Raw genomic sequence first — 461,373 nt, 5'->3', positions numbered from 1 at the left:
TCTGGTTCTGGTAAATCTGTATTTACTAAAACCTTTACAAACATGATTGAAAGCAACGGATGAATTGAAAGTGGTTCAATCATTTTTAATCCGCCAGTTGAAGGTGAGGCTTCAAAAATTCAAAGAACAACAGATTTAGTTGACTTTCATAATAACATGTTGGATAGCAACATGAGATCTTGAATAATTAAAAAGTCAAAATTGGAAATCAAAAAATTAGCAGCTAGAATTGTAAATCTAAATAAAATAAAACAAAAAGATTTGAAAGATAAAATTTATAAAACTCAGAAGTTAATTAACTTATTAGAAGAGAGACAATCATTTGATTCATCAAACAAAGATGCTTTAAATCTTTTAGAATTAAAAAAAGATTTAAAAAGATATGAATTTTGAAATAGAGTTGCATCTGAAGAAGCATTTAAACAAAAGCATATTGTACTTGCTGAAGAAAAAATTCATAAACTAAAAAATCAGCTTGTTAGATTTGGATATATTTCACGAAGTGACAAACAAATGATTGGTAACTTTATAGATGAGTTAAAAAACTTTTATAAAGCAAAAAGACCATTTACAAAAGAAGACAAAATTATATTTAAAGAATATTTTGACTACAAAGACTTAAAACCAATAGAAATAAAATTAAAGAAAATATTTGAAGATTCAATCATTGGTTCTAAACCAATAGATAAAGAATTATATGAAACTTCAATTTACAACTGAAAGTTTATGAAGCATTCAAGTTATAAAAGAAGAAAAGACACAAGAAAATCAATTACAAATTTACGTGGTGCTACAATTGCAACTATTTTCCAAGATCCTATGACTTCATTAAACCCACTATTAACTGTAGGTTATCAGATATCAGAGGTGTTAATTAAACATAGAGGATTATCACGTTTTGAAGCTAAAAAAGAAGCAATTGAATTACTAACTAAAGTTGGTATTAAAGACGCTGATAAACGTTATAATGACGTTCCTGGAAAGTACTCAGGTGGTATGAGACAAAGAGTTGTTATAGCAATTGCACTTGCTTGTCGTCCAAACATATTATTATGTGATGAACCAACAACTGCACTTGATGTAACAATTCAAGCTCAAATTTTAAAACTTATTAAAGAATTACAAAAAGAATACAAATTTACTATTATCTTTATTACTCATGACTTAGGGGTTGTAGCAAATATTGCAGATAGAGTAGCTGTTATGTATGCTGGACAAATTGTTGAGTATGGAACATTGAATGAAGTTTATTCAACTCCCCAACATCCATATACATGAGCATTACTTTCATCATTACCTCAATTAGGTGAAAAAGGTGAAGAACTATATTCAATCTCTGGAACACCACCAAGTTTATTTAAAAAAATAAAAGGTGATCCATTTGCTCCTCGTAATCCATATGCGTTATTGATTGATTACAAACAAGAACCACCAATGTTCAAAGTTAGTGAAACTCATTATGCAAAAACATGATTACTAGATAAGAGAGCTCCAAAGGTTGATAAACCAAAACAAGTAGAAGAACTTAAAAAATTATTTACAAAATAATATAGAAAAAGGAGGTGCGATTTATGGCAAAAACAATAGTATCAGTTAGAGACATGGTTGTTGAGTTCAGAAATAAAACCAAAAAATTTAGAGCACTAAAAGGCATAAACGTTGATATCAAAGAGGGTACAACATTTGCAGTTGTTGGAGAATCTGGTTCAGGTAAAACAACATTTGGTCGTGCTGTTATGGGAATTAACAAGATTCACTCTGGATCTGTATTTTTCGACGACAAATTAGTTTTTGGAAAACCCCTAAACTTGCATAAATCAAATCTACAAATTTTAGATTATATTAAAGCAATGGAAATTGAAGCAACTCAAACAGCAACAATTTTAAATGAATACATAGATGCTGTTAAAGTGGCTTACTTCTTATATATTAAGAACCAAAAATTTAACCCTAAAACAAAAAAACTTAAAGATTTAAAAAGTGAAAAAATAATTATTGAAGATAGAGAAGTATTAGTAAACGAAAAATCTGAAAAAGTTTTTAAAAAGGTTGAAAATTGACAAAAAGAAATTGTTAAAGCATTATTGGAAATAATCAGAATACAACAATCTACTATTAGATTCTTGGATCATATTGATAAATATGCAAAAGAATTAACACCAGAAATGTTTGAAGCAATTAGAACTAAGGCTAGAAATACACACGTATTGGTTAGGGATGTTAAAACCGAAGCTAATAAAATTTATTTGAATGTTGCTCGTGTTAACCAAATTAGACATGATTATTTAAATGAAAAATTATCATTAGAGAAATTCTTTGAATTAATATTGGTTGAGTTACAAAAGTCAGCTATTTCACAAAACAAACTTCAAGATGCAATTGAAGATATAATTTGATCTCAAGAACAAAACATTGCTTTAACTTCAAAGAAAAAAGAACGTGAAGAATTTAAAGAAAAATTCAAAGCACTTGTTAACATTAAAAGATCTCAATTTGTTGAAGAAACTACAAAATATATTTTAGATGTTGAAAATAAAAAACCAGGTGTTAGTGATGTTTATTTGGATGAAGCTAAAAAACTATTATCAACTGTTTGATCTTATAAAACTGTAAATATTGAAGCAATTAAAGAATACATTAATTCATATGAATCAAACACTATAGAAAAAAATAATGAATTATTAAATTCATTTAAAAATTCAGATATTGAATTAGAAATTAAAAATTTTCATGAAGAATATGTTTTAAAAAATATTAAAAATGAAGAAGTTATAAAATCATTAAAATCAAAAATTGACTATGTTGAAAACTTACTAAACGAAGATACCATAGAAGATGCAGACACAATTAAATTTGTATATGCAATTAAAGGTTGGACATACAGTATGTCTGAAAAAATGATTAAAGAATACAGGGATTTAATTAAATTGTTGGATTTGGAATCGTTGGATTCAATTATTAATAACTTGGACATTTTGAAACCTTTAAATAAAAAAGGTGTTCATGAAAATAAAAAAATAATGCAAATGATCTTCCAAGATCCTGCTGCATCGTTAAATGACAGATTACCAATTATAGAAATTATTTCAGAAGGGTTATATAACTATCCTGAATTGTATAAAAATGATGAATCAAGAAAATTATTCTTTGAATGATATAACAAGAATCATTCTGATAAGCCAATCAAATCAATGCACCGAATTAATGATGAAGATGTTAGAAGATTTATTATTGAACAATCAATAAAATCTGTTGGACTATTACCAGAACACTTATCTAGGTACCCACATGAGTTTTCAGGTGGTCAAAGACAAAGAATTGGTATTGCTCGCGCACTTGTTATGAAACCAAAACTAATCATTGCTGATGAACCAATTTCAGCATTAGACGTTTCAATTCGTGCACAAGTTTTGAACTTGTTTAAAAAATTTCAAGATGATTTAAAAATAACTTATATATTTGTAGCACATGATTTATCTATTGTTAGACATGTCGCAGACACAATTGCAGTTATTTACCGTGGACAAATTGTAGAGATGGCTCCAGCAGAAGAATTATTTAATAATCCACTGCATCCATATACAAGAGCATTGCTATCAGCGATTCCACATCCAGATCCAAACCAAAAAGAATTTAATTTTATTGTTTATGATGAACAAAAGGAACATCCAGATTATTTAACTGATTTTCCTAATTTCAAACAAATAAAACCAGGTCATTATGTTTGATCAAATAGAAGAGAACTTGTTGAGATGATGAAAAAAATAATGGACTCAAACAAATAGGAGATATATGAAAAAACTTATCTTTACACTTACATCGGTAATGGGAATCACATTAACTGCATCAGCAGTTGTATCATGTGGTATTTCTTTCAATTCACTTTTACAGCGTAAAGTTGACACTGACCATTTTAAAGGATATTTCCAATTTAATCCAAACTCACTTGTGTCTGCAAAAACAATGCAAGCTCAAGATTTTGAATTAATTTCAGATTTAAACGTACCTTTAGTTACTGTAGATCCATTTGGGAGAACAATTGGTGAACTTGCTGTTAAATTCGATCCTGCTATAGATAAAGAAGGTGGATCACAATTTGTTGGTAATCGAATTGAAGGAACTGATGGTAAAGCTGAAACTTGAACTTATTTAATTAATAAAAATGCAAAATGAACTAATTCTCAAAATCAAGTTTTTGACAATATTAAAGGAACCGATTTTTTAAATATTTTTCTTTATATAGCTCACCCAAATACAGCTAGTGAAACTAAATCATTTTGGGGCTCATATATTTATGGAGCAGCAGAAATTATTGATTACATTGATAATGGTAATGGTACAGAAGCTGATAAAGGTGAGGGTAAATCTATTGAAAGATATACTAAAGTTCATAAAGCAATTACAAATAAAGTGGGTAATGAAGATGGCAGTTTTGATGGGACTTCAGGTTTTTCAATTGTTACTTCAACAGAACAATTAAAAACTTTTTATTTAGGTTTAACAGCTGGAAGGGTTAAAGAATTAGTGGGAACAGATAATGACCCAGATAACGCTCATCCTGGTAAAGGTTCATTATATGATAATGATTCGTTTTATGTTAAATGAACAGGCTTAGATAATGTTCCAATGCCGTTCTTTGATTCGCTAATGACTTATGCTTCATTTGCACCATTGCCATATCAAGCAGTTAACATTTCAGATGATGCTAAAGCTGGTTCATTTGCAAACTATATGACAACAGAAAACTTTGTATCAACAGCTTTATATTCTGGTCCTTTTGTTTTGAAAAAATTACAACTTTCTCAATCGGTTGAATATGAAAAAAATAAATATTATGTAAATCAAAAAGATATTCATTTTAATAAAATGACAAAAACTTTTAAATCAAAAGCGACTGATGGTGAATTAAGAACATCATTTGAATCTGGTGATTTAACTGAATTAAAACTTAGACCGACAGATCCTCAAGGATGAAATACATATGTTGGAACTGATCCAGAAAATCCAAAATTTAAAGGTGTTACTGTAGAAGGTTCTAAAGCACAAGCAACATATGGAATATATATGAACGCTATAAACACAAATTTATGGAATCCTAATCCTTCTCCAGAAGGTGAATTAAATTCAAGAATTTTGACTTCGTCAATTATGCGTCAATATTTAATGACAACAATTCAAAAATCTTGAATGTCAAAATATTACTCATCTGCATTTGATAAAAAAGGAGAAAGACATATTTCTGCAACTACAGTAAATACATTTACACCAACAAATTTTGCATTTGCTGGTGAAACTGATTATGTAGAATATTTGGCTGCAGCGATAGGAAGTAATGAAGATAGACAAATAAATATTAATACTCCAGAAGCCAAAGAACTATTTGAATTATTAAAACCAGGTGGTGATTTTTACTCATACCATAAAAATGTAGTTGAAAACGAAGCAGGTGGTGAAGTTCCTGAAGGTTATAAAATTATACGTGGTATTACTGATGAAAATGAGTTTGAAGTAGAAAATGAAAAATACTTAGATTCAGTAAGAAAAGAATTTAATGAACTAGCTGGTTCAAAGTCTGTCAGACTAAATCATTTAACTAACGGAGCTCGTTCTAATACAGAAAATATTTATACACAAAACATGATTGATATTTTTAATAGAACTGCAAAAGAAGACGGAATTGATATTACTATTGTTCAAGACCAAACTAATGATGAATCTGAATTCAAATCAAAACGAAGTAATGCGGCTTTTGACTTATTAGTATTGGGTTGATCACCAGATTTCTCTGATCCAGTTTCATATTTAAATACTCATAAATTAAATGGAGATCTTGCAAACTACTATGGTTTACACAGAATAATAGATGCAAGGCAAACTTCAAACATCTTAAATAAATGAAAAGAAAAACGTGAAGAACTTAAGTATTCTGATTTACAAGGTATGTTAAATACTTCATATGTAGCTAAAGACGATAAAACAAAAGATCAATTTACAAGTTTTATTAAAGATATTGCACAGTATACTGAATTAGTAGAAAATGCTAGTGAAGAATCAAATTTAGATGATAGGTTTAAAGGTTTTGCAACTGCAGAGAAATTAATGTTAATTGATAAATCATTTATGATTCCAATATATGATCCATTTGTATTACCTTCAGTTAAAATGTCATTTGTATTACCGTTTAGTTATTCAACTGTTGGATATGGTTCTTCACAATACTTACATAGAGGTTGGAAAATACTTCCTAGTATGCCAACACTGTATGATAATGGAGCAATTACAAGATCTAAAAAAGCATATTTGAGTTATGATAGATCTAAATATTCAGGATTAAAATTAGCAACTTTGGATAAAGATTTCAAATATGTTGAATAATTTAAATAAAAACTAAAACGACTAGGTCGTTTTTTTTTTTTTTTCAAAAGCATTAGGTAACTAAAAATATTTATAAGAAATTCCATTAAATAATAAATAATATAAAAAAATTTACTATAAAATATATTTATTAATAATCACAGGAGATAGAAAAAATGAAGCACTGTAATTTGTGTCAAACACCAATTAAAGAATATCAATTACAAAAAAGAATATCTCATAATCAAAATGCTAACGTTGTTGGTGGTAGAAGTATGACGGGTATGTTTATGGGTATGGCTTTTGGATTAGGTAGAAATAGTATTAAAGATAGCCATTTGGGATGTTATAAATGATTTTGAAAGTTCCAAGTTTGATTTGTTATTTCAAGTTCTTTGATTGGGGCAATAGGGTTTATACTTTTTGCTTTTGGCCCATTAATAGTTATGTACTCTTCAAGGGATATTAATAATTTTGGCCCATATAGCATAATAACTTATCTTGTATCAGGTTTAGCACTTATGGTTTTTGCATGAATACTATTATTTGCTGGTAGTTTATTTTCCAAATCAAAAACCAAAGATGGAAAGCACATGGATGATTTCATTGATGAAGAAATGTTCAGGATTTACAAAAGTAGAGTTAAACAAGCAGACGAAAATCTTGCTAATGGATCACCAATTGCAGATATAAGTAAATCAGTATATTTACAAGAACTTAAATTTGATGATGAAAAAAAATCTTATACCGTTTCAAAAATGGATGAATCAAATATGATGAGTGGTACACAAAAAGTACAAAGTGAATTAGAAGTAGCTCAAGCTAAAATTAAAGAACAAGAAGAATTGTTAAAAAAACTACAAAATGAAAACAAATAATATGAATTAAATATAAAAACAAAGAGCAAATGCTCTTTGTTTTTATACCAAAATATTGATATAATTAATTATGTAAACATTTATATAGGAGAAATAAAGATGTCAAAAATTATTAGTATTATCGCATCAGAAGTTCTAGATTCACGTGGTTTCCCAACTGTTCAAGTTGATGTAACTACAGAGTTTGGTGGTTTTGGTTCAGCTAAAGTTCCTTCAGGAGCTTCAACAGGAATCAGAGAGGCACTTGAACTTAGAGATGGTGATGCAAAACGTTTCAATGGAAAAGGTGTACTTAAAGCCGTTGAAAACGTAAACACAAAAATTGCTAAATTGGTTGTTGGTATGGAAGTAACAAACCAAATCGCAATTGATAAAGCAATGATCAAATTAGATGGTACAGAATTCAAAAAAAACTTGGGAGCAAACGCAATCCTAGGAGTTTCATTAGCGGTAGCTAAAGCAGCAGCTAGTGAATTAGAAATGCCTCTATACAGATACATTGGTGGAACAAACGCAAGACGTTTACCTGTTCCAATGTTAAATGTTATTAACGGTGGAGAACACGCTGACTCAGCTATTGACTTTCAAGAATTCATGATTATGCCAGTTGGAGCACCGTCATTCAAAGAATCATTAAGATGAGCTTCAGAAGTATTTCAAGCTTTAAAAAAATTATTACATGATAAAAAAGATATTACAGCTGTTGGTGACGAAGGTGGATTTGCTCCAAACTTCGAATGAGCTTATAAAGAACAAACACTTGAAGCTTTCAAAGCAAATACACCAGTTGAAGTAGCTTTAGATTTATTAGTTGAAGCTATTAAAAAAGCAGGTTACAAAACAGGACGTGATGGAATTATGATCGCTATGGACTGTGCTAACTCAGAACTATACATCAATGGTAAATACCACTTCAAAAAAATTGAAAAAATTACTGGACAAGAATGAGCATATACAACTGATGAAATGGTTGAATTCTTAGATAAATTAACAAAAAATTACCCAATTATTTCAATTGAAGATGGATTAGCAGAAGGTGATTGAGAAGGATTCCAAAAACAAGTTGCTAAAACTGGAAAAACAGTACAAATTGTTGGAGATGACTTATTTGTTACAAACCCAAAAATTACTGCAGAAGGAATTGAAAAAAATGCTGCAAACTCAGTTTTAATTAAATTAAACCAAATCGGTACTTTAACTGAAACTATTGAAACAATTCAAATGGCTCAAAAAGCTAACTGAACTGCAGTTACTTCACACCGTTCAGGTGAAACTGAAGATTCAACAATTGCTGACTTAGCAGTTGCTCTAAACACAGGACAAATTAAAACAGGTTCAATGTCAAGATCTGATAGAATCGCAAAATACAACCGTTTACTAGAAATCGAAAGAGAACTAGGTGATGCAGCTATTTACGATGGAATTAAATCTTTCTATAATATTGACTAATAATAAAATTTAAAAAATACCGTAAGGTATTTTTTATTTTTTATGAAGAATATAGACAAGTAACTAATAGTAATTAGATAGATATGTTAAGTAACAAAGATGTTTTTTTTGTTTTTGTTTTATGTTAATTGTTTTGTGAGATAAGAATATATTATAATATGAGTGTATAAAGATATATAAATAATTGAGGATTGAATAATGAAAAAGCTTAAATTATTAGCAATATCAACAATTATAGTTTCACCAGTAATATCAACAATCTCAGTATCAAATGTATAATACTCATACTATTCATCACAGTTTAACATCAATGAACTTAATAGGAATATTAAATTCAAAAGTTATCCAATTAGTTTTAGCAGCTCTTTGGAAGTCGAAAAGGGTTGATCTGGTGGAGGAGAATCAAAGCAAACTAGTTGAAAACACGTTGCCAATCTAGGAACGAAGTTTGAAGGCCAAATTACAAAATATCAGTTACAGAAAGAGGAGTCACTCGTTAAAGTAATTGGTTCCCAAACAATGGAACATAAGAATGGTAAAAAAACTTCATCAAGCGGACCAATTTCAATTCTAAGAATGGTTAATCAATCAGAGTCTCCACTTGAATTGGAATATGAACTGAAGGGATCAATGAAATCAAGTGAAGGTTGAGCTAGTCAAGATACCTCTTATCATATTTCATTTAAAGTTGATGATAATATGGACTTATGAAGTTGAATATGGGTTTATGCTGGTTCATGAGGATCTGTAACATATGCAAAGACAACTGTAAAAATAGATTCAGTAGAATTTGTGATTTAGGAGAAATTATGATCAGAAAAAAAATATTAGTTCCAATAGTAGCAACTTCGTTAATTATTGCAACAGCTGGAACAGCCACAATTATAGCAACAACAAAAGTTAACGATGTTAAGGATGAATCTGTTAGCAAAATTATCACACTAGAGAATCCTATTTCAAAAGTTTATATAGGTGAACCTAGAGTTTATAAAATTCACTCAGGTATTACACCCAATATGAATATAAGTTACTTCGATAATGATGGAGAATTTAAATCTGAAGAATTATTTGAAATTGTCGTTATTGATAATGAATTATTTAAAATAGATGGTATTAAGGAAGGCACGGGAGCAATTTTGATTAAAAATAACTCAGGACAAAGCTTAGTATTTGAAATTAATGTAGAAATAAAAAAAAGATAAATTTTAAGAAGGAAAGTTAAAAAAATGACATGTATTCACGATATGAAATCAACAGGAACTAAACAAGTTCCTATGGTAGGACCAAGAGACTCTTTTCAATGCGTTAAATGTAAAGAAGAGTTTTACAAATTAAAAGATGGAACTTGAAAACCACTAAATAAATAATTTATAAAAGAGGTACAATGTATCTCTTTTTACTTATAATATAAATGCCGTTTAAATTCGGAGTTTAGCAATGCAATAAATTGATTGTATGTTTAATACAAATAAGATTCTTATATTAGCGCCTAAACTAAAAATTGATTAAGTTATAACAATGCATTTAAGTGAATGTATTTTTTTGCTTAATAATAAAAAGGAGAAAAAATGAATAAAAACATACTTAAATGCCCCAAGTGTGGTAAAGATATATTAATATCAGATCTATTTGAGCACAATACTGAAGCTTACAACAAAATTTTTCAAGTAAAGAATGAAGAGTACATTAAAAACGAAATTAAAAAGAGTAGTAGTGATTTTGAAAATAAATTTAATACTGAATTAAAATTAAAAAAATTGGAACTTGAAAATGAGTATTCAAAAAAACAAAAATCATTAGAAGATGAATTAAAATCAAAAAATGAAAAGTTAATCAATGAATTGAGAAGTGAAAAACAATCACTTGAAATTAAAATTAAATCATTGAGTGATGAAAAAGAAAGAGAATTTGAATTGAAACAAATTAAACTTGAAAATGAGTGAAGTACTAAATTTGCCAAACTTGTATCTGATAGTGAAAAGAAAATTTTTGAAATAAAAGCAGATTTAATTGAAAAACATTCAAAAGAAGTTGAAGAATTAAAAATAGCTAATGCTACAAATAAATTAATCCATGTTAAAACAAAAGGTGAAAATTTTGAAACTGAAGTTGAACTTGAATTAATCAAGGTGTTTGGAAGAGAAGACGAAATTAAAAAAATCACAATAGGTGATACTAAAGCTGACTTCTTACAAATTGTAAAAAAAGATAAAGTTGAAATTGGAAAGATTGTTTATGAAGTTAAGAATGCAGAGTGAAAAGATTCTTGATTATCAAAATTAAGTGAAGATATTGCAAAGCAAAAAGCCAAATATGGTATTTTGATTGCTGTTTCTGCAAAAGCACCATTCTACAAGCATCCTGATTTTGATAACATCTGAATATCTGATGCAACTAGTTTTTCTTTTGTTGGACAAATTATTAGACAAATTATCGATGTTGAAAGAAAGTACTATGTGCTAGAAAAAAACTTAATGAATAAGAATGGTTCAGAAAAACTTATGAGTGATCTTCAAAAGATTAGAGGTGAGTTGGTTGAGTTTATGGAAACTAAACTTCCTATGATTGTAAAAGATGTAAAAAAACAGCTAGATAACTTTGACAAAGTTAAATATTCTTTACTAAAGAACGCTAATGCAATTGAAACCGGTAATGACAAAATTAGAAGAAAAATATTTGGATCTTTAGTTAAAGAACTTGAAAAAATAAGCAAAATAGACTTAGTATTCGATGAATCAATTGAAGATTAAATTTTCATTTTATAAAAAAATATTGAACTCGAATTATAAGTTTAATCATTTGTATTGTCACACTTAATTCCATCGAGCTTAAAAGAAGTCTATGAAAAACTAAGATTTTTTTGAACTTTGTTTGCTGTGAAAAGTTGAGTGAGAGAAGGGTTGATTATATTTTGTTATATATTGCAATTACTCTTTAATAAGATAAAATATTATTGTAAATTCTAAATAATCATTAATAAATTATTATTAATATTATTTTTTTCTAATTTCAACACAACTAATGGAACTACAATGTTAAGTACCTAATCAAATTACAAAATAGAAATAAAAAAATAATGAACATTACAAGTAGCAAATCATTTGAAATATTTTGAAAATGAGATTAATTTAATATCAATGAAAACAGAATATGCGTTAATTTGTGTAGGTAATTCAAATAATCATTCTCTAGAGTTTATGTAGACTTAAATAAATGATTACTTGCTTATACATGGGTTTTCAACTAGGAGTAACAAGTGATGAATTCTTTTAATAAAGACAATGTAATAATTGAATTTAAAAATGTTTCAAAAATTTTTAAAAGCAGGAGAGGTATTTCAGATATCTCCTTTTCTGTTTATAAAGGCGATATTGTTGGATTAATTGGTAATAATGGAGCTGGTAAAACAACGTTATTAAAAACGCTATTTAATGAATACAAAATTGATCGTGGTGAGATTTTTATAAATAATATTAAAATGAAACTCGATAACTTGAAGGGTATGGCGTTTTTTCCGGATCAAAATAATTTTCCCAAACATTTTAATATAATTGAGTTTGCTAAATTTTCTGCCGAATTAAAAAATATTTCCCCTAAAGAATACAATGATACTTTAGAAAAATTAATTATCTTTTTGAACCTTCAGGATTTGCGAAAATCTAGATTTGATCAACTATCTTCAGGACAACAAAAAAGAGCACTACTATTAAGTGTGTTAATAACAAATCCCAAAATTATAACTTTTGATGAACCAACAGCAAATTTGGATGTAGACTCAAGAATTGAATTTCACAACATCATATTTACTCTTGCAAAAGAACTTGATATTTGCATAGTTATCACTAGCCACATAATTGACGAAATGGAAAATTTAATTAATAAGGCAATTTTAATTAAAAATGGAAAAATTGTATACGATGACAAATATTCAATTGAGAGAGACGGAAAACTTGAAGATCTATATAAAAAGCACATTACAATAAACCATGAAAAATCCGACTCAAAAAGTTATGATTCTTCTAAATTGAAAAACATTTTTTCAAAAAGTGAGGACAAATAATGAAATTAACTATATTTAAATATTTTTTTAAATCTACATTAAAGTCAAAAGTTTTATGAATTACATCTGTTGTAATGATAATTTTATTTGTAACTATATTATCAATATTTACTCTTGCTTTGCAAGGCGACTCAGATATGAATAATGGAACCCATTCACTAATGAGAATTATTTTATATATTATAGGGATTGTTCAAATTACAATTGTAAATTTATTAGTTTTTTCAAAATATTTTTCAAGGTCAATTACTGATGGAACGATGAGTTTAGAAAAAAGAAGCGGAATATCTAGTACTGTAGGTTTTTGACAAAGAATATTACTGTCAAAAGTATGGTCAATTGGATCATGATTTTTATTTACTCTATTTATTATTATTTTTGGAATAATATCTCCATCTCCAGTATATTCACTAATATTATTCAATTTATCAATTGGATTTATTGTGTTGGTATTATTTGACCTTATTTTGTCAGGAGTATTAGCAATATTATCTACTTTTAGTTTGAATATCCTTTTAGGAGTTTTTGGTTGTTTAATGGCTATATTTGGTATGATAACCCCTGTGATGTCAATGTTGTGAGAGATGGGTCGTTCAGGTATTGGAGATTATTCATCATCTAGACAAATTTTTCGTGATTATGAAAAATATATGATTGCTAAGGAAGTACGAGATATTGAACAAGAATATCCGGATGGATTTGTACATGAAATGCTTATTAGTTTTAAAGATTTACGTGATTCAATTAGCTTAACAACAGCAAATAGTAAAACACCTCAAAGTGATAAAAATATTTATACAATAGGTATTGCTGGATTGTTAACTGAGTTTTCTGGTGATGGTATAGAAATAAATGATGGTATCTACAAATACACAAATGATGATTATTTAAATAGTCCTTTGTTTAAATATTTGTTAGAGGTCAAGAAATTACAACCAATGGGAGACTCTCCATATAATAAATCTAATGATTTTGGCAAAAACATTTGAACAAATTCAATTTACTATACAAAAAATTCCGTAAGTGCAAATGAAAAACTTCATCTTGGTTTAGACATAAAAGGTGGATTTAATGAATTAATTAATAAATTAAATTCTGATAGCAGATCTACAAAAGAACTAATTAGATTTAATAATTTGATTGAAAGAATTATAAAGTCATCATTTATAACCTTTGATAGAGAGCCTGAAGAAACAAGTCAATGAAATAAGTGAAACTTTTTTGAAAATGCTTGAGTTAAAGATTCAACTTCTGGATTAAATTCTGAAGATAATGACTGGTTGAGTTCAATAAATATTTCTCTTGGAGGTAGAACTTATCAAACAGGTTTTATCAAAGCATTAGATGCAGCTATAAATGTTCCTTTTCCAGCAAAAAGTAATACAAAAATTGATTTAGATACTTATTATAGGTATGCAAAAGTTCAATTGTATTCTAATCCTTGAGTTATGTTTAATCAAATTATGTCAAACAACTATTTTGGGGATGACTTGGTCGGAAATAGAATAAATGAAAATGATTTTAGTAGACCATTTTCAAATCAAATAATAAAATCTGATGTTAAAGATGATGGAAACGGAAAAGATGAAATTTTTATAACATATGATGAATCAAACTTTATTTCTATAACAATAGAGGGAAAAATGTTTTATACAAGTGTAGCTATTTTATGTTGATTCATATTTTCAATTGTTATTCTGGGTATTGGATATTTGATTTTTATAAGAAAAATGAAAATATAGTTTTAGTTTATTTTAGTGAGTTAATAAAGTAAACTTTAGTTCAAAAAAATTGCAATGAAATTCGCAGTTGTTATTGAAATAAATGATATTTTTATATTAAAAAAACGAGTAATAAAATACTCGTTTTTTTAATATAAATCTAATTGATTTGCCTACAAAATTTAGTTGCTATATTTAAATATTTATACTTAATGTAAGTAAACTATTTTTAATCCATTAATCCGGCTTTGTAAAGTTTTTGGAAGTGTCCTGGTTTATTTTTTAGTTCATTAAATGTACCAGTTTGTACAACTCCACCACCATTAGCACCAAGTACTACAATTTGATCAACATTTTTGATTGTAGATAGTCTATGCGCAATAGTAACTGAAGTTCTTCCAACCATTAGTTCGCTTAATTTTTCTTGAATTTCTTTTTCAACAATATTATCTAAAGCTGATGTTGCTTCATCAAGAATTAATAATTGTGGATCTTTTAAGAACATTCTAGCAATAACTAGACGTTGCTTTTGACCACCAGATAGCATGAATCCACGTTCACCAAGAACAGTATCATAACCGTGCGATCAAGTTGATACTAAGTTATGTAGATCTGCTTTTTTACAAGCTTCAATAACTTCTTCATTAGTTGCATTAAATCTACCGTATTTAACATTGTCATAAACATTACCATATAGAATTTGTGGTTCTTGTTCAACATAACCAACATGATCTAAGTAAGTAGATAATTTAACATCTTTTAAATCCAAGTCTTTATTAATTAAAATTTGACCTTCAGTAGGGTCATAGAAACGTAACAACATTCTTGCTATTGTTGATTTACCAGAACCTGTTTCTCCAACAAAAGCATATGATTTTCCTTGTTCAAATTTAAAACTAAACTTAGGCAAAATAATGTTATCTGGTTTTTCTGGGTAAGCAAACATAACATCTTTAAAGTTAATATCTCCAAATATGTTATCAACTTCAACTCCGTCAAAGTAATGCATATCCATGATTGATGATGATTCAATTGTGTTATTAACACGTACTGAAGCAACTGATGCTTGAGCAATTCCCATTGTTAACATTACAACTTGGAATAGGGCACCAACCATTGTTCCTTGAGCCATTTGAAATGAGGCAAAGTCTGTTGTAAAGAAAGCCAGAGCTTCCTTTCCTGCATCATGATAAATGATCATTGCCATTGCAACTGTCATAAGTTGTAATAATGAAATTCCACCAAATAATATAACAACCATCATTGCTTGAACTTTAGCCATTTTTTTAGTTCATTTATAATAGTCTTTGTGTACTTCTTTGAAGCGTTCTGTTTCATATAGTTCAGTTCCAGATGATTTAACTAATCTTACGTTGTTAATTCTGTCAACTACGTTACCATTAATTTCTGTAATAACAGTACGAACTTTGGTAATAACTTTTTTAGAAACACCAAATGCAACTGTCATAAATAGAAGTATTACTAGAAATACTCCAAGAATTGATGCAGCCATTACTGATTGGAATACAAACATTAATGCCATTGATGCAGTAATTGTTAATACTGAGCTCAATATTGTAGAAGGGATTGTTGCTGCTTGATCCCCAACAATTTGAGTATCAGAAACAACCTTTGTTATTAGTTCTCCAATTTTTTTATCAGAGTAATATGAAATATCTTGTCTAATTAAAGCTTCAAGCGCTCTATTCCTTAAATCAATTTCAATACGTTTACCCATTGTTACACCAATATATTGTGTACCAAATTGAATAAACATATTACCAACAACAATTCCAACTGCAATTAGTAATGATTCTCATCATAATAATCCTCAGTATCCACTTTGTTCCATTCCACCAGCAGTTACATCAATCATAATTGCTTTAATCATTTGTTGAGTAAGTAATGGAAGCATTATTGAAACAGTAGCTGTTATTGCTGTTAAGAATAAAAATAGTAAACCTAATTTTCATTCCTTTTTATAATATTGAGCAATAATTGAGAAAAAAGTTCCTTTTTCTGCAATTCAGTTTTCTTCTTTTATTTTTAGTTTATTTATTTCTTCATCATATTTTTCTTGATTAATCGTTTGATCATTTAATTTTGAATCAAGAAGAATCTTTTCAATTTGGATGTTGGAATTTTTAAACTTAAGCTTATTTTCTCTAGCCATAAAATCTCCTTTTAGCACTTGCTATACTTATGAATTATATACTTTTAATTTTTCTTAGATAATAAACAATTTAAAATATATATGAGCTTAAACTAGTTTAATAATCACATTGGAGTTTAGTTTTTTACGATATGTAGAAATTAAATAACTTAAATAAAAAAACAAGTCAACTTATTTTTGGCACTTGAAAACAATAAAAATTAAAAGTGACTAAACAGGAATAAAATATTAATATAATTTATTGGCAGAGGTAAAAGATGCATGTAAAAGAAAAACTAAAAAATATTATCATTTTAAATCAGAATAGTATTGAGTTTTTGATTGCTGAATATTTATTAATTAATGAACCAAATAAAATTTTACCTTCAAGTAGTGAACTGTCTAAAAAGTTAAATATCCATAAATCAACACTAACTCAATTTGCTAAGAAAATTGGATATGCAGGCTATAAGGAAATGATAATTAGACTTATGGTAGAGCAAGAGTTTTATGAAACAAAAATAATTGGAGACAAAAAAGTAGTTGAAAAGAAGAAGCAACTAATAGATGAAGAAGATGACATAGAAAGCATGTCTCCATATTTAACTCGCTTTGCTCAAATGATTAAATTGGCAAACAAAGTATTTATTATTCCTAGTTATGAGGTTGATCCTAAGTCAATGAATTTATTTGCTCATGGACTGATTTCAATGAAACCAACATTTTATGCTAATAACAGAAAAATTGAACAGGGATATATTGATCAGGCAACTGATGATGATTTGTTGATATTTTTTGTTACAGGTCTTGATACAAACGAAACAAATTTATATATCAAAAGAGCTTTTAGTAAAAAATTAAATTACATTGTATTTTCTACAAAATCTCAATTGAGTAAGGTTAGAATTTTAAATCCAAATAATTATTTTGTAATGAATGATGTAATTGGGTATTCTCCTGAGGTAAGACAATTAATAAGACATCAACAAATAATAAAAATCTTAACAAATTTATTAAACCTAAGCATAAACTAGTTTATTTATTTTGAACAAAAATATAAACTAGTTTTTTTGTTTCATTTTTACCTTACTTTTGAAAAAATATAATTATCCAATTGTCAAAAACAATTAGAGAGGAGGTATATGAATAAAATAAAAATATTAGCCCCTGTTAGTGGAAAAGTTTTAGATATTACAAAATGTAGCGATAAAACGTTTGCTGAAAAAATGCTTGGAGATGGAATTATTATAATTCCGGATTCTGAAGAATACTTTTCACCATTAAATGATGCAAAAATCGAAATGATTGCTGATACCAAACATGCGTATTACTTTTCAAGTAATAATATAAATTTATTAATGCATATTGGCCTAGAAACTGTTTCATTAAATGGTAAACCTTTCGATGTGAAAGTTAAAGTAGGTCAAACAGTAAACACACACACACACATCGCTAATTTAAATCTTAAATTATTAGATGCAAAAAAAATTTCAGCAGAAACACCTATTGTTATTGATACTACTGAATTAAAAAGTTTTAAATTTTTGAATAAAAATATAAGTGATCATGTAAATCAAGGTGATTTATTATTTGAATTTGAATATGAATTTGTATCTTCAAATGAGAAAGCAAAAGCAACTGACAATTCCAATGAGAAGAGAATAAAAATTCAAAAAGAAATGGGTAAGTATGAAAAAATTGCTAATGATATTTTAAAGTTGGTTGGTAGAACAAATCAAAAATCCGTTTATAACTGCATGACTCGTTTGAGAATGAAAATAGTTGATAAAGATAAAGTTGATAGTGAAGGTTTAAAAAAATTAAATATTGTAAAAGGAATAAATTGAAACGGTGATGAAATACAAATTATCATTGGTGGAGAAGTAAATAAAATAAAGTTGGAATGCGACAAAATTTTATCAGGTAAAGAAGATTCATTTAATAAAGACCAAAGTTTACTAAGAACCAAAAAAATTCCTTTCAAAAATAAAATTTTGCCAGCAATAGCAGGTATTATTATTCCTGCATTACCAATTATTTTGGGTACAGGTTTGTTGGCTGGTTTACAAGCAACACTTGTTCAGACTGGTCTGCTTAAAAATCCTGGACAAGTTGGATATGGAACATGGGATGTATTATTTTATACTCTTGCTAAAGTTGGACTAGAATTAGTTGGATTTGTATTCTTGTATAACACAATAAAATATTTAGGTGGAGATCCTATAATGGGACTATTCCTTGCTTTATTATTAACAAGCAGACACTTACAAGTATTAGACTGAACACTATTTAAATTGTTTGATAATCCTGTGAAAGTTAAATCTTATGAGGGTACAGTAATACCTATGATTTCGGCAGGTTTCTTACTATTTTATCTAGATAGATGAGTAAAATCATGAATGCCTACATCTGTAGACATAGTAGTTAGACCAGCATCAGTTATGCTTATATCATTTATGATTATGATATTTACAATTGGTCCTGCTTTAGGGATAGTTGAACAATTACTATCTGAATTTATTCAGTTATTAGAAAAAATACCATTTGGTATTGGGGCAGGATTGTTTGCCTTCTTGTGGCAACCATTAGTATTATCTGGTACTCATGTGGCAATAGTAACTGCTCTAGGCCAAGAAATGATTAATGGGCATCCATCAACAATGTATGCTGTAACTCAATTGGCAGTAATGGCTCAAATTGGTACAGTTATTGCGGTAGGTATTAGAACCAAAAATTTACAAATAAAATCAACAGCCTTTGGTGCAATTCCCGGATCTATATTTGGAGTAACTGAACCAATTATTTATGGAATAAACCTACCAAAAGTATGACCATTTCTTCAAGCTTGTACAGCTGCTGGAATCGTCGGAATTATCGCTGGAATAATAGGTGTTGAACAAACAACAAGAACTGGTACCGGTGTACTTTCGTACATGGGTTTTGCAACAACTACTCAAACATTGTTGGCAGTGGGTTTAGGATTTGCTACTCTAGCTCTAGCCTTTGCTATTACATTTGTACTTTACAAAGACAGAAAGACTGAAAAAACTTCAATCAAAAAAGCTAATGACTTATTAATAAAAGCATTTGTTATGCAAACACAAAAAGATAGAAATTCATCAGAAGTTACTGAACTAAAAAGTAGATTAAATGATATCTATGAAAATATTAAGTCAAATGAAAACTATAAAAAATATGAAAATGCTGTCATTAAATTGCAAAGAGTAGAAATGCAAAAACAACAAATTATTGCAAAAAACGATTTGAAAAAAGAGACTTTATTTAAAAAGGCTATGAATCATTATGATAATGTTGATAAATATAATATATATGCAAATAAATATTTAAAATTAAACATTGATGAAAAAGTCGAAATATTAGACAAAGAAATTAAACTGTTAAGCTTAGAACTGGAAGCAATTAAAGAAATTTATTTGGAACAAAATATGAAAGACATGAAATTAATAGAAAACATATTGGAAAAAGTATCAAGTGAAACAAATTTGAGTAATCTAAAAGATATCAAACCATTATATCAAAATGGATTATATGCTGTTGACTTGAGCTATGAATTAATTGATAAAAAAGAATTTGAATATAAAAATAAAGACTTTGTATTAAACAAAAAACTTGGAGGTTAAAAATGAAATATAAACAATTCCCAACAGATTTCCTATGAGGCGGTTCAACTAGCGCTTACCAGTTTGAAGGTGGGTGAGATGCCGAAGGTAAAGGTCCATCTGTTCAAGATGTAAGAAAAAATATACCAAAAGGAACAACGGATTTTAAAGTTGCATCAGATCACTTTAATCATTGAAAAGAAGATGTTGCTCTTATGGCTGAAATGGGATTTAAATCATACAGATTTTCAATTTCATGATCTCGTGTTATACCAAAAGGTATTGGGGATGTAAATAAAGATGGAATTAAGTTTTACAATAATTTAATTGACGAACTATTGAAGTTTAAAATAACACCTATTATCACAATGTTTCACTTTGATCTTCCTGCTGCTCTTGATAAAGATGGCGGTTGATTAAATCCAAAAATAGTTGATGCATTTGAAAATTATGCAAAGGTGCTATTTGAAAACTTTGGAGATAGAGTGAAACACTGATTAACAATTAATGAACAAAATATAATGATGTTATTTGGTGAAATAGTGGGAATTGATTTTGGTAAAAGCGACAATAAGTTAAAGGCTAAATACCAAGTAAATCACCATATGATGCTATCTCAAGCTAAGGCAAATATCTTATGTCATAAAATGGTAAAAGAAGGTAAAATTGGGCCAGCTCCAAATATAAATCCAGCTTATCCTGCTTCTACAAAACCAATTGATAATACCGCTACATTTAATTTAAGAATAATGAGAAATTTCTTTTTTCTAGATGTTGCAGTATTTGGAAGATATCATTATTTAGTACTAAATTATCTTGAAAAACAAAACTCAATGTTTGAAATCAAAGAAGGAGAAATGGATGTTCTAAATGATAAATTAGCGAAGCCAGACTTTATAGCATTCAACTATTATGCTTCAAGTACTGTTGCTATGCCTGAGAAATCATTTAAAGAGCAAAAGCTAACAGACCAACAAGTTATTAGAAGTTTGGAAGGAATGTATCAACAAGTCCCAAATGATAATCTAACAAAAACACAATTTGGTTGAGAAATTGATCCAATTGGATTTAGAAATGTTTTAAGAGAGTTGTATGATAGATATAATTTACCTTTAATAATTACTGAAAATGGAATTGGAGGTCATGATAAGCTTATTGACGGAAAAGTTGATGATCAATATAGAATTGAATATTACAAATATCATTTAAAAGAAATGAAAGTTGCATTAAACGATGGAGTTGAGATTATGGGATACAATCCATGGAGTGCAATAGATTTAATTTCTACTCATGAAGGTTCAACAAAAAGATACGGATTTGTTTTTGTAAATAGAGATGAATTTGACTTAAAAGATATGTCAAGACATAGAAAAGAAAGTTTCTTTTGATATAAAGATGTAATTAAGACAAACGGAAAAAACTTATAATCAAAAAATAGCTATGCTATTTTTTGCTTTTTAAACATATTATTTTATTTTGGCAACATAATTTGTAGTTACTTAATAGAGCCAGTAATAAAATAAAAAATATAAATCTATTGATAAAAATATAAAACTTAACTTTGTAAAAAAATTATTAGTATAAATAAAATTATATCTTGGTGGATATGATTTTTTATTTTCATATTTATATATAATAGTATTAATTCAAACAAAGGTGGACCTATGAAAACAAAACCAACACTGCAAAATGACTTTTATGGTCATGTAAATCATGAATGATTAACTACAACTGAAATACCCACAGGATACTCATCATGAGGGTCTTTTCATATACTAGCAAAAGAAGCTAAAGACAATGTAGGACTGATTATTGATGAAATGATTACTAACAAAAATAAATATAAAGAAAATAGCAATGAAGTTAAAGTTGCAAACTTGTACAATAACTTTTTAAACTTTGATGCAAGAAATAAATTAGGGCTAGATCCTATAAAACATATTTTAGAAATTCCAAAAATGTATAAATCAGTTAAAGACTTAACTGATTTAACAATTTCATTAAGAGAAAATTTTGAGGGAACATTTTTTGGATTTGGTGTTGATCAAGATTTAAAAAATTCAAAAATGAATATCTTATACATTTCAACAATGGGATTAGGATTAGGTACTCGTGATTACTATAATGATGAATCAGAAGATGGATTAAAAATTAAAAAAGAATACTTTATTTATTTAGGTAATTTATTAAAAATGATTAATCCAACACTTGATAAAAAAATTATTGAAGCCAAAGTTCAAAAAATATATGACTTTGAACACACAATGGCTCAATCAATTAAAACTCCAGTTGAAAGTAGAGATGTAGAAAAACAATATAACCCAGTTACAATTGAAGACTTAAATAAACTTTGCCCGCTATTTGAATGAAATAAATTTTTTAAATCTTCTGGATTAGATGTAGCAAGAAAAATAATTCTTTCTGAGCCTAAGTTTTTAGAAGAGTTGAATAAAGTATTACCTACAATTGATTCAGAAGTAATAGTTGATTTAATGCAAGTCGATATTCTTTCTGGATTTTCAAATTCATTGCACGAAGAATTATGACAAATTGGATTCGATTTTGGAAAAGTATTTAGTGGAGTTAAAGAACCTAAGCCTTTACGTGAAAGAGCTATTGCAAAAGTTGAAGGTAGTTTAGGTGAAATTTTAGGGATGAAATATGTTGAAAAGCATTTTTCAGATTCAGCTAAAAAAGATGTAATTGATATGATTCATAAGATGATTGAAGTGTATAAAGTACGTATTTCTAAACTTGAATGAATGGGTGAAGAGACAAAGAAAAAAGCTTTACATAAATTGGATAATTACACATTAAAAATTGGGTATCCGGACAAATGAGAAGATTACAGTGATGTAGTTATAAAATCATACGAGGAAGGTTCAAACTTAGTTGAAAATTCATTATCACTTGCACGTCATTTTAGAAAAATTTCAATGAATGAATTGAAAACAGGTAAGGTAGATTTAAATAAATGATACATGAATCCTCAGGAAGTTAATGCTTATTACAATCCACCGGAAAATTGTATAGCATTCCCGGCAGCTATTTTGCAAGCTCCATTTTACGATTATAATGCTTCACTAGCTACAAACCTAGGTGGAATAGGCGCAGTCATTGGACATGAAATAATTCATGGATTTGATGATGAAGGTTCTAAATTTGACTCAAATGGAAATTTGAATGATTGATGAACTGTTGAAGATAGAAAACAATTTGAATTGATTACCAAAAAATTATCAGATCAATATTCAACATACAAAGTTGAAGGTCTTAATGTAAAAGGTGATTTAACACTTGGAGAAAACATTGCTGATTTAGGAGGAGTTGTTGCTACTTTACAAATACTAAAAGCTGAAAAACCAGAAGATATGGACTTATACTTTAGATCATTTGCAAATGTTGAAAAATCAATTAAAACACCCGAAGTTTCTAAATACTTAATAAACGTTGATCCTCATTCACCAAGTGAATTCCGTGTAAACGGTGTACTTGTTAATGTTGACGAATTCCAAGAATTTTATAATTTAAAAGAAGGCGATGAGATGTATAAATCACCTGAAGATAGAATTAGGATTTGATAGCATGGCAAAGTACATGGCATTAGATTTGGGTTCTAAAACAATTGGTATTGCAACTAGCCAAGGACTAATTGTTACTCCTAATAAAACAATTTATTTCACACGAGAGAATTATATTGAAGGTGTTAAAAAACTTAAAGTAGAAATTGACGAGAATAAACCTGAAATTCTAATAGTTGGATATCCATATAATATGGACGGATCAATAGGACCTAGAATTGAGATGGTAGAACACATTGTTAATTTAATTTTAGAGCACACAAAAATTACCGAAGATCAAATCAGACGTGTTGATGAAAGAATGACTACACGTATGGCAAAAGAAATCATGTCTGATTTAGGTATTAGTAAAAACAAAAGAAAAGAAAAAAAGGACACTATGGCAGCTGTACTTATTTTAGAAACATATTTACAAGAGGGGAAAAATTAATATGGAAAAACATCCACTAATAAAAGATATTTTATTTACAAGAGAAGAATTGCAAATAAAAATTAAACAAGTTGCAGATGAATTAAATAAATACTATTCAAAACAAAAAATGAAAGAACAAACATTAGTAATAATAGGAATATTAAAAAGTGTTGTTCCTTTTATGGCTGAGTTGGTACAACATTTAAAATTTGAATGTATTACTGAATACATGCTTGTTTCTTCGTACTTGGGAAAAACAAAAGCATCAGCTACACCAAAAATGTTATTAGACATCAATGTGTCAATTGAAGATAGACACGTATTGATTGTTGAAGATATTTTAGAATCTGGTGCAACTTTAAAATATGTAAAAAATTATTTAGGATTAAGAAATCCTAAGGAAATTAGAACAGTTACTTTAGTTGATCGTGTAAATAATAAAAAAAGAAATAAATCAATCAAAACCGATTTTACAGCTATTAAAATGGAAACAGATGACTTTTTAGTTGGCTTTGGTTTTGATTTAGATGAAAGATTAAGAAACCTTCCTTATCTTGGTGGTTTAGATGTTGAAAAATATCAAGATTGAAATTGAGAGAAATAAAGATTATAATTAATAATATTTGGAGAAAATACACATGAAAAATATAGCAATATTAACTAGTGGTGGAGATGCCCCAGGAATGAATGCTGCAGTTGCTGCAGTTATTAAAACGGCATTTGCTAATAATATTCAACCTTGAATAGTTCAAGATGGGTATAAAGGTTTAATAACAAATCAAATCAGTAAAGCAGATATAAAATTTGCAGATTCAATTGTTAGTAGAGGTGGAACTGTAATTGGTTCTGCTAGACTTCCAGAATTTAAAGAAGAAAAAGTTAGAGAAGTAGCTGTTAAAAATCTTAAAAAATTAAAAATTGAAGCATTAGTTGTAATTGGTGGTGACGGAAGTTATCAAGGTGCAGAAAAATTATCTAAAATGGGAATTAACTGTATCGGACTACCTGGGACAATTGACAATGATATTGTTTCATCAGATTTAACAATTGGTTTTGATACTGCCTTAAATACAGTTGTTAATTCAATTGATGCAATTAGAGATACAGCAGACTCACATAATCGTTGTATGGTTGTTGAAATAATGGGTAATGCATGTGGAGACTTAACTCTATTTGGAGCAACAGCAACTGGTGCTGAAGTTATTGCTACAAAAGAATCTCCTTTGACAAAAGAAGAAATTATTTCACAAGTAAACGAATTGAAAAAAAGAAACCACAGAAGTGTTATTGTTGCAGTTTCGGAAAAACAATTTAATGCAGAAGAATTAGCAAAAGAAATTATGCAAAAAACTGGATATGATTCAAGACATACAGTTCTAGGACATATCCAAAGAGGTGGAAAACCCACAGCAATGGAAAGATACTGAGCAACAAGATTTGGTATTTATGCTGTTGAACAATTGATTGCAGGTAAGTCAGCACTTTACATAGGTTTAGATGGAAATACATTAGTTGGTAGAGATATTGAATCAACATTAAACGCTGCTCCAAAAGACAGAACACAAGAATATGACGCTATTAGAAAGATCAATAAAGGGGTTTAAAAATGAAAAATAAAAAATTAGATTTCGAATTCTATGAACCAGAGTTCTTAGAAAAAAGAAATAAAAGAACAAAAGTAATTACGACTATTGGCCCTGTTACAAACAGTGTAGAAAAAATAAAGGCTTTATATGAAAATGGAATGAACGTATGTAGATTAAATTTTTCTCATGGTGTTCAAGAACAACATTTAAAAACTATTGAGTTTATTAGGACAGTTCAAAAAGACATTAAAAGACCCGTTTCAATTATGCTAGATACAAAAGGCCCTGAAATTCGTTTGGCTACAAATGCTGAAGGGACTTTAAAAGTAGTAGCAGGACAAGAAATTACAATTCTTTCAGACGTTACTTCATTTAACAATAAAAAATGTGGAGCAAAAGAATTTGCCGTTTCATATGATATGTCTCAGGATTTAAAACCTGGAAACCAAGTATTGGTTGATGATGGAAAATTAAGATTAGATGTTATTAAAGTAGAAAAAGAAAAAATATTTGTTAAAGCATTTAACTCACATGATATTAAAAATAATAAAAGAATTAATTTACCAGGTGTAGAGTTTTCATTACCATTCTTGGGTACTAAAGATAAAGAAGATATAATTTTTGGTGCTAAATATAAAGTTGATTACATTGCTGCTTCATTTGTAAACAGTGCAGCAAACGTTAATGAAATTAGAGATATTTTAAAATCTAATAATGGTGAGCAAATTCAAATTATTTCTAAAATTGAATCTAAGATTGGTCTAATCAATATTGATGAAATTATTGAAGCAGGTGATGGAATTATGATAGCTCGTGGAGACTTAGGTCTTGAAGTTCCTTACTATGAAGTTCCATACTGAGAAAAAAGAATTATTAGAAAATGTAGAAAAGCAAATAAAATCTGTATCGTGGCAACACAAATGCTTGAATCAATGACAGATAACCCAGCTCCAACAAGAGCTGAAGTTACTGACGTTTATTTAGCAGCTGAATTAGGAGCTGATGCAACTATGTTATCTGGGGAATCTGCTGCAGGTAAATATCCTGAAATCACAACAAACGTTATGTCAATGATTGATAAACGTGCTGAATTAGCATTTTATGGAAAAACATATTACGATCTAGCGTTAGAAATGGCGATAAGAACATCAAGTGGACCAGAAGCAGAAATTGCTGAGAACCTAACTAAAAAATCTAGAGATGGTGAATATGAATTTGCAATTGTAGCTTCACGTACAGGTGCTCTATTAAAAACTATTTCAAAATTTAGACCTAACATAACTATTTTAGGTGTTTGTGAATCAAAAGAAAACTATACAAAATTTGGTGTATGACATTCAATCTTTATGAACAGAGTTGAAAACATCGATGAAGTTTTCCGTGATGAAAAGAAATTAATTGAAATAGCTAAACATTGAGGTGCTGAAATTGGTGAAAAAGTTTTAGTTGCTAGAAAAAATAAAACATGAGAAATCTTAGTTAAATAAGATTTCTTTTTTTATTAATTATTTATCATTAACCCATATATAATTTTTTTGGTTTTGCTATAATCATTTTATATTTAGGAGAAAAATTATGAAGATTTATGACTTTACAGGTAAAGTAAAAAGAACAAAACTTATTACTACAATAGGACCATCAACTCACTCAGAAGCAAAGATTAAAGAGTTATTTGATAATGGTATGACAACTGTACGTTTGAACTTTTCACACGCTGACTTTTCAGAACATGGTGAAAGATTCGAATGAGTTAAAAACATTAGAAAAAAAATAAACAAACCAATTTCAATATTATTGGATACAAAAGGACCAGAAATTCGTGTTGGTAAATTCAAAGGCGGAAAACAAGAAATTAAAAGAGGGGCAACTGTAACTATTTACACAAACCCAGCCGACTTTACAACAAAAGAATGCGGAGAAAACGAAATTCAAATGTCATATGACATGGCTAAAGACGTTAAACCTGGAGATGTAGTTTTAATTGATGACGGTAAATTAACAATGCACGTTAAAACAGTTAAAGGACAAACAGTAGTTTGTGAAGCATTTAATACACACATGGTTAAAAATAACAAACGTGTTAACTTACCTGGTGTTCAATTTTCATTAGATTTCTTAGCTGAAAAAGATAGAAATGATATTATTTTTGGAATTGAAAATGGAATTGACTATATAGCAGCTTCATTTGTTAATACAGCAGCAAATGTAAGAGAAATCAAAGATATATTAAAAGCACACAATGGAGAACACATCCAAATTATTTCAAAAATTGAATCAGAAGTTGGAATTGACAACATCGATGAAATTATTGAAGAATCAGCAGGAATCATGATTGCACGTGGAGATCTAGGATTAGAAATTCCATTCCAAGAAGTACCTTACTGAGAGAAAAAAATCATTAGAAAATGTAGAGAAGCAGGTAAATTAGTTATCGTTGCTACTCAAATGTTAGAGTCAATGACAGATAACCCACAAGCTACAAGAGCTGAAGTTACTGACGTTTACTGAGCTACAGAATTAGGAGCTGATGCAACTATGTTATCTGGAGAATCAGCAAACGGTGATTTCCCATTCATTACTACAAAAACAATGTCAACTATTAACCAAAGAGCAGAAATTGAATTTTACAAAAAGTTATACTATGCAAAACAATTAGAAATTGCAAGAAAAACATCAAGTGGACCAAGAGCAGCTATTGCAAATAAATTAGCTGAAATGGCAACTGATGGTAAATACGAATATGCAGTTGTTGCATCTCGTACAGGTGAATTACTAAAAACAATTTCAAAATTTAGACCAAATGTAACTATTTTAGGAGTTACAGCTGAAGAAAAATTATGAACAGCATTTGGTGTATGACACTCAATCTTCATGAACGTAGTTAAAGACTTTGAAAAATTCAAAAAATCAGAATCAGAAATTATTGAGATTGCAAAAGCTTGAGGGGCAAAAAAAGGTGAAACAATCTTATTTGTACACAACGATAATATTTCAGAAATTAAAGTTAAATAATAAAATTTAAACCTTAACAGGTTTATTTTATTTTATTTTTTGGCAATCAAATATTGTTTTAACAAAATAAAAGATTAAAATTAACGAATAAATTTGTGAAGTTCATAGAGGGGCTAAAATGTTGAAAATTAATAATAATGAAATAAAATTAGTGGTTTGTGATGTTGATGGTACTTTGATTTCAAAACAAAAACCATGATTATCAAAGGAAATGAAGTTAGCAATTGAAGAACTAAAAAAAAGAAATGTTTATTTTGTTATTGACACAGGTAATGCATCATGTTTAATGGACTATCTAACAAATGATTATGGAGCTGCAAATAATGAATATACAAGATATTACATCGGTACAAATGGGGCAGATGTTCGTGACTTTATTGAAAACAAAAGTCATGTGGTTGATTCGTTTACAGTAGAAGAAACAAAAAAGATAATTGACTTTTTAACTGACAGAAAAATGAAATTCATAATTTCTTCACCTGATTCTAGACAATCATATTTTATAGATATAGATGAATTAAAAGAATCAAAGGCTGAAAGATTTATTACTAGAGATGACTTATTTTTAATTTATAAACCTGAGTATATGAAAAATAAATCAACATCTCAATTTACACTAAATAACGTTGAAAGTCATAAAGAAGACATTAAAGATCTTCAAAAATTGATTGGTGACAAAATGCACATAACATGATGAGATGAATTCAGTATTGATTTAATAGTTAAGGGAAATGATAAATTTGCAGGACTAAGTCATTTGATAAAAGTGCTAAATAAAACAAATAAAACAAATATTACAACTGATAATGTTATTTACTTTGGGGATCAACACAATGACCTACCAGTATTTAAAAACATAAAATATTCTATTGCTATGGGAAATGCTATTGACGAGATTAAAGAACTAGCTTATGAAATAACAGACAACGTTAATGAAAATGGGGTACCTAATTATTTAAACAGGTTAATGAAAATAGATAAAATATAATAAAAATTTTTATTATTCTTAGTTGAAATAAAAAAAATATTATTGTATTATTATGTTGTGGGAAACCACACAAATAGTCAAGTAAATAATAAATTTAGCAAACTCCTAATATTTCATGTGTTTATTAAATGTGTATAGGGATAACTGTAAAAAAACGGTTATCTTTTTTTTATTTCAAAAACATATTAATATAAAATTATTATTGTATATGGAGGGTATTAATATGAAAATATCTCTTTTAGATGGAAAACAACTTGAATTAAACAGTGGTATGTCAGTACTAGATATAGCTGAATCAATTGCTACTAGTTTAAAAAAAGTTTGTGTTGGTGCAAAAATTAATGGAAAAATGGTTTCACCATTTTTTAAAGTAACAAAAGATGCACAATTAGAAATAATTACAGATAAATCAGTTGAGTTTGAATATGCAAAAAAATATAGTTCAAAATTGGCAACAATGATTGCAGTAAAAAAAATGTCTAGTGATAATGAAATATCATCAATGTATAAAAAAGAAATAAATGATTTTGAATTTGGAGTTTCTTTTAAATTCAAAGAATCTATTAAACTTGAAAATTTAAAAGATATTCAAAAAGAAATTTCTAAAGTGTTAAAGGAAAGCAAATCAATTGAATTTGTTTCAGATGACGCTTCTAAGTTTGAAAAAGAATTATTGTCATTTTATGGTAATAAAGAATTTACAAAATTCATAATTAAAGAATCAAAAGAAAATGGATTTTCAGTTGCTAAATATGACAAATTCTATTTTGTTGTAACTGCACCATTAATTACAAATTTTGCAAAATTAAAACAAATTGAATTAATTAATTTAACAGGTGAATATTGATTAGGAAATGCAGATAATGCAATGCTACAAAAAATTCATGGAATCACAGGTAATTCTGATGAGATCAAGGCTATTAAAGATATGCTTAAAGACCGTGAAGAGCGGGATCACAGAACAATTGGTAAGAAACTTGATATCTTTACAATAAACCCAATTTTAGGTCATGGAATGGCTGTTTGACTTCCAAATGGAACAACAATAAAAAATGAAATTAAAAACTATTTAAAAGCTAAAGAGTTTGAATATGATTTCGTACCAATTGAAACTCCTAACTTGGGATCACGTGAGTTATACGAAACTTCAGGTCACTGAGCCCATTATCGTGATGATATGTTTAACTCAATTAAACTTCCAAATGAAAAAGAACTAAAAGAAGAATTGGTTTTAAGACCAATGGCTTGTCCACATCACATTCAAGTTTTTAAACATAAACCAAGATCTTATAAAGAACTTCCTTTGAGATACTGTGAACATGCAACACTATATCGTTATGAAGCTTCAGGTGCTCTTGTAGGATTAGAACGTGTACGTTCTATGGAATTAACAGATTCACATATATTTGCTCGTCCAGATCAAATTAAAGAAGAATTCAAAAACTGTTATGAACTTATTAAAGAGGTTTTAGAAACATTCAAAATTAAAATTGATTATCTTTCACTATCATTACGTGATCCTGAAGATAAAGAAAAATATTATGATGATGATGAAATGTGAAATAATGCAGAAAAACAATTAGAAGAAGTGTTAGATGACTTAGGAGTTGATTATAAAAAAATGGAAGGTGAAGCAGCTTTCTATGGTCCCAAATTAGACATTCAAGCTAAAACTGTTTTAGGTCATGAGATTACAGTTTCAACAATTCAATTAGATTTCCTATTACCTATGAAGTTTGATGTTAACTACTTAGATAAAAATTTGAAACCTCAACGAGCAGTTATGATTCACAGAGGACTAATTGGTACATATGAAAGATTTATTTCAATTTTATTAGAACAAACAAAAGGAGCATTACCTTTATGATGTTCACCAACACAAATTGAAATAATTCCAGTACTTGAAAGATTTAATGATGCAGCACTAAAGCTATCAAAAGAATTAAAAACCAAGCAAATAAGAACTCATGTTGATATGAGAGATGAACGCTTAAGTTATAAAGTTCGTGAAGCTCAAATGAAAAAAATACCTTACCAAGTTATCCTTGGAGAAGAAGAAATTAACGATAATGTTGTTTCTTTTAGAAAGTACGGTTCAAAATCTACTGAAAAAGTAAATAAAGATGAATTTATTAAAAAAATAGTAAAAGAAATTGAAACAAAGTATTACAATATTTAATATATTTACAAAAATTTTTAGAAGGAAAAGGTTAAGCAAATGATTAAAAAAGGAAAGTCACCAACTGAAAACAAAAAGGTGGCTAAAGCTAAAGAAATAAAAGAAAAATCATCAATTGAAAAAATTAAAGTTCCAAATGATGAGGCTCCTAAAAAAGAACGTGGAAAGACAGGAATGTACCACGACATTAAAGACCTTGCACAAAAAAAATTATCAAAACTAGAGTATGAAAATCAGTTAAAGAATATGGATTATGAAAAAGTAATGACAGGTCATGGTTACATGACAGATGGAATTATTGGAGGTTTTGCAGCTTCAATTCATAAAATGGAGTATACATTCTTTAAACAAGTATTACTTGGAGTTTTATCAGGTTTTATTATCGGGTTTGGTTATACAGCTTGTACTTATGCTGTTATGTCATTAGGCGGAGATAACGCTGCAATGATGGAAAGAATGATTATGGCAATCATATTCCCATTTTGTATTGTTCTTATTACATTCTTGGGTGGAGGTCTTTATACTTCACATGTTCTAGCAACAATTCCAACAATGAAAGGTGCAGTTAAAATTGATCACTACATAAGAGGAATTTTTGGAGTACTTTTAGGAAATATTTTAGGAACAGGTATTTTTGTTTCAATTGCAGCAATGGCTGGAATTTTAGAAGATAGTGTATTCTTAGGAAAAGCACATGACATTGGAATTCACAAACTTTATAACATTGGACATGTTATTGACGAACATAAATATACTGAAGAAATTTTATCAGATCTATTTCCAAATTTATCACAAGAAGCAAAAGATAGAATTTTACAACTTAAATCTGCACAAGACTTTGATACACCTGGTTTTGATATAACAATTAAAGATGTAGTCTTAACAATGTTATTTTGTTTAGGAAGTGGAATTTTATGTAATATAATGGTTTCATCAACATTACCACTAACAGCATCAACAAAAAATTCATCAACAACAGTTATTATTATTTGTTTACCAATCTTCTTGTTTGTTATGATGGGGTTACAACATGGACCTGCTAATACATTCTTCTTATGAATATTTGTTTGAGAATTGTTCTTAAATGCTGGTCAAGATGGATTCCACGTTAATACACAAATGGTTATAATTGGTTCATTTATATTTGCTAACGTTATTCCAACATTAATTGGTAACTGAATCGGTGGGGGAATTGTTCTTCCAGGATTACTACACTTAATTAATATAAAATATACATCAGTATATTTTGCAAAAACAAAATATGATATGGATCACCATACTGACGAATATTAATAAAAAAATCTCTAATTAAATTAGAGATTTTTTTTATTCGATTTATATCAAAGTGAAAATACTGAAATAATTAATAATGGTATTCCTATTAAATAAAATGACAATGCCAATCCTCCAACACATAAAGATATGTAGAATGTTCATGAAGGATTTTTATAAATATTTAATATATATAATAATGCAATCATTATTCCACACATAGAACCTAATAAAATAGAAACTGCTACAATTAGGTATGCAGTTTTATACATGAATCCGATATTTTCATTAATATAATGATTTGTTTGAGTTAATTGAAATATTCCAGCAGATAAAGTTATTATGTAAAAACAAATCTTTATTATTTCAAATGATCGTCCCTCATATTTTTCAACAATGAAATTGTATTCATTACTTATTGGCGTATCTGGGTTATTTTTTTTGATCCATAAGTTACCAAAGCCAATTACTACATATTGCATAATTATTGTCACAATAACAGATCCAAATGCAACTCCCATCATCAAAGACATCCCATTGCTTGCAATATCATCTTCTAAAGCAAAGTTAAAGAAAAAGTATGGTCCAGATAGATATCCAATAACAGACATGTCACCTCAAAATCCGGGATTATTAGTTCTTATCCTTTCATAGAATTCTTGAAACTCAGTATTGTAATCTCCAGAAATTTTGAATGTCATAATATTTTCAACACCAACACCATACATTATAAACATCTTAATAATGTTAATTAAAAATCATGCGCTTAGATAAGCAATGCAAAATGGAGATGCAGCTTTGTAATATGACTTAACATCTATTTTATATTTTTCTACAAAAAATATAAATACAAAAATTGATGCAAGTGGAGCAAACATGTGTGCTCATAATGTAATTATTAATTTATGTGGTTTTGAAAAAATAACATTTGCATAAGCAGATATATCTCCAACGGGTGTTTCTTCTTTAATTGAACTTACATTAAAATCAGTAAATCCAGCTCAAAATATAATCATACACATTAAGTTAAAAGCCATGAATGAAATTCAACTTTGATATCGTGGCTTTCAAATTCCTCATTTACCGTTTAGAACCACCAAAATAGGGAATATAATATTCATGGCACAAACTTGAGTTGTCCAAAATGTCAATGTTGTTAAAAACCTCCAACCGTGACTTATTGCCTGAAATCGTGGAGCAGGATCAATATTGCCCGAAATGAAAAATCAAATGAAGAATATTATATTAATAGATATTCCTATTCAAATTAAACTCAATTTGAGGTTTTTATTTTTAATTTCTATATAGTTTCTCATAAGTATTATTTTCACTAAAAATAAAAAAATAGCAATAGGTATCGAGAATACCACTAATAATAATTTATAATAATAATCAATAAGGAGGCACTATGGAAAAATTTACAATGGAATTTGATAAAAAATTAGATGAAAAACAAGTATCTAAGTCAGTTATTGAAGAAAAAATTACTAAACCTAAATTGTTTAGTAAATTTGAAAGCGACTATGCATTCACATGAAAAAAATTTATGGGTGCCTTTAAACAAATTTTACCTGTATTCAAAAAGCATTGATTTCTATCATTAGTATTTTTTGGAAGTATTTTTTTACAAGGATTTGCATTTGGTATTGTACCAATTATATCTAAAGTTTTAATTGAATCTGTTACAGCTGAATCGGGTCATGCAATGTTTCTAGGAGTTTATACTTCATGAACATCAATGGTTTGAATTGCTGTCGGGTTATTAATATTTATGGGTTTATCTGAATGAATTTTAGAATATGCTGGTCACAGATTACAAAATAGGGTTGAAGTTTATCTAAGACTTAAAACCGTTGAATCAATGATTCGTGTAGATATGAGTTGATATTCAAAAAATGTATTGGGTGAAACAATGTCAAAGGTTATGACAGATTCAACGGTTGCCGGTGATATGTTAACTAACTTTTGTATTAACTTCTTTTATACAATAATTTTTTTATTTACAGTTATTACAACAATGTTTATGCAAGATGTTTTCTTAGCAGCAATCATTACATCAGTTTTACTAGTAGTATTTATTATCTTGTTTTTAATATTTATTCTTTACAGAAGAAGTTTAATTACAGCTTTTAATCACCGTTTAAAAATTGATGGTGAAATGACTGACAGAATTATGAATATTAGACTATTAAAATCTTCTGGAACTGAAAATGAAGAAATTAAAATTTTTGAAGATAAGCATGAAAATTGAGGTAAAAGTGTTGATATAACAATTGGATACTCTGCATGGATTGCAGTTATAGCTTCTACAACCGCATTAGTAATACCTGTACTTTCAATATTCTTAGCAATTTTATATCACCATGTTGGTCATGGAATGGGTATTACTGAACTTGTTCCAATAATTACTTCGTTTACAATTTCAGCATATATGATGAGTAACTTAACTCAATTACTTCCGATGATTTTCAGGTTTGCAACAAGATTATCAAACTCAATGATGAGGCTTGAAAGAATTATTTCTATCAAATCATTAGTTCAAAATAAACCAGGTGCAATTACAGTTAAAGATACTTCTATTAATGATGAAATTGAAACTATAGAATTTAGGGATGTTGATTTTTCATATCCTGAAGATGATAAACATTTACAAATCATTGAAGGATTAAACATTAAACTAGAAAAGGGTAAATCTTATGCTTTCGTTGGTGAATCTGGAGTAGGTAAATCAACAATAACAAAAATGTTAATGAGATTTTACGATACTACAAAAGGTCAAGTTTTAATAAATGGAGTTGATATTAAAGATTATCAATTAACAAATTATTTAGACCATGTTGGTTATGTTGATCAAGAACCTCAAATTTTCTTTGGAACTATTATGGAAAACATAAGATATACAAATGTAAATGCAACTGATGAAGAAGTTTTTGCAGCGTCTAAATCAGCTAAGTTTCATGACTTTGTACTTTCAATGCCTGATGGTTATGAAACTGTTGCAGGACAACAAGGTTTTATGTTATCTGGAGGACAAAAACAACGTTTAGTTATTGCCAGAATGTTCTTAAAAAATCCATCATTAATTGTTCTTGATGAAGCTACATCAGCATTAGATAATGTTGTAGAAAAAGAAATTTTGGCTTCATTTGAAGCGCTATCAAAAGGAAGAACTACTGTGGCAATTGCTCATAGATTATCAACAATTATTAACTATGATATAATTTATGTTATTGGTAGAAATAAAAATGTAATAGAAAGTGGTTCATTTAATGAACTAATGAAACTAGAAGGACAATTTGCAAAGCTATATAGAATGGGGCAAATTTAGGGGTAATAAATATGGATTGAGAAGCAATTTCTTTTGGAATAATAACATCTACTGCGAGTGCAAAATCTAATGCTTTTAAAGCTATTGAAGCTGCAAAAAGTAAAGACTTTAATTTATCTAACTCTTTAATTGAAACAGCAAAATCAGAATTATCATCAGCTAGAAAATTCCACATGGATGTAGTTGCAAAAGAAGCAAATAAAGAAAAAGTTGAATATAGTGTTTTATATATTCACGCAGAAGATAGTTTAACAAGTGCTGAAGTAATTATTCAATTATCAGTACAAATTATTGATATTTGAAAAGATAAAAAATAATCCTAGGATTATTTTTTATTTATTTTAATGTAGGTTTACATTAGTTTAAAGGTTGTAAAAGGTGGGTTTATATAGTAAAATTAGTGTATTAAACAACTGAAAAAGAGGTATTTATGAGCAAATATGCTTTATCAATAGATATGGGAGCAACAACTGCTAAATGTGTTATTTTCAAAGGAAATGATATTATTGGTGATTTTGTTGTCGAAACAAAAACTATGAATAGTTTAGTAGTAAATATTAAAACAAGATTTGTAGCAAAATGTATTGAATTGGATATTAAACCAAAAAAATTATCATTTGTTGCATTAGCAGTGTGTGGAATAATAGATCCTGTTACTGAAAAAGTTATTTTCTCAGCTAACTTGAATATCAAAGATTACGACATTAAATCAGAATTTCAAAAGGAATTTGAAGTTAAAAATGTCTCAGTTATGAATGATGCTAAAGCAGCAGTTTATGGAGAGTGAGCATCAGCTTATAAAAGAAAACCAAATTCAATGATGATGTACACAATTGGAACTGGTATAGGTGGTGGAATTATTTTGAATAAAGCACTTATATTAGGTGACAGTTCAGGTCTACCAAGTGAACCAGGTCATGGTGGAGGTTTTCAAACTAAATACAAATGTAATTGTGGATTGGATGGTTGTTTAGAAGCTGCAGCTTCAGCTACAGCAATTGAATTACAAATAAATGAGGTTGCAAGAAAATCAACTAGTGAATTGGGTAATTTATATAAAGAGTTGGGGAGAGACCTAACAATTAAAGATATTAATCCTTTATTTAATAATAATAACAAAGAAGTAAAAGATATTTTCATTGAAGCATTGGAACCATTGGCAAAACAAATTGCAATTATTCAACATGTTTTAGATGCTGAAATATTTGTTATAGGTGGTGGTCCATCATTATTAGGTGAAGAATTAGTAAACATAATAAAAAATCATATTGATAAATATATTCTTAATGATTTTGGAAAACATCTAGATGTTCAAATCTCTAAAACGGGATTTTCAAGTGGTACACTTGGAGCATTTGAATTTGCAAAAGAGCGTTTTAAATATTAGTTAAATCTTGTCATGAAAAAGTTATTAGTATCATTGGCATTTTTAGGAACAGGAACAATAGTGGGAGCAGCAACTCTGCCAGCTATTGTTTCTTGTGTTCCAATAACTCACAATCAAATACTTCAACAACAAATTAATAAGGATTATGTATCAATTTTTAGGGAAATAGAAAATAAGTATAAAGATATGAGCGACGAAAAAATTAAATCTACATTCATGAATTTTGTATTTCCAAAAAACAAAAAAATGAATATGACTCATGGATATGATGTAATGCAATGAAATACAATTATTACATATACTGAAGATGAAAATAATGGTTTTAAAAGAGACTTGATTGAAATGAATTCATTAAAATCTAAACTTGGAAATTTGGAAGAATATGAAGCTTTAGAATATAAAAAAATTAAATCAATGAAAAACTTTATGATCTATGATGAAATATTGAGAATTATGGCAACTGACTTTAATAAGTACAATAATATATTCAGATCCTTTTCTGAAACAAGACTTGTAAATGAAGCCACAGGAAAAAATACTGAATGAAGTAGTAATACATCAACTACCTTAGATTTAAAAGAATATTATACTTACATAATTGATAGACTAGCCAATAACAATGCTTTAATACCAGAAGAAAAAACAATACAGTTTTCACGTTCTCTTCCTTTAAATCCTAATTTTGAAAAGGCATTAGCTCTAATAGTTTCATTTAAAAATGCCACTGTAGTTATTGATAAAAATAACAATAGTGATAAACCAATACCTTATAGAACTGATGGAATGATTACCTGATTAAATGGATATTGAAAAGCTTCTTTTGAACTTGGATTTTTACCTGAATCTTACAAAAGCAAATCTGGTAGTTTTAATGATGAAATTATAAGAACAAATCAAATGGAAATTTTTAGAACTGAGTTATTTAACCAAAGTGTATTACCTGTAAAATCAAAATATTACCATATAGAACATAATGTTGATATTGCTGATTACTTAGATAATTCATCAAACATTGATAATCATCCTGCACGTTGAATGAATCCTAAGGATTTAATTGATTATTACAGTGCAATAATAAACCCAATAACTATTTATGGACTTTCAAATTCACTTTTAAGAACCGTGAAACTAAAAAAAGAAATTATTAATGAACCAGGTATAAGTATGAATTTAAAATTTTCAAATTATTTAATTGAAAATATTCATTACGATCATTGGAATATGGTTTTAGATATAACTGATCCAAATAGGGGTAGCCAATTTGGTGGTGAAACTAAGTACTTAAATATAAATAATAAAGATGGTGGTAAGAGTAAAAATAGATTTTTAAATTCAAATCAAGTAGACCTTAGTGTCGATTATAAAAATGTAATAAAAGTGTAATAAAAAAAACAAGAGTAAGGAAAATAATGGCTGGTTTAGTTTTTAAGCAAAAGAAAAGAAATAAATTTCAGAAAAAAGCATCTTTGAAAAATAGGATGAAATTTTCTCGCGATGAAATTTCAAGATTAAAATCTGAAATTAGAGACATAAAAATTTCAGAAAAGTCTCGTGAGAATTTTTTTAAATCATCAATTAAAAACTTAATTTGAGAATATAGAATTGAAGAGAAAAAAATAATGCGAACTCGAGAGTTAGGTCCATTTGACAAGGAAAATGCTGTAAAACATTTAAACGAGGAAAAAGAAACATTGTTTAATGCTATGTCTGACAGTTTTGCTTCTCATATGAAAAATTATAAAAATCAGCAAGAAAAATTATCTGAAGAATTAAATAGAGAACTTATGACAATGGAGATCTACAAAGATCGTGTTAAAGAGTTATCTTATTCATGGGCAAAAACAAAGCGCTCATCATTGACAAGAAAACTGTTAAAAGATGCAAAAAATAATTATAAATTTGCCAAACAAACAACTCATTCTCGTGAAGAGTTCCTTAGAATTAAGAGATATTTTAAAAATAAAATTTATAAAATTATTACTGAATTCAAAGTAAGCAACCCTGATATTTCAAACGTAAATAGAAAAATCAGAAGAATGTCTACACATAAATTAAATAGACTAGAAACTCCAGATGATGAAAAATTATATAATTTACTTCTTGTTGTAAATGAAAATAAGTATGCTGGTGCAAAACAAATTACCGAATTAAAAACAGAACTTAGTGATTTAAAAGATCAATATACGTATATTAAGGGAAGTGTAAGTAATAGGGAAAAAATGAAGTATGCAACATTGTCTATTTCAAGTACAGCAGGAAAAGTTACAAATATTAGTTTTATATATGCTATTAGAAATGGTTATTTTGCATTAATGCCTTTAGTTCTACTTGGAGCTCTTGCAATATTTATGACTCAAATATTTTTTGATTATAATACTGGATTTATGTCTTTATTTATTGACGCAAATAATACCAATGCACACGATATAATCAATCAATTAAAAATTCCTTTTGATTTAATGTATAAGTCAACTTACGGAATGCTTGGTATATTACTATCTATATCGATAACTTATTCACTTGCGACATTTTATAAAATTAATAGAGTGTCTGCAATTGTTTCAACAATATTAGTATTCTTAATGATGTCTCCAAACTTTACACAAGATTTCTCAGTTTTAGGTACTCAAGGTATGTTTGTGGGAATAATAGTATCTGTGGTAACAACTAAACTATTTCAAATATTTTCGAGATCTAGATTATTCAATCCAATTGCCTTACGAGCTTACGAGAAAAGTTTAGCAACAGCATTTGTTAATGCAATATCAATATTTATTATCTGTATGATTTTTGCTGGTATTTCAGTTTCTATCTTATTCTTGGGAGAATATATCGGTCCTGTTAAGATTTTTGAAGAAGTAATAAGTATTACCTCTTTATATGACTTAATGCTATTGGCAGTTCAAAAACCTTTGGTTGGAATTGTTACTGGACCAATAGGTATGCCTATAGTTATTATGATGTGACAATTCTTATGATTCTTCGGAATTCATGCTTCAGGGCTACTTGCTACATTAGTTGAACCTTTACAATTACAAGCAATTAAAGAAAATATAGATGGAACGGGTGAAAATGTATTTACAAAACCATTTGTAGATATGTTTGGTCAAAATGGAGGTTCTGGAGCAACACTGGCACTTATAGTTGTAGTTCTTTTAATATCAAGAAGATTTGAATGAAAAACTATGGCGAGAATAGCAATAATTCCAGCCTTATTTGGTATTAATGAACCAATCTTATTTGGATTACCAATTATATTAAACCCAATATTCTTCATATCATTTATTCTTGCGCCAATTGCTGGAATAATGATTGGATATGTTGCAACTATAACTGGATTTATTCCATACACCACAGTAACTGTTCCATGAATTATGCCAAATATATTTGGTACGTTCTTGTCAACAGGTGGAAGTATAAACGCTATATTAGTTTGAATAGTTGGACTAACTAGTCAAATGTTTATTTATTTACCAGTTGTTCTAATTGCTAATAAAGCAATTGAAAAAGATGTTGTTCGAGAAATGATTAGAATCGAGCGTCGAGGACTAAATAGGTTTAGAAACGCATATGAAGAAGAACAAGAAACTATCAAAGATGAAAAAAATAAAGAATTGGAAAGACAATTCGATGAAAAACAAAAACTAAATGCTTAAATAGAAAGAAAAAGATGCAATGAAAAAATACAAATTCCTACTTACTTGCATGGCAGGTATGAGCACATCTATCGTAGTTAAAAAAATGTTAAACTACGCATTTGAAGAAGATTTAGATGTAAATATTAAAGTGTTTACTTTAGCTGAAGCTATAAGTGAATCTGAGGGTTACGACCTATGTTTGGTAGCACCACAAGTTGCTTATGAACTGAATAAATTACAAGATAACATGAAATGCAAAGTAATGTTAATTGATAAACAAGATTATGGTTTTATCGATGGTAAGTCAATCTTAGATAAGGCAATAGCCTTTTATGAAAAAGAATAAAAATAAATAATTTATAAAAATACATTGAAAAGGAGGTAAGTATGTTTCGAAGAGTTTCAAAATATAGCAATATAGAAAAAGCTTTAGTTGAAATAGATAATCTTTTAGAACAAAAAAAAGATTTAACAAAGAAAATTAAATCGATTAAATCTGAATTAAAAGATGCAAATGTTTCTAAATATTCATTGAAGCCAAGATTTAAAGAATTAAAAAATGAAAAAATGATAAATTTAGATAAAAACTTTAACATCAAACTTTTACGAGCAAAAGTCGAGAAAAAAGATATTAATAAAATTTACGATGACTATGAAAAAGAAAAAAAAGAAACAATAAATAGCTATAATGAAAAATACTTGAAACGTCTTGCCACTGTTGAAACAGATATTGATGAATTAAAGAAAACCATTAGCAATAATATTCATTTGAGAAAGTTTGTAATAGGAAAATATAATTTAAGTAAAAAATATTTTAATATACAACGTAGAGTTGTTTCAGACATTAAATATGAAGCTAAAATTAAATATTTTGAAGACAAATTTAATCATGAAGTAGAAGTTCTTGAACTAAAAAAGAATAAAAATATTCATTTAATTTCTGATGAAGAATATCTTGAAAGCTTTGCAAAATTAAAAAGTGAATATGAAATAAAAGAAAAATTAAATCTAGAAGAAGTTAAAGAAATTTCTAATACTTTTAAATCAAATAATAAGATGTCTATTAAATCAGATAATTTAAATAGATTAAATATAAAAATTTCAGAATCAATAAAAAAATATAAAAATTTAAAATCAAAAATAATTAGTAATTACAAAATTGAAATGAAAGAACAAAAATCAAAATTTGATTTATTAGTAGCTCAAGAAAATATTTCAAAAGAAAAGTTATTAGAATATAAATTAGATAAAAAAATGGCTGTTAAGCAAATTAAGTTTTCTAAATATTCAAGCTGCAAAATCTATAAAGATGATATTAAAGAGTTAAAGAATGAAAAAATGCAATATAAAGATTCTCTGAGATCAAATAAAGAAAAAATGATTATGAGATTTTATGTTGATGTAGAAACATTTCAAACAAGATTTAAAAGTCTTAATGCAATTAAACTTACGTTTTTAACCGTTTTTCCAATTATTTTATTAGGGGCTTTTACAACATTATTTTCAACTGTTATTTTTGGAACTGGTGATGGGTCTATAGTTGATATTTTTAGTATCACATTAAGTCATGAAGCTATTTTATGGTTATCAAGAATAAACCAATTTTTTACAGTTGTTGGGGCTGGAACAAATGGTATTATTGGTTTTTATATTGTTATAGTTATGTCATATAACGTGTCAAAAAACTATAATCAAAATGTTATTTGAGTTTCTACAATAACTTCAACAATTGCATACTTATTGTTATCGAATGATTTTTTAAGTTCACTTGTTGCTTGAGAAGCAGCGATGGGAACATCAGGAATGTTAACTGCAATTGTGCTGCCTATAGTTATTGTTAAGTTATTTTCTATGCTAGATAATGCTGAATCATTAAAATTTAAGTTACCACCATCAATTCCTGATGCAGTTGCTAAATCACTTAATGCTTTAGTTCCAATGTTTATATTATTAACATCTGTTTCTTTCTTTTCAATTGTACTTAGATTTACAACTCCTTTCTTAGATCCACTATTGGTGTATCTGCCAGGTAATTTTATTGCTCCGGGAACTAAGACTCTTGCACAATTATTAAGTTTAATGATAGCAATTCCAATGAACCTTTTATTTGAAGTTAATTTATTTTTAGGTGTGGCAATATTTATTACACTTACATCTGTAATTTGATGATGTGGGATAAACTCATCTGCAATTCTTGGTGCATTTATGTGAACTAAGTTTGGGGCAGGAGCACCAGATTCATCATTTAAAGATAGTTTCTTTGGTTCTCAACTAATGGATACCATAATCAATATTGGGGGAGCAGGTGGAACCTTTGCTCTGTTATTAATGGTTGCTTTCCTAACTAGAAGAAGTAACTGAAAAATGGTTACCAGAATTGCGTTAATCCCAGCATTGTTTGGAATTAATGAACCAATTCTATTTGGGTTACCAATTGTATTTAATCCAGTACTGTTTGCTCCATTCATATTGGCACCATTAGCAGCAGTTTGTCTTTATGTATTGGTTCAAGGATTTGGAATAATGGATATTAGTATTGATAAAAATGTAGTTGTTCCGTGAACAGCTCCACCAATCTTTGGTGCCTATTGAGCTACAGGTAGCTGAATGGGTGCTGTATTTGCAGCAATGGTAGTCGTAATGCAATCTATAATATACGCTCCATTTGTTCTATTGGATAATAATATTCATAGAATGCAACTTGATTTACAACCAGATGATAAAACATTCTCATTCAAAAAAGATGCGATGAAGATCATTGATGAACTCACGAAAACAGGTGAGTCGGCTAAGTTGGATGAATATGTTAATCCACAAGAAGAATATGTAGGATAAAAAAATAGTTCGTAAGAACTATTTTATTTTTTTAATTTCACATATTTTATTAAAGTCCATTAGTGAATCAGCTAATTCTCTTTTTGTAAATCCATATTGTGTACGGTGTCTAGTATTATAAATTGTAAAAGATTCTATTGAAGGCACATCTTCAAAGTTGTCAATAATTAACTTTTCATATAGCCTAAGTTGTAAACTCTCTTTTTCTTTATAAAACCTTGTTGTTGTTTTAAAATCAACTAAATGTCATAAATCATCGTTATCTTTATAAAGCAAATCAAAAGTACCAGTATAGTAATCATTTGCCATTGATACTTCAGAATAGTATTCAGTAATTTTGTTAATTTTAATAAATTGCTCTAATTGAGATTTTAATCAGCTATATTCTGTTTGGTGTGTCTTGTCTACAATATTGTAATAAACGTGCTTACATTTAGATTCTGTATCATATTTTATATATTCACTAATACGATCATGAACACACACTCCTTTGTCTATTGCTTGTCTTAGGATGTCTTTATCAATTTTAGTCTCAGGGAAAGGGTATAATAGGGAAACTAGAGTTGTTACACTAGGAATTTCATACGGTATTTGACTTTCTACATTTATATATTGATGTTTGTGTTTGCGAAGCTCAATTGTAGGGCTTCAGTAATATTCATTTAATTTCATATTTATATATTAATGATTTGTTACCGTTTTTTAAAAAATATATAAATATAAAAAGATATTGAGATATAATTAAATTGTTTAAAGCAAGAAGCAATCGCTCACCACTACATATAGGACGTGGTATTGAACAAGATTTAATTAATACAAAAAAGTAAGTTAATTAATTATTGTTTTTCTAAGTGTGCTGATTGCTTTAATCGCACACTTTTATTTTGGAGGAATCAACTTGAACCCTAACAACAACAATAACCGTAATCAAAAAGATGTAGAGCCATTAAATAAGGCAATTAGAGCTAGAGAAGTTTTAATAATACATGAAGATGGTTCTAAACAAGGACCAATTAACAAATTTGAAGCATTGAAATTAGCTGAAGAAAGCTCATTAGATATGTTGCAAGTTGGTCTACAACCTAATGGAGTAGCCATTGTTAAGTTCTTAGATTATGGAAAATATAAGTACGAACAAAAACGTAAACAAAAAGATCTTAAAAAGAATCAAGTACGTACTGAAAACAGAGAGATAAGATTAACTGTTGGAATCGGAGATCACGATTTAGAAGTTAAGGCTAAAAAAGCACGTGAATTTTTAAATGATGGAGATAGAGTTAAAGTATCACTTAAATTTAAAGGGCGTGAAATTGCTTATCAAGAATTTGGATTAAATACAATTAACAAATTTTTTGACAAAGTCAAAGACGTAGCTAAAGTTGAAAAAGAACCAAAATTAACAAATAGATTCCTAGATATGTATATCGTACCTAGCAAAATAAAATCAGGAGGTAAAAACAATGCCAAAAATGAAAACGAAAAAAGCACTAGCTAAGCGTGTTACAAAGAAACCTAATGGAACTTTAAAAAGAGGGCATGCATACCGCTCTCACTTAGCACAAAACAGAACAACAAAAGCAAAAAGACACCTAGAAAAATCAACTACTGTTCACCCAACAGATATGAAAAGATTGAAAGGTCTAATCTAATATAAGGAGACATAGAAGATGGCAAGAGTAAAATTTGGAAAAGTAACCAGAGCAAGAAGAAAACGTTGAATCAAACGTGCTAAAGGTTACTATGGATTAAAGAAAAATAGTTATAAAAAAGCTCATGAACAAGTACAACGTTCAATGGCCTACGCATTTGTTGGTAGAAAATTAAGAAAAAGAGATTTTAGAAAATTATGAATCGTACGTATTAATGCCGCAGTTAGACCATACGATTTAAGTTATTCAAAATTCATTAATGGTATTAAATTAGCAAATATTGACATTAACCGTAAAATGTTATCTGAATTAGCAATTCATGAACCTCAAAAATTTGAAGCAATTGTTATGATTGTTAAAAAAGCATTAGAAAACAAACCAGCTGTTAAAGTTAAACCAGTTGAAGCACCTAAAAAAGTAGTTAAAACCGTTGTTAAACCAGTTGAAGTTAAAAAAGTTGAGGCTCCAAAACCAGCTGCTAAACCAGTTGAAGTTAAAAAAGCTGTTACACCAAAACCTGTTGCTAAACCAGTTGAAGTTAAAAAAGCTGAACCTTCAAAGCCAGTTGAAACAGTTACTAAAGCTGAACAATCAGAAGCAAGTAAATTTTTAAAAGAAATGGAGAAAAAGTATGCAGAAGAATTAGCTGCAAAAACTCAATCTCCATCTGCTGCTGATATGGAAGCTAAGAAAGCAGCTGAAGCAAAAGCAAAAGAAGCTGCTAAAAAAGAAATTGAATCTAAAAAAGAGGCTGAAAAAAAATTAGCTGAAGCTAAGAAAATTCAGGAAAAAGCTAAATCAGAAACAGATGTAAAAGCAAAAGAAGCTGCTAAAAAAGCTGCTGAAAAGCTAAAAGTTGAAGCTGAAAAGGCAAAAGCTGCTGCTAAAAAAGAAGCGGAAGCTAAGAAAAATGCAGAAAAAGCTGCTGCTGAAGCTACTAAAAAAGTTGAAGCTGCTAAAAAAATCAATGTTAAAGAACTTTCAGCTGATGAAAGATCTAAATTAGATGGATCAGCATCAATTAAAGAAAAAAGAAGTGACTTACAAAAACACTCAAACACTACTAGAAAAATGGCTATAGAAAACAAACTATCAGCAAAATTACAAAAGGCAAACTTAAGAGACATGACTAAAAAAGAATTGATCATTTACATGCGTTCAATTTCTGACGAAATGTCAAAAAAATAGTTAAAATAAAAATCGGTTTATAGACCGATTTTTTCTTGTATAAATTTAAGCTTTTTATTGGCAATTTCATTTGCACGATTTTTACCTTTGTCTAATAATTCACGTAATTCTTTAGTCCCAACTAATTTAATAAACTTGGATTGAATATCAGCTAGTAATTCACCGACAACTTGACCAACCTCAAATTTTAAAACACCATAATTTTGGTTCTCAAAATGCTTGACTACTTCTTCAATTTCCATGTTTTTTAAAGAACTATAAATTGTTATTAAATTTGAAACACCAGGTTTATTTTCAGGATCGTATTTAATAAGGTTTTCAGAATCTGTAACAGCTGAATTTATTTTCTTTTTGGCTAGCTCGGGAGAATCAAGTAAGGAAATGAATGATTTTAAGTTATCAGATGATTTTGACATCTTTTTTGTAGGATCTTGTAGATCCATAATTTTAGCAGAAACAGTTGTTGTATATTCTTCTGGTATTGTAAATAAATCTTTACCATACTTGTTATTCATTCTTGTTGCAATATTTCTTGTTAGTTCAATATGTTGTTTTTGGTCTTTACCTACAGGAACGATATTTATATCGTATAAAAGAATGTCAGCAGCCATAAGTGTAGGGTAAGTTAATAATCCTGTAGGGATTGTTTCGGTACCATTACTAGATTTTTTAGCCTGCGATTTATCTTTAAACTGTGTCATTCGTGATAACTCACCAATTGTAGTATTACATCCTAATATTCATGCTAGTTGTGGATGTGCAGGTACTTCTGATTGAATAAAAATTGTAGTTTTATTTGAATCGAAACCACAAGCAAAATACAATGCTGATGCGTTACTTATTCTTTCTCTTAAGTCCTTTGCATTTCCTGGTGTTACTAATGCATGAAGGTCAGCTACAAACATATACATTTCACTTTCATCTTGTAATTCCAACATTGGTTTAATTGCTCCAATATAATTACCTAAAGTTATAGTTCCAGTTGTTGTTATTCCTGTAATTACTTTTTTCATATAAGGGTACCTCTTTTAAAAATATTATAGTCAAAAATATATATAATATATACATATTTAAAACTAATAGGATTTAGCGAGCATGTTTGACAATAAAAAAAATCAAAATGAACAACAACCAAGTAATGCTAAAAAGAGTGAATACTATGATGCGTTTGATATTAAAGAACAAAATGAATCTCATTTATATAGAAAACCGTATCAGCCTGACCCTACTGTAGCAATTCAAGACTATGAGTTTGGTAAAAGGGATAACTTAGAAATTCTTTCAGAAGTTCTTAAAAAAAATAATACCAAAAAACCAATTGACATCGATATGATCAAAACCATTGACATTAAAGACATTAAAGAAGAAAATAAATTAGTTGCATTAAAAAATAAAAGAAAAAATAGAGACAAAGTTGAATTTGTTGATGAATCAACAATTTCGGGAAGAAATATTGTAAGAATGAGATTAGAAACAAATCCATATTTTATTGTCTCTGGAGTTACAAAAGAATTTGGTAATGGCAGTGGTGTTAAAAATATTTCATTTTCAATTAAGAAAGGTGAAATGGTTGGTTTTATTGGAGACAATGGGACAGGTAAAACTACAACAATTAAACTAATATTTAATGAACTTAAAAAAGACTCAGGTTTTGTTTCTCTTGAAGGTAAACAACTAAATGAAAAAAATGCTTTAAGTAGAATTGCGTTTTTTCCTGATCAAAATAACTACCCAAAAAACTTTAATATTGTTCAATTTGCATATTACTCAGCGATGTTAAAAGGAGTTCATAAAAAAGAATTAGATAAGTATATTAATTTATATTTGGAAGCTTTAACTCTTAAGCCATATGCAAAAAACAAATTCTCAGACTTATCTGCTGGTATGCAAAAAAAAGCGTTATTACTTTCAGTGCTTGTAACCAATCCCGAAATCATAATTTTAGATGAACCAACAGCAAACCTTGATGTTTATTCTAGATTAGAATTTATGGGGGTTCTAAAGCACTTGAGTAAAGAACATAACAAAACAATTATTATTACATCTCATAATATTGATGAATTAAATAATTCTGTTAATAGGGCTATTTTATTGAAAAAACAAGATGGATATGGCCAATTAGTTTATGATGAATATTTTGACGTGAAAAATGAAGATTTGAGAAAAATTTACATTAAAGTAGTTGGCCGTGAAATTAAAGGTATTGATTATGACAAGATAAAAGAAGTTGAAGATGAAAAATATAATGCTAAATATGAAGAAGTATTTGGACGAGTTTTAGATGAAAACAAAATTAAAGGAGAAAAATAGTTATGTTTAATAATTATCCAATTTTCAAGAGAGTAGTTTTAAATCAAATTTATTCTAAAATTAATATTGTATTATTCTGCATATTTATCTTAGCCTTTGTAGGATCAACAGTTTATGGGATTATATCAGCAAACTTATCCATATTTGGATGAGTATCATTTGCTCTTCTTTTAATTTATGTGACATTTTTTAATCTTTTTTTTGTAGGTTCATCTTATAATAAGGACCTCGATTTGGGTGTCACAAATTTAGAAATAAGAAGTGGATATAAAAATGATAGTATATTTTTTCAGAGACTATTTGCTCAAAAAACGTATATTTTACCTATTGAAATACTTTTCTTCTTTATTTGGTTTTTTTTGGGTTTATTCTCAGGTGTGTCATATATCCAAATGTCAACTGTTCAATTAGTCTTTGGTATGTTAACAATATTTATCTATGAAGTACTGATTTCGAGTTTTTTATTGTTATTTGCATCGTTTAGAAATGCTATTGCAACAACATTTTTTGGTGTTATCATAGGTATCTTATTTGCTGTAATGCCTTTATTCGCAATACTTGATTCTTATGTCAATAGTAATGTTGTAATGAATGAACAAGAGTTTAGTAAAAAAACAATGCAAAAATTTGCAATATTAGATGAATTTGATCAAATAAGAAATGACCATAAAAATGAAAATGGAATTATTGATAGTCAAGTTTCAATAGTGTTTCCAAAAGATACAAAAAATTCAAAAGATAAGACTTCAAGTTTTTTTGAAATGTTTACTTTATATGATGATTATTTCTTACATGATGTAAGAGGGACAGGTACTGCGGTAATTGTTAAAAATGTAAAACAAAATTATGATATCAATAATGAAAGAGATAAGTATCCACCAGAATCTACAGCGACATTTATGTCTAGAAGTTATGTAAATGATTTAATTTATAATGGTTTGGCTGCAGAACTTATTGAAAATAAACTTCCACTTATTACATCAACAAGTGATGAACACTTTTTCAATGATTTTATTAATAATGAAAAAAATAAAACATACAAAGATAAGTATTTAAAATTAATAAAAAATAATAGTGTTTTAAATTTTATTAATGTTATTAATAATCTAGATAAAAAATTTATTTCTGACAAAGAATCAAGTTATGAAAATTCATTTTTTACTTTAGATTCAAATAAAAATAAAAGATTTACTGGTGCAACAGGATTTGATAATTTTATTTATTTTCTAAAAAACCAATCTTGAGCAACAAGTGAAATGAATGAAATAATTGATATTGTAAATCAAACAGCAAAATTTTCATATGTTAATTCTTATGAAACTTTTAATCCAAGATCTTCAATATTTGATATTGGTGGGAGTAACTCTGATAACTTAAATATAAGTGCAGCAGATACAAACTTGTGATTAACTACAAATGCTAATGACACTGAAAAAAAATGATTAGGTGTTTCTTCAGATGGAGCACGAGTATTCTTTAAAGTTTATTTTGATATTTTGAGAGAATATATAAAAAATGATGCGCCTCAATATAATATTGGAAATATTAATAGTGATGATCAACTTATAGATCCAGAAACATACTTGAAAAAAATGAGAACTAAAATGCTAATTAATCCAGGTATGATGTTTACTTCATTATTTTATAATTCTGGTTACAATAAAGTATTTCAAAATAGTCAAAATGATTTTTTTAATCCATTTGTAACATATGTATATGGTTTTGATGAAAGCATTAAAAATACAAATAATATTAATAACTATTTAAATTTAGTTCCAAACCCAAATGGTAGTGGACTTGCTGATGTTCTTATGTGAGATTTAGATAAAGATCCAATTGTAAATAAAGGTGATTTTATAAATAAAATGAAAAAATTAATTACATATAATAGTGGTTCATTAAAAGATGATCAAATTGATTTTAAATTTATAAGATTGTTAAATTCACCCAATAAATTAATTTTAAATGGATTAGTGGCATATTCAACTGATGATAAATGATTTGGAGAAAGAAACTTTAGTGTTCAATTTAAAAATGGTAGCGATGATAGTTTATCTGCAACTCATAAAAAATTAATTGACGATGATATAGAAGATTCTATAAAAAAAGATCCTACAAAAAAATTAAATGATGAAAAACCTACTAAGGCTGACATATATAAATTTGGTAAAAATGATGGTCAATTAGAATATATTGGTTCGACATTTAATGTCTGAATACCATTATCTATTTTAGTTATAAGTGCAGGTGTTTTACTTGAGTTATCTTGAGTTATCTTTAATAGAAGAATTATCAAATAAGTAATTTATGTATAAAATTAATAAAACAGAAGGTTATTAATAGAACCATATGGTTCTATTTTTTAATATTTATAATATTAAAAACTAATAAAAACTTTTTTTCATTATCGCTTTGGGAAGCAATAAAAGAAAATGGTTTGATATAATTTATAGACACTGAGGTAATTATGAACTTGAAATGCGATAAAAATAAAATTAAAAAATTATTCATTTTAATATTAATGATTTTACTTATGTCTTTTAATTTTTTATTGTTAATACCTTTATTTATTGTGTATAAAATTGTTATATTTAAACCTACAAAAAAACCATTAAAAATTTTAGCTAAATATAGTTTTTTAATCGTGTTTTCACCAGTAATTTTTATTTTGTGATGATTAATACTAATGTGTATTTCACTTTTTATTATTTCTATAAATTTAATTTTAATTATAAATTTAATATTAATTGCTTATTTATACTTTGCTTTTTTTGACAAGGTGATTATATTTATAGTTAAAAATTTTTTAACGATAGAACGATATTTCAATAGAACGATATTTAGTTTAAAAAAATGACTTGATAACAGTTATTTAATTATAGTCTCCAAAATTAATCAGAATAATAAGTTAACCATTAATAAGGTAATTGCTCCTCCAAAATTAAGTATTTAAATATCAAAAAAAACTTAAGGAGACAACATATGACGAACAAGTCAATAATCATTTCATTGGAAAATGTAACTAAAAATAATATATTAAAAAATATAAACCTATCAATATCAAAAGGCAAAACGGTTGCTATTATGGGTTACAGTGGATCAGGTAAAACGACTTTATTGAATTTGATGTCTGGATTGGATGTTCCAGATACAGGATCGATATGAGTTAATGGTACTGTCATAAATTCAATCAAAGAACCAAAACTTACAGAATTTAGATCAAAAAATATATCATATATTTTTCAGGACTATAAATTAGTGGATTATTTATCAATAACTGAAAACATATCTCTAATTCAAGATATAAATAAAATAAAAATTGATGCAAATAAATTAGCAAATATTTGTGAAAAATTAAATATAAAAAATTTATTAAATAAAAAAATAAGTCAACTTAGTGGTGGACAAAAACAAAGAGTAGCAATTGCAAGAACTCTAATTGGTAATAATGATTTAATTTTTGCTGATGAACCAACTGGCGCATTAGACATGATGACTAGAGACATCATAATAAAGGAATTGATTAGCAATTCTAGAGAGTTTAATAAAACTCTTGTAGTTGTAACACACGATCCAATGGTTGCTAAATGGATGGATGTGGTAATTTTTATTGATGAAAAAAAAGTTGAATCAATAAATGAAAAAATGGATGTTAAAGATATTGAAGCAAAAATGGAAACATTATTCAAAAATGTTTAGAACTGCGTTTCAACAAGTAAAAAGAAATTGAAAAATTTCTTTATCAACATTTTTTATAATTTTTTTAGCTTCAACATTTATATCAACATTTCTAAATATATTTATATCAACATTAGCTATGAAAGAAGAGGAATCTAGTGCTTCAGGATTTACAGTAATATATTTTGCTATGGTTTTTTTGATATCAATAATAATGGTCAAAATAACAGCAAGTACGAATTTTGAATTAAAGAGAGATCAGTACTATGATTTTAGAATATTGGGATTTAAGAATAGTCAAATTCGTAAAATAATATTCTATGAAAATATTATATTTATATTACCGTTTATAGTTCTTTCTTATATTATTTCATTTCCGTTATCAAAAATTTTTATAAATCTATTAATAAATGATCAAATTTTAAAAGAGTCATTTAAATTAGTTATTAACCCAATTCAAGTTATAATTTATATTTTAGTTGCAACTTTATTTGTATTATTTTTATTGTTTGTTTCAACTTCAAAGATTAATGTAGTAAATACAAAAAAAATTACTTCAAGAAAAAATAAAATTATTTTCATAATAGTTTCTATAGTTATTTCACTATTGTTAATGGCATCTTCTATAGGAATTTATTTATCAAATCCAGAAATAAATGGAGCAACATATTTATTTGGAGGATTGTTTTTAATATTATCAATTGCCTTTATAATTAAGCCTTTATCAAAATTAATTTTTTTCTTATTAACTATAATATTTTGTAATAGTAAAAGTACAGTGTTTAGTTTAAAGGAATTTGATTATTCAAAAGACAAACTATTAAACATTTCAATTATGTACATAATAACTGCCTTTTTTGCTTCATATTCATTTTCTTTTTTAGATTTTGGAAACCAATTTTCAAGTACATATATCGAAACTGACCCAAATCAAATTTATGCAAATGGACTTGCATTCTTGGGAAAAATAATTGTTATTGTGGTTGGTGTTTATTCGTTAGCAATGTCTATATCAAGTACATCAATTTATATAATTGAAAACATCAATACCTATAAGACACTTATGATAATGGGTTATAAGAAAAATGGTATTATTTGACATATATTTAAACAAGCAATTTTCCTATGTGTAATTACAACATTTTTTGCGTATATCCCAACTTTATTTGTAATCATTTCTGTTGATAAAAAAGTAATACTTGATTTGGTTTGACTGTGAATCACAATTCCAATATTTGTAGTAGGGACATTTTTAATTACTGCAATATTAATTTTGATTCCAAGTATTAAAAAATAAATAATATTTAAATTAATATGAATTTGAGACAATAGAAAAATATTTATACTAAGATTATTAGCTTATAAGCTCTAAGAGACATAATTTATCAATTAATTGCAATACTTTATTTTCATTTTCATTTTTGTATAGTAGAATATTTATAACATTAATTCGATTACTTAAAAATTAAATAAAAGGAGTTACACAATGAAAGAAATTAATTTTTTTGCTCTTGGTGGGCAAGATGAAAAAGGTAAAAATATATTCTGTATCGAAATAGAAAATGAAATTTATATATTTGACTGTGGTTTGAAGTACCCAGAAAAAACACAACTTGGGATTGACCAAGTAGTTCCTAACTTTACATACTTAAAAGAAAATGAGGATAAAATAAAAGGGGTGTTTTTATCAAATCCATCAATTTATAATGCTGGTGGAATAGGTAATCTTTTAAAAGAACTTCCAAATGTTACTGTTTACTGCAGTGAAATTGCAGTTGATTTATTAAGAGACAGAATCACAAAACAAAAAATTAAGCATAATGCTAGTTCATATAAAACAATTAAAAATAAGGATGCAATTAAATTTGCAAATGCTGAGATTCATGTGTTTAAAGCAACAGCCTCATTTCCAAATACATTTGGTTTTGCAGTTGTTACTGATCAAGGAACTATTGTATATATGGGTGACTATATGATTCAAGCAAATTCGGAATATTCATTTGAAGCTGATACTCTTTGAGTAAATGATTTATCAAAACAAGGTATATTAGCGTTTATTAGTGACTCTGAATATGCTGAAAGAATTGACTTTACAATGCCAAATCATAGAATCCAAAAATACATTAAAGGTCCTATGAAGGATTTATCTTCTAGATTAATTATTGGTATTTTTGAAGAAGATATTTATAAAGTTTATGAAATTATAAAAGAAGCAAAAGATGCTGGAAGAAAAGTTGGAGTCTATGGTAAGACAATGTTTAACATTGTTAATTCAAAATTAGTACAAAAAGATTTAGACTTACAGCCTGGAGATATTATTCCAACAAGCGAAATTGAAAAATATCCAAACTGTGTTGTTATTATTAACGGAACAGGGGATGCTCTTTATTCTAGACTTGAGAAAATGGCCCATGAAAGTGAAGATTTCATTTCATTTAATGAAAAAGACTTTATCATTCTTGCAACACCACCAATTGCAGGTGTTGAAAAAAGGCATGCTCAAACACTTGATGAACTAGCTAGAACTAATGCTAGAGTAATGTCTTTATCTGACAGAACTCTTTGAACAATGAGAGCTTCATTTGAAGATATTAAGCTAATGACTCATATTTTTAGACCAAAATATTTCATACCAATTAAGGGTTTATTTAAAAATTTCTTGTTAGCTGAAAAAGCAGCAATTGAAGCAGGAGTTAATGAAAAAAATACACTGCTGATAAGTAACGGACAAATTTTAAAAGCTACCAATGGAAAAATAGTATTTGGTAATAAGAAAATTAAAGCTGGAGATTCATTTGTAAATGCTATTGGGGCTGGAGGAGTTTCTTCGGTAGTTGTCAATGAAAGACACCAGTTGGCATCAAATGGTGTATTGGTAATGGGAGTTAACATTGACTTAAAGACTAAACAAATTGTTTCATTGATTGACATTCAAATGAGAGGATTAATTTATGTGTTTGAAGATTCACCAATTTTTAAACTTACACAAAAATTGGTTGCTGATGAGTTATTTGTAGCAGCTGCTGAATTTAAAAAAGATCCTAAAACTTTTAGTTTGGATGAAATTAAAAAAACATTACAATTTAAAATCGGAACAATTGTTAAACAAGAAACTGGTAAAAAACCCATAGTATTGATAGCTATTAATGAGATTGATGAATCAAAGCATTACAATCCAAAGCCGATGACAAATAATAATAAAAAATAAACCCTATAATGGTTTATTTTTTTTATCATTTATAATATATAAATATGATACTAAAAAATTTGTAGGAGAAAATGATGAATAATAACACAAGTAACATGAACAACAATGATCCAAATGACTATACAATGGCTTTTAGTGTTAATAGAACACAAAAAAAACCTGATTCAATTAAGTGAATTGTTTCATCTTTATTAATACTATTTGTCACAATAATGGCAACATTTAGATTGACTATGATAGGAAGATTTATTGATGAAATATTTTTTGCTTTTCCATTTGGATGATTTAAGTACGCAATTTATTTAATACTTTTTATTACAAGTATTTTAATATTTTGTGGATTAAAGATTAAATTTAAAAAGAGATTTTTATTTATAGTTGCAGTCGTATTTGTTTCAATTTGCTTCTTAATATCTTCAACAATTTTTTTCATAAATTCATTCATAGATTATGGTAATGAATTTAACCCAATGTATAATAAGTTTTGAGACAAAAACATATTTCAAAACTCATTTGATTTATATACAAAACATTGATTAGACAAATCATTATTTTCAAAAACAAACCCTCCAAAGAGTTTCTTTATTTCAGAAAGTGGAACATTTTGAAATGCTTGAGCTGGTGGAGGAGTTATTGGTACTTTCTTAACTGGTGTATTTTCATACCTAACAACACCAATTGCTTGAATTATTTCAATATTAACTTTTGTTCTAACAATAATTTGGATATTTTTTGGACACCCTTTATACTGATGACCTGGTAAAAAATGAGGACCAAAATTTAAAGAAAGAAAATATAAGCGTCTTAAAATTTTGTCAGTTAAATCAAAAATAAATGGTTCTTCAAAAAGAGGTGGAATAGTTAATGTACTTAATTTACGTGGAGATATTGACAACGAAGAAGTTGCATCAACATCAAATGCAAGTGATATAACAATTGAATTCCCTAGTTATACAAAAAATAAAAATAATAACTTTGACAATGATATGGATTTTGATGACTTAGGTTTTATTGCAAGTGCTTCAGCTCCTAGTTCTATTGTCTTTAATAGTGCTAAACAAATAGATAGTGGATTTTTAACTGAAAGAAGTGATTACTTTGATAATAATGACTCTGAATTTTATTCATTAAAAGATAATACTCAGAGTCTTAAAAAAACAAAAGAAATTAATGTTTATGAAAATTTAGAAAAAAAAGTAATTTCAACATCAATTTCAACACCATCAAAAAAAGTTATTACTAGTGATGAGGGATATTCAATAGATACATCTATATCTCCAATGCAAAAAAAATCAGTTGCTAAGTCTGCAAATCATCCAGGTCAAACGTCATTAGATAGTTTCTTGATGGAAGTAGAAGAAGAAAATGTTGAAATAAAAGAAATTGAAGATCAATACAAAAATAGAAATTATAGTTCTCCAATTATTAAATCAAATCCAATAAACCACATTCAACAAGAACCAAAACAAGTTGCTTCAAAGGTTGAAGTTAAACCAAAAGAACAAGAACCAATGTTTGTAAATAAATCATATATCTTACCTCCAATGAGCATTCTTGCAGAAGATAAAAATAGTGCAAATGCAATGGCTTCACAGGTTGCTGAAAATGAAATTAAAGCAGCAAATATAAATTTATTGTTACAACAATTTAAAGTTGATGCAAGAATAACTCATATCAATACTGGTCCAACAATCACTAAATTTGAAATTACCCCAGCACCTGGAACACGTGTTAACTCAATTACTAAATTAGAAAATGATTTAAAATTAACATTAGCCTCTCAAAATGTCCGTATAGAAGCTCCAATTCAAGGTAAAGCGGCTGTAGGTATAGAAGTTCCAAATACTTCACCTTTAGCTGTTCCTATGAAAGGTGTAATAGCCAATCCACCTTTAAACAAAGCAAATTCAAAGTTATTATTTGCAATTGGTAAATCAGTTACTGGAGAAGTGTTATTTGGTGAATTGGATAAAATGCCTCATTTACTTGTTGCTGGATCAACTGGATCTGGTAAATCAGTTATGATTAACGGATTAATTGCTTCAATATTGATGAGAGCAAAACCTCATGAAGTTAAATTTATTATGATTGACCCTAAAAAAGTTGAACTTGCAGCGTATGCAAATATTCCACATTTATTAACTCCAGTTATTAATGATATGTTGTTAGCAAGCAATGTTTTAAAAAAAGTTATTAATGAGATGGATAGACGTTATATGTTATTTACTCAAAATGCAGTAAAAAATATTGAAGGTTTTAATAACAAACAAAAAGATATCACAATGAAATTACCATTTATTGTTGTTATTATTGATGAGCTTGCTGACTTAATGATGACAGGAGACAGAAAAGGTGTTGAAGAGGCAATTATGCGCATAACACAAATGGCCCGAGCAGCGGGGATTCATTTGATTGTAGCAACACAAAGACCATCAGTTGATGTTCTTACTGGTGTTATCAAATCAAATATTCCTACACGTATTTCATTTGCAGTAACTTCACAGATTGACTCACGTACAATTCTTGATCAAGTAGGTGCTGAAAAACTAGTTGGTAGAGGAGACATGTTGTACATGCCACCTGGATCGTCATCATTATTACGTGCTCAAGGAGCATACATATCAGATGATGAAATTGAAAAAATAGTTGAGCATTGTGCTAAACAACAAAGACAAATGTTTGACGCTGAATATGAACAAGAAGAAATTTCAATGTCACAAGATGGAAGTTCGTCTTCACAAGGAGGAAGCTCAAATTCTGATCCAATGCTTAAAGAAATTATTAGGTTTATTGTTGATCAACAAAAAGCTTCCACTTCGTTATTACAAAGAAAATTTTCAATCGGTTATAACCGTGCAGGAAAAATAATTGATCAGCTTGAAGAAGAAGGAATTATTGGACCTCAAAATGGAGCAAAACCTAGAGAAGTTTTCTTAAAAAAAGAAGATCTTTAAAAGATATTTAATCTTAGATTAAATATCTTTTTTTATTTAAAATAGTATTGGAGATAAAATGATTGATTTAAAAAATATTTCTGAAAAGCCTGGTTGCTATTTATATTTCAATGAGGACAATAAAATAATATATATTGGTAAAGCAAAGAACTTGAAAAAGCGTGTTAGCCAGTATTTTTTAAAATCTCAAAATTACAAAACATCTAAATTAGTATCAGAAATAAGTGATATAAAAACAATGATTTGTAATAGTGAAAAAGAAGCCTTACTACTTGAAGAAACTTTAATTAAAACACATAAACCAAGATATAACATTGTTTTAAATGATGACAAATCTTATCCCTATATTTCAATTACAAAATCAGAAGACCCTCAATATGAATATCACAGAAATTATAAATCTAAAAAATATCAAAATACATTTGGTCCATTCCCAGAGGGTACAAGTGCTAGGAGAATATTGAATATTTTACAAAGTATTTATCCGCTAAAAAGATGCAAAGGCAAAACTGGTATTCCGTGTATCTATTATCATATTGATCAGTGTCTTGGTGGTTGTTTTAAAGTTGTCTCAAAAGAAATTTATGATAAACAAATAAAAAATATTAAAGAATTCTTTAAAGGCAAAACTAATAATGTAGAAAATATTTTAGTAACTAGAATGAATAAAGCGGCAAGTAATTTACAGTTTGAACAAGCTCAAAAAATAAAGGAAATGATAAATCATATTGGTTTTTTTGTTCAAAAACAAAATGTATTATTAAAAGAAAACAAAGATAGACATGTTATCAACTTCTTTGCAAATGATACACACATTGTATTTACAATATTATTTTATTTAGGTGGTAAATTTCAACATACATTTCAAGAATCGTATGAGTTAAATGGACAAGAAATCGATGAAGCATTTGAAAGCTTTATCACTCAGTTTTATTCAAAAAATATGAAACCTGATATTGTGACTATACCAACTGAACTTGTAAGTGAAACATTGGTAGAGTTATTTAGTATTAATGATAAAGTCACAATGGTAGAAAAAGAACTTTTGAAGTTAGCAAAAACAAATTCTGAAGAATTTTATAATTCAAATAAAGACTCAATAAATTACAATACACTTACAGAATTGAAACAAATTATTGGTATGAAAAAATATCCTCATACAATTGAAATTTTTGATATTGCAAACTTATCAAATGATGTAGTAATTGGAGCTATGGTTGTTTATAAAAATAATGTTCCATCAAAAAAAGACTTTAGGAAATGAAATATCGATATTGAAGAAAAAGGTGACTATAATCGCATGAAAGATATCTTATATAGAAGATATCAAAAGAAATTAATAAATAAATCTGAATTACCAGATCTTATTATTGTTGACGGTGGAATAATTCAATTAAATGCTGCAAAAGAAATTCTACGAGATTTAGAATTAGATATTTTTGTTATTGGACTCCAAAAAAACTCTAATCACAAAACAGATACAATAGTTATTTCAGAAAATATAATGATAAAATTAAACTATAAAACTAATTTGTATAAGGTATTATATTCTTTTCAAGAACGCGTTCATAATTTTGCAATTACAAATTATAGAAATAAGCATGAGAAAAAAATATTCAAATAAAAACAGTTTTATTTAGGAGAGAACATGAAAAAATTATTAAAATTATTATTCATTTCTACAATGGCTACAATTCCGTTATCAAGTTCAATAATTTTAACGGCTTGTAATTTTTCTTTGGGCGATACAGAAATTGCTATTTCGGGTGTAAATAATAATGCAATTTATATTGATGCGCAGGAAGATCCTACAAAACAAGGAGAAACAAGTTCCCCTCGTTCAAATAATAAAATAGTAGATATTAAAATTAAAAATCCTCTAAAAGGGTATGTTATTAGATGAAAAATAACAGGTAACGATATAGTTAGAGAGGCAATAGAAGGTGGAGAAGAAAAAGCTCAATTAATTGGAATTTCAGAAATAAGTAATGAGCCAGGTAGTTCTAATGTGAGTTTAAGAATTTTTTCTGATACATGAATTTCTAAGGATATTGAAAATGCAACTATTGATTTTGAATATTGAAATGAAAGCACAAAAACTTCAATAGTTCCAGACATTAAAAATAAGTCATTTAACGTTCAAGTTCATCAAGTAGAAGTGAAAAAGGCTTTAAATCCAGTTGATATTTCAAATATGAAAATTCCAAAAAATAATGTATATAACTTTGATCCAACAAATGATTTAGCTTTAGTAAACAAAGAAACATTTTTGAGTAATTATGTTGTTAATTTGATTAATAGAAAAATTACATATGATGGTACAACTCGATATGATTTTGAATTGGGAACGCACTATGATATATTTTTAAATGGTGTGAAATGAGAACAAGATCAAAAAAATGTTCAAAAAATTGTTGATAATTTTTATAATCTCGATTCTGATAGCAAAATTACAGTTTTAGTCAAATCAACTGGAAAATCAACTCCAGATAATTGAACTGTAAAAGGTGAATATAGTTACTTTATAAAACATGATGAAAATTCAAAATTGGCTCCAGCTGAACCAGGTGGTCGTAGTCCAGAAGATGAAGATAGAAACTATAAACTCGACGAACTATCAATAACAAATTATAAATATAATTTTAAGGATATGGATGACGATTATAAAGTTGATTTTCCAATTAATTATGTAAAAAATTATATAGAAGATATTGTTTCTGAATTTTCACAAAGCGAATTAAAAGCTGGTATTCACTATACTGTTATGCTAGATAATGGCGAAACTTATTATGAAAATTTTTGAGATGATAAAGAACAACAAGAAGCTATTTCGTCATTTTTTAAAAAAATAGAAGAATATGAGGTAAAAGAAGAAGTTGTTAACTTTAAAATAGAACCTATTGCCAATAAAAAGTCTTCAATTATTGTAACTGGAGAAAAAGGTTTTTCTTTTATACATAATGAAACATATGTTTCCGCGCCAAAATACCCAGGTAAATCAGCACAAGAGGATTGAATTAGTATTCCTTTTAACTTTATGTTTGAGGGGGCAAAAATAGATCTTTCTAAAATGGGTGGGCAAAATAAAGATACAACACTTTTAAAACAAGGTCTTGGTGGATTGATATTGGATCAACCAATTGTATTATCAAGTAATGCAGATATTAAATCATCAATTACTAAGGGTTTTGATGTTTTTCATGGAGAAATAACAAAACCAGAAACAATTGAAGAATTTGTTATAAATAAACCAATTGGTAATAGTAATTTTGATAATAATATTGAATTAAGAAAAAAATTTGCAGAGATAATTAAAGACAAAAATAATTGAACAATGAATTGGTGGAAACATATGGGAGAGGCTGGAACAGTAAAACCGGGAAAGATACCAGATAATTTTAAATCAAATCAAATATCTACTATTTCTTATGCTTTAACTGTTTCTGCAAAAAAGGAACTTGAATCGCTTAAAATACTGCCTCGAACTGATTCTTTCCAATTTCCTATGTGAGTTAGCATAGAAAAAAACCCAACTGAAAAGTGAGATGACTATTTTGGTCATCAACATTTTTTAGATCATTATACAAATAATTATATGGGTTTAATTGTAGGGAATACGAACGAATTTATATCTAGAGATAATGAAGTACTACCAGAAGAAGAATTAGAATATAATAGTTATGAAAATATTTTAACCCAACAAGCTTTGGGGACATTTAATAAAGGAGGTATTCCAATTACAGATCCAAACCATTATTTGACTAGTGGTGCAGACTTTTTAATGGGTCCTCATGATAAAAATAAATATTTTGATTTTACGTTACAAAAATCAGATAGATTTAATGAATTACCAGATACTAAATCATTTAAAAATATTAGAGCAATTTACGGTAATGATATTTTAAAAAAAGTTACAGAGATATGAGCTAGAATGATGTTGAGTAACTATCAGGGATCAAATATTCCTGCCAATCTTAATGCCAAGATGGAACAAAAACAAGTTAGAGTTAACTATGATAAAGATTGAACGGGAAATCCAGGTATTACTAATAATACAAAGGTTATTGAAGTAGGTGATAAACTAATTGCTGAGACTTTACCAGAAAAAGATAAGATTCAAGTAATTGATAATGCGTACTTTTTGGACTTAACTTCTGAAATAGGGTTTTCATCTCATTCAGGATCAGGGCCAATGCATGAAATTGATTTTGCAAATAACGAAGTACAAAAAAATATGTTTAATAAAATTTTATTAGATGGAAATAGTGTTCCTAAAGATATTGAATCATGAGGATTTCTTGATAAAAATAATGTTGTTGGTGCAACTAAAGAACAAGAACAAAAGTGATTAAATTACAATGTATATAATATTACAAATAACTTATTTCATAGAAACTCACTAACTATACCAAGTTTTAAAGCAGAGCAAGTTGAAATTTTTGAGCAGGGTAATACAAATGATAATGCTATGTATTTACATGTCAAAACTTGAGATGTTTATGGAAATTCATCTGAAATGTATGACAAATCGATTAGACACGTAATAATTAAAATTAATAAAAAATAACAAATTGATAGAACTTAGTTCTTTCTTTTTGTTTCAAATAAATATTTAGGTATAATAAACCAAGTTAAAAGGAAATGAAAAAATGGACAATGCAGTAATCTTAACCAAAGAAGGTCTTAAACAATTAGAAATTGAATTAGATAATTTAATTACAGTTGTAAGACCAAAAGTAATCGAAGAACTAGTTGAAGCTAGAGCACAAGGGGATTTAAGTGAAAATGCTGATTATGATGCAGCTAGAAATAGACAAGCAGAAGTAGAAGCAAGAATTAAAGAACTTGAAGCGCAAATTAGAAAAGCTTCAATTATTGATGAAAAAAAATCTACATCAAAAGAAAAACTTGTTGCAGTTGGAACAGAAGTTGAGTTGTTAAACAAAAAAAATAAAAAAACTTATACATTTTATATTGTAGGGCCAATTGAAGCAGATCCATTTCTTAATAAAATTTCAAACGAGTCACCTATTGCAGAAGCAATTTTAGGTAAAAAAGTTGGAGATGTTGTAAAAATAAAGAACATCCAACAACCATATGAAATTCAAATTAAATCTATAAAATAAACCTATGGTTTTTTTTTTTTTTATTGGAGGAATTATGTTAAATATTCAAAAATCATACAAAAATAATTGACCAACTATTTATGTTGTTTCTACACCAATTGGAAACTTAGGTGATATGTCTAAAAGATCAATCGAAATATTGAATAGTGTCGAAACTATTTATTGTGAAGATACTAGAACTAGTAAAGTACTTTTAAATAATTTTTCAATTAAAAAGCACTTAGTTTCACTGCACAAGTTTAATGAACTAAGTCTCTCTGACACTATTACTAATAGTCTAAATGCAAATAACAATATTGCAATTATATCGGATGCTGGACTCCCTGGTATGTCAGATCCTGGAATGAGGCTAATTGAGCACCTTATTTGAGATAAACAAATGAATGTAAACATTGTATGTATTGGTGGTTCTACAGCAATTAACCATACTCTGATTGCATCATCACAGTATTTCTATGAATATATATTTGTAGGCTTTTTGGATAAAAAAGAAACTAAACTAGTTGATCAATTAAAAAACGCTGTGGGAAACTCAAATGAAAGATTGATTTGCTTTTATGAATCAATACATAGAATCAAAGACACAATTAAAATAATTAATAATCACTTTCCTGAGTCTAAAGTTACAGTAGCTCGCGAGCTTACAAAAATAAATGAAGAAATTATTCGTGGATCTATAAATGAAGTCAGTGAATATATTAATTCAAGTGAATTTGTAGACAAAGGAGAGGTATGTGTTGTTTTTAAAACAAATAAACATCAGCAAGCTAAAAAATTGAGTGATAAAGAATTATTAGTAAAAGTTAATTTTCTTGTAAATCAAGGAATTAAATCAACTCAAGCTATTAAAGAAATAGTTGCAATTTATGATGTTGATAGAAATTATTTATATGACTTATGAAAAAATGAAAAATAATAAAATATTTTTCATTTTTTTGACGTTATAGATAAGGGAGGAAATTTAAATGAAAAAATTGAACATAAAGGAAAAACAAAAAGTTTATGGTGGATCAATGACTGGAAGTTTTTTAAACGGTATTGCAAGTATTATAACTTCATCATTTACAGCAATTAATAGTTTAATTGGATCTATTAGTGGAGTTGTTTTTATGTCTAATCATAAGAATGAAGATAAGGTTTCTGTTACAATCGGTGGAACTAAAATGGAATATGATAATACTCAATCAAATAAAGCATTAATTAAGCAAGAAGTATCTCACGATTTGCCGCCGCTCTTTTAAAAAAAATATAATTTAAAGCATTAATAATATAGAATATTTAAAGGTTGATTTGTTTCAACCGCACTTTAAGCATGTACACAAGAGGATTAAACCCACATGCAAGGCGAGTATAAACGGAGGACATAAAATGTTTGCTATTATTAAAACTGGCGGAAAACAACTGATGGTATCTGAAAAGGATGTTATTTACGTTGAAAAATTAGACGCTAAAGATGGGCAAAAAGTTTATTTTACAGAAGTAATTATGATTGATGATAAAATTGGTGATCCAATGATTAAATCGGCTGTCGTAGTTGGTAAAGTACTTAAACAAGGTAAAGGTAAAAAAATTAGAGTTATCAGATACCACCCTAAGAAAAATATAAATAAAGTATATGGTCATAGACAACCTTATACAAAAGTTGAAATTGAAAGTATTTCAATTAATGGTTCAGGAATTACTGTTCCAACTATTAAAGAACACATCCATGAAACACATGCAAAAACACCTGTTAAAAAAACAGCTGCTGTGAAAGCGGCCTCTGCTGTAAAAAAACCAGCAAGTGTAAAAGCAGAGCCAAAAAAAGTTGAAGCTAAAATTGCTGCAAAATCAGTAAGTGTAAAACCTGCTGCAAAACCTGCACCTGCTGTAAAAAAACCAGCAGCTAAACCGGTTGAAGTTAAAAAAGCTGCTCCAAAAAAACCAGCAGCTAAACCTGCAGTAAAAAAAGCACCAGCTAAAAAATAAAATGATTAAAACTTTAATAAAGAAATGTAACAATAATGTGATTGAATCAATTACAGTTACAGGTCATGCAAATGCAGGAAAATTTGGAAATGATTTGATTTGTGCAGGAGTAACCGCAATAATGATTGGGGCCTTGAATGCTCTTGAATTATTAGCAGACAAAAGTGTAAATTTAAAAGTTTTAGATAATGAAATGATTATTAAAGTATTAAAAAAAGAAGACCTTGAACTTCAGAGAATGTTATTATTTATTAAAATTCAATTACAAACAATCGAAGTTCAATATCCAAAGAATTTAAAAATAATGGAGGAATAAGTTATGAGATTTTTATTAGGGCTACAGTATTTTGCTTCTAAAAAAGGAGTTGGGTCTACAAGAAATGGACGTGACTCAGAATCAAAAAGATTGGGTGCAAAAAAAGCAGATGGAGAATTTGCAAATGCAGGTTCAATTATCTTTAGACAACGTGGTACAAAAATTCACCCTGGTGATAACGTAGGACGTGGTGGGGATGATACACTATTTGCACTAGTTTCAGGAATTGTTAAATATCAAAAATTTGGTAAAGGAAGAACAAAAGCTATTGTTGTTCCTCAAGAAACAAAATAATCTCAATTGAGATTATTTTTTTATATATAATTAATATTGTATCGATTATTAATTTAACGAAACACACTTAGGAATTTGAGTGCCTAGTGCTTACTTGTATAAACAAGGGGTGGTGCTCTTTAGAACTAAATGGAAGAACAACGAAAAGGAAAAGAAAAGATGTCAACAAAAGTATCTAGAGATGATCTGCAAAATGCAGGATGTCAATATGGGCACCAAACAAAAGTTTGGAATCCAAAAATGAAACCATATATTTATGGTGCTAAAAATAAAACTCACATAATTGATTTAACTAAAACAGTTGAAAAATTAGAAGAAGCAAAAAAATTTGTGTCTGAATTAGGTAAAGCAAAACAAAAAATTATTTTTGTTGGAACTAAGCCAGTTGCACAATTAGGAGTAAAAGAGGGAGCTAATAGAATCCAAAATTTTTACATTGATTCACGTTGATTAGGTGGAACACTTACAAACATGAAAACAATTTCATTGCGTATTAAAGCATTATGAGATATTGAAAATGAAATCAAAACAGGAAAAATTTCATTAAGACCTAAAAAAGAACAAATCTTAATTAGAAAAGAAAAAGATAAATTAGAAAGAGCTTTAGGTGGAATTAAGTTTATGTCTAAATTGCCAGCAGCAGTATTTGTTGTTGATCCAAAACATGACGAAATAGCTGTTAAAGAAGCTAGAAAGTTAAATATACCAGTTATTGCTATTTGTGATACAAATGTAAACCCAGATTTAGTTGATTACATTATTCCAGCAAATGATGATATTTCAGAATCAATCAATATGATAATTAACATTATTGTTGAAGCTTATGCTGAAGGTGCGGGGTTAAAAATTGCACCATCAGTGCTAAAAACAGTTGCTCCTAAAAAAGAAGAAAGAGTTAACAATTACTTGAGAGAAAGCAAACCTGATAACTCAACTACTGAAATTAAAGCAATTGAAGGAGAAAAAAAATAATGGCAGTATCACCTCAATTAATTAAACAACTTAGAGAAATTACTTCAGCTGGTATGATGGATTGTAAAAAAGCTCTTGATGCTACAAACGGTGATATAGAAAAAGCAATCGTTTGATTAAGAGAAAATGGTTTAGCTAAAGCCGCTAAAAAAGCAGATAGAGTTGCCGCTGAAGGTGTTGCTTACGCAAAATCAAACAATAAAAAAGTTGTGGTATTCGAAGTTAACTCAGAAACAGATTTTGTTTCACAAAATAAAAAATTCTTAGATATCATTGAGTCAATTGCTGATGCATTGTTAAATAATGATTTCAACACTCCAGAAGAAGCTTTAAACGTTAAAGTTAATAATGGATCAACAATTAAAGAAACTTGTCTTTCAGCAACAGCTACGATTGGTGAAAAAATTGAATTCAGAAGAGCAGCTTATGCAATGATTAAAGAAGGTCATACAGTTTCAATTTATAATCACTCTAATAAAAGAATATCTGTATTATTAGATTTTGAAGGTGTTATTTCACAAGAAGATGCTTATAACTTGGCAATGCACGTTGCTGCAATGTCTCCTAAATATTTAAGTACTGAAGATGTACCTCAAGAATTTAAGGATACAGAAATGCACATTATTAAAGAGACAACAGATTTAAATGGTAAACCAGAAAAAGTTCAAGCAGGTATTCTTGCAGGTAAATTAAGTAAAAGACTTTCAGATGTTGTTTTACTAGAACAAGGTTTTGTAATGGACGAAAAAGTCAAAGTTAAAACTTGATTATCTTCTAAAAAGGTAACTTTAAAATCTATGGTTAGATTTGAAGTTGGTGAAGGTATTGAAAAAGTTACAACTGACTTTGCAGCAGAAGTTGCAGCTCAATTAAAATAATAAGACTTATATTTTTTAAAACGACATAATATGTCGTTTTTTTATTTAGGATAGCATAAACTTCTAGTGACTTTTAAATTAATGATAAAATCTATAATAGTAAAGAGGTATATATGAATTTTCAAAGCGAAGCAATGGTAGCATTTTCTTGAGTACTAATTGTTATAGGTGTAATAGTTCTTTTGTCAACAATATTTTATGTTGTAAAAATAGTTAAATTAAATTCAAAAGTAAAAGAAGTCAATTATCCCATAATTGGATTTCTAATAACACTTATGGGAGTCATGTTTTTATTGGTAATAAGTTCACTAGCAGTTAAAGACCAAAAGTCTTCAACAATACTTTTAATAATAGGCTTTGCACTTACTTTTATATCTTTTGCAATCATGTTGATTTTGTTTAATAAAATATCTCTTGTTATAACAAATGATGAAATTTATATATTTAGTGACAAAATTAGAATTGACCAAATAGAAGCAATTATTTTAGATAATGATAGAAAAAGATTGTTTATTGCGTTTAAAAATCAAAGAAAACAATTGAAGTCAACATCGTTTATAATTGGTTCAAAATTTGAAAAAATTATACTTGAAAACGTAGAATCTATGGGAAAAGAAGTAAAAGAAATAAGCTTCGAAACATGAAAAAAAACAGCTCAAAGAGTTGATAAAATCTAGTATTTATTATAAAATATAGTAGTTAGGTAATACTTAAATTACCACAGAAAGGTTGATTAAATGCCTAATTCAACAAATAATTTAAATGATCAAATAATTGTAGATCAATTCAAACAAATCAACTCTCAAAGTATTTATTGAGGATTTCCTGTTTGTTTAATTTCAACTCACAATCCAGATAACTATGAACAAAACGTTTCAGTTTATTCATCTTTCTTCGTGTATAAAAACATTGTTTCTGTGGCAACTACATTAGAGTCGTTGACATACAAAAACTTAACAATGTCAGATAGAGCTATTTTAAATGTTCCATCGCATGCTATGGTTCCTTTAATTAAAGAGCTAAGCAAGAAAACTCATACACCAAAAGAGAAGAAAAAAATAATTGATAATTCAAGATTTAAATATGTTGAATCAGATAAGTTTAAAAACTTAATTGTGTTTAAAGATTCAGAGTTGGTTCTTGAACTTTCGGTTCTAAAAATTATAAATTATGAGAATAATAATTTTGTAACAATAAATTTTATGATTAATAAAGTTAGTGCCAATGAGAACATCATTGATAAGAACGGAATTATTAACTCTAAGAAAATCTCTCCGATTAATATTAAATTCAGAGAATATTATAAACTAGATAAAAAACCATTATAATATTATTAAATATTAGGTGGGTTTTTTTATGAAAAAATTGAAAAGAGTTCTGTTAAAACTTTCAGGTGAATCATTAAAAGGTGAGCATGAAATGTATGAAAAAGAATCAATTTATAACTATGCTGATCAAGTTATACAACTTGCTAAACAAGGTATAGAAATAGGTGTTGTTATAGGTGCTGGTAATATATGAAGAGGTAAATTAGCTGGCACACTTGAGCTAAATAAAATTGATGCTGATTTTATGGGTATGTTTGGAACAATAATGAACACAATTGCTTTTGCAGGTGTTTTGAGAAAAAGAGGATACGATAAGGTAAAAGTTTATTCTGCATTAGAAATAAAAACCCTAACATCTCCTTATAACTATATACAAGCTCGTGAAGAACTTAAAAATGGATATATAGTGTTGTTTGCTGGTGGAACAGGTTACTCACACTTTACAACAGATACAGCAGCAGCAATTCGTGCTATAGAGATTGGAGCTGATGCAATACTTATGGGAAAAAATGGAGTTAAAGGTGTTTATGATGCAGATCCTAAAACAAACCCAAACGCTAAATTCTTCAGTCATCTAACTCATACTGAATTAGTTGACAAAAACTTACAAGTTATGGATTCAACAGCGGCATCTACATGTAGAGATGCAAAAATGACAATAGTTGTATTTGATATAAATGCTAAAAATAATATTGTTAACGTAATAAACAATAAAACAGAAATGACAATAATTGAATAAGGAAATAAACATATGAATATGCAAGAAATAATTGAAATTAAAAAAATAGAAATGGCTGACGTAATTGAAATGTTCGAAGACCATTTAACAAAATTTAGAACAGGTAGAGCAAGTGGTATTATCTTAAATTCTGTTGTTGTTGATTACTATGGTACACCAACACCAATTAAACATTTAGCATCAATAACTTCACCTGAGGCACAACAATTAGTTGTAACTCCATATGATAGATCATTAGTAGCTCCAGTTGCTGCTGCAATCAATAAATCAAATTTGGGTGTTACTGTTTCTAATGAAGGTGGATTAGTTAGAGTTAAAGTTCCAGCTCTTACAACTGAAACACGTCAACAAATTGTCAAAGAGATTAAAAAAGATACTGAAAATTACAGAGTAAAAATTAGAAACTTGAGAAGAGATGCTAATTCAGAAATTAAAGCTGCAGGGCAAAACGAAGACTGAGAAAGAGATGTAATGGAAATTGTTGATAAATTAACTAAAGAATTTATTGAATCAATTGATAAAATATCTGCTGAAAAAGAAAAAGAAGTTATGTCAATCTAAAAATAAAAAAATAGCTTATTGCTATTTTTTATTTTTTGAAAGGAAAGCTTTGCGAAAAATGTATATCTAATTTATTAAATGAATAATGGTAATTTGTCATTGTTTTTTTATATATAATCTATTACATGTAGGAGAATTTATTATGAACAGAAAAGGACAAAAAGTAGTTTTAGTTGGTTGTGGTGCCGTTGGTACATCATTTATGTATGCATCAATTAACCAAGGAATAGCTTCAGAATATGTATTAATTGACGTATTCAAAGATGCAGCCGATGGTAACCAATTAGACTTAGCAGATACACTTGCAGTATTACCAAACTCATTTTCAAGTATCAAATCAGGGAATTACAGTGATTGTAAAGATGCTGATGTTGTAGTTATTACAGCAGGGAGACCACAAAAACCAGGTGAAACAAGATTGGATATGGTTGCTGATAATGCAAAAATTATGAAAACGATTGGACTTGAAATTAAAAAATCTGGATTTAAAGGGGTAACAATTATTGCTTCTAATCCAGTTGATGTATTAACAAAAGTTTACGAGGATGTAACAAAATTTGATGCAAAATCAATTATTGGTTCAGGTACAACACTTGACTCAGCTAGATTAAGAAGATTATTGGCAGAAAAATTAAATGTGCACCCAACTTCAGTAAATGCATACTTAATGGGAGAACATGGTGATTCATCAGTTGCATGTTGATCACAAGCAACAGTTATGGGTAAACCATTAGCTGAATATATTGCTGAAGGTAAAATTAAGCAACAAGAACTTGACCAAATTAGAGAAGATGCTGTACACATGGCATACAAAATTATAGAAAAAAAACGTGCTACATTCTACGGAATTGGAGTTTGTTTAGCTCGTATTTTACAAGCGGTTTTAAAAAATGAAAGATCATCATTAATGATTGGAGCTTTAGTTAACGGTGAATATGGAAATAAAGGTCTTTACACAGGAGTTCCAGCAATTGTTGGAGCAAATGGATGAGAATCAATTATTGAATGAAAATTATCAGACGAAGAACAAAAACAATTTAATGAGTCATTCTCTAAATTACGTGAATCATACAAAGCAGCAGAAGCAGCAATTAAATAATTAAATAAAAAATCAGCTTTGGCTGATTTTTTATTTTTGATTCATATCTATGTTGGCAAAGAATGTGGCATGAAAATAATGATTAAGATATAATATCTATATTATTTAAAAGGGATTTATATGGACAATTTTGCTTTATTGGTTATTTTTCCACTGTTATTGCTTGTTGGTGTAGGAGTTTTTATAACTCTGATCATTAAAGAAAAAATGGTTAAAAAAACAGTTAATTACTGTTTACAAACATTAATGTTTTGAATAATTGGAGGGTTTTTAGTTTCCAATTTACAAGATACAATTTCTAACTTATACAATATAAATATAAGTACACCCGTGATTATCATGATGTATGTATTTGGTATATTATTCTTTAATGCAATATTTAGACCAATATTCAACTTAATCATTAGGTACTGATTACACTCAGCTAAAAAGCTGTTTATTATTACTGGTTTTCTACAGATTCTTAACTTTATATTAGTTTTGATAATGTACTTTTCAGAAACAACAATTATACTATTGGTAATCAACGTTATTTTGATTGGTTGATTATTGGCTCTTTACACAATTCAACAAGTTTTCTTTGCTGAGCAACATTATTATAAAATATCAACAATATCAGTTTCATTCTTTATTAGTACAGTTTACTTGTTGGGTAACTCAATAGGTTTCTTTATTCAATCGTTGGCAAATGAATTTGGAGATGCAATTATTTATACAGCAGCTCCAATAATGGTTATTATGCTAATAGTTTCATTGATTATGACATTTAAAATAGATGAAGATGTTTCTCAATCTGGTCAGTTTGGGGAGGACGTTCTTATTGAACTAAAGCCTTATAAAAAAAAGATAGGTTATAAATTATTATGATTGTCAATAATTTTAGGATTTGTATTTGCAGTTAACAATTCAAATATATCAATGAACTTAATGATTGCTTTATTGGATAAGGATGGTTTTAATATTGAAAATATTAAATCAACATTGTCTTTATTTAAAGCATCAACATTTGTACTACCAATGATTTTAAGTTATCCAATATATAGATTATTTTTTAAAAAAATTGGTATATATTTTTCTATGATGACTTTGGCAACAATATTATTTGCAACATTTATGTTCCTAATTTTTTTCCACAGTGGAATTGTATTTTTGATTATGTTAATGCTTGGTAATGCAATGTACTTTGCAATATTTCAATCATTATTTGGTTTATCGATTAGTTGACACTTTAGGAGAAAAGCAATTATTGCATTACCGGGTTTAATTGCAACTGGATCTATTTTGGCCAAATGATTATTAGATATAATCACTTCTACTGTGCATGGAGCAACAAACTCAATTTTATTGAATACATCTAAATTGGTTGAGCACATTGAAATTAACGGAAGCTTGTCATTTAAAGAATATGAGAGTATTAATGATTTAGGTAGTTTTCTGTTATTAATAGGGGCATGTATGTTGTTAATTTGATTTGGTTTCTTTCAATTTTGGTGAAAAGATGTTATTGGTGATGAAAATGATATTTCAGAATCACAGTTTAGAATGAAAAAAATAGTTCAAAAAACTTTTATTTCAAGAGCAAGAGAGCAAGTTGCAATTGAAGAAATAAATGATGAAGTAAGTATTCATCACAGCAACTCTGATTTTGAAGATACGGATTTAAATATATATGACTAATGTAATTAATATTAATAATGGTGATCTAGTCCTTTCATTAAAAACAGATCCAGTGGAAATGATTAGTTTGAAAAAAGGAAATACTGAATTTCTCTATCAAAAAGAAGGAAGCTGAGATAAAGTTTCACCTATATTATTTCCAATTTGCGGTAAATTAAAAGATGACAGTTTCATATATGAATCAAAAATTTATAAAATGCCTAAACATGGATTTGTTCAAGGACATACTGCTGACAAATGGACTATAGAAAAATTAGAAGACAATAAAGTTTCATTTTTGCTTTCTTCAGACAAAGAATTATTCAAAATGTACCCATTTGAATTTGAATTGAGAGTTGAATTTGAATTAAAAAGTTCAAATGAATTAAGTATAAGAAATACAGTAATTAATAGATCTGAGACAAAAGATTTGTTTTACTCTTTTGGACACCATCCTGCATTTAAAACAAATAAAGATGGAGTAGTTAAATATAACAAAGTTGAAAAATTTACAAATGTATTTCCGAATGGATTTGTTGATTTAAATAGCAAAACGTATACTACAAATGAAATAAAGCTTAATGATGTTAAGTGGAGTCCTGACATTAATCCTGCTGTTATAAAAATGAATTCTACTAAGGTTGAATATAGAGATAGCAGTAGAGAAATTGATTTTATGGTTTCTGATTTTGAAACAATGTTATTATGATCAAAAGATGGAGGTACAAAGTGATTATGCTTTGAACCATGAAATGGACTTCCTGATTTTGCAAACGATGACATAATTGAGTTGTCAGATAAAAAGGGTATGGTTAAAGTTTTAAAAAATGAATCTCACAGCTCAAACTTACTTATTAGTTTAAAAACTCATAAGTAAGTTTTTTTATATTAAAATACATATATGGACTTAAATAAGCTAAGAAAATTAAATCAAGATAAAAAATCTTTTTTAAAATCAAATACAGACTTTAGTAGAAATTATAATGATTTAATTTCTTATATTGATTCTGTTATTTTTGATTACAATGTTGTAATTAAAAATCTAAATGATTATATTAAAGATCAAGGCATCGAATTGAATCAGTATATTAGAGATGAAAACTATATTAAGCTTACTACTACTAATTTATATAACTACTTTGAAGCAATTAAAAATGCCATGACGAGACTAATGTTTGTAAATAGTGATTTTATGCAACAACATATTTTTCAAGAAGTAAAAGAAATAATTAGATATACAGCTTCAAAAGTTAAATCTAACGAGTCACTACGAGATTATGAAAAGAAAAGTAAGATAACATCAAATGAGTATCACTTGCAAGTTGAGACTTTTAAATATCAATTTACAGTATTTGATAAATTGGCATATATTGCTATTCATATGAATGATAAATATAAAAGAAATGTACAAACTGATGAAAAGTATATGGCTAAATTTTATGTAGATTTCCTGCCAAACATTAAGTTTCTTTCAAAATCAAAAATATCATTTAACGAGCTGAGTGGTATAATTGAAGTACTCACAAAATCAAGTGGTTGACACTTAATCAGAAGATTAAGAAATATGCTGGAACATGATTTCATTGATCCTTCCTTAAGATATAATATCAATCCAATATCTGACTTGTTATATATTTACATTTGTAGATTGTTTATTGCAATTAACGAAACAATCGTGACAAATGAAGATATGTCAAAAGTGATTAAAAAATTAAAAGATAAAAGAGGTTAAAAATGTCTAAATGAAATGAAGTTAAATTGGATAATTTTAATGGTCCATTAGACTTGTTATTAGAAATGATTCGTGAAAAAAACATGTCAATTATGGATGTTAATTTATTAGATCTTTCAAATCAATATCTTGAATTTATAAATAAAACAAATAATTTAAATATAGAGATTGCGAGTGAATATTTAATTATGGCGGCGTATTTAATTGAAATTAAATCTAAATTGCTTATACCCAAAGAGATTGTGGAAGTTGATTCAAATTATGAAGAAGATCAAAGACAAGAATTATTACAAAGACTTATGGAATACCATAAAATTAAAGAGGTCACAAAACACTTTAAAGAATTTCAAGAAGAGGGTATGAAGTTGATTTCAAAAGAAAAATCAATTATTCAAATACAAAAAATAGATGATATGGATTTACCATTGGCTCCAGCTCATGTTGATATGGATAAGTTTTCAAAAATATTTTTAAAAATTATTGAAAAAAATAGACTTAGAACTCCTGAAGTAAATACAATTCAATCAACTGAAATTTCACCAGAAGAAATGGCAGAAAATATTAAGGCGTTTTTATCAAAGCATGATTCAAAAGTTTTTTTATTGGAAGATGTAATTTTTGAAGCAATTACAATACAATCTTTAATTGCTACCTTCCTTGCAATTTTAGATTTGGTAAGACATGATTGAGCGACAATTACACAAGATAAGGATGATCTTTACATACAATGAAAAAGTGTAAAAGAAGAGATAGGAGATTAATACGAAATGGATAAAAATAAAAAAGTTGCCTTAACCGAGGGATTATTATTTGTTAGTGGGGATGATGGTGTCACTTATGATGATTTCAAAGCTTTGGTTAAAGTTAAAAAAGATTCAGAAGTTGATGAACTAATTAAGGTTTTAAAAGATAAATATACAAAAGATAAAACTTCGGGACTAGATATACAAAAATTTGCTGGAACAAAATTTAGAATGATTACAAAAAAAGATGATTCTCAATATTACTTAGAATTAGAAAATATTAAAACAGAGGCTAAATTATCTTTTGCTTCACTTGAAACATTATCAATAATTGCTTATAGAGGTCCCATTTCACGACCAGAAATCGAAAATATTCGTGGAGTAAATACTGAAGGAATTATTCATAAGTTGCGCATTAGAAACTTAATCCAAGAATCTGGACGAAGTGAGGGGCCAGGTAGACCTGTATTATTTACAGTAACTGATGACTTTATGAAATACTTCAATATTAATTCATTAGATGAATTACCACCACTACCTAAAGATGATGATTCAAATGAAGATAAAAATATTTTTGCAAGGAAAGATTCATAATGGCAATTGAGAGATTGCAAAAAATTATTGCTGATCGCGGATTTTCTTCTAGAAGAAAAGCAGAGGAATATATAACTGCTGGACTTGTTAAAGTTGATGGAGTTACTGTTACTGAATTGGGTTCAAAGTTTGAAGATAATGTAAGAATAACAATTGAAAATAGAGTTTTAGAAATTGATAAGTCTGCTAAAAAATATATTGTTTTTTTTAAACCAAGGGGAGTAATTACAACAATGAAAGATCCTTTGGGAAGAAAATGTGTTGGGGATTATTTTAAAAAAATGGACGAACGTGTTTTCCCTGTTGGAAGATTAGATTACGATGTATCGGGTGTTTTAATTATGACAAATGATGGTGACTTTGCAAATCATGTTGCTCATCCAAGATACAATTTTCACAAAACATATCAAGCTTTAATTAAAGGTGAAGTAAAATCTTTTCAAATTAAACAATTAAAAACAGGTGTAATTATTGAAGATGATTATCTTGCTAAAGCAATTGATGCAAAAATTGCAAACTATAGTAAAGAACTTAATGAAACAATAATTACAATGGTATTAAATGAAGGTCACAAACATCATGTTAAAAATATGATAGCAGCGGCAGGAATGGAGCTTGTAAAATTGCAAAGAACAATGGTTGAAGATATTACAATTGAAGGTTTAAAACCAGGAATGTATAGAGAATTCAAAGCCCATGAGGTTAAAAAATTTTATGGTAAGATTAAATCACACAAGGAAATTAAATAATGAGATTAGCACTTTTCGGAACAGTTGGAGCAGGTAAATCATCTTTATCTGAAGCCATTTCAAAATCAACAGGTTATGAAATATTTCCTGAACCTGTAGACAACAACCCATATTTCGATGATTATTATAATGACATGAAAGCTTTTGTTTTTAAAATGCAAGTGTGAATGTTAACTGCACGTTCAAAACAGTTAACATCAGCTGAAAGTTTAAGAAATGTTATTTTTGATAGATCAATTATTGAAGATCCAATATTTGTTAAGGTATCTAGAAGATTAGGCCTAATGAATGGAACTGATTACAATACTTACAATGATTTTTTTGAAGAAGTTGTTCTTAAATCTTTAGGACAAAGAGCTAACTTTGATTTGGTTGTTTATTTACGTGTAAATACAAATAAGGCAATTGAAAGAATTCATGAAAGAGGGCGTGTTCAAGAACTTGGTACAGATAATACTTATTGAGAATTATTAAATGAAGAATACGAAGCATTTTATGAAAAACATAAGAAACAATTTAACTTTTTAGTTATTGATGCAAATTCAGATGATTTAGAATTAAAATTAAAATTAATTTTAGATAAAATGAATTCTATGAAAAAGGGGTAAAAATTATGGGAAGAGCGTTTGAAGTTAGAAAACAATCTATGATGAAAACTGGTGCAATGAAATCGGCCATTTATGGAAGAGCAGCAAAAGAAATTTATATGGCTGCAAAATCTGGACCAGATCCTGTTGCAAACTTAGCACTAAGAAGTGCGATTGATAAAGCTAAATCAAAACAAGTACCAGCTGATGTTATTTCTCGTGCAATTAAAAAAGCATCTGGAAGTGAACATGAACAATATATAGCAAACAGATATGAAGGTTATGGACCAAATGGTTCAATGATAATTGTTGATTCACTTACAACAAACGTAAATAGGGCTATTGCTGAAATTAGAGAGGCTTTTAAAAAGAACCACGGTAACATTGGAACTTCTGGAGCTGTATCATATGCATTTCAAGAATTAGCGGTATTTGGTTTTGAATCAATGGATGTTGAAGCAACACTTGAATATTTAATGGAAGTTGATGTGGATGTACAAGATGTTATTGAAGAAGAAGGTATAACTATGGTTTATGGCGACTTTAAAAGTTTTAATGCAATTAAAACAGCATTAGATAAAAAAGTAAAGGAATATAAGGTCGCTGAAATTTCAATGATTCCTAATGAAACAATCACACTAGAAGGTGAAGCAAAAATTAACTTTGATAAATTAACTGATTGACTTAATGAACTAGAAGACGTACAAGATGTTTTCCATAATGTTGAATAATCCCTCATAGGGATTATTTTATTTATAATAATAAAAAGAGGGGTAAAAAAATGACAATAATTGCTAATGTTATATTTTGAATATTTATTGCATGTATTGCATTATATATTCTTATTAGATTAATCAACGTCTCAATTTATGGTAAAACTCAACCATTTAGAATTGTTGATGAACATACCACAATTTCTGATGTTGAAATAAATGATCTAGGTAATAAATATTTAGAGCATTTGAAAACGGACTTAAAACTTGAGTATGCAACTCATGAAGAATATGTAAGTGTCTATGATCAATTAGATGAAAAAAATGAAACAATAGTAATTCCTAAATGGTATATGTCATCAGCAGGATATGAATTGGATTATGTATTTGCTTCAATTTGATTTAACACTTCACTTTATAATAAAAATAAATTTGCAAAAGTTTGAAGATCACGAGCAATTCTTATTCCATTTTATTCAGCACTAACATTTTGAATTGCATTAGCATTTTCTATTGTATTAAAAATAACAACAATGGTATTAAGTAATACTGCATTTTTAGTGGGAGAGCAGTTACTATTTGACATTTTAATGATTACATTTTCTTTAATTGGTACAATAGGTACAATGATTTATATAATGTGCATTATATATGTAAATACTTATAAAAATCTGATTGAAGCTCAATATGAAAGCTCACTTTCTTCTTTTATAACTAAAGAATGCAAAATTTATAAGGATGAAATAATAGCTGCCAGACATTATGCAATTAGCATTAGCAAAGTAGATATGAGAACATTTAAAATTAATAAAACTAAAGCAGGGGAGCTAAAATTCATGGGTCCATTTGTAATTATTTAAAATAAAAAATGAGTTTAAAACTCATTTTTTATTTTATCCTTGACCAACTCCGGCTTTTTTTCATTCTGCCATAATTGTTTTTTGTTCTCCATTTGCTAAGCGATCTTTGTATTTTTCAAAGCGCGCTTTACATTCTTCTAATTCTTCCATAGCTTCTTTTTCATTACCTCAACCATTAATTTTAACTGTCTTCTTTTGTAACTCTTTGTATTGTAAGAAGAAATTTTCTACTTCATCTTTTAAATGTTGAGGAACATCTTTTAAAGAAGTATATGAATTGAATCTTGGATCATTTGCTGGAACACCAAATAACTTAGTATCAATTTCACCAGCATCAATCATTTTGATAGAACCAAGAATTCTTACATTAACAGCAACTCCTGGGATAGTAGGATAAGTAATTAGAGAAATAACATCTAATGGATCTCCATCTCAATCCAGTGTTTGTGGCACAAAACCATATTCACCTGGATAAAAGTTTGCTCCGTATAAAACTCTGTCTAAGCTAATTTGACCTGTCATTGCGTCATATTCATATTTGTTTGAACTTCCTTTTGGAATTTCAACAATCATTTGTATTGTATTGTTTGCCATATATCTCCTTATAGGTATAACTATTATATCAAATGAGTTGTTTAAAATGATTAGAGAAAATTTAACAAAAATAGTTTGGTGTTTCAAAAATAATTATTTTTTACAATTTATGCAAATTAATTGTAAAATATTACTATAAATGGGTCTATGGGTGGGATTATGATAAGGAATATAAATATGAAACATTTTATTAAATATTGCTCGTAGTTTAATTTTTTGCATTCAAAATAATTTTGAAAGTACTTATTAAAGTCAATCAAAATAATGTAATTTGCTATTTACTTGTAGTTTTAATATTAATTAAACATATTAAGGAGAAATATGAAAAAGTTATTAGCAATGTTAGGAGCTGCTGCATTAGTAGTTTCTACAAGTACCGTGTTGGTATCATGTGGTCCAAATGAATCAAATGGAGATCAAAAAATAGTTGATGATTTAGCATTAAAAATTTCTACAAAAAATGATTGAAAAGAAATTGAATACACAACAGACAAGGGAATTGAATTTGTTATTAATGAAGTGCAAAAGCAAGTAAACGATTTACTAATTGATAATGTGATTGCAACTGTATCATGTGACAACATTATAAATGGTGATTTTAATGTTGAATTGAAAAAGTCAGATGCTAAGGCTAGAGCAAATATTAAAGGAATCAAAGTAATTCATATATTGACTGACAAAGAACAAGTAAGCTTGGTAAAAGAGAAGGTTAATGAGCATGCCTACACAAATATAGTTGTTGATAGTGAAGATGCAGCTTTAAATGAAGCTAGAAAACAAGTTGAAGATGTTATTAAAAATGTAGAAAATACATCTAACATTGAATTTGAAATTAGTAAAAAAAGTTTTTTAAAAAATTTAACAACTTTTGAAGTTTTTATTAAAAAGAGTGAATTTGAAGAGCAAACTGAAATAGAAATTGATGTTACCATTACAAAAGATCCTATTTTAATTGAACAAGAAAAAGTTAATTTAGAGTTGTCAAAGATTGAAAGTTCATACGATTTAGGACAAATCGATGAAAACAATGAACCTTCTCAAAATGATATTAATTTAAAATTAAGAACTAAAATTGAAGGAGATGTTAACTTAGAAATTGTTAAAGTAAGTGTTGAAAATGTATCAACTTGAATTATTCAAAATGGCTCATATCAATTTAATATTTCTTTAACTTCAACAGTTGAAGAAACCGCTAAGGGCGTAAAAAATGATATTATTGTCAAATTTTCATATGATGATGGCTCATTAACAGAACAACAAAAAGTTGATAATGAATTATCTAAAGTTAAAGAGAAATATCAAGTAGGTAAAATTGATATTTCAACAAGTCCAACTGAGAAGGATCTTAGTCCGTTGTTAGCTTCAAAAATTGAAGAAGATGTTGATACAAGTGTTGTTGATATAAAAGTTGAATATATTACAAGTAGAATCATTCAAAATGGTTCAATGAATTTTAAAGTCATTTTGACTTCAGTTAAAGAATCTGCAGCATTAAGTACAAAAGAAAATGTTGAATCAACTTTTTCATATGATGATGGCTCATTAACAGAACAACAAAAAGTTGATAATGAATTATCTAAAGTTAAAGAGAAATATCAAGTAGGTAAAATTGATATTTCAACAAGTCCAACTGAGAAGGATCTTAGTCCGTTGTTAGCTTCAAAAATTGAAGAAGATGTTGATACAAGTGTTGTTGATATAAAAGTTGAATATATTACAAGTAGAATCATTCAAAATGGTTCAATGAATTTTAAAGTCATTTTGACTTCAGTTAAAGAATCTGCAGCATTAAGTACAAAAGAAAATGTTGAATCAACTTTTTCATATGATGATGGTACTTTCCCAGAAAAACAAGAATCAATTTATGAAGGAAATGTACTGACTCAAATAGGTTATAGCAAAGATGAAAATGGAATTTATACAATGGAACCAATTAGAATAGATACAGTTGAAGTTCCCAAAGAACTGCCAAGTCAAATTCAAAGCTTGAAATTGGCATTTAAAGGTAATCAAAATCAAAAAATAATAAATATAGAGCAATGAAATACATCAAATATAATTGACATGTCGTCAATGTTTGAAAGTGCAATGGAGTTCAATCAAGATATTTCTAAATGAAATACTGAAAATGTGAAGAACATGTCTTCAATGTTCAAATGATCTATTAATTTTAATAATAACATTTCCTTATGAGACACATCAAAAGTTCAAAATATGTCGTCAATGTTTGAAGGTGCAATGGAATTTAATCAAAATATTTCAATGTGAGATGTAACAAAAGTAACTAATTGAGATTCCTTTTCAGAAGGTACAGATAACTGATTTAATGAATATAAACCTGTTTTTAATAAATAATGTAAATTTTTATTGATTGTATAAAAATGAATGAGCATTCAGTAGAATTTAGACAGTCAAGTTAAGTAACATCTCTGTTACTTTTTTTTGTTTTTCTAAAGGTATAGTTCCCTAAGAATTAAGTGACAGATATTTGAATTGTATTGTATATAAACTAGATAAGTCAGCACAAATGAATTGCTTATTAATAAAGTTAATCACTTGAAAATAGTTCTATTTCTTGAAACTAGTTTCAAAAAATGAGATAAAATATTATGAGATATGGGTAGTGGTCGGGTTTTCAAAAGGAGATATTTAAATGTTAAAATTATTAAGTTTAATTGGTTCTACGGCAGTTATTAGTGGATCAATTTTGCAAACACCATTTTTAAGTGATACTGAAAATTCTACAACATCTGTAGTTCATGATGATACTAATTTAGTTTCTGAAAATGATTCTTATGCTAAAACAAATATTACTGTTTTTAAACCAGTGGATATTACTGCTAATTTAAATATGGTGGCTCCAGATTCAAAATCAATTGGAGAAGAAATTCTGCTAACATTAATGATTGAAAATCCAGAAATACCAGAATTAATTGATGTATATTTATCTTACTCATCAAATCCTGATATATGAGAATTTAAAAATATTGAATTAACTAAACCAAAACCAGGTCTAATTGCAGAATTTGAAAATGCAACAATTATTGCAAAATCAAATAATCCAGATTTTATTGGAGCAATGAGAATGGGTGTAAAATTAACAAATAAGGAAAACCAAAATTTAATTCCTATTACAAATCACGTAACTAAAAGAAATTTAGGAATGTTAAAAGATAATAAACAATCTACAATAATAACTGCTTTAAAAGAAAAAAATCCAAATGTTATTTTAGAAGAAATAAATGTAACTCAAATTACATCGACTGATGCAATTATTATTCCTAAAGATGAAAGCTCAATTTATGATCCAACAATTAGTGTTGTAGTTAACTTCACTGTTCCAAATTCACCTTCAATATCTGTTGATATGAACAAACAATTGAAAATTGTTACAACAAATTATGCAGATGATTATTTTGTAATTGAAAAAAATATTGGAGTTACAACATCATCTGTTAAAAGTGTCGCTTGAACTAATGGAGATGCTGATTCAAAGGTAGACTTTGGAATTTATAATGCTTCAAATACTATTTATGATAAAAATCGTGAATATTCAGTAAGCCAACAAAAAGTTACAGGTATATCAGCTGCAAAAAAAGTTGCCACAGACATGAGAATAAATAAAAAAGGTGGTGGTGGTGGAATTGTACCCACATACTTACTTGTAAATACATATTCAGGTATTTCTCAATACAAAAATGAAAGAGGTGAAACTATTCTTCAATTTGTAAATGTTATGATTGGGCAGTCATCTAATATAAAAGATGCTACTTTCACACAGAGATGATCTGGTGATGCTACTTTCAGTATTAAATATTAAAAGATTCTAACAACTACTTTGTAGTTGTTTTTTTGTATTCACACATGGTTGTATAAAGAAGATTCGGGGGTGAGGGGATTAGATAAATAAGTCAAGTAACGGAGGTGTTACTTTTTTGTTATAATTTAATTATCAAAATTAAATTAAAATTGATAAAAGAAGACTTAGTCTTTATTACTTCAAACAGGTTTTCGTAATGAACAAAGAAATATTAAGACAAACATTTTTCATTTCAAACAGGCAGATAGCGACATTGGGTGTATGTGTTGCTTTGGCGCTTGTACTTTCATTGTTTACTTTATTATTTACTGCTGTTGCTGCCCCAATGGCAATTGAGTTAACATTTTTTACTTACCTAATAGCTTGAAAAAAGACTAATGTCTTTTATGCAATTGTAGTGTTAACAATGTCTACATGAATGAGATTACTTTATATTCCTGATGGGTTTGGAATTGCAGGAGTTTTAACGTTATATATTGCTGATTTGAGTCAATTTACTTTCTTTATAATTGGTTGATATGTATTAGGAATAATTAAATCATTAAATACTGAAAAGTCACTTGTAAAATTTATTTTGGCTTATTTATTTGCAATAATATTTACTATTATAATTATGGCAATATTTACAATTTATTTTTTGGTTCCAGTACTGCTACCTCAATTAATAGTAGAAGGTACAAATTGACAAATGTACTACTTCATAAGTGGGATAATTGGAAACACAGTTAAATATTCTGTAAATCTTGCAATCTTTATACCTATATATCTGAAAATTTCTAAATTATAAAAATTATAATTTAGAAATTTTTTTAATGTATAATTATTTTAGAAAAAGAGGTTAAAATGGAAAATCAAAACAAAAAAAATGGTATTGAAGAAAAGCAAATAGTTGCCAATGCTGAAGAACATAAAATAGAACATGAACCCGGTATGGAATCTGTTGATCATTATCATGATTACCATCATTTTACATCAGATGGACAGCATGATGATATTTCATCAGATGAATTTAAGATTAGAAATTCATTCACAATTAGAACCAAAGCTGAAATGATTTATAAAATATCAATTAGTGGAGTTATTTTATCGTTAGCATTAATTGCAACAGTGATTGATGGATATGGTTTAGAAGTTCCACTTACGGGATTATTTAATGGTGTACTGGTTCCAATTAGAATATTTGATATATCAGTTATCTTGATAGGTCTTGCGGTTACTGGTCCTTTATTTGGGGCTGTAATTGGATTTATACTTCCATGAATTCATTTCCTGCTACATGCTCATTCAATATATACACCAGTAATAGAATCTTTTGCATATTCAATAATGGTTATATACTTCTGACTAATTTTTTATGGATTATTTAAAAATTCACCATTTCATAAAGACCCAAACCACAAAAAGGATTTATGAAAAAGATGAATGCCAATGCCTTTTATAGTTATTGGTGGGATTATATTATTTACAGGAGTTACAATACTAATTCTTTATGTAAATGACTTATCAATCCCAAGTCACGATCATGATCACTTTTCTATGTTGTATCATGGCGATCACGGTCATGATCATGGTAGTGAATCATTTAAAGATTTCTTTGAAAAATCTAAATGAAATATTCTTTTATTAATCATTTTACAATTTGTTAGATTTGGAATTTGTTATTCTGCGTTTGCAGTAGTAGAAACAAGAGCCAAAAAAATAAATCATAGATATGGAAAATATAATTACTAGAGAAATCTAGTTTTTTTATTTTTAGGTTTACCACTATATATAGGTTTAATTTATAATATATATAATGTGAGGTTAAATATGTCTATTGAAACAAGAATGGTTAAATATAAACCACTACACAATGAAATAAATAAAGAAATCGAATATTGGAAAAATATTGAAAGTCAGAAAACTAAAACTAATATTATTTCAGAAAAATTGCGAGTGATAGATAAATCATTTTTTGAGCCAAAGATAAAAGCATTTGTAAAAGTCAATGAGATATTTAAACCATATTTAGATAAAGATAGAACTAGTTTACTAATTTCTGAAGAAATTAAATTTGATTTGAGAAGATACTTAAATGATTTAACAACATTTGAATCAACACATAGCAGAAATCAAAAACTTGATAAACGTTTTGAAATTATCAACAATGAAAAAAGAGTAGTAATCAAGGACGAAGAGTTACAAAGAATGTATCTTTCGATATCTGATGAAGTTATTAAATTTAATGCGGGAATTAAAAAAGCTTCTGAATTAAATAAAAAGTCTTTAGCTACTTCAAACTTGCCACCCGCAATTATTGAAGAAATGCGTGAAGAGGGTAAAGCAACATTTTCTGCTAGTGCAAAAGAAATAAGTGTTAAGTTAGAAGTTTCAATTTTATCTTTAGATAAAAAACGAAAAGAATGATTTACAAAAAGTATGAACAAAAAAACATTAATCATTGGTATAACATTGGTTTCACTTACATTTTTAATGTTGATTCTGTTTGCAGCTTTTTAAGGGGAAATATGTATGAGTAAATTAATTATTGCAGTCGATGGTACTGCTGGTAGCGGTAAAAGTTCAACAATGGAAGATGTAGCAGAAGCTTTAGACTATCTACTAATAGATTCTGGTCAAATGTATCGTGCATTTACAAAATTTTGCATTTTGAAAAATATTAATTTTGAAAGCAAAAAAGAAATAATTGAGTGTATTTCTGAATTTAATCCAACTTATAAAAATGGATTAATTCATGTAAATGGATTAGATTTTTCAAAAATGATTTTTGAAATTGACATAACTAAAAAAATTAATTTTTTAACACCTGTTAGTGAAGTTAGAGAGTTTATTACTAATAAATTAAGAGAAGTAGGAACTCAAGGTACAATAATGATTGGTAGAGATATTCAAACTGTTGTATTACCTAATGCAGATTTAAAATTATTCTTTGATACTGATTATAAAATTAGGGCGCAAAGAAGATATGCTCAAAATACAAAATTTAATGTGGCAGATAATAATTTAGAAGATATTGAAGAACAAATATTAGCTAGAGATAAAGCAGATACAAAAAGAAAGGTTGGCCCTTTACTTGCTGCAAAAGATGCTATTAGAATAGATACTTCATTACTTTCAAAAGTTGATACAACAAATAAAATTATTGAGTTAATAAAACAAAGAGAAATAGAAAAAGGAATCTAGGATGTCAAAAAAATTTGTTGTAGCTATTGTGGGAAGACCGAATGTTGGTAAGTCAACATTTTTTAATCGTGTAATTCGAGAAAGAAAATCAATTGTTGAAGACACCCCAGGAGTAACAAGAGATAGATTATATTCAAGAGCAGAATGATTAACACGTGAGTTTATGTTGATAGATACCGGTGGTATCACTTTGGCTAAGGAACTATTTGCTGAAGAAATAAAAGTACAAGCTGAAATTGCCATTAAAGAAGCTGATTTAATAGTTTTTTTATTAGACCACAAACATGGAATAGATCCAGAAGATAAGGTTATTGCAAAGTTATTGCATAAAACAAACAAACCAATTGTATTGGGTGTAAATAAATACGATAGAAAAGATACAAATAATGAAGAGTTTAACTACATGCAATTAGGGTTTGGAATGCCATCTTTAATTTCTGCAGAACATGGTATTGGTATAGGAAACTTGCTTGACCGTGTAATTGAACTATCTGAAAAAATTGAATTAAGCTACAATGATTCAGATTTTTCAATTGCAATTGTTGGTAAACCTAATGTAGGTAAATCAAGCTTAGTAAATTCAATTTTAAATGAAAATAGAATGATTGTTTCGCCAATAGCTGGAACTACTACAGATTCAGTTGATAGTAAATTCAATTATAAAGAAAATGAATATACCATTATTGACACAGCTGGTATGAGAAAGAAAGGTAAGATTTATGAAAATCTTGAAAAATACTCATACATTAGATCAATGAATTCAATTAATAAATCAGACTGTACATTGTTGGTTTTAGATATTTCTAAACCAATTTCAGATCATGATACAAATATTGGTGGATTTGCTTTTGAAGAAAAAAAACCAATCATTATTGTTGCAAATAAGTGAGACTTGATTGATGACAAAGAAAAGAATATATTAAAAAAAGAAGAAGAAATTAGAGCATATTTTAAATACTTAAAATATGCAGAAATAATTTTTGTGAGTGCAACTGAAGGGAAAAGAGTCAAAAAAATTTTTGACTTGATTGAAGTTGTTAGGGAAGCGCTTAAAAAACGAGTAAGAACTAGTGTATTGAATGAAGTTATGAACAAAGCTCAATTAATTAATCCATCACCAAAACATAATGGTGGTAGATTAAGAATTTACTATGCATCACAAGTTGAAGCAACTATTCCTACATTTGTATTATTCGTAAATGATCCAGAGTATATGCACTTCTCATACAAAAGATTTATTGAAAATCAATTGAGATTGCAATTTGATTTCAGAGGTGTACCAATAAATATAATACTAAGGGAGAAAAAATAATATGAAAAAAAACTTTACAATAATGGGAACAGGAGCTTATGGAACGGTACTAGCAAATGTTTTGGCGGATAATGGTCATAAAGTTATAATGTATGGAATTGATGAGAAACAAGTCAATGATATAGACATAAATAATGCAAATTCAACATTTTTTGGTGAACTACAAATTAATAGCAATATTAAAGCAACTTCAAATCTTGAAGCAGCTTTAGAAGAATGTGAATACATTGTTTTGGGTGTTCCAACAATGGCATTAAGATCAACAATAGAAAGTATTTCTAAAATTTTAACAAGAAAAGTGGATTTTATTAATGTGGCAAAAGGATTTGATGAGACAACAGGTAATTTATTAAGTATTACTGTTTCAAAATTGCTAGAAGAACATAATATTTTAAAATCTTACACAGGACTATTTGGTCCTTCGATTGCTCAAGAGGTTATTGAAAGAAAACCTACATGTGTAATGATTTGTAATACAAATATGAAAATTGCTGAAGAAATATCAGATATTTTTAATAATGAATATTTTTCAGCATTTCCGACAACTGCCTTAATAGCTGCAGAAGTTTCAGCTGCTGCTAAAAATACACTTGCTATTGCAGCTGCATTGTATAAAACAATTACTGATTCAGATAATGCTACAGCCTCAATTATTTCAAAGGGTAACTCTGATATTTTTGAATTAGCAGTACACTTTGGAGCTGATCCAAAAGACTTTATGAACTATGCAACAATTGGTGATTTAATTCTTACAACAATGTCGCCTAAGTCAAGAAACTATCAATTAGGTAAAAAAATAGCTGAAAGTGATAACCCTAAAGCTACATTAGAAGCTCAAACTTTGACAGTAGAAGGTGTATTAACATGCAAAGTAATGCATGACATTTATTCAAAAAGTACCATAAAATCTAAACTTTTTGATATTATGTACGAAATATTGTATAATTATAAACGACCAAGCATTGTGATGAACGACATCTTAGCAAGGTAAGGTTTTATAAATAAGATAGGGGTATATATATGACAAAAAAAGAATTAGCTGAAAGATTGGCAATGGACTGTGGAACTACAAAATCACAAGCCGAAGAAATTATTAATTTAGTATTTGATGAAATCACAGCTTCATTATCACGTGGAGAAGAAGTAGCTATTGCTGGATTTGGTAAACTTACAACACTAGAAAGAAGTGCAAGAGAAGGAATCAATCCATCAACAGGTGAAAAAATTAATATTGAAGGTAAAACAGTTGCAAAATTCAAACCATCAAAACAATTAAAAGAAGCAATTTCTAAATAATAAAAAATGGTCTCTAAGGAGATCTTTTTATTTATAATAAATCTACAAGGAATATAAATATATGTTTGAACTTTTACAAAGAGGACTGGTTAGTCACTCATCACTTTTAATTAATTATTATTCAGCAATAGGAATGAATGAAAATCAATTAGTAATTGCACTTATTGTTTTAAAACATTCAAATGGTAACAATAGAGTATTTACTCCAAAAGATTTTGGGCAATATATGTCAATTTCAGAATCAAATATTGATCAAGAGATATCAGATCTTGCTGAAAAAAATCTAATCAAAGTTAATTTTAAGACAAATGTAATATTAATTTCTCCAATGATGAAAAAAATTATTTCTCACATTGAAGCAGAAAGAACAGTATATAAAGATGACATTCAATATAAGTTTGTTCAGGAATATCTAAATATTAAATTAACAGAGCGTGAAATCGGTATATTGAATTCTTATGTTGAAAGTGGTGTATCAAGACCAAAAATGAATGACCTAATGAAGACAAGTGAATGTGATGACTTTGCATCACTAATTACAGTTTTAAAGAACGCAAAATCAGAATTGAAGAAAGTGTTCACTAAATATGATTGAAATGCTTAAAACAAGTCTAAAATTAATTCTAAATATACATTAAGACCATCAAACTCTATTTTCGTTCCATTGTTGGAAAACCAATCGTAGGGTATTTTATTTACATTAAAGTTTTGCAATTCATTTATTGTTAAACAAAAATAATCATTTGTTAAATGGAAGTAAACAATGAAAAAACCAATACCACCAAGTTCACTAATCATTTTGATTTTGGCAAGTTGGTGTTTTTTTATGTTCGACAAACTGAAGTAGGAAAGCTCTGTTTCTTTTGCTTCAAATTCAATATATCTTCCTCTGTATATACCAATGTAATCACAAAAATAATTCTTATTTAACTTAACTAAAAATTTATCTGATTCTTTTGAAATTATTTTAGAATTTATAGGCATTTTAAATATTTGACAAGAACCTTCAATGTTTAATCTTTCAATATTGTGATTTAGTATAGTTTCTAAAAACATACCTTTATTTTTTAATACCAAAATAATTCCTCCTATACTATTAACGTCACAAAATTAATTTTTTAATTCATAAGTTTTAAAAAGTGTAAAATTAATATATCAAAGAGGTAGTAAATGAATATTAAATTATCACACAAAAATATAATTGATAAAGAATTTGAAGTTGAATACAAAGGTTACAAAGTTGAAGAAGTTGACGGTTTTTTAGATGCCATCGCTGAAGATTATGCAACAATTGAGATTAATAACAAAGAAAACTTAAAAATGATTTCTACATTAGAAGAAGAGTTGGAGCGTGTTAAAGATGAATTATCTTTAGCTAGAACTAAGAATTCAGAATTAGAAAAAACTATCTCAGAACAAATCAAAGATAAACAAATGAATTCAGATATTTTTAGAAGAGTATCGATGTTGGAAAAGAAAACAAGTGAAAAAGATAAATAGGTCTATGACCTATTTTTTATTAGTATAATTAAATTATAAATGAGGAAAATAATATGAATTTTGTACAAGTTTTAAATAAGAAAAAACAAGGACTAGAGTTAACTACTGAAGAAATTAATTACTTTGCAACAGAATATGCAAAGGGGACTATTCCAGATTATCAAGCATCAGCATTATTGATGGCAATATGTATTAAGGGATTAAATGAGAGAGAAATTTTAGACCTAACACAAGCATATGTAAGCACTGGTGATAAATATATGTTAGAAAATGTAAAAGGATATAAAGTAGATAAGCATTCAACAGGTGGAGTTGGAGATAAAACTTCATTGGTTTATGGTCCTATTTGCGCAAGTTATGGGTTAAAGGTATGCAAGATGTCTGGTCGTGGACTTGCTCAAACAGGTGGAACAATAGATAAATTAGAAACGTTCCCAGGAATGACAACTGAGTTATCAGACAAAGCATTCCAAGATGTGATAAACAAAACAAATATGTCAATTATTCAACAAACATCTAATATAGTGTTAGCAGATAAAAAAATATATGCTTTGCGTGATGTTACTGGAACAGTAGATTCAATTGGTTTAATTACTGCCTCAATAATGTCTAAAAAATTAGTATTAAATAATGACGGACTTGTTATTGACTGTAAGGTTGGTAAAGGCGCGTTTATGAAAGATTTGAAAGAAGCAAAAGAACTTTCAAATTACATGATAAAAATCGGTAAAATGGCTGGAAGAGATATTGCCATAATGTTAACAAATATGAATACACCATTAGGGAAAGCAATTGGTAATGCAATCGAGGTTAAAGAAGCATACGATACATTATTAGGTAATGGACCAGATGATCTAAATGAATTGTGTGCAACTGCTGCTGCAATTAGTTTAGTTCAAGGCGGTATATTTAAAGATTTCAAAACAGCTGAAAAAGATGTTTTAACTAAACTAAAAAATGGTGACTTTGTAAAACCATTTAAAGAATTTGTTGAAGCTCAAGGTGGAGATTTTTCTGTGATTGAAAATTATGATAAAAACTTTACAACAAAAAACAAGATTGAAATCAAAGCTGATAAGGATGGATTTATAGAATATATAGATGCAAATGAAATGGGACTATTGGCAATGGAATTAGGAGCTGGACGTAAAACAAAAGAAGATACATTAGACTTGGCAGCTGGTATTTATTTAGAAAAACAAACCGGTGATGCAGTTAAAAAAGGTGATGTTTTATTCACTTTATATTCAAATAAAGTTATTGATTACAAAAGTGAAATTAGTGATAAATTATTCACAATAAATAAGACAAAACCTAACTCAAAAATAATTTTAGATATTTTACAATAGGTTTTAATTATTCAAATATAGTATAATTATATTAATGATAAATAGGAGATATAAAATGGCAGTATCAAATACAACAAGCTTAAGTGATAAAAAAGCAAAAGATGAAGGTTTAGATTTATTATTTAATGGTAAGTTATCTGTTAGTCAAATCAGTGTTTTAAAAGATGCACTGGAAAAGGGTATTAAAATAGATTACTTTAAGTTAATAGCAAATCCAAATTTTAAATTTTCAAGTATGTGTGTTCTTTTAGAAATAGCATTTGAAATAGAAGATTTTGGAATTTTTCAACATTTGGCAAATCCTAAATTAGAAGTTTACAAAATTTCTTACTTAGCGGATTTAATTAAAAGCAATGAATTAACAGAAGAATATGTGAAATTATTATCTAATCCAAAATTTACTGTTGTTCAATTGGGTGTATTAGAAGATGCAATTAAAAAGAATGTATCATTTGATTACGTCAAGAGAGCTGCCGATCCATCAATTAATGCAGCTAAGATGGCAGTGTTATTAGGTACTAAATAATAAAAAAACATCGTAAGATGTTTTTTTTATTTTACCAACTATTAATTAAGACCTCAATTATTGTATGATTAAAACAACAAGGAAATAAAAAAATAATGAATAATAAAATTCAACAATTTCTATTAGATGATAAACTTTCACAAGAACAACTACGTGTCTTAAAAGCAGCAATAGATAAAGATATTAATCCGTCATATTTTTCATTATTTGCAAATCCAGATTTTCAACCACAAAGTATGTTTATATTAACAAAATTATCATTTTTATTAGATATTGAAATATTTGGCCTTCTTGCAAATAAATATTTGACAACAAGGAAATTGCAATATATAAGTGATTTCATTTTAGAAAATAAACCTCAAATTGAGTATGTTAAATACATTACAAATTCTAGATTATCAATGAGTCAAATTTCTTTAATTCTTAGGGAATTGAAAAATGGCATTGATATTAAATTATTTGAAAAAGTTTGTGATCCAGCACTAACTATTTCTCAAATTGCAAAATCATTAAGTAAAAGATAATAATGATTAATTCAAAGTGTTTTTTATTTGTGTAGTATATTGCTAAGCACTTATTAATATATAATATTATTAAATTATTGGTGAAAAGATGATACAAAGAATAAAAGATTTTAAATTAAAATTTGATAAATCAATTAAAGAGGTTAAAAATAAAGAAGATCTAGATAAAGTTAGATCTAATTTTGTTACATCAAAAGATTCATTTTTAATTACAGCATTTTCAGAAATTAAAAAATCTACTCCTGAAGTTAAAAAAGAAATAGGTGAATTAATTAATAAAACTAAAAAGTACTTTATTGATGAGATTAATAAGTTAAGTGAAAAATTCCAAAAGGTTGAATACAATGAATTACTTAAAAAAGAAAAATGAGATGTTTCAATTGAAGGTTTACAATTTAAACCAGGAACTTCTCATCCACTTAATTTAGTAATTGATGAAATTAGACAAATATTTACTGAATTAGGATATGAAATGATTAATGGTACTGAATTTGAAACTGATGATTTTTGTTTTCAAAAGTTAAATTTACCAATTGGGCATCCGGCTCGCGACATGCAAGATACTTTTTACGTTGATGAAAGCACTGTCTTAAGAACTCATTGTACAAATATGACAGCCAGAGCATTATCACAATTAGCTAAAGCAAAAGAAACAATACCTGCAAATGTGGGAATGATAAGTTATGGAAATGTTTATAGACGTGATGATGATGATGCAACTCACTCACACCAATTTATGCAAGTTGATGGATTATTAATGGGTGAGAACATATCATTTGCTAACTTAAAATGAACGCTTGAATATGTATGTAAAAGATTGTTTGGACAAGAAACAGTAATTAGAATGAGACCTAGTTTTTTTCCTTTCACTGAACCTTCAGCAGAAGTAGATATTAACTGTGTATCATGTAATGGTATTGGTTGCAGAATTTGTAAATACTCAGGATGAATTGAGATCTTAGGATCAGGAATGATTGCAAAAGAGGTTTTTGAATTAAATGGAATAGATTCAAATAAATATCAAGCTATAGCTTATGGATGGGGTATCGAAAGGATAGCAATGCTAAAATTTGGTGTTACAAATATTAGGGACTTTTATGAAAACAATGATAAGTTCTTAAAACAATTTAAATTTTTTGGGAAATAAAAAGATGATTATTACAAGAAGATGAATTCAAGGATATATAGATATATCAAAAATCAGCAATGAAGAAATTTCTAAAGCTTTCAATAGTTTGGGTTTTGAAGTTGATGAGTTTTTAGATTACTCAAAAAAGAATTCAGGTCCAATTGTTTTAGGAAAAATTAATAAAGCAACTAAAATTGAAGGAACAAGTTTGAATCTTTGCGAAGTTCAAATTGAAAAAAATAAAGTATTAAACATAGTTTGTGGTGCCACAAATGCTAGAGAAGGAATATATGTAATTGCTGCTCTAAATGGAGCAAAAATTGCAAACGGTTTGACAATTGCAGATAGAGAGATTCGTGGAAACAAGTCTTTTGGAATGTTGTGCTCTGTTACTGAAGTTGGAATGAATACATCAATTTTAAGTGAAAAAGAAAATGATGAAATTTTTGAAATCGTCTTAAACGAAGATATGGATAAATTAATTGGTTCAAAAGATGTCTTAGATTTAATTGGATTAAATGATCAAATTTGAAATTTGGATTTAACTGTAAACAGAAGTGATGGGTATTCATCGTTCCAAATATTAAAGGAAGTAGCTAACTACTTTAACATTGGTTTGGATAATAAATTTGAGATTAAGACTGAAAATAAAGATTCGCTTATTATTCCAAAAAATGCGAAATGAATAAATGTTATATCAACACAAGATATAAAATTGAAAAAAACAAATAAAAAATATTCTTCAAACAGAAATATTTGATTAAAGCATAATGAAGTTAAAACTTCAGAATTTGAATTTGCAAATATTGCAAATGAAGTTGCAATCAGCTCTGGTCAACCAATATTGATTATTGATAAAAATAAAATTGAATCAAAATTGGAACTTAAAGTTGTGAAGACTGATAGAGGAGATTCAATTCAATTATTAGATGGTAAATCTATTGTATCAATAATTGGAAAGGGTGTTGAAAGCCACTATTTACCTAATTTTGATTCATCAGAATTAATTGCAATAACATTAAATATTTCACCAGTTTTTGCGCGTGTTCACCAAAAGGCAGTAAATCAATATGGTGTAGAAATCCAAAGATATATTAGACCTATGTCTAATTTTATATTTGAAAAAACTCACACTTATTTAAAAAAAATTTTAATTGATCTAGACTTATTTGAGTCTGCATCAAAGGTGTATTTAGTAAATTCTCCGTTACTAGTTAATAGTAAAGTTGAGGTTAGTTTAAAACAAATAAATAGATTATTAGGAAATGAATTGACTCAAGAAATGATTAAACCTTTATTTAAACATTTGGGAACTTCAATAACTGGTTCAGGAGATCAATTAATCATTGAACCAGATAAATACCGTGTGAACTTAGGTAACTTTACAAATGTAGTTCAAGAAATCGTAAGACTTTATGGATATGGAAATATTGTTTCAAAACCACCTTTAATTGAATCTCAATTTCAATCTAAAAATTTGGAACAGCAACAAATTGATGCAACATTTAATTATTTAAAATTTAATGGATTCCAGAACATTAAAACTTACTCACTGAATGAAAAACAAAAAGTTGATGAATGAAATTTATTTGATATTAAAAATCCAATTGACTTAATGATGCCATTATCTTCACAACGTGAAAGATATAAACTTTCATTATTTTCAACGATGATTGAAGCATTGGAATTTAATTATAAAAATGGAAATACAAACATGAGAGCATTTGAATTTGCTCAAGTTTACAACAAGGTGGGGTTAATCAATACACATTTATCTATTGGTATTTCGGGTAATGTTTTTGATAATAAATCATATAATTTATCTCTTAAGTCATCATTTGGATACATGAAAGGTGTTGTTGAAACAATTATGTCTCAATATAATCTAAATCCAATGTTTACATTCTTTGAACCAATGGATAATCCAGGGGATAAAATTCATCCTTATTTAAATGCAAAAATTATTCAAAGTGGAAAATTAATTGGATTCATTTTAAAGTTGGATCCTAAATATAATCAAAAGTTAAAAACAGATCCGATATTCTTAATAGAATTAAATATTTCTGCATTAGAAGAAATACAAAGTGGATCAATTAAATTGAAACCCATTTCAAAATTTCAGGCAACTACAAGAAATATTACTTACATAGCTTCTGATATCAGTTATTTGGAAGTTTTAAAAACAATGTTTAATAATGTTCCAAATTTAAAATCTACAAGTTTAGCTGACATATATGAAGGTAATAATGAAGTTGCGATTACATTAAAAATTGAATTCAATTCTGATCTGAAACAATTATCAGATGATGAAATTAATAGCTCAATGAAATTAATATTGGATAGATTTAAGAAAGAAAAGGTTGAAATAAAATAATGAAGTTTGATATTAAATCATTAGAAAAAAAAGTTGATATAAAAATTAATGATGATTTTGATTTAAAAGAAATGCCAGTTGGTAATTCATTGGTGAGCAAATTAAAAAACTTACACTTAGATGTTAATGTACATTACGAAGATACTATGAGAATGGTTATTGTTACTGGTTCAGGAACAGTTAGTGCAAAATTTAATGATGCACGTGATGGTAAAGAATTTGAAGATGAAATTGAATTTGAATGAAATGATGATTATGTATTTTATGAACCAAATTCTAACGCTGAAAGTAACATAATTATGGATGATGAATTTGATATTATTAAGAATGCTTTAGACCAATTCTTTTTAAATATTCCATTAAACTTTTCTAAGAATTATGATAATATTAATCTAATTGGTGAAAACTTTGCTTTAATAAGCGAAGATGAATACCAATCACTTCTAGAAAACAGGGTTGATCCTCGTTGAGAACAATTAGAAGAAATAAAAAAGAAACTAAAATAATAGGAGATTAAATCATGGCAGTACCATTCAGAAAGACTAGTAAGGCAGCTAAAAATAAAAGAAGAAGCCACTTAGCATTAACAACAACAGCAATAATTTCATGTACTAACTGTGGTGCCATGATCAAACCTCATAGAGTTTGCAAAGAATGCGGTTACTACAAAAATAAAGAAGTTAAAAAAATAGAAGGATAAAATCCCCATACAGGGATTTTTTTATATAAAAATTAATCACGTCAAAACAAAATTTATATTTTTAATAAATAAAAGAGCAAAACGCTCTTTTTTTTATTTTTTTAAAAAAGTTATTATTTTTATGATATTTTATGTTTTAATATATTTAAGTGGGAGAAAGTGGGAGAAAGTGGTATGTTATTAGGAACATTTGAACATTCAATCGATGATAAAGGTAGATTAAATATCCCAGCTAAGTTTAGAGCTAAGTTGGGAGAAATGATTTATGTTTCAAAAGGATTTGATGGTTGTTTAGAAATTAGAAGACCAGAAGATTTTGAAAAATGAAGTAATGAATTACTTTCTCATTCAAACACTAAAAAATCAACTCGTTTATTAAGTAGGGAAATACTTGGTAATACATCTGATGTGAATTTTGATAAAGTAGGGCGTATCAGTTTTCCATCAAATCTATTAACAATAGCGAATATTAAAAAGGAAGTATTAATTATTGGGCAAGGTAACAAACTTGAGATTTGAGATGTTAAATCTTATAGAGATTACTTAAAAGAAAATAGTGATAGCTTAGAAGCTGTTGCTGAAGAATTCGGTGGAAATCTATAATGGAACATATTTCTGTTCTATTGAAGGATTCAATTGAACTATTAAATATAAGTGAAGATAAAACATATGTTGATGCAACTATGGGTCGAGCAGGGCACTCGTCAGAGATTTTAAAAAGATTAAAATCTGGCCACTTATATTGTTTTGATCAAGATTATGAAGCTATTAACTACAGTCAAGAAAGACTGTCAAAAATTGGAAACAATTTCACAATTATTAAAGATAACTTTGTCAATTTAAAACCACAATTGGCTTTAAATGGTGTAACAAAAATAGATGGAATTCTATATGACTTAGGGGTTTCTTCACCACAGTTTGATAAAGCAGAGAGAGGGTTCTCATACAAACTGGATGCAAAACTTGATATGAGAATGGATCGAGATCAAGAATTGGATGCACACAAAGTAATAAATAAATATGCAGAAGATGAACTTGTGGATATTTTTTATAAGTATGGTGAAGAAAAATTTGCAAGGTCAATTGCAAAAAATATTGTTTCCTTAAGAAAATCAAAACCAATAAATACTACTCTTGAGTTAGTAGAAATTATTAAAAATTCAGTACCCAAAAAAGTTCTTTATGATAAGAAGCATCCTGCAAGAAAGGTGTTTCAAGCTTTAAGAATTTATGTGAATAACGAGTTGAAAGTATTTGAAAATTCACTTAATTCAGCATTAACACTGCTAAATACGGGTGGAAGAATTGTTGTAATAACCTTCCACTCTTTAGAAGAAAAAATAGTTAAATCTGTATTTAAAGATAAAACAATTGACATTAGAGATGAGTTTTTAAGAAAATTACCAGTAGTTGTTGAAAATACAAAAGAATACAAGTTGGTAATAAAAAAACCAATTATAGCAAATGAACAAGAATTGAAATTAAACAAAAGATCTAGAAGTGCCAGGTTATGGGCAATAGAAAAAAATTAGGAGTTAAAATGAACCACGAAATATATGCATCATTACAAATTGCAAAAAAAGAAATAAGATTCATAACACTTAAATACAGAAATGGTTTGGGTGCAAAATTGATGTTCAAGGATGTTGTAAAGGGAGAATGACTTGGTGAAAATGATGAAGTTTTAAACTTTAAAGAAGTTGTTAAAATCGTTAGAAAATCTATTCAATCATTTGAAAATCAATTCAGGGGAATAAAATTAGAAAAAATTAACCTAATTCTTCCAACTAAGACATTGAGAATTGAAGCAATTAGTTCTGATTTATTTTTAAATGAATTTGAAATCAGATTAATTTCTAATTCTGATGTTAATTCTTTATTTGCAAAAGTTAAATATGATGCTTCACAAAAAATGGTAAAAAGGGAAATTGTAAATATTAAGCCCTTATCATTTGTTGTTAATGGAAACAAAAAAGTTTTGACTCCACCAATTAATATGAAAGTACAGGGATTTGGAATTGAGGCACAAGTATTTAGTGTATCTAAAGATGTTTTAGATTCTCATAAAAAAGTGATATTTGAAGCAGGTAAAGATTTATTAAAAATTGAATTTGAAAATGTTGGTATTGCTAAAAAAATTGTTAAAGTTGACACACCAAACCCAACAGCAATTGTTAACTGAAGTGATTCAAAAAGAGAAGTTAGTTATGCATTCAATGATACTATAATCAACTTTGGAAGAAACAATTTTGGTATTGATACAATCATTCAAAATTTTTCAAATGAAACAGGAATTAAATTAAGCAAGGCTGCTGAATATGTATATGCAATGCTAAATTTAAGTAATAATGAAAATGCAAATGAGACTATTTACAGAAAATATATCATTGCAACAAAAACTACAGTTGAATACACTCGTGGTGAATTGAAAAAAATACTAATATCTCTATTCAAAATTGAATTAGAAAAAATTGAATTAGAAATCAAACAGGAATTTAAGGGAAAAGTAAAGAATTTTGAAGTTATATTTATAGGTGATATTCTAAAAGTCCCTGGTATAGATAGCATTTTATCTAACTCAAAATTTGATAAAATATCAGTATTCAATACAAGATCAGTTGGTCAAATCGAATATTGAACTAGTGCACATGTTGGTGTTGCAACAATGTTGCACATAAAAAACAAAAATGCTGGTTATAGTAAAACATCAACACAAACTATTATTGATGTTGCCAACAAAAAGATGAATGAGAAAAAAAATATTTTTGGAAATTTATCGTCTGTTTTTAATCAAAATAAAAATACTGTAATTAATCGTTAGGAGATAACATACTATGTACAAAATTAAAGCAAGCCGAGTTAATATCAAAGTAATTGGTGTTGGTGGAGGTGGTTGTAACTCAGTAAATAAAATGCTAGAAGAACAAATTGAAGGCGTTGATTTTATTGTGTCAAACACTGATGAGCAAGTTTTGAGTATGTCTAAATGTCAAAATAAAATAACTCTTGGACAAAAAGTAACAAGTGGTATGGGAGCTGGTGCTGAACCAGAAATTGGAAGACTTGCTGCAATTGAATCTGAAAATGAAATTAGAAATGCACTTGCAGGGGCACACTTAGTTTTTATAACAGCTGGAATGGGTGGAGGAACTGGTACTGGTGCAGCTCCAGAAATTGCAAGAATTGCAATGGAACAAGGAGCACTAGTTATAGCTATTGTAACTAAACCCTTTAACTTTGAAAATAGAATGAGAATGGCACATGCTATTAAAGGTATTGAGCAATTAAAACAATATGTTGACTCAATTATCACAATTTCTAACGAAGCATTACTAAGTGTCATTGGAAATAAACCAATTACTCATGCATTTGAACAAGTAAACAGAGTGGTTGTTCAAGGTGTTAAAACTATTACGGATTTAATTTCAGTGCCAGCATTAATTAACTTAGATTTTGCAGATATTAAAACTGTCATGAAAGAAAAAGGTGATGCATTGTTTGGTATTGGAATTGGAGCAGGAGAACAAAAAGCAATTGAAGCAGCAAATAAAGCTGTTAAATCATTACTGCTTGAAACTGAAATACGTGGATCTAAATATGCAATTGTAAATATTACTGGGGGATTAACAACATCATTAAATGATGCAAATGATGCTGTAGATATTGTTCAACAAGCTGCAGGTGAAGATATTAATATAATCTTTGGGCTTTCAATTAATGAAGAACTTAATGATGAAATTATTGTTACAGTTATAGCAACAAGAGATGATGAAGATTATATTAATAAAAGAAATAGATTACGTATCCAAAATGAATCAAAAACAATTAACAGTATTGTAAGAACAAGGGATGTCCCCTTACAAAATACACACAATCAAAATCAACAGCATTTTAATGAAAGCACAACTGATGTTTATGAAGATGAACCAACAATTAACTTTGAAAATATTTCTCAAGAAATGAACAATATTCCAGCAAATTCATTTGTTCAAACAAATGTAAATACAACTACATCAATATTCACAAATTCACCACATAATCAACAATCAAAATCTACTGGCTTCCTACAAGAAGATACAGATGATTATGATGACGATGATGATGTTCCAACTTTCTTAAGAGCTAGATAAAATGGAAAATTTAGAAACATTTGATATTGATCGAATAAATCATTTCATTCCAAAAGAATATAATGATGTAAAAAATATGGCTGTAACATTGAAAAAATTTAAAACTATTAGTATTAACTTTAGTGATTTATCGTCAAAGGATAAAATTAGAGTGTTAGATTTTATGATGGGTGTAATGTATGCATTAAATGGTACATACAACAAGATAACAAAAAATATATATGTAATTGAATTATAGGAGAAACGCTTATGGAAAATTTATTAGTTAATTTAACCATAAGTGTTTTTAATTCAAACGCAATATGTAGAAGAATATCAACTGTTAAAGAAAGGATATCAGCATTTAATTTTTTGAAAAATAAAAATGAAGATGATTTTGCTTTTAAAGTATACGCAATAGAAGAATTCATTAAATTTAATACAGTCACATCAGACGATTTAAATATAGCTGGAATGTATTATATCAACAAGGAAGTGAAATCAGATAATTGAGTTGTCTTAATTCATGGATATACACAATCTAAAGAAGAAATAGCATTAACTGGATCTTTTTATGCAAATTTAGGTTTTAATGTTGTTTCCTTTGATTTAAGAAATCATGGTGAAAGTGATGATAAATATGTATCATTTGGTGTTCAAGAACAAAAGGAATTGATTTCAGTTCTTGAATATTTGAAAAATGAACTAGGAGCAAAAAATATTGGTCTTGCAGGTTGAAGTTTAGGTGCTTTTACTACAAATCTATTTGCTTTAACTTCATATGATTTGATTTTAAAGTACAACATTATATTTGGAGTTAGTGATTCATCATTTTTTGATATGGCCCCAACATTCAAAAATGTAGCTAAATTCAATTTTCCACAAATCAACATTACAGACAGCGTTTATGAGGGTGTCATAAATACTTATAAGAATGATTTAAAAATAAATACTGATTTATTGAATTTAAATAATATCCAAAAGAAAGAACCAACATTTCCAATATTATTTTTTCATGGGAAAAAAGATATTATTTGCAATCCAGATGACAGCCAAAAAATATTTGATTTTAGAAAAGAAATAGTTAAAAGTAAAGAAGACAAATTGGTATATTTTGAAAATTCAGGACATATTCAATCACTTAAAAAAAATAAATATGATTATATAATGGAAGTTTCAAAGTTTATTAGTGATATAAAGTTTAAATAGTAATATATAATTAATGTATAAGACAAGGTTCTAATACAAAGACTTTCAGAGAGTTGACGGGTGGTGTGAGTCAATAGTCGTGTATTTGCAATTATCACTTATTACGTAAAATTTTAATACCTAATCAAGGCAAAGTAATTTGTGAATAAAGGATGGTACCGCGATAAATCGCTCCTTAATTAAGGGCGATTTTTTTATTAAAAGGAGATATATGAGTAAAAATTTTAAAGATACATTATTAATTGGTAAAACAGATTTTGATATGAAAGCTGATTTAAAGACAAAAGAGCCAAATGTTCAAAGTTTTTGAAAACAAAAAGAAATATATAAGAGAAGGTTGCAAGCTAATTCAAAAAATGATTCTTTCATTCTTCATGATGGTCCACCATATGCAAATGGTGATATTCATGCAGGTCACGCTTTAAATAAAATTCTTAAAGATATTATTGTTCGTTGAAAAATGAATATGGGATATAGTTCAGAATTCATTATGGGATGAGACACTCATGGTTTGCCAATTGAAACTGCAATTCAAAAAACTGGGGTAAATAGAAAAGAAATTGATCCTGTTGAATTTAGAAAATTGTGTGAGAAATATGCATTAGAACAAGTTTCAAAACAAAAAAGTCAATTTGAAAGATTGGGTATTTTTACTGATTACGATAAGGTTTATATAACTTTAAAACAAGAATTTGAAAATTACGAGTTAAAATTATTTGCTGAAAGCGTTAAGAAGGGGTTGGTCTATCGTGGTTATAGACCAGTATATTGATCTCCAACAAGTGAATCAGCATTGGCCGAAGCAGAGATTGAATACCATGACATTAGAAGTGCATCAATATTTGTTGCAATGAATTTAATTTCTGGGGATTATAAGGATTCAAATATTGTAATTTGAACAACAACACCTTGAACTATTCCTTCAAATCAATTGGTTGCAATTGCAAAAGAAGTTGAATATGTTTCTATCCTAAATAAGGATACAAATCAAAAATATATTGTTGCTAAAAGTTTATCAAATGCTTTAATTCAAAAATGAGATTTCAAAGATGTCGAGATATCAGATGTTGACTCTTCAAAATTAGTCAATTCAGATTATAAACATGCTTGATTTGAAAGTAAGGTTGGTAAGGTAGTTTGAGGGCACCATGTTACAGATAACTCAGGTACTGGATTGGTACATGTTGCTGGTGGATTTGGTGAAGATGACTTTATCATTGTTAAAGAGCACGGAATCGACCCCTTTGTACCAATTGATAATTCAGGAAAGTTCACAAAAGAAATTAATGATGATAGGTTAATTGGTATGTTTTATGAAGATGCTAATAAATTAGTTGGAATGGAATTAAAAGAAAAAGGAAACCTATTAAAATTAGAATTCATTAAACATTCATATCCACATGACTGAAGAACAAAAAAACCTGTGATGTATAGAGCCACTCATCAATGATTCATTAATATTGAAAAAGCCAAGAAACAGATTGATAGTGCTATTGTAAAAAATGTAATTACAAAACCAGAATGATCAAAGGAAAGATTAAGAAATATTATTAAAGAGCGTGCTGATTGAACTATTTCAAGACAACGTATTTGAGGAGTGCCAATTATTGCTTTTTTTGATAAAGATGAAAAACCAGTTTTAGATTACAAAACAATTACTCATGCAATTTCAATAATTGAAAAATTGGGAACTAATTCTTGGTTTTCAGAACCTGCTGATACTTTCTTACCTAAGGATTTACAAGGAAAAGGATATACAAAAGAAAAAGATATTCTTGATGTTTGATTTGATTCAGGATCTTCAAACATTGTTATGAGGGAGGTGTTTGGTCTAAAAGCTCCCTTTGATGTATATCTTGAAGGAAATGATCAATATAGAGGTTGATTTAATTCATCAATGATTAATTCTGTAATTTATGACGGTAAACCTGCTTATAAACAATTAATAACTCATGGTATGACAAATGATGAGAAGGGTAAAAAAATGTCTAAATCATTGGGCAATGGAGTTGATCCAATCAAGATATGCGATACAATGGGAGCCGATATTTTGAGACTTTGAGTTTCATCAACTAACTATACTGATGATCAAAAACTTGGTGATAACATATTAAAACAAGTTTCCGAATCTTATAGAAAAATTAGAAATACAATTAGATTTTTATTATCAAACTTAAGTGATTTTAATGAAAAAACAGATTACCAAACATCTTTAGAAGAAGTAGATAAATATGCTTTATCAAACTTATCAAAAACAAAAAAATTAATAATTGAAGCATATGATAACTATTCATTTAATAACGTGTATAAACAAATTAATAATTATGTAATTAATGATCTATCATCATTTTATTTAGATTTTATTAAAGATATTCTTTATATTGATGGACAAAATTCAACTAGAAGAAGACAAGTACAAACTGTTTTATTTGAGCAATTATGAATGTTAATCGATATATTAAAACCATTAATTCCACACACAATTGAAGAGGTTTATACAAATATTAATATTGAAAATAAAGTAGATTCAATTCATTTAGTTGATATGAGAAAACAAAATTTTGAGCAAAAAGACGAATTCATGAAAAAATGAAATGTATTTATTGAATTCAGAGATAGCGTGAATTTAGCATTAGAAAATGCAAGACAAATTGGGTTAATAAAAAAAGGATTTGAAGCTATTGTTAATGTTGAGCTTTCTGATAAATTTAATTTTGTAAAAGAAATTAAGAATATACATCAAATATTAATAGTTAACAGTATTAAATTTGATAGTAAAAAGGTTGATGAATTAAAAATATTTATTTCTAAAAAAGAGGGTAAAAAATGTGAACGTTGTTGAGCGTTGTATGACGAATTAACTTCTGATTCAATTTGCAGTAGATGTGATGTTGTTGTAAAAGGAATGTAACTTATGAGTGAGCTGAAAATATATTTTAAAAATAAATACTATCGTTCAAAATTTAAATTAATTCTGATATTGCCAATAATAATTTTTTTAATTTTATTTGATTTAATAACAAAGACGATTGTTCAAAATACAATGTCAATAGATGAAACAAAGGTCGCCATTGAATGACTATTTAATTTTCACTATATTTTAAATAAAGGTGGAGCTGGTGGATTTATGGATGATAAACCAGGGTTAATAATTGCGGGCGCAACAATTACAACTATATTTTTAATAGTTGCATTTATTATAGTTAACGAAACAAAATTTCTTATTCCAATTTCCATAGTTATAGCTGGATCCGCTGGAAATTTAATTGGTAGAATTTGAGGGCCAGAAGGAGCTGTAGTTGACTTTTTGGAACCTGGAACATTTTTAAAAAAAATAGTTTTTTGAGCTCCAAATGGAATATTCAATATAGCTGATTTGTTGGTTAATATTGGAATAATAATAATGTTTATCGTTTTATTTATTTATATTGCAATTTCTATTTATGAATTACAAATAAAAAGAAATCAAGATTTATTTGAACATTATATTGAAAGAGAAGTTAAACTATTTAAAGCAAGAAGAGATTTTGAAAATTCAAAAGGATATATATTTAAACCTGAAATATCATGATCAGTATATAAAGAAAATATTAAAAAAATTAAAAGGGACTTTGTTAATTTCAAAAAACAAAATAAGCATGCAAGTAGTTAAACACATTTATGAAGGAAAGCCAGTAAGGTTGGATAAATTTTTAGTAGAATTTTTAAAAGAAGAATTCGATTTTTCAAGGTCTTTAATTCAAAAAATGATAGATAACGACCAAGTAAAAGTTAATGGAGAGCTTAAGACTGCTAATTTTAAAATTTCGGAAGGATCAATTGTTGAAATTTCTATCGAACCTCCAAGAGATAGTGAATTGCTTCCAAAGGATATAAAGTTTGAAATAGTTTATCAAGATAAAGATATAATTGTTATCAACAAACCAAATAATTTAGTTGTTCATCCTGCACCAGGAAATTATGAGGATACTTTAGTAAATGGAATGTTATTTCATATTAAAGATCTTTCATCAATTGGTGGAGAAAAAAGACCAGGTATCATTCACCGTTTAGACAAACAAACTACTGGTTTAATGGTTGTAGCTAAAACAGATGCAGCTCACATAAAACTAAGTAAGGATTTTAAAGAAAGGAAAGTATTTAAAGAATATATTGCTTTAGTTCATAAAGAAATCGAAATACCACAGGGACGTATAGAAGCTCCAATTGGTAGATCACTTGGAGATAGAAAAAAAATGACTGTAACTGCCAAAAATTCTAAACCGGCAATTACTTTATTTGAGGTGTTGAAACCACTACATAAAATGACTTTAATTAAATGCCAAATATTGACAGGTAGAACGCATCAAATTAGAGTACATATGGAATATATTGGTCATCCAGTGGTAGGCGATCCAGTTTATGGTTATGCAAAAGATAAGGACGCTGAATTTGGACAATACTTACACTCATACAAATTGAAATTTGATCATCCAATTACAAATAAAGAAATAGAATTTGAATGTGAATTACCGAAAGAATTTATTAAAAAGATAGAAGAGAACAGTTAGTTATTGTAAAATTAATATGATAGCTCAAAGGGGATAAAAATGTTAGATAATTTAAATGAATTATTAGATAAAATATCTAATTACTTATTATCAAAAAAATATAAGAAAACCTCTTCAGGCGGTGATTTGTACTTTGTAAATAAAAAAGAGACCCCATCAATTGTAAGAATTGCTATTGATGAATTTGATGTAAATAGAGAACAATTAGATTTAGAAATTAAAAGTCTTACAAAAGATGAAATTTCTCCATCAATTATTGAAATACTATTAACATACAAAAAAGGACTCGAGCTTTCAAACGTTATTATTGTGGATTCGTTTGCAGCAGCTAATAAAGTTCTTTCAAAACAGTTTAAAAATTTTAAAGTAGAAAAAAATGTTGTTGAAAAAGAAGAAGAAGCAAAACATATTAGTGCAGAAGAATTAATTGCTAACTTACAAAATCCTTCAAAATCAAGTGATGAAAAATTAAAAAAAGTAATCAATAGTTTTGAAAATCCAACAATTTATACAAAGCTGTTTGCAGGAGTATTTGTGCTTGTGCCAGTTATGGTTTTTATAGTGGCATTATTTATTTTTTCGTCAAATAGTTTTTTTAGTAAGTATGGTAATACCGAAATAAATAATTTATTTTTTGGAGCACTTGATTATAAATTGACTGTTGTGGCTAATCAATGATGAAGAATTCTTACTTATGGTTTAGCTCCAGATTATCAAGTAAATTCGATGACAACAATTATTCAATTAGTGTTATTTGGATGAATTACTTATATTATGGTTAAGTATGCCTCTTCAATGTTGGGTATTTTAAAAGCGGCTGGAACATTTGCATTAGCTTATGTTATTACAGGTTTTGCTTTAGCTTTCGTTGCTCAGACTAGTTCAATTTCAGGTCAAATAATTCCATTAGCAATCATTACAGGTCTTGTAAGTGCAGTGGTTGTAAATCCAACGAAAAAAACATCTGGAATGTTTTTGACTTTGTTTACAAAAAGAAGACTAGTATTACCGTATATAGCGTTAGTGTTATATTTACTTTTTTTCTCAAAAAATGTACCAAATGATTTTCTTTATATTGGTATGGGATTTGGTATGGGATTTTTAGCTTCAATAATTGTTAACTTCGATTACAATGACAAAAAAAATAATAAGGACAAAGCATGAGTTGCTCCATTGGTTATTGTTGTATCTGTTGTAGTTGTTATGATGATTCTTGTATTTATCAATAAGTATAATCCTGCTATAAATAGCAATACAATATATACACTAGCTCTGCAGGTTAAAATGGGATTAATCTCTCTTGATAAGGCAAATGATATACTTTTAAATAATTTAAAATGAGAAATAAAAATAGAAATTATTGATGATTTAATTAGAATAGTAAATATTAGATAGGTGATTTAATGCAACAAAAAATAAATTGAGATACATATTTTCTAGCAATGGTTGAATTGATTTCAATGCGTTCAAGTGATCCCAATACCAAAGTTGGATCTGTAATAGTAAATGAAAACAAACAAGTTATATCAACTGGTTATAACTCATTGGCACGTGGTCTAAACGATAATAACTATCCTTGAACAAATGACCTATCAAAAGGTATAGAAAATACCAAGTATGCTTATATTGTTCATTCTGAATCAAATGCAATTGTTTCTTCTAAACAAGATTTAAGTGGATACACACTTTATACTTCACTTTTTCCTTGCAATGAATGTGCAAAATTAATTATTCAAGCTGGAATCTCTAAGGTTATTTATTCATCAGATAAATATAAAGATACAGAGTTGGCAAAAGCAAGCAAAAAAATGCTGAGAGAAGGTAAGGTTGAACTAATTCAAAAAACAGCTGTTACTGTCGAAATCAAATAAAAAAACTTCATTAGTTGTCATTGAAATGCAACTTTATGAAGTTTTTTGTTTCTTCTTTAAATTCGTTTTTATATTTTCTAACCAATGCTTTCACTTCATTAGAAGCTCCAAGCGGTAAATCTATCTGGTATTTTCTTGCTAATAAACTAACTTCAGTTAAGAAAGTATATCTTGCAATAATTGAAGCCGCAGCAACAGAAGGGAATTCTGATTCAGCTTTAGTTTGGAACTTTAAATCCGCTTTAACAACTTCTTTCTCATCTTTTAAATATTCAAAATATTTTTCTTTATTTACAAATTGATCTAAAACAATTTGCTTATTTTTAGGAAAATCATTGCTAGCTAATGCATACAAGAAACCATTGTTATGCGCTAATGCTTTTAATACATGGGTATTTTTATATTTATTGTATAAATCGTTATATTCACCATTGTGCATAATGTAAACAACATATTTAATTCTATCTTTTATTTGAAAGTACAAACTAACAATTTTTTCATCAGTCATTTTTTTTGAGTCATCTAATTGTGCATAAACATCGGGATATTGTTCTACAAATTGTGGACTAATATAAGCACAACAAGTTACTAGTGGACCAAAAAAATCACCAACACCAACTTCATCGGCACCAATTACGTCTTTATCAAAAAGTTTTGTTTCAACTCGAACTTCTTTTTTAATATCTTCACTTAATTCTATCTTTCCAAAGAATTGACCGGCAATCTTGTGACATTCAGGACCTTGAAATAATATTGTTTCATTTTTAAAAATACTTATTGTAATGCCTTTATCCAATTTTAAGAAAAAGTGAATATTGTCATTAGGCGAATCAGTTAAAAATGCTTGATATTGTCTCAATATTGCATTTCTGATGCCACTCTCAACTTTTTTAAATGTATAACTATTTTTCATTGTTTTATTTAATACCTTTTACAATTATTATATATTAATGACTTACAATATTAGTGGGAGAGATGTTGATTATGATTAAAAGTGGAATTGATATTATTCAAGTGAATAGAGTTAGCTTAGAAGATAGCTTTGTTAGAAAAGTTTTACATGAAGAAGAAATAAACATGCTGAATTTAAAAATTAGTGTTGATGAAAAAAAACAATTTTTAGCAGGTCGTTGAGCGGCAAAAGAAGCAATATTCAAAGCTCAAAATCATACAATTGGATATAACAAATTTAATATAAAATTAATTGATGGTCAATTAAAAGTTGAAAGCGAATTGAAAGTCAACATATCGTTATCAATATCACATGAAAAGGAATATGCTGTTGCTTTGGCATTGGTTGAATAATATGAAAGAATATTTGAAAGTATTAAAAGAAGTTTTAGAACAAGGAAGCATGCAAGTGGACAGAACCGGAATTGGAACAATTTCAAAATTTGGAATGCAATCTAGATATGATTTACGAGAAGGATTCCCAATGGTTACAACTAAGAAGCTATTTTTTAAAGCGGTTGTTCATGAAATAATTTGATTCATAAGTGGAAGTACGAATATAAAATACTTAGTTGATAATGGAGTTAGGATTTGAAATGAATGACCATATGCTAATTTTAAAAAGTCCAAAGAATTCAAGAATGAAACTATTGAACAATTTGTAGAAAAGATTAAATCTGATGATGCATTTGCAGCCATTTGAGGTGAATTAGGACCTGTTTATGGTAAGCAATGAAGAAATTTTGGTGGAGTTGATCAATTAAAAAATGTAGTTAATCAAATAAAGACAAATCCATCATCAAGAAGATTAATTGTCTCATCATGAAATCCAACTGAAATTGAAGATATGTTATTACCACCTTGTCATTCTCTTTATCAATTTAAAGTTGATGGTAATTTTTTGGATTTACAACTTTATCAAAGAAGTGCAGATTTATTTTTGGGTGTTCCATTTAATATTGCTAGTTATGCTCTGTTACTTACAATGGTTGCAAATGAGTGTAAGTTAACTCCTAGATTTTTTATTCATACTTTAGGGGATGCTCATATCTATAATAATTTAGTGGATCAAGTTAAATTACAACTCACAAGAAAACCAATGAAACTTTGTGAAATTTCAATTAATATGACGGGAAAATCAATATTTGATGTTAAATATGAAGATGTTAAATTAATCGATTATATTTCACATCCCGCAATAAAAGGTGAGGTGGCAGTTTAATGATTAGTCTAATTTGGGCGCAAACTAATGATGGTGTAATCGGTAAGGATAATAAGTTACCTTGAAATATTAAAGAAGACCTAAAGCATTTCAAAAATTATACAAAAGGAAAAGATGTTCTAATGGGTAAAAATACGTGAGAATCATTACCTTTAAAACCTTTGCCTAATAGAAAAAATATTATTGTATCTACAAAATTAAATCTTGATAAATCAATTCAAGCAATCGTTGAAACAGATTTAACCAAAGTTTTATACCAATATAAAAATTCTGACAAAGAATTAGTAGTAATTGGTGGAGGTAAAATATATCAACAAGCATTAGATTTGGCAGATAAGCTAATTATTAGTATAATCAAAGAGAAATACATTGGAGACACATATGCTCCAACTGTTGATTTTGCAAAGTTCAATGAAATCAGTAAAACTGAATTTGATGAGTTCACGGTTTATGAATATGTAAAAAAGGAAATTTAAAAAATGGAAAATCAAAAAGTAGAGATGCTTGAAAACATCGAAGTTAAGACAAAAGAAAAAAAAGATATTTTTGACGAAGGCAGAAAAGACCAAAATTATAGAGCTGATATAACAAAAGGTGAAATATCAGCACATTGGTTTTTCTTTTGAAGAATGTTTGGTAAAGCCAAAAAAATGAATAAGAGAATTAAAATTGATATTAACCACTATACAGAAGAATATAGATATAGATGAATGCAAAAGATATCTAAAAAGGTTCTTAAAGTGGCAAAAATAAGATTGCATGTTTTTGGGCAAGAAAATTGATTAGATAAAGGAGTAGTATTGGCTCCAAATCATCAATCTAATCTTGATCCATTAGTGCTATTTGTTTTAAATGATTGATCAAAGACTCAACCAGTAGCGTTTATGGCAAAAAAAGAAATGTGGGATAGTGATAAAACAGCACGATTTGTTAATTTAATTGATTGTGTTTCATTAGATAGAAATTCTCCAAGAAGTGCACTTGATGCTATGAACCAAGCTAAAACATTGATTACAAAATACAGAAGATCATTTGTTATATTTCCTGAGGGAACAAGAAGTGGAACTGAAAAAATGGCAGAATTTCAAGCCGCATCCATGAAAATTGGACAAATGGCTTATTGTCCAATTATTCCTGTAACGATTATTGATTCATACAAATTGAACAGAAAAGATAGACCGAAAGTTATTAATGTTAAAGTTGTGTTTGGAAAACCTATATTGCCAGAAAAGTTTATGTCTATTAAAACGGATATGCTAACTAGAAACGTTCAAAAAGAAGTTCAATTTAATTATGATAAATATAAAGATTTTGACTTAAAAACAAATAAACCAGTTGCCTATAACAAAAAGACAAAAGTAAAATACTACTCTTAAGGTAGTATTTTTTTTGATTTTTTAAAACAATAAGTACAATTATTTTGAAAGCAAAATTAAGTTAAATTAAGTTAATATTATTGATTTAATAAGTAAGTTAAAACACTAATAAGTGAATTTTTTTATTTTTTAAAAACTTTTTTTTGTAAAAAACCCTTAAATACTAAACTTTTTAAATGTTTAATTTTTAGTTTATTTTTTGTTTAAAAAATAAAAATAGGTGATATATAATAAATATGTCTAGTTGAAATACCTGTTTAATGTTTAGCCCTATCAAAAAACATTACTTAACAATTTTCAATTAATACTTAATAGCTAGACAAACTTGATCAACGCTCTGCCCGAGCGTTTTTTTATTTCCTAATTGCTATATGAAATGTAAACTTACAAAAAAATCATAAATATATATTTATCTAAAATTAAAATGTGTATATAATATTTAAGACTAATCAATTTAGTTGTAAATTATAAATCACAATTCGGATGGGTAGTGAAGTGGCTAAACACGGGTGGCTGTAACCCATCTCCTAACGGTTCGGGGGTTCGAATCCCTCTCCATCCACCATATTGGGCTATCGCCAAGCGGTAAGGCATCACACTTTGACTGTGACATGCGTCGGTTCGAATCCAGCTAGCCCAGCCAATTTTTTATTATTAATGTCTCGTTAGCTCAGTTGGTAGAGCAACTGGCTTTTAACCAGTGGGTCACAAGTTCAAATCTTGTACGGGACACCATTTTTTTATTCCCCGGGTGGCGGAATAGGTAGACGCAGCGGACTTAAAATCCGCCGGTTGTAATATACCGTGCCGGTTCAATTCCGGCCTCGGGGACCATTTGAAATTAAAACACAAACAGAAATGTTTGTGTTTTTTTATTTACCAAATTATTCTATTTCTGGATCTGGTTCGGTTACTGAAGCCTCACTAATTTTTTTATAAAGAGTAGAAGAAAGGTATGAATCTCCTCAAAGTTCCGCTGTACTAGTTGCAGTTTCAGCGCCAAACATTAAATCTCTAACATAAGTTTCAATACTTGAAACAAATTCATCTTCGTCATTACTTAAACTCTTGAAGTCTCAATTTGTAGTACCAATAAATCTTCCATGTCTAAAATGTAAGAAAGTAGGTGTACCAGTCATTATTCCATCTAAGTAATTAGCATTTATTTTTTTGTCAATTTCTTTTTTTGGTAAAGGCTTACTACTATCGTCTTTTTCTACAAATAATTCTCTTAGTTGATCTCTAATTAGATCCTTTAAAGAAACTAACCATTTTTCATCAAATAAATTTTCATATTTCTCTGATTTATATTCCTTAAAAGTAACCTTTTCAACAATTTCACCAAATCCAGTCAATCTTTTTTCATCTTCATTATCAGATGGTGATACATGCAAACGGTCGTTATATGTATTGGTTGTAATTTGGTTAATCATTTCTTCAAATGAATCATAATTTTTTGCAGAAGAATTATTATACTTTTCATATTCATATGTAAAATTTTTACAATGAGTACAATCTTCGGCACTTATCAAAATAATCATTGATTCATTATTGTCTAAGGCTCTTTTTATTTCTTTGTAGTTATCTAAATTTGCACATGAAACAACCATAATAGTAGTTGTCGCAGTTATTGTTAAAGCTCCAAAGACGCTTATTAATTTTTTCATGAAAACCTCATTAGTTATTGAATATATTATAATATAAATACTACAAGAGCTACTAATGAAATTAATAATGGGATAACAAATCAAAAAACTAATATTTGCATATTTTTCAAAAATGAGAACTTTTTTTAATTTTAAAGTAGTGTTTCTCTACAAAAGAGGCTTTAAAAGTGGTAAAATTATATTATATTATTAAGGAGATATTATGGAAGAATTATTATTGAAAGGCGATGCTGAATATTTATGATCAACTAGACATGGTGTTAAACCATCAGTTAAATGTGAAGCAACAAATTGTAAATTTCCTCAAGATACAATCAAAAAAGCAAATTATGGAAATAAAACAGATAAACATTGAATTATTGAAAGAATAAAAGGTGCTAAAAATAACAATAGAGAAAATATTAGAGCAATACATTATGGATGTAAATCTATTTAAAATAGGCTGAGGCTTATTTTTTTATTAAAAGTATTTAAAGAACATAAACAAATTATAAAACTTTGATATGATATATTTACATAAATAAATAAGTTTAGGGGGCAATATGCGCGAAGGTGTTATTTTAAGATGTGTTGATTGTAAAAACGAAAATTACATCACTAAAAACGATAAGAGAAAAGAAAAAATAGAAGTTAAAAAATTCTGTTCAAAATGCAACGGTCACATCACTCACAAACAAAAAAAATAATTTTAAAAACACCCATTGTAATAGGGGTGTTTTTCTTTATTTCATATATAATTTAAATATATTTTTAGGAGCAAAAATGAAATCAAAAAACAATAAAACTAGCTCTCCAATAGAAGATAGTAAAAAAACTGTTATTAAATCTGAAGAATTAAGGGTAGATTCAAAAGTTTCTTTTGGTGGTATAAAAGTTAGATTGTTTTCAGCAATGATACTAGTAATTGTTTTGTTGATTTATTTATTTTCAGCTTTAGCTTATTCATTTTTTGCAGATAATATTACAAGTCCGTCATGATTAGACATCTTTGCTAGTGTTCATTTGTTAGTTTCATTTTTAATAGTAGGGGCAGCTGCTTTTGAACTATCTCGTGCATTTGGATTTAGAAAGTTGTTTCAACATTCAACATATATTTTTCTTGCTTGTATAATTTTTTATTTGCCAATAACAGTTGAAAATTCAAACTTTCCAGGTTGAATTTACTTATCATGACCAAATACACTAGCTGTGTATATTCCATTTATTTGAATTATGTCTGTTTTAATTTTTGTTTTGATCTCAATTATATTATTCTTAAAAAATGAAAATTTATTTTTTAAAGACGTTTTCTTATTTACAGGATATATGATTATAGTTATTTTGGGAGTAAAGGGAATCACAACAATTGCATTAACTCCAGTTAATACAATTGACTTCTTTATTGCAGGCGGTCAATCTGTTGCAACTATTATTTGAATTTGAATAATGGTTATAGCAACAGATACATTTGCTTATTTTGTAGGTATCAAATGAGGAAAAAATAAATTAGCTCCAATTATTTCACCTAAGAAGTCAATTGAAGGAGCTATTGGTGGTTGGTTAGGAGCATTTATATTGGGTGTGACATATGCTTCAATACTAATTTTTGCAATTCCAAATAATTTATTGTTTATTCCTTTTAAAGGTTATGTTGATACAGCAGACCTTTGGGTTAAAATTCTAATTATAATTATTTTTTCAATCATCATTCCAATATTAAGTATTGTGGGTGATTTATTATTTTCTTTTTTAAAGAGACAAAAGAATATTAAAGATTATTCAAATTTGATTCCAGGGCATGGTGGTTTATTAGATAGACTTGATTCAATCTTATTTACAACATTTGTTATGGAAATAATTATTTTAATATTAAAATAAAAATAAAAATTGGTGAGGTTTAATCGTGAATAGTAAAGTAACTCATTTGTTTGAAAAACTAAATATAGAATTTAATTCAGAGCAATCTAAATTATTGGAAGGCGCTGACTTTTTTAAAACACGTCAAATTGAAGAAGAAAAAAATAGAATTCGTATTTTTCTTTCTGTAAAAGAAACATTACCAGTTTCTCTTATTGAATTTTTAGAAAAAGAATTAGAAAATAACAAAAGACAAATACCAATTAAAATTAATATTAAGCCTAATATAATTAAGTATGAAACTGATATTTTGTGGGACTATATTGATTATTTAATTAAACACAAATCAAAGCTCAAAGCAGGAGTTATCCGTTTAATTTCAAAAGAAAAGTTTGAATTTAATAAAGAAACTAAACAAATTACATTTTTAGTTTCAAATAAAACTCAAGTTGAAGAACTGACAAAAGAGACATCATATTTTGAAAAGCGACTTTTAAAGTATGGTTTTTCAAATGTAGACGTTGAATTTAAAATAGAAGAAAGTGATATTGACGCCCGACAAAGATTGGAAAAGCAACAAAAAGAATTTGTTTCTAAAATTTCAAAAAGCAAATATAACCCAGAAACATTTAAAAATAAAATTGGTAAACCGAGTTATAAGTCAATTTCTGAAATAGAAGAAGGCGCAAAAAATATTATTTTAAATGGTGAGGTTTTAAAAAAAGAATCACGTGTATCTAAAACAGGAAATAATTTTTATATATTTTCAATAGGAGATGACACATCAGCTATTAAATGCATAAACTTCACAAGATCAAATACCCCAACGGCGTTTGATGATAATGCTGACGGTGTGATTGAAAAAGAAGACTTAATTAAAGTAGGCGATTGAATTTCTATTCGTGGTAATTATGAATATTCTCAATTTGATAAATCATTTCAAATGATTGTATCTGATTATCAAAAAATCCCTAAAGTCGAAATTAAATCTTTTGATGAAGCAACTATTAAACGTGTTGAGTTGCATACTCATACTAAAATGTCAGTAATGGATGGTGTTTCTTCTATTGAAGAGTATTTAGATCAAGCTAAAGATTGAGGTTGAAATGCAATAGCCATAACAGATCACCAAAATATTCAAGCCTATCCCGCAGCATTCAATCATTTAAATAAAATTAATAAGGGATCAAAAAATCCCTTAAAACTAATTTATGGTTGTGAATTGTCTGTTGTTGATGATAAATACTGATATGTAAAAAATCCTAAAAACCAATCAGTTCGTAATTCAAGAATTGTTATTTTTGACTTAGAAACAACTGGTCTATCTCCTGAAAGGGATGAAATTATTGAATTTGGAGCAGTTGTGTATGATCCGTCAGATGAAAAGCCTTCAAAAGATATTTCAATATTAATTAAACCAAGAAAAAAAATATCTCAGTTCACTTCTGATTTGACAAATATTACAAATGACATGTTAGAAGATAAACAGAGTATTGAAGTAGAATTCAAAAAAATACATGAAATCATTGGTGATTCAATTTTAATTGCCCACAATGCTAAATTTGATATTGGTTTTTTAAATTCATGAGCGATTAAGTTAGGCTATAAACCATTTGAAAATACTGTAATTGATACGCTTGCAATTGCAAGGGCTATTAAACCTAAAATAAAGAATCATAGACTTGGTACGGTCTGTAAAACATTCGGTATTTTATACGATGATCACATTGCCCACCGTGCAGATTATGATGCACGTGTTTTAAGCGATCTATATGACCATTTAATTCATGAAGCCAAGAAAAAGATTAAATTAGAAGTAATAAATGATTGGGAAAACTTACGAGAGCTTCCTGGATCAATTTTGAACATTTCAAAGCCAAGACCAGCACACGTTAATGTTATTGCTAAAAACCAATCTGGTTTAAAAGTTTTATTTAAAATGATATCACATACTCATGTAGAAGGATTTTTAGGATCACCAAAAATAACTGAGACAAAATTATTTGAATTTAAAAAAATGGGAAACATTTTAATAGGTGCAGGTTGTTTAAATTCTCCAGTATTTGAAGCAGCTCGTACTAAGTCAAATTTTGAATTAGAAGAAGAAATAAAAAAATATGATTATATTGAAGTTCAACCGTTATCTGTATATTCAAAGCTAATTCAATTAGGTGATTTAAAAGTAGAAGATTTACAAGAAATTCAAAGATTGATTATAAACATAGCAATTAAAAATAATATTCATGTTGTTGCAACGTCAGATGCTCATTATGTAAAAGAATCACAAAAACAAATTAGAGATATTTATATTGAAACTAAAGGATTGGCTGGAGTAGCTCATCCATTATTTGATTATAAAAATAGAATCAAAACAAATCCAGATCAACACTTAAGAAGTACAACTCAAATGTTAGAAGAATTTTCTTGGTTAAATGATGAAGAATTAATCAATAATATTGTTGTTAAAAACACTAATACGATTGCAGACATGATTGATTTTGATGTTAAACCATTAAAGAAAGGTTTATTTACACCAAAAATTGATAACGTAGATAAACTCTTGACAGATGAATGTTACATGACTGCAAGGGCTATGTATGGTGAAAATTTACCTAAAATTGTAAGTGATAGAATTGAAAAAGAATTACAATCAATTATTAAACATGGATTTGCAATTGTCTATTGAGTGTCACACTTGCTTGTAAAACAATCTTTGACTGATTCATATCTAGTAGGTTCTCGTGGATCTGTTGGTTCATCATTTGCTGCGACTATGTCAAACATTACAGAGGTTAATCCATTACGTGCTCACTATAGATGTCCAAACTGTAAATATTCTGATTTTGAAACTGATCCATCGATTAAGTGTGGTTATGACTTACCATTGGCAAAATGTCCAAATTGTGGAGAACAATTAGTAGGTGATGGGCACGATATCCCATTTGAAACTTTCTTGGGATTTAATGGTGATAAAGTTCCTGATATTGATTTAAACTTTTCAGGTGATTATCAATCAACCGCTCATAATTTTACAAAAAAAATATTTGGTGAAAATAATGTATTCAGAGCCGGAACTATTTCTACAGTTGCAGACAAAACTGCTTATGGTTATGTAAAAGGATATTTAGAAAAAAAAGAAATATCAATGAGTTCAGCTCAAATCGATAGATTGGCAGTTGAAGCAGCTGGTGTAAAAAGAACAACAGGGCAACATCCAGGTGGAATTATTGTTTTACCAAAAGAATATGACATAGAAGATTTTAGTCCAGTAAATTATCCAGCAGATGATTCATCTTCATCTTGATTAACAACTCATTTTGACTTTCACGCTATTCATGATAATTTATTAAAACTTGATATACTAGGTCACGATGATCCTACGGCATTAAAAATGTTGTATGACATTACTGGAGTTGATCCACAAGCAATACCAACAAATAGTGCTGATGTATATACATTATTTTGAAGTCAAGAAGCCTTACCAGGAGTATCACCAGAAAAATTAAATGGTGAAGTTAATGGTGCACTTGGTCTTCCAGAATTTGGTACTGGATTTGTTAGAAAAATGTTAAATGAGACTAAACCAAAGTCTTTTTCAGATTTAGTTCAAATTTCAGGATTGTCTCATGGAACTGATGTATATGTTGGAAATGCACAAGATTTGATTAATTCTGGAAAGGCTACAATTTCTTCTGTAATTGGTTGTAGAGATGATATTATGGTTTATCTAATGTCAATGGGTTTAGATCCTTCACTTTCCTTTACAATTATGGAATCTGTAAGAAAGGGTAAAGGTCTAACAAATGAATGAATTGCTGAAATGAAAAGTCATGGTGTTCCTACTTGATATATTGAATCTTGTATAAAAATTAAATATATGTTTCCTAAAGCTCATGCAACAGCTTATGTATTAATGGCATATCGTGTTGCTTGATATAAAATAAATTATCCAATTGAATATTATGCAACTTGATTTACGACTCGAGCAAAATCTTTTGATTTAGAAACTGCGTTTAAGGGTGAAGAATTTGCTAGAAAAAAATATGCAGAGATAATTGAAAAACAAGCTAATAAAACTTCAACACAACGTGAAGATTGATTAATTAATACCCTTGAAGTAATGTTTGAGATGTATGCTCGTGGTATAGAAATTAAAAATATTGATTTTAATATCTCTACAGCGGATAAATTTGTTATTAAGGAAGCTGAAGATGGCAAGCGTTATATTTATCCACCGTTTACAGCAATTGACTCACTTGGTGAAGCAGTTGCACGTAAAATAGTCGAAGCACGTGATGAACAATCTTTCACTTCACTTAAAGATTTAGAAAATCGTACAAATATCAATAAAACCCATTTACAATTATTAAAAGATTACAAGATTATTGACTCATTGAAAGATGAAGAACAAATAACTTTTGGATTTTAGGAGACCGATGAAATTACACAGCATTTTAAATGAACTAAAGATTGATATAACTGATCAGTTTAAAAATGAAAAAGTAAATGTTTATGAAATAAACATTTACAACGAATTTGAATCTGATATTATTCAAGTATTATTGGAAAATAAGGATGGAAGTCCAATTCACTTTGATGATTTGATTAAATATAATGAATTGGTTTCAAATTTGTTAGATTCGAAATATGATTCAATCGAAGAAGAATATATGCTAGAAGTATCTTCAGCAGGAGCTGAAAGAGAAATTAAATCAGAAGATGTTTTAAAAGAACTTGTTGGTAAATATTTCTTTGTTCAAACAAAAATTCCATTTGAAAATGATCTTAATGAATTCAGCGCTGAGTTAAAAGAAATAAATAATGATAAATACTTATTTACTTTTTTTATAAAAGGTAGACCTAAAAAAGTTGAACTTAAATATTCTGATATTGAGTTTATTAGATTTTCAGTTAAATTATAAAATTCCTCTGGGAATTTTTTATTTTATGTAGTAAATACAAATGTTTTAAATGCATAAAAAATTAATTTAAATTTAATTATTTATCAAAATCTACTCAATAAAATATAAAAAAATTTCCAAATAAAATTCTATAATGATAAAATAAATTTGTATAAATAAGCAAAAATACCAATATTTATTAGTTTAAGAAAGTAAAGAACAAATAAGGAAAGGAGTTAGAACTTAAATGAAAACACTATTAGCGATAATGTATTTATCTGGAAACACAGGCGCACCAGTAAATGCAATGAATAATATTGAAATAAATAAATTTGTTTATAATGAAATAATTAATTTAAACAACATTCAATTAACAAAATCTGAAATTAATTTATATTATCTAAATGACTTAGAAGAAGTAACACAAGATATTATAAAAGAAGAAATTTTGGCTGAAGTATTTTTTAATAACCCAGATGAAGGAGTATTATCTGATGTTTTTGATTCAGCGATTATAGATAATCCTGATGGATGAAAATGAATGGGCTATTCATGGATCATGCCTAAATTAAATGAACCACCAAAAACATATAATATTAAATTAAGTCCATCATCTTCAGAATCAAGAGAAAAATTTAAAGGTATGTTAAAATTCCAAGTTGTATTAGAAAATACTGGTGAAGAAGGCACAAAACCACCAGTTGATGAAGAAATAGACATTGAACTTTCAACACATAATATAATTATTAAAAAAGATGAAACAGTTGAAGTATTAATTGAAAATTATGATGATTTAAAAAATATTGAATTAACTACAAATAAAAGTGAATTAGTAAGCTATTCAGTTAATAGCAAAGGATTGATTACAATTAAAGGTAAAGAACTTGGAAAGGGTATTTTAAGCATTTCAGCAGATAATGCTAAAAAAGAGGAAAAAATATATTTTGATGTTGTTGATAAAGAAGCAGAACAAGCACAAAAAGTGAGTGACATAATTTCAAAAACACAAGATTTAGGAACAATATCAGAAACAACATTGAAAAATGACAGTGAATTACTTCAAAAAATAATTGATAAAAATTCTTTAACTTTTAGTGACGCTGATTTAATCCGACAAAATACAATAATTAAAAATAAAAAATACAATAGTCTAGTTTTAGTAGCTAAAGAAAATCAAAAGGAATTGGAAGGAAGTATTGAAGTAATATTTAAAACAAAACTTGATAACTTAAATGTAAATCAAATTTCTAAAAAAGTTAGGGTTGAAGCATATGCCACTACATATTGAGACTCTACTGAGATGGTTTTTCAATATAAACCAGTTTTAGGTGTTAATGAGTTTAAAGAGTCTTATGAATATATAAATTTAAACACCAAAGGTTATGCCTGGGATAACAAAAATGGTAATATTCATGGTAATGAAACAAATGGTAAATCATTTAGTAATAAAATATCAACTAGTTCTATTGGTAAGGAATGAAGTGGTGAACAAGACATTTGAAGCACTTCATATTCAAATGTCAATTGAATGAAAACTTTAGGAGTATACCAACATAGAGTCGTGAATAATATTATAGAAATTAAATTAAAAGTTTCAGCTGGTGCTTTTGCTTCTGGTTGAAATGCATACTGAGCAAAATCTGAAGCTAAAATCTGAGCAGATAGTTTAGAATTTATAGCAAAAAATAAATAATGAATTGAGGAATAATAAAATATGAAAATAATGCTTACATTTTTTATTTCATTTTCTTCATTTTTTGTTTCATTTTTACCAATTGCTAATACTTTAAGCAAAAATGAAACAAAAAATATAATCATTAAAGCAAAACCAATTAATAATAATGGTTTTATAAATTACCAAAATTATTTAGGTTTATTTTTATATTTAATGCTGGATGAAAAATCAAAAAATAATATAGATTTAGTCGGAGACTCATTAGAAAAAAAATATATTCAGTTTTATCAAGAAGCTTGTAAAGATAATTGCTTTGACGAAGAGGCAGCTATGGAATGATTTGATATAGATTTTTTTAAATCAAGCCTAATGATGATATTTTTTTTAAATAGTTATTCATATGGTTTAAAAAACTTAGAAGAAGCATCTGCCCAAATTTTTAGTAGATGAATTTTTGAAGGTATGAAAAAAACAAAGACAAAACATTGAGAAATTTTAAATATTTGATTTTTAGATTTTGTTCCTTATATTTTTAAAAACAAAAAAAAGATAGTTGATGGAAATAATTTAAATAGTCCAGAAAAAATAAAAGAAAAAAGAATTGAAATTAAAAAAATAATTATAAATAACTTTGAAGCAAATAAGAATAAATATCCAAAAATAAATTTAGAACAAAAAACTGAAAAAATCTTTATTAGATCAAATTCAAATGTAATAGAAAACTCTGAATTTATTGAAAATTCTAGCACTTTTAATAATTTAATTGGAATGGCGTTACATAGTTCAAATACATGACAGTGGTCTAAAAAGAATTATAAAGAGGAGTTTTTAAATTTTAATTATAAACACTATGAATATTTAAATATTGATTCGTTGAATAACATTAGATTTAATATAAACAATTATTTTTTTGAAGAACTTGAATATAATAATGAGCAAATAATAATTTTTGATAATTATAACAATCAAATAAAAAATAAATATAATTTCTATGAGTTAATGAATATCTGAAACAGTTCCAATCCTAAATCAAAATTTGATCAGACTAATATTTCAAAAGCGTTAAAAGATATTTTAAATAATAATAATAATAATTTATTAGAAGAATGAAATAAATTTAAAAAATATTCTTCTTTACTCCAAATGGGGCAAGATACAACTTATGACAATATAATTTTTGCTTTTTATTATATTTCTGAAATGGTTTCGCTAATGGAAATTATGGCTCAAGAAAATAATTTATTTTGACCTATTAATTTTATAAAAAGAATTTCTATATATAAAAGTGATGATTCTTCAAGTTCACTTGGTACTTGATTATCATCAAACTGAACAATGGAAATACATGGAAAAGGTACTAAAACAATACTTACAGAAACAAAAATTAATAATAATAATCCTTTTTTAGGTGATGACAAATGATATTCATTTGATCTTACACAATTAATTATTCATGAATCAGGCCACTTTTTCAATGATTTATTTACTTGACACAATCCAAATTTGGATAAGTGATATAACTATGATAATGAAGATAATATTTATTTAGAAAATGATAAAAAACTAAAACAGTTTGGTTATTGAGGAAGTGAAAAAGAAGTAATTGAAGATTTTAATGTTGAAGATGTTATTGTTAAAAAAGAAGAAAAAATTGACTTAAGTGATTTAAATATTAAAACTTATTTTGATAATTCTAATCATAATAATAAGTTTAACTTTTTTCAAAAGATTTATAATGAAATTGATAGAAAAATAAAACATGACAATTTAAATAAAGAATTTGATAATGTTTATGAATTGATAGATGTTTATTGAAAAGATGGTAGTGGAAAAGAAAAGCTTATTAATGAAGAGTTCTTTCAAAATTTTAAATGAACAGATAACGAGTTTAAATTACTTGCTAAAACAAAATCTGATTTTGTATTTAATCAACAATCATTTGAAATAAATATACAAAATTATAAAAAATATGAAGAAAGATTAAACTTATCTGAAGTTGATTTGTTTGATTTAGGAAATAATCCATTGGTAATTAACCAAAATACTTCTTTTGAAGAAATTAATGAAAATGTAAAAAATAAATTTATTGAAACACTTTATAAAGAGGAAAATATTGCAGTTAATAAAGAAGATTTTGATATTAGTATTTATACTGACAATGAATATAAAAATGAATTGCAAAGTAATTTATCAAATATAAACAAATTTGAATCGTACATGTATTTAAAAGTAATAGGCAAATCTGATAAATTATATGGTTCGTTAAACACTAAATTTAAATTTAATTATGAAGAAAGTACAGCTGATTCTAAAATTAATTTAGATTTTATAATACTTATTTTCATTATTGGATCAACTGTTTTAATTATTACAATTAGTATAATTGTAATAATTAAAAAGAAAAAAAATAAATAATTTTATAAGTTATTTACAAAGTATTCAATACAGTCTTAAATCAATATTTTTAAAAATTATAAAATTCCTCTGGGAATTTTTTATTTTGTGACGTTAATGTAAATGAGGTGACTATGAAATATTCGTTTATAAATCAAAATGGAACTGAAGATTGTGCTCATGCAGTAATTACAATGGTAGTTAATACACTACATAACAAAAATTACTTACTTGATGAAATTAAACTAAATAATAAGCTTCCAGTTAGTACACTTAGTTTTTTGGATATTGAAAATACACTATTTAAATATAATATTTCATTTGAAACATACTCATCTACATTTAAAGAATTGGTTGAATTCAATCCAAGCGAACCTGTTGTATTGAATGTAATGACAAAAGAGGGAGATAATCATTTTATAGTTGTTTATAAATTTTCAAAAAGCAAGTGCCTAGTTGGGGATCCAAATTCAAAAGAATTAACTTGAGAATCTAACTCTTTAATTGAAGAAAAGTATTTAGGTTTTTTTGGAATATGTAAAAAAGACTCAAATATTGAGATAAATAACAGCGATTTAACAAAGTGAATGTTGTATTTAAAAAAGCACTGAAAAATGTGTTTAATTATTTTTTTTGCATCGATAATAGTTAACTTATTAGTACTAATCAGTAGTGTGTTTACAAAGATATATTTAGAGAATGCTACTAACATTCAATGATCATTTTTGACGATATTTTTTTTAATGTTTGGAATAATATACTCTCTAAATATTTTTGGAAATTTTGTAATTAATAAGATGATAAGAAAAATAACAGCAATAATGTGTCGAGATATGTTTGTGGATTTCAAGAAATCATTATTATCTTTAGATGTAGAAACATTTAGTTCAATAACAAAAGATGAATGAATTAAAAAAATTTCTGATATTTCTGAAGTTGCAAACAGACTATTGTTTATAACAATGGATTTACCAATTAGGTTGATAATGATGATTGTTGCTTTGGCTATTTTTAATGGTTTTTCTAATATTTTTTTGGTAATAATTTTCTTAGAAAGTTTTGCTTACATTTTTATATCTACAGTATCAAGTAAAATGATAAAAAAGATGAATTTAAAAATAGAAAAACAACAAATTGAGTTTTCTTACCATTTTAGAGATATGCTTGATGGTTTTGAACAAGTCAAAACAAAGTATCTTACAAATTATATTTCTAATAAAATTGACGGGAATTTTTCACGATTAGAAAAAACAAATTTTCAGTTATATATCGCAAACGAAAAGTTAGGAATATTTTATTCCTTAATTAATAAGATTTTCTATATATTCACATTTTTTATTGGAGCAATATTTATTGATAAAGAAAAAATAAGTGCATTTGACTTACTATTTTTAACGTCAATATCTTCGTATATATTTGTTTTTATAAACTTAATCACAAATCAAATATCAAATTACTCAAAATTTAAAATAGCTACAAAAAATTTAGATTTTATATTCGATTATAGAGAATTAAATGTTAAACCAGAGGCAGATACTATAAAAAATATTAAGATTGAAAACCTATCAAAATATATTGGATCTAATGAATTATTTTCTGATTTAAATTTTGAATTTAAATGTAATACATTTATATCTGGGAAAAGTGGTTCTGGAAAAACCTCATTACTTAAGGTTATTGCTGGAGTATTTAAAAATTATAGTGGGAAAATATTATTAAATGGAATTAACCTGAGAGATTTAAGTGATAATTATTTTAAAGATATAAAGTATTTAAGCCAATATGATTATTTATTTCATGGAACTGTTTGAGAAAATATACAACAATTTAGAAATAAAATTGATTTGGAATTGTTTGATAAATTGGGATTAAGTAAAATTTTAAATGATCATAATATTTCTCTAAATAAGGAAGTAATTGATAATGGTAGTAATTTTTCAAAAGGTCAAAGGCAAATAATTAATTTCATTAGCTTATTTTTTACTGATTGTGAATTATACATACTTGATGAACCACTAAGCAACGTTGACAAGAAAACTGCAAAGTATTTAATCAAAAACTTAATGAGATTTAAGAAAGATAGAATGTTTATTATGTGCGATCACGATGAGTCTTATAAGGAATATTTTGAGGAGGTTATTTCAATTGAAAAATAAATTTAAATTAATAGTTATCTTTTTTTTAACAACTTTTTCATTCTCAATTTTTGGATTGGTTGTAAAAATCCCTATATACAAAACAGTTCAATTTAGCTCAATCAAACTAGAAAATACATACCGAAATTTCATTACATTTAATGGAATCGATAATAAAAATGTAAACAAATTAATACTAAATCAAAGTGGCAATGAGTTCATTATTTTAAAAAATCAAATGAAATTCAATGACAAAAATATTGCAGAAATTAAAAATATAGATAATAAATTTAACCCAAACATTCAAACATCTGCTGTTGTTATGTTAAATAGCGAACGAATTATGTATTATTTAATTAACAAAACATTTAGTAGGAAATAAAATGATAAATTTTTTTAATAAACATCAAAATGAAGAACTCATTGGAGAATATGGTAATTTATTTAATAAATTATTTATACACACAAAAAACATTTTAAATATTGATTACGATTTAGAATTGTCTGTAACATTTATATCTAATGAAGAATCAGTAACAATAAATAAAAAATATAGAAATAAAAACAATGTAGGAGATGTTATATCATTTCCAATTGAAATGGATGATTTTATATATGAACAAACTGGTTATAGAGAAATTGGTGATTTATTTATTGCATATGATGAAGCAATAAATAAAGCCAAATTATATAATCATGATTTAGATGTTGAAATGTCATGACTATTTGTTCATGGATTTTTACACTTGCTTGGATATGACCATGAGTTAGGAGATGAAGAAGAACAAGAGATGTTCCAATTAACTGATTTAATTTTATCTAAAATTAATATCAAGTATAATATTATTAATGTAATTGGAGAAAAGTAATGGCTAAAAGAAGTTCAAGAAACCAAAAAGCAGTAGCAATTAGATTCAAGAATAAATTTACAAATGCATTTCGTGGACTAGTTATTGCTTTTAAAGAAGAAACAACATTATTGCTTTACTTGGTAATAACAATTTTAGCAATTGCTGTTGGAATTTTTTTAACAACTGGGGGCTATTTTACATCAATTCATTGAGCAATTTTGTCTCTGACTATTGGTGTTGTAGTAGGATTTGAACTTATTAACACAGCAATTGAAAACTTTGTTGATTTGCTTTCATTTGAGTACAACATTAAGGCAAAGAAAATTAAAGATATTTGTGCTGCAGCAAGTATTTTGAATTCTATTGCAGCTTTTTTAGTAGGATGTTTCTTATTTATTGAACCAATAATAAATCAAGTTACAGCATGAATTTAATATGATAAAAGCGGGTTTCGTTGGAGTAATTGGTAGAACTAATGTTGGAAAATCATCTTTAGTTAATTCAATTATTGGAAGAAAAGTTTCTATAGTAACAAGTAAAGTTCAAACCACAAGAGATAGAATTTGTGGTATTTATAACGACAATTTATCACAAATTGTTTTTATAGATACTCCAGGTATTCATACACATAAGTCAGGAAATAAACTTGGAACATTCATGAATACAACTGCTATGAAAGCAACTAAGGATGTTGAGGTAATCTTATTATTAGCCCCAGCTAATGAAAGAATTGGAGATAATGATAAGTTCCTAGTTCAAAAATTAAAGGATTCTCAAATTCCTGTTATCTTAGTGATTACTAAATCAGATACTATTGGTAAAGAGGAAATGTTTGCAAAAATTATGGATTGAAATAGTCAAGGAATTAATTTTTTAGACATCGTACCAACATCATCAAAAAGAGGTATGAATATTAAAAAGTTAGTTGAAATTATTCAAGGATTATTGCCAGAAACTGGTTACAGATACTTTGATGAAGATGCAGTTTCAGATAAAGGTAACTCATTTTTGATTAAAGAGATGATTCGAGAAAAAATCCTTTTGAGAACTGGAGAGGAAATTCCTCATTCTACAGCAATTATGATTGAAAAATATAAGGACAAAAAAAATATCGTTGAAATATCAGCAATTGTATTAGTTGAAAGAGAAAGTCAAAAACCAATAATTATTGGTAAAGGTGGCTCTAAATTAAAACAAATTGCAACTGACGCACGTATTGAGTTGGAAGTTGAATTTGGAAAGAAGGTTTTTATTGAAATTTTTGTGAAGGTTGCAAATGATTGAAGAAAGTCAATTGACTATATAAGACGATTAGGATATAGCGATCACGAATAACATGAACATAATTAATGGATTTGTCTTAAATAATTTTACGATTGAAGACAATAAGAGTTTAATATCTGTTTTTTCAAAAGAAAATGGACTTATAAACCTATACGCTATGGGATTACAAAGCGAAAGATCAAAGAATAAGTATTCTGCTTTAAAATTTTCAAAATCAGAATTTGAGATTTTTCAAACAAAAGATCCTGAAAAAATGAGTAAGCTAAAAACTGGAAAATTAAATATATCAATTGACATTTCAACAATATCTTATGAAGATTATTTATACATAACTACAATATTTCAAGTAGTGGAAAAAACATCTAACTTTGGGGAAGTTAATCAAAAAAAATATAAATTTATAGATGATGTTTTTTTGGCATTTGTTGAAGATCCAAAAAACAGGTTTGTTATATTTTTATACTTTATGTTGAATTACTTAGAATATGTAGGTAGAAAGTGAAATTTAGTAACCTGTATTAAATGTAGAAAAAGAGTAAATAAATTTATTGACTTTGATTATGTTAATAAACAATTTATTTGTTTGGGATGCCAAAATCAGTCATCATTTGAAACAGATATGGAATTGTTCATTAAAACACTAGAATATTTTAGCCATGTAAAAGTAGGAAAAATAATAAAAGAAGAGTATGATTCAAAAACTCTTGTAAAAATCAATAGAGTATTAATGGATGAATACAAAAATGAAGTAGGTTTAATTACGACCAGCATAATTGAATTATCAAAGGGACGCTTTGTTTAATGATAAAATTTAAAAGAGGGAAATAAAATGAATACTGGTGAATTAGAGTTCGTCGAACTTATAGGAATTATATTATCAGTTGTTGGAGCCTTTGCAGGTCTTGTGTCATTAATTTTTGGTTACACTATTTTTGTAAGCACCCAAAAAAATTATTATGAAAAATTCTTAAAATTTTTGAGAATTAAAGAAATTAAAATAAAAAGAATAGCAAACAAGTCAGGTATTTCTAATCCAGAGTTTGTAAGTTACCTAATGAAGGATTTACAATTTTTTGGAGAAGATTTTTTTGTTGACTTTTCAAGTGATGGCTATTTAAAATATCATCAATTTAGAACTATAAAATTGATTTACAGACATTTAAAGAAAAGGTTAATAATTTCTCAAAAAGTATTTTTGAAGGGAGTCAAGAATGGTGAAGAAAATATAATTATTAGAACTCAGATATTTGGTAAATTTAACAACTTAAATAAAAAATATTTTAACTCAAAATTAATTAATGAAAAATTATCAGAAGAGAATTTAAATGTATATGTAACTGTTAACTTTAAATATGATTTATTGAAAAAGAAATTAATTAATTTAAGTGAAGATAAACCTTCTAGTTTATTTGAAATGGGTGATGACTCAGACTTTAAAAAAAGCATTTACTTTATTTTTTCAAGTAGAAATCAAATTGAGGAAGATTTGGATAAACAAGATGAATGAGAGAAGCAATATTTTTTTATTGGAGCGTCGTATAGAAATAAAAACCAAAATTCAGAAAAATCACTTGAAAATCGAGAAAATATTTTAGAAAAAGAACATAAAGAATAATTTTAATTTATAGCTGTTTATACCTATGATGGTATTATGAACTTATTAATTATAGAAAATAATGATAACAGTAAGTATTAAATAAAAAATGAAAAAGAACCTTATATTAGGTTTTTTTCATACTATTTATGAATCAATAATGCCTTCATAATATTTAAATTATGAATAGGGATTTCTACCACTTCACTAATATGTCTAACAATATCTTCTCTCATTTTCTCATCATTTGCCGACATATTATTACCTAATGGTTTCGAAGCTAAATTGTTATTGTATTTACGTTTATAAGATTTAGTAATTTCTCATTGTCTATAAAATTTAGTTGATTTACTTTCAATGCTGAATTTAATGTCATCCATTATTTTTGAATTGTTTAATAATGATTCTATTCTTACTGGTGTAAAGAATTTGAATCCATCACTTTTATCACCAACAACTTCATAAGTTTTATTGAATGCGATGGATTCAGAAATGAAATTATTTATATCTTTACCTTTAGTTTTTCCTAGTTTTAATTTAATTTCCTTTTCAATAGGTAGTTCTTTATAATTAAGAGTAACTGAAAGCGTATTAACAAAATAGTAAATTGGAGTTTCTCCTTTGCTACTAGTTTTAATATATCTAACTATCTCTTCAATATCTGCATCACAATAATAAGTTAAATTTTCGTTTAGTTCAAATCAAAATACACCACCACCAAATTTTTTTAATTCATATTGTTGTAGTTTTATATCAGGGTAGTGGAGTTCAATATATTTTTCTATAAATTTTCCGACATTTTGTAAAACAATTTGTGTGTTGTGTTTTGTGGTTCTTTTGAATTTTTTAAATGATCCTATAGAGACAAAAAATAAGATTACTGAAAATATAACACTAAAAACAAATCTCGGCATATACATTTCAAAATCAAATGATGCATTAATTGCAAGAATTACAGTAATTACACAACCAATTGAAGTAAAAATAAAAAATAAATAATGCCTTTTATTTTTCTTAGATTCATCTTCTAAGTTTGTCTTAATGAAATCGTCTATATATTGATTGAATTGTTCGTTTGCCATAAAGACCTCTTAACTTATATATTATTAAATTCCTAAACCAAGGTCAATTTTAATGTCTTGTTTTTGTGCTTTGGTTGCCACAAATAGAACTTTAGTTTGTAGTTGCATCTTTTCAGCTACAACATTATTTGGTCACACAATTATTTGTTGATTGTAAGCTGTTACGTTTGAATTATAAATTCTTCTTGATGCTGCAATATTATCTTCAACATCTCTGATAGCTTCTTGTAACTTAAGAATATTTGAGTTTGATTTTAAATCTGGATAGTTTTCCATCGCAACATTTACTTTTCTTTGAATAGAATCAAATTCAGAATTTATTTCTGACTTTTCTGTAACTGAAGCACCAGATGATGCTTTAGATCTTAATTCTGTAATTTTACCTAATAAGTCACTTTCAAATTTAATTGCTGATTTAACTGAATCAATAAGTTTTGTAAGTGTATCAGCTCTACGAGCTAATTGAATATCGATTCCTGATTCTGATTCATCGACTTTCATTCCCATTTTTCTAATTTTATTCTTTCTACCAACGTGCAAAAAGATTAGTCAAATACCCAATGTAAATATGGGGCAAATAACTCAGTATGCAAATTTTCCACCACCTGTAGCTCCAACAGGTTGAGGTTGTGTATATGATTTGTCCATTTTGATATCTCCTTATATAATAAATTATACATAACAATTTATTAAAAAAATGATATGCATAATTTAAGTAAATAAGACTTAGATAATAAAAATGAAATTAAAAGATTTAAGAGTAACTTTAAATTGATTTTCAGAAATTCAATTTTGGTACACCTATATTGGCGTTATACTATTCCCAATATTAGCACACTTATAGTATGTTGACTTTTATATAATATATTAATAATATAACAATGATCGAAATTCAGGAGATCTTTTTTTATGGCCAAAATCGACATGGACAAATTAATAAATCATTTAAAGTCTGCTGGGTTTATTTTTCAAGGTTCAGAAATATATGGTGGCTTAGCAAACTCTTGAGACTATGGTCCCTTAGGTGTTGAATTGAAAAATAATTTAAAAGCAATGTGATGAAATCATTTTGTACGTTCAAAAAAAATGAATGTAGGGTTAGATTCATCAATAATTTTAAATAGCAATGTTTGAAAAGCTTCTGGTCACTTAGGTAACTTTTCTGATCCACTAATCGATTGTAAAGAATGTAAATCTAGATTTAGGGCTGATAAAATTGTTGAGGAACAGTTAAAAATTTCAGTTGATGGTTTAAAATCAACAGAACTTGAAAAATTAATTATTGAAAAAGATATTAAGTGTCCAAAATGTGGGAAAGTAAATTTTACAAGTATTAGACAATTTATGCTGATGTTTGAAACTAATGTTGGAGTTGTGAAAAATGAAAATTCAACTGTCTATTTAAGACCAGAAACAGCACAAGGAGTTTTTATTAATTATAAAAATGTACAAAGATCAATGAGAAAAAAGTTACCATTTGGAATTGGACAAATAGGTAAAAGTTTCAGAAATGAAATAACACCAGGTAACTTTATTTTTAGAACGCGTGAATTTGAACAAATGGAAATGGAATTTTTCTTTGATCCAAAAGATAAATTTGATTGATTTGAATACTGATTAAATGAAGTTAAAATTTTTTTGTCAACTAAATTGGGTATCAGTGAAGGTGAATTCATTTTAAGAGAACATGAAAAGGATGAATTGTCTCACTACTCAAACAGAACTGTTGATATTGAATATATGTTTCCTTTTGGAAAGGGTGAATTATGAGGTATTGCTCATAGATCTGACTTTGATTTAAATGCTCACCAAGCAGTAAGTAAACAAGACTTAAGTTATTTTAGACCAGAAGATAATACAAAGGTAGTACCTTATGTTATTGAACCTAGTGTAGGGGTTGAAAGATTAATATTGGCTTTACTGTGTAGTTCATTTAAAGAAAGAGTGAGTGAAACTGATGATAGAACATTAATGCAATTGCCTTTTGAACTTTCCCCTTATAAGATTGCTATTTTGCCTTTACAAAAACAACAAGCTGAATTAGCAGAAAAAATTCAAGATCAACTATCGGGTTTTGTTTCAACAACATATGATGTTGCTGGTCAAATTGGTAAAAGGTATAGAAGACAAGACAGTACTGGAACACCATTTTGTGTGACTGTTGACTTTGATAGTGAGAATGACAATTCAGTAACAATAAGAAATAGGGATACAATGAAACAAGAAAGAATCAAAATTGATGAAATCTTAAGTTACATTCAAAAGAATAAATAGGAGAGTAAATGTCAATGAATAAATCTAGTAGTGAAATAAATGAACAAATTAAAGATGCCATTGACATTTCTGATGTAATCGGAAGCTACATTACAGTACACAAAGCTGGAAAAGACTATAAAGCTGTATGCCCATTTCATGATGATTCAAATCCATCTCTTTCAATTTCTACTTCAAAAAAGATTTTTAATTGCTTTCCTTGTGGAACTAAAGGAGACTCAATAACTTTTGTTATGTTGTATGAAAAATTAAGTTATCCACAAGCTGTTCAAAGAATGATTGAAAAATTCAATATTTCTGTTGAAGGCTTTAAAATAACTGAAGAAAGTAAAAGTTCTAAAAAGGCAAAAGTTCTATACAAAATTAACAAAATAGCCGCTGATAATTATTTTGTTAATTTATTTAGTGATAACGGAAAAGCAGCTCAAAAATATTTAAAAACTAGGGGAATTGAAACTGACCTTATTAATAAATTTGAAATAGGATATGTTTCTGAAAATGACAATAACTTGATTGAAGTATTACGTAAAAACTTTTCGCTAGATGAAATTAGAGAGTCAAACTTATTTATAGAATCGGGATCAAAATTTATTCCGTTCTTTAGAGAAAGAATAGTTTTTCCAATAAAAGATGTTGAAGGCAATGTTCTAGGTTTTTCCGGAAGAATATTTGATAAAGGAAAAGATAAAGAAAAAATTAAATATCTAAATTCAAAAGATAATCAAATCTTTAAAAAATCAGAAATTACCTATAACCTTAATAATTCTAAGAATGTCATTAGCAAAAAAGATGAAGCAATAATTGTTGAAGGTTATATGGATGTTATTGCATTAGATAGGGTTGGTATTCAAAATACAGTAGCAATTATGGGTGTAGCTTTTACCAGTGGACATGTTGAATTAATTTCTAAGTTTACTAAAAATATTACTTTTATGCTTGATTCTGATAATGCAGGAATGAATGCAATGCTATCAATAATATCTGATTTAGAAAGTAAAAGTAAAAATTATGGTGGATTAAAATTAAGGTTTGTTCACATAAATGATTCAAAAGATCCTGATGATTTTGTAACTAAATTTGGAAAGGATGAAACAATAAAATTAATTGAAAATAAGAAAACTTCATCAATGTTTACGATGGATTACTTTGAATCAATTAATGATTTAAATACAGCCGATGGTAAAGTTGCTTTTAAAAATGCAATGTTTGTATCTGTCTCTAAAGTAAATAATTTAACTGACAGAAAACTATTGTTGCAAGAAATTGCATTTAAGATTTCAATTGATATTGAAACACTGGTTCAGGATTTTGAGAACCAATATAGTAGAACTGCACCAAAACATTTGGAAAAGTCAGAATTTTCTGAAGCGTTTAATCCTCCAGAACTATTTGAACCACAAAAATATTCTGGTTTTGAAATACAAGAGGTCTTTCAAAACCCAATGGACTATGTTTCAAAAACAAGTGTAACAATTCAAGACTTATTAAAAAATCTGGATTGAACAGCAGCATATTTAAAATCACAAGAATTGCTAATAGCGGCAATGATTAGAAATCCTGCATTAGGATATGAAAAAATTAAAAAAGCACAAGTATTGTTTTTTACAAAGCATCATACAGATATTATTAAAACAATATTAAAAATTTATAAAAATTCAAATTACAATGATGATGATTTGGATTTAATAATCTCAAAAGTAAAAGAATATAAAAAAGAATACTTGATTCCAATAATTGAAGGTATTTATAGTGGAATTGATATTTTTTTCAAAAAAGAAAAGATAGTTAAAAAATTAAAAATTAGTTCAAAAGTCATAGATGATTCTATAAGTACTTTAGAATTGCGACGAATTAATAAAGATATATTCACGTATCAAGATACGTTGGTAAATGCCAAATCAAAGCAAGAGGCTACAACATTATTAGAGAACGTTAATTTGTTACTTAAAAAACGTGAGAAACACATTAAAAAAATGAAAGGTTAGGACAAAAATATGGCAGTAAAAGCACCCATAAAAAAAGTAGTTTATGAAAACTGAGAAGATTTCAAAAAGAAAACTTTAAAAAAAGCAGTTAAACAAAATAACTCAATAGAGCAGCAAGAATTACAGGAGGTTATCGCAAAACAATTTGCATCAGTTGATGATGCAGACGTAGATAATTTCTTTGGAGAATTAAATGAAAAAGGTATTGAGTTTAGTGATTTAGAAATAGATGAAGATGATTTTGGTATTGACCAATTGCAAGATCAAATAAAAAAGAACAGAGATGATATTGATGAGGCTAGAATTAAAAAGAAAAATGCTAGTTCAACAACTTTTAGAGTTGGTGAAATTTCAAACGAAACAAAAATTCAAGATGTTATAAAGTCTTACTTCAACCAAATTGGTAATGCAAAAATATTAACTAAAGATCAAGAAGTTGAATATGCAATTATGCTTGAATCTGATGATCCTGATGAAGTTAAAGAGGGAAGGGACAATTTAATTGGTTACAATCTTAAATTGGTTATTTCTATTGCTAGAAAACACTTAAACAGAGGATTAGAATTTACGGATTTAATTGAAGAAGGTAATATTGGACTAATTAAAGCTGTAGATAAATTTGATTATAAAAAAGGTTTTAAATTTTCAACATATGCTACATGATGAATTAGACAAGCTATTACAAGAGCAATTGCTGATCAAGCTAGAACTATTAGAATACCAGTTCATATGGTAGAAACAATTAATAAAATAACAAGAATTGAAAGACAACTAACTCAAGATTTGGGTAGAGAACCTACAGCTGAAGAGATTGCTGAAAAATATGGTAAAGATATAACACCTCAAAAAATTATAGAAATCAAAAAACTTGGTATAGAACCAGTTTCTTTAGAAAAACCATTCGGGGATGAAGATGATACACACTTTGGTGACTTTGTTGAAGATAAAGACATTATTTCTCCAGGGGAATATACTGAAAAAGAAGCTTTAAGAGAAGTGATTGATGAAGTGTTTGCTGAAATATTACAACCTCGTGAGGAGAAAGTTATTAGAATGCGTTTTGGAATCTTGCCAACTAAATTAAGTACAATTGTTTATCTTGCAAAAGAATGTGAAGATGAAACTTATGATAAGTTAATGCAAGCAATTTCTGATTTAGATATTCATTTGAATACTCCAATTGAAAAGGTTCAATTATACAAACATAAAGTAATTCAATTCCACTTATCTAAATACGATAACCCAAAAACATTAGAAGATGTTGGTAGAGAATTAAAAGTAACTCGTGAACGTATTAGACAAATAGAGGCTAAAACAATTAGAAAATTTAAACCAAACTCATCATTTCCAAAAACTAAAGTCCTAAAAGACTTCTTTAAAGGATAAAATGTTAATAACTCCAAGATTACTTGCAATTTGCAAAATGATAAAGGATGAAGAGTCTGTGGCAGATATCGGTACAGATCATGCATATGTTCCGATTTATTTAAAAAAAGATATAAATAATAATATTAAAAATTTGTATGCATCAGATATTTCAAAAGGGCCTTTAGATGCTGCAAAAACAAATGTTAAAGCATTCGGTTTTGAAAAAGAAATACAATTAATTTTAGGTGATGGTATTAAGTGAATTAATGATTATAAAGCAAAAATTAATACATGTATCATAGCTGGACTTGGATCAAATACAATTTTGAACATATTAGAAGATGATTCAGATAATATTGATTGTTACATTATTTCATGTAATACAGCTGTTGCTCCAATTAGAAAATGAGCAAAATCTAAAAGATATAAAATTGAAGAAGAAGTGTTAATCAGTGATAATGACATAATTTATGAAATTATTAAAATAAATAAAAATGGTGGAGTGAAAATTAAAAATAAAGCAGATATTATTTTTGGTCCTATTTTAAGAAAACAAAAACCAAGTAAAATATATTTTGAAAAATGACTTTTGGAAGAGCAACGTCAAAATGATTTACTAGTTAAAATACCTAATACTGAAAAAAAGTATAAAGAAATATTGAGGTATAGAAATATTTTAAAAAAAGAAGTAAATAAGGTTTTGTTCAATGAATTCAAAAAAAATAAATAATCATGAATTAATTAAGAAATTGGAAAGTATATTTCCAATTTCTTTAGCATCTGATTGAGATAAACCTGGTAAACAAATTCAAGAATTAGATAATGAAATTATTCTAACTGACTCAGTGGTTGTGTGTTTAGATGTAACAGCCAAAGTGGTACAATTTGCAATAAATCACAATTCAAATTTAATAGTGAGCAGACATCCATTTATGTTTAATGAATGAGAAATTGAGATGTCAAATGTAACTAAGAAGTCATTATATGAGAAAATGATAGAGCACAAAATTCAAGTATATTCAATTCACACTAATTATGATGCATCTGAAAATAGATTCTTTATTAGGGAAGGTTTAGCACAAATATTTGAAAATTTTAAGGTAAAAACTTCAAAATTTAATAGCGAAACATTAGAAATAAAGTTGGACTCAGAACTCAAAAAAGGTGAAATAATTAGATTACTTAAGAGCTTATTTAAAACCTCAAACCCTCAATTTAGTTCTAACACTGACTTAAATGAAAAAATAAATTCTTTTTACTTTTGTTCTGGTTCAGGAGCTGATGTGCTAATTGAATCTAATCTAAAAGATATCATGTTTGTGACAGGCGAAATTAAATGAAATCAATGAATTTATATAAATGAAAATAATATCAGTGCAGTTGCCCTGGGGCATTATATGGAAAATACATTTGTAAAATATATTGCCAATTTAATCAAGGAAAATTTTGTAAACATAAATGCATACAAGTTTAATATTAATAATATGTATGAACAATTAAAAGGATAATAATGAATAAAAAAGTTGCAATATTTGGTGGTAGTTTTGATCCGTTTCATAGTGATCATTTGGGAATAATTAACGAATGTATTAATTCGTTAAACTTTGATTCTGTTTGAGTTGTGCCTACACATCTTTCTCCTTTCAAAACAAAAGTACATTGTACTGATGAGCAAAGAATTGCAATGATTAAAATAGGTATTAATAATTTATCAAATGTTGAAATTAATACTTATGAAATTGATGGAGGTGAAATAGGTACTTTTAAAACTGTATCTTATTTTAAAAATGAATATCCAGATATTGATTTCAAATTTATTATGGGTTCAGATCAGATACAAAACTTTAATAAGTGGTCTAATTCTGACAAATTAAGGGAAATAATTGATTTCATTGTTTTTGAGCGTGAAAATACAACTGATAAGAAAACTATTGATATTAATAATTGAGAATTACATCAGTTTAAAAATAGTAACTTGAGTTCAACAAAAATAAGATCGCTAGTTCAAATTGAAGATCAAATCCCTGAATTAAATAAATATGCAATAGAAAATTTATTATTTTTAGAAGATAGATTGATTTTGTCTAAAAAAAGATTTGATCATTCAATAAATGTTGGTTTAATGGCTAAAAAGCTTGCTGAAAAATTTGATGTTGAAAATATTAATAAGGCTTGAATTTCTGGTACGTTACATGATGTTGCAAAAGAAATGGATTATTTTGAAATGGAAATGTTAATTAATCAGACAAATAAAAAACTATTAGAAGAACCCAAGCCTGTTTGGCATGGTTTTGCTGGAGCCAAGTTATTAGAAACAAAATGAATGATTAAAGACAAAGATATACTTAATGCTGTATTTAATCATACAGTTGGTTCAGAACATATGACCAAATTGGATAAAATTGTTTTTTGCGCAGATAAAATTTCTATTGAAAGAAATTATGATGGTGTAGAAGAAATTAGAAAACTTATTTTTTCAAATCTAGATGAAGGTTTTAAAGAAATATTAAAAAGGCAATATGAATTTGCAATTAAAAAAAATGGTATTAATAATGTGGGAGTTATGTTAAAAAAAACATACAAAAAATATATTGATTAAATGTATTTGTAATTACCAATTGTTAAATAATCATTTGTCCCTAAATTTAAAAACTTAATCATCTTTTTGGCAAACACATAAATGTATCATCCATTTTTATAATATGAAGTTGCTTTTTGTACGGGCATAGATGAATATGTTGCAATCACTTTGTTATTTTTATCACAAACAACAACATCAACAGCGTCAGTAAATAGAAATGTATTAAACGCTTTTGCATTAGTTATTCTAAAACCAATTTGCTCTTCAAACTTTTCATTTCTTGTAATGTTACTAAACTTTTGATCAAAAAATTTTAAACAAATGATATGAACGTCAACAATGTTTTCATTATGTATTAAATAACCAGTCTCTAAAACATCGTCTCTAGATATATTTAACGAATCTAATAATTTATTTTGTTTATTGTTCATGATAGTACCTTCAAGTTATAATTATTATAGTAAAAAGGAAGTATAAAAAATGAAAAGATTAGCAATATTTTTATATGACAGTTTCGAAGATACTGAAGCTGTTGGAACAATTGATGTTATTAGAAGAGGAGCAAAAATGTTTCCAAATCATATTTTGGGAATTGATGTTATTTCAATTCAAAACAAAGATGTAGTTACTGGTTCATGAAATAATAAGTTGGTAGTTGATAAACACTTATCTGATATCAACTTTGAGGACTATGATGGACTTATATTGCCAGGTGGTCCGGCAGTAGTTGAATTATTAAAATCAAACCCTTTGGAACATGAATTCAAAAAAGCATACGATAATAATAAACTTATTGCAGCAATCTGTGCTGCTCCTCAACTCTTAGGAAAGTGAGGAATGTTAGATAATATAAAAGTTGTTAACTATCCTGGTACAGATAAATTTTTAAATGAATCAATCTTACAAAATAAAAGTGGATCAATAAGGGACGGTAATATTATTACAGGTAGTTCAATTGGTGGTACTATTGATTTTGCATTGAATATTGTTGAGTATTTTGTTGGCGAATCTAAAATTAATGAATTAAAAAAAATATTATTTATATAATTATATGTATATAATACAAATGTATATGGAGATATAAAAATGAGTCAAGATCAATTCTTAGATAAGTGAGGTAGTGATTTCAACGTTGAAAACACAGAAAAATCATTTAAATTAGTTAGAAAAGAAACTGGAAAAGCTGTTATATGAGTAACAAGTAAAAACCATAACGTTGGTATGGCAGGATTGCCAAACATTGAAATCGTAGCCGATTTCATTGATCTATGTAGAGAAGTTATCAAGCCTTGATAATAACTGCAAAGATTATAAATTATAAACCAAAGAAGGCGTAAGCCTTCTTTCATTTTTGGAGGAATAAAAAAATGATAGATGGAAAAGAATTATTAGATGCGCTAGATGTTCTACGCATGGAAAAGAAAATAGACAAAGAAATAATATTTGAGGGAATTAAAGAAGGTTTTCAAAGAGCTTATGAAAAACATTTTGACCCTGAAGCAATAGTTAGAGTTGATATTGATCAAAATATGGGTCAAATAAAAGTATTTAAAGAAATGAATGTAGTTAAAAAAATAGAAGATGAATGATTGGACATTTTATTAGATGAAGCTAAAGCTAAATATGGAAGCAATGTTACAATTGGTGACACTGTTTATGAACCTGTTGAGTTTAATGAAAAATTTTCAAAAACTGCATCATTACAAGTTGCACAAATTATTAAACAAAAAATTAGAGAAGCAGAAAAGGATGTTGTTTTTAAAGAATTTGAACCATTAAACCAAACAATAGTTGGAGGAGTGGTTAAAGATATTACAGATACAATGTTCTTTATTGAAGTTAACGGTGTTGTATTACCTTTATGAATTAAGAAAATAATACCTGGAGAAGTTATTAATGAAGGGGATAGAATTTCATTATTTATTGAAGAAGTAAGTAAAGAAAATAAACACTCACAAGTTCAAGGCTCAAGAGTTCATCCAAAATTCCTTGAAAAATTAATGGAATTTGAGGTTCCAGAAATTCAAGAGGGAATTGTTGAAATTAAAGCATGTTCACGTGAACCAGGTATTAGAGCTAAAGTTGCTGTATTTTCACACGACTCAAATGTCGATCCTGTAGGGGCCTGTGTTGGTAATATGGGTTCAAGAATTAAAGTTGTAACTGAAGAATTAAAGGATGAAAAAATAGATGTTATCTTATGAAAAGAAAACAAGGAAGAATTCATTATTAATGCGTTATCTCCAGTGAAAACTATAAGTATTGAAGTTAATGAAGAAGCAAATGAAGCTACTGTTATTGTACCAACTGAACAAATTTCATTGGCAATTGGTAAAAGGGGTATGGCAGCAAGATTAGTTGCTAACTTAGTAGGAATGAAAATCAACATACTATCATTTGATCAAGCAAATGAACAAAGTCTAAAAATTCACTGAAATGGTAATTTATCTGAAGATGAGTTAGTTTCTAAATCGTTTTTAAATAATAGAAGAAATGGAAGATAAAAGAATAATATTAAGGAAAGAAGTTTCAACTAATCAAATGCTACCAAAGGTAGAATTGATAAGAATTGTGAAAAATAAGGCTGGAGAAATATTTATTGATCCAACTGGTAAAGCAAATGGACGTGGGGTTTATTTAAAAGCATCATTTGATTCTTTATCTAAAGTGAAAAAAACTAGACAATTAGAAAGATCACTTAAAACAAAATTATCTGAAGAAATTTATATTTTAATTGAAAATGAAATTAAGGAAAATTGAGGTTAATGAATAGTTTAATTAACGCATTTGGTTTGGCATATTCTTCAGGTAAGTATGCAATAGGTGACAAATTACTTGAACAAATAAAATCTAAAAAAATATATTTGGTTATTGTCTTTACAGGAATTGGATCTTCAACTTTAAAAAGACTTGAAGATAAATGCAAATTTTATGAAATAAAACTTATTCAAAGTATGTTGACTATTGAACAAATCCAAAGTCAATTTGCTGGCAAAAAAGTTGCAGCAATAGGCTTTAATGATTTAAACATAACAAAATTAATTGAAAAAAATATAAACCAAAATTAGCAAAAATGGGAGAGAATGGTATGGCAAAAAATAATAATTCAAAAGCAAAAGTAAATCATAGTAAGGTTGCGTCTAAACAAAAATCAAAACAACAATCTAACACTTTGAAATCACAACTTAAAGAGAAAGTTACAACTGGTATAGTTGATGGGGTTTTTAAATTTACAGAAAATCTATCAATTGCTGATTTTTCACAAAAAATAAATAAAACACCAGCTGAAGTTGTTAAATACTTTTTTATGCAGGGTAAAATAATGAATCAAAATGCACTTTTAACTGAGGAGCAGATGGGTGAGTTATGTCTTGAATATGGTTATGACTTTAAAAAAGAAACTCAAGTTACAACTGCAAATCTTTTAGATACTTTTGAAGAAGAAATTGATCCTGCCAAGTTAAAGCCAAGACCACCAATAGTAACAATCATGGGACACGTAGATCACGGTAAAACTACTTTGCTAGATTCAATTAGAAAGGGACATGCAAATGTTGTTGAAGGTGAATTTGGAGGTATAACACAACATATTGGTGCTTATCAAGTTGAGCACAATGGACAAATAATTTCATTTATTGACACCCCAGGTCATGAGGCATTTTCAGAAATGCGTTCACGTGGAAGTAGTGTTACTGACATAGTTATTTTGGTTGTAGCAGCTGATGACGGAATTATGCCTCAAACACAAGAAGCTATTGACCATGCAAAAGCTGCAAAAGTACCAATTATTGTTTTTGTAAATAAAATGGATAAATCTGGAGCAAACCCAGAAAAAATCAAATCTGAGTTAATGGCTTATGAATTAATTGCTGAAGAATTTGGAGGAGATACTCCATTTGTGGAGGGAAGCGCCAGAACATCTATGGGGTTAGATACATTATTAGAAACAATTTTATTAATTTCTGAATTAAATGAATATAAAGCAGATCCTACTTCTTATGCCCGTGGAGTTGTTCTTGAAGCAAAATTGGATAAATCGAGAGGTCCTATAGCAACTGTTTTAGTTCAATCAGGAACTTTGCACTCTAGAGATACTATAGTTGCTGGTGGTTCTTTTGGAACAGTTAGATACTTAGAAGATGAAAATAAAAAACAAATAAAAGAAGCTCTACCTTCAAAATCTGTAGTTGTTTTTGGTTTAAATAAAGTTCCAAGAGCTGGTGATAAATTTATGGTTTTAGCAAATGATAAACTAGCAAGAGAAGTATCTGAAGCTCAAGAACTTAGAATCAACGAAGAAGCTAGAATGAAATCTCAACAGTTCAGTTTAGATTCAATTAAAAATCAAATTGAATCTGGTGAATTAAAGACATTAAATATAATTATTAAATCTGACACACAAGGAACAGTTGAAGCAATTAAAGGTTCGCTGCAAAAACTAGATTTTGAAAAAGTTAAGGTAAATATTGTTAGAGCAACAGTGGGTGCCATTTCAAATACAGATGTAACTTTGGCAGCAGCATCTGAAGCTATTATTTATGGATTTAACGTTAGACCAACTGCTCAAGTTCGTACAAAAGCTGAAGAAGATGGTGTTTCAATTAGATTGCATAACATTATTTATAAATTAATTGAGGAAATTGAAGAACTTGCAGATGGGTTATTGGAACCAGAATATGAAGAAATTACTTTAGGTGAAGCTGAAGTGAGGGCAACATTTAAACATACCGACATTGGTACAATTGCTGGATGTAGAATTACAAGTGGATCAATTCCGCGCTCTGGAAAAATTCATCTATTGCGTGATGGAATTGTAATTTTTACGGGTGAACTTTCGTCTTTAAAAAACAAAAAAGATGATATTAAAGATGCACGTGAAGGAACTGAATGTGGACTTACAATTAAAAACTTTAATGATATTAAAGAAGGTGACACAATTGAGTCATTTAAATTAGAAGTGGTAAAAAAATAATGTCAGTACAAACAGAACGCTTACAAGCTGAAATTATGAAATATCTTGGTTTAATGTTAAATAGAGAATTTCCTAATTCAAAATATATGGATAAGATTTCAATACATGAAGTTAGACTTACTACTGATAAAAGAATTGCTAAAGTTTATTATTCTATTTGACTTCAAGATGTAAACATAAAAAATGTTGAAGAAGAAATTAAAAAACATTCTAGATACTTACGCGGTTTATTAGCAAAGAAAATTAATACTAGAGTTATGCCTGAATTGTCATTTGAATATGATACAGCATTAGAGACAGCAAATAGAATAGAAGATATTATTAAAGCAAATAAGCAAGGAAAATAATTTTATGTATAGATATTTCATTAATAAAACAGATGGTGATAAATTTATAATTAATGACAATGATATTCATCATATTAAAAATGTTGTTAAATTAAATGTTGGTGAAAAAATAGAATGTGTTTTTCAAAATAATGCATTTTTATGCGAAATACTAGAGATTCACAATAATTATATAAGTGCTAAAAATGTTCATCTTATAAGTTCGGGAGAAAATTTAGTTAAGAAAACTTTGTTGATGGGAATGATTCGAGAACAAAAGTGAGACTATCTGATTCAAAAAGCAGTTGAATTAGGTGTTGATGAAATAGTTCCTGTTGTTTTTAAAAGAAATATTGTGAAGATTGAACCTAAAAAGGAATCTTCAAAATTAATTAGATGACAGTCAATTATTGATTCGGCAGCCAAACAATCAAAACGATTAACTATTCCTCAAATAAAACCTATTCTTAGAAATATAAAAGATTTTAGATTATATAGATCTGATATTAATGTTGTAGCATGAGAAGAAGAAAGGTCATTATCATTAAAACATATGATTGGTGAAAATATGTTTACATCAATTTCTTTTGTTGTTGGTCCAGAAGGTGGAATAGAGGATATTGAAATTAAAGAACTTAAAGGTTTAGGTTTTGAAGTTATACATTTGGGTAGAAATATATTACGAGCTGAAACGGCTCCATTGTATATTCTTAGTTCATTAATTTTTGAGGAGAGATAATTTCATCTTTCCTATTTTCTTTATATATAATATAAATAATAAATAATAAATATATGGAGTAAATGATGAAAAAAAACATATTTACCAAAGCATTTTTTATTTTAGTAATTCTGATTTCTCTATTGATTGGAATTATTTTTTCTTGTATTGAAATTGCAAATAATACTAAGTTAGATTCAACGTTTAATGGAAAATACGTTGCATCAGTTAAGGTTGATAAGAATAAAGAAGATGATACTCCAAAAGAGCTTTATGCAAAAGAAGCAGCAGATATTTTGGAAAAAAGATTAAATCCAATGGGTATTAATGATATTTCAATTGAAATATCTGGTTATGATTATTTAAAGGTTCACGGTTCAAAATCAAACTTTACTGATAAGAATGCTTTTAAATCAGAAATCCAGAAGACAGGAAGTATTTTTTTATTAACTGATGATACTATGGGTGGTTTAAAAGATATGTCAATATCTGGTACTCGTACTTCATCTTTTGAAAAGAAAACTTTGAATGATTACATCATAAGTGCAAAAGCAGGTACGTATTCAACAGGTGGTACAAAAAATCCAATTATAGATTTTGAAGTTAATAGTGAAAATTTTGAATTTCCAACTTCAGAAGATCCAGCAGCTGATACATCATTAAAAATTCAAATGCTATCTGATCCAGATGCATTTTTTGAGTCAATAAGATCAATGTATAAAACAATTGATGATAAAAAAAGTTCAAAAATTTACTATGACAGAGTGATATTGCCAATAAGAGACATGGTGAGAACATCTGGTCAAAATAGTGTGTTTGCAAAATCTATTGAAGACTTATTTACAGGAACTTATATAAATAAACAAAATCAAAAACTTACTAGATCACTAATAAAAAGAGACGGTACATCTTTTTTTACTTATCAAGTTTTTGATGAAGAAGTTCGTCAAACATGAGAATTTATTAATTCTACATCTAAATATGTTTATAACTCAAATGCTGCATCAGAAGAATTTACAGATTCTGATGGGACATACAAATTAGAATTAGTAGGTTGAGATAAAAATAGTATTGGTTATATTGAAGAAGTATTTAATGAATTAGTTAATAAACTTTATGTTGACTGATATACTAAATCAAAAGATTTACTTGAAGATGATTTTATTAATAAGGTCGATAACCAAATAGTATTTTCTGGAAACATATATAATGGACCTCAGTCATCAGGAGCTATGCCATCAGGTACAGGATTTATTGATGGCTCAAATATGAAATTGTTTGTTGATTCATTTGCAAAATCAAGAGTTGGAGCAACAATATTTCAGGCATCAGGTACAGGTTATATTTTCAACGTTGATAACATTGAAGATGTAAATGCTTTAATTAATAATGCATTGTTTATAGTATTGGCAGTTGCATTAATTATTCTTACTCTTTTATTCATGACATATATTTTGTTTGCTTACAGAATTTTAGGTGCCTTTATACTAATGACAGTATTGGCAGTGATGTCTGCAACTCTTGCAATAGCTACTTCATGGTTAGGCTTAACTTTTGGTATTGAAACTTTAATTGCATTATTTATAATTTTTGCAATTAATTGTCAGTTGTCAATTACACTGATTGATTCAATGAAAAAATCTGTTTACAAAATGAAACGTGATTTTAAATCTTCTCTTGTTTTAAGTATTAAGGAAAATGTAGGTGTAATAGTTGATATATTAGTTGCATTATTAATACCTAGTTTTTGCTTATTTTGATTATCTACTGCTGCATTGAAAACTTTTTCAATTTTAATTACATTTGGTGTTGTATTTTCGTTAATTGGTCAATTAGTGGTTATATTCATATTATTTAGACTAATTATTGGCACACAAATTTTCAATAATATTCCGTTCTTATTTGCTGCAAACCTTTCAGGTAACTCAAACTTAGAAATGATTTATTTATACAAAATTGATATGATAAATAAAAAAATTTATAAAGCAGAGAAAAACAATGATTCTCAAAAATTAGAATTGCTAAAAATAAAATTAAGCGCTCAACAAGAAAAATTAAACAAACTTTATATTAATCAACAAGAAAAAATATCAGAACAAGAGTCAAAATACATTGTTCACTTGAAAAAGCAAAAAGGAATTTTAGAAAATAAACTTTCAAAATTGAAAAATGATAAAAGAAAGTTAAAACTGGAATTAAAAATTATTGATATAGATAAAACCTTGGATCAAATGGGAATAGAGATTGAGGTAAATTCAAACGTTGTAGTTGAAACTTTTGACAGATATGAACTTTCAAGATTCAAATCTAGAAGTGGATTTATTGCAAAAATACTATTTGTAGGTTTGATTTCAATTTCAGCATTATCTGTTGGTTTAGGATTTGGAGTTGGAATTAATTATGATTCAACAATGGGTGGACGTGTTGAATATACAATTTATGGTCAAAATGTTCGTGACGGTATTAAAGTTGTTGAAGAAATTTCAAAAGATGCAGAAGCAAGTGAGTCATTAAAATCATTTGCAAAAGACATATCTTCTAGAGTAATTGAAAATGATGATTTAAATAATGCAGAATTATATGCTGAATTTATTTCTATTGGATTTTCTCAATATGAGAAAGACATAATTAATTTTGTGTCTTCAGAAGGGCAAAATTCAGCGTTAAAGGGATTTTCATTATCGGGTGTTACAGTTGAGACAGCTTTTGGTGATGATTTTCAATATTCAACAGGAGAATCTGAGTTAAAACCGTGAGTTTTAATTAAGGCTAAAAATATTAATTCAAGGCAATCTAATAAATTTAAAAGTGTTTTATATCAGTTAGGTGTTTATGAAAATTCAGAAAACTCATTAGAGTATGGAATGATTTCAAAACGTATATTTTCAAAAACCACAACAAATACAATTGTAAGAACAGCTATAGCATTCGGCGCTTCATTATTAATTTTGGGAATTTATATATTAATTAGATATGGTTGAACTTATTTTGTTGCATTAGCAATGGGTTCTGTATTATTAGTTGGATTAATTATAGTTTTTGTAATTGGTAGTCATCTGTTGGTAGGAACTACATTAGTAATCTCTCTATGAGCTTTATTCTTATTGTTTATTACATTCTCATTAATTTACTTTGGAAAAATAAAGGAAAAACTTTCATCAAAAGATAGCAAGTCAATGAATGAATACTTTAATACTGAAATTGATGTTTTAATGAGTTTAAGAAATTTCAGAAAAAACACAAGAAAAGACATTCAAGAACTGAAATCAAAAAGTAGAATTGAATTAAAAGAAAGAAAATTAAAATTCAAAACATCAAAATCAAAAGAAAGAAAATTAAACTTAAATAAAGATGAAGCAAAATCAAATATTGTCCTTTGAACATCTGAAGTTAAATTGGCAAATAAAGAAACAAAATTGAAATTTAAAATTGAAATTAATGAATTAAAATCTACAAGAAAGTCTGAGTTTAAGGTATTAAAAAAAGAGGGTAATGAAAAAGTTATAGTTGCTTCTAAAGAAAATAATTACATTCTTTCTGTTGTGCTTAGTGTATTTAAAGAAAATTTAAACAAATTTATTTTCATTTTGGGTATTTACGCAATAACATTTATAATATTTATGATATTTATTCCAACTATTTTCTCAATGGGTATGACTTTATTGATTGGATCAATATTGGGTTGAATAATAATTTCATTTATATGTTTACCAGTTTGGTTGACAATAGAACAAGTTAGATTAAGAAAAAATTTAACAAGAAAAAAATTTATATCTGAATTAAAAGTATCAAATGAAGAACAAATCATTGAAGGAATCAATGACTAGGAGAATTATGGATTTAAGAAAATATGTTATTGATGTTGAAGACTTTCCCAAAAAAGGGATTACATTCAAAGATATAACTCCAATTTTAAATAATGCAGAGGCATTTAAGTTTACAATTGATGAAATTGTAAAGTATGCAAAAGAAAAAGAAGCTAATGTAATTGTTGGTTCAGAGGCTAGAGGATTTATTTTTGCAGCTCCTGCTGCTTACGCGGCTGGAATGAGATTTATTCCAGCAAGAAAACCTGGTAAATTACCGAGACCTTCATTTAACCAATCTTATGAGTTAGAATATAACGAATCAAATCTATCAATCCATAGGGATGATATTAAACCATCAGACAGAGTGCTAATAGTTGATGATTTATTAGCAACAGGCGGAACTGTTAAAGCTCAAGTTGAGCTAATTAAGATGACTGGAGCAACAACTGTTGGAGCGGTATTTTTAATAGATTTAGTAGATCTACACAGTAAAGATGTTTTTAATGGTATTGATTACAAAAGTATATTAAAATATTAATAAATACTAATTTCTTATAAAGAAATATAAATAGGGGATAATAATGGCATTTTACAAAGATTTACCTGACGATAAATTAATTACTTCAAATAAAAGTGGACAAAGTAATGTTAAAAAATTACTTTCTGGAACAGACTTTCAATACAAACAAATTGAAACTCTAGCTGAATTAATGTTTGTTTGTAAACAATATATTAATGATAAAAAACAACTTCGACAAATTGAAGTTGCTTATTACTTTGCAGAAAAAAAACACTCACACCAAAAAAGAAAGAGTGGAGAACCCTTTATTTATCATCCACTTTCAACTGCTTACTTTTTAGCTCAATGAAAAATGGGGGCATCGACAATTATTTGTGGACTACTTCACGATACTATTGAAGACACTGAGACAACATTTGAAGAAATAGATGATATTTTTGGTAATGATATTGCATCAATTACTGAAGCAGTTACAAAGGTTTCATATTTTACAAAAGAAAATAGAGATGAAATTAAAGGTGAATATTTAAAGAAACTTTTCGTTTCAATGGTTCAAGATATTAGGGTTATTATCGTTAAAATCGCTGACCGTATGCATAATATATTAACTTTACAATTCCAGTCACCAGAAAAACAGAAAAAAATTGCTAATGAAACATTGGACATTTATGTTCCTCTTGCTGCTAGAATGGGAATTAAAATAGCAAAAACTATTTTAGAGGATAATTGTTTTAGAGTTGTTAATCCATTAGGTTATGAAAAAATAACTGAAAGAATGAGAGTTTATAATACAAATTTCGAAAAGTCTATTCAAGAAATTGTTAATAATATTCAAGAAAAAATTTTCTCAGATAAAACACTTAGAAATACAGTTATTTTCGGACGTACAAAAACAATTTCATCAATTTATAAAAAAGTTTATAACTTAAATAAAGAGTTCGATGAAATTAATGATATTTTAGCTGTTCGTGTTATTACAGAAAATAAATATGATTGTTATAAAATTCTTGCAATGGTACATGAGATGTATATTCCAATTATGAATCGTTTTAAGGACTATATTGCTAATCCAAAGAATAATATGTATCAGTCAATTCATACAAACGTTGTTAATAAAGACGGTAATGTTTTTGAAGTTCAAATGAGAACTTTTGAAATGAATGACTATGCTGAGTTTGGAGCTGCTGCTCACTGACGTTATAAGGCGGGTGATTCAATTAAAGAAAATGTTTCTGAAAAACAAAAAAAATCTGATGAAAAAATCGATATGTTTTCAAGACTTTTAATGTTAGAACAAACTGCTACTCAAGAAATTGGTAAGTTTGATGTTTTCTTTTCAGAAGAAGAACAAGCTGCTAATGTAATTAAGAGTAAAAAAAATAAAGGTAAAAATGAACTTGAAGACATTGTTAAATCAGACTTCTTATCAAGTTCAATATTTGTTATTACACCAAGTCAAAAAGTTTATACTTTACCATATGGATCATCTGCAATTGATTTAGCTTATAAAATAGGTCCAGAAATAGGTAACCGTTTATCAAAGGCTAAAGCAAATGGAGTTTATGTCCCAATATTTTCTCCATTACAATCAGGTGATGTTGTTGACGTTATTACTAATGAAACAGCAAGACCGTCTAAAAGATGAATTAAATTCATTAAGACAATTAATGCAAGACAAGAAATTGAAGCAGCTGTATCAGTTGACGAAGACAAGGAACGTGAAAAACAACACTTGGAAAACTTGAAAACAATTAGACAAGCAAAAAGTCAAATTGATGCCTACATTGCTAACAATAAACTTCAAGATAAAATTTGTGGTATGGAAGAACTTTTAACTAGATGTCAACAAATTGGTTATGAGTCAATTTATGACTTTATTCTTGATGTTGGTATTGGAAGTTATACAGTTGAAACAGCCATAAAAATGGTTTATCTAAAAGATTCAGATATTAGTTCGTTTTCTAACTTGAAAATTAAAAAGAATATATCTGAGCTTTCAAGAAAACAAGAAATGCTTATTGAATACAATGATATTGAAGTAGCAGGTATTAGAAGTTTAAAATATGAGTTGGCTGAATGTTGTTTACCAATTCCTCCAGAAGATATTATTGCTGTTAGAACACCTGAGAAAAAAATCTTTATTCATAAAGATGACTGTAGAAAAGTTGCTCAGCAATTTTCTAAAGAGTCTACAACACTTAAAAAATCAGATGCAAAATGAATTCTTGATGCTACATATGATAAGTTCTATTACTCTAAATTATTTATTCTTGCAGATGATAGAAAGGGTATTTTCTTGGATATTACTCAATTACTGCAAAGGGTAGATGTTCGTTCAATTAATTTAAAAGTTAGAATTGAAACTGAAACATTTGGTGGTGAAATAGTGGTTGCTGTAAATTCAGTTCATGAATTAGATGAACTAATTAACAAACTAGCGCAAATACCAAGTGTTAATTCATGTGAACGTATAATTGGAGCAGTGTCTACATAATTAATAGAACCATTGAAACATTCAAGGTTCTTTTTTTTATTGTAATGGTATACTAGCCAGCTTTTTTGTTAGTATAATACAAGTATAAGAGAGAGGTGGTAAATATGAGTATTCCTTCCGATAGTTTGCTTAGTCAGATGTTAGTAATAAATAAGATAACTGATTTATCACTTTGTTTTTTAATTGTCTAATAAATAAATAAAATGATAAATTGGTTTTCATAAATATAAGGAGAATAATATGTATGAAAATCAAGAAAAAAGAAAATGTCAAAAAAAATAATTTTGACTTATCAAATTATGTAAACATAGAAAATCAAGAATTATTACAAAAATTCAACATAGAAACATATGGACTTAATGATGATCAAGTAAAAGTTCATAAAGAAACATATGGTGAAAATAAGTTAAAACAAAGTAAATTTAATTTTCCATTAGCATTCATCAAATCTTTTTTAAGCCCATTCAATCTAATTCTAATAGTTATTGATACATTTAGTTTTTATGAATTTTTTAATGGTGGAGATGGATTTGATTTATTTGGAGCTTTATTAGTTTTAGCCATGATTTTAATTAGTGGAACAATTTATTTTGTTCAAGAAATGAGATCTTATTTTGTAATTAAAAAAATGTTAGCAGATAATAAAAAAACTTCAAAAGTAATTAGAAATATCAGCGATAAATACAGTGCAATTGATAATGCAAATTCAATTAAATTAATTAAAAAAGCTGAAGAAATTGACAATGATGAATTAGTTTCAGGAGATTTAGTTTATCTTTCAAATGGAGACTTAATCCCAGCAGATTTAAGAATTCTTTGATCAAATACCTTATATATTAATCAATCTTCTTTAACAGGAGAATCATTTCCTGTTCAAAAAAAAGATACTAATGAAAATGAATCATATTTAGAATATGAAAATATTTGTTATATGGGAACAGAGGTTCTCTCTGGTAGTGCTATTGGACTTGTTATTTCAACTGGACAAAACACATACTTTTCATTAATTGATAATAAAGTAAAAGAAAAAAGACCTAAAAGCTCTTTTGACAAAGGTATTAAAAGGATTACATTTTTTTTAATAGCATTCATGTTGGCTGTAATTCCAATTGTATTTTTAATCTTTGGTTTAAGACCAGGGGGCGATTGAGGAGCAGGTATATTTTTTACTGTTGCAATTGCAGTAGGATTGACTCCAGAAATGCTACCAATTATTGTGACATCAAATCTTACAAGAGGTTATGGAAAAATAAAAGATCAAGATGTTTTAGTTAAAAATTTAAATGCTGTCCAAAATATTGGAGCAATTGATATTTTGTGTACAGATAAAACTGGAACTATAACAAGTGGAGAAATTAGTTTAGATAAAGTAATGGACGTAAAAGGCGCAAAATCTGAGACTTTAGAACATTTTCTTTACTTAAATAGTTACTTTCAATCAGGATTTCATAATCCAATTGATGAAGCAGTTTTGGCTGCTAGTCATATTAAAAAACCAAATGTTGAAGATTTTTCAAAAGAATGAGAAGTCCCATTTGATTTCAAAAGAAAAATTTTATCAATAATTTTAACAACCAAAGGTGATAAAGAAATTTTTTCAAAAGGTGCTGTTGAAGAAATTTTAAAAATTTGTAACAGAATTAAAATTGATGGAAAAATTGAAAAATTAACAGAAGAACATAAAGAAAGAATAATTTCAAAAACTCATAAATTAAATCTAGATGGTTATAGAGTTATTGGGATAGCTCACAACTTATTAGATGACGAAGACATTGAAGAAAACTTAGTATTTCACGGTTTTGCAACATTCTTTGACGAACCAAAAAAGACTTCAAAAAAAATTATTAAGGCGTTACTGCAAAAAGGAATTAGTACAAAAGTTTTAACAGGCGATAATGAAGTTATCACAAGAGCAATTTGTAAAACAGTTGATTTCAAAATTACAGAATTATATACTGGAAAACAAATTGAACAAATGAATGAAATGCAACTAGCTAAAGCTGTTAAAGAAGCTAATGTGTTTGTTAAACTTAGCCCAATCCATAAATCCACAATTATTAAAGCTCTAAAAAATCAAGGACATGTTGTTGGGTTCATGGGAGATGGAATAAATGACGCACCAGTTTTAAGACAATCTGATATAGCAATTTCATTTAAAGACGCTTCAAATATTGCTAAAGATGCAGCTGATATGATTTTGCTAAGTGATTCATTAATGGCAATTGATACTGCTGTAACTGAAGGAAGAATATGTCTTGCAAATATGTTGAAATACATTAAAGTGACAGTCGCTTCAAATTTTGGTAATGTATTAAGTGTTATTGTTGCTTTATTCTTAACAGCTGCAGAGCCAATGATGCCTTTACATTTATTGCTTCAAAATTTATTGTATGACATAGTGATGTTTGCTTTTATCTTTGATAAAGTCGATAAAAAGTTTTTAGAAAAACCAAGGCCTTTTACAACAAAAAATATTATATGATTTGCATTAATCAATGGTCCAGTAAGTTCTATATTTGATATTTCAACATTCTTAGTACTAATTTATGGATATCATATTGTACCTTCTGGTTTAGCACCTATTCCAGAAAATCATCCAGGTGTCCCACAATTTAATGCATCATGATTTGTAATTGGATTGATGACACAAACAGCAGTTATGCAAATGTACAGAACTGAAAAAATACCATTTATACAATCACAAGGATCTTGGCAAGTAAATGCATCAACTGTATTTGTATGTTCAATGGCACTAGTGATTCCATATTCACCAATGAATAAAGTAGTACAAATGGACACACCACCATTAACATTTATACCAATAGCTTTAGGATTTGTATTATCTTATTTATTATTAGCGCAAGTTGTAAAAATGGGATATATTAAAATATTTAAAGAATGATTATAGGAGATATTAATTATGACTAAATGTTTTGTATTTGCCATGGAAGAAGAAGCTAAAGCAACTATTGAAGATTTTGATTTTGTAGAAGTTATAAAAAAACCGTTTAATTTTTATAAAAATGAGAATGATTATTTATTAATCACTACAATAGGTATTATGAACGCGGCAGCTGCAGTAATGTGAGCAAATGAAAATTATAATATTGATGAATATTATAATTTAGGTTTAGTTGGATCAATAGGAAAAAAAATCAAAGTATTGGATATTGTTGTTATTGATAAAGTTTACACAGCAAATGCTGATGCAACAGGTTTTGGTTATAAACTAGGTCAAATTCCAGGAATGCCTGAATATCATGAATCTAATAAATTAAAATTTAAACATGATTATGAAATTGTTGACCTATGTAGTTCTAATATGTTTATTAATTCAGTAGGATTATTTCAAAAAAATATGGAAATCATATCTAAAAATATTAAGGTATTTGATATGGAACTATCAGGAGTTTATTCAACGTTATATAAATTAAATAAGGTCAAGTATTCTATAAAAATCGTAAGTGATGTTTTATCCTTAGGTAATAATGAATTGCAATTTGATGAAATATTAAAAGAAGGATCTAAAAAGATTTCTGAAGTAGTTAAAAAAATAGTTAGTGTTAGTCACTAACTATTTTTATTATTAATATTTCAAGTAAAATGAGTGCATATATTTAGTAAAAATCATATTGGTTGTAATTGGTTGTAATTGGTTGTAATTGGTTTGATGTGGTATTATATAAGTGAGGAGATCTATGATTAAAGAACAGAGATATGATGTTATAAAGGAATTCTTAAAAGGCAAAGGTATAGTATTAGTTGAAAAAATTTCGATTGAATTAACTATTCCTTTAACAACTTTAAGACGTGATTTAAACGGAATGGATAAGCTGGGAATAATTAATAAACATCACGGGGGAGTAGAACTTGTTGAGTCATTTATAATCCCAGAAGAATTCTTTGATCATAAGGTTGCAATCAATATAAAAGAAAAATTAGAAATAGCAAAAAAAGCAATAAGTAAAATCAAAAGGAACGAATCAATTTTTATTGATGCGGGGTCTAACGGTTATTATATTGCCAAGTTATTAAAACCGAATCTTGAACTAACTATAGTTACAAACTCAATTTATAACATTCAAGAGTTATCAAAAAATGGCCACAAAAATATATATTTACTTGGTGGAAAATTTAAAGTCGTTACAGGTGCAATTGTAGGTTATGAAGCAATTGAAGCTTTGAAAAACTATAATTTTGATAAAGCATTTATAGGTGTCAACGCAGTTGACAAAAATAATGATATTTATACAACAAGTTCGGAACATGCACAAATTAAGATAGAAATTATCAAGCACTCACAAAAGGCTTATGGACTAGCTGATTCAAGTAAATTAAACTCAAAATCATTTTATAAATTTGCAAACACACGTGAACTTGAATTAATTTCATAGGAAGAAAAATGATATACACAATTACATTAAATCCAGCACTAGATCACATCATAGAAACAAATGGTTTTAATATTGGTGAAACAAATTATTACCAAAAAGACTATGAAGTAGTTGGTGGAAAAGGGATAAACGTATCTATAATTTTAAATAATTTAAATGCAGACGTAATGTCAATCGGGTTATTAGGAAAAGACAACATGCATCCTTTTATGGACGTGTTCAACTCAATGAAAGTGCAAAATAATTTTTTACATTTTGAAGGTAAAACAAGAACTAACTTTAAAATAAAAAATTTGACAGCAAAACAGGAAACTGAAATCAATGGACTAGGTTGTCCAATTGATGAAAAACTTTTGAATGATCTTAAACAATATTTAAAATCAAACTTAAAAGAAGGTGATATTGTAATTGCTGCAGGAAGCATTCCAAATGGAGTTTCAACATCAGTTTACAAAGAAATTGGTGAAATATGTAATGATTCAAAAGTGATTTATATTTTAGATACTTCAAAACAACAAATGGTTGAAGCATTAGAATCAAAACCATTTTTGATTAAACCAAATATTGAAGAAATTTGTGAAATTTTAAAAAAACCATATAAAAAATATAGTTTTGATGAAGTTTTTGAAATGATTAAAGAACTTAGAAAATTAGGTGCTAGAAACATTTTATTAAGTAAAGGAAAAGATGGAAGCATATATTTCCAAGAGAATGGAAGCATATATCAAGCAGGAATCGCAACAGGGAAATTAGTAAATTCAGTTGGATCAGGTGATAGTATGGTTGCTGGGTTTGCGTATGGTCTTTATAAAGGATTAGATATTGTAAATACTTTACAATATGGTGCTGCCGCAGGTGGAGCAACAGCCTTTACAAGATGATTGGCAAGTAAAAACGAAATAGAAAACTTAGTAACAACAATTAAGGTTACTAAAAAATAGGAGATAACTTATATGAATTTAAAAGAATTTTTCAATTCAAAAGTTTCATTTTTTAATTCGGATTTAAAAACAAAAAATGAAGTAATAGATTTCTTATCACAGCAATTAGCTGATAATAAATTTGTTAAAGATATAGATGAATTTAAAAAAACAATTCTTAAGCGTGAGTCTCAAGACTCAACAGGTATAGGGGATGCAATTGCAATTCCTCATGCCATTACAGATGCTGTTGATAAATCATGTATTGCATTTATGAGTTTAAAAAATCCAATTGATTGAAACTCAATTGATGGAAAACCAGTAGACTTAGTATTTATGATTGCTACAAATGATGTAGCAGGAGATGAACACTTAACAGCTATTTCAAATTTATCAATTATACTGATGAATAGTGAAAAACAAAAAGGTATTAAAAAAGCAAAAAACTTTAAAGAATTTATTAAAAACTTTGAAGAAGAAACAACTAAAAAAGAAGTTGTGGCAAGTAATGATGGGCACTTTGATGTTGTAGGAATTACAGCTTGTCCAACAGGTATTGCTCACACTTATCTGGCCGCTGAAAAATTAAACGAATATGCAAAATCATTAGGTATGACAGTTAAAATTGAAACTCAGGGACGTAGAGGGACTGAAGACAGATTAACTCAAGATGATATTGATAATGCCAAAGTTATAATTTTAGCTCATGATAAAACCATTACTGGAATGGGGCGTTTCAATGGTAAACAAGCGATTGATACTTCTACTAAAGACGCTATCTTTAATGGAACAACTCTGATTCAAGAGTTCAGTGCAAAAGCAAAAGCAATTAAAGCTTCATCAAATGAAACTGGTGAAGATGATGGTGATTTCTCACTTAAAAAATTCAAAGATATTAAAGGGAATTTACTTGGTGGAGTTTCTAGAATGTTACCGTTTGTTGTAGCGGGGGGGATAATATTAGGACTAGGATTCTTAATTGATTCACTTGCTGGAGCCACAGGAGGTAGTTTAGGAGTTACAAATGAATTTGCTGGAATGCTATCAGCAATTGGTAAAACTGCAATGTTTATGATGGTTCCAATTCTTGGAGGATATATTGCTTATTCAATTGTTGGTCCGCAAGGGTTAATGCCAGGTATTATTGCTGGAATGATATCTGATGGATCAGGTGGATTTTTATGAGGTAAATATGATGGCGAAGCTAATGCATGAGGAGCATTGTGGTCAAGGATTCTTCCGGGTAACATACCAACAACTTCAGGCTTTATTGGAGCTATGGTTGGTGGATATATTGCTGCATTTATTGTTTATGGATTAACAATAGGTATGCGAAATATGTCAAAATCCTTTCAAGGAGTTAGAGATATTGTATTTATTCCTTTCTTATCATTGGTTGGAATTGCTATTGCAATGTTTGCATTAAGTATTCCACTTGGATATACAATGCAAGGACTACAAGATGGACTTAAATGATTAGTTGAAAATAAATTAATTATTATTGCTGCAGGTATTGTGGGATTAATGATGTGTGTAGATATGGGTGGACCAATCAACAAAATTGCATATGTAACAGGTACATTAACTGTTGCTGGCGATATTTCAGTAATAGTAGATGGTAATAATCAAGCAACTGTAATTATGGCAGCAGCAATGGCTGCTGGAATGATTCCTCCGCTTGGTGTTGCATTATGTTCAGTTCTATTCAAAAGTGTTTGAACTCAAAAAGAAAGAGATGCCGCAAAAGCAAACTGATTAATGGGAGCATTCTTTATTACTGAAGGTGCTATTCCATTTATGGTAACTGATCCAAAAAGAATTTCAATATCAGCTATGGCCGGTGGACTGATTTCAGGATTAATAGTTGGAGGATTAAATATTGGACTAAATGCACCTCATGGTGGTGTGGTTGTATTCCCTCTGCTAAAATCATTTCTATTTGATGGAAACTTAGGTATTGCTATGGGAATTTTATTCTACATATTTGCGATTGTTATTGGAGTTCTTGTAATGACATTTATCTTAGGATTTTGAAAATTAGCAGATATTAAAAATGGTAAATTGACTGTTGATTCAGGAATTACAAAAAAAGTTAAGCTTGCTAAATAATAGACGTATAAAATAAAATGATTAGATAATACTAATCATTTTATTTTTAGAACTTACGTTGTACAAGAAAAATGTTAAGTAATTAATAGCATTTAAACGTAATTTATTATTTTAAGTTCAAATGTTAATTTAATAAATCTTTTTGTCTATAAGACTAGGTATAGTTTGTTAAGCGGTAAAATAAGGAGTTACTTTTTATAAATCTTGTTACTTAAAATTTATATTTGCAAAAAGATTTACATGTTATTTTTTTTAAAATCAAAGTGAAATTCACTTTAAATTATTAAAAAAATTTATATATATTGTGTTGAAATAAACACATAAAGTTATGTTATAGTATTGAAATAATTAAATGAATTAAGTTTTTATAAATTCATAGGGAAATTTATGTATTGATTGTTTTTTAAAAACTCAATAAGAAAATCCAAAGAAAAGATCATTCAAATTTTTTCTTTGGGTTTTTTAGTTTGCCTATTTTTTATTTGTTTGTTTACGGTTTTAACTACTAATTTAAAAGTTAGTAATGCATATGAAGATTTTAAAGTTACAAGTAATTTACGAGATGTAGTTATGAAAAGAGAAAGTTCTTCTCGTCTAATAAATCCAACTAAAGATAACAAAACTAAATTGCCTGAAAGTCAGGATTTATATGAACAATATTTATTAAATAAAATGGCTTATCAAAATGAATTTGAATGAACTAAAACGGAAGAATGAACAATTAATAATATTACAAATCAGCAAAAAAGGTTGAAGTTGAAAGTTATTTCGAAATTTGATTCAGTAGGGGATAATAGCGTAGACAGATTGGTAATTAGTGAAGGAGAAAGCTTTTCAGCTGATTTTGAAAAGGTTAAAAGACAAGTAGTTGTTAATCCTACTTTTGCAAAAAATAACAAATTAGAAATTGGAAGCATCATAAGATTACAGCCTGATGAATATGGTACTAGTCTTTTAGTAGAAGAAAATCAAAGCGTCAAGCAAGACATAGAACAAGTTTCTTCATTTGATGAATTATTACAAAACAGCAAGTATTATGATTTAAATTGATATGAAGTAATTGGTTTTGGTAGTTCAATTGATTTTGCATATCCTACATTTGATAGCTTGTCTTTGTATCCAAAATCAAAACAAGAAGCATTAGTCTACGTTCATCCAATTAATTTAGGTTTTCAGGATTACAAATTTGACATAGATTTTGATGGTAATTCTAATCCAAGAACAATGAAGTTATTTAATTCAACAGCTGCTGCAATTTCTTTGACATCTGACTTTGATCGAAATTCATATTATTCTATTAAATTTGATGATCCCTTAATTAGAACAACAGACAAAGATCTTGATTTGAATTTTAAAAAATTAGCAAACCTTACAAACAATATAAAATATTTTTATAACAATGATGACAAGACATATCAAAATTATGATCGAGTTAATAATGTTAAAGTAGTAATTGTGTCTTTTAATTTTATGATGTCAATGTTAATGTTGGTTATTTTGTCACTAGCATTATTCATTTTTTATCTAGTCTCAAAAAGAGAAATTGAAAATGAATTGACAGAAATTGGTCATTTAAAGTCAATGGGTTATAAAAATAACAAAATCGTTTTTAATTATTTAGCAATGATAAGTTTTTCTACAACAGGTGGGTTTGTTGTTTCAATGTTGATTTTTCTTTTTTTGGAAAATGTTTTTTTAAACTCATTAACAAATATTTTTAACTTTAGTTTTGGTTTTACAAATACATTTATGATTTTAAAAATTATCTCATTTGTTTTGGTAATAATTTTCTTTTTCTATTTAACTTATATAATTTGCATTATTAATTTTAATAAACCTTTGACTAACTTAAATTTTGGAATCAAAAAAACAAGAATCTCATTCATAGCAATTCAATATAAAAAAATATTTGCAAAACGTAGTTTTGATAAGAAACTGAGATCAGCTTTATTTGTGACATCAATTTCAAAAATAATTGGCATTGCGTTTGCAATGTTATTGTGTTCAACATTAATGTCTGCTGTTTTATTTATCCCACAACAAATAAAAAATAATTATAATAATATTTTTTCTAACATTCATTATAAAAATAAAGTTGTTTACAGTCCTCCGGTTGCCAATAATCCATTAAGTTTCTTAAAAACATATAATCCAGATTTTAAGGATGCAAAATGAGGATTTAATTTTGAGAACAAAATAACTCAACAATATATAGGTTCAAAAACCAAACAAGATGTGAGTACTGCTTATCCTTTGGATTCAAATAATGAAATTGATTGATATAAAGTCACAAATGATTTGATAGAAGATAATATTCATACTGACTTTTACTCATTTGATATTGCTCCAAAACACAACACCGCTTGGGCTGAGTTTAGTTGATTAAATTGAAAGAATTTATCTACTGATTTTTTATTAAATTTGGATAATGCAGAAATTGATGATTCAGGAATTATAGGTGCAGCAGGGTCAGGGCAAACTATGCAAAATATTTATTTTCAGTGAAACGATTATGCTACTCTATCTGACAATTTAAAACAATTCAAAAAACAAAATCCTAATAAACAAATGTTAATTAAATACAATAACATAATGTTAAATTTTTATAAAAAATATGTTGATTCTATTCCATTAACTTACAATAAAAAAGTTTTGAATGAAAATAAATTTGATAATGTTCAATTGAATAAAGTCATAAAAAAAGGGTTGGCAATTAGAAATAAAGACTATGAAAAATTTTGAAAATTAGATAATAACTATAATAAATTTTATGAAATAAAAAATAGTGAGCAGCCAGATTTTAACTTTTGAAAAGAAGATGAGTTAGTTAATGTTAAAAATATAAAATCAAGTTCATTAAGTAATTGATCAGAAGATGAAATAAAGCATTTGAATAATAATTTAACCATTTGATTTTTATCAGTCTTTGAATGAAGACTCGGTGTTGCAATAATTTTATTGAGTTATACAAACTCACCATATTATGTTCAACAAAAAATAATTGATTCTCTCAATGAAGGAACCAATTTCACAATCAGCAATAGTATTGTTCCATACAATAAAAATTTTGATGAGTTGGGGACTAGTTTTAAAGTTAGCAAAAATGGACTAAATTTTGAAATAAATGGTGTTGAACCAAATTCAACTTTAAATATTTTAATGAATAAAGATTACGAGTTATTAAATAGAAAATTATTTGTAGACAATCATAAAACATACGATATAGTAATTAACGAATCTTTGGCAAACAAAATGAACTTGGATATTGATTCATTAGCTGATTTTGAAGTCTTTAATTCAAAATTAAAACAATTGGTGAATAATGAATTTAAAGAAATTGATTTAGTAAATGATATTAAAATGGGATGAAGAAACAATCCTTATAAAGACTTTAGAACCCAATCAAGTCGAAGCTACTATTCAAATCCTAAAAATAAAAATGAAGCAAGAAACTTTTCAGATACAAATGTATTAGGAATACCTGAAGAATTTTCTTCTGCAAGTTTTGGTGGAAAAGACCTAGCAATCACAAATGGAAGTGCTCTAGGGGCTTCAAAACAGCCCCCGGTTCACAAAAAAGTTACTGAAAATGAACTTATTATTTCAAACGAAAAAGGATTTTTAGATAAAAAATTTAGAGTTGTTGGTATTGAACAAAGCTATGGAAAACCACAAGCTTGAATTTCGAATGAAAATGCAAATGAGATTATAGAGTATGACAAAGTTCAAAAATTTAACTTTGAAAATTTTTTTATTCCTGAATGAGCATTTGTTGATGAATTATATGAATTTGATAATTTTGCTGATGAAGAGTTACAAAGTTTTTTACAGTCCAATCCGTCTTATGAGGAATTTATTGTAAATGTTAATAATAATGAAAAGTGGAGTAATATTAATAAACTATTCAATAATTTATATCCAGTATTTAATTATAAATTATCGTCTAATTCAAGAATAGATGATCTGGAACTTGGCCTTTCTTCAACACAGAAATTTGGAGATTATAGTGAATTTGGTACTCGAGGATCATATGAATTGATAACTCCACCAAATTGTGAGGACCAGAATTCTGAAGAGTGTCAACCAATTGTAAACAAAGATAGTTATTATGAAGGATTCTCATCTCCAACTTTAAATACTGTGTCTCCTGTGTATTTAGCTTCTAATATTATTGACTCACTAATTATTAAATTAAACTTCATTATTTTTATATTTATAATTATTTTATTTGCAATTACTTTTATAATTCTTCTTCTTTCAACCACTTTAATAGTTCAAGAAAATACTGAATTTATGAAAATGATGAAAACAATGGGATATTCAAACTTTTATTTAATTAAACAAATTTTTAGTTTGTATAACTCTTGAATTTTATTTATGTTTGGAATAGGTTTAGGTTTAGGAATATTTACAATTTCTTCAATAAACAATCAGATTTCTAGTTCAACTGATTATGTTTTTTATACAAATATTCATTGAATGTATCCCATTTTAATTTTTATTGGATTATTAGTTTTATACTTAATAACGTTTATTATTAGTTGAGCAAATGTTAAAAAAATAATTAAATAAAAAAAGTATTTATATTTACTTGGAATAAATTGATTAACAATTATTTCATCAATATTAATACTTTTTTATTTTCTTTTTTATAATGGATAGAAAATAATTTGGCCAACAAAACAATTTACATAATTTCAATTTTAGTAGTTAAAATAATAGGTGTTAATTTAATGTAAAATAATATCAATGGAGAAATTTATGGACTTAAAAAAACCACGTGGTACTGAAGATTTATTTGGTGCTAAAGCAAAAGAATATATTGCTATTTCAACAATAATAAGAGATGTTATGTCTAAGTATAACTTTGATGAAATAATAACACCTGTTTTTGAATCTGCAGATTTATTCAAAAGGGGAGTTGGTGATTTAACTGATATTGTGCAAAAAGAAATGTATGAATTTTTGGATAGAAAAGGTAGATCTCTTGCTTTAAGACCAGAAGGGACAGCGCCAGTGATTAGATCTGTTATCGAAAATAAACTTGTTCAACCCGAGAACTTACCATTGAAATTATTTTATATTGGTAAATATTACAGATATGAAAGACCACAAATTGGGAGAAATCGTGAATTTAATCAATGTGGTGTTGAAGTATTTGGTAAAAAATCACCTGAAGCTGATGCTGAAATTATTACACTAGCAATTACAATATTAAGAAGTTTTGGATTTAAAACAAATGATTTATCAATTGATTTAAATTATTTAATTTCTGGAAAAGAAAAACTAGAATATATTTCAGAACTTAAGAAGTCATTATTGCTAATTAGTAATTTATGTGATGACTGCAAAAATAGAATCGATACAAATATTTTGCGTGTTTTAGATTGTAAAGTTGATCAAGATAAACTAAAGAGTGTACCAACAATGAATGATTTTATGAGTCAAGAGGATAAAGACTGATTAAAAGTATTAGTTAAATTGTTAAATTTAATTGATATCAAAACTGTATTAAATCCAAAATTAGTTAGAGGTCTTGATTATTATACAGGAATGGTATTTGAAATTAAGTCAACACACAAAACTTTAGCATCGCAATCAACACTTTGTGGTGGTGGAAGATACGATAAATTATTAAAACAATTAGGTGGACCAGATGTTAGTGGTTTAGGATTTGGAATGGGAATTGAAAGAGTCTTATTAGATTTAGATTCCATGAACATTAAATTATCACCGCCAAAAGAACTAGACGCTTATATTATTGGGTTAACTCCAAAAGCAAAACAGTTTTCTACTATGTTATTGATGATGTTAAGAAGTGATGGTTTAATTGCTGATTTTGATTTTCAAGATCGCAATATAAAATCAGCATTTAAGCAATCAGAAAAGTTAAATGCAAGAAATATAATCATCATTGGTGATAATGAACTAAAAGAAAATGTTGTTGTAATTAAAAATCAACAGACTAAAAGAGAAACTAAAGTAGTCTACAACGAAATAGTTAAAACAATACGAGGTAAATAAAATGAGAAGAACTCATACATGTGGTGAACTTAATTCTAAATCAATAAACAAAAATGTTGTTTTACAAGGTTGAGTTGCTAAGGTTAGAAAAATGGGTGGTATGAACTTTGTTGACTTACGTGACCAATATGGAATTACTCAATTAATAATCAAAGATTCAGTTGAAATTAAAAATGAATATGTAATTGAAGTTGAAGGTAAAGTGATCAAAAGAAAATCTATCAATGAAAAAATCTCAACTGGTGAAATCGAAATTGAAGTGACTAAATTAACAGTTATAAATAAGTCATTGTTAACACCATTTGAAATTAAAGATGATGTTCAAACAAGTGATGACACAAGAATGAAGTATAGATACTTAGATATTCGTAGACCAATAATAGCTAAAAATTTAATAGCTAGATCAAAAATGAATAATGTAATTAGAAATTATTTTACTAAAAATAATTTTATAGAAATTGAAACACCAATTTTTGGTAAATCAACTCCTGAAGGCGCAAGAGATTTTTTAGTTCCATCGCGTATTAATAAACATCATTTCTATGCATTGCCACAATCACCGCAACTATATAAACAATTATTTATGGTTGGTGGTATTGATAGATACTTTCAAATTGCAAAGTGTTTTAGAGATGAAGATTTAAGAATTGATAGACAACCCGAATTTACACAACTTGATATGGAAATGGCATTTGCTAAAAAAGAAGATGTAATGGCGATCATTGAGTCTTTAATGGTAGAAATTTTAAAAGAGATAAAAGATGTTTCTATTACAAAACCATTTAAGCAAATAACTTGAGATGAAGCAATTGACAAATATGGAATTGATAAACCCGATCTACGATTTGGCCTAGAAATAAAAACACTAAATAAAATATTTAGCGAGACAGAAATTCCATTGTTTACAAATTTGGATAAGAAATCAATTAGAGCAATTTGTGTAGAAAAACTTATTGGTAAAAAAGAATTAGAAAGATTATCAGAAACTTCAAAACAAAATGGAATTAATATTTTAGGTTTTGCAAAATTTGAATCTAACAATTGAAGTGGTTCAATTGGTGGAAAATTAAGTAATCAAGAAAAATTAAGTTTGATCAACGAATTTAATATTAAAAAACCTTCTACATTATTATTTGTAGTAGATGAATATTACAAAGCTTCTAAAGTAATGGGTGCTTTAAGAAATGAGGCAGCAAGAATTTATGAATTAGCTGATTCAAATAAATTTGAATTGCTATGAGTAATCGACTTTCCATTATATGAATTTTCAGAAGAAGAAAATAGATTTGTAGCTGCACATCATCCATTTACAATGCCACAAGAAGAATTTTTAGATTCCTTTGATAGTGACATGCTAAATGCTAAAGCAGCAGCTTATGACATAGTTATGAATGGATTTGAAATTGGAGGAGGTAGTCAAAGAATTACCGATAACCAGTTGCAAGCAAGAATGTTTAAATCAGTTGGGTTAACTGATTTGCAAGTTCAAAACAATTTTGGGTGATTTGTGAATGCCTACAATTACGGAGCCCCATATCATGCAGGACTAGCTTTAGGGTTAGATAGAATAATTATGATATTAACTGGAGCTGAAAACATTAGGGATGTTATAGCATTCCCAAAAAATAGTAGTGGAATAGATATGATGAACGATGCACCATCAAAAGTTGATGAAAAACAATTATTGGAATTACAAATTAAGTTAAAATAAATAAAAAAGGACAAAAATGAATACAACAAACAATAACACAAAAAAAACTTTATATACAGTTGCGTATGTATTTGCAATTTTAGGAACTATTTTTATGGGATTTTTTATAATTCCACTAATATGATGTATACCAATGACAATTAGTATTAAGAAAGCAATGGACCAAATTGATACACCTTCAGAAAAACCACATATAGCATTAGGTATATTTACATTGATATTTCTTTCACTAGTTACTGGAATATGTTTATTAGTTGCAGATTCAATACAAACTAATGTTAAAGTTGATGAAGTTGAAGTAGTAGAATAGATTTTTTATTATATTAAAAACTATTTATATATAATAAGTGGAGTAATTACAAATTACTGCAGGGGGAAAAATGAGAAATAGTGTTAAATTAGTTATTGCGTTATTAGTTATCGCAGTAATTTACTTTGGTTACTCATCATGAATTGATACTGTAGCCATTTATAACATTAATGGTAACGAATTGGGTTCAACGGGATTCAATAATATTTTGAGAGAAATTTGAGAACTAAATTTTGAAAATAAGTCTGCTTATGATTATTTAGCAAAAGATCCTGAGCTTCTAGCTTTAATGGGCTCATTAAATATTATCGAGAATGGTGGTTTAAGTGAAGCTTCAAAAGCAAACTTAGATTTCATTATTGCTTTAGTTGATTTTGGTAATAAAGCAACAGCCACAGAAGGTAATGATAAACTTACTTATTTATTTGAAGGATTTATGGCGCCAAATTCATTGGCAAAAAAATTATTAGATCCATTTAAATTAATATTAGTTGGGGGTGTATTTGCATTATTTGTACCATTAACAATTAAAGTATTTCTTGGAACTGTTTCAGGTATTAAAGTTTACTTACGTGGTAGACAAGCAAATCTACTTTTTAACTATGAAAAATCAATTGCATATGCAACTGATTTACAAGCAAAAATTGCCGCAAACGATTTAGCTGCTGTTAAGGCTTCATATGGAGCATATGCAGGTTTATCTTTTAAACCAAAATTTTTAGATAACATGATGGATGAGTTAATTGTTCTAATTGTTAAAGAAAAAAATGTATCACATTTAGCAGACCCAGCACAAACTGTTGTCGATGGACTAAAAACAATGTATTCAAAAGAAAGACAAAGAGCAATTACTGGTCGTGGAGATGAAATGTTTTTTGACTTCAAACGTGGGTATGAATATTCATCACTTGGTTCAAGTAAAGTTGCTGAGTATTATAAAGCAATGCCAGATTCAGAAAGAACTTCTAATCTTGGTTGAAAAATGATAAGTTTAGAAATGATTAGATTTGGATTATTTTTAGCTATAACATTCTTACCAGCTTTTGCAATTTTTGGAGTAATTACTGCAGCACTAAATGGTGTTGCTAGTGATTTATCAGATTCTTTAAGTGTATTGATTGTTTCAACAATTGCTTTAGGAACATGAATAATTTCTGCAGTTGTTTGTCATTATATTTATATAATGAGAAAACCAATTTATAGAGATATGAAAAAAGAAATAGCAAAACCACTAAGAATTTATTACATATTATACTTTTTAATGTTTATGACATTGGCAGTTTCAATGGTTGGAATTGCTTCTGTTGGTGCAATTACTGAACCAGGATCAGGTACAAAAATTTGATCATGGTTTGCAGCTATTGCTTCATTAGTATTATCATCATCATTAATCTTATATGTAATTGCAACATTAATTGATGCAAATAAAGTTTCTGATGGTATGTCAAAGAAAGCTTTACTTAATGGTATTGTAATTCCATTGATTGCTTGAGTAGTTGGGGTTATGACAACACTTGCAATAATATTATTGAATGGTTTTGTGTCAGAGGAAAATTTAGCAGATTACGAAAATATAATTGCAATTGTTTCAATTATAAATTTTGTGACATTAGTAGTATTTTGGATTTATATTGCATTATCAGGTTTTATTTTAAATAATGTTGTTTACAATAAAAAAAGACATGTGATGACTAAAAAAGCTTTAGCTGACAAAGCTTTAGAAGTTGAAATTGAAGATTAATAGGAAAACGAACTAAAGTTCGTTTTTTCTTTTAAAGTTAAATTTAAAATACATAATCACATATGAGGTAGTAGGAGTTTTAATTTAACTAAATATATCCATATGAATCATAAGAAGTGGTTAACAGTCTATCTAAACAATAAACTATATTTAGATACTGTTAAAATTAGTGACTTACAGTTATGAAAATATAATAAAAAAATAATCAACATATGATTATTTTTTTATTTTAGAATTATATTTATCCACACACTTTTCAATTCCAAATATAAAGTTTCCAAATTCTAATAACTCTGTAGCTGAGTTTGTATATTTTATTTCAGTAATCTTTTTCTTTTTAGCTAAAGACTTAATGTAATATAAATAACTTTTTATTGGTACTCTGAAGTTAAGGAAAGTTTCTTTTTCATTTGTAAAGTTTTTGTCAACGGTATCTAGATAATGATCTTTACCAATGTGTTTTCTGACTTCTTTACCAAGCTTTTCTCAATATTTTAAACACTCATCATTGAATTTAGATGTTAACTCATTATTTTTAATGCCTTCATTATCTTTTATAAATTTACATAAATTATTAAAGTAAATTGTAATTCCTAGGCAAGTGTTATAGGCACCAATTCAGTTTCTTAACTTATTTAATGCTGGAAGTATGTCTTTCATTTGCTTATATTTTTGATTAAAGAAATTTTTGTAATTCATAATTTGTCTTTCAAATTCAATCAAATCTTCATGTTTATTAGGAACAAGGATAATAAATTCAGAAATAGAACCCTTAAATCTACTTGTAAATTTATTTAATCTTTTGACTTCTTTTTGAACAAAACTTAACCAAAACGTATCAAATCTTTTCAAAATTTTTATATCTTCTTCTGTGATTTTTGTAGTCTTGAAATAGTTAATCATTTTACTCCTTAGGTTTATATATAATTATAATTATTATATGGAGATAAAATGACAACAACAGACATATTATTAATTTGTTTTTTTTCTATTTGATTTAGTATCCTAATTATTTTTGGGACTCTTGCATTTTTCAAGCAAATAATAATTGAAAAAATCCGAAAGGAAAAAGAAACTTATTCGAATAATATAGTAATTTTAAAACCTATAGAATTAGATTTTAAATTACCAGAAGGTGAAATTTGTTATATAAATTTAAAAAATCATCCTGGAAAGATACTTAAAACCAAATCACATATTGTTACATCTGGTGATAAGTGATATATGAAGAATGTATTAAAATATGTTAAGTCAAAAAATATTGAAGCTGACATCTATTTTACAAATAAGAATATAGTAATTATTAGTAAAAAGGATAATTACAAATTAAAAATCGAAGAGGGTACAATTGTTAAACCTGGTGTAAAATATGTAAATCATGGTTTAATTCACGAATTAGTTATTAAACTTGATGAAACATTATATTTTCTTATTCAAGTTAAAGACAATAGTGTTTTTAAAACATACGAGGCAATATTAAATAAATAAGAGGCTGATATGACATCACAGATTATAAACATTATATTGATATTCATCATTTTTAGTTTTTTGATGTTTAATCTATTTAAATTTATCAAAAACAAATTAAGAATAAATAAATTTCAAACTGAAAAAAAGTTTTTTAATAAAAATTTATATATAACTTTATTAATTTTATTTTTTGCAGCTCTATTACTGGAAATGATTCAGTTGATCATGTTCATTGCATTTATCTTTATTAATGCAAAATGAATTGAATGAACTTCAATGGCGTTTCAACTTGTCTCTCTTTCGTACTTTATTGTATTATTGTTAATCTCAAATAAGATGATTAGAGGCATTTTTGTGTTAGTGTTTGAAAATAATCTAATATTTATTGAAAATGTTGTACCAATTGATTCAATTCATGTTATTACAAATAATTTGAAAAGAACTACAATGACAATTTCTTTTGTTGAAGGAGAAATTATTGAAGTTATACAATTTAAATATCATTGAAAATTAAAAGATTTATTTAAGGAAGTTTGTGGGGAAAAGTATCATGATTAAAAAAGCAATATTTGTAAAATCTGCTGCTGCAGCAAATGGATGAATTCAGGATAATATTCCTGAAGTTTGTTTTATGGGAAGAAGTAATGTTGGTAAATCTAGTTTTATTAATTCAATTACAAGACAAAATAAATTAGCAAAAACATCTCAAACACCAGGTAAAACACAGTTGTTAAATTTTTTTGATATAAACGATAATGAATTTAGAATTGTTGATTGTCCGGGTTATGGATATTCAAGATTATCGCATTCAAAACAATATGATATGCAAGAAATGATTGAAGAATATATTGAAGGACGTGAAAATCTAAAATTTGTTTGTCAACTAATTGATCTAAGACATGAACCAACAAAAGATGATATTGCTATGAACAAATATTTGCGAGGAAAACAAATTCCTGTTTTAATAGTTGCAACTAAATTAGACAAACTTAAGAAAAATGATGTTCAAAAATTTCAAAAAAGAATATGCGAAATTTTAAAAACAGACCCAAATCAACTTATTGCTGTATCTTCAGATTCAAAACAAAACATCGATAAAATATATGACCTATTTATTGAATGATTTGGCAAATAATATATAATTTATATTAATTATTAGGAGAAAATAATGGAACCATACCCTTCGAGTCTTACACCAGAAGATGTAGTTAAAAAATATAAATCAAATCCTGATAAAGGTTTATCACAAGATGAGCTTGCAGTTAATATTGAGCGTTTTGGTAAAAATCAAATTAAGCAAAAAAAACCAAAATCACCTTGAGTAATTTTCTTTCATACTTTAATAGAACCAATTCAACTTATATTAGTTTTTGCGGCATTTGTATCTTTAGTAGCACCAATTATGAGTGCTGCAAATGGTCATGTTGACTATACAGAATTTATTGATTTCATTGTTATTATTGCAATTGTTTTCATTGATGGGACAATGCAAACAATACAAGGTATTAAGGCTGAAAAATCTGTTGAAGCTCTTAATTCACTAACTAAACCAAAATGTTTAGTTATTCGTGACGGTAATCAATTAGAGATAGAATCTTCAGAACTTACAATTGGAGATATTGTGATATTAGAAGCTGGAAGATATATTCCAGCTGACTTAAGAATTTTAGATTCATCAAATTTGATGATTGATGAATCTAATTTAACAGGGGAGTCAGTACCTGTTGAAAAAAATCATTTTGCTTTAGCTTCCAATTCTAAGATACTTGGGGAACTTTCAAATATTGCTTTTATGTCTACATTTATCACAAATGGTAGAGCAACTGGTATTGTTGTGAAAATTGGTGATGAGACAGAAATTGGTAAAATTTCAAAAATGATTTCTGAAACTAAAAAAGAAAAAACAATGCTTGAACAAAAAATAAATAAATTTTCTATAGTTGTCGCAGGAGCTTCAATTATAGTGGGTATTTTATTCTTTGTTACATTAATGATTGTTTCACCAGACTCAGGTAACAATGAGGGGTTAGAGTGGTTAAGTCACTTAATGGTTGCATTAACTTTAGCTATTGGATTAATTCCTGAATGTCTTGGTGCTGCTGTTTCTATTGCATTAAGCATTAGTACAAAAAGAATGGTTAAAAATAACATGATTGTTAAAAAACTTAGCGTAGTTGAAGCGTTAGGTGGTGTTAACGTAATTTGTACAGATAAAACCGGAACCCTTACTCAAAACAAGATGACTTGTGAAAAAATAATTTACAAGGGTCAAATAATAAATTCAGATGATTGATTGACTAGAATCAATGAGTCAGAACAAGCTATTAGAATGACACAAGGTATTATTTTGTGTAATGATTCGGTTATTCAAAATGGTGAAAAAATTGGTGATCCAACAGAATTAGCATTTGTTGAATATGCACATTTGATGGGTCATAACGAAGTTGAAGTTAGAAATAAGTACAAAAGGTTATCAGAGATTCCATTTGATTCATCACGTAAAAGAATGACTACAGTAAATAAAATTGGCAATGAAAAATTTGCATTCACTAAAGGTGGGGTTGAACAAGTTTTAGAAATTTGTACTCACATTTATGAAGACAACAAAATCAAACCAATTACCAAAAATGATATTGAAACAATAATGACTATGACACGTGAGCTAAGTAAAAAAACATTACGTGTTATGGCTTTTGCCTCAAAAGTAGTCTCAACAATTGATACAAATGGATTAGAACAAGGTTTTGTTTTTCAAGGTGCTATTGGAATGAAAGATCCAGTTAGAAAAGCTGCAGTTGAAACTGTTGCCCTTGCTTACAAAAAAGGTGTGAAAGTTGTAATGATTACAGGAGATCACCCAGAAACAGCTCTAGCAATTGCTCAAGAACTAGGATTAGCTAATTCAGAAAAACAAGTTATGACCTCTGTTGAATTGGAATCAATGAGTGACTTTGAGTTATTAGAAGTTATTGATCACATTCGTGTATTTGCACGTGTTAATCCAGAACACAAAGTTAAAATCGTTTCTTTATTACAAAGAAAGGGATATATAACTTCTATGACTGGAGACGGTGTAAATGATGCTCCGTCACTTGCAGCAGCAAATGTTGGAGTTGCAATGGGAATAACTGGAACAGATGTAGCAAAACAAGCTGCTGATGCTATTTTAACTGACGATAACTTATTTACTATTATTAATGGTATTAAAGAAGGACGTGGAGTTTACAAACGTATTCAAAAAGCTATTGCTTTTGTTATGGGTGTGAATATTTCAAATATTATTGCGATGGGATTAATTATATTAATTTCAAGTATGTCTCCATTAGAAGCTATTAATATTTTATGAATTAACTTAGTTATTGAAACAATGCTTGCAACAACTATCGGTATGGGGTTGACTGAAGAAACAGACCAAAAAATACAATTGAAAAATAAGAGTTCATTATTTGAGGGTATTTGAGGAATGTTTATAAGAATTATAATAATTAATACAATTACGGTAGTTTCAGCATTTTATATAGCTGGAGTTGTTGCTAAAGATGTTCAAGATCCTGAATTATTTAATAAATTTAGAACAACTGCAATGTTCTTTGTGGCAATGACTTCACCAGCATTGTTTGTAAATACAATGAGAATCACTACATGAAATGGTGCTAATAAATTTGGTTATACTTCAAATACTCCATTAATGATATCTTCAGCTTTAGCGTTGTTATTGAACTTAATGATTATTTTGACGCCTGGAGTTAGTTCAACAATGTTTGGATTAATTGGAATTTCAGATTATCAATCACATCCAATGATTATTTTAGTAATGATTGGTTTGGCATTTTTACCAATGTTAATAATGCTAGTTTCAGATTGTGTTTTATATATAATTCAAAAACACTTCCCAAATAGGTGAGATAGAAACCAAAGATTATCTAAATTAATAATTGAAGATGAAAAAGAATCCACAGAAATACAAATTTAAAAAGTCGTTGAGACTTTTTTTATTTTAGAAATTAGGTATTGTTTTTTTTTTTTTTTTGTAATCATAATAAAAATAGGAGAATTATTTTTATGCCAAAATTAAGAACAAGCGAATTAATAAGTATATGAGAAAACAGATTTGATTCTGTTGATTCTAAAGGATTATGTCCAAATTGTAAAAATAAAAATTGATTAATTGAATTTGATGAATATTCTTTAAATATTAGTGATCCTAATCATTTTTGAGTTGTTAAAGATATTGATGGTGTTGAAAATAATAGTGAGGTCAACATGTCAAATATGTGACCTGCACATAAAAAATGTATTGCAATTATTAAATAGATTAGTTATTAGATAAATAATTGAAGTTGCAAGTTTTTTTTGACTAATAAATTAAAAAATAGTTATTTATATAATTATTATATAATTATTATATAAATGTTTAATAGGAGTAAGGTAATTTATCTTTTCAGAGAATCAACGGTCGGTGTGAGTTGATATGATAACTACTTGAAGGTTGATTAAATAAAAATTTAATAAGTATTGAGTGGATCTATAAAAAGGTCAATTAGGATGGTACCGCGGAGAAATTCGTTCCTTTAATTAGGAACGTTTTTTTTATTTTCAAAAGGGAGAATTATATGAATAACAAATACAATCACAAAGATGTTGAAGCAAATAAATATCAAAAATGAATTGACTTAGGTTTATTCAAAGCTGATATGGATAAATCAAAAGAACCATTTTCTTTAATAATGCCACCACCAAATGTTACAGGTAAATTACATTTAGGACATTCTCTAGATAATTCAATTCAAGATTTATTAATTAGGTTTAAAAAACTAAATGGATTTGCAACAGTTTGAGTTCCAGGGATGGACCATGCTGGAATTGCTACACAAGTTGTTGTTGATAAACATTTAAAAGAGCAAGGAATTGATAAAAATAAGTTAAGTAAAGAAGAATTCTTAGATCATATTTGAGAATGAAAAAAAGTTTATGAAAAAAACATTAGAAACCAATGATCAAAATTTGGTTTAGCTTTGGATTATAATTTAGAACAATTTACATTCTCAGAACACCTACAAGATTACATGAAAGATGTATTTGTAAAAATGTACAATAGTGGATTAATTTATGAAGATGAAACTTTAGTTAATTGAGATCCTATTTTAGGAACTGCGATTTCTAATATTGAAGTTATCCACAGTGATGTAAAAGGTAAAATGTATTACTTTAAATACTTCTTTGAAGATTCAAAAGAATTTTTAGAAGTGGCTACAACAAGACCTGAAACAATGTTTGGAGATATATGTTTAGTGGTTAATCCAAAAGACAAAAGATATTCTAAATTCATTGGTAAAAATGTAATTAACCCAGCAAATAACCAAATAATTCCAATCATAGCTGACAAATATGTTGACATTGAATTTGGAACAGGTGTTATGAAATGTACACCAGCTCATGATAGAAATGACTTTGATCTAGGTAAAAAACATAACTTACCAATCATCAATGTTATGAACTATGACGCTACTATGAATGACAAGTGTGGACAGTGAAATGGATTTGATCGTTTTGATGCTAGAAAAGGGCTTGTAGAGTCTTTAAAAGCTAATGACACATTAATTAGAATTGAAGAAATTGAGCACCAAGTTGGTTTAAGTGAAAGATCAAAAACTATTGTTGAACCAATGTTATCTAAGCAGTGATTCGTTAAAATGGAAAGTCTTGCAAATAATGTTATTAAAATGCAAGAATCACAAGATCCAATTAGGTTTTACCCAAATAGATTTGATGCAACTTTAAAAGGTTGAATGGAAAACATTCATGATTGAACAATATCAAGACAATTAGTTTGAGGGCACCAATTACCAGTTTGATATAACAAAAAAAATAAAGATCAAGTTCATGTTAGTGTAGATGGACCAACTGATCCAGAAAATTGAAAACGTTCAGATGATGTTCTAGATACTTGAGCATCATCATCACTATGACCAATGGTTTGCTTAGGATATGATCCAAACAAATCAGAAGAAGATCAAAGTGATTTATACAAACAATTTTGACCTGTTTCAACAATGATTACAGGATATGATATCTTGTTCTTTTGGGTTGCTAGAATGATGTTTACAACACAATATATAAATAATGATAAGAAGGCATTTAATGACGTCCTAATGCATGGATTAGTACGTGATGAACAAGGTCGTAAAATGTCAAAATCATTGGGAAATGGTATTGATCCATTAATTGTTATTGAAGAATACGGGGCTGATACATTACGTCATTCACTTGTAGTTAATTCTTCTCCAGGTATGGATATTAAGTTTTCAGTTGAAAAAATTAGAAGCTCGTGAAACTTGGCAAACAAAATTTGAAATGCTTCAAGATATGTAGTTATGAAAACTGAAAATATGAACGCATCAATTGAAGAATCAAATTTAATTAAAAACATTAACAAGATTAATGAACAATGAAATGTTGCAAATAAATGAATTTTATATCGTACAAATGCAACCTTAATTGAACTTAAAAAACAAATTGATAAATATGAATTTGCTATTGCAGGTAAGGTTTTAGATAATTTTATTTGAAATGAATATTGTTCATGGTATATTGAACTATCAAAAGCAAATATTGAAAGTGATAATTTGCTTGTAAGAACAATTACTCAACAAACTTTATTATTGGTATTGAAAAAACTATTAATAATGATTCATCCTTTTATGCCATTTATTTCAGAAGAAATATATAAAGTGATTGGTGATAAAGAATCAATATTGAGAGAAGAGTGGATGTTTAAATTTGAAGTTAAAATTTCAGATGATGAAATTGAAGATATTGAAAATGTTTTTGAATTAATTGAAAAAATTAGATCATTTAGATTAAATAATGAAATTAAAAATGTTATTCAATTAAAATTTACTACAGATATAAAAAATAATTATGATTCAATCAACTCATATTTATTAAAAATGGTTAACTCGTCTATTACATATGCTAAAGATGCAAGCGCAATGAAAAACATTAGCACAATAGCTTTAACAAACTTATTTATTTACATTAAGAATTCAGACTTTATTAATACAGAAGAAGTTATGAAAAAATTGAATGAAGATATTATAAAAGTAGAAAGTGAACTAGTTCGCTTAGAAAAAATGTTATCAAATGAAAGTTTTATTTTAAAAGCTTCTAAAGACAAAATTGATGCTGAAAAATTAAAACAAATAAAATACAAAGAGCAATATGATAATTTGCTTCTAAAATTGAATCAGATAAAAAAATAATCAGTAAAATGATTATTTTTTTAATTTTTTGTGACGTTGTAATAAGTGAGGTAAAAAAACTTGAAATGAATTAAATTTTTAACTTGCTTATTATTGCCAATCGGAATTGCAGTTTCAATCTATGAAATTGATTTTTCTGATATATTTGGAGACAGACAAAAAAATATTCAAAGAGATATTGATATCTCGCCAGAGAATCATGAAGAGGAAAAAGAAAAAACAATAAAATTTTTAGTAGCATATGGTATTGATGTAGTGAACACAAGTATCATTCCACCAAAAGAAGTAATTTTTCAAGAGAGTTTTGTAACAGCAAAAGATGTTGTTGATTTTTATGATGAATATAACATTACGAAAAATTTTTATTTTGATAAAAGACAAAATATAGATATTGAATCTGAAGAAGAAATTACCATAAAGCTTATTCCATTAAAACAAGAAAATGTTAAATTACTAAATAGATTTGATCATAATAAGGTAAATATTGATTATTTTTTAAATGCAGGTTTATCTTTAGAAGAATCAATTAAACTTGAATCACTTTGTTGGGATGTGGAAGTGAAAGATATTTATGAGATTAAATACAAAGTTTTTAGTTTCATAAATACAAGCTACCGAAAAGAATTTTTAGATTATGCAATTGAAAAAATGATTTATTAAAAATAAATTTGCAATTGCAATTTTATTTTTAATAATACAATCAATATTATTTTGGAAAGCAATGTGAGTTTTGTTTATAATCGTTTTTTTAACTTATATTTTTATAAATATAAGTTTTTGAAGATATACAAAATGATTAGTGTTAATTTGAATATTATATTGTTCATATTTGTTTATTAATGAATTCTTATTTTTTTTCGTTAGTTTTCCGTCATTATTTCAAGTTACAAAAAAAGGAAATGGATTTTATATTTTAAAATTTTTGAATCAAAAATTTTTATTAGATAATGCAGCGGGGGAGTATGACCTATCGGTAGGGGAGTTTGTTAAAGCGGTAGGGGAGTTTAAAAAGATCAATGTTTATGGGCATTTTTGAGATTTTAACTTTAATGAGTATTTATTAAAAGACTCAGTGAAGTTTGAAATTTCAAACATTACAAATTTGCAAAGTGAGTATAAAGGTCTGCAATTTTTTATTAAAAATAAGTTTGAAAGTTCAAATAATTTATTAAATTTTACATATGGACAAAAAACAGATTTTTTGGATATAAAGCAAAATTTAATTGATATGGAAATAACTTACATTGCAAAAATTAAGTGATTAAATATTTTTGTTTTATTTTGAGTTGTTAGACTAATTTTTGATAAATTAAATTTTTCAAAAAAATATTTATCCTCATTTGAATGAATTTTTATTTTTGTTTTAAATTACTTAAATTTTTTTGAGGGGTTAATTTTAAAAATTCTTATTTATCAGTCAATCAAAATTTGGAGTAAAAAATGAGATGTAAGATTTAGAAAAATTACTAAATTTTACATATTCATTTTAATAACAACATTGTTCAGTCCTATGTTTATAGTTACTGATACTTTCTATTTCATATTGATTGGAAACTTTTTAATAGTTAGTTCAAATTATAAGAATGGTTATAAAAAATATATTTATATGTATTTTTATTCAATAATTACTTTTGCCCCAATACAAATATATTTTTATTACAAGATTCAATGACTTGGACCAGTATTTTCATTCATATTAATTCCATATTTTTGTCTATTGTATTTTGTTTCGATAATATCAATTTTTATTCCGCTTGGCAGTAATTCGTTTGATATATTTCTAATTGTTTTAAATATTATAGTAACTCTTTTAAAATATTTAACTCTAGTTACATGGATAGGACACTACAATGTTTTAATTGCAATTATTTACTACTCAATACTTTTAATAATTTTGAAAAAAGAAGAACTATTTAAAGTTAATGTAAATTTTATTTATTTAATAGTATTTGTTCTTTCAATTATGATGATGCAACTTTCAAATTTTATTTTTGGATTGGAAACAAATACTTACTTAATAAGATCAGGATATGTAAATAATATTGTACAAATAGAAAAACGAAAAGCAAGAGTACTTAACGCAGGTACAGAGTTTGGAGTTTCAAATAAAAATGAAATTAATTCCTTTTTGGACTACAAAGGAATTAAAAAAATTGAATGAGTTTATATTCAAAATGAATTAGCACATAATTCAAAACAATTACAGACACTGACTCAAAATAAGAAAATAAACAATTTATTAACTAAAACAAATTTTGAAAGTTTTACAGGAAATAAAATAATTAATTTCCCCAATGCTAAAACAAAAGGAGATAAGGGCGGAGTCGTAATTATAAATAACAATATAGCTGTTTTTAGTGATATTAGTTTAAGTTTTCAACAATATATCCTAAACAACAAAATGTACCAATTTAAAGATATAAAGACCATTGTTATAAATAAGTCTGGCGATAAATGAACAACTAAGGGTTTTATTGACAGGTTTAAATCAAAAACAATTATAGTGAACGGTACCAAGGAAGAAAAATGAGATAATAAAGTAATTTGAAATTCAAAAGACTATATAAAAATTTAATAAAAAAAATAGTTCTTAAACTATTTTGACATTAATCTAGATTTTTCTCTAGCAGCTTTGTTTGCTTTTCAAATACCTTTTGAAACAGCCTTGTCCACCAAACTAACTGCAGCATTTACTAAGTCAGTAGCTGTAGTTGCTTTTTCTGATTTAGCTACTAAAGCTTTTTTAATTGCTGTTTTAACTTGTGATCTAAAGTGCTTATTTTCAACGCGCGATTTCTCGTTAGTAATAATTCTTTTTTCGTTTGATTTAATATTTGCCATGTGTTCTCCCTGGAATATGTTTCAAAAATAATTATATCTTATAGATTAATATAAAACTATAACAATTCAAAAAAAATGTAAAATATTTACAAAGGACCTTATATGTTTTTAATTAGAAGTTATAATGAATCAATTAGCAAAAAACAAATCCAACAGTTAGTAAAGAAGATGGAAAGCTCAGATAGTGAGGTCTATTATTTTGACTATGAGGATTCAACTATAGATGATATTGAAGAATCAGCAAACACATTTTCATTATTTTCTGATAAAAAAATAATAGTTATAAAGAACGTCACAATTTTGACTTCAACTAAAAAAACAGATATAGACTTTAATAGATGGATAGATTTATTTAAAAATCAATCTGTAGAATTTATTATTTCAACTGAAGGAGATAAATTTAGTTCAAATAAATTAACTAAATATTTGTTGGATAATTCTAGAAAGCTTGAAATTGATAAGCCAAAGAGAAATGAACTTATTAACCAAATAAATTTAAAACTGACAAAAAATAGCATGAAATTTACTAATGATGATCTAAATTACTTTGTTGAATATATTGGTGAGAATGCTATTATGTTGAACAATGAATTAAACAAATTCATTGTTGGTAAAATAGATTTTAATAAAAAAAATATTGATGAATTATGTATAAAAGACCGTGAAAATAATATGTTTGAAATATCTAATGCACTGGTTTCGAATGATAAAGAAAAATGAATATCAATATTCAATAATTTTATAGGGAATGAAGGAAGTTTGATGTCAATTGTAGCATTATTATCGTCAAGTCTAGTTGCAACACGTAATGTGATGTACTTGAAGAGCCTTAAAATCGACAATGCAGAAATTGCAAAGTCTTTGGAAATGAACCCTTATAGAGTAAGTTCTATAGTCAGTTTGAAAAACAAAAATTTCGAGTTGTTAAATGATAAAATAAAGTTGTTGTTTAAAATACAAAACAATATTTTATCTGGTAACTATGATGGAGAAATAATTCCAGCCATCTCGTTATTGAAGATGATAAATTTCGGGGGATAAAATGAACGAAAAATTATATAAACAATTAGTCAACTTAAACTATGCTGTTTTTTCCAATGACGATATGCTTACAAAAATTTTAAATGATGTAAAATTCAAAGACAGTGTATTGCAGACAATTAATGGACTAATGTTTTTAGAAAAGAAGAATTCAGTAAATTTAAAGGGTATACAATTTGGTAATTCTGTTGGACGTGCTTTGGTTAAACTAATTAATGAAAAAGTTGCGTTTAGTATTTCAAATTTAAATGTTGATAAAATTGAGGAAGAAATAATTTTCTTTTCTAATTTTATTTCAAATACATATGGTATTTCAAAAGACATAATTTTGGATAGTGGCATTGACATTAAAGAAGGGGATTTTGTTAGTTTTGTAAAAAACTACAAAGAAAATGAAGCTACTGCAAGTAATAATACAACAATTCAAGATGAAGCAACTATCCAAATTAATGCAGGATCTGCAGAAAACATAAAGGTAAATAATGTTGGTGCAAATCAGCAAGGCACACAAAATATTTTTGGTGGTCAATCAAATATGGGGCAGCTATTTCAAAACCCAATGAATAGTGAAAGATTTTATCCATTTAAAACTAAACCAAAAGAAATGAGATGAATTAAATTTGCTTTTGCAGCTTCAATTTTAATTATTGGAATCTTGTTTATAGTTATTTACGCAATACTTGGAGCTGAACAAATTAAAATTTCTTCAGATGATAGTTACAGAGGAATTTTTGATAATCTGGAGCCTAAACACATAATTCTTGGTGCTGATGATACAATGAAACAAAAATATGTTGACTTCTTAAAAGGGAATTGAATTTTATCTCCGTATACATTGATTTCTAAGGACCCTAGTCTAAGTACTGGAGTTAATACTTTTTCAATAATGATGAATATTTTTATGATTTTAATTCTTTTTTCTTCGGTATATCCTATGCTGAAACAACCAAAACTTTATAAAGATCAATATCATGTAAATGGGGGAACATTGTTTCTTTTTGGGTTTGTAATCTTTATATTTATAATGCCTGTTTTCTTTAATCAAAGCGGTGGAATAACTTCAATGATTTATCAACTTGGATTTAAAGAATCTAATACAGATGTAATTGTAAAGGACTTCTTAAAATGAATCATTAAATCGAGTTATTTAGATGAAAATAAAACTCAATTTGAGACATTTGTTTCTGCAATAGGTGAGCAAATGGATTTATTGACATTGAAAGTTCTTTCTATAATTACAATTGTATTTGCTTTCATTTTCCTTGCAATGTATGTTGCAATTATCCTTATAAATCCAAAACTTGATAGGGAAAAATATAGATTATTCATTATTGAAGTTCAAAAAAAAGCGATGGCTCAAATGCAAGGTCAATCATATGACATTGATCCATCATTGTTTGAAAGTGATGAAGAAATGGCTGTTTGAGAAAAGAAAAAAAACAGAGATAACAAATAATGTCCTTTTATCAAAAAAACGAATATAACCTATCGACACATAGTTATTACAGAATTAAACAACGTTTAAATTTAAATGTAAGTGATCTGGAATTGCGTGGAAAAGTAAATGAAATAATTTCAAGATCAACTTATAGTTGAGAAACAAAAAAAGATTTGTATATTCAGTCAAATATTAATGAAATATATTTTGTAATAGATAAGGCTTCAAAATTAATAGTAACTGCTACAAAAATTTCTTACTCAAAGCAATTAGAAATATTAGAAAATGAAAAATAATCCTTGCGGATTATTTTTTATTTGTAGGTTTTTTTGCTGTTGTACTTTTCTTAGTTTGTGGTGCTTTGGTTGTTGTACTTTTTTTAACACTAGTAGTTTTTTTTGCTGTTGTACTTTTCTTAGTTTGTGGTGCTTTGGTTGTCGCCTTTATATATTTAGATAAGGCTAATTCAACTGCATCTGTGATCATTTGAGAAACTTCAGCTGTTGAATAAACTGCTTCATGGATATCTTCTTGGTTTTCGTCTTCTTCCACTTTATCTTTTAAAACAGGTTTAGGTTTAGGTTTAGAAAATTCTTCTTCAGTTATAGTAGTAGGAGTAGGTTTTGAATTTTTTCTTACAGCCATTGTGACAGGAGTATCTTTAATATCGTCAGCAACTGCATTTTTTGGTTCTGGAGTAGATTCACCTAAAGCTTTACTTCTCAAGCGAGCCATTCTGTCTGAAATATTTTCTTCAGAAACCAAAGGTCCATGTTCCATATCATCATCGTTAATTCCAGTCTCTTCACGCTGTTTAGCATTTGTTGCTTTTGCTTTTGCGAGTAGGGCAGATATAGTCCCTTCTTTCATTCCACGTTTTTGTTTTTCTTGTTCTATAACTTTATCATCCTCAGTTTGGTTACCATGCAAACGACGTATCTTATAACTAATAGCATCTTCTTGGGCCTTTAATTTAGTTGTAACACCAGTATCAGGACATACATGGATCTTTAAATGAATTGTACAAAATCTAGGTGAAAAACCAGCCATAAAACTCCTTAATAAGTGATATATATTAATAATATTTTATAGTAAATATAAATAATAAGATAATAAAAGATAATCACAAAATAAAAAAAGTGTATAGTTAACTATACATTTTTTAAACTAAACACAGTATTACATTCGTTACAATTAATATTCAATTTTGATTTTGATCTAATAATTTTTCCACACTCACATACGTATTTATAATTTTTTTGTTTAACCTTTTCAATCGTAATAGAATCTTCATGAATAATTTTTAAGGCTGCCTTATTAAAATCTAATTTATTTTTTATTATAAAAATTAATTCATCGCTTGGAGAAGTAGAACATCCCCCACCGTTTTTACTTATATTATTTTCAACATTAAGTAATCCCAAATTTTTCGCTGTAATTTTAAAATTTTTATTATGTCTACCATTTGAAGGTTCAGTATCTTTAATATTATTTTCAAAATTATATTGATGAGACATTTCATGAACAAGTGTAGAAATTATATTTATATAATTTCCATCTAATCTTTTAGTAAGTATAGTTATTTGTGATCCACCATCCAATCATCCACCATATGGTTCAAAATAAGCATAGGCATTAATTCTTCGATGTTTTGATGTTTCAACCCCTATTTTTAATTGTTTCAATGAAGATTTAAACAAAATTTTATTTAATTGATAATGTACAGAAGTTAATTCTGTAATTATTTCATCAATATTTATATTCATTAACTTCTCCTTTTGTTGTCGTTAAACTCTCCCTTCTGGAATTTTGAAACTTTTTCTTCCTCTTCAAGCTTAATTTTTAGATTTGCTCCAGTTAATAACTTATCTTGATGTAATTTTTCATTAATTCCATCAACAATTTTTTCAACTGAACTAAACTTTAAATCTAATTTATTTAAATCTAACTGATGTTTTACATTATATTCTTTTGCAGTATTTGAAGCACGAACACCTACTAATCTAACCAAAGACCCATCTCATAGCTTATAAAAATTATTTTTTGATACTGCAAATATATCTTCTAGTGTGTGAATTGGTTTATCAAGTGTTTGCTGCATTGAGACTCGTTTTTTAGTTAATTTAGCTTCTTGATATCTCAAAACAACAGTTATTGTTTTAGCTCCTAAGTTTCTTTGCAATAGACGTTCTCTGACTGCAAAAGACATATCATAAATGAATTGTTCAATTTCTCCCAAATTTTGTGTAGGTTGATTAAATGTAACTTCAGATCCAAGGCTTTTCAAACCTGAAAAATTAATATCCAAAACATCAGTGTCCATACCGTTTGCTCTATTTCATAAAATCAAACCGGGTTTATTTAAAATATCTATTAAAAAGTTTTTGTCAACTTTTGCTAAATCCCCTATTGTATTTATGTTATTTTTTTCTAGAAGCAAAGCAGTCTTAGTCCCTACACCAAACATTTTGCCCACATGTAAAGGTCACAATTTATTTTCAATTTCAAAAGGTAATATTCTAAAATATCCATTTGGCTTATTTCTATCGCAAGCAACTTTGGCAAGTATTTTATTAGTGCTAATTCCAATTGAACAAGTTATATTAAAATTCTCTTGAACACTATTTAATATATGCTGAGCCATCTTACTGACTGATCCATATTTTTTATATTCATTTGTAACGTCCATATAGCACTCATCAATAGAGGCTAATTCAATTCTTTTTGAATAGTTTTCATAAAAAAATTTAAATACAGCTTTTGAAGCTTTTGAATATAAACTATAATTTGGCTTTACTAATAATAATTCAGGACATATTTCAATTGCTTTAAAAGCTGATAAACCTGCCTTCACACCAAATTTTCGTGCAGAGTAACTAGCAGCAGTAATAATCGAGTACTTTTCACTATATGCTACTGCAAGCGGTTTATTTTTGTATGATGGATTTTCAATAATGTGGCAACTTGCAAAAAAAGCATCAAAATCAATCAAAAAAATTATCTTTTCACTATTAGACTTCTTTGTAAAATTCAACTTTTTCACCGTTGACAACTTTCTTTACTTCGCCTTCAATTGTTTGGAGTTCTAATGAAACTTCACTAATTAGTTTTTCAACTTCCTTATAGTGATTTATTGAATCGTTTAATTCTATTTTTGGATTTTCGATTAGCTTAATTAAATCCTTAATTTTTTCGATTTTTAAATTTAATTTATCCATATTATTTTACCTCCTCAATTTTTATTGAAACTTCGCCGTCGCTCATTTTTATTTTGATTTCTTTTAATTTTTTAAGTTGATCCACAGTTTTTATTGTTTTATTACTATAAGCATCCATTATAAGTGCAAACCCTTTATTTAAAGGCCCATATGGGCTCAATAACTCTACCTCACGACTAATTGCTCAAAATTGCTGCTTAATGTTATTTAATTTAGTAATTAAGGCACTAGATGTAGTTTCTTTGATGTTATTTAATTTAATTTTATATTCATTAAGTTTATGTATAAGACCATTAGATGACCTTTCTATTAATGAATTAAGAAAATCAAACATTGCATTCATATCTATAGAAGCAGAAACTGCTGCCATTGTAGGAGTTGAAACTCGTAAATCAGCAACATAATCTGCCAATGTTATATCTGATTCATGACCAACACAAGATATTATTGGAATTTTAGAATTATGAATTGCTTCAATAACTTCAACTTCATTAAATGATCATAAGTCTTCATAACTTCCCCCACCACGGCCAACTAACAATACGTCAACTTTAATTTTGGAATTATTTGCTTCAACTATTTTTTTTGCAATATCTTGTTTAGCATCATCTCCTTGAACTAGAACTGGAAATAAATATATATTTGCAATTGGAAAACGTTTTTTTATTGTAGATAGTATGTCTTGTATTGCTGCCCCAGTTTCAGATGTTATAACTCCAATAGATGTTGGAACTTGTGGAATGGGTTTTTTATATTTAGAATCAAAGTAACCTTTTGCTTGATATTCTTGGTATCTTTCTTCATATAACTTATCTAATGTTCCAGAGCCTTCATAAATAACATTATTCACTGTAAACGTTAATTTATTAAATGGAGGATAATATGATAAAGAGCCGTTTGCTATTATTTCTGAACCTTCTTTCAAAGTTTGTAAAACATGTTTTGAAACATTTGATTTTCAAATGGCACAGTCAATCTTTCCGCCGGGGTCTTTAAGCGAAAAATAAATGTGTGAATTTGCTTTAATTACTAAGTTTGAAATTTCACCTTTTATTTTTAAACTTTTAAAAATAAAAGAGTCATCAATAAAACTTTTCAAACTATTTCCAAATTCAGTAACTGTTATTACATTTTGTTCTATCATTCTAATTTCCTCCCACTATTTTTAACGTCACAAAAATTTAAAATGAATCTAATATTGGGTTTAAAAATTTTGGATCAATTGATGGAGCATAAACTCTAGATAAGTCTAAAGAAGCATCTATTACAACAGCTTTAATATTTTTAATTTCTATTATTTCATGAACACCACAAATAAGTATTGACTTATGAATTGGCGAAATTCTTTCTCATGACCATTTTAAATCTAACTTTGGTTTAATTTTTTCTATATAAGAATAAATATTTTCAATTAAAGAAATTAAAATTTTACTTTCATTTTCATCAAGACTGACTTGAAATCCGTCTAATACTTCTTGGATTGATTCAATCTGTGTTTTTGACAATAAAAAAAATCGATAGATTATTTGTATAAATTTATCACGAGTTTCTCTTCTGTTTTTCATAATCTTCGATATCCTTATTAATTTTTTTTAGATCTTATTCTTTTGTAACTTTAAATTTGTACCATCCATTTTCTTCATCAAGTTTAAAATCAAAAAAATTAGTATATATAATAACTCCATTTTTGCCTTGATCTTGTTCCAATTTTTCCAATAAATTTCCAATAAATTCAACAACTTTTATTTTATTTCCAGGTATTTCTTCTGTAACAAGAGTAATAAAATCGGCAATACTCGAAGGGTTACCTTTTGTAAAAAATCTCATTTTTTCTTTATCAGTTGATTCATTGAAAATTACATTTGATGAGTTTAATTGGTTGAACAATTTTCAACCTGATTCTGACTGATTTTTAACTTTTGAAATTGTTTGGAGTATCAAAGAAGAATAAATTTGCATTGCTGCGCTTTCTTTTAAAACTTTACCTGATTCGGAGTTATCGCCCTTGTATTTATTAAAAGCATTTGATAAATATGTTAGAACTTTAATTGAATCTTTATTATTTTCTGATGAAAAATCAGTATTTGTGCTCCCTAAAAAAAATGTTTCTTTTTTGTCTGAATTTTTTAACCAATTAAAAGAGTAACCTTGTTGTACATCGAATTTAACAAACGTTTCTTTTTTTTCTTCGGAGTCATCAACAAATTTAACAGAAAAAACTTCTCCAGGAGTAATTTTCTCTGTTGATAAATCAGGCAAATGATTAGTTAATCATTTTCTAGAAGCCTGAATATCTTCAACTTTAGTAAATGAATTTGAAATTTCATAAACTATTGGAGATGTATTTTCGTCTACAAATGTTTGAAATTCACCGTTGTCATAATAACCAAAATCACCAGCTGATAATTTTAATGTTCTATTTTCAACTGCATTATTAATTGAACCAATTGGGTCCTTTTCGTCAAAATAAAAAAACTTAGGTTTTGTATCATTAAAACAAGAAACTAAAGTAACAGATGGTCCAATTGTAATTGTTGATATTGCAAGTATTGTTAGTAATTTTTTCATGTTCTCTCCAAATATCATTTATATTATACTAAATACTTTAGTAAACTCACCACTATATAGCATTTCAATTTCTTCTTTATACGGTGCTTTCTTTTTTTCATTAACTCAAGGGGTTTCCAATATTATTGGAATGTCTAAAAATCGTTTGTCGTGAGTTATTTTATGTAAGGTATCAAATCCAATAAAACCATAACCAATATTTTGGTGTCTATCTTTTTTTGATCCCAATGGATTTTTAGAATCGTTTAAATGAATACATCATAGTTTATCTAAACCAACTAATAAATCAAATTCTTTTATAACTTCTTCATATTTTCCAACCAAATCATATCCAGCATCATTCATGTGACATGTATCAAAACAAACCCCAACACGGCTGTTATCCTTTAAGTTTTCAAATATAAATTTAAAGTCTTCAAATCTTGTGCAAATTTCTGTTCCCTTACCACTCATTGTTTCAAGTGAAATTCTAACTTTTGATCCCTTTGTTCGGTCTAAAACAATATCTAGTCCCTTAACAAATTGACTAATTGCAAAATTTTTATCAGCTCCAACACTAGCTCCAGGATGCAAAACAACATTTGTTATTCCGATCGCTTCAGCTGCTTTAATCTCTTTAACCATTAAATCAATTGAGTAATTAAAAGTTACTTCTTTAACTGTGTTTGCCATGTTTATTAAATACCCTGCATGAATAACTAATTTCTCTAACTCAAAATTATTTACTTTACAAAGTTCCCTAAATTGTGGAATATCCAAGTCTTCAGGGTTTGCTTTAAATGCGTTTTGAGGCGGACCGGTAAATATCATAAAAGTATTTGCTTTGTAATTAATAGATTCCTTTAAGCTACCCATTAAATAATTATTTGCCTTGTTCATTGATACATGTGAACCTAAATAAATTTTTGACATTATTCACCTTTTATGAAATTTTTAATAAATTTCACATCTTCTTTTATTAATCTTTTCATTTCATCATCAGTTGTATATGGAATACTATTTCTTACAAAAATTGTTGGTTTTACAATAATTTTTCATTCATAAATTTCTCTGTTGAAATTTTCTAAGTGAGTTTCAAAAACAAATGATTCTCCATCATTTATTGAATTGTAAAATGCATAACCGTTAAAAGTTTCGTCTGTATGTGAAACATAAACTTCTGCTCCATATACTCCATATTTTAAAGGTAACTTATTAGAATACTTTAAGTTTGCAGTTGGATAGCCAAGAGTTCGCGCTCTTTGTGAACCTTTGGCAACCCTTCCTGAAATCAAAAACTCAACTTTAGTTAGCTTTTTAAATCTTTTAAAATCTGATTTAGATAAAGAGTCATTTACTTTCTTAATGTAATTTTCGCCACTAGGTGTATTTACAAATGTAAATTTATTTGGTTGAAATTCTGATAATCATTGTTCATTAAAAACATGCTCTAACTGAAAATTTTTAGTCATAATAATATTATTAATTTTCAAAAAACTATTTAAATTATCAGCAATAGATTTTGAATCTAATCTTATTACTTGATGCAAAAAATAAAAAAATATTTCATCAACTTTATACTTACTTGCCTTTTGAATTAAGTTTTGATCAACTAAAAAACCTGTCATGTCTTCACTAATGATGGGAACAAAAATAACTGACTTTTTTTTCTTTGATTTTGCAGTTTTAATTAATTGTTTAACTAATGAATCTTCCTGATCTGATCAGTTAAATCAATCACCAACTGCAATCACTGATTCTTCTCTTCAAAGCATTATTTTTGTTAGTGGACTGAATTGAGTTACATTAATTTTTTTCATTGTCTAGTTCTCCTAGTTTTTTTCTCAACATCATTTTTTTAAATTCATGAGCCATTATGTCGGATTTAATTTTTGTTAGTGGTTCACTATATTTTGGGTCAGTTCCTCTTTTAGAAACTAATTGCATATAAATAATAAAACCAAAAAGTGGCAACAAGAATCATCATCTTAGTCCCTTTCTTTTTTTCTTTTCTAATCTTAGTTCTTCTTTGAGTAAAATTTTCAAATTACTATCAATGACTTCTATTGCATTTTTTGCTTCATCATCTGTCATTTTCATTATTTCATCATGCATAATTTAATCCTCAAATGTATATATTTTTTATTATACTATTTCATTATATAATACTAATATATAAATGAGGTAAATATGATATTAGGAACGATAATAGCGTCAATAATTGGTTATTTATTAGGTAGTATTCTATTTGGTAAATTGTTAGTTAGAATAATCGCTAAACAAGATTTAAGTAAAGTTGGTTCAGGAAATTTGGGGGCAACTAATGCATCTAGAGTTATTGGTAAGGCATGAGGATTTGCAGTGTTCTTATTAGATTATTTAAAAATAATAGTTACTGCTTTTATTGCACTAGCATTATGTGCAATTCCAAATGACTTTTTCAGAGATACTTTTATCTTTATACCTGCAACATTTTGTTTTATAGGTCATATATATCCTGTTTTTAATAAATTTAAAGGTGGTAAAGGGGTTAGTTCAATTAGCGCCTTACTATTTGTTTATAACTGAATGTTTTCGTTATTGTTTATGGCAATATGATGGTTGACGTTATTTATTGTTAATAAAATTAGTGTTTCTGGCTTTGTTGCGATTATTGCTTTGGGTATACTTACATGAATACCTGCTTTAAGTATGTTAGACGCCCAAAAGGCTTATAGTTTTAATGCAGATGAGTTACATCAGCTAAACAATACAAATGTTGCTTTGTTTAATGTATTTAATTCATTAAAGGTAAGTTTAGGTTCAGAAAACTTTGACATATTTATAATAAATAATACAATATTTTGTATTACTGGTTTAATAGTAATTATAAAACACAAAGATAATATAAAACGACTATTTTTAGGAACTGAGCCATCATTTTTGAATTGAAGACAGAAGATTAAAGAAAAAAAAGATATTGATCCAGAAGGTAAATAAAAAAACACGAATTCGTGTTTTTTTATTTACCTGCATTTCTTTTGAAAGCACTCATTGTTCTTTTTATATCAGTTTCAGAAGGTTTTCTACCCATACTTTGGTACATTGCCCTAATTTGTTGTTCGTTAATTGGCGGATTATCTCTTAATTGCTTTTTAAAAATACTTCTTGTAATGAAGAATCCAACAATACCACCGAATATAACCATTAATATTGCTATTAATAATACCCCTCACCATGCCATCATATTTTAATTCTCCTAATAATAATTATACTTTAAATAAATTCTCATTGATTTGATTATTTTTTGTCATTAGTCTTAACTACTTTAATACTTTTCAGTTGTTGTTCAAATCCTGCTTTAAAATTTTCAATAAATTCTTGCCTCAATTCTTTTTGCTCTTTAGATTCTTCAACAGTTAAACCCTTTTCTTTTTTTATCTTTGCAAGTTCATTTATTCTTGCTATTTTAGCTGAATCCATTTCCATTAGACTTTACCACCCATTGATGTGTCAACTAATTTTAATGCATATAAACCAGCTCCTATTAAAACATTATCTGCTGGAATTGTTGAAAATACCATTTTTAATGAGTCAGTAAAATTTTGTAACACATGTTTCGCTATTGTTCTTTCAAGAATCTTAATGATTATTTGTCCAAGTTCTGCAACTGGACCTCCAATAATAATAACTTCTGGATCCAATGCCATTATCATAGTCGACATATGTCTGGCTATGGCATTTAATGATTTTGAAAGTAAATCATAAATCTCGATTGGTGCATTAGAATCAAAGTAGGCTTTTTTTATCTCTGAAATTTCAGTAATTGGACCTTCAAAATATTTTTTAATTACTGAGTTTTCAGATTCCATAGACTCATTAAATAATTTAATTATTCCTTTTTTAGAAGAAAGTGCTTCTACACAATTTGGAAGACCACATTCGCATCTATATTTATCTTGTCAATTAGTACCACCATGACCAAACTCACCTGCATATCCGTTTTTACCTGCATAAAGTTTTCCATCCAAAACCAATGCGCCTCCGATACCAACTCCAACGTAGTAAAATAAAATATTTGAATATTGTTTACCCTCACCTATTCAAAATTCTGATAATGCCATTGCATTAGCGTCATTTATTACAACAACTGGTTTTTTAAATAAATCTTCACCTTCTGATTTAAGATCATAATTAATCCAGTTCATATTTGCTGAATTTCTAACAATACCTCTTTCATGATCAACGAATCCAGATACAACTATTGAAACTTTTTGGATATCATCTTCAATTGTTAAACCCATTCATTCAAACTTATCAGTAACAGCATCATAGATATTTTGTCAAAACTTTCTCTTTTCAATTTTAACCTCAAAAATAGAGGATAATTTTCCACTTGAATCAACCATTCCAATTCTAGCTTTTTCATTACTAATTTTTATAGCAAGAACCATATGCTTACCTCTCGTTAATCTTTAATATGATTATATCAAATAAAGTCATTATCTTGGTAGTGACTTGTGATATTGATATAGTTTAAATATATTGAAGATAAAGATAAATTGAATTGTTCATTTGATTTTGCAACAATTCAACCTATGTCGGCAATGTATATTACAAAATCATTATTTGCTTTAATTTTATATTTTTTATAACTCATTTCACTTCTTTCAAATTTACTTAAATAATCATAATTAACTATATTTTTTAAAATATAGTTCTCAAGATTAACTGTCTTTGTTCTATGAAGATTAGTTTTTTTAGAAACATATATATGAATATTTACCTTAACAGTAGATTCAACTGAAATTCCAAATAATGTATCTAGTACAATTGAATGACCATCATTAAGTTGAAATGTAAATTGTTTAATTCTTTTTTCAGGATTAAATTCACGTAAAAAAGATGGATCAATATTTTTTAAAATTGAAAAATCTCTTGAAAAACCAGGAGTGTCAAATACTTCCTTGTTTTCAATTGATAATGGAATTATCTTTTCTGTTGTATTTGGAATATAAGATTCAACAATCTGATTATTATTGTATAACTCTTTTAACATTGAATTTATCATAGTTGATTTACCGCTATTAGAAACTCCTATAAAATATTGGTTCTTATTACATTCTTGAATTACCAATATTAGTTCTGCAATAAGCTTTTTAGAACTATTATTCATAATTAAAAACATTGGCTCTTTAAAACCCAAATTTTTGATGTATTCTACAAAAAAATCTGTTATTTTTTCTAGATTTGATATGTCTCTAAATAAATCTACCTTATTTATTATAAAAACTGTTTCAACATTGTTTTTATTTAATTTTTCCAATATTTCAAAATTTATACTTGTATGTAGATTGAATAAATCAATTAGATAATAGATTCTTGAATTACTAGCATTTTCAATAACTGAATCAATAATTTTATTAATCTCATTTGTATCGATTATTTTTTGCGTGTACTGACCATAGTTTTTTAGTTTGAAGCAAGAAAGACAATACTTATTGTTTTCATTTAGTATATAACCATTTTTATTTTCATTAGTAGTTTGTAGTGACACTCCACATCCCAAGCAAGAGTTATAGTATTTCATATTTTTCACCTAGCTCACCTTCTGTATAAAAACCTTCGTGTAAAATGTTCTTTTGCTCAAGATTTTTTAAAATAATATTCTCAACTCAGTTAGTAATTTTATTACCCTCTGCAGAACGTTTTAATGGAGTTACTAATATTGATTTAATATAACTTCTATTGGCAAATAATATATCTGTAATTACCTGATCACCAATCATAATTATTTCATCCTTATTTAGATTAAATTTTTTATGAATGTATGTCATTTTAGAAATTAATGGTTTTTTACAATCTCAAAAATAATGCTCAACTTCAGCTTTTTTTGCAAAGTTTTCCACCCTACTTCTAATATTGTTTGAAAATAATACAAATTCAATCTCAGATAACTTTACTGATTTAATAAATTCCAATGCTTCTTTAGAAGGCATTCTTTCAGATAAAGAAATTAATGTATTATCTAAATCACAAATTATAAGTTTTATTCCACTACTTTTTAATGAGGCAATATTTATTTTAGAAACATTTTCAACATATAATGATGGTTTAAAGTAGTTTAAGAATATAGAATTTTTTTTATTTTTTGCCATTTTGCCCTTGGTTCTCTATAAGTAGTTGTTTGAAAAACTTCAATATTTCAGCTACCATGAATACATCGTTATAGCAATGATCCCTTGCCTCTTTTAAATATTTACCCAATTCAACAAACTCGTCTACATTAATATTACCATGGTCTATTGAATAGTATTTATACGCATTTATACATATTTCATAAATACTAGACGTTTCAGGTTTTAGTTTATCTGTCTTACCATAATAGTTCATTATTTTTTTTGATGACTGTAGGTCAATCATTTTATCTTTTGTCGTTGCATCAAAAATTGAACCATCTTTTTTCAAATTATTAAATTTGGCTAATTTTAATAATTTGTAAATATCAAACATATTAATTGATTTATCTTTATTAAAAAAAGCAAGACCTTGTGAAATCTTTGGACTAACATCTTTCAATAACCATGAAGTAATTAGTTTTTTCTCAGCACTAGTATCAGCACAAATAATTGTCCTAATATTCTTACGCTTGCAAACATTTAAAAAACTATTTACTAAAGACTTATGTGCTTTTTCAAAATCGTATTTTTTTTCTTTATAGTTTCTTAAAATGTCCATATGCTTTATTGCAGTTTGGTTGTTTCTGTAAATTAGATCCTTAAAATTTCTTATAATTGAAAATTGTAGTAAAAATACCTTGTCCTCATTTCTTTTGATATCTAATGTATCTTCAAATTCATTGTTTTTTGGTTTGTGAGATACATTTAAAAACTCACAATCCAATATTAAGGCTGGAAATTTAATATTTGTAAGTTCTTGATTAATTGATGTGATGTCAACATCCATAAACTGATGTTGATTTATAGCTTTTCGTAACATATAGAAATAATATTATAATTTTGACAATAAATTAACCCCTTTTTCAGTAATTGTTCTGCCTTTTGTTGTTTTTGTAATTAAACCGAGCTTTATTAAGATAGGTTCTACGTTGACAATTAATGTTCTTACTGGTATTCCAGTTATTTGAAATATTGATTCGACGCCTTGCGGTTTGCCGTTTTTTAAACTGTGTAAATAGTCAATGTCAATTTGATTTAGGCCAAATTCTACAATACCAATTTTTTTAAGTATCTCTGTAATGTTTTTCACAGTTAGATTTTTGTTTTCCAAAATGTAATAGTCGTTTACTCGTTTTATTAAATTGATGGCTATTCTAGGATTATTTTTACAGTGAGTAGATAATAATTTTGCACATTCATCATTTAAATCAATTTTAATTTTTTTAGAAGCTAGTTTAATTATTTGTTCCATTTCTTCTGTTGTATATTCTTTTAAATAAAATTGTATTGGAAATCTATTTAACAAAGGTGGCGGGATTTTATGAATTTCTGTTGTAGAAGCTATTAAAGTAAATTTGGGTATTTTTATTGTTATCACTTTAGAATTGTACTCTTTACCAACCATAACATTAATTACATTGTCTTCTAACGCTGGATAAAGTACTTCCAATATTGAAACATCAACAGCATGTATTTCGTCAATAAATAAAATATCATTTTCTTTCATTGTTGTTAAAGGAGAAATTAAATCAGATGGCTTATTTAAAGTTGTGCCATTTATGAAAGTTATTTTTTTCTCCATTTCATTTGCAATTAAAAATGAAAGACTGGTTTTGCCACAACCTGTTGTACCAAAAAATAAAACATGATCTAATGCTGTGGATTGCTTTTTAGCAGATTCAATGAATACTTGTAAATTATTAATTATTTGCTTTTGACCAATAAAGTCTACAAACTTTTTGGGTCTAAATATATTATTAAGTTTCATTTAATGAGATATTTATAATTATATTTTTAATATATTCATCTATTGAATTTATTTTGTCTACTTTTTGAATGGCTGTATAAATTTGATTTGTCTGATATCCTAATTTTTTTAAAGTTTCTATTACTTTTTTGTCCTTTGTTGTTTTCTTAATATTGAAAAAATATTTATTTAATTCATCAATTAATAGTTCAACTGTCATAAGCTTTAATGGTGTTTTATCTAAAAAAGAATTTATGTTGTATTTTTTGACATCCTCTTTTAGATCTTCGTAACTATAACTAGAGAGTAATTGTTTAACAATCGTCTCTCCTATTCCGGATAATTTATGGAGATATCTAATTAAATCTATTATTTGTTTGTCATTTGAAAAATAATTTATATCTGTATAATCACTTTTTAACTGATATAAAAAGAATTTTTTATTTTTTGTCTCTTTATCAAAGCAAATACCTTTATACCCAATTTGGTTTAGTTCTAAGAAAATTTCATTGTCAATGATTTCAATTTTGTCTGCTTTTATGTAATACATGTTTATCCTCCATGTTATTAACGTCATTAAAAGTTAAAATTGTTTTATTTTTTTAAAATTTTCTTCAACTGAGTCTTCACCATTTAAGTAAATTATTTTTGCTTGTGTTTGAGATTTTATAACTTCCAATTCGGCCATATGACAAAGATGTGTTCCACCTTTTGTTACATCTGTTTCATTAAAGTAGTTTTTAGCTCAGATTAAAAAGTCTAAACCGTTTTCTCCATAATTTGGATTTCTCTCTATACGTTTTACTAATCGCTCAATTCTTTTATCCTCATTTAAAGATAAATATATAATTATGTCTTTATCCATTAAGTGCGTTTTGTTTCAAGAAAAAATACTTCCAGACACTACTCAGTTATCTCTGTCAATATATAAATCTTTTAAAAAAATTTGTTCTCGTTCTTTGATACTGTTTGGAACATTATTTTTTGCATCCTTTCAATAATATTTATCAGTATCAATAAAGTTAATCCCTAATTGGTTTGAAATATATTTTCCAAGTGTAGTTTTCCCAGAGCCAGATGCTCCGATTATTTGAATTTTCATATAAATATAATAACAAATAAAAAAATACCCAAATAGGTATTTTAAATGTTATTTTTTAGCTTTTTTCTTTTCTATAGCTTCTTGCTTTTCAATTGAATCTTTCAATTGTTTTGCTGCTTTAAATTTAACAAGTGTAATATTTGGTATTTCAATTTCCTCACCAGTTTTTGGATTAATTCCTTTGTGTGCTTTAATTTTATTTAAAGTGAAACTACCAAATCCTGCAATTTGAACCTCATTGCCTGATATTAAACTTAACTTAATTTCGGCAAAGATTAAGTTTAAAACTTTGTTAACAACTTTTTCATCAACGTCTGTTATTTTTTCCATAACTCTGTAAACAATTTCTTTTTTATCAATAACAATACCTAAAGTATTTTGTTCTATTTTTGAAAGTTTAAGTTCTGAAGTGATACCAAATTTTTTCAATCTGAATTGTTTTAAAATAGCTGCGTCACGTCTTGTAACTGGATCTGTGTCGATTGAATATCTTTCACGTAAATCCATTGGATTATTTGTACCACCTTGGTTAATTTCATTCATTATTCTTTCTTTGTTTTCTACAGAAAGTTTAACTCCATCAGGTAACATATCTTTAGAACCGTCACCTTTTTTAACTGCACCCATTTGTCTTGATTGCATAATTAAATCTTGTTTACTTGTATTTGCTTCTAACACTTTTGGTCTATCTGGTGTTCTACCAACGTTAGCTTTTGGGGCAACTCCATCACCGTTTAACCCTTCCATTGGTTTTCTTTTATCTTTTTTATCTCTTGAATTGTACATAATTGCTCCTGTATGTATAAATTAATTATATCAAATGTAATATAAAAAAAATATTTTTTTCATTTAAACCCCATTTTGTGTACTTTTTTTAGAGAAAAAAGATAAAAAAAACAACTTATTGACTAAGTTGCTAATTTTTATTTAAATTTTCTATTAATTTTTTGTTCATAGATTCTCATTTCTTTTTTATTTAAGAAATATTCTCTTTTTCTAGCTTCAGCTTTGTTACCAGCTGCTGCTTTTTGAAAACGTTTTAACGCTCTTTCAATAGTTTCGCCTTCGCGTACTACTATACCTGCCATTTAAATTTCACCGACCTTTTAATTTACGTTAAATATATAATACCATAAACAATTTAAACCCTATCTATATTTTTTCATTTGTGTTTTGAAAAAGTAAAAAGATTATTTTAATGACATTAAAAAAACAACTCATAAAAGTTGTTTGTAAATTATTTTATATTTAATATTTCTTTCAATTTTGTTGATGCTTTTAGCTTCACAACAGTTGTTTCAGGAATTTCAATTCTTTCACCAGTTAAAGGATTCATACCAATTTTTGCTGCTCGTTTTTCTAATAAGAAGTTTGCAAAATCATCTAATCAAACACCTTCACCTTGAATTAAAGCTAATCTAATTTCTTCAAACATATAAGTTACAAATGTTTTTGAGCGAGTTTTTGGTAATGCAAAAGTTGAAGCAACTTTTTCAGTTAACTCAATTTTTCCAATTCTCGGACGACCTTCTTTTGTAACTTTTTTTTGTTTTAGATCTCAAACAACATTATCACCATCAACTACATTTTCAATTGGAGTTTGTTCAATTTGTTTTGCAACTTCAGCTCTTTTGATTGTTGGCGCTTCATTGTTTGCCAATTGTAATACAGTTGAGTAAATTTTCATAAAATTAACTCTTCTTCTTTGAATGTTTCTTTCTTGATCTGTAATTTCATATATTCTTGAACCAATAAAATTTTGTTCAACTATACATTGTTCTAAACTTACATTTTCTTTTTTAATATTTATTTCTAGGATTCTCAAAACATTACCTGGATTTTGAGAAATTTCATCTAGCAAAATGTCAGTAAACATATTTGATTCTATTGTGTCATCAATTTTGAAATTATCAGCTATAACGTCAAATTCAATAACAATTTTTTCATTATTTGTCATCTTTGTTTCTCTCTTTACAAAATTAATTATATATTTGTTTTTTAAATTTAATACCCTGATTTTGAATCTTTACCTTCCATGATCATTACGCCACGGCTAGTACCAATTCTATTTGCACCCAATTCAATCATTTTTATTGCATCATCTTTATTTGATACTCCACCTGCAGCTTTAACTAAAGCACGAGTTCCTACAGTGTCTTTCATCAGTTTGACAACCTCAAAAGTTGCTCCTCCTGTTGAAAATCCAGTTGAGGTTTTGACAAATTCAGCCTTAGCTTCAACACATAGCTCGCATGTTTTGATTATTTCTTCTTTTGTTAATAAAACTGTTTCAAAGATCACCTTTAAAATAGTTTTACCAATTGCAGTTTTAACTGCTTTAATGTCATTTAAAACAACATCCCAGTTTCCTGATTTAATTTCTCCAATATTTGCAACCATATCAATTTCAGTAGCGCCTTTTGAAATCGCATCTTTAGCTTCAAAAGCTTTTGATTCACTTGTTGTTGCTCCTAATGGAAATCCAACTACTGTTGTTATTCCTACGTTTGAATCTTTCAAAACTTGTTTTGCCAAAGCAATTCTACCTGGATTAACACAAACTGTTGCAAAATCATATTTTTTTGCCTCTTCACATAAAGCAATAATCTCTTTATCTGTTGCCTTTGCAGCCAACAAAGTGTGATCAATATATTTATTTAAATTCATAGTTTACTCCTTTTATTGGTCATCTTCGACCATATTTAGTACTCTAATTATCTCACAACTTAGAGATAAGATATTGTCCCTAAGTTTAAAATCATTATTTAGAATCATCTTTATAAACAAATCAAGTATATATTTAAACCCACTTTCTTCATTCTTTTTAAACAGTATTTTATTTTCATTTGTTAATCTGTTATATATTTTTATATCTTCAAGCATAGTTAGTGCCCCAAAGCTTAATGTAGCATCTTCAGAAAGTATTTCTGAACCAATAACTCCAGTTGCAGATTTAGAACACATAATATTTGTTAACGTTCCGTTTTCGTGTTTTATGATTACAGCATCGTTTACATTAGTATTATTTAATAATTTTTGTCCAAATGATTTAACTTCTTCTGCTGCACCAAATAAAGCAATTGCTAAAGCAACAGGATAAATTAGCATATCATAAGTTGATCCCTTACCCAATATTTCGTCAAATGGTCCTTTATAGATACCATTTTTAACATCAGGCATTCTACTTGAATATTGATTCATTGATAAGTTTGCGCAAAATGCATTATGCTTGTTATTAAATTCAATTAACTCACCAAATTGAGGTAAATGAATTGTTTTCATTGCTTCCATTAAAATAACATTATTCATTTTTGCAATTTGAGCTAACTCAATTGACTCTTCATAAGTAAATGTAATTGGTTTTTCAACTAAAACATGTTTTTGTTGGGCTAAAAAGTATTTTGCCTGCTCATAATGTAAACCATTTGGTGAAGCAATATAAACTGCGTCTATATTTTCTATCATATCTTGAAAGCTAGTCACTACTGTAGTTTTAAACATTTTGTTCTTTTCTACAAACAATTTACCTTTATTTTTATCCCTAGTATAGAGACAAGTAAATTTAATAATTTTAGATTTTACTGCTTCTTGAAGAAATTCTTCAGTAATTCAGCTTGTTCCAATTGTTCCAAATCTAATCATTTTTATCCTCACTATCTTTTAAATTTTCTTCTTCACTGTTAAATATATTTTCAGCAGTTGCAGTATCAGCTGAATACTGTTGTGCAATAACCAAATCATTTTCTCTTGCTTTGACTTCAAATTTTGTCGCGACTATTGAAAATTCATTAAATCTTGCAAGGTATTCAAATACGCTAGCAGAAAACGACATTAAAGCAATTGATACCAAACTTAATATCCATCAAATTAAATATTTGTCTTTGTCTACACTTTTTACAATTGATAATCAAATAATTACAATTAAAAAAGATAACACAACAAGTGAAACAGTAAGAATATATCATTTTTTATCCTTATTATTTAGTTTGTAGTTTGATTTTTTGTGTAGTGAAAATCTTAATGTGAAAAAAAATATAAACAAACATGCAGAAATTAATAGTATAACAATATCTGTAATTATTATATTTTCAGCCGGAATTAAATCTTTTGAAAAAGGTCCCAAATAAAACAAGAAGACTGCAAGTATTAGTAAAAAATAACCAATTGAAAAGGCATATTTTGTATAAATATATTGTCTTGGATTCAGATTATTATTTTGTAAATTCAACTTTTCCATTTGCGATTGTTTTTTGGACTTCTAATTTGTCATTAACAAATACTAAGTCTGCCTTTTTCCCTATTGTAATGCTTCCAGTTTTGTCAAAAATACCTAAGTGTTTTGCAGCATTAATAGAAGTCATTTTTATTAATATTGATAAATCATTTGTAGTTAAACCAATTGCTGATGCCATCGTTCTAACGTTGTGATCATAGGTAGCACCAGCAGCAGCTAATGTTTTTCCATCACTTAAAGTAACTTTCATTCCCTTTTTAATAACAGCTAAAGGACCTAAGAAATAGTCTCCATCAGGTAACCCTTTTGCATTCATTGAGTCTGTAATAATAATCAAACGGTTTGGACCTATATTGTTGTAAGCCATTTTTAGTGTTTCTGGATGAACATGAATTCCGTCAGTTATTAGCTCACACATAACACGTTTGTCGTTCATAGCGCCAACTACTAATCCTGGATTATAATGGTCAACACCTGTCATAGCATTAAATAAGTGTGTAACATTATTTGAGCCTTTATTTATAAACTCTTTAAATTGCATTGCATTAACTGTTGTATGACCGGTTGAAGGAATTACTCCTTGTTTTGATAGGTGTTCAGTAAAATTGCCAACAGAGTTTTCAGGAGCATATACAACTACTTTAATATTATTACCTGATAACTTATTATAAGCATCAAATACTTTTGGATCTGGATTTTGTAGCAAAGTAGGCTCATGTGCTCCTTTTTTTTCTTTTGAAATAAAAGGTCCTTCCATGTACATACCATAACAAGTTGCACCATTTGGAGTTTGGTTTTTCATAAACTCACTAAAAATTGGAAATGACTTATTAATTTGCTCATTTGACATTGTTACAGTTGAATGTAAATAAGAAGTTACACCCTCTTTAGTTACTTTTTTTCTATAATTATCAAATTTATCTAACTCAAAATCATTGTGGTCTATACCATATCCACCATGTCCATGCATATCGATAAATCCCGGCAAAACAAATTGTCCGTTTGCATCAATAACCTCATCTCCATTTAATACTGATTCAGAAATATTTTTAATTAAACTATTTTCTATTTCAATGGAACCATTTTTTATAATTTTATCTTCTAAGACAATATTTGCATTTTTTATAATCATAAGAACTCCTTTAATTAATTATACTATTTTATTAATTTAGATAACGTTGTATTACGTTTCTCTGTTTTCTTTGAACAAGCATTTAAAAAATCATTTTTATCTGCAAAAATAATCAACTCACTTTTTGCTCGAGTAATGGCTGTATAAATTGTTTCTTTTGAAATTCTGTTTCTTGTATTTCAATTACTTGGATCTAATACAAATATTATTTTGTTATATTCACCACCTTGAACTTTGTGCACACTTGTAGCGTAAGCAAGTGTCAGTTCTTTCAGAGATTCACCCTTAATTTCAATTTCTCTGTCTTTAGATTTAATTTTAACTACTTGTTTTTTAGAAGACCCAATATTATCAATATCAATTACATATGAAATGTCTCCATTATATAATTCAATTTCATAATCATTTTTTGTAAACATTGTTTTATCGTTCAATTTGAATCTTGATTTTATTTCTGATTTTGATGTATTTATTTCTTGTAAATGTTTGTTAATGGCATTAATTCCTCGATCTTTTTCTTTTCCATAGAAAGGAGAAATAACTTGAATATGTTCAATACTTTTTTGTAAATCAGAAGGCAATCCTTTGTAATATTCAGCTGTTAACATTTTATAAAAATTTTGATTGTCAATATCTGATATAAATTTTAAATCTACAGTATCAACTAAGTCATTAATTTCAACACTTGAATTTGAGATTTTATTAGCTAGCTCAACAATTGATGCACCCTTAACTCGATTATTTTCTACTAATGTAGTTGTAACAATTTTATTAGATTCAATTAAATCACTAAATACATTACCAATACCAATTGAAGGTAGTTGGTTTACGTCTCCAAGTATGACAATTCTTTTAACCCCTTTTGACTTGTTAAGCAGATATTGGAACAGTGCCGCATATGCCATTACAGCCTCATCAATGATTAGTAGATCGGCATCTATACCAGCATTAGATATTTCATATTCAGCTTCCTCATTGTTAATAACTAAGTAACTGTGAAAAGTTTTAGCATTTAAACTAAACATATCTCTAATTCTTGATGCTGCCCTACCTGTCGGACATAAAATTGCATAATCTTTTATTCCCAATAATTCATCTGCCGATTTAACTATTGCATCAATTAAAGTTGATTTTCCAGTTCCTGGTCCACCATTAATTATTGAAACAGGATTATCCAAAAAACTTTTAATTGCTTTTCTTTGTTCGGTATTTAAACTAAATTTATTTGATTTGTTATAAAAATCAAAAAATTGAGAAACATCTTTTTCATTTTGTTTTTGAATTGATTGATTGTTTATTTGATTAATACTTTCAGCTATAGTTTGCTCGTGTCTAAAACTTTCAGGTGTATAAATTTTTTTATCATTAAAGATCAATACTTTATTTTTCTTTGCATACTCAATAAAAGCACTTAAAATTTCTTGAGTATTTTTACCAGTTGCCGTATTTGCAAGATCCAATGCTTTTTCGAGATTAACATAACTATGACCCGATTCCTCAAGATATTTTTTTATACTAAATCAACCATATCAACTCAATGCTATATTATCGACCTTATTATTGTTATAAGCCAAATAGATATTCATTGCGTCATCAAATGGAAAATAATTGACTTTTACTAAATCAATAAAGTTATCTTCTTTGAATTTTTTGGTAATAAGTTCACTATCTTGCATATATTTTTTAGCATAAATCGCTAGTACATTTTGATTTAACTTGTTTATTGAAAAAAACTCAATTACTTCTTGAAGTTTATAATGTTCCTTAACTTTTTGAATAACTATTTCTGTTTTATCAGCTGAAAGTTTTATTTTAGAACGAAATTCATTTTCATTATCAATGATTGTTTTAATTGGATCTTTGAAATGGCTTAAAATTTTATTTGCATCTGTCTTTGTAATTGAAGGAAATAGTTTAGAGCTAAATAATTCAACATAGTCTTCTTCTTCAAGTTTGTTTTCAATATAAACTTCGCTAACTTTAAAAATTTTATTATTATTTTTTGGAGAGCTTTCAAAAACACCCTTCCATTTATAGATTAACCCGTCTTTAAAATCAAAAGGAAAAAAAACTAAACAAGTAGCTGTTTTATTTTTTTCACCTGTTAGACCAACAGTTAACATGGTCCATTTTTCTTCTTTTCTTATTATTGTTTTAACTCGTGCTTTAAATTCTGTTTGGTTCATAATTTAATTTTATAGTGTTAAATAAAAAAATACCCAAAGGTATTTTTTATTAATCTAATAAATCGTCTAAATCCAACATTAATTCTTCAGTTTTAATTTCATCAATATTTTTACCATTGACCATCATCGAACTTATATTAGCTGTTAGCATTACTGTACTATCATCCTTTTCTTGTGGTGATGGAGGTATGTCACCATTATCAATTATAAATGTTCTTTTTAACGCAGCAAACTGAACTCCACTTTCGTCAATGCTAATAATTTTTGACTCTAATGACTGTGATTTGAATTGCTTTAAATCTAACGTTGTAACAACATCAGAACTATCTAAAATTGCAATTTTTTCACCATTTTTTACATTGAATGCATAACTTGCAAAATCAGGTTTAGAAACTGAAACTGGAAATGATCTAACACCACGTTTTGGTCTAGACATTACTGGAATTAAAGTTTGTTTAATACGTTTAATTCCACCTCTTTCTGTAATGATAAATAATTCGTCGTTCTTGTCAAATACTCTACCAGCTACAACGTCTTCATTTTTTGAAACCGTAGATTTAACACCTTTTGAACTAGGTGATGATGATGGAATTTCATTGATATCATATTTAACTGTAAATCCTGTTTTAGTTAACATAACAACATATTCTGTTTGTGATGTAACTAGTGATGCTGAAACAACTTCGTCGTCAGCTCCTAAATTTATAATTTTGAAAGCTCTGTTAAATGTTTTTGTTTCAAGATTTTCAACTGGAACACGCTTAATCATTCCCTTTTTAGAGGCAATCAATATTTCTTGTTTTGCATTTTCAAAGTATTTAACAACAAATACAGCAAGAATATGGTTTTCTCCAGAAAACGGTGCAATTTTATTTATGTGCATTCCAATATCTTTTCATTTTGATTCTGAAATTTTATATGCTGGTAGTAAATAGTATGTACCATCAGAACATACAAGTATTAAATTATCTAATGAAGATACTTCAACTGTTGAAATCCACATATCATGTGGCTTTCTTGCAAAAGATTCTTGAGTAAGTTTATTCTGAGCAATATATTTCTGATCTAGAGACTTAATATATCCATCTTTAGATATTCAAATTTTGTAATCTTTTTTTACAATTGTTTCTTTAAAATCAATTTCAATGTTTTCAATTTCATCAATAACTTCAGTTCTTCTTTCAACACCATAATCTTTTCTTATTACTGTCAACAATTCAATTAACTCTTGGTCAAGAACTAATTTATCGCTAATAATATCTTTATAATGTTTTATTGTATTTTCTAATTCTTTTGCTTCAGCTGTTAATTTGTGAACATCAGTAGAAGAAAGTCTATATAGACGTAAATCTACAATAGCAATAGCTTGAACTTCTGAGAATTTTAATTTTGAAATTAATTTTTCAATTGCATCAGATCTGTTTGTAGATTTTCTAATTATTTCAATAACTTGATCTAATATTGAAACTGCTTTTACTAAACCTTTTACAATTTCTAAACGTTTTTCTGCTTTAACTAAATCAAATTTAGTTTTTCTTAAGAATACTTCTCCTAAGTGATTAATATAAGCTTTTAAAATATCAATCATACCCAATAATTGAGGTCTTTTATCTACAATAACAACATTGTTATAGTTATAACCTACTTGTAATGGAGTATTTTTTAATAACCACTTTCTTGCAATCTCAACATTTGCATCTTTATTTAATTCAATAACAATTCTTAAACCATTACGATCAGTTTCGTCGCGAATATCTTTGATTTCCATTTGAGGGTTATCTTCAATAGCTTCACCAATTTTTTTAACTAAATCTTGTTTAACTATTTCATATGGAATTTCAGTAATAATAATGTTTCCATCTTCAATATGTGTTTTAGATTGAATAACTACTCTTCCACGACCAGTTGCCAGAGCCTCAAGAATTCCTTCTTTACCCATAACAACTCCACCAGTTGGGAAGTCAGGACCTTTAATTATTTTAGAAATTTTATCAAGTGAAGAATGTGGTCTTTCAATTAATCTAATTGTTGCATCTAAAATTTCATTAAAGTTATGTGGCGGTATATTTGTCGCATAACCAGCAGCAATTCCTGTTGAACCATTTACTAATATATTTGGAAAATATGCAGGTAAAACAGTTGGTTCAGTTTCTGAATCATCAAAATTTGGTGCTCATTGAACAGAATTCTTTTTAAGGTCTCTTAATAATAACTCTGCTGTCTTAGATAAACGTACTTCAGTATAACGCATCGCAGCAGCACTATCACCGTCAATTGAACCATTATTACCATGCATATCTGACAAAGGTACATTTAGTTTTCAATATTGTGACATACGCACTAGAGCTTCATAAATTGATGTATCACCATGTGGATGGTACTTACCAATTACTTCTCCAACAACTCTGGCAGACTTTTTATATGCCTTATCGTGGAATAATTGTATTTCATTCATTGTATAAAGAATACGTCTTTGAACTGGTTTTAAACCATCCCTAACATCTGGTAATGCACGCTCTTGAATAATATATTTTGCATAACGACCAAAACGATCACCCATTAGTTCGTCAAGAGCATAATCAATAATGTTTTCTTCAGGTATAACAACCTCTTCTGGTTTTTTAGTCTTCGGCGCCATTGTTGCTTTCTCCTTCATCTGTGATTAATACTTCATCTGTTTCATCGATCGGTTCGAATTCAATATTGTCTTCAAGTGTAAATTTAACATTCTCTTCAATTCATTCTTTTCTTTTTTCTGCTTTATCACCCATTAGAGTTCTAAAAGCGTTTTCTGCAAGAAGAGCATCGTTAATTGTTACTCTAATTAATTTTCTTGTTAATGGATCCATTGTTGTTTCCCAAAGTTGATCAGCATTCATTTCTCCTAATCCTTTGTAACGTTGAATTTCTATTTTGTTTTTATTTTTTCTAACATAATCTGCTAATTCATCTTCAGTTCATAAGTAAAAGAAATTTTTAGAACCTGAAGGAGTTACTTTAAATAATGGAGGTAAAGCAATATAAATTTTTTTCTCTGTTATTAGTTCTTTCATATATCTAAAGAAGAATGTTAATAATAGTGTTTGAATATGAGCTCCATCCGTATCAGCATCGGTCATGATAATTATTTTTCCATAATTTGCATCAGAAATATCAAAGTCTTGACCTAATCCAGCACCAATTGAATTAATTATTGCTGTAATTTCTTCATTTTTTAATAAGTCTGCAATCTTTGTCTTTTCGGCATTAATAACCTTACCACGTAAAGGTAAAATAGCTTGAAATTTTCTATCACGTCCAGATTTAGCTGAACCTCCAGCTGAATCCCCTTCGACTAAAAATAACTCATTTAATAACTTATTTCTACCTTGAGCAACTGTCAGTTTACCCAACATTGATTTTGATTTACCTTTTGTTTTTTGATCACGAATAGCTTGTCTTGCTTTTCTAGCTTCTTCTTTTGCTCTACGAGCTAAAACAGCTTTTTCAACAATCTTTTTACCTACTGGTCTATTTTCAGTTAATCATCACTCTAAACGATCAGTTACAACTTTTTCTACAACATATCTTGCTTCAGAAGTTCCAAGTTTTCCTTTTGTTTGACCTTCATATTGTATTAATTTTTCTGGAACTTTAACTGTAACAACAGCAATCATACCTTCTTTTAAATCATTTGAATCAAATCTTTTATCTTTATCTTTAAGGATTCCCTCTTTTTTTGCAAAATCATTTAGTGACTTTACAATTCCTGTTTTAAATCCAGTAACGTGTGTTCCACCTTCACTTGTTTTTACATTGTTAGCAAAAGATAGTAATGTTTCAGAATATTCTTCAGTATAAGCCATTACTATTTCAACATCAATTTCTTGTTCTTTTCCCTTAATTATTATTGGAGAAGTAACTTCTTTTGCGTCACCACGTAGTTCTTTAATAAACTCAACTAGTCCATCTTCAAAAACATATTCAATACTTTTATCTTTTCTTTTATCTTCAATTGATATTTTTAAACCCGAGTTTAAAAGAGCTGACTCTTTTAATCTTTCAGAAATTGTGTGAAATGAAAAAACTGTCTCACTAAATATTTTTTTATCTGGCAAAAAATTAATTGTTGTACCTGTTTTTAATGAATTTCCTACAACTTTTAAGTCACTACTTAATTTACCACCATCTTTAAATGATATTTCGTGTTTTTTACCATCACGATAAACTGTAACGTCAAAAGTTTTAGATAAAGCGTTAACAACTGATGATCCAACTCCGTGAAGTCCACCAGATGTTTTATAGCCATCTCCACCAAATTTACCACCAGCATGTAAAACTGAAAAAATAACTTCTGGAGTTGACTTTTTCATTTGCTTATTATATCCAACTGGAACTCCACGTCCATTATCAATTACAGTTATAGAGTTATTTTTCTCAATAATAACTCTAATTTCTGTACAGTATCCAGCTAGTGCCTCATCAATTGAGTTATCTACAATTTCTCAAACTAAGTGATGAAGTCCTCGCCCATCGGTTGAACCGATGTACATACCTGGTCTTTTTCTAACGGCATCTAATCCTTCTAGAACTTGAATCGAATCATCTGAATATGTCGATTTCTTTTTTGCTTCTGCTGCCATTTCTTGTTTCCTTTTATACCAATATATATAACACAAAAAAAATAGACATTTAATTTTTTTATTTTTAAATGTCTATTTTTGAATTTTTTTCATTTGAATTGCTATTATTTTCATTAATAATAAGTTAATTAATCAAGCCCAACTAAGTATCTAACTGATCTTGCAAAGTTTAAAATATCAGCATTAATGTTTTTTGTAACAAAATCAATAACTCTTTCTTCAGAAGTTGCAAATGCATTTTTGACAATTGAAATTTCACCTTGATAATTTGATGTCTCTGCAGTTCTACAAACAACTACACCTTCTTCTTTAACAACAAGACCATGGAATGTAATGTGGTTTCTTTTTCTTGAACTATCTAATAATGAATCAACAAATTCATTATCAAACATTTCAACTGCTCCAGCTTCATTTTCACATTCATCATCAACAAAAAACTTAGTATTAAATTCTTCATTATTTGTTTGAAAAAATTCTTCTCTTGCAGATCCAGTAATAACACTAACACCTTTATATTTTTTAACTAGTGGTTGGTTTTTTCAAATTAAATTATAAATATTAATTACCTTTTTAGATTTTGTTTCCAAACCTTTTTTTCTATTTGCTGCAATAACTCTCATTGGCACACGTTTTAAAATCACTGACTGTGATTGAAACACTAATTCATGACCTTTATAGTCAAAAGTAGCTGTATTTTTATCAAATGGTAATGAAAACAAATCTTGGTCTTCATAAAAGCTAAAAGCATCTCATTTTTTTGTATTATTAAATATTAGTTTTGAATGAACAATATTTAAACTTTTAAATGTTAAACCTTCATATTTAAGTATTTTATTAAATGATTTTTTATAAATATTTTCTAAATCAAGTGAGTTAATATATTTTCTAATTTTTGCTGTAGTTCTAACTAAGTTGAAAGATAATATAATTAACATTCCAGCAACTAATAATGTTGCAACACATGTAATTGGAAGTATCACATGTCAAATATCTTTCATTTCTTGAACGATTACTACGAATGGTAAAATTGAAATCAAACCACAGAATATAATTGATAAAGTTATAATAAGAGTGATCATAACTCTCGAACCCCTAACCAATTTTCTTAATTCAGAAAAGTCTACAGATGATTCTAGTTGTCTTTTAATAAATTCTAAACTCATAATTTCCTTTGTTGTAAATATAATAATATTTTACAACTTATTTTTTAATAATTTGCTTAATTTTTGAAGCAATTAAATCAGCTCCAGTAGAATTAAACTCGTAAAATGGGATTATTATATCCGCATGCTGAATTGATGGCTTAACAAAAGTTTGATGCATTGGTTTTACTGTTAACAAATATTGAGTAATAACATCATCCATTTGTCTACCGCGTTCAGAAATATCTCTTGATAAACGTCTAATAAAACGTATGTCACCTTCTGTCTGAATGTATAATTTGATATCGGCAAGATCACGTAATTCTTTAAAGTGAAGTGCAAGAATACCGTCAACAATTAAAACTTTAGTTGGTTTTATTTTAATTGTCATCTTATCTCTATCGTGATTTTCAAAATTATAAACTGGTACATCAATTGATTTACCATTTTCAAGATCTTTAATATCAGAAATCAACTTTATAATATCCACAGCTTTTGGATGATCAAAATTGAATATCTTTCTTTCTTCAAGAGTTAAGTGTGACAAAGGAAGATAATAAGAATCCATTGAGATAAAAGCAACATTTTCAGAATCAATTGAATTTGCAATTGAATTTGAAATTGTACTTTTTCCAGAACCCGAACCTCCTGCAATTAAAATAACCTTCATTTTCACCCCGCACATTACAAACAATTATATTACAAGACATACAATAAAGGTATAATATATTCATATTTTAAGGAGAAAAAAATATGTCAAAAATATTATTTTTGAATGGTAGCCCCATTCCTACAAATAACTCAAAATCATTTGCGCTTGTAACTAAATTTATTGAAGAATATAAATTGATAAATCCAAATGATGAAATTATTAAAAGAGATTTAAATGAAATTAAATTAACTAACTTGAATTCATCAAATATGGCAAACTTCTTTGACCAATCTGATGAATTTATTAATGAATTACTAAGTGTTGATAAAATTATTATTAACGTTCCTATGATTAATTTTGGATTACCTACTATTGTAAAACAATGATTTGATTTAGTTTGTGTTGCTAATAAAACGTTTACATATAAATATGTAAAAGAAACACGCGAAACTGGATTAGTTAAAAATATAAAAAATGCTATGATTATTAATACTATGGGTGGAACTACTGAAAAATATAATTTTGCAAATGTTGCAACTACTGTTAAAGATCTATTTGCATTTTTAGGAATTAAAAATACAAATATTATTCAAGTACAAGGGATGAAAATGGACCCAAGGTCTAGTCAATCAACTGAAGACTTATTGAAAGAATTTGATTCACAAATCAAGGCTGAAGCTAAAAAATTTTAGTAAAAAAAGTACTCATTATTTTGAGTACTTTTTTTATTTTAAATAACCTTTTCTTATAAAAGTAATTTCTTAAAAATCATATGGAAAATTATTTTTCAAGAAACTTTTCCATCCTGGATTTGGTGAATGATTTGGATAAATCTTGTGAAATTCATTTTGAGCACTTAAATAAGTGTCACCTTTTAAATAACCATTTCTAACCATAAACATAAATACAAGAGATGCACTGCGATTTATTCCCCACATACAGTGAACATAGATCTTCTTATTTGCGATATTATTTTCAATTTCTTGCAACGACTTTAATATCAAGTCCTTGTCTAAACTATACGGATAGTCTTCAAAATTAATATAAGTAACAGAGTCGGTTTGATTAAAAAGAGTTCCACTAGGTCCTTTATATAACTCTTCTGCACATGATATTCTTAATTCAGTATCTATAGGAGCTGAATTTCTATCTCCTAAATATAAGTTATCTATTATTTTTTTCATTCCCATACTAAAATTCCTCAATTAATTTAATAATTTTTACAGACATTGACTCAAGAATATCTCTAGTCATGTTATCAACAATTGTCATTCTTCCTATCTTATTATTAATTTCTACTGAATATATTCCATTTTTAAAATTTAAATCATTTGCTAATTTGAAAGTTCCATCTGAATTACTTACAAACTGAGCTTCAAAATAGTAACCCATTAAATTGTTAAACGCTTCAAAATTGTTTGAGTTAATATACTCCCGAGCTTTAGTTGAAGAAGTATGCATTTCTCTTTCAAAAACTATAACATTCTCCTTTCCCAACTTCTTAATTAATGATTCTAAATTTCCTTGTGCTTTGTATCCAAATTTGATGTCTGATCCAACAATCACTTTCTTAACTTTTAAAATGTTAACAATATAGTCTAAAAAGTCGTTATAAGATGTTGACTTGGTGTAATCATTTACTTGCATTTCAAATATAAAATCAATATTAAATTCTGAGTTGATTTTTTCATATTTAGTTTCATTAGAAAACAACTTAAATGTATTTTTGCCTATTTTTTCTTCAAAAGTAAATACTGATGAACTATAGTTAAATTCATCTGCAATTTCTTTTGTTTTTAATAGAATGCTTTTATGAATTGAATGTAACCCATCAAAAAAACCAATACACATTACATTTGAGTTGATTTTAAAGTTAAATTTCTCATCTTTATTAAATATAATTTTGTGCAAATTATTCACCATGTAATTCCACCTTTTGTGCAATTGTCATATTATCTTTGTCTGTCTCTCATAATCCACGCTTGCACTTGTATATACCTTTAGCAACACGAACATAAATAGCTTGAATTTCATTATTTGTATTACTTAGAAATATAGTTTCTTCTTTTGCATTTATTTTGATTGATTTACCATGATAAATTTCTTTTAAATTTTTGTGTTCATAAATTGGATATTCACTCAAAATAAGTCCCTGATAAATTGTAAATATATTTTCCAATTTAAGTTTATCTAAATCAGTGGCCTCTTCGATACCAAAAGCTCCAGATTTAGTACGGTGTAAATATGTTACATATCCTATTGTTTTCAATTCCTTTGCAATATCTAGTGCTAAAGATCTAATATAAGTTCCTTTAGAGCAACTTGCAACTAATGTAATTTCGTTTGTTTCTGTATTAAAAGATTTTAACATCAAACTATAAATGGAAACTTCTCTAGAATTGATATTTGGTGCTTCTCTTCCACCATCACGAGCATATTCATATAAACGTTTGCCATCTACTTTAATTGCACTATATAAAGGTGGAAATTGCTGATACATATAACCATTGTATTTTTTAATTACCTTATTTAAATCTGATTTAAAAATCTTAAAGGGTTTTTGCTTTTCTATTATTGGTCCTTCTGAATCCAATGTTTCGGTTGTTTCAAAAAGTTTAATTGTGAATTCATATTCCTTTTTAGCAGAAAGGAAAAATTCAGATACTTTTGTCGCTTGATTTACTAATACAACCATTAATCCACTTGCAAGTGGATCTAAAGTTCCAGAATGCCCAACTTTATCTAAATTGAATTTTTTCTTAACTTTTTGTACCAAATCATTTGATGTTATACCTGTAGGTTTATTTATTAAAAAATAACCTGAGCGTGTTTTCATATAGTAATTATCTTACAAACAAATAAAAAAAGATATATGAATATATCCTTTTGTCATTATTTACGCTTTGCTTTTGCTAATTTTTGTTTTAATTGTTTTCTATATTTTACTGTGGCAATTTGTTTAATCTTTTCAATTTCACTTGTGTTGTCATGTAAGTTTCTAATAATAATATCCCTATCTTGGTTTTTATTTACTTCGTAGCTAAACATACCTTTAACTGCTGTTGTTGAAATAATATTAATTCTGATATCAGGATCAATTAAAAACAGTTCTTTTTCAATTGGTGTTCACTCCATTACTGGCATTGTGATCATTAACATGTCAGTGTGAATATAGTTACCATTAACATGGTTAATTCCATTTCAGTGTAAGACATCATTTGAATAACCTAATTCCAATAATTTAGTATTAATTTCTTTTGATTTATTTGTATTAATAACAAATGTTGAAATTTTGAATTTTGGGAATGAAAGGTTTGTTGCAAAACCAGAAGATAAAATCAATACTAGTGAAGCAAACAGTGATGGACCTAAAATAAATCTAACTTTAATTCCAAATAAAGCTCCAGATGAAAGACCTTTCCCATCAAAGCCGTTTAAACAAGCTCCAATTACAATTTGTTCATAGACTTGCTCTTTTATTGTAGAATCAAAAATTCCTTCACTATCTTTGAATTTTTCTAATACCCTTTGAACCAAAGTTTCTTTGTTTCCTACAATGTTAGTTTCACCATTTAAAAATGAAGATAATAAATCATTTAATTGTACAGAGTTACCGTTCTCAATTATGTTTGGATCCCCATTAACGTAAGCTCTAATTAAATTTTCTAGTAGTTCATTATTTGCAGCATACTCTCAGGAATTGGTACTTCCATTCATTATCATGTCAATTTTAATGTCAGCACCTATATTTGCTATTGGCATTACTGCGGTATTCAATATAATTACCACAAATAAAATACATAAGTTGATGTTTTTATTTAAAGCTCCAACAGGTTTGTGAAACTTAGTACTTAAATATACTGATACAAAATCCAGACCACCTGTAGATGATCCTAACTTATAAACTATTGAATATGAAAATCCCAAAAATAATCCAGCAATTAAACCAAATATAAATAACCAATGGGCATTATTTCAAGAAGCACCATTATTATTTAATAATTGATAGTTAACAATAACATGAAAATCTGTTGGATTTATATAAGGTAGATTTTGTATAATCTGGTCAAATCCAATTTGAAGACCAATGTATACAACTGTTAGTATTGTAAATTTCTTACCTAGCTTAATAAATCCAAATATAATTAATGGAATATTAATTGCAAAATAGTAAACAAAGTAAAGTGATGATTGTAGTTTTATACTATCAGAAGTTAAAATTGATAAGAAACGTGCAAAAGCTCCCACCCCTGCTGGATATAATCCTGTTTTACCTGTAATTGAAATAAAGTAATCAAATGTAATTGTTACTAGAAGTGCACATAATGCAACTTTTAATACATCAAAAAATAATTGGTATCTTAAATAGTGCCTCATTAATAATGTTTTTTCACGTTTAGATAAAATTTGAGATTGATATATTTCTAATCCTTCGCTATCAATAGTAATTGAATCATCATTGATACCCATGTCTTTATTTGAATTAGCTCGACGTAAACGTTTATTTAAATGCTTTATTTCAGTCTTATCAATTACATCATTGTGTTCATAAGTTTCTGGCTCATCTGATAAAACAAAAATTTCTTCTGTTAATGATTCTTTATTCGCCTCTTCAACTATTAAATTTTTGTTTTTATCTTTTAAATCCATAAAATTATCCTTTAAATTTTTCTGCATTTTCACGTGCAGTGTTAGCCATAGCTAAATTTATGTTTGAGTCTTTATTTTTATTTTTCTGTCTAGTTAATATTAACTCTCTTAATACATCGGAATCATAGGCACTTTTACCAGACTTCTCAGCTTCTTTTATAATATTTGCCTCAATAATATCCTGTGGATCAGTTCATGAGTTTTGTTTCATATTATCATTTTTTAGCCTAGCATTCTTAAGAATATTATTAATATCATTTTTACTTACAGATTTAGTAGTATATACGTTTTCAGATAACTTAACTTTTGGCATTTCCACTAGCTTACTTTTCTTAGAGATTTCTTCTTCAAATGATTTTTTAAGTTTCAAATATCTATCTAAAAAATATCTATCTTTCAAAAAGTTGTCTATTGTTTGTTCAGTAACTTCAGGTTCTCCAATTAGCATTAAGTCAACAAAAGCATCAATTACCAACGTTTTCATTAATTCATCTTTTTCTTCTTGTCTCATAAATTACCTTAAGCTTTATTAATATCAATGTTTATTTTAATTGATCCTACTTTTTGTTGGTCATAGTCGTCTCTTAATATATCTACAAGGACAAATGACTTATCAACTTTTTGTAGACTGTTTATTTTAATTGTTGTATTAATTTGATTTTGTGTTTCTATATCAATGTCTAAAGTAAGTCCATTATCTAGTACTACTTTTATAAAAATAACAATTTTTTTAAATGGAGATTTTACTTTTTCTAAATAGAAATTAAGGTATTTAATAAATTCATTTTTTAATAAAGCCTTAGCTATTTTAAAATCTTGTAATAACTCATGATTTTTAATATTAGTTAAATAAAAACTTGGTTGTGTTAATAAAGAAACAACTAAACTCTTGTCAGAAATAATAACTCCATTGAATGAATAATAATCCTTATTCTCACATTTAATTGCAATTTGCTTTGCAATATACTTACAGTAATCTTCAATTGATAATCTTTTTTTATGTGGATTTGATCTTGTTGACTTATTCAATAAAATATTTGATGGAGAAATCTCCATTGAATCTAAATATCTTTTTTTATTTTCTCAAAATTTTGATGTTGAATACATCTCTGATTTTGATTCTGCAATGACATTGTTTTCACGTGATCAGTCCATTAGTACAAAATCTACAGCAATTGGATTCAATCTTTTTGCGTCAGTTATAAATAAGGAAGGACCCATACCTGAAATAAAATAATGTGCATTTTTATGAAACTTTTTAATTCAAGCAACGTCATAGAAGTAAAATAAATCATTAACCACTTCTAATTCCATTTCATTTAAGTCGTTAAAATCAATATCTACATCTAAAACAAGTAAATTAATTAACTTAATAATTACATATTTCATCTTATTTGTTGCTTCAATAATTCTAATATTATGCAAAGGATCATTTTCCCAAGATAACATTGCGTTTGAATAAATAACCTTTAATGCCATAAAATCAATTGAAGATTTTCGTGCAATTTGTGCCAGAACTCCAGCTTCTGTGTCTATGACATCAATACTAAAACCAAATTTAGATATCATATCTTTGAACTGATCTGAATTGTAAATAAGTGTATCTGCCGTACCAATTACACCTTCATTCATTCCCAATTTAAAATTCTTAATTTTAGTTATGAAGTCATGTGTAAACGTATAATTTTCTGGTTCATCCAACATTTGACCATATTTCACATCTTCAAATACTGTTAAATCAGAGTCACGATATATAAAGTTTGACCCAAAAACTACGTCACCAGTTTTAAAATTTTCGTTTGTTGATAGAGCAATATCAACGTTTAATAATAACATTAGCTTTGGAAACTTTTCAGTAATATAAGTTAACGCCATTGCAGCATTTGCCTTACCAACACCAGTGGTAATTAAAAGGTATTTAATACCTTTATATGAAGCTTGCTGAATAACAACGTTTTTTCATCAATATTTTTTTTCCAATTTAAAGCCATCAAATACCTTTTCATTTAACTCAAAATACGTTGTTGAAATTATACCAATCATACTATCCCTTAATCTCTATTTATAAATAATTATACTTAATAAATAGTGTTTATTATTAACCATTAGCATTAAAAAAAATAAAAAAATGGTCATAACCATTTTAAATATCATTTTTAATAATTGAAATTGTCAATGAGAACTCGTTCACAACAGTTCCATTAATAAATTCACCAATATGTTGTCCCTTTTTAGTTGCAGCTGAAACCATCAATTTCATTTCATGCTCCTCAACTAAACCAATTAATGAACCAACTGTTACTAATTCTATTAAGTGATTTTTTTGTGAAAATATAGGATCATTTTCAATAAGAACTCCGTATTCCAAAAAACTCAATCAACCATAACCAGTTACTTTAGCATCAATTATTTTGTACTCTCTAACAATTTTGTTAATAATTTTAGATATTTCTTCACCAGTATTTAAATACACTATAAGATCTAAACCCTTTTCTCTCAGTTCCATACGTTCGCCTATCCTTCGTTATCAAATAAATCTTTACGACGTTTGATATATCTTTCCTTTTTAATTTTTGCAATACTTTCTTTAATGTGTTTTCTTCTTGTGTCTTTTTTTAGTTTTTCAATTTCAGCTTTTCTTTTTGCTTTATATCCAGGTTTCACTCTTCCACCTTTAAATTTGTTAATAATTTTAGCCTCTTCAATTTCAAATTTAGTATTTGTTTTTTTAGTAAACTGTTTTTTTTCTCTAATTTTAATATCAACTATTTGACCATCAGACACTTTCATATTACTGAACTCAATGTTCATAGATTTTAATTTATCTACTAAGCTTTGGTTTTGTGAGTTAAATAGTACATAACTTTCACCTTGATATTTATTTCTACCTGTTCTACCACTTCTGTGAATGTAATACTCTAATTCGTTTGGTAAGTCAACTGAAATAACATGACTAACTCCGTCAATATCAATCCCACGTGCTGCAATATCAGTTGCAACAATGTATTTAAATTCCATATTTTGAATTCTTTTTTGCATATTAGTTCGTTGTCTTGGATCTAAACCAGCATGTAATTCACCTATGTTTTCAATGCCATACTCTTTTAATCAACTAATAACGGTTGGTACATATTGTTTTGTATTTACAAAAATTAAACAAACATATGGGTTGATTTGGTTCAAAAGAATTTTAAATATTAATTTATTTTCCTTATTTCTTGTTCAAATTAAAATATTTTTAATATTTGTATTCATCGGATTTTCTTTTACAATGTTAATAAGTTTAGCTTCACTAAAGTATTTTTGTAAAAAAGGTTTTAAATCTTCTTTCATTGTTGCTGAAAATAACGATACTTTTGCATTATTATTTATCTTTGAAATTAAAAAGTCTACGTCTTCAATAAATCCTAAATCAAAAATCATATCACATTCATCAATTACAACTGATTTTGCAGTAGTAATTTTCAAATGTCTATCATCATATAATCTCCTTAATCTAGTTGGAGTACCCACAACAATTGTTGGTTGAATTTTTAAATTATTGATTTGACTTGATAGATCCTCACCACCAATTAATAATTGAGCTTTTATTGCAGGATTAAATTTACAAATTTGTTTTATATTGGCAAAAATTTGACGTGCAAGTTCACGAGTTGGAGTAACAATAACACATTGAATTTTATCTAGATTGTCTAAATCTATGTTATTAAAAATAGGTAAAAGAAAAGAATGAGTCTTACCAGTACCTGTTTGAGATTGCGCAATTACTGATTCATTTTTATTTAATATTGGTATAACTTTTTGTTGAATTAAAGTTGGATTTTCAAATTTTAATTCTGTTAAAGAATCATTAATAAAATCTTTAAATCCGTAATCTGCAAATATCATTTGGCCTCCTATATTTTATCTAAGTAATCTTCACCCTTTTCTACTTCAACTTTAGAAAGGCTTAGATAATCTCATTGTCTTAATACTTCATATACCGCAACAGTTACTGTGTTTGATATATTTAAACTTCTTCCAGTGTCTACCATTGGCAATCTGAAACAATTTTCCTTGTTAGATTTTAGTATATTTTTATCTATACCTGTTGATTCGCGTCCAAACATTAAAAATACTTCGTCCTGAATTAAATCAAAATTAAAATCTGAAATTGGTTTCTTGCCATATCGAGTTAGGCAAAATATTTTTGGGTCTTTATTTTTAGATATAAAGTCTTCTCAATTATCATATCTAACATATTCACAACCCTCAAAGTTATTTGCAGAACTTCTGGCAAAATTTCTTTTATCAAATATAAAACCAAATGGTTCAATCAAATGCAGTTTAGCATCAGTTAATGCACATGTTCTCATAATTGAGCCAACATTATTATGGATTTCTGGCTCGAATAAAATAACGTTTATTTTTCTACTCATTTTCTTGTTCCTCTAAAAATGATAATAATTTTTTAACAGCATTTTTTCTGTGACTATTCTTATTTTTGAAATCAAATCCCAACTCTGCAAAAGTTTTACCACCTCCACCAATTGGCTCAAAAATTTGATCATATCCAAATCCTATTTCACCTCTTGGTTCTTTAGAAATTAATCCTTCAATAGTTCCAACAAAAGTTTTTTCAATTCCTTTAATTGGATCGCAATAAGCTACACAAGTTCTCATTGTAGCTTTATTAGCTATTTTTTCTAGTTTATTTTCTTTGATCTTATCTAAAATTTTAATACATAGCTCGAAATCAGAAAAACCCTCACCAGCCCACCTTGCTGAGTAAACACCAGGAAAGTTATCTAGTGTTTCAATAAAAAGCCCAGAATCATCTGAAATTGCTATTTCGTTTGTCAGTTTAGCAAATGTTCTTGCTTTAATTAAAGCATTTTCTTTTAATGTGCTTCCTGTTTCTAAAATATCCAATGAATCATCAAAATCCTTAACTGATTTAACATTATAGTCATTCATTAAGTCTTTAAAATTTTTTATCTTACCTTCGTTAGTTGTTGCTATTCAAATTGTTTTAGATTTCATGAATTGATTATACTTTATAATTTGAGTGAGGATTAAAAGATGAGTGGTTTTACAAATAAGGTTATATATAAAAAAGACATCGTACATAAAACATCACAAGATATCACTTCAGTTTATTTAGATAAAACTAACGAATACTTATTTTTAAATGAACTTAAAAAAATTAATACAGATATCCTAGTAAAACCAATTAATGTAATTTTTGATGGTAATACATTAATATCAACTTTTCCTTTTATCAAGTCACACATTGACTTGACTGATACAAAAATCAATAAGTTAATTGTTGAATTAGTGGCTGAGGGTATCGTTGAATTAAGAAAAATAAAGATTGAAGGTTTAAAAAAATTTAGCCATATAAACTACTTAGAATGATTTTTAAAAAATATTAAAAATCCAATTCATAAAATAAATATGGACATTACATCCTTTTCTATTTTAGATAAACAAGATTATGTCTTATCTCACAATGATCTAGTTCCTGGAAATATATTGTTTAATGGTGTTAACGATGTTAAATTAATTGACTATGACTTTACTAAATACAATAACCGTTATTTTGATATTGCAAGTTTTATAACTGAAACATTAAACGATGATAGTACATTAGTTAATTATTTCATTAAAGTTTGCAAAGAAAAAAAGCTATTTGATAATTTTGAAATATTAAATTTAGAAATAAAATATCAAGATATTTTATGATCACTTTGAGCTAATTATATGTTTGACATTACTGGTACAACATTGTTTAAAGATATTTGTATTGATAAATATAATCGTTTTTTAAACAGAACTACATATAAATAAAAAAATAAATATCTTAAAATATTTATTTTTTCTTAGACTTTTCTTTTAACCTTTTTGCCTCTTCTTCTTTATTTAGTTTTTCTTTTAAAATTTCTTCTTCTTTCAATTTGTTTTGAACTTTACTATTTAATATATCTAATATTTTTTGGTTTTGTTCTTGTTTAAGTTGATACTTATAGTCAAGCATCTCCTTTTGTTTTATAAGCTTTATTTCTTTTTTTGTAAGAGAATTTGGATCAACTTCTCTTTTCTTTTCTATAGACTCTAAATGGTCCTCAGCTTTGTATTCAAGGTTTACAATATATCATGAAAGCATAGTTCCTATTAATGTTCCAACTGCTCCAGATGCTAATGAAATCAAAAATCTAAATATTATTTCTTTTCCACCGGTCCCACTTAGAAATTTTCCTGTAAAGAAAAATGAAATGTAAATAGAAAAAAAAGCAAATGAGAACAAAAATATATCTGCTTTACAAATTTTAAAATAATAAAAAGTTCAAGCAGATACAGCTGCAAATAGAAAAACTATAAATGAAGATATAAGTTTAAACAATGTGCCACTTCCAGCTATAAGAACCTCAATTGAAAAATCAAAATCGTATCCAAATAAAACTCACATTATTCCACCTGGTAAAATAACTCCGATAAATATTGCAAGTACCATCCATCCAAAATCGGTTATTAATTGTCTATCTCTTAATTCTGTTGTATTAATTTCTTTAACTTTTCTTCTTTTCAAATTCATAGGTATACCTTTTTAAAATTATATAAAAAAAACAACCTAAAGGTTGCTTTTGTTTTCTTTTGGAGCGGGTGAAGGGAATCGAACCCTCACAGTCAGCTTGGAAGGCTGAAGTTCTACCATTAAACTACACCCGCATATAAATAAATATATACAAATATTTATATATGTAAATATTTATTTGTAAAATTATTTTCTAATTTCTAATTTTTTAATAATTTCTTTATAACGTTTTACATCACATTTTAATAAGTAGTTTAATAATCTTCTTCTTTGCGCTACTTTTTTTAGTAAGCTTCTTCTTGATGTAATGTCTTTTTTGTTTTCTTTTAAATGTTCAGCTAAGTTAGCGATATGTCCAGTAAGAATTGCAATTTGCACTTCTGTCTTTCCAGTATCTTTTTGGTTACTACCAAATTTTTTAACTAGTGATTCTTTTTGATTTTTTGAAACCATGTTTACCCCTTTTGCGTGATTGATAATCTCGATCTATACAAAGCAAAATTCTCAAAGGGTGAATGTTTACAACGCATAAATACAATTAAAATTATATACCAAAATAACTATCATTTGTTACTAGTTATTTATTAATTTGCTTACAAAAACCAATAGTTAGTAACTTTGGTTTTTTTACATATTGTTAATAACACTAATACCTATTAAATTAAATGAATTTGATAACACCTGATAAATAGTTGAAACAAGGTTAAGTCTTTGATTCATTAGTTCTTTGTCTTCAATATCAAAAATTTTTGTTTCTGTATAATATGAATGAAATTTTCTTGATAATGTTTGAATATACTCACAAATAACATTTGGCAATCTTGAATCAGCTGCATATGCAACCTCTTTTTGAAACGAATCAATCAGTATTAATAATTCCTTTTCTTTTTGCTCAATCAATAGTTCTGCACTTGATGGATTGAATTTTCAACCCTCCTCTTTAGCTTTCTCTAAAATTTTGTAACTTCTTGCCGTAGCGTACTGTGCATAATAGACTGGGTTAGTTGAGTTTTTTTGAACAGCTATATCTAAGTCAAAATCCATGTGTGACGATGGAGTTTTACTTAACAACATATAACGTACAGAGTCTTTACCAACCATTTCAATTAAGTCAATTAATCAAATTGCAGTACCCTTGCGTTTAGACATTTTAAACTCTTCACCGTTTTTCATTAGTCTAACCATTTGAATCATATCAATATCCAATGCATTAAAATCATGTCCAAGTAATGCAAGTCCTGATCTAATACGCAAAATATATCCATGATGATCACCACCTCAGTAGTTTACATATTTGTCAGATTTTGATCTTTTAAATCTAACATTATGACAAGCTAAATCAGGAGTAATATAAGTGTAATCTCCATTTGATTTTTTTAGAACCCTATCTTTGTCATCACCAAATTCAGTTGTTTTTAATCAAAGAGCTCCATCTTGTTCAAATGTTTTCCCTTTTTTCTTATATATATCTAAAGTCTTTTCAATTTCATTATTTTTGTACATATCTGCTTCGCTTGTATACAAATCAATTCCAACTCCAAAATTAATTAATTGTTGTTTAATAGCGGCCATAAATAATGTAATTGATTCTGTTTTAAATAATTCATGAATTTTTTCATCGTTAATTTTGTTATCAGTTCCAATATTAAATTTAATATACTTATCACCAAATTTTTCGACAAGTGATTGAGCAACTTCAATATACATATCTCCACCATACATCTCTTCAGGTTTATTTACTGGTGATTTTAGTAATTGTTTGTAGTGAAAAAATAATGTACACGCAGAAATGTTAATTTGATTTCCAGCATCATTTGTATAATATTCAGTTTCAACGTCGTATCCAGCGAATTTTAGTATTCTTGCAACTGAATCACCTATTGCTCCATTACGAGCGTGACCAACATGTAAATAGCCTGTAGGATTTGCAGAAACTAATTCCAAGTTATACTTAAAATTACGTTTTTTAAATGAACCATATTTATTTCCCATTGAATAAACTTCTGAAATAATTTCCTCATTTAAACTTGAATTTAAAAACATATTAATAAAACCAGGTCCAGCAATTTCTACTTTGCTAAAAATTTTTTCCTTTTTCAACTCATCAACAATTAAAGTTGCTAACATCCTAGGATTACTATTGTTAATTTTTGAATTTACCATTGCAAAATTTGTTGAAAAATCTCCATTAGAAGAATCTCTTGTTTTTTCAATAATAATTGATCCATTTAATTTATTATTTTTCATTATTTTCATTAATGCTATTTCTATTTTTTCAATATATACACTCATAAATATCCTGTTTGTTTTATAAATATTATTTTATAGTTTTTTTAATAATTAAAGTAAGTTAATTTAATACAAAAAAAAGTCAGTATACTGACTAATTTCTTGTTTCACCCTTTTTCTCTTCTGCTTTTTTAAATGTTGGAAGTTCTGTAATGTATTCTGATATTTTTTTACCAAAAACAATTTCATATACTTCTTCATATTTTTTTGCAAATTTAATGCTTAGTTTTTCTTTAACAACATCAGGAATCTCATCTAAATCTTTTTCATTTTGTGAAGGTATGATTATAGTTTTTAATCCCGATCTTTGTGCTGCAATTGATTTTTCTTTTAGACCACCAATTGGAAGAACAAGTCCTCTAAGTGTTACTTCACCTGTCATACCTATTTCTCTTGATACTTTTTGGTTAGTTAAAGAAGATATAATTGCTGTTGTTATTGCAATACCTGCACTAGGTCCGTCTTTTGGAACAGCCCCTTCAGGAACATGAATATGTATATCATTTTGTTGAAATACTTCTTCAGGAATTTCAAATCTCTTGTAGTTTGCCTTTACAAAGTTATAAGCAATAGTTGCAGATTCCTTCATAACATCACCTAATTTACCAGTTAAGACTAATCCACCCTTACCTGGGAAGTGAGTAACCTCAATTGGAAGAATATCTCCTCCAAATTGTGTATAAGCTAAACCTGTAACAACACCAGCTTCTGATTTTTCAGATTGCTTGCTGTGTTCAAAGACACGTTTTTTTAATAATTCATTCACAACTTCTGGAGTTACTGTTAATTGAGTTAATTCATTTTTCAATTTTTTTACAATGAATTTTCTTGCAATATTACCAATAATTCTTTCTAATTGTCTTACTCCAGCTTCTCTTGTGTAGTATTTAATTATTTCCTCAATGGCTTCTGTTTTAAATACTAATTCTTTTTTATCTATATTAAATTCTTTTAATATTTTTGGAACTAAGTGATTTTTTGCAATTTGAATTTTTTCAATTTCTGTATAACTTGATAACTGAATTATTTCCATCCTGTCGTATAAAGCTTCTGGAATATCTCCTGGGTAATTTGCTGTTGCAATAAATGCCACATTTGAAAGGTCATATTCTTCTTCAATGAAATGATCTGAAAATTGTGAGTTTTGTTCTGGATCCAATACCTCTAACATAGCTGCTGTTGGGTCACCTTTTTGATCTGAACCCATTTTGTCAATTTCATCCAATAAGAATAAAGGATTTAAGACTTTAGCTTTTTTCATACCACGAATAATTCTACCTGGCATAGCTGCTACATAAGTTTTTCTGTGTCCTCTAATTTCAGCGTCATCACGAACACCACCCAATGATACTTTTACATATTCTCTATTCATTGCTTTGGCAATTGATTTTGCTAAAGACGTTTTTCCAACACCAGGTGGACCAACTAAGGTAATAATTTGCCCTTTTGTACTGTTTGTATTTTTTCTAACTGCAAGATACTCGATAATTCTTTCTTTAACTTTTTCAAGACCAAAATGATCACCATCTAAAACTTTTTGTGCATTTTCTAAATCAAAGTTATCATCTGATCTTTCATATCAAGGAATATCCATCATTCAATCAATATAATTTCTAAGTACTCCTGCTTCTTGTGACGAAGCATGCATACCCTCTAATTTTGATATTTCTTTTAATAATCTCTTTTTAATGTGTTCTGGGAATGGCTCAGTTTCTAACCTTTTTTTATAAGCATCAAGCTCATTTCCTTCTCCATCAATTTCTCCAAGTTCTTCTTTAATGACTTTTAACTTTTCTCTTAGGTAATATTCTCTTTGTTGTTCATCAACATTATTTTTTATTTTTTTAGTTATACTTGAGTCAATATCAGAAGCGCTTTTTTTCTCGCTTAGTATATTTGTGATTATTTCCATTCTTTTAACTGGATCAAATTCTTCTAATAACTCTTGTCTTTTTGAAACACCAATGAATGCAATTACCTGGGCAATTGAGTCCACCAATACATTTGGATCAGAAGCAATAATTTCGTCTTCCAATAATGAGTCAAAGTTTTCAGGAAAATCTGCAACACCGATTCCTGCATTTTTAATTACATTAAAAATATTCATAGCCACTTTTTTATCAGGACCTGTTGTTGGTACAACTTCATATTCAGCATACAAAATACCTGATTCATCATAGTCCATATTTTTAATTTTAATTCTATCTTGAGCTTCAACTAAGATAGATTGAGTGTTATCTTTTCATACTTTTTTCACTGAAAAGTTTGCAACAACACCAACTTTATAGACTCCATCAAGTTTGGGTTCATCTTCTAAAGGATTATGTTGTGAAATAATAATAATTTTGTTGTTATGTTTGTTTGTAGATTCACTTAAAACAGCTAAAGATTTTTCTCTACCTATTTCTATTGAATGTTTGACCTTTGGAAACAAGAATGTTCCTCTAGTTATCAATACTGGTAATTTGTTCATATGTACCTCCTAAATTACTTTTTAATTTTATCATATTATTTAGCACTTGTGTTATTTAAGTGCTAATGAAAATAAATTATTTAATCTACTTTCATTAACGTCTTTAAAAATAAAAATAATGGATCTTATCCATTATTTTTATATAAAAAGTCAACAATTTTTTCTTTCATTATTTGTTCTCTAATTTGGTCTTTAGTTATAAACTTATCTAATGCGTAGTCAACTTCCATTCCAAAATTTGCTGCAAATTTTTTAAGTTCAATATCTATTTCCATTTCAGAAATTTCAAATTTTTCTTTATTTCTAATTTCATCAGTTATTAAGAAACTTGATAATCTAGCTACAGCATCAGGTGTTAATTCTGATCTAATTGCTTCTCTAGATAATCCTGTTTGTTTCATGTAATCTTTCATTGTAATTTGTTGACGTAAAACATTACCTTCAAATTCTCTGTAAAGGTCATCAATTGTTGATTCAATTGATGATTTTGGTAACTCAATTGTTGAATTTTTTTTGATTAATTCAATTACTTCGTTTACAAAAATATTTTTATTTTGTGTTTCTTTTTGATCCACTATTTTTGAAGAAACATAAGCTTCTAATTCAGCCATGTTTGTTACACCTTTAATGTTAAGATCTAATGCTAATTCATCGTCTTTTTTAGGCAAAATCTTTTCTTTAATTTCTTTAATAACCAACTCAAAAGTAGCTGCCTTACCTGCAAGTTTTGCATCGTAATCTTTAGGGAATTTTACATTGACAGATGTTTTTCCAATTTTTTTACCAATCATTCCATCTTCAAATTCTGGTATAAACTGACCTGATCCAATAACTAATTTATAGTTTTCAGCTTTACCACCGGCAAATTGAACACCATCTACAAATCCTTCAAAGTCAAATATAACTTCATCACCTTTTGCAATTGAAGCAGTTGCTGGTTTAGTTTTTTCCAGAGCCATTCTTGTTCTTTCACCTTCAATTGAAGCATCAATTTCAGCTTTAGTTGCCTTTGCTTCTTCTTTAACCAATTTGCTTGATTTTAAACCTGTATATTTACCAATTTTAATTGCTGGTTTTAAATCAAAAATAAATTCAAGAACAAATTCATTATCTGAAATTTTTATTGGCTTTGGTACAGGCGAACTTCATGGCTCAACATTAACTTTATTTTCTCTAGCAAACTCAAATAGAGAAGCAATTGAAGCCCCCATGGCCTCTCTTAAATATCTATCACTTGTAACATTTTTTTCAATTTCAGCAGCTGGTGCCTTACCTTTTCTAAATCCGGGAACAACAACAGAATTTCTAACCTTGTTTTTTCCGCGTTCCACAAATTCTTTTCATTCTTTTCCATCAATAGTAACAGTCCAAACTCCTTGTCCTGTTAATAATTCTTTTCTTTCATTAAATTTCATAACTTCTCCTTAATATTTAAAATGATTATATTCTATTTAATCATTATTATTTTTATTTAATGATATATCCATTATTGTAATTGTGTTTTGTGCCTCAATTAATTGAGCGTCAATTTCTACAATCATTTTTTGTTCTTCAATAGTTTTATCCTCATTATTAAAATTTCTTAATCTAGACTTATTCTTACTTGCAAATCCTGATTTTTTTCCAATTAATTTATTTAACTTGATTTCATTTTCAATTGAACTTATTTTTTCATATTCTTTTATAGATTTATTATTTAAAGCATTTCTACGTTTTTCTTCTTTTCTTTCTTCTTTAGCAATCTGTTCTTTACGCTTTTGAATTATTTTGTTATTTTTTTCATTCAATTTTTGTAATTGTTTTTTGTATTCAACCTCTTGTTTTAACTCTTTTAAAGCTTCTTTTTTTGCTTCAATTTCATTTAACTTAGGCTTTGAGATTGTAGGCTTAATCATAGGTATTTTATCTTTTGAATCAACTTTAGGTGTTCCAACAATTGACTGTTTTCTTGAAACATCATGGGCTAATTGATATTTAGATGAGTCACCTTCATGAATTACAACGATATTTTGTCTTTCGTTAATACCAAATGAATTATTCTTTTCAAAAAATAACGTGTCTAGGGTTTCATTATCGTCAGGTCCTTTCAAACTTTTTTTAAAAGCTTCTGTATAAAATTCATGTGTATACGTTGTTGGATGAGCATAAGTATAAAAGTCATCCAAATTAACAGTCGCTAATCTATCAATTGTATCTTCTGTATTTTCTGCTAAATCTTTATTACCTTTTTTTCTTTTTTTACCTTTAGTCTCCTTGTTAACTAATGTTTCAAATTCTTCAATTTTTTTCTTATTTATTATTGTCTCTTTTCTTTGTTTTGAATCTTCATCATTTCCATAAAGAAATTCAAGCAAATGTGGATCTGGAGCTTGACTAATTTCAGTACTTCTCTCAGTCATGTTAATATTTCCATTTTCATCAACATTTTTTTTATGATATTCATCTGCACTTTTTGTTAAAAATGGAGAACGCATTGCATTTAATGTACTATTTTCAACAATATCTGTATTAGAAGTATTTATTTCTTTTCTTTCCACATTTGTATTTGCAGCTAAACCACTACGCTCAAGTAAAGAAATTCTAAAGTCCATTGGATCAGTAAGTTTTTTTTCAATGCCTAATCTTTGATCTCAATTATCAATTGGAGATTGATTAAAAGCTTCTGCTTTTTTAATTCTAGCTTTTGTTATTCCGTAATATACATTTCAAAAATTACTGAACTTTGTATTAAATTGGTGTTCTCACAATTTAATTAACTCACGCTTATAAACATTACTGTCTTCCAAAAGTTCAATTTTTGAATAAGAAGATATAAGTAATTTGAAATCATAATCACTACTTAAGTTATAGTCAAAAATTAAATCCAAGGATTCCTTACAGTATTTTTGTTGTTTGTATAATTCATTGGGAACAAGTCTGTCAATGCTGACAATTTCTTTGCCACTTTTATACTGTTTAATTGAACTTATCATAATATATTAATTATAATTTATTTTTAAAACAAAAAAAGTAAATAAACTATGTTGTTTATTTACTTTACTAAATTTTAGTATTTATTTTTTAATATAAGCAAATGCTACGTTTTTAGGTGTTAAATTTGTTAAAGTTTTAACTGATTTGTTAACTGAAGCTATAATTGCAGACTCTGATAAAGTTATTGCATCTTCTGTTTTAGAAAGAAACATGTTAATTGTTATATAGATACTTCTATCAGATGAAATAAATACTCTGATATCAAAATCTTTAACTGATTTTAAAATAAATCTATTTATTTGTTCCTTTAAAATTCCCGCAACTACACCTTCAGCAATATTAATTGAACCTTTTTCTGATTGTTTTACATTTAAATACATTTAATTACCTCTTAGTTTGCACGACCAGAATATTTTCCATCGGCTGTACTTACAATTATTTTTTCACCCTCTTTAATAAATAAAGGTACATGTAATTGTAGTCCTGTTTCTAAAACAGCTTTCTTTTGTGCCCCACTTGTTGTGTCACCTTTAACAGCCGGTTCAGTTTCTGAAACGACTAATTCAATTTTATCAGGAACAGAAATACCCAGAACTTCTCCATCAAATGAAGTCATTTTTACCATTGCTCCATCAATTAAAAATTTCAATTCTCAAGATAATTTTGAAGCTGGAATTTCTACTTGATCATATGTATCTGTGTTCATTAGTACAACATTTTCACCATCATTATATAGAAATTGCATATCACTTCTATCAATCATTGCTTTTTGAACTTTTTCGCCACCTGTAAATGTAATCTCTACTCTAGCTCCTGTTCTCATATTTTTTACTTTGGCTGAAACCTTACCTTGTTGTCTCCCAGATTTTGAGAAAGATTGTTCAACAACTACGAATAAGTTACCATCATAGATAAATGTAGTACCAGGTCTTAAATCATTAACTGACATATTGTTGTCTCCCTTTTATTATTTTTATTATATCTTAAATTGTTTACGAATATATTCACTATTTCCTTTTAATGTTTTGGTTTCCATTGGTTTTTTACCTTCTTTTTGAATTACTTTTAAATTAATCATTCCACCTCCACACATAACCAACATACCATTTTTTTCAATTGAAAATATTGTACCTGGAGGCAAATAAATCATTGGAACAATAATTGGAAGCTCAGCATCTAATACGTTTATTCTAGTTCCATCTAAGTATGTAAAAGCAAGTGGTTTTGGTTTTAATGCTCGAATAAAGTTATAAATTTGTTCAGCTGATTTTGTTCAATCAATTTGTTCTTCATTATTTTTAAGATTGAATGCAAAAGTAACCTTTGATTCATCCTGAGGTACTATTTCATATTCACCCTTCATTACTTTTAGGAGGTCATTGCTTACTATCTCAATAGCAGCGTTTGTTAACTTATCAAAAACAATTTCATTATCGTCACTATCTCCGATTTCTATTTCTCGTTTACAATAAACACCGCCTGCATCCATTTTTTTAACCATTTGCATTAAGCAAACTCCAGTTCTTGTGTCCCCATTCATTATTGCAAATTGAACTGGAGATCCACCACGATATTTTGGTAATAATGAAGCATGAAAATTTAAGCAGTTTTTAAAGAGCTTTAAAAATTGTTCAGATATGATTTTTCCAAATGCACATGTAACTAAAAAATCTGCATTTAATAATTTAACTTCTTCTATAATTTCTGACATTTTATCTGGTTGAAATAATTTTAAACCGTTATCCAATGAATATTTTTTAACCTCACTGAATTGAGTTTTCATACCTCTGTTTGATACTTTGTCAGGCTGACTTATTACTCCTACAACTTCAAACTGTTTATTTTCATGTATTGCCTTTAAAATGTTGGCTGAAATTTTTGGAGTTCCACAAAATATTATTTTCATACAGGTTTCTCCTTTTCAATTAACTTAATTATTGATTGTAATAATGCTGTCATTGCTTCTGTATCCCTATTACAATAAATTAACATCTCATTAAACAAAGTTTTTTTATAAACTTCTTCAGTTGTTTCACCATCAATAAATCTTCTAAATAACTCTGATGTCTTATCACCTTTATTAACTATTAAATCATTGTAACTTAGTTCTGGATACAATGCAGGTTGAGTTTTTTTAATTGAGTAAGATCCATGAAAGTCTGGATGGTAAATAAGACATGGAGTATCATCTTCACTTGGTTTTTTTCTTTGAAAAAAATTCATTAAATCAATTGTATTATCATAAATAAATTGTAAAGGTAATTTATATTCTGGAAATCTGTGAATTAACTTAGCAATAACGCCTTTTTCAAATGACATATTATAAGCAACGTAAACTCCGGGTCCTTCAGCAAAACAGTCAACAATAAACCTTCTTACAAATTCAATTCTTGGATCTGTTTTGATTTTTGAAAGGAAATCAAAATGCTTAAAAGAATGCTTATCTTTTACATCAAAATCATCATTAACTAAAATATCAACTGAATATTGAAATGGAATTTGTTGATAAGTATTCGAACCTACAAATTTAGGTATAGCCCAAGTAGACGTTTCAAAATCATACATGTAAATAGGATATTTTTTGTACTTTTTTATTTCATCTTCAACTTGATAAAACGAATTTGGATTTATGACTTTATACTCATTGCCCTTTAAATACGGCATTAAAACTCGAAGTTGTTCTTTTATTTTTGGTGCTTTAAATAAGCCATCTTTATGTCTATCAATTATTTCATTATCAATATCCTTAATGTCAGTAATTCCAGTGTCATAAATAAATTGCATATTATTAACTTTAGTATTTGACTTTAATTCAAATACACTATGCTTTGCATCAATATATTCAAACACGTGTGGGCAACTTTTTGTTTCTTCAACTCAAGTATTTTTACTTGTTTTAAAGTTTAATTTGAAACACTCTTTTTTGGAAAATCTGTGTTTATCTTTTAGCATATCTAAAATTTCATCAATCACATTTTCAAAATCAATTGATTGATCTAAACAATTAAGCGAATATTCTAAAGAAACTTTTTCTCCTTTTACAACGTTGGCTCCACGATCATCTAATATGAACATTTTATCAACTTCAATTTCTGCATCTGCTACTATTTCAATATCTTTTTGGTTTTTTATATCTTCAATCAAATATTCAAAGTCTTCATAAAAAACTTCACTTTGGTTTTTAGGATCGTAATCTGAAACATTATCTTTAAAACCTGGAAAATAATCCTTATTTAATCTAACTAAATAAACTTTATCAACCTTATAACCACATAATTCCAAAACCTTTTTTTGATAAAAGAGGTCAAAAATATGTTCTTTTTTTACACTTGATGTTGCCTTAACCTCAGCAATTTCAACATGATTGTTGCCTTTATTAATTAGTACGTCACATCTAGTTTTTAAGACTTTATCTAAGGCATAAAATCCTGCTTCATATAAATATTTAACATTAGGATCCTTAAGTGCTTCTTCAACTTTTTGAGTTAATGACTCGCTCATCTTTTCAGATTCAAAATTTATTGATATTTTATTTTCACTATTTAGTTTATTTTCACGAAATAGTTTTAACTCAAAAAGTTCTTGAGCTAATTCACCTGCTTGCATACCATCTTCAATTTGCTTACCCCTGAAGATTTCAACATTAAAACCATCATCGTTTGAAAACTGTGAATTTAAAGCATCTCTTTTTATAATTTCTTCTTCAGTTAAATCTGATTGTTTTTTAAATAAAAAATCAAACTCTTCCAATATATCAAAACTTGTAGAAGTCCCATATGACTCCTCTTCAGTCGAAATTGAAGCATCAAAATCAAACAATTTATTTTGTTTTAATTTAACTCCTTCAAGAAAATTTTCTTTAGACGAAAAGAATCATGCCAATTTTTGACATTTAGTTAAATAAGTTTTGAAGTCTTCTTTAGAAACTGATTGTTTTTTTAGCATACATCAATTATATAAAAAAAATAATGCTTAGCATTATTTTCTTGGAGTAAATTTTTCACCACGCTCTTTAACATCTAATTTGATTTCGTTGCTATTTCTTAATTCTTTATTTTCAATTTTTTTAGATTTCATTTCTGTTTTTTCAACAGAACGAGATGTTTTGTAATCTTCTTTTTCTTGTTTTTTGATAGCTTTTTTTTCTTGCTTTGATAGCTTAACTTTTTTCTCTGCTATTGCAATTCTTTTTTCAGTCTCATCTAAAGAAATTCTTGAATTAATAATTCATTTAGTATCATATTTCTTTTTATTTGTACGAGTAGTAATCCCTTCAACTTCAACCGCCATTCTTTCAACAAATTTATTTGTCTTAGGTTCCATAACAGTAACAATAACGTCAAATACATCTCTATATTTGTACTCAGGACCTTTTCTCGCATAAACAGTTTCATAAATTATCTGTACGTTTCTAACTCCATACTGATCATCAAGTCAACGTTTTATTTCATTACGAACTACTTTTTTTCTTTTCTCTTGTTCAATTCTTTGAGATTTTTTTGATGTGAATGACGTGATAATAATGAACGCCAGAACAGCCAGTATTATCACACCAAAAATAATCATCACTGGTAGATTCATTATTTCGATTCCTTAAATATTATTTATATTATATATAATTTTTAATGTCATGTAAATTATCTATTACATTTTTAGCTGCTAGCTTTGTATCCTCATGGCCATCTCTCATAGCAAAAGAATTATTTGTATGTCTTAGCATTTCAATATCATTTTGAGAGTCCCCTGCAGAATAAATATTTGCAATATCTATATTTTCAATTTTTGATATGATTTCAACTCCCCTAGCTTTAGAAACATGGCTTGGCATAATCTCAATTAATCTTTTAGAAGTATAAATAACTTTAAGATTTTTATTATTATCATATTCATTTAAAATTGGATGGCCTCCATGAGATTTTGATAGTATGTAATATACACCGTATAAGTCTTCTCTATTTTTAACTTCAAACAATGCTTTTTCGCGATCAATGCCGTTTTCAAAAAATGTCCCAACAATTGACTCATGTTGATCTGAATCATCATTTAATGTAAAACCAAATTTACCTTCGTTAACAACATAAACAATATTTGAGTTTTTTTCATATTTCAACATTGAATTAATAATTTCATCTCTGTCTTCTTTTGAAATAAATATTCGTTCAAGTTCAGTTCCATCATATTTAAATGTACATGAACCATTGTTTGTTACAAAATAATCTGGTTTTAATCCAAGTTCAGTTGCTTTATTCCTTAAAGATCTGTGTGATCTGCCTGAAGCTAACACCAACTTATTTCCGTCCTTAACTCATTTTTTTAAAAATTCTGCATTCTTTTTAGTGATTTCAGGATTTGAATAGATTTCAATTGTTCCATCAAAATCAGAAAATAATCATTTGCTCATAATGTCTCCTATTTTATTACTCCACCACCAAGACAAATCTCATTATGGTATAACACAACTTCTTGCCCAGGAGTCAAAGCTCTTGTCTTTTCATCTAAAACTACTTTAATATCTTTTCCTTTAATATACACTGTTACATTAACATCAATTTGTCTATATCTAAATTTGGCTGTACATTTAAATACATCATTAGAAAAATAGTTTTTTGGATTAACAATTCAATTAAAGTTTTCACTTTCACATTCATTTGAATATAAGTACTTTTCATCACTAGTTGGTGATACATATAATATTTTCTTTTCAATATCTTTATCAGCAACATAATAAGGTTCCGATTGACCACCCAAATTTAATCCTTTTCTTTGACCAATTGTGTAGTACATCACACCAATGTGTGTTCCTATCTTTTTATTAGTAGATATATCAAAAATATCGCCAGGTTGATTTGGAATATAGTTTTGCAAAAACTTTGTAAAATTTCTTTCACCTATAAAACAAATCCCTGTTGAATCTGGTTTATCACTTGTAGCAATATTAAATTTTCTTGCAATTTCTCTAATTTCTGTTTTTGGCAGTTCGTACAAAGGAAAAAGTGTTTTAGATAATTGTTTTTGATTTAACTCTGAAAGAAAATAAGACTGATCTTTTGTGTGATCCTTTCCCTTTAATAACTCATACTCTTTAGTTTTTTCGTTAAATCTCACACCAGCATAGTGCCCAGTTGCAATATAATCTGCTCCAAGTTTTTCAACTGCGTAATTTAAAAACTGTTCAAATTTTATATGTTTATTACACAAAATGTCTGGATTGGGAGTTCTTCCTTTTGCATACTCATCAACAAAATGTTTGAATACAAAGTCCCAATATTCTTTTATAAAATCAACACGGTGTAGTTTAACACCTAATTGGTCTGCGACTTTTTTAGCATCAGCATAATCAACTTCTTGTGAACAAATTTCAGAATCATCATTGTTACCCAATACATCATTGTTTAATGTACTGTCTCAATTTCGCATGAAAAATGCTTCAACATCATACCCTTGTTGTTTCAACAACAATAAGGTAACTGAAGAATCAACACCACCTGATAAACCTACTATTACTTTTTCTTTTTTCATTTATATCCTTTAGTTTCTATATTATAGATAAAAATAACGTCTATTAAAAGACGTTATTGTTTGGTTCAAAACTTGATTTTTCTTTAATCTCTTTTAAAAGTTCTTTTTCACTATTTGAGATGTTGTTTGGAACAACAATATTTACAATCAAATTTAAATCAGCTCTAATTGACGAGTGACTTGATTTATATAAACCTTTATTTTTGACTTTAATGATCTGGTCATTTTTAATTCCCTTTGGAATTTCTACTTCAATGTTTTCTCCAACAAAGCTAAAAGTTCTTTTTGCTCCGAAAATAACATCTAAGTAATTTACATTATATCTCATTTTTAAATCATAATTTCTTAGTATCTCTACATCTTTTGGCATATTTACATCTATGTCTGCAAATATATGCCCCTTAGATCCACCATTTATCCCAGCATTTCCAATATTTGAAAATTGAATTTGCTGACCAGGCATCATTCCCTTTGGAATAGGAATATCAATTTTTGTCTTTGACTTAACATGTCCTATACCTTTACATTTTTTACATGCATTAGTAATTATTTTACCTGTAGCATTACATGTTTGACATGGTTGTTGTGTTTGAAATCTCATTGGACCCATTTGCTTAAATCCAGTTACTTGCCCTACTCCATTACAAGCATGACATGTTTTAATATCAGATTTTGAAGACGCTCCAATCCCATGACAATCACCACATTCAACATCTAGTTTAGATTCAAATGTTTTTGTAACACCATTTATAAGTTCTTTTAAAGATAAAGTTACTTCAATTAAAATATCTTTACCTGAATTACTTTTTCTAGATGATCTTTGACCCCCACCAAACATTGACCCGAAAATGTCTGAGAAAAAATCTCCACCATTTCCAGCACCTTGGTTGAAAAAGTCACCAAATCCACCACCGCCAAATCCGCCAGCACTTGGATCTACCCCAGCATGACCAAATTGATCGTATCTTGAACGTTTATCAGAATCAGAAAGCACTTCATATGCTTCTCCAACTTCCTTGAACTTTTCTTCAGCATTAGATTCTTTACTTACATCTGGATGATATTTTTTAGCAAGTAATCTATATGCTTTTTTAATTTCATCAGCTGTTGCAGTCTTAGAAACCCCTAATACTTCATAATAATCTCGCTTTTTATTCACGAATACCTTTATTAGTTAGAACCTTCTTCGTTGTTATTTGGATCTTGGTTTTTTTGCATTTCAGAAACTGTTTTCATCATTTCTTCTAGTTGGTTTATTTTTGATTCTAGAGTAGTGTAATCCTCTTTGGCAATTAGTTCTTCAATTTCTTTAGCCATTTCTTCTACTTGAGTTTTTTGTTCTGGAGTAGCTTGACCACTTTCATCAGATACTGAAGTTTTTAAAATAGATAAGTAGCTTTCTGCTTTGTTTCTAATTTCTATATTTTTTACTTTTTTCATATCAGCTTCAGCATTTAATTCTGCTTCCTTAACCATTTTTTCAATTTCTTCATCACTTAAACTTCCAGAGTTAGAAATTGTAATTGATTTTTCTTCGTTGGTTGCCTTATCTTTTGCTGTTACAGAAACAATTCCATTAACATCAATTTTAAAAGTAACTTCAATTTGTGGTGTACCTTTTGGAGCTGGTTGGATTCCTGTTAATTGGAATTGACCTAATGATTTGTTATCATGAGCCATTGGTCTTTCACCTTGTAAAATATTAATATCTACAGCTGGTTGATTATCTACAGCAGTTGAAAATACTTGTGATTTTTGTGTTGGTATTGTTGTATTTCTTTCAATAAGTTTAGTCATAACTCCACCCATTGTTTCAATTCCTAAAGTTAAAGGTGTAACGTCTAATAATAAAACATCTGTTACTTCACCTGCAAGAACACCACCTTGAATTGCAGCTCCCATGGCTACAACTTCATCTGGATTTATTGTTCTGTTTGGTTCTTTACCTAATAATGATTTAACCAATTCTTGAACAGCTGGTATACGTGTTGATCCACCAACTAATAAAATTTGATCGATATCACTAGCTTTTAGACCTGATTCTTTTAAAGCATCTTGAACAGGTTTTTTTGTTCTTTCTACTAAGTCTTTTGTTAATTCATTAAATTTTGTTCTTGTCAATTTAGTTGAGAAGTTAATTGGTCCACTTGCATTCATTGCAATAAATGGCAAGTTAATTTCAGTTTCCAATTGTGAAGACAAGTTAATTTTTGCCTTTTCAGCTTCATCTTTAAATCTTTGACCAGCCATTTTGTCATTTGATAAATCCATACCAAATTCCTTTTTGATACCTTCAACAATAAACTTAATTACTTTGTCATCGAAGTCATCTCCACCAAGTTTATTATCTCCTGAAGTTGAAAGCACATCATAAGTACCATCGGCTAATTCAAGTACTGAAACGTCAAATGTTCCACCACCTAAGTCATAAACTAAAACTTTCATTTCAGCATCTTTTTTATCAATACCGTAAGCCAATGCTGCTGCAGTCGGTTCATTAATAATTCTTTCTACTTCTAATCCTGCAATTTTTCCTGCATCCTTAGTAGCTTTTCTTTGCGCATCATTAAAGTAAGCTGGAACAGTAATAACAGCTTTTGTTATAGTTCCACCTACTTTGTCTTCTGCATATTTTTTCATGTATCTTAGAATTTCTGCAGAAATTTGTTCTGGTGAATATTCCTTACCTTCAAGTTTAATCTTTTCACTTGTTCCCATGAAACGTTTTACAGACATTGATGTGTTAATGTTTGTAACAGATTGTCTTTTTGCAGCTCCACCAACAATGATTTCACCATTTTTAATTGCCATAACTGAAGGTGTAGTTCTTTGACCTTCTGGGTTTTCTAATACTATTGGTTGACCACCTTCAATAATTGCTACAACTGAGTTAGTTGTACCAAGGTCAATACCTAAAATTCTTTCTTTTGCCATATCTTTAATCTCCTATTTATTTTGCAACTCTAACGTTTGCATGTTTTATAACTCTATCGTGTAGTTTATAGCCATTAGCTACAACCTCTACAATCTTTCCTGAAGCTACTTTGTCAGTATCCACAGTTTCAATTGCTTGGTGTAAATACATATCAAAGTCATCTCCAACTTTTGTGTTTATTAATGTAATGTTATTAGCTTCTAAGGCTTGTTCTATTTGAACTATTAACATCTTGAAACCTAACAAGTAATTTTGCACTTCTGGTGAATTTGTGGGAGCAGCTACAACTGCTTTCAACATATCAATTACCGGAATTAACTCACGAGCCAATCCAGCTGCTCCATATTTTTTAGCACTTGCTAATTCTGATTTAAATAATCTAACTGCATTTTGTTCGTCAGCTTTCATCATCAAAATCTTCTCTTCTAATTCCTTAATAAATTCTTTGTCAGATTTTTTAATTTCTTTCTGATCTTTTGTTTTTTGATCTTTTTCTTTTGGTTCTTTTTCTTCAACCACAGAATCAATATTTTCTACTTTATCTTTCTTTGCCATTATTTATACTCCTCGTTGATTCTTTCTTTTAGTCAATCTAATATCTCGCTTACAGCTCTATATTGAAGGCGTTTGGGACCTACTAGTGTCAAGTTGGCACTAGTTCCATTGTTATTGAAATTTTCGCTTATAACAGCCATATCATCATTTTCCAATCCACCTTCTAGACCAATAAAAATTGATTGCTCTGAAGATTGTTGTTCAAACCATGTAAAGGGTGTAATATGATCAATCATTTCTAGTACCTGTTTAATTTTCGCTGGGTTTGAAAATTCAGGATTATCTAATAAATATTTAATTCCTGTTGTTGTTGATTTTGACTTAACATTTAATAATAAATCATTAACTATATTTTTAAAAACAAAATCAAAATATTTAATTTGTTTTTCTAATAAAGGTTTAATCGCATCAATTTTAGACTCCAATTCTGATAGTTTAGTATTTACTAATCTATCATTAAATATTGAAATTGAAGCTCTAATATCATTTGCTGAATACCCAGTAATATCAAATGTTTTATTTTTAACTTCACCATTTGATAAAACATAAATAACTGTAGCCATTTCATTCGAAATTGGTATCATTTCAAACCTTACCAACTCATTATGACTTGCATCTTGTGTTGTTACGACAGTTGCTAGTTTAGCCATCTCAGAAATGATTCTCGATGACTCTTTAATTATTTCATTAACGGAATTTTCACGGTTATTAAATAGTATTTCAATTTGAGCTTTAATATCTTCAACACCAAACTTATCCATTAAATTATCAACAAAATACCTATACCCTTTTGTTGATGGTATTCTTCCTGAAGAAGTATGAGTTTTTTCCAAATAACCATTACTTTCTAAAAAAACCGAATCATTTCTAATAGTTGCCGACGAAACGGATCCATCAAAAGCATTTGAAATAAATTTTGAACTAACAGGACAAGATGTTCTTATATACTCATTTACTATTATTTTTAGTATCTGACTTTGTCTTTCTTTTAACATAAATTCACCTAATTAAATCCTTTACTATTTGTAATAATAAATTCACCATTTTTGCAATCTACTGTGTATTTTTTATCTATATCCAATTTATTCATCAAAATGTTTTTTGCAATAAATGTCTCAATATGTTTTTCAATATATCTCTTTATTGGTCTTGCACCATAATTAATATCATATGCTTCTTCAAGAATTCTGTTAATCACATTATCTGAAAAGACAATATTTATATCAGTCTCTTTATTTACACGTTCAACAAGTTCTAATAATCTATTATTAATAATTTCTTTAACTGTTGTTTTTGGTAATGCATTAAAAGTAACAATATTGTCAATTCTATTTATAAACTCAGGTTTTAGTGATTGTAATAAAATTTGATCTAAGGCTTTTTCACTAAATGTTTCATTATTTGTACTCATTAAGTACTCTGATCCAATGTTTGAAGTCATAATAATAACTGTATTTTTAAAGTTTATTGTTTTTCCTAATGAATCAGTAATTCTTCCATCATCTAAAACTTGTAAAAATATATTTAGTACATCTTTATGTGCTTTTTCAATTTCATCAATTAAAACTATTGAATATGGGTTTCTTCTAACTGCCTCAGTTAACTGACCGCCTTGTTCATATCCTACGTAACCTGGAGGAGAACCAATAAGCTTAGATATTGAGTGTTTTTCCATATATTCAGACATATCTATTCTTATCATTTTTCTTTCATCGGCAAATAATAATCTTGCTAATGTTTTAGCAACTTCAGTTTTACCAACCCCAGTTGGACCTAAAAATAAGAAACTACCAATTGGTTTGCTTGGATCCTTAATCCTTGATGTACTTCTAATAAGTGCATCTGAAATTACTTCTAAAGCTTGATCTTGACCCTTAACAGTTTTTTTCATATTAGATTTTAAGTTAAGGATTTTAGCCTTTTCAGTTTCAACAAGATTTTGCATTGGTATACCAGTTCAACGCGCAATTATTGCTTGAATCTCTGATTCATTAACTTCTTCAGAAATTAATTTATTTTCAGCTCTTTTTTCCTCTTGCTTTGCTAATGTTTTTTCAGCCAATGGTAATAATGAATATTCAATTTCTCCAGCTCTAGTGAAATCACCCTCGCTCTTTTTCAATTCAAATTCATTTTTCAATGACTCGATTGTTGAACGCAATTTTGTTATTTCATTATGACTTTCTTTTTGACTATTTCATTCTGATTCTAATTTAGCTTGTTGAGATTTTAATTTTTTAAGTTCAACTTCATTTTCTTTTAGACGTTCAATTGATTTATCATCTTTTTCTTGAGAAAGTGCTGATTTTTCAATTTCTAATTGAATAACTTTTCTATTAATTTTATCTAAATTAGCAGGTACAGTCGATAGTTCCGATTTTATTGTAGCTGACGCTTCATCAATTAAATCAATTGCCTTATCGGGTAAAAATCTATCTGTTATGTATCTATCAGATAATGTTGCTGCAGCAATTATAGCGGCATCTGTAATTTTAACTTTATGAAAGTTCTCATATCTTTCTTTAATTCCTCTAAGGATAGATATTGTTTCTTCTACAGTTGGTTCTTGAACCAATACACGTTGGAAACGACGCTCTAAAGCTGAATCCTTTTCTATATATTCACGGTATTCAGAAAGAGTTGTGGAACCTATAATTTTAATTTCACCTCTAGCCATCTGTGGTTTTAATAAGTTTGCGACATCCATTCCACCGCCGCCACCAGTTTTACCGGCTCCAACTATTAAATGAAGTTCGTCAATAAATAAGATTATTTCTCCATTTGATTTTTCAATAGCATTTAAAATACCTTTTACTCGTTCTTCATAATCACCTAGATATTTAGCACCAGCCATAACGCTACCCATATCTAGTTCTAAAATTCTTTTATCTTTTAGAGTTCCAGGCACATCCTGTTTAACTATTCTTTGTGCTAGTCCTTCTGCAATAGCTGTCTTACCAACTCCAGCCTCTCCAATTAATACTGGATTATTTTTTGTTTTTCTTGAAAGGATTCTAATAACACGTGTTATTTCATCCTCTCTTCCAATTATCGGGTCATGTTTTCCATCCCTTGCTAATTGAGTTAAGTCCCTAGTATATTTTTCTAAAATATTAGGGTCATTACCATCTGTTCTATTAAAGTCCATACGATCCTCCTAAAGTTAGCACTCAATGTATTTCATTGCTAACAATTAGATATTACACCAAAAATTAGCAATTGAATACTAAAAGTGCTAATTTTTTGAAATTATTTTTCTTTGTAGAAATTCACAAATCAGATCTTTAACTGTTTTAATTTTTAAATCATTTATATTTTCATAATAATCAGTTTTTGAATAGTCTTCTAGTATTGAACGTTTCATGAAAAACGTTTTAACAACTAGCAGATTTTTAAAAGATGACATTTCTTTTCTATAAAAATCCATATATGTTACCTGATCACCTAATCTCATTATTTTTGATAAAAACTTAAGTTCCGAAATTGATAATTTATACGAATCGTAATCTATATTTAATATGTTATTTATCATTTCAAATGGAGCTCTAAATTCTGTTGAATATTTAAATTTTTCACCAAAGTTGTTTCATATTTTTTGATTATGTCTTGCAAATAATAAAATTAAACTTTCACATTCAATCATTGATATTGCTCCCTTTTTAAATAATTCAATTATCAATCTGATTTTTTCATTATCATTAAATAATTTATATAATCTATTTCATAATGAATCAATCTGATTTTGTGCAACACATTCTTCAAACAATTCAATTATTTCAAGTTCAACAACTGACATGTTAAAAATTTTACTGTCAAACTTCATAATGCAACTACTATCTACAATATTTTTCATTATTTCACCTCAATAATTACAACGACATAAAAAAATAAAAAAAATGACTAAAAATCATTTTTTCAAAACTTATTAAATTCTGCCAATTGGCATCACTGGTTTTCCACCTTTTTTTCTTATAATTAATCAAGGAATAAATAATACAAATAATAATATTGCCAAGACAATAAAAGTTATAATTGCACATTTAATATTTGCTGTTTTTTTAATTTGTGCTAATTCAGCTGGATGTACAATTTCATGTCCATAATAACCAATTATATTATTCTTACGAGACTTTGTTCAAACTATGTGTGTTATATGCACAATTAAAGCTCCAACTAAAACTATTGTAGTCATAACAATTTCTGACACTAACGATTTTAATTCTGCAACTCTTCAAAAAAATATGTAGAAAGATTTTTGTCCTGAGTTATATTGAGCTTGTAATCCATAAAATATTAATAATAAAATAACTCCTACAATATAAACTGAAAATGACATTCAATTTACATACACACCTCTTCTTGTGAAGTTTTTATAGTTTTTTGTTAAAAAATAAGGAACCGAATCAATACCATTTGCCAAATCACTTCTATATTTTGTCATTGATCTTGATAACAAAGTTGAATCAGAGATTGTCAATAAAATAAACATAGTTGAAATTAATAATATTGGTATTGATAATATCGGATGCAGAACTGAGTTTTTTGAGATACCCATTAATTCTTCGTTGTAATATGACATTAAGAATAATGTTGAAGTAATAGCCCCAGAAAAACTTAAAACAAAAATTATAAATTGTTTTAGCTTTTCACTTCTAATTTCATGAGCAATAGCTGCTGGAATTTCATTTGTTGGAGCAATTTGCCCAACTTGCATTTGGTTATCACGTGATAGATATTGTTCTTGTTGAATCATATAATTATTATTAACTTGGAATTGATTACCGTTTACATAACCCATAGAAGTACTTTGAATTGGAATCGCTTCTTGATTAATATGTTGATAAGGATTATTCACAGGAACGTTGAATTCTTCAATAAATTCGTCCATTGGTCTTTGACTATAACCATCTTGAACTTGGAATTGTTTTCTTTGTCTTACTACTGGTGGTTGGTAATATTTTTGAACTTCAAATTGAGAAACTTCTTTTACTTCATTGCTTGGATATGAGTAAAAAGCACTATTATCTAATGCTGCTTGATTATTGGAATTTTGTTTTTTTAATAAACTATTAAATAAAGCCATTTCTCTCCTTATTAAACAGTTTATAAAATTAAGTTATTTCTTATTAATAGTTGAAAGCACCTTTGAAACTTCCATTTCAAAATCTTCTTTCTGTAAGTTAATAGCTCTTATCTGATCATATTCATGAATAGATATTTTTTTATTATTATAGACGATCTCTTTTTTAACTTTAAATAAAGAAAGAAGATAAATTGCTAACGCAAAAAGTCCAATAATAATAAATATGATGATAAAAACTCAAAGTGGAATTTCTAAATCTAAGATTTTAAAAATGACGCTTTTTGAATTCATCGAATGCCCTTAATTTTATATACCTGTTTATTTGTGTAAATTTGCCCTAAATACACAATATAATTATATCAATTCTTTTGTTATTTTTATTAATTAAGTTTTAAAAAATTACTTTTTTTTAAAACAATAAAAGAGACTTTCGCCTCTTTTATTCTCAGTTTAAAAGTATTTGTTCTATAATTTCATCTTTTCATTCTTCTACATTTACTTCTGTTGTAAAAAAGTCATAGAATTCAGATTGGAAAGAAATAATCATTTCAACAATGTAATCATCTTTTGAAACTTGTTGTTCATCTAAAAATTTTTGTAATGAATTTGGTAATTCAAAATCATATACTCCAGATTCAACACAACCTGTTGCAAACATTTCAGATCTTTCCTCATCTTCAAAAATGATTTGTAAGTGTTCTGATATTTCAGATTTTGATAATAAAATTTCATGTTGAGCTTGTTTAATAATATCTTCAATTGGAGTATTGTTTTCAATTCCTTCCATATAAAGTCTATTAATATCTAATCCAAAAAGAGTAGTTGCTAGATAAAGTGAAATCATTGAAACTAAATCTTCAAATACTAAATCCATTTCTTCTTCAGATATTTTTTTCTCTAAAAATTCGCTTATTTTTGATGCTTGTAATTCTGTCATTTTATAATCTCCTACTATTTTTTGCTTGGAGCTGGTGCTCCAACTCTTTTATGGTTTGATATCTTATGTAAGTAATCAATTCTTTGTTTAGATTTTTCACTTATTTTTTTACCGCTTAAGTAATCATCAATTTCATCATATGAAACGCCAATTTCTTCTTCATCAGTTTGATTATCTCACAGACCTGCACTTGGTGCACGATTAATAATTGAGTCACAAACTTCCATTAATCTAGCTGCATCTTTAACTTCACCCTTTAATAGGTGAACGATTGGAAGTAAGTCAACACCACCATCTCCAAATTTTGTAAAATACCCAATGTGTCATTCATCAGCATTATCTGTTCCTAAAACTAAGTAATTTTTAGTTTGACCAATTGCATACAATGTAGTCATTCTTAACCTAGCCTTTGCATTGGCTTTTGAAAGATCAGATAATTTAATTTTAGAATCTAATTCAGATATTAAATCTTTATAAGTGCTTGTTAGATCAACATCAACATTATGAAATTTTTTGAAGTTAATTAATTCATGAGCACATTCATAGTCAAACTTAGATGATTCACAATCCATTCATACTGTTTGGTGATTATTTGGAAACGCTTTTTGAGCAATACTTGCTACAAGTGCTGAATCAATTCCACCTGATAATCCAACTATTACCCCTTTTGCATTTGCTAATTTAACTTGTTCTTGTAGTCAAGTTCCAATGTAATCAATATATTGTTTTAAATCCATAACTAGTCCATCCATTCAAATTCAACATCAAATAGTTGAATTAAATCTCCTTTTTTTGCACCTCGTTCACGTAATGTATCATAAACACCAAGTTTCTTTAATTTTTCATTAAATAACAATAAGTTGTCGTATGTAGTTGTCGGTGTTTTTTGATATACACGATAAATTGTTTCACCTGATAAACTTCATTTACCATTACCTAAGTTTGATACGATAATATCTCCATCAGGATCTTCAAATGTATAAACCTTAAATAATTCTTTAGTTTCTTCAGTGTCAAAAGTTTTATCTTTGTATTCTTCTAAAGTATCTCCAATTGTTAATAATAATTTTTCAATACCTTGTTTTTTTAATCCAGAAGTTTCAACAATAACTTTGTCTTTATATTTTTCTTTAAAATATAAAGCATTAATTTGACCTTCTTCTTCATCAATTTTATTTGCGATAATAATTTCTGGTCTATTTGTTAAATCAACACGATATGATTTTAATTCATTTCTAATCATTTCATAATTCTTAATAACATCTTCAGTTCCATAATTTCCAGTCATATCAATCACATGACAAACGATTTTACATCTTTCAATGTGTTTTAAAAATTCAATTCCTAATCCCTTTCCAAGTGAAGCACCCTCTATTAAACCAGGTAAATCTGCTACAACAAATGTTCTACCTAAGTTGTCACGTGACACTCCTAATTGAGGGTTTAAAGTAGTAAATGGATAGTCTGCAATAACTGGTTTTGAATTTGAAATAGCACGTAACATAGTTGACTTACCAGCATTTGGTAAACCAACAAATCCAACATCAGCAAGAACTTTAAGCTCTGCTCTAATTTCTATTTCGACTCCTGGATCACCGTTTTCATAAATAGTCGGAGCCTTATTTCTTGAGTTGGCAAATTTTGCATTTCCTCTACCACCTTTTCCACCTAAAGCAACTACTTGTCTCTGGTCTTTTGAAGTAAAGTCAGCAATCTTAGCACCAGTCTTGTGATTGTAGATTGTTGTTCCTAACGGTACATAAAGTAAAATATCCTCTCCACCTTTACCATACATATTTTTAATATCACCATGATCACCATTTTGAGCTGTATAAAATTTTTGAAGTTTTAAATCAAGTAATGACGATTTACCTTCATCAACGGCAAAGATTACGTCTCCACCTTTTCCACCGTCTCCACCATTAGGGCCACCATTAGCCACATATAATTCACGTCTAAAAGAAACGGCACCATTTCCTCCGTTTCCTGACTTAATTACAAAATTGGCTAAATCTACAAATTTCATTTCTTATAATATCCCTGCGTTTTTAAATTCTTTTTCTAATTGTTTCTCTAGCTCTTTGTTTTTTAATTCACTAAAGTTTTTAATATTAAACATCTTATTACATGAGTTTAATATAAATAAAACAATATCGTTAATATTATTATCATCTATTTTATTTGGGAAGTTAATAAAATAATATTCTGTCAACAATTGGTTTGAAAAATTAGTCAGCATTATGTCATTTGAACCAGCACTTTTTTCTAAATTTGATTTTAGTTTTGCAAAAGAATTGTCATATTCCTTTGTATTTATTTTTGAAGGATTTAAAACAACTTCTTTTAAGTTATCAACAATTTTAAAATCCATATCAATTCCCTGATTTGCAAATGTTAATAATGCATACATTTTTGACATTCAAAGATTTTCTTTGTTAGAAAAATATCCAACGAAAAAATCTGTAAAGCTTCTTGCATTAAGATCTTTAATTTTTCCAATGGCAACAATATGTAATTCATGGTCACCATTTTTAGATAATACGTCTATTACTTTTTCTTTACTTCATGGATCATTTAATATTTTTTGTTCTTTTGTTCTTTTAACATCGATAATGCTTGTTAACAGTTGTTTAAACTCAAATTCGTAATCACGCGGAATGTATGGAGCATTTAATTCATCTTCTAGTATTTGTAGAGCTTCTTCAATTTTTGAATCATTTATTAATTTCTTAATTAGTTCAATTGTTTCTAAATAGTAATTATTCATATCAACACGTTTACCTTTCTATATATTATAAATACTTAATGAGGCATAAACAAATAAAAAAACCCATTAAAATTGGGTTTTGACGTTGATCAAAAAAAATACAATTAGATTATTTCATTGATTTATATGCCGTTAATCCGAAACAAGCTGCAATTCATCATATTAATGCAAATAAAACAGTATGAATAAGTGATAATAATGTATCCCCCATCTCTCCATTTTCTATTATGTTATCAACTAAATCTCAAATTCCCAAAATTACAAAGATAATTCCAATTAAAGCATAAACTCATGTAGCCACAAAAACTAATCTTTGTAATAATTTATTCCTTTCGAAAATTAAACCTAAAATTGAACCAATTAAAACGAATATTGGTAAAACAATATAGAACATTGTTCAGACAATACCACGTGCTGAGTTTCAATCAGCACCAAGTCCGCCAGCAAACATAACAGTTAAAGTAAAGATAATCAAGATTTTAATTAAGTGTCTTCTACTTTTTAACATAATTTTTTCCTCATATTTATTATATATATTTTAAATTACCTTTACTTATGTTTCCCTTTAAGATATATTGCATCATTATAGTTTTCAATAGAATACAAAAAGTATTTAAAGAAAAAAACAAGCTTCCGCTCGTTTTTTTAGTTTCTTAATGTGGATTATTAATTATTTTTTATTCACAATCGAAATATTTTAGTTTAAAAATTATAAATATCATTTATCATGTGTATGTTTTTTTACATAATCTCAATTACCATTAAATGCACTAGCAAAAACATATTCGTCTAAGTAAGCTAATCCATGAGTTACAAGAGATTTGTTAATTGCTTTATCACCTTGTCTACCTCGATCATCATTCATAGATCACATACCAATGTAACCTAAACCAACTGTATGAGCATAGTTATAAAGTTCTTTTGCATCTTCTTCTGTGAATACACCTGCAACTGTATCGTTAACACCAATCATTGGAGTTGCTCCAATTAATTTTCAAATATTTGAAGGTTTAACTCCTTCTATATTAAAGTTTTCTTTAATTGAGTTTTCAATATTTCTAAATGTATTTTCAATCGCAGCTTTTGCTAAATCAAAATTTGTTTCATTTTTACTAATAGCTTCAAGATATATTGGGTCACCATAATCCATTAACATTAGGTTAGTGATTGGTAAATCTTTAATATCCAATCCTGCATTTTTATATTCTTTTACAAATATATCCAATACTCCATAACCAACATTTGTTAGACCTTGTGGTAGTACAGGAAGTGTTATTGAGAAATCTCAAGATTTATCTGCTTTTTTCATTTGTGCTAATGTTTTAGCAAGAACTGTAATACCTTCATGGTTGTTTTGTGCTTCACCTTCAATATCAAAATCAATTGATTTCATAATGTTTGATTTGCCATATAGACCACTAATTTCATTTTGAAAGTCAACTAATGATTTTTCTAATCTATTAGTAGCATCATTTCCATATAATTCGGCAGCAAGTGATCATGGATTTTTGTGATCATATCCACCTGTTGTAGCTCCACCATATGCAACTTTGATATTTTTTAAATTATCAGGATTTTGTTTTACTAAAGGATCTAATACTTTTGCTTTTAATTGAGCTTCTAGTCAGTAATCATAACCTTCATTTCCCTTATCAATACCTGCAAATGAAATTTCCATATCTTCTGAAGGATTTGATGGTTGTTTACTGTTTATTTGTTGCGCAAATGATAATGTCAAATGATCTAAATTAGATGCACCTTTAATTGCAGCAATTTCATTACCCTCTCATAGACCTGCATCTAAGTAAGGTGAAAAATATACTCCAGAATTTTTTGCAACTTTTTTAGTTATTTGTGAATTCCCTCGAACTGGGTTTGCTAATAATCTATCTTTGTATAATGATGGAGATGCCGGTGCTGGTCCTTGTTCACCTGTAGGAGGTACTGGGTCTGTGTTACCACCATTTTCTCCTGTACCTGGCCCACCATTACCTGGTCCTTCTCAAACAGCATCATTACCTAAACTACCAACAAATTTTCCAAATTCAGATTCTACTTTTATAGATTCCAAATCAATTAGACCTTTTATTCCATTTATTTTGGCTTCTTCAAATGTGTCGTAATGTTTTAAATTTTCAACATCTGATTTTGATAATTTTCCATTTAAAGCTTTTGTATATGAATATTCATCATAAAATCCAGATCCACTTCTGATGTTTTGATCTAATGCATTTTTATCTGCTAATCTAGCTGAGTTTGTTGTTGATAAATTATTTTTTTCATCTTCTGTTAAACTTGATAAGAATTCAGATCCATGATCTCTTGTTATATAAAACATTGATAGCTCACCAATATTTTGTTCAATTGAGAACTCTCTCAACTCAGCCATATCTTTTGGTGTGAAGTTATACATCGCTTTTTCTGCACGAGCACCCATTCAAGGAGTAACTATCATTCTCTTTGAAAAATCTTTTTCATCATCTGTTAATGGAGGTTGTTCTTCATTAACAATACCAGTACTTTGATTTCAATTTAATTTACTTTGTTCAAATTCTGTACCATTTAAAACATTTGATAATTTTATTCAATTATTTCGTAAAACTTGAATTTGATTTTTGATAAATTTTAATTCTCAATTTTCATTATTTTTAAGTTTTTCTAAATTATTTGGATACAATTCAGAATCTTCTTCACTTAAATATCCAGCAACTAAATTCAATTTAAAATTAGTTCCTAAATATTTTGTAAATACATATAACGGTGATGATTCATCTGCATTATGTTCTTCAAAACCAGCTTCATTACCTTCTAACATTGATGGTGAAAATCCCAATCCTTGTACGTTTGATCCAACTAATGAAAGTCTAATATCTCAAGTAGTTTTACCATTATTTTCAGCAGCATCTGTTTCCATTAAAATTTTAAGAGCTGATGCTAATAATTTTTGTGATTCTTTATATTGAGGTTGTTTTGCACTTAAATAAGGTGCTGCAAAATAAAAGTCAAATGATTTAGAATTATAATTTTCTCCAATCATTTTTAATTGTTCTGCCAATTGTTCTGCTGTTGAACCATTATTATATGCAGTATGTCAAAATGAATTTGCAAAAGGTCCAAATGAAATTGTCATATTTTTTGAAATGTTACCATTTGAATCTTTTGATCACTTATCAAATCTATCTTTAAATCATTCTTCAGATTTATTTGTTGTTTTACTTGGTGCTGCATCTCACATTGGTGTTAATTCACCTGTATCACTTGCATTTTGCATGAAACCCAAATTAATTCCACCACCATTGTCTAAATTTATTAAATCTTTATTATTTACAATATTTGCCAAATTATTAAAATTAACATTATCGATACCTAATTTTTCAGCTTCTTTAATTACTTCACTTCTTCAAGCTCCAGATTTATTATGTCATTTTAATGCATATTCAGCATAGTCTTCAACAATACCAATATCTGCATATGGTTTGAATCTAATGTCTTTTGCATTTTTAATTAACAAAGAGTCATCTAAAATATTTTTATTTTTACCTGCTAAAGTAGATTTTAAAAGACCATTATTATTTTTATCCTTTAAACTTTTCTTAAAATTTGAAACTCCTTCTCCTTGATCTTGAGTTAAAATTTTATCTCCTTCATTGCTTCTTGAAACTTTATTCATCATTTTATTTATTACATTTGAATCATTAAATCCAGTTTCAGTATTATTCCATCATGAATTTTCCCCACTTGGAAAAATATCATTTTGTGGAGAACAAGCAATTATTGTTGTTGTTGACGCTCCGACTAAAGTAATTGTTGATAAAATGCTTAATAATTTTTTCATATGTTTTCTCCTGTTTATATATACTAATTTTACCAAAAATGGCATTTTATATCAAATTTCACACAATAAAAAAATAGACCTAAGTCTATTTTATTTATCTATCTTTTAAACGTTTTTAATTCGTTTCATAGCGTTAGCATAATGTTCAACATCAGGTCCAATTACAATTTGTAAAGCCTGGTCTCCCAATTGCTTAATACCAAATGATACACCTGTAGCTTTAATTGCTGCTACGTCAATATTTTTGTTATCTTTTAAAACTAATCTTAAACGAGTAGCACAGTTATCGATTGATTCTAGGTTATCGCTTCCGATTGCTGCAATAAATTTTGCTGCAGCTGTCTCGTATTTATCTGCTTTAGATCCCGAATCTTTTGATGAAGTTGTAGTTATATCAACTGGTGCTGATACATAACCTCCATCTTCTTCTCTACCTGGTGTTTGTATGTTTAATTTTCTAATTAATAGTGAGAATACTACGAAGTAAGCTCCACCTGCTGCTGCAATTAATGGCAACATCATTAGTGGGTTAGATACTACTTCCATAGCTCCACCTTTGTATGTTGATAATCCTCATGATTGTGCAAATGATACTGCATAATCAATAAATCCTGCAGAGAATCCAAATCCAATTTGAATTTGCATTGCTGTAGTTATCATCATAAATATCGCTGACATACCTGCATGTACTAATAACAATACAGGAGATAAGAATACGAATGAGAATTCTACTGGTTCTGTAATTCCTGATACGAATGAAACTAATGCCACTCCACCTAAGAATCCCATAACTTCAGTTCTTCTATCTTTTTTAGAAGCAAAGATCATTGCTGCTGCAATAGCTGGAACTCCACCCATCATTATTGGGAAATATCCTGATTGGAATAATCCTGATGTATTCAATCCTTTTGCAAAAGCATTAATATCACCATTAATTCATGTAAAAGTTCCACCATCAATTGGGGGAATTATTTCACCCGTAATTGGGGCAATTATTTCACCCTTAATTGGCATTTGAAATCAGAAGAATGTATTTAAAATTTGGTGCAATCCAAATGGTAATAATAATCTGTTTAAAAATGCATATAATCCTGTTCCTGGAATAGCTACTGCTGGATTATTTGGGTCAGCTACTGCTTGACCCATTAACATTAATACTAATTGTATTCATGGTCACAATATTGCAAATATAGCAACCAATCCCATTGCTGCTACAATCCCAATCATTGGTACAAACCTTCTTCCTCCGAAGAAAGATAATGCTGCTGGTAATTTAATTTCTTTAAATTTGTTGTATAGCATTGCTGCTACAACCCCAGAAACTACTCCACCAAGAACACCTACATTAAGTACGTAAGTTGCTCCAGTAATTACAGCTACGCCTTGTACTTGTGTTTCTGTAAATACATACATTAGTGATGAATACTGACCTATAATTTCAGTTCCATCTGCATTGTATACTGTTTTTGTTAATACGTTACCATATAGCATTTCTGGTATACCATGTTCACTTGTCATTAAAATTATAATAAAATACATAATTGCTGCGACCATGGTTACTTCGCCTCGATGATCTTTTGCAAGACCAAATGAAATACCAATTGCAAATAGTAATGGTAATTGGTCAAAAGCCACTGAACCTGGCTTTTGAATAATATAAGATATTCAATATCCGATAGCATTAGTGATTTCACCTTCTGCACCAGTCGTATATGTAATACCTAAAGCTCCGAATCTATTTAATATTGCAGCAAATGGCAAAACAGCTACTGGAAACTGTAGCGCCTTACCTAATTCTTGCAACACTGTTAGAAACTTAGATCATCCGCTAACACCATTCTTTTTAGTGTTTAGCATGTCTTCTTTATGCGCTGTCATTTTTTTCCTTATTTAATTTTTTGAACCCTAATTTTTTTAGAATTCTATTTATTATTTTGACAAAAAAAAAAAAAAACGCAAGTTTTATTTTGGTTTTCTTATACTTTTTTGGAATATTTTATTATTTTATTATTAAATTAAACTAATACTGGAATTGAGATTATTAAACAAACAATAAACCCTAAAATCAATGAAATACACATAAATGCATATACATAAAACGACCAAAACTTCATTGGTTCATCCCATCAAAATGCTCTTCTAAATTGTTCTGCATGTTGTTTTTCTTTAAAACTAGAACGTTTTATATGTAATATAAAAAAATAAAATAAAACTGCAGCCGCAACTATACAAATAATTCCAATAATTAATACAGTCAATGCAGCAGAATGTGTTAACTCTTTTCCAGATGTTTCTTCTGAATTTTTTAAAAAACTAAATAAATTTAACATAATTATTACAACCCTTACTAATCATTATCATAATTGATTTTATTATTTAGTAAAGAATAAAAAAATAAAAAAAATGGTTTTATCCATTTTTTTAAAATTATTTACCTTGTGTTTTTTTTGCACCTGTAGCTTTTTTCACTGCTGACTTTTTCGCTGCTGTGCTAGCTGCTGGTGTTGATTTCACTGCTGGCTTTTTAGCTGCTGTGCTAGCTGCTGGTGCTGATTTAGCTGCTGGTTTTTTCGCTGCTGGTTTAGCTGCAGTTGTTGATTTCACTGCTGGTTTTTTAGCTGCTGGTTTTGCAACAGTTTTTTTAGCTGTAGCTGGTTTAGCTGGCTTTTTAGCAATTTTTGCTTTTGCTTCTAATTTAGCTGCTTGAATTTTTTTATTTTCAATTTTGTCTGGATTAATTCTGTTAGCAATTTTTTTATCAACTGCTTTTCTCTTACGTCTTTGGTGTGCTGCAAGAGCTTTTTGAGATGTAATTGATTTAGCTTCTGATTTAGCTTTTGCTACTTTTTCTTCTGCATTTGGATTAGCACGTTGTGGTAATCTTTCTTGAATACGAGCTGCTTTACCAGATAAGTTTCTGATGTAATAAATTCTTGCACGTCTAACTTTACCACGTTTAATAACTTCAACAGTATCTATAATTGGTGAGTGAATTGGTAATGTTCTTTCAACAAATACACCGTTTGAGTTTTTTCTGATTGTGACAGATTCAGTAATTCCGCTTCCTTGAGTTTTAATTACAACTCCTTCGAAAGCTTGAATACGAAATTTTTTGTCTTCTTTAATTTTTACTGTTACACGAATTGTGTCTCCTGAGTTAAACTTTGGTAAGTCTGTTCTCAATTGTGATTCACTAATTTCTTTTACAACGTTTGAATAGTTCATAATATTTATTCTCCTCTTTTTAGTTTTTCAATAATCATTTGATCTTCACTACTTAATTTTGCTTTTTTCAATAAATCATTTCTTTTGTTAAAAGTATTTTTAAGTTGTGATTCTCTTCTAAAATTATTAATATTTTTATGATGTCCTGATATCAATACTTCAGGTACTTTATGACCATCGAATTCAACTGGCTTAGTGTATGAATCATAGTCTAATAAATTGTTTTCAAAACTATCGTTTTCATGTGATTCTTTAGCTATTACTCCATCAATTAATCTAATAATTGAATCAGCTATAACTAATGATGATAATTCACCGCCAGTAATCACATAATCTCCGATTGATAGTTCCATATCAACATAATTCATTATTCTAGCGTCTATGCCTTCGTAATGACCACATATCAATATAATATGTTTATGTTTAATTGATAATTCTCTTGATATATAGTTATTCAATGTCACACCTTGTGGACTCGTTAATATTGTAAAAGATTCTTTTGTTTTAATTGAGTTTAAAGCTCTAACAACTGGTTCTATCATTAATAGCATTCCAGCTCCACCACCAAATTGATAATCATCAACTTGTTTGTGATCGTAAGTAGTATGTTCTCTAATATCAATAACTTCTAATTCAACTTTATTTTTTAAGATTGCTCTTTTAATAATTGATTCAGAAATATAATTACTAATTAGGTTAGGAAATAAAGTAAGTATAGAAATTTTCATTATGCTAATCCTTCAATATTAATAAAAGTAATTTTTTGATTATCAAAATCTATTTCTTTTAAATAATCATCAACACCTGGTATTCAAATTGTCTTATCTTTAAATTCAACCTTATATGTCATATAAATCGAGTTATCTAAAAAATCAATAACTTTTCCTTTTTTATTTTCAAATATAGCATCAAATCCTAAGCAAGAATAATCATCTAATTCTGTAACCAATTCTTTTTTTATATATATTTCTTTTCCTACTAATTTTTGTACATGATTAATATTTTCATATTCATCAAACTGAATCAGCGGCTTTTTAATATACAGATCAGTTAGCTGCCTAATTTTAAAAACGTCAAATGTTGACTCATTTTTTACAAATACAAAATCATTTATTTTTATATCAATATCTTTTGTTTCTGTAAATCAATAAACTTTTAATTCACCCTTTATCCCGTGAGTACCTGCTATTTTCCCTACTAAAGCTAAGTTATCTTTTATCATTATTTTTTAGCTGGAGCTTTTGCTGCTGCAGGTTTAGCTGCAGGTTTTTTAGCTGTAGCTGGTTTTGCTGTTGTAGGTTTTTTAACTGTAGCTGGTTTTTTAGCTGCAGGTTTTTTAACAACCGCTTTTTTAGCTTTAGCTGGCTTATCTAATTTTGAGTCGTGGAATTTTTTCATAATTCCGTGTTTTGAAAGAATATCTCTAACTGTGTCAGTTGGTTGTGCACCATCTGCAAGTCATTTCAACGCGATTTCTTCGTTTATTTTTGTTTCACCATTAATTGGATTGTATGTCCCAATTAGGTCGATGTAAATACCATCTCTTTGAACACGTGAATCTGTTGCAACAATTCTAAAGAATGCTGCACGTTTTTTCCCGGCTCTTCTTAATCTTAATTTAACCATTGGTCCTCCTATTTATTTGTTGATACTTATAATAATACATCAATATTTTTAAAAGTGTTAAGTAATTTAACTTAACTAACTCAACACCTTAATTTTAACTTATTTAAAACAAATTCAACATAAACATTTGTTTTAGGTAATAATAGTATAAGTATTTTGACAGAGCTCTAGGAATTTTGTCTTAATGTTAGTGACACAGACAAAAGGAAATAAAGATGACGTTCAAAGAACTTATAAAGAATGATAGAGTCTTAAAATCATTAGAAATAATGGATTTCACAACTCCTACAGACATTCAACAACAAGCAATTCCAATGTTTTTAGAAGGTAAAAACATATTTGGTAAATCCTCAACAGGAACAGGTAAAACTGCAGCATTCGCGCTACCAATTTTAGAAAAATTGGATATTAAAAATAGAAAACCCCAAGCCCTAATTGTAACTCCTACTCGTGAGTTAGCTAGTCAAATAATTGACGTAATTAGAAAATTAACAAGCCGTTACGAAGGTGTAAAATTAACTTCTCTTATTGGAGGAGCAGAAATTCGTAAACAATTATTATCATTGCGTGATACACACATAATTGTTGGTACACCAGGAAGAATCAATGATCACATTATTAGAAGATCATTTAACTTCGACAATATTAAAACAATCATTTTAGATGAAGCTGATGAAATGCTAAAAATGGGATTCAAAAATGAAATTGATGAAATATTCCACAGAGCAAGTCCTGAAGTACAAATTGGATTATTTAGTGCAACAACAAGTGATAAAGTTATGAGTCTTGCATATAATTATATGAAACAATATGAAACAATAATTGTTGATAACGCAGTTAAAGTTAATGACAATATTGATAACAGATTTATTTATGTACCAAGAAATAAAAAAGTAGATTTACTGTTAAGTATTTTTGAAAAACATAAACCCCAAGCAGCAATTATATTTAGTAATACAAAATCAAATACAGATAATATTTTAGATACCCTACGCGATAACAACATTACAGGTGTAGTTATTAATGGTGATAAAAGACAATCAGAAAGAACACGTGCAATTAATCGTTTTAGAAAAGGTGAAGTACAAGTACTTATAGCAACTGACGTTGCTGCTCGTGGAATTGATATTAAAGGTGTTGATTTAGTTATTAACTTTGATATACCTCGTGATAATGAATATATTATTCACCGTATTGGTAGAACTGGTCGTAATGGTGAAAAAGGTTCAGCTATATCAATAGTAGATGGTCGTGGCACATTAAAACAAATTAAAGAAATTGAACATGAATACAAAATTGAAATTTATGAAGTAGACCCTTCTGAATATGGAATAGAAAAAGGTTCTTCTTCTGATAGAGGAAGCAGAGATGATCGTGGTTCACGCGGTGGATCTTATGGTGGATCAAGAGACCGTGGTTCTCGTGGCGGATCTTCTTCTTATGGCGGATCAAGAGATCGCAGTTCACGCGGTGGATCTTATGGCGGATCAAGAGACCGTGGTTCTCGTGGCGGATCTTATGGTGGATCAAGAGACGGAGGTTCACGCGGTGGTTCTTATGAATCACGTGATAGACAACCCCGCAGTGATGACTCACAAAGTAGAAATACAAGTGGATCATTCAAATCAAATGCATACCCCTCTTCTGAAGCACCAAGAGATAGAGATCGTGGTTCATTTGGTGGATCAAGAGATCGCGGTTCATTTGGTGGATCACGCGGTGGATCAAGAGATCGCGGTTCATTTGGTGGAAGATATAGTTCACCTAAGCCAACTGGCCCAAATAGAAAAGAAAGACGAGCTGCTCTACAAAGTAAAGCTGACTTCATTGAAGAATAATTTAATATAAAAAGATGCATTTAAACGCATCTTTTTATATTAGAATGTTGGTTTCAAACCAAAACTTATTAAATTTTCTTTTTGTAACAATATTTGTTTTTTCTTTTTAAATTTTAAGTAAATCATTAATACTGTAACTAATGTTCAAATACCAAATGTAAATAATATTAAGAATAAATTAACAATAATAAATAACATAGTTATTCTAGGTAATGAATTTTTTAATTCGCACATTTCACATATTAGAACATTAGTTGAAGACGTTGAATATTTTGTTTCTCTTATAATTCCTCCATGTTTATGAGTGCTCATAATTACATTTTGTCTTGTACCTGGATTTATACCGCATTGATAACACATTGTTGGTTGCATATTTCTCCTATTTATTTCATGACTTTAACAAAAAAAAAAAAAAAACAATACTTTTTAAAAAATAAAAAAAGATGTTTTAAAAAACATCTCTTATTATTCTAAATGGCGCCCACAAGAAGATTCGAACTTCTGACCCTACGCTTAGAAGGCGCATGCTCTATCCTACTGAGCTATGTGGGCATTCATAAGTTAAATTATAACTAAAATATTTCGTTTTATAAATAATTAACCATTAGATTATAATAATTAATAATTACAAGGACTTAAATGAATAAAAACAATTACTCTTCCCTATCTTCTATTGTTTATGACTTTACAAAACCACCAGGTACTAATTCTGATGGTGACATTGAATTTTACAAATCATATCTGCTCCCACTTGAAGGCAAAATTCTTGAAGCAGGTGTCGGAAATGGTAGAATGTCTATTCCACTATTAAAGTATGGACTTTCAGTTGATGGTATTGATATTTCTAAAGAGATGCTAGATATTTATAAATACAATCTTGATAAACAAAAGTTAAGTGGAAAAATTATTAACATGAATTTAAAAGAATATGTTTCTGATAATTATTATGAAGCAATTATAATGCCAACAGGTAGTGTTTGTATGATTGAAGAAGTTGAAGATCTAAAGATAATATTAAATAACTTTTATAAGTCATTATCAAATAATGGATTTATATTGATAGACTTTATTTACCCTACTACTTTTAAACCAGGTTCATATCACAAAACAAATATTCAATTAGATAGTGAAAATTCAATAGAACTTAATATCAATCACAAATCAATTGATTGATCAAAACAAGTAGCTTATTCTACAAATCAATACATACAATTTCAAAATGGTAAAGAAATTAAAACTGAAATTCAGAACTTTAATTTACGTTGGTATTCTGAAAATGAAATTAAAATGTTGGCAGAAAAAGCTGGATATAAAAGTATTGAGTTAATAAAAAATTATAATAAAAAACGTGTGTTGAACTTGAACACTATTACTTTGTTTGCAAAAAAATAATGATTAAATCATTATTTTTTTATTATAAAATTTATTAATTTTGGAATAAATGCAAAACATAATGATGAAAGTATTATTGAAAATGTTACATCAGTTGGAAAATGAGCGTGAATTAAAACTCTAGATATTGCAGTTAATACTATTGAACATATTGCAATGATATAAAATAAAATTTTGAATATATTTTCTTTCTTTGAAATTGGTACAAAATATACTAACACTAAAAATAGTGATGCAGCTTGAGTATGACCTGATGGAAAACTTTTACCCCTATCTTGACCAAAATAAAATTGAAAAATATATTTGAAATCTACCCCATCCCCTATAACATCTCTTGGTCTTGGTCTACCAACTAGTAATTTTAATACACTAACAATCAAAGTTGTTATCAGCATAAACACAATTGCATAAATTACTTTACTCATCAATGTTGACATATACATTTTACTTTTAAATATACTTAGTTTATTAATTAAAAGTGTTGTTAATATAAAACTCAATATACAAATTGCCAAAATGATATACATTGAAATTGCTGTAATTATTTCAGTTTTATTTTTATTATGTAAAGAAAAATCTTTATAATCGAATAAAAATAAGGCCAATGTTATATTTGTAGAAATTGCCAGACCAATCATTGAATACATAAAAATGTTTTTATTTCTTGCTCTATTGCCCAAAGCCACGCAAGCAAATATTATAGTTACACCTATGGGAACCATAACTGCTTTTTTTCCTCAAACATCAAATCCAACAGATAATCAATTTTTATATGTTTCAAAAGATGACGATATTTCAAAATCAAATATCCCAAATAATATCAAAAGTATTAATAAAATTAATTCAATAAATATTAATGGTCAGTATTTTTTAAATAGACTACTTTTCATTTTTAAATAATTTTGCTGGAAGTTCAAAATAAATTCCGTATTTTTTAACTTCTGATTTTGATGCACTTTTAAACAATTTAATATATCTTTTAAATCTATTTAAAGCTATTTCAATATTTTCAGTAGTTTGAACAGTTCTATTAATTGGATGAGGACCAAAAATAATAAATGTATATTTTAATAAGTCTTCAATGTTATTTTCAAATAGTTTTAAAGTTGGTCTATTTAAACCAATAATTAAGTTTAAAATTAAGCCCATCTTTCTAATGGCATGATCTTTTTCTACTCCAGAAAGTTTTGTTCCCTTATGCTTTTCCATATATTCAATTTCATGTTCGTCAATAACAAAGTCATCAACTGTTAACTCGTAATGTTCCATTGTAGGAACCAAAATGTTATCTTTCTCTTTGAAAATATTTAATATATCTACCCAAATTTCACGTTTTGGTTCTATAACTGTTTTATTAATATATTCGGGAAACAAAGGATAAGTTAATAATGTTATTCTCAATTTTGAAAATACTGAAAGAACAATTTGTGAATAGTGATAAAGTTTTTTTTCATTAACTTTAACATGATAGTCACCCTTGCTTTCAATATATCTAGTTAAAGATAAAGGATTAACATTTTGATATGTAAACGGTGATAATACAACAATATCTTCATTACGTTTAAAAATGCTTCGAACACCCTCATCTTTATCAGAAGGAACAAAAATAGGAATATATTCTTCTAAAATTTCAAATGCATCTTGCCCTTCTTTAAGCATCGTAATTCTTGCAATTTTATCTTTCATTAAAATTGCAACCATTTTAGTTAATTCAAAAATGGCCTTAACTTTTTCTTGTCTTGTAAATGTAATTCATTTTTCATACTCAAAGTTTCCTAAAAAAATTCTAAATTCATCAGGATTTGAAATTATTTCCATTGTTGTTTTTAAATACTCAACTTCCTTAGAAAATCATTTTCTTCCCCTATTATATTTTTCAATAATCTTTTCAGGAATAAACGCTTTTGAAACATTTGTATATAAATTTTGAGCATCAATATTATTAATTAAATTAAGTACAAACAAAAATGGATAGACTTCTGACACTTTAAAATCATCATCAAAAATATGATTAATGTCATAATGCATTTTATGTGCAAGTTCTGCAATATAAGCGCGTGATAAATTTTTTCATGAATCGTGTTCTAAAAAACAATATTCATTGATATGTGGGAAACAAATTGAAGTAATCATTTGAGCAACTTCTTTTCTTTCTTGTGGTGTTTCAAATTTAATTTTTTCAGGTCTTTGTTTTGAAGGTATAGTTTTATATCTTAATGCAAATAAATTATCATAATTTTCCAAAATATAATCTGAATATTCTTTCATATCATTTGTACTGATAACTTCAAGACAAATTCCACGATATAACATATATTGAACAATACCTAAATGACAAACTTGGTAAAGACTAAAAAGCTCTTTTTTTCTAGTGTTAACAATGTATTGTAGCTCTGGATCACGTTTAACCATGTAATGCAAAGAAAATCAAAACAAACTATTGTTTTGATCCGGACTATAAAATCTGAAGTTTTTATTTTCTGAAATATTACTCATGACTATATTTTATATTTATTTATGAATTCCTCAATATCTTTAAGTGCTTTAATTGAATATTGTTCTTTTTTTAATATCTTTTTCATTTTTTTATTTAAACCTTCGGTATTAACAATTTGTCAATTAGCTTTCATTGGTTGAAAGTTTTCAGGAGATGTTATACAAATATAATTTATTAGCGCCCCCATTACAGTCGTATCTGGTCATTCAATCAATTCTTTTTCTTCAATCTTTCTTGCAACGTTAACTGCAGCAATTATTCCTGAAGAAGTAGACTCAACATATCCTTCAACACCAGTAATCTGACCTGCGAAGAAAATATTTGGATTAGATTTCATTTGCATATGCTTATTTAGTAATGTTGGTGAATTAATAAAATTATTTTTATGCATAACTCCATAGCGAATAAACTCAGCATTCTCTAATCCAGGAATCATCCTAAAAACTCTTTTTTGTTCACCTCATTTTAAATTAGTTTGAAACCCAACTAAATTAAATAAATCCTTTGCTGCATTATCTTGCCTTAATTGAACAACAGCATGTAGTTCTTTGTCTTCTTTTGATCTATATAAACCAACTGGTTTTAATGGACCATATAATAAAGTTTCTTTACCACGACTTGCCATTACCTCAACAGGCATACAACCTTCAAATACACGTAAAGATTCTTCATCTTTTAAATGCATCTCTGCTTTTTCAGAGTTTAATAATTCCTCTAAAAATTTTTCATACTCATGCTTTGTCATTGGCGCATTTAAATAATCTTTTGTTTCACCTTTGTCATATCTGTTTTTTCAATATAGTTTATTCATGTCCAAACTATCGAGTTTAACAATTGGAGCAACTGCATCAAAAAAATAAAAGTAATCACTTCCTACTAATTTTTGAATTCCTGTTTGTAGTTTAGGAGTAGTTAATGGACCAGAAGCAACAATAGTAATTTGATTTGGGTCTATATCTCCAACATCTTCACTAATTACATTTATATATTCATTGTTTCTAATTTCATTATCGATAAATCCAGAGAATATTTCTCGGTCAACTGCAAGTGAACCACCAGCTGGCAATTGCGCGCTATATGCAGCTTTTAAGATTAATGAATCAAACTTTTGCATTTCTAATTTTAATGTTCCAACTGCATTAGCTGGTTCAGTTGATCTCAGTGTATTTGAACAAACAAGTTCTGCAAAAGTATCCATAGTTTGAACAGGATTTCTTTTAATTCCTTTTACCTCATATAGATTTACATATATTTTTCTTTTAGATAATTGATATGCAGCTTCGCATCCTGCTAAACCTGCACCTATAATGTTTACGTATTTTTTCATAATTTAATTATATAAGAAAAAACATACTACTATGTATGCTTGTTTTTTATAAGATTTTAAGTTATTGTTTTCTTTTTCTAATTATAATTACAATACCAGTAATTATAATTATGACAATAGCTGAGATGATAACAGCAATAACTATAACTTCAAGTGAATTACCTTCATTATCGCCTGGCAATGGATTAGGACCTATTTCATTGTCAATATAATTAAAAGTAAACACAATTATTCCATAATATTTACTTTCTGATTTTGCTTTTATTGCGATTTCATTTTTACCAATAGGATAATTATAGTCAATATCAATTTCACCTTTTATAATTGGATATTTACTTTCAATTATTTTTAAAAGCTCATTTGAGTTCTTTGTATTAACATCCCCCAAATGTTTATCGGTTATAAGATTTGATAAATTGATTTTTAAAGAATAATTTATATCAAACATTATATATCCGCTATATTTTTGATCATTATCTGTTACTAAAACTTTTAAAGAATTACCGTTTTCAAAATCGATATCCTCAATATTTGTAAATTTACCGTTTTCAATAATTGTTCAATTCATGTTAGTTAAATCATTAGATATTAATTGTTTGTTTATCAATTCAGTAACTAATTCTATTGATTGTTCTTTATCATCATTTAAATCAATCACTTGGTCATCAATTTTAATTTCACTTAAATTTTTTAATTCTTTTTTAGTATTAATCACATTGAAATTTAAATCTATACTATCTTCAAATTCATAATAAGGTGTGAGTTTTAAATTATAGACTTTACTTTCACCATCATTATATGATTTCATAATTTCAGTTATAGCTTCATCTAAATATTTGTCTCCATATTTAATATATGAATTTTTAACAACTTTACTTAAATCCTTTCCCTCGGCTCACATATCATCTTTGAACTTCATAATATATGATTGCATTTCTTCTCGTATTTTATAATAAAGCTCATCGGGATTGGCTATATTCATAATCAATGTTGGAGTATCTAAATTACTATATTTATTTATTTCATTTTTTCTTTTGTTTTGAACTTCATCAAGTTTATTTTTTTTAACGTCAACACCAAATGCCTCTGTGATATTTGGTTCTCACTCGACCAACAATTTATATGTATTTTCATTAAAATTAATTAGTTTATTATTACCATTAGTTCAATCAAAATCAGTAACAAGTAAATCAACCACATGTCCTATTTCATGAACTGTTGTTGTTGCAAGTTGAAAATTATCAAAAGAGATAAGAGAATTATTATTAGGTACACTTAATAAATTAAAATTTATTTGAATTTCTAAACCATAAGTGCTATCACTATTTAATCCAATAACCTTACCATTAGGAATTTTTTCTGTTTTTTTTGAATGAAAAATAATTGATTTAATTAGGTGTAAATAGCTATCATCATTTTTATTTTTAAAAATTGATTTATAGACATAAAATAAATAATTAAAGGATATTAAAAATTTATTAGATATCTTTTGAAATGCATAGTCCAAGTTTATATAAGTTGAGGAATTAGCATTATTTCAAAGATCATTATTAGTATTTATATAAGAGTAAATTGCATCTTTAAGGTTAACTCCATAATAATCTGCCCCATCAATGTAAAATTTTGTAGCTTCCTTCAAATTAGTATTCAATTCTTCAAATGTATTAAATGTAAAATTGTTAATAAAGTCATCAGATCTTATTGGTTTACCCCTTGTTCAAAATATTAAATTTAACTTATTAGTTATTTTTTCTATTTCCTCATCAGGTACTCATTTATTATCAAATTCAAATGCTTTTTCATTCTTTCTTGAAAAATTATAATCAGTTCCTTCTGTGTGTCAAACATGCGAAGCTGAAGAAATACTCATTTGTATTTTAGGTCATGCAGGTGAAATATTTTCATTTACAAAAAAATCAATAAAATTATCGCCTTTTTTAATATCTTTTAAATTAACTGTCAGACCAGGCACATTCAAAGTGTCCTCTAATATTAATTCTATTTCCTTATCATTTTTGTTAATAATTTTTGGAACAACGTTTATATAAAAAAAGTCAACAAGTACCCAAAATAAATTTCTACTCTGTTCTGGAGTATTTATTCAAAAGTTAAATAATTCTGCCGAGTATTCACCCGAATGAACTCCTAATCCATATTCAGAATTTAAAAGTATGAACGATAAAAAATATGAATCAAAAAAATATGAATCTTTTGTTTTTAATTCTTCAGTGAATGTTTTATCTAATTTTGAATTTTGAAGTATAGCATTTTTAAGATAATTTAATTCATCTTCCAAACCTTTGACATGCAAATAAATATAATTTGTAAATGCTTTTATAAATCTTAGATCGGACAAATCACTTTCATTTGTATTAATGTTTTTGGGCGTAGTCTGAATATTTTTATTATCAATAAAGTTTAATGCTCCAAAGAATGATGATGATGCAAGAAGAATCACTAATATAATTTTATTTAATGTTTTCATACTACTAGATCACCCTTAATTTTATTTAAATATTTTAACTATAACTTCTACTTTAATTTTAACATTTAGAGTAATTTTTTTCATTTTTACTTTAAATTATAAAAAAAATAGTTATGATAGCAATATATAAAGGAGAAATAAATGAAAATATTACTTTTATTATTAACAACAAATATTGTGGGTGGCGGTACAGCAAATTCTGTTGTGAGTTATGAAACAATTAAATCAGAATTTACTAGAATAAATTTCGAAAGTGAAAAAATAAATTTAACAACACAAAATATGAATTCAGTAGAAGTTGATTTATCGTATTTAGAAAGTCATGAAGTGGTTACTAGTGAAGAAATTAAAGAGGCAGTGATTGTTGAGTTGGTTGTTGCTAATGCACATTTTGATTGAATTAATGATTTTTTGGAATCATATTTATTAAGTAACAGTAACTCTTGATCAACAATTGGAATAAATTATGATTTACCCGAAAGTGGATCTTCAGTTGATTATAAAGCTAGATTTTTACCAAAATATGATACAAAATTTGAAGGTGTTATGGCAGTAGACATTACCCTTTCTAATAATTCGTCTGGAGAAATACCATCAGAGGATAAGAATCTAAGTGAAGTAATTTTGAATACTAATTTAGGTTGAATAATGGATAATAAATCTGAAACAATTAAAAACAATGTTCTTTTACAAAATAAAAGTTTGGATGGTTCAGAATTTTATGTTGATATTAACAGTATAACTAATAGCGGAGCTAAATTAGTTGCTATTGAAAACAGCGGTTATTTCGGATTTGTAAGTGTTAAATTTAAAGATTTGGGTGAAAGAACAAATATTTCACAAGTTATAACAACTACCGATTTGGGTGAAATAAGCGATAACAGCAAATCTACAATTGTAAATAAAGTAGTTTTAAAAAATAAAGATATTACAATAAATGATTTCAATGTTGAAGATATTACAAATAATTCTGCAAGAATTGTTGCAAGTGATAGTTCAATATATTATGGAACTGTTGACGTTGAATTTACAATTAAAGTTACTAATCCAGATCCAAATCCTGAAAATGACTTAAGCAAAATGATTGGTTCATTAGGAAATATCGATAATATAAAAACAATTACAATTTTGGAAAGATTTGCTGAAGTGAACTCTGACTTTAAAATAGATACAAATGATTTAAAATTAGAAAACATAACCTATTCCAAAGCTAAACTAGTTCCTAAAAACGATAATTTTATCGGTTCATTGGAGTTGACATATAGAGTTGAGTCTCAAGTTGTAAATGATGTAAAATTTTCAACTAGAGAAACAAATGCTGAAGCTTATAATAGTACAAAAACAGATAGTGATAATTTTACAATTGAATACGATATAAAAACAGATATCAATGACTTTAAAAATCACTTTACTAAGTTAAGAATTAGTTATTCTGGATATATGTATAACCAAAAACAAAATGGCTGAAATAACACAGATTGAAAAGATGGAACTGAAGATGTTATAGATATTGACTGAAATAATCTTCAAAATGGTACTGCTTGAAAACACCAAGAATACATTGGAAAACAGAATAGTAATTGAAATGATATAAAATTAACAATTGAATTAAGTGGCTCAAAACTGACATTCAAATTTGAAGTAATTTCAAAAGCTAAAGCAACTTGAATAAATGCATATTATTCAAGGGCTAAAGCTCAACTATCAGTTTCAAAGTTAGAGTTTATTTCTGACAAAACTAAAGAAATTTAAAAATAAAAAATACACCAAAATATGGTGTTTTTTATTTAATATTCAATACCTTCTCTACCACTAACACCAATATTCATATAATGTTTTTTTGGAGTTATAACTGATATTAAATCAGCCAAATTATCTAGTTCATTAAAAGAATATCTTCCTGATACTAAAACCTCAATATGATCCAATCTATTTTTTAAATCATTTATTAATTCTGTTTTAGAAATAAAACCATTTTCAACTGCACCCAATAATTCATCAATAAGTATTACATCTACTTTTGGATTTTGTAATGCTTTTTTAACATTTAAATACCCAGCATAAGTTTCAGTTTTAAAAACTTCAGCTTCTTGTTCGTTCATTTCTCAAATGAATTTAGTTGAAAATTTGTATAAACTATCTATTTTAATACCTAACTTTTCAAGAATTATATTTTCGGCTGTTGGTCTATTTTTTAGGAATCTAAAATATTCAACATTAAATCCCGCACCTTTAGCGCGAATTGCACTTCCATTTAATATAGAAGTTTTACCCTTACCTTCACCACAATAAATATGAAGGTATCCTTTAGTTTTTTTCATTGTATCTCTCCTTTTAAAACAAAAAGTAATGAGATTGCTAATACATTCATCATTACTTATGTCTTTATTGTTAAATTATTTATTCTTTAAATTAAAGACCACATTTTAATTGAACACCACACTCAGGACATGTATTACATCCACCTGATTCGATAACAACTCCAATTGTACAAATTGGACATGTGTCCCCAACTTCGATACCGATACTTTTTTCATCGACTGTCTTTTTGATAAATTCATTTTCGTGATTTACTGGTTCTAAATCTACAAAACCTTTTTTCTCTTTAGTTTTTTCAATTTCTAATGAAAGAACTTGAGTATCTCTACTTCCATCAACATAGATAGTTCCACCTTTGGCACCACCTTTGTATAATCTCATATAAACTTTTTCAACTTCAGCAACAGAATATCCTTTTGGAGCATTAACTGTTTTTGAAATTGATGAATCAACTCATCTTTGGATAATACATTGAACATCAACGTGTGCTTCTGGTGTTAAATCCATAGCACTTACAAAGAATTCAGGTAATTTATCTTCTGGATTGTGATCTGGATTTAAATTCAATCATTCTTGAACAATTTTTGATTTAACTTCCATGAATTTACCTAATCTACCACTTCTGAAGTATGAGAAAGCAAAGTAAGGCTCTAATCCTGTTGAACAACCAACCATTGTTCCTGTTGACCCTGTAGGAGCCACTGTAACTAAGTGTGAGTTTCTAATTCCAAATTCTTTAATTCCATTTTGGATATCTTTTGGTAATGTTTTAATGAAACCTGATTGAGCAAATTTTGCCTTATCATCCAAGAATGGGAATGATCCTTTTTCTTTAGCTAATTCAATTGAAGTTCTATAAGCGTTTAAAGTAATTGTTTCAAATATTTTATCAACTATTGCATTACCTTCTTTTGAACCATATTTTACTCCAGCTCAAATTAGTAAGTCATGTAATCCCATTACACCCATACCAACTCTTCTTTCTCCTAGAGCTTGTTTTTTATTTTCTTCTAAGAAATATGGAGTTTCATCAATAACGTTATCTTGCATTCTTACACAAATTTTTACAGTTTCTGCTAATTTGTTATATAAAACTTCTTTTGTTTTTTTATCAACAAAATTTGATAAGTTAATTGCAGATAAGTTACATACTGAGAATGGTGCTAAAGGTTGTTCACCACAAGGGTTTGTTGCAACTACTTTTTGTCCATAACCTTTTGCATTTGTCATATCATTTGCAGCATCAATAAAGAAAATTCCTGGTTCTGCTGAATATGTTGCACAGAAGTTAATTAAATCTCAAAGATCTTTAGCTTTTATAGTTTCATAAACTTTAACTGGGTATCCCAATTTTTCTCATTCGAATACGTTACCAATTTTTTGTCATTCTTTATCATAAAATGCTTTTTGCTCTTTAGTCATTTTTTCAATATCAGGAAATTTTAAATCTCATGATTTGTTCTTTTCAACTGCTTGCATAAATGGATGAGAAATGGCAACAGAAATATTTGCCCCAGATAAGAAGTGAGGATTATTAACAACCCATTTACCTCCATCCTTAATTCTTTGTTGAGCTGTTCTTAATGTATCTTCAGAAACAGCTGTTGAATTTTTAATAACAAAATCAAACATTTCTCTTTCTGAACTTTTTAAAGGTTCAAAAGTTAGTTTTGCATTAGCAGCTTGTCTAATTGATTCAGATTTAGATTTTGTTTTTAATCACATCAAGATATCTGGATTTTGCATTTTTGAAATAATGAATTCAATAATGTCTGGGTGTCAATCTGAAAGCATAATCATTTGAGCTCCACGTCTTGAACCACCTTGCTCAATTAAGTGAGTTAATTGTGATAAATCGTTTAATCAACTTACTGATCCTGAAGAACGTCCACCAACACCTTTTGCAATTGTTGCTTTAGGTCTTAAAGTAGAACCATTTGTTCCTACACCTCCACCACGTGACATAATTTCTGTAACTTGAGATCTGTGTTTTGAAATACCCTCTCTTGAGTCTTCCATATATGGCATTACATAACAGTTGAAGAAAGTAACTTTAGAATCACTTCCTGCACCATAAAGAACTCTTCCAGCTGGAATTATATTTAATGTTTGCAATTCGTTAGTGAATTTTTCTGATCATTCTTCTTTTTGTTTTGAAGTGCCTTCAGATTCAGCTAATGCTTTTCCAACACGACGTGCGATTTGTTCAAAAAATAATTCAAGTGGTTTTTCAAGACTGAATTTATCTTTGATAATACAATTAGTTGTTTTAGATTGTTCAAGTAACAAAGGATCTATTTGACCTACATATTGTTCGTCTACTTCAACAATGTATTTATTTCCCTTAATTTCTTTAAGTGTTCCAATTCCTCTTGTTGGGAATGAAGTGTCATCTTTGATAGTAGTAATAACAACATCACCAACCTTTAAAGTAGTCAGTCCCTTATCTTTTTGTGAATATCTATCAAGCATAACCATTCTTGACACAGCATCAAAACACTTTTCATCACTTTGTTTAATTGGTGAAATTATACTAAAGTGTTTTGCTATATCATTGTTCAATGATTCTATTGAACTTTTTTTATAAATTGTTTGCATTTTTTATCTCCTATTTGTTTCTTAATTGTACTATTAAAAAATATAAAAACTCAATAAAAAATTGAGTTTTTAAAAGTTTCGCACTTACGCACATATTATTTAGATTGACCAGCTTTATATAGATTTTGGAAGTGTCCTGGAATATCTTTCAGTTCATCAAAAGTACCTACTTGAACTATCCCTGTGCCTCTACCTAACACAACAATTTGATCTACATTTTTGATTGTAGAAAGCCTGTGAGCAATAGTAACTGAAGTTCTACCCTTCATTAAATTTTCTAGGTTTTCTTGAATTTCTTTTTCAACAATATTATCTAAAGCCGAAGTAGCTTCATCAAGAATTAGTAACTGTGGATCTTTTAAGAACATTCTAGCAATAACTAGACGTTGTTTTTGACCACCAGATAACATAAATCCACGTTCACCCAAAACAGTATTATATCCGTCAGAAAATGACATGATTATGTTATGTAATTCAGCCTTCTTTGCAGCCTTAATCGCGTCCTCATCAGATCTACCAAAGTTACCATATTTAATATTGTCAAACACTGTTCCAAGAATAATTTGTGGTTCTTGTTCTACGTATCCAACAAATTTTAGATAAGAAGATAAACGAACGTCTTTTAAATCTACATTATTATTAATTAATACTCTACCCTTACTTGGATCATAAAATCTCAAAAGCATTTTTGCTATAGTAGATTTACCTGAACCAGTTTCACCAACAAACGCATATGATTTCCCTTTTTCAAAAGTAAAATCAAATTTAGGAATGATTACAGAATCTGGTTTCTCTGGATAAGTAAACTCAACATTATCAAATACTATATCTCCATTTAAATCTTCAATTGTATATCCTTTTGCTGTATTGTAATGTGGGTCAATTCTAGCACTAGATTTGATGATAACTTGAATACGATATGAAGACACTTCTGCTTGAACAAATCCAAACATAATTTTTGCAACTTGCATAATTGGACCTGTCATAATTCCGATACCAGCTATAAATGAAGGTAGTAAATCTTCTAATGCTGGTTCTCCATGATAAAGAATAGCAGCTGCAATTACTACAATAACTTGCATTGAACTTGTAGCAGCAACTAATATAGTAATAAAAGTTGCAACCATAAGTGAAATATTATTTGTAAATTTGTAATAAATTTTATGACTTTCTCAAAATCTTTCCATTTTATAATCTTCTGAACCTGCTGATTTTATAAGTCTTATTGAGTTAACACGATCAGTAACATCACCATTAATTTTTGTAAGCTTTGAACGCATTTTAATCATTAATGGATGAATTATTGTTAATGAAATTAACATAAGTCCTAATGACCCAACTATTGTAACAATAACAACCGTTGCCAGATAAACATCTAATATGAAGAAAATTACTAAAGAACCAAAAAATGTAATAACTGCATTAATTGCAGCCACAGGAACTATTTGAGCTTGTTCACCAACTATTTGAGTATCAGATATTAATTTAGTTAATGTTTCACCTATTTTTTTATCTGAATAATACGAAATGTCTTGAGTAAATAGTCTTTTTAATGCAGCATTTCTTAAATTAATTTCAACTTGTCTACCAATTTTACCAGCAATTATTTGTGTCATGTAAGTAAAGAAAGCTAAACCAATGAATAAACATAATTGCAAAATACCTCAAGATCATCAAATCATTTCTTGACCAAATAAATAAGTTTGTGTACCTTTTAAATCTAGTGTAACTTGTTGAATAATTAGTGGTGCCAATATTCCACATATAGATCCCAATGTTACAAAAACCAACATACCAATTGCTAAACCAGGATTCTTTTTCATTGTTGCAAATATTGTTCCAACAAATGTCGCTTCCCTACCAATTATTTTCTTTGTAGCTTTCATATTTGATTCATCAATTTTTATATAAGTTTCGCTATTACCATCAGACTCAGGTTTATCAACTGGATCTAATATTTTAGTGTATTCTGTTTGACTACTCATATGTCCTCCACAATGTATATAATAGAATATTATCTTAAATGGACAATAAAAAATAGTCATTTATTGACTATTGATTACTAATTTTGATTAAATACAAATACATTTGAAAATTTTGAAGTCATATTATTATTTTGATTACTAATAAATATTTTAAAATCTTCATTAGTTGAAAAAGAATTAATCTGTTCAATTTTAGATTCATCATATTTATCAATTACAATGCTATTACTTACTGATGAAATAAACCTTAATTGATTTTTATGTATTTGTGGATATGAAATTTCAAAATCTACATACGATTCTGAAAGAACTAAATCATTACTTTGTGAATCATTTTCAAGCATGTATTTATATATTCCACTGTCTAATACTAAAAAAGACTTTTGAGATATATTCATCACATTTTCAATTAAACCTATGTGTGTTTGATTATTTACTTTGTTTATTGCATCAACTGAGTTAATAAAACTCATAATGTTATTATTTGTATTTATTACCTTCAAATCACCAACATAAAATATCACAAAAGGTGGTTTATAAGTATATTTTAGTGCTTCAGGATAATCACTTGAAATTATTGTGGTTCAATTTGATCTAATATTTTTGATTGAATTTGTTAGGGTTTCAATTTCAATTTTTTCTTTGCTTTCTAAAGCTTTATAAATTTTATCTCAATCGCCCTTATACTTTAGGGCGAAAAATAATAATACCTTTTCCACTAATTATAATTTATTACTTTGCTTGCAATCATTTCATTAATATATTGCGTTTTGTCTTTTGAAACATAAGAAACAATTCTACCTTCAACGCTCAATAATGAGTCTTCAAAATATTCAGTTTCATCCCCTAATACATTTGTTCAAACTTTAATGTTAATAAAGTCAGCATCAATGCTTGTTGATTTAGATTTAAAAGGTCTCTCAACTCGTAAAGTTAGTTTAAATAACTTTTTGTCATCTCCTTCTTTTTCAAAAATTAATTCAGGTACACCTACAAGTTGACCTATTAATGTTACATTGTTCATTTTTTATTTCCTCCGCTTTCTATAACGTCTAAAAATAAAAAAAATAATTCATTTTTTGAATTATTTTATAAATTATTAAATTATTTTATAAACTCTTTTAGTTCTTTAATCATTAAATCTAATTTAGAAACGGATTCAGATTGATTTTTAGCAACACTAATAAAATAAATTTTAACTTTCGGTTCAGTACCTGAAGGTCTAACTGCAAATCAAGAACCATCTTCATAATAAAATTTTAGCAAGTTTTGGCCCGGCATATTGTATAGACCATCTTTATAGTCTTCTGATTTAACCATTTTTAATCCTGCAAATTCTTTTGGTGGATTTGTTCTAAATTTAGAAAGAATTGGATCAATCTTTGATTTAATTTCTTCTGGTTTAAAATTTAAATTTTCAGTGAAAGTTGTATAAAAACCATATTTTGCATATAAATCATGTAACACATCGATTAATGTTTTATTATGTTTTGTTTTATAGAATCAAGCCATTTCACTTAGCATTATTGCTGCTTGTATTCCATCTTTATCTAATGTTGAACTGTCTAAAACATATCCATAACTTTCTTCATAAGCAAAAACAAAGTTTAAATCTCTTTCCTTTTCTTTTAAAATTTCTGAACCCATTCATTTAAATCCAGTTAAAGTTTTAACAATTTTTACACCATAAGTTTCATGAGCAATTCTATCACCCAAATCAGAAGTAACAAATGATGAATATAAAGCTGGATTTTTAGGAATTTTATTAATTGCTTTTAATTGTGATAATTTTCAATCAATCAACAAAGGCCCTGTTTGGTTACCATCTAATCTTATTCATTCACCCTTATGATTAACAGCAAGACCAATTCTGTCTGCATCAGGATCAGTCATAACTATTATGTTTGCATTTGGATTATTTTGACCATATTTTTTCAAAGGTATTTCTCATGCTGGTGGGAATTCTGGATTTGGATTAATTACATTTTTAAAACTTGGATCTTCAAATGAATGCTCCTCGACTTCAATAACTTTGTATCCAGCTTCTTCAAGTATCGGAGGAACAAACTCTGTACCAGTTCCATTAACTGCTGAATATATAATTTCAAAATTATCTTTATTTGCTTTTTCATGAAACTGTAATTTTTTAATCATTGATTTATAGTTTTGGATTGTTGAACTTGGAACTTCCATTAATAAACTCTTATCAGCTTCATATTTTCAATCAATTGGATTTTGAGAATCATTTTCCATTTCATTTGAAATAACTACAGTATCACTATCAATTAATTGACAACCAAATTCATCATAAATTTTATATCCGTTATAATTGGCTGGATTGTGTGATGCAGTTACAACAATACCACCAATTGTGTGTAAATCTTTAACTGCATATGAAACAACTGGTGTTGGTTTCATATTATTATTTTTGAATAGATATGATTTAACTCCTAATGAAGTCAAAATTTCAGCAACGGCTTTTGAAAATTCAATAGATTGGTATCTGTTATCATGTCCTACTACTACTCCTCTTGATGATAAATCTTTCGGATGTTTTTTCTTTAATAGTTGTACATAAGCACGTGTTACTTGGATTATTGTGTAAATGTTAAATCTACCAGGTCCTGCTCCTAAAACACCTCTTATGCCGGCTGTACCAAACTCCAAATCAATTGTAAAAGCCGCGCTAAGTTCTTCATCAGTTGCACTTAGCAATTTTTCTCTTAGTTCTGAATTTAAATTTTCATTTTCAATTCATTCTAAATATTTTTTATTTTTTCTATCAAACATAATATTCCTCCAGCGCTTGGTTACTTATATTTTAACTAAATAAAAAAATAAGTTAAACAACTTATTTTTTATTAATAGCTTCAATAATTGGCTTATAAGATTTTCGATGAATATCTAAGACACCTAAATTGTCCACTGCTATATAGTGGGCTTTTGTACAATAACCTTTATGATTTGAAAAACTATAACCAGGATATTGTGTATCATAAGCATCCATGATTCTGTCTCTATATACTTTGGCTAGAATTGAAGCCGCCGCGATTGATTGAGACTTACTATCTCCTTTTATTAAAGAAACAGTTTGAATACCATTAATATCTAATTTTTCAGCATCTAATAATGCAATTTCAGGTTTCACTTTTAAATCTGAAATAGTTTCTAACATTCCATTTTTTGAAGTTTGTTTTGGATTTACTTTATCAACATAATCACTATCATAGACTTTTATTGAATATGAAATTGAATTAGCTTTAATTAACTCAAATAAAATTTCTCTAATTTTTTTTGGTACAATTTTTGAATCTCTAATTCTTTTGTCTTCAAAATCATGATTTAAAATTACACTAGCAACAACAATTGGTCCAGCCATTGCCCCTCTACCAACTTCATCACTCCCTGATATTAAACTTACGTTATTAGTCATTTTAATTTCATTATCAAACTCAAATAATGTCATTTCTATCACTCAATTGTATTATCAAATTCTTCAGTAATATCTAATTCTTTTTGAGTTGAAATAATAATCGTTGAAGTATCTCCGATATCTAAAGGCTTTTCAAAAGATACATTCAAAAATTTACTTGCTAGTAAATCTCTAATAAATAAAGCAATCGACTTATCAACGTCTGGAATATCTTGAAATAAAATTAGTCCACTTCTTCTTGCAATTTCTTCAAATAATTTATATGAATCATCATAATTAATTGGTCTTTTAAATTGTTTTCTAGTTTTATATCTTGCTTCAATGACACTTGGATAATTATCATAAATATATTTAATAATTCTAGTTGCAAATCTTTCTTTAGGAATAACATCTAATCTAATTGCATTTATAGCTATACAGTTACATGCTTGAATTTCACTGTCAAATTTTGACGGTAAAATACCTGGTGTATCAATAAGAGTAATTAATGGTGTTAAGTTGAACCTTTGAAATCCACGAGTTACCCCTGGCATATTAGCAATTTTTATTTTTTTATTTTTTATTAATTTAGAGATGAAAGTAGACTTACCTACGTTAGGAATACCAACAACAAGTACATTAACTAATAAAGCATCTATACCTTTGCGTTTTGCAGCTTTTCTCTGATCTTCAGTTCTTTTATTAATAATTTTTTCTATATCTGGAAGGATGTTTTTATTTTTTTTGTCTATTAAATAACAATCATCACCCTTTGATTTAAAATAATCCATTCATTGCTTTGTAACAATAGAATCTGCCAAATCGCCTTTTGTTAAAACAAATAATCTATTTTTACTTGTACCAATTTTTTTCATCATTGGATTTCTAGTTGAAAACGGTGCTCGTGCATCTACTATTTCAATAATGAAATCTACAGCTACAATTAAATCTTCGATTTCTTTTAAGGCCTTATTCATGTGTCCTGGAAATCAGTTAAATGATGCTTTCGTATTATTTTGACTCATAAATTTACCTCCAATTTATTATACTTTTATTTATGGTATTTATCATTATTCATTATTTTAAATGATCTATAAATTTGTTCAAACAAAACTACCCTAAATAATATATGTGGCAATGTAATTTTTCCAAAACTAATTTTTGTATAGTTATTTTGTTTGAACTCTTCAGAAAATCCGTCACTTGGTCCTACTATAAAAACTAAGTTTCCTGTTCCTACATCTTTGTTGTGCTCGATTATATTTTTTAACTCAATTGAATCAATTACTTTTGAATTAACATCTAATACAATAGGTTGAAATCTATTTTCAATTAAAGTGTTTAGTCTTTGGTTAAGCACTTTCATATTTTCAATCATATTTTTAGTTTGATTAATTGTAGAAATTTCATTTAACTCAATCACTTCAAAATTACACAATTTTGAAACCTTATCTGAATAATATTTAATTGCATCTTTAAATTCTTTGTCAACTTTGTTAAAACATATTATTTTAATTTTCATATTAACCTCATTAATATTATATTATTTAAGTATATAACTTTGAGGAACAAATGAGTAAAAACTTTTTATCAGTATTAGATGTAAAAGCAAAATCATCTAATGTAAACGAACATTTAGCCAGCGATTTAGAATTTATTTTAAATTATCTATTAAGTAATACATCTATTTCAACTTTCTGTAATATGATCTCATTTGATCTTTATGGAATGGATTTTAAGGCATTAACAACCGTTAATAATATTTCAATTCACACAGAAGAAAAAAATGGAACACTAAATTTAACTTACCTAGAAATCGTTTACAACTTAATATATCAAATTCATAAAAGAAAACTTAAATACCCCGATTCACTGGGATATGATATGTTTTCAACACCTAAAAAAATTAAATCATATATTGAGTTAAATGGATACGAGTTGGATCCTTCAACAAATGCTGAGGGTTACAAATTGTTCAAACTAATTCCTTCTCAAGGAAAACAATTAATTGAACAAGTGATTAAAAAAAATAAAAATGAAGTAATTAATATTGAAGTAAAAAATTTTATTTCTTATGCACCTTCTCAATATCAAGAAAAAGTATTTTCGTTAAGAAATATTATTCAAGCTAAGAAAGAAATTTCAGATTTTCAAGTTGATATGTTTGGTGTAGAATTTGTTCAAAACTTTATAAGTGACGTTGATAGATTATCTGGAATTAACTTGAATAATATTAAGAAAAATGATGAAACATTTATTGAAGATAACATCGACAGAATCTTTTACATAACAATTTTATTAATCTTGCTTTCAAAATAAAAAAGTACTTATATAAGTACTTTTTTTATCTACCAAAATTTGACAAGTTTGGCATCCTTCCACTTTTGAACATTTTTGCCATCTCAAGCGCTTGCTTTTTAGATTTTTCAAATTGATTTATAAGTTCATTAAATTCTTTTTCTGTTCTACCAGAACCTTTAATAATTCTTCTTTTTCTGTTTATAGCCTTTAATAATCTTGGATCTCTTCTTTCTTTTAATGTCATTGAATCCATCAAGTATTCAGCTATTTTTAATTTAGTTTGTGCTGTTGTAATTTGATCTTCCGAAATCTTACCATTTAGTCCTGGCATCATTTTCATAACTGCACCTAAATTACCCATATTTGCAAGTTGCGCCATTTGGTTTTTTAAGTCTTCCAAATCGAATAAACCTTGCATCATACGACGCATTGTTTTTTCCATAGTTCTTTGGTCAACTTGTTTTGTTGCTTTTTCAAATAGTGTTTCAACATCTCCAAATCCCATGATTCGGTCAGCAATACGTTTAGGATAGAATTCTGAAAGAGCATCAATCCCTTCACCTTCTCCAATAAATTTAATTGGAACTTTTGTAACATATGAAATAGATAGAGTAGCTCCACCTCGAGCGTCTCCATCAAGTTTAGTTACAATAACTCCAGTAATTTTTAAAGTACTATTAAACTCTGTTGCAACGTTAATGATATCTTGTCCAGTCATACCATCAACTGTAAGAATAATCTCTGTTGGAGAAGTAATTTTTTTAATTTCTTTTAATTCACCCATTAGTTGTTTATCAATTTGTAAACGACCAGCAGTATCTAAAAGAACTACATCATATTTATTTTCTTCAGCAAATTTCATTGCCTCTTTTGCTGTTTTTGTTGGATTTTGATTACCTTTTTCAAAAACATCAAATTTATTTTTTGTAGCAAGCTCAACCAGTTGATCAATAGCACCAGGTCTGTAAATATCCAATGCAACCATCAAAACTTTTTTACCTTGCTTTTTTAATAAATTTGTAAGTTTGGCAACAGTTGTTGTCTTCCCTGCCCCTTGTAAACCTACCATCATAATTGGTGAAGGCTTCTTACTGATATTTAATTCTGATTTTTCTTTACCAAGAACATTAATTAATTCTTCGTGAACGATTTTAACCATTTGTTGATCAGCACGAACACCTTCTTCAATAAATCCACCTATTGATTTTTCTTTAATAGCAGAAACAATTTTTTTAACAACATCAATATTAACGTCAGCTTCCAATAATGAAAGTCTAATTTCGCGAAGTGCTTCACTAACATTTTCTTCGTTAAGTTGTGATTTTTTTAAGTTTTTTTCAATTGACTTTTGAAAGCGTTTAGCTAAAAAATCTCCAAATCCCATAATTTACCTCAATTGATTAAATTATACATTAGATAAAAAAAATGTGGTTAAACCACATTTTTTATTTAATAAGTTACTGTGTAATTTCTTTATCTAAAAAATTAATTGAAATATTTTTAAATAATTCCAAAACTATCATGGGTCTTGTATGACCAAAATCAGTATTATAAATAATTGGAATCTTGATATTATAAATATCCATAAATTCATTTAATACATCAATTGAAGTTCTAGATGATTTTAAGTCATCAAATAACTCATGCTTACTTAAAATGATTGCAGAAATTTTTGTATGTCAACCTTTATCAAATATTCAAGAAATATTTCTTTCAATTTCGGCAATAGACTTTTGTGAGTCCTCAATTAGTAAAATATCGCCTTCCTCAATTTTAGGATATCAAGATTCATTATAACTTGAGATTATTGAGTTTAAGTTACCTCCAAATAATCTTCCGCTAATTTCCTCAACGTTGCAATTTGTCATTCACTTATTTTTTTGATATATTTTCAAGTTTGTTTCTTCTTCTCATCCCTCTTTAGAGTCGCTTCATAGATATATTGATTTTTCTGAATATTTAATTTTTTTATTTTGAATTCTATTCATCATTGATTCATATGTTGTATGTAAAAACTCAGATTCAAAATCACCAAAACTAGGAACTAATGCCGGACCATATAATACTCTACAGTTTTTTAATGAACTTTTAAAAAAGTACAGTATGCTTGTACTATCTGAAAAACCAGTAACTATCAGTTGTTTATTACTCATACTATCAGTATTAATAAAGGGCAATATTGAACTTGTATTATATCCACCAATTGATGACATCAAAATATCTATATTGCTACCTAAAAGTTGATTTATCTCATTAGCTCGCTCAATAATAGAACCCGAGCGATAGCTGTCACTTTTTCAAAACAAATCACCCAATATTACTTGATGATTTTTACTATTTAAAAAATCAATGGCTCTTTGTGACCTTTTTGGTGACAAAAATCCAATTGGTGTTGAAGCAGTATATATTCCAATCTTCATATTTTCTCCAATCAATATTTTTATATTGAAATTGATAATCTCTTTTCTTTAATCAACGTTACATTAATTGTTCCTGGAACTTTTTTAACACGGTTAATTACATTTTCAATTTCAACTGATAGCCTTTTCATATCAATGTCATTAATCATTTCAGCATCTACAATAACTCTAATTTGTCTTCCAGATTGTAGTGCATAAGTTTTTAATACACCCTCTACCTTATTACATTCATCTTCAAGTTCCTTAACTCTAGCTATGAATGTTGCAATATCATTATTTCTAGCTCCGATTCTTGCAGCAGAAATAGAGTCAGCTATAACAACTATTTCAGCATAAACAGATTCTTTTCTTGAATCACCATGATGAGACTCAACTGCATTAATAATTATTTTATCTTCATTTAGTTTAACTAACTCATTAACTCCCATTTTAACATGAGATCCATCACCTTCAAAATCAACTGCCTTACCAATATCATGGAACAATCCACACTTGGTTGCCAGTTCAATATCTAATCCCAATTCTGCAGCAATTAAACCTGAGATTTGTGCAACCTCAATTGAGTGTCCCAATACATTTTGAGCATAACTTGAACGAAATTTTAATTTACCAAGTAAGTACTTAATTCTAGGGTTAATATTTTCAAGTTTTAAATTGTCTACTGTTTTTTGTCCAATTTCTCTCATTTCTTGTTCAATTTTTTCTTCTTGAATAATTAATTCTTCTTCTATAGAAGCTGGTTGTAGACGACCAGTTTCTAAAAGTTTGTTTAATGTTCTTGTAGCAATTTCTCTACGAATTGGATTTAATGATGAAATTCCAACCTTAGTTGAGCCATCATCTATGACTAAGTCCACACCACCATATTGTTGAAAGGCTTTAATATTTCTTCCTTCCTTCCCAATGATACGACCTTTCATATCCTCATGTTTAATTTCAATAAAAGTTAAATTATATGTTTCAGTTGTTTCAACTGAAACATTTTGCATAGCTGATATTAATATATTTTGAGCAGCCTGTTTTATTTTTATTTCTGATATATTTTCAAGTTCATTTAAACTTTTATTTAATTCATCTCTATGCAATTTATATATTGATTTTTCTAAATTATCACGTGCTTCATCTTTTGTCATTAAAGCTACAGTTTCTAATTCAGCAACCATTTTTAAAATTTCAGAATTCAATTTCATTTTCTCATTATTAATTGAGTTTTGAGCTTCCTCAAAACCTTGGTTAATTCTTACTTGCTTATTTTTTTCTAAAGCAATTTCCTCTTTTAATCTAGAGATGCGTTTTAATTCCAAATCAATATCTGCAAGTAAGTCAGATTTCTTAATCTCTGCTTTATTTAATATTTCATCTTTTTCAATTCTGGCATCGTTAATAATTTTAAAGTAAATTTTTTTAGCTTTTTTTTGTGCATTTTTAGTTTCAAATTTATTTATATTTTTAGTTTTATATACAGTATAAACTAGTACTAAAATTATTAAAAAACAAATAATTAAAGCTGAAATTAAAGAAACTTCAGCAATTGATATGGTTGATAAAAAATAGTTCATTTTCATTTTGGTACCCCTCTATCTTAAGAAAGGCTGCGTGTTAGATTTACTAACAAAATTATTTTATATCATTTTGTTTTAATTTAATACTTATCTCTTCATATGCTTTTGGATTTGCATTTAAAAATTCTTTAACACTATCTTTTCCTTGACCAATTTTTTCACCATTGTATGAAAATCAAGATCCAGCTTTGTCAATAATATTTCTTTGAATTCCTAATTCTATTACTTCTAGCATTTTATCAATTCCTAAATTGTATTGAATAAGAATCTGACATGTTTTAAATGGTGGCGAAACTTTGTTTTTAACTACCTTAATCTTAGCTTTATTGCCTGTAGCTACACCATTTTGTAATATAGTTTCACCCTTTCTAACCTCTAATCTTAATGACGAGTAAAAACGTAATGCACGTCCACCAGGTGTAACTTCTGGGTTACCAAAAATGACACCAACCTTTTCACGTAGTTGATTAATAAAAATAACTACAGTATTAGTTTTGTTAATTATTCCATTAACTTTTCTTAAAGCTTTTGACATAAGTCTAGCTTGAGCTCCTATTTGTTGGTCAGACATTTCACCATCAAGTTCTGCTTTTGGAACTAGTGCTGCAACTGAATCAACAATAACAATACTTACTTTTCCTGACTTAACAAGAGCTTCTAAAATCTCTAATCCTTGTTCTCCTGAATCTGGTTGAGACACAATTAGGTTATCAATATCTACTCCAATTCTTTTAGCATAACTTGGATCTAATGAATGTTCTGCATCAATAAACGCAGCAATTCCACCCTCTCTTTGAGCTTCGGCAATTGCGTGCAGTGCAAGAGTTGTTTTACCACTTGATTCTGGTCCAAAAATTTCAATAACTCTACCTTTAGGATATCCACCGACACCTATTATTTCATCAAGTAATAAACTTCCTGATGAAATTACTTCAACTTTAGAATCAATTTGATCTCCAAGAGTCATGATTGATCCTTTACCATGTGTTTTTTCTATCTCTTTTAAGACCGCTTTTAAATCTGGATCTTCAAATATATCTTTTGGCACAATAACGTTCCCTTCTATTTGTGTTTTTGTAAAGTTCATTTTATTTCCTCCGTTATATATAACGTCAGAAAAAAATTAAATCATTCTTTTTTCTATTTGTTTTATTAATTTTTCAATCATTATAGTTTTAAAATGACTTCTATCCATATTGGCTTCTAATTTATATTCAATAATAGTTATTTCGTCTTTTATTTTAAAACCATAATAAGTTAATCCTGAATCAGAATTTTTTTTGTCAAGCGGAGGAGCTCAACCAGTATATCCTATTACAATATCTGTTAGCAATATTTTTTGTGTTTTATTTAGCATTTCAGTTAAAACCTCAACGCTTACTGGTGAATATTTTTTAATTACTTTTATATCAATTTTTAAAACATCAACTTTGAATTCATTTGAATAACAAACAAACCCACCCTTATATGCTTTTGAAGAACCAGATACATTTGTAAGAGCATTTGAAAACGCTCCACCAGTAAATGATTCACATGTAGATATTGAATAATTATTGTTTATTGCTCATTCAATTAATCTTTCCATATAAGTCCTTAAAAAATAGAATCAAAAATCATAACCCGCGTTCTGTTCACTTACGTGTACCAACTATTTATCTATCTTACGATCACAAATTAGATTCAGTTATCCAATTTGAATTCCTCTACCAAAATTTGAGTTTCTTGCTTGCGGAGTTTACCGCGTTCCATTTCCAGGTTTCCCTTTACTCGTCTCTGTGGCACTTTATGCATCAACCATAGTTGCCCTTAGGTTGATTAAACGTCGTTACCTTACGGCACCCAAAGTCACCTTATTCTTTGGCACAATCACTACCACCATCGCAGGTGGTGCAAGCGCGGAGTTTCCTCTATATTCTTTTTCAAATATAGCAGTTGGTTCATTTTGATTCATTAATATATTAATTGAAAACCACCAAAAAACATAATTCAAATCATAATATTTTTTTGTTTTTTTGTTATATGTTAAAAAAACAAGGTTATAATATTTTTAAATTTAGGTGCAAAATGACAAAACATATTAATTTAATTATTACTGGATCATCCAAAGCTACTAAAGCATTGGATTTATATTTCAAACTTATTAAAAAAATTATACAGTTGTTACTTATGCAACAGAAAATGCTAAAAAATTTATAGACTTTGGAGATTTAAAAGTTGGAGTTGAAACTGAAATTCATAACAGAACTAGTTTTCATGAATTACACTACCCTTCACATTTTAATATTGCTGACGAAGCGGACTTAACAATAGTTTATCCTTCAACTTTATTATTCATGAATCGCGTTGCTTTGGGTATTCCTGATGAATATTGTTCAACTTTGGTTTCTCATACATTGAAACCCGTGGTATTTTCACCTGCCGGGTTCAGTAGAATGTATAACAATGCTGCTACAAAAAGAAATGTTGAATGAATCAAAAGTGATAACGCTCCAAATTGACACATTCTTGATCCAATAATTGAAAACTTAAACGTTGTAGAAGAAGATTACTATACAGTACCTGATGTTAAATCTACAATAGAATTTATTGAAAAATTAATTAAATAAAAGAACCAAATATTAATGGTTCTTTTTTATAGTTTTAAATTCATTATTAATAGTTCTAAAGATTTAATAATCATTGATTTTTCTTTCATTAATTCATTATCTAAATTACCTTTATCAATCATTGTTCTTAACTCTAACTCATATTTTTGTTTTAAAGATGTTGCTAAACTAATTTCTTTTTCTTTCTCGTTTGATTGATCTTGTGTTTTTATATTCATTTGAAATGGTTGTTGTTGAGTAATTTGTGTTTTTAAAAAAGGTTGAATCATTGGTCTTGATGGTTCTATTCCCACTGCTGAAACTCTAGTTGGTTGTGTAGCAGGTAAAATTTCTCCCACATCCATTGGATGTATTTGACCATAAGTTGCTGCTTGTTCAGAAAATGCAGTATGTTTTGCATATGAATCGGCTTGTTCAGATAGCGGAGTTGGTTGTGTGGCAGGTAAAACAGGTTCTTCTTCCATAGGATGTAACGGCTGTCTTTTTATGACGGTACTACTAATTCTATTTAAACGAGCCTGTAAGTTGTTAATATCGGCTCCTTCATCCATTCTTTGATGTGGACTGCCTTGGTTTTCCAACATAGCAATGCATCCTTTAAGTTCTCTTTTAAAAATATCCAATGAAGATGTATGCTCATGAGATTCTGGATTAGCCTTTATAGTTTCTCAACTGTTTAGAATATTCTCAATTTTATCTGGTTGTATTACATTGGGAAATTTACTATTTAAATCTACTAATTGATTAATTTCTATTTGAAGTTTGGCTATAAAAATCATAAGATCCCCTTTTCGTTGTATGAAAATATTTTATAATAATTAACTGCTAAATAAAACATAAGATAAAATGTATGTTTTTTAAAAAAACATTCAGGAGTTTATTTATAAAATATTTATTATTAAAAACGATTTTAAATTTTAATAAAAAAATAACAAAAAGTTTTTTTGTTATCTACGTGTAAAGTTTTAATTATTACTCGGCTTTTCAAGAAAATAAAATACTATTTTCCCAAAGTAACCTTCCTTAGTTGTTTTGATCGTAACTGTCTTAGCATTAATATTTTTGTCAATTACTTCTAGTGGTAACTTTTCTCCATTTTCATCTTTTAATTGCTCTCCATACATTTCATCTATAATTTTTAAAATATCAATATCCGAATTGTTTTCGTTTCATTTATCAACTGGTAAAAATGGGTTTTCTTCCAATAGAGTTGCTAAGTCTATAGCTAGCTCAAAAGATACTTTAACATTTTTAGAATAATTAGAGTTTAGAGCATAAACTATTGCATAGTCATCTTTTATTTGAAACTCATCAACTTTTAAAGACAAATCTTTAGCATTTGGATTCAGCTCAAACACTTTATTAATAATTGTATTTGGTTCATTATTGTCAATAAATCCTAATTTTGTGTTTGTAATAACCGAATTCAAATCAATTTTTTTTGTTCTGCTTAAAACTATCCCAAAAGAAACAGCTAGTGTAGACATCACAATGAAAAATATAAATCCTATTATTCATAGAGACATTTTGAATTTTTGAATTTTTGTTAGTCTTGTTTCCATATTCTTTTCCTTCTTAATAAATTACTACTCAATTATGTTATTAAGGTATTACTCTTTTTTTGAATTAAAATCCATTTCATCAAATAACATTTTTTGAAATTCAAACTGTGATTTTCTTTGATCTTCATTAAAGGCCAAAGCCGCTTCTAAAACTTCAATCTTTCTTTCGCTAGACATGTTTGGTTCTTCTTTAGTTTTCAATAATTCAATTTCTTGTCTTGCTTGAGCTTCAATTAAGATTTCTGATTGTTCTTTTAATGAAGCAATTAGTTTTCTGTAGTTACTCAATAAAATTCTTTGTTGGTATCTATATTTATTATTTTCATTAACTTCATTTTTCATATTGTTAGAGTGAATTTCCTGTTTTTTAATGTCTTGTTCCAACTTTTTATTATCGATAGTAATTTTCTCAAAATCTTTGTTTGCTTCAAAAAATTTGTTTTTTTCTTCTTGAATTTTTACTGATACAATTTCATTTTGTTTTTCTAATTCGCTTTGATGTTTAGTTTCTTCTACTAATTTCTTGTCTAAAGACTCTGAAATTTCTTGTTTCTCTTTAATATCTTTTTCAAGACTTAAAATTGAAGAGTTTAAACTTTCAAAAGTAGTTTTTGCCATTGCCAATTTTTCATTTTGTTTTTCAATTGACATAACTAATTTTTCATTTTGTTTTTCTAAATCATTTTCATTTTTTTCAAGATCTAAAAGTTTTTGATATTGGGCATTCATTGATTCTGATTTTTTTTGTTTCTCTTTAATATCTTTTTCAAGACTTAAAATTGAAGAGTTTAAACTTTCAAAAGTAGCTTTTGCTTTTGAAAGTTTTTGTTTTTCTTCTTCAATTAAAACAGCCACTTCTTCATTTTGTTTTTCTAAATAATTTAATTGATTTTTGTTTTTTGAAATTTCACTCAATTTTAAATTAAAATCTTTTGAAATTTCACTTGCATTATCTAGTTCAATCTTTAGGTTTTCATTTATTTCAACAATTTCAGACAATTTATTTTTTTCAGATAAATATTCTAATCCTAATTTTTTACGTAAATCTGAAATCTCAACTATTTTAGATGCAAGTTCTCCCAACGGTATTCTTTTTGAATTTAAAGACTCAGTTTTCAATTCAAATTCTCTTATTTTTTGTTTGTTAATAGCAATCATCTTATTACGAATAATTATTCAAATAAAAGAAAAAGATCTACACACAATCAAAACAAATGATAATGTAAGTTTTATATTTAAACTTGTAACAACTTTTCCATTGATTTCCATTACTTGTCCTGATTGACTTATTCAGCCTTTCATTAAATAAAAACATATTAAATTAAACAATAATGTTATGAAGTGAAATATACCAAATCCAATTAAGAAAACATAAAACTGCTTATTTTTGTTTTTCTTAATAAAATATATATATGAGAATACCAAACCAAAAGGAGTTATTAAAATTGTTGCAACTGTGGAATAAACAGAAATTAATTGCATTGACTCACTACTACTATGCTCTATTGGTCTGAAATTATCCTTCGACACAAAAAGGTAAAAAATAACTTTTTCACCTTCAACTTCAAACAACGTTACAGATAGTAATGATAAAAGTAAAATTATCATAAGGAATGTCATGTGTAGTAAATTATTTAAAACATACTTTTTTTCCATATACTACCTTTCCCCCTTTTATTTAAATTAATTAAATATTTCTACATATTTAATTAAAAAACTAATTACAAAATTATATTTATTGTTAGTTAATTTGTGATAAATAATCAATTTATTATCTTTAACAAATCTTGTTGCAGGTAAAGCCTATTTAGATATAAATTGAGATTTTAGTTTTTTCATTAGACAAATATATTTTATCAAAATGTGACTTTATTTTCAAATTTTTTTTAGATATTAATCCCTTTTTACAATTTTAATATTGATATTGTTAGTTTTAAATTCCAATGTTTGATTTTTATAATAAGTACTGAAAATTCTTTGAATTAAAATGACATCTTTTTTTATCAATAGAAATAGCAACCATTTTTATTTTTGGATACTAAACTGATTGCTAACTGAAATGCAAATAACATTATTCTCAAAATAAACGAACAAAACAAAAATCAAGTTTATTATAAACTTGATTTTCATAATTATTGATTATTTAAAAATAGTTATAAATAAGATTCTTACAATAATACAACAAAAAATTATTTAAATTTTGGCATTTTAGATGTTGCGTTTATAGGACAATTAAGTGAAAATCAAGTTCAACTTGTTACATTTGATACATCCCAATTAGAAATATCCTGATTAAAAGCTGCAGCACCCCTAAACATATAATCCATATTGTATACATTTGATACCTTCCAATTAGAAATATTCTGATTAAAACTTTTAGCGCCTGAAAACAAATGGTTCATAGAAATCACATTTGATACATCCCAACCAGAAATATCCTGATTAAATGATGGGTTGTTGAAAAACAAATCACTTAAACGAATTATTTTAGGAGAAATAAAGTTAGGAACTTCAACTGTAGTTGTAGGCAATCTATGTGCTCTCCCTTCTTCATCATAACCTATTCTTGTAATCTTAGTTACACCATGAGGAATTGCAGTTCCCGATTTGACTTCACCAGTTTTTGGATCAATTCATTCTGAATCCATCTGATTTAGTGAACTAATCTCTTTTACAGTTATTTTAATAACTTTTGATTTAACTGCATTATCAGCTGAAATTGTAATAGTACCTTCTCCAGGCAAATCACCAGCAGTAATTGTAATAACACCATCAACATTTGTAGCAGTTACGGTTCCATCAGCTGTAACTACTGTGTTTGTTAAATGAGCATAATTAGTAATATTGATAGTTGATTTTTCTCCAATATCAAGTACATCAGAATCTTTGTCAGTTATTATTTCAATTTTTGATTTAATTGCTATTGAAATATTTTGTTCATTTAATGCATTGTCAGCATTTATTGTTATTTGAGCATTTTCATCACCAGCATTTTCATTTGCTGTTATTGAGATTGTTCCATCAATACTTTTAATTTCAATATTTCCTTCTTTGGCCACTGTTGGACAAAGTAAATTATTTCAGTTAGAAACTTTAATAGTTTGAGTTGTTCCAGCTAATAATTCTAATTTTGTTTGATCAACTTCTATTTTAATCTTGCTTGAAACATTAACTTCTATTGTTTTTGCTTCCATTGCATTTGAAGCTGTAACAGTTAAAGAACCCTTACCGTCTTTTTGACCTTTAATTAATATTTTTCCATCAATTAATTCATCACTAACACTAACAAATTCATCTCCAGTAACCTTTAAATCAGTTAATAAATTAAAGTTTGTTACATTTATTTCTTTTTCTTGATCAACGTATATGTCTACTTTTTCTGAATCTAATTGTATAACCACATTTAACACATAATTAACATCGACATCTCCTTGATATTTTTCTGATGTTGTTGTTACTTTTGCTGTAGTGTCTTTTATATCTTTGATTTCTATTTCTAAATCATCAGGCATAGTATTATTTTTAATAACAGCATTAGCTATTGTTTTAGATTCTTCATTAGCTATTAATCCTAAATTTGAATTTGTTATTATTTCACTTATATCTTTTTTGACATTAAAAGTAATTTTAACTTTACCTATATAAGAAGTATTTCTAGAATAAACACTAATTTCCATTGGAGCTTCACTTCTACTTTTTGTTGATTTTAAGATCTGTAAATCTAAGTCTTTAAAAATTTCATCAGAAATATTATTTGTTGACTTGATTGCACTTAAAATAGTTTCAGTTTCATCGTCTACCAAATAACCTAAATAAGTATCTGTAATTATGCTTTCTAATTTATCAGGAATTAAAAACGATACTACTACTTCATCTTCATTAAATCTTGGATCACTTTTAATAGAAATTGAAGTTGTTCATTTTTGTTCTTCAAAACGAACGTCTGAAAATTGAAAAAGATTATCTTTATCTATTGATTTTAAAATGGCTTCATGATTTTTATTTTTATTTATTATCTGTTCTATAATTGTTTCTGGATTTTTATCTTTTATTAATCCTAAATCTCTATTTACAATGATACTAGATAAAGAAATTTTTGTTATAAAAAAAGTAATTTTTCCTTTATACCCTTCGGTTGAAGTAGTTACAACAAATTTAATTTTTTCTCCTGGAACAAAGTCTTCAATGTGCAATTTCAATTCATTTAATTCTGGATTTTCTTTTTTAATTTCTTGAATTACTACAGCTTCATCTCAAATCTTGATATTATCACCTACTATTATTGGAGAATTGCTCAACAAAGTATTAATATCTTTTCTTTGATCAAAATTAACATCTACATCTCCTACATAATTTAAATCTGTTGAAAAAATTGAAGCACTATTTTCATTTTTTTGTTTCACTTTTAAAGCAATGCCATTTGCTTTTGAATTTAAAGTTTCAACTGAATTTAAAACTGTTAGATCTTCATTATCATCAATTCAACCTAAGTCAGTTTCAGTGATAACAGTATTTAAGTGTACAGTAGTTGGTTTATCGTTTTTTCATAAGAAAAAATATAAAGATAAAAATGTAGATAAAAAAATCAAAAATAGCAAAATAATTGCCACTAAAGAAATTTTCTTATTTCTTTTCTTTTCTAAATTGTTATCATCTTTCATATGAATTTTAACCTTTTAATAATCATATTAAAAAAAAAAAAAAAAGCAATACTTTATTGAAAAACTATTATTAATTTTCAATATATTTTTTAGTGTCTTTTTTATTTCATCAGTATTCAAATTTGCTTTGTTTTTCAAAAATAAAAATAGCTAAATTATAGACTTTTATTTTAGTTACTATTCCTTTTTAAATAGTTATATTTTATTCAGAAAATTTAGATTTATTTATACAAAAAAATCAAGTTTATAATAAACTTAATTTTCATTATTATGAATTTTTTACAATAATACAATCAAAAATTATTTAAATTTTGGTGGCATCTTGGACGTTCCGTCTATTGGACAGCCAATAGAAAATCTATTATAACTTTTAACATTTGATACATCCCAAGCAGAAATATTTTGTTTGAATGCCTTTGCGTTTTCAAACATCATATCCATACTTAATACATTTGATACATCCCAAGCAGAAATATCCTGATTAAATTCTAGGTTATTTCAAAACACACCATACATACTTGTTACATTTGACGTATCTCAATTTGAAATATCTTTATTGAAAATTGAGAATGAAAAAATAGAGTTCATTTTAGTTACATTTGATACATCCCAAGCAGAAATATCCTGATTGAATGCCTTTGATTCTGAAAACATAGCACTCATTTTTGTTACATTTGACGTATTTCAATTTACAATATTCACATCATTAAAAGCATATGAATAATAAAATAAATATGACATATCTTTTATTTTAGGCGATACAACGTCAGGAACTTCTATTATTGATGTTGGCATTTCATGAGCTTTTCCTCATTCATCATAACCAATTCTTGTAACTTTAGTTACACCAACAGGTATTTTTGTTCCTGATTTAATTTTTTCACTTGTTGGATCAATTCATTCTGAATCCATTTTTTCTGGTCAACCATTCTCTGTTACAGTTATTGCAATAACTTTTGATTCAACTGCATTATCAGCTGAAATTGTAATAGTACCTTTTCCAGCAGTCGCTCCAGCAGTAATTGTAATTACTCCACCAACATTTGTAGCATTTACCGCTCCAGCAGCTGTAACTACTGGTTTTGTTAGATCAGAAAAGTTTGTAATATTAATAGTTGAAGTTTTTCCAACATAAATTTCATCAGAATGTTTATCAGTTACTATTTCAATTTTTGATTTAATTGATATTAAAATATTTTGTTCGTTTAAAGCATTGTCAGCACTTATTGTTATTTGAGCATTTCCATTACCTGTATTTTTATCTGCTGTGACCGCTATTATTCCACTATTGTTTTCAATATTGATATCTCCTTCTTTGGTAACTTTTGGACTAAGTAATTCACCTCAATTAGAAACTATAATAGTTTGAGTTTCTCCAGCTAATAATTCTAATTCATTTTTATCAACTTTAATTTCAATCTTGTTTGAAACATTTACTTCTATTGTTTTTGCTTCCAATGCATTTGAAGCTGTAACAGTTAAAGAACCCTTACCGTTTTTTAGACCTTTAATTAGTATTTTTCCATCAATTAATTCAGCACTAACAAATTCATCTCCAATAACTTTTAAATCTGTTAATAGATTAAAATTGATTATATTTATTTCTTTTTGTTCATCAATGTATATATCTTCTTTTTCTGTTTCTAATTCAATAAGTATATTCAATACATAATTAACTATTACGTGTCCTTGGTATTTTTCTGATGTTGTTGTTACCATTGCTGTGGTGTCTTTTATATCACTGATTTCTATTTTTAAATCTTCTGGAATATCATTTTTAGATTTAATAGCTTCAATTATTGTTTCGGGTTTAGGATTAGATATTAATCCTAAATCTAATTCTTTTATTATTTTACTTATGTCTTTTTTGATATTAAAACTAACTTTAACTTCACCAGTATAAGAAGGATTTTTAGAATAAACAATAATTTCTATTGGGTTTTCATCTTTGTTTTTTGTCAATCTTGTAATTTGTAAATCCAAATCTTTAAACATTTCTTCAGAAATATTATTTATAGATTTGATTTCACTTAAAATTGAGTCATCTTTATCATCATTTAAATAACCCAAATCTGTTTTAGTAATTATGCTATCTAATTTATCAGGAATTAAAAAAGATACTTCTACTGGTTTAGGATCAAATTTATCATCATTTTTAACAGAAATTTTTGTTGTTCATTTTTGACCATCAAAATTTGTATCTTCAAAAATAAATGATTCATCTAACGATTTTAAAATGGCTTCATTATTTTTGTTTTTATTTATTATTTCATTTTTGATTGTTTCTTCATTCTTGTCTTTTATCAAGCCTAGATCTTTATTTACAATAACATTTGATAAAGAAATTTTTGTTATAAAAAAAGTAATTTTTCCTGTATACCCTTCGGTTGAAGTAGTTACAACAAATTTAATTTTTTCTCCTGGAACAAAGTCTTCAATCAACAATTCTAGTTCTTTTAATTTTGGATTTTCATCTTTTATTTTTTCAATTATTTCTTCAACTTCTAAACCTAAGATTTCATCACCAATTATAATTGGAGATTCACTCAGTAAAGTATTAATGTCTTGTCTTTGTTCAAATTTAACATCAACATTTCCTACATAATTTAAATCTGTAGAAAAAATTGAAGCAGTAGTTTCATTTTTTTCTTTTACTTTCAAAGCAACACCATTTGCTTTTGAATTTAAAGATTCAACAGAACTTAAAATTTTTAAATCTTCATTATCATCAATTCAACCTAGCTCAGTTTCAGTAATAACAGTATTCAAATGTGTTGTAGTTGCTTTATCGTTTTTTCATAAGAAAAAATATAAGGATAAAAATGTAGATAACATAATTAAAATAATTAAAATAACAGCAGCTATAGAAGTTATCTTGACTCTTTTATTTTTTGAATTATTGTCAGCTTTCATATAAATCAATTCCTTTCAACTATCATACAAAAAAAAAAAAAAAGCAATACTTTATTGAAAACCTGTTGTTAATTTTCAATATTATTTACTTTATTTTTTTACTTTTCATTTTTTATTATTAATTGATTAAAAATATTTTAAAACTTTAAACTATCTATTTAAATTTTGGCATTTTATATGTTCCATTTATTTTACATTCACCTGCAAAATCAGTATATACAGTTACATTTGACACATCCCAACGAGAAATATCCTGATTGAACACTATTGATTTTTGAAACATCCCTTCCATATTGGTTACATTTGACACATCCCAAGCAGAAATATCTTGATTAAATGCTCAGGTATTGTAAAACATCCGCCTCATATTGGTTACACTTGACACATCCCAAGCAGAAATATCCTGATTGAACACTCCTGTTTTTCAAAACATCCCTTCCATATTGGTTACACTTGACACATCCCAATTAGTAATATTTTTATTGTTAAAACTGCTAGCTTCTGCAAACATATTATATAAAGAAGTTATTTTTGGAGATATTATTTCTGGTACTTCCATTATTGTTTTTGGCATTCGGTGAACCACTCCATTTTCATCATAACCAATTCTTGTTACAATTTTCACACCTTCAGGTATTTTTGTCCCTGATTTAATTTCTCCACTTGTTTGATCAATTCATTCAGAGTCTATTTTCTCTGGTCAGCTATTCTCTTTTACAATAATTCTAATAATTTTTGATGCAACTGCATTATCAGCTGAAATTGTAACATTCCCTTCTCCAGCAGCTTCTTTAGCGATTATTGTAATTACTCCTTCTGTATTCGTAGTAGTTATTTGTCCATCATCTATAACTTCTAGATTTGTTAGATCAGAAAAGTTTGTAATATTAATAGTTGAAGTTTCCCCAACATAAAGTTCATCAGAATCTTTATCAGTCATTATTTCTATTTTTGATTTAATTATTATTGAAATATTTTGTTCGTTTAAAGCATTGTCAGCGCTTATTGTTATTTGAGCATTTCCATTACCTGCATTTTCATCTGCTGTTATTACGATGCTTCCATTATTATTTTTAATATTGATATTTCCTTCTTTTTTGATAGCTTTTGGATTAATTAATTTTTCTCAATTAGAAACTATAATAGTTTGAGTTTCTCCAGCTAACAATTCTAATTCATTTTTATCAACTTTAATTTCAATCTTGTTTGAAACATTTACTTCTATTGTTTTTGCTTCCAATGCATTTGAAGCTGTAACAGTTAAAGAACTCTTACCGTTTTTTAGACCTTTAATTAGTATTTTTCCATCAGTTAATTTAGCACTAACAAATTCATCTCCAATAACTTTTAAATCTGTTAATAGATTAAAATTGATTATATTTATTTCTTTTTGTTCATCAATGTATATATCTTCTTTTTCTGTTTCTAATTCAATAAGTATATTCAATACATAATTAACTATTACGTGTCCTTGGTATTTTTCTGATGTTGTTGTTACCATTGCTGTGGTGTCTTTTACATCACTGATTTCTATTTTTAAATCTTCTGGAATATCATTTTTAGATTTAATAGCTTCAATTATTGTTTCGGGTTTAGGATTAGATATTAATCCTAAATCTAATTCTTTTATTATTTTACTTATGTCTTTTTTGATATTAAAACTAACTTTAACTTCACCAGTATAAGAAGGATTTTTAGAATAAACAATAATTTCTATTGGGTTTTCATCTTTGTTTTTTGTCAATCTTGTAATTTGTAAATCCAAATCTTTAAACATTCCTTCAGAAATATTATTTATAGATTTGATTTCACTTAAAATTGAGTCATCTTTATCATCATTTAAATAACCCAAATCTGTTTTAGTAATTATGCTATCTAATTTATCAGGAATTAAAAAAGATACTTCTACTGGTTTAGGATCAAATTTATCATCATTTTTAACAGAAATTTTTGTTGTTCATTTTTGACCATCATAATTTGTATCTTCAAAAATAAATGATTCATCTAACGATTTTAAAATGGCTTCATTATTTTTGTTTTTATTTATTATTTCATTTTTGATTGTTTCTTCATTCTTGTCTTTTATTAAACCTAGATCCTTATTTACAATAATATTTGATAAAGAAATTTTTGTTATAAAAAAAGTAATTTTTCCTGTATACCCTTCGGTTGAAGTAGTTACAACAAATTTAATTTTTTCTCCTGGAACAAAGTCTTCAATCAACAATTCTAGTTCTTTTAATTTTGGATTTTCATCTTTTATTTTTTCAATTATTTCTTCAACTTCTAAACCTAAGATCTCATCACCTATTATAATTGGAGTTTCACTTAATAAAGTATTAATGTCTTGTCTTTGTTCAAATTTAACATCAACATTTCCTACATAATTTAAATCTGTAGAAAAAATTGAAGCAGTAGTTTCATTTTTTTCTTTTACTTTCAAAGCAACACCATTTGCTTTTGAATTTAAAGATTCAACAGAACTTAAAATTTTTAAATCTTCATTATCATCAATTCAACCTAACTCAGTTTCAGTAATAACAGTATTCAAATGTGTTGAAGTTGATCTATCGTTTTTTCATAAGAAAAAATATAAGGATAAAAATGTAGATAAAAAAATTAAAATAACTAAAATAACAGCAGCTATAGAAGTTATCTTGATTCTTTTATTTTTTGAATTATTGTCAGCTTTCATTTCAATTAAATCCTTTCAACTATCATACAAAAAAAAAAAAAAAGCAATACTTTATTGAAAACCTGTTGTTAATTTTCAATATTATTTACTTTATTTTTTTACTTTTCATTTTTTATTGGTTCAGTGTCTTAATTTTATTAATATATCTTGAGATATATTTTAAAGATAGATAAATTAAAGATATATAGGACACTAAAACAGAAATAAAAGCCCCTTTCAATAGTATATTTAAAGCTATCTATTTAAATTTTGGCATTTTGGATGTTCCGTCTATTGGGCAATAAGTAGCAAAATATCTTCAAGAAAATACTTTTGATACATTCCAAGCAGAAATATTTTGATTAAATGCTTTAGCATCTCTAAACATACCATACATTTTCTTTACACTTGATACATCCCAACGAGAAATATTCTGATTGAATTTTGTAGCTTCATCAAACATTTGATCCATATCTGTAACACTTGATACATCCCAACGAGAAATATCTTGGTTAAATACTTGGTTACCCTTAAACATATTTTGCATATCCGTTACATTTGACACGTTCCAAGCAGAAATATCCTGATTAAATGCTTTTGCACCACTAAACATTCGATTCATGTCTGTTACATTTGATACATCCCAAGCAGAAATATCCTGATCAAATGCTTTTGAACTTTCAAACATATAACCCATATTTGTTATTTTAGGCGATATAAAGTCGGGAACTTCAATTATACTTTTAGGCATTCTATGTGCCGTCCCAATTCCATCATAACCAATTCTTGTTACCTTTTTCACACCTTCAGGTATTTTTGCACCTGATTTAATTTCTCCACTTGTTGGATCAATTCATTCCGAGTCCATTTTCTTTGGTCAACCATTCTCTTTTACAGTAATTTTAATAACTTTTGATGCAACTGCATTATCAGCTGAAATTGTAATAGTCCCTTTTCCAGCAGTCGCTTCAGCAGTAATTGTAATTAGTCCATCAACATTTGTAGCAGTTACCGCTCCAGCAGCTTTAACTTCTAGATTTGTTAAATCAGCAAAGTTTGTAATATTCATAGTTGAACTTTTTCCAACATAAAGTTCATCAGATTCTTTATCAGTTACTATTTCAATTTTTTCTTTAATTGTTATTAAAATATTTTGTTCTTTTAGAGCATTGTCAGCACTTATTGTTATTTGAGCATTTCCATTACCTGCATTTTCTTCTGCTGTGATTGCGATGCTCCCATTATTATTTTTGATATTGATATTTCCTTCTTTTTTGATAGCTTTTGGATTAATTAATTTTTCTCAATTAGAAACGATAATTATTTGAGTTTCTCCAGCTAATAATTCTAATTCATTTTTATCAACTTTAATTTCAATTTTGTTTGAAACATTTACTTTTATTGTTTTTGCTTCCAATGCATTTGAAGCTGTAACAGTTAAAGAACCCTTACCGTTTTTTAGACCTTTAATTAGTATTTTTCCATCAATTAATTCAGCACTAACAAATTCATCTCCAATAACTTTTAAATCTGTTAATAGATTAAAATTGATTATATTTATTTCTTTTTGTTCATCAATGTATATATCTTCTTTTTCTGTTTCTAATTCAATAAGTATATTCAATACATAATTAACTATTACGTGTCCTTGGTATTTTTCTGATGTTGTTGTTACCATTGCTGTGGTGTCTTTTATATCACTGATTTCTATTTTTAAATCTTCTGGAATATCATTTTTAGATTTAATAGCTTCAATTATTGTTTCGGGTTTAGGATTAGATATTAATCCCAAATCTAATTCTTTTATTATTTTACTTATGTATTTTTTGATATTAAAACTAACTTTAACTTTACCAGTATAAGAAGGATTTTTAGAATAAACAACAATTTCTTTTGGACCTTCATCTTTGTTTTTTGTCATTCTTGTAATTTGTAAATCCAAATCTTTAAACATTTCTTCAGAAATATTATTTATAGATTTGATTTCACTTAAAATTGAGTCATCTTTATCATCATTTAAATAACCCAAATCTGTTTTAGTAATTATGCTATCTAATTTATCAGGAATTAAAAAAGATACTTCTACTGGTTTAGGATCAAATTTATCATCATTTTTAACAGAAATTTTTGTTGTTCATTTTTGACCATCAAAATTTGTATCTTCAAAAATAAATGATTCATCTAACGATTTTAAAATGGCTTCATTATTTTTGTTTTTATTTATTATTTCATTTTTGATTGTTTCTTCATTCTTGTCTTTTATCAAGCCTAGATCTTTATTTACAATAACATTTGATAAAGAAATTTTTGTTATAAAAAAAGTAATTTTTCCTGTATACCCTTCGGTTGAAGTAGTTACAACAAATTTAATTTTTTCTCCTGGAACAAAGTCTTCAATCAACAATTCTAGTTCTTTTAATTTTGGATTTTCATCTTTTATTTTTTCAATTATTTCTTCAACTTCTAAACCTAAGATTTCATCACCAATTATAATTGGAGCTTCACTTAATAAAGTATTAATGTCTTGTCTTTGTTCAAATTTAACATCAACATTTCCTACATAATTTAAATCTGTAGAAAAAATTGAAGCAGTAGTTTCATTTTTTTCTTTTACTTTCAAAGCAACACCATTTGCTTTTGAATTTAAAGATTCAACAGAATTTAAAATTTTTAAATCTTCATTATCATCAATTCAACCTAACTCAGTTTCAGTAATAACAGTATTCAAATGTGTTGAAGTTGATCTATCGTTTTTTCATAAGAAAAAATATAAGGATAAAAATGTAGATAACAAAATTAAAATAATTAAAATAACAGCAGCTATAGAAGTTATCTTGATTCTTTTATTTTTTGAATTATTGTCAGCTTTCATATAAATCAAATCCTTTCAACTATCATACAAAAAAAAAAAAAAACAATACTTTATTGAAAACCTGTTGTTAATTTTCAATATTATTTACTTTATTTTTTTACTTTTCATTTTTTATTGGTTCAGTGTCTTAATTTTATTAATATATCTTGAGATATATTTTAAAGATAGATAAATTAAAGATATATAGGACACTAAAACAGAAATAAAAGCTCCCTTCAATAGTATATTTAAAGCTATCTATTTAAATTTTGGCATTTTAGATGTTCCATCAATTGGACATTCAGGAGCAAATGAATTAAAACTAGTTACATTTGATACATCCCAACCCGAAAGATCTTGATCAAATGTTTTTGCATGATAAAACATATAATCCATATTTGTTACATTTGATACATCCCAACCCGAAATATCCTGATTAAATGACACGTTAACATCAAACATATAACTCATATTTGTTACATTTGATACATCCCAACCAGAAATATCCTGATTAAACCTTGAAGATTTGAACAACTTCTCCATAGTGGTTACATTTGATACATCCCAACCAGAAATATCCCCATTAAATGACTTGGTATTTCAAAACATCAAATCCATATCGGTTACATTTGATACATCCCAACCAGAAAGATCTTGATCAAATGTTTTTGCATTTCTAAATAAATTCTTGGTACTTGTTATTTTAGACGATATGAAATCAGGAACTTCAATTATAGATGTTGGCATCCTGTGTGCCAGTCCATTTTCATCATAACCAATCTTTGTAACTTTAGTTACATCTTCAGGGATTACAGTTCCAGATTTAATTTCTCCAGTTTTTGGATCAATTCATTCTGAATCTGAATTCTCAGCGACTTTTATAGTAATAACCTTTGATTCAACTGCATTATCAGCTGAAATTGTAACAGTTCCTTCTCCTACATTATCTCCTGCAGTAATTGTAATTACTCCAGCAACATTTTTAGCAGTTATGGATCCGGCAGTTGTAACTTCTACATTTGTTAAATCAGCAAAATTTGTAATATTAATAGTTGAACTTTCCCCAACATAAATATCATCAGATTCTTTATCTGTTTGAATTACTACCAATGCCTTTACAGTTATTTTAATAACTTTTGACGCAACTGCATTATCAGCTGAAATTGTAACAGTCCCTTCTCCTACATTATCTCCTGCAGTAATTGTAATTACTCCAGCAACATTTTTAGCAGTTATGGATCCGGCAGTTGTAACTTCTACATTTGTTAAATCAGCAAAATTTGTAATATTAATAGTTGAACTTTCCCCAACATAAATATCATCAGATTCTTTATCTGTTTGAATTACTACCAATGCCTTTACAGTTATTTTAATAACTTTTGACGCAACTGCATTATCAGCTGAAATTGTAACAGTCCCTTCTCCTACATTATCTCCTGCAGTAATTGTAATTACTCCAGCAACATTTTTAGCAGTTATGGATCCGGCAGTTGTAACTTCTACATTTGTTAAATCAGCAAAATTTGTAATATTAATAGTTGAACTTTCCCCAACATAAATTTCATCAGATTCTTTATCTGTTTGAATTACTACCAATGCCTTTACAGTTATTTTAATAACTTTTGACGCAACTGCATTATCAGCTGAAATTGTAACAGTCCCTTCTCCTGCAGCCACTCCAGCTGAAATTGTAATTACTCCAGCAACATTTGTAGCAGTCACTGCTCCAGCAGTTGTAACTTCTACATTTGTTAAATCAGCAAAATTTGTAATATTAATAGTTGAACTTTCCCCAACATAAATATCATCAGATTCTTTATCTGTTTGAATTACTACCAATGCCTTTACAGTTATTTTAATAACTTTTGACGCAACTGCATTATCAGCTGAAATTGTAACAGTTCCTTCTCCTACATTATCTCCTGCAATAATTGTAATTACTCCAGCATCATTTGTAGCAGTCACTGCTCCAGCAGCTGTAACTACTGGATTTGTTAGATCAACAAAATTTGTAATATTAATAGTTGAACTTTTCCCAACATAAAGTTCTTCAGACTCTTTATCTGTTTGAATTACTACCAATGCCTTTACAGTTATTTTAATAACTTTTGACGCAACTGCATTATCAGCTGAAATTGTAACAGTCCCTTCTCCAGCAGTTGCTCCAGCTGAAATTGTAATCACTCCAGCATCATTTGTAGCAGTCACTGCTCCTGAAACTACAACTGCTGGATTAATTAGATCAGCAAAATTTGTAATATTAATAGCTGAATTTTTCCCAACATAAATTTCATCAGATTCTTTATCTGTTTGAATTACTATCAATGCCTTTACAGTTATTTTAATAACTTTTGACATAACTGCATTATCAGCTGAAATTGTAATAGTTCCTTCTCCAGCAGTTGCTCCAGCTGAAATTGTAATCACTCCAGCATCATTTGTAGCAGTCACTGCTCCTGAAACTACAACTGCTGGATTAATTAGATTAGCAAAATTTGTAATATTAATAGTTGAATTTTTCCCAATATAAAGTTCATCAGATTCTTTATCTGTTTGAATTACTACCAATGCCTTTACAGTTATTTTAATAACTTTTGACGCAACTGCATTATCAGCTGAAATTGTAATAGTTCCTTCTCCAGCAGTTGCTCCAGCAGTAATTGTAACTACTCCAGCAACATTTGTAGCAGTAATTGCTGGAGTAGCTGTAACTTTTGGATTTGTTAAAGCATCAAAATTTGTAATATTAACAGTTAAACTTTTACCAACATAAAGTTCACCAGAGTCTTTATCAGTTATTATTTCAATTTTTCCTTTAATTACTATAGAAATATTTTGTTCTTTTGAAGCATTATCAGCACTTATTGTTATTTGGGCATTTCCATTACCTGCAGTTTCATTTGCTGTAATTGAGATGTTTCCATCATTATTTACAAATTCAATGTTTCCTTCTTTGATAATTTTTGGATTAATTAATTTATCTCAGTTAGAAACAATAATAGTTTGAGTTTCTCCAGCTAATAATTCTAAATATTTTTTGTCAACTTCTATTTCAATTTTATTTGAAATATTAACTTCTATTGTTTTTGTTTCCATTGCATTTGAAGCCGAAACAATTAAAGTTGCCTTACCATTTTTTAAACCCTTAATTAGTATTTTTCCACCAATTAATTCACCACTAGCAAATTCATCTCCTGTAACTTTTAAATTTGTTAATAGATTAAAATTGTTTACATTTATTTCTTTTTCTTGATCAACGTATATGTCTACTTTTTCTGAATCTAATTGTATAAGTACGTTTAACACATAATTAACTATTACATGTCCTTGATATTTTTCTGATGTTGTTGTTACTTTTGCTGTTGTATCTTTTATATCAATGATTTTTATTTCCAAATCTTCTGGAATAGTGTTTTTAGATTTAATAACATTAATTATTGTTTCAGGATCAGGATTGACTATTAATCCCAAATCTAAAGTTTTTATTATTTCACTTATATCTTTTTTGACATTAAAAGTAATGATAACTTCGCCTGCATATGAAACAGTATTTTTTGAAGTTACCCTAATTTTAAAACCAGAATCAGAATTTTTATTTTTTAAAAATTCAATCTTTAAATCTAAATCTTTAAAAATTTCATCAGAAATACTATTTGTAGATTTGATTGCACTCAAAATAGTTTCAGTTTCTTTATCTGCTAAATAACCTAAATAAGTATTTGTAATTATACTGTCCAATTTATTTGGTAATGAAAAACTAACACACACTGGAACTTTACTAAATGCCACATGATCAATAGATACTCTGGCTATTCATTTATTTTTTTCAACATTATTTAAATTATCGATTAATATATCTTTATTTATTTTGTTTAACATAGCTTTACTATCGGGATTTTTATTTAGTATTTCATTTTTTATTGTTTCTACATTCATGTCTTTTATCAGACCTAAATCAGTATTTTTTATAACATTAGATAAAAGAATTTCTGTAATAAAGAAAGTTGCTTTCCCTTTATAACCTTTTGTTGAAGTTGTTACGATAAATTGAATTTTTTCCCCTGGATTAAAATTTTCTATTATTAAATCTAGTGGGTTTAAAGAATTATTTTGAGATTTAATTATTTCTATTATTTCTTCTAAAGTATATTCTTCAGGAATTTTATTTCCGTCAATAATCGGGTTTTCTACTAAATCGTTAATATCAGTTTTTTGTTGGAATACGACATCTACATCACCTACATAATTAACTTCAGGAGATACAATAATTGCACTGTTTTTATCTTTTGATTTAACTTTTAAAGAAACATCATTTGCCTTTGGATTTAAAGATTCAACAGAATTTAAAATTGTTAAATCTTCATTATCATCAACTCAACCTAAATTAGTCTCAGTTATTATGCTATTTAGTTGTGTTGTTGTTTTTTTATTATCATCTTTTCATAAGAAAAAATACAATGATAAAAATGTAGATAAAAGAATTAAAATAACCAAAACGACAGCAGCTATAGAAGTTATTTTGATCTTTTTATTTTTTAAAATACTGTCTTCTTTCATACAAATTTGAACCTTTTTTGATATTATGATTTAAAAAAAAAAAAAAAAGCAATACTTTATTTACAAAATATTGCTAATTTTCTATGTTATTTACAGTGTTTTTTCTTTTCATTTTTTATTTGTTTAATATGTATTAAGATATAAAACAACTAGTCATTTCAAAAACAACAAATTTGAGATGCAGAGGCAGAATAAGTATGTTGGAAGAAACAGTCTCTCCAAGGAGATATATTCAATTATTAATTAAAAGTGTTTATATAAATTGAAATCTAAATAAGTAGAACCAAACTACTTAAATTTCGGAATTTTAGATGTCTTATTTATAGGACACATTATTGCAAAAGTTTTATAATTTGTAACATTTGATACATCCCAACTCGAAATATCTTGGTCAAATGATTCTGCATAATAAAACATAGCTTCCATATTGGTTACATTTGATACATCCCAAGAAGAAATATCTTGATTAAAACTTCTTACATTTTCAAATAATGACGACATATCTGTTACATTTGATACATCCCAAGAAGAAATATCTTGATTAAATTGAGTCCTATAGAATACATAATTCATTTTAGTTACATTTGATACATCCCAAGAAGAAATATCTTGACTGAAATTTTCAGCTCCGTAAAACATTTTAGATATGTCCTTTATTTTAGGCGATATAAAGTCAGGAACTTCAATTATAGATGTTGGCATTTGGTGAGCATTTCCATTTTCATCATAACCAATCTTTGTAACTTTAGTCACACCATTAGGAATTGCAGCTCCCGATTTAACTTCTCCAGTTACTGGGTCAATTCATTGTGAATCTGAATCCATTACAACTTTTATAGTGATAATTTTTGAAGCAGCCGCATTATCAGCTGAAATTGTAACAGTCCCTTCTCCAGCAGTCACTCCAGCTGAAATTGTAATTACTCCAGCAACATTTGTAGCAGTTATGGATCCTGCAGCTGTAATTTCTACATTTGTTAAATCAGCAAAATTTGTAATATTAATAGTTGAACTTTCCCCAGTATATAGTTCATCAGAATCTTTATCTGTTTGAATTAATATCAATGCCTTTACAGTTATTTTAATAACTTTTGACATAGCTGCATTATCAGCTGAAATTGTAATTGTTCCCTCTCCAGCAGTCGCTCCAGCTAAAATTGTAACTACTCCAGCAACATTTGTAGCAGTAATTGCTCCAGTAGATGTAACTTCTGGATTTGTTAAATCAGCAAAATTTGTAATATTAATAGTTGAACTTTTCCCAACATAAATTTCGTCAGATTCTTTATCTGTTTGAATTACTATCAATGACTTTACAATTATTTTAATAACTTTTGACGCATCTGCATTATCAGCTGAAATTGTAATTGTTCCCTCTCCAGCAGTCGCTCCAGCTAAAATTGTAACTACTCCAGCAACATTTGTAGCAGTAATTGCTCCAGTAGATGTAACTTCTGGATTTGTTAAATCAGCAAAATTTGTAATATTAATAGTTGAACTTTTCCCAACATAAATTTCGTCAGATTCTTTATCTGTTTGAATTACTATCAATGACTTTACAATTATTTTAATAACTTTTGACGCATCTGCATTATCAGCTGAAATTGTAATTGTTCCCTCTCCAGCAGTCGCTCCAGCTAAAATTGTAACTACTCCAGCAACATTTGTAGCAGTAATTGCTCCAGTAGATGTAACTTCTGGATTTGTTAAATCAGCAAAATTTGTAATATTAATAGTTGAACTTTTCCCAACATAAATTTCGTCAGATTCTTTATCTGTTTGAATTACTATCAATGACTTTACAATTATTTTAATAACTTTTGACGCATCTGCATTATCAGCTGAAATTGTAATTGTTCCCTCTCCAGCAGTCGCTCCAGCTAAAATTGTAATTACTCCAGCAACATTTGTAGCAGTAATTGCCCCAGTAGATGTAACTTCTGGATTTGTTAAATCAGCAAAATTTGTAATATTAATAGTTGAACTTTTCCCAACATAAATTTCATCAGATTCTTTATCTGTTTGAATTACTATCAATGCCTTTACAGTTATTTTAATAACTTTTGACGCATCTGCATTATCAGCTGAAATTGTAACAGTCCCTTCTCCAGCAGCCGCAGCAGTAATTGTAATTACTCCACCAGCATTTGTAGCAGTAACTGCTCCTGAAGCTACAACTGTTGGATTAATTAGATCAGCAAAATTTGTAATATTAATAGTTGAACTTTTTCCAACATAAAGTTCATCAGATTCTTTATCTGTTTGAATTACTACCAATGCCTTTACAGTTATTTTAATAACTTTTGACGCAACTGCATTATCAGCTGAAATTGTAACAGTCCCTTCTCCAGCAGCGGCTCCAGCTGAAATTGTAATCACTCCAGCAACATTTGTAGCAGTCACTGCTCCTGAAACTACAACTGCTGAATTAATTAGATCAGCAAAATTTGTAATATTAATAGTTGAATTTTTTCCAACATAAAGTTCATCAGATTCTTTATCTGTTTGAATTACTATCAATGCCTTTACAGTTATTTTAATAACTTTTGACGCAACTGCATTATCAGCTGAAATTGTAATAGTTCCTTCTCCAGCAGTCGCTCCAGCAACTATTGTAATTAGTCCATCAACATTTGTAGCAGTTACCGTTCCAGCAGCTGTAACGACTGGATTTGTTAGATCACCAAAGTTTGTAATATTAATTGTTGAATTTTTTCCAACATAAAGTTCATCAGAGTCTTTATCAGTTATTATTTCAATTTTTCCTTTAATTACTATTGAAATATTTTGTTCTTTTAAAGCATTATCAGCATTTATTGTTATTTGGGCATTTCCATCACCTGCAGTTTCATTTGCTGTAATTGAGATGTTTCCATTATTATTTACAAATTCAATGTTTCCTTCTCTGATAATTTTTGGATTAATTAAGTTATTTCAGTTAGAAACAATAATAGTTTGAGTTTCTCCAGCTAATAATTCTAAATCTTTTTTATCAACTTCTATTTCAATCTTATTTGAAATATTAACTTCTATTGTTTTTGTTTCCATTGCATTTGAAGCCGAAACAGTTAAAGTTCCCTTACCATTTTTTAAACCTTTAATTAGTATTTTTTCACCAATTAATTCACCACTAGCAAATTCATCTCCTATAACTTTTAAATTTGTTAATAGATTAAAATTGTTTACATTTATTTCTTTTTCTTGATCAACGTATATGTCTACTTTTTCTAAATCTAATTGTATAATTACATTTAACACATAATTAACTACTACATGTCCTTGATATTTTTCTGATTTTGTTGTAACTTTTGCTGTTGTGTCTTTTATATCAATGACTTCTATTTCCAAATCTTCTGGAATAGTGTTCTTAGATTTAATAACATTAATTATTGTTTCAGGTTCAGGATTGACTATTAATCCCAAATCTAAATTTTTTATTATTTCACTTATATCTTTTTTGACATTAAAAGTAATGATAACTTCACCTGCATATGAAACAGTATTTTTTGAAGTTACCCTAATTTTAAAACCAGAATCAGAATTTTTATTTTTTAAAAATTCAATCTTTAAATCTAAATCTTTAAAAATTTCATCAGAAATACTATTTGTAGATTTGATTGCACTCAAAATAGTTTCAGTTTCTTTATCTGCTAAATAACCTAAATAAGTATTTGTAATTATACTGTCCAATTTATTTGGTAATGAAAAACTAACACACACTGGAACTTTACTAAATGCCACATGATCAATAGATACTCTGGCTATTCATTTATTTTTTTCAACATTATTTAAATTATCGTTTAATATATCTTTATTTATTTTGTTTAACATAGCTTTACTATCGGGATTTTTATTTAGTATTTCATTTTTTATTGTTTCTACATTCATGTCTTTTATCAGACCTAAATCAGTATTTTTTATAACATTAGATAAAAGAATTTCTGTAATAAAGAAAGTTGCTTTCCCTTTATAACCTTTTGTTGAAGTTGTTACGATAAATTGAATTTTTTCCCCTGGATTAAAATTTTCTATTATTAAATCTAGTGGGTTTAAAGAATTATTTTGAGATTTAATTATTTCTATTATTTCTTCTAAAGTATATTCTTCAGGAATTTTATTTCCGTCAATAATCGGGTTTTCTACTAAATCGTTAATATCAGTTTTTTGTTGGAATACGACATCTACATCACCTACATAATTAACTTCAGGAGATACAATAATTGCACTGTTTTTATCTTTTGATTTAACTTTTAAAGAAACATCATTTGCCTTTGGATTTAAAGATTCAACAGAATTTAAAATTGTTAAATCTTCATTATCATCAACTCAACCTAAATTAGTCTCAGTTATTATGCTATTTAGTTGTGTTGTTGTTTTTTTATTATCATCTTTTCATAAGAAAAAATACAATGATAAAAATGTAGATAAAATAATTAAAATTACCAAAACGACAGCAGCTATAGAAGTTATCTTGATCTTTTTATTTTTTAAAATACTGTCTTCTTTCATGCAACTTTAAACCTTTTTTGATATTATGATTTAAAAAAAAAAAAAAAAGCAATACTTTATTTACAAAATATTGCTAATTTTCTATGTTATTTACAGTGTTTTTTCTTTTCATTTTTTATTTGTTTAATATGTATTAAGATATAAAACAAATAGTCATTTCAAAATCAACAAATTTGAGATGCAGAGGCAAAATAAGTATATTGGAAGAAACGGTCTCTACAAGAAGACATATTCAATTATTAATTAAAAGTGTTTATATAAATTGAAATCTAAATAAGTAGAACCAAACTACTTAAATTTTGGCATTTTAGATGTCTTATCTATAGGACACTGAGTTGCAAAAGTTCCATAATTTGTTACATTTGATACATCCCAACCCGAAATATCTTGGTCAAATGAATTTGCATAATAAAACATAGATTCCATACTTGTTACATTTGATACATCCCAATCCGAAATATCCTGATCAAATAATATGGCAGTTGCAAACATATAATCCATACTTGTTACATTTGATACATCCCAAGCAGAAATATCCTGATTAAAAGAGTCAGAACCCCTGAACATCATCTCCATACTTGTTACATTTGATACATCTCAACCCGAAATATCTTGGTCAAATGAATTTGCACCATAAAACATCTTATCCATATTGATTACATTTGATACATCCCAATCCGAAATATCCCCATTAAATGACGTAGCTGCTCAAAATAATTTACTGGCATCTGTTATTTTAGGCGATATTAAGTCAGGAACTTCGATTACAGAATTTGGCATCCTGTGTGCCAGTCCATTTTCACCATAACCAATCCTTGTAACTTTAGTTACATTTTTAGGGATTACAGTTCCCAATTTAACTTCTCCAGTTTTTGGGTCAATTCATTCTGAATCCATTGCCTTTGGTCAAACAATTGGCTTATTCACAGTTATTACAATAATTTTAGCTTGAGTTGCATTATCAGCTGAAATTGTAACAGTCCCTTGTCCTGTAACTGCTCCAGCAGTTACGGTAATTACTCCAGCATTATTTATAGCAGTAACTGCTCCAGAAGCTGTAACGACTGGATTTGTTAAATCAATAAAATTTGTAATTTTAATAGTTGAACTTTTACCAGTATCAAGTTTAATAGATTCTTTATTTGTTTGAATTACTATCAATGCCTCTACAGTTATTGCAATAACTTTTGACACATCTGCATTATCAGCTGAAATTGTAACAGTCCCATGTCCAACAGTTACAGCAGTAATTGTAATTACTCCAGCAACATTTGTAGCAGTTACCACTCCAGCAGCTGTAACGACTGGATTTGTTAAAGCATCAAAATTTGTAATATTAATAGTTGAAGTTTTCCCAGCATATAGTTCGTCAGAATCTTTATCTGTTTGAATTACTACCAATGCCTTTACATTTATTGTAATAACTTTTGACACATCTGCATTATCAGCTGAAATTGTAACAGTCCCTTGTCCTGCTGCTCCAGCAGTAATTGTAATTACTCCAGCAACATTTGTAGCAGTAATTACTCCAGTAGCTGTAACTTCTGGATTAATTAGATCAGCAAAATTTGTAATATTAATAGTTGAATTTTTCCCAACATAAATCTCATCAGATTCTTTATCTGTTTGAATTACTACCAATGCCTTTACATTTATTGTAATAACTTTTGACACATCTGCATTATCAGCTGAAATTGTAACAGTCCCTTGTCCTGCTGCTCCAGCAGTAATTGTAATTACTCCAGCAACATTTGTAGCAGTTACCACTCCAGCAGCTGTAACGACTGGATTTGTTAAAGCATCAAAATTTGTAATATTAATAGTTGAAGTTTTTCCAGCATAAATTTCATCAGATTCTTTATCTGTTTGAATTACTACCAATGCCTCTACAGTTATTTTAATAACTTTTGACACAACAGCATTATCAGCTGAAATTGTAACAGTCCCTTCTCCAACAGCAGCAGCAGTAATTGTAATTACTCCAGCAACATTTGTAGCAGTTACCACTCCAGCAGCTGTAACGACTGGATTTGTTAAAGCATCAAAATTTGTAATATTAATAGTTGAAGTTTTTCCAGCATAAATTTCATCAGATTCTTTATCTGTTTGAATTACTACCAATGCCTCTACAGTTATTTTAATAACTTTTGACACAACAGCATTATCAGCTGAAATTGTAACAGTCCCTTGTCCTGCTGCTCCAGCAGTAATTGTAATTACTCCAGCAACATTTGTAGCAGTTACCACTCCAGCAGCTGTAACGACTGGATTTGTTAAAGCATCAAAATTTGTAATATTAATAGTTGAACTTTTTCCAGCATAAATTTCATCAGATTCTTTATCTGTTTGAATTACTATCAATGCCTTTACAGTTATTGTAATAACTTTTGACGCAACTGCATTATCAGCTGAAATTGTAATAGTTCCTTCTCCAACAGTCGTTCCAGCAACTATTGTAATTAGTCCATCAACATTTGTAGCAGTTACCACTCCAGCAGCTGTAACGACTGGATTTGTTAAAGCATCAAAGTTTGTAATATTAATTGTTGAACTTTTTCCAATATAAAGTTCATCAGATTGCTTATCAGTTTCTATTTCTATTTTTGCTCTAATTGTTATTGAAATAGTTTGTTCTTTTAAAGCATTGGCAGAGTTTATTGTTATTTGGGCATTTCCATCACTTGCATTTTCATTTGCTGTGATTGTGATGCTTCCACTATTGTTTTCAATATTGATATTTCCTTCTTTGGTAACTTGTGGACTAAGTAAATTAACTCAGTTAATAACTTTAATAGTTTGAGCTTCTCCAGCTAATAATTCTAATTCTTTTTTATCAACTTCAATTTCAATCTTGTTTGAAACATTAACTTCTATTATTTTTGCTTCTATTGCATTTGAAGCTGTAACAGTTAAAGAACCCTTACCGTTTTTTAAACCTTTAATTAATATTTTTCCATCAATTAGTTCACCACTAACACTAACAAATTCATCTCCAGTAACCTTTAAATCAGTTAATAAATTAAAGTTTGTTACATTTATTTCTTTTTCTTGATCAACGTATATGTCTACTTTTTCTAAATCTAATTGTATAATTACATTTAACTTATAATTAACTATTACATGTCCTTGGTATTTTTCTGATGTTGTTGTTACTTTTGCTGTTGTATCTTTTATATCAATGACTTCTATTTCCAAATCTTCTGGAATAGTGTTCTTAGATTTAACAGCACTAATTATTGTTTCAGGTTCAGGATTGAGTATTAATCCCAAATCTAAATTTTTTATTATTTCACTTATATCTTTTTTGACATTAAAAGTAATGATAACTTCACCTGTATATGAAACAGTATTTTTTGAAGTTACCCTAATTTTAAAACCAGAATCAGAATTTTTATTTTTTAAACATTCAATCTTTAAATCTAAATCTTTAAAAATTTCATTAGAAATACTATTTGTAGATTTGATTGCACTCAAAATAGTTTCAGTTTCTTTATCTGCTAAATAACCTAAATAAGTATTTGTAATTATACTGTCCAATTTATTTGGTAATGAAAAACTAACATACACTGAATCTTTACTAAATCCAACATGATCAATAGATACTCTAGCTGTTCATTCATTTTTTTCAACATTATTTAAATTATCAATTAATATATATTGATATATTTTGTTTAACATAGCTTTACTATCGGGATTTTTATTTAATATTTCACTTTTTATTGTTTCTACATTCATGTCTTTTATCAAACCTAAATTAGTATTTTTTATAACATTTAATAAAGAAATTTTTGTTATAAAGAAAGTTGCTTTCCCTTTATAACCTTTTGTTGAAGTTGTTACGATAAATTGAATTTTTTCCCCTGGATTAAAATTTTCTATTATTAAATCAAGTGGGTTTAAAGAATTATTTTGAGATTTAATTATTTCTATTATTTCTTCTAAAGTATATTCTTCAGGAATTTTATTTCCGTCAATAATGGGGTTTTCTACTAAATCGTTAATATCAGTTTTTTGTTGGAATACGACATCTACATCACCTACATAATTAACTTCAGGAGATACAATAATTGCACTGTTTTTATCTTTTGATTTAACTTTTAAAGAAACATCATTTGCCTTTGGATTTAAAGATTCAACAGAATTTAAAATTGTTAAATCTTCATTATCATCAACTCAACCTAAATTAGTCTCAGTTATTATGCTATTTAGTTGTGTTGTTGTTTTTTTATTATCATCTTTTCATAAGAAAAAATACAATGATAAAAATGTAGATAAAATAATTAAAATTACCAAAACGACAGCAGCTATAGAAGTTATCTTGATCTTTTTATTTTTTAAAATACTGTCTTCTTTCATGCAACTTTAAACCTTTTTTGATATTATGATTTAAAAAAAAAAAAAAAAGCAATACTTTATTTACAAAATATTGCTAATCTTGAGCATTATTTATACTTGTACTGTTTATTTTGAACATCCTAATTTGATTCAGTTTATTTACCATAAAACTCAAAATCTACTTCTAAACTAAAAATAAATAACTTAAGTGAGTAAAATTCATAACAGTTTAATAATGAATAAAAAAACTATAAATATTAACTAATAAACAAACTGCTTTTTAAATTATTTTCTATTAGATACTGATTCAAATATTTCTTTTGGTGAAGTCGGGTGTTTTAAATCAGAATTTAATTCATTTGATAAATCTGAAATAATTTTTTCAGATGTAAATGGATCACGAGGATCATATGTTCATGAATTGTTAAATAGTTGCTGAGTGTTTTTGTTACCTAATATTCCTATAGAAATAGCGTGAAATCTATTTCTAATTGATTTTAAATGTTTAACACGTTCAAGTGTATCTTCTGACAAATCGGGATTCAAAAAATCAGATATCATAAGCATGTCTGAATTATGTCATTTCTTTTGATTCATAACGCGCGCTGCATGAGTAATTGCTGGCTCTATATTAGTTGACCCATTAAAGCTTTGAGATAGAAAATCTACTAAACTTGATAACATGGTTTTTGTTTTTGAAAAATCTAAAACTTCAATTCCACCTGAAAAGTTAATCATGTAGAAATTTCGCTTTTCTTTAATTGCAATTTTTGTAATTGCTAAAGCTAATGATTTAGCAATTTGTTCTGGACTACCTTGCATTGATGCTGAAGTATCAATGCAAAGAACTATTGGTCCTTTTTTATCTGGGACTTCAACATTGTAGACACGTTCTTCTACTATTCTTTCTGGAACTTCGTCTAAAGCTATAAAATCAAATACTTGTAATTGACTTTCAAGCATCTTTTTATAAAATAGTGTTTCAAGTACTGGAATTCCCAACACTGCAAATTCTGTTGTTAACGTGTGTTCTAAAACATTAGATTGTGAAACTCCCACTATTTCTTCAGTTGAGTAGTATACAGGTCTTATTTTAGTCTTAATTGGTCTATCTAGCATCTTACGTTCTTCAATTAACTCACTCTTGCTTGTTTGTCTACCAATCAAAGACGCAATTTCCATAATAGCTGGATTATTTTGTAAATAATTTGCAAAAGATTCTAATATTTCCATATTCAAATTTTTTGCAAGAGTTTCTTCAAATACATCACCAAAGAAATTTCAAACTGTTTTTAGTAACTTTGATGAAGCAACATAAATTTCAATATAGTCATATAATTTTTGAATAAATTTAATTCTTTTTTCTTCTATTTCGATCATTCTATATTCAACTACATTTTTAATTAATATAATTTCTCAAGTTTTAATAAAATTTTTATAGACCATGTTTTGATCACTTCCAACTTTATTAAATTCATAACGATAAAAATTTAATCTATTGTAGAAACGAGATTTAACTTTAAAAAGAAAATCTTGTATTTTAGAATAATTTTTCTTTGTGCCTTCATATCCATTTATTTTTACTCAATAAAATAAATATATTTCTTTTTCAAGTTGAGGGGATAGTTTTATGTTTTTAATTTCTTTTTCAATTTCTTTATCATGAAAATTATTGATTTGGTCATCAAAAAAATGAGCTGGTAAACCTCTACTTTTTACAGCTGCCATGTAAACAGGATTTTTTAGGTCCTTCTCGTGTAGGTAACTCAACTCTTTTTTTATTTTTGTATCTATTTTATTTTCAAATTGAAATTCCATAATATCTCCAAAAAATTATTATTCAATATTTGAACCTGGTTTATTAGAAACTAACTCAGCTGTCTCTTCAACCGGAGTTTCATTAATAACTTGTACCCTTTTTTCTAAATTATCATGTTCTGCAATTTTTTGTTGATTCACAATTTCTATGTATTCAGCAAACGCATTATTTAAAACAAGATCAAATTGTTGCCTAAAAAATATTGTTGAAGTTTTTTCAAGTCTCTCTTTTTCTTCAACCATCAAGTTTGGCAAATTATCAACTTTTCAAGCAACTTCATTAATTTTTGTTTGTAAGGCATCGAGTTCACTTTGATCTTTTTTATTTTGAATTTCTAAACCAACTGTATCTCCATTAATTTGAAGTGTTTTTTCGTTAATATAAACTACTGAAACTTTTTTAATTGAAATTAAATTGTCCAACTCATCACCACAAAATATTTCAATTTCAGTAGCTTTTCCATTACTGTGGAAAATTTTTGTATAATCTTCAGCTTTCATAAAATTTATAGGATTTTCTGAATTTTTCCACAATAATCTATGAAATGATCCTGGTAGTTTTTTTGAGAACACATTTTGATAAATACTTTTTTCTGTTGTATTGTCTAATACAAATGCATATTGCTTTTTAAGTTCAGCAAGTTCGACTTTTAGTGCTTCTCATTTTTTAAAGATGTCTACTTTTAATGATTCAAAATAGAACTCGTTAAATAATGCACTATATTCTTCTTCTTGTTGCTCATCATCTCAAATACAGTAAGGAATAATAAGTCAATCTTGTTTATCTACTTTAACACGTCCATTGAAATAAGCAGATGTTTTCATTAAACCAGCAATTTTTTTTCAACGTCTATCTGAAATATATGCTTCACCTTCAGTTGCTACATCCAATCCTTTTCTAAAATCAGAAATAAAATTAAATGTTAACTCATCCATTTGAACTTTTTTAATTTCTTTTTGCCAAGCAAAAAATTCTTCTGCTTTAATTTGTAGTTTTGAATCAACACTAATTTCTAATGGAGCATCCCCTGCAATCATTTCATTAAAGTTGTTTTCATCTTTCAATCCCTCAACAATATATCTAATAATAAATCTATCAAATAAAGCTTCTAGTCCTTGACCTGGCGCAGGTAATTCATTTGATGCTGACATTAACAATTTCATTGGTACTTTTACATCTTCTCCTGCATTTCTAAAAATTTTTTCATTAATGATTGTTAGAAGTGTATTTTGAATTGATGGTCCAGCCTTTCAAATTTCATCTAAAAAAACTATATCTGCACTTGGCAAGTATTTTTTTGTTAATCTTTTATATTCTCCTTTTTGAATACCTTCAATAGAGATTGGCCCAAAAATTTCTTCTGGAGTGGAAAATCTATTCATAAGGTATTCAAAAATTGAACCATCCTTAAATGCATATTTAATACGTCGTGCTACAAGTGATTTAGCAATTCCTGGTTTACCTAATAAGAAAATTGATTCTCCACTTAGCATTGCTAATACTGAAAGTACGAATACTTCGTTTTTTTCATAGACACCTTTTTGTAATTCATTAATTAATTCTTCTATTCTATTTGATCCTGCCATTTTTTATGTTCTCCTAAATCTCTAAATTCATTCTTTGTTTAATATCATCAGATTTAACAATTAAAAAACATGAACCTATTATTTGTATTATTGTTGTAACTAATACCATTATTATAATTATTGGGTAAATATCGTTGATAGTTTCATTATTATTTATCCTAATACTATTTATTACTATTAATGTTGCACACATTAATTCAAAGAATACAAAGTGAGCAATTGCAAAGATAATAAATACTACTGATCACTTTTTAACAGTACCTACAGTTTTAGCAAGAAATGAGGGCAAAATATAAAACAAACTAAATAAAAGTGCTATAAATAAGAACCCATAACTAATTGCATCACTTAGAGATATTCCAAAGAAAACTAATTCTTGCCCTATTAATTTTTCAACTGTAACTAGAATTCCATATTTACCTAAGATAAATGATGTAATTATTGTCATTAAAGCTGCCAATAAAATTAATATTCTTCCTGCTACTTCAAGCTTAGTACTTCAATATAATCTTCTACCTGCAAAGTTATTAACTTTTGTTGGAGGTATATAAGAAAATTTCTTTTGTTCTAATTTAGTAAGTTCAGATAATTCAGTTTCGTATTTAGAGCGTTTATTTTCTTCATCTAATAAATTTAGTTCAGGAAACTGACTTTTATGATTTGGTTTAATACTCATTTATTACCTCTCTTTGTTAATTGATGCGTTAAATAAATTATAACCATTATTTACCATTCATTCTCTATCTATTGATACTATTACTATTCCAACATTGATTTCTTTTTTACATAAAATGTATTTGTTGTTTTTGATCCTTTAAAATTTCACAAACTATTTGGAGCAGTTATTGTTACAGTGTAACTACCTTCATTCAATTTGCCACCTTTAATTGGACCATTTAGCTTATAAGACATTTCGTTAGCTTCATTTCCAGGTTTAAATTTATTTGGTCAACTATCTATTGATTGTCTCATTAGATTTTTAACATAATATATAATTTCTGATTCATAAGTATCTGTATCTCATAAGTTGTTTGGAATATTTGAAATATTTAAAGAACTTAAATTATATTTAGCTTTACCATATGGATCATTAATTACTTTACTTGGTATGAAATGATATTGAGTTATTCTATTCACTGATCTTCCTTCTGAATAAAAGAAGGCTTTGGAATCTACCCTATTAAAATCTATAGTTTTGTCAAAATAAACTTTATCATTATCTTTTCTTGTAGCGTAACCAGGTGTAGCAATATTAGAAACCATTGGAGAACTAACTCTAACCTCATCAAATACTGATTGAGATACACCGTTGCTATCCAAACTTTTTTTAATTGTATTAACTATTGATTGTTCAATTTGATTTTGTTTAGAAGATAATTTTTGATTGATCAAATCTCTTGAATCTTCATATTTAATATTATTTACTACATCATTTACATCATTTACTATATTGTAATTATTATAGTTAATTGACCCTCTGCTATATGGTTGTTGGTCATAGTAAATATCTGTTGATTTATTAACATCTAAAAATTTAATGTTAACTTTATTTGTAAAAATTTTATGTTCTGATTGAAATAATGAATTTTCGACATCATCAGTAATTTCTTTTCCATCAGAATATCCATAATTTATATAACCCTTGTATGTTTTAATATCACTAGAACTCATTGATGTTCATGACCCTGAATTGCGATCACGTAACCTAAAACCAGTAATATCATTTTCAATCTTAGGCATACTAATTCCAATTTTATTAAAGATATATTCAACGGTATTGTAGTCTCCTAAATGTTGATTATATAAATTAGATCCAAAGCTTTTTATATTATTAATTTTCCTACTGTCATATTTTATGTGAATTGAACTTGCGTTTGCATAATCTTGTGCATATTTATTATTAGCTGGCAATGATCCTGACTTTGGTTTAATTTCACTATAAAAATCCATTCCACTGTTATTTGCTAAATTGTAGTATGTTTTTAATAAACCTTTCAATACTGATTCATTTGAATTAAATGATTCATTGACTTGAATGAATTTTTGAATACTTTCATTATTTATTAATTTTAATAATACAGGTAAAGTTGTTTCTTGATCATGTCTTAAGGTAAAGTCATATTTTTTCTTTAGATCATATTTTTTATTATCGAATCCCACTATTCCAAGTCTTAAACAAAATCTAATATTGTATTTAAATATTCCTGCCTCTTTATTTGAAGGAGAAAAAAATACCTCACCTAATTTATTATTCCCTTCATATGGATATTTTAAGATTGTTGGAAACAATGCTAATTCCTTCATTTCTTTATCATTGAATATCAGCTTATTATTTTCAGAAATTGAAACTCCTGTTCCTGAAAGCATTTCATTTAAATCTGCTTCAGACATTTTTGACATTCATTCATTTCCATTGATAAGTTCTTTCCTGATATCAGTAATGTCACTTTCTTTGACATATATTCCAGTACCTTGAGTTTCCCCAACTCTAAATGTTGTTCTGGTTGGTGACAATTTATCATTGAAATATTTATCTAAGCTTTTATTTAAATCACTGGCATCAGCCCAAGGATCTTTAATTGAATATGATGAACTAGTTGTAAAAGAATAAATTATTGCTCCTGTGGGTGCAACAACTACTGAAATACCTAAAATAACAAACAAAAGTTTGTTTTGAAATCTAGTTAATTTTCAGAATTTCTTCATTGCCATATTTTCCTTTTTATTTATTATCAGCTTCTTTTGCTTTTGCTTTTTTCTCTCATACACTTGATAAATGTTTTTTCTTGATTGTATTTCCAGATATCTCATTTGCATTATCTAAAATGTGCTGTTCTACATCTTCTAATTCAATTCCATCCTTTAATAATTGATCACGTTTAATAACAATGTCTTGCTGTTTTTTTGAAATTTTAATGAACTCTTTTTCTTCATTTAAATATTCAAAAGTCTTTTTAATCTTAAATTGCTTTTTAATTTCTCTTCAAAGAAACACTTTTGAAACTAATATTATTAGTCCACCTATGCCAATAACTCAGTAACTGGCTTTTATATATGGGTTTGTAAATTCATATGTTTTTTCAAAATGCAACATTATTGAAAAAACACTGACCACATAGGAAATAACTATGAATAATGAAATTAAAATAAAAATACGAATTGTATTAGGATTTTTCATAAAGATATATGGAAAAGATATTAATATCGATAGAGGCAAAAATATTATTAACGCAATTGATCCCATTTTTATATAGTGACCTTTTAGGTCTTCATGGGCAATCTCACCTATTAAATTGTAAAACTGATCATATATTTTTGCAAAACCTGCGCCTACAAAAAAAGACATCAATAGAATTGCAATTGTAACTGTTATTATTAAAACTCTACACGCTACTTCAATCTTAGTGTTTCAAGATACTCTTAAATTATTTGTCTTATCTTCTACTCGTACAATCATAAAGACCTCCTTTTTTTGTTTATTTTATTTATCTTCTTAAATTATATTGTTGAATTTTTATATTTTTATTGTGCTGTTTTTTAGTTGAACTAATCAATAATGGATAACCTAACAATGTAGATATAGCTAGTGCAACTCCAATTGTTATTACATAATTATTAAATTGTATTTTTGATAACTTCAGTTCTATATTTCAATGTTCATAACTCCAAGATATTGATTGTAATACTTGTTTTATTAAGATTACTGCAAGTAGAGTTGCAAGACCAAAAAATACAGAAAAATATCAAGAGATCTTAGATCATTTTATTAATGTCTTTATTTTGTGCGCTACCAATATTGGCAATAGTATTATCACTATAGTAAAAGCAATATGCACAATAAATATTGTTGTTATAAGTACTGCGATTGGAACAAAAAGAAGTAAGAATATTTCATCATTTACTGGCAATAACTCTAAAAATAAATCTTTGACTACAGGGATAAGAAATGATAATGAAATCAACAATAACATATATGAACCAATTATTGTTAATTGACAGGCAGTTATTAGTAATCTAGCAAATCCATCCTTACCAGTTGAAAAATAAATATCAGTTACTTCTGTTAAACTTTTTTTCTTTGTTCTACTTCTAAATCTACCATTTGCTTTTTCTAAGTCACTTATAGCTAGTGAATGAATAATTTTGTCTTTTGGTTCTTCATCTAAACTTTGAAGAGACTTAGATCTTGGATCTACATAGTTAATTATTGGTTCTTGTACTTCTTTTGGAGTTCTCATTCTATATTTTTTCTTAGCCATGTTACTCCCCATACCCTAGTGAATAATGCTCATCAAGATTATTACTATCATCAATTGCTTTATCAATTTTTTTAACTAAGTTTTTTGAAGAACTAATAACAAAAATACTTCCCACAATAATCAAAACAATATTCATTGTTGCAAAAACAACTCCCATTCAATTAAATTCAACTGGCAAATATAGTGCTGCAAATAATGAAGTAATAAATAAAATTATGGCAAGTGGAACTTCTACTCAAAGAACTATTTTTGCAATTAAATTAACTGCTTGAGCTGTACGTGCAGTAAGTAATGGAATAACAAAACCCAAACAAACCAATAACCCCAATACTGTTAATGAAATTAACATAGACCTAAAAAAAGCATCCGCTACTCCAAATGCATTAATTATTTCATGTACAGGTAGTTTACTTGCAACAAAAGAAGATAATGAAGCAAAGTTTATAACAAATACCGCTAACATAATAATTTGTGAAAATAAAAGAATTGAACGTCCAATACGTTCACCTTTTATTGAAAAATACATTCTAGTAAATTGAATATCGGATTTTTCTAACTTTAGTTGTTGTCTACTTATAGTTTGATTTTTATTAGTAGTTTTAATTTTGTTTTCAATCATATTCACCAATTAATTTAATTAATTATACCAAGTAATTTTTTATATTAAATGGGAGCATTTGGAAAATAAAAATAGAAGACAATCTTCTATTTTTATTTTTTTATATTTGCACCATAATAATTTCTAAATTTGTAACCTCAATTTGTCCTTTAAATGGAGTATTTTTAACCGCAGATTTAAAATCAATATTCAATCTAAATGAAGAAGTATTGCTTTCTATTGCCGCTTCAATTTCTGTTTTTAAAATATCATAAATTGTTTTATTATGCTCATCGGTTCAGTCTTGTTTTAAACTTGATACCCCTTCCATATCTTTGAAAGATGCATTTTTCATCAGTTGCTCTTGAGCAAACTTAAAGATTCGGTCTGACAAAGAATTTACTTGTGAATCTAACACTGGTCCATTTATATAATATGCAAGACCTTTTTCATTTTTAAAATCAATACTGTAATTATCTTCAATTACTGAAGTTGAATCCCCAATACATATTTTACCTATTGCAACCAATATTTCTGGTTGTGGTTCAGTATCATTTGGCATATTTTGTTTGTAGTTAACTCAAGTATTTTTTGACAATCATGCTTTATCAAATGCTTCTTTTAAACCATCGTTACTTCTTTCCAAGAATCTTCTATCATTGAAAGCAAATAAATTCTTTCTTATTTGTTGTAAAAATATATTGTAAAGATCATTTTCATTAGTGTTTTCATCAGCTACTAACTTAATTGGTTTAATCATTTTATCTGTATATCTTGGTTTTCTCTGTACTTTAATTTTTATAGATAGTGTATTTATAAAACTAACTTGTTTTGACTGAGAATCAATAGTTGCTTTTAAATCAACTTCTGCAACCTCACCAATGCCTAATTCACTATATACTTTTTGAATTTGCGTAATCCAAGCTTGTTCATTGCTTTCAGAATTAAAGTATTCTCTTTTAATTTCAGGAATTTCATCATATCCATTATATTTATTATGGATATTTTTGCTTATTTGACTTGTTCCCAATTTTCAAATTTTAGATTCTACTTCTTCTCATTTAGCATCATCTTCAATAACAATACTTTCTGCCAATTCAGTTTGACCATGCAAGCTAAGATCAATACTTTTTATTTTTGCAATTTCTTTTATAATTGCAATATCACTAATCTTACGTTTTAAAACTTCAGAACTCTCAGATACTTTTGGTCTAGCCATTTTATAAGGATTAGGTTCAATTCATTTTTCCTCACCAAACTTACTTGGTAAACCTTCCCATAAAGTGAAATCATATCAATCTGAAAAATTATATTTGTTTTGAGCTGCTGCTTCATTGGAATCATAGTTTAAAACAGCATCATAATTTGAACTAGGTAAAGTTTCTACCAAATGTGTAAGCAACGCCTTATCATAATCTTCAGATGTAGGTGGATGACTTTCGTCAAAGATTACATTAGTTTCTATTGTGTTACTAATTGCATTTGAAAAAGCAATCTTAAAGTTACCTATATAATATTTGTTGTCTTCTTGACTTAAAAATGGTTCTTTTGATTGAAGTGAAAAAACTATTTGTTGGTTTTTCTTATTTCTTTGAAAACCATTACTATCGAAACCATATCCATCTGCAAAATTTAAAGTAAAATTACTTTCTTCTATAAAAAAATCAGATGGGAATTTTTTTTGACTTTCGTTTTTAAATCTTAGATCATTTAATAATTCAGATTTAAATAATAAAAATTCTTTCTCATTAATTTTTCCAAATTCACCAACGTCAAATCTAGTAAGGTCGGTCATATACTTTTCAGACTCTGGGTTTGTTGGCCATTTTCCTGTTCCATTACCACCAGGTCCTTCAGGAACTACAGTACCACCTCCACCTGGGGGCGCAGTACTACCTCCAGGATTTCAAGGATCACCTTCTTCATTTTCAACTCATTCACCGTCGTTATCTCCAGGGACAATTATTTCAATACCCCCATCTATTTCAAGAATTGTTAAAAAGAAAGTAACATTAATTGAACCAATATATTTATAATTATCTTCTTTAACTGTAAATACTACATAACCTGAATAATCTTTATCATTATTAAGTACAGAGCTTTTGTCTAATCCTGAAATAAAATAATCAGAAGATATTAAATCAGAATGCTTTATATCACTTGGTATTCTGCTTTCTTTAATAATTTGTTCATATACATTTTTAAGTACATAATCTTTTTTTGGTTCTTCTTGTTTACTTCCAACAATATTAACTGAACTACTTAATGACATTGTATTTGAAATATTAGTTTTTTCTTTTATTATATTTGGAGTTCCAGTACCACAAGAAACAATTCCCATCACAGGAATTGTCAATAAAGTTATAGAAGTAAGAAGTGACAATAGTTTTTTCATTTGATTAGGTTGTTTATAAATATTATACTCAAATAATTTGTATAACCTAATTGTTTTATGGGGGTAATTTATATAAAATTACCATATTAACAATATAGGAGATTACATTATGGGTAAGAAACCAGGAAGTTGAAAAAAGATTAATAAGCTAACTGGGAAAGTTAAAGTCGTATCCAATAATACAAAATATAGAATTGGTATTTTTTCATTTATATTTATTGCAGGTATTACTTCTTTTGGAGTCTCTTCTTATTTTTTTATGTCCAAGATAATTAATTATGGTGGCATCAAAACAACCGGTAAATTTCCAAATTGAAATCTTAAAAAAGGTAATGGTTTTGAAGTCGATTTTGCTAAAGCCCCTATTAATCATATTGGCAATGATGTAACTGAATTACAAAGCAAAGATATATATGATGACGAAGGTAATTTTCAATATAGAGAATTCAATGCACCATCTTTAAGATTACAGTATGCTTATAATGAAATTGTTAACAAAGCAGCTGCTAATTACATTAGTAAAAATATATTTTACAGTGTGATGTATCCTGATGACAAAAAAGTAGAAATTCTAAATATATATACTGACGAAAATAAAAAAAATAAATTAAATTTAGATGATGTTAGCGCCAACAACTTTGACATACTTGATTGTGTATTGTTCTTGGAAATAAAATATGATGGAGTTCTGGTTAACAAGGCAGTTATGATGCCAACTATATTTTATGGAAACGAAGGATTTTTATCTAATTTCTTACAATTTAATTTATTAAATAATTTACACAAAAATGGTGACAAAGAAAATTTACATCCTATTAATCAAACTTCAATAATAGGTTCACAATCAGATAGTATCTTGATGGATATTAAAAATGGCGATTATGATAATGATAAAAATAGAAAAAATACTGACAAACTATATGAAACATATGCAGAAGTCTTCGATGAATTTTTTAAAGAAAATAAAGATAAAGAATTTAAATCAACAGATATTAACCCTTATTCAAATTTCATAATATCTGGAGCTAATACTCAAGATAAGATTTTGGTTAATGAAACCCCTATTGTTATAGACGATACTAAAGACTTATTAGACATAAATCAAATCTTTGCATTGGGTTCTGGCTTATCAGAAGATGATTCATCTGAAGCTATATCAAATGCTATAGGACTTGAGTCTGTAAAACATCTTAAGGCATTCTTTTTATTCTTTAAAAATATATATATCAATGAGGGTTCTTCTTTTGCATTTGATAAAGACTATTTTAAAGAAACAATATTTGAAAGTTTATTCAAAGATATTGGAAATAGATATGTAACAACTAGTTTGGAACAAAACTATGGAACTGATCAATTTTATTTTATGTTCTTACCCGAGGATCTAGAAGTTCAAGAATTATTAAATAATTTAAGAACTGAAATTATTGGCATTTTAAACGGAGCAGCTTCAGGTAATGGTGAAAATATTGGAGACCTACTACTTAAAACTTTTGAAAACATAAAAAAAGATTTATTGAAGAATGGTAAAAATTCTAAACACTGATGATTATTTAAAAACGATTTCTTACCTTTTCAATCATATTGAATTTCTGAATCAAAAGATTATGAAGTTACAAAGCAACGCATTCAACATGAAACAACACTTTCATCAATTGACAAGCCTAATTTAAATGAAATTATTATTAAAGATAGTGCAAACTACGATTTAACTAAATCTGATGACAAGGTTAGAGTTTTCTCGGATTTATGATCAACTTCCCTATATGGTAAAGATCTTAATAAGCTTAATTTAAATATGGGAAATGAAGACGAAATTAAAGAATTGTGATTAAATAATACAAATAAATTTTTATATGAAATTAATAAATTAAATATAAATATAAATAAAAATGCTATTTCTCTAGAAGAATGACAAGAACAATTTGAAATCAAATTACAGTATTTAAATCAATTTAATAAGCCTACTGATCAAATTAATGATGCTTATTCAGTAGATATAGTTTTAAACTCTAATAATGAAAGTTCAACTAAATCACTTAATAAACTAACATTTAGAATGATAATAAATTGAACAAACTAGGAATATCCTAGTTTTTTTATTATGAAAATTAATTTAAAAACAAAAAAACACCCGAAGGTGTTTATTCAAACTGGCGACTACCTATTTTGCACTTGCGTACTATCGTCGGCGTTACTGATCTTAACTTCTGTGTTCGGTATGGGAACAGGTGTGACCTCAGCACTATGATCACCAGATTGGTGTTTTGTTTTGTTCAAAGAATCTTCATTCTCTGAAAACTGAACATTAGAATTAATTTATGCAATATTTTTTTGGATTTTCTTATTCAGAAAAGCCCTCGATCTATTAGTACTGGTAAGCTAAATACCTCGCGGCACTTACACACCCAGCCTATCAACCATGTGGTATTCATGGGATCTTACTTTCTCAAGGAAATGGGAAAACTCATCTTAAAGGAGGCTTCTCGCTTAGATGCCTTCAGCGATTATCCTTTCCGCACGTAGCTACCCTGCTATGCCACTGGCGTGACAACAGGTGCACCAGAGGTGCGTCCATTCCGGTCCTCTCGTACTAGGAACAGCTCTCTTCAATTTTCCAACGCCCACAACAGATAGGGACCAAACTGTCTCACGACGTTCTAAACCCAGCTCGCGTACCGCTTTAATGGGCGAACAGCCCAACCCTTGGAACCGACTACAGCTCCAGGATGCGATGAGCCGACATCGAGGTGCCAAACCTCCCCGTCGATGTGAACTCTTGGGGGAGATCAGCCTGTTATCCCCGGGGTAACTTTTATCCGTTGAGCGACGGCCCTTCCACACGGGACCGCCGGATCACTAAGTCCTGCTTTCGCATCTGTTCGACTTGTAAGTCTCGCAGTTAAGCACCCTTCTACCTTTGCGCTCTTCGTACGATTTCCAACCGTACTGAGGGTACCTTTGAGCGCCTCCGTTACTCTTTAGGAGGCGACCGCCCCAGTCAAACTACCCACCATGCACTGTCCCTGATCCGGATAACGGACCTAGGTTAGAACTTCAATATAGCAAGGGTGGTATTCCAAGGTTAACTCCACAGCCACTGGCGTGACTGCTTCAAAGTTTCCCACCTATCCTCTACATGCTATACCAAAATTCAATACAAAGTTATAGTAAAGCTCCACGGGGTCTTTCCGTCTAGTTGCGGGTAACCAGCATCTTCACTGGTACTAAAATTTCACCGAGTCTATTGTTGAGACAGCGAAGGGATCATTACGCCTTTCGTGCGGGTCAGAACTTACCTGACAAGGAATTTCGCTACCTTAGGACCGTTATAGTTACGGCCGCCGTTCACCAGGGCTTCAATTCAATGCTTCACCGAAGCTAACATCTCCTCTTAACCTTCCGGCACTGGGCAGGCGTCACCCCATATACTTCGTCTTACGACTTTGCATAGAGCTGTGTTTTTGTTAAACAGTTGCCCCTTCCTCTTCACTGCGACTCACTAAAAGTGAGCACCCCTTATCGCTAACTTACGGGGTAATTTTGCAGAGTTCCTTAACAATAGTTATCTCGCTTACCTTAGGATTCTCTCCTTGACCACGTGTGTTCGTTCTAGGTACAGGTACCTATGTCTTAAGTTAGAAGCTTTTCTTGGAAGCGTAGAGTCATGGACTTCGCTAATTACCGAAGTGTTCACTCCCCATCACATTTCAATGTTAAAGTACGCGGATTTGCCTACGTACACACCTTTATGCTTGGACCCTCATATCCATCAGAGGGCATCCACTATCTTTCTCCGTCACTCCATCACAACATAGGTAGTACAGGAATATCAACCTGTTGTCCATCGACTACGCCTTTCGGCCTCGCCTTAGGTCCTGACTAACCCTGGGTGGACGAACCTTGCCCAGGAAACCTTGGTCAAACGGTATGGGAGATTCTCACTCCCAAACGTTACTCATGCCGGCATAATCACTTCTAAGCGCTCCACCAGTCCTCACAGTCTGACTTCATCGCCCTTAGAACGCTCCCCTACCACTGTATCACTACAATCCTAAACTTCGGTAATCCGCTTGAGCCCCGGTACATTTTCGGCGCAAAGGCACTCGACTAGTGAGCTGTTACGCACTCTTTAAATGATGGCTGCTTCTAAGCCAACATACTAGCTGTTTGTGCACCTTCACATCCTTACACACTTAGCGGATATTTTGGGACCTTAGTTGTAGATCTGGGCTGTTTCCCTCACGTGCACGGACCTTATCACCCGTGTACTCACTGCCGAGTACGGTATTATGGCATTCAGAGTTTAATTCTATTCAGTACCCCTAGGTGGGGCCATCATAGATTCAGTGCTTTACCTCCATAATCCTAAACCTCGACGCTGGCCTTAAAGCCATATCGGGGAGAACTAGCTATCTCCGGGTTCGATTGGAATTTCACCACTAGCCACAAGTCATCCACGGTCTTTTCAACGAACGTTGGTTCGGTCCTCCATTTGGTTTTACCCAAACTTCAACCTGCTCATGGCTAGATCACCCGGTTTCGTGTCTACGACAACGTACTAAACGCCCTATTAAGGCTCGCTTTCACTACGGCTCCACATATTCTGCTTAACCTTGCACGCTATCGTAACTCGCCGGCTCTTTCTACAAAAAGCACGCCATCACCCATTAACGGGCTCTGACTTCTTGTAAGCATATAGTTTCAGGAACTATTTCACTCCCCTCTCGGGGTTCTTTTCACCTTTCCCTCACGGTACTGGTTCACTATCGGTAAAATGGTAGTATTTAGGCTTACCCAGTGGTCTGGGTGGATTCCGACAAGGTTTCTCGTGCCCCGCCGTACTCAGGATACTCCTACGAGATCTATACATTTCGTATACCGGGCTATCACCGTCTATGGCGCTGCTTCCCAACAGCTTCTACTATATATAAATTTTGTAACTCTAAAAGGAGTCCTACAACCCCGGTAAAAACCGGTTTGGCCTGTTCCGCTTTCGCTCGCCGCTACTCACAGAATCACATTCGTTTTCTTTTCCTCTTGGTAATAAGATGTTTCAGTTCCCAAGGTTCCCTTCTCGCCACCTATGTATTCAGTGGTCGGATAATATGAGATTAATCATATTGGGTTTCCCCATTCGGACATTTCCGGATCAAAGCTTACTTCCAGCTCCCCGAAACTTTTCGCAGGTAATCGCGTCCTTCATCGGCTCCATTTTCCAAGGCATTCACTATATGCCCTTACTATACTTTTCTTAAGAAAATCCTATTGCATTATTATTAATAACTAAGTTTGAAATTTTAGTATTTTTTACCATTAATATATTTTTATTTTGAACTCAATTTTTCAATTGGTTATAAAAGTTACAAACGTATAACTAAATGTTACACGTTGGAAAAATGTCTAATTTTCATCTAATATTCAGTTTTCAAAGAACGATTGATACTTTCAGAAATTGCTCTTACGAACAATCTCTGAAAACTAGATAGAACTAATGATATTGGTCACACAGTTGTTTAACGATTCAACTGCTTCTTTTCTATTACTCCATAGAAAGGAGGTGATCCATCCCCACGTTCCCGTAGGGATACCTTGTTACGACTTAACCCCAATCGCTAACCCTACCTTGGTACGCTCCCTCCTTGCGGTTAGGATACGTACTTCTGGCATTGCCAACTCTCGTGGTTTGACGGGCGGTGTGTACAAGACCCGAGAACGTATTCACCGCGGCATTGCTGATCCGCGATTACTAGTGATTCCGGCTTCATGGAGTCGAGTTGCAGACTCCAATCCGAACTGAGACCGCCTTTTGAGATTAGCTCCCCCTCGCGGGATTGCGACTCTTTGTAGCGGCCATTGTAGCACGTGTGTAGCCCAGGGCATAAGGGGCATGATGATTTGACGTCATCCCCACCTTCCTCTAGTTTGCACTAGCAGTCTCATTAAAGTGCTCAACTTAATGTTAGTAACTAATGATAAGGGTTGCGCTCGTTGCGGGACTTAACCCAACACCTCACGGCACGAGCTGACGACAACCATGCACCACCTGTATTAATGTTAACCTCCGTTATATCTCTATAACATTGCACTATATGTCAAGCCCTGGTAAGGTTCTTCGCGTTGCTTCGAATTAAACCACATGCTCCACCACTTGTGCGGGTCCCCGTCAATTCCTTTAAGTTTCACTCTTGCGAGCATACTACTCAGGCGGAGTACTTAATGCGTTAGCTGTGACACCGAATAATTCCGATATCTAGTACTCAACGTTTACGGCATGGACTACTAGGGTATCTAATCCTATTTGCTCCCCATGCTTTCGTGCCTCAGCGTCAATAACAGGCCAGTAGACCGCCTTCGCCCCTGGTGTTCCTCCATATATCTACGCATTTTACCGCTACACATGGAATTCCATCTACCTCTCCTGTATTCTAGTAAGACAGTTTTCAAGGCGAACCGGAGTTGAGCTCCGGGCTTTAACCTCAAACTTATCTAACCGCCTACGCACCCTATACGCCCAATAAATCCGGATAACGCTTGCCACCTATGTATTACCGCGGCTGCTGGCACATAGTTAGCCGTGGCTTCCTCGTAGGGTACCGTCAGACTCAGACCATTTCCTGTCCAAGCTATTCTTCCCCTACAACAGAACTTTACGATCCGAAGACCTTCATCATTCACGCGGCATTGCTTCATCAGACTTTCGTCCATTGTGAAAAATTCCCTACTGCTGCCTCCCGTAGGAGTTTGGGCCGTATCTCAGTCCCAATGTGGCCGATCAACCTCTCAGTTCGGCTACGTATCACTGCCTAGGTGGGCCATTACCCCACCTACTAGCTAATACGCCGCATCCTCATCCTTTGGCGGACCAAACGGTCCTTTTAACACTTTCTCATGCGATAGTAGTGTCCCATGCGGTATTAGCAGTCGTTTCCAACTGTTATTCCCCACCTAAGGGTAGATTAGATACGTGTTACTCACCCGTTCGCCACTAGGGTGCAAGCACCCTCGTTCGACTTGCATGTATTAGGCATGCCGCCAGCGTTCATCCTGAGCCAGGATCAAACTCTCAATAAATTGCTATTTATCGTTTAATTTGATTCGAGACTCAATATCATTTAAATTGTCATATTTTGTATGTATTTGTTTACTTAAAAGAAATTAACTTGTTAAGACAAGTAATTTTTTTTGTTGTATGTTCTATCTAGTTTTCAAAGATCGTTCAACAAAGTGTAAAAAAAACTCGAAATTATATAAAAATAACTTCTTGGATTTTAAATTCTCTATCAATTTTTTTGTGTGGCTTTTCCACACTTTTAAATAATATCATAAGAAAATTTTTTGTGTTGATATTTCTAGTCAAAATCTCAATCTATAGTAGCAATAGGGTCAGATTCTTTCTCAACATTTTCATCAAATATATCATCTTCAATTAAAGGCTCATCTAAAAACAAATCATCAGAATCTTCTTCATATATATCTTTTTGTTGCTCATAAGATTTAAATAATAAATTTGGATCAACATCCCTTTCAGTTTCTTCAGTTCTAATATTAATAGTATTAGTGACTACTTCTTTTAATGGGTCTTCAACTTCATTAAAATTAGGTAACTCAAAAGTTACAACCTTTGTAGAAACTTTTGGCTTATCTTTTTTTATCTTACGTGAGACTTCTGGTTGAACTTGTTCAATTTTTTTTATTTCAATTGGTTCAAATTGGACTTGCCTATTTTTTGAATTCGTCAGTCTCTTAATTCTTTCCAAATCGTTAAACATACTGTCATCAAAATTATCACTTACTTTTGGTCGACCTGTTGGTGGAACAAACACTAAATCATCATTATCTTGTTGTGAAACACTAGACCTACTTCTTGGCATAATATAACCCTCGTCAATTTTATTATGTTCTAATTGAATTTTTGGTTTTACAGCCTCAAGTTTATTGTCTTTAAGTTTGTTTTCATAATCAGAAAAAATATCATTCATTTCTTCATTTGATTTCTTAGGTATTTCAAGTTCTTCTCTTGTTATTTTAGGAACTTCAGTTTTGTAGATAGTTTCTTTTATACTTAAATCTCGATTAGTTAATACTTGAGTTTTTAAATCCAATCCGTACGCTTCTTCAAACTCATCTATTGGAACACGCCCAAATGATGCAGCAACTTTACGTTGTTGTAATTCATTTCTTTCTAGACCAGGTTGTAATTCATCAAAATAATTATTACTTCTACTTGGAGTTTTATCTTGTAAGTCATTTTGCTTTTTATTCTTTTCACTTGTATTATTTTTTCTTGATGGTCTACCTAATTTATTTTTATTTCTAAACTTTCCAACAACAATTGGAAATCATAAAACATTTGAATAAATAAATAATACAAAAACTAAACTTAACATTGCACCTGTTAATCCAATATTAAAAGTAAGATCTGATACTTTAGTTTCATTTATAGTTAAAACGATGCTTTCACTTAATATATTATTAATAAGAATAAATCCATATAAATAAACAGAAAAAACTACCATTGAAATTAAAAACATAACGTTCATTGTCATAACTAAACCAAATGTTTTATTTTCAAGAAATGTTTCGTACAAAAAGAAAATCACTAATAATATTAATAGAGCAAACGATAATGTTCCAATTAACGGTACAAGCGCTTTTGTTGCTGATGAAATTTCGTCTTTTGGAAATATTGATTGATCAAATAATGTTCCAAATACTAATCCACTATCCCCATTAAAAAAAATAAAGGACATAACAGCAAATACTGTAATAATTATTAATATTGTGAATTTTATTGCTTTCGATATCATAACTATCCTTTTTCTCTAAACTATTATAAAATAAATGAGTATTGTTTTACATATATTAATCACAATTAAATAATAGGAGGTTTATGTTTTTGTTAAAAACAAAATTTAATTACTTTATTAAAGATATTAACTTAAATAAAAGAAATTATTTTTTTAAATTAATAGCCCTAATATTGGGAATGTACTTATTTTCAATTGGGATAACAATTTCGGCCAACACTGCAGTTGGAGTAAGTATGATTGACATAACAATTTTAGGTTCAATATTCCATTCACATGGATTAGCAGATACATCAAATGGAGTTGTTTCAGGAACAATTAATACTGTAGATACCCCCTATGAATTATATGTTGCATATATATACATTGGAATGTCAATTGTATCTTTATGCTTTATGTCAGTTTGAGTTTATAAATCTTATAAAAAGACTGGAAACAAAATGTTATTTGTTCAAATGTTATTAAGTGTTATTTGTGACATTATTGTTATCTTTGCAATTCCGTTATTAATTAAAATGAATTATTTATATATGAACCCTGATGGGATACGTGAATCTGCTTCAACAATACGAGCTTATCTATTCTTAATTGCTTTTATATGTTATTCATTAGGAATCGCATTATGAGTTTATTCAGGATTTTTACCAGGTCCATATAATTCAATCTGTACAAACTTTATTAAAATGTTCGAAGGTATGTCTTATTCGTTTGGTAGAACAATAATGAATATATTAATCTTCATTCCTGGAGTATTAATTATATTATTAGATGGCGCTACAGGTCATAGAACCTGACAAGAGGTTTTAGACTTTACATTAGTGAATATAAGTTTTGGTTCAGTATTCTTAATACTAATATTAGGACCAATGGTGACTTGATTCAATAAATATATTCCAAAAATATTTGTTATGAAACCACATGTTGATTTTAATCAACCTGTTCAAACATCAATTAATATGGAAGAATTATAAAAATAAAAGTTGTTATTAAATAACAACTTTTTTTATTTTCAATTAATAACTATCCCCTTGTAGCGAGTCATAGAATTTAGTGATTCTCTAATTCCTTGTACTCCTTCTCCTGAATCTTTAATCCCCAAGAATGGGAAATTATCAGGGCCACGTTGAGGTCTTGAATTAATGTTTACTGTACCTACTTCAATCAATTTTGCAATATTGAATGCCAAATTAATATCAGTTGTAAATATAGATGATTGTAATCCAAAATTAGATTCATTTTGCATTGATATCATTTCATCTACATTTTTACATCTAATAACTGGCAACACTGGACCAAACGGTTCTTCTCAAGCAATTCTCATTTCACTTGTTACATTATCAATTAATGTAGCTTCCACTAAGTTACCCTTAAAGCTACCTCCAGTTACAATTTTTCCGCCTCTTGCTTTAGCGTCTTCTACTAATCCCATAATAAAATTTCTTGAAGATTCACTAATAACAGGCACTATATCTGGGTTTGTTTTTGGGTTACCATGCTTAAACATTTTAATTTTAGCTTCTAACAATGGAACTAATTTTTCAGCAATTTCATTTGTAGTTAATACACGTTTAATTGCTGTACATCTTTGTCCTGCATATCCAAATGAACCAGAAATAATTTCAGATACATAATGATCTAAGTTTTTATCATCTAATACTAATGCGGCATCTTTTCCACCCAATTCCAAAACTATGTTTGAAGTGTTAGCCATTTTTCTAATTCTATGTCCTACGTTTACTGAACCTGTAAATGAAATCATATTAATATCTTTGTTTGAAACTATAATGTCACCAATGTCTCTACCTTTACCAGTAACAACATTAAATATACCTTTTGGTAATTTAGAGTCAACTCACATTTTACCCATGAAAGCTCCTGTTAAAGAACCTTGAGTTGCTGGTTTAAAAACAACACTATTTCCTGCTAATAACGCTGGCACTATTTTTGCTATTGCCAAATTAAATGGATAATTAAATGGTGATATAGCACAAACTACTCCAACTGGTACACGTTCAAATACACCAATTTTATTTTCAATTCCTCATCCTTTACCATCCATTGCTGTAGGATAAAATCTTCTAATTTCTTCTATTGAAAAGTCAATAATGTCTATTGTTCTTTGTACTTCAGCAACTGATTCCTTTAATGGTTTGGCAATTTCAGCCATCATTATTTCAGCAATTTTTTCTTTATTTTTAATTATTTCTTGTTTAAACTTTTCAACAACTTCAATTCTTTTCATTAGTTGCATGTTTGCTCACTCTTTTTGAGCCGATTTAGCAAAGCTATAAGCATTGTTAATATCTTCTTCTTGTAGTGCACTAACTGTCCCAATTACTTTGTTATCTACTGGGTTTAAGATTTCCAACTTATTTGTTGTTGAAACAAATTCGTTATTAATCATTGCATTAAAATTCATATTTACCTCTTTGAATGCTTTTATTTTAACATTAAATAGTTTTATATATGTCACTCATGATAATTGAACCTGCAACAGCAACATTCAATGATTCAACATCTTTATCCATCTTAATTACATAATTAAGATCAATATATTTTTTATACTCAATTTCAATTCCGTTACCTTCATTGCCTAAAATCAATGCTATTTTTTTATCTTTTAATTTAGTATTGGTATTAATTTCATTTTTAACATCTTGATGTAAAAACGTACCTACTATTAAATATCCATTTGATTTTAAAAATTTAATCATTTGTTCTAAGTTCTTTTTAACCAAACTCATTGTAAAATGATTTGCTTGAGTAGAACGAACTACTTTTGGATTATAAAAACCAACACTTCTTTCACCAGCTACTATTGAATTAAATCCAAATGCTTTTGCACTACGAATCAAAGTTCCCATATTTCCCGGATCTTGAACATCATCTAAAAGTAATATATTTTTACTTAGATCAATATCTTTTTCTTCAATTTTACATATTGCAAAAACACCTTGGTGAGTTTTAACACTACTTATTTTTTCAGCAACTTCTGAAGATATTTCATACTTATTTATTGACGGACCATACTCTGACAAATTTAATGTATTTTTATTTGTAAATAAAATTGATTCTATGACATTGTATTTCAAAGCCTCTTCAATTACATGAACTCCTTCTAAAATATATTTTTCTGAATAATCTGATTTCAGTTTAACTATATCTTTAATGTATTCATTTTTTACACTTGTTATTTTATTAATATCCATTGTCTTGTCTCTCAAAATTCTTTTTATTTTTTTCTTCGTAAATTTCTATAATTTCTTTTGTTTCAAATTTCAAATTAAATCCAATGTTTAAAAATGAGGATAGAAGTTCGTAATAAGAATCTTTACTTAATAATTTGTTGAACGCGTTGAATTTATCAACTGCTTCTAAAATACAATTATCAATATTATTAGTTGTATATTTATCAACAAATAAATTGAAGTCATAATTGATGTCATTTCCAATAGAAACAATAAAGTGAACACCATCAATAAACTCTTCTATTAAATTATGTTTATCAATATTTCTTTTATTAGATCAGTATTTAAAGCTTTTTTCTTCATTGATAAATTCAAATAATTCCACCATAAATGCAATTCTTTTTTTCTTTTTAATATCATCATTTATAACTAATTTTTTAGATGACATTATATAATTATCCAATTTAGTTTGTTGTTGACTTAAGTAAATTAATTCTTTATTAGTTATCATATATACCTCTCTTTTATTTTAATAGAAAAAAAACCATTAAGGTTTTTTTATCTTTATTAAATTACATTCCTGGTTTTCCAAGTAGTTTAAACATATTTTTTTTATAAATTTCAACTCCTGGTTGGTCGAATGGATTTATATCCAATAAGTAAGCACTCATTGCACATGCCTTCATAAATCAGTATGTGGCATATCCAAACATTTCATCATCCATTTTATCGAACTCTAAAACTATGTTTGGCATTTTACCAACATTAACATGAGCATCAATTACACCTTCAATAGCAATACTATTAATTTTGTGTAGTGAATTTTTTGTTAAATAATTTAGGCCATCTAAATCTTTTTCCAATTTAGGAACGTTAATGTCAACTTGAGGTTTTTTTACACGAATTATTGATTCAAATATTATATTTTTTGTACCATCTTGTATAAATTGACCCATTGAATGAAGATCAGTTGAAAAAATACAACTTGTAGGTAATAAACCTTTTCCGTCTTTTCCTTCTGATTCTCCAAATAATTGTTTTCATCATTCTGTTAAATATTGTAATTGCAATTCATAAGATACTAACATTTCAGATTTATAATTTTTATCTGTATTTAATAAGTACCTTGAGACAGCATATTTGTAAGCTTCATTTGAAGGTTTTGAAAGTTCTTTGCGAGCTTTCATAGCACCTTTCATAATAGCATCTGTATTCACTCCTGCTACTAATAAAGCAAAAATCCCAACTGGTGTTGTAACTGAGAATCTACCACCAATATCATCTGGAATAACAAAAGTTTCATATCCTTTTGCATCAGCCATTTCTTTTAATGCACCTTTAGCTCTGTCAGTTACAGCAACAATTCTTGATTTTGCAACATCGTTGCCTTTTTTATTAATTAAGAATTCTTCAAAAATTCTGAATGCGATTCCGGGTTCTGTTGTTGTTCCTGATTTTGAAACATTTGCAATCCCGAATTCTTTATTTTTTAAATAGTCAAGTATGTTTTGAGTATATGTTGAACTCATTGTGTTACCAACGTAAATTAGTTCAACTTTATCTGTAGGGTATAAACCTCTAATCATTTCATCAGCAGCTCTAGCTCCTAAATAACTTCCTCCAATTCCAACAACTAATAAGACATCTATTTTAGAACGCAAGTCATTTGCTACAACTTTCATTCTATTATATTCATCTTTATTAAATGTTTCTGGTCAGTCAACTCATCCTAAAAAATCATTTCCTTTTCCAGTTTTTTCATGGATCATTTTGTGTATGTTAGCAACTTTAGTTTTATCAAAGCTTTTTACTTCTTTTTCAATTCCAGAGAATTTTAAAATAGTATTTATCATTTAAATTAACCTTTTACTTTATTGTCAGTGTTTGATTTAAGTTTGTTAAATCCATTACCAGTTTCTCTGATTTCTGATGATTTTTTAAGTTCAGGTCTAATTGATTTGTAACTTAATTTTAATTGTTTTTTGTCATTGTTGATTTCTAAAATTTCAACTTCTACTTCATCACCAACATTTACAAAGTCTGTAATTGATGTTACGAAGAAGTCAGAAAATTCAGAAATGTGAATTAATCCTTTTCAGATTTGGTTTTCATCATGGTGTTCAATGAATGCACCAAAGTTTTCTATAGCAGTGATTTTAACTTTAATGTTATCCGCTTTTTTCATATTATAATTTCTCCCGCCAGGCTCAAGCCTTGCTAATATTATATATTAATAAAATTTAGTAATGAAATTTATAAATGTGTTCATTGTCAATGTTGCACATTTTTTTCTACTTCTTTGATTTCGAATATCTTCAAAAATCAATAGTTCACCCATAATTGTTCTATCAAATGTTTCATTATTAATCATTTTTAAATACTCGTCAGCAATTACTTTACACTCTTGAATATTTTTATTTGTAAATATCTTGCATATTAAGTTAGCATTTGATGTTGAAACAGCACATCCTTCGCCCATAAAAGTCATTTCTTTGATAATTGTTTTATCAATATTAAAAAATAAAACAACATCATCATTACATGATCTTGATTTGTATTCTTCTGATACTACATTTGAACCATTTAATTCTTTTTTGAATTCTGGTTCACTATAATTTTTTAACATTATTTCTCTATTTGTCATATTATGGTTCCTAAAAAATATAGTCAGTTCAGCTATTTTTATCTTTAAATGCTTCGATAAGTTTATCAATATCTTTTCTTGTATTAAATATAGATAACGTTGCACGAATTGTAGTTTTACTGTTTATCAGTTCTTTTGTAAGTTGAGCACAGTGTTGTCCTGCTCTAGTTATGATTTGATATTTCTTTTCTAAGAAAATTGCAAAATCTTGTGAACTAACCCCTTTGACATTAAACAAGATTGAAACTTGATTATTATCTAAGTTATATATAATAATATTTTCATCATTTAATTTTTTAAATTCAGTTACAAAGTACTCTTTTAGTTCTTTTTCATATTTATTGATTGAATTGAAATCTATTAATTTGTATCAACTCAACAGCTTGTCAAATGAATAAATAGAACTTAAATTCATTGTTCCTGCTTCAAATTTATATGGGGGTTCTGATAATAAATATGAGTTTTTGTCAACATTAACAATATTTCCACCACCTAAAACTAATGGCTTTAATCTATCTAAAAGAGCATCTTTTGCTCATAAAATACCTAGTCCAAATGGACCATACATTTTATGTGCAGAAAACACAATTGCATCAACATCTCAATCATTTAAATCAATTTTTGTATGCGAAATTGATTGTGCACAATCTACATAGATTAATATTTTTGGATTTATTCTTCTTATCTCGTCAACGATTGCTTTAACATTATTTTCATATCCCAATGTATTTGAAATATGTGCAAAAGATACAATTTTAGTATTTTTATTAATAACATTTTTTATGTTTTCAATCTTAATTGTTCCATTATCATTTAAATCAAAGTAATTTAATTTTGCTTTTGTTTTATTAGTTATTTCAATTCATGGTAATAAATTTGCACTATGCTCAACTGATGTAATTACAATTTCATCTTTTGAATCTATTTCATCAATTAAACCAAATGCTAATTGATTTAATGCAAATGTTGAACCAGAAACAAAGGCTACATTACCATCTTTTGCATTTAAAAATTCCTTAACCTTAACTCGTAATTTTTCAATAACTTCATTAATAATAGATGAGTTTTCAGAAACTTCATTATGAGTATTTGTATTGAACTTTGTTAAAAATTCAATCTCAGCATCTACAACTAAATCAAGTTTCATTGAAGTAGCACCACTATCTAAATATGTAATTTTGTTATTCTTTGATTTTTGAAATAGTGATTTAAACATATGACCTCATAAGAGATTGGTATTTACCCAATTTATCTATTTATAATTGTATATAATAATTATGTTTATACGGAGATATATAATAAATGAAAAAATTAATGACGATGCTTGGAGTTATAACATTAACGGTTGCCCCTGTTGTAACTTTAGTTTCTTGTGGAACAGATAATAAACATTTAGACAAAGATGGAAATTCAATAATACTTGAGTTTGGTAAACCAGTTGGAGAAAAAGGAATCACTTCTTTAAATTCAAAAGCCGTCTTGGATGCAATCAAAAATAAACCAACTTTTAAAAATAAATTTTTAGAAGATATACTATCATTTGTTAATTCATCATTCCTAAAAAATTTAAATGAATTTTTTGTGACTGAAAAAGAATCAGAATCTGAAGGTGAATGAAAGGACAAAGTAGTTGGTTCAGCAAAAAATAAAAATTTTGAATTTTATGATGATTCAACTTATTCAACACTAACTAGTGCTTGAGCAAACGTACAAGAATCAGTTGATCGCCAAATAGCTGATGAAAGAGAAATAATGGATGATTCTAAAAAATGAAAAGAAAACTTAGCTTCTAAGTTTCCTAACTTTGAAGATGAATCAATTGAATTTCTTGAAAATAAATACAGAACGTCACTATTAGTTGATGGTGAAGATAATGTTGAATTAAGAATTCAAAAAGCACTAATTGACAACAATCATAGTGGAGTAACTTTCATCAATGAACAAAGATTATATTTAATTTGAAATGATCATAAAGATAAAATGGATTCATCTGACTATGAAGCGTTAATCACTAACCCAAATAATGATTTAATGCGTAGAGAATTTACTCAGTTATATAATGCTAAATTTGACAATATTAATGATATGAAATCAGTAAAAGACATAGATTCAAATGATGGATTTACTGAAATGTTAAAAGAAATAAAATCAAACTGAAATACATCAGGAATTGATAAACCTAAAGTAAATCCTGTTCCAGATTCAATAGATAGTCTCTCAGTAACTGGAAGTGGTGTAAATGGTATTTTAAGTAACTCACAAAACTACTTCTTTAATAACTATTTCAAAACAAAAGCTCCAGTTGTAATAAGTCAAGTAACATTCCCCTACTCTTCTAATGCAAATTTTGAAGAAGGTATTGTTGCTGATAGTATCAATAACTATGGTGGTTCTCTTGCAGCTACAAAAATAAACAATTTTGAAGAAAAATTAGCTGATGTTAAAACTGATAGAGATTGAATAAAATTAGTAACAACAGATTTTGAATCTACTTTTGGTGGAACAGTAACTAAAGCTGACAAAATAATGACTATTGATGACGAGCAAGATTCATTTCTAAAATCTGTAGTTTATGACTATTTATTAAATGAAGGTAATAATGGTACTCAAGGAAGTGCCACTTCAAGAGCTGATGAGACTGAGAAAGTTCTTTGACTAGAAGAAATTAATAGAAGTGATAACAATAAACTTTATAAAACATTAAATCACAATCAATTAGTTTACTTGGATGCATCTGGAGTACATTTTGTACATTTACATGGTGATATTAAAAATAAAAATAATTGAGAAAAAGAAAAAGAATACGAAAAGCTACAAACATTTACTGATAATAAAATTTCAGAAAATCTTTACAAACAACAAGCAGACTTAAATAAATTTAATGAATCAACTGATCAAGAAAAATTAGCTGCAGTATATGTATATCCTGAAGAAGCAGATCTTGGACAGTTAGGACAAATCAATGGTTCACTTCAAAATAGTTATGCTAAATATCTATTAAACAACTCATTAACTTCTAATATTACAGATAGCTTTTCAACATATGATATTGTTGGAAATATGAGAGATTGAACTAAAACAAGTTCTGACGGTTCAATTGCACCCAAATTAGCACTATTTGATTACTTTAAAAATTTAAGTGGTGTTGAAAGTGACACAGATTTTTTAAGCAAATTTATTACATTTGAAAACGACGAAGAAGCACAGCTTGAAAATATGGTTATCCAAATGATTGGAACACAGCGTTCAGGATCACAAGTAAAATCCGCAATGGCAATGGAAAAACAATACAATCAATTAGAAAAAACTATTGATGCAATTAAGTCTAATACTGTTAGTGGAAATAAGGCTCCAAAAGGAAAATTTGAAGATCATGTATTTAATGCAAATAAACTTTACACATATATATTGGAAAATTTCCAATTGTTCGGAAGCAAATCATCATCTAGCTTATATCTTGATTTAATGTCTGCATATGCAATAATGGGAGGTAATTAATATGAAAAAATTATTAGCTATTTTAGCAGTAACTTCTTTAACTGTTACTTCAGGTACTTTATTGGTCTCATGTACTAAAGAAGTAGTAAGGCAAGATAAATTGCAATACAACATCGATGTTTTAAAACAAGTTTTATTTAAGATTACTGGCGAGGATGTTAACATTGATGTTAACTTGGGTGATTACTTAACTGAATCAGAAGTAAATGAAATTATTCAATCTACTTTGGATTCTACTTTAGGATTACAATACTCATTTGAAGCAACAAATTTAAACTTGAATAATTTAGGTGTTAAAGATAAGCAAAGTGAAAACAAACTTTATGAAACTGTTACAGACTTTAATACTAAGTCTTATAAAAAACAATCAAATTCAATTGCACAAAAGAAATTATTTAAAGAGTATACTACTGCCCTATCAAATAATGAATCATTTGATTTCCAGAACTTAATGGACGGATTTGCACTTGGAGTTATTGACGACAATACTAATATTATTGGTTTTGATGGAAATCCATATATAGTGAATGCAGGAGCTAAAATTACTTTTGGTGAAAAGAAAAAACTTTGAGCAACAAGTGTTGAAGGAAAAGAAGATCCTTCTGGAATCCCACCTATTGAAACTTTCACAAAAGAATATACTGGTGGAGGCGCTCAATTTTATGTTGAAACTGATAAAGGAGAAAAAGAAGTTTCTGCTTTAACAGCCCTATCTTTAAGATTCCAGGACTACTTTGTTAATCAATTAGAGTCAGACATAATTTCAAACATTATGGTTATGGGTCATATGACTTCAAAATTATTCAAGTACAGAGAAGATGAAGCATACTTGAATCCTACAAATCTATTTACAAGTAAATTGCAGGACTTCAACCCTTCTAACAACGATTGAAATTCGAATGTTAAAATGATTTGAACAGTTAAATATGATAAAGATGATAAAGATTCAGTGAAAACTGAAGATCTATTTAAAAACATTTCTGATGCAAACGAAAAACTAGCGTCTGGAAAATCAATTAAAGATGTTTTATTTGGTGAAGGTGGTAATTCTGAAACAATTCTTGGTGTTAAACCAATATTAGATGGTACATCTTATGATTCATATTTTGGTCTGTCAGGATTCCAAGGTATTAAGTTTGATACATTCGGAGATGATCCAACTTCTGGGAAGTCATGAGCCGATAAAGTTAACAAGCAACAAAATGGTGCTCACATTATTTCTAATAATGACCTACAACCTGGATTTGATACTGATAATCCAAACTATAATGAAATTGTTGTGGTTCTGCCAATTTACTTTGTTGAATTGATGGCAGGTAATCGTGTTGATAGAAATTCTGATTCAAGTGATACTTCAGTATATGCTATTAAAGATTCAGAAGGTAAAGATGTAAAAGAAGTAAACTTGCGTAGAGCAGGTTCTTCTACTGAAGATATTTGAAGAAAATGAGAAGGATTCAAAAATATTAAAGGTTCAGTTGATGTTAGAGATACTTTAGCTCAAGATGAAAATAGAGAAAACTTAATTAATGAATTAATGTATATGGCATGTACTAATTCAAACTTTGTAGATGCTGCAAAACGTGACATATATTCAAAATACTTAGATAAAGAAACTATCTACTATTCAGGTATTTGAAACATGGTTTCAAAATATATTGATGATTCTGAAGATGAGGATATGTAATGGATTGTTTGTTTTGTAAAATTTTAAACGGAACAATATCATCTAAAAAAATATATGAAAACGATTATGCTTTTGCTTTCTTAGATATATCTCCTGTAAGTCAAGGTCATTCACTAATAATCCCAAAAAAGCATTTTGATAACTTTAGTGAATCTGATGATTTATTTCTTAGCGAAGTTAGCAAAGCTGCAAAAGTTGTAGCAAAGCTGTTAGCAAGCAAAATTGACGGGATTAAGGGTTTTAATTATATTTCTAATGAAGGTAGCGAAGCATTGCAAATGGTATTCCATTATCATTTACATGTAATACCAAAATATAAAAAGAATGAAGGTTTCTTACATAATAAGAATATTGTTGACCCAATTGATATTGAAAAATCATTTATTCAAATTACAAAATAAAAAAGTCGGTTAACCGACTTTTTTTAATTCTTTTTATGTTTAAGAAATTGTGCTCCTTTTTCAGAAGGTATACGTGCCGTAAAGCTCCCTACTTCAATTCTGTCAAGTTCTGAACTAACTTTATTTAATCTAGCATCAACGTGATCTAAAGAAGAAATGATAATAGCTTCAATTAGTCTTGGTTCAATGGGTGAACCATGTTCTAATTGACCATGAGAGGCAATAATAACATGTTGTAGCTTCATTACATCTTCATTTACTATAACGTCTTTAGATTTAACAAAACCAAGCTCTAATGCCGTTCTATAAACAAACTGTGAACCAATTGAAATATGACCAATTAATTTTCCATAATCAGTATAATCTGTTCCTTGTTTGTCTTTCATTTCTAATACTTTACCAAAGTCATGCAATAATGCTCCTGTATAAACTAATTCTCAATCAATGTTATTTGAATAAGAATAAACTGGTTTTATACCTTTAGCCATATCGTATAGAGAAATACTGTGTCACAATAAACCTCCCACTAAATTGTGGTGCATAAACATTCCAGCTGGATAATTTATGAATTTATCTTTATAAGTATTTAGCAGTTTCAAAGAAATCTCTCTGTATACTTCATTTTTAAATCCTGTAATATCTTTGATTATTCTATTGAATTCTTTTTCTACATCCATTTTAACTTTACTTTCAAAAGTCTCAGGATCAATTTTATTTGCCTTCAATTCAGATTCACTTACAATTGTGGCCTTATTTACTTTTAATTGAATAATTCCTTTATACACTTTTACATCAGCTTCAACTTTAACTAAGTTATTAATACTTAAAATTTGAATATCAGATTTAGTTGAATTTCATAATCTAGCTTCAACTTTTGAAGTGTCATCAATAAAGTAAATAATTAAATAATCACTTCCATTTTGACCAGTTGATTGAATAGATTTTTCAACTTTTGCAATAAACTCAATTGAATTTAAATCTGCTGTAATATCTTTTAATTTAATCATTTTTTAACAGTTCCTTTTTTATATTATTTGTTTTAATAACATCAATGTCATTAAGAATTTTATTATCTATTCTTGCAAAACTTCCAATATGAATATTTTTTGAAATTTTAAAGGCTTCAATATAATTTGTTTTATTAATTCCACCACCAATTAAAACTTTTGGCCCATTTAATGAAACAAGTTTATTTAAAATATCTACTCCATCTTCAAACTTATGACCAGCAGTTGTTAAAACATTTGTAACTTTATATTTTTTTAATAATTCATATGATTTAACAAAATCATTTACATAGTCAAAAGCTTTATGAAATGTTAATTCTAAGTGACCCTTAGACTCAACAACACGTTTTAGTTGTTCTTCACTGATATCATTTTCAGTTGTTAAACTACCAAACACAATTCCATTTGCTTTTGTTGTTTTAATAAATTCAATGTGTTCTAATATTTTTAAAAATTGCTCTTCATTATAAACAAAGTTCTCATGTCAATCACGAACAATTACATTAACTGGTTTGTTGATTTGTTCTGTTGCATGTTTAATAAAATCATAAGATGGTGTTAGCCCATCAAATTCCATAACTGCTAATTCAATGCGATCAGCATTTGTTTTGTTGATAAATTCAATATCACTTGGTCTTGCTACTATTACTTCTAAAATCATAATATCCTCGTTGCTTTTATTTTAAATCATTTTAATTATAAAAACTTTTTTAACTCACTAACTTTGTCAAGGTTTTCTCAAGAAAAACCTTCTTTACCAAAATGTCCATATGCGGCAGTCTTTTGAAATATTGGTTTTCTTAAATTTAATGTTTTTAAAATTGAAGAAACACTAAAATCAAATGTACTGTTTATTGCGTTTAAAATTTTATCTTTAGCTATTTTTTCTGTTCCAAAAGTTTCAATAAAAATTGAAACTGGCTTGGCAACTCCAATTGCATATGATACTTGAATTTCTATTTTATCTGCAAGACCTGCTACAACAATATTTTTTGCAGCATAACGACACATGTAAGCAGCACTTCTATCAACTTTGGTTGCATCCTTACCTGAAAATGCTCCTCCACCGTGTCTTGCATATCCACCATATGTATCAACTATAATTTTTCTACCTGTCAATCCAGTATCACCTTTTGGACCACCAATTGTAAATATTCCAGTTGGATTAATTAAAATTTTAAAATCATCATTCATATTAAATTCACTTGCAACAACTTTCATAATTTTGTTTGTAATAAATTCAATAAATTCTTCTCGTATATATTTTGGATCATGTTGAATAGACATTAAAATATTATCTATTTTAGGATTTGCTGGATCAGTATAATCAATTGTTACTTGTGACTTCATGTCTGGTTTTGCTCATTTAAATTCATTCGACTTTCTTAACTTTGTAGCAAGGTAAACCAATTCATGAGATATTTGAATTGCTAATGGCATATATTTATGAGTTTCATTTGTTGCATAACCAAACATAATACCTTGATCACCTGCTCCTAATGAGTCTTCATCTTTTAATCCTTCAGCAATATCTGAAGATTGAGTATTAAGTTTTATTTCAATATTTAGCGTTTTTCAGTCAATACCAAATTGGCTATCATCATATCCAATTCCTTTAATTACATTACGAACTATTTGTTCATAATTAACTTTTGCTTTGGTTGTGATTTCTCCACCAACAACTAGATAATCATTACATGCAAAAGTTTCGCAAGCAACTCGTGAGTATGGATCCTCTTTTAAACAAGCATCTAATATAGCATCAGATATTTGATCACACAATTTATCTGGGTGTCCTTCTGATACAGATTCACTTGTAAATAATATTTTATTTTTTGTCATATACTACTTTTTCTCCTAATTAAAAATAAAAAACGTCCTGAATATTCAGAACGTTACAAGATGGGAAATCTCATTGATGGCGTATTTAGCACCCTATTTAAGCACCCAACTTAATGGGTTGCTACTACTTGCAAGTTTTATTCTCTAGGTAGTTCTGAATAAGTTATTTAGTTTTCTTTATTTATTAAATCACAGTTAAATAAAAAATGTAACTAAGCAGCTACATTTTTTAAATAAATTCTTTTAATTTCAGTTGGTTTATATGTGTTGTTATCAATCTTAATAACAACAGCACAGAATTGACCATTACCATCTGCAGTTCTTAAACGAATTGGCATACCAGTCTTTTCTCTATATATTACTTCTTTAGTGTTAGCACCAATAATTGAATGGAAGGCACCTGTTAATCCAATATCTGTAATATATGCCAGTTTTTCATCAATAATTTGATCATCTGCTGTTTGAACATGTGTATGAGTTCCAACAACAGCAGTTAATTGATTTTTATAATTGTGAGCAAAGGCTATTTTTTCTGATGATGCTTCCCCATGAAAATCAACAATATGAATATTTGCCTTTTCTTCATTTTCCAAAATATCATCCATAACTTCATAAAAGTTATTTGTATTTTGGTTCATAAATGTTCTTCCTAATAAATTGGTAACGCGGATTTTAATTCCAGCAAAATTAATTAATACAGTTCCCTTTCCAGGAGTAAATTTATTATAGTTTGCTGGTCTCAGAATATCATTTTTTTCTTGTAATAAATCAAATGTTTCATAGTGATCAAATGTATGATTACCGCCTGTCAAAACATCTACATTATGAAATTTTAAGAAGTTATAATCTTCTCTTGAAGTCCCTCTTCCATTTGTTATGTTTTCTGCATTACAAATAACAAAACTTATTTTTTCTACTTTAATTACATCATTAATTAATTTTTCGATCATTGCTCTTCCAGCATGTCCGTAAACATCACCAATTATTAAAATATTCATTCCTATAACTCCATAATCTTATTTTTAATAAGATCTAAATCAACATCTTCTTTTGATGCCAGGTCTTTTAATATATTTATTCTACTATTAAACATTAATTTTTCCTCAATGTTTTCAAGATAAATTATAGTTTTTTGTAAACTATCATAAATCGCGTTTTTAGAAACTCCATACTCAATAGCAATTTCATTTAATGAATAATTTTCAAAATAATACATTTCAAAATATTCTCTTTGTTTTGTAGTTAATAGTTCTTTATAAAAATCAAATAGTTGATTTATTTCAACTGTCTTTTGTAGATAACTATTATTCATCACTTTCCTCACTTGTATCTTCCATAAAGTCTTTAGTTAATTCATAAACATATTCATCTAAGTTAAACTCAACTAAATCATTTACAGTTTCTCCAAGTCCAATAAATTTAACGGGTATGTTTAATACATCTTTGATATTAAGCGCTATTCCACCTTTTGAGGTTGAATCCATCTTAGTTAAGATTATTCCAGTAACTGAAGCAACTTCAGCAAATTGTTTAGCTTGAACTACACCATTTTGTCCAGTTGTAGCATCAATAACCATTAGACATTCATGTGGTGCCTTTGGAATTGTGCGTTTAATTATTTTGTACATTTTTTCAAGTTCAGCCATTAGACCTACTTTGTTTTGTAATCTACCTGCTGTGTCAATTAAAAGAACATCATACTTTCCATCAATTGCTTTTTTCATCCCATCATAAACTACAGAAGCAGGATCAACTCCAGGTTTATGAGGTTTTAATAGATCAACTCCAGTTAATCTATTATTTACTCAACTCTCTAATTGCTCAACTGCACCTGCTCTAAAAGTATCAGCTGCTGCAATTAAAACTTTTTTTCCATTCATTGCGTAGTTATTTGCGAGTTTTGCAATTGATGTTGTTTTACCAACACCATTAACACCCATTATTAGATAAACATTTAATTCACCATCTTTATAATGCATTCTAGGATCATACCTTCCTGAGTCATATGCATCATAAATCTCTTCAACCAAAATTTCATTTATCGATTCAGGTGCTGAATTTGGTTTTACACGCTTTTGAACCTTGTTAGAAATTTGTAAAACCATTTTTACACCCATGTCAGTTTTAATTAATACATCTTCTAATTCCTCAAAAAATTCACTATTAATTTTTTTATATTTTTTAGATAATTTTTTAATATCTTTTGAAAATGTAAGAGCTGACTGAAGCTGTTTTCTTTCAACTTTAACTTCTTTTTTTTCTTGCTTATTTTTTTTCTTTAATTCTTTAATAATTTGTTTTTCAGATTTTTGAACTAATTCAGGTTTAGATTTTAGATTATGATTTGGTTCACTTTTAATTTCTTTTACTTCAATTGGTCTTTTTTCTTCATTTATAGTTTGAATAACAAACTCATTTTCAACATTATAAGTGTCTGTAGATTTTATTTCAATAACCTCATTAGTTAACTCTGTTACGTTTGTTTCATTATCATGTTGAACTATTTTTGGCTCTTCAGAAACAACAAAAGATTGAACTGATTGTTCAATATTTTCTTCTGTTTTAGTATCACTACTAAAAACTCTCTCTTTTAGTTTCTTTCAAAATCCCATGTTTCTCTACTTATTTAAATTTACTTCTTCTATAATTGCTTTTTGAATTTCTTCAAATTTACCAGATTTAATGAATACAATTGATTCTTCAATTCCTAGTAAATATTCTCCAACATGTTCTAAATCTCTTAAACGACGAACCATTCTAAAGTTAGTTAATATGGTTTCTGATCTATTATCTTTAGCTACATTTTCTACTAATTTATTGTATAACTCATCAAAAGCTTTTGCAATGTTAAGTTGTTGTTGCACAGCTTCAGTTTTTCTGTTCTCAAATGGATTTTCAATATGAGTTGCAACTTCGTTAAACATTTTCATTGTAGTTTCAAATATTGATGATATATATTCAACAGCAATATTTTCTGGTTTGTATTTAACTAAATACTGGCAAATGTGTTTTGCAACATCGGCTGTACGTTCTAAATCACGAGCAATCATAATTGAACCAATCGCCAATCTTAAATCTGAGGCCACCATATGTTGTTTTGCAATTTTTCATTGTGCCTGCTTTATAAACTCATTTTGCAATTTATTAATTTCTAAGTCTTTTTCTATCACTAATTTACATAACTCAATATCTTTTTCTACTAGAGAAGCAAATGTTAATCTAAATTGTTCCTTGGTTTTTTCAATCATCAAGTTTAATTCTTTTTTAATTTGTTTTATATCATTGTCTAAAATCTTATTAACTGCCATTTTGCCTCCTAACCGAATCTTCCAGAAATGTAATCTTCTGTTCTTCTATCTTTTGGGTTTGTAAATATTTTTTTTGTTCTATTGTATTCTATTAAATCACCACTTAATAGAAATGCTGTGAACTGAGATACGCGGGCTGCTTGAGCCATAGAGTGAGTAACTATAACTATTGTGTATTCATCTCTTAGTTTTAATATTAGTTCTTCTACTTTTAAAGTTGCAATTGGGTCAAGTGCACTTGTAGGTTCATCCATTAACAATACTTTTGGTTTCATAGCAATTGCTCGGGCAATACATAACCTTTGTTGTTGACCTCCACTTAATCCAAGTGCTGAATCATTTAAATTATCCTTAACTTCATCTCATAAAGCAGCTTTTTTTAATGAATCAACAACTATCTGATTAATAATAGTTTTATCTTTAACACCTTGGTTCTTTGGTCCAAACGCAACATTCTCATAAATAGAGAACGGAAATGGATTAGCTTTTTGAAAAACCATTCCAATTTCACCACGCAACTTAGTTACATCAACTGAATCATTTAAAATGTTTTCACCATTAAAAACAATTTCTCCAGTAATTCCTGCAGCTTCAACTAAATCATTCATTCTGTTTATATTTCTTAGTAATGTCGACTTACCACAACCTGATGGACCAATTAATGCTAAACAGCTATTTTCTTTAACATCTAAATTAATACCTTTCAAAACATGTTTTTGACCATTGTTGTAATAAAAATTTACATCTCTGATTTCAATAATTACTGGTTTTTGAGATAACCGCAATTTCTTTGGTTTTTTAACCTCATCAATATTAGCTGTTATTATTTCTGCACTATTCATCTTGGACCTCCTTATAAATTTCTTTTATTATTTTTTTACGTTCCCTTGATTGTTTAATATTTTCTTTTGAATTTTTATAATTGAATGCATGACTTCATTTTTTTATTTTATTACCTATTTTTTTAAATATTTTAATGAGTCATTTTAATTTAATAAAATCTAAAATTGCTTGAGCATTTCTCATTCATGCTTGATCAAATGTTGGTTTTTTATATTCAGGATTAAATCTTTTTGCTGCATATGCTGATAAAGCATTAAGTAACAATATAAATAATAAAGTAATAAATGATAATTGATATGCTACTTTCATTGCTGCAACATTTGATCCTTCTTGAACTAACATATAAATTTCTGTTGTAAGTGTTGCTCCTGGAGACATAAATCCCTCTGTGGGCATTCTTACAACAGTACCAAGTGTTAGATATACTGGAGCTGATTCACCAACTATACGAGCAGTTGATAAAATAGTTCCTGTTAGTAATCCTGGCATTGCATTTGGTAACACAACCAAAAATACCATTTTAGATTTTCTCATCCCCATACCATAAGCTGCTTCTCTATAGATGTTTGGAACTGATGATAGAGCATCTTCAAATGAAATAATTAATGACGGAAGTATAACCATTGTCATTGTAAGTGACGCAGCTAATATAGATAAAGGTATGCCCATAATTTGAACAAACAATGTCAATCCAAAGATACCAAACACAATTGATGGTGTTGAAGCTAGTATACTTATTGCAAACTTAATAATACGTGTGAACTTTGATTTATCATTTGAATATTCATTGAAGTAAATTGCAACAAATAAAGCTAAAGGAATAGCTATAACAATTGTTGTGAAAACTAATAACAATGTTACAAAAATAGTTGCAAATATTCCTGATTTTTGTCCATCAATTTGAATCATTGCACTAGTTGAAAAACCAATTAAACCTTGAAAAATAACTGCTCCAATTACAAAGACTGTTACCGACATAATTATTGCAACAGATCCAATAAAAAATACTAAGAATACAAATGATTCAAATTTTCTAAAAGCACGATTATCTGTAACAGCTCTAATTAGAGTTGATAACTTGGCATCTTCTATTCCACCTTTTGATTCAATATTTTTGTATTTATAATGTTTTGATGGATTTCTATTTGCCTTGATAGCTTTCTTTTTACCTGATCCTGATATACCTAAAATTACTAGGTTTATAACAATAACCAAGAAGAATAGTACTAGACCAATAGCGTACAGTGCTGATTGATGAGTTGAACCTCCATTTTCTAACATCTCTAGTCCTATTGTTCCTGATAGAGTTCTAATTGATGAAAATATAAATCCCAAGAATCCATCACTTGTATTTAAACCAGATGTTGAGTTACCAGCAATTAAAATAACAGCCATTGTTTCACCAATTATACGAGCCATACCCATAATAATTGCCCCTATTATTTTTGGCATTGCACTTTTTAAAACAATTTTATGAGTAGTTCTTTCTTTTGAAATACCTAATCCAATTGAAGCAAATCTATATGATTCTGGAACTGATTCAATTGCATTAATTGATAATGTTATCATTGTTGGTAGAGCCATGAAAGCCAAAGTTGTTGAAGCTGTCATCATGTTATAACTTGAGCTAGCTCCCATTTTAACAAAGATTGGACCAATAAAATCAATTGCAAATAATCCAAATACAACTGAAGGAATACCTGCAAGTAATTGAATTGTAGTAATAACTACTTTTTTTGATTTTTGATTTAGATATTCACTAATAAATAGTGAAGAAAATATAGTTAATGGAACAGCTATTATTAACGAAATGAACAACATTGTCATTGTTGATAATACAATTCCTGCTATTCCATAGGTTCCGCCATCAGGGTTTCAATTATTTGTGAATAAAAATTGTCAAATTGATATTTCACCACCAAGAAATCCTGGTGTTGCCTGAAAAATAATAAATCCTACTATAACAGCTAAAATAACTAATACTAAACTAGTAACTGAAATGATACTTCATTTAAATACTTGATCTTTCTTAGAAAAACTTTGTTTCGGCATTTTAAATTGTGACGATTCTGTTGGTTTCATTTTATTTCCCTTTTATTTTTTTATTAATAATCATTAGTTTTAATACCACCATTTTTTAGGTATCCCATTTTTGGGACCAATCCTTCTTCTTCATAGGCATGTTTTGCTTTTTCAGAAACTAAGAATTCAACGAATTCAAGAACAATATCTACTTTTTTATCAGAAGAACTAAACAACATAATAAATGGTCTTTTTAATAAATAGTAACCTTGTCTAATATATTCTTCATTTAGCATTCCATCATGTTCAGAAATAATACTACTATTTTTGATTTCGACTTCACCATCTTGTCCTAATCTGTGACTGTTAATTCAAGGTGTTTGTAGGTTATTATTTTGACTATTTTTATAAAAGCCATATGACACATATCCAAATGACCCATTTGTATCTCTAAGTTGTGTAATCATAGAACCATTTGAATTAGCTGTTCCTGAATCAACATTTGTTATCCCAAAAAAGTCATCAAATGATTTTCTTGTTCCAGAACCTGATTCTCTTGATATTGGCACCAATAGATCCACATTTGATTGAAGTGAGATTTTATTTAGTAATTGTTTATTTCCTTTATTTATATCTAATAAAAAATCTCTTCAAGTATATTTTGAATTTGAATAAATCTCTTTAATAATATCCTTATGTTCTTTTTTAGATAAATCAATATCAATGCTATTTAACATTTCATCATCTAGTCAAGCTGGAGGATTATACATAATAACAATTGCATCAATTGCAAATTCAATTGCATTTATACTATTATCATTTTTAACAGCAACTGAAAATTCATGTAAATGTGCTGGGTCTGTTAGGTCTTCATCAACTGATTCATAATTAGAAAATACACTCCCTTTAGAAAGAGTGTTTTCCTTTATTTCTTTTGAAATCATTCCTACAGAATATGTACCATTTTCTACAGATCTAACCCCATTTTGAGAACCATTCGAATTATAAATAACTTCATAGTTCTTACCTTTATCAAATTCCTTTGTTGCAATTTGCATAAATGGGTTTACACTTGAAGAACCTCCAAAGTAAACAAGTCTACTTGGCATAGATATTGATCATACAAAAATTGAAATAACAGCCGAAACTATTATTGCAATAAAAATGATTGTCTTTTTTTTCATGTGTTTATTTCCTGCTAGTTTTCACTAGTCATTTGTTTAGCATCAACTAATCTAATTTGGACTATTTTTGTAATACCTTTTTGTTCCATTGTTGCACCAAATAGTACATCACAATTTTCCATAGTTCCTTGACGATGAGTCACAATCATAAATTGTGTGTCTTTTGTAAATGTTTTAACATGCTTGGCAAAACGCTCAACGTTAGCAACGTCTAAAGGAGCCTCAACCTCATCAAGAATAACAATTGGTAAAGGTCTAACTTTTAGAATTGAGAATAACACTGTCAATGCGACAAGTGATTTTTCTCCCCCTGAAAGCAAGTTAAGATTTGATATTTTTTTACCTGGAGGATTTACTTTAATGTCAACTCCTGTTTCTAAAATATTATTTGGTTCTGTAAAGAATACTTCGGCAGTACCACCACCAAATAAAGTTTTGAAAGTCTCAGGTAATGCTTTATTAACTTCAGTAATAACTTCAACAAATTGATCAACCATTTTAGTATCCATTTCTTTTATGGCTTCTTTTATGTTGTTCAATCCTTCTAGAATGTCTTTTACTTGTTTTTGATATTCTTCATATCTTTCATTTTCAGTTTCATATTCTTCAATAGAATCAATATTTACATTTCCTAAATCTTTAATAATCACACGCAGTTCAGCTACTCGAGCTCTTGTTTTTTCTTCGTCAAGTATTGAAGGTTGTTCAAGAGCGCTTGCTGTTTCAAAAGTTAAGTTATAATCTTGAGCAAGTCTTTGTAAACTATTTGTTTTTCTTTCTGTTAAAAGAGAACCATCTGTATTCATTGAAGACATTTGCTCTTTTAATCTATCCAGCATTTGTCTGCTTTCCAAGATTGCAGTATTTAACTCACTTTGTTTATTACTGTATTTAATTTTTGTATTTCTCAATATTGTAATTTTTTGTTGAGCTTGAACTTTAAAGTTTTCCAATTGCCCTATTTTTTCAATTGCCTCAATAATTTGAGAATCAATTGAAGTTTCATCAAGTTTTTCATTACCTAATTGTTTACCAGTCAAGACACGATATTCTTCACGTAATCTTTCTTCACTAACTTCAAGACGATCTTGCATTTGTCTTGAAGTACCTAAAGCAGATTGTGTACCAGATATTTCATCATATGTCACATCAATTTGTGATGATAGTTCAAATATTTGAGACTTTAAATTTCTTTCTAACTCTTCTTTTTCATTTTTTTCAGCAGTAAGCTTTTCTATTTCTTCTAATGGGTTATAAGAAAGTTTTTTAAAGTTTCTTTTACCCCCGACAATTGCACCATTAGGCAGAATTCTTTCTCCGTCTAATGTAACAATGTTGTATCTTTGATTTACCATTTTTGATACATTAACTGCGTTATCATATTCATCAATAATAATTGAAGTACCACACAAGTAATCAACAATGCTTTGATATTTTTTCTCAATATTAATAGCATTATTCGCAAATGATACAAAACCTTTTGCTTTTTCAATTGCAAATTTTATATCGTCAGGAATTCTATTTGCGCGAATATTATCCATTGGTAAGAAAGTTGCAAATCCTACATTATTTTGTTTTAAAAAACTAATTGCTTGTTTAACTATACGAGTATCACTTGCAACAATACTTTGTGCTGAACCTGAAATCAATGCTGATATAGCTGTGTCAAATTTATCATCTACTTTGATAAGATCAGCAACTGTGCCTATAATTCCTGGCATTGTTTTTTTATTTTCCATAATGGCTGCAACACCACGGTGCATTCCATCTCTTTGATGTGATGAAGAAGACTTTATTTCAATCGTTGATTCTAATCTTGATAGTTGTCTTTTTACAGACTCTAATTCATTGTTTAAATCAAAACGCTTTCTAGCAAGTTCTTCTTTCAATGCATTTTTAGAATTCTTTTCTTCAATTAAAGTTTTATAGTTTTCTTCTTCTGCATGTAACTTAATTTGAATTTCTCTAACTGCATTTTTAATGTCATTAATTTTATATTCTTCTTGATTTAAGTTTGTTGTATTTTTCTTTGATTCAAGATTTATCTTTAATACTTTAAATTCACTAATCTTTTCAATTGTTTTAGAGAACTTTGCATTTAATAATTCTAATTGGTTTTCTGTTTCAAATGATTTAGCATAAATTGAATTGTATTCACTTTGCTTAACATCCAATTCTTTTTGAATTTCAGAAATTTGAGATCTAATATCTAATGAATTATCATTAATTTCATTCAACCTATTTTCATACATTTGAATATCTTTTACTAAAATAGCAATTTCAATTACACGCAGTTCATCTCAATGAACTTTATATTGTCTTGCTTTTTCAGCTTGTCTTTTTAATGCAGGAAGTTTTCTTTCAATTTCGTTAACAATATCATTTACACGCATTAAGTTCTCTTCAGTACGAACTAATTTTCTAACTGACTCATCCTTGCGTTTTTTATAAATTGAAATACCTGCAGCATCATCAAAAATATTTCTTCTTTCTTCTGGTTTAGCTTCAGCAAATCTTGAGATTGTACCTTGAGAAATAACTGCAAGTGATGATTTTGTAATACCTGTTTCTAGAGCTGCCTCTTGAACATCTTTTTGTCTCACACGTGCTTTATTGATAAAGTATTCTGAGTCTTTAGTATCTTTAAAATACTTACGAGTAATCGCAACTTCATCAAAATCTAATGATTTAAACACTCGCTTTGTATTATCAAATGTAACTGTGACTTCAGCTAAATTCAAAGCCTTACGAGATACAGAACCTGCAAAAACAACATCTTCCATACTTCCACCACGCAAAGATTTAGGAGATACTTCCCCTAAAGCTCATCTGATAGCATCAGTAATATTAGATTTACCACTTCCATTTGGTCCTACAATTCCAGTCATTGAATAATCAAAATTTAATATTGTAGTATCGGCAAAAGATTTAAATCCGTTTGCTTCAAATTTCTTAATAAAAATCATAAAGACTCCCTTGTTATCCCTCTTATTATATATAAATATGACTTATTATTACTAAAAAAATACCTAACTCTAATCCAGGAAAATCTCTAGTATTTTTATTGATTACATTGGTTTAACATATAATTAAATTAAAGAGGAAAACTATTATGAAACCTTTAGCTTACCTACTAAGACCTGAATCTATTAAAGATATAATTGGACAAAAACACTTACTTAATAAAGACGGTCTAATTTCAAGAATGATTGAGAATAAATTTTGTACTTCGTTAATTTTTTATGGACCAAGTGGAACTGGTAAAACAACATTTGCAATTGCTTTAGCAAAAGATCTTGGTATTAAATATGATATGTTCAATGCATCTTATGATAAAAAAGAAAAGTTAAACAAGATAATAGATAGAGCTATTAATGAAGAAAACTTCATTTTAATAATTGATGAAATTCATAGAATGAATAAAGATAAACAAGATATTCTTTTAGAATATATTGAAAAAGGAAATGTTAAATTATTTGCTACAACAACAGAAAATCCCTACTTCGTAATTAATCCTGCTATCAGATCACGAGCCAATATTATTGAATTAAAGCGTATTGATAGTAGTGATATGTTTAGTTATATTAAAAAATTAATTAAAGATAATGTGATTGATTTAAAAATTGAAGATATAGCTTTAGAACACCTATGTGAGATATCTTCTGGTGATGTTAGATCTCTAATAAACAGTTTAGAGTTATTTTTAAAACTATATCCGAGTCAAGAAATTAAAGCTGAAGATGTTATAAAAATTGTTCCCAATGCTAAAAATCCAAGTGGAGCTTATGGGGACGATTTCCACGATTTAAAGTCTGCATTACAAAAGTCAATTAGAGGAAGCGATGTTGATGCTGCACTATATTATTTTGCAAGACTTTATGAAATTGGAGATTATGAAACTCTAATGAGAAGAATGGTAATAATGGCTTATGAAGATATTGGAATGGCAAATCCCTCAATCCCTCCACGCGTTTTACAAGCAACAAATGCTTTTAGACAAATTGGATTTCCTGAAGGCATTATCCCGTTGGGTTTAGCAATTGTTGATATGGCATTAAGTGAAAAATCTAATTCAGCATATTTAGCAACTACTGATGCAGTTAAAGACGTACAAGAAGGATTAATCTATGATGTACCTGATCACTTAAAAGATGCTCATTATAAATCTGCCACAAAACTTGGTCGTGGCATTGGATATAAATATGCCCACAATTATAAAAACGATTGAGTAGAACAACAATATCTACCAAATGAAATCAAGGATAAAAAATATTATAAAAACAAACCCCATTCAGCATATGAAAAACGAGTTTATGATTTATATTTAAAAATGAAACAAAAATAAAAAGTACATATTATGTACTTTTTATTATCTCTTTTTCATTTTAGAAATTGCTGATTTTGCTGCTGCTTGTTCTGCGGCTTTTTTATTTGTTCCCTCACCAGTTCCATAAGTTTTATTATCAATAATTATGGCAACCTTGAAAGTAGTTTGATTATAGTCATTTGTCTGTTTATCAATAACTTTATATTCCAATTCACTTCTATTTTCTAATTGAATGACTTCTTGTAATTCAGATTTATAATCATGTGTTTGTTCTATAAAGTAGTTAACATTTGATGATTTGAATAGTGTTTGTTCTAATCAACTATTAACTTTTTCAATGCCTTGATCTAAATAAATTGCGGCAGTTAGTGATTCAAATATATCACATAACATTGAAGCTTTTTCATGACCTTTACTATTTATTTCTCCAATACCTAATTTAATATATTGACCTAACTCTAAATTTTTTGCAACAAATGCTAATGATTCTTCACGAACCATTGCACTTCTATATTTTGTAAGAGATCCCTCATTGAAGGTTGCAAAATTATTAAATAAATATTCGCTAACTTTCATCTGCAAGATTGCATCTCCCAAAAATTCTAGTCTTTGATAAGTTTTAGAATTACCCGTTTCGTTAGCTCATGAGTTATGAGTTAATGCTTCATCAAAGATATCAATATCATTGATTTCAATACCCAATGAAGACATTAATTCTTTTAGTGTTCTTTTTGTTTGCATATTATTTACCTAATTTTGCTTTCATCTTACTTAGAACTTCACGAGAAATTGCTTGATGAACCATTGTTATAGTTGCTGCAAAACCAACTTCATCAGATGAACCATGAGCTTTAAAAGCTATACCATCAACACCTAATAAAATAGCTCCACCATATTCACGAACATCAAGATGTTTTTTAGCACCTTTGAAAGCTGGAATTAATGGTATTGCAAGTATCTTTCTAAAAATATTTTTTTTAACATGACCACTAATAATTCTAGAAACTGATTTTGCAGCTCCTTCCATTGTTTTCAACATAATATTACCCGAGTATCCATCAGAGACAATGATATCTGCTTTGTTAGTAAAAATTTCATAACCTTCAACATTCCCAATAAAGTTAACATCATTTCTTGCTTCTAACAATTTATATGTTTCAACTTGTAAAGGTAAACCTTTGGATTTTTCTTCACCAATATTTAGTAAACCAATTTTTGGATTTTCATTTCCCATAATTTCAATCATATAAATATTTGCCATTAAAGCAAAGTTTATTAAATCTTCTGGTGAGTTTTCTAAATTAGCTCCAACATCTAATAAAGCAGTAGCCTTACCTTTTACTTCAGTTGGGATAACTGGCATAAATCCTGGTTTTGAAATACCTTCAAACTCTCCCAATATGAAATGACATCCAGCTATATAAGGAGCAGAAGCACCTGAAGTTAACATACCATCACAAATTTTTTCTTTAACTAATTTTAAAGCAACTACCATTGATGCATCTGTTTTTCTTCTTATACTCAAAATACCATCAGTCATTTCAATCACTTCTGTTGCATTATGAATTACAATATTCGTCCCTTTATATTTGTTCAACTTTAACTCAGATTCAATAATTTCTTGTTGTCCTACTAAGTGGAGTTCTGTATCATTATTTTTTTTCAAAAAATTTACTGCTGCTCTAATTGCGTATTTAGGACCTTTGTCTGAACCCATTACGTCGAATGCTATTTTAATCATTATGACCTCTTATTTTTATAATTATATATTAAATAAAATTATCCCTTGATATGTATTAGTTCTCGTCTTGCAGTTGTTAAATATTCAAATCCATCTTTTGTAACTAAAAGATCATCTTCAATTCTAACTCCTCCCAAACCTGGAATATAAATTCCAGGTTCAACAGTTACTGTCATACCAGCTCTTAATATTTCTGTTTGGTTTTTGGCATTATATGGTTCTTCATGAATTTCTATTCCTAAACCATGACCTGTTCCATGCGTAAAGTACTCACCATAACCTTTTGATTCAATATAATCAAAACATATTTTATGAATATCTCCAGAAGAAATACCTTCTTTCAACGCACTTATACCTTTTTGTTGAGATTCTAAAACTGTTTGGTAAATATCTATTAGTTTTGGATTAATTGTTTCTCCAATTGCAAATGTACGAGTTTGATCTGAACAATACCCATTAACATAACATCCCATATCTAAAGTTACAAAATCTCCCTCTTTAATAGTTCTATTAGACGGAGTAGCATGTGGCATAGAACCATTCATTTCCCCACTTGCAACAATTGTATCAAAACTTAATTTTTGAGCTCCCAATTCCAAGAACTGATTTGATACAAATCTAGCAATCTCCAACTCTGACATTCCAATTTTGATATTTTTCAAAACCTTTTCAAAAACTAAGTTTGTAATATCACATGCTTTTCTAATTTGATCAATTTCCCATTGATCTTTAATCATTCTAATTTTTGATGTATCTGTTTTTATAAGTTTGGCCTTAAATATTTTTGATCATGAATCAAATTGATTTACATAAACTCAATCTGATTCAATAATCATTTTTTTAATATTTAGCTTTTGAATTAATTCATTGATTTGTTTCGAAGCGTTATTCATATTAATAATCTCATCAACGTTAATTAATTCTTTTGATTCAATTGCCATTGTATGATATCTGCCGTCAATCAATAAGTATGTTTTGTTTTTAGAAAATAAAACATAACCAAGTGATGAACTAAATCTAGTAAATCATAATCTGTTTTGTGGTGAATGTAATAATACAGCGTCAGCTCCATTATCATTCATTAAATTGTTTAAAATATCTTTTTTCATAATATTATTTTAAACCACAAACATATCTATAATTACTCTATTTCAAATATAAAAAGAACTACATTGTAGTTCTTTGTTTAATATTAAAGTCTTGCTAAAGGTAATTTTTTCAATCTATATACCCCAAATAAGAATCCTATTGTTATTACCGATTCCATAACTAAGAAAATTAGGAATGGCAAGTATCAATAAATTGGAATGGCAAGTATTACTGCATATTTTGATCATGCAAATTCTGCTATCACAGTTCATGTAAAGAATGACAAGGTGTACATTATTACAAATGATCATATTGATGATGTTAAATATTTCCCCATAACTATTCAGTTAATTTGTATATCTTTATATCCCAGTGATCGCATCAATATAATAATTCCTTGTGCATCATAAATAATAATTTTAATTAAAACTGTAAACAATATTAATAATAAAATTAATGAAATAACAATATTTACAATCATCATGTTTGTAATAATAGATATCATTGCCGCTGCACCAGACTTGATTACAGCATATGATGACATAATGTCACTTGTTGAAGGCACACTTGAAAAATAAGATGATGACGATATAAATTGTTTATTATGACTACCTGCCAACACTTTATCTAAATAACTAGAACCAGCAATCATCGAAGTAAATCAATTTATATCTTTTATTTTTTTAGCTTCAGTCATAAATTGATATGAATCTTGCATATAAGAGAATTTGTCCATTAAATCTGTAATGTTAATTCCAATTTCATCTATTGGTAATGATATTTTTTTCTTAGACGAAATAACTTTATTAAAAGCATAAACATTGTCATATGTATATTCTTCTTTACCTATTTTAAAAGTAAATTTATGTTTGCGCAATTCAGATTCTTCTGGTGTTCTTGCTTCTATCAGTCTATCATAATCAGCAAAAACCATGTGAACAGCAATATTACGAACTTGTACTCCAATAACTTTACCAACTACTGGTTTTTGAGGATCACTACTACGTTTGTCATACAACTCTATTTTGTCACCTACTTTTAAGTTTTTAAGTTTCTGTATTGGTTTTGAAACTATGACGTTAATAGAACCATCATTATTTTTTTTGCCTAAATCATTTCAATTTCAAACACCATCAAATAAATATTGATTTCTTAAATCTCCAAATTTCCCTGAAGAGTCAAATGACATTAATGTTGAGTAGTAATTGTGTCCTTCTATTCTAACATTTTCATGTCTTACCAATGTTTCTTTTTTACTATCAAAAATAACTGAATTATTTGTGATTAATGGATCAATCCCATCTTGAGTAAGTAATAAAGGTTGTAATAAATATTGAACAAAATTTGAGTTTGAAATTGAATTTTCTACAATTTCAACATTCTCTTCTACAGAAAGAAATTCCAGTATATCTTTTATTACTTCTTGAATTCATTTAATAATACTTTCAATTGGATCTTCATTTGAGTCCTCATATGATGAACTATATACCTGAGGTATATTTGTATTTGTTATATCTGCTATATATTTTTTAATGTCTTTAATATCACTTAATTGTGATGCTTCCATACTTCCTGTTCAACCAGATAATAGCATTCAAGTCATTTTAAAAATGTCGTTACCTTGAATTGCTTTTACCTTTTGAATTTGTTCATAACTTTCACTTAATTTTGAAGTTAATAGCGATTCCTTATTTTTAACATTATCAAAAGCAATTGCTTTTATTTCTAAAATATAATTATTTAATAATTTTCTAATTTCATCCTTTAAATTTTCTGGAATATTAAACAATAAATTTTTAATATCTGTAAATAGCTTATTTGATTTCTCTTCAATTTTATCAAATGAATTTGTCGTAGAAATTTCAACAGGCAATACTAATGATCCTATAGAAAATACTGAAGAAATCTTCATTGCAATATTTTGTAAATCTTCATTTAAAAATTTAGTTTTCTCTAAAAATTTAATTCTTTCATCAAACATTCTAGAAACCAATGCATGTGCATTAAATACAAAGTCATCCATAACTTTTTCTTTACTATTTGATTCCAAGTGTTGTTTTTTTAAAAAATCTTCAATACTATCACCCTTTAGGTCAACAAATTGTCTACCGATAAATGATGATTCATAAATTTTTTGATATCCATTTTTATCCGGTAATCCTAAATCATCACCATATATTGATGATTCATGATCAGTTGAACTTTTTAAGAATGAAGTTGCTTCATTAAACATATTATTCATTACAGGCATGGCTTTCATCTCCATAGAAACTAAATAAGTTGCAAAAGAGAATAATATCATTACTATTGTAAATTTACCTTTGGAAATAGATAAGAATGCCGCTTGAAATTTAAATGTAAATCCTCATCTGGTTTTATTAAACAATCATGTGAAAAGCTTATGTAATAAAACAAATGGAAATATAACTGGTAATAATAACCAATATCATCATGGATGTCTTACAAAGCTAGTTACAGAGCTTTGGCTCATTAGATCAAGTGGTCTTTCACTTAAAAAATGTAACAAAATCAAAAAGATAATAGATGTAAATATAGATGGAACACATACAAACAGTATGAATAAGAACGCTGGATTAGCATAAATTCTAGCAATTGAAAATACAGCAATTGATCCAAATTGCTTATCCACAGCATTCATTTGTAGTGGAAAAGAACACAAGTAACCAACTAATAAACCAATAAACATTAATAAGAATACTTTAAGTGTTGAAGGTAGACTTAGTTCTCAAGTTTTATATCCATTAGATTTAAAAACTCCCAACTGTTTACGTGTTCTATTTAGTTCTTCTTTCTGTGAATACAACATAAACACTGAAGCTAGTAATAATAAAATAGTTCCAATAACAATGTAAATAATTGTCATTAGGTTTACCATTGTAATCATTTTCAATTGTGGTGATTTGTCTTTTGAATAAATATAACTTGTATCAATAGAATAAATATTTGGAGTTGAATTTGATACATTTCCTCGTAAAAATGAAAGTTGTTCCTCTGAATTTGATTTTCCAAATGCTAAGTAAAATGTTGTTGACATTTTTAAAAATGGTTTTCCATTAAAATTGTCATTCCCACTATCTCTTTGATAAATAAATTTATCATAAATTTCTTTGAATGTTTCTTGTCCAACATATAATTCACCAGTAAATTTTGGATTAGAATTAAAAAATGAATAATTATAAGAATCTTTTTTTGAAGTTATTCCATTCAATTTATATGCAACATATGTATTTTGAAGTCTTACATCAATACCATTAATTTTAAATTTGTTATCATAGCTACTTATTGAATCAAAAAACTTATCATTTCCAAATACATTCATTGAATCTAATTTACCTGTATCAGCAGCTCAACCTTTTCCGTTGTAAACTAAATTATTTACTCTATCTTTTTCGGCTGATTCATCAAATATTTCAGTAAAGTTAACTGCTTGTGATTTATTATTTCCAATATCTGCAATTGTATAAATTGTATTTTCACGTGTGTACTTAAAACCCAATTGTTCATATACATTTGTTTGAATAGCATTTCAGATATCTCTTTGCATGCTAATATTACTTGTTTCTTCAGCTAAATTTATTTCATGTCCATCTAGGTAATAATAATCTAATACTTCTTGCTTGAAAATATCTTTAACCAATACACCATCAAATGCTTTTTTAAAATTATTATGAGCATTATATTTTTGTGTATTTTCTTCAGATCAAGAACTATCAAATGTAAAATTATATCCAACTACATTTGAAATTATATTTAAGTAAGTTTTCTTTATTCCAAAATAATCATCATTTATTGATCCTCCAAGAGAAGAATTATGTCCCCAACTACTATATATTGAAGCAGCTTGAATTAAAACATCTGACATATATTTATCACGCTTTTCATAATAATCATTTTCTTGTCTTAATTTTGGTGATTCAGATTGAATGATGTTAATTATTTCTATAATAGCCATTTCAGCATTTATAAATCAATCTGTAAATAGTATATTATTTCCAGATTGATCTTTAACTTTAGATTTTGAATTCAAAATTTCTGTTGGATCCTTAAATGAAATGTATTTATGATCGTTACTTTTTGAAGTTAATTTATATACATCATTAACTGTCTCATTTTTATTTTCTTCATATCTTTTTTTAAGTTCATCTTGATTTGGAGTTGTTCTAGCTTTCTCAACTAATTTTCCTTTTAAAAAGTTTTTAGTAACTTCTTGTAAAAACTCAGAAGAAAAAGAATTAACGTTTCCATCCATAACATTAGTTCCAGAAACATTATCTGCATCTAGATGTACACTATAATCTCATTGATTAGTTTGTTTATTTGTTCTATTTGCCATTAGCGAAATTTGTAGTGGAGCTGGAAGCATTGACAAAATAACAATAATAAAAGTTATCAAAAATAATAGAGTACCTAATGTCTCTAATCAAGAAGATATAAATAGTTTCAAATAAGATTTAAATATACGACGCATATAAATATTTTATATATAAAAAAAGTGTTTTTATAAAACACATTTAATTAGTTATAGATTATTCGATTGCTATAAAGAATTTGTAAATTTCTTGACCACCATTGATGATTTCATATTCAACATCGAAATTTTCATCTAGATATTTTTTAAGGAAGTTAACCTCTTTAAAGGTAGCTTCTGTTCCTTGGAAAATAGTAATAATTTCAGTTTTTGGTGTTATATATTTGTCAAAAACTTTCTTGAAAATATCACTTATTTCTTTTGAAGAAGCAAATATTTTTTCGTTAACCAAAGTTAGTAAATTACCTGATTTAATATTTACACCATTCAATTTAACATCTCTTGATGCAGTTGAAATTGAAACAGCTACTAAATCTTTAAGTGCTTTATTTACACTTACTAAGTTTTTTTTGTAACTTTCATCTTTATCTAGATTTAGATAAGCCACCATACCAGCAACAACTGATTTTGTTGGAATAACGTGTACTTTAGATTTTTTTTCAAATGACTTAGCTTGGTTAGCAGCCATTAAAATATTACTGTCATTTGGTAAAATATAAACTTCTTTTGCATCTACCTCAGCAATAGCTTTAATAAAGTGTTTTGTAGAAGGGTTCATCTTTGAACCACCATTAATAACATAATCAACTTGTAGTTCTTCTTTAAAGTAATCTAAAATATCTTTTGACGGTACTACTGAAATAACTGCTGTATCTTTTAATAAACGTCTTGGTTTTTCAACTTCTGAATCAATGATTGTCATTGTTTTTCCATCATTTGACCCTTTTTTAATTGATGGATTTCCACCCTTAACATGTTTATCAGATTGTAAAGTCATGTTTTCAACTTTTATTTTTTCAAATTCTCCATATTTTTGTAGAGTTTCTAAAATAATTCCAGGTTTTAAAGCATGGGTATGTGTTTTTAAAATATTTCCATCAGCTACAACCACAATTGATGAGTTACCAAAAGATTCAAATTTTGATCTTATTTCTTTAACATTTACTGTTCCAATATAATCTGCCGATAATAAAACTACAGCTTCTGTACAATAACCAAATTCTTCATCGTCAAGATCCATCTCAACATTTCCACCTTCGTTATCCTCTAATTTTTTAGATCTAGCTAATATTTTTTTAGTTCTTAAAAATTTTTCCATTCCTTCAAAGAATTTAACAAGACCAAATCCACCTGAATCAACTACTCCCACTTTTTTAAGAACTGGTAATAATTCTGGTGTATTTTCTAAAGAAATATTTGCAGCAACAATAATTGCTTCTCATAATTTTTTTTCAGTAATTGAAGGATTTTCTTCAAATGTTTTAGAAATTGATTCTGAAGTTTCTCTAATAACTGTAAGGATAGTTCCTTCAACTGGTTTCATAACAGCATCATATGCTGCAATCTTTGACTGTTCAAATGCTTTAACTCAAATTTCAGAAGAAGTTTCTTTTTGACCTGAAAGCCCATTTGCAAAACCCTTAATAATTTGAGAAAAAATAACTCCTGAATTTCCACGAGCAGACATAATAAGTCCTCTTGAAAATTTAGCCATTAAATCACCGACATTTTCAAATGATCCATTTTCTAAATCTGCGAACCCATTAGTACATGTTAAGTTCATATTAGTTCCTGTATCTCCATCCGGAATTGGGAAAACGTTTAATTTATCTATTTTTGGATAGTGGTTATAAATATTGTTAACTCCACTTTCAAGCATATCTTTTAGTGTTTTAATTGATTGTGACATATGTGTATATTTTGTTCCTTTTATTTCTTTTTCTTAGCTTTAACTTCATCAACAAAAACGTTGATTGCAAAGCTCTTTTTAAATTCTAAAATCTTATCGATTTTTGGCTTAATTCTATCAATAACCTCTTGAGAGACTGCAAGTATGTTAATTCCTTTAATTAAAGATAGGTGAATGTTTATTTCAGGTTCATCATCTTCAATATCAAAAACGCGAATTGAATCTGTATCATCTGAAAAATCAGTTGAGGGTTTTACAAGTTGCAATACACCTGGAATTGTTAATAACTCTGATGTGATAATTTTTTTAATATCTTGAATTAACTCCATATTGGCCTCCTTTTAAATTAAATAGTCCTTTATATAGTATATAAATATTGAATAAAAATCAATAATTACTGCTATTAAGGGAGAAATAAAAACAAACATTTAAGTTTGCTTTTGGTTAATTCTTTTACTAATAATTAAATTATAAAGTGTTGATAATCCGATACATAATCCAATTAAAATAAACACGATCATTATGAAAAAGTATCATGATTCACGTAAGTTCATAAAGAAATATGGATATGTTGATGTACCTGTTGTAGGCATCCCCATTGCGATTCTAATTTCGGCTCTAATTAAAATATAGATACCATATACAATTGGATAATACATTACTTTAAGTGAATCATTTTTTAAGAATTCCTTTGTACCTTTTGCCTCATCAGTTTTCATGAAAAATAAAATATAAAATATAAATAATAATGGCCCTACCAAGTGTAATGTCATTTGCTTAAATCATGTAGTTCCTTTTCAATTAGATGGATGAATGTCCGATGTCTTTGGTTCACTAATACATAGTTCAGGTAATAATACTAAGTTAAATATCAACATCGTAATTGTTATATAAGTAGCTACAAATATTGAGACTTTTGTTGTTAATAATTTATGATCACCCTCTTGTTTAATTAATGAAATCATAAGTCAGAAAGCAACTAATAAATTTGATTGAACCGTGAAAAATGATAGATAACTCAATGCTGCTCCAGTTGAATTATAAATTATAGTCGGTTCACCTTCATTATTTTCGGGTTTGTATTCATAGATTCATTCCTTTGCTGGATTAGAAATATTTACAACCAAATCCCAAATAATTGCAACAAATATTAATATCATTGTTGCTAATTTAAATCAAAATTTTCAATCTTTTATAAATTTATTGACATTTGATTTTTTAAACATATTTATACCTCCTGATTAAATTAATAATATAATAACATTATAAAATGTACCAATAAAATAAATATGAGGAAAATAAATATATGGCAAAATGCTTATTAGTTGTTGATTATCAATATGATTTTGCCCACCCTAAAGGTTCACTATACGTATCTGGAGGAGAAACAATCAAACAACCAATTATTGACAAAATTAAAGATTATAAATCAAATAATAATTTAGTAGTTTTTAGTGGTGATTTTCACCCTGAAAACCATATATCTTTTAGGTTATGACCAGTACATTGTGTCGTAGGAACAAATGGGTCAGGATTTATGATTGATACTAAGTATGCTGATCTTATAATTAGAAAAGGTACTAAGATAGATTACGATAGTTATTCGGCTTTTTATATTGGAGATAAAGTTGATTCAGGTCTTGATGCTTGATTAAAGGCCAATGATGTTACTGAAATTGAAGTTTGTGGATTAGCACTTGATGTATGTGTCGGAGCAACTTATGTTGACTGTATTAACTTTGGTTACAAAGCAAAAATACTAAACGAATTAAGTAAATCAATAATGTAATTTTTTAATGCAATTTATAAAATAATAATGTATTATATTTTTAATGGAGAAATGACATGGCTAGAAGAGATGATTTAACTGGTAAAAGCGCATTGAGTGGTAACAACCGCTCACATGCATTGAACGCCACAAAAAGAAAATGAAACTTAAACTTACAAAAAATTAAGGTTGTGGATGAAACTGGTCGTGTTATGACAATCAAAGTTTCTGCAAGAACTCTTAAAACTCTTAAAAAAAGAAATCAATTAGTTTAGTATCAATTTCTTAAGTGAAAACTATTTTAAAAAGTCGAAATATATTTCGACTTTTTATTTTATATACTTTTGTTTAAACTGAGTTGTCAATGAATTATATTTATCAAAATCCTTAACAATTGATTCACTATGATCTGCATTACTAAATATAGCTATTTCAGTTTTTGCATCAACTATTGCTTTCATATCATACATAACATAAGCATTTGATAAAGTAATAAAAGCATCCTTTTCACCGTGTATAAATAAAATTGGTAAGCCTTTTGTTGTCGATCAACTTTTTAACAAATTGAATTTTTTTATTCATGATTTTGAAACAATTTTGAAATTAAAGTTAATACCTAATGACATTAAATATCAAGGTATTTTAATATATTTTTGTAAAAAGAATCTAATTTGTGGAACAGCTTGTGAAAATGCACAATCAGCAATCAGTCAGTCAACCTGGTTTTCAGTATAGTAATTTTGTGCTCAATATAGTGCAGAAGAAGCTCCAAGACTTACCCCTAAAATACCTAGCTCACTAGGATTATGAATTTCTTTAATATGGCTAATAACATTATCCAATACTAAAGCATTTGTTATACCAAAATCAGATTTGGTACCATAAGTTTTCCCATGAGCATACCCATCAAAACTAATAATGTTATAACCTTGTTGATAGAAATGCATAACATTTCTAATGCCCATATATTTATTTCTTTTAAATCCATGTAATCCAATGATTCATTTATTTGAGTTTGGATTAATTAAATAAACTGCGCTAATATCCCCTTTTGAACCCTTTATAACAATTTCTTTAAACAGTTCTGAAGGAGCATCCAGATTCATCAATCCTTTTTCTTTAATATCAAGTTTGTAGTGATCCACACTATTTATTTCAACTCCTAAAGACTTTGAAAAACCATATCTAGGATATTTAAATAAATATGGCAAAAATTTAATTGCAAATAATAATGACAGTATAACAACTATTGGAAATAGTAAAATTATAATGATAATCTTTCATCAATTATAATGATATTTAGATATTTGACGGTAGTTTGAATTATGCATAAAGTACCTGAGCCTGTTTTGTTTATTATACACTCTAATGCTTACTGAAAGTTTTCAATAAGGAAATGAAAAACAAAAAATAAGCCTAAGCTTATTTTTATCATAATCATTCTTTGAATATTTTTATATAACCAAATTTGACTGTTTCCATTATCATTCATGATAAAAGTATTATTCCAGCAAGTGCTGCATATCATCACATATTTGATCCCACCATTAGTTTAAACTCGAAGTTAATTGAACTAAATATAAATGCTAGTACAAAAGCAGCAACTGCAGTTATTGCAAGTATTGCACAGAATTTTTTTGATGGTCTTGATTGGAATATAGATACTTTAGAACTTCTATAAACAAACATTAATATTAAGTGAGTGAATATCATTTCAATAAAGAAACCTGTTTGGAATTGAGCCAACTCAGATGGTATTTTAACTGAACTTCTTAAATGCTCATTTCCACCATTATTTACTCAATCCATAATTGGTTCATACATATCAAATCCATATAACATGATTGCAAAGTTTATAAAACTAATCATTACTACAGATAAACCAGCCACAAACATAAATATAATTGCAGATTTTGTTGATCAACGTTGTGGTTTTTTAATTACATCCCCATCAACTTTATCAAAAACAAAGGCTAAGTTTGAACCTACAAATAATAAGTTTTGAACAAGTAATTGTAATGAAGAAACTATTGGAAACTTAAATAAAAGTGATGCAACTAAAATTGTTATTAACAATCCAATGTTTGCTGCAAGTGTAACTTTCACAAATTTATAAGCATTGTGGAATGTATGTCGTCCAATCATGAAAGCCTTTTCAAGAACTTGTAAATCGTTTTCTAGCATAATAACATCAGCATTCTTTTTGGCCAATGAGGTACTGTCATTAACAGCAATACCAACATCTGCTTGTTTTAAGGCTGCCGCATCATTTTTACCATCACCAATATAGGCAAGGTCATGAGTTGCTGCTAATTGTTTAATAATCATTTCTTTTTGATATGGTGACATTTTTACAAAAATATTGTAAGCTTCTAAATCCTCATCCCCTTTGTAATTACGAGAATCAAGGATTACAAAGTTTTCTAACCCCATTTGTGTTGCAATATGTTTTGAAACATGTTTTGAATCACCTGTTAGGATTTTAATATCAATATTATTTTCAGTAAAAGATTTAACAACTTTTTGTACACTACCTCGTAGTTCATTTGCAATAACAACATACCCTTCAAAAATATAGTCATTATCATCTACTGCCTTTTCTTCTGTTTGAACAGACGCAACTAATAAAATTGTATATTTTAAATTCTCTTCATTATTTAAATAAGCACGAATCTTGTCCATTGCCTTGTCAGTTATTTTTTCAACATTTTTACCATCTCTAACAAATTTTAATGACGAAAGTATTGTATATGGAGAACCTTTAGTTAATTTAATTTCATGAGTTCCTTGAGAAAGAACTGCTCCTGATATTTGAGATTCAGCTGAATATTCAATTGTTTCTTCTAACTCAAATCCTTCTGATTTTTCTTTTTCTGTTAAATATGCAAATTTCTTTATAATAGCTTGATCAACAGCACTATTTGTATTTCTTTGGTGTGTTGCAGCCAAGTGAAGATACATATTTAAATTTTCATTTTCTTTTTCGTTGAAGTCTAATACTTTAACTATATCTAAATCTTTTGATGTTATAGTTCCAGTTTTATCTGTAAATAAAAAATCAATCATTCCCATATTTTGAACTGTTTCAGGATCTTTAACTATAATAGATTCATCAACTAATTTTTTATTACCTTCTTTTAAGTTTGAAGCGATAACTGATGGCAATGCCTCTGGAATTAAAACAACTGCGATTGTAAAGGCAAATATGACAGCTTCAACAAGTTCAAAGTTTTTAACAACAAATGCTGCAAATATAATAAATATAGGCATAACTGCAAGTACGATCATAATTATAATATTAATAATTTTATGAACACCTTCACTTGATGCTGAATGATAATGAGTCTCATGTTGTTTATCTACAATATTTTTTACATAGTTATCTAAACCAACATTTACAACAACAACAATAGCTGCTCCTGAAAGAATTACTGTTTGAGCAAATAAAATGTTTTCCAAATCAATAATGTTTTCAGGTTCACCTGATGAATAGATACTCTTTTTAACAAGTTGTTGTTTACCGCTAATTAAAGCTTGATCTAAACGTAAATGTTCTGATCAAATAACTTTACAGTCAGCTGGAACAACTTCTCCTTCAGTTAGAAGGATAACATCACCCATTGTTAGTTTGTGTTGTTTAACTAAAGTTGATCTTTCCTTTAACTCATTAAAGTCTAAATTCATTTCATTGCCAACTCTACCTTCTAAAGTTAAGTACTTGTTTTCAATGATTGTTCTTTGGTGTTTACCTCTTTTATATTCATCATATTTTGAAAAAAATTCTGTGAATGCTGCTAAGAATACCATTCCAAATACTACCAATGACGATATGAATGTAACAAGTGTTGGATGTAGTGTTGCAAAAAAAACCATTTCAGTAATTGCCACAGCTCACAATAATAGAGCAAATGGACTTGTTAGACATTTTAAAAATACTTTTACATGGTTAAACGGCTTAGTGTTTATTTTATTCCTACCATTAAGCTCGCCATATTTAGTTCTTTCAAGTGAGTCAAGTCCAATTGGCGCACTTATTAATTCTTCAATATTATTTGCTTTTGAGACCTTATAAAGGTACTCTTCTTTTTTATAGTTAAGTTCTGTTGGAACTGTATAATTATTTTTATTTTTTAACATATAATAATTATATAGAAATATATTACTAATTTATAGTGAAAAATGCTCCTTTGGCGGAATAGGTAGACGCACTTGACTCAAAATCAAGCGAGGTAACTCGTATCGGTTCGATTCCGATAGGGAGCACCATTTAGAAACAAAAAAAACACTCGTTTGAGTGTTTTTTATTTATACAAGTTTTTTTAATCTAGATTTTAAGTCATCTTTATTTGCAAGATAACTTCCTGAAACAAAAGAATCTACTCCAGCTACTTTTGCTAAAGGAAAAGTAACATCATCAATTCCACCATCAATTTGAATTGTAAAACTCTGTTTGTTTTCTTTTCTTTTAATAACAAGCTGTCTAACCTTATCTAAAACTGGTTCCATAAACGATTGACCACCAAATCCAGGATTTACACTCATAATCAAAACATTATCAAGATATACAAGAATATCATCAGTTAACTCTTTGATAGATGTTCCTGGATTAAGAGCAATTGAAGCCCTGATTTTAGATTGTTTAATGTATCTAATTAAATCAATTAAATAATCTTTATTTTTAAATGATTCAATATGGAATGTGAATTGATCAACACCTACTTTAATAAATGTATCTAAGTAATCTTCAAATTTGCCTTTTATTTCAACCATCATATGAGCATCAATTTTAAAATTAAATTCTTGGTTAATGTCTTTTAATAACTTTGGACCAAATGTTAAATTTGGAACAAAGTGGAAATCCATAACATCATAATGTATTCACTCAATGCCTTCATTTTTAAATTTGATTAATTCTTCTCGTAAATTTAATAAATTTGAATTTAATATACTTGGTGCAATTATTGACATCTTATATCTCCTTTAAAAATTTTAAGTAGTCTTCATAAATAAACATTGGAAATTCGTTTTTGTTGACCGCTTCAACAACATAACATCCTTGTGTTTCTTGTGTATGTAGACAATCATTAAATTTACAATCATTAATATGTTTTTGAAAAAATTTATAACTATGAGCCAATTGTTGTTTTGTAACACCTTGAATATCAAATGATGAAAAACCAGGAGTATCACAAATATATCCGTCAGCATAATTATATAACTTAGATGTAGTAGTAGTATGCTTACCTTTGTTAGTGTATTCACTGACTGATTGAACACGTTGAACTTCATTTTGTAAAATGTTGTTTAATGTTCTTGATTTACCAGCTCCAGTCATCCCAGTAAATATATTAAGTCCAGTTGAAATTGTTTTTAAGAAATCATCAAAATCTTTTGAATCATACATATTAGATATAGAAAATGTTTTATAGCCTTGTTTTTTATATTCTTCAGCAAATTGTAAAATTGAATCATTTGAACCAACAATATCTCTTTTTGTAAATAATAGAATCACTTCTAATCCCATTACCTCAACTAATGCAATATATTTATTTAACGTAAATAGATCTTTATCATTAATTGTAAGTGAAGTTACTATAACTACATTATCTACATTAGAAACACGTGGTCTATATAATTCATTTTTTCTTTTAGCAACATCGCTGATTAATGAAATTTCACCCTCAGTTAAAACTTCAACTAAATCGCCTGCTACAACAGTTTGTTTATTAAATAATAATTTTCCTTGTAAACCTGCTTGTAGAAATTCTCCGTCTTTATAAACAAGACAAGATTTTCCTGATGTACTAATAACTCTATACATATATCATTACCATTATTATGAACGTTAATATTGTTACTAAAAATATAGCCAATAGTGAAAAAACAAAACTGGATTTCATACTTGAACTATTTACAACACCAACCTCTATAATATTCCTTTCCTTTTTATAAGATTTCATCTCCGCAAAAAACTCAGACTTATCTCATCTTGTTGATGATTTAAATGGTTTTGCGTTTGGATTTGTGCCAAGATTTTGAATATCATTTTGCATATCATCCATGTTTTTATATCGTCTTGATAGGTTTTTATCTAAAGCTTTTAGAATTATGTTTTCTAATTCAATAGATACATTTGGGTTAATTAGTGATGGTCTCACTGGATTAACCCTGCATTGATTTAATTTATATCATGTAGCTTTTTTAGAACCCTGTCATTTTGAATTGTGAATTCAAAATGGTGGTTCACCAACTGCAGATGTATATAGACATATTCCTAATTGATAAACGTCACCTTGTTTAGAAATTGCTCCTCATTTAAAGTATTGGGGATCTAAATGAGTTGGTGTTCCTACTTTTACATCTTTTGTAAGATCTGTACTATGCTCAGTGTAAGAAATACCAAAGTCACCTAACTTGGGTGAACCAAATTTAGTTAACATAATATTTCCTTCTTTGATATCACGATGAATTATGTTTAATTTATGAGCATCTGATAATGCAGAACATACACGAGTATAAAATAATTTAATTTCATCTTGGTTCATATAAAAAAATCTTTTGTTAAATTCTGATAGTGATCCACCACTTACAATTTCAGTTACTATTGCTCATGTTTTATCTTCTTGAAAAACATCATAAAGCTTAATTACATATGGATTGATAGATAGGTTTGCAAATGATTCTTTTTCGACTAGAAATCTTTCAATTGCAAGATCAGCTCTAGATTCATCAGATTTAACAAACTTTATAGCTAAAGTTTGTTTATTAATATTATCAAAAACTTCATAAACTGATCCAAATCCACCAGATCCAATTTTTTTTACAATAACATATCTACCATCAAATACTTCACCTTTACTTAAGTTAAATATATCTGTTTTTTCTGTATTCGATTTGGATTCCATGTTCCTATCCCTCTTTGTTCTATTATATAATAATAGAGAATTAAAAACTACCCCACGAATTTAGGGTAGATTTATGTTAAACCCTAATTTTCCTTAAGTATTTTTATTTTTTTAAAGTCATATAAGCTAATAAAAATTGAAGCAAATATAACTGTAACACCATACTGAATTGTGTCAATTATTGCTTCTCTAATTGCATAGCTTTCATCAAATAACAAATATGCAAATAATACATATAAAAAAACTCAAAGGTATGCAACTACAATCGATAATGGTTTTATTTTTGTTAATTTGTAAGTAATAATTAATGTAATAATTATTAATATTTTTATTAAAGCTGTGATTGGAATATATATAAACATTCCAGAAGTTGCATCCAATAATATTGAAGAAACAATTGAAGAAACAATTAATACTGGGTTTGCCAATATACCAAATAAAGAAAATAAAATTACATCAGAAAACTGAATTATTGAACTACCTGTAGCTGTTCCAATAAAAATAGTAATTAATCCGATGACATACATTAGCGCAGTTAACAAACCTGTATAGGCAATATTTCTTGTTGTAAAAATTCTTGGTTTCATATGATTAGTTTATCTTTGTTTTTAAAATAAAAAAACAGAATATATTATTCTGCTTCAATTAACAATATTGATAAATTATCTGTAGACATATTGTCTTTAGCATCTTCAATGATTAATTGCCCTTTTCTTTTTTGTTTCATTTTTTCATTTAATAAAGTTGCTACAACCAATTCTTCATCAACATAATCGTGAACACCATCAGTTGTTAATATTCAAGTTCCTTGAGGTTTAACATCATATATATCTATTTTTAATTGTTTTTTAGGACCAAGCGCACTTGTCAATACCTTTCAAAAAGTTTGTTCTGTCATTCTTTGAAATAGTATTGTATTTTTAGCTGCTTCTTTTTCTTTTTCATTAGTTGTATTTTCTAGGTTTTGATCCATTGTAATTTGATTTAGTGCTTCGTTTTCTTCATCAAGTTTATATGTTCTAGAATCACCGACATTAACTACAAAGGCGCGTTCTTCATCAACAAATAAAACAGCTGTTAATGTAGTTCCCATGTCCAAAGTTTCTTTGTGAGAATTAGCATACTTAATCATAATTTCTAATACCTCATTTACAGTTCTTCTTAATCAAGAATGTATATCTTCTGAACCAGTCATTTTTGTAAAGTTAGTTTTTTTAAAAATTGAAACAAAGTTTGTTACTGCCATTTTAGAAGCAATGTCTCCACTTGCGTGTCCACCCATTCCATCACATACAATACCTAAAGCCTGTCCAGTTTTATTTTCTGTAAAATCTAAGTAATCTTGGTTTGATTTTCTATAGTTTCCGATATCTGTTAATTGCACTGTTTTAAATTTCATATTGATCCTTTAAGTAAAAAATTTACTATTTATATTTTATAGCATCTGACATGCTAATAGATTAAAATTACCAATTTAATTGTTTAATCTTAAAACTTTTATTGATGTTATAAAATATTTTTAATTTATTTAAGTATTTAGTCGAATTAGTGTTAAAAATATGTTTAGCAAGAATTAATTGTAATTGTGATATTTGTTGAGGTATTTTATGAAACAAAAAATTATATTAGGTGGCGGATGTTTTTGAGGAACTCAAGCATTCTTTGATCACTATGATTGAATAACTTATAGCGAAGTTGGTTATGCCAATGGTATTAAAGATTTCAAAGTAACTTATGAAGAAGTTTGTAGTGGCACTACAGGTTTTGTTGAAGTTTGTTTATTAGAATTCGATGACACAAAAATTGATTTAAAGACTTTATTAAGTCACTATTGAAATACAATTAATCCAACTACACTAAACAGACAAGGTAACGACATTGGCAGTCAATATCGTTCTGGGATTTATTATTTTGATGAGTTTAAAGATATTCAATTAAAGGTAATTATCGATTCAAAAAATAAATTAGCACAAGATAAAAATATTGAAGTTGTTACTGAAATATTGCCTTTAAAAAATTATGTAACAGCAGAAGATTATCACCAAAAATATTTAGATAAAAATCCTGGCGGTTATTGTCATATAAATTTAAATCAGGCATGAAAAAAGAGCAAATAATTCTGCTCTTTTTTTATTATTAAACAACTTGTTTAGTATGTGTTAAAAGTATTTCTTTTAGATTTACTGATTGTGGCAGTTCATAAGCATAAGCAATAACATCCGCAACTTGCTCTGGTGTCAGTCCACCATTTAAAGATTTTTTTGCTTTGTTATAGCTATTTAGAATTTCCCCTTCTGATGTCAAATTCAATAAGTTTGTATCTACCATCCCAGGTTCAATCAATATGAATCTAATGTTATTATGTGCATTTTCTTTTCTTGCTTGTTCGGTAATTGCATTAACTGCAGATTTTGCTCCGTTATAAATTGAATGAGCATTTGAAGTATAACGCCCAGCAATTGAAGAGATATTTACAATTGTTCCTGTTTGATTTTTAATCATCTGTTTTAACACTGCATCCATTCCATTAATTACACCTTTTACATTTACATCAATTGTGTCATATTTATCTTTTAGTGATTGATCTACATAGTTATCTAGTGGCATTATTCCAGCGTTATTTATCATTAGGTCAATGGGTCCATAAACTGCTTCTGCATTATTAATTGCTGTTTGAACTTGTTCAAAATTTGTTACATCAACATTTGCTGTAACTTTTTCTTTAATTGGTAAAGCATTTAAAATTTCAATACGGCGAGCCATTAAAAGAACAGGATGACCCTTACTTGCAAATAACATTGCTAATGCTTTTCCTATTCCAGATGATGCTCCTGTTATAGCCACTAATTTTTTTGACATATATTTATTTCCTTCTTGTTGTTAAATTAATCTTATACTTAAATAAAAAAATAGACTTAAGTCTATTTTTTAATATTCAAGAAATTAACTTCTAACATATAGTATTCAATCATTGAATCAACATATTCTTTTGATTTTAATAAATCTAAAGTTTCTGTTTTTAATATGTAACCATAAATTTTATCTGCAATGAAAGAAAACAAGTAATCTTCAATTGTGTCTTCATCAAAATCGATTTTATTTGCACGTAAGTTTGAAATTCATCCTGATATGAAATATGAATATTTACTGTTAACGTATTTTTCAACTTCTTTTTCTAAAATGAATCTATAACTGTCTTGTAATGTACCTGTAGCAATAGCATCTTCAAATAATAAAATATCATGAATTTTTGCAATAACATTTTGAACATCATCATTTTCAACAACATAATCATATTGATCTTTTAAAGGAATTTCTAATAATGCTTTATTCAAACGTTCTCTAATAACTTCTTCAGCTTCAGTTCCACGTTTTCTTAATCTAGATTCTAATTCATCTAAACTAGGTGGTACTAAGAATATTGAAATAATTTCAAATTCTTTTTCTTGTTGTAATACTTGAGTAGCTCCAAGAACTTCAATTTCTAATACAACGTTTTTACCATCATTAATTTGTTTCTTAATATAAGACCTTGGTGTTCCATAATAGTTACCAATAAATTTAGCTGTTTCAATGAATTCACCATTTTTTTCTTTTTCGATAAATGTTTTTTCATCCATAAAGAAATAATTAACACCTTCAACTTCTCCTGGTCTTGGAGCACGTGTTGTAGCTGATACTGAATATTGTAAGTTTAATGATTCATCTTTTGCAAGTTCTATATTAATAGCTCCCTTACCTACTCCTGATGGACCTGAAATAATAATTATTTTCCCTTTTTGTGCCATGATTGTTCTTTTCCTTATTCTATTTCTAATCTTCAAATATATAAATTTGTCTTCGTATATTTTTTATACTTTAATAATACTAAATTTTTAGTAAATATTGGGTTTAAAAGTGAATTAGATTCACAAACAAGTATTCCAAAGTTATTTAAAATATTTGTTTTGTTAATTGCTTCAAATATTGAATCATAATATTCTTTTTTAGCATATGGTGGATCTACAAATATAAGATCAAAACATTTGTCTTTAAAGTTATTTAATAAATCAAGATAATCCCTATCCATAACTACATAACTTGATTGATCAATTCCCATTAAATTTGTTGAAATTACATCACGAGCTTCTTTATGTGTGTCATTAAAAACAACATAACCTACTCCTCGAGAAATTGTTTCTAAGCCTAACGCTCCTGATCCAGCGAACAAATCAAGAACTATTTTATTATCAAAAATAAAATAGTTATTAATTATATTAAAAACGTCTTCTTTAACTCGAGTCAAAGTTGGTCTTGTATTGTCACCTTGTAATGTGACTAATTTTCTACCTTTATATTTACCTGCAATAACATTCATAATTTCACCTTAGACTTTATTATAAAGAAATTATATATATAATGAAAACAAGAATAACAAGGAGATTTATGAAACTATTAACTGATGAAATTCCATCTAATTCTTGACTTACTTATGATACTGACAAAGAAGTAATTCGTGCAAAATCAAATGACTGCAAACTTCCTCTTTCAATAGAAGATGAACAAACAATGAATAAACTAATTGATTTTGTGGTTTATTCACAAAATGAAGAATTAAACTTAGAAGATAGTAAGGACTATTTAAGACCAGCTGTTGGATTAGCAGCTCCTCAAATTGGAGTTAACAAAAATATGTTTTATGTTAGATTTCAATTGCCTGAAAATAAGTTTGAAGAATATGCAATGGTTAATGCTAAAATAACTGCTCGTTCAACACAAATTGCTTTTATCGAAGAAGGCGAAGGTTGTCTATCTGTTACAAAAGATCATGTTGGATTTGTTCCTCGTCCATATAAAGTTATCGTTGAAGGATATGATCACATAACAAAACAAGAAGTAACACTTACTCTAAGAAGTTATAGATCAATTGTTTTCCAACATGAAATAGATCATTTGCATGGAAAACTATACTATGATCACATCAATAAACATGATCCAAAATATTTCAAAGACGGCTGAATTGAACTGTAGTTGACTTGATATATAACCCTATTTTTGTTAAAATATTATTATATTTAGGAGTACAAAAATGGCTGAAAAATCATATGATTACCAATGCTTTAAATGCATTGATGAAATAGAAAAAGAGAACTTAGGTGGTATGCATCAAATTATGGCAAATAAAATGAAGCAAGTATTTGCTTCAGGTTCTGGAGAAATCCACGTTTGCGCTAGACATAAGAAATAATTAATACTTAAAATAAAACTTGCAATTAAGCAAGTTTTATTTTTTTAATCTAACTGTTAGTGACTAACAACATCCCTCTTGTGGTGCTGCACATGTGCAGTTAGTGCATGTGCAATTTTCACACTTGCATTTTGAATTTGATCTAATCATTTTTTTATAAATCTCCTTGTACTTTCGTACTCTTTAATTATATATTGTGCTATTATAAAAACAACATAAAAAACGAGACAAAAAATTAATAATTTTTAGAATAATATTTCATAAAAAAAACCATTAACATTAACAATTTTTTGGACAATCAATTTTTATACAATAAGGAGTTTCATGGAAACAAATAACAAATTAAAATTTACTAAAGCCCCTGCAGTAGAGAGTTTAATTAAAAAAATAAATATAAGAAATAATGACAAACCAACACTTGTATTTGCTCTTGGGGGATTAGAAGAAATTGGTAAAAATACTTATGTAATCGAATACGATGATGAGATTATGATTATTGATGCTGGAGTTAAATTTGCTTCAGAAAATGAACCAGGGATTTCAGCTATAGTTCCAGACTATACTTATTTACTTGAAAACGAACATAAAATTACAGGTTTATTTATTACTCACGGGCACGAAGACCATATTGGTGGAATTCCATATCTTTTACAAAAAGTAAAAGTTCCTGCAATATATGCACCTGAATTGGCAGCAGAATTAATAAAAGAAAAACTAAAAGACTTTAAACTTCAAAACTCAACATTAGTTAAAGAATATGTTGAAGATGACGTTTATAAGTCTAAGCACATGACTGTACGTTTTGCTGCAGTTAATCACTCAATCCCTGACGCTTTTGGAATACATATTCAAACACCTAATGGAGCTATTTTTTCAACTGGAGATTATAAGTTTGATTGAACACCATTAGGACATACAGCAAATATTCAAAGAATGTCTGAGTTTGGTGAACAAGGTCTTGAATTATTAATGGCTGATTCAACTAACGCAGAAGTTGAAGGATATACAATTGGTGAAAAGTCAGTAATGAAAAATATTGATTCACATATCTTACAAGCAAAAGGACGTATTGTAATTTCGTCTTTTGCATCAAACGTTCATAGATTTCAAGAAATGATTTTACTTGCAAAAAAATATTCTAAGCGTGTAGTTATCGTAGGTTGATCACTTGAAAGAATGATCAAAGTTATTAAAAACTTGGGTCATTTAGATATTGACGAAAAAATGTTTATTAAACAAACAGAAGTTGATAAATTTCCTAAAAATCAAGTAATGATTATTTGTACTGGTTCACAAGGTGAACCAATGGCTGCCCTTTCAAAGATGGCAAAACAAGAACACAAATATATGAAAATTATTCCAGGAGACACAGTTATCTTTTCTTCATCACCTATTCCAGGAAACAAAATGGATGTTGAATTAATTGTTAACCGTTTAACAAAACTTGGAGCTAGAGTTATCGTAAATAGTTCATCAAATTTAATTCATACTTCAGGACATGCGTCTCAAGAAGAACAAAAATTATTATTCTCAATATTTAAACCTCACTACTTTATGCCTATGCATGGTGAATTTAGAATGTTAAAAACACATGCTGAAACAGCTGCTAAAGTTAATGTTCCACGAGATAACTCATTTGTTATTGCCAATGGTGACACAATCGTTATGCAAAATGGAAAAGCAACTCTTGGTAAAAGAATTCCAGCTGAAGCAGTTTATATTGATGGTAAAGATCAAACAGGTAAAGCTTCTGCTGTAATTAAAGAGCGTACAACTCTTTCTAAAGAAGGTTTAATTATTGTAATAATTTCAATTGATTCTAAAACTAACAAAATGATTTATCCACCTAAAATAATTTCACGTGGATGTTTCTATGTAAAAGATAGTTTCAATGTTATTAATGAATCAATAAGAATTGTTGGTAACTCTGTTAATGACTTATTAAAAACAAATAAAGTAACTTTCCATTCAATTAAACAATCAGTTAGAGAGTCAATTTCACCTTACATCTTTAGAGCTAAGAGAAGAAATCCTTTAATCATTCCTGTAATTTTAAATAAAACTACTCCAGAAAATAAAGTAGTTACTAAGGGAGTTGCTAAGGAGCAAACTCAAAATGAAAATTAAAAATAAAACCAAATCTCAAGAGATTGGTTTAGTTAGTGCAATATGAATGATGTTCAGTTTAATAGCTGGAATATCATTTACCTTAATGTTTAGTGGTCTTAATGAAGATCCAAAAAACTTTATAGGTTATCACATTGTATGAATTATATTAATAGTATCAATCTTCTTATTTTCATCAGCATGAGCTTACATTAAATGTACAAGAATACATAACAGTGCTAATGGAGGTGGAGGGCAATTTGTTAGATCAGCTTTTGGCCCTTTCTGAGGAATGTTCTTTAACTTCATTTCGGTTCTTTGTATTTCAATCGTAGTTATGATTATGATTGTTTCTTCAATTAGAATGAGTTTAGAAAATATTCAAGTTGTAAAAGACACTTTTGGTAATTGAACAAAATTAGTCTTAGATATTTTTGGTATCTTGGCGTGTGCTGTTGGAGCTACAATTGTTGTTTTAGGAATTAATAAATTTAAAATGGCTTCAACATTAATTGCTTATACAACATGAGCAATTACACTATTAATTTTAATATTTGGATTGGTGTTAATCTTTACACCATCTGATTCAGCAGCTGTTAAACCTCCTACAGGTAGCGTTGTAAGTACTGTAAACCTTAATTCATTTGTAAATGTATTCATGTTAGTAGTTTTTAGTTTTACAGGATTTGAAACATTTATCAGTACTGGATCTGCAATTAAAAACCGTAAGAAAAACATGCCCATCATAGTACTTGTTGGAATAGCATTAGCAACAGTGTTCTTTATGGTATTTTCTACAATAATTATTGCTTCAGTGATTAATGATTTTGGTGGTAACCCGAATGCAAATATGTTTAATAGATTCAATAGTGTCTTTATTCAAAAAGGTGGCTGATTCATAGTAGTTATTTGTACATTTTTAAATAGATTCAATACAATGACTCAATTAAGTCTTTATGGTTCTAACGTGTTAGAGCCTTTAATCAAAGAAGGATATGTTTCTAAAAAACTTTTTTCTTCTAAAGAATTAAAAAACCACATTGATAAAAAAGCGGTTTTTGCTTTCTTCTTATTAAATATTACATTTGCAACAATTTTCTTATTACTACCCGATTTAATTCAAGGTATAACTGGAGAAGAATCATTAATTGGTTATGGAACATTAGCAAACGTTACTTCGTTAATATTTATTTCTGAATACATAATGGTTATGTTAGCAGCAATTAAGTTTGGTTTTAAAAAACAAGTTAAAGTAAATATTACTGAATACATTATATGAGCAATTACAATTTTTATATTTGGAGCAATTTGTATTTATACAGTTGCACAAATGTTTATAGACTTTGTCAATGGAATCAACACAGGTAATATTCAAGAATGAGTTGCACCACTTATCCAAATAGTATTCATTATTACAATGGTTATTATTTCATTAGTATTATTTTTTGTTGTTAAACCAAGAATATTGTCAAAACTATCAAGTGAAGAAATCAAACAAATGGAAGAATATCAATTTGTTACTTTTGAAATTTTAGAAGATGAAAAACTAAAAATTAAAACAAAAGAAGTTAGTGTTTAGTATCAAACTAATGAAAAGCATATTTATATGCTTTTTTTGTTATAAAATAAATCTTAGAATTTTAATTCTATATGGAGGACACAATGAAAATAAATGAACTATTACTTAATAGAGAAAGTCCAAGATCATTTGATTCTAATTATATAATTAGTAACGAAGATATTTTAACTATAACTGAAGCAATGAGATTATCCCCTTCTGCTTATGGATTGCTTTCTTGAAGAACTCTTGTTATTAAACGTAGTTCTAAATTTAGAGAAGAATTGTTACCTCTTTTTTACAATCAAAAAAATGTTACAGAAGCTAGTGCGATTGTATTAATCATAGTTTCTGAATTTGATAAGTTAATTGAAAAAGATATCCCTCAATATGTTTCACTAATGGATGACAACACTTCTGATCGTGTTAAGAATTATGAAAAAAGAATGTTAAGTGATATCAATTATGCCAAAGTAGACCCCTACTATGTTAATTGAACTAGCAAAGAAGCTTTTATTGCAATGGGTGCTTCTTTGGCAGTTGCTGAAGAGTTAGGAATTGACTTATGTCCAATTGATGGTGTTAATAAAAAGAAAATAAAAGAATATTTATTTGAAAACAAATTGATTGAAGCAAATGAAAAATTTGGTTCATCAGTCATATTAGGTAAACGTAATATTGATGTTCCTAAAAAGAAAAAAATAAGATTAGATAAAAAAGAATTCACTAAAATCCATGACTAAAATCATGGATTTTAGTTTGGTTTCTTATAACTTGTTTTGGTGTATAATTTATCCATACATAGGAGGACTATAATATGTATAATACAAATCTATCCCAAGTTAGATCTATGTTAAAACTATTTAATATAGTTGGTTTAATTTTTTCAATTGTTTTAACTTTTGGAATTTTAGCTTCATTGAATCAAGCAACATCAATGGGTGAACCAGAAAATGCAGCAGAGTTTGCATTAATAGTTACAGCCCTTATAGCAATGTGTTCAGCAAACATTTACTTCACATTAATTATTTTAAATTTTGTTAAAAATTCATCAGATGATGAATTAATTGCAAACCGTTATATCTTAAGTGTATTCTCAATTGGAATACAAGGTATTATGACACCATTCATGTTAAGTAACTTACCAAATATGCAAACTTCTAATAACAATGCCAGAATGAACCCTAAATTTGTTATTGGTAAACATTATGGAATGGCTGGATTAGTGTTAAGTGTTATCACAGGTGGATCACTTGCATTATATGGACAACAATTTAACGTATTAAATGATTCAAATGTTTTAATAACATTTTATGTATTAGGAGGAATTGGATTAGTAAGTTTAATTTCACTTCCACTATTTTGATTAAAATCTTCTGAAGAATCATTTGTAAACAAAACTGGAATATATCCAGTACAAATCGTATTTTCAATCATAGCTTTAGTAATAGCAACAATTACTGTTGTATGAATTATGTTATTGGCAGTATTAAGATTACTACAAACTATTAGCAATGCAGTGAACAACAGAGATAATGCTTTCATCTTTATCCTAAGTTTAATGATGGTGTTTTTACAATTCTGATATGTTCAATTTATTTGAACAATCTGTATATCTACTTTAAAAGGTATTTGATCATCTCCAAACAGTGATGCTCTAGAATACAAAGTATATACAAAACTAGATGAAAGAAAAGAATACGAAGCTCAACAAAACAATAATAGATAATAAAAAATAATCCATATTGGATTATTTTTTATTATCTATTATTTTTAATTCATTAATTTTTATAAATTCATAGTTTATATTTGAATTATATGTTTTTTCATAATCGGCAATAACTTTAAATACATCATAGCCATTTAAAATATCTTTAAATTTTTTATCTTTATTTAATTTGTAATTAAATAAATCAGTTATCATAAGTGCCCTATCTCTTGATAAATGAATTTTTCTATGACACTCTGCACATAGCGATATTAAATTATAATAGTTATCTAAATTTAATTTATAATCCTTTTGTATTTCATAATTATACGGAACATAGTGATGAACCTCAAAATACATAGTACCCTTTAAACCTATAAATGTTTCAGTTTTTTTGCAAAATTCACAAACTCTATTTTTGTCTAAATATTGCTTTGAAAGTTTTTGATTTCTTATTAAACGATTTTTTAATGTAACTGATTTTTTATCAAGTTTGACATTAAAATCACTAGGATCCGGAATTTCTTTTTTATTAACTGATATTTTATTTCACTTTTCTGAAAAGTTATCGGGTTTTGCATTTATAAACTCAGTTTTAGCAATAAACCTCATAACATCATTCAAAACACTCTTTCCGCCACCAGGAGTTCCTTTAGGAGGTAAACCAATTATATATCTAAATGCTCAATGGATATCATCTATTTTAGTATCTCAAGAACTTTTTTTTCTTATTTTATAATCATCAACATTTTCAAAAATATATTTTTTCATACTTTTTTTAATTGAACCTTTAACTAAATCTTCAAAATTAACAAACTTAAAGAAAGCTTCTATGCAAATTAAGGTATCTTTTTTCGAATAAGGAACTCTTTCTTTTTTACTCATTCTTAAACCTCACTTTTTTAATTAGTTCTTGCTGAATTATAGATACTATCTCAACATTTACTGAATTTCCAAATTGTTTATAGGCATAAAAATTATTTGAGTTTTTTTCTATATCAACATAATTTTTATAATCAGTGGGGAAACTTTGAAGTTTACCAACTTCACCAGGTGTCAAATATCTTCATTTATTTACTCCTTTTTCAAAAACAATTGGTATTTGAACCATAGCTACTAAAGTGGGAAATTTTATCGGTCTTTTACATCTAATCCCTGATTGTCTCAACTGAATGAATGAATCATGAATATCATCCATGTCTACACCGGCTTGTCATTCAAATTTTTGTTCTCTTTTTTTTCAAGAAAGAACATTATATTTTTCAATTCAAGCATCAATAAAATTTTTATTATTTTTGTATATTTCCCTCATATCTGAAATATATTTTTTTCTTCAATTAGGTAAATCTGAAATGTCATAATTTTTCCCAAATTCACTCGCTCAGATCACCGGTAAAGTTCTACCTGAATTTCGTTTCACATTTTTTAAAAACTCATTTCAAGCATCAAAAACTTTAACTAAATAACTTCCTTCATTTAGATAATATTCTTCACTAACATTTTTTTCTAAAAAATTATCTCAAATATATTTTTTTGTTTCCATGGGTTCACTGTAGTTTAGATTGAATGAAGTCTGATTATATTCTGAAAAATCCAAATCTAAACTTTCATTTTTTGCCACCTCTGGCCCCACATAATAACCAGGTATAAATACCCTCTTTCTATCTTGAGGAATTCCAAATTGATGAGGAGATAAAATTAATGGATTATTAACATCAGGGACCATATATCCAATTTCAATTAATTTTTCTATAATTATTTTTCAAGTTTTACCATTGTCATGATTAACTAAGTGTTTAACATTTTCTAATAAAATATATTTTGGTTTTTTCTTGTGTAAAATTTTTGCTATATCAAAAAAAAGTGTACCCCTAATTTCATCAAGAAACCCTTTTTTATTACCAGCATTTGAAAATGTTTGACATGGAAATCCGGCGAATAAAAAATCATGATCAGGTACCTGAGAACATTCAGAATCAACATTTCTAATATTAATAATTTTTTCTTTATCGATATTAAAATTTCCAGAATAAGTTTTGATTGACTCTTTATCTATTTCGCTAACAAAAACACACTCAATGTCATCTTTTGTTATAGCAGCAGTTTTTTCCAAAGCTTTATGAAAACCGCCTATTCCTGCGAATAAATCTATAAACCTAATTTTACCCATATAAGAAATTTCCTTTTTTAGTTACTCTTTTCATACCCACTAATTTCTATTCCCGGTATATAAAGCGCGTAAGCCACACCTGGAATAGGTTCCTTAGAATTAAACTCAAAATTAAGTTTATGAATTTGAATTAGAATCATATCTTTATTAGAATTATACATATGTAAATTGCTATCACCCAAATATTTATCTTCATTATTTAAATCGAGATCTTTTTCCGCACCTCGACCGAACAGTGTGAAGAAAGTTGAGTTGTCAAGTTCTTTAACAGAACGTTTGTAAGGTCTGCTGTCGCTTGATTCAAATAATATTACTTTAACTTTTTTGTTAAAAAAGTTACTATCAGGTTTGAAGAAACTTAGCTTTAAATTAATTTTTTCTAAAATTATATTATTGATATTAGAAACCTCAGAGAAGTCATCTCACGTTTTAAATTCTTTGACAAAAAACTTCTTCTGTCCAAAATATTCAAAATCATCTCCAGTTTTAATAATGTCAGTGAAACTAAATTCTCCTTTTGAAGTTTTAAAGAATGAGTTTTGTCTTTGTCACTTTCTAACTGATACGTATTTAGTTTTAGCTATATTACTTCTAGCCGGTCTCAGATCTTCTGGAAGAGATAAAAACAAACTTCCTGAAAATTCTTCAATTGACATGTTTCCATTATCTACCAATTCTAAAGACGATCAAAGTTCTTCTTCCATTGTGCTTATACTTTCAAAGAAATTTATTATTTTTCTAGTCATAAAAACTTTAATTACATCTTTATATTTTTCCCTATAACCAAATCACCTAGCTCTTTGCAAGGTTGTATCTGCATTGTTTTTGCTTTTTGCACTTCTAGTTATATAAGTAACAATTAACTTATCAATTGTAATTCCCCTCCCAAGTAAGTCAGAGCCAACATAAATAACTAGATCAGAATTTTGTTTTATAGATTCTATGTTGACGCCAGTTTCAGTTGACGAATTTATCATTTCAATATTTAGAGAATTTAATAATTCGCAAAAATTTTCAAGCAGTTCTTTATCCAATTTTATATCGATTTTTCTTCCAAATAGCATTTTAAATCCTAGATTAGCAAAATCTTTAAATGTACCAATAAACCTTAAATCGGTTCAATTTAATTTACTAAACTTTATTTGTTCATTTACAAATCCTCTAATTAAATTGCGTATATATTTATGATCATCAATGTCTCTTTTTGCATTAACCAACATTTCGAATGGTTCATTAGCATTATTAATATCAAACTTTTTAAGTGACGCTCAAACAAAATAAGAAATTGCAGTTCTCAATGATTCCGGTGGACTTGTTCAATTAATATCGCTTTCTGTTTTTATACCTAATTCTTCAGCTTCATCATCATCAACTTCAACAATCATATTTTCATTATCATCATGAAATGTGTTTAGTCCCATATATCCTTTTCCTGGTTTAGAAACTTTAATAAAATTTGGTGAAAGTACTTCAATTTCGTCCAACAAGAAATTTGCGTAAGGAGTTGCCGTAACAGTTAAATATAAATGATGTTCAAGATTACTTCTTATTTTTAATATTAATTGATTTCATTTTGTTTTATTAGTTCTTTTATCACTAGCTGCATTACCATCCAGAGATCCTTGATCGCCTTCGTCGTCAATTATAATTACATTTTTAGATTTAAAAAAATCTTTATTATATTCTAAAAACTTTACTACATATTTAAAATGATCTGTATTTTTTAAAACCGGAACTATTAATTTTTTATTTCCTTCTAATGTAATGCTGTGAAAATTTTTTAATTCATTTGACGATTTAATTTCACAAAGTCTGCTTATACCAGATTTGCTTCTTACATTCGAAAATACCTCTTTAACCCTTTTTATGTTTTGTTTAAATAATGTATTGTCGACACCACCAATAAGAAAAATCACATCTACATCATTGTCAAAGGCTGCTGCAGATAACCCCAAGAAGTTTGAAGTTTTACCAGACTGAACTTTACCAACCAATAGACCAGTTTCATTATTGAAAAACCCATCGCTTTTTAGCGATGCCTCTAATATTTGGTTAGACTTATCAACAATTTCTTCAACTCCTTGAGTTCCAATTTTATTGTTATAAATCTCTATGAATTTATTTAAAAATGTACCCACACTATTCCTCTACTTGTTGCATGTTTTGTTCTTCTGCCAATGCAATTAAATATTTATTTATTGAATCTGTAATACTTATAGGATCTACCATATTACTTGGTGAACCAACTCTACTTTTAATTATTGATGCAGCATACGCAGATGCAAAATCTTTAATGAAAATAATAAATTCTGAATTCTCTGAGAACGGTTTAAAGAACTTATGTTCAATATTTAAAGAAAATTTATATTGTCTAAACTCCTCATCTAAGACAGATATGTTTAATCACTCTTTAGGATTTGGATTTGTATTTATTTTGAAAAACATCTCAATATTCAATTTATCACCTGATTTGAATACAATTTTTGAATCTAAATGTTTCGAAGAAAGTTTATTATTATATTCTTTTATATCTTCGCTATACATTGCTAATATTTCCGGAGCAATATCATTGCTTGATTTTAAATTGTCAATTGAAGTAATTGTTCCACCTAAAACTTTTTCCAATATTTGGTTAGAAGCATTTGCTTGTTCTATTGAAATATTGTTATGTGCAGATTCTTCATTTACTCTTAATTTATTTGCTATAGATTTATACTCTTTACAAATGGGGATCAACATTTCAATAAATGCCTCCTCTAAACCGTCATCTCAACTAAAGCCGTCTTTAGCTTGGTTAACTGGAAAACTATCTAAATTAATATCTCCATACAATCTTTGATAAGTATAACTACCAGAATCTCCATAAATTTCTTTGGGTCTATAATTATTTTCAAAACCACCAATAATGGCCCTTCCTCTTCTAAATAATGCAAATCCAGCCAGCGCTCTACTTCCCTTGTCCCTTAAACCAATAAAACCTGTAATTTTGTGAGATATCCCATTAAACACTAATGTTTCATCAATTTGTTTTACACAAACAGTTCCTTCCTCAACATTTGGTAATTCTCCAACTTTAATAATTCTAGGTTTTACAGGTTCATATGAAAATGGTGGTATATGTTGAAATTTATCATATTTATTTCCATTAACATCTTCTCATTTACCACCCATATTTTCTGCATAAACAATACTAATGTTTTGATCTAAAATATCTTTTCTATAAATACCAGTTAATAAATTCATTAAGTTTTTTTTATTTCTATTAGGTAATGTTTTATTTAACTTTTCAAGAGTCAAAATTGTATAGTGTTTATTCTCATCTACACTGTTTGTAATCACATTTACACTATCAACACCTGTTTCGACAATGTTATCAATATCCATAACAACACTGTATTCTTCATTAGAACCTAATTGAGTACTTTTAATTGATCACTTATTAGCGAATCAAGTTGCTGCAGTTTTAAGTCCCATGCCAAATTCATTTCTACCAGTTTTGATTTTGGGTTTTTCCCCTAAAACAATAGCCCTTCTGAAGTTTGCGCTATCCATACCAAAAGCATTATCAATAATTTGAATTTTTAAACCAGTTTCATTTTTTATGTATAAAATATAAACTTTTAATTGAAATCCATTAATGCCTTTAGAACTGTAAAACTCATTTAATGTTTCTTTATTATCAAAAAAACTAGCTGTTGAATTATCAACAAACTCAGCCAACGCAAAATGTGGTTTATAGTTATATTTTTTATAAGTTTCAAAGATGCTGGTTTTTGGTCTAATATCCAGCGCTTTATAATTGCTATTTTTATTTTCCATTTTTATTTTTCCTCCTGATTAAACAATTCTCAATAAATATTTAGTAATTCATCTGTTTTTATATTTGGGTAGTATTTAATGAATTCATCATTAACTTTATTTTTGTATATATTCATAATCATTTTTTCTTGAATTTCTCTTGAAGAAAGGTGTAATCCCTTATGACAAGAAACACATAAAGCAATTATATTCAATTTTGAATCCAAGGTCTTTTTAAATTTCTTTTGTACCCTATAGTTATATGGAATGAAGTGGTGGAATTCAAAGTATTGCATACCATTACCATTACGTCTATCAAATGTAGTCTTAGTTTTGCAATTGAAGCACTCATTATTTAAAGAAATTAATTCTTGAATAATATTTTTATTTCGAATTAACTTATTATTATTTTCAATATCAACTGATTTTTCTCAGTCAAAATCAGGAACTATTGAAGAACCATCAATTATAAAATCAAACAAATCATCTATCCCAAACCCTTTCTCAACATTATTATCATTTTTTGATTTTAATTTTTTATCAGTTTTATCCTTTATAGTGTTAATTTGATCTGCTGAAACTCGTTTTGGAGCAATCATTTCCTTATTCTTATTGAAAGATTCGATTGCAATATTTATAGATTTTGTCATTAAAGAACCGTGAGAATTTATAAAGAAATCAACTTCCTTATTTTGAATGACAAGCATCATATCTTCTTGATTTATTCAAAGTGATGAATTATTTTTTAATGAATTATCAGTTTTAATAAATTTACTTTCGATATATTCATTTAAGTAATCAGTAACGCAATATAGCGTTTCGTTACCCAAAGAAAGAAGTCCGATTACACTTACAATTTTATTTTCACAATACATTTTTGGTTCAATATGTATTCTTTTTTTGTGTACATCTTTCTGACCGGAATTTTTTATTTCCCTAAGATACACCCTGTGATTAATATCACCATTTTTAAATTCAATATAATCTGTTTTTTCGAAATTATATTCAGAATCTAAACTAATAAAAGATTCAACTCCAGTTAATTTAAATTCTTTCGAAAATCCTAAGTATAAATTTTTGAAAGAATTTTTTAGCATACGTTGGTGTCTTTGAAAATTTTCATCAGTCATTAAAATTTGAGCACCGTTATTAAAGTTTAAATATTTATTTTTTTGATTCATATATTCCTTCAATTTTTAATTAACTTTATTTTAACAGAAATAGAATTCATTAAATACTAGCGAAAATTAAATTAAGAATAATGCTCCAACAACTGCTCCAGCAGCTAATGGTCCAACGACTGGTACTCAAGCGCACGATCATTGTGCACTAGCTTTTGTTCCAGACATTACTTGGTAAATAAGTCTTGGCATTAAATCACGTACTGGATTTACCGGGAAACCTGTAGTTGGTAAATTAATTTTTAAAATTATTTGATCAATTCCTTGAAATATTTCTCAACTTTCTTATTTGTAAAATATACGAAAGTTCCTTTCATACCTCTAGTCAATAAAACTCTATAAGTATTTTTAATGATATCACTAGATTTTTTAATAGCTTCTGAGTCACCTTCTTTAATAAGAGCTTTTAAACCTTTTAGTGTTTGATCTGTTTTTGCCTTGCTTTCAAAGTTTGCAACCAACGCTCCATTAACTACGTCTAGATCATCGCCAACTATTACTCCGGCATATTCAAACTCTAATCCTTGGGCTGTATGTATTGAACCAATTTGATCAATTGAGTTTTTTTCTATAGATCAGGTTGTATTATGGTTTCATTGTTTTTCAAAATTACCTATAACAATATCATTAACAGTTTTATTGTTTTTACTTTTTCAATCTCAACAATATCCAGCCATTACACGAGATTTATTATTTTTAGAATTTAATTTATAAACGTTTTGATACATATTTAACACATCATCATAAATTCTGAAATCATAATTTATTTCGTTTTTGTCTAATATATTTACCGGAGTTTCTTTTATACATAATGCATTATCGATTCATTGTAAGTATCCATTTGAACCATTTAATCTAAACTGTGAATCTAATTCCATAATTATTATTTGTTCTTCTGAAATATTTATATCTTTTGCAACATTTACAATGGCATCAACACTACCTATATCACTACTTGTAACTACTTGGTTATCATCGACAAAAAATATTGGTAATCTAGATGAATTAATTATTTCCTTAATTTGATTTTCACCTTTATTTTTAAACATACCTGATTTCAAATTTAATCTTTGAGCTTCATCCACAATTAAACAATCATATTCATTTCAATTACTTTCAATAAATGAACCAGATCCCATTAATAAGGTATTCATTCTGCTTTTATTAAACTCTTTAATATCTTTATTTGATGCAACCTTATCTTTAAAAACATCTCTCAATGATGAGTTTTTAGAAACATACTTTGCATTTAAACCATCTCGCAGCATAGTTGAAAGAAGATTAAAAGCCAATACAGTTTTACCAGTACCAGGTCCACCCTTAATAATTAAAACTTTCTTTTTGTGTTCATTTGTTTTTTTACTTAATAGCAAACATTCTTCATAAATAACTTTTTGAGTATCTAATAAAACAAACTCTTTATTACCTTTAAGCATTCCGCCAGCATAATCAATTAATGACTTTGAAGGTTTTCTATCTTCCTTATCAATTGCTTCAAATAAGTTACTATCGTCACTTAATGAAATATTCTCATTAATAAATTTGATCATTTCTAATCTATCGTTTCTAAAAAATACAGGGGCTTTGTCCAATATTTCTTTATATATAACATTTAATATTGGTTCAGTTTTTGATTCATTATAGTTATGTAAGAACGAACAAGGAAGTAATCTAATTTCTTCATTGCTTAAAATTTTAGAGTAGTCTTTCATATAATCAATATAACTAGTTACTTGATATGAAGGATGAGTTGTTTCTCTTAATCCTCCACCTAAAGCAGTTTTAACAATACCATGTTTTTCTAAAACTACTTCTGCTTTTTGTCATTGTTTTAATTCAATGAAAATTATTGTATTTTTATTATCTTTTGATTTTCCAGAAATTAAAAAGTCAACCCTTTTGTTCAGCGATGGAATGCCATACTCAATGTAAACCATTACATCATTTGGCATTAGGGTATTAGAAATTATTGTGTTCATATGTTCTAATGAATTATTTCAAGATCTATATTCACTTGATCCACCACCGGCTATTCCATGCTTTTTAAAATTTTCTAAAATAATATCTGACGTATTTCCATTTAATATATCTTTAATAAAACCTTCTTTTGTATTTCTGTAAATTATCATATTATCTCGTATTAATTAATTAAATTATATCAATTGGTATCCTAGAAATGAATATAAAAAATCGCCTAAGCGATTTTTTGTTATTATTTAGTTTTTAAAGTATTAATTATTAAAATGCTAAATTAAAGATTAGTCCAACAACTGCTCCAGCAGCTAATGGTCCTACAACTGGTACTCATGAATATGATCATTGTGCACTAACTTTTGTTCCTGGCATTAATTGGTAAACTAGTCTTGGCATTAAGTCACGTGCTGGGTTTAATGCGAAACCTGTAGTTCCACCTAATCCAAACCCTACAATCATAATTGCAAGTCCTACTAATAATGGTCCGAATGATCCAATTCCTGCTGCGAATGCAGTCCCAGAAACTGCAAATCCACAAACGATTGCAACTAATACTGCAGTTCCTAAGAACTCAGCAAGTAATGCTGGCAATTTGCTGTTTGCTTCTTCATTGATACCTGTAACGTGCATTCCACGTACGTTTGCTACTTGGAATTCATCTCCAGATTTCATAGCAGCTTTAATGAAATTTAAGAATACTAAGTTTAATAAAACTTGTCCTAATACTGCTCCAACTAATTGAGCTGCAATAGCTAAGATTATTCATCATGCTTCTCCACCAGCAAATGGTTCAAAGTTTGATCCAATTAAAACTGCAAGAGATACAGCTGGGTTTAAGTGAGCTGCTCCACCAGATAATGCTGCAATGAAAGCAGCTACTGCTACTGCAAAACCATATCCGATTGAAATAGCAGTTCATCCAGAATTTTCACCATTAGTTTTTTTGAATACTACATTGGCAACAATTGCATTCCCTAGTAATACTAGAAGTGCTGTACCAAATAATTCTGTAAGAATTAATGTTGTTAATGTCATAAATTTACTCCTTATTTATTTTGTTTGACGTGAGGTTAAAAATAAAATCACTTTTTAAATTATATAATAAATAATTTAAAATAGTAAAAACGAGGTACAAATGATGAGAGATTTATTTTTGAGAAAAGTTAACTATTTCTATGAATATCTAAAAAAATTAAATTCAAGAACTAGTATAAATAGTTCTCAAAAAGAAGCAGAAGAATTTTCAAGGGAAACAGGAATTGTTGAAATGGTGAATGAAATGGAAAGTGTTTTTTTTGAGTTTATCGATTGATTACTTATTGATGAAAAATCAATTTTTAACAAAAAATGAATGGTTGAATTTAAATTTTCATTTCTATACATCAAAGAATATTTAAAACAAAGTAATAATATTTTAAATAATTTTCAAGAAACAAAATTTTATATGCCGCTCCACCATAATATAAAGTCATTTATTTTATTTATTTATTCCTTATTAGATAAGGCGACAACATTAAATTTTATGTTATCAGAATATAATAAATTTGAATTTGATATGTTTAATGAAACAGAGTGGGAAGTTATCGAAAATAAGATAAAAAACATAAGTTTTAGCAAAAAAAAATACAATGAATTTATTGATGATTTTAACTATCCAATATTTAATGATGGTATAAAAGATGCTAGAAACATATTTGAACATAGAACAATATTTTTTACAATAGACAACTATTCTCAAATTTGAACATCAAATTTTCATTTTAAAGAGCATATTTGGATTTTAATTTATATTGTTTTGTATTATCTAATTAAATTAACTTCAAAATGAGACAAACTAACCATAAGGGAATTGCCCAAAAATTTATATGCTAAGATGTTACAAAAATAGAATACTTTTTTTAAAAATGTATTTTACTTTTTTTTCAATACATTGAATGGGATTAATTTATTTAATGTTTGATTAGCCCTTAAAGAAATAGGACTGTTTTCATTTATTTTTTCTTTTGCAACTCTAGTTCTAATTATTTCTTCGATGCTACCATTCTCAGTTTCGGAATAAATAATTCCAGTTCTTTTTTCCATCATCATATTTTTTCTAAAATTGCTGTTTTGTTTTAGAAAAATATACATTAAAAATGATTCACGCAACTCATCTCAATATTGTTCTGGTTGTTTTTTTGTTGTTTTTTTTACAATATCAATTGTTGTTGTAATAGAATCCAAATATTCTGAATCGCAAAAAAAATTAGTCTTTTCTTCTAAATGTTTTTTCGATATGAAATTAATTTTATATTTTTCGCCACTTAATGTTGCTTCTAAATGAAAGCCTTTTTTTAACAATATTGCCAAATACCCATTAAACCAGATACATTTAAGTTTGCCCTCATCAATGTACACCTCATCACTTTTCAAATAAATTGCCGACGGACTTATTCCAGTTTTTATAATTACAACATCAGAGTTTTTTAATGTGTATTTATACTTAAATTCCCTATCAAATTTATTTCAACTAATCTTTGTGAAATTTTCAAACTTTATTCTGTATTCAATAATTGAAAAAAATGCCAAAAATAATTCCGATTCATTAATAGAAAGCTCATAATTAGGATAATTAAGTAATTTGAAATTAATATCATAAATTGACTTTTCAATCTCCGATCAAATTTTTTCTAGATATTTAGTTGAGTCATTATCAATTTGGAATTTTGAATAAATTCCCTCCGTTGTTGCTCAATAATTTATTGTTTCATTATTTACGTCATTTATTTTGATGGTGTCATTATCAAAAAAAATCCCTTTAACATTTTTCTTATTTTTCAAAAAATAATCAATATATTCTTTTAATAACCATTTTGGAATTTCGTGAGCTAAGTATCTTTTCATATTGAAATTATACTTTTAATTTATTAAATTAGAATTTATATATGTATGCAAGTAAATTAAAATTAACTATTATATAATTTACAAATAGGTACCTAATGAAAAAATCAGCATATCAATTTTTAATTGAAAATAAAGAAAATGAAATATTGTTACAAACAATTTATAATAAATTATCTAAACATGAAAGTTTAGATATTAATGAAATTGCAAAGGAAAGCTTCATTTCTAAATCAGGAATTACACGTTTCTTTACAGCTCATGGTTTTGATGGTTTTAAAGAATTTAAATATATTTTGTTAAATGAAGATCAATCATTTGATACAAAAATTTCTCCAAAACAAATTGAAGAAGAAATAATGATAAAACCAATTCAAGTTACTTCATCTTTAAATGACGATCAAATATTCTTGGATTTAATAAAAGAAATTAAAAAAGCAAATACTATTTATATTCATGCAATTGGTGGAAACAATTCTGTAGCTTATGAATTACAAACTCGTTTAGAAAGATTTGGTTTCAAAACTTCTTTTTCAACTGATACGCATTTAATGTATGTTAAATTAGTGAATTCAACTAAAGATGATTTATTAATAATATTAAGTTATTCTGGAGAAACTAAAGAAACTATTAAGATTGCAAAAGCTGCAAAAGAAAGAAATGTAACAATTACCTCTATTACTAGAAAAAGTGAAAATACCCTTTCTGCTTTGAGTGATATTAAATTATTTACTGATAGTTCTGATTCAGTTGTAAAGATAATGGCTTTTAAGTCCAGAACTTCAATGTTTTATATTGTATTTAAATTAACAATATTAATATATTCAAGTGATATTGAAAAATATAATTCAATATTAAAAAATAATATTTACTAAATTAGTTTCATATTTTGGAACTATTTTTTATAAGACAACATTTTGTTGTCTTTATTTCATTATCAATGAAAATGATATTGTAAGGAGAATACATATGGCAAAAGCAAGAGATGTCGCATTAGACATCAAAAACGTAATTGGTGAAGAAAACATTATTTCTTATACAAATTGCATGACTCGTTTGCGTGTTAAAGCTAAACCCAACTTTGAAAAAGAAAATTTAAAAAAAGTTGATGGAGTATTAGGTTTAATAGTTGCAGGTGAAGAATACCAAATAGTACTTGGTCCTGGTTTTGTAAATAAAGTTGCATTAGAATTTTCAAAAATTGTGTCAATTCAAAGTAGTGAAACAATAAATGAAAATTTAGATGCATCTCAAAATAAAACAGCTGCCGAAGTTGCTATTGAGACTAAAAATAAATTACGCGGAAAAAGCGGCGTACAAACTTTCTTAGCAAAAATATCAAAAGTATTTACCCCATTAATTCCAGCATTTATTGGTGCAGGATTATTAACTGGGATTGCAGGTATCTTATCTTCAACAGTTAACGGAGATTTTACTGGACACGATACATTAAAAGCCTGAAACGGTGTTTTAAGTATAATGTTAACTTTATTAACAAACGTATTTATAATTGCTGTTGGTTGAAGAATGGCAGAAGAATGAGGTGGAAATCCTGGTATTGGAGCAATGATTGCTGCAGTCTATACACCTTTCGCTGGTGCTGCGATGGCAGGATTATTTATTGGTGGAACTGATGGAGTTTATAACTTCTTAGGAATAACAATAAATAATATTGAAAAGAACTGGTTAACAGTTGGATTCATAACTTGATCAACTACTACCCCAAGTGTTGCTTCATTAGGTGCCCCACATGCTGGACTAATTGGAGCAATGATTGCTGTAGGTACAACTATCTTTGTTGAAAAACAATTTAGAAAAATTATGCCTGGAGCATTAGATACAATCTTAACTCCTGTAATAGTTATATTCATAATGCTAATGATTAACTTGTTTTTAATTATTCCTGTTGCTGGATATATGTTTACTGGTATTACTTGATTATTTAACAACCTATATACAAACCCATTTGGTGCTTCAATACTTGCAGGTATATTCTTATTTGCACTAGTATTTGGAGTTCACCAAGGATTCTTACCAATCTACTTTGCATTAATTGCTGAAACTGGAGTTAATGGATTGTTCCCGATCTTAGCAATGGGTGGAACTTCACAAGTTGGAGTAGCCATTGGTTTATACATAATGGCAGAAAAAGATTCATTATTAAGAAAACAAATTTCAGGTGCTATTATTCCTGGTTTCTTAGGAATTGGTGAACCCTTGATTTATGGAGTTTCACTTCCAAGAATTAAACCATTCGTAGTTTCTTGTATAACAGCAGCCTTCGGTGGATTCTACATTGGAGCTATTAGTTTATGAGGTGGAGTTCAATTAGGTATGAACGCTCCTACTGGTCCAGGTGGATTAGTTGCAACAATTATGATGACTACAGTTGATGGTAATGTTTTAGTTGGAGTAATGGTATATTTATCTGCAGTAATATTGACATACTTCTTAGGAGCTATGTTTGTAATGTTTGCTTATTCAAAAATTGCATCTAATGGCTCAAATAAAACAAAAGAAATTTATAAATCAGATATAAACATTGGTAAAAAAATTGGTTGAACAATTGCATTTCTAACAATCGTTGGAATATTTGTTTCATGATTTGTATGATGAAATAAATTAACTGACACTCAAAAATTAGAATTAAAAGGACAAAAAGTTGAATAACTTTTTGAATAATACACATGAATAAAATAAACTTAAAAAATATTGACACTGAAAAAAGAAATCAAAACTCAAAAGGTTTAGATTTAAAAACAACTGTTGAAGTTTTAAAAACTATCAATAGTGAAGATAAAAAAATTGCAATTGCAATTGAAAAAGAAATCAATACAATTGCAACTATCATAGATTTAATATTTGAAAAATCATTTAAAACTAATGGAAGACTATTTTATGTTGGAGCTGGATCTTCAGGGCGTATTGGAGTACTTGACGCTTCTGAAATGCTACCAACATATGGTGTGGGTGATAAAATCTTTGGTCTAATGGCTGGAGGAGATAAAGCTCTAAGATTACCTATTGAAGGAGCAGAAGATGATAAGCAACTAGTTATTGATGATCTAAAGAATTATAACTTTAATAAAAATGACTCAGTTATTGCTATAGGAGCTTCTGGAAGAACACCTTATTGTATTTCTGCATTGGAATATGCAAAATCAGTTGGAGCACTTCCTATTGGATTAAGTATGACTTCTAATTCAGAATTCAGACAATATACAGATCACATTATTGAAATAGTTTCTGGTCCTGAAGTTGTAACTGGTTCAACTAGAATGAAGTCAGGTACTGCAACTAAAATGGTTGTAAACATGATATCAACTACCCTAATGATTAAATTAGGAAAAGTATATGATAACTTAATGGTTGATTTAAAAGCTACAAACGAAAAATTGGTTTCTCGTACAATTGGTATTGTAAAAGAAATAACAAATATTAAAGATGAAGCTAAAATCAAATCTACATTAGAAGAATGTAACTGAGATTGTAAATTAGCAATTGTTGTACTATCAAAAAATATTACAGTTGAAGAAGCTAAAAAAGCATTAGAAAGTAATGACAATGTATTAAGGAAAGTAATAAATTAATGTTAAGTGATTTAAAACTTTGACAACGTAATTTAGTATTAATAATGTTTCTAATATCAATATTGTTCTTCATTATTGGCGTTATAATTTTTGGATTAATAACTATTAATTTAGCACTACCCTTTTGGATTACTTCTGTTTTACTATTTGTATCTACAACAATCACTTGAATGGTATTCAATAGAATAAATAGATAACATGAGCTTATTTATCTTAATACCTATATTATTTTTTGGAGCAATATTAATATCTTCACTTGGTTCAATATCTGGAGTTGGTGGAGGTGTATTATTTGTACCACTATTAACAATGTTGTTAAGCAATGAAGGATCTGATATTAAATTTATTTCAACAGTTCTAGTATTTGTTGGGTCTTTATTTAACGTTATATTTGGGTTAATTAGAAAAGAAATAAGTTTCCTTGTAATCGGAATTTCACTAGTATTTTCAATACCATTTGTTCTACTAGGAAATTATTTATCAGATTTGATTAGTGAAACAATATCTCAAATCATTGTAATAATATTTTTAATTATAGTAACTATTCTATTGATACTTTCTGAGTATGTGTTTAAACATAAAGATAACAATATAGTTGTTAGTTCTAATTGATACACAATAAGAACTAAAGATAGCTCAATTAACTTGTTTAAATTAATTACCATTATAATTCTTGGATCTCTTATTACTGCAATTACTGGTATGGGTGGAGGCCCAATACTAATGCCACTACTTTTGTTGTGAGTTGGATTATCAATGAAAGGTTCTGCTCCTATTTCTCATATCATTATTGCTTGTACATCTTTAGTAAATATAATAATTAATTATTCAATGTTTCAAAATACAGAAATAATGATTAACTATATATTGCCAATGACAATTGGTGTGATTATTGGTTCAGTAATTGTTGTGTTTGTGAAAAAATATATAAAAAATGAAATAATAATTAAATGAATATTAATATCTTTAATTTGAATATCAGTTCTAAAAATGATTATTGACTTGTTTTAGAATAGAAATAATTTACATAATAAAACCACAATATTAAATTGTGGTTTTATTATTATTCATTTTACTGATTATTTTGATCTTGCATATTTTTTGCAATTTCAATTAAATTTTCATCCATTTTTCTTTTTTTATCTTTCTTGTTTTCTCTATCAACTCGTATTGCAATAAAAATAAATGATACTCAATTGGTACATCCAATAATGTTAATAATAATTTTGGCTGGCGACGCATGACCCAATGTATAAACATAATTTCCAACCAAACTATTAGTTCAATAGTAATATTCCTTACCATTTGAAATTACAATTAGAACATCATTAATATCACCTATTAAAAAATCAACTGATGATTGCATGCCATTTATATCAATAGCTGTAGTCATATTATTTAATCTTGATATAAATATTGAAAGCATAACTACTATAGCAATTGGAACAACATTAAGTACTAAATAAGATTTTTTTATGTCTATTTTTACATAATAAACATAAAATCAACTTGAAATAATAGTAAATATTGAAAAAGAAATAATTGTTATCATCCCACCAATTGCTACACCATCTGTATTAATTTTTGCTGCTCCAGTTACATAATTTAATTTAAATAAGTTATTGATTGAAAAAAAGTTTAAATGTAAAGCAGCTTGGTCGCTAGGATAAATATCTCCTGGAATATATAACTTTTCATTGGCATTTGTCATTAGAATTGTTCCTAGAATTGTTATTATTATTCATAATATTAAAATAAACGATAAATAATATTTTTTTGCCTCAATTTTATCTTTAAACATAAAAAAACCCTTTTATTAATTATTTCAAAAATGCAGAAAAAAGCAATAATATTTAACACATTTTTTGTTAATTAATTTTGAAACATAATTCATCCCTAAACATCAAATTCAACGGTTAAATATTTGTCAACAAGCATTTGACTAAAAGTTCCTACCCCTACATGTTTGTATAACTTTGTAAATAAATGTTTCAACTCATAGTTTTGTTGATCATGAATAAATAAATATTTAGTTATTTCAAGATTGTTAAAATCCTTAATTATTTTATTTTTTATTGTCATTTTTTCTGGTAACGATCAATAAAATTTATTATTTGCTTGATCATATTTAGTCATTTTTCCGTATTCTTGTCCACCCTCATCAGCAAGAATAATTTGTTTAGAATTATCAAAAGTTAAAAAACCCGCTTGAAAGGTAAGTATTTTTAAATTATCACGATATCATAAGAAATTTGTTCGTTGTACAACAGCTAAAATTTGCTTAACTGTGTATACACAATCAATTAATAATAAATCTTTAGTTGAACTAAAAATTAAGTTCTCATGTTCAAGTTTATATCTTAATATCATAATTAATTCTTTAACAATCATTTTGTGTGTTCCAATAAAATGATCAACCAAATCTGGAATATCTAAATAGTTGGGATAAATTTTTAAGAATCTTTCCATACTTGTAATTTCATATAAAAAACAAGTAACTAATAAATTGTCATAATCAAGATTAATATCTTTTTGTTTTAATTTTTCTGTTAAACGATTATAAAAGTAATTAATAATATGATAATTATTTAAAAATATAAATTGCTTAATAATATTTTTGTTACGGTTAGTTTGATTATTTGCTGAATTAAACTTTGAATTTGAATAAGCAACATTAAACATTAATTCATCAAGACTATTATAAAACTCATGTAAAGTTAGATGATTGTCTTCTAATATTTTTGTTAACGTATCTTTTTTATATAATCCATAATATTCAATAACTTGTAGTTTTAAAAGAGTTTTACTTTTATATCAACGTTGTAAACTTTTTAAAATTAATTTGTGTGTATTTTTTTCTAGAATAATAGTTGAATCATATGGCAATTGCAATTCAAGCTTTTCATGTTCTAACTTTTGCACATTCGGAGCAAACAAATTTCTTAGTCCAATTGTTAAATCATACTTTTGATCAATATTTGAAATTAGATCATAAACTTCTAATCTTGATTTCAATTCAGTTTTACGTAAACCCCTTCCCAATTGTTGTAGATAAACAGTTTTTGAATTTGTTGGGCGAAGCAAAATAATGGTATCAATTTCTGGAATATCTATTCCTTCATTAAATATATTTACAACACATAAATAATTAATTCGCCCTGTTTGAAACTCATGCAAAATTCTTTTACGATCTGAAGTATTTTCAGAAGTAAGATATGTTGCTTTTAAGTGTTTGGTTTGTAAGTAATTTGCAACAATTTTTGCATGTTCAACTGTTGCGCAAAAAATTAAACAAGTTGGTCGAGCATAAATACCTAAATACTTTTCAATTGTTGAAAATAGTAATTTGTTTCTTGACGTAGTATTAATTTTTTTAAATACCTCTCGATCCGAAGTTAAGTTTGTTCCCAATAAGTTCGTTTGAGAATCGTCAATACAAAAATAGTCAAATGGTGATAGTAGTTTTTGTTGAATTGCATCTCACAGGCGTAACTCATAAGCAATTTCATTATCAAAATACTTTTTAATATCTTGATTATCTTCACGTTCAGGCGTTGCTGTTAAACCAAGAATTTCTTGGGGTTTAAAATAATTATAAACTTTATCAAAACTATTGGCAGCTAAATGATGCGCCTCATCAAATACAATTACATCAAAATCATTTGGTTGAAACTCTGTCAATTTATTTGCCAAAGATTGGATTGTTGCAAACAAGTGAGTTGGTTTTTCACTAAGAATTTTACCGTCATATAAAACATCACCAAATTGTCTGTTTTCTAAAACCTGACGATATGTATTAATTGCTTGATCAATTATTTCTTTTTGATGGGCTAAAAATAGAAGTTTAACAGGCTTAAGATTTTGTTCTGTTAATTTTTTATAATCAAACGCAGCAACAGTCGTTTTACCTGTCCCTGTAGCCATAGTAATTAAGTGTTTATGTTTGTTTTGAAAACGGCGATAAGCTAAACTTTGCATTATCTCTTTTTGAAACTTAAACAAAAATCGACGTGGTTGAACAAATTCATCAACTGAACTGTTTTTATATTGATTAATTTGGTTCAATTGAAGTTGCTTTAATAGTTTTTCTCGTTCAATATCATCTTTAAAATCAACTAACGGTTCTTCTCAAAGACGCTCAAACTCTGTAGACATTTGTTGTACAAGTTCAAAGTTTGTTTCAGATGTTAATTTAATATTTCACTCCCTACCCGTCATGATCCCTTTGTAAGTTAAATTAGAAGATCCTATTATGACACTAGTTTCCTGGTAGTTTTTAAAAATAGCAGCTTTTATATGAATTCGCTGGCTATGTCTTTCTAAGTTATCTTCAACTTTAATATGTATATTTGGATAATTAAGTTGAAGTTTTTTTAATTCATACAAATCATTAAATTTTGCTTGATGATCAAAAGTTGTTGTAATGATATTTATTAAAATGTTTTTTGACAAGCAGTAGTCAAATTCTTCTGTTAATTTGTTTAACATACTCTTAGAGATGAAAGGATAAATCAAATTAATTTCATGGGCTTCACGCATTGCGAATTTAAATTCAGTTAATAGTTGTTGAGTATCTTGATTAGTAAAAAACATAAACTATACCCCTTTGTGTGTATATATTTTATCAAAAATAGTTCTTTGACATAAAAAATACCTTAAAACCAAAAACAATCTGATTCTAGTTATTAAGGTATTTATCTTCTTATTAATTGAAATAAAAATTAATGTTTCACTATTAATTAATAATTTTACCTTGAGCAACTTTTGGTGTTCCTCCACCTTTGACATTAAATTCTTTTTTTTGCATAATTTCTATTGCAGAACGTATCGAGTTACTTTTACATAAGTATGTTTTATCTTTAAGATTAATGAACTCAATAACACTATTAGGATTATTTTTTAAGATAATATCTGCAATTTGCTGTGCATCTTTTATAGAAATTTCATCATCATTAATTGATGCATAGTTGATATCTTCTTTATTTTCAAATTTAACATTAATATACTTATTAATTAATTGTTGTCTACGTTTTTTGTCATGCTCAACTAAAAGATCATTTACTGTAATTTTTAATTTTGAAAGATTTTCTTTTCATAAAATAATTTTATATTCTTTTAAATTCAACTGACATTCTTCTAATAACTTAGTAACAGTTGAACTTTTAATTTTAGCTGTTTTATATTTATTCATTAAAATTTCAAGTTCTGCGTGTTGTTCAGCTTGCTGAAGTTTTACTTCCTTATCTAAATTTTCTTTTGTAGTAGCTGCATAGAAACGATAAATATTATTACCTTTTTTCTCAATTGAAAAAATACAAAATAGTTCAATTTCACTAGTGTTATTAATATGAGTACCACTGCAAAGTTGGGTAGAGATATCACCAAACCTAACAATACGAACGTCATCTCCCAATGATTTCTCATTGAAATCAGTTGATAAACCTCATTCATTTTGAGCTATTTGTTTGGTTGTAAAAAGTTCAATCTTTTGAGCCTTTTTACCAATTTTATCAATTACTCGCTTTGTGATTTTAGCAACTTCTTTACTATCAATTTTTTGTTTTATAGACATATCTAAACGAATTGTACGTTCATTATTAAAATATCCTTGACCTTGACTATCAGGGAAATCTTCAATAACTGTGTCATAAAATAGATGAGCTGCTGTATGGTTTGCACTTACAAAATTGCGATGTTTAATATTTAACTCACATACAATTGAATCACCTACTACTAAATCTGTGATTAATTCAACTTTATGTATGACCTCATCATCAACAAGTTGTAAATCCAAAATTGCATATTTTTGTTCATTGTGAACAACAAATCCTAAGTCACAAACTTGTCCAGCAATAGTTGGAAAAAAGATAGTCTCATTTAACTTTAATAATGTGTAGCTACTTGTATTTTTAAATTCATTGACTGTTGTTTGTAAAGTCGTTAATTTATATCCTAAAAAATTCTTAATCATAATTTACCTCATAATATTATAACTTCAAAATTTTTTGAGTTTGATTCATAAATAAAAAAGATAACTAATAGTTATCTTTAATGATTATTTTGTTTGCTCCAATATTAAAAAACTCGTTCAGTTGCTGGAGTTGGAGAAATATAGTTATTTGAATCTACATTCATTCCTTTTTCAGTTGATAAGTTATCTATCATTTCTATTTCTTCTTCTGTCAATTTAAAAAGAGCTAAGTCATTTAAATTTGTTTCAATTCTTGAAGGTGTTACTGATTTGGGAATAATTGCAATTCCTTTTTGTATTGCTCATTTCAAAGCAATAGCTGGAGAATCAACTTTATATTTTTGAGAAAGTTTTACAAAGTGCTCTAATTCAGATACTTTTCCTTCCATCATTGTTTGTCAACTAGTAATTGCAATATCATTTGCTTTAGCAAAATCAACTACGTCTTGTCTGATTGCGTTTGGATTTAATTCAATTTGATTAACCATTGGTTTAATTTCTACTGACGAGATTAATTCTTCTAATTGTTTTTTATTGTAATTAGATACCCCAATTGCCCTTACTTTGCCTTCTTTGTAAAGTTGTTCAGCTGCTTCATACGCAACCTTACCAAACGGTAAAGGTCAATGAACTATTAATAAATCAATATAATCTGTATCAAGTTGTTTTAAAAATACTCCAAAATCATCTTTATAAATTTTTATATCCTTGCTAACTGGTCATAGTTTAGTTGTAATAAATAATTCATTCCTATTTTTATTAGATTGTTTTATACCCTCTCTTACAATGTGATGATTTCTATAAATATCTGCAGTATCTAATAGTTCATATCCACTGTTAATTGCATGAGCAATAGCTTTTACACCAATTGCTTGGTCTTGAATTCTGTAAGTTCCAAAACCAACTTGAGGCATCATTATACCATTGTGTAATTTGATTTTTAAACTTTTTGCTTCTGACATATTATCTCCTTAATAAATTGTTATCATATCTTTATTATATTCTTTATTAATGGATAACCTATCAAATAAAAAAACAACTCTTAAAGTTGTTTTCATTAATATAGATTATTAACAGAAATATTATAGTGTCCATTTAATGTTTTTAAAATTCTATTTGATTACAAAAAAAATTTTTTATTAAATATTCACCTTTTTTTCAGTTTTGTTTAGTTTATTGTAAACAATCGAACTTTATGGAATCTCTAAAATAAGTTTTTTATAGTCTATTTGTTTATAACTTGTGCTTTTTAAAAATCTTTGAAACATAAGTATTCAGAAGTTTCAATTCTAATTTTAATTTTGAATTTTCTGGAATTCAAAATTAAATTCTTCTGTAGTCATATCAAATTCTCATTTTTTTCAATCAAATATAATATAACCATCTTTGAAAACAAACTTTGATTTAAACTCAAAATTAAATTCAAATTCTCTTTTAAAAAGTTTTTTAAATCTACACGGATTTTCAGAAAACTCTTTACTATTTTCATCTTTTAAAAATTAGATTTCTGGAATATTTTTTAAGTAATTAATCATAAATCTCCATTTTTATATTACTAATTTTAGCAAAATAAAAAACTTGATAAATCAAGTTTTATAATTATAAAGTTAATTATTTTGAATAATCAAGGTCTTTACCAATATGTTCAAAATTCTTCATTTCTTGCTTTCACTTTTCAATTCTTTGTTCAGCTGTATTATATGCATGCTGTCCAAAGAATATATGATCAACATCTAAATTTTCATCTACAATTTTAATTAATGCATCCATAGCTTTATATGGATCACCTGCTTGTGATCCGTTTCATTCAGCTCATAGTTCATTCATTTTTGTTATTTCTTTTTTATATGGGCCTTCTTTTACAACTGCGCTAAGTGAAGAATTATCTAAAAAGTTTGTTCTAAATGGTCCCGGCATTATAGACGTCGATTTAATATTAAATTGATTTAACTCTAAGCTAAGAGCTTCTGATAGTCCATCAATTGCAAATTTTGTTGCATTATATGCCCCTCAATATTTATCACCAACAAATCCATAACTTGAACTTATGTTTATAATTCTTCCTTTATTTGCTTTTCTCATAATTGGTAGTACATTTCTAATTGTGTTAAATGTTCCAAAAACGTTTACATCGAATAAGTCTCTAATTTCTTTATCAGTTACTTCTTCAAATGCACCAAAAATACCGTAACCAGCATTATTAACAAGTACATCAATTGTTCCAAATTTATTTATAGTTTGTTTAAAAGCTTCAATTATACTTTTTTCGTTTGTAAGATCTTTAATTTCTAATCCTAAAAAATTATCATTATCAATATCTTTAAATGAATTCATATTACGAGAGGTAGCAACAACTCTATCTCCTTTTTCTAATAACTTATTTACTAGAATTTGTCCAAATCCTTTACTTGCTCCAGTAATAAATCAAGTTTGCTTTTTCATATATTTATTTTCCTTTTATTAATAAATTAATTTTAATCTATTAAACCTTTATTATTTACTCCAATTTTATTAAATATGTATTACTCATGACAATAGGTAATTAAAAAAACTTGGAGTTAACCAAGTTTTTTTATAAATAATAAATTCAATTATTATTTGTTTTTGATAGCTTCAATACCTGGTAGGACTTTTCCTTCCATATATTCTAATGATGCTCCACCACCTGTTGAGATGTGTGTAAATTTATCAGCAAACCCTAATTGAATTGCAGCTGCTGCAGAATCTCCACCACCAATTAGTGTGAATGCTCCATCTAAGTTTGCAATTGCTTCACAAACTCCAACTGTTCCAACTTTAAAGTTTTCCATTTCAAATACACCCATTGGTCCATTTCAAACTACAGTTTTTGCACCTTTTAATTCATTCTTAAATAGTTCTATTGATTTAGGACCAATGTCTAGTCCCATTACATCATCTGGAAGATCTACTCCTGAGAATGTTGCTTTTGAATCTTTAAAATCTGTATTGTTAGCTGAGTCAATTGGTAAAATGATTTTTCCATTTGCTTTTGCTAAGTATTCTTTTGCTAATGCAACTTTATCTTCTTCACATAATGATTTACCAATATTGTGACCTTGAGCTTTAAAGAATGTATATGCCATTCCTCCACCAATTAAGATTTTGTCTGCTTTTTTTAATAAGTTATCAATTACACCAATTTTGTCTGAAACTTTTGCTCCACCAATAATTGCTACAAATGGTTTAGCTGGTTTATCAATACCAGCAGCTAAAGCTGATAATTCTTTTTCAACTAAGAACCCAACACAGCTATCAGAGATATTTGATGCAATACCTACATTTGAAGCGTGAGCTCTGTGTGCTGTTCCAAATGCATCATTTACAAATACTTCACCTAATGAAGCTCAATATTTACCTAATTCAGCATTGTTTTTTGATTCAAATTTTACTACTTCACCATTGGCAACATCTTCAAAACGTGTATTTTCAACTACAACAATTTCACCTGCTTTCAATGATTTAATAGCTGTTTCTAATTCTGCTCCACGTGTTTGAGAAATGAATTTAACTTCTTTTTTTAATAATTCTCCCAAACGTTTAGCAACAGGTGCTAAAGATTTTTTAGCCTTATCAGCTTCTTCTTTTATTCTTGATAAATGTGAGAATAAAACAATTCTTGATCCTTTTTCAATTAAATGTTTAATTGTTGGAATTGCTGATTTAATTCTGTTGTCTTCTGTAATAACTCCATCTTTAATTGGAACATTAAAATCAACTCTAACTAAAACTACTTTACCTTCAACTTTAACATCGTGTAATGTTTTTTTCATGTGTATAACTCCTTTGTTAATAGATTAATTATAACTTTAAAATAAAAAACCTTTCACCAAAGTTGGAAATTATTAACTACATACTAATAATTTATTTGTCTATCTTAATAATATTTTATCCACTATTTATATTTCTATCATTATTTTAATAATAATTTCTCAACTAATAAATTTATTTGATAAATTATTATTATATTTATATATAATAAAAATATTAAAGGAGATAATAATTATGAAAAAATTAGTATATATACTAGGATTTTTGACATTGACAAGTTCAACTGTTACCAGTATTGAAATTTTAAATAAAAATATTAATTATCAAAATATAAACAATAATCCAAAAAGTTTTAATATATCTGAAAATAATGAAGTAGAACAAAAGACAACAATTTATATTGACCAAAACGGTAATAGAAAAAGTACAACTGATTTAGATTTAACAGATTTAAATACAGAAGAAATTATTAAAATTGGAAATCATAATGGTAAAGCTATTTTGTTTCCAAAAAATGTAAAAAAAGTGCCTAGGGATCTCCCAAAAGGAATCACAGATTTAACTAGTTCATTTAGAAGTTTGAAAAGCAACAAAGTAGAGGGTATTCAACATTGAGACACATCAAATATAACAAATATGTCTCACATGTTTAATTCAACAGTAAACTTTAATCAAGACATTGGTGATTGAAATACATCAAATGTAACAAATATGGCAGAAATGTTTAACTCATCATTTAGCTTCAATAATAACATATCTAAATGAGATACATCAAATGTAACAAATATGGCCAGCATGTTTTCTAATGCTAAAGTTTTCAACCAAAGTCTAAATAACTGAAATACATCAAATGTAACAGACATGTCTCAAATGTTTTTTGCAGCATCTAATTTTAACCAAAAAATCGATGATTGAGACACATCAAATGTAATAAATATGAGTAGTATGTTTTCTAGAGCCGAGACTTTCAATCAAAGCCTGGACAGTTGAAATACATCAAATGTAACAAATATGTATGGTATGTTTTTTGGAGCAATAAATTTCAATGGATTAATAGCAAATTGAAATACATCAAATGTAACAAATATGGGTAGCATGTTTTTAAATACACCTAACTTCAACAAAGATATATCTAACTGAAATACATCAAATGTGATTGATATGTCTCAAATATTTATGTCATCAACTACTTTTAATCAAGATTTAAGTATTTGAAACGTTTCTAAGGTTAAATACTATTTAATGTTCGATTTGGGTGCTGACAACTGGGAAGATAAAAATAAGCCAAATTTTACTCTTTAATAAATAAGAAAATAGTCACAGCAATTTTTTTGAGTTTTTATCAATAGTCAATATTTAATTTGGCTTCAAATGATTGCTCTTTTGCTTATTAAATTCTCTAATACTAGACTATAGAACTATAATAACATTCACAAATTAAACGTAAATTTGAAACAAATGTGTAAACTAAAGCACTGATTAAGCTTAAAATATTTCATACACACCACCTTCATACCTGCCTTTGAAACAATTTCCATTACATTTTTATAAACTAGAAAAAATGTAATTAGACAAATAAATGCTTTTTAGACAATAAGTAAACAAAATTGTGCCTATTTTGAGTATTTATTCAAATTATTAGTAAAAAAAATTAGCTATTTATGAGAACTTAAAAATGTTATCTTAAGCGATAACATTTTGTTTTTGAGTTCTTTTATTGACAATAAAGTTATATAAAACGAAGAATCCTAAAGCAATTGCAAGTATAAATAAAATTGCAATAATGAATCATAATATTCCAGGGATTGATAAACCTGGGATTGGATAACCCGATTCACCTCCATTTAAATGAATATTCATAAAGAAGTAATGATATTGTGTACCTACTGGTCTATTTGATTGATAATAAAATTCACCACGAATTAATTCACCAATTCCTCAAATCAATGGGTATGTAAAGCTTACTCATATTTTTTTAGTTACTAATGTTTTTGTATCAATAGTTGATGATTTTTGTCTAACAATTAAAACAAAAATAATAAACATTAATGGTCCAATTAAATGAAGTGATTCTTGAGTGAATCAATTTATAAATCTTCAAGATGATATTGCCATTTCACCTTCACTATTTTTTATGAATGATAAGGGAAATAACATTGTTTGAAATATCAACATAGTAATTGTTATATAAGTTGCGATTGCATAAGTTAGCAAATCATTGTCAGTTATAGATTTTTTATTTCATTTTATTACTGATATTAAACATCAAAGTATTACAAAAATATTTGATTGAGATGTGAAGAAAGTAAAATAAAATATTGTGAATCCAGCATAATCATAACCATTTAAATTTCCATTTGAAATTTGCCACATGTTTAGACCGCTATCTGGATCAGTAAATTTGGTTGCTATGTTTATCATTCCATCCATATAATCTGTTAATAGTGCTACAAGAATTAAAATAGCAATTGATAATTGAAATCAAAATTTTCAGTCCTTTAATATAATTCATTTATTTTGATTTGTTGTTTCCATAAAATTTTTCATATATTAATTTTATACTATTTGAAAAAATATAATAAATTTTAAAGAAAGAGAAAATCTTCAAATCATTTTTTTATATAAATAAAAAAATAATCTATAAAGATTATTTCATATCGTATCTGTGTTGTTTTCTATCGTTTTCTTTTAATCAACGTTTTCTTAATCTAACGTCAACTGGAGTAACTTCAACTCATTCATCTCATTCGATAAATTCCAATGCTTCTTCAAGAGTAAATTTTCTTGCAGGAGTTAATTTAGTTGATTCATCAGTTCCTGATGAACGTGTATTAGTTAGTTTTTTACCAGTTGTTGGGTTAACATTTAAGTCATTTGCTCTTGAATGCAATCCAACAATCATACCTTCATAAACTTGAACTTGTGGTCCTAAGAATAGAGTTCCACGTTCTTCTAAGTTACTTAAAGCATAAGGTAATGTAACACCATCAGCCATAGAGATCATAACTCCATTTTTTCTAGCAGGTATTTTTCCTTTGTATTCTTCATAAGCCTTAAATGATTTAACCATGATACCTTCACCACGAGTTTCATTAACAAATTCTGATTTAAATCCAATTAGTCCACGAGTAGGTACTTCAAAAGTAATTTTGTCACGTATACCATTAGAATCCATATCAATCATGATACCTTTTCTTAAATTTAAATTATTAATTACTGTACCTTGGTATTCTGTTGGAACATCTAAAATAACTCTTTCAACAGGCTCTGTTTTATTACCTTTTTCATCTTTATGGAAAACTACTTCTGGTCTAGAAATTCCTAGTTCGAAACCTTCACGTCTCATTGTTTCAATTAAAACTGATAAGTGAAGTTCACCTCTACCAAATACTTTAAAACCATCAGCTGATGATTCAGATAAAGCGTCCACACGTAACCCTACGTTAACTTCTAATTCTTTATCTAATCTTTCTTTAATATTTCTTGTTGTTAAAAGTTTTCCCACTTTACCAGCAAATGGTGAAGTGTTAACTAAGAAGTTCATTGACATTGTTGGTTCTTCAACCAAAATTGGAGCCATTTTAACTAATTTATCTGAAGCACAAATTACGTCTCCAATTGTTAATTCATCAATTCCTGAAACAACAACTATTTCTCCAGCTTGTGCTTCAGTAACAGCTACTCTAGCCATACCTTGATAAACAAATAATTTGTTAATTTTTCCACGAGTAGTTGTACCATCATTTTTAGCGATACTTACTGTTTGGCCTTCTTTTAAAGATCCTTGAAATAATCTACCGATTCCTAATCTACCAATGAATGAATCATAACCTAATGAAGAAACTTGTAATGCTGTATCTTCTTTAGATTTTGATTCTGGATAAGCTCCGACTTCATTGATAATTTGTTCAAATAATGGAGATAAGTCTTTTGATTCTTCTTCCATTGATGATTGAACAATTCCTCTTTTAGCAATTCCAAACATTGTTGTAAATTCTAATTGCTCGTCATTGGCATCAAGTTCCATAAATAATTCTAGAACTTCATCAACAACTTCCATTGCACGTTGATCTGGCTTATCAATTTTGTTAATTAATAAAATTGGCTTTAAACCTAAATCAAGAGCTTTTGAAAGTACAAATCTTGTTTGAGGCATTGGTCCTTCTGATGAATCTACTAATAGAATAACTGTATCTACAGTTTTCATAATACGTTCTACTTCTGAAGAAAAGTCGGCATGGCCGGGTGTATCAACTATGTTGATTTTGTAATCTTTATATTCGATTGCACAGTTTTTTGAATAAATAGTAATCCCACGTTCTCTTTCTTGGTCGTTTGAATCCATAACTTGGTCAACAACTGCTTGGTTATCTCTAAAGACACCTGATTGTTTTAAGAATGCATCTACTAAAGTTGATTTTCCTGCATCAACGTGAGCAATAACTGCAATATTAATAATTTTTTTCATGTTTACTCCTGGTTTTGATTGATAATGTATTTAATAATAATTGTATATTAGTTATTTAATAAATGTGTTTTTATGTTATCGATATTTTCAGAACCTCTAATCTCATTTCATTTTTCATTTTCATATTCTAATAACTCATCAATTCTTTCTTCACCAATATCAAATTCATCTAATATACTTTCAGCAAAGTACAAGAAGAAATAGATTCCTGTCCCAGTTTCTCTAGCAAAATTTAAAATTACTTCAGCATGATAATCTTGCTTTTTTGTCATTGCTTGTAAATCTAATAATTCTCCATAAAGACTAACTGTTCAATTTAATATGTCATACATTAGATCTACAAGTTCTCCAGCTATTACATCAGTTTGAGGAACTACTTTATTATAAAATGAAGTTAACATTCTAAAACTTTCTGAATCAACTGCTTGATTTAATGAAACAGCTCCAAAGTATGCTTTAGTTTGCTCATGCAAAGTTACCAAATGTGAAGCTAATATATCAAAGACTAATTCTTCTTTTTCTGAACTTATTTTGTTGAAGTAATTTTCCAACTCATCTAAGAACATTCTAAAAACTGAAGTTGTTGATTTGATTTTTGAATATGTATCTTCAAGTTCAGTAATTCTTTCAAAGTTATCAACATTTTTTAAAACATAGTTGTTAAATGAAATTGTCAGTTTATTTTCAAATTGCTCAATAGAATCTGATTCATTTCAAAAGTTCACGGCATCATATGTAAAATTTATAATTCACGAATGTCTGTACTCTGCAGTTGCATGCAAGAATAGTAATTCAGTTTTAATGATGTTTATACTTCTTTTTTCTCAGAAGTCTCTGTTTCTTACATATGTCAAGTCCATGTGTCGCTCCTAATTATTCTCCAAAATACTCATCAAGTATTGCTTTGTGGATATTGATATTTTGCATAACTATATTTGCATCAGCATCTTTATTTAAATCAGGATGATATTGTTTTGCAAGTTTTCTATAAGCCTGTTTTAATTCATTAGAGTCAGAAGTTGAAGTTAGTCCAAACATTTTCAAAGCGTTTTCAACTGAATTGTCCATATAAACTGTTTGAGTCTTTTCAACAAAATCATCAATGTTTTCAAATGTAGATTCTAAACCAATTGTTTGAATAAACGTATTATCTTGTCCATATTCATTTTTATAATCAACCATTGACAATGTAAGTTCAGTTGATTCTTTTAAAACACGAGAAAAATAAAACGAATCATTTAAACCTAAATCTAAAAATTCTAAAATTAGATTTTCATCTATTGCTTGATTTATATAGATTGTAGACTTTTTAATAATATTTTCATACCCATTAATAATCTCAGTTGTTGCTATACCAATATATCTTTGAATCATTCTTTCAGATGTATCAAATCTCTCAAATTTATCATCAACTATTTCATAAAACTTTTTAATACATAAGTACCCATACTTTTTAAGGGCAACCAATGTTAGTTGTGCTAATAAAGCATCATATGTTGAATATAGTTCAGCTTGAATATTTAAAAAGTGAGTGGCTCCAGGAACAGTAATAAAAGATTCATTGATTCCCATAATTTTAATTTCTTTACTAAATGATTTATTTATAAATGCGCTTCTTTGTTTTGAAAGAAGTGCATTTAAAGATTTTTCATATGAATCATTTATAACTTTTACAATAGACGTATCATATATGACTCTCTCAGACTCGTTTTTAGTCCATTCGATAAAATACTCATCAATGTTTGTTTTACTGTAATTTTGTGTCTTAGACTTGCTTCAAAATGCCATATGTCTCCTATTTTAATAACTTCGATACTTCTTTATAGTTTTGATAGTTTTTTTCTACTAAATATCAAAAATCTTTTGAATGATTTTTATGAATTGTGTGTGCTAGTTCATGGTTAATAACATAATCCATACATTCAATTGGATAATGGATTAAAGTTGTATTCAATATAATTTTATCAAGTTCTGGATAACATACACCTCATCTTGATTTCATTAATTTAACTGATAAGTTTTTAATATCTAATTCATTCTTTTTAGATCAATATAATAATTTATCTTTAAAAAAATCATAATATAAAATTGATAGCCTTTTATATGTATTACTAATAAACTCATCTTGATTATCATACATCTTTACGACATTTTTGTTTTTAATTGATGCAGTTATATTTGTATTAATTATTTCGAAATCTTTATACTCACCAAAAATTTTAATCTTTAATATATTTCCTTCAATAATAAATGGATATCTTGTTTTTTGATTTTCAACCATCATAAGAATTTTTTTAATATTCTTATAAATCAGTTGTTCAATTTGTCAGTCTTGTGAATATACTGGAGCCGAAACAATAATCTTTTGATTATCAATTCTTAATCGAATACTTTTTTGATCTTTAATTTCTAAAAAGTATTCGATTAACTTTCCGCCGTAACTAAGTTGTTTTTTTAATTTCATATAAATATTATAGTTATAACTAATTGATTACAAAAGACTTTCATTGATATAATTTAATTAATGAGGTTTTTATGATTCAAGTGCTTATTATTTTAGGAGCAATTTCTTTTTGCGCACCATTTATTATTTGAATGGTTGTCAGATTTTTAGATAAGCAAAGACAAAGACCAATGTATTACAAAAAACAAATTATTGGTTTTTCATTTTTAGTTTGTTTTTTATTAATGATTTTATTTTTGGGATTATCAATTGCACTTTCTCTTTAAATTAAAAAGTTGGATTAGTTCATTAAATCCCAAATAAATAGTCATCATGCAATTAAATATTAAAAATAATTTAAAGTTTTCTTTTACATAACATCATTATTTTGATCTGCAATTTTTAAATTTTTAATGTAAGCAATATAATTGTCTCTGGTTTAGTAGTTTGTATGACACCTCTATTTTCATTATAAACTTTCAAATTATATTTGTGAGGCAAAGCTACTTTTCAATTATTTATTATATTATTTTAAAAAATGATTTTGTGGTATTGTAAGTTTTAATAGCAGTTTCATTCATTGTGTCTGTTTGGATTGGATAAACTCTAAATCCCATTTTTCCATTAAATTTTTCACTCTTTAAATAGCCGTTTTCAACTAAAAAGTCTTTTGAAAAAACAAAAAATCCCTCAAGTTTTTTGTCTTTAATATAAATAATAAATCCATCATAATCCATTTTTGAATTAAAGGGAACGTTGATTTTGTTTTCTTTTTCTCAAAATGCAACAAAATACCCTTCCTTTTTATTGGTTTTACGAGCTTTTCTATATCTATAATATTTTGTATTATATTCAACTATTTTTCCATCATACTTTAAGTTAAAATCATTATCTAAAATTTTATAATTCATTATTTAAATTCCTTTATTAAAATAATTGTATATACTGGAAACTGTTGTTAGTTATTTAAAAAAGAATAAATTATACTTATTATTTTGTATCAACAACATAAACCAACTTTTTAATTTAATCTAAATCTTGATCAAGGTTCTACAAAGTTCATCAAGAATAATTCTCCAGTTCTCACTTTTCCAATTTGATTGTATTGATTGTTTTCATCAACATAACCATCTTTTAAGATAATGTGTAGTTCACCTTTATAACTTGCTCCATTGTTATTTACAATAACAACATCTCCCCTTTTATAAGTAGACTTTTTGTCTCGAGGTTTTATATCAGAAGATGCTCATATTACACGTGACATTGTTGATCTAATAAAGAATTCAGTAATGTCACCGCGTCTAAAGTGCTCTTTATAATTTGCTATTTCTTTTTCTTCTTTTGTAATTGATTTTTCTCAGTCAAGAGTAAAAGTAATTTCTTCTCTATCTAGTTCTGAAACTTTTTTTAGTTCTTCTTCACTAGCAAATGCATTTCCAAATAAAACATTATTAATTGTATTTGAATAGAACAATACTTTTGCTTGGCTCTCAACTGGTAGGTCTCTACAAAATTCAAGTGTAGGCAATTCCTTGTTTACAGCAGCTGGTCCTTGGTTACCATTGTGTGAACCAATAAAGGCTAATGTTGATAAGTTTTTAGATGTATATCTTTTTGTTGCTTCAACAAAGAAATCTCAACTTATTGCAGTATTTTTTTGTGGATAGAAATTATGACCCCCTTGCAATCTTGTAAGTACTGGTTTGAAGTCCAATACATTATCAATTAATGAATCATTGTTTGACATATTCAATTGAATGTCTAATTCGTAATCATTGTGAGTTAAAGCAGCTAAATCACTTGCCATTGCAGGAGAATCAAAGCGTACACTGTCAACTCCCATATCTTTTAGTTTTCTAAAATCATTAATTGGTACACCCAACATTTCTAATGATGGGAAGTGTACATCAGCTAAAATATAAAATCCAAGTGACTTGGCATATTTAATTGCTTCAATAACTGTGTTTAACTCTTCTTTTGCATCTTTTTTTAAATGAATAAAACTTACAAATACAATTTCATAATTGTATTTTTTTGCAAGATCTAAATAATCTTTTGTATCTTGCAGTTTTGCTTTATCAGGATAAATGCTTATTCCTATTTTTTTCTTTTCCATAAATACCTCTTTATATTAATTTTATCATTAATGGCAAATAAAAAAATGAGCCAAAAGTTCATTACACCCATTAATCATTTTCAAATTTATTTTTTACAAATTTTGATACATTAATTGATCCTGTTATATTTTCACTATATTTAATGTATAAATCTTTTATGCTTTCTTCGTCATTATTTGTATAGTCACAGTATGTCAATTTCCCATTATCTAATATGGCCAATTTATCAACTAAATTCGCCAGTTCATCGATTAGATGACTTGTGATTACAATAGCTATACCAACCTTTGCTAAATCGGATAAAATTTCTAAAAATTGAATTCTTGTTTTAACATCTAGGTTTGCAGTAGGTTCATCTAAGAATAAAATGATAGGATTTGTAATTAATGCGTTTGCAAGTAATGCCCTTTTTTGCATACCTGCTGACAATTCTTTGAATGTTTTATTTTTATAGTCAATTAGGTTAACATTTTCAAGTGCCTCTATTACAGATTTCTTAATAGTTTTTTTGTTTGCTCCTGATAATTTTAATGTATATTTTATAAACTCAAAAATACTTATATTTTGAGGATAAATACTTTGGTCTGGAAAAAGAGAAAATGTTCCCAAATCGCTTTTGTCAATTATTTTGTTATCTATTATTATTTCACCCGTTTGTCTTGTATATTCACCAAATATAGATTTTATAAATGTCGATTTTCCTGAGCCATTATCTCCAATTAAACCCAAAATCTCACCACTCTTAACATCTATATTTATATTTTCAATACCTTTCCCGTTTTTGAATAACTTTGTAAAGTTTTTAAATTTAAATTCCATATTTCCTCCTACCTAAATATTCATTTTTTTAAGAAAAATATACGCTGAAAATGTGAATACCAAAGAAGAAATCAAAATTCATCATAAGTATATCAATCCAACATTTATCTTATTTTTTTGAAATTCTAAATTAACAATTTTATATTTTATTTCTTTTTCATTTTCAATTTTTTCAAAAATTGGTTTTGCACCAATTGTATTATTTGAAATTGGTAACGGAGATAATGTTGTGTTAAATCTATTTGTGTAATAATCAGCTTTATAGTTTGAAAGAATTGATGTCAATAATAAATGCGTAAATGGATTAGAAAAATATTGAATTTTTAATTGATTTTTTTGACTTTCATTATATAAATTATTGATTTCTAACATGTCATTGTAGCTATATTCATTTTCATGAAAAACTTCAGACATTAATATATTCAATACTGCTGCAAATAATTGTATACCAGCACTTCCTGTCCTATATTGGTTAATAGATTCACTGTCTATATTTCTAAATACTCCTGACATCAAGTTTGTTGCACCAAATTTTGAATATACGGACGGATAAAAATTATAAGTATATGAAATTGCTTCAGCTAAGTTTTCAACCTCATCTGGACTAATAATATCTTTGAAATTATTTTTATTATTTTTTAAAATATCAATGACATCTTTTAGTTGGCCCTTACCTGACCAATCACTTTTTCTTTGCCCTATTAAAAAATTACTATCAATTGAACCGTAATTTTCAACTCCGATTTTTTCTTGAAATGAGTTGAAAAACTTATATGTAAGTGAATTTTCATAGTTTTCAAAATGTAATTCATATTGATATTTTCCTTCATTATTAATTTTTTCAAATACATCTGGATAATTTAATATAAGCCCACCTTTGTAAATATCTCTTGTATATATATTTGATTTCAAAGATCCGTCATTCTCATTCACAATAAACATGACTTCATTACTTTTATATTCTTTTACTAATTTAGATATAAAATAATTTTCATTTTTTGTAAGTTTTTTATAAACTTCGGGTGGATTATTAGTTCATATTTCTGATGCTGAAGGTGGAGTCATTATAAATTGAACAGATCCTGTTATTGGAAATAACATAAATAATATTGAAATTGATGACACTAAAATGGAAGTTAGTTTTACACTTTTAACCAATAATGTTAAGGATATTAATGCAGTTATCATAAAGTCAAAAATAACTTGAGTAAATAACCCAATTGTTAAGTTTTCTAATATATAAGATGAATATTGCTCACTAAAAATTGAGTTTATCATTAAAAATAATACAAATGATATAACTATCCAAAAAAAGATAAATGTTTTATTAGAAAAAAGCCTCATAATGTATATCTGTAAATTAGAGACACCCATTCTTTTTTCTAATCCATGAATACCATTAGTTTCATCTTCAAGATACATTTTTATAAAACTATATAAATTAAAAATAAATATAAAACCAATTCCAACAATATTAGCTATAATGACAAACATTCCCATCCCAAGTCGAGAATAGTTTGAACTTGAAATAGAAAAGAAAATCATGAATGATACATTTAAAACAAAAAATAAAGTAAATATAGATATAAATACTTTACTCTTTAAAATTTTTGTCATGTTAAACGTATAAACATTTAAAAGCAAATTATATTTTTTTGTTGTCATATTAACTAAATACTATATCCATCATAGTCATTTTTGCTGAAGCTCTAGCTCACATTGCATTTCATGCTGTTGCATAAACTCAAACATCAACCCTTAGTTTTATTTCTAATCTAAAATCATCAAGTCATGAAACAGAAACATGCCCCAAAGCTCTTTCTTGATTAACGTTTTTATAGTTTAATTCAAAAACATTAATACTTGTATCACCATTCAATTTAATTGTTTCATAATCCATAACCTTATTTATATCAGTCTTATATGACTCAAAATTATTATTAGAAGGTTTTTGAACGTCTAATGTTTTACTACCGTGATGATCTGTTTTGTATTCTCCTGTAAGTTTATAGTCCATATATTTGTAAGTTTTTAAGAATTCTGATTTACCCAAAGAAATATCAATTATTGATGTTTTTTCAGAAAAATCCGATTGTGTTGAATTATATGCAGCAACACTTTTTGAATCAGTTTCAATTTTTGATATATTATTAAACAAGCCATCAAATGTTATTTTTACATTACCTGAATAACTAGATTCTTTTGTGGCTTCTGCTATTGCAAATTCATAATTAATATTAGTTATTTTAATATCATCTTTTCTTAAACCAGTTTCCAAATTATTTAAATAAATTTGATTAATTAATACTTCTTCTGTTAACAGTTCTATGTCACTAACATGTGTATTCACAAGAACTTCACTGATGTCAGGTTTTACAATTGAACTTTCGTTTTTCATTTTAATATCACTAATAAAAAGTACTCCATCAAATTCATTATTTGATCCTACATACATTAATGTTAAATCGCCAGTTGTTGATTCACCTTCATTTATTGGTAGTAGTGGTAAGTCAACTATTCAATCATCAAAGTTTGAATTAACAGATTTAATTATCATTTGTAAATCTTTATTACCTTTGTTATCCTTCATTAACTCCATTAAAATTGTTTTTGTAACGAACTGTTCATCATCAAATTTGTCTTTCACTTTATTTAGATTAATTTCTGTTTCAGTTTGCACTACTACATCTTCCAATATTATAGTTTTCGCATAATTTAATATATTATTTGATCTCAACCCTGTGATTCTATTAACATTAGGTTCTACATTTGTAATTAAATTATTATTTGCATAATTCATTGAATTGGTATTTAACGAATATACTGCAGCTGATCCATAAGTAGCTAAACTAGTTATGGCTAATAAACTCATAATTTTTTTCATTATAGTTCTCCTTGAAAATATAATATCATATTTGGAAATAATTACCATAAAAATTTAATTAGTGATAAAAAATTAAAAATGAACCAAGGTTCATTTAAGTATTAATTATTTTATTTATAAGTTTTTTGCTTTATCTCCAAAATCATTTGCAAACATTTTGTTTTTAGCCTTTCTCTTCTTTGCTTTAATTGCTCAAGCATCGTGTTTTTCAACTGCTATTGAATCACGTTTAGTACGTAGTGCTTCAGCTTTTTCAACATAATGTTTTTGTTTAGCTAATGCTTTTGTTTTTTCTTCTTCAACACGTTTTTCCAGTTCTTCTGGTTTCATACGTTTTGCTCAAAATACTGTATTTACTTCAACATTGTCAACAATCGTATCTCCCTTATTAATTAAAGCATCATACTTGTGTTGTGTGTCAACTGCAAATTTATGATTTGGATCAACATAGTAAAGCATTTCTGCTTTATACAATTCTGGATCAGTTACTCTGATTTTTTTGAAGTACAGTAAGTTGTCTAATAATATAAATGGTAAGTACAATAATATATCCACTGCAAATATTATAAATATTGGAATCAGAGCCTTAATATCAAGTGTAATCAATACAGATGATAAGAAGAAAGGAGCTGTTCACGGAGCTGTTAAATATGGTACTTTGACAGCTCCTATGTTCATGAATATATAAGCAATCACAACATTTACTACAGGAGCAAACATGAATGGAAATAAATATACTGGATTTAATATTAATGGGTAACCAAATATTACTGGTTCACTAATATTAAATACGCCAGGAGGAGTTGAATATTTTGCTAATTCTTTTAGTTCTTGGCGTTTTGAAAACATTAATGTCATTAATAATAATGGAAGTGTTGCTCCTGCTCCACCGATGAAAGCAAATCCATCGAAGAATGCTCTAGCAAATATTCCCATTTCGCCTGTTGCATAAGCTGCATCATAACTATTTAAACTTGTGACTAGCGCTGAGTTAATTCCAAATACCATTAAAAATATTGGATCAAATACTCCTGCAATAACGTTTGTCCCATGTATTCCAAAAAATCAGAAGAATGAAACAACCATTACGAATAATATAGCAACTCAGATACCTGAATCACCAGTTACTAATCCTAAGAATCAAGATGATATAAATTGAAATATCGCTGCTGCCATTCCAAATGATGAAGAACCTAGATTAACTGCTTGATAGTTAATTGAAAGAATGAATTGTTCATCTTTAAAAATAGCTGTCAATTTAGTGAATTGATCAAATCCCACTAATTGACCTTTTGCGTTACCTAATGCAAGCGACCCACCATTTGAACTTGTCATCAATACAGAACCAATCACTGATTGTTCAGATACTGATAAAGAATCAACATATCCAGTAAATTGATCAAAAGAAGTAAATTCTATTTCTAAGAAAGAACTAACTAATTCATTTCCAACTCATGCCTCTTTTTCTATTCCTAAAATTAACGAGTTTAATTCTTTAAGACCATCATCACCACTAAGAGAAATAGTTCAAGATGATCCACCTTGTACATATAAATTACCTGTTACTACTGCTGGAGCAAAAACAATAATATTAATCCCCGCTACACATAGTAATGTAATAGCTACAGGCAAGAACACTGCAAATGATTTACCAACTGCTGGTGGTACACCATCAGGTAGTTTAATGTTAAGCGCTCTTACTGAAGTAAGTTTTATAAATATTTCCGAACATAAGAGTCCAAAAATTATGGCTGCAATAAGACCTTTTGCATCCATAAAGAAAGCAATTTCTCCCATTGTTGACAATCCAAATCCAGCCATTGATGTTAATCCTGCAACAATTGGATTTGAATGATTTCTACTAATTGCTATAAAGTATCCCAATAAGAATGCTGTATATATTGACATCATTCCTACTGTGATTGTGTTGATATGACCAATTGCTAGTCCCATAATTGTTGATGTTTGTCCTCAACCAGTTGTCGCATCAGCAAGTAACGCAGTTACTCCCTCTTTGTCCAAATCTGGATTAAAAGCCCAAGCTATCATACCTAATAAAGAAACATATCCTGAACCAGCTCCACCAAAAATAATTGCATTAATTAGCACAGAAATTGATCCAGCAATAATTAATGGAATCATTGTACCGAATGCATCACGGATAGCACCCATGTGTCTTTGGTTTCCTAGTTTACCCATGAATGGAATAACTTTTTCATTCATTACTCTTTTAGACTTTTGTTTAAAAGATTCAGGATTTTCTTGTCTTAGGTTATTTGTGTTCATTTTATCTGACATAAATTTCCTCGTTAATTTTTCTAAAATTAACTTTTTTTAAACTGTAATTCCTAATAATTTGTGTGTAAATTCAATTGCCTTGTCACCTTTTCCAAGCGCGTAAATTTGTGAAGGTATAATTTCAACAGGAATTTTTGTTACACTTTTAAATTCGTTTGCAATGTATGAAACTTGTGGGCCAATTAAACAAATATCTCATTGATCTAATTGTGGTTTACCCATAGCTGAACTCATGGCCTGTATTTCATAATCCAATCCATTTTTACGACAATAGTCTTGCATTTTTTTAACAAGCATACTTGTAGACATTCCAGCTGAACATACTAATAAGATTCTTAATTTCTTCATAATATTTATTTTCCTTTTTTATTAAATATAAAAAAATATTTTACCTATTTATACATTATTACTTTACTAAAATATATATACTTTTACAATATATAATTACATTTATAAAGAGGTATTGTATGCACCCCATAATCTATTTCACTTTTATTCCAATAACTATATTTTTATTATTCATTTTAATAGCAATGATATTAGAAAACAAATGACGATATACAATTCCGCATAAAAGTTTAATCTTAATTATTTTAGGAGTTATATCTGGAATTTGTGGAATTGTTCTTTCAATTCTTTCATTTGTTCTTTAATATAAATTTTCAGCATATTTTAAGTATCTAACTATTTTTTTGTTTGTAGCTTCATGTTTTTCTTTTGGGATTATTCCAAGAGCCATTTGAGTTCTCATAATTTGAACTTCAAATGATACTTTTTGACGTTTGGCATAAACAGTTCTCAAGTGTCTTTCTAAATAACCTGCAACTGAAGTCATACCTGTTGCTAAATTAAAGAATTTAATATTAGTTACAGTATTTTTTTTGTTTGAGTAAAACTTGATAGATCTAATAAATTGTTGATTGTTTGCATATCAAATTATTGATATTTCTTTATTTAATTCTAACTTTGAAACTTTAGTGATTAACTTATTACTTTTACCACTTGTACGATAAAAGCCGCCTTCATATAAATCCTCTGCCTTCAAACTAGTATGAATACTATAAGCTGCATCTATTAAAAATTGACTAAATACTTCTTCAACAGGTTTTTTAAGTTTTTGATTAATTATTAATTTACTTGCTCGAGATCTTTCTTCAGTTACAGATCCATAAATTCTTTTATCAAATTGTTTGGATAGACTTTCAAATTCAGCATTAAATTCTTCAATTAGTTTTACATCGGTAATTGTTGACTTATATTCTTCTCTTGCCATTGTAAACCTCAAATGTTTTTATGATTTTAACATACAAATTTTTCAATAAAAAAATCACTATTTTTTAGTGATTTTATTTCCTATTTTTTTATAAACTTCAACAAACTCTTTTGCTAAAAGCATAATTGTTTGTGTACTTAATAGTTGATCTTCTGCATGCATAAACAATACTGGGATTTGGAATTTTTCACCACTTGCTTCGGCTGAAACAATATCCATATGTGTATGACTAGCTGTATTCATATGTCCATCAGCTTCTGATAATTTTTCTTCTGCTTCCTTAAACTTTCCCTCTTTAGCAAGGTATATGGCTGACATTGCAGCTCCTTTTGCATCTCCAGAAAATGCAATAATTTGAAATGAAACTTCTTCAAAATTAATTTTGCTCATATTTTTTTCCTTTAGTTTAAAATAAATAACTACAAATATTATACACTAATCGTCTACTCTAAGTACAGCGATGAAGGCCTCTTGGGGTACTTCGACAGATCCAATTTGTTTCATACGTTTCTTACCTTTTTTCTGTTTTTCTAAAAGTTTTTTCTTACGAGAAACGTCACCACCATATAAATAACCTGTAACATCTTTACGCATAGCTTTAATTGTCTCACGTGCAATAATTTTAGAACCTATTGCAGCTTGAATTGGAATTTCAAAGTTTTGTCTTGGCAAAATTTCTTTTAGTTTCTTCACTAAAATACTTCCACGACCTTGAGCAAAATCTCGATGAACAATTGTAGATAGTGCATCTACTAAATCTCCATTTAATAAGATATCCATTTTAACCAGTTTAGAAATTCGATTTCCAATAAAGTCATAATCAAATGATGCATAACCTTTTGAAATAGATTTTAGTCTATTGAAGAAATCAAAGACAATTTCATTCAGTGGCATCTCATAAATCAATGTTCTACGTGTATCGTCAATAACTTCCATATCAATATAGATTCCACGTTTTTCTTGACATAACTGCATTAAATCACCAACACTTGCTTCGGGTGTCATTATTGTAGCTTTTACAAATGGTTCTTCAATTGTTTTAATTGTTGAAGGATCAGGTAATTGAGCAGGATTATCTAGTTCTAACACTACTCCATTTGTTTTAGTAATCTTATAGATAACTGAAGGAGCTGTTGCAATCAAATCTAGATTATATTCACGTTCTAATCTTTCTTGGATAACATCCATATGCAACATTCCCAAGAAACCACATCTAAATCCTGAACCTAATGATTGAGAAGTTTCAGGCTCATAAACAATAGCTGCATCAGATAAAGAAATTTTTTCTAATGCTTCTTTTAAATCTTTATATCTAGCTGTGTCAATTGGGTATACTCCACAATAAACCATTGGGTTTAATTTTTTATAACCTTGTAGCGGTTCTAAAGTCGGATTTTCGACCAGAGTTACAGTATCTCCAACATGAACATCCCTTACTGTTTTTATTGAAGCAGCAATTCATCCAACTTCACCAGCTTCTAGGAAATCTTTTTTAACTTCGTAAGGAGTTTTAACTCCTAATTCAACAACTTCATATTCTGCTTTAGATTGAACAAATCTAACTTTGTCTCCAACTTTTACACGTCCAGCAAACAGTCTAACTGAAACCATTACTCCACGATATTTATCATAGTATGAATCAAACACAAGTGCTTTTAATGGTTCTTCATCTTTTGCATCTCTTGGCGCAGGAATTTTTTTAACAATAGCTTCTAATACATCTTCAACATTTAAACCAGTTTTAGCTGAAATCATTGGTGCATCAGAACAATCAATTCCTATAACATCTTCTATTTCTTTTTTAACACGTTCTGGGTCAGCAGCAGGTAAATCAACTTTGTTAATAATTGGTATAATTTCTAAATTATTTTCAATGGCTAAATAAACATTAGCAAGAGTTTGAGCTTCAATTCCTTGCGAAGCATCAACTACTAGTAATGCTCCTTCACAAGCTGCCAAGGATCTTGATACTTCATATGTAAAGTCAACATGACCTGGAGTATCAATTAAATGGAAAACATATTCTTGTCCATCAGATTTTGATGTATATCTTAACTGAATTGAATTTAACTTAATTGTAATCCCACGTTCTCTTTCAATATCCATTGTATCTAATAATTGTTGTTGCATTTCACGTTTATCAACTGCTCCAGTTAATTCTAAAATTCGATCTGCAAGTGTAGACTTACCGTGATCGATGTGTGCAATAATTGAAAAATTTCTAATACGTGATTTTTCCATATGTTTATTCTACTTGAGACTTTGTTAATAAGTGGTAAATATATTAGTGTACTTAATTATTTTTTGCCTTTTTAAATTTAAAAAATAGAAACTCAAACAACAGTTTGAGTCTTATTTCTTTTGTGCACTTTCAGCATATAATTCAGCGACTAATTTTTGATCAAAGAAACCTTCTTTATTTTTAATCATTTCTTTAAGTTCATCAATTGTTTCTCAAACAATTTTGACTATTTCTGGACCGTATTCTCATTTGATTCGATGATCGTTAAATTCTTTTAAATCTAAGATTCTATATGACATGTCTTCATATACTCGTATATCTAAATCGTAATCAATATATTTTATTGTCCCTTCCTCATTTATATAAGGAGAAGCAATATTACAGTAATAGTTAACTCCGTTATCTTTAAACATACAAATGATGTTATATCATTTGTCCTTAAATAATATTCACAACGCTGGGTCTTTAGTTACTCACTTTTTACCATTCTTTTCTGTAATTAATATATTATTATTACTTAAAATTATGTATTCATCAGTTTCTTGAAATACCTTTGGTTTTGCTCAACTTCTATACAGCAAACCGTTATGTTTATATGCGTGCACAAGGATTTTTGTGTTTAACTTCATGTAAACTCCTTTGCTATCCTATAAATTATAACTTAATTAACACCTAACTTAAACAAAAAAAAGGCATTACGCCTTTTATGTATTAGATTTTGGTTTTTCAATTGCTTGATTTATAAAAGCCATAGCATCTTCCATAACCTTATCTTTTGTTATATCAAATAGAATTTCGTGACGAACACCTGGATAAAGTTTCATATCAACATTTAATCCTTGATTATTAAATTTCTTGTAAGTCTTAGTTACAGTTTTACCATATGAACCAACTGGATCTTCTTTACCTGCAACTAACATAATTGGCAGATTCTTATCCATATTTTCAATTTTAGACATTGTTTGATTATAGATTAGTCCAGAAAATAAATCCTTGAATCCAGAAGAAGTGAAAGTAAATCCGCATAAAGGATCGGCTACAAACTTAGCAACATTATCTTGATCAACACTTAATCAATCAGCACCTGTTGTTGATTTTTTATATTTTTTATTCAATGGCTTATATGACAAGTTATAAATAAAATCATCGATATGAGTTGCACCAAATTTCTTTTGATGTTTTTTTGCCATACGGCGTGCCATTTTAATTTGAATATTTGAATATCAAGCAGTTCCTGAAAGGATCACTGCCTTGATTGTTTTAGAATGAAGTATTATATAAGTTCTAGCGATAAAACTTCCCATTGAGTGACCTAACATTGCAATTGGTAGATTTGCATAAGTTTCACTAATATATTTATTAACAACAAATGTATCTTCTACTAACTTTGCTCAACCACGATCTTCCCCAAAAAAACCTAATGGTTGATTTTGTAATGCAGCAGTCTTACCGTGACCTCGGTGATCATTTCCAATAACAATTCACCCATGATCATTTAAGTAGTTAGCAAATTCATCATATCTTGCTAAGTGTTCACAACTACCATGGACAATTTGCAAAACACCCTTTAGATTTTCTACTTTGTCTCATAAATAGATGTGCAATAAATTACCATCACTGGATTTTATTTGTAATTCTTTCATTTTTTATCTCCTAATAAGCACGAGCAAAATAAACTTTATTTTTACTTGATTTGCCACAGTTAAAACATTTTGATTCAACTTGTTCTACATCATCAGGAATACATCTTGAATTTGTTGAAGATTTCTTTTTAATATCTTCTTCACATGAAACCTCTCCACAGAAAGGTACAAGAACAAAACCTGATTTTGTATTAATTATATTTTGATATTCATCAAATGTATCTGCTGTGTATATTCTTTTTTCTAAGTGTTCTTTTGCTACATTAAATATATTTTTATCATATTCATTAATTTGTTCAGTAACGTATTTTTCAACATCGGCTAATTTAACTGACACTTTATTTCTTATATCTCTTCTTGAAATAGTTACTGAACCATTTTCTAAGTCTCGTGGTCCGACTTCAATTCTAATCGGGATTCCTTTAATTTCAGCTTCTGAAATTTTAAATCCAAATGATTTATCACTCTCATCAATATTTACTCTTAATGTTTTTGATAGTTTAGAAACTATATCACTTGTAGCTTTTAAAACTTCGTCTGTATCTTTAATTTTAATTATTCCTACTTGAATTGGTGCTATAGCACTTGGTAGTACCAAACCAAAATCATCTGAGTGAGACATAATAATTGCCCCAATAATTCTTGTAGATACTCCTCAACTTGTTGAATAAGCATGTTCTTCTTTTTGTGACTTATTTTGGAATTTAATATCAAAACCTTTTGTAAAATTTTGACCTAAATAATGAGATGTTCCAGATTGTAGTGCTTGTCCATCATACATCATCGCTTCGATAGTATAAGTTGCTTCTGCTCCTGCAAATCTTTCATTCTCTGTTTTTTCACCAGTAATAACTGGTATCATTAATTTTTCACGAGAAATTTTAGAATAAACATCTAAAATATCCTTTGTCATTTTTTTAGCTTCTGCTTCATATGCATGAACAGTATGACCTTCTTGTCATAAAAATTCACTACCTCGTAAAAATGGTCTTGTCGTTTTTTCTGCTCTCATAACATTTACTCATTGGTTATATTTCAATGGTAGATCACGATGAGATCTTATTTCTTTAGCTCAATGATCTGCAATCATAACCTCACTTGTTGGTCTGATAAATAATTTTTCAGCTAACTGAGTATTACCAGTTTGAGTAACTGTTCAAAGTTCTGGAGCAAATCCTTCAACATGTTTTTTTTCTTTAATCATTAAAGATTCTGGAATAAGTAATGGAAAATAAACATTGTCCACTCCCAATTTTTTAAATTCAAGATCAAACAGTCCTTTGATATTTTCTCAAACAGCAAAACCGTAAGGCTTGTAAATTGTTGTTCCTTTCACTGGTCCATAATCAATTAAGTTTGAATTTTTAATTACGTCTGTATATCATTGTGAAAAATCAACATCACGAGATGTAATTTTATCCATTTTGTTTGATGCCATGAATTCCTCTTCTTTTGTCTATTTATATATTATAGTTTATTAATAAAACATTTACCCCAATTTTATTAGATATAATTACATTATGAAAGAAAACAAAGTAACCAAAAAATCATTTTTTAGAAATTCAGGTGAAAAAAAAGTATTAAGAATAACAAGTGAAAATGATGTTAAAAGCTATTTATTTTACACTGACATTTCTAATATTCTTTTTATTTTAGAAAACGGAATTAACCCCGTAAATAATATTAGAGATTTAATTACTACTGAATACACTGTCTGGTCTTATTTAGAACATGATGAATCAATTGGTCTTGAGTTTGATAATTCAAATAGAAAAAACTTTTGAGGTTGAATTGAAGAATCTGAAGCTGATATAAAAAGCATTGCAGTCATTGGAATTGATCCTTCAACTTTAAGTGATATAACAGTATATGATTGATCTTATGATGATAAGTCAAAAACTGTTGCTATAAATGAGCCAATCGGTGTTGAAGCAATTCAATGAATAATGGTTAAAGAAAAAGCGGAATTCAATGCAATTAAAGCAAGAGTATCAATATTGAACTTGAAAATACGTATTTTCCTTGGAGATAACGGATCAATTATAGAATCATAATAACTACTACATATACAATATATATAATTGGAGGAAAGTATGAACCCACTCTTTACAGCATTAACTGCCTCAGATTGAATAACATTATTTTCAGCACTTGCTACTTTAATGATTTCAATAGTTTCAGGTATCTTTGTTATTAAATTTAATAAATGAAATAGAAAAAGAGAAATTGAATCTAATTTGGCTAAACAAGAAGATAAACTTGAAGATATGAATAGGCAATTTCAAAATGATATCTTTTCTATAAATTCAGATATATCAAAAGAATCAATTCATATCCTTGATGAGTCTTTTAAAGCAGCTATTGCTAAAAATAAAGCAATTGCAAATTTTTCAAAAAAAGCAAAAGAAAATACTGAAGAATTACAACAGAGTGTTTATAGATCTAGATTGGAGATATCTTCTCAAATAGAAAAACATGTTTATAAATTTAAAAACATCCTCAGACAAAAAGAGATGTTAATTACTCAATATTACAAAAGTAAATTAATTAGTGACGAATATAAAGAATCTAACATCAATGTAAATAACGAAATAATCTATAGATGTAATGTATGCAACAAAGTTTTTGATATTCAAGCAGAGTGAAATCGTTATATTAAATTATCAAGTTCATTTACACATGAATTAAAAGATATAAATAATATTAATAAAGACTTTACAAAACAGCTTGAGGAGTTTGTTCTTGAGTCAAATGTTCTAGAACAATTAATTGGTTATGGTGTTGTTTTGTCAAAAAATTATAAGTATTATTTAAAAGATGAATTTATAATGTTTCACGATGATTGCGATTAAAATAATCAAACTTCAATAAAATAAACCTTAAATAGTAAGTACTTAAAAATTGGTGCAATTAAATATACAATATTTACTTATTATTTACTTAATACGTTATTTGGTTTTGTCCTTTTATTTTCTAACGCATATTTTAAGAAATGCTTATATATTGTTTTTGTTTTAAAAACTGATTGTCTTATTTACAGAAAAAGTCATTGCATATAATTTATTATTGATTATATAAATCTCATTTTATTTTCTTTTTGTTCCTTTTGTTCATAATATGCAAGAAAAATAAAAAGCAAGAGATTTGCTAGTTTCCTAACATATCTCTTGCGAAATATTTATATTATATAATTTAGCATTAATTAATATATATTATCTAAATTTTTCAGGAATAAATTCTTTTTGTAAACCTGAATAATCTGCAAAACTAACTCATTTTCTTACATTATCTACATTCCAATTCGAAATATCTTGATTGAAATTTTCAGCTCCATAAAACATATAACTCATATCTGTTACACTTGACGTATCTCAATTTCCAATATCTTGATTAAAATTAGTGGCTCCATAAAACATATAATACATATGTCCTACATTTGATGTATCTCAATTTCCAATATCTTGATTAAAATTAGTGGCTCCATAAAACATATAACTCATATATGTTGCACCTGATGTATCTCAATTTCCAATATCTTGATTAAAATTAACTGCATCATAAAACATAACACCTAAATTTCATACACTTGACGTATCTCAATTTCCAATATCTTGATTAAAACTATGAGCACCTCTAAACATTGAATCCATTTTTCTTACTTTAGATGTATCTCAATTTCCAATATCTTTATTAAAATTAGTAGCTCAATAAAACATAGAACTCATATCTGTTACACTTGACGTATCTCAATTTCCAATATCTTGATTAAAATTAGCAGCTAAAAAAAACATACTTCTCATTTCTGTTACACTTGACGTATCTCAATTTCCAATATCTTGATTAAAATTTTTAGCTAAATTAAACATTCTAGACATATTTGTTACATTAGATGTATTTCAATTACTAATATCTTGATTAAAACTTTCAGCTGTATCAAACATACTTTGCATATTTGTTACATTAGATACATCTCAATTTCCAATATCTTGATTAAAATTATAAGCAGATCAAAACATAAAGGTCATATCTGTTACACTTGACGTATCTCAATTTCCAATATCTTGATTAAAATCAAAAGCTAAATTAAACATTCTAGACATATTTGTTACATTAGATGTATTTCAATTACTAATATCTTGATTAAAATTACGTGCAGCATAAAACATATCACTCATGTCTGTTATATTAGAAGTATTTCAGTTTTCAATTCCATCAATTTTTTGAAATTTGTTATATCTAAATAAATATGATAAAGATGTAATTTCTTTTGGTAAAGTGCTTGGCATTTCATTAACACTACAATTTATTATTGTTGTTCCGTCACTTCAAACACCCATTTTTATAATTTTTTCAACATCTACATACATAAAATCTTTAATTTCTGTTTCATGTACTATACCATTACTATCAACATATATGGTTAATTGATCTACCTTTGGTAAAACATTTTGTTCTTTTATTAAAGAAGAACTATCAGATATTAATTTTTCAGAATCACTTAAATTAATATTTTTATTCAAACTTTCTACATTATTTTCAGTTAATTTTATTACAGGAACTACAGCTAATGAACCAATACTTAAAGTTCCAATTAAACTTAATAATTTAATCATATATTTTTCCTTTTTCTTAACCCGACCACTACCCATATCTCATAATATTTTACTGCAAATTTTAATAAATACAAAAAAATTATTAGGCGCGGAATAAAAAAACCCAGAATTTAAACTGATTACTGGTTTTTTTTATTCACTTAATATGTTATCTGGTTCTGGTTTTTTATTTTCTAATGCATATTTTTGAGAGATGCTTATATATCTTGTTTTTGCTTCAACAACAACATTATAAATAGACATTGCAACAACCATTGTTACACCAAATAAGATAACAGTTAACTGAAGTATTGTTTGTCATGTTGGAAATCAATTACCAGTACCCATTCACTCTTTTTCATTCAGGATTGGTATGGTTTGAAAATAGGCTATTCAATAATGAAATGTAGTCAGTAATAGTCCAAGTGAAGAAACTAACACAATTGATGAGTTTAAAATTCTTCTATTTTTTGTAACAATATTTACTAATCTAAAATGATTAATTACAAATGGAATTATAACTATAAACCCACAAATTAAAGAAATTAATAGGTAGTCAGATGCTAAAGCAAATACTTGTGCTGATTTATTAATTTTTGTGTCCGCAAAAATCACATCTAAACTATTTTCATTTTCATAGTGATTTCATATGTATCTAATATAACTGAATGTATGTTCATATTTAGCAATTAATCAAAAATTTTCTACATCACCAAGGTCATTTGAATATCTAAAACCCATAAATAGAGATGAACCTATTGTAATAATAGATACAATAAATACTAAAATTAATGTTGTTTTTCAGTTCTTTGAAGGACTAAACATATCTACCAATTTAAGTTTCATAGTTATTCTTTCTCCTTACCAACTTCATAAAGTTCTTTAAATAATCCTGGTACTTTAATCAATTGATTAAAAGTACCTTCTTGAACAATTTTTTTGTTTGTATCTAAAACAAATATTTTGTCATAATTTTTTATTGTACTTAACCTGTGGGCTATTGCGATTGTAGTCTTTCCTTCAATTAATTTTTCTAATTCAAGAGAGATTTCTTTTTCAACTAAATTATCTAATGCCGATGTTGCTTCATCTAAAATTATCAAACTTGGATTTTTTAAAAACATTCTAGCAATAACCAGCCTTTGTTGTTGACCCCCCGATAATTGTTTACCACGTTCTTTTAAGAATGTTTCATATCCATTTTCCATATTTTCAATTAAATTATGAATTTTGGCTTTTTTACAAGCTTCAATTATTTCTTCATCAGTTGCATCTTTTTTAACATATCTCAAGTTTTCAAAAACAGTTGCTGAAAGAATTTGGGGTTCTTGATCTACATACCCAATATTATCCATTCAATTCTTCAAAGAAATGTCACGTACTTCTAATTTATTATTAATTATTATCTTTCCACTGTAATCTTCATAAAACCTCATAAGTAATCGTGTAACTGTTGATTTACCAGATCCAGATGGACCAACAAATGCATATGATTTTCCTTTTTCTAAAACAATACTTAAATTTTTTATAACTTGTTCATCTGGTCTTGAGGGATAGGCAAAAGATACATCATTAAATTCAATTTTTTCAATCACATTTTTTGTTAAAAATTTTGGATATTTAATTTTTTTAATCTTATTTTCATTAGATACAATATCACCAATATTTTGTGATGATTTATTAGTAACATTAATACTTTGTAAAATTGTATTTAATTGGAAAATTGGTGTAACCATTACAAATATTCCAGCTGTAAAAGATGAAAAAACTGTAATTAATTTTTGAGTATTATCCCCAAAAATAAATACTCCAAATACCATTGAAGATAAAGTTAAACATCCCATTGCCCCAATTATAATCCCAGGAATTACTGAAATAGCCAAGTTTAATTTCTTATTTGTCTTGTTATTTTTTTCAGTCTCTATATTATTTTCTTTTACTTCGCTTTCTCAATTACCACTTGATTTTACAAGTCTAATTAAAGATATTTTTTCAGTGATACTTGAATCGTGTTCAGATCTTTCAACAATACTTTTCTTCATTGGTTTTGCAATAACTAAAACTACAATTAATGCAACTAATAGCGTAATCAAAATTAAGGCCAACATCAACATTGATATAACAACGTCAATATAAGTCAACATAGCAATTGAACCAACTGTTGAAAAAATAATAAAAACAATAATGATTGGAGCAACCTTTAATTGCTCAGCAATATTTTTACAATCCTTAACAATAGCTTCAGAAATTGAACTTTGTGAATTACTATTATAAAATTCAATATTTTTATATAGTAAAGATTTAACTAGTTTATTTTTTAAATCAGTATTGGCATCTTCACTTATTGATCCACACAATACGTAAGCTACGTACATAAATATTACAATTAAAAAAATACAAGATAGCAACATTCAAATTCATTCTATTTTCTTAACCTCTAAAAATAGAAAATGAGCCCTTGCAATCCCATCAGATCCAACACTTACATAATCAAAATAATAAGAATGGATAATTATGTTAATAACTTCCGGACTGACTGTTGAACTTGGACTTGATAAAAAATCTTCAAGTATTTTAATTATTTCAGGTGGAAGTTGTCCAGATATGTTTTGTTCAATAATTCCAGCTACAATTTCTGTCATCATTTGATGATTATTAAATGAATTCATCATAGTTTCAGCTACAAGTAATGAAGTAAGTTGTCTTGCAATAAAAATATTAAAAACAGAAAGAAGTGAAACTAGTAAAATGAAAAATATAACAAGAGCTGATTTAACACTATGTTTTTTTCAATAAAAAAATCAAATACTGAAAAAACCTTTACTTTTATTAAAGTTGGTATTTTCTGTTAAGTCTTTAAATTCAGCAAGGTGCTCATCGTTTTGATATCTTATAAAAAAGTTGTCTTTCATTTTTCCCTTTACTTTATATTTAGCAAATTTACTTTAGTTAATATTAACAAAATATAACAAGCTAATACTTTAAAAAATTAAATAAAACCTAAGATTTTCTATAACTTATTAAAATAATTAATTGGGAATTCATTTTAATTTTTTGACCTACTATATAAAAAAATAAAAAACCCAATTAAGGGTCTTAAAATTCTATAATGGCGGATTGAGAGAGACTCGAACTCTCGCGCCGTTGCCGACCTAACACCTTAGCAGGGTGCCCTCTTCACCAACTTGAGTATCAATCCAACTCTCAAATATTATAACAATAATAAAAATAATTTATGAATATACTATATTTAAATGATAAAGAAGAGTAATATTTTTTTGTTGGAGAAATTTGGTATGAAAAATTGATGATTAGGAGTGCAAGCTGAATTTGGTTCACGAATTGGGTCTTCTAAAAAAAGAATTATTAAATTTATTGGTATTTCACTTGTTCCAATATTGTATGCGGTAGTTTGTGTACTTGCATTTTGAAACCCTATCCCTGGAATTGGAAAAGCACCTACAGCAATCATAGATACAGAACAAAAAGTTTATGTAGGAACAAATCAAAAATTTGAAGTACTAGGTAAAAACCTACTAAAAGAAAGTAACGAGAGTGAACTTTCTGAAGCTTACAGAGTTAATACAAAGCTATCTATACTTCCTCACATTGGAGTGTTGACTGATGATATTGAATCTTTAAAAGAAGCAATTGTGAAAGATGAAAATAAAGAAGTTACTAAAGACGATTTTACTGGATCATTAAGTAAAACAATTGATATGAGTAATGTAAATTATGTTTATGCAGTTAATACATGAACATTGATGGAAGCGAATTTATTAAACCACAAAGGTGGTAATAAATATGAAGCTAAAAAAGCAATATCTGAAGAAGAAATTTTCTTTTCAAATATTACTCACTTACAAGGTAAAGAAGCTGAAGATAATTACAAAAATCCTAAATACTATTTACAGATGAAATTTGATGACGGGTTAGCTTCAGGATTAGTTACAAAAATTGGATTAATGTTACAAGGTAAACTATTTGATAACCCTGCTAAACAAGAAAATTTAAAAATATGAACAACATTTGAAAATAACTTTATTTTTGGTTACTACCTTAAAACTCTAAATTCATTTAGAAGTGCTATACCCTCTTTGATTTTAGAAAAAGTTGTAGATAACATTAAGCTTGAAGGAATTTCTAAAGGTGAACTAAAAACAAAATTAGAAGTTGCAAGAGATTTTGCAGTTTCACAGGCAAATAATGAAAATTCAATTACTGCTCCTATTTGAACTAAGATTGCAAATTCTTTAAATGAAGCAATTACATTACTTGAATCTGTTGGTGGAGAAATTGATGCCAAAGTGACAAAAATAATTCAAGAGCTAATTAAAGATGTTATAAATATTGTTGGACTTGGTGGCCAAACAAATAATATAATAGATGTTGAAATTCAAGGCCTAAAAAATGGCAATAACGCAATAGCAATTTATGGTATTGGACTTGGTGAATTCTTTATTTTGATTGGTATGTTTGTTGGAACTTTAATGCAAACATTTGTCTATGATAGAGCTAAACGTGTAAAAAAATTAACAAATACACAATGATACTTATCAAAAACATTTTTAATGTGAACGACAGGTATGTTACAAGTTGGTTTACTAGTTTTAGCTTTGACTGCTGCTGGATGATGAATAATTGGCGCATTAGCATTAGTAAAACTATGACTGTGATTAATGGTTGTTGAAACCGTATTTGTTATAACAATTCAAGCATTATGGTTTTCATTGAAAGATGAAACAATTGGTAAATTTTTAGTAGTTGTATATATGGTATTAAACCTATCAAGTGGTTGAGGAACATTCCCAGCATTCATGCAATTTGGATTCTTTAATGCAATAAGTTATATAACTGAATTTAAATATGCATTGCATGGTATGACATCAATTATTTATTCAAATGGTGATAATGCACTATTTATGTTTAAACAACTTGGAGTACTTCTAATATTTATGGCAGTGCTTATAACGATTGGATTAATATTTTCAAGAAATAGAGATAAGGAAATGTACTTTGGTTCTTATAGAGGTAAACAAGTTTATGATTGTTTACAATCTCTTGGCAAAACAGAATTGGCTGATGAGTTTAGAACTAAACGTAATAATGGAAAATCATTCAAATATAATTGAAAAGTTCTTGGTAAAGAACCAATGAAAGATCTTGTATTAGAGGTAAGAAAAAAATATCCTTTTGAAGGTCAATTTAAATGATTTAAAAATAAAGAACGAGATGAGGTTCTAAAACCAAATTATTCTGATGACGATGTTATCTCAAGAAATGATGATGTAACAGTTTAAAAAAAACATGTACTTTAACGGGTGCATGTTTTATTTTTAAATAGCATTTTTAATATAAATTGGATTGAAATTATTGATATCTGTTTCAAGAATAAACTTATCTCTAACTTCTGAAAAGTTTTTTACATAGTCAATATTATCTAAGTTGGTTATTATATTTTCTTTTGGTAATTTTTCATTCAAAACTATTTCTAAATTATTTGCAATTATTCCATTTGTGTTGCTAGCAAAAAAATGTTTTCCACCTCTTGCATCTATTGCAACGCTAACTTTCGATTTCCCTGCCATAAGTTGCATTGTGTTAATTGAATAAACTTTAATATCTTTATTTATTGTTCAAATTGTCTTAACAATTGATAATCCAATTCTTACTCCAGTAAAAGTACCAGGGCCTTTAGTTACATAAAATTCACTTATTTCATTAAGCTCAGTTTTTTGTTTAGCTAAAAACATTTTTAATTCATCATCAAAAATTTCACTAATTTTATTTTTTGCATCAACAACAATTGAATCAATCAACTTATTGTCATGTAAGTATATAAAAACTATTTTGTTATTTGTTGTGTCTATAAATAGTGATTTCATAATAGTCCTTTTAAATATTGTATTACACAGACAAATAAAAAACTATCAGAAGATAGTTTTAGTTTTCACAGTTTTTCTTTAAATTCTTTTTTAGTCTTTTTTTTATTTTTAAATAAAAGTAAACCCATTATGCATGAAGTATTTGTTTAAACACTTTGTACATAATATTGGGCTCACTATTTATATATTTTAAGATGCAGCTGCTAAATATTTAGAAACTAACTCACCTCTGATTCCTTCTTGGAATTCGCGGTATTTATTAGCTTTTTCTAATTTAGCTTTTTCTATTGCATCAGTTTTTGTGTCACCTTTAAGAGTGTCAGATTTAATGCTTGCCATAGCTGTAGTATAATTGGCTTTTAAAGTTGAAGTAAATGATTTTACATCTTCTTTTTTAGTAGTCATTAAAGCTTTTTCTTCTGGTTTAACTTTTGCATATGCAGCTTTTGCTTTTTCAACATCGGCTTTATAAGCATCTTTTACTTTTGCAATTTCTGATTTTTTAACATCAATTGCTGAAACATTTTTACTTAACTTTAATACTTTGATTTCTTCTTTAATGTCATCAATTTTGCTTGATTTTTCATTTGATAAATCAACTAATTTTGCAACGTGAGCTTCTTTAACTGAAGCAATTGCACCACTATCTGCTGTTAATCAAAATCCATAAACAAGAACTGTTGTGGCGATACCTGCTGCGGCTGCAATGAAGTAGTATAGAGTATCAACACCATAAGGTACTGCTCCTAAAATAGCTACAATTGGTCCACCATGGGCAGCCATATTTTGAACCATAAATCCACCTGCTATTGCTCCAGCAACAGCTGATCCAACAACGTTAGATGCAATGGCTCTTTTTGGATCACGGATTGCGAAAGGAATTGCTCCTTCTGAAATACCAATTGATCCCATAATTACTGCAGCTGATCCCATTCCTCTTTCATCACTGTTGAAGAATCTACCAAACAATAGAGACGTTAGACCCATACCGATTGGTGCTACAGGGATGGCTGCTGCCATTGTACCCATTGGTTCATATATTCCCATTGTAATTAATGCAGAACAAGTAACAAATGCGATTTTATTAATTGGTCCACCCATGTCAAATCCAGCCATAGCTCCGATTAAGATACCTAATGCGATACCCACACCGGCTCCAGCTTTTGATTCGTATGCTGATTTAATTGCATCTGAAAATTGGAACATTACTCATCCGATTGGTCCACCAATTACATAGATGAATAACATTGAAATTAATATACCTGTTATTAAAGGTATAAAGAAGATTGGCATAGCCGCTCTCAATGATTTTGGTACGTTTCATGTATTTATTCATGAAACTGCGTATCCAACTAATAGACCAGCTATTATGGCTCCAATAAATCCTGTTGGAACCATATCTGCTGAGTTCATTCCACCAAATGTCATGAACATTGCTGCATTGTTACCAATGAATGCACCAACCATTGCTGGTCCTATTGCTGCTCTACCACCAATTGAGTTGGCAATAAATCCTGCAAGAATAGGGATCATTAATGTGAATGCTGCTCCACCAATTTTGTCCATTACTGCTAATGGTCCTCATGGCGAAACTGGTAATGTTTTTAAAAAGTCTGCTGTGTAATTTAAATCAGTACCATTAAATGATCTAATATAACTACCATCAGATAAACCTCAAACAGCACCTTCTGCCAATGTTGGTAATGTCATACCTTCTACTCATTGAACACCTGATCCATCAATAATTACACCATCTTTAACTTGTACTAATCATCCTTTAGCAAAGTCTCCTGCAACTATCCAAGCTGATCCATCAGTACCTGCTGTTGGTCCTCATACTGCTTTTGCAATACCTAATGAGAACGCTAGACAGATACCTCCAAGAACAATAACTGGAATCATATAAGAAATACCTGCAAGGATATGACTCATTACAGTTTGTCTTTCTCCAGTTACTTTTCCTGATGTTTCAAATTTTGCTGCCCCAGCTAATGGAGCACCATCTTTGATTGCTATATTAATAACTTTTTGTGTATCTTTGATTGCCTTGGCAACTGGAACTTTGTAGAATTTTTTTCCAACAAATCTTGAGTTGTCAACATTCACATCAACTGCAAAAATAACTATATCAGCTTCATCAATTTCTTTTTTTGTAAGTGGTGTACCAATTCCTTTTGAACCATGAGTTTCAACTCTCACTTGGTGCCCCATTTTTTTACCTTCTTGGATTAATTTTTCTTCAGCCATATATGTGTGAGCAATACCTACTGTACATGCACTAATGGCAACAATTTTTAATCCTCCTTCAGTTGGAGTTGTTTGTTTGCTTTCTACTTTTTTAACATTAAATGCTTTTAATACATCTTCTTGTGTTTTTGCATTAATGATTGCACTTTTAAATTCTTCAATTATTAATTTTGTAGCGATATCACTTAATATTGACATATGCTCATCACCTTTACCATCTGGTACGATAAGCGAGAATAAATATTGAGTTGGTTTACCATCCATTGAGTTTCAATCGATAGCTTTTTTTAGTTTAACTACCAAGCATGCCGCCTGGTTAGCTTCAACTATTCTTGCATGTGGAATTGCAAATCCATCTTCGAATCCAGTTGAGCTTTCGCTTTCCCTTTTTTTGAATCCTGCAACTAATGCTTTATCACTTGTAACAATTCCAAGTTCTTTAGCTTTTTTTGCAAGGAAATCAAATACTTCGTCTTGTGAATTTAATTCGACATCTAAGAATATATGTTTACTATTCAAAATATCTTTATTCATATTTCCCCCTAATGATATTTTATACAAAATATTCACAATGTGAATAAAATTTATTATTTATAAATAAAAGAAAGTAGTAAAAAACTCCATTATTAATGGAGTTTATTTTTGGTCTCATCTTCATTGCTCAATAACATCAGATGAAATAGCTTCAGAGGCAATAATTGATTTAAATATTACTTCTCAAATTGCCATTCCACATAACCTTGATGTAAAAGAAAATGATCTAAATTTAGCATCTGTTGATTTAGCTTCAAATACAATATCAGCTACATCTCTAGAATATGAAGAAAAAGGTCCTGTAATTAAAATAATTTTGACATTCTTTTCTTTTGCTTTTTTCAATATTTGAGTAACCTCGTGTTTGTCACCTGAATAAGAAATAGCAATAATTACATCATTTGAAGACATAAAGTTAACATTTATTAATTGATGATGTCAATCACTTGATGACATTAAGTTCATTCCTATTTTTGATAACTTATGTTCAATTTCAACTTTTATTGTTGCACTACCACCGATGGCAATAACATTAATTCTTTCTGCATTCATAATAAGATCAGTAGATTTTTTAATCTCTTCATCACTAATGTGTAGAAGAGTTTCTTTAATGTCTTGACAAATTTGAGCCGAATTATCATTTAAATTATTTTGATCATAATTACTTTCAAAATATGTTTTAATCTCAGCATTTAATACATTAATAAATTCTTTATAGTTTTTTGTACCAATTATTTTTGTAACGAATCTAGTGACACTTGGTTGACTAGTTCCAGAATCGTTCGATAGTTTTATTATCCCTAACTTAAATTCTTTGTTTGCACTAATGTAGTTAATTATTGTTTTGGAAATTTTTCCTTCGATTGAACTATCGTATTTAGCGTGTTTGTTTAGTTTCTCTAAAATCATAATTCTCCTAATCTTTATTTTATTTAATTATATACATTTATAATTCCCATATATATTGAGTTGATTTTTGTTAGATAACAACTATAATAAAAATATTCACGGAGTTAATATTATGAATATTTTTAAAATCAACCCTTCTTTCTCAGAAAGAGTTTGAGGCGGACAAAAATTAAATTCAATGGGATATAACATTCCAAAAGATAAAAAAATTGGAGAAGCTTGAGTAATTTCTGCACACGAAAATGGTATGGGATTTGCAGCAGAAGGAATATGGAAAGGTAAATCTGTTAAAGAAATATTTGAATCAAATAGAACTCTTTTTGGAAACGTACAAGGAAGTTTCCCTTTACTTGTAAAAATTTTAACACCTGAACAAAATTTATCTGTACAGGTTCACCCAAATGATGAGCTTGCAAAAAAACATAATGATTTTGGTAAACCTGAATCATGATATGTTCTTGATTGCCCAGATAATGCAAAACTTATATATGGACATACAGCTAAAACTAAAAAAGAATTGGCTGAGATGATTGAAAAAGATCAATGAAAAGAACTTCTAGTTGAGGTTCCTGTTAAGAAAGGAGATTTCTTATATGTACCTCCAGGTAAGATTCATGCAGTTACTCCTAATGTTGTTGTATATGAATTACAACGTTCTTCAGACATTACTTACCGAGTTTATGATTATGGTAGATTAGAAAATGGAAAACCACGAAAACTACACATTGAAGATACAATTGTTTCAACTACTGTACCTGATACAAATATTGCAATAATCAATAATGCCACAAAATTAATTCATTCAAATGAGTACTTTTCACTTTACTTATATGAAACTTCTAAAGAAACTAAACCTTTTAAACTAATTGAAAAAACAGGTTGACTACAAATAACAGTAATTGAAGGTACTGGGAAGATAAATGGAGTTGACTATATTCTTGGTGATTGTTCAATTGCATGTGACCTAAATGAATCATCATCATTAGATATAACTGGAAATTTAAAAGTACTAATCTCTTGAATTAAACTCTAATGAAAAAACGAATCATTCAGATTCGTTTTTTTAGCTTAATAATAAACTAGGTTTTATTTTTTTAATTTGTCTATATGTTACTAACATTGTTGAGAGATAAATTAAGAATAAAATTCCAAACACCATTAGAGGCATTCAAAATTCAAAACTCACTGGCAATACAAAACTTGTATTTTGTGCAACCATATTAATTCCCCAAATAAAGAAGAATCAAGAGCCTATAAATCCTAAAATATATACAACTAACATACCAATTATATAAGGTGTTAAGATTTGCCTTAAAACATAATGATCACTGTAACCCATTAATTTCATCGTTGCTAAGAATTCTTTATTCTCACTTATTACTAGTATTGTCACTAGCAAAATAATAATTGTAGCAACAAGTATTGCTAACGTTATTAGACCAATTACAATAATGTTTACAACATCTGTTATTTGTGACAAAATTTGTCTTGCTTCAGATAATGGAACCATTGTATTAAATGACGAATATCCATATCCTTCAACAAATTTATCAAAATTTGGTTCTCCTGTTTCAGGATCTAGAACATAATTTCCATTCATACCTTGAGCACTAAAATCGGAAAATCTTTGTGATGTTGATAGACCTCGTGTTAAGTCTTTAACTTCAGGGTCCAAAGAATATTTGTAATTAAATACCGGAAATGCATTATTGAAAGATTTATCAATTTTTTGATACACATTATATGATTCACCTACAGCTTCATTCATTTTTAATTTAAATACATCATATTGAGTTAAGGTATTTTTATATTCTTCTCGCTCTATAATTTCTATGATTTCATTTAAAATTGGTTTAACTATAGATTTTTTATACTCATCATCTCCATTAGATAATCAATTTATATAGTCATTATTTTTTACACTTTCAGGAGCAAATCAATTTGCAAACATTTGAGATTGTGTCTTGTCATATCCCTTAATCTTATTGGCTTGGTCATTACTTATTCAAGCTTGTAACTCACCATAACTTTTTTGGATACCTACAACTTTAAATGATTTATTTAGATATTCGGATCCAATAATTAAATTACCCTCTGAGAATTTTTTATGTACAGCTGTTTGATTTGTAGAGCCGCTAGAAGTGGTTGAAGTAATATTACTTCCTCCAATTTTAACTGGAGAAAGAGATAATACTGAAGCATCAGCAAAGTTTTTTCCATCAGTTGATTGAATTGATTTTGCTGAATTTGGTCTATACGATGTTTCATATATATGTTTTGTTCTTTTTTTAGCTCCAACCTCCACATCTCCTGGTCTTAATATTTTGAATTCATCATTTTGATTTTCTCTAACTTCTATTGTGTCATTGTTAATTGTCATACTGATTAGTGAATTTTTACTTACACCAAATTTCTTTGAAATACTTTCATTAATAATTATTGGTATATATTCATTTGTATTGTTGTCAAACAATTTACTATTATCAGACCCAAAATTAATTAAATTATTTTTTTCATCAATACCATTAATCTTTAGTTTTTCTCCATTTAAATAGGCGTTTAACATTGTTCCACGTGTATCTGTAATAGGATTAAATGGTATTAAGTTAAATCCTAAACCGTAATCTTTATCATTAACAATTGCATCTTTCATATACTCTTGAATGAAGTAAGGAGCACGTGAATAACCTGTTTCTAAAATTGCAACACCTATCCTATTGTCAATAACAGATATAAATCAAGATACTAGATGTCCATTTATTTCTCGTATATTTTCATTAGATCAGTTATCTTCATTTTGTAATTCTAAATTTGATAGGTCCTCTAAATCAATTACTTCATCATTGATTTTCAACTCTAAGTCATGTCCACTGTCTTTTTCTACAATTATTATTGAATCATCTTCATATGATTTCGGATAAGAAAATAATTTTTCTTTACCATCTAATAAAAAGTGTCTATTTGATATTGTTTTATCAACTTCATTTAAACTCACATGCTTTTTGTCATCTGTTAAAAATAAGGGGTTAACAGTTAATGGCGGTCCTGCTATATAAGTTTGGTAAAAATCTAACATATATTTATTAAATGTAATTAATTGATTTCTTGTAGCCAAATCAAAATTGTTAGTATCTTTTATTACATTTGTTAAGTCTCTCTTTAAATTTGTGTAGTCAGTTCATTGTGTTAACAAAGAACTCATTGCAATTCCACCAATTATTCCTGATGGAGTATCTATATTTGGTAAACTATCTAGTGCTTTAAAAAAGCCAGTTGAAAAGGTAGTTCAATCAGTAAAACCAAGCTTTGCTCAGGCTGTTGTTGAACTGAGTGGAATGTCGTGATTATAATAAAAATTACTAATATCTCCATTTAAAAATTGATCATAAATCTTATTTGTGTCAAAAGTATTATTTCCTTTTTTGTCTTTTATAACTGGACTAGAAGTATAAGACAGTGTAGCTGGATTGGGATCAAATATTGTCCCTCCTCCTACACCACCTGTGGATACTTTCAATAATTTGTCACTTGCATTTTCTTGTGTAGGAAAACCTCAATTATCTTCTTTATTATTTTTATCTGGATTATACGTTTTAAAAAAAGATAAAGGATTTGCCGCAATTGGATCAATGTATTCTACTTTGTTTTGATAGTTTAATCCATCAAATGCCTTTGTTTTATTAGTTTCTAAAATTCTAGGAGTTATCACTGTTATCGATAATATAAAAGTTGAAACAAGTATTGTAAGAAGTGTTCCCAAATATTTTTGTCATGAGGTTGAAACTACTGCCAATCTTAGTCTTGGTTCAAATTTTTTTCTACTTGATCCAATGCTTTTTATTTTCATTTGGATTCATCCAATTGAACTTGGATTCATTTTTGCCAACAACTTAGATGGTGAATCTTTAATTGTTAAATAAGTGCAAAGGAATGTAATCAACAATAATCCAAATCAAGTTGTAAATATTGAGTTAACTAGAGATATGACGCTGAATGAAGACAATGTAAATGTCAGTGAAAAGAAACTAGAAAACATATCCATAATTAATGGTGATATAACAAATGACAACCCATAACCTAAAATTACACCCATAGCTCCTGAAATCATTGGTATAGCTACAAAGTTATTAACAATTTCAGTCTTTCTCAGTCCCATTGCTTTCAATATTCCAAGTTGCATTCGATAAATTTCAACTTGTTTTTTAATCATAATGACTAAAGCAAATAACGAAATTCCCATAACAATAACTAATAAAACTGTTATACCTGCTTTGTACCCAACAACTATTTGATCTAATAAGCTTGTTCTTTGAACAAACTTATACTCATCATCATTGATTCCATAAACTACTTTTTTGTTACCTGCATTATTATTAGTAATACTCTTAAATTCTTTATCAATAACTTCTAAATCATGATGAGTTGAATTAAATCTTGCTGAATAATAAATTTCATTTCCAAAACTTGATGTTGGCATTAATGATGATTCAGACATACTTTGTAAATAGAATGAACTATCTTTATCAACAACTAATCCAAAATGTGAGGGATGAACATATGCAACCATATTTGTTTTTGAATTAGGTATTATTGATGTTTCATCAATAATCGGTGACAGAAAATCAGCCGATGTTCCAAATCCAACTATTTGCATTCAATAATATTTTTTATATTGTTCAGGTAATTGTGTATGAATATCAGTTACTCCTTCAAGGTTTTTTCTAACCTCTGGATTATCTTTAACATTCAAAGTGTCACCTTGCTTATCTAGTTGAACACGAATAATATCATTCAATTTTAGATTATTAGCTTTTGCAAAGTTTTCATTAATAATTATTTCTCTTCTAGCCATTTCTGTTGATGCAGAAAAATTTCTACCTTGTGAAATTACTAAACTATCAACATTAATGTCATTTGTAAATTCCTCTTCACCACTAACATTTGTTTTAGCTAAGGCTTTAATATTTAATTTTTCTCCATCATTTGTGACATTACTAAAAATTCTACCTTCAGTTCTAGATCAAGAAAAGTCATATTTATCTTTTTGCGACAATTCATTTACATAGTATTGTTGAACTAATGTTTGATTTTCTGGTAGATTTTTGTCTTCAGGTTGTTGTAACCTGTATTCTGGGTTAATGCTAAAAATGAAATCATTTTGCTTTGATTCTATTTTTAGTCTTTCACTCCCTCCGATAACGGTTTCTTTAGTGTGCGCTGAAATAGATGTTAATAATGAAATTAACATAATTAAAAGTGTTAAGCCTATTATTTGCATCTTTGTGCGTTTGGCATTTCTAAAACCATTACGAAGTAAGAGTCTAATTGATCGTAAACTCATTTATTCTTCTCCTGTAATTTTTGATATATTAAAAATTACACTTGTGGAGGTGTTTGAGATTTTTTATTTTCCTTTAATTTTTCACTAAACATAGTTGTTACTACAAGTTCTTCCATATCATTTGAAATATGAAAAACCTTGATAAATAATAAATAGTTATCAGTATCTATTAATTTTGCAACATCTTCGATAACTTCATAATTATTTAGTCATTTTGAAAAAGATAACATAACATTTTTATCTTTGGCATTCTTTTTATTAATCTGTAATTTCAACATTATGCTGAATGCAAAATAAATTGAAAATAAAATAACAAATCCTAATGAGACAATAAAAGAAGAAAAAAATAAGTATTTAAACGAAGGTTTATCTATTATTGAAGTAATTCAAACTTTATTGTTTGTTTCAATAAATAATACAAAAAATTTTGCAGAAATTAATGTTGTAAATATTACAAATAATCAAAGAGTCAAAATTATTTTTTTATATGCATGTAGTTTATTAATGTTGGATATTTTCATTATTCTTTTTGTTTTATACAAACTAAAAATGATAACCTTTATCAAGGCAACGTTTAGAGCTACAAGAACAACAAATGATAAAATCATTGATTGATAATTTATTTGTTGTGAGATAAATGATATTTTATCAATAGCGAAAAACATAAAAAGAATAGCAATAACAACTACTATAATATCTTCAATTTTTTTAGTGAATCTACTTAACATATCAACTTATCCAATTTTATTAATTTTACTTTAATGTGATAAAAAAAGCACTTAATTATTATTTGAACACAATTATTTTTTAATTTTAAAATCTCTATTATATTCATCAATTACTAAAATATTAATTTCAATTACTTTACCATACTTAGAAAAATCTATTCCTAAATTATTTGGCCATTCTATTATGTTTATTGCTCCTTCAAAAGTTTCTAAAAACATATCAATTTCATCAGTTTTTTTTAATCTATAAGCATCCATATGATTAATTACGTAATTAGATGTTTTATATTGATTCAAAATATTAAATGATGGTGACGTAACATTTTCAGTTACTCCCAACTCTTTAATCAATTGTTTAGTGAAAGTGGTCTTGCCTGCTCCCAAATCGCCATTTAAGAGTACAAATGTATTACCTTCTAATTCTTTCATTAAATCTTTAGCAATTTTATTTAATTGTTCTAGTTTAACTATCATGACGACTCCATTAAAAATATTATATATATCTAAAAAATAAAAACACAAGATTGAACTTGTGTTTTAGTAATATTATTATTTTCAGTTTTTAATTCTTGACACAATTTTACTTGGCTCAAATCCGTAATCTGCTAATACAATTGCACCATCTGCTGACTTACCAAATGTATTAACTGTAATCATTAATCCATTTCTACCAGTAAATTTATGTCAACCAAATGATGACCCTGCTTCAACAACAATATATTTGTCGTGCTTTACAGGTAATATTGATTCTTGATATTTAACATCTTGAGATTCGAATAGCTCGACACAAGGCATTGAAACAACTCGTACAGATTTCTTTTCAGTTTCCATTAATTTTGCTGTTTCAATTGTTAATTCTACTTCACTTCCAGTTGAAATGAATATTAGATCTGGTTTTTTACCTTTTGTTTCATAAACAATATATCCACCTTTAGCAACTGATTCTGCTGAAGATCCTTCTAATTGTTTTAAATCTTGTCTACAAAAGATAAGTGTTGAAGGATTTTCTGTTAAGTTATAAGCTGCCACATATGAACCAATTGTTTCATTCATATCTGCTGGTCTAAAGTTAAATAAGTTTGGCATTGCTCTCAATGAAGCTAAATGTTCAACTGGTTCATGAGTTGGACCATCAAATCCTACTGCAATTGAATCATGAGTTAATATATGCATTGCAGGCAATTTTGCAATAGCTCCAAGTCTGATTGCATTTCTCATATAATCAGAGAACACTAAGAAAGTTGAATCGAAGGCCTTTAATCCACCATGTTCTTGAATACCATTTGTAATAGCGGCCATTCCAAATTCACGTACACCAAATAAGATATTATTTCCAGTTGGAGTTTCACTATTAAATTCACCCATAAAACCTTGGGCTTTTGTAGCTGAAGATAAGTCAGCACAACCACCAAGCATATTACCTGTTAATTCTTGTAATTTTTTAAGAACTTTACCACTAGATGTTCTTGTAGCTTCTTTGTTTGAATGTTTTAATTCTTTAAACTCATCAACTTTAACTGTTTTGTGTTCAAAAATTTCTTTATATTCTTTTGAAAATTTTTCTTTATACTCTAATTCAATTTTTGATCATTTCTCAAAAGCTGTCTCTCCACGTTTGTTAAAATTTTCTTCTCACATTTTTTTAACATCAACGTTAACTGTAAATGGTTCTTCTTTGTAATTAAATTTTTCTCGTAGTGATTGAACAGCTTCTTCAGAAAATGGAGCACCATGCATTGCTGGTGTACCTTGTTTTTCATGTCCAAATCCAATAATTGTTTTACACTCAACAAGTGTTGGTTTATTAGATTTTTTAGCGTCAGCTATAGCTTTATCAACTGATTCTAAATTAAATCCATCTTTAACAAAAATGTAATTTCAGTTTTGAGCTTCACATCATTTTTTTAAATCTATTTTTTGTACTTTGTTAACTTTAGTGTCCAATTGAACATCGTTTGAGTCATATAAAACAATTAGTTTTTCTAATTTTTGTAAACCTGCAATTTGCATTGTTTCAGATACAATACCTTCTTGTAAATCACCATCTCCACAAATTACGTAAGTGTGGTGATCAAATAATGGAAGTCCTGGTTTATTGTATTTAGCAGCTAAATGTTTTTCAGCCATTGCTGATCCAACAGCCATTGCAAACCCTTGACCCAGTGGTCCAGTTGAAGCATCAACACCGTCAGTTAGGTGTGACTCAGGATGTCCAGGTGTTAATGAATCTAAAGTTCTAAATTTCATTAAGTCAGATTTTTTTATATTGAACCCTGCTATATGTAGTAGTGAGTATAGCAAAGCACTCCCATGTCCAGCAGATAAAATTAATCTATCTCTATTTATTCACTTTGGATTAGATGGTACTGCATTGAAATGATTCAAGTACAACTCATGAACTAATGGAGCTGCAGACATAACCATTCCTGGATGTCCCGATTTTGCATTAGTTACTTGCTCTACACCAATCATCCTTAAGTTTGTTAAAGAATATTCTTTTAAATTTTTCATTTCTTCTTCCTCTTTAGCCCCACATTTTAGTGAAACATTAACTTTATTATAACATTGAAATCTTTTAACTTATTTAACCCATAGTGTAGTTTATTTTTATTTAACAGGAATTTTTTTAATACAATTTGGGAAAATTTTTATCTTGTACTGAATAGGTAATATCACATGATAAATTTAAAAAATATCAGCCATATATTTATATGTTTTTACTATTTATACTTTTTTTTTTTTTTTGTTTTATAGTGTATTATTATGAAAAGGAAAAAATAGATGAATATTATTACAGTAAATAATTTAACAAAAGTATATAAAAATAACTATGGTATTCACGATATAAATATCAGAGTTGAACAAGGAGCAACCTTTGGTTTCTTGGGCCCTAACGGTGCTGGTAAATCTACAACTATTAGACATCTTATGGGTTATATAAAAGCAGATAAAGGATCTGTTGAAATGTTTGGAATCAACGCTTGAAAAGATTCACATTTAGTTCAACCAAAAATTGGATACTTACCTGGAGAGATTACATTTCCAGAACAAACAAATGGATTAGATTATATTAAAATGATTTTTTCATTAAGGGAACAAACAAATTGAGAATATGTTGAAGAGTTAATTCAATACTGACAATTTAACCCTGACATTAAAATCAAGAAAATGTCAAAAGGAATGAAACAGAAAGTTGCACTTGTTATTGCATTTATGCACAATCCTGAATTATTAATATTAGACGAACCAACAACTGGTTTAGATCCATTAATGCAACAAAAATTCATTGACTTAATTATTTCACAAAAAGCAAAAGGCACAACTATATTTATTAGTTCTCACATATTTGCAGAAATTGAAAAAACATGTGATCAAATAGCTATTGTTAAAAGTGGAAAAATTGTTTCAGACTTTATATTACAAAAATTAATCGATTTAAGCGATAAGAGATATGTTGTTAAATTTAAAGGTAAGGCAATTGATTCGCCTTTCTTACGTGAAAAATTAAGTGAAAATACAGCTAGATACAAAGTTCCATACGATGAAGTTGAAAACTTTTTTTCAAGTATTAAGAAAGTAGATTTTATTAGTTTAAAAGAAATTCCCTTCTCTTTAGAAAAATACTTCATGGACTTCTATGATAAGAATAAGGAGGTTGCAAATGTTTAGTTTTAAAATTTATAAAAATACAATCAAACAGATGTGAAAATTTTGAAGTGTAATAACTATTGGAGTTATAGCACTTACAATTATTATGTTAGTTATGTTTGCAGACAAAGGTGGTTCTACAGCGCAAGGACCTGAAGGACCTATGAACCTTTATGAATTTGTTCTACCACAATCTTATTTTGGAGCTACAGGAATTGGATATCAATTGCCAATAATATTTATCATTATTATTGGTAACAGAATACTTGCAGCAGAAGTTGAAAAAGGATATTTGAGTTATTTGCTTTCTTCACCTCTTTCAAGAAATAAAATTGTAACTTCTAAGCTATTGGCTTTTATATCTTCAGTATTGGTTTATTCTTTATTAACTACTATAGTTGGGGTAATCACTTTAGCTTCGACAAACGAAAGTGGAATGATTAATTTTTGATTAGTTAATTCATTAGGTTTAGGATTATTATTATTAACTGCAGCTGGTATTTCATTCTTATTTTCTGCAATATTTAACAAA

385 protein-coding genes, 8 tRNA genes, 3 rRNA genes, 1 other RNA gene, 4 pseudogenes and 1 CRISPR repeat array (2 of these 402 cut by a window edge) are annotated in these 461,373 nt (G+C 27.8%); of the genes and pseudogenes, 192 read left to right on the top strand and 209 right to left on the bottom strand.

Annotation, left to right across the window (positions count from 1 at the left end; translation table 4 throughout):
- From oppD to STIUS_RS02770, 11 genes are all read left to right on the top strand, one after another.
- A protein-coding gene (oppD, locus tag STIUS_RS03765) for an oligopeptide ABC transporter ATP-binding protein OppD (protein WP_162649866.1) crosses the window boundary here: on the top strand, positions 1-1,548 show its 3' portion. 135 nt of this gene lie to the left of the window's left edge; only the last 1,548 of its 1,683 coding nucleotides appear in the window; its start codon lies off the left edge, out of view; it ends in the stop codon at positions 1,546-1,548.
- A 23-nt stretch (positions 1,549-1,571) separates the two neighbouring features.
- Positions 1,572-3,785 carry an ATP-binding cassette domain-containing protein gene (locus STIUS_RS02815; RefSeq protein WP_162649865.1) on the top strand — a complete coding sequence of 738 codons (2,214 nt, stop codon included), beginning with the start codon at positions 1,572-1,574 and terminating at the stop codon, positions 3,783-3,785.
- 7 nt (positions 3,786-3,792) lie between these two features.
- Positions 3,793-6,375, top strand: a complete 2,583-nt coding sequence (locus STIUS_RS02810; protein WP_162649864.1) for a hypothetical protein — start codon at positions 3,793-3,795, stop codon at positions 6,373-6,375.
- 155 nt (positions 6,376-6,530) lie between these two features.
- Complete coding sequence (locus STIUS_RS02805) at positions 6,531-7,232, top strand: hypothetical protein (RefSeq protein WP_162649863.1); 702 nt, start codon at positions 6,531-6,533, stop codon at positions 7,230-7,232.
- Positions 7,233-7,331: 99 nt separating this feature from the next.
- The gene (gene eno / locus STIUS_RS02800; RefSeq protein WP_162649862.1) at positions 7,332-8,681 is read left to right on the top strand and encodes a phosphopyruvate hydratase; all 1,350 of its coding nucleotides are present in this window, start codon (positions 7,332-7,334) and stop codon (positions 8,679-8,681) included.
- 366 nt (positions 8,682-9,047) lie between these two features.
- Positions 9,048-9,482 (top strand): hypothetical protein, encoded by a 435-nt coding sequence (locus STIUS_RS02795; RefSeq protein WP_162649861.1) that lies wholly within the window; start codon positions 9,048-9,050, stop codon positions 9,480-9,482.
- An 8-nt stretch (positions 9,483-9,490) separates the two neighbouring features.
- A complete protein-coding gene (locus STIUS_RS02790) occupies positions 9,491-9,883 on the top strand; it encodes a hypothetical protein (RefSeq protein ID WP_162649860.1) in 393 nt (130 codons plus the stop codon).
- Between the two features lie 24 nt (positions 9,884-9,907).
- Positions 9,908-10,048 carry a hypothetical protein gene (locus STIUS_RS02785; RefSeq protein ID WP_162649859.1) on the top strand — a complete coding sequence of 47 codons (141 nt, stop codon included), beginning with the start codon at positions 9,908-9,910 and terminating at the stop codon, positions 10,046-10,048.
- A gap of 201 nt (positions 10,049-10,249) precedes the next feature.
- Complete coding sequence (locus STIUS_RS02780) at positions 10,250-11,431, top strand: DUF2130 domain-containing protein (protein ID WP_162649858.1); 1,182 nt, start codon at positions 10,250-10,252, stop codon at positions 11,429-11,431.
- Between the two features lie 509 nt (positions 11,432-11,940).
- Positions 11,941-12,741 (top strand): ATP-binding cassette domain-containing protein, encoded by an 801-nt coding sequence (locus STIUS_RS02775; protein WP_162649857.1) that lies wholly within the window; start codon positions 11,941-11,943, stop codon positions 12,739-12,741.
- Positions 12,741-14,483 carry a hypothetical protein gene (locus STIUS_RS02770; RefSeq protein WP_162649856.1) on the top strand — a complete coding sequence of 581 codons (1,743 nt, stop codon included), beginning with the start codon at positions 12,741-12,743 and terminating at the stop codon, positions 14,481-14,483. The genes STIUS_RS02775 and STIUS_RS02770 overlap by 1 nt, the downstream gene beginning before the upstream one ends.
- Before the next feature lie 208 nt (positions 14,484-14,691).
- On the opposite strand, the gene STIUS_RS02765 is transcribed toward STIUS_RS02770, so the two are convergent.
- Positions 14,692-16,635, bottom strand: coding sequence for an ABC transporter ATP-binding protein (locus tag STIUS_RS02765; protein WP_162649855.1), 1,944 nt, complete (start codon positions 16,633-16,635; stop codon positions 14,692-14,694).
- A 257-nt stretch (positions 16,636-16,892) separates the two neighbouring features.
- On the opposite strand from STIUS_RS02765, the gene STIUS_RS02760 reads away from it, so the two are divergent.
- The 12 genes from STIUS_RS02760 (at position 16,893) to STIUS_RS02705 (ending at position 33,285) form a co-directional block, all read left to right on the top strand.
- Positions 16,893-17,648, top strand: a complete 756-nt coding sequence (locus tag STIUS_RS02760) for a hypothetical protein (RefSeq protein ID WP_162649854.1) — start codon at positions 16,893-16,895, stop codon at positions 17,646-17,648.
- Between the two features lie 108 nt (positions 17,649-17,756).
- The gene (locus STIUS_RS02755; RefSeq protein ID WP_162649853.1) at positions 17,757-20,255 is read left to right on the top strand and encodes a glucose PTS transporter subunit IIA; all 2,499 of its coding nucleotides are present in this window, start codon (positions 17,757-17,759) and stop codon (positions 20,253-20,255) included.
- A 2-nt stretch (positions 20,256-20,257) separates the two neighbouring features.
- A complete protein-coding gene (locus STIUS_RS02750) occupies positions 20,258-21,661 on the top strand; it encodes a glycoside hydrolase family 1 protein (RefSeq protein ID WP_162649852.1) in 1,404 nt (467 codons plus the stop codon).
- Positions 21,662-21,898: 237 nt separating this feature from the next.
- Positions 21,899-23,818, top strand: a complete 1,920-nt coding sequence (locus STIUS_RS02745; RefSeq protein WP_162649851.1) for a M13 family metallopeptidase — start codon at positions 21,899-21,901, stop codon at positions 23,816-23,818.
- 1 nt (position 23,819) lies between these two features.
- Positions 23,820-24,245, top strand: a complete 426-nt coding sequence (ruvX, locus tag STIUS_RS02740) for a Holliday junction resolvase RuvX (protein WP_162649850.1) — start codon at positions 23,820-23,822, stop codon at positions 24,243-24,245.
- 1 nt (position 24,246) lies between these two features.
- Positions 24,247-24,831 (top strand): hypoxanthine phosphoribosyltransferase, encoded by a 585-nt coding sequence (hpt, locus tag STIUS_RS02735; protein WP_162649849.1) that lies wholly within the window; start codon positions 24,247-24,249, stop codon positions 24,829-24,831.
- 34 nt (positions 24,832-24,865) lie between these two features.
- Positions 24,866-25,831: a 6-phosphofructokinase gene (pfkA, locus tag STIUS_RS02730; RefSeq protein ID WP_162649848.1), complete on the top strand. Its 966-nt coding sequence runs from the start codon at positions 24,866-24,868 to the stop codon at positions 25,829-25,831.
- 2 nt (positions 25,832-25,833) lie between these two features.
- Positions 25,834-27,300 carry a pyruvate kinase gene (gene pyk / locus STIUS_RS02725; protein WP_162649847.1) on the top strand — a complete coding sequence of 489 codons (1,467 nt, stop codon included), beginning with the start codon at positions 25,834-25,836 and terminating at the stop codon, positions 27,298-27,300.
- An 88-nt stretch (positions 27,301-27,388) separates the two neighbouring features.
- On the top strand, positions 27,389-28,825 hold the full coding sequence (gene pyk, locus STIUS_RS02720) for a pyruvate kinase (protein ID WP_162649846.1): 1,437 nt from the start codon (positions 27,389-27,391) through the stop codon (positions 28,823-28,825).
- Between the two features lie 118 nt (positions 28,826-28,943).
- Complete coding sequence (locus STIUS_RS02715; RefSeq protein WP_162649845.1) at positions 28,944-29,813, top strand: HAD hydrolase family protein; 870 nt, start codon at positions 28,944-28,946, stop codon at positions 29,811-29,813.
- 223 nt (positions 29,814-30,036) lie between these two features.
- A complete protein-coding gene (thrS, locus tag STIUS_RS02710; RefSeq protein WP_162649844.1) occupies positions 30,037-31,992 on the top strand; it encodes a threonine--tRNA ligase in 1,956 nt (651 codons plus the stop codon).
- A gap of 39 nt (positions 31,993-32,031) precedes the next feature.
- Positions 32,032-33,285, top strand: coding sequence for a formate/nitrite transporter family protein (locus tag STIUS_RS02705; RefSeq protein WP_162649843.1), 1,254 nt, complete (start codon positions 32,032-32,034; stop codon positions 33,283-33,285).
- A gap of 20 nt (positions 33,286-33,305) precedes the next feature.
- Here the strand turns inward: STIUS_RS02705 and STIUS_RS02700 are convergent, their stop codons facing one another.
- Positions 33,306-34,301: a hypothetical protein gene (locus STIUS_RS02700; RefSeq protein ID WP_162649842.1), complete on the bottom strand. Its 996-nt coding sequence runs from the start codon at positions 34,299-34,301 to the stop codon at positions 33,306-33,308.
- Between the two features lie 371 nt (positions 34,302-34,672).
- Between STIUS_RS02700 and STIUS_RS02695 the strand changes: the two genes are divergently transcribed.
- From STIUS_RS02695 to STIUS_RS02665, 7 genes are all read left to right on the top strand, one after another.
- Complete coding sequence (locus tag STIUS_RS02695) at positions 34,673-36,592, top strand: ABC transporter ATP-binding protein (RefSeq protein ID WP_162649841.1); 1,920 nt, start codon at positions 34,673-34,675, stop codon at positions 36,590-36,592.
- A gap of 11 nt (positions 36,593-36,603) precedes the next feature.
- Positions 36,604-36,909 (top strand): PTS lactose/cellobiose transporter subunit IIA, encoded by a 306-nt coding sequence (locus STIUS_RS02690; protein WP_162649840.1) that lies wholly within the window; start codon positions 36,604-36,606, stop codon positions 36,907-36,909.
- Positions 36,910-37,022: 113 nt separating this feature from the next.
- Positions 37,023-37,979 (top strand): ROK family protein, encoded by a 957-nt coding sequence (locus STIUS_RS02685; RefSeq protein WP_162649839.1) that lies wholly within the window; start codon positions 37,023-37,025, stop codon positions 37,977-37,979.
- Positions 37,980-37,991: 12 nt separating this feature from the next.
- Complete coding sequence (locus STIUS_RS02680) at positions 37,992-39,362, top strand: hypothetical protein (RefSeq protein ID WP_162649838.1); 1,371 nt, start codon at positions 37,992-37,994, stop codon at positions 39,360-39,362.
- A 26-nt stretch (positions 39,363-39,388) separates the two neighbouring features.
- A complete protein-coding gene (locus tag STIUS_RS02675; protein WP_162649837.1) occupies positions 39,389-41,635 on the top strand; it encodes a PTS transporter subunit EIIC in 2,247 nt (748 codons plus the stop codon).
- A 19-nt stretch (positions 41,636-41,654) separates the two neighbouring features.
- Positions 41,655-41,963 carry a PTS sugar transporter subunit IIB gene (locus STIUS_RS02670; protein ID WP_162649836.1) on the top strand — a complete coding sequence of 103 codons (309 nt, stop codon included), beginning with the start codon at positions 41,655-41,657 and terminating at the stop codon, positions 41,961-41,963.
- 41 nt (positions 41,964-42,004) lie between these two features.
- Complete coding sequence (locus STIUS_RS02665; RefSeq protein WP_162649835.1) at positions 42,005-44,452, top strand: PTS sugar transporter subunit IIC; 2,448 nt, start codon at positions 42,005-42,007, stop codon at positions 44,450-44,452.
- Positions 44,453-44,470: 18 nt separating this feature from the next.
- Here STIUS_RS02665 and STIUS_RS02660 read toward each other — a convergent pair whose 3' ends face one another.
- Positions 44,471-45,124, bottom strand: a complete 654-nt coding sequence (locus STIUS_RS02660) for a PD-(D/E)XK nuclease family protein (protein ID WP_162649834.1) — start codon at positions 45,122-45,124, stop codon at positions 44,471-44,473.
- Positions 45,125-45,350: 226 nt separating this feature from the next.
- Between STIUS_RS02660 and infC the strand changes: the two genes are divergently transcribed.
- From infC to rplT, 3 genes and pseudogenes are all read left to right on the top strand, one after another.
- A complete protein-coding gene (infC, locus tag STIUS_RS02655; RefSeq protein WP_162649833.1) occupies positions 45,351-45,947 on the top strand; it encodes a translation initiation factor IF-3 in 597 nt (198 codons plus the stop codon).
- Positions 45,913-46,101, top strand: coding sequence for a 50S ribosomal protein L35 (rpmI, locus tag STIUS_RS02650; RefSeq protein ID WP_162649832.1), 189 nt, complete (start codon positions 45,913-45,915; stop codon positions 46,099-46,101). The genes infC and rpmI overlap by 35 nt, the downstream gene beginning before the upstream one ends.
- A gap of 18 nt (positions 46,102-46,119) precedes the next feature.
- Positions 46,120-46,470 (top strand): annotated as a pseudogene (gene rplT, locus STIUS_RS02645) (50S ribosomal protein L20); the annotation flags it as partial.
- A gap of 836 nt (positions 46,471-47,306) precedes the next feature.
- On the opposite strand, the gene trpS reads toward rplT, so the two are convergent.
- The gene (gene trpS / locus STIUS_RS02640) at positions 47,307-48,302 is read right to left on the bottom strand and encodes a tryptophan--tRNA ligase (RefSeq protein ID WP_162649831.1); all 996 of its coding nucleotides are present in this window, start codon (positions 48,300-48,302) and stop codon (positions 47,307-47,309) included.
- Between the two features lie 82 nt (positions 48,303-48,384).
- Here trpS and STIUS_RS02635 point away from each other — a divergent pair, with 82 nt between their 5' ends.
- From STIUS_RS02635 to STIUS_RS02490, 30 genes and pseudogenes are all read left to right on the top strand, one after another.
- Complete coding sequence (locus STIUS_RS02635; protein WP_162649830.1) at positions 48,385-49,599, top strand: ABC transporter ATP-binding protein; 1,215 nt, start codon at positions 48,385-48,387, stop codon at positions 49,597-49,599.
- Positions 49,600-49,601: 2 nt separating this feature from the next.
- A complete protein-coding gene (locus tag STIUS_RS02630; protein WP_162649829.1) occupies positions 49,602-51,899 on the top strand; it encodes a hypothetical protein in 2,298 nt (765 codons plus the stop codon).
- A gap of 682 nt (positions 51,900-52,581) precedes the next feature.
- On the top strand, positions 52,582-53,298 hold the full coding sequence (locus tag STIUS_RS02625; protein ID WP_162649828.1) for an ABC transporter ATP-binding protein: 717 nt from the start codon (positions 52,582-52,584) through the stop codon (positions 53,296-53,298).
- Positions 53,261-54,574: an FtsX-like permease family protein gene (locus STIUS_RS02620; protein WP_162649827.1), complete on the top strand. Its 1,314-nt coding sequence runs from the start codon at positions 53,261-53,263 to the stop codon at positions 54,572-54,574. The genes STIUS_RS02625 and STIUS_RS02620 overlap by 38 nt, the downstream gene beginning before the upstream one ends.
- Positions 54,575-54,763: 189 nt before the next feature.
- Positions 54,764-56,485 carry a ribonuclease J gene (locus STIUS_RS02615; RefSeq protein ID WP_162649826.1) on the top strand — a complete coding sequence of 574 codons (1,722 nt, stop codon included), beginning with the start codon at positions 54,764-54,766 and terminating at the stop codon, positions 56,483-56,485.
- Between the two features lie 74 nt (positions 56,486-56,559).
- Complete coding sequence (locus tag STIUS_RS02610) at positions 56,560-59,439, top strand: DNA translocase FtsK (RefSeq protein WP_162649825.1); 2,880 nt, start codon at positions 56,560-56,562, stop codon at positions 59,437-59,439.
- 58 nt (positions 59,440-59,497) lie between these two features.
- Entirely contained in the window at positions 59,498-61,063 is a 1,566-nt protein-coding gene (gene uvrC, locus STIUS_RS02605) for an excinuclease ABC subunit UvrC (protein ID WP_162649824.1), read from the top strand.
- Between the two features lie 24 nt (positions 61,064-61,087).
- Positions 61,088-64,006: a hypothetical protein gene (locus STIUS_RS02600; RefSeq protein WP_162649823.1), complete on the top strand. Its 2,919-nt coding sequence runs from the start codon at positions 61,088-61,090 to the stop codon at positions 64,004-64,006.
- A gap of 82 nt (positions 64,007-64,088) precedes the next feature.
- Entirely contained in the window at positions 64,089-64,565 is a 477-nt protein-coding gene (gene greA, locus STIUS_RS02595) for a transcription elongation factor GreA (protein WP_162649822.1), read from the top strand.
- Between the two features lie 34 nt (positions 64,566-64,599).
- Positions 64,600-65,481 (top strand): 16S rRNA (cytidine(1402)-2'-O)-methyltransferase, encoded by an 882-nt coding sequence (rsmI, locus tag STIUS_RS02590; RefSeq protein WP_162649821.1) that lies wholly within the window; start codon positions 64,600-64,602, stop codon positions 65,479-65,481.
- Between the two features lie 49 nt (positions 65,482-65,530).
- Positions 65,531-65,806: a hypothetical protein gene (locus STIUS_RS02585; protein ID WP_162649820.1), complete on the top strand. Its 276-nt coding sequence runs from the start codon at positions 65,531-65,533 to the stop codon at positions 65,804-65,806.
- A gap of 127 nt (positions 65,807-65,933) precedes the next feature.
- Positions 65,934-66,227 (top strand): annotated as a pseudogene (rplU, locus tag STIUS_RS03725) (50S ribosomal protein L21); the annotation flags it as partial.
- Between the two features lie 307 nt (positions 66,228-66,534).
- The gene (locus tag STIUS_RS02575) at positions 66,535-66,849 is read left to right on the top strand and encodes a ribosomal-processing cysteine protease Prp (RefSeq protein ID WP_162649819.1); all 315 of its coding nucleotides are present in this window, start codon (positions 66,535-66,537) and stop codon (positions 66,847-66,849) included.
- A gap of 3 nt (positions 66,850-66,852) precedes the next feature.
- Positions 66,853-67,143, top strand: a complete 291-nt coding sequence (gene rpmA, locus STIUS_RS02570; RefSeq protein ID WP_162649818.1) for a 50S ribosomal protein L27 — start codon at positions 66,853-66,855, stop codon at positions 67,141-67,143.
- Positions 67,144-67,302: 159 nt separating this feature from the next.
- On the top strand, positions 67,303-68,115 hold the full coding sequence (gene rpsB, locus STIUS_RS02565) for a 30S ribosomal protein S2 (protein WP_162649817.1): 813 nt from the start codon (positions 67,303-67,305) through the stop codon (positions 68,113-68,115).
- On the top strand, positions 68,115-68,993 hold the full coding sequence (gene tsf / locus STIUS_RS02560; protein ID WP_162649816.1) for a translation elongation factor Ts: 879 nt from the start codon (positions 68,115-68,117) through the stop codon (positions 68,991-68,993). The genes rpsB and tsf overlap by 1 nt, the downstream gene beginning before the upstream one ends.
- 113 nt (positions 68,994-69,106) lie before the next feature.
- Positions 69,107-69,670: a hypothetical protein gene (locus tag STIUS_RS02555; RefSeq protein WP_162649815.1), complete on the top strand. Its 564-nt coding sequence runs from the start codon at positions 69,107-69,109 to the stop codon at positions 69,668-69,670.
- A 60-nt stretch (positions 69,671-69,730) separates the two neighbouring features.
- Entirely contained in the window at positions 69,731-70,321 is a 591-nt protein-coding gene (locus STIUS_RS02550) for a hypothetical protein (RefSeq protein ID WP_162649814.1), read from the top strand.
- Between the two features lie 28 nt (positions 70,322-70,349).
- Entirely contained in the window at positions 70,350-71,060 is a 711-nt protein-coding gene (pyrH, locus tag STIUS_RS02545; RefSeq protein WP_162649813.1) for a UMP kinase, read from the top strand.
- Positions 71,061-71,072: 12 nt separating this feature from the next.
- Entirely contained in the window at positions 71,073-71,621 is a 549-nt protein-coding gene (gene frr, locus STIUS_RS02540; protein WP_162649812.1) for a ribosome recycling factor, read from the top strand.
- Positions 71,622-71,763: 142 nt separating this feature from the next.
- Entirely contained in the window at positions 71,764-72,720 is a 957-nt protein-coding gene (locus STIUS_RS02535) for an L-lactate dehydrogenase (protein WP_162649811.1), read from the top strand.
- Positions 72,721-72,840: 120 nt separating this feature from the next.
- Positions 72,841-74,397, top strand: coding sequence for an MFS transporter (locus STIUS_RS02530; protein ID WP_162649810.1), 1,557 nt, complete (start codon positions 72,841-72,843; stop codon positions 74,395-74,397).
- The gene (locus STIUS_RS02525; protein ID WP_162649809.1) at positions 74,390-75,253 is read left to right on the top strand and encodes a hypothetical protein; all 864 of its coding nucleotides are present in this window, start codon (positions 74,390-74,392) and stop codon (positions 75,251-75,253) included. Before STIUS_RS02530 ends, STIUS_RS02525 begins: the two co-directional genes overlap by 8 nt.
- A gap of 24 nt (positions 75,254-75,277) precedes the next feature.
- The gene (locus tag STIUS_RS02520; protein WP_162649808.1) at positions 75,278-76,108 is read left to right on the top strand and encodes a hypothetical protein; all 831 of its coding nucleotides are present in this window, start codon (positions 75,278-75,280) and stop codon (positions 76,106-76,108) included.
- Between the two features lie 2 nt (positions 76,109-76,110).
- Positions 76,111-76,869, top strand: coding sequence for a ScpA family protein (locus tag STIUS_RS02515; protein WP_162649807.1), 759 nt, complete (start codon positions 76,111-76,113; stop codon positions 76,867-76,869).
- Positions 76,870-76,875: 6 nt separating this feature from the next.
- Complete coding sequence (scpB, locus tag STIUS_RS02510) at positions 76,876-77,445, top strand: SMC-Scp complex subunit ScpB (RefSeq protein WP_162649806.1); 570 nt, start codon at positions 76,876-76,878, stop codon at positions 77,443-77,445.
- Entirely contained in the window at positions 77,445-78,194 is a 750-nt protein-coding gene (locus STIUS_RS02505; protein WP_162649805.1) for a pseudouridine synthase, read from the top strand. The genes scpB and STIUS_RS02505 overlap by 1 nt, the downstream gene beginning before the upstream one ends.
- Positions 78,194-78,802 carry a deoxynucleoside kinase gene (locus STIUS_RS02500; protein WP_162649804.1) on the top strand — a complete coding sequence of 203 codons (609 nt, stop codon included), beginning with the start codon at positions 78,194-78,196 and terminating at the stop codon, positions 78,800-78,802. The genes STIUS_RS02505 and STIUS_RS02500 overlap by 1 nt, the downstream gene beginning before the upstream one ends.
- A 5-nt stretch (positions 78,803-78,807) precedes the next feature.
- Entirely contained in the window at positions 78,808-79,512 is a 705-nt protein-coding gene (locus STIUS_RS02495) for a YebC/PmpR family DNA-binding transcriptional regulator (RefSeq protein WP_162649803.1), read from the top strand.
- A gap of 50 nt (positions 79,513-79,562) precedes the next feature.
- Positions 79,563-80,354: a hypothetical protein gene (locus tag STIUS_RS02490; protein ID WP_162649802.1), complete on the top strand. Its 792-nt coding sequence runs from the start codon at positions 79,563-79,565 to the stop codon at positions 80,352-80,354.
- A 33-nt stretch (positions 80,355-80,387) separates the two neighbouring features.
- On the opposite strand, the gene STIUS_RS02485 is transcribed toward STIUS_RS02490, so the two are convergent.
- Positions 80,388-80,948: an inorganic diphosphatase gene (locus STIUS_RS02485; protein ID WP_162649801.1), complete on the bottom strand. Its 561-nt coding sequence runs from the start codon at positions 80,946-80,948 to the stop codon at positions 80,388-80,390.
- A gap of 321 nt (positions 80,949-81,269) precedes the next feature.
- Here STIUS_RS02485 and STIUS_RS02480 point away from each other — a divergent pair, with 321 nt between their 5' ends.
- From STIUS_RS02480 to STIUS_RS02435, 10 genes are all read left to right on the top strand, one after another.
- Positions 81,270-83,303, top strand: coding sequence for a BspA family leucine-rich repeat surface protein (locus STIUS_RS02480; protein WP_162649800.1), 2,034 nt, complete (start codon positions 81,270-81,272; stop codon positions 83,301-83,303).
- A 298-nt stretch (positions 83,304-83,601) separates the two neighbouring features.
- A complete protein-coding gene (locus STIUS_RS02475) occupies positions 83,602-84,768 on the top strand; it encodes a hypothetical protein (protein ID WP_162649799.1) in 1,167 nt (388 codons plus the stop codon).
- Between the two features lie 196 nt (positions 84,769-84,964).
- A complete protein-coding gene (locus STIUS_RS02470) occupies positions 84,965-85,555 on the top strand; it encodes a hypothetical protein (protein ID WP_162649798.1) in 591 nt (196 codons plus the stop codon).
- A gap of 56 nt (positions 85,556-85,611) precedes the next feature.
- On the top strand, positions 85,612-86,499 hold the full coding sequence (locus tag STIUS_RS02465; protein WP_162649797.1) for a hypothetical protein: 888 nt from the start codon (positions 85,612-85,614) through the stop codon (positions 86,497-86,499).
- Between the two features lie 78 nt (positions 86,500-86,577).
- The gene (locus STIUS_RS02460) at positions 86,578-87,267 is read left to right on the top strand and encodes a hypothetical protein (protein WP_162649796.1); all 690 of its coding nucleotides are present in this window, start codon (positions 86,578-86,580) and stop codon (positions 87,265-87,267) included.
- 12 nt (positions 87,268-87,279) lie between these two features.
- Positions 87,280-87,951 (top strand): (d)CMP kinase, encoded by a 672-nt coding sequence (cmk, locus tag STIUS_RS02455; RefSeq protein WP_162649795.1) that lies wholly within the window; start codon positions 87,280-87,282, stop codon positions 87,949-87,951.
- 1 nt (position 87,952) lies between these two features.
- Positions 87,953-89,263 carry a ribosome biogenesis GTPase Der gene (gene der / locus STIUS_RS02450; protein ID WP_162649794.1) on the top strand — a complete coding sequence of 437 codons (1,311 nt, stop codon included), beginning with the start codon at positions 87,953-87,955 and terminating at the stop codon, positions 89,261-89,263.
- A gap of 1 nt (position 89,264) precedes the next feature.
- The gene (locus STIUS_RS02445) at positions 89,265-90,254 is read left to right on the top strand and encodes an NAD(P)H-dependent glycerol-3-phosphate dehydrogenase (protein WP_162649793.1); all 990 of its coding nucleotides are present in this window, start codon (positions 89,265-89,267) and stop codon (positions 90,252-90,254) included.
- A 29-nt stretch (positions 90,255-90,283) separates the two neighbouring features.
- A complete protein-coding gene (locus STIUS_RS02440) occupies positions 90,284-90,559 on the top strand; it encodes an HU family DNA-binding protein (RefSeq protein ID WP_162649792.1) in 276 nt (91 codons plus the stop codon).
- A 61-nt stretch (positions 90,560-90,620) separates the two neighbouring features.
- Positions 90,621-91,163, top strand: a complete 543-nt coding sequence (locus STIUS_RS02435) for a DnaD family protein (RefSeq protein WP_162649791.1) — start codon at positions 90,621-90,623, stop codon at positions 91,161-91,163.
- Here the strand turns inward: STIUS_RS02435 and STIUS_RS02430 are convergent.
- Positions 91,160-91,636 carry a Holliday junction resolvase RecU gene (locus STIUS_RS02430; RefSeq protein WP_162649790.1) on the bottom strand — a complete coding sequence of 159 codons (477 nt, stop codon included), beginning with the start codon at positions 91,634-91,636 and terminating at the stop codon, positions 91,160-91,162. The two genes, STIUS_RS02435 and STIUS_RS02430, sit on opposite strands and share 4 nt — an antisense overlap.
- Positions 91,637-91,729: 93 nt before the next feature.
- Between STIUS_RS02430 and STIUS_RS02425 the strand changes: the two genes are divergently transcribed.
- The 19 genes from STIUS_RS02425 (at position 91,730) to STIUS_RS02335 (ending at position 110,400) form a co-directional block, all read left to right on the top strand.
- Complete coding sequence (locus tag STIUS_RS02425) at positions 91,730-92,059, top strand: DivIVA domain-containing protein (protein WP_162649789.1); 330 nt, start codon at positions 91,730-91,732, stop codon at positions 92,057-92,059.
- A 53-nt stretch (positions 92,060-92,112) separates the two neighbouring features.
- Positions 92,113-93,408 (top strand): thymidine phosphorylase, encoded by a 1,296-nt coding sequence (locus tag STIUS_RS02420; protein ID WP_162649788.1) that lies wholly within the window; start codon positions 92,113-92,115, stop codon positions 93,406-93,408.
- A gap of 55 nt (positions 93,409-93,463) precedes the next feature.
- Complete coding sequence (locus STIUS_RS02415) at positions 93,464-93,934, top strand: hypothetical protein (protein WP_162649787.1); 471 nt, start codon at positions 93,464-93,466, stop codon at positions 93,932-93,934.
- 95 nt (positions 93,935-94,029) lie between these two features.
- On the top strand, positions 94,030-94,458 hold the full coding sequence (locus STIUS_RS02410; protein WP_162649786.1) for a hypothetical protein: 429 nt from the start codon (positions 94,030-94,032) through the stop codon (positions 94,456-94,458).
- 88 nt (positions 94,459-94,546) lie between these two features.
- Positions 94,547-95,605, top strand: coding sequence for a phenylalanine--tRNA ligase subunit alpha (gene pheS, locus STIUS_RS02405; RefSeq protein ID WP_162649785.1), 1,059 nt, complete (start codon positions 94,547-94,549; stop codon positions 95,603-95,605).
- A gap of 4 nt (positions 95,606-95,609) precedes the next feature.
- The gene (pheT, locus tag STIUS_RS02400; protein WP_162649784.1) at positions 95,610-97,961 is read left to right on the top strand and encodes a phenylalanine--tRNA ligase subunit beta; all 2,352 of its coding nucleotides are present in this window, start codon (positions 95,610-95,612) and stop codon (positions 97,959-97,961) included.
- Positions 97,961-98,467 (top strand): DUF177 domain-containing protein, encoded by a 507-nt coding sequence (locus STIUS_RS02395; RefSeq protein WP_162649783.1) that lies wholly within the window; start codon positions 97,961-97,963, stop codon positions 98,465-98,467. Before pheT ends, STIUS_RS02395 begins: the two co-directional genes overlap by 1 nt.
- Positions 98,468-98,481: 14 nt before the next feature.
- Positions 98,482-98,661, top strand: coding sequence for a 50S ribosomal protein L32 (rpmF, locus tag STIUS_RS02390; protein ID WP_162649782.1), 180 nt, complete (start codon positions 98,482-98,484; stop codon positions 98,659-98,661).
- Positions 98,662-98,835: 174 nt separating this feature from the next.
- The gene (mraZ, locus tag STIUS_RS02385) at positions 98,836-99,264 is read left to right on the top strand and encodes a division/cell wall cluster transcriptional repressor MraZ (protein ID WP_162649781.1); all 429 of its coding nucleotides are present in this window, start codon (positions 98,836-98,838) and stop codon (positions 99,262-99,264) included.
- Entirely contained in the window at positions 99,261-100,193 is a 933-nt protein-coding gene (gene rsmH, locus STIUS_RS02380; protein ID WP_162650046.1) for a 16S rRNA (cytosine(1402)-N(4))-methyltransferase RsmH, read from the top strand. Before mraZ ends, rsmH begins: the two co-directional genes overlap by 4 nt.
- An 8-nt stretch (positions 100,194-100,201) precedes the next feature.
- Positions 100,202-101,482, top strand: a complete 1,281-nt coding sequence (locus STIUS_RS02375; RefSeq protein ID WP_162649780.1) for a hypothetical protein — start codon at positions 100,202-100,204, stop codon at positions 101,480-101,482.
- A 13-nt stretch (positions 101,483-101,495) separates the two neighbouring features.
- Positions 101,496-102,791 carry a cell division protein FtsZ gene (ftsZ, locus tag STIUS_RS02370; RefSeq protein WP_162649779.1) on the top strand — a complete coding sequence of 432 codons (1,296 nt, stop codon included), beginning with the start codon at positions 101,496-101,498 and terminating at the stop codon, positions 102,789-102,791.
- Between the two features lies 1 nt (position 102,792).
- Positions 102,793-103,029 (top strand): cell division protein SepF, encoded by a 237-nt coding sequence (gene sepF, locus STIUS_RS02365; RefSeq protein ID WP_162649778.1) that lies wholly within the window; start codon positions 102,793-102,795, stop codon positions 103,027-103,029.
- Between the two features lie 11 nt (positions 103,030-103,040).
- Positions 103,041-103,979, top strand: a complete 939-nt coding sequence (locus STIUS_RS02360) for a S9 family peptidase (protein ID WP_162649777.1) — start codon at positions 103,041-103,043, stop codon at positions 103,977-103,979.
- A gap of 211 nt (positions 103,980-104,190) precedes the next feature.
- Positions 104,191-106,890, top strand: coding sequence for an isoleucine--tRNA ligase (ileS, locus tag STIUS_RS02355; RefSeq protein WP_162649776.1), 2,700 nt, complete (start codon positions 104,191-104,193; stop codon positions 106,888-106,890).
- Positions 106,891-106,893: 3 nt separating this feature from the next.
- On the top strand, positions 106,894-107,631 hold the full coding sequence (locus tag STIUS_RS02350) for a signal peptidase II (protein WP_162649775.1): 738 nt from the start codon (positions 106,894-106,896) through the stop codon (positions 107,629-107,631).
- Positions 107,618-108,529, top strand: a complete 912-nt coding sequence (locus STIUS_RS02345; RefSeq protein WP_162650045.1) for an RluA family pseudouridine synthase — start codon at positions 107,618-107,620, stop codon at positions 108,527-108,529. The genes STIUS_RS02350 and STIUS_RS02345 overlap by 14 nt, the downstream gene beginning before the upstream one ends.
- 39 nt (positions 108,530-108,568) lie before the next feature.
- A complete protein-coding gene (locus STIUS_RS02340; protein ID WP_162649774.1) occupies positions 108,569-109,924 on the top strand; it encodes an MHS family MFS transporter in 1,356 nt (451 codons plus the stop codon).
- 8 nt (positions 109,925-109,932) lie between these two features.
- Positions 109,933-110,400, top strand: coding sequence for a dCMP deaminase family protein (locus tag STIUS_RS02335; protein WP_162649773.1), 468 nt, complete (start codon positions 109,933-109,935; stop codon positions 110,398-110,400).
- Positions 110,401-110,410: 10 nt separating this feature from the next.
- Here the strand turns inward: STIUS_RS02335 and rnhC are convergent, their stop codons facing one another.
- Complete coding sequence (rnhC, locus tag STIUS_RS02330; protein WP_162649772.1) at positions 110,411-111,313, bottom strand: ribonuclease HIII; 903 nt, start codon at positions 111,311-111,313, stop codon at positions 110,411-110,413.
- A gap of 71 nt (positions 111,314-111,384) precedes the next feature.
- Here rnhC and STIUS_RS02325 point away from each other — a divergent pair, with 71 nt between their 5' ends.
- The 8 genes from STIUS_RS02325 (at position 111,385) to STIUS_RS02290 (ending at position 114,783) form a co-directional block, all read left to right on the top strand.
- Entirely contained in the window at positions 111,385-111,705 is a 321-nt protein-coding gene (locus STIUS_RS02325; RefSeq protein WP_162649771.1) for a holo-ACP synthase, read from the top strand.
- A gap of 1 nt (position 111,706) precedes the next feature.
- The gene (locus STIUS_RS02320; protein ID WP_162649770.1) at positions 111,707-112,573 is read left to right on the top strand and encodes a thymidylate synthase; all 867 of its coding nucleotides are present in this window, start codon (positions 111,707-111,709) and stop codon (positions 112,571-112,573) included.
- The gene (locus tag STIUS_RS02315) at positions 112,573-113,049 is read left to right on the top strand and encodes a dihydrofolate reductase (protein ID WP_162649769.1); all 477 of its coding nucleotides are present in this window, start codon (positions 112,573-112,575) and stop codon (positions 113,047-113,049) included. Before STIUS_RS02320 ends, STIUS_RS02315 begins: the two co-directional genes overlap by 1 nt.
- Positions 113,050-113,052: 3 nt before the next feature.
- Complete coding sequence (locus tag STIUS_RS02310) at positions 113,053-113,949, top strand: 1-acyl-sn-glycerol-3-phosphate acyltransferase (RefSeq protein WP_162649768.1); 897 nt, start codon at positions 113,053-113,055, stop codon at positions 113,947-113,949.
- Positions 113,950-114,430: 481 nt separating this feature from the next.
- Positions 114,431-114,514: transfer RNA gene (locus tag STIUS_RS02305), tRNA-Tyr, on the top strand.
- Positions 114,515-114,517: 3 nt separating this feature from the next.
- Positions 114,518-114,592 (top strand) — tRNA-Gln (locus STIUS_RS02300).
- A 16-nt stretch (positions 114,593-114,608) separates the two neighbouring features.
- Positions 114,609-114,684: transfer RNA gene (locus STIUS_RS02295), tRNA-Lys, on the top strand.
- Between the two features lie 10 nt (positions 114,685-114,694).
- A tRNA-Leu gene (locus STIUS_RS02290) sits at positions 114,695-114,783 on the top strand.
- A 50-nt stretch (positions 114,784-114,833) separates the two neighbouring features.
- Here STIUS_RS02290 and STIUS_RS02285 read toward each other — a convergent pair.
- A complete protein-coding gene (locus STIUS_RS02285) occupies positions 114,834-115,616 on the bottom strand; it encodes a lipoprotein (RefSeq protein ID WP_162649767.1) in 783 nt (260 codons plus the stop codon).
- Between the two features lie 202 nt (positions 115,617-115,818).
- Between STIUS_RS02285 and STIUS_RS02280 the strand changes: the two genes are divergently transcribed.
- The 14 genes from STIUS_RS02280 to STIUS_RS02215 all read left to right on the top strand — a co-directional run bounded on the left by STIUS_RS02280 (position 115,819) and on the right by STIUS_RS02215 (position 132,307).
- Positions 115,819-116,052, top strand: a complete 234-nt coding sequence (locus tag STIUS_RS02280) for a hypothetical protein (RefSeq protein ID WP_162649766.1) — start codon at positions 115,819-115,821, stop codon at positions 116,050-116,052.
- A gap of 106 nt (positions 116,053-116,158) precedes the next feature.
- Entirely contained in the window at positions 116,159-116,302 is a 144-nt protein-coding gene (gene rpmG / locus STIUS_RS02275) for a 50S ribosomal protein L33 (RefSeq protein WP_162649765.1), read from the top strand.
- A gap of 76 nt (positions 116,303-116,378) precedes the next feature.
- On the top strand, positions 116,379-117,473 hold the full coding sequence (locus tag STIUS_RS02270) for a phosphatidate cytidylyltransferase (protein ID WP_162649764.1): 1,095 nt from the start codon (positions 116,379-116,381) through the stop codon (positions 117,471-117,473).
- 25 nt (positions 117,474-117,498) lie between these two features.
- On the top strand, positions 117,499-121,881 hold the full coding sequence (locus STIUS_RS02265) for a PolC-type DNA polymerase III (RefSeq protein WP_162649763.1): 4,383 nt from the start codon (positions 117,499-117,501) through the stop codon (positions 121,879-121,881).
- Between the two features lie 7 nt (positions 121,882-121,888).
- A complete protein-coding gene (locus STIUS_RS02260; RefSeq protein ID WP_162649762.1) occupies positions 121,889-122,374 on the top strand; it encodes a hypothetical protein in 486 nt (161 codons plus the stop codon).
- 226 nt (positions 122,375-122,600) lie between these two features.
- The gene (locus STIUS_RS02255) at positions 122,601-124,046 is read left to right on the top strand and encodes a hypothetical protein (RefSeq protein WP_162649761.1); all 1,446 of its coding nucleotides are present in this window, start codon (positions 122,601-122,603) and stop codon (positions 124,044-124,046) included.
- 21 nt (positions 124,047-124,067) lie between these two features.
- The gene (locus STIUS_RS02250) at positions 124,068-126,443 is read left to right on the top strand and encodes a hypothetical protein (RefSeq protein WP_162649760.1); all 2,376 of its coding nucleotides are present in this window, start codon (positions 124,068-124,070) and stop codon (positions 126,441-126,443) included.
- 113 nt (positions 126,444-126,556) lie between these two features.
- On the top strand, positions 126,557-128,578 hold the full coding sequence (locus STIUS_RS02245; RefSeq protein WP_162649759.1) for an ATP-binding cassette domain-containing protein: 2,022 nt from the start codon (positions 126,557-126,559) through the stop codon (positions 128,576-128,578).
- On the top strand, positions 128,568-128,939 hold the full coding sequence (locus STIUS_RS02240) for a hypothetical protein (protein WP_162649758.1): 372 nt from the start codon (positions 128,568-128,570) through the stop codon (positions 128,937-128,939). Before STIUS_RS02245 ends, STIUS_RS02240 begins: the two co-directional genes overlap by 11 nt.
- A gap of 1 nt (position 128,940) precedes the next feature.
- Positions 128,941-129,426, top strand: a complete 486-nt coding sequence (ybeY, locus tag STIUS_RS02235) for an rRNA maturation RNase YbeY (RefSeq protein WP_162649757.1) — start codon at positions 128,941-128,943, stop codon at positions 129,424-129,426.
- Positions 129,426-129,842, top strand: coding sequence for a diacylglycerol kinase (locus STIUS_RS02230; RefSeq protein WP_162649756.1), 417 nt, complete (start codon positions 129,426-129,428; stop codon positions 129,840-129,842). Before ybeY ends, STIUS_RS02230 begins: the two co-directional genes overlap by 1 nt.
- A 1-nt stretch (position 129,843) precedes the next feature.
- The gene (gene era, locus STIUS_RS02225) at positions 129,844-130,743 is read left to right on the top strand and encodes a GTPase Era (protein ID WP_162649755.1); all 900 of its coding nucleotides are present in this window, start codon (positions 129,844-129,846) and stop codon (positions 130,741-130,743) included.
- A 1-nt stretch (position 130,744) separates the two neighbouring features.
- A complete protein-coding gene (gene recO, locus STIUS_RS02220) occupies positions 130,745-131,494 on the top strand; it encodes a DNA repair protein RecO (RefSeq protein ID WP_162649754.1) in 750 nt (249 codons plus the stop codon).
- Positions 131,495-131,521: 27 nt separating this feature from the next.
- Positions 131,522-132,307, top strand: a complete 786-nt coding sequence (locus STIUS_RS02215; RefSeq protein ID WP_162649753.1) for a hypothetical protein — start codon at positions 131,522-131,524, stop codon at positions 132,305-132,307.
- Between the two features lie 122 nt (positions 132,308-132,429).
- On the opposite strand, the gene STIUS_RS02210 is transcribed toward STIUS_RS02215, so the two are convergent.
- The gene (locus STIUS_RS02210) at positions 132,430-133,368 is read right to left on the bottom strand and encodes a hypothetical protein (protein WP_162649752.1); all 939 of its coding nucleotides are present in this window, start codon (positions 133,366-133,368) and stop codon (positions 132,430-132,432) included.
- A 24-nt stretch (positions 133,369-133,392) separates the two neighbouring features.
- Positions 133,393-134,016, bottom strand: coding sequence for a LemA family protein (locus STIUS_RS02205; protein WP_162649751.1), 624 nt, complete (start codon positions 134,014-134,016; stop codon positions 133,393-133,395).
- A 261-nt stretch (positions 134,017-134,277) separates the two neighbouring features.
- Between STIUS_RS02205 and STIUS_RS02200 the strand changes: the two genes are divergently transcribed.
- From STIUS_RS02200 to STIUS_RS02175, 6 genes are read left to right on the top strand one after another with little or no spacing between them, the layout of a single operon-like run.
- Positions 134,278-135,642, top strand: coding sequence for a glycine--tRNA ligase (locus STIUS_RS02200; RefSeq protein ID WP_162649750.1), 1,365 nt, complete (start codon positions 134,278-134,280; stop codon positions 135,640-135,642).
- Between the two features lie 8 nt (positions 135,643-135,650).
- Complete coding sequence (gene dnaG, locus STIUS_RS02195; RefSeq protein WP_162649749.1) at positions 135,651-137,627, top strand: DNA primase; 1,977 nt, start codon at positions 135,651-135,653, stop codon at positions 137,625-137,627.
- A 9-nt stretch (positions 137,628-137,636) separates the two neighbouring features.
- The gene (locus tag STIUS_RS02190; RefSeq protein WP_162649748.1) at positions 137,637-139,013 is read left to right on the top strand and encodes a sigma-70 family RNA polymerase sigma factor; all 1,377 of its coding nucleotides are present in this window, start codon (positions 137,637-137,639) and stop codon (positions 139,011-139,013) included.
- Position 139,014: 1 nt separating this feature from the next.
- Entirely contained in the window at positions 139,015-139,725 is a 711-nt protein-coding gene (locus STIUS_RS02185) for a class I SAM-dependent methyltransferase (protein WP_162649747.1), read from the top strand.
- Complete coding sequence (locus STIUS_RS02180; RefSeq protein ID WP_162649746.1) at positions 139,703-140,503, top strand: Nif3-like dinuclear metal center hexameric protein; 801 nt, start codon at positions 139,703-139,705, stop codon at positions 140,501-140,503. The genes STIUS_RS02185 and STIUS_RS02180 overlap by 23 nt, the downstream gene beginning before the upstream one ends.
- 2 nt (positions 140,504-140,505) lie before the next feature.
- On the top strand, positions 140,506-141,594 hold the full coding sequence (locus STIUS_RS02175) for a nicotinate-nucleotide adenylyltransferase (protein WP_162649745.1): 1,089 nt from the start codon (positions 140,506-140,508) through the stop codon (positions 141,592-141,594).
- Here the strand turns inward: STIUS_RS02175 and STIUS_RS02170 are convergent.
- The gene (locus STIUS_RS02170) at positions 141,591-142,007 is read right to left on the bottom strand and encodes a hypothetical protein (RefSeq protein ID WP_162649744.1); all 417 of its coding nucleotides are present in this window, start codon (positions 142,005-142,007) and stop codon (positions 141,591-141,593) included. The two genes, STIUS_RS02175 and STIUS_RS02170, sit on opposite strands and share 4 nt — an antisense overlap.
- Positions 142,008-142,056: 49 nt before the next feature.
- Between STIUS_RS02170 and STIUS_RS02165 the strand changes: the two genes are divergently transcribed.
- From STIUS_RS02165 to STIUS_RS02065, 21 genes are all read left to right on the top strand, one after another.
- Entirely contained in the window at positions 142,057-142,623 is a 567-nt protein-coding gene (locus STIUS_RS02165; RefSeq protein ID WP_162649743.1) for a DJ-1/PfpI family protein, read from the top strand.
- A gap of 39 nt (positions 142,624-142,662) precedes the next feature.
- Entirely contained in the window at positions 142,663-142,872 is a 210-nt protein-coding gene (locus STIUS_RS02160; protein ID WP_162649742.1) for a hypothetical protein, read from the top strand.
- A 71-nt stretch (positions 142,873-142,943) separates the two neighbouring features.
- A complete protein-coding gene (gene nusA / locus STIUS_RS02155) occupies positions 142,944-144,080 on the top strand; it encodes a transcription termination factor NusA (RefSeq protein WP_162649741.1) in 1,137 nt (378 codons plus the stop codon).
- Positions 144,070-144,342 carry an RNase P modulator RnpM gene (gene rnpM, locus STIUS_RS02150; protein WP_162649740.1) on the top strand — a complete coding sequence of 91 codons (273 nt, stop codon included), beginning with the start codon at positions 144,070-144,072 and terminating at the stop codon, positions 144,340-144,342. Before nusA ends, rnpM begins: the two co-directional genes overlap by 11 nt.
- Positions 144,342-144,644 (top strand): 50S ribosomal protein L7, encoded by a 303-nt coding sequence (locus tag STIUS_RS02145; RefSeq protein ID WP_162649739.1) that lies wholly within the window; start codon positions 144,342-144,344, stop codon positions 144,642-144,644. Before rnpM ends, STIUS_RS02145 begins: the two co-directional genes overlap by 1 nt.
- Positions 144,645-144,664: 20 nt before the next feature.
- On the top strand, positions 144,665-146,548 hold the full coding sequence (gene infB / locus STIUS_RS02140) for a translation initiation factor IF-2 (RefSeq protein ID WP_162649738.1): 1,884 nt from the start codon (positions 144,665-144,667) through the stop codon (positions 146,546-146,548).
- Complete coding sequence (gene rbfA / locus STIUS_RS02135; RefSeq protein ID WP_162649737.1) at positions 146,548-146,895, top strand: 30S ribosome-binding factor RbfA; 348 nt, start codon at positions 146,548-146,550, stop codon at positions 146,893-146,895. Before infB ends, rbfA begins: the two co-directional genes overlap by 1 nt.
- 4 nt (positions 146,896-146,899) lie before the next feature.
- Positions 146,900-147,613, top strand: coding sequence for a 16S rRNA (uracil(1498)-N(3))-methyltransferase (locus tag STIUS_RS02130; RefSeq protein ID WP_162649736.1), 714 nt, complete (start codon positions 146,900-146,902; stop codon positions 147,611-147,613).
- Positions 147,614-147,678: 65 nt separating this feature from the next.
- Positions 147,679-151,419 carry a protein translocase SecDF, variant type gene (locus STIUS_RS02125; RefSeq protein WP_162649735.1) on the top strand — a complete coding sequence of 1,247 codons (3,741 nt, stop codon included), beginning with the start codon at positions 147,679-147,681 and terminating at the stop codon, positions 151,417-151,419.
- Between the two features lie 7 nt (positions 151,420-151,426).
- The gene (locus STIUS_RS02120) at positions 151,427-151,939 is read left to right on the top strand and encodes an adenine phosphoribosyltransferase (protein ID WP_162649734.1); all 513 of its coding nucleotides are present in this window, start codon (positions 151,427-151,429) and stop codon (positions 151,937-151,939) included.
- A 43-nt stretch (positions 151,940-151,982) separates the two neighbouring features.
- Entirely contained in the window at positions 151,983-154,415 is a 2,433-nt protein-coding gene (locus STIUS_RS02115) for a bifunctional (p)ppGpp synthetase/guanosine-3',5'-bis(diphosphate) 3'-pyrophosphohydrolase (RefSeq protein ID WP_162649733.1), read from the top strand.
- A gap of 244 nt (positions 154,416-154,659) precedes the next feature.
- A complete protein-coding gene (mgtA, locus tag STIUS_RS02110; protein WP_162649732.1) occupies positions 154,660-157,323 on the top strand; it encodes a magnesium-translocating P-type ATPase in 2,664 nt (887 codons plus the stop codon).
- A 12-nt stretch (positions 157,324-157,335) separates the two neighbouring features.
- Positions 157,336-157,989 carry a 5'-methylthioadenosine/S-adenosylhomocysteine nucleosidase gene (locus STIUS_RS02105; RefSeq protein WP_162649731.1) on the top strand — a complete coding sequence of 218 codons (654 nt, stop codon included), beginning with the start codon at positions 157,336-157,338 and terminating at the stop codon, positions 157,987-157,989.
- A 124-nt stretch (positions 157,990-158,113) separates the two neighbouring features.
- Positions 158,114-158,809: a DeoR/GlpR family DNA-binding transcription regulator gene (locus STIUS_RS02100; RefSeq protein WP_162649730.1), complete on the top strand. Its 696-nt coding sequence runs from the start codon at positions 158,114-158,116 to the stop codon at positions 158,807-158,809.
- Positions 158,810-158,817: 8 nt separating this feature from the next.
- Positions 158,818-159,750 (top strand): 1-phosphofructokinase, encoded by a 933-nt coding sequence (gene pfkB / locus STIUS_RS02095; RefSeq protein WP_162649729.1) that lies wholly within the window; start codon positions 158,818-158,820, stop codon positions 159,748-159,750.
- Positions 159,751-159,762: 12 nt separating this feature from the next.
- Positions 159,763-161,838 carry a fructose-specific PTS transporter subunit EIIC gene (locus STIUS_RS02090; protein WP_162649728.1) on the top strand — a complete coding sequence of 692 codons (2,076 nt, stop codon included), beginning with the start codon at positions 159,763-159,765 and terminating at the stop codon, positions 161,836-161,838.
- Positions 161,839-162,408: 570 nt separating this feature from the next.
- On the top strand, positions 162,409-166,410 hold the full coding sequence (locus STIUS_RS02085; RefSeq protein WP_162649727.1) for an ABC transporter permease: 4,002 nt from the start codon (positions 162,409-162,411) through the stop codon (positions 166,408-166,410).
- Between the two features lie 189 nt (positions 166,411-166,599).
- Positions 166,600-167,862 (top strand): histidine--tRNA ligase, encoded by a 1,263-nt coding sequence (hisS, locus tag STIUS_RS02080; protein ID WP_162649726.1) that lies wholly within the window; start codon positions 166,600-166,602, stop codon positions 167,860-167,862.
- Between the two features lies 1 nt (position 167,863).
- Positions 167,864-169,573: an aspartate--tRNA ligase gene (aspS, locus tag STIUS_RS02075; protein ID WP_162649725.1), complete on the top strand. Its 1,710-nt coding sequence runs from the start codon at positions 167,864-167,866 to the stop codon at positions 169,571-169,573.
- Between the two features lie 16 nt (positions 169,574-169,589).
- Complete coding sequence (locus STIUS_RS02070; RefSeq protein WP_162649724.1) at positions 169,590-169,883, top strand: hypothetical protein; 294 nt, start codon at positions 169,590-169,592, stop codon at positions 169,881-169,883.
- Between the two features lie 70 nt (positions 169,884-169,953).
- Positions 169,954-171,624 carry a hypothetical protein gene (locus tag STIUS_RS02065; RefSeq protein ID WP_162649722.1) on the top strand — a complete coding sequence of 557 codons (1,671 nt, stop codon included), beginning with the start codon at positions 169,954-169,956 and terminating at the stop codon, positions 171,622-171,624.
- A gap of 216 nt (positions 171,625-171,840) precedes the next feature.
- Here STIUS_RS02065 and STIUS_RS02060 read toward each other — a convergent pair whose 3' ends face one another.
- The gene (locus STIUS_RS02060) at positions 171,841-172,527 is read right to left on the bottom strand and encodes a hypothetical protein (protein ID WP_162649720.1); all 687 of its coding nucleotides are present in this window, start codon (positions 172,525-172,527) and stop codon (positions 171,841-171,843) included.
- Positions 172,528-172,575: 48 nt separating this feature from the next.
- On the opposite strand from STIUS_RS02060, the gene STIUS_RS02055 reads away from it, so the two are divergent.
- From STIUS_RS02055 to STIUS_RS02020, 8 genes are all read left to right on the top strand, one after another.
- A complete protein-coding gene (locus STIUS_RS02055; RefSeq protein WP_162649718.1) occupies positions 172,576-173,112 on the top strand; it encodes a hypothetical protein in 537 nt (178 codons plus the stop codon).
- A gap of 9 nt (positions 173,113-173,121) precedes the next feature.
- Positions 173,122-173,652, top strand: coding sequence for a hypothetical protein (locus STIUS_RS02050; protein WP_162649717.1), 531 nt, complete (start codon positions 173,122-173,124; stop codon positions 173,650-173,652).
- The gene (yihA, locus tag STIUS_RS02045; RefSeq protein ID WP_162649715.1) at positions 173,645-174,229 is read left to right on the top strand and encodes a ribosome biogenesis GTP-binding protein YihA/YsxC; all 585 of its coding nucleotides are present in this window, start codon (positions 173,645-173,647) and stop codon (positions 174,227-174,229) included. Before STIUS_RS02050 ends, yihA begins: the two co-directional genes overlap by 8 nt.
- A 33-nt stretch (positions 174,230-174,262) precedes the next feature.
- On the top strand, positions 174,263-177,067 hold the full coding sequence (locus STIUS_RS02040; RefSeq protein WP_162649713.1) for an HAD-IC family P-type ATPase: 2,805 nt from the start codon (positions 174,263-174,265) through the stop codon (positions 177,065-177,067).
- Positions 177,068-177,156: 89 nt separating this feature from the next.
- A complete protein-coding gene (locus STIUS_RS02035; RefSeq protein WP_162649712.1) occupies positions 177,157-177,408 on the top strand; it encodes a hypothetical protein in 252 nt (83 codons plus the stop codon).
- Between the two features lie 299 nt (positions 177,409-177,707).
- Positions 177,708-180,356 (top strand): valine--tRNA ligase, encoded by a 2,649-nt coding sequence (locus tag STIUS_RS02030; protein ID WP_162649710.1) that lies wholly within the window; start codon positions 177,708-177,710, stop codon positions 180,354-180,356.
- A 60-nt stretch (positions 180,357-180,416) separates the two neighbouring features.
- A complete protein-coding gene (locus STIUS_RS02025) occupies positions 180,417-181,016 on the top strand; it encodes a hypothetical protein (protein ID WP_162649708.1) in 600 nt (199 codons plus the stop codon).
- Between the two features lie 262 nt (positions 181,017-181,278).
- The gene (locus STIUS_RS02020; RefSeq protein WP_162649706.1) at positions 181,279-182,931 is read left to right on the top strand and encodes a hypothetical protein; all 1,653 of its coding nucleotides are present in this window, start codon (positions 181,279-181,281) and stop codon (positions 182,929-182,931) included.
- 20 nt (positions 182,932-182,951) lie between these two features.
- On the opposite strand, the gene rpsT is transcribed toward STIUS_RS02020, so the two are convergent.
- Entirely contained in the window at positions 182,952-183,197 is a 246-nt protein-coding gene (rpsT, locus tag STIUS_RS02015) for a 30S ribosomal protein S20 (protein WP_162649704.1), read from the bottom strand.
- A 102-nt stretch (positions 183,198-183,299) separates the two neighbouring features.
- On the opposite strand from rpsT, the gene holA reads away from it, so the two are divergent.
- The 3 genes from holA to STIUS_RS02000 are packed head-to-tail and all read left to right on the top strand — an operon-like array spanning position 183,300 to position 185,972.
- Entirely contained in the window at positions 183,300-184,238 is a 939-nt protein-coding gene (holA, locus tag STIUS_RS02010) for a DNA polymerase III subunit delta (protein ID WP_162649702.1), read from the top strand.
- 1 nt (position 184,239) lies between these two features.
- Positions 184,240-185,694 carry a hypothetical protein gene (locus STIUS_RS02005; RefSeq protein WP_162649700.1) on the top strand — a complete coding sequence of 485 codons (1,455 nt, stop codon included), beginning with the start codon at positions 184,240-184,242 and terminating at the stop codon, positions 185,692-185,694.
- The gene (locus STIUS_RS02000) at positions 185,694-185,972 is read left to right on the top strand and encodes a hypothetical protein (protein ID WP_162649699.1); all 279 of its coding nucleotides are present in this window, start codon (positions 185,694-185,696) and stop codon (positions 185,970-185,972) included. The genes STIUS_RS02005 and STIUS_RS02000 overlap by 1 nt, the downstream gene beginning before the upstream one ends.
- A gap of 10 nt (positions 185,973-185,982) precedes the next feature.
- On the opposite strand, the gene STIUS_RS01995 is transcribed toward STIUS_RS02000, so the two are convergent.
- The 10 genes from STIUS_RS01995 to STIUS_RS01950 form a co-directional block, all read right to left on the bottom strand.
- Entirely contained in the window at positions 185,983-186,726 is a 744-nt protein-coding gene (locus STIUS_RS01995; protein ID WP_162649697.1) for a hypothetical protein, read from the bottom strand.
- Between the two features lie 101 nt (positions 186,727-186,827).
- Positions 186,828-187,442, bottom strand: coding sequence for a SprT-like domain-containing protein (locus tag STIUS_RS01990; protein ID WP_162649696.1), 615 nt, complete (start codon positions 187,440-187,442; stop codon positions 186,828-186,830).
- Positions 187,442-188,710: a DNA polymerase IV gene (dinB, locus tag STIUS_RS01985; RefSeq protein WP_162649694.1), complete on the bottom strand. Its 1,269-nt coding sequence runs from the start codon at positions 188,708-188,710 to the stop codon at positions 187,442-187,444. Before dinB ends, STIUS_RS01990 begins: the two co-directional genes overlap by 1 nt.
- Positions 188,688-188,894 (bottom strand): exodeoxyribonuclease VII small subunit, encoded by a 207-nt coding sequence (locus tag STIUS_RS01980; RefSeq protein ID WP_162649686.1) that lies wholly within the window; start codon positions 188,892-188,894, stop codon positions 188,688-188,690. The genes dinB and STIUS_RS01980 overlap by 23 nt, the downstream gene beginning before the upstream one ends.
- Before the next feature lies 1 nt (position 188,895).
- Complete coding sequence (xseA, locus tag STIUS_RS01975) at positions 188,896-190,038, bottom strand: exodeoxyribonuclease VII large subunit (protein WP_162649684.1); 1,143 nt, start codon at positions 190,036-190,038, stop codon at positions 188,896-188,898.
- Between the two features lie 37 nt (positions 190,039-190,075).
- Positions 190,076-190,459: a transcription antitermination factor NusB gene (locus STIUS_RS01970; protein WP_162649682.1), complete on the bottom strand. Its 384-nt coding sequence runs from the start codon at positions 190,457-190,459 to the stop codon at positions 190,076-190,078.
- Between the two features lie 34 nt (positions 190,460-190,493).
- The gene (locus STIUS_RS01965; protein WP_162649681.1) at positions 190,494-191,462 is read right to left on the bottom strand and encodes a hypothetical protein; all 969 of its coding nucleotides are present in this window, start codon (positions 191,460-191,462) and stop codon (positions 190,494-190,496) included.
- A gap of 18 nt (positions 191,463-191,480) precedes the next feature.
- Positions 191,481-192,374: a deoxyribonuclease IV gene (locus tag STIUS_RS01960; RefSeq protein ID WP_162649679.1), complete on the bottom strand. Its 894-nt coding sequence runs from the start codon at positions 192,372-192,374 to the stop codon at positions 191,481-191,483.
- Positions 192,374-193,261, bottom strand: a complete 888-nt coding sequence (locus STIUS_RS01955) for a riboflavin kinase (protein ID WP_162649677.1) — start codon at positions 193,259-193,261, stop codon at positions 192,374-192,376. Before STIUS_RS01955 ends, STIUS_RS01960 begins: the two co-directional genes overlap by 1 nt.
- On the bottom strand, positions 193,248-193,541 hold the full coding sequence (locus tag STIUS_RS01950; RefSeq protein WP_162649675.1) for a hypothetical protein: 294 nt from the start codon (positions 193,539-193,541) through the stop codon (positions 193,248-193,250). Before STIUS_RS01950 ends, STIUS_RS01955 begins: the two co-directional genes overlap by 14 nt.
- 90 nt (positions 193,542-193,631) lie before the next feature.
- Here STIUS_RS01950 and STIUS_RS01945 point away from each other — a divergent pair, with 90 nt between their 5' ends.
- Positions 193,632-194,420, top strand: coding sequence for a glycerol-3-phosphate acyltransferase (locus STIUS_RS01945; RefSeq protein WP_162649673.1), 789 nt, complete (start codon positions 193,632-193,634; stop codon positions 194,418-194,420).
- A gap of 22 nt (positions 194,421-194,442) precedes the next feature.
- Here STIUS_RS01945 and STIUS_RS01940 read toward each other — a convergent pair whose 3' ends face one another.
- The 21 genes from STIUS_RS01940 to udk all read right to left on the bottom strand — a co-directional run bounded on the left by STIUS_RS01940 (position 194,443) and on the right by udk (position 214,434).
- A complete protein-coding gene (locus tag STIUS_RS01940) occupies positions 194,443-194,664 on the bottom strand; it encodes a YneF family protein (RefSeq protein WP_162650044.1) in 222 nt (73 codons plus the stop codon).
- A gap of 56 nt (positions 194,665-194,720) precedes the next feature.
- Entirely contained in the window at positions 194,721-194,909 is a 189-nt protein-coding gene (locus STIUS_RS01935; protein ID WP_162649671.1) for a DUF896 domain-containing protein, read from the bottom strand.
- Positions 194,909-195,874: an ROK family protein gene (locus STIUS_RS01930; protein ID WP_162649669.1), complete on the bottom strand. Its 966-nt coding sequence runs from the start codon at positions 195,872-195,874 to the stop codon at positions 194,909-194,911. Before STIUS_RS01930 ends, STIUS_RS01935 begins: the two co-directional genes overlap by 1 nt.
- A gap of 14 nt (positions 195,875-195,888) precedes the next feature.
- Positions 195,889-197,010: a GTPase gene (locus STIUS_RS01925; RefSeq protein ID WP_162649668.1), complete on the bottom strand. Its 1,122-nt coding sequence runs from the start codon at positions 197,008-197,010 to the stop codon at positions 195,889-195,891.
- The gene (locus tag STIUS_RS01920) at positions 196,997-197,578 is read right to left on the bottom strand and encodes a YqeG family HAD IIIA-type phosphatase (RefSeq protein ID WP_162649666.1); all 582 of its coding nucleotides are present in this window, start codon (positions 197,576-197,578) and stop codon (positions 196,997-196,999) included. Before STIUS_RS01920 ends, STIUS_RS01925 begins: the two co-directional genes overlap by 14 nt.
- On the bottom strand, positions 197,565-198,419 hold the full coding sequence (locus STIUS_RS01915) for a hypothetical protein (protein WP_162649664.1): 855 nt from the start codon (positions 198,417-198,419) through the stop codon (positions 197,565-197,567). The genes STIUS_RS01920 and STIUS_RS01915 overlap by 14 nt, the downstream gene beginning before the upstream one ends.
- A 12-nt stretch (positions 198,420-198,431) precedes the next feature.
- Complete coding sequence (gene ruvB, locus STIUS_RS01910; protein WP_162649662.1) at positions 198,432-199,367, bottom strand: Holliday junction branch migration DNA helicase RuvB; 936 nt, start codon at positions 199,365-199,367, stop codon at positions 198,432-198,434.
- Positions 199,357-199,896, bottom strand: coding sequence for a hypothetical protein (locus tag STIUS_RS01905; RefSeq protein ID WP_162649660.1), 540 nt, complete (start codon positions 199,894-199,896; stop codon positions 199,357-199,359). Before STIUS_RS01905 ends, ruvB begins: the two co-directional genes overlap by 11 nt.
- Before the next feature lie 33 nt (positions 199,897-199,929).
- Positions 199,930-200,448, bottom strand: coding sequence for a shikimate kinase (locus STIUS_RS01900; protein ID WP_162649658.1), 519 nt, complete (start codon positions 200,446-200,448; stop codon positions 199,930-199,932).
- A gap of 48 nt (positions 200,449-200,496) precedes the next feature.
- The gene (locus STIUS_RS01895; protein WP_162649656.1) at positions 200,497-201,234 is read right to left on the bottom strand and encodes an HU family DNA-binding protein; all 738 of its coding nucleotides are present in this window, start codon (positions 201,232-201,234) and stop codon (positions 200,497-200,499) included.
- A gap of 137 nt (positions 201,235-201,371) precedes the next feature.
- The gene (gene rpsU, locus STIUS_RS01890) at positions 201,372-201,536 is read right to left on the bottom strand and encodes a 30S ribosomal protein S21 (RefSeq protein WP_162649654.1); all 165 of its coding nucleotides are present in this window, start codon (positions 201,534-201,536) and stop codon (positions 201,372-201,374) included.
- 149 nt (positions 201,537-201,685) lie between these two features.
- On the bottom strand, positions 201,686-202,405 hold the full coding sequence (locus STIUS_RS01885; protein WP_162649652.1) for an HU family DNA-binding protein: 720 nt from the start codon (positions 202,403-202,405) through the stop codon (positions 201,686-201,688).
- Between the two features lie 47 nt (positions 202,406-202,452).
- Positions 202,453-203,115, bottom strand: coding sequence for a deoxyribose-phosphate aldolase (gene deoC / locus STIUS_RS01880; protein WP_162649651.1), 663 nt, complete (start codon positions 203,113-203,115; stop codon positions 202,453-202,455).
- Between the two features lie 12 nt (positions 203,116-203,127).
- Positions 203,128-204,090 (bottom strand): Gfo/Idh/MocA family protein, encoded by a 963-nt coding sequence (locus STIUS_RS01875; RefSeq protein ID WP_162649649.1) that lies wholly within the window; start codon positions 204,088-204,090, stop codon positions 203,128-203,130.
- Positions 204,083-204,676 carry a hypothetical protein gene (locus STIUS_RS01870; RefSeq protein ID WP_162649647.1) on the bottom strand — a complete coding sequence of 198 codons (594 nt, stop codon included), beginning with the start codon at positions 204,674-204,676 and terminating at the stop codon, positions 204,083-204,085. The genes STIUS_RS01875 and STIUS_RS01870 overlap by 8 nt, the downstream gene beginning before the upstream one ends.
- Positions 204,660-205,814, bottom strand: a complete 1,155-nt coding sequence (nagA, locus tag STIUS_RS01865) for an N-acetylglucosamine-6-phosphate deacetylase (protein ID WP_162649645.1) — start codon at positions 205,812-205,814, stop codon at positions 204,660-204,662. The genes STIUS_RS01870 and nagA overlap by 17 nt, the downstream gene beginning before the upstream one ends.
- Before the next feature lie 23 nt (positions 205,815-205,837).
- A complete protein-coding gene (locus tag STIUS_RS01860) occupies positions 205,838-208,000 on the bottom strand; it encodes an ATP-dependent RecD-like DNA helicase (protein WP_162649643.1) in 2,163 nt (720 codons plus the stop codon).
- Positions 208,001-208,049: 49 nt separating this feature from the next.
- The gene (gene parC / locus STIUS_RS01855) at positions 208,050-210,638 is read right to left on the bottom strand and encodes a DNA topoisomerase IV subunit A (protein ID WP_162649641.1); all 2,589 of its coding nucleotides are present in this window, start codon (positions 210,636-210,638) and stop codon (positions 208,050-208,052) included.
- Positions 210,622-212,622 (bottom strand): DNA topoisomerase IV subunit B, encoded by a 2,001-nt coding sequence (gene parE / locus STIUS_RS01850; protein WP_162649640.1) that lies wholly within the window; start codon positions 212,620-212,622, stop codon positions 210,622-210,624. The genes parC and parE overlap by 17 nt, the downstream gene beginning before the upstream one ends.
- A 128-nt stretch (positions 212,623-212,750) precedes the next feature.
- Positions 212,751-213,785 carry a hypothetical protein gene (locus tag STIUS_RS01845; RefSeq protein ID WP_162649638.1) on the bottom strand — a complete coding sequence of 345 codons (1,035 nt, stop codon included), beginning with the start codon at positions 213,783-213,785 and terminating at the stop codon, positions 212,751-212,753.
- A gap of 37 nt (positions 213,786-213,822) precedes the next feature.
- Positions 213,823-214,434, bottom strand: a complete 612-nt coding sequence (gene udk, locus STIUS_RS01840) for a uridine kinase (RefSeq protein WP_203234697.1) — start codon at positions 214,432-214,434, stop codon at positions 213,823-213,825.
- An 83-nt stretch (positions 214,435-214,517) separates the two neighbouring features.
- Here udk and STIUS_RS01835 point away from each other — a divergent pair, with 83 nt between their 5' ends.
- Entirely contained in the window at positions 214,518-215,108 is a 591-nt protein-coding gene (locus STIUS_RS01835; protein WP_162649636.1) for an FMN-dependent NADH-azoreductase, read from the top strand.
- 69 nt (positions 215,109-215,177) lie between these two features.
- Here STIUS_RS01835 and STIUS_RS01830 read toward each other — a convergent pair whose 3' ends face one another.
- From STIUS_RS01830 to rdgB, 10 genes are all read right to left on the bottom strand, one after another.
- Positions 215,178-215,606, bottom strand: coding sequence for a dual specificity protein phosphatase (locus tag STIUS_RS01830; protein WP_162649634.1), 429 nt, complete (start codon positions 215,604-215,606; stop codon positions 215,178-215,180).
- 1 nt (position 215,607) lies between these two features.
- Positions 215,608-216,339 carry a hypothetical protein gene (locus STIUS_RS01825; RefSeq protein WP_162649633.1) on the bottom strand — a complete coding sequence of 244 codons (732 nt, stop codon included), beginning with the start codon at positions 216,337-216,339 and terminating at the stop codon, positions 215,608-215,610.
- Positions 216,329-217,252: a tRNA pseudouridine(55) synthase TruB gene (gene truB / locus STIUS_RS01820; RefSeq protein WP_162649631.1), complete on the bottom strand. Its 924-nt coding sequence runs from the start codon at positions 217,250-217,252 to the stop codon at positions 216,329-216,331. Before truB ends, STIUS_RS01825 begins: the two co-directional genes overlap by 11 nt.
- Before the next feature lie 56 nt (positions 217,253-217,308).
- On the bottom strand, positions 217,309-219,066 hold the full coding sequence (locus tag STIUS_RS01815; protein WP_162649629.1) for a YitT family ABC transporter: 1,758 nt from the start codon (positions 219,064-219,066) through the stop codon (positions 217,309-217,311).
- A gap of 4 nt (positions 219,067-219,070) precedes the next feature.
- Entirely contained in the window at positions 219,071-219,577 is a 507-nt protein-coding gene (locus STIUS_RS01810) for a hypothetical protein (protein WP_162649628.1), read from the bottom strand.
- Positions 219,578-219,585: 8 nt separating this feature from the next.
- A complete protein-coding gene (fib, locus tag STIUS_RS01805) occupies positions 219,586-221,109 on the bottom strand; it encodes a cytoskeletal motor fibril protein Fib (protein ID WP_162649626.1) in 1,524 nt (507 codons plus the stop codon).
- Positions 221,110-221,209: 100 nt separating this feature from the next.
- Positions 221,210-221,572, bottom strand: a complete 363-nt coding sequence (locus tag STIUS_RS01800) for a hypothetical protein (RefSeq protein ID WP_162649624.1) — start codon at positions 221,570-221,572, stop codon at positions 221,210-221,212.
- Positions 221,573-221,580: 8 nt separating this feature from the next.
- Entirely contained in the window at positions 221,581-222,954 is a 1,374-nt protein-coding gene (locus STIUS_RS01795) for a DEAD/DEAH box helicase (protein WP_162649623.1), read from the bottom strand.
- An 8-nt stretch (positions 222,955-222,962) separates the two neighbouring features.
- Positions 222,963-223,484, bottom strand: a complete 522-nt coding sequence (locus STIUS_RS01790; protein WP_162649621.1) for a tRNA (cytidine(34)-2'-O)-methyltransferase — start codon at positions 223,482-223,484, stop codon at positions 222,963-222,965.
- A complete protein-coding gene (rdgB, locus tag STIUS_RS01785; RefSeq protein ID WP_162649620.1) occupies positions 223,477-224,088 on the bottom strand; it encodes an RdgB/HAM1 family non-canonical purine NTP pyrophosphatase in 612 nt (203 codons plus the stop codon). The genes STIUS_RS01790 and rdgB overlap by 8 nt, the downstream gene beginning before the upstream one ends.
- Positions 224,089-224,127: 39 nt before the next feature.
- Here rdgB and STIUS_RS01780 point away from each other — a divergent pair, with 39 nt between their 5' ends.
- On the top strand, positions 224,128-224,895 hold the full coding sequence (locus STIUS_RS01780) for a phosphotransferase (RefSeq protein ID WP_162649618.1): 768 nt from the start codon (positions 224,128-224,130) through the stop codon (positions 224,893-224,895).
- A 22-nt stretch (positions 224,896-224,917) separates the two neighbouring features.
- Here STIUS_RS01780 and STIUS_RS01775 read toward each other — a convergent pair whose 3' ends face one another.
- From STIUS_RS01775 to rpsP, 34 genes and pseudogenes are all read right to left on the bottom strand, one after another.
- On the bottom strand, positions 224,918-225,640 hold the full coding sequence (locus STIUS_RS01775; RefSeq protein WP_162649616.1) for a DxFTY motif-containing membrane protein: 723 nt from the start codon (positions 225,638-225,640) through the stop codon (positions 224,918-224,920).
- 60 nt (positions 225,641-225,700) lie between these two features.
- A tRNA-Gly gene (locus STIUS_RS01770) sits at positions 225,701-225,774 on the bottom strand.
- A 52-nt stretch (positions 225,775-225,826) separates the two neighbouring features.
- Positions 225,827-226,093 carry a 30S ribosomal protein S15 gene (gene rpsO, locus STIUS_RS01765; RefSeq protein WP_162649614.1) on the bottom strand — a complete coding sequence of 89 codons (267 nt, stop codon included), beginning with the start codon at positions 226,091-226,093 and terminating at the stop codon, positions 225,827-225,829.
- 174 nt (positions 226,094-226,267) lie between these two features.
- The gene (gene argS, locus STIUS_RS01760) at positions 226,268-227,932 is read right to left on the bottom strand and encodes an arginine--tRNA ligase (RefSeq protein ID WP_162649612.1); all 1,665 of its coding nucleotides are present in this window, start codon (positions 227,930-227,932) and stop codon (positions 226,268-226,270) included.
- A gap of 91 nt (positions 227,933-228,023) precedes the next feature.
- Positions 228,024-230,402, bottom strand: a complete 2,379-nt coding sequence (gene lon, locus STIUS_RS01755) for an endopeptidase La (RefSeq protein WP_162649611.1) — start codon at positions 230,400-230,402, stop codon at positions 228,024-228,026.
- Between the two features lie 125 nt (positions 230,403-230,527).
- Positions 230,528-231,817, bottom strand: a complete 1,290-nt coding sequence (gene tig / locus STIUS_RS01750) for a trigger factor (protein ID WP_162649608.1) — start codon at positions 231,815-231,817, stop codon at positions 230,528-230,530.
- Positions 231,818-231,853: 36 nt separating this feature from the next.
- A complete protein-coding gene (locus tag STIUS_RS01745; protein ID WP_162649606.1) occupies positions 231,854-233,374 on the bottom strand; it encodes a hypothetical protein in 1,521 nt (506 codons plus the stop codon).
- Between the two features lie 81 nt (positions 233,375-233,455).
- Positions 233,456-233,755 (bottom strand): hypothetical protein, encoded by a 300-nt coding sequence (locus tag STIUS_RS01740; RefSeq protein ID WP_162649604.1) that lies wholly within the window; start codon positions 233,753-233,755, stop codon positions 233,456-233,458.
- 11 nt (positions 233,756-233,766) lie between these two features.
- Positions 233,767-234,324: an elongation factor P gene (gene efp, locus STIUS_RS01735; protein WP_162649602.1), complete on the bottom strand. Its 558-nt coding sequence runs from the start codon at positions 234,322-234,324 to the stop codon at positions 233,767-233,769.
- Between the two features lie 27 nt (positions 234,325-234,351).
- On the bottom strand, positions 234,352-235,281 hold the full coding sequence (fmt, locus tag STIUS_RS01730) for a methionyl-tRNA formyltransferase (RefSeq protein ID WP_162649600.1): 930 nt from the start codon (positions 235,279-235,281) through the stop codon (positions 234,352-234,354).
- Positions 235,272-237,320 (bottom strand): DUF2779 domain-containing protein, encoded by a 2,049-nt coding sequence (locus STIUS_RS01725; RefSeq protein ID WP_162649599.1) that lies wholly within the window; start codon positions 237,318-237,320, stop codon positions 235,272-235,274. Before STIUS_RS01725 ends, fmt begins: the two co-directional genes overlap by 10 nt.
- Before the next feature lie 33 nt (positions 237,321-237,353).
- Positions 237,354-237,956: a hypothetical protein gene (locus STIUS_RS01720; RefSeq protein ID WP_162649597.1), complete on the bottom strand. Its 603-nt coding sequence runs from the start codon at positions 237,954-237,956 to the stop codon at positions 237,354-237,356.
- Positions 237,957-237,984: 28 nt separating this feature from the next.
- Positions 237,985-238,776 (bottom strand): HAD-IIB family hydrolase, encoded by a 792-nt coding sequence (locus STIUS_RS01715; protein WP_162649595.1) that lies wholly within the window; start codon positions 238,774-238,776, stop codon positions 237,985-237,987.
- Between the two features lie 8 nt (positions 238,777-238,784).
- Positions 238,785-239,894 carry a tRNA 2-thiouridine(34) synthase MnmA gene (mnmA, locus tag STIUS_RS01710; protein ID WP_162649593.1) on the bottom strand — a complete coding sequence of 370 codons (1,110 nt, stop codon included), beginning with the start codon at positions 239,892-239,894 and terminating at the stop codon, positions 238,785-238,787.
- A gap of 43 nt (positions 239,895-239,937) precedes the next feature.
- Complete coding sequence (locus tag STIUS_RS01705) at positions 239,938-241,053, bottom strand: DnaJ domain-containing protein (protein ID WP_162649591.1); 1,116 nt, start codon at positions 241,051-241,053, stop codon at positions 239,938-239,940.
- An 11-nt stretch (positions 241,054-241,064) separates the two neighbouring features.
- Positions 241,065-242,828 carry a molecular chaperone DnaK gene (gene dnaK, locus STIUS_RS01700; RefSeq protein WP_162649589.1) on the bottom strand — a complete coding sequence of 588 codons (1,764 nt, stop codon included), beginning with the start codon at positions 242,826-242,828 and terminating at the stop codon, positions 241,065-241,067.
- Between the two features lie 16 nt (positions 242,829-242,844).
- On the bottom strand, positions 242,845-243,384 hold the full coding sequence (locus STIUS_RS01695) for a nucleotide exchange factor GrpE (protein ID WP_162649588.1): 540 nt from the start codon (positions 243,382-243,384) through the stop codon (positions 242,845-242,847).
- Positions 243,384-244,379, bottom strand: a complete 996-nt coding sequence (gene hrcA, locus STIUS_RS01690) for a heat-inducible transcriptional repressor HrcA (RefSeq protein WP_162649586.1) — start codon at positions 244,377-244,379, stop codon at positions 243,384-243,386. The genes STIUS_RS01695 and hrcA overlap by 1 nt, the downstream gene beginning before the upstream one ends.
- Before the next feature lie 8 nt (positions 244,380-244,387).
- Positions 244,388-246,532 (bottom strand): ATP-dependent Clp protease ATP-binding subunit, encoded by a 2,145-nt coding sequence (locus STIUS_RS01685; RefSeq protein WP_162649585.1) that lies wholly within the window; start codon positions 246,530-246,532, stop codon positions 244,388-244,390.
- 87 nt (positions 246,533-246,619) lie between these two features.
- Positions 246,620-247,237 (bottom strand): hypothetical protein, encoded by a 618-nt coding sequence (locus tag STIUS_RS01680; protein WP_162649584.1) that lies wholly within the window; start codon positions 247,235-247,237, stop codon positions 246,620-246,622.
- Between the two features lie 72 nt (positions 247,238-247,309).
- Positions 247,310-248,467, bottom strand: a complete 1,158-nt coding sequence (locus STIUS_RS01675; protein ID WP_162649582.1) for an MSC_0882 family membrane protein — start codon at positions 248,465-248,467, stop codon at positions 247,310-247,312.
- A 33-nt stretch (positions 248,468-248,500) separates the two neighbouring features.
- A complete protein-coding gene (locus STIUS_RS01670) occupies positions 248,501-248,758 on the bottom strand; it encodes a TIGR04561 family membrane protein (RefSeq protein ID WP_162649580.1) in 258 nt (85 codons plus the stop codon).
- 148 nt (positions 248,759-248,906) lie between these two features.
- Positions 248,907-249,404 (bottom strand): hypothetical protein, encoded by a 498-nt coding sequence (locus STIUS_RS01665; protein WP_162649578.1) that lies wholly within the window; start codon positions 249,402-249,404, stop codon positions 248,907-248,909.
- Positions 249,405-249,418: 14 nt separating this feature from the next.
- A complete protein-coding gene (gene nadE / locus STIUS_RS01660; protein WP_162649577.1) occupies positions 249,419-250,141 on the bottom strand; it encodes an NAD(+) synthase in 723 nt (240 codons plus the stop codon).
- 2 nt (positions 250,142-250,143) lie between these two features.
- The gene (obgE, locus tag STIUS_RS01655; RefSeq protein WP_162649576.1) at positions 250,144-251,430 is read right to left on the bottom strand and encodes a GTPase ObgE; all 1,287 of its coding nucleotides are present in this window, start codon (positions 251,428-251,430) and stop codon (positions 250,144-250,146) included.
- A 3-nt stretch (positions 251,431-251,433) separates the two neighbouring features.
- The gene (locus tag STIUS_RS01650) at positions 251,434-252,171 is read right to left on the bottom strand and encodes a DUF3196 family protein (protein WP_162649574.1); all 738 of its coding nucleotides are present in this window, start codon (positions 252,169-252,171) and stop codon (positions 251,434-251,436) included.
- Positions 252,172-252,280: 109 nt separating this feature from the next.
- Positions 252,281-252,679, bottom strand: a complete 399-nt coding sequence (locus STIUS_RS01645; RefSeq protein WP_162649573.1) for a hypothetical protein — start codon at positions 252,677-252,679, stop codon at positions 252,281-252,283.
- A gap of 201 nt (positions 252,680-252,880) precedes the next feature.
- Entirely contained in the window at positions 252,881-256,006 is a 3,126-nt protein-coding gene (locus tag STIUS_RS01640) for a lipoprotein (RefSeq protein ID WP_162649571.1), read from the bottom strand.
- Positions 256,007-256,111: 105 nt separating this feature from the next.
- On the bottom strand, positions 256,112-257,884 hold the full coding sequence (locus tag STIUS_RS01635; RefSeq protein ID WP_162649569.1) for a PTS transporter subunit EIIC: 1,773 nt from the start codon (positions 257,882-257,884) through the stop codon (positions 256,112-256,114).
- A gap of 137 nt (positions 257,885-258,021) precedes the next feature.
- Entirely contained in the window at positions 258,022-258,336 is a 315-nt protein-coding gene (locus tag STIUS_RS01630) for a hypothetical protein (RefSeq protein ID WP_162649568.1), read from the bottom strand.
- Positions 258,337-258,889: 553 nt separating this feature from the next.
- Positions 258,890-259,231, bottom strand: a pseudogene (gene rplS / locus STIUS_RS03715) (50S ribosomal protein L19); the annotation flags it as partial.
- A 5-nt stretch (positions 259,232-259,236) separates the two neighbouring features.
- On the bottom strand, positions 259,237-259,959 hold the full coding sequence (gene trmD, locus STIUS_RS01620; protein WP_162649566.1) for a tRNA (guanosine(37)-N1)-methyltransferase TrmD: 723 nt from the start codon (positions 259,957-259,959) through the stop codon (positions 259,237-259,239).
- Entirely contained in the window at positions 259,959-260,453 is a 495-nt protein-coding gene (gene rimM / locus STIUS_RS01615) for a ribosome maturation factor RimM (RefSeq protein WP_162649564.1), read from the bottom strand. Before rimM ends, trmD begins: the two co-directional genes overlap by 1 nt.
- Positions 260,453-260,857 (bottom strand): 30S ribosomal protein S16, encoded by a 405-nt coding sequence (rpsP, locus tag STIUS_RS03760; RefSeq protein WP_162649562.1) that lies wholly within the window; start codon positions 260,855-260,857, stop codon positions 260,453-260,455. Before rpsP ends, rimM begins: the two co-directional genes overlap by 1 nt.
- 215 nt (positions 260,858-261,072) lie before the next feature.
- Here rpsP and STIUS_RS01605 point away from each other — a divergent pair, with 215 nt between their 5' ends.
- Positions 261,073-262,695: a DEAD/DEAH box helicase gene (locus STIUS_RS01605; RefSeq protein ID WP_162649560.1), complete on the top strand. Its 1,623-nt coding sequence runs from the start codon at positions 261,073-261,075 to the stop codon at positions 262,693-262,695.
- A 39-nt stretch (positions 262,696-262,734) separates the two neighbouring features.
- On the opposite strand, the gene STIUS_RS01600 is transcribed toward STIUS_RS01605, so the two are convergent.
- Positions 262,735-263,067: a hypothetical protein gene (locus STIUS_RS01600; RefSeq protein WP_162649558.1), complete on the bottom strand. Its 333-nt coding sequence runs from the start codon at positions 263,065-263,067 to the stop codon at positions 262,735-262,737.
- Between the two features lie 103 nt (positions 263,068-263,170).
- Positions 263,171-263,247 (bottom strand) — tRNA-Arg (locus STIUS_RS01595).
- 87 nt (positions 263,248-263,334) lie between these two features.
- Between STIUS_RS01595 and STIUS_RS01590 the strand changes: the two genes are divergently transcribed.
- Positions 263,335-264,087, top strand: a complete 753-nt coding sequence (locus tag STIUS_RS01590) for a bifunctional 2-polyprenyl-6-hydroxyphenol methylase/3-demethylubiquinol 3-O-methyltransferase UbiG (RefSeq protein ID WP_162649556.1) — start codon at positions 263,335-263,337, stop codon at positions 264,085-264,087.
- Between the two features lie 11 nt (positions 264,088-264,098).
- Here the strand turns inward: STIUS_RS01590 and STIUS_RS01585 are convergent, their stop codons facing one another.
- The 4 genes from STIUS_RS01585 to STIUS_RS01570 form a co-directional block, all read right to left on the bottom strand.
- The gene (locus STIUS_RS01585; protein WP_162649555.1) at positions 264,099-264,977 is read right to left on the bottom strand and encodes a phosphatase PAP2 family protein; all 879 of its coding nucleotides are present in this window, start codon (positions 264,975-264,977) and stop codon (positions 264,099-264,101) included.
- Positions 264,967-266,583, bottom strand: coding sequence for a hypothetical protein (locus STIUS_RS01580; protein WP_162649553.1), 1,617 nt, complete (start codon positions 266,581-266,583; stop codon positions 264,967-264,969). The genes STIUS_RS01585 and STIUS_RS01580 overlap by 11 nt, the downstream gene beginning before the upstream one ends.
- 2 nt (positions 266,584-266,585) lie before the next feature.
- Positions 266,586-267,911, bottom strand: coding sequence for a methylenetetrahydrofolate--tRNA-(uracil(54)-C(5))-methyltransferase (FADH(2)-oxidizing) TrmFO (gene trmFO / locus STIUS_RS01575; RefSeq protein ID WP_162649552.1), 1,326 nt, complete (start codon positions 267,909-267,911; stop codon positions 266,586-266,588).
- A 61-nt stretch (positions 267,912-267,972) separates the two neighbouring features.
- Positions 267,973-270,396 (bottom strand): hypothetical protein, encoded by a 2,424-nt coding sequence (locus tag STIUS_RS01570; protein WP_162649551.1) that lies wholly within the window; start codon positions 270,394-270,396, stop codon positions 267,973-267,975.
- Positions 270,397-270,537: 141 nt separating this feature from the next.
- On the opposite strand from STIUS_RS01570, the gene STIUS_RS01565 reads away from it, so the two are divergent.
- Positions 270,538-272,148, top strand: a complete 1,611-nt coding sequence (locus STIUS_RS01565) for a hypothetical protein (protein ID WP_162649549.1) — start codon at positions 270,538-270,540, stop codon at positions 272,146-272,148.
- Between the two features lie 35 nt (positions 272,149-272,183).
- On the opposite strand, the gene STIUS_RS01560 is transcribed toward STIUS_RS01565, so the two are convergent.
- From STIUS_RS01560 to STIUS_RS01520, 9 genes are all read right to left on the bottom strand, one after another.
- Positions 272,184-272,717 carry a cob(I)yrinic acid a,c-diamide adenosyltransferase gene (locus STIUS_RS01560; protein ID WP_162649548.1) on the bottom strand — a complete coding sequence of 178 codons (534 nt, stop codon included), beginning with the start codon at positions 272,715-272,717 and terminating at the stop codon, positions 272,184-272,186.
- A 91-nt stretch (positions 272,718-272,808) separates the two neighbouring features.
- Complete coding sequence (locus STIUS_RS01555; protein ID WP_162649546.1) at positions 272,809-275,313, bottom strand: vitamin B12-dependent ribonucleotide reductase; 2,505 nt, start codon at positions 275,311-275,313, stop codon at positions 272,809-272,811.
- A 95-nt stretch (positions 275,314-275,408) separates the two neighbouring features.
- Complete coding sequence (locus tag STIUS_RS01550) at positions 275,409-277,298, bottom strand: ABC transporter ATP-binding protein (protein ID WP_162649545.1); 1,890 nt, start codon at positions 277,296-277,298, stop codon at positions 275,409-275,411.
- 77 nt (positions 277,299-277,375) lie between these two features.
- Positions 277,376-278,017 (bottom strand): hypothetical protein, encoded by a 642-nt coding sequence (locus STIUS_RS01545; protein WP_162649544.1) that lies wholly within the window; start codon positions 278,015-278,017, stop codon positions 277,376-277,378.
- Entirely contained in the window at positions 278,017-278,322 is a 306-nt protein-coding gene (locus STIUS_RS01540; protein WP_162649543.1) for a single-stranded DNA-binding protein, read from the bottom strand. The genes STIUS_RS01545 and STIUS_RS01540 overlap by 1 nt, the downstream gene beginning before the upstream one ends.
- A gap of 80 nt (positions 278,323-278,402) precedes the next feature.
- Positions 278,403-280,091, bottom strand: a complete 1,689-nt coding sequence (locus STIUS_RS01535; RefSeq protein ID WP_162650043.1) for a phospho-sugar mutase — start codon at positions 280,089-280,091, stop codon at positions 278,403-278,405.
- Positions 280,092-280,149: 58 nt separating this feature from the next.
- Positions 280,150-280,764, bottom strand: coding sequence for a ribonuclease HII (locus STIUS_RS01530; RefSeq protein ID WP_162649541.1), 615 nt, complete (start codon positions 280,762-280,764; stop codon positions 280,150-280,152).
- A gap of 2 nt (positions 280,765-280,766) precedes the next feature.
- A complete protein-coding gene (gene ylqF / locus STIUS_RS01525; RefSeq protein ID WP_162649540.1) occupies positions 280,767-281,735 on the bottom strand; it encodes a ribosome biogenesis GTPase YlqF in 969 nt (322 codons plus the stop codon).
- Positions 281,736-281,761: 26 nt separating this feature from the next.
- A complete protein-coding gene (locus STIUS_RS01520; protein ID WP_162649538.1) occupies positions 281,762-282,232 on the bottom strand; it encodes a 23S rRNA (pseudouridine(1915)-N(3))-methyltransferase RlmH in 471 nt (156 codons plus the stop codon).
- Positions 282,233-282,282: 50 nt separating this feature from the next.
- Between STIUS_RS01520 and STIUS_RS01515 the strand changes: the two genes are divergently transcribed.
- On the top strand, positions 282,283-283,029 hold the full coding sequence (locus STIUS_RS01515; protein ID WP_162649536.1) for a hypothetical protein: 747 nt from the start codon (positions 282,283-282,285) through the stop codon (positions 283,027-283,029).
- Positions 283,030-283,054: 25 nt separating this feature from the next.
- Here the strand turns inward: STIUS_RS01515 and ffh are convergent, their stop codons facing one another.
- From ffh to rnpB, 6 genes are all read right to left on the bottom strand, one after another.
- Positions 283,055-284,395 (bottom strand): signal recognition particle protein, encoded by a 1,341-nt coding sequence (ffh, locus tag STIUS_RS01510; RefSeq protein ID WP_162649535.1) that lies wholly within the window; start codon positions 284,393-284,395, stop codon positions 283,055-283,057.
- A gap of 73 nt (positions 284,396-284,468) precedes the next feature.
- The gene (locus STIUS_RS01505) at positions 284,469-285,431 is read right to left on the bottom strand and encodes an LD-carboxypeptidase (RefSeq protein WP_162649533.1); all 963 of its coding nucleotides are present in this window, start codon (positions 285,429-285,431) and stop codon (positions 284,469-284,471) included.
- 20 nt (positions 285,432-285,451) lie between these two features.
- The gene (locus STIUS_RS01500; RefSeq protein WP_162649532.1) at positions 285,452-286,996 is read right to left on the bottom strand and encodes an HDIG domain-containing metalloprotein; all 1,545 of its coding nucleotides are present in this window, start codon (positions 286,994-286,996) and stop codon (positions 285,452-285,454) included.
- Positions 286,997-287,048: 52 nt separating this feature from the next.
- The gene (recA, locus tag STIUS_RS01495) at positions 287,049-288,029 is read right to left on the bottom strand and encodes a recombinase RecA (RefSeq protein ID WP_371807437.1); all 981 of its coding nucleotides are present in this window, start codon (positions 288,027-288,029) and stop codon (positions 287,049-287,051) included.
- A gap of 87 nt (positions 288,030-288,116) precedes the next feature.
- The gene (locus STIUS_RS01490) at positions 288,117-288,578 is read right to left on the bottom strand and encodes a CinA family protein (RefSeq protein ID WP_162649529.1); all 462 of its coding nucleotides are present in this window, start codon (positions 288,576-288,578) and stop codon (positions 288,117-288,119) included.
- A gap of 26 nt (positions 288,579-288,604) precedes the next feature.
- An RNA gene (gene rnpB, locus STIUS_RS01485) (RNase P RNA component class B) lies at positions 288,605-288,937 on the bottom strand.
- A gap of 215 nt (positions 288,938-289,152) precedes the next feature.
- On the opposite strand from rnpB, the pseudogene STIUS_RS01480 reads away from it, so the two are divergent.
- Positions 289,153-289,599, top strand: a pseudogene (locus tag STIUS_RS01480) (flavoprotein); the annotation flags it as partial.
- 26 nt (positions 289,600-289,625) lie between these two features.
- On the opposite strand, the gene STIUS_RS01475 reads toward STIUS_RS01480, so the two are convergent.
- The 8 genes from STIUS_RS01475 to STIUS_RS03680 form a co-directional block, all read right to left on the bottom strand.
- Positions 289,626-290,378, bottom strand: coding sequence for a hypothetical protein (locus STIUS_RS01475; RefSeq protein ID WP_162649527.1), 753 nt, complete (start codon positions 290,376-290,378; stop codon positions 289,626-289,628).
- A gap of 186 nt (positions 290,379-290,564) precedes the next feature.
- Complete coding sequence (locus tag STIUS_RS01470) at positions 290,565-291,161, bottom strand: hypothetical protein (protein ID WP_162649525.1); 597 nt, start codon at positions 291,159-291,161, stop codon at positions 290,565-290,567.
- A 48-nt stretch (positions 291,162-291,209) separates the two neighbouring features.
- Positions 291,210-292,817, bottom strand: a complete 1,608-nt coding sequence (locus tag STIUS_RS01465; RefSeq protein ID WP_162649523.1) for a hypothetical protein — start codon at positions 292,815-292,817, stop codon at positions 291,210-291,212.
- A 533-nt stretch (positions 292,818-293,350) separates the two neighbouring features.
- The gene (locus STIUS_RS01460; RefSeq protein WP_162649522.1) at positions 293,351-295,822 is read right to left on the bottom strand and encodes a BspA family leucine-rich repeat surface protein; all 2,472 of its coding nucleotides are present in this window, start codon (positions 295,820-295,822) and stop codon (positions 293,351-293,353) included.
- Between the two features lie 300 nt (positions 295,823-296,122).
- Entirely contained in the window at positions 296,123-298,735 is a 2,613-nt protein-coding gene (locus STIUS_RS01455; protein ID WP_162649520.1) for a BspA family leucine-rich repeat surface protein, read from the bottom strand.
- A gap of 154 nt (positions 298,736-298,889) precedes the next feature.
- A complete protein-coding gene (locus STIUS_RS01450) occupies positions 298,890-301,430 on the bottom strand; it encodes a BspA family leucine-rich repeat surface protein (RefSeq protein ID WP_162649519.1) in 2,541 nt (846 codons plus the stop codon).
- Between the two features lie 238 nt (positions 301,431-301,668).
- Entirely contained in the window at positions 301,669-304,281 is a 2,613-nt protein-coding gene (locus STIUS_RS03685) for a BspA family leucine-rich repeat surface protein (protein WP_203234711.1), read from the bottom strand.
- A gap of 237 nt (positions 304,282-304,518) precedes the next feature.
- Positions 304,519-308,817 (bottom strand): BspA family leucine-rich repeat surface protein, encoded by a 4,299-nt coding sequence (locus tag STIUS_RS03680; protein ID WP_203234710.1) that lies wholly within the window; start codon positions 308,815-308,817, stop codon positions 304,519-304,521.
- Positions 308,818-309,172: 355 nt separating this feature from the next.
- A CRISPR array of direct repeats spans positions 309,173-309,439; the repeat unit is 36 nt; unit sequence GTTACATTTGATACATCCCAAGAAGAAATATCTTGA.
- A gap of 216 nt (positions 309,440-309,655) precedes the next feature.
- On the opposite strand from STIUS_RS03680, the gene STIUS_RS01435 reads away from it, so the two are divergent.
- From STIUS_RS01435 to STIUS_RS01425, 3 genes are all read left to right on the top strand, one after another.
- Positions 309,656-310,087, top strand: coding sequence for a hypothetical protein (locus tag STIUS_RS01435; RefSeq protein WP_162649518.1), 432 nt, complete (start codon positions 309,656-309,658; stop codon positions 310,085-310,087).
- A 1,596-nt stretch (positions 310,088-311,683) separates the two neighbouring features.
- Positions 311,684-312,079: a hypothetical protein gene (locus STIUS_RS01430; RefSeq protein ID WP_162649516.1), complete on the top strand. Its 396-nt coding sequence runs from the start codon at positions 311,684-311,686 to the stop codon at positions 312,077-312,079.
- Positions 312,080-312,148: 69 nt separating this feature from the next.
- Positions 312,149-312,475 carry a hypothetical protein gene (locus STIUS_RS01425; RefSeq protein WP_162649514.1) on the top strand — a complete coding sequence of 109 codons (327 nt, stop codon included), beginning with the start codon at positions 312,149-312,151 and terminating at the stop codon, positions 312,473-312,475.
- Between the two features lie 1,139 nt (positions 312,476-313,614).
- Here STIUS_RS01425 and STIUS_RS03675 read toward each other — a convergent pair.
- The 9 genes from STIUS_RS03675 to STIUS_RS01380 all read right to left on the bottom strand — a co-directional run bounded on the left by STIUS_RS03675 (position 313,615) and on the right by STIUS_RS01380 (position 328,318).
- The gene (locus STIUS_RS03675; protein WP_203234709.1) at positions 313,615-317,682 is read right to left on the bottom strand and encodes a BspA family leucine-rich repeat surface protein; all 4,068 of its coding nucleotides are present in this window, start codon (positions 317,680-317,682) and stop codon (positions 313,615-313,617) included.
- Between the two features lie 264 nt (positions 317,683-317,946).
- Complete coding sequence (locus STIUS_RS01415; protein ID WP_162649513.1) at positions 317,947-319,479, bottom strand: VWA domain-containing protein; 1,533 nt, start codon at positions 319,477-319,479, stop codon at positions 317,947-317,949.
- Between the two features lie 18 nt (positions 319,480-319,497).
- Positions 319,498-321,066 (bottom strand): AAA family ATPase, encoded by a 1,569-nt coding sequence (locus STIUS_RS01410; protein ID WP_162649512.1) that lies wholly within the window; start codon positions 321,064-321,066, stop codon positions 319,498-319,500.
- Positions 321,067-321,079: 13 nt separating this feature from the next.
- Positions 321,080-321,742 (bottom strand): hypothetical protein, encoded by a 663-nt coding sequence (locus STIUS_RS01405; protein WP_162649511.1) that lies wholly within the window; start codon positions 321,740-321,742, stop codon positions 321,080-321,082.
- 83 nt (positions 321,743-321,825) lie between these two features.
- On the bottom strand, positions 321,826-323,778 hold the full coding sequence (locus STIUS_RS01400) for a hypothetical protein (protein WP_162649509.1): 1,953 nt from the start codon (positions 323,776-323,778) through the stop codon (positions 321,826-321,828).
- A gap of 10 nt (positions 323,779-323,788) precedes the next feature.
- Entirely contained in the window at positions 323,789-324,523 is a 735-nt protein-coding gene (locus STIUS_RS01395; protein ID WP_162649507.1) for a DUF4293 domain-containing protein, read from the bottom strand.
- Between the two features lie 28 nt (positions 324,524-324,551).
- Positions 324,552-325,325: a hypothetical protein gene (locus STIUS_RS01390; RefSeq protein WP_162649506.1), complete on the bottom strand. Its 774-nt coding sequence runs from the start codon at positions 325,323-325,325 to the stop codon at positions 324,552-324,554.
- A gap of 1 nt (position 325,326) precedes the next feature.
- Positions 325,327-325,944, bottom strand: a complete 618-nt coding sequence (locus STIUS_RS01385; RefSeq protein WP_162649505.1) for a hypothetical protein — start codon at positions 325,942-325,944, stop codon at positions 325,327-325,329.
- 100 nt (positions 325,945-326,044) lie between these two features.
- Positions 326,045-328,318 carry a hypothetical protein gene (locus STIUS_RS01380; RefSeq protein ID WP_162649503.1) on the bottom strand — a complete coding sequence of 758 codons (2,274 nt, stop codon included), beginning with the start codon at positions 328,316-328,318 and terminating at the stop codon, positions 326,045-326,047.
- A gap of 109 nt (positions 328,319-328,427) precedes the next feature.
- Between STIUS_RS01380 and STIUS_RS01375 the strand changes: the two genes are divergently transcribed.
- Positions 328,428-330,398 (top strand): hypothetical protein, encoded by a 1,971-nt coding sequence (locus tag STIUS_RS01375; protein WP_162649501.1) that lies wholly within the window; start codon positions 328,428-328,430, stop codon positions 330,396-330,398.
- A 68-nt stretch (positions 330,399-330,466) separates the two neighbouring features.
- On the opposite strand, the gene rrf is transcribed toward STIUS_RS01375, so the two are convergent.
- The 4 genes from rrf to STIUS_RS01355 form a co-directional block, all read right to left on the bottom strand.
- Positions 330,467-330,574, bottom strand: a 5S ribosomal RNA gene (gene rrf, locus STIUS_RS01370).
- A gap of 89 nt (positions 330,575-330,663) precedes the next feature.
- A 23S ribosomal RNA gene (locus STIUS_RS01365) occupies positions 330,664-333,570 on the bottom strand.
- 298 nt (positions 333,571-333,868) lie between these two features.
- A 16S ribosomal RNA gene (locus STIUS_RS01360) occupies positions 333,869-335,389 on the bottom strand.
- The 16S, 23S and 5S rRNA genes sit together here, the layout of an rRNA operon.
- A 278-nt stretch (positions 335,390-335,667) precedes the next feature.
- Positions 335,668-337,125 carry a hypothetical protein gene (locus STIUS_RS01355; RefSeq protein ID WP_162649500.1) on the bottom strand — a complete coding sequence of 486 codons (1,458 nt, stop codon included), beginning with the start codon at positions 337,123-337,125 and terminating at the stop codon, positions 335,668-335,670.
- Positions 337,126-337,208: 83 nt separating this feature from the next.
- Between STIUS_RS01355 and STIUS_RS01350 the strand changes: the two genes are divergently transcribed.
- Entirely contained in the window at positions 337,209-338,096 is an 888-nt protein-coding gene (locus tag STIUS_RS01350) for an SPE_1075/MLC_0560 family membrane protein (protein WP_162649499.1), read from the top strand.
- A 32-nt stretch (positions 338,097-338,128) separates the two neighbouring features.
- Here the strand turns inward: STIUS_RS01350 and STIUS_RS01345 are convergent, their stop codons facing one another.
- From STIUS_RS01345 to STIUS_RS01315, 7 genes are all read right to left on the bottom strand, one after another.
- On the bottom strand, positions 338,129-339,544 hold the full coding sequence (locus STIUS_RS01345; RefSeq protein WP_162649498.1) for an NADP-dependent glyceraldehyde-3-phosphate dehydrogenase: 1,416 nt from the start codon (positions 339,542-339,544) through the stop codon (positions 338,129-338,131).
- A gap of 31 nt (positions 339,545-339,575) precedes the next feature.
- Complete coding sequence (locus STIUS_RS01340) at positions 339,576-340,334, bottom strand: RNA methyltransferase (RefSeq protein WP_203234708.1); 759 nt, start codon at positions 340,332-340,334, stop codon at positions 339,576-339,578.
- The gene (locus STIUS_RS01335; protein ID WP_162649497.1) at positions 340,324-340,824 is read right to left on the bottom strand and encodes a dUTP diphosphatase; all 501 of its coding nucleotides are present in this window, start codon (positions 340,822-340,824) and stop codon (positions 340,324-340,326) included. The genes STIUS_RS01340 and STIUS_RS01335 overlap by 11 nt, the downstream gene beginning before the upstream one ends.
- A 61-nt stretch (positions 340,825-340,885) precedes the next feature.
- Positions 340,886-342,166 (bottom strand): glucose-6-phosphate isomerase, encoded by a 1,281-nt coding sequence (locus STIUS_RS01330; protein ID WP_162649496.1) that lies wholly within the window; start codon positions 342,164-342,166, stop codon positions 340,886-340,888.
- 5 nt (positions 342,167-342,171) lie between these two features.
- Positions 342,172-342,498 (bottom strand): S1 RNA-binding domain-containing protein, encoded by a 327-nt coding sequence (locus tag STIUS_RS01325; protein ID WP_162649494.1) that lies wholly within the window; start codon positions 342,496-342,498, stop codon positions 342,172-342,174.
- Positions 342,499-342,543: 45 nt separating this feature from the next.
- Positions 342,544-342,957, bottom strand: coding sequence for an iron-sulfur cluster assembly scaffold protein (locus tag STIUS_RS01320; protein WP_162649493.1), 414 nt, complete (start codon positions 342,955-342,957; stop codon positions 342,544-342,546).
- Positions 342,958-342,967: 10 nt separating this feature from the next.
- The gene (locus STIUS_RS01315; RefSeq protein WP_162649492.1) at positions 342,968-344,173 is read right to left on the bottom strand and encodes an aminotransferase class V-fold PLP-dependent enzyme; all 1,206 of its coding nucleotides are present in this window, start codon (positions 344,171-344,173) and stop codon (positions 342,968-342,970) included.
- An 86-nt stretch (positions 344,174-344,259) separates the two neighbouring features.
- Between STIUS_RS01315 and STIUS_RS01310 the strand changes: the two genes are divergently transcribed.
- From STIUS_RS01310 to STIUS_RS01300, 3 genes are read left to right on the top strand one after another with little or no spacing between them, the layout of a single operon-like run.
- Entirely contained in the window at positions 344,260-346,455 is a 2,196-nt protein-coding gene (locus STIUS_RS01310) for a hypothetical protein (protein ID WP_162649491.1), read from the top strand.
- A gap of 1 nt (position 346,456) precedes the next feature.
- Positions 346,457-348,142 (top strand): lipoprotein, encoded by a 1,686-nt coding sequence (locus tag STIUS_RS01305; protein ID WP_162649490.1) that lies wholly within the window; start codon positions 346,457-346,459, stop codon positions 348,140-348,142.
- Positions 348,142-348,543: an HIT family protein gene (locus STIUS_RS01300; RefSeq protein ID WP_162649489.1), complete on the top strand. Its 402-nt coding sequence runs from the start codon at positions 348,142-348,144 to the stop codon at positions 348,541-348,543. Before STIUS_RS01305 ends, STIUS_RS01300 begins: the two co-directional genes overlap by 1 nt.
- Before the next feature lie 23 nt (positions 348,544-348,566).
- Here the strand turns inward: STIUS_RS01300 and STIUS_RS01295 are convergent, their stop codons facing one another.
- From STIUS_RS01295 to STIUS_RS01245, 11 genes are all read right to left on the bottom strand, one after another.
- On the bottom strand, positions 348,567-349,550 hold the full coding sequence (locus tag STIUS_RS01295) for a 3'-5' exoribonuclease YhaM family protein (protein WP_162649488.1): 984 nt from the start codon (positions 349,548-349,550) through the stop codon (positions 348,567-348,569).
- A complete protein-coding gene (locus STIUS_RS01290; RefSeq protein ID WP_162649487.1) occupies positions 349,543-350,211 on the bottom strand; it encodes a copper homeostasis protein CutC in 669 nt (222 codons plus the stop codon). Before STIUS_RS01290 ends, STIUS_RS01295 begins: the two co-directional genes overlap by 8 nt.
- Positions 350,212-350,246: 35 nt before the next feature.
- The gene (gene metK / locus STIUS_RS01285; RefSeq protein WP_162649486.1) at positions 350,247-351,392 is read right to left on the bottom strand and encodes a methionine adenosyltransferase; all 1,146 of its coding nucleotides are present in this window, start codon (positions 351,390-351,392) and stop codon (positions 350,247-350,249) included.
- A gap of 212 nt (positions 351,393-351,604) precedes the next feature.
- Entirely contained in the window at positions 351,605-352,390 is a 786-nt protein-coding gene (locus tag STIUS_RS01280; RefSeq protein ID WP_162649485.1) for a TIGR00282 family metallophosphoesterase, read from the bottom strand.
- Positions 352,391-352,392: 2 nt separating this feature from the next.
- Complete coding sequence (ylxM, locus tag STIUS_RS01275; RefSeq protein ID WP_162649484.1) at positions 352,393-352,704, bottom strand: YlxM family DNA-binding protein; 312 nt, start codon at positions 352,702-352,704, stop codon at positions 352,393-352,395.
- Entirely contained in the window at positions 352,697-354,004 is a 1,308-nt protein-coding gene (ftsY, locus tag STIUS_RS01270) for a signal recognition particle-docking protein FtsY (RefSeq protein WP_162649482.1), read from the bottom strand. The genes ylxM and ftsY overlap by 8 nt, the downstream gene beginning before the upstream one ends.
- Positions 354,005-354,010: 6 nt before the next feature.
- A complete protein-coding gene (locus tag STIUS_RS01265; protein WP_162649481.1) occupies positions 354,011-354,700 on the bottom strand; it encodes a PhoU domain-containing protein in 690 nt (229 codons plus the stop codon).
- A gap of 8 nt (positions 354,701-354,708) precedes the next feature.
- Positions 354,709-355,542: a phosphate ABC transporter ATP-binding protein PstB gene (gene pstB / locus STIUS_RS01260; RefSeq protein ID WP_162649480.1), complete on the bottom strand. Its 834-nt coding sequence runs from the start codon at positions 355,540-355,542 to the stop codon at positions 354,709-354,711.
- A complete protein-coding gene (gene pstA, locus STIUS_RS01255; RefSeq protein ID WP_162649478.1) occupies positions 355,535-357,625 on the bottom strand; it encodes a phosphate ABC transporter permease PstA in 2,091 nt (696 codons plus the stop codon). The genes pstB and pstA overlap by 8 nt, the downstream gene beginning before the upstream one ends.
- A gap of 23 nt (positions 357,626-357,648) precedes the next feature.
- Positions 357,649-358,749, bottom strand: coding sequence for a phosphate ABC transporter substrate-binding protein (gene ptsS / locus STIUS_RS01250; RefSeq protein ID WP_162649477.1), 1,101 nt, complete (start codon positions 358,747-358,749; stop codon positions 357,649-357,651).
- Between the two features lie 14 nt (positions 358,750-358,763).
- Positions 358,764-361,715 carry an AAA family ATPase gene (locus STIUS_RS01245; protein ID WP_162649476.1) on the bottom strand — a complete coding sequence of 984 codons (2,952 nt, stop codon included), beginning with the start codon at positions 361,713-361,715 and terminating at the stop codon, positions 358,764-358,766.
- Between the two features lie 143 nt (positions 361,716-361,858).
- On the opposite strand from STIUS_RS01245, the gene STIUS_RS01240 reads away from it, so the two are divergent.
- Positions 361,859-363,094, top strand: coding sequence for a replication-associated recombination protein A (locus tag STIUS_RS01240; RefSeq protein WP_162650037.1), 1,236 nt, complete (start codon positions 361,859-361,861; stop codon positions 363,092-363,094).
- A gap of 24 nt (positions 363,095-363,118) precedes the next feature.
- On the opposite strand, the gene rnc is transcribed toward STIUS_RS01240, so the two are convergent.
- The 7 genes from rnc to STIUS_RS01205 form a co-directional block, all read right to left on the bottom strand.
- On the bottom strand, positions 363,119-363,817 hold the full coding sequence (gene rnc, locus STIUS_RS01235) for a ribonuclease III (RefSeq protein WP_238988695.1): 699 nt from the start codon (positions 363,815-363,817) through the stop codon (positions 363,119-363,121).
- Between the two features lies 1 nt (position 363,818).
- Positions 363,819-364,817 (bottom strand): phosphate acyltransferase PlsX, encoded by a 999-nt coding sequence (gene plsX, locus STIUS_RS01230; protein WP_162649475.1) that lies wholly within the window; start codon positions 364,815-364,817, stop codon positions 363,819-363,821.
- Positions 364,818-364,855: 38 nt separating this feature from the next.
- Positions 364,856-365,926: a Xaa-Pro peptidase family protein gene (locus STIUS_RS01225; RefSeq protein WP_238988694.1), complete on the bottom strand. Its 1,071-nt coding sequence runs from the start codon at positions 365,924-365,926 to the stop codon at positions 364,856-364,858.
- An 83-nt stretch (positions 365,927-366,009) separates the two neighbouring features.
- Positions 366,010-370,395 (bottom strand): ABC transporter permease, encoded by a 4,386-nt coding sequence (locus STIUS_RS01220; protein WP_162649474.1) that lies wholly within the window; start codon positions 370,393-370,395, stop codon positions 366,010-366,012.
- A 58-nt stretch (positions 370,396-370,453) separates the two neighbouring features.
- Entirely contained in the window at positions 370,454-372,145 is a 1,692-nt protein-coding gene (locus STIUS_RS01215; protein WP_162649473.1) for a DAK2 domain-containing protein, read from the bottom strand.
- A 20-nt stretch (positions 372,146-372,165) separates the two neighbouring features.
- Entirely contained in the window at positions 372,166-372,474 is a 309-nt protein-coding gene (locus STIUS_RS01210) for a hypothetical protein (protein ID WP_162649472.1), read from the bottom strand.
- A 99-nt stretch (positions 372,475-372,573) separates the two neighbouring features.
- A complete protein-coding gene (locus STIUS_RS01205; RefSeq protein WP_162649471.1) occupies positions 372,574-373,371 on the bottom strand; it encodes a DUF1600 domain-containing protein in 798 nt (265 codons plus the stop codon).
- An 80-nt stretch (positions 373,372-373,451) separates the two neighbouring features.
- Here STIUS_RS01205 and STIUS_RS01200 point away from each other — a divergent pair, with 80 nt between their 5' ends.
- Both STIUS_RS01200 and rpmB read left to right on the top strand, forming a co-directional pair.
- Positions 373,452-373,934 (top strand): isochorismatase family protein, encoded by a 483-nt coding sequence (locus STIUS_RS01200; RefSeq protein ID WP_162649470.1) that lies wholly within the window; start codon positions 373,452-373,454, stop codon positions 373,932-373,934.
- A 56-nt stretch (positions 373,935-373,990) separates the two neighbouring features.
- Complete coding sequence (rpmB, locus tag STIUS_RS01195; protein ID WP_162649469.1) at positions 373,991-374,188, top strand: 50S ribosomal protein L28; 198 nt, start codon at positions 373,991-373,993, stop codon at positions 374,186-374,188.
- A gap of 54 nt (positions 374,189-374,242) precedes the next feature.
- Here the strand turns inward: rpmB and STIUS_RS01190 are convergent, their stop codons facing one another.
- Complete coding sequence (locus STIUS_RS01190; RefSeq protein ID WP_162649468.1) at positions 374,243-375,244, bottom strand: alpha/beta hydrolase; 1,002 nt, start codon at positions 375,242-375,244, stop codon at positions 374,243-374,245.
- 97 nt (positions 375,245-375,341) lie between these two features.
- Entirely contained in the window at positions 375,342-378,050 is a 2,709-nt protein-coding gene (locus STIUS_RS01185; protein WP_162649467.1) for an HAD-IC family P-type ATPase, read from the bottom strand.
- A 44-nt stretch (positions 378,051-378,094) separates the two neighbouring features.
- Between STIUS_RS01185 and STIUS_RS01180 the strand changes: the two genes are divergently transcribed.
- Positions 378,095-378,179: transfer RNA gene (locus STIUS_RS01180), tRNA-Leu, on the top strand.
- 39 nt (positions 378,180-378,218) lie between these two features.
- Here the strand turns inward: STIUS_RS01180 and STIUS_RS01175 are convergent.
- The 5 genes from STIUS_RS01175 to STIUS_RS01155 all read right to left on the bottom strand — a co-directional run bounded on the left by STIUS_RS01175 (position 378,219) and on the right by STIUS_RS01155 (position 382,217).
- Positions 378,219-378,881 (bottom strand): ribulose-phosphate 3-epimerase, encoded by a 663-nt coding sequence (locus tag STIUS_RS01175; protein WP_162649466.1) that lies wholly within the window; start codon positions 378,879-378,881, stop codon positions 378,219-378,221.
- A 1-nt stretch (position 378,882) separates the two neighbouring features.
- Complete coding sequence (gene rsgA, locus STIUS_RS01170) at positions 378,883-379,734, bottom strand: ribosome small subunit-dependent GTPase A (RefSeq protein WP_162649465.1); 852 nt, start codon at positions 379,732-379,734, stop codon at positions 378,883-378,885.
- A complete protein-coding gene (locus tag STIUS_RS01165; protein ID WP_162649463.1) occupies positions 379,727-380,818 on the bottom strand; it encodes a serine/threonine-protein kinase in 1,092 nt (363 codons plus the stop codon). Before STIUS_RS01165 ends, rsgA begins: the two co-directional genes overlap by 8 nt.
- A gap of 83 nt (positions 380,819-380,901) precedes the next feature.
- Positions 380,902-381,405 carry an ECF transporter S component gene (locus tag STIUS_RS01160; RefSeq protein WP_162649462.1) on the bottom strand — a complete coding sequence of 168 codons (504 nt, stop codon included), beginning with the start codon at positions 381,403-381,405 and terminating at the stop codon, positions 380,902-380,904.
- Positions 381,406-381,449: 44 nt separating this feature from the next.
- The gene (locus STIUS_RS01155) at positions 381,450-382,217 is read right to left on the bottom strand and encodes a PP2C family serine/threonine-protein phosphatase (RefSeq protein ID WP_162649461.1); all 768 of its coding nucleotides are present in this window, start codon (positions 382,215-382,217) and stop codon (positions 381,450-381,452) included.
- A 208-nt stretch (positions 382,218-382,425) separates the two neighbouring features.
- On the opposite strand from STIUS_RS01155, the gene msrA reads away from it, so the two are divergent.
- A complete protein-coding gene (gene msrA / locus STIUS_RS01150) occupies positions 382,426-382,935 on the top strand; it encodes a peptide-methionine (S)-S-oxide reductase MsrA (RefSeq protein WP_162649460.1) in 510 nt (169 codons plus the stop codon).
- 19 nt (positions 382,936-382,954) lie between these two features.
- Here the strand turns inward: msrA and STIUS_RS01145 are convergent, their stop codons facing one another.
- From STIUS_RS01145 to rsmD, 3 genes are all read right to left on the bottom strand, one after another.
- Positions 382,955-383,677, bottom strand: a complete 723-nt coding sequence (locus STIUS_RS01145; protein WP_162649458.1) for an SDR family oxidoreductase — start codon at positions 383,675-383,677, stop codon at positions 382,955-382,957.
- Positions 383,678-383,739: 62 nt separating this feature from the next.
- Positions 383,740-384,606: a guanylate kinase gene (gene gmk, locus STIUS_RS01140; RefSeq protein WP_162649456.1), complete on the bottom strand. Its 867-nt coding sequence runs from the start codon at positions 384,604-384,606 to the stop codon at positions 383,740-383,742.
- Between the two features lie 14 nt (positions 384,607-384,620).
- The gene (gene rsmD / locus STIUS_RS01135) at positions 384,621-385,175 is read right to left on the bottom strand and encodes a 16S rRNA (guanine(966)-N(2))-methyltransferase RsmD (protein ID WP_162649454.1); all 555 of its coding nucleotides are present in this window, start codon (positions 385,173-385,175) and stop codon (positions 384,621-384,623) included.
- Positions 385,176-385,243: 68 nt separating this feature from the next.
- On the opposite strand from rsmD, the gene def reads away from it, so the two are divergent.
- The 6 genes from def (at position 385,244) to STIUS_RS01105 (ending at position 391,438) form a co-directional block, all read left to right on the top strand.
- Positions 385,244-385,828, top strand: a complete 585-nt coding sequence (gene def / locus STIUS_RS01130) for a peptide deformylase (protein ID WP_162649453.1) — start codon at positions 385,244-385,246, stop codon at positions 385,826-385,828.
- 58 nt (positions 385,829-385,886) lie between these two features.
- Entirely contained in the window at positions 385,887-386,045 is a 159-nt protein-coding gene (locus tag STIUS_RS01125; protein WP_162649451.1) for a hypothetical protein, read from the top strand.
- 324 nt (positions 386,046-386,369) lie between these two features.
- Entirely contained in the window at positions 386,370-388,172 is a 1,803-nt protein-coding gene (locus tag STIUS_RS01120) for a ribonuclease J (RefSeq protein ID WP_162649450.1), read from the top strand.
- Entirely contained in the window at positions 388,162-389,730 is a 1,569-nt protein-coding gene (locus STIUS_RS01115; RefSeq protein ID WP_162649449.1) for an APC family permease, read from the top strand. Before STIUS_RS01120 ends, STIUS_RS01115 begins: the two co-directional genes overlap by 11 nt.
- 83 nt (positions 389,731-389,813) lie before the next feature.
- The gene (locus STIUS_RS01110) at positions 389,814-390,452 is read left to right on the top strand and encodes a nitroreductase family protein (RefSeq protein WP_162649448.1); all 639 of its coding nucleotides are present in this window, start codon (positions 389,814-389,816) and stop codon (positions 390,450-390,452) included.
- Between the two features lie 74 nt (positions 390,453-390,526).
- Positions 390,527-391,438: a hypothetical protein gene (locus STIUS_RS01105; protein WP_162649446.1), complete on the top strand. Its 912-nt coding sequence runs from the start codon at positions 390,527-390,529 to the stop codon at positions 391,436-391,438.
- Positions 391,439-391,459: 21 nt separating this feature from the next.
- Here STIUS_RS01105 and STIUS_RS01100 read toward each other — a convergent pair whose 3' ends face one another.
- The 8 genes from STIUS_RS01100 to STIUS_RS01070 all read right to left on the bottom strand — a co-directional run bounded on the left by STIUS_RS01100 (position 391,460) and on the right by STIUS_RS01070 (position 401,575).
- A complete protein-coding gene (locus tag STIUS_RS01100; protein ID WP_162649445.1) occupies positions 391,460-392,302 on the bottom strand; it encodes an HNH endonuclease signature motif containing protein in 843 nt (280 codons plus the stop codon).
- Complete coding sequence (dcm, locus tag STIUS_RS01095) at positions 392,295-393,587, bottom strand: DNA (cytosine-5-)-methyltransferase (RefSeq protein WP_162649443.1); 1,293 nt, start codon at positions 393,585-393,587, stop codon at positions 392,295-392,297. Before dcm ends, STIUS_RS01100 begins: the two co-directional genes overlap by 8 nt.
- A gap of 17 nt (positions 393,588-393,604) precedes the next feature.
- Positions 393,605-395,725 (bottom strand): Z1 domain-containing protein, encoded by a 2,121-nt coding sequence (locus STIUS_RS01090; protein ID WP_162649442.1) that lies wholly within the window; start codon positions 395,723-395,725, stop codon positions 393,605-393,607.
- Between the two features lies 1 nt (position 395,726).
- On the bottom strand, positions 395,727-397,406 hold the full coding sequence (locus tag STIUS_RS01085) for an ATP-binding protein (protein ID WP_162649441.1): 1,680 nt from the start codon (positions 397,404-397,406) through the stop codon (positions 395,727-395,729).
- A gap of 2 nt (positions 397,407-397,408) precedes the next feature.
- Complete coding sequence (locus STIUS_RS01080) at positions 397,409-398,566, bottom strand: HNH endonuclease (protein ID WP_162649440.1); 1,158 nt, start codon at positions 398,564-398,566, stop codon at positions 397,409-397,411.
- A 66-nt stretch (positions 398,567-398,632) separates the two neighbouring features.
- On the bottom strand, positions 398,633-398,758 hold the full coding sequence (locus tag STIUS_RS03755) for a hypothetical protein (RefSeq protein ID WP_256365774.1): 126 nt from the start codon (positions 398,756-398,758) through the stop codon (positions 398,633-398,635).
- A 56-nt stretch (positions 398,759-398,814) separates the two neighbouring features.
- The gene (locus tag STIUS_RS01075; protein ID WP_162649439.1) at positions 398,815-400,695 is read right to left on the bottom strand and encodes a DUF2075 domain-containing protein; all 1,881 of its coding nucleotides are present in this window, start codon (positions 400,693-400,695) and stop codon (positions 398,815-398,817) included.
- Positions 400,696-400,804: 109 nt separating this feature from the next.
- Positions 400,805-401,575 carry an MIP/aquaporin family protein gene (locus STIUS_RS01070; protein WP_162649438.1) on the bottom strand — a complete coding sequence of 257 codons (771 nt, stop codon included), beginning with the start codon at positions 401,573-401,575 and terminating at the stop codon, positions 400,805-400,807.
- A gap of 100 nt (positions 401,576-401,675) precedes the next feature.
- Between STIUS_RS01070 and STIUS_RS01065 the strand changes: the two genes are divergently transcribed.
- The gene (locus STIUS_RS01065; protein WP_162649436.1) at positions 401,676-402,428 is read left to right on the top strand and encodes a hypothetical protein; all 753 of its coding nucleotides are present in this window, start codon (positions 401,676-401,678) and stop codon (positions 402,426-402,428) included.
- Between the two features lie 23 nt (positions 402,429-402,451).
- Here STIUS_RS01065 and STIUS_RS01060 read toward each other — a convergent pair whose 3' ends face one another.
- Positions 402,452-403,423: a hypothetical protein gene (locus STIUS_RS01060; protein ID WP_162649434.1), complete on the bottom strand. Its 972-nt coding sequence runs from the start codon at positions 403,421-403,423 to the stop codon at positions 402,452-402,454.
- 95 nt (positions 403,424-403,518) lie between these two features.
- On the opposite strand from STIUS_RS01060, the gene STIUS_RS01055 reads away from it, so the two are divergent.
- From STIUS_RS01055 to STIUS_RS01040, 4 genes are all read left to right on the top strand, one after another.
- Positions 403,519-404,295 carry a MurR/RpiR family transcriptional regulator gene (locus tag STIUS_RS01055; RefSeq protein ID WP_162649432.1) on the top strand — a complete coding sequence of 259 codons (777 nt, stop codon included), beginning with the start codon at positions 403,519-403,521 and terminating at the stop codon, positions 404,293-404,295.
- Between the two features lie 94 nt (positions 404,296-404,389).
- The gene (locus tag STIUS_RS01050; protein ID WP_162650034.1) at positions 404,390-406,090 is read left to right on the top strand and encodes a PTS transporter subunit EIIC; all 1,701 of its coding nucleotides are present in this window, start codon (positions 404,390-404,392) and stop codon (positions 406,088-406,090) included.
- Between the two features lie 17 nt (positions 406,091-406,107).
- Complete coding sequence (gene murQ / locus STIUS_RS01045) at positions 406,108-407,010, top strand: N-acetylmuramic acid 6-phosphate etherase (RefSeq protein WP_162649430.1); 903 nt, start codon at positions 406,108-406,110, stop codon at positions 407,008-407,010.
- Between the two features lie 198 nt (positions 407,011-407,208).
- Positions 407,209-408,021, top strand: a complete 813-nt coding sequence (locus STIUS_RS01040) for a sulfite exporter TauE/SafE family protein (protein ID WP_162649428.1) — start codon at positions 407,209-407,211, stop codon at positions 408,019-408,021.
- Positions 408,022-408,082: 61 nt separating this feature from the next.
- On the opposite strand, the gene STIUS_RS01035 is transcribed toward STIUS_RS01040, so the two are convergent.
- The 6 genes from STIUS_RS01035 to pgk all read right to left on the bottom strand — a co-directional run bounded on the left by STIUS_RS01035 (position 408,083) and on the right by pgk (position 416,772).
- Positions 408,083-408,811, bottom strand: coding sequence for a hypothetical protein (locus STIUS_RS01035; RefSeq protein ID WP_162649427.1), 729 nt, complete (start codon positions 408,809-408,811; stop codon positions 408,083-408,085).
- A gap of 95 nt (positions 408,812-408,906) precedes the next feature.
- Entirely contained in the window at positions 408,907-411,603 is a 2,697-nt protein-coding gene (locus STIUS_RS01030) for a DEAD/DEAH box helicase family protein (RefSeq protein WP_162649425.1), read from the bottom strand.
- A gap of 142 nt (positions 411,604-411,745) precedes the next feature.
- Complete coding sequence (locus STIUS_RS01025) at positions 411,746-412,981, bottom strand: hypothetical protein (protein ID WP_162649423.1); 1,236 nt, start codon at positions 412,979-412,981, stop codon at positions 411,746-411,748.
- 104 nt (positions 412,982-413,085) lie between these two features.
- A complete protein-coding gene (locus STIUS_RS01020; protein ID WP_162649421.1) occupies positions 413,086-413,943 on the bottom strand; it encodes an aldo/keto reductase in 858 nt (285 codons plus the stop codon).
- A 649-nt stretch (positions 413,944-414,592) separates the two neighbouring features.
- Positions 414,593-415,423 carry an SDR family oxidoreductase gene (locus tag STIUS_RS01015; RefSeq protein WP_162649420.1) on the bottom strand — a complete coding sequence of 277 codons (831 nt, stop codon included), beginning with the start codon at positions 415,421-415,423 and terminating at the stop codon, positions 414,593-414,595.
- 152 nt (positions 415,424-415,575) lie between these two features.
- The gene (gene pgk / locus STIUS_RS01010) at positions 415,576-416,772 is read right to left on the bottom strand and encodes a phosphoglycerate kinase (protein WP_162649418.1); all 1,197 of its coding nucleotides are present in this window, start codon (positions 416,770-416,772) and stop codon (positions 415,576-415,578) included.
- Between the two features lie 232 nt (positions 416,773-417,004).
- Here pgk and STIUS_RS03670 point away from each other — a divergent pair, with 232 nt between their 5' ends.
- Positions 417,005-418,072: a BspA family leucine-rich repeat surface protein gene (locus tag STIUS_RS03670; RefSeq protein WP_203234707.1), complete on the top strand. Its 1,068-nt coding sequence runs from the start codon at positions 417,005-417,007 to the stop codon at positions 418,070-418,072.
- Between the two features lie 381 nt (positions 418,073-418,453).
- Here STIUS_RS03670 and STIUS_RS01000 read toward each other — a convergent pair whose 3' ends face one another.
- The 5 genes from STIUS_RS01000 to STIUS_RS00980 form a co-directional block, all read right to left on the bottom strand.
- A complete protein-coding gene (locus STIUS_RS01000; protein ID WP_162649416.1) occupies positions 418,454-419,305 on the bottom strand; it encodes a hypothetical protein in 852 nt (283 codons plus the stop codon).
- 112 nt (positions 419,306-419,417) lie between these two features.
- Positions 419,418-421,238, bottom strand: a complete 1,821-nt coding sequence (gene typA, locus STIUS_RS00995) for a translational GTPase TypA (RefSeq protein WP_162649414.1) — start codon at positions 421,236-421,238, stop codon at positions 419,418-419,420.
- A gap of 47 nt (positions 421,239-421,285) precedes the next feature.
- Positions 421,286-422,098 (bottom strand): hypothetical protein, encoded by an 813-nt coding sequence (locus STIUS_RS00990; RefSeq protein WP_162649412.1) that lies wholly within the window; start codon positions 422,096-422,098, stop codon positions 421,286-421,288.
- Between the two features lie 13 nt (positions 422,099-422,111).
- Positions 422,112-422,276, bottom strand: a complete 165-nt coding sequence (locus STIUS_RS03770) for a DnaJ domain-containing protein (protein ID WP_371807436.1) — start codon at positions 422,274-422,276, stop codon at positions 422,112-422,114.
- Positions 422,277-423,033: 757 nt separating this feature from the next.
- Positions 423,034-423,702 carry a M48 family metallopeptidase gene (locus tag STIUS_RS00980; protein WP_162649410.1) on the bottom strand — a complete coding sequence of 223 codons (669 nt, stop codon included), beginning with the start codon at positions 423,700-423,702 and terminating at the stop codon, positions 423,034-423,036.
- A gap of 71 nt (positions 423,703-423,773) precedes the next feature.
- Here STIUS_RS00980 and STIUS_RS00975 point away from each other — a divergent pair, with 71 nt between their 5' ends.
- A complete protein-coding gene (locus tag STIUS_RS00975; protein ID WP_162649409.1) occupies positions 423,774-423,968 on the top strand; it encodes a hypothetical protein in 195 nt (64 codons plus the stop codon).
- Positions 423,969-424,202: 234 nt separating this feature from the next.
- Here STIUS_RS00975 and STIUS_RS00970 read toward each other — a convergent pair whose 3' ends face one another.
- The 13 genes from STIUS_RS00970 to proS form a co-directional block, all read right to left on the bottom strand.
- The gene (locus tag STIUS_RS00970) at positions 424,203-424,592 is read right to left on the bottom strand and encodes a MepB family protein (RefSeq protein WP_162649408.1); all 390 of its coding nucleotides are present in this window, start codon (positions 424,590-424,592) and stop codon (positions 424,203-424,205) included.
- 110 nt (positions 424,593-424,702) lie between these two features.
- A complete protein-coding gene (locus STIUS_RS00965) occupies positions 424,703-425,797 on the bottom strand; it encodes a DUF871 domain-containing protein (protein ID WP_162649407.1) in 1,095 nt (364 codons plus the stop codon).
- 70 nt (positions 425,798-425,867) lie between these two features.
- Positions 425,868-426,617, bottom strand: coding sequence for an ATP-binding cassette domain-containing protein (locus tag STIUS_RS00960; RefSeq protein ID WP_162649405.1), 750 nt, complete (start codon positions 426,615-426,617; stop codon positions 425,868-425,870).
- 12 nt (positions 426,618-426,629) lie between these two features.
- Positions 426,630-428,111, bottom strand: a complete 1,482-nt coding sequence (locus STIUS_RS00955; RefSeq protein WP_162649404.1) for a hypothetical protein — start codon at positions 428,109-428,111, stop codon at positions 426,630-426,632.
- A 172-nt stretch (positions 428,112-428,283) separates the two neighbouring features.
- On the bottom strand, positions 428,284-429,501 hold the full coding sequence (locus STIUS_RS00950; protein WP_162649402.1) for a hypothetical protein: 1,218 nt from the start codon (positions 429,499-429,501) through the stop codon (positions 428,284-428,286).
- A 114-nt stretch (positions 429,502-429,615) separates the two neighbouring features.
- Positions 429,616-431,799, bottom strand: a complete 2,184-nt coding sequence (locus tag STIUS_RS00945) for a PTS sugar transporter subunit IIC (protein WP_162649400.1) — start codon at positions 431,797-431,799, stop codon at positions 429,616-429,618.
- 36 nt (positions 431,800-431,835) lie between these two features.
- Positions 431,836-432,147: a PTS sugar transporter subunit IIB gene (locus STIUS_RS00940; RefSeq protein WP_162649399.1), complete on the bottom strand. Its 312-nt coding sequence runs from the start codon at positions 432,145-432,147 to the stop codon at positions 431,836-431,838.
- A 301-nt stretch (positions 432,148-432,448) separates the two neighbouring features.
- Positions 432,449-433,072 carry a hypothetical protein gene (locus STIUS_RS00935; RefSeq protein WP_162649398.1) on the bottom strand — a complete coding sequence of 208 codons (624 nt, stop codon included), beginning with the start codon at positions 433,070-433,072 and terminating at the stop codon, positions 432,449-432,451.
- Between the two features lie 57 nt (positions 433,073-433,129).
- Positions 433,130-433,462: a PTS lactose/cellobiose transporter subunit IIA gene (locus STIUS_RS00930; RefSeq protein WP_162649397.1), complete on the bottom strand. Its 333-nt coding sequence runs from the start codon at positions 433,460-433,462 to the stop codon at positions 433,130-433,132.
- Positions 433,463-433,507: 45 nt separating this feature from the next.
- Positions 433,508-435,313 (bottom strand): translation elongation factor 4, encoded by a 1,806-nt coding sequence (gene lepA / locus STIUS_RS00925; protein WP_162649396.1) that lies wholly within the window; start codon positions 435,311-435,313, stop codon positions 433,508-433,510.
- Between the two features lie 111 nt (positions 435,314-435,424).
- A complete protein-coding gene (locus STIUS_RS00920) occupies positions 435,425-435,943 on the bottom strand; it encodes a DUF402 domain-containing protein (RefSeq protein ID WP_162649394.1) in 519 nt (172 codons plus the stop codon).
- Positions 435,944-436,018: 75 nt separating this feature from the next.
- A complete protein-coding gene (locus STIUS_RS00915; RefSeq protein WP_162649392.1) occupies positions 436,019-436,957 on the bottom strand; it encodes an alpha/beta fold hydrolase in 939 nt (312 codons plus the stop codon).
- A 10-nt stretch (positions 436,958-436,967) separates the two neighbouring features.
- Entirely contained in the window at positions 436,968-438,395 is a 1,428-nt protein-coding gene (gene proS / locus STIUS_RS00910; RefSeq protein WP_162649391.1) for a proline--tRNA ligase, read from the bottom strand.
- An 82-nt stretch (positions 438,396-438,477) separates the two neighbouring features.
- Between proS and STIUS_RS00905 the strand changes: the two genes are divergently transcribed.
- Both STIUS_RS00905 and STIUS_RS00900 read left to right on the top strand, forming a co-directional pair.
- Positions 438,478-439,011: an acetyltransferase gene (locus STIUS_RS00905; RefSeq protein ID WP_162649390.1), complete on the top strand. Its 534-nt coding sequence runs from the start codon at positions 438,478-438,480 to the stop codon at positions 439,009-439,011.
- Positions 439,012-439,050: 39 nt separating this feature from the next.
- Positions 439,051-439,809, top strand: coding sequence for a hypothetical protein (locus STIUS_RS00900; protein WP_162649388.1), 759 nt, complete (start codon positions 439,051-439,053; stop codon positions 439,807-439,809).
- A 360-nt stretch (positions 439,810-440,169) separates the two neighbouring features.
- On the opposite strand, the gene STIUS_RS00895 is transcribed toward STIUS_RS00900, so the two are convergent.
- The 4 genes from STIUS_RS00895 to STIUS_RS00880 form a co-directional block, all read right to left on the bottom strand.
- Positions 440,170-441,570: a BspA family leucine-rich repeat surface protein gene (locus tag STIUS_RS00895; RefSeq protein WP_203234706.1), complete on the bottom strand. Its 1,401-nt coding sequence runs from the start codon at positions 441,568-441,570 to the stop codon at positions 440,170-440,172.
- Between the two features lie 132 nt (positions 441,571-441,702).
- Positions 441,703-442,395, bottom strand: a complete 693-nt coding sequence (locus STIUS_RS00890) for a hypothetical protein (protein ID WP_162649386.1) — start codon at positions 442,393-442,395, stop codon at positions 441,703-441,705.
- A 2-nt stretch (positions 442,396-442,397) separates the two neighbouring features.
- Positions 442,398-444,461 carry an ABC transporter ATP-binding protein gene (locus STIUS_RS03665; RefSeq protein WP_203234705.1) on the bottom strand — a complete coding sequence of 688 codons (2,064 nt, stop codon included), beginning with the start codon at positions 444,459-444,461 and terminating at the stop codon, positions 442,398-442,400.
- A 198-nt stretch (positions 444,462-444,659) separates the two neighbouring features.
- Positions 444,660-444,748 (bottom strand) — tRNA-Ser (locus tag STIUS_RS00880).
- A gap of 97 nt (positions 444,749-444,845) precedes the next feature.
- On the opposite strand from STIUS_RS00880, the gene STIUS_RS00875 reads away from it, so the two are divergent.
- On the top strand, positions 444,846-446,849 hold the full coding sequence (locus STIUS_RS00875; protein ID WP_162649385.1) for a hypothetical protein: 2,004 nt from the start codon (positions 444,846-444,848) through the stop codon (positions 446,847-446,849).
- Positions 446,850-446,885: 36 nt separating this feature from the next.
- On the opposite strand, the gene tsaB is transcribed toward STIUS_RS00875, so the two are convergent.
- The 3 genes from tsaB to STIUS_RS00860 form a co-directional block, all read right to left on the bottom strand.
- Positions 446,886-447,434: a tRNA (adenosine(37)-N6)-threonylcarbamoyltransferase complex dimerization subunit type 1 TsaB gene (gene tsaB / locus STIUS_RS00870; RefSeq protein ID WP_162649384.1), complete on the bottom strand. Its 549-nt coding sequence runs from the start codon at positions 447,432-447,434 to the stop codon at positions 446,886-446,888.
- A gap of 189 nt (positions 447,435-447,623) precedes the next feature.
- On the bottom strand, positions 447,624-450,215 hold the full coding sequence (locus STIUS_RS00865) for a fructose-specific PTS transporter subunit EIIC (protein WP_162649383.1): 2,592 nt from the start codon (positions 450,213-450,215) through the stop codon (positions 447,624-447,626).
- A 102-nt stretch (positions 450,216-450,317) separates the two neighbouring features.
- The gene (locus tag STIUS_RS00860; protein WP_162649382.1) at positions 450,318-451,124 is read right to left on the bottom strand and encodes a MurR/RpiR family transcriptional regulator; all 807 of its coding nucleotides are present in this window, start codon (positions 451,122-451,124) and stop codon (positions 450,318-450,320) included.
- Positions 451,125-451,236: 112 nt separating this feature from the next.
- Between STIUS_RS00860 and STIUS_RS00855 the strand changes: the two genes are divergently transcribed.
- Positions 451,237-452,157, top strand: a complete 921-nt coding sequence (locus STIUS_RS00855) for a type I phosphomannose isomerase catalytic subunit (protein ID WP_162649381.1) — start codon at positions 451,237-451,239, stop codon at positions 452,155-452,157.
- 30 nt (positions 452,158-452,187) lie between these two features.
- Here the strand turns inward: STIUS_RS00855 and STIUS_RS00850 are convergent, their stop codons facing one another.
- The 4 genes from STIUS_RS00850 to tkt all read right to left on the bottom strand — a co-directional run bounded on the left by STIUS_RS00850 (position 452,188) and on the right by tkt (position 459,704).
- Complete coding sequence (locus tag STIUS_RS00850; protein ID WP_162649380.1) at positions 452,188-456,465, bottom strand: ABC transporter permease; 4,278 nt, start codon at positions 456,463-456,465, stop codon at positions 452,188-452,190.
- Between the two features lie 35 nt (positions 456,466-456,500).
- Positions 456,501-457,193: a hypothetical protein gene (locus STIUS_RS00845; protein WP_162649379.1), complete on the bottom strand. Its 693-nt coding sequence runs from the start codon at positions 457,191-457,193 to the stop codon at positions 456,501-456,503.
- Positions 457,194-457,265: 72 nt separating this feature from the next.
- Positions 457,266-457,667, bottom strand: a complete 402-nt coding sequence (tsaE, locus tag STIUS_RS00840) for a tRNA (adenosine(37)-N6)-threonylcarbamoyltransferase complex ATPase subunit type 1 TsaE (protein WP_162649378.1) — start codon at positions 457,665-457,667, stop codon at positions 457,266-457,268.
- Positions 457,668-457,742: 75 nt separating this feature from the next.
- Positions 457,743-459,704 carry a transketolase gene (gene tkt, locus STIUS_RS00835; RefSeq protein ID WP_162649377.1) on the bottom strand — a complete coding sequence of 654 codons (1,962 nt, stop codon included), beginning with the start codon at positions 459,702-459,704 and terminating at the stop codon, positions 457,743-457,745.
- Positions 459,705-459,974: 270 nt separating this feature from the next.
- Between tkt and STIUS_RS00830 the strand changes: the two genes are divergently transcribed.
- Both STIUS_RS00830 and STIUS_RS00825 read left to right on the top strand, forming a co-directional pair.
- On the top strand, positions 459,975-460,862 hold the full coding sequence (locus STIUS_RS00830; protein WP_162649376.1) for an ABC transporter ATP-binding protein: 888 nt from the start codon (positions 459,975-459,977) through the stop codon (positions 460,860-460,862).
- Positions 460,855-461,373, top strand: the 5' portion of a protein-coding gene (locus tag STIUS_RS00825; RefSeq protein ID WP_162649375.1) for an ABC transporter permease subunit. 261 nt of this gene lie beyond the right edge of the window; 519 of the gene's 780 nt are visible here — the first part of the coding sequence; the start codon lies at positions 460,855-460,857; its stop codon lies off the right edge, out of view. Before STIUS_RS00830 ends, STIUS_RS00825 begins: the two co-directional genes overlap by 8 nt.

It is taken from the genome of Spiroplasma sp. TIUS-1 (genome assembly GCF_010365785.1).
In the GTDB taxonomy this organism is placed as follows: domain Bacteria; phylum Bacillota_I; class Bacilli_A; order Mycoplasmatales; family Mycoplasmataceae; genus TIUS-1.
The sequence above is the reverse complement of the archived record's forward strand: the minus strand, read 5'-3'. Positions and strand labels throughout refer to the sequence as shown.